Origin of the sequence: Pandoraea thiooxydans, from assembly GCF_001931675.1 — a bacterium.
In the GTDB taxonomy this organism is placed as follows: Bacteria; Pseudomonadota; Gammaproteobacteria; order Burkholderiales; family Burkholderiaceae; genus Pandoraea; species Pandoraea thiooxydans.
The window spans coordinates 1,371,731-1,822,181 of sequence record NZ_CP014839.1; the positions used below are offsets into that span (position 1 = coordinate 1,371,731).

Consider the following 450,451-nt stretch of genomic DNA (forward strand, 5'->3'; position numbering starts at 1 on the left):
TGATCGAGCGCCTGCAACAGGCGATTCTGTCGGGCCGCCTGCCGGCTGCGGCGTTGCTGCCCTCGTCGCGGCTGCTGGCCGCCGAGCTTGGCGTGTCGCGCAACACGGTGGTGATCGCCTACGACCATCTGGCCGCGCAGGGCTATGTGATCGCCGATCGGCAGGGCACGCGGGTGAGCGCGCTGTCGAGCGCGGCGCTGCGAAACGAGCTTGCGGCCGATGCCGCGTTCGCGCCGCCGGCGCTGGCGCGGCGGCTTGCCGGGTTTGCCGGCGTGAGCCTGCGCCCGGTGCGCGAGGCGCTGCTCGGGGCGGGCACGCCGGCGCTGGATCATTTTCCCCTGGCAGTTTGGCGCCGCTGTGTCGAGCGCGCATTGCAAAGCGCGCAGCCCCGTGCGCTGGGCTATGGCGACCCGGCCGGCGAGCCGGTGCTGCGCGAGGCCATCGCCGCGCATTTGCGCATCGCGCGGGGCGTGCGCTGCGATGGCGCACAAGTGGTCATCACCGGCGGCGCGCAGGAGGCGCTGAATCTGTGCGTGACGCTGCTGGCCGACCCCGGCGACGTGGGCTGGGTGGATGATCCTGGCTATCGCGGCGCGCGCGCGGCATTCCGTGCCGGCGACCTGCGGATCGTGCCGATACCCGTCGACCACGAAGGGCTGGCCGTGCCTGCCAACGCCTGGCGCACGCATGCGCCGAAGCTCGTCTATACGACGCCCGCGCATCAGTATCCGACCGGCGCCGTGCTGTCGGTCGCCCGCCGGCTCGAACTGATCGCCCAGGCCAGACGCGCCGGCGCGTGGCTGATCGAGGACGACTACGACGGCGAGTTTCGCCACACCGGCGAGCCGATCGCCAGCATGCAGGGGCTGGTGCCCGATGCGCCGGTGCTCTATGTCGGCTCGTTCAGCAAGACGATGTTTCCGGCGCTGCGCATCGGCTTCGTCGTGTTGCCGCGCGGCATTGTCGAACCCTCCCGGCTGGCCTTGCAGGAGCTGCTGCGCGGCGGCCACCGGCTCGACCAGCTGGCGCTCGCCGACTTCATCGACAGCGGCGAGTTCGCCCGGCATCTTGGGCGCATGCGCCGCCTGTACCGCGAGCGGCAGCAGGTCCTGCGCGACGCGCTGGGCCGGCATTTCGCGCAGGCGCCCATTCTGGGCGGCAACTGCGGCATGCACCTGAGCCTGCGCCTGCCCCCGCATATTGCCGACCGCAAGCTGGTCGAGCTGGCCCAGGCTCATCGGATCGGCGTGGGGGCGCTGTCGCGCTTCACGAGCGACGGCGGTGCGCAGGAAAACGGGCTGGTGATCGGCTACGGCAACACATCGGCCGACGAGATTCCGGGGGCCGTGAAGGTGCTGGCGCGGTTGGCGTCGCAGGTGGCCCGGACTGCCGCAGTGCGGCAATAGCGCGGGCACGCGATGCGCCCCGCTGTGGACCGGTGGCGGAGCGAGCGTGCGGCGCACGTTCTCACGCCGCGCGCAGATGCGGCCGAAGCGCCAGCGCAAGCGGATAGATGGCCAGCGCCGACACTGCGGTGGCGATCGTCGCGCCATGCACGCCGATGCGGTCGCCCAGAAAGCCGTAAGCCACCGGAGCCAGTGCGCCGGCCGCGATGGTGCCGGTGTAAAAGAGCGCAAACGCCCGTTCGGTGCGCTCGACCGGGGTCAGCTCGGGCACGGTGCCGTACAGCACGGACGAGGTGCCGTTGAGCATCACGCCAAGCACCGGCAACAGGATCATCGCCGGGGTCAACGGCAGGTAGATCACGGCCAGTATCAGCGCGGCCGTGCCGCCCTCGGTGGCGAACACCGTGCCGATGACGCCCAGGCGCGCGCCGAGCCAGCCGCACACGAACTTGCCGGCGGCGCCGCCGATGAAGACGAGCGCAAGCGCGGTGCCGATCATCGGTGGCGAGATGCCTTTTTCTTTCAACAGGAAGGGCAGGAAAGTCAACAACCCCATGCGCACGGCGGTGTCGAGCACACCGATCGTGAACAGCCATGAAAAGCCCGATCGCGAGCCGCCGCGGGCGGCGCGGGGCGCATCGGTGGGCGACGGTTCGCCGCGCGGTACCGACGGGAGAAAAAGTGCAATTGCCAGCGCGAACAGGATGCCCACGGTGGACAGGGCCCAAAGCGCATGGCGCCACGGCATGAAGGTAATCAGCAGCGAGATGGCGGCCGGCAGCGCCGCTTTGCCGAGATCTCCGGAGAAATTGTAGACACTGAGCGGGCCGCGTGCGTCGCGGCCGTATGCCCGCGCGACGGCGCCCGAAGCCAGCGGGTGTTGCGTGCTCGAGCCGCTGCCCGAGACGGCGAGCGCCACGCATAAGCCCACCAGCGTGCCGGACACGCCCGCGACCGCATAGCCCAACGCGGCCAGCAACGTGCCCAGCGCAAGCGTCGCCCGCGTGCCGAAGCTCCGGGCCAGGCGCCCGGCGGGCATCTGCAGCGCGGCCATGGTGCCCGCATAGACGCCGCGCACGATTGCCAGGGCGCCGTAATCGAGCCCGAAGTCCGCCTGCCAGATGGGCAGCAGCGCGTAAATCATGTCGGTGTACCCATCGTGCAGCGCGTGCGCCATGCACGAGATCCATAACACGCGGGTGCGTGATGCGGCCGTCGCCTGGGCGAGGCCGTCGGCCGTGTCGATTGTGTCGGTCGTGGAGCTGGAGAAAGAGAAAGGTCTCATGGTTCAAGCGATTCGCGCTGGCGCGGGCTTGGGCGGCAGCGCCGGCGTCGTGTTGCGTAACATCGATAGTCTAGGTTCGCCACCCATGGGCCGCAACTGACGTAATATTGAGTCAGCCGGGAGAAAAAGTCACCTTATGAGCACCGTCAAACGCACCGCCAAGGACGCCGAAAAATTGCCGCCATTGAATGCGTTGCGGCACTTCGAGGCGGTGGCCCGCCTGGGGAGCTTCGCGGCGGCGGCAAGCGATCTGCACGTCACGCATTGGGCTGTCGGCAAACAGATCCGGTTGCTGGAGGATTGGTTCGGTGTGCCGCTTTTCGAGCGGCGCTCGCGCGGCGTGGTGTTGACCGACGAAGGCGCCGCGCTGCTCAACGACGTCAACGGCGCGTTTGCGCGCCTGAGCAGCTCGGTCACCCGGCTGCGCCACGAATCGATGCCGCGCCGCATCACCGGGGTGGTGCGCGTCAATGCGCTGGCGAGCTTCGCCTTGTGCTGGCTGATCCCCCGCCTGGCGAATTTCCAGGCCCGCTATCCCGACATCGAGGTGCGGCTCTCAACGGCCTCGCGCCGGCTGCGTTATGTCGGCGATGCATTCGACGTTGGCGTGCGCTCGGGGCCGGAGGAAGCCGCGGGCCTCGTGTCGACGCCGCTGATGCCCGACTTGCGGCTGCCGGCCTGCAGTCCGGCGGTGCTGCTCAACCATCCGATCAGAACGGTTGCCGATCTGCGCAATCACACGCTGCTGCACTCGATGAGCACGCGCGGCGCCTGGTCCGACTGGCTGCGCGAGGCCGGCGCGCCGGGCCTGCGGGGCGTGCGCCATCTCGACTTCGATCATGTCTTTCTGCAACTGGGCGCGGCCACCGAAGGCCTCGGCGTGACGTTGGCGTCGCTGCCGCTGATCGAGCGCGAGATTGCCACCGGGCGCCTGGTCTGTCCGATCTCGAAGCCGGTCTGGCGCGGCCCCGATTACACGCTGGTGGTGAACACCGAGCGCGCGGACGACGACGCGGTCATGGCTTTCAAGGAATGGATCACCGCGGCGGCGCGACATCCGGGCGCGCCGGCCCGAAGCGAGTCCGCCAGCCGGGTTCGGCGGGCGCCGTCGTCCTTGAGCCCTTGATGCGGTCGGCCCAGGGGTGACGGCGGTGTGGGTTACCTGCCACGCCGCTCGTGCGAGGCAGGCGCCAACTCAATGCGCGGCAAAACTCTCGTTGAGCCAGTCGTGCATCATCCGGTAGGAGCGCGCCGCTGCCTTGGCGTTGTAGCGGCAATTGCCGGTCGTGGCGGTCTCTTCGGTTTCGGTGAAGCAATGCACGGCATGGCCGATTTCGACGAACTCCCAGTCGGCGGGGCTTTGCCGCATGTCCTGGGTGAATTGCGGCACTTGCGGCATGGTGAAGGCGTCGTCGGCGCCGTTGATGGCCAGCACGCGCGCCTTGATGTTTTTGGCGAGTGCCGGATCGTCGGTGCTCAGGTCACCGTGAAACGCCACCACTGCCTTCACGTTTGCCCCGCTGCGCGCCAGGTCGAGCACCGCGGCGCCGCCGAAGCAAAAGCCGATGGCGGCCAGCCGCGACAGATCGATCGGCGCGCTGCCGGCTTCGGCCTTGAGTTGCGCGAAGGCCCGGCCGATGCGCGCGCGCATCAGGCTGCGATCGTGATAGAGCGGCGCCACCGCCTGCTGGGCCTCGCTGGTATTGGTGGGCCGCACGCCCGCGCCATACATGTCGGTGAGCAGAATCACGTAGTCCTTGCCCGCGATCATTTTGGCTTTGGCGATGGCGGTGTCGTTGACGCCGAACCAGTTGGGCACCATCACCAGGCCGGGGCGCTTGGCCGTGCTGGCGTCGTCATAGACCAGCACGTTCTTGAAGGTGGTGCCCCCGAGGGTCCAGTCGACCGGGCGGGCGACCATTTTCGCGAAAGCCGGCGAGGCGGCGAGTGTGGCGAGCGCGGTGAGCAAAACGGGGATGAGGCGTGCGAGTCGCATGGCAGTGTTCTCCCGGCGGTTGAGACGACGATTCAGTGTGACGGTTGGCGCGCCAGCCTGCGAGTGGGGCTTTGGCTCAGCCAAATGCTGCCGATGACAAGCACGATACCGGCGATCTGCGGCGGGCTCAGCGTCTGATTCAGGATCATCCATCCCAGCAGCACGGCGGTCAATGGGCTGATGAACAGCAGCGGCGACACCACGGCGGAGTCGAGCCGCGCGATACCCCGGAACCAGAGCACGTAGGTCAACGCCGCGCCGATCAGGCCGAGCCACGCCAGTCCGGCCAGGTTGGCGAGGGTGGGCGCCGGCATCGCCGGCTCGAACAGCAGCACCGCCGGCACCAGCAGGATGCCGCCGGCGGTGAGTTGCCATGCGGTGAAAGTCAGCAGCGAGACTGGCGGCTGCCACTTGCGGGTCAATATATTGCCCACCGCCATCGAGGCCGCGCCGGCCAGCCCCGCGGCCACGCCCACGGCATCGAGCGCGGCGTGCGGGCTTAGCACCAGCAGCCCGACGCCGCCGATGCCGATCAGGGCTGAGACGATCGCCACGGTACGGATCGGACTGCCGAGCAAAGCGGCGGCCAGGAAGATCGCGAACAGCGGCTGGACCGCCGCTACCGTCGCGGCAACCCCGCCCGGCAAGCGGTACGCCGCGACGAACAGCATGCTCAGGAAGATCGAGATATTGAGCGCGCCGAGCACGAATGCGCGCAACCACCAGATGCCGCTCGGCAACTGCCGCACGATTGCCAGCAGCAGCAACCCCGCGGGCAGGGCGCGCAGCATGGCGACCGTCATCGGCGAAAAATTCGGCAGAAACTGGGTGGTGACGATATAGGTGCTGCCCCAGACGGCAGGCGCGATTGCCGTGAGCAGCAGGTCGGAGGCAGTGGTTTTCATGCGATTTGCAGGACCTCGGAGAGCGGGCGGCGGGGCTTCTGCGGCCAGTTGCCGGGCGCGGCCCGGCCAACCGGGAGCAGCAGCACCGGGATTTCGTTCGCGGCGAGCCCGAACGCGTGTGCGACGCCTTCGGCATCGAACCCGACCATCGGGCATGAGGCGAAACCGAGCGCTCCGGCACCATGGATCAGTGTCGCGGCGCCCAGGGTGGCCGAGCGCACGGCTTCGTCGCGGGCGGTCCGCGCATCGGCATATTGCGCGACAGCGCCGGCTTGCCAGCCCGCCGCCATCTTCGCCGGCATGTGGCCGGCTTCGACGAAGGGCGACAGCCGCGCGGGGATCGCGGCCGGATCGGGCAGCGCGCCGCAGACGATGAAAGTGACGGCAGCCTCGGACACCTTGACCTGGCCATGCGCCAGGCTGCGCAGCCTAGCCTTGGCCTCTGGCGTGTGCACGGCGACGAATCGCCAGTTCTGCAGGTTATAGGCGCTCGGGGCGCGCGTCGCAAGGCGCACCAGCGTCTCGATCTCCGCATGCGCCACGGTATGCGAGGCATCGAATCGGTCGGCGGAGACGCGCTGTTCGATCAACGTAATGCTGGGATGGGTCATCATTTCGTTCCTGACCGGGAAAGTGAGAAAGGCTCCAGCTAGAATACGAAATGCACTGTCAGATGTTAATGCGCAAAAAATAAGAATACTTTTTACCAAGGGTAAATAATCGATGGATCGCTATACGGCCCTGCAGGTGTTTCGTTGTGCCGCGGAGTTCAACAGCTTCGCCGAAGCCGGGCGGCGGCTCGGTCTGTCCTCGGCGGCGATCAGCAAGAATGTCGCCGAGCTCGAGGCCCATGTCGGCGTGCGGCTCATCCACCGGACGACGCGGCGCATGGCGCTGACCGAGGAAGGACGCATTTATCTGGCGCATGTCACGCGCGGGCTCGACGCGCTGGCCGAGGCCGATCAGGCGCTGTCCCCGATCAAGGCGGCGCCGCGCGGCACGCTGCGCGTGAGCGCGCCGATGACGGTGACCTTGACGTGCCTGTCGGCGGCCATCCCCCGATTTCTGTCGCGCTATCCCGATCTGAAACTCGACCTGCATCTTGACGATCGCCGCGTGGATCTCGTCCGGGACGGGTTCGACATGGCCATTCGCGGCAGCGACAATCTCGAGGATTCGAGCCTGATCGCCAGGAAGCTGGCGGTCATGCCGCACGTGCTGTGCGCGGCGCCGTCTTATTTCGAGGCGCGCGGCAAGCCCCGCACGCCGGCCGACTTGAAGGCGCTCGATCACGTCCGCTTCAGCCTGTCGGGGCATGCCGATGTCTGGGATTTCAGCAAGGACGGCAGCACCGAGCGGATTGCCGTCGGCGCGCGCTATTCGGTGTCCTCGAGCCTGGCGGTGCGCGACGCGCTGCGTGCCGGCTTCGGCGTAAGCCTGGTGCCCTGTCCCTATGTCGAAGACGACCTGCGGGAAGGGCGGCTGCAAGCCGCGCTGGAGGACTGGCGCACCGTGGAGACAACGCTCTACGCCATTTATTCGTCGCGGCTGCACGTCGCCCCGAAGGTTCGCGCTTTTCTCGAGTTTCTGGTCGAAGAGTTCGGCCGCCTGCCGATCACTACCGCGTGAGTTGAGTCGGCACAAGTTTGGCGGGTCAGCGCGACACGACACGCTCCAGCATTGCCACCGCTGCGGCGACGCCGTTTTCCGCTTGCATTAATTCACCCAGCGCTTGGGCGCGACTTCGAACCTTGGTCTGAGCGACGAAGTCCAGCGCGCGCGCGAAGGCCGCGGCTTTGGGCCGTCGTCCATTCACGGCGCACGGTGCGACGCCAGCCAGGCGCAGGCGCTCCGCCCAGAAGAACTGGTCGCCGGCGAAGGGCGTCACGATCGAGGGCACGCCGGCGCGCGCGGCGGAGTGCGAGGTGCCTGAGCCGCCATGATGGATGACTGCCGCCGTGCGCGGGAACAGCCAGTCGTGCGGAGTGTTGCCGATGACGAGGAAATTGCCCGGAAGGCGCCGCGTATCGATGCCGCTCCAGCCGGGATAGAACAGCGCGCGGCGCCCGGCCATCGCTTCGATCAGCGCGTCGAGCAGTCGTTCGTTGTCGAAGCCGGCCATGCTGCCAAAGCCGATATAGACCGGCGCTTGCCCGGCGGCGAGAAAGTTCGCCAGCGCCGGCGGCGGCGTCCACACGGGGTCGGGTGCCAGCCACTGGCCGCACAAGTGTGCGTTGGCGGGCCAGTCGGCGGGAGCGGGCAGCAGGCTGGGCGAGACGCCATAGACCATCGGGTGACTGGACCATACGGCCGTGCGTGGCGGCAGCCCGAAGGCCGCGCGGGCGGCATTGGTTCGGTCGCGGAAAGCCTTCCACAACATCGTATTCACAAAGCGGTGGCTGGCCCGGTTAAGCGGTCGCGGCACCCACCGGGGCGGCAGAAACGGCGACGGGAAAGCGGTGCTCGGCGTGATCGGAATCATGCCGGAACCGATGCCCTGGACGCCCAGGTACTCGGCGGCGCAAAGCCCGACGAACGAGGCCAGCCCCGCGACCAGGATCGCATCGCAACCTTCGCAGGCCTGAACGATGGTGCGCATCCAGGCATCGGCGTTTTCGTTGGCAATATTCGCCAGCGCGCGTGCGGTGCCGTTAAATCCACCGCCCTTGGCGACCACGCCGGCGATCGCATGGTCCGCGCCAAGCGTGCCGCGGATGTCGCCGGCCAACGCGGTAGTCGGCACACCCAGCGCCTGAGCGCTGCCGAGCGTGGCGGCATCGGCGAGCAGCCGAGCCTCGTGGCCGGCATCGATCAAGCCTCGGCACAGCGCGGCGAACGGTCGCGCGTCGCCCTCGGTGCCATACGTCGCAACAATGAACTTCATCAGCTTTTCTTCCTGGGTTTGGGCGATGCCTTGGCCGGCGCACTGGCTGGGCTCGCTGCTCCGTGCAGGAACAATTCGACGGTTGCGTTGAATTCTTCGCGCAGTCTCAGGCTCGGGTCGGCAAGCCAGCGCAGCATGGCGCCGAGGTAGAGGTGGTGGAACGCAATGGCGAGGCTTTCCGCATCCAGATCGTCACGAATGTCGCCTGAAGCTTGCCCGCGCCGGATCAGCCAACCGAAAGTGTCGACGATGTCGCTCAATTGCTCGCTGTCGTGCGAGGCAGAGGGCACTGCGCCGATACCAAGGAACCGGAAGCGCAGGTAGGGCGCGAGATAGTCCGGATGGGTCTCGCACCAGTTGGCCGAGTGGTCCAGCACAAACCGCGCGCCTTCGGCGAAGCCGGGCCGGGTCTGCAGCGCCTCGTGCAGCATCGCCAGATTCGTCGCGAGTTCCATATGCAGCCAATGCGCGAGCACCGCCTCCTTGACCGGGAAATGGTTGTACAGCGTGCCCTTGGCCACGTCCGCCGCGGCGGCGATCAACTCCATGGTCACCGCCTCGTAGCCGTGGGCCTCGAATAGATCGGCAGCGGTGCGTGCAAGGTGCGCCATGGTTTGCAGGCGCTTGCGGTCTCGACGGCCTGAGGGCGGCGGCGTGGGCATGTGAGTTATAAATTTGAACGATGTTCAATATTGTGCATCGTTCATGAATTATGTGCAACACGAAGCATGGCGGTCGATGCGGGCGAAATCTGTCCGGCGGCGCGTTCGCCATGACACGGCAGCCGGTTTCGCGCGCTGGTCTGCCCCGATCCCGACCCGCTCGCTACGTTTTCAACACCCTGCTAGTGCAGATGCCGCAGCTTGTCCGGATTGCGCACCACGTAAATGGCGCGCACCTTGCCGTCCTCGATTTCGAGGGCGGTCGTCTGCAGTTCGCCGTCGGCCTCGCGCGTGATGAAGCCCGGCAGGCCGTTGATCAGGCACGCGCGCACGAAGGTCGAGGCGTGCTCGCGGAACAGGTCGGCCAGGCGCGCGTGCACCGCCATCACCGCTTCGAAACCGAGGACCGGGTGGCCAGCGGCCGATCGCTTGCCGCCGCCGTCCGCATGGATGCTCACGTCGGCGGCCAACAGCGCGCCGAGCGCACTCATGTCGCCGCTGCGCGAAGCCGCGAAGAACGCCTCGGCGAGCTTCAGGCCGTGCTGCTTCTCGACCTGAAAGCGCGGGCGTGATTCCCGCACATGGGCGCGCGCCCGGGTCGCGAGTTGACGGCACGCGGCGGGCTCGCGCTGGATGGTCGCGGCGATTTCGTCGAACTCCAGCCCGAACACGTCATGCAGCAGGAACGCCGCGCGCTCGAGCGGCGAGAGACGTTCGAGCGCGAGCATCAGCGGCAGCGTGATGTCGTCCTGCGGGTCTTCCTCCACGACCGGCTCGGGCAGCCATGGGCCGATGTAGGTCTCGCGCTGATGCCTGGCCGACTTGAGCTGGTCGAGGCACAGCCGCATCACCATGCGGCGCAGGTAGGCCTCGGGCACGCGCACCTCGGTGCGATCGGCGTTCATCCAGCGGATGAACGCGTCCTGCACGACGTCTTCGGCGTCGGCCACCGAGCCGAGCATCCGGTACGCGACCCGGATCAGCGTGCGCCGCAGCGGGTCGAAGCTCGCCGCGGCTTGCGTGGTGGGAGGCAGGTCCGTCATTCGGCCGCAACCCTGGCGGCTTTCAGCGCCGCCGGATCGGCCCACAGGCCGAAGCCGACCGCGAGGCGGTTCCAGCCGTTGATGACGTTGACGAGCAGCGTAAGGTTCACCTGTTCCTCCTGACTGAAATGATCGTTGAGCGCGCTGCGCGCGCCGGCCAGCGCATGGCCTTCGCACAGTCGCGTCAGCGCGTCGGTCCAGCCGAGCGCCGCGCGTTCGCGCTCGGAATAGCACGGCGCTTCGCGCCAGGCCGCCAGCAGATACAGGCGCTGCTCGGTCTCGCCTTTGTCGCGCGCATCGGTCGCGTGAATGTTAATGCAGTTCGCGCATCCGTTGATCTGCGACGCGCGCACTTCGACCAGCGCAACCAGGCTGGGCTCGAGGCTGCCGGCCGCGGCCAGCGATGTGCTCATCCAGGTTTTCATCAGGGCGGGGGCGGCGGCGAACGGATCGAGCTTGGCAGTCATGTGACATCTCCTTTGGTGAGGGTTCACCTGACATGACGAGCGGGCGGCCTCGCGTGTGACATCGGCGCGAAAAATTTTTCGGGCACCGCACGGGCCGCGCATGCGTGCGCGCCGGGTTCGACGCATCGGACAAGGGTTAACGCGCATTGCGACTCATGTCGTTTCATATAAACATATATATGACTAAACGACCAAATGATATTTGCCATGCAAATCGACAACCGCTTGCCGCGCTACCAGCGCCTGCGTGACGAGTTGGCCGCACAGATCGCCGAGCGGCGCTGGCGGCCGGGCGAGGCCATTCCCACCGAGCAGGAGCTCGCGCGCAGTTACGACGTTGCGGTGGGCACGGTGCGCAAGGCCGTGGATGTGCTGGTCGCCGAGGGCATGCTCGAGCGCTTTCAGGGGCGCGGCACGTTTGTGCGGCGGGTGAGTTTCGATGGTTCGCTGTTTCGCTTTTTCCGGTTTCAGAGCCGGCTTGGCGAGCGCCGCATTCCGTCGAGCCGCATTCTGAAGCGCGAAGTGCTCGAGGCGCCGTCCGCCGTTTCGTCGGCGCTGCAGATCGCGCCGAATGCCAAGGTGATTCGCATGTCGCGGCTGCGGATCATCGATGACGCCCCGATGCTCGCCGAGGAGATCTGGCTGCCTTACGAGCCTTTTGCCGCCTTCGCCGAGCTCGACCTCGCCGACATCGGCGATCTGCTGTACCCCGTCTACGAGGCGCAGTGCGGCCAGGTGGTCGCATCGGCCAACGAGACCCTGACCGTGGAGACGGTCGATCCGATGCACGCGCGGCTGTTGCGTATCGAGCGCGGCGCGCCGGTGGTGGTGATCGAGCGGCTGGCCTTCGGCTACGACCGTCGCCCGCTCGAATGGCGGCGCTCGCGCGGGCCGGCCAGTGAATTCCTTTACCAGGTCGAGATCCGCTAGAGATCGTCGCGACCGCTGTCAATGATTGAGGAGACCCATGATGTTCAGTTGGTTCAAGCAAATATCGTCGTCCGAAAAGCGTACCTTCTGGGCGTGCTTCGGCGGCTGGGCGCTCGATGCGCTCGACGTGCAGATGTTCAGTCTGGTGATTCCGGCGATCATCGCCGAATGGGCGATCAGTAAAACCCAGGCCGGTTATGTGGGCGGGGCCACGCTGATCGCCTCGGCGGTAGGTGGCTGGATTGCCGGTGCCATGGCCGACCGCATCGGGCGGGTGCGCACCTTGCAGATCACGATCGCGTTTTTTGCAGTGTTTACTTTCGCCTCGGCGTTCGCGCAGGACTACACGCAGTTTCTGCTGCTGAAAACGCTGCAGGGCCTCGGTTTCGGCGGCGAGTGGGCCGCCGGCGCGGTGCTGATGGCCGAGTCGATCCGCCCCGAGCATCGCGGCAGGGCGATGGGCACGGTGCAAAGCGCCTGGGCGGTCGGCTGGGCCGCCGCGGTGCTTCTCTATATGCTGGCGTTTTCCGTGATGCCCGCGCATATGGCCTGGCGCGCGATGTTCGCCGCCGGTATTTTGCCCGCGCTGCTCATTCTTTACGTGCGCCGTCATGTCAAGGAGCCCGAGGCGCCGCGCCAGGCGGCGCGCAACGCCGGCAACCGCGACGACAGCGCGCCGCTGGTCGGCATCTTCTCGCCGCGCATGCTGCGCATGACGCTGGTCGGCGCGCTGCTGGGCGTGGGCGCGCACGGTGGCTACTATGCGCTGATGACCTGGCTGCCGACTTACCTGAAGACCGAGCGGCACCTCTCGGTGCTCGGCACCGGCGGGTATCTGGCGGTGATCATCTTCGCGTTCTTTTGCGGTTGCGTGGCCAGTTCTCACTTGCTCGACCGCATTGGCCGGCGCGGCACGATCCTGTCGTTCGCGATTTGCTGCGTGGCCACGGTGCTGATCTACCTGTTCCTGCCGCTCGGCAACGCCGCGATGCTGGTGCTGGGCTTTCCGCTGGGGTTTTTCGCCGCGGGGATTCCGGCCAGCATGGGCGCGCTGTTCAGCGAGTTGTATCCGCGCGGCGTGCGTGGCACGGGCGTCGGATTCTGCTATAACTTCGGACGCGTCGCGTCGGCCGCTTTCCCGGTGCTGGTCGGGCATATGGCTGCGAGCATGCCGCTGGGCTATGCGATCGGGATCGATGCGGCGATTGCCTATAGTATCGTCGCGCTGGCCGTGCTGATGCTGCCCGAGACGCGCGGGCGCTCGCTGGCCGAGAGCCTGCCCGGCGGCGAGCCGGCGCAGGCAGCCACGGCCGGCCATCAGGCCCGCTACTGAGGCGCGCGGCGCTGCAGCCGCGCCGTGAGAGACTTCAATATGCCGGTGCGGCGGGTCGTTGGCCCGCCGCACCGACGATGTTTATGCAAAACGTATCGACCATGCTGGAGATTTCCGACTCGCTCGCCTGCGCGGCTTCGCCGCGTGCCGAAGCCATCACGGCCATCGATACGCACGCGCACGTGTTCGTGCGCGATCTGCCGTTGGCGCGGCAACGCCGCTACGCGCCGGGTTACGACGCGCCGCTTGGCGCCTATCTGGCGCAACTGGATGCGCACGGCGTGTCGCATGGGGTGCTGGTGCAACCCAGTTTTCTGGGAACCGACAACGCCTATTTGCTGCAATCGCTCGCCGCGCAACCGGAACGGCTGCGCGGCATCGTGGTGATCGACCCGCTCGAGGCCGCCGCGGATGCGCAGCGGCTGCAGCGATGGGCGCGGGCCGGCGTGGTCGGCATTCGCCTGAATCTGCTCGGCATGCCCGATCCCGATTTCGCTGCCGCCGCGTGGCAAACGCTGCTGCCGAGCCTGGCGGCATTGGGCTGGCAGATCGAATTGCAGTGCGAAGCGTCGCGGCTGGCCCGGTTGGTTCGGCCGCTGCTCGAACACGGCCTGGACGTCGTGATCGACCATTTCGGCTTGCCGGATCCGGCGCAAGGCGTCACCGACCCGGGCTTTCGTTATTTGCTGACGCTGGGCGCGACGCGGCGGGTCTGGGTCAAGCTCTCGGCGGCGTACCGCAGTGCCGCGGGCGTCGCCGGCGAGGCAATCGCACGCGCGGCGACGCCGCTGCTCAGGCACGCCTTCGGGCCCGAGCGCCTGCTGTGGGGCAGCGATTGGCCGCACACCCGCTTCGAGACCACGGTGGACTATAGCCAGGCTTGCCGCGCGATACAGGCGCTGCTGCCCGATGCCGACGAGCGGCGCGCGGTGCTGGTCGATACGCCGGCCCGACTCTTCAGGTTCGGTTGAGGCGGCGGGGCGCCCTGCCGCCAGACGCTTGCGCCCGCCTGCCGATTTTCGCGGCGAATGGCGTCGGGCAGGGTAATACAGGGTCGCGCGCCAGGCATACAGGGCTATAATGGCAGGCTTTCGCCTTTCCCCCCGAAACCATGCAATTGCGCTACCTGATGGATCAACGGACATTCCAGCGCGCCTACCGGCTGTGGCTCCACTATGGCATTTTCTGGCTTGGCGCCATTGCGGTGGGTCTGATCGCCGTGCTTTACGCTGAATTGATCGACGTCGGTTATGCCGCATTCCTGCATGTCGCCAAACATTATCCGTGGCTGCCGCTGCTGGTCACGCCCGCGGTCAGCGCGGCGTGCGTGTGGATCACGCTGAAATTCTTCAAGGGCTCCGAGGGCAGCGGTATCCCGCAGGTGATCGCGATGCTGCACGGGCCGGCCGAGCTGGGCGAGCGGCTGCTCACGATCCGCATTCTGATCGGCAAGATTCTGGTGTCGTTTCTTGCGATTCTCGGTGGCCTGACGATTGGCCGCGAGGGTCCGACCATTCACGTCGGTTCGGCGTTGATGTATAACCTGCGCCGCTTCTATCCGAAGCGCTTCCGTGCGATGCGCGGCGTCGCGCTGGAGCGGCGGCTGGCGCTGGCCGGCGCCGCGGCAGGATTGTCGGCCGCGTTCAATGCGCCGCTGGCCGGGGTGGTGTTCGCCATCGAGGAATTGACCCGCAGTTTCGAGCAGCGTACCAGCGGGGTGCTGATCACCGCGATTATCTTCGCCGGTATCGTCTCGCTGGGTCTGCAGGGCAACTACACTTATTTCGGCACCATCAATATCGGCTCGCGCTTTCCCGATCTGCTGGTCGTGGCCGTGGCGATGATCGGCGTGCTCGCGGGCTGCGCCGGCGGCATCTTCTGCTGGCTGCTGCTCAATACCTCGCGCTGGATGCCGGCCTCCGTGTTCGCGCTGCGCGCCAAGCGCCCGGTTTACTTCGGCGCCCTGTTCGGTCTGGTGATCGCCGTGGTCGGCGTGGCCTCGGGCGGCCACACGTTCGGCAGCGGCTACGCCGAAGCGCGCTCGATGCTGGATCAGCGCGGTCACTTCACGGTGTTTTACCCGGCGCTCAAAATGGTGTCGATGGTCGGCTCGTATTTGCCGGGCTCGCCGGGCGGGCTGTTCGCGCCGTCGCTGGCAATCGGCGCAGGCATCGGCAATACGCTGCACCTGGTGTTTTCGCAAATGCAGTTGCCGATGCTTATCGCGCTGGGCATGGTCGGCTATCTGGCCGCCGTCACGCAGAGCCCGATCACCGCGTTCGTCATCGTCATCGAGATGATCAACGGTCACGCGCTGGTGATCGCGCTGATGGCCACCGCGCTTATCTCCAGCCGCGTCTCGAGCTTCTTTGCGCCGCCGCTGTACGAGGCGCTGTCGGAGCGCTATCACAGTAACGAGCACAAGCAACCGGCAGCATGACCGGCGCTCACCAGGGCACGACGCGGCCGAGATAATCCAGATACTGCAACCCGGGGCGGTCCTGCTGCGTCTCGATGACGCTCACCAGCGCGGGAATGCTCTCGTCGATGCTCAGGCGCGCATCGGGCCCGCCCATATCGGTGCGTACCCAGCCAGGCGCCATCAGCAACAGGGCGCGTGAGTCGCCGGCGTGGCGCGCGGCAAAGCTGCGCATGAACATATTGAGCGCGGCCTTGCTGCCGCGATAGACCTCGTAGTTGCCGTTCTGGTTGTTGGCGACGCTGCCCTGACCGGACGACATTACGCCGATCGTGCCGTCCGGCGCGACGAGATCCTCGAACGCCTCGACGACTCGCATCGGCGCCAGCGCGTTGGTCACCATCACACGAACGAACTCCCCGGTCGAGACATCGGCGATCGTCTCGCGATCATCGTTCTTGACGCCCGCATTCACAAACAGCAGGTCCAGCCGGCGCGTCGCCAGGCGTGTGCGCAAAGCCGCGATTTCGTCTTCGCGCGTGATGTCGACGGTCTCGACTTCGAGCATGCCGGCGCCATCCTGGGCGAGGCGGCGCAAGCGTTCCGTCGAGTTCGCCCGGGCGGTGGCGATAACCCGCCAGCCCCGCTTCAGGTATTCCTCGACCATGGCAAACCCGAGCCCACGGGAGGCTCCGACGAGCAGGGCGGTTTTATGCGGCGATGGATGTTGCATGGGCGACTCCTTGGGGACAAGACGGCTTCGCGCAGGCGGCCGACGCATGGTCGGCGGCAACGTGGAGCGAGCCGGCCCGGCCAATATAGCGACGCGCCGGCCATGGCGGAAGGCGCGGCGGATGCACTGCTTGCATGCGTCACACGCCATGTCCGCCGGCCGGGCGCCCCGGCCCATGGCTGCGTGCTAGGATTCGCGCATGGCTGAACTCGATTTGAACCTGCTCGTCGCGCTCGATGCGCTGCTCGCCGAAGGCAGTGTCGCGGGAGCGGCGCGCCGGCTGGGCCTGAGCGCCTCGGCCATGAGCCGCACGCTGGCCCGCCTGCGCGCGGCCACCGATGATCCGTTGCTGGTGCGCGCGGGGCGCGCCATGGTGCCCACGCCGCACGCCCAGACGCTGCGCGAGCGCGCCCGGGATGCGCTGCAGCAGGCTCGCACCGTGCTGCGGCCCGCGGCGACGGAAGTCGATTTGCCGGCGCTGGATCGCACCTTTGTGATCCGGACCAACGAGGGTTTCGTGGAAGTTTTTGGCGCATCGCTCATCGCGGCAGTCACCGCGGCCGCGCCACTGGCGCGCTTGCGCTTTGCCGCCAAAGCGGAGAAGACTGCGACGCCCTTGCGCGAAGGAGCGGCCGACCTGGAGGTCGGCGTGCTGGGCGAGATGGGGCCGGAAGTGCGCGTGCAGGCGCTGTTTCGCGATCGCTTCGTGGGTGTCGTCAGAAGCGGGCATCCGCTCGCCGCCGAGGGCGACGTGACGCTGGCGCGCTACCTGGCATTCGGCCACGTGGTCGCGTCGCGCCGGGGGCGTGCGAGCGGCCCGGTGGACGCGGCGCTCGCGGCATTGGGTTCGGCACGCACCGTGACGGCTATCGTGCCGAGTTTTTCAGCGGCGCTGGCCGTGGCTCGCGCCTCGGATCTGGTGGCGCTGGTGCCGGCCTCGATCCTGCGCGCGCAGCCGGCCGGCGCGGGCGATGGCGCGGCGATACACGCGTTCGAGCTGCCGGTGGCCACCGAGGCCATCACGGTTTCGTTGATGTGGCATCCGCGGCTGGAGGCCGACCCGGCCCACCGTTGGTTGCGGCGGTTGTTTGTTGCGGTCTGCCGGCAGCAGGAGCCGGGCTGATCAGCGCCCGGGCGAGAGCAGCGCCTCGAACCCGGGGGCGACTTTGGTCGCGTCGAACTCGATGACCTGATATTGCGCAACCTGCTCCCGATGAAAGGGATCCTCGGCGAGCACGGCGTCGAGTTCCGGCCGAGATAGCCCGTGGGCGAGAATGGCGCCTCCCACGCGCGGCACCTGGGGCCCGGAGGCCACGAAGTGTCCGGCCGCATAGTGACGCGCCAGATAATCCCTGTGTTCCTGGACGTGGCCCTCGACCACCTCGATGGGTTTCACGTAGCGAAGCAAAACAATAAACATCGATTTCTCCTTGGGCTGCCGGAACAACGCTTCCGGGACCCCGGTTCGTCTCGGCCGGCAGGGGGTTGCTGGCGCTCTCCAGCGCTTTGCCGTGCCTGCCGGCGATGCAGATCGACCGGATCGGGGCACGGCTCCCGTACAGTTCGGCATTCTATCCTTTTGCCGCGAATATGCCGCTGCCGGTCAGCAGTTGCAGCGCCACGGTGCGCTCGGCGATCTGTTGGGCGTTGGCCTGCAGGGCCAGTTGCTGGTCGAGCAGCGCCTGCGCTTGCCGCTGTGCCTGCGGCAGGGTGATTTCGCCGGAGCGCAGCGCGGCGCCGGCCGCCTGTGCGGCGCTTTGCAAGGCGGGCAGGGAGGCCCGCAGTGAGGATTGTTCCTGTTGCAGGATGGTCAGGTCGGCCAGCGCTCGCGCCACCTCCGTATGCGCCTGCTGCAGGCGCACGCGATAGGCATCGTAGAGCGCGCGGCGCGTGGCGCGCTCTACGGCGATCCTGCCGGGGCTGCCGTTGAGAATCGGCAGGCTGAAGTCGATGGCGAATCCCAGGGTATGCACGTTGGAGGTGTCGCGCGCGCGGGAGAGCGTCACGCCCACCGACGGGAACTGCGACAGCACGGCCTTGCGCAGCGTCTGCTCCTGGCTTGCATAGCCGGCGCGCAGGGCCATCAGGTCGGGCCGGATTTTTGGTAGCCGGTCGAGCGAGCCGGCTGCTGCGCGCACCGCCGCGGGGTCGAAGCGGGGTAATCCGGCGAGGCTCAGCGCCTGCCCGGGCGGCAGTCCGAGCATGGCGTCGAGCTCGCCTTGCCTGGCCGCGCGCTGGCGCGCGTCGGCGGCCAGTTGTTGCTGTACGGTGCTCAGTACGATCAGATCGGCGTCGGCCGTTGTGCGCGGCGCGATGCCGGCCGCCGCGGCGGCGCGCTCGCGCCCCAGCCGCGCGGCAATGGCGCGGCGGCGCGTCTGGAGCAACCGGTCGCGCTCGCGCAGCCCGACCAGGGCGATGTAGTCGAGCTCGGCCGCCGATGCGGTTTGCCATTCCTGCCACAGGATGCCGAGGTCGACCGCCCGCACGTGCTCGCGAGCGGCCGAGACTGCCGCGCCGCGCGTGATCAGTTGATCGAGATCGAGACTCAGGCCGAGGTTGTAGGCGGTAGTGGTGGCGTCGGATTGTCCTTGCGGAATGTCGCGCTCGGCCGAAAATTTCGGCACGGGCAGCAAGCCGGCGGCGAACGCCTGGGCGCGTGCCACGCCGGCCCGGTCGCGCGCGGCCTGCAGGCGCGGATCGTTGAGTACCGCCAGCGCGGCCACTGCCGAGATGTCGAGCGGCGCTTGCAAATCGATGCGTTGCGCGGCAAGCGCGGGCAGTGCGAGCTCGCGCGTGGTCACGCGCGGGCCGGCGGCGCTGTCGCGCCAGGCGACGTTGTTCGGCAATGGTTTCGGGGTATAGGTCGCACAGGCCGCCAGCACGCCGCACAAGGCAAGCGCCGGGCCGATGCGCAGCAGGCGCGGGACGTTCATCGGCTTCATGCCGGCTCCTTGCGTTGCGCCACGCGTGCGAGTTGCTTGCGCCGCCAGTGCAGGTACAGCGCCGGAATCAGGTTGGTGCTGCGCACCGCGCTCCAGATCAATCCGCCGAGAATCACGACGGCCAGGCCCTGCTCGGGGGCGGCGCCCTCGCCGAGTCCGAGCGCGGTCGGCAGCATTCCCAGCATGGCGGTGATGGCGGTCAGCATGATCGGGCGAAAGCGCACCTGGATGGCCTCGCGCACGGCTTGCTCCACCGGCATGCCGGCGGCCTCGTTGTGGCGCACGCGGTCGAGCAGGACGATGCTGTGCCGCAGGCCGATGCCGATCAGCGTCAGAAAGCCGATCATGCCGGTGGCGTTCAGGCCCACGCCGCTGACCACCAGCGCAACCGTGCCGCCGGTCAGCGCAAGCGGAATTTCGAGCAGCAGGATGGCCGGTATCAGCAGGCCGTCGAATTGCAGCAGCAGAATGCCGACCATGATCGCGAACGCCGTCAGCGCGGCGACCAGCAGCCCCAGCGCCGCCTGTTCGATCTGCGCGTAGAGCCCGCCGAAGGCGATCCGGTAGCCGGCCGGCAGGTGCACGTCGGCCAGCGCGTGCCGCACGGCCGCGATGGTGCTGCCGATCGGGCCGTTGGGCGTGGCCAGGATGTCGAGCGCGCGCGCGCCGGCGATGTGTTCGATCTGGTTGGGGGTGTTGCCGAGTTCGATGCGTGCGAGCTGCGACAGCGGGGTCCAGCCGCCGGGCGTGCGAATCGGCAGCGAAGCGAGTTGCTCCATGCTGCGCTGCGGCGCGTCGGCCAGCCGCAAATAGAGCGCCAGCGGCACGTTGCCCTCGGGCACGCGGCTGATGATGCTGCCGTTGATCAGCGCGTCGAGCTGCGTGTAAAGGGAGGCCGGCGTCATTTTGTGAGCCGCCAGCGCCTGGGTGTCGGGCTCGATTTGCAACTGCGTGACCGGGTAACCGTCGTTGTTGAAGACGTCGCTCAGCGCGGGTATTTGATGCAGTTTGGCGGCAATGACCTCCGAGAGCTTGCGCAGCTGCGCGACGTTGCTGCCGAACAGATGAATCACGAACGGCTGCGGCAGGCCCGACAGGCTCTCGCCGACCCGCTCGATGGTGGGCGTATCGACCGCGAGCTGCACGCCGGGCAGTTGCGATTCGCGCTGGATGCGCTCGCCGATCGCATCGAGCGCATTGACGCTGACGCCGGGCTTGAGCACCACCTGGATTTCACCCGCGTAGGCCGGCTCCGTATAGGACGTCGAGGAGGCCGAACCGATGCGCGCATAGACATGCGCGACGGCCGGGTCCTTGAGCAGGCTTTGGGTAATGGTGCCGACCGCCGCGCGCGTGTCGAGCAGCGAGCTGCCGGGCGGCAGCGTGAAAGACTCGAGCAGCGCTCCCTCGTTGGGTAACGGCAGGAAACTGATCGGCACCAGCACGAGCCCCACCAGGCTCAACGCCAGCACGCCGAAGGTAATCGCCAGGCTGGTGCGCGGCGCGCGCGCCACCCACTGAAACAGCTTCTCGTTGGCCTGCTGCAGGCGCCGCAGCAGGCGCTGCCCGCCGCTGGTGCCGGCGCTCGGCCTGGCGCGCAAAAAGCCCAGGCTCAGCGGCGTGAAAGTCAGCGAGACCAGCAGCGAGGCCAGCAGCGCCAGAATCATTGCCAGCGAGAAGGGAATGAAGAACAGGCCCACCAGACCGCCGACGAACAGCAGCGGCACGTAGATCGCGATGTTGGTCAGCGTGCCGGTGATGTCGGGAATCACGATCGACTTCAGGCCGGCCCAGATACCGTCCCAATGCGCGTCGCCCTGCTCCCAGCGGTGATAAATGCTCTCGAGCACGATGATCGCATCGTCGGCGAGCAGGCCGACGGCGACCGTCAGCGCGCCGAACGTCATCAGATTCAGGTCTTGTCCGAAGGCGTGCAGGGCGGCAATGGCCAGCGCCAGCGAGAGCGGGATACTGGTGGCCAGGGCGACGATGCCGCGCCCGGCGCCCAGCACCCAGAACAGCACCAGCACCGCGAGCGCCGCGCCGATCAGCAGGTTGCGGCCCAGATCGGTGCCTACCAGATGCACCAGATGGCCCTGGCTGTAGGTGCGCACCCAATGAACGCCGGACGGCAACTGCGGCAGCGTCTGCTCGAGTGTGCGTTGCACCGCGCCGGTGACCGCCAGCGTGGAGGCGCCTGGCTGCTTGACGATGGTCAGCGCGATGCTGGGGCGGCCGTCCAGCGCGACGGCATTGTGCGTCGGCACGCCGGCGCGCACGATGCGCGCCAGTGCGCTCAGCGATATGACCCCGTGCGGCGTCGTCACCGGCACCCGCTCGAGCTGCGCGATGTGCACCGGCAGGTGGCGCGCCTCGATCAGCACGTCGTTGTGGCCCATGGTCACGAAGCCGGCCGGCTCGAGCAGCACCTGCGCCTTGACCGCCCGCGCCAGCGCCGTCACCGGCACGCCATAGCGCCGCATCGCGTCGAGATCGGGCTGAATCCAAAGCGCCTCGTCACCCGTGCCGAACACATGCACGAATTGCACCCCCGGGATCGCCCGCAGCGCCGGCACGACGTTCGCGCGCACCGCTCGCTGCACCTGTGCGGGTGCGACGTCGGCTGGAATCTGCGCGGTGTAGTCGGCCACCTCGTTGATCGCATTGCCCATGATCTGCGCGACCGGATCGACCTGCGGCGGCAAATCGGGGCGGGCCCGATCGAGCGCGCCGTTGATGCTTTGCAGATCGAGCTGCGCGTTGCTGCCCTGGCGAAACCGCACGTCGATCTCGACCGTGCCGTTGCCCATCGTCGAGCGCACGCTGGCGAGGTTGGTCAGCGTCAGGATCTGGCTCTCCAGCGGATTGACCACCAGCCGCTCGAGCTCGGTGGCGGTGGTGCCCGGCAGGTGCGCTGTGACGCTGACTTGCGGAAAGTCGAACTGCGGCAGTACTTCGACAGGGGTATGGACGAACGCGTAGGCGGCATAGAGCAGCACCCCGCCGAGCACGAGCAACCATAGTACCGGGCGCTGCAGCACGCGCGATAGCGAGACGTTCCTGTTCATGACGGCTTAGTCCGGCGGCTGATACGAGTGGGCGATGCCGCGGTGATACTCGAGGAAGGCGTCCTGCGCGACGACCTGTTCGCCGGGCCGCAGGCCCGAGGCGATCCAGGTCTGCCATCCGCGAGTCGGGCCGGGCACGACCCGGCGCGGCTCGTCGCCGTGCGCGGTGCGCACCATCACCCACCAGTTGCCGCGATCGAGAATCAGCGACGCGGTGGGCACCGCGAGCATCGCCCGCGGCGCGCCGTCGAGCGTGACCGTGCCCCATTGGCCGCTCGCCCACGGTACGGCACCCGCGGCCCGCGCGGGGCTCAGCCCGACTTGCGTGCCGCCGTCGGCGTCGAGTGCCGCGCCGACCGTGGTGACCTTGACCGCGAGCGGCGTGCCGCCGCCGGCCGGCTCGAAACGGCCGCTCATGCCCACATGCACCGCCGCGGCGTCCACGCCGAAGTATTCGGCGCGAATCCAAAGCTTGCCGGCCGGCTGCAGGGTCAGCAGCGTCTGACCGGGCGTGAGCTCCTCGCCGTCGGCGGCCTGCACGGAGACCACTGCGCCGGCGGTGGGCGCCTTCAAGACCTGCAGATCGCGGGCTTCGTCGAGCTGGGCCTGCGCGGTTTGCCGGGCCGCTTGCGCGGCGGCAAGTTCGCTGGCCGCGGCGTCCACCGCCTGTCGGGTGCTCAGTTGCGCCGCGAGCTGGCGACGCGCGATCGCCAGCGCCTGGCGCGCCGTATCGAGCCGTGCCTGGGCACTGCGCACGGCGCTCTCGCGTTGCGTGAGCAAGGCCTGCATGCGCGTGCCGGTGAGTCTGGCGAGGACTTCGCCGACGCTTACCACGCTGCCCGGCAGCACGCGCAGCTCACGCACTACCCCGGCATTGACCACGCGAACCTTGACCATCGCGGTGGGCACGACCTGGCCGTAGGCGCTCAGGCGCGGCGAGAATGTTTTGGCTTGCACGGTCACCGCGGCCGGCGCTGGCGTGGCGGCAGCCTGCGCTGCAGCGGCGGCGTGCGTCAGGCCCGCGCCGCCCAGGCAGAGCATGGGAGCGAGCAGCCACGCGGCCGTCGCGCGCCGTTGGCGAATCGGCAGATGAGTTTTCAAAATGTCCAGGCGAGTAATGGATGCAGAATGCGTTCGCCGTAGAGCGCGCCGAGTATGCCGGCGGCCATCAGCAGGCATATGAAACGTGCCTCGATCTGCAGGAAGCGGGTCATCGCGCGAGGTGCCGCCGGGGCTTCGGCCAGCGGGGCCAGCAGCAGGGCAACGCGTCGTTGCAGCGCTTGCGGGTCGCCCGTCAGGCAGGCATGCGCGCTCAGATGCGTGCGACTGCGCCGCGCCTGTGCTTCGGCGCCCGAGGCCGAGCGCCGCAAGGTGCTCAGCAACGCGGCGGCCAGCGCCGTGCCGGAGGCGCCATGCCGCCGCGCCTCGTCGTCGCGCGCCAGCTCCAGCGCCTCGAGCCAGGAATCGAAACGCTGCCGCGCGCCTGGCCACGGCCATTGCAGATCGGTCGCAAGCTGGGCCAGCCAGATGCGCAGCGGATCGCGGTGCTCGACGTGCGCCTGTTCATGGCGCCAGGCCGCGTCGATCATGTCGTCGTCGAGCGTCTTGGCAAGAAACGGAGAGAACAGAATTTGCGGCCGCAGCAGGCCGACGGTGCAAACGCCGGTGCCCGCATCGAAAGGCTCGCGCGTGAGCGCCCAGACCGCGCGCAGCGCCGCGCGCCACACCACCACGGCAAACGGCACGCATGCGCCGATCAGCACCCAGCGATCGAGGTGGTCGTGCACCGGATCGGGTTCGCGCAGCGCCCAGCCGCACAGCCAGGCGGCGACCATCAGCGCGGGCATGACCGGCAGCCACAGGCGCAGCCAGGCGCGGCGTTCGGCGCTGCGGCCATCGGGCGCGGGCGTCGTGCGCAGCGATATCATCGCGAACGGCTGGACCGCCAGGCCGCCGAACAGGATCAGCAGAACCGTCAACAGCGATTCACGTTCCATGGCCCGGCCCTCGTTTGGCTTGGATGGCGCGCTCGAGGTCTTCGAGCAGCACCGGATCGATCTCGTCGACCGCGTCGACCAGGGCGGCCACTGCCGCATGCGGCGCCGCGCCGAGAAAGCGGGTCATCAGATGACGTGCGCGGGCGCGCTCGACTTCCTGCTGATTGACGGCCGGGCTGTAGACGAAACCGCCTGCCTCGCGACGGCGCTCGATCAGGCCCTTCTCGCGCAGCCGGTCGACGACTTTCGCGGTGGTCGTGTAGGCGCGCCCGGCGGGCTCGCCCAGGCGCTCGTGCAAGGTTCGGACGGATCCCGTGCCGAGCTGCCAGAGCAGGCTCAGCACCGCGTATTCCAGATCGTCGGCAGGGAGTCGATAACGTGTCATGCGGCGATGTTACGACGTTCGTCGTAAATTGGTCAAGCGCCTATACTTGCCCTATCGCAGCGCTCGCCATGGGGAGGCGGCATGTCGCGCATTCTGGTCGGTACCGCCTCGTGGACGGACAAGTCGCTGGTTGCCTGCGGACGTTTCTATCCGCCGGAAGCGAAAACACCCGCGGCGCGGCTGCAGTTCTATGCAAGCTGCTTTCCGGTGGTCGAAGTCGACAGCGCCTACTACGCGCTGCCCAGTGCCCACAACGCGGCGCTATGGGTCGAGCGCACGCCCGCCGATTTCGTTTTTCACATCAAGGCTTTCCGGGCGTTCACGCAGCATCGCACGCCGATCGAGGCGCTGCCGCGCGAGCTGCGCGAAGCCTTGCCGCCCACCGGCAAGACGGACATCTATTACAAGGACATGCCGGCGGCGATCGTCGATCGGCTCTGGGAATATTACCGCGCCGGCATCGCGCCGCTGCACGAGGCGGGGCGCCTGGGTGCGGTGCATTTCCAGTTCGCGCCGTGGGTGCTTTACGGCGGCGCCGCGCTGGACCACATCGAAGCGTGCATGGCGCGGCTGCCGGGGCTGCGCCTGTCGATCGAGTTCCGGCACCGCTCGTGGTTTACTCCGGAGCACCGCGACAAGGTGCTCCGGTTTCTGGCCGACCGCGGGCTGGTGCACACCGTGGTCGATGAGCCGCAGGGTTTCGTCAACAGCGTGCCGGCCATCTGGGAGGTCACGTCGCCCGAATTGGCGGTGGTTCGCATGCACGGACGCAACGCCGCGACGTGGAATCGAAAAGGGCTGAACAGCTCGGCGGCGCGCTTCAACTACGATTACAGCGACGCCGAACTGGCGGAGCTCGCCGGGAAAATCAAGCAACTCGCCGCGCGCAGCCACACGGTGGCGGCATTCTTCAATAACAACTATGAGGATCAGGGGCAGCGCAACGGAAGGACCTTGATGCGCATATTGACTCGTTCGTAGCGCTAAACTACGCGCATATCGACTGCTCCCTGGAATCCATGCCCACGCCTCGCCGCCGCTCCCGTTCGCCTGCTCCGCGTCCCGCGCCGGCCCGGGACGATCCATTGCTCGATCCCGCTTTACTGCGCCGCTTGCTGCGCGCCAAGGACAGGATGGACGCCGCCTCTCACGAGGCTTGGCCGGTGGCCCGTCTGGCGGCGCTTTGCGGTGTCTCGGAAGCATATTTCGCGCGCTCCTTCAAGCGTGCCTATGGGATGCCGCCGCATCGTTACCTGTTGACGCGGCGCATCGAGCAGGCCAACACGTTGTTGCGCGACACCGAACTCAGCATCACTGAAATCGCCTTTGCCACCGGCTGGGAGAGCCTGGGCACCTTCGGCCGCATTTTTCGCGACGTCACCGGCCGCAGCCCCGGTGCCATGCGCGTGGCGGCGAGGGCTGCCGGCGATCGGCTCGACCGCGTACCCGCCTGCGTGCTCAAGGCCGCGCAGCGTCCCGATCTCACCAGCGCAGTTTTGGAGAAGCGCCGTCGCATGGGCGCGGGTACATTGCGGCCATCAACCAAGGAGGTGTCATGATGCAAGGTATCAATGTGGTGGGCCTGTATGTCGACGATCAGGACGAAGCGCTGGCGTTCTATGTCGAAAAACTCGGATTTCGCGTTCATACGGACGTGCGCAACGGCGACTATCGGTGGCTCACGGTCCAGCATCCGGAACAACCTCTGTTTCAACTGGGCCTGTTCGCGCCCGGCCCGCCGGTTCACGATGACGCCACCGCGCTCACCTTGCGCGCGATGGTCGCCAAGGGGGCCATGCCGCCATTGGTGCTCGCGGTGTCGGACTGCCGCGCGAGCTACGCCCGCCTCAAGGCCCGCGGCGTGGAATTCACCCAGGAGCCGGTCGAGCGCTACGGCAGTGTCGACGCGGGTTTTCGCGATCCGGCCGGCAATGGCTGGAAAATGATTCAGATGCCGCCGGGCGCGGCCGAGGCGAACGCTTCCTAGGCGGTTTGATACGCGTTTCTCACCGCCACAATGCCGCGCGCTTGTTTTGCACGGCCGCGATGATCCCTCGCAGGATGTCGATCGGCGGGGGCGGGCAACCGGGGATCGTGACGTCCACCGGCAGGAGATTCGATAGCGGTCCGCAGACGGCGTAATTGCCGTGGAAGATGCCGCCAGTGCAGGCACAATCCCCCGCGGCGACCACCAGTTTGGGATGGGGCGTGGCTTCGTAGGCTCGCAACACGGCATCTCGCATGTTCAGCGTGAGCGGGCCGGTGACCAGCAGCATGTCGGCATGGCGGGGGCTGGCGACGAATTTGATGCCGAGTCCCTCGATGTTGTAGTACGGGTTGCTGAGCGCGTTGATTTCGAGCTCGCAGCCGTTGCAGGAGCCGGCATCGATTTCACGGATGCACAACGCGCGGCCGAGCACGTCGAGGATGTCCTGGTGAATGCGCTCGCCGTCGGCACGCCAGGCGTCTTCGCCGGCCGGTGCCGGTTCGGCGGGGGCACGGGTGCGGGCGATCTGTTTGAGGAGTTGCCACATTACAGGTCGTGTCCAGCGTAGTTGAGGTTGAACGATTTGTTGATCAGCGGGAAATCGGCAACGATGTTCCCGATGATCGCGTGCTCCAGCGCCGGCCAGCTTTGCCATGACGGATCGTGGCAATGGCAACTGGCGATGCGCCCGGCGGCGTCGGTCTGGAGCGCGACGAGCACGCCGCCGCGCCACCCTTCGATCCAGCCGATCCCGCAAGAGGCGGCTCCGTGGTGAGCGGCCGGCAGATGGATTTCGCCGGCCGGCAGGGCGTCGGTCAGTGCGCGGATCAATCGCAGGGATTCGTAAATTTCGTTAAAGCGCACCGCGACCCGGCCAGCCACATCGCCCCGCGTATCGCCGACGGCGCGCGCCGGCACCTGGCGATAGGGGGCATGGGGGTAATCGACACGCACATCCATGGCACGGCCGCTGGCGCGCCCGACGAGTCCGTACACGCTGAAATGTTCGGCCACGTCCGCCGCGAGCCGGCCCGTGCCGGAGAGGCGGTCCTGCAATCCCGACTGTTCGTCGTAAATGCGCTGCATTGCGCGAACCTGCTGTTCGATCTGGCCGCATTGCTCGACGATGGCCGAGACGACCGGCGGCGTGACGTCTTGCGCGAGGCCGCCCGGCACGATCCGGTCCATCAGGTAACGATGGCCGAATGCCTGGGCGTTCAAGCGCAACCAATCTTCCTTCAGGCGGGAGAAGTGCGCCAGGCCATAGGCAAAGCCGGCATCGTTGCCGAGCGCGCCGAGGTCGCCGAGGTGGTTGGCCACGCGCTCGCGCTCGAGCAGGATGGCGCGCAGATGGTGCGCGCGTGGCGGCGCGCCGGTTCCCAGCGCCTGTTCGGCGGCCATGCAGAAAGCCCAGGAGAATGCCACCGTGGAATCTCCTGCGACGCGCCCGGCAAGGCGGTGTCCGCCGAGCAGCGGCATGTCCAGGAACTGGCGTTCGATACCACGGTGCGCATAGCCCAGGCGCTGTTCCAGGCGCAGGACTTTTTCGCCGACGACGGAGAAGCGGAAGTGTCCGGGCTCGATGGTCCCGGCGTGGATCGGACCGACCGCGATTTCGTGGACACCGTCGCCAAGCACCGGCACGAATGGATAGTCGTCGGGTCGCGGCAAGCCTGGCGTTGCCGTGACCGGGGCGCGCCGCAACGGATAATCGCCGGCGGGCAAGTGACCATGATCGAGCCAAGGGCGGGTATCGGCGGCCCCCGACGCATGCAATCCGAGCAGATCGTGGAGCGCGCGTTGCATGCGCGTCGCGCAGGGAAAGAGGGCCGACAGATCGGGATAGCCGTCCTGCTCGCCAATGGGCAGTTGCAGCCATAGCAAACCGTCTTCCAGTGCGTAGGCCGCCGAGACCGCGAAGGTGTCCTCGCTTTCCTGGCCGCCCCACAGCGAGATCAGCCATGCGCCGTCCTGGCGTGCCATCCTGGCGAACTCGATCCAGGCACGGGCGTCGACGCGGGCCACGATCGTTGCAGGACTGTCGCCGACGCTGGGCAAGCGATTCCGGTTGGGTAATGAAAGTTGTTCAAGGCGCATGCGTTACCCCGAAATCATGGCGGCGGCTTGCCGGTACCATGTCGCCAGATGCGGCGGAATATATAGCCCGAGCATGAGGGCGAGGCCCAGATGGATGAATACGGGCAGCAAGGCCGGCGAGTGTTCAAGGACCTTGGCCGTCGGCTCGCCGAACACCATGCGGCGCACGCGCGAGAAGGCCGTGGTGAATGCCACGGCCAGCGTGATCAGCAGGATGGGCGCCGCCCACGGCAGTTTGCTCATGGTGGTGGTGACGATCAGGAACTCGCTGGCGAAGACGCCAAAAGGCGGCATCCCCAGGATCGCCAGCGAGCCCAGCATCATGCCCCATCCCACCGTGGGGCTCACGCGCAGCACGCCGCGAATGTCGTCGATGACCTGGGTGCCGGTTTTTTGCGTGGCGTGGCCGACGGAAAAAAAGATCGAGGATTTGACCAGGGAGTGCACCGTCATGTGCAGCAGCCCGGCAAAGGTCGCGACCGGGCCACCCAGGCCAAAGGCGAAGGTCATCATCCCCATGTGTTCGATCGACGAATACGAAAACAGCCGCTTGACATCCTTCTGGCGGAAGAGCGAGAACGTCGCCACCACGACCGAGAGCAGTCCGAAGCCGACCAGCAAATGGCCCGGCAAGCCGTTGTGGAGGGCGCCGTCGGCCAGGACCTTGCAGCGCAGCACCGCGTAGAGCGCGACGTTCAGCAGCAAGCCGGAGAGCACGGCGGAAATGGGCGTGGGACCCTCGGCGTGAGCATCGGGCAGCCAGTTGTGCATCGGCACCAGGCCGACCTTGGTGCCGTAGCCGACCAGCAGGAAGACGAACGCCAGCGACATGATGGTGGGGTCGAGATGCCCTTTGACGGCGTTCAGGCTGGTCCAGAGCAAAGCGTCGCCCGCGCCGCCGAGCTGGCGGTTGGCCGCGAGGTAGAGGAGCACCGTGCCGAACAGCGCCTGGGCAATGCCAACGCCGCAAAGAATGAAGTACTTCCACGCGGCTTCGAGGCTCGCCGCGGTGCGATAGACGCTGACCAGCAGCACGGTGGTGAGCGTGGCGGCTTCCATCGCGACCCACAGAATCCCCATGTTGTTGGTCAGCAGCGCGAGCAGCATGGCAAAGATGAAGAGCTGGTACATGCTGTGATAGAGCCGCATGCGTGCGCCGGTCATCTTGCCTCGATCGCATTCGATTCGCATGTATGGCCGCGAAAACACCGCGGTGGTCCAGCCGACGAAGGCGGTCAAGGCGACCAGGAATACGTTGAAGGGGTCGACGAAGAAGAGCTGATCGAGCAGGACCGCTGGCCCGCGCGAGACGATTTTCCCGGCCAGCAGCATGGTGGCCGCGAAGGTCAGGAAGCTGAATCCGATGTTGAGCGCGGGGGCGGCGCGATGCTGCCCCACCCACGCCAGGCAACCACCGCCCAGCAGCGGAATCGCCAGAATCAGGAGCAGCGTATGGGCGTCAGTCATCTTTGAGCTTTTCGAGGTGATGAATGTCCAGGCTGTCGAACTGCTCGCGAATCTGGAACATGAATACGCCAAGGATCACCAGGCCGACCAGCACGTCCAGCCCGATGCCCAGTTCGACGATCATCGGCATGCCGTTGGTGGCGGCGGTCGCGGCGAAGAACAGTGCGTTCTCCATCGACAAAAAGCCGATCACCTGGGGAATGGCCTTGGCGCGCGTGATCATCATCATGAAGGACAGCAGCACGCAAGCCAGTGCGATGCCCAGCGTGCCGCGCGCGACCGAGGTGGCAAGCTGGCTGACCGGGGAGGCGACATTGAAGGCGACGATGACGAGCACGATGCCGACCAGGAGTGTCGCGGGGATATTCAAGAGCGGTTCGACGTCGGCCTTTACGTTGAGCCGTTGCACCAGTTTGTAGAGAATCCAGGGCAGCAGCGCCACTTTGAGCACGAGCGTGAGCGCGGCCGACACGTAGAGGTGGGTATCGGCGGTGGCGAGCGCCAGGACAAGGTTGGCCAGGACGAGCATGACGCCTTGCAGCGTGTAGAGATGGATCAGTGCCAGAAGGCGGCGCTGGCTGAGCATCGCGAACGACAGCAACAACAGAATGGCTGCCAGGAAATTGATGATCTGCGTGGCAAAGCCGTGCATCTATGCCCCCAGCAGGAAATGGACCAGCATGCCGATGACGGCCAGCAGGAACGCCATCGACAGGAATTCGGGGACGCGGAAAAGACGCATCTTGGCGTTGGTGGATTCGACCAGTGCCAGTGCGGCGCCGCCGACGGCAAGCTTGAGAACCAACAGTGGCAGCGCCAGCAGCAGCGCCATCAGGTTGCCCGCCTCGGCGATGCCCCACGGCACGAACAGGGCAAGGCCAATGCAGGAATAAGCGAATAATTTAAGGCTGGCGGCCCATTCCATGAGCGCCAGGTGCCGGCCCGAATACTCGAGGATGAGCGCCTCGTGGATCATCGTCAGTTCGAGGTGCGTGTTCGGGTTGTCGACCGGCAGCCGCGCGTTCTCCGCCAGCGACACCATCGTAAAGGCGATGCCGGCGAAGGCCAGGCTGGGATAGATCGCCAGGTCGCGGTGGCTGAGCGTGCCGGCGATGCTGGTCAGCAGGGTCGATTGCGTGAGCAGCGAGGCCGAGAACAGCACCATCAGCAAGGCCGGCTCGGCCAGGAACCCGACCAGCATTTCCCGCCGTGCGCCGAGCGTGCCGAAGGCCGTGCCGATGTCCATCGCGGCCAGGGAAATCGTGACGCGCGCCAGCGCGAACAAGCCCACCAGCGCAATCGCGTCGGCCGCCGGCGACAGCGGCAGGTCAGTCGACAGGGTCGGCACGATCGCGCACGCCAGCGTCATGCAGGCCCACACGACGTAAGGTGCGCCGCGAAACACCGGCGTCGCGTGCTCGGCCACGACCGACTCCTTGTTGAACAGCTTGTGAAGCATCCGATAGGGTTGCCAGAGGCTCGGCGGCCGACGGTTTTGCAGCCAGGCGCGGCATATGTTGACCCATCCGGTGAGCAGTGGCGCGGCCGCCAGCGCGAGCAGGATTTCGAGTCCTTGCGAGAAAATCCCGGAGAGTGTGGGCATCATCTGACCACCATCAGCAAGGCGATGAGCACAAGAAAGCTGTGCAGCAGATAGATGGAAATGCGGCCGGTCTGGAGGACGCCGACCAGCGCCGCGATGCCCTTGACGGCAAACACCACCGGCTCGTAAATCCAGCGCCAGGTGCGATCCACGGCGGTGACGCTATACGCGGGTTCGGTGTCGAACGGGGAGGGCAGATGCCGTTCGATCTTGAAAAACGGCGTGAAAATCTCGCGAATCGGCTGGCCGAATCCTTCGGCGGTGTCCTGCATCCGGGCATTGCTGGACGGATATCCGCAACCCCATGGCGCCGCGCGCCGCGTGCGGCCACGATAGAGGCGGCGCACGAGCAGCCAGGCGAGCGCGCAGCAGGCACAGAAGAACAGGAGAAAGACCACCGGCATATAGCTGGCGCGGCTGACGCTGGTGGGCGCCAACAGCAGCCAGCCGTGGCTTGCTACTGTCGCTCCGATGCCGGCGCCCACCAGAATCTGGGTCACACGATCGAGCACGCTTACGAACTGCACGGGCAGCAAGCCCAGCAGTATGCAGAGGGCTGCCAGCCACATGAACCCGGCGCGTTCCCACCGGTTTGCGTCTCGTGCGTCGCGCAATTTGGTTTCGCGCGGTTGCCCCAGAAAGATGATGCCGAAGAACTTGACCATGGTGTAGCCGGCAAGCGCGGCGACCAGCGCGATGAGCGCAGCCACCAGTGGCACGGCCATATTCAGGAACGGGTTGGGCAACCCCGGGGTGAAGAGAAAGCTCTGCAACAGCAGCCATTCGGAGACGAACCCGCCAAGCGGCGGCAAGCCCGCGCTGGCCAGCACGCCGACCAGTACCAGCCATGCCGTCCAGGGCATGAAGCGAATCAGTCCGCCGAGGCGCCCAAGATTGCGCTCCCCGGTTGCGTGCAGCACGGAGCCGGTACCCAGGAACAGCAGGGTCTTGAACGTAGCGTGGCTGGCGATCTGATAGAGCAGCGCGGTCAACGACAGGGCTGCCAGCATATTCATGCCGTAGGCGCGAAACAGGATCGCCAGTCCCATGCTGACGAACATCAGGCCGATATTGTCAATCGACGAATAGGCGAGCAGCCGTTTCATGTCCGTCTGGATCGTGCTGAATACCACGCCGAACAGTGCGGTGAAGAGCCCGAGCGCGAGCACGAGCGCTCCCCACCACCACACCTGGATGTGCAGCAGGTCGAACACGATACGCAGCACACCATACAGGCCGGTCTTCAGCACGAATCCGCTGAGTAGCGCGGACACAGGCGAGGGCGCCGCGGGGTGGGCCTCAGGCAGCCATACGTGCAGCGGGAAAATGCCTGATTTCGTGCCGAAACCGAATAAAGCCAGCAAGAATGCCGTCGACGACCAAAATACGCTCAGATGCTGAAGGCGCATGTTGGCAAAGGTGTAGTCACCGGTATTGGACTGCAGCAAGCCGAAGCACAGCAGCAGCGCCAGCGCGCCGACGTGGGAGATCACAAAATAGAGACTGGCTGCGCGCCGAATCTCGGCAATGCGATGGTTGGTCATGACCAGAAAGACGGCGGACACCGTCATGGTTTCCCAAGCCACCATGAAGCAATAGGCGTCGTCGGCCAGCAACAGCAGGACCATACTCGCCAGGCACACGTGGTATTCGAAACATAGCAGGCCGGGCGGGGTGCCCTCGCCCTTGCGGAAGTATCCGGCGGAGAAAGCGCTGATGCCGGTGCTGGCCACCCCGAGAACGAAGAGAAAGTATGCCGATAAGCCGTCGAGCCGCAGATGGAAGGGCAACTCCGGCAACCCGAGCGGGAGAATGAGTTCCTGGGGCCCGGAAAAGACGCTGACGAGGCTCAAACCGCACAGCAGCAGACCCAGGGCCGCTCCGACCGGAAACAATCCGTGCGCCACCGCGCGGGTGCGGCGCAGGTTCAGCAGCCCGAGTGCGCCGACCGCCAGCCAGCCGACCGCCACCAGCAGTACGTCATGGATGACCTGTAAATGCTCCATCGGTGTCGTGTTCCGTGTCGCCGGAAAGTCGGCCTTTTCCCATTCCCGCAGAGGGTTTCATTAGGTTACCACTAAATGATAACAACGTTATCATATTCGGGATTTGGCGAATCGATGCCGCATCGGGCGTGCAGCCTATCGCTGAGCGGTGTGTCAATGAAGACGCAGCGTTTGCCGTGTATTACAATTCGATTAACATATCGGAACCCGCCGCTCATCATGGAAACCAAAAGTGCCCGACTGACGATTTTGATCGATCCGGTCAAGAAGGAAGCGTTCGAGAAGCTCTGCGCGGCGCTCGACCTTACGCCCTCGCAGGTGGTGCGCCAGCTGATTCGCGAGTACCTGGAGCAGCATGGCGTGAGCTACAAAACCAAGAGTCCGATTGCCACGCGTGCACGGCGCAAAGCCGTATAAGGCAACGAGGGTACCGGCGCGCGCGGGCGGTAACTGCGGTTTGCGCTGCTCGCGTCCCTGCCATTGCGTAATTGGGCTCCCATTCGCGCGGTAACCAGCATTACCCCGTATAATCGCGCATGACCTTTTCCCTCTCCAGGACGCCAAGCCCACGAGTGGCAGCGTGCGTGCAATTCATCGGTGCGACGAGCGTGCGCGCCGCGACCTGCCCGGCCAACTTCTCCCGTTATGCGTGCATGTTCGAGCGCCGACAGCTGGCGCTCGCATGAAAATACCCGCGCGACTCGTCCCCCTGCTCAGCGAAGGGCTCATCGACCAGGTCATCAGCCAGTTGATGAGCGGCAAGGAAGCCACCGTCTACGTGGTGCGCAGCGGCGACTCGCTGCGCTGCGCGAAGGTCTACAAAGACGCCAAGCATCGCAGTTTCCGGCAAGCCGCGTCGTATCGCGACGGCCGCAAGGTCAGGAACAGCCGGCAGGCGCGGGCGATGGAAAAAGGCACGCGCTACGGCCGCCAGATGCAGGAGGAAGTGTGGCAGAACGCCGAAGTCGACGCGCTGTTCAGGCTGGCCGCAGCGGGCGTACGTGTGCCTGAGCCGTATATCTGCACCGACGGCGTGCTGCTCATGGAACTGGTGGTCGACGAATCGGGCCATGTCGCGCCACGCCTGAACGACGTGGCGCTCGGCGAGGCGCGCGCGCTCCAGTTGCACATGCAATTGCTCAAGCAGGTCGTGCGCATGCTTTGCGCCGGCGTGATTCATGGCGACCTGTCCGAATACAACATCCTGCTTGCCGCCGATGGGCCGGTGATCATCGACCTGCCTCAGGCCGTCGATGCGGCGGGTAATAACGAAGCCGCGGCGATGCTCAAGCGCGACGTCGACAATCTGGCTGCCTACTTCGGGCGCTTCGCGCCGCACCTGCTCGATACGGATTACGGCACCGAGATATGGAAGCTTTTCGAAGCGGGCCGGCTCGATATCGACGTCGAATTGACCGGCCGCATCGAACTCGACACCCGCCCTGTCGACCTCGATGGCGTGCTGCAGGAAATCGAGGACATCCGCCTCGAAGAGGAGGCGCGAGTGCGGCGGCTGCAGGAGTTGAACGCGGGCTGAACAATCCTCTGGGCATTCGCGACGGCGACCGGCATGCCGGCTGCCATCGCCGCCGTCGCCATGATCTTGCGGATCGACACGCGAGGCCGCGAACGTCGCGAACGCCGCGAACATTCGGTGCCGTATTGCGCTGAAAATCCCTCGTCATACCAATTGCCCGTTCTTTCCTGGGCACAACGCCGATTAATACGTTTTTCGACTTTATCGTGTCGGAAAAATATATTGGACGTCTTGTCGCCGCTCTCGCACTATGCGTACACTTGCGCCGCACGGCGTGCTCGCGACGGCCAGTTTGCGTCCGGCAGGGGGCACGGTGCGCCGATCGGCCAGCGCGCAACACCAATTTCAATGACAACCACACCCACACTCGAGGATACAAATGCCTGAATACCGATCGAGAACTTCGACGCACGGCCGCAACATGGCCGGCGCCCGCGCCCTGTGGCGCGCCACTGGCATGAAAGACGGCGATTTCGGCAAGCCGATCATTGCCGTGGTGAATTCCTTCACCCAATTCGTGCCGGGGCACGTGCATTTGCGCGATCTGGGCGCGCTGGTGGCCAAGCAGATCGAGGCCGCCGGCGGCGTGGCCAAGGAATTCAACACGATTGCGGTCGACGACGGTATCGCGATGGGCCATGGCGGCATGCTGTACTCGCTGCCCTCGCGCGAGCTGATCGCCGACTCGGTGGAGTACATGGTCAATGCGCATTGCGCCGACGCAATGGTGTGCATCTCCAATTGCGACAAGATCACCCCGGGCATGCTGATGGCCGCCATGCGCCTGAACATTCCGGTGGTGTTCGTCTCGGGCGGACCGATGGAGGCGGGCAAGGTCAAATCGCCGGCCGACGGCCAGGTGATCGCCAAGATCGACCTGATCGATGCGATGATCAAGGCGGCCGACCCCAAGGTCAGCGACGCCGAGATCGCCGAAGTCGAGCGCAGCGCGTGCCCGACCTGCGGTTCGTGCTCCGGCATGTTCACCGCGAACTCGATGAACTGCCTGACCGAGGCGATCGGCCTGGCGTTGCCCGGCAACGGCACCATCGTCGCCACGCACGCCTGGCGACGCGGCCTGTTCGAGCAGGCCGGCCGCCTGGTCGTCGACCTGTGCCGTCGCTACTACCAGGAAGAAGACGCGTCGGTACTGCCGCGCAGCATCGCCACCAAGGCGGCGTTCGAGAACGCCATGTCGCTCGACGTGGCCATGGGGGGCTCGACCAACACCGTGCTGCACTTGCTGGCCGCCGCGCAGGAAGCCGGCGTCGACTTCACCATGTCGGACATCGACCGCATTTCGCGCAGAGTGCCGTGCCTGTGCAAGGTGGCGCCCTCGACCGACAAATATCACATCGAGGACGTGCATCGCGCCGGCGGCATTATGGGCATTCTCGGCGAGCTGGCGCGCGCCGAACTGCTCGACCTGTCGTGCGGCAGCGTGCACAGCGGCACGCTGGGCGAGGCGATTGCGAAATGGGACGTCGCCGGCGAGGCGGGCGAGGAGGCGCAAAAATTCTATCGCGCGGCGCCCGGCGGAATTCCAACCACCGTTGCGTTCAGCCAGGAAGCCGTCTTCGACGCGCTCGATACCGATCGCAATACCGGCTGCATCCGCAGCAAGCAGAGCGCTTATTCGAAGGACGGCGGCCTCGCGGTGCTGTACGGCAACCTGGCGGAAAAGGGCTGCATCGTCAAGACCGCGGGTGTCGATGAATCGCAGTGGGTGTTCTCCGGACGCGCGCGCGTTTTCGAGAGCCAGGACGATGCCGTCGAAGCCATTCTGGGTGACAAGGTCGTCGCGGGCGACGTGGTGGTGATTCGCTACGAAGGCCCCAAGGGCGGCCCCGGCATGCAGGAAATGCTTTACCCCACGTCGTATCTGAAATCGAAGGGCCTGGGCAAGACCTGCGCGCTGTTTACCGACGGCCGTTTCTCGGGCGGCTCGTCCGGCCTGGTGATCGGCCATGCGTCGCCCGAAGCGGCCGAGGGCGGCACGATCGGCCTGGTGGAAGAGGGCGACGTGATCGAGATCGACATCCCGCAACGCAAGATGCACCTGGCGGTATCCGACCAGGTGCTGGCGAGCCGGCGCGCGGCCATGGAGGCGCGCGGCGCCCAGGCCTGGCAGCCGGCCGCTCGCGAGCGCGTGGTATCGCAGGCGTTGCAGGCCTATGCCGCGCTGGCGACCTCCGCCGATCGCGGCGCCGTGCGGGATATCTCGCAACTCAAGCGCAAGTAAGGCGCGGCGGCTTTGGCGCTCAAAGCAGATCCGGCGCGACCGGGGCGTCGCGAGACGCCTCGCGAGCGCCGGACTGCTTCGATGTCTGTCGAGTCGTTGCTTTGGGCTTGCCCGGCGCGCGTGCGACGTGCGCCGCGCTCTCGGTGCGAAAGCGATCGCGATATTCGGTGGGATTGATTTGCAGCCTGCGGGCGAAGACCCGGCGCAGCGCGTCGGTGCTGTCGAATCCGCAGCGTTTGGCGATCTCCCGCAGCGACAGGTCGGTGCTCTCCAGATGGCGTCGCGCGGCATCGATGCGCGCGTTGCTCAGAAAGGTGATTGGCGTCACTCCACATTCCTTGATGAAGGTTCGTGAGAGATTGCGCGCACTCATATGGACGCGTTCGGCCAACGATGCCACCGTGTGATCGATATTCAGGTTGTCGAGAATGTACTGCTGTAGCGCGATGGTCTGCGATCCCGGGGCCGCCTGCGATTCGAGCAGGGGACTGAATTGCGATTGACCGCCCGCGCGGCGCAGGTAGACGATCAGGTATTTGGCGACGTCCAGCGCCATCGCTTTGCCGAAATCTTCCTCGATCAGCGCCAGCGAAAGGTCGATGCCGGCGGTCACGCCGGCCGTTGTGTAGATGCTGCCGTCGTTGACGTAGATGTGATCGGGCTCGATGCGCGTCTTTGGAAAGGTCGCCGAGAGTCTCGGTACGTCCATCCAGTGCGTCGTCACCACGCGGTTGTCCAGCAGGCCGGCCGCGCCCAGCGCGAACAGGCCGTTGCAGATTGCGCAGACGCGTCGCGCCCGCCGGTAATGCTCGTACAGCCACTTGCTCAGTGCAGGATCGTCGAACGCGTCGAAGATGCCCAGGCCGCCCGGCACGATGATGGTGTCGAACTCGGGGCAGACGTCGAAGATCGTGCGATCCGGCACCACGGTCAAGCCGCTGGAGGATTGCACCGCGCCGCGTGTCGTGCCCACGGTGAGCATTTCGTATTCGCACTCGCCGCGGCTCAGGATCCGGACTTCGGCGAATGCATCGCGCGGGCCCGCGATGTCGAGCAGCTGGAAGCCTGGAAACACCACCATACCGATCTTGATGCGCTTCATCGAGGTCACTCGCGGAGTGGAAACGGTTGAAGGCCGGGGCGTGCGTTGCGCGCCGCCCCGCGCCGATCAGACTGCAGTGGCGTCCCGCTCGTAGCCATTGAACTTATAGAGCAACGCGGAGACGATCCAACCGCCGACAAAGATGCCGACGATCGCGTAGCCAAGCAGGCCGAAGTTGCTGTTGATGGCATCGACGAAACGCCAGAACGGCCCTGACAGACTGAGCGTCTGACTGACAATGCCAAGCGCTTCCATGCCGCCGATCAGCAGCGCGACGACCGTTGAAATCAACGTGATCGTCACGTTGTAGTATAGCTTGCGCAGCGGCTTGACAAAGGCCCAGCCGTACGCTCCGAGCATCAGGATCCCGTCGGTCGTGTCGATGCTCAGCATGCCTGCGGCGAACAGGCAGGGAAGCAGTAGGATCGTCCATATCGAAAAGCCGGCCGACGCCTGCGATGCCGAGGTGCCGAGCAACCCCACCTCGGTGGCGGTCTCGAAGCCGAGCCCGAACAGAATCCCGAGTGGGAACATGAGCCAACTCGAGCGTACGAGACTGAATAGCGGCCGGAAAACGCGAGCGAGCAGATTGCCGTCGAATTGCAGCAGGCGTGTGTCGCCGATCGACTGGGTTGGTTTGCCGCGCATCCGGCGCAAGGCCTTGAGCAGATCGGCCAGCAGTACGATGTTGACAGCGCCGATCGCAAGCAGGAACGAGGCTGAGGCCACGGTACCGATGATTGTGCCCGCGTCTTTGAATGCGGCGAAATGATCGGCCACGGCCTGCGCAGCCAGCGCGACGAAGACCGCGCCCAGGACCACCATCAGCGCATGCCCGAGCGCAAAGAAAAAGCCGACGCAAATGGGGCGTTTGCCGTCGTTCATCAGCTTGCGCGTGACGTTATCGATCGCAGCGATATGATCCGCGTCCATCGCGTGGCGCAGGCCGAAACTGTAAGCGAGGAATACCGTGCCGAGCAGTTCCGGCGAGGTCCGCAGCACGGCGTAGGCCCACCCCCATGCGAACAGATTGATGAGTCCGAGGGCCACGTACATCGTGACGATCCTGGCGCGCATCGAAGCGGCGGGGTGTGCGGTTCCAGCAGGGGTAGTCATGACCAATTCCTTTATTGCCGATGCGATTTTCCGTCGCGCGCCGGCCTGCGGTGGCGCATGCGCTTCACCGTTCGGCCAGCACGCGTTCAAGTTCGGCCCTGCTGAGCGTGCCACTCGACTCCGTCACGCTCAGCAGGGCTTCGAGGAAGCGCTCGTAATAATCCCAGCGCGGCTGGTTCGCGCAGTCCAGCGCCTCCCACCTGGCAATCGACGCGATCAGGCATTGCCGAAAGGCTTCCCACTCGAAACAGCCTGCCTTCGAGAGCGACAATGCCAGCCCGAACACGTCGCGCTCCCAGCGGTTGGAAAAGAACAGCTTGCCGTCCAGGCGCGGCGGCGAGTCCGGCTCGCCGAGCATCGCCGCCGCGGCGTATTCCTCGAATCGGGTGAACATGGCGCCCTCCTAGGCCTGCGGCGGTGCCACGAGCGCGACGCCCATCATCGATTCCGGTGTGACCAGCGAGGCGAGTTCGGCCTCGCTCATGCCATCGGTGTTGGCCGGGCGTTCGGGGATCACGAACCAGCGAATCTGCGCGCTGCTGTCCCACACTTTCACCTCCTTGGTTTCCGGCACGTCGACCCCGAACTCGCGCAACACGGCGCGAGGTTCGCGCACGCCGCGTGCGCGAAATACCGGGTCCTTGTACCAATATGGCGGCAGTCCGAGCACAGGCCACGGGTAACACGAGCACAGCGTGCAGATGATCAGGTTGTGAACGTGCGCGTCGTTGGCGACTGCTGCCATGTGCTCCCCCTCGGCGCCGGCCATGCCGGCCGGCAAATCCAGTTCGGCGATCGCGCTCGGGGTGTTCGCAATCAGCCGCTGCTGGTAGGCCGGGTCGACCCACGCGCGGGCGACGATCCTGGCGCCGTTGAACGGCCCTGCGACGGTCTCGAAATGGCGCAGCACGGTGTCGACCGAATCGCTGCCGATCACGCCTTTCTCGATCAGCAGCGCTTCGAGTGCGCGCACTTTCGCCGCGCTGGTGGCCTCGCGGTCTTGCGGAAAACCAAAGATGTCGCTCATGTCGTTAAGCTCCTGGTCAGTGAGCGGCCTGCACGTAGGCTTCGTACAGGTCCGCGTAGATGGTCGTGTTGGGTTCGCTCTTGTCGGAGCCCCAGACGTCGGCCGCCTTGAAGGCTATCCGGTAGACCGGCATCGGCCGGCCGATGCCGTCGACACCTGTCGAGACGAAATATGAAAAATGGCCTGGATAGATGGCATCGACGGTGCCGGTCTTGCAGCGCAGGTATCCAGGAAGGCGCGTGTGATCCACGGCCGCCGGGTCGGCCACGCGGACCATGTCACCGGCGGCGAAGCGCGGTGCGCGCTCGGGCGGGTGATAACCGGAGTCGCCCTGCTGCAAATACGCGCCGATCTGCGCGGCGATGGGTGCGCTCGGGCGATCCGGTAGCGCGGCGTCGGGGTGCGCGCGATAAAACGCGCTCTTCTCCTCGAGCTCCTGCGCGGTGAGATAGCCGGCGTCGATGAAGAATTGCGAGATGCCGCCCAGCCACTTCTCGTAATAGCGATACTTGAAGTATTCGAACGGTTGCATGTCTTCCGCGCCGGTGCGCAACGAGGCCCAGGACCAGTTGCTTTTGAATGCGGTCGGCAGGTCCTTCACCGCATAGGCAGGTAACGCGTCGGCGAGATGCGCGCTCTCGGCCATCATCGCGGTGTGAATGCCGAAGATGCGTTGCTCCCAAGGCTCGACAAAGACGCGCGTCTCGAGACTGACGGGGCCGAGGTTTTCGATGCCTCCAAGATGATGCTGTAGTTTCACGATGTCGCTCCTGAAGAATGACGAGGGTCCTGCGCGGTGAAGCGCATTGGTGACTGCTGCTGGATAGGAGGGGCTGCGCGGTGCCGCCGGTCGCGGGCCGTTACCCCGAACTGCTTGTCATGGCGGGCCGCGCCGTCGACGGTGGCCGGCGGGCCGTCGCCATGGCTGCGGGAGCTTCGGGGGAGCCTGTCGTTTCGGCGACGCAGCCGAGCAGGCCCGTACGCAGGGCCTGCTCGTCGAGCGCTCGGCCAATCACGACGAAGCGGCTCGCGTGCGCTTCATCCGCCCCCCACGCTTTGCCGAAGCTGCCTTCCATCAGCATGTGCACGCTGTGAAAATGCAGCCGCCGCGCTTCGCCGCTCACGCGCAACACTCCCTTCATGCGCAGCAGCGCGGTGCCATGCGACTGCACGAGTTGAGTCGCCCAGCGGTTGAAGCGAACGCCGTCGATTTCGCCGGGGATATGAAAAGCGCAGGATGCGATGCTCGTGTCGTGTACATGCTCATGATCGGTTTGCGTGAGCAGGGCGGGCTCTACGGCGAGCAGGTTGTCGATCGAGAAGGTGCGTGGCCCGAGCAGTGTGTCGATCGCGATCGCCGAGCGCGTTGTGAAGTCGAGCGTGGCCGTTGGATTCAGCGCGCGCACGCTCGACTCGAGCATGGCGAGCTCGGATGGTGAGACGAGTTCCGTCTTGTTGATCACAACGCGGTCGGCGAATACGATCTGCTCACGGGCAATGTCGTCGCTCAGTTGACTGTGCGCATGGCGTGCGTCGACGACCGCAATCACCGATTCCAGTTCGACGCGTTCGCGCACATCGGGGTCGGCAAGGAACGTCTGCAGGACCGGCGCGGGGTCCGCGAGTCCGGAGGTTTCGACGATCAGCCGCTCGAGCCTGTCGCCGTGGCGCGCCAGCAGTTGCAGCACGCTGGCGACGAGGTCGCTGCGGACCGTACAGCACACGCAGCCGTTGTTGATTTCGATGACCGCCTGCTCGTCGGCAACGATCAACTGCCCATCGATGCCGACTTCGCCGAACTCGTTGACCACCACGCCGATAGGTGCCGGGCGCGTGTGCTCGAGTATGTGGTTGACGAGCGTCGTCTTGCCGGCGCCGAGAAAGCCGGTCACGACAGTGGTCGGGATTTTCCGGATACGCATTTTATGACTCCGTGGGAACCTGTCCGCCCTGATATATCAAGAGAATAGCGGCATTTATGCGGCAGAATCGCCGTTGTCCATTCGCATATCGACGTTGGCGCAATCTGCATGCGCGGGTGGCTGAAGATGTCCAAATAGCCGGATACGGCCAAATTGAGACCCGTGTGCGATGTTTGCCGGCGCCCGTCGCTCATGAGGTTAGTTAAGGCGTGCTTCGCGCTTGAGCGTCAGGGCGTTGCCGATGACCTCCGACACGAATCCGAAGGCCGCGCCGGTGATGAGCGCGGCCGCCGCGACCAGTGCCGGGTTGGACAGTCCTGCCGTGGTAATCGCCTTGCCGGTGGCCACGGTGGTGCCGACAGTCGAGGCAAAACCCCAGACGATCGCCGGGAGCACGTCGAGCAGTTTGATCTTCGATGCCTGCACCATCGCTGCGCTGCCGATGCCGACACATATGGCGATTGCGATGGCGGTGTTGCTGGTCGTCGCGATCGCAAGCAGCGTGAGCGAACTGATCGCGAGTCCGGTGAGATTCGATGCGACGCTCTTGACGAATCCCGCCGTGCCGCCGCCGAGCACGAAGAAAGATGCCCACGCGATAAACGTGACCCAGACCGGGACGGGGAAGACCGTGCCGGTCAACCAGGTGTCGACGACTGCCAACACGCCAATGCTGAGCGTATATGCCTCTGACTGTTTCATGACTCTCTCCTATTGAGCATCGATGCGTTGAGGGATGTGGGAACGCGATTGCATGTAGCCATTCAAGCGACTTCCGTGCCGAAGCTCCGACACTGTCCGTGGCGTTCGAACGATTGGCCGGAATCTAATGCGGTGATGTCCGCAATGGAATGAACGACGTATGACGGACGAGCGCGGCTTCGTGTGCATGCCGATTCCCGACGTCTGGCGGCTGGAAAAAATTCGCTGCACCCGTTCCAGCGTGGTGCGTGTATCCCCCGATTCGTGCGCTGCGCATCGATCTGGAGCCCCCGGCGTGAGATGCGATGGTGCATGCGCCCGGGCTTTCGACACGGAAAGCGACGGTTGGCGCGAACGCAATTGACCTGCCGGACTTCACCGCGCGAACGGCGGCGACGACCTTGCCGGAGCATCCCCGAAAGGGGGCGTCCCGGACAACTCCTACCGAGCCCGAGACGGCTCGCGTAGAATCTGGGCTTCTCATCGGTCGCGGTGAGATTTTGTTTTCTCTTAAACCAAAGGTATTCGAATGGCCATTGCCAAGAAAGCTGCAGTGAAGAAACCCGCCGCCAAAAAAGCCGCGCCGCGCAAGACGGCGGTCGCCAAGCCGGCCCCCGCCAAGACCGTGGCGGCGCCCAAGCCGATCAAAACGAGTTTCACCAAGGCCGCTCTGGTGACGCATCTGGCGCAACAGGCGGCTGTCGAACCCAAGGCCGCCAAGGCGTTGCTGGCTGCGCTCGAAGCCACCATGCTGGCCTCCATCAACAAAAAGGGCCTTGGCGAATTCACGCTGCCCGGCCTGTTGAAGGTCACCGCGCAAAAGGTGGCGGCCAAGAAAAAGCGTTTCGGCAAGGATCCGTTCACCGGTGAAGATCGCTGGTTCGATGCCAAGCCGGCAACGGTGCGCATCAAGGCGCGCGCCCTGAAGAAACTCAAGGACGCCGCGCTGTAAGCGTTTTTGTCGTAGCATGGCCCCGCGAGCCGCATTCGGCGCGCGGGGCCGGTGTTTTAGCCGATCGGGCGTGCGCGGATACGCGTCCCCGCCGTCCTGCCGGCGTCATCAATGCGAATAGACATGCCATATCTGGGAATCGGTCTTCACGTCATCATCGCGATTTACTTTGCCGTGCATGCGGTGCGCAGCCGCCAGAACATGGCATGGCTGTTCATCCTGTTTTTCTTCCCGGGGCTGGGCAGCCTGGTCTATTTCTTCGCGATCTATCTGCCGAGCCTGCGGCAGTCACGCGGCGCCCGTGTGGCGACGCGGGCCATCAGCCAGTTCGTCGACCCCAATCGCGCGGTGCGCGAGGCGCGCACTGACTTCGATCGTGCGCCGACGGTCGAGCACCGCATGCGTCTGGCCGCCGCGCTGCTGGCCGCCGGCAACGCCGATGAGGCGCTCGAGCATTATCAGGCCGCGGCCAAAGGCCCTTTCGCCACCGATCCCACGTTGCTGTTGGGCCTGGCCCAGGCGCAGTTTGCCGCGAACGACGTCGCGGCGGCCCGCGCAACCCTGTCCGACCTGTTTGCGGCCAACCCGCAAGCGCGCCGCCAACCCGAACCGGCGTTACTCTACGCCCGCACGTTGGCTGCGCTCGATGCGGCCGAGGCGCGCGATGCCTTCGAGCAGGCGCTCGCCTGTGCCAGCGATGCCGCACCCCGCTGCCTGTTTGCCGACTGGCTGGCCCGTCAGCCCGACGAGGCGGATCGTCGGCGCGCGCAAGCGCTGTACGCCGAAATCGTTCACGATGCCAAACACTGGCCGCGCCATGCCAGGGAGCACAACCTGCAGTGGCTGCAGCGCGCCCAGGCCGCGCTGGCCTCGACCCGTTCGCCCCAATGAATCCGGCTGAAAACATCGATCGATTGATCGACGAGCTCGCCGACTGGCGAGGCGATACACTCGCCGCGGTGCGCCGGTGCATTCGGCAGGCCGACCCGGCAATCGTCGAGCAGTGGAAGTGGATGGGCAGCCCCACATGGTATTGCGAGGGCATCATCGCGGTCGGCAATGCCCACAAAGAAAAGGTCAAGCTGACTTTTTCCCATGGCGCGAGCCTGCCGGACCCGGATCACCTTTTCAACGCGGGTCTGGGTGGAAAAGTATGGCGCGCGATCGATTTTTTCGAAGGCGACAAGGTGAACACTCGGGCGCTCAAGGCGCTCGTTGCAGCCGCGGTCGATTTCAATCGAAGCAAGGCCAGGATGAAAACGCGGGCTTCGTCGAGAGCGCGAGCCAAGGCCGTCGGCGACACGCAAGAGTAAAGGGCGCGCCGCCGCGGGTCGGTATAATCAGTGACCCCATTCGAGACCGGCCATCGATGTCGAGCATTGCCAAACTGTTGTCCATACTCGAGTTGTTTTCAGAGGCACGCCCATTTTTGTCGGCCGAGCAAGTGGCGGCCGAATTGGACTGCTCGATTCCGAGCGCCTATCGCTACCTGCGCGAACTGGTCGAGTCGGGGATTCTGGTGAGGTTTGCCGGCGGCGAGTACGGCCTGGGCCCGCGCATCATCAGGCTCGACTACCATTTGCGCGTGTCCGATCCGCTGCTCAGGGCGGGGCAACCCATCATGAAGGAGCTGGCCGAGCACTCGGGCTTCGACGTGGTGATGTCGCGCTGGTACGGCAATGAGCTGGTCGATACCTACCGCGAGACGCACGACACGACACTCGATTTGCGCTACGGCCGCGGGCGGCCGCGCCCGCTGTTTCTGGGTGCCGCGCCCAAGGCGATTCTCTCGACCTTTCCCAAAGCCAAGCTCGCGGCGCTGTTCGAGCAGCATGCCGAGGAAATAGCCGCCAGCGGCCTGGGCGCCTCGCTCGAGGCATTCCGTGCGAACCTGCTGAAAATCCGCCGTGCGGGCTTCTATCTGTCCAACGGCGAACTGGAAGAGGGCGTCTCGGCCATTGCCTCGCCGCTGTTCACCGACGACTCCGGAGAGGCAGTGGGGTCAATGGCGCTGGTGGTCCCCAGCCGTCGTCTCGAGATCCTCAACCTCGACCGCCTGGTGGAGGCACTCAAGGACGCGGCGGCGCGCACTTCCGCACGGGCACGGGCGCTGATCGAAGCGTAGCATCCCGCCCGCGTCACTCGATCCCCATGCGCCTGGCCATTTCCGCTTCCCACTGCGCGCGCGGGCGAAACCCCGGAAGGCCGCTTGCGTGCCGCTCGACTTCGACCATCAACGCGTCGTCGGGCAATGCGAAATCGACGGGCACTCTCATCGGCTGGTCGACGTACCAGGGGGTGTCGATAAAAATCTCCAGGCGATTGCCTTCCGGGTCCCGCGCGTAGACCGAGACCGCGTTGCCGTGCGTGACCGGGCGAATCTCTCCCATGCCTTCGTCGACGAAGCGTCGATGAAAGCGCCGCAATGTCGCCAGACTGTCCGCCTCGAGCGAAATCTGATTGATCGGATTGAAAGGTAGCGTGGCAGGCCGCCCGCTTGCCAGCACGATCTGATGATGCACGAGCGGGTCCCGGCTCAAAAACACCAGCTGCACTTCGCCTTGAGCGGTCGCGAGCCTGCCGCGATCGGTCACGGTGAACTCCAGCACGCGCGCATAAAAGTCTTCCTGCCGGGCCATGTCATTGACATAGAAGCCCATGTGACTGAGCGAAAGGCCGGGACGTTTGCTCGACGGTGTCATGTCGTCTCCTTGGATAATGATAAACCCTGAATTGAAAATCGTTGTAAATCGAATTTTTATTAGTGTATTATCAAAATACGATAAACGCACGACAAAAATTGCGAATATTCGACGTGATTAATCAGCCTTTTGTCAATGGAGCATCATGAGACTCATCAGCTTTTCCACGCCTGCCGGCCAGTCCTTCGGCGTCGTCCGGGATCAGGCCGTCTTCGATCTTTCGAAGCGGCTCGACGGCCGTTTTGCCGACCTGAAATCGTTGATCGCGGCCGATGCGCTTGCGCAGGCCCGGCAAGCGTGTGGCACGGGCGACGGGGATTTCGCGCTGGATACGGTGACGCTCGAGCCGGTGATTCCCAACCCGCAACAGATTTTCTGCGTGGGCCTGAACTACGCCGAGCACGTCAAGGAAACGAACCGCGAGACCACCGAGAACCCGGTGATCTTCATGCGTGTGCCGGCTTCGCAGGTGGGTGCCGGCAGCCCGATGCTGCGCCCGCCCGAGTCGGTCCAGTTCGACTACGAAGGCGAGATCGCCGTGATCATCGGGCGGGGCGGGCGGCGCATCGCCGAGGCCGATGCCTGGGGCCACGTCGCCGGCTACAGCTGCTACAACGACGGCTCGGTGCGGGACTGGCAACGCCACACCGGCCAATGGGGGCCCGGCAAGAACTTTTATCGCACCGGCGCTTTCGGTCCGTGGATGGTCACCAGCGACGAGATCGAACCCAACGCCGTGATGACGCTCGTCACGCGCCTGAACGGGCTGGAGGTTCAGCGCGCGACGACCGAGATGCTGATTCACGGCATCGCCCGGCAGATCGCCTATCTCTCGACCTTTACGCCGCTGTTCCCCGGCGACGTGATTGTTACCGGCACGCCAGGCGGGGTCGGGGCCAAACGCAATCCGCCGCTTTTCATGAAGGCGGGGGATGTCGTCGAGGTCGAAATCGATCGCGTGGGCATTCTTTCCAATCCGATTGCCGACGAAGTCTGAATCGAATCATTCGGGGTGCGATATGCAGTGTCTGGCCCCGTTTCAATGAGGTATATCAAGATGGCACATCCCACAGATTTCACCGGCTCATGCGAGTACGACGTGGCGGTGGTAGGCTTGGGCCCGACCGGCGCCACGCTGGCCAACCTGCTGGCCCTGAAAGGCATGAAGGTGCTCGTGCTGGAAAAGGATGCGGACATTTTCGCCTTGCCGCGCGCCGTGCATTTCGATGCCGAGTGCATGCGTGTTTTCCAGACGCTGGGCTTGTCCGAAGCATTGTTGCCCAATCTGTTCGTCGGCCCCGGCATGAAGTTCATCGACGCCGACGGGCGGCTGCTGATCGATTGGCAGCGCCCGACCCAGATCGGGCCGCTTGGCTGGTGCGCCAGCTACAAATTCCATCAACCGGACCTCGAGCGGATGCTGCGTGCGCGACTCGCGCAGCAGCCGAACGTCACGATTGGCCTGCGCCATGAGGCTTTTTCGATCGAGCCGATGGCCGCCGGCGTTGCGATTCGCTTCGAGGATACCCGCTGCGCAAAGCTTGGCCGCGCGACGGCGCGTTATGTGGTCGGATGCGACGGCGCGCGTTCGATCGTCAGGCGTTTCATGGGTACCGAGCTCGACGATCTGCGCTCGCACGAGCGCTGGGTCGTCGTCGACGTGCTGCTCGATGCGCCGCGCCCTGACCTGGGCGATTTTTCGATTCAGTATTGCGATCCGCGTCGTCCCGCCACCTACACACGGGGCCCGGGCAATCGGCGACGCTGGGAGCTGATGGTGATGCCGACCGACGACACGGCCCGACTCCAGTCGCCCGAGTGGCTATGGGCCAACCTGTCGCGCTGGATCACGCCCGAGGACGCGACGATCGAGCGCTCGGCGGTCTACACCTTCCACTCGGTGGTTGCCAAGGGCTGGCGCGCTGGCCGGCTGCTGCTCGCCGGCGACGCGGCGCATCAGACACCGCCCTTCATGGGACAGGGTATGGCCGCGGGCATTCGCGACGCCAGCAACCTGGCCTGGAAGCTCGGTGCGGTAGTGCGCGGCGAGGCCGCGTCAGATCTGCTCGACACCTACGAGTCGGAGCGCTCGCCCCACGTGCGCGAATTCATCGAGACGGCCGTCGCGCTCGGCGGCGTGATTCAGTCCCGCGCCGTTGGCAAGGATGCGTCGGATGACGATTCGATCCGGGCGATGCGCAATTTCGTCACGCCCGAACCCAGGCTGGGCGACGGCGCGCATCTTGGCCACGCGCAGCCGCAGGGCGGCCGTGTCGCCCGCCAACCGCGTCTGTCCGACGGCCGTCTGCTCGACGACGCAGTCGGCTACCGGCACGCCATCGTGCTCACGCCGCAGGCGCTGGCCGAGCGCCCCGACCTGAAGGCGTGGTCGGCCCAGCTCGACGTGGCAGTGATCGCGGACAGCGCACCGGCGGTGCGCGAGTGGCTCGCCCAGCTGGGTGCCGCGGCCGTACTCGTGAGGCCCGACCGATACGTCTACGGCATCGCCCGTGACGCCGGCACTGAACTCACCGACCTTTTGTGCCAGGCGTTTCCGCCTCAGGAGGCGGTAAGCGCGTGACCCGCAAGCCTGTATCAACCGCAATTCAATAAGGCTTCTATCCAAGAAGCCAAACAACCCTATCCGGATGGAGGAAACAATGAAGACGATCGACGACGCAACCGCGTCCGGCCATGCGCCGGCCCCCGGGATTTCCAGAACGCAGTGGCGGATGATCCTGATCGCGAGTCTCGGCGGCTCGCTCGAGTTTTACGATTTCATCGTGTATGGCTTTTTTGCGCATGCGATTGCCGAACAGTTCTTTCCCAACGCGTCGTCGCTGGTGAGCCTGCTGTTTTCGTTCTCCGTGCTGGCGATCGGCTATGTGATCCGGCCGCTCGGCGGCATCGTGCTGAGCAGTTGGGGCGACCGTTATGGGCGGCGCCCGGTCTTTCTGAGCTCCATCATCGTCGTTACCGCGGCGACGGTCTGCCTCGGCCTGCTGCCGAACTACCAGCACTGGGGCATCGCAGCCTCGCTGCTGCTGATCGCGCTGCGCATGGTGCAGGGCTTCTGTGTGGGCGGGGAAATGCCGGGGGCGATCACCTACGCGGTGGAGGCTGTGCCGCGCAGGGCGGGACTGGCCGCGGGCGTCATCATCTGCGCGGTCAACCTCGGCGTGCTGCTCGCGACATTGGTCAATCTCGGCATCCAGCTGTTCCTTTCGAGCGCGGATGCCGCGGCGTTCGGCTGGCGCATCGCCTTCCTGTTCGGCGGGCTTTGCGGGGTCGTGTCCTATGCCATGCGCCGCCATCTCGACGAGTCGCCGGAGTTCGAGCGCATGCGCGGCGCCGTGGTCAAGCAGCCGTTTCGCGAGACGCTGCGCCATCATGGCCGCCAGGTCGTGATCGGCGTCATGTCGATTGCCGTGATGGCCGGCGTCAACGGCATCCTTTACGGACACATGCCGGCTTTTCTGGTGGAGCAATTGCACTATTCGCCGCGTATCGCGGCGATCGCGCAAAACGCCTATCTGGTCGTGAGTTCTTTCGGCCTGCTGTTTGCCGGCTGGCTGGGAGACAAGGTGCCGCGCCGCTATCTGCTGCTCGCCTCGGCGGCGCTGCTGGTGGTGCTCAGCTATCCGTTCTATCTTGCCTTGAGCGCGCACAGCGTCGACCTCGTGGTGCTGTTCGTCCTGGCGGCGCTGGTGTTTTCGCTGGCCAGCGGCACATGGGCTTCGGTGCTGGCGGATTATTTCCCGGTGCAAATCCGCTACAGTGGCATTGCGCTTTCCTACAACGTCGCGGTCGTGGCCTTCAGCGGCTTTGCGCCGCTGCTCGCCACCATGCTGATTCGCGAGACGGGTTCGCTCGCTTCGCCGGCGCTTTACGTGATCATGGCCTCCGCCGTCACGCTCATCGCCGGAGCCCTCACGGCCAAGGCACCGGTGCCCACGGGCGCGCCATCGCAAGCGCATTGATCGCCGCCGTCCGGGGCCGGGCGGAAGACAGCCTTGCCGGTGCATTGTGCCGGCAAGGCACCCGCCTGGTGCCGCCCACACGCTTGTCGCTCATCCCGGGTACCAGTGTTCGACCCGTCTCAGGCTCGTCCCTGATCGGCCCGTAACGCCGAGCCGACAACGACGGCCGTCATTTCAGGCGGATTCCTGCTGGGCCCCGCCGGCCGACGTCTTCACCCCGCCACTAAGTTAAAGCTAAGTTTCGTCCGTTACGCTGCGTCACATCGTTGTGTTTGCATTTGCCGCCTTATCGACATGCCCGATTCGATGTCGATTGGTCGTGACCCCGAACACTTCGGTAGCCGATTAAATCAACAACTCTGATCCGGCATGGACGACATGTCGGGCAAGGCGGCGGAATATGACGAGATTACTACCCGGCATCGGGTTACTGATAAGCGTACTGGCGATTGGCGGCTGCGCGACCTACCACCCGCTGCCGCTGGCCACGCGGGCGGATCTTGGGGCCAGCATCACGCAGGTGCTGCACACGGTGCCGGCAGGCGCGGGGCGGCCGGGCGTGAGCATCGACGTGAGCCGGGCGCTGAGCGTGGACCAGATCGGCGTACTGGCGATCCTCAACGATCCGGCCCTGCGTGCCGAGCACGGCCAGTCCGAGCTGGCGCGCGCCGGGGTGATCCAAAGCGCGCTGCTGCCCAACCCGTCGGTGGGCCTGGGCTACGCGGCGCTGCTGGGCGGGCCCGGCACCACCGGCGCGCTCAGCGCCTCGCTGAGCCAGGACATTGCCTCGCTGGTGACTTATCACAACCGCGTGGCCTCGGCGCGCGCGCACGCGGCCCAGGTCAACGCGCAGCTGCTGTGGCAGGAGTGGCAGGTCGCGCAGAAGGCGCGCCTGCTGGCGCTGGACCTGTACTGGGGCGGGCAGGCGATCGCGGCCAGCCAGGCCCGGCTGGCCGCGCTCACGCAATTGAGCCGGCGCCTGCAGCAGGCGGTGGACCAGGGCAGCCTGAGCCTGGCCGCGCTGGGCCCCGTGCAGGCCTCGCTGGCCTCGCAGGCGCAGGCGCTGCAGGCGCTGCATTTGACGCAGATGGACAACTGGCGCGCGCTCGACGCGCTGCTGGGGCTGCGCCCGGCGGTGCGCTTCGATATCGCCCGGCCGCATCCGCCGGTGCTGCCCGCGCAGCTGGACGCGCTGGCCGCGAGCGTGGCGCAGCGCCGCCCCGACCTGATCGCGCTGCGCCTGGGCTACCGCTCGGCCGACCAGGACGTGCGCGCGGCCATCCTCGGCCAGTTCCCGGCGTTCGTGCTGGGCGGCTCGTGGAGCTCGGACACCTCGGACGTGCGCTCGGGCGGGCCCACCGTGACCTTCGACCTGCCGATCTTCAACCGCAACCAGGGCCAGATCGCCCAGGCGCGCGCGAGCCGGCGCGTGCTGCACGCGCAGTATCAAAGCCGGCTCGATGACACGCAGGCCAGCATCCTGGCGCTGCGCGCGCGCAGCCAGTATCTGGCCGCGCGCCTGGGGCCGGCGCGGGCCGCCGCGGCCACGGCCGGCGCGCAGGCCGAGGCGGCCCGCGGGGCCTATGCCCAGCACAATCTGGACCAACGCACGCTGGACGATTATGAGAGCACTGCCTTGCAGCAGCGCCTGGCGCTGTTCGATCTGCAGCGCGGCCTGGGCGAGGCGCGCATCGCACTGACCCTGGAGCTGGGGCTGGGCCTGCCGCCCGCCCGCATCGCTCCGCTCGATTCCAAGAGGTAAGCCATGAACTATCGATGGATTCTCGGCGCAGCGCTGCTCGCCGTGGGCACGGGCGCCGCCTTGGGCGCGCCGGCCAAGGACGCGGCACCGAGCGTGCTGGTCACGCTCACCGCCTTGCATCAGGGCAGCCTGGCGCGCACGGTCTCGGCCTACGGGGTGGTGCAGCCCGGGGCCGCGGGCCAGCGCACGGTGATGGCGCCGGCCTCGCAAACGGTGGGCGCGGTGTACGTGCGCGCGGGCGAGGCCGTGGCCGCGGGCGCGCCGCTGCTGCGGCTGGTGCCCAGCCCCGAGACGGCCGCGGCCTACGCGCAGGCCCGCTCGGCGCAGCGGGTGGCCCAGCAGTTGGCCACGCGCACGCAGCAGATGTTCGCGCAGCACCTGGCCACCGCGCAGCAACTGGCCGATGCGCAGAAGGCCGCTGGCGACGCGCGCGCGACGCTGGCCGCGCTCGATGCGCAGGGCGCGAACGGGCCGACGGTGCTGCGCGCGCCGTTTCGCGCGATCGTGCTGCGCCTGTCGGCCGCGCCCGGGGCGCTGGTCTCGGCGGGCACCCCGCTGCTGGCGCTGGCCAGGCCCGAGGCCCTGGTGCTCAAGGTGGGGGTCACCCCCGCGCAGGCCGCGCTGATCCAGTCTGGCGAGTCGGCCAGCATCGCCGTGCCGGGCCAGGCGCAGCCCATCGCGGGCCGCGTCGAGCAGCGCGGCGCGATGATCGATCCGGCCAGCGGGCTGGTGCCGGTGCAGATCGGCGTGCCGGCCAATCGGTTGCTGCCCGGCCAGGCGGCCGAGGCCACCATCACGGTGGGCCGGACGCAGGGCTATGTGGTGCCGCATGCGGCGCTGCTGGCCGACGATCAGGGCGCGCCGTACGTGGTGCAGGCCAAGGGCGGCGCCGCGCGCAAGGTGCCGGTGCGGGTGCTGGGCACGCACGGCGACCAGGACGTGATCGCCGGGGCGGGCCTGGACGCGGGCCAGCCGCTGGTGCTCTCGGGCAACTACCAGCTCGATGACGGCATGCACCTGCGGGTCGCAGCCCAGGGAGCGGCCAAATGACGCTCGCCGGCTGGCTTCACCGTTATCGCCTGCCGGTGCTGAGCGTGGCGTTCGTGCTCACGATCGCCGGCATCTACGCGGCCATCAGCTTGCCGGTGGGCCTGTTCCCGCTGACCAGCTTCCCGCGCATTCGCATCGAGGTCGACGCGGGCAGCATGCCGGCGCGGCAGATGCTGGTCGATGTCACGCAGCCGCTGGAGGCGGCCGCGCGGGCGGTGCCCGGGGCGGTGGACGTGTCCTCGACGACCTCGCGCGGCTCGGCCGAGATCTTCGTGGACTTCCCGTGGGGCTCGGACATGAACCGGGCGCTGCTGAGCGTGGATGCGGCCTTCGCGCAGAAGCTGCCGGACCTGCCGGCGGGCACCGGGTACGATGCGATCCAGATGAGCCCGAACGTGATCATGCCGTTCGTCTCGTACGCGCTGCTCTCGGACCAGGTCTCGCCCGCGGCGTTGCGCCAGCTCGCGCGTCACCAGATCCTGCCGATGCTCACCGGCATCGCGGGCATCCGGCGCGTGGGGGTGCTCGGCGGCCAGACCCCGGAGGTGCAGGTGTCAGTGGCGCCGCAGACCCTGCAAAGCTACGGGCTGACGATCGACGACGTGGCCCACGCGCTGTCGGCCACCAACACGGTGGCCGCGGTCGGGCGCCTGGAGGACAACGACCTGCTGTATCTGGCGGTGGCCAACAACGCCTTCACCTCGATCGAGTCGGTGCGCCGCGTGACGGTGCCCACCGCCGGCGGCGGCATCGTGCGGCTGGACCAGATCGCCCAGGTCAAGATGGGCTCGGCCCCGCAGTGGCTGCTGGTCGACGACAACGGCCACCCGGCGGTGACCTTCGACGTGTACCAGCAGGACCGGGCCGATTCGCTGGACCTGGCCCGCCAGGTGCAGCAGCGCCTGGACGCGTTCATGAAGACGCAGCCGGGCTCGATTCACCTGTATAAGTGGTACGACCAGACGCAGCTGGTGCGCTCCTCGATCGCCGCGCTCGAGGAGGCCATCGCCATCGGGCTGGTGTTTGCCGCGGGGGTGCTGTTCTGGTTCCTGCGCAATTGGCGGGTGACGGCCGTGGCGATGATCGTGGTGCCCATGTCGGTGCTGTGCAGCGTGCTGATCCTGTACCTGCTGGGCATGACCCTGAACATCATGACGCTGGGCGGGATTGCCGCGGCCATCGGCCTGCTCATCGACGACGTGATCGTGATGATCGAGCATATCGCGCGGCGCGTGGGCCACCCCGATCAGACCGACCCGCATGCGGGGGTGCTGCACGCGGCGCGCGAATTCCTCTCGCCGCTGCTGGGCTCGACCCTGGCCACCACCATCATCTTCATCCCGCTGGCGTTTCTCTCGGGCATCACCGGGGCGTTCTTCAAGTTCCTCTCGCTGACGATGGCCTCGTCGCTGATCATCTCGTTCCTGTTGACGGCCTTCACCGCGCCCTTGCTCGCGCGCGGCCTGGTCGACTTCAGCAAGTGGAAGGACCCCGGGCACGGCAAGGACACCTGGCTGCGGCGCACCCACGCGCGCCTGCTCGACAAGCTGTTTCGCGTGCCCCTGCTGATCCTGCCGGGGCTGCTGGTGCTCATCGGCTTCGGCTACCTGGCCTACCACCACGTGGGCACCGGCTTCCTGCCGCGCATGGACGAGGGCGGCTTCGTGCTGGACTATCAGACCGCGCCGGGCACCTCGCTGGGCGAGACCAACCGGGAGCTCGCCCAGGTCGAGGCGATCCTCAAGCACAACCCGTACGTCGACACCTACTCGCGGCGCACCGGCGCGGGGCTCGGGGGCGACCTGAGCGAGACCTACCAGGGCGACTTCTTCGTGCATCTGACCGATGCGGCCAAGCGGCCCGACATCTGGCACGTGATGGACGACATCTCGGCCAAGGTCACGCAGCAGGTGCCGGGCATCGACTTCGATACGCACCAGCTGATGAGCGACATGATCGGCGACATGGTGGGGCGTCGCCAGCCGGTGGTGATCCAGCTGAGCGCGAAGGATCCGGGCGTGCTGGGGGCGGTGGCCCAGCGGGTGGCCGATGCGATCGGCAAGGTGCCGGGGATCGAGCCGGCCTCGGTCGACGACGGCGTGGTGCCGGCGGGCGACGCGCTGGAGATCCGGGTCGACCCGGCCGCGGCCGCGCTCAAGGGCATGACCCCGGCGCAGGTCAAGGCGCAGGTCTATCACTACCTGCACGGCGCGCTGGTCACCCGCTATCTGGGCACGGTCGAGGACGTGGGGGTGCGGCTGTGGCTCGCCGCGCCGCACACGCCGATCTACCGGGACGCGCTGGGCGCGCTGCCGCTGCGCGCGCCCAACGGGCAGCTGTTCACGCTGGGCACGGTGGCCAGCACGCGCTTCGTGGCCGGGCAGCCGCAGCTCACGCGCGACAACCTGCAGCAGATCGTGGCGGTGACCGCGCAGATCGGCGGCGGGCACGACCTGGGCTCGACCATTGCCGCGGTCAAGCACACGCTGGCCAAGCCCGGGCTGATCCCGCCCGGGGTCAGCTACACCTTCGGGGGCGCCTACAAGCAGCAGCAGATGGCGGTGCGCGGCATGTTGAAGGTGTTCGCCGCGGCGGTGGTCGCCGAGATCATCCTGTTGCTGTTCCTGTACCGGCGCCTGCTGATCCCGCTAATCATCATGGGCACCTCGCTGGTGTCGACCGGGGCGGTGTTCGTGGGGCTGTGGGTCACCGGGGTGGAGCTCAACATCACGGCGATGATGGGCATGGTGATGATCATCGGCATTGCCACCGAGATGGCGATCTTCCTGGTCTCGGAGTATCAGCTGCTGCGCGAGAGCGAGGGCCTGGGGCCGCGCCAGGCGCTGCGCGAGGCCGCGCTCAACCGGCTGCGCCCGATCGTGATGAGCACCCTGGCGATGATCCTGGCGCTGGTGCCGCTGGGCGCGGCCATCAGCGGCTCGGGCGACCAGATGCTCCAGCCCCTGGCCATCGCCATCATCGCCGGCGCCCTGGTGCAGTTGCCGCTGGTGCTGGTGGTCATGCCCGTGCTGATCGAGTTGACGACCCGGCGCGGTGAGCCAGCGGGTGCGTAGTGAACGGGGCCGCGAGCGGGCGGGGGAAGTATTGGCGGTCGATTCGGCGCGCTTGTAGAATGAGCCGACTCCCAGCCCGGCTCGTTCCATGCGGCGTCAATTCAAAATGCCAGGAACGACGCCGGCTCTGCCGAAGCAAGGTCTCGACCGCTCATGACAAGCGCCGCAAAAACGCAAACGGATGGCGGCACCGCCTTGCCGCCCACCGACCGCACTACGGGGATTTCCTCGGCCGAGGCGCAACGCCGGCTTCAGGCGTTTGGCCCTAACGCCATCGAGGAGCGCCGCACATCGTTGTGGCGCCAACTGCTGGGCAAACTCTGGGGGCCGGTGCCATGGATGCTCGAAGCGGTGATCGTGCTGCAGGCAATGCTTGGCCGCCATCGCGAGGCGCTGGTCATCCTGTTTCTGCTCGCTTTCAATGCTACCGTGGCATTTGTTCAGGAGCGGCGCGCGCAGGATGCCCTGGCACTGCTGCGCCATCAGTTGCAGGTCAATGCGCGCGTGCTGCGCGATGCGCAATGGAGCCGCATCGCGGCGGCGCAACTGGTTCCGGGCGACGTGGTGCATGTGCGCGCGGGCGATCTGGTGCCGGCCGATCTGCTGCTGTTCGACGGCACAGTCGCGCTCGATCAGTCGGCCCTGACCGGCGAGTCGCTCGCGGTCGACGCGGGCCCGGGCAAGCCTGCCTATACCGGTTCGATCGTGCGCCAGGGGGAGGCCAGCGGCGAAGTCACCGCCACCGGTTCGCACACCTACTTTGGCCGCACTGCCGAGCTGGTGCGCACCTCCAGCGCGCCGAGCCACATGCAGCGCACGATCTTCTCGATCGTCAAGCGGCTGGTTGCATTCGATCTGGTGCTTGTCGTATTGGTCATCGCCTACGCCATGACTCATGGTTTGCCGCTGGCCGACACGGCGGTGTTCGCGTTGATGCTGCTGGTCGCCTCGGTGCCGGTCGCGTTGCCGGCCACCTACACGCTGGCGACGGCGGTGGCCAGCACGCGCCTGGCCAGGCAGGGAGTGCTGGTCACCCGGCTGCCCGCGGTGGAGGAGGCCGCGGCGATGGACACGTTGCTGTCGGACAAGACCGGCACGCTCACGCAAAATACTTTGTCGGTCGCTGGCGTCAAGGCGTTGGGCGACGCCAGCGAGGCCGAAGTGTTGCGCGCAGCGGCGCTGGCCAGTGACGACGCTTCCCAGGATCCGCTGGACCTGGCAATTCTCACCGCTTACCGCGTCGGTGCGCCGGCCGGCACAGCGCCCGCCCGTACCGATTTTCGACCGTTCGATCCGGCCACGCGATTCAGCGAGGGCGTGTACCTGGTCGACGGCGTGCCGTGGCATGCGCTCAAGGGCGCGGCCGGCGCGATATTCGAACAGTGCGGGGCCGACGACGCGCAGCGCGAGGCGGCGCAGGCGGCCGAAACCGCCCTGGCCGCCGGGGGTGCGCGCGTGCTGGCGATCGCCGCGGGGCCGGCCGGCGCGGTCCGCCTGCTCGGCCTGGTCGGTCTGGCCGATCCGCCGCGGGAGGACGCGGCGCAACTGATCAAGAAACTCGGTGCGCTCGGCGTGCGCGTGAGCATGGCAACCGGGGATGCCTTGGAGACGGCGCGCGCCATCGGCCTGCGGTTGGGACTCGGCACGCGCGTGTGCAACCCGCGCGGCGACGATTTGCTGCACCCCGAGAATTGCGACATCTACGCCCGCGTATTGCCCGAGGACAAGCACGCGATCGTGCGCGCGCTGCAGCAGGGCGGGCACGTCGCCGGGATGACGGGCGACGGCGTCAACGACGCGCCGGCGCTGCGCCAGGCCGAGCTCGGCATCGCGGTGGCCAGCGCCACCGACGTGGCCAAGGCGGCTGCCGGCGTGGTGCTGACGGACCCGGGGCTGAGCGGGGTGCTGACGGTGGTCGCCATGGGCCGCGAGGTGCATCGGCGCATGCTGACCTACATCCTCAACAAAATCGTCAAGACACTCGAAATCGTCGTATTTCTCACGCTCGGGCTGTGGCTGACCGGCGGTTTCGTGATTTCCGCGGGACTGATCGTGCTGCTTTTGTTCGCCAACGATTTCGTGACGATGACCATCGCGGTCGATCGGGTACGGCCCGCGGCGCGGCCGCAACGCTGGCGGGTCGGGCAGCTCGTGGGCGGAGCGGCTGTGCTCGCCGTGGTTTCCCTGGCCTTTTCGCTGTCGCTGTATCTTTGGTCTCGCGCGCAGTTCGGCCTCAGCGCCGCGCAGATGCAGACGATGGTGTTTCTGTTGCTGGTATTCACCACCCAGGCCAATGTTTATGTGCTGCGCAACGACGCGTACCTCTGGTCGTTTGCCCCGAGCCCGGTGATGGCCCTGGCCAGCGCGGGCGACGTCGTGCTCGTGAGCATACTGGCGGCGACCGGCACGCTGATGGCGCCGGTGCCGTGGCACCTGGTGAGCGTCATGATCGCCATCGTCGCCGCGTTCGCCCTCGTGCTCGATCAGGCCAAGCGCGTCGTATTCCGGCGCTTTGGGTTGGGTTGAGCCATGTGCCTCACCGCGCGTCGCCGGCGAGTGCCGTGAGAATCCTATAAGCCGCGCTCACGCGCTCTTCCATCGGAAAATTTTTGTTGGCCAGGATGACGATCCCCATGCGCTTTTGCGGAATGAAGGCGACGTAGGCGCCGAAGCCGTTGGTCGAGCCCGTCTTGTTGATCCACGCGTGCGCGCTTGGGGCTTGCGGTGGCGTGATCGGCGCCACTGGCGCACCGTGCAGGACCATCGCCGCTGAATTGCCGTCGAGCAGGGATTGCAACGGCACCGGATACGGATACTGCTCCCAGATCAGATCCTGCGTCATCGGCCCCGCTTTGAAGTACCCGGTGTGCGTGGCCAGGACCGCGCGTTGGAGTTTGCCTTCCAGCGGGACCATGGCCATGTTCGCTCGCACGAAGCGCAGCATGTCGGATGCCGTGCTTTTGACGCCGTACGCCTCGGCAGCCAGCACGCCGGGTGCCATGCGGATCGGAGCGCCGGCTTTGGTATAGCCCTGCGCGTAGTCCGCCATTTTTGCTTGCGGCACATTGATATAGGTATGCGTCATGCCGAGTGCGGGAAACAGGCGCCCTTGCATCAAGGTAGCGAAGTCCTGCCCGAAGGACTTGGCCGTGATCAGGCCCAGCGTGCCGATACTGATGTTGGAATAGGTGCGATAGGTGCCCGGTGCGTGGGTCGGCCGCCATGCTCCCAGATACCGCATCAACTGCGCGTTGTCGTGGATGTCGTCGGGCACTTGCAACGGCAGCCCGCCCGGCGTATGCGTTCCCAGGTCGACCAGAGGTACCTCGCCGAACGGGTGTCCACGCAACGCGGGCAGATATTGGCCGGTCTTGTCAGACAGCGACAAACGGCCGCTTGCCTGCGCATAGGACACCAGGGTGGCGGTAAGCGTCTTGCTCACCGAACCGAGTTCGAACAGGGTGTTGGCGGTGACCGGCCGGCCGGTGGCGCGCGAGGCCACACCGTAGTTGAAAACGTAGGGTTTGCCGTCGGCAACGACGCCCACCGCCATCCCGGCGATGCGGTTTTTCGTCATGATGGGCCGGACTACCGCATCCACTGTCTGCCTGATTCGGGCTGGCGGCTCGCCGGTCGCGTGGCTGGCCGGCGAGGTGGCCGTCAGCGTCATGAAAATCGTCGTCGCGAGACAGGCGGCTTTGCGTTTCATCGTAGGGGATTCCTCAAGATGGATGATCGGGTTCGCACAGATGGCCGGATGGCTGGCTGATGTCGGCGGTGAAGGTGCTTTGGCGGCAATATTTCACTTTCGAGAATCTCTGACAAATGGAAGTAAAGGGGGGATACCGAGGTATGTTTCAATCCGGGTATTTGAAACCCGGGCGCTCAGGGATCTACCGTACGCATCCAATGCCTGGCGCGCGGCGAAGCGAATACGCAACATGCCGGCCAAAATCAACGGAGACATCTAGTGGCGCCTGTCTTTCCCCCAGCGCCAGCGGGGCGGCTCACCTTTGCACCAGCAAACGACCAGCAAGGCACCGGTAGCGAGCCCGATATAACAGGCACTCGCGTAGAGGGGCTGCCGGAGAACGCGGAATATGAATACCACGACCGTGAGGTATGCAACGAGGACGACCCAGCCCTGCCACGCGCTCGGCATACCCCAACCCCAACCATAGCGCTTGGCGGGAAACCAATATTTTTTTGATCCGTCAGTCACCGCAGTTCTCCGTCATCGCATGCCGCCCAAGGAAACAGCTATTGCGCAAACGGCGAGTCTGATTGCGCTGCATGCTCATGATCTCTCGCTGGAGACGTCGGGCCGCAGGTGAAGCATCAGCGATCCGCAAATCAGGCCGAAGCCGAGACGGGGGGCGACGAAGGCAACCAGCAGTGCCGCCGTGAAACCCGCCAGCACCAAAAGGGATCGACGTCTTGCCAAACGACGCACGCGTTCGGGCATTTGCCCGGTATCCGCATTGGCCAGCACATGCCGTTCGAATACGTTGTAGGCAATGTCGATGCCAATGAACAACCCAGCGTATAGCACCACGGGGGACGATGCGAGCTTGGAACGGGCTACCCATGCGGTCGCAAAGGGTAACAGCGAAACCATGAAGAGGTGAGCGAAATTGACCCATATCAATCCCAGCGTTGGCCGCCTGACGAAGCGCATCAAGTGATGATGATTGATCCAGATAATGACAACGAAAAGATAGCTTACCGCATAGCTTATGACCATGGGCCACAACGGCAGGAGCGCCGAGAATGCGGGCTGGTCGGGCGCCTTGAGATCCAACACCATGATGGTCACGATCACCGCGAAAACCGCATCTGAAAACGCTGTCATCCGATCGGCGGTTGTTTTTTCTTCACGCATCGCGTGCTCCTTGTTGTCGGAAAGGCACCAGGAATGAATTTTTCTATCCTGCTTCGGCAGGCATCTGACCGGGGCGTGCGTACGCGATTTTCTGAAGCTTGCCGCAAACGCGGCTGTATCCCGATTTTCGCACAGACGATCTCATGCTAGCCGGGGGTGGTACCGCCATGCATGAGTTCGAGTCGATGCATGAAACGAGAGATTGACTGAATAATAGATTGCTAGCATACTAGCCGGCATGAGTGACGAAGATATCAAGCAATTCAACGTTTACCTGCCGATCGGGCTGATCCGACAGGTGAAGCACCACGCCATCGAGGCGGAACTGTCGCTTTCGGCGCTGGTTGCCGAGGCGCTGCGGGCTTACCTTGCCGCGCAAGCGGGACAGCGGCATTCATCCGACAAGGAGAAATGATATGGCAACCGAAGGCATCGAGGCCGTGTTTCTGACCACGCACAATTGGGGCAAGGCGGCCAGGTTTTTTCAAACACTTGGCTACGAACTGGCATTCGAGACCGACCACAATTCCGGCCAGCTTCGCAATCGCGTGGGGCCTGAAATTTTCATCGCGGAGGTGCCCGAAAGCGAGGCGCCGCAGATGCATCTGGTGCTCAAGGTGGCCGAAGAAGCGGCCTGCGAGGTGGGCGGAAATGTCGATCAGGTCACGCCGTTCGAAGACACGCATTGGGGAACCCGGGAGATGACCGTTCGCGATCCGGATGGCCGCATCTGGCGCCTTCAGGCCCCGGGCAGGGAATAGTCGGGTGCTGGCACGAATGGCTAGGGAACAGCGGGGGCGTTGCGTGGCGGCGTCCGGTTTGAGCGAGGTCTGAGTGATGTCCGATCAGTCGAGGATTGAGCCCGATGCGACGGCCGCACGCGTTGCATTATGGCGAGCGCTGCATATGCAGGTCGATCAGCCGCCGCACGTTTTCGCCGACGACGTCGGCCTGATGCTATTGGCGCCAGGCGCCGATTGGCGCGATCGCGGCGATATGGATCCGCAGTTCACGCGCCCGTTTCGCGCGTCGATCGTTGCGCGGGCGCGCTTTATCGAGGAGTTGGTGGCAGAGCAGGCGGGGCGGGGCGTCGACCAGTATGTGATTCTCGGCGCGGGTCTCGATAGCTTCGCGCAGCGTCGCCCGGAAATCGCGTCTGGCATGAGGGTGTTCGAAATCGATCGGCCTGGCCCGCAGGCTTGGAAGCAACAGCGCCTGATCGAACTCGGTTTCGGCACGCCCGCATGGCTGCGCTTTGTGCCGGTCGATTTCGAGGCAGGGCAGAGCTGGCGTGAGCGCCTCGTGGCTGCCGGCTTCGATACCGGCAAGCCCGCTATTGTGGTTTCCACGGGCGTGAGCATGTATCTGACCCATCAGGCGAATGCGGCCACGCTGCATCAAGTGGCGGAGTTCGCGCCGGGTTCCACGCTTGCCATGACATTTCTGCTCCCGCTTCATCTGGCCGGCCCCGAGGTGCGCCCCGGGCTGGAAATGGCCGAACGGGGCGCGCGCGCCAGCGGCACGCCGTTCCTGAGTTTCTTCACGCCGCAGCAAATCCTGGCGATGGCCCACGACGCCGGGTTCGGCCAGGCGCGGCACGTGAGTGCGGCCGAACTGGCCCGACGCTATTTTGCGGACAGGGCCGACGGCCTGCGCCCGCCCGACAATTCGGAAGAGTTGCTGGTGGCCAGCACCCAGCCCGGTGACCGAAGCCCAGCCTCAATGGGGGATTGAGCGCGGGAAATCGTCGTCTTCGCACCCGCACCCGGCTTCGCGGGCAATGATGCGATGCAATTGCCTGAAGCGCTCGTGCACCGGTGTTTGAAAGAGCGGATCGGCGCTCGGCATGGGCCTGTCACGCGCGATGGCATCCCAGTCGTCGCTGTCGAGGCGGGCCAGCGCCATCGGGAAGAGCGTCAATTCTTCCATGGCGATGTTGTGACGCAGCCGCTCGCCATAGAGACGCAGCTGGAACTCGACCCATTCGGCCGAGGCGTTCTCCTCGCGGATCAATGATTCAAGCGCCTGCAGCAACTGATGTCCCTCGCGTACCAGCGTCGCATGCTGCGCCTCGATTTCGCGTCCCAACGCGACGGGCAGCGCGCGTTTGTTGAGCAGCCTCTCGACGATGCGATCTTCCAGCGCGTGATGATTGACGTCCGGAAAGCGCGTCAGGTAGTAGGTCGCGTCGACCAGCAATGCCGTGCTTGCCGACGACACGCCATGGACGGCGAGCGCCTGATCATCGAACAGGCGGATCAGCCGCTCGAGGTTGCCATGCTCGGCGCGCAGCGTGTCAACGATGCTCGTCACGATGGGCCTCCTGCGAGGCCGCGCGCCGGTTCATCTCGTCGATGGCCAGTGCCGAATGTGCGTAGGCGGCGCCGGCTCTCATCTCGGCCGCGACCCAGATGGCCTCCATGATTTCCTGCTGCGTGGCGCCTTGCTTCAGTGCGCCGGCGGTGTGGCCGCGAATGCAGTAGGGGCACTGCGTGACGTGCGCCACGGCAACGGCGATCAGTTCCTTCGTTTTCACCGGCAGCGCGCCGTCGGCAAACACCGCGCGGTTGAAAGCCATGAAAGCGGTTAGCGCATCCGGTGCCATTTCCCGGCGTTGCGTTGCCATTTTTGGAGTCCATGGCGGGTACATCGAATCGTCCATTATCGACCTCGTGTGAAGGCGGCCCCGGTTAAGGGCCAGTGTCTGCGCAGACCGGCTGGCCGGGACGGGCTCAGCGATCGTGCGGCAAATACAGCGTGACGAGCACCGACGTGTCGTCGAGCGCCTCGAGCCAGTGCGCATGACCCGGCTCGACGAACAGCAGATCACCGGCGCGCATGGTATGCGTGGCCGCTGGCGTGGAGAACTTCAGGCGACCCTCCAGGCACTGCACGGTGATTTCGCCCGGCACCCGGTGTTCGGGGATGTGCTTGCCGGCCGGCAGCATCAAGCGGATTACTTCGAGACGCTCGGAGCGCACCAGCGTGACGGACTTGGCGTCCTTCAGCGCAGGGCCAAGCGGCCGGATGTCGATCAGTTCTCCGAATGCTGCACGCGGCGTTGCCATGGCGATTCCGGCTCCTGGATAAAATCGGTTCAAATGGTTCGGCGTGCCAGCATGGTCTTGATCTGGCCGATGGCTTGCGCCGGGTTCAGGCCTTTGGGGCAGACGTCGGTGCAATTCAGGATCGTGCGGCAGCGGAACACGCGATAGGGGTCTTCGAGGTTGTCGAGGCGCGCGCCGGTTGCCTCGTCGCGCGAGTCGACCAGGAATCGATAGGCCTGCAGAAGTCCGGCGGGGCCAACGTATTTGTCCGGGTTCCACCAATACGACGGACAGGCACTGGAGCAACAGGAGCACAGGATGCATTCGTAAAGGCCGTCGAGTTGATCGCGCTCCTGTGGCGACTGCAGGCGCTCGCGTTCGGGCGGCGGCGTATCGTTGATCAGATACGGCATGATCGAATCGTATTGCTTGAAGAAGCTCGTCATGTCGACGATAAGATCGCGCACCACCGGCAGCCCCGGCAGGGGCCGCAGTACCGTATGCTGCGGCAGGTCGAGCAGGTTCGTGGTGCAGGCCAGCCCGTTCTTGCCGTTGATGTTCATCGCGTCGGAGCCGCAAACGCCTTCGCGGCACGAGCGCCGGAAAGTCAGTGACGGATCGATTGCTTTGAGGCGGATCAGCGCGTCGAGCAGCATTCGGTCGCCCGATGCGGGCTCGAGTTCGTACCTCTGCATGCGTGGGCCTGCGTCCTGATCAGGATCGTAGCGGTAGATCTCGAACGTTCTGGATTGATTCACAATGTTGCCTCGCTGCGTCTTGCGCCGGTATTCCGGCGACCTGTCATGCCCCCTGCGGAGCGCGACTGGCGCCGCACCGTACGAAGGCAACCTTTTGATTGAATGTATCACGATGTGATATTTGTGAATAGGCTGCTACGGTGACTCAAGTTTGATCGGGATCAAGGTTCGGCGAGAGTTATTTTCCTCATCGATCGAGACCTGGCTTTTCCTCCTGGAGTGGGCGGTCTGCCGCCTTCGGCGCCGGCCCGTTAGATTTTTTGTCTCGCCGCTATTGAATAAACCAATTTCCTCATGGCGTTGATAACCATTACTATTTGGTAACGGTTCTCGGCCATCCCATCCAACCGAGCGGCTGTGTGAAAACGATCCAAGGAGAAAGCGTATGTCGACTGAAACGAAGTGTCCGTTCAACCACACCGCTGGCAGCGGCACGTCAAACAGAGACTGGTGGCCCAACCAGCTGAACCTGAAAATCCTGCACCAACACTCGTCGTTGTCCGACCCGATGGACAAGGACTTCAATTACGCCGAGGCGTTCAAGAGTCTCGATCTCGCGGCGGTGAAGAAAGATCTGCTGGCGGTGATGACGGACTCGAAAGGTTGGTGGCCGGCCGATTTCGGCCATTACGGGCCATTCTTCATTCGCATGGCCTGGCACAGCGCCGGCACGTATCGCACCGGCGACGGCCGCGGCGGCGCCGGTGCCGGGCAGCAACGCTTCGCACCCCTGAACAGCTGGCCGGACAACGTCAACCTCGATAAGGCGCGCCGCCTGATCTGGCCGGTCAAGCAAAAATATGGCCGCAACATCTCCTGGGCCGATCTGATCATTCTGGCCGGCAATGTCGCGCTGGAGTCGATGGGCTTCAAGACTTTCGGTTTTGGCGGTGGCCGCCAGGATGTGTGGGAGCCGGAGGAAGACGTCTACTGGGGCGCTGAAAACAAATGGCTCGACGACAAGCGCTATAGCGGCGATCGCGACCTCGAAAACCCGCTCGCGGCGGTGCAGATGGGGCTGATTTACGTCAACCCGGAAGGACCGAACGGCAAGCCGGACCCGCTGGCGGCGGCACGCGACATCCGCGAGACCTTTGCGCGCATGGCGATGGACGACGAAGAGACGGTGGCGCTCATCGCCGGCGGCCATACCTTCGGCAAAACCCACGGCGCCGGCGACGCCTCGCTGGTGGGGCCGGAGCCTGAAGCGGCCGGCCTCGAAGAGCAGGGGCTCGGATGGAAGAGCAGCTTCGGCACGGGCAAGGGCGCCGACGCGATCGGCAGCGGCCTGGAGGTCACGTGGACCTCGACGCCGACCAAGTGGAGCAACAACTTTTTCTGGAATCTGTTCGGTTACGAGTGGGAGCTGACCAAGAGTCCGGCCGGCGCGCATCAATGGACGCCGAAGGGCGGTGCCGGCGCCGGTACCGTGCCGGCCGCGCACGATCCGTCCAAACGTATCGCGCCCGCCATGCTGACCACCGATCTCGCATTGCGGTTCGATCCGGCTTACGAGAAGATCTCGCGGCGATTTTACGAGAATCCGGATCAGTTCGCCGATGCGTTCGCCCGGGCCTGGTTCAAGCTCACGCACCGCGACATGGGGCCGCGCGCACGTTATCTGGGCCCGGAAGTGCCGAGCGAGGAACTGCTCTGGCAGGATCCGATCCCAGCCGTCGATCATCCGCTGATCGACGAGAAGGATATCGCCGCGCTCAAGGCCAAGGTGCGCGCAACCGACCTGTCGGTGCCGCAACTGGTGTCGACCGCCTGGGCCTCGGCATCGACCTTCCGCGGTTCCGACAAGCGCGGCGGCGCTAACGGCGCGCGCATTCGCCTGGCGCCGCAAAAGGACTGGGAGGTGAATCAGCCGGAGCAACTGAAGGTTGTGCTCGATACGCTCGAGGGGATTCAGCGCGAATTCAACAGCGCCCAGTCGGGCGGCAAGCAGGTCTCGCTGGCTGACCTGATCGTGCTGGCGGGTTGCGCGGGTATCGAGCAGGCGGCGAAAAACGCCGGGCACGACGTGACGGTACCTTTCACGCCGGGCCGCATGGACGCCTCGCAAGCGCAAACCGACGCGGCGTCGTTCGACGTGCTCGAGCCGATTGCCGACGGTTTTCGCAATTACGTCAAAGGCAAGTACACGATGCCAGCCGAGGCATTGCTGGTCGACAAAGCACAGTTGCTGACGCTGAGTGCGCCGGAAATGACCGTGCTGGTGGGCGGCATGCGAGTGCTGAACACCAACTTCGGACAGACCCGCCATGGCGTTTTCACGCATCGACCCGAGGCATTGACCAATGACTTCTTCGTCAATCTGCTCGATATGGGGACCGAGTGGAAGCCGACGTCCGCAGCCGGCGATGTATTCGAAGGGCGCGACCGGGCTACCGGCAATCCCAAATGGACCGGCACGCGCGTCGATCTCGTGTTCGGCTCCAACTCGCAACTGCGCGCGCTGGCCGAAGTCTATGGCAGCGCCGACGCCGAGGAAAAGTTCATCCGTGATTTCGTCGCAGCCTGGGACAAGGTGATGAACCTCGATCGCTTCGACCTGGCGTAATCGTCGCGGCGATTGTGCGATAAGCCGCACACGCCGGAGCAAGGCGGCCGATCACAAGTCGGCCGTTTTTTTATTGCTCGCGCCGCGAAAACGGTGCCGGTTCGGGCCGTCGGCGCGCTATTTCGGCAGACGCCGCAACACGCCGCTGAGTGTCGTGCCGGGTGCTACCGTGTTGTATACGGTGCCGAATTTTTTCACATTGTCGTGCAGTAACGTAAGCCGTCGATCCGGTTCGTCCGTATCGACCAGAATTTCGTATTCGATGGATGCCATGCTTGGCGGCACGTCCCGCCGCACACCGTGCAAGCGCACCTGCACGCCGCGCAGCTCGAACTTGAGTATCGGTGTGACTCGCTCGATGCCTTTGATCATGCACGCCGCCAGCGCCGCCATCAGCAGCTCCGCCGGGTTGAAGGCATCCATTCGACCGGCCAGATCGGTGTCGAGATGGATTTCGGCCTGTTTGCAATGGGCGACGCTGCCATGGGCATCGACGCGCTGCGCGCTCACCGAGAAAGTCAGGGCCGCTTTCGTTTCGTTATTCATGATTCCCGGGTCCGTGGTTCACGCCAATCGAGGCAGGTCATCCGATAACGGGTGCCGGCTCGGTGCCCGGCACCAGGAACACCGGTTGCTCGTCGGCCGGCTTTTGCGCAAGCTCGTCGCGGGTCAGGCGCGCGTAGACCTCGATCAGGGTGCCGTCGGGATCCTGGAGCCACAGTTCATGCAGCGGCGTGCCCTTCCAGGTGGTGCGAGGGGGCTTGGCGATCGACGCGCCGAATGCCAGGGCCCGGTGATAGGCATCGATCACCGCTTGACGATCGGCCATGCCGATGCCCAGGTGGTAGAGCGTATCGTGATGCAGGGCCAGGCCGTCGGATACCATCAATACGAAATTGAGCTGCAGGTCGGGGCGAATGAAGGTCGCGTAGCGGTGCGTCCATTCTTTGGGCCAGGTGTCGAGCAGCCAGGCGTAAAAGCGCACGCTGGCGGGCAGGTCGTTGACGCGGATGCTGCCGTGAAACTCTTGCGCGGCAGGACCTTCGGGCAGGCCCAGCAGGCTGGCGAGCACCGCAATGCGGGCGCGGATCTGATCGCGCGCAAGCCGAAAGCGGGCGAGGATTTCCTCGGAGCCGAGCATATCGGCATCGGCCAGGGGGTTGGCGATAACCCAATTCAGGTGCCTGGCCTCGGCGCGCAGTCCGGGGTATGCCTGATCTGAGCCCAGGGTGACCAGAACGTCGATCGCGGCCGCGTCGAAGGCGGGCGTCGGCTGGCCGCGCGCCGAGCCGATGTCGATGCCGATTTCGGCCATTGCGGCGATGGCGTGCGGATCGACCGGAGCCAGTTCAGTCGCGGCGCCGATCACCTCCGCGCGCGCGCCGAGCAGTTGCCGCGCCAGCGCCTCGGCCATCTGGCCGAATGCCGAGTCGGCGCCTGATAAAAACAGTATGCGAACCATGACAGACACCTTGGTGAAAAACAACGGCGCTTAGCCGCTGGTCAAAAAAAGAGCCGCTGCGGGACAACACCCGCTTATGCCGTAGCGCCGAACATGAGACCGACACCGGCCGTGAGCGCCATCGCCAACGCGCCCCAGAAGGTCACCCGCCACATCCCTTTGACGATGCTGGCGCCCCCTGTGTAGGCGGCAAGCGCACCGAGCGCGGCCAGAAATGCAAGCGATGCGATACCGACTGTCCAGGCCAGCCACTGAGTGCCGGACACGAGGGCAACCAGCAATGGCAGGAGCGCGCCGACGGTGAAAGCCAGCGCCGAGGAGAACGCGGCCTGCAGCGGCCGGGCGCTGACCGTCTCGGAGATGCCCAGCTCGTCGCGGGCATGGCTGCCCAGGGCATCGGCGGCCATGAGCTGGGTGGCGACCTGCTCGGCCAGTTTTTGCTCGACGCCCCGCTGCACATAGATTGCCGCCAATTCGGCGTGCTCGCGCTCGGTATCGGTCGCCAATTCGACGCGCTCGCGGGCGAGGTCGGCCTGTTCGGTGTCGGCCTGCGAGCTGACCGAGACGTATTCGCCGGCGGCCATCGACATCGCTCCGGCGACCAGTCCGGCGACACCGGCGATCATCACGGCGCCGTGCGTGCCGTTGGCGGAGGCCACGCCGATGATCAGGCTGGCGGTGGAGACAATGCCGTCGTTGGCCCCCAGTACGGCGGCGCGCAGCCAGCCGATGTGGTGCGTGCGGTGGCGCTCTGCCAGGTAATGGTCTGTTCTCATCGTTGTGCAATTAAAGTGGTTTGGCTGTCTTCAATTCGGGGGTAACGTTTGCGCCGCTCACAAGGGAATCACATCGCCCTTGGCCGGTACGTGAACCTCTGTGTCTTTCAGTTGTGCCGCGAAGCTTTGCATGACCTGTTCGTCGCCGTGCACGAGAACCGTTCGCCTGGGGCGCAAGGCGCGGTGCCAGGCCAGCAGCTCGTCGCGATCCGCGTGCGCCGAAAAGCCGTTGATGGTGTAGAGCTTCGCGCGCACCGGCACGTTGTCGCCGAACAGGGTCACCTGTTTGGCGCCGTCGATCAGCAGGCGCGCGAGCGTGCCGCGCGCCGCGTAGCCGACGAAGATGATGCTGGAGTCTTCGCGCCAGAGATTGTGGCGCAAATGATGGCGCACCCGCCCGCCGGTGCACATGCCGGAGCCGGCCATGATCACGGCGCCGCCGACCAGCCGATTCAGAGCCATCGACTCGTCGGTCTGGCGAGTGAAGCGCAGCGCCGGCAGCTTGAACGGGTCCTTGCCGCCTTCGAACATCGCGTAGTCTTTCGGCGCATAGCATTCGGCATGGCGGCGAAAGATTTCGGTTGCCGAGATTGCCATCGGCGAATCCAGAAACACGGGCAGCGAGCGCTGCAGGCGCCCCTTCTCGATGCCTTCGCGCAGATAGTAGAGGATCTCCTGGGCGCGCTCCATGGCGAAGGTCGGAATGACGACGTTGCCGCCGCGCGCAAAGGTGTCGGTAATGGCCGTGTAGAGCTCTTCGATCGACGGCGCCAACGCTTTGTGCAGCCGGTCGCCGTAAGTGGTTTCCATGACTACCGTGTCGGCTGGCGGAGGAATTTGCGGATTGCGCAGGATCGCCCGGCCGCTGTATCCGAGATCGCCCGAGAAAATGATCGACCCACGCGGCGCCTGTGTTTGTTCGATGCGAATGCTGGCCGAGCCGAGAATGTGGCCGGCATCGTAAAAGGTGGCGCTCAGGTGCGGCGTGAGCGCCACTGCTTCACCGTACGTGGCGGTGCGGCCGAACCGATCGAGTGCGTTGAGCGCATCGAGCGTGTCGTAGAGCGGCCTGTGCTGCGCTTCGCCGCGCCGAGCCGCGTGTCGCGCGTGGCGTTCCGCGTCTTCCTCGTGCAGGCGGGCCGCATCCAGCATCACCAGCCGAGCCAGTTCGCGCGTGGCCGCCGTGGTGATTATCTCTCCGGTGAAGCCGCGCTTGACCAGCAACGGGATCCGTCCGCAGTGGTCGAGATGGGCGTGCGTGAGCAGCAGCACGTCGATCGATTTGGGATCGAAGCCGAACGCTTCGGCGTTTTCGTCGTCGAGGTCGCGGCCGCCCTGATACATGCCGCAATCGATCAGGAGGCGCTTGCCCTGCGCCTCGAGCAGGTGGCAGGAGCCGGTGACTTCGCGGTCCGCGCCGTGAAACGATATCTTCATGGTTGTCTCGTCGGTTGGTTTGCGGGTTCGTCGAGCAGTGCGCTGCCGTTTTGACGATGCCAGGCGAGGATGCCGTTCCACGCTTCCTCGGCCGACTCGGCGTACCAGAACAGCTCGCGATCTTCTTCGTCGATGCTGCCTGTGTCGACCAGGAAATCGACATTGAAAACCTTTTGCCAATAGGCCTGGCCGATCAGCACGATCGGAATGGGCGCGCTCTTGCGGGTCTGGATCAGCGTCAGCGCGCAGAACAGTTCGTCCAGCGTGCCATAGCCGCCCGGCAAAGCCACCAGCGCGGCGGCGCGCTTGACGAAGTGGAGCTTGCGCATCGCGAAGTAGTGAAACTGCAGGCACAGGCCCGGCGTGATGTAGGGGTTCGGGTACTGTTCGCGCGGCAGCCTGATGTTCAGGCCGACGCTTGGCGCGCCGGCGTCGAACGCGCCGCGGTTGACAGCCTCCATGGCGCCCGGGCCGCCGCCGGTGAGCACTGCCAGTCGCGGGTTACCCGCGTTGCCCACCAGTTGCCCCAACTGGTGTCCGACCATGTAGTAAGGGGAGAGGGCCAGGCGGTGTTCGGCCAGCCGCAATGCGCGCGCGCAGGCGGTATCGGCGGGGCGTGCGGCCATGGCACGGCGCGCCGCATCGAGCTCGCGGCTCGCCGTGTCGGGCTCGCGCAGACGCGTGCTGCCGAAGACGACGATCGTGCGCTCGATGCCGTGGGCCGCGAGCACCAGTTCGGCCTTGAGGTAGTCCAGTTGAATGCGCGCGCCGCGCACCGCGTCGGTATGCAGGAAGGCGACATCGCTGTCGGCCTCCAGGTACGACGGGTCCTGCATGATGGCACGCAGGCGTTGATCGACCTCGGCTTCTTCCTCGCGGGATTTGGGGTGCTCCCAGGGCAGCGGCGTGCGGCGCACGTTGCGTTGCGCGGGCGGCGGGATGGTGGGCTTCTTGGCACTCAACGTTCGCCTCCTGTGCGTGGCATACGGTCAATCGAGGGCGCCTTGGCAGACGTGCACGTGCTCCGGTGCGGGGCTTTGTTTGCGTGAAGACAAGCGGATAAAGCGAGCAAATGCCGCCGCTTTGTTAATGTTGCCGTGTTTGGATGCGGGCCGGTTTGATTTTTATCATCGGCGCACGCTAAGGCAGCGACTTCGGCGCCGCAGCCGGCGTGGATGGTGTTGTCGGCATGATGCGCCCGTCGCGCATCGTCACGATTTCGTCGACCAGTGTCGACAGACCGCCCAGTCGATGCGTGATGAGCAGCACGCTGCGGCCTGTCATGGCCTTGGCGAGCGCTTCGTAGAGTTCGGCGGCGGTGCCCGCGTCGAGTCCCTCGGTCGGCTCGTCGAGGATCAGGATCGGCGCATCGGCCAGCAGCGCCCGAGCGATGGCGATACGCCTGGCTTCGCCGCCCGACACGCGCGTGCCGTTCTCGCCGACCCAGGTGTCCAGACCCTGCGGCAGGCTGGCCACGTAGTTTTCGAGCTGCGCCTGGCCGATGACCCGCCGCAGCTCCTCGTCGCTGGCCTCGGGGCGCGCCAGCCGCAGGTTGTCGCGCAGACTGGCGTCGAACAGGTAAGGGGACTGATCGACGACCGCGATGCGCGCGCGCGCGTCGTCGCCGTGCCAGGCCTCGAGCGGGGCGCCGCCCAGCGTGATCGAACCCTGGTACGGGTACAGGCGCAGCATAGCGCCCACCAGACTGCTTTTGCCGCTGCCGGACGGGCCGACCAACCCCAGGCGGCGGCCGTGCGGCAGATCGAGATCGACGCCATCGAGCACCCATGGACCTTGCTCGTCGTAGCGCAGGCGCAATTGGCGAATGACCAGGTCGTTGTTCGCCACGGTTGGCGATGGGGACTGCGGCTCGATCACGGCGGGCGGGGTATCGGCTAGGGAGAAAACGCGGCGTGCGCACGCCAGTGTTGTGCTCAGCTGCGCCCAGGCTTCCGGTAGCGGCGCGATGGTCTCGAACGTCGCCATCGCGAGCAACACCAGCATGGTCAGATCGGACGGCGGCAGGGCGGCCCGCTGCAGCGCGGCCAGACCGACGGCCAGCGCGAATACCACCGCGAGTTGTGTCATCAGTGTGACGCCCGCGCCGCCAATGGCCTGGAGCCGATCGATTCGGCGTTGAGCCTGCTGAAGTTGCCCGGCCGTCGCGGCAATCCGTTCGGCATGAGCGGATTCGGCGCCGTAAAGGGCCAGTTCGGCGCGTCCACGCACGCCGTCGGCCGCCAGCATGCGCAGGCGCTCGGCGCAAGCGATGGCCTGTGCGCCCGGCACGGCGGCGCGGCTGATCGTCCAGCGCGGCAGCAGCATGCCGCCAATGGCGATAAGCGCGGCCAGCAGCAGCGCCAGCGAAGGCAGATAGTAAAACACGGTGGCCAGCACCACCATGCTGACGGCTGCGGCAACGATCATCGGCAGCAGCGCGCCGAGATAGGCGTGTTCCAGCGCGTCGACGTCGGCGCGCAGGCGCGAGAAGAGTTCGGCGCTGTGCATGCCCCCCAGGCGTGCCGGCGCGAGCGGCACCAGACGCGCGAACAGCCAGACACGCAGGCGCGCCAGCAGGCGCAAGGTCGCTTCGTGAGTTACCAGCCGCTCGCCATAACGGCCACCGGTGCGCAGGATCGCAAACAGGCGAATCAGCGCGGCCGGGGTGTAATAGTTGATCGCCGCGCCGCTCGCGCCCGCCAATGCCATGCTGGTAATGAAATGACCGGACACGGCCATCAGGCCGATACCGGAGAGCGTGCTGATCAACGCCATCGCAACGCCGGCGGCGAGCCAGCGGCGATCCGCACCGCGCAGCAACGCGAGCAATCTGCGGAAGAGGGCGGCGGTGCCGGCCGTGTCGGAAGCGTGCGGTTTCATGCGGCCAGATCCGCTCGCAGCAAATCCGCGAAGATGCCATTGGCGGCCCGCAAGGCAGCGACCGTGCCTTGTTCGGCGATTTGGCCGTGCGCCAGGACGGCCACCTGCTCGTGATCGGCGAGCGTCGCCAGACGATGCGCGACGCGCACGACGGTACGGCCCTCGCAAAGCGAGGCCAGCGCCGCGTCGACGTCGGCCGACAGGGCGCTGTCGAGGTGCTGAGTCGGCTCGTCGAGCAGCAGCAGCGGCGCGTCGCGCAGCCAGGCGCGGGCCAGCGCCAGGCGCTGGCATTCGCCGCCAGACAGGCCCAGGCCGCGCTCGCCCAGCAGCGTATCGAGCCCCTGCGGCAGCCGGCCGACGACCGGTGCAAGGGCCGCGGCATGGATGGCGCGCTGCAACTGGAGCTGGTCGGCATGCGGCGCTGCGATGAGCAGGTTTTCGCGCAGCGTGCCGTGGAACACGTGCGGGCGTTGAGGTACCCAGCCAATGTGCCGGCGCCATGCGCTCATCTCCAGGCTGGACAGGTTCTGGCCGTTGACGAGGATGCGCCCGGCCGCCGGTTCGACGAATCCCATCAGCAGTGCCAGCAGTGTGCTTTTGCCGCCGCCACTGGCGCCGACCACGGTGATGGTGGTGCCGGCCGCGACGGTCAGATCGAGACCGCGCAGCACCTGGCGGTCAGGCGCGTAGCCGAAGCTGAGGTCCTCGCATGCAAGCGCGACGCGAGATGCCTGGAAAACCACGGGTGCCGAGGCTGGCGAGGGTAAAGCGGTTTCGGGCTGATTGCCGCTTGTCGCAGCGCTGTCCGCCAGCAGGCCGACTAGGTCTTCGGCAGCGGCGGCGGCTTCCATGCGCTGGTGCCGGCGCACGCCGAGCTGGCGCAGCGGCAGGAAGAATTCCGGCGCCAGCAGCAAAATGAACAAGCCCGGCTCGAAGGCCAGATGGCCCCACATCAGGCGAAAGCCGATCAGCACGGCCAGCACGGCAATACTGACGGTGGCGAAGAATTCCAGCACCAGTGCCGACAGGAAGGCAATGCGCAACACCGCCATGGTCTCGCGCCGGTAGGCCTCGCCGGTGCGCGCCAGCAACGCCTGCTCGCGCGCGGCGGCTCGGTAAAGACGCAGCGTGGTGAGCCCCGACAGGGCGTCCATGAAGCGCGCGCCCATGCGCCGCAGCCGCATCCAGCGCTGCTCGCTGGCGTGCTCGGCGGCTTGCCCGACCAGCACCATGAACACCGGAACCAGCGGGGCGGTGATCGCCAGCACCAGCGCGGACCAGGGGTCGGCCGGCAGGACCGCCAATAGAATGATGGCCGGGACGACGACCGCGAAGGCCATCTGCGGCAGGTAACCCGCGTAGTAGGGAACCAGGGCGTCCAGGCCGTCGACCACGCGCGTGGCCAGATCGCCGCTGGATTGTTGCGCGGCCCAGCGCGGCCCCAGTTGGCGCATCCGGGCCTCCAGCGTCTGGCGCACCACGGCGCTGACCCGGGCACCGGCCTCGAAGGTCATGCGCCGCTGCCAAAGCGTGAGGGCGAAACGAAGCGCGGCAAGCAGCGGGAGCGCCGCGAGCGCGGGCCAGACTTGCGCCAGAGCCCGGCCTTGGAAGATCGCCGCGGCGAGCACATGGGCTATCAGCCATGCACCCACGCACATCAGCACGGCTTGCAACGCGCCGGCCACGATGCCGGCGGCGAGCAGGCGGCGCACTGGGCGCGCCTGCTCGCGCAGCCAGCCGGTTACCGAGGCCTTCACCCGCGACTTCTCGTCTTAGCGCGCGGGGCGGTGTTGCTGGCGGTTGGCGGCTTCGGCCTCGGCCTTGCGGTTGGCGACTTCTTCCTGGGTGTCGAGCAGGGCGCCACCGGCGGCGGCGACCAGCACGATCATGGCGGTGCCGACCAGCCAGGCGAAATACCATGCGCCGAGGTTACCGAGCAGGATGGCGATGACGATGACCATAAAGGCGATCGCCATGAAGAGGATGAATTGAAACGTCGTTTTCATGATGACTCTCAGTAGGCGTGTTCGTCAGCTTCGACGTCGGCTGCGCTGACCTTGCCGCGCATTACGTAGAAGGCCCAGCTCGTGTACCACAGGATCAGCGGCACGAAAAAGACCGCAAAACCGACCATCCAGGTCAGGGTCAGTTTGCTCGAGCTGGCATTCCATACCGTCAGGCTTTGCGCGGGCACGCTGCTCGATGGCAGCAGGAACGGGAACAGCGCCACGCCTGCCGTGCCGATCACGCCGAGCCAGGCGATCGCGCCCAGCCACCAGGCCAGGTGCGAGCGGCGCGCGCCGGCGGCCAGCCACCCCAGCAGCATGCCGGCAACGGCAAGTGCCGGAACGATCCAGAGTACCGGATAGGTCTGGAAGTTGGCGAACCACGCGCCTGCGGCCGGCACGACGGTTTGCTGCAGCGGCGTTTGCGCGACGCCCGCGCCCGGGCCGGCGCTCAGGACGAAGCCGGTCATGCCGTGCACCCACAGGCCGCCGATGGCAAACAGCGCGATGGCGACCAGCGCCGCAATACGGGCCAATTGACGGGCGCGGTCGTACATGACGCCGGTCGCACCGTTCATGACGGTCGCCGCGCCCATGAATATCGACAGCGAGGCCGACAGCAGGCCGCACAGGATCGCGAACGGGTTGAGCAGGGCCAGGAACGAGCCGGTGTAGGTCGAGGTCAGGTTCCAGCTGAAGTGGAACGGCACGCCCTGGAACAGATTGCCGAATGCGGCACCGAACACGACCATCGGCACCAGGCCGCTGACGAACAGCGACCAGTCCCAGACGTTGCGCCAGCGCGCCGACGGAAGCTTGCTGCGGTATTCGAAGCCGAGCGGGCGCACGATCATGCTCCACAGCAACAGCAGCATGACCACGTAGAAGCCGGAGAAGGCCGTGGCGTAGATCAGCGGAAATGCGGCAAACACCGCTCCGCCGCCAAGAATGAACCAGACCTGATTGCCGTCCCAGTGCGGACCGATGATATTGAGCGCAACGCGGCGTTCGGTGTCGGTGCGTCCGACGTAGCGCAGGATCGTCCCGACGCCCATGTCCATGCCGACCATCACGGCCAGCCCGATCAGCAGCACGCCGAGCAGCAGCCACCAGACGAATTGAAGTGCAGCGTAGAGTTCCATGGTTCAAGCCTCCGTGCCGGCCAAACGCCCGGCTTGCCATTGTTTGTCAGAAGAATTCGCATCAGGGTGGCTATCGGGGCCTTGGCGTATGGTGCGCACCATCAGATACATTTCGACGATGATGAAGATCGTGTAAAGGCTGACGAAACCGATCAGCGAGAAGATCATGTAGCCCACGCTGTGTGTCGAGGCCGACATCCAGGTCGGCAGCATGCCGTACACCGTCCACGGCTGCCGGCCCAGTTCGGCCACCACCCAGCCGGCCTCGTTGGCCAGGAAGGGCACCGGAATCATCACTACCGCGAGCTTGAGGAACCAGCGCTTGCGCTCGACCCGGTTACGCATCGTGTAGATCACCGCGAGGACGAAATAGGCCAGCATGAACAGGCCCAGCGCCACCATTACGCGGAACGACCAGAAAATCGGCGCGACCTGCGGTATCGAGTCGCGTGCGGCGGTGGCGATTTGCGCATCGGTAGCCTGCGTCACGTCGGGCGCGTAGCGTTGCACCAGGAAGCCATAGCCGAGATCCTTTTCGTGCGCGTTGAATTGCGCCAGCGCGCCGGCGTTATGCGGATCGGCCGCCAGTCGCTGCAACGCGGCGACCGCTGGAATGCCGTTGTGAATGCGGGCGATCGCTTCCTGCTCGAGTTGTTCGATGCTGGGCACCGTGCCGGTCAGCGAGTGGGTGACCAGCAGCGACAACACGTACGGCACCTGGATTTCGCCACGGTTGGTCTGGTCGCGCTGCGACGGGAAGGCGATCAGGTTGAAGGGCATTGGCGCCGGCTGGGTTTTCCAGAGGCCTTCCATGGCCGCCAGCTTGGTCGGCTGCGCCTGGCCGCCGATAAAGCCCAGCGCGTCGCCCAGCGTAATGACGCCGGCCGTGGCGAGCACGCCAAACAGCACCGCCATGCGGAACGAGCGGCGGGCCAGATCGACGTGGCGCTGCTTGAGCAGATACCAGGCGCTGACGCCGGCCACGAAGATGGCCGCCGTGACGTATCCGGCGATGCTGGTATGGACGAACTTGGCCTGGGCGTCCGGGCTGAAGATCAGCTCGGTGAAGCTGCTCAGTTCCATGCGCATGGTGGTCGGGTTGAAGCTCGCGCCATGCGGCATTTGCATGAAGCTGTTGGCGATCAGGATCCACAGCGCCGACAGATTCGAGCCCAACGCCACCAGGTAGGTCACCGCCAGATGCTGGCCGCGCTTGAGGCGGTCCCAGCCGAAGGCCATCAGGCCGACGAAGGTGGATTCCATGAAGAAGGCCATCAGGCCTTCGATGGCCAGCGGCGCGCCGAAAATATCGCCGACGAAACTCGAGTAGAACGACCAGTTGGTGCCGAACTCGAATTCCATGGTCAGCCCCGTGGCCACGCCCAGCGCAAAGTTGATCAGGAACAGCTTGCTCCAGAACTGTGTAATGCGCTTGTAGATCTCTTTGCCGGTGGTGACGTAGACCGTCTCCATGGCCGCCAGCATGAACGACATGCCAAGCGTGAGCGGGACGAACAGGTAGTGATAAAGCGCCGTGAGCGCGAACTGCAGTCGTGACAGATCAACTACGTTGATGTCGTGCATGGTGGTGACGTCCTAACGGAAGATAGACTGAATCCTAAATGTTCTTGGGCATTATTTGCGCTTCGTCTTTCGTAGAGTTGACGAAAATCAACCCGCCAACACATTCCGCCGCGGTGTGGCATAACGCCGCAGTTCAGGTCTTCACATCGTCAGATGCTATCCATACCCGCTGCGGGTGTAAAGAGATTCGGGGCGGTGCCGCCGTATTCGGACGACGAAGTGTCTGTTTATCGCGCTCCTTCACAAACTCCGGGGCGAGGCGTAGACGTGGCGCTTGCCCGATGAACCGCCGAGCAGTGGCATTGGGCGTGCCGCCACTACTTGCAGGGGGATCGCCACGAGGCGATTGGCGAGGCGATCAAGGAGCGGCCGAGCGTTCTGGAGATCGGATTACATTGAGCGAACCCTTGAGCTATCGACGCTGCCCGGCTCGGCGGCATCGCGTACGGCACGCGGATGTGCACCGGCGGGCGTGGCGATGCTCGCGGCGAAGTAGAATGTTCGTCGGAAAAAGCTGGCGATCGTGGGGTGGGAGCTATGCAGCGTCAATTCGAAGACCTTCTGGTAGGCAGTATCGAGCTGTTTTGTCTGGCCGCCGAGCTGGAGAGCTTCACTGCGGCGGCTACGGCAGCCAGCGTCACGCCCGCGGCCGTCAGCCGCGCAGTGGCGCGGCTGGAGAAGCGCCTGGGAGCGCGGCTTTTCGTCCGAACCACGAGGCAAATTCGGCTGACCGATCTGGGAAGACGCTACTTCGAGCAGTGCCGTCATGCGCTCAACCAATTGGTGGATGCCGAACGGGAAGCAACCGGGCAACAGACGATCCCGGCCGGGGTTCTGCGCATCAGCATGCCGACACCGTACGGACATTACCGCGTTCTTCCACTATTGGCCGAATTCAGGCAGCGCTACCCCGGCGTTACTGTCGAGACACATCTGAGCAACCGCAATATCGATTTCGTGGACGAAGGCTTCGATCTCGCGATACGGGGTCGCGCGCCGCAGGATTCCGGTCTGATTGCGCGCAAGCTCGAGGATGCGGCGCTGGTTGCCGTCGCTTGCCCGGCGTACCTGGAGCGAGCCGGAAAACTGGACTCGCCGGATGACTTGATCAACCACGAGTGCATTCAGTTCGAGTTGCCCAGCAGCGGACGCGACATACCGTGGACATTCAAGCATGGGGGCGCCACCGTGGAGATCATGACGCGCGGGGGCTATGGAACATCGGGTGACGTGCTGGCAGGCGTAACGTTGGCCCGCCACGGGGCGGGGATATTCCAAACGTACCGATTCATCGTGGAAAAGGACATTGCCGACGGCACGTTGCGTGAGGTGCTCGTGCCCTATGGCGGATGCTCACGTCCGTTCATCCTGCTTTATCCGCACGGCCGGCATTTATCGTCGCGGGTACGGTGTTTCGTGGATTTTCTGGTGCAGCGACTCCAGTCGCCGACGGCCGATAAGGAAAGGCCGTCCGCAGGCTAGCCGGCCGAGGGCGTCGTGGCCGGCCTATCGACGGCCTCGCTGCTGACGATAAGCGTCGACCGGCAGCCCGCCCCATCCCCAGTTCTCTGTGCTTACCTCCTCGATTACCACGAAGGTCGATTCCAGCGGCTTGTTCAGGACGTCGAGCAACAGGTGGCTGACGCCTTTGATGAGCCGGGCCTTTTCCTCGGCGGTGACGGACTCGTTGTCAGGTTTGGTCCCTTCGCGGGTGACCTGAATAGTGACCATGGGCATGTCGCTCTCCTTAATTGATGGCAATGCAACGGCGCCGCCGGATGGCGCCGGGGAGTGCTCAGTGACCGGCGCTCTGGCCGCCATCGACATGCAGGATTTCTCCCGTGACAAACGGCGCCGCATCGAGATATAGAATGGCGTTGACGACGTCGCTCATCTCGCCCATGTGGCCGACCGGATGGAGCGCGCCGAGCGCCTCGTGCGTTTGAGGGGCATGCATGGGCGATTTGATGACCCCCGGTGAGACGGCATTGGCGCGAATGCCGCGTTTTGCGTATTCGATCGCAAGAGACTTCGTGACAGCATTCAAGCCACCCTTGGTTAGCGATGCGAGTGCCGAAGGCACACTGCTGTTGGCGTGATCGACCAGGCTGGTGGTGATGGTGACCACATGGCCGCTGGACTGCTTCTGCATCTGCTCGATGGCGAGTTGCGTGATATGGAAGAAGCCCGCGAGGTTGACTCCGGTGATGGCCGCATAGTCTTCGGACGTGTATTCGGTAAACGGTTTGGCGAGGAAAATGCCGGCGTTGTTGATCAGCGTATCGATGCGGCCAAAGCGCGCCACCCCTTGCTCGATGACACGGCGGGCCGTGGCCGGGTCGGCGATGTCGCCGGCCACGGCCAGGACATCAGGGTCCTCCGACGGCTTGATCGAGCGCGCCGTGGCAACGACGCGGTGGCCGAGTTGGCGGAATGCTTCGACTGTCTCGGCGCCAATGCCTTGCGACGCGCCAGTCACGACGATAACTTTTTGTGACGTACTCATGTTGAACCTCGACTAAGTTGTTTAAGCTTTCTTTCGAACCGGGCCGGCGGCGCCGATAGGTGCCAAATGTAGGCGCGTTGCCGCGAAACTCGAATACCCGCCATGGACAAACAGTCTTGCGTCGCAGGAACAAATCATCGGGGTCTCAGGAAGCAGGCCGTCGCACGCGTTACTCGCCGGCGGCGCGGACGGGCAAACCCAACATGTTTTTCGTGTGGTCGGCGGTGCAATTGTTCGCCTTGATTGCGAGCGGGGTATACACTTTTCGTCAGGCAGCGGCCTGGCGAGCGCATGGCCAGGAGGAGGTCGGCCATCTCGCTCACATTTGCTCGGCATCTCGGCTAGGAGCATCAAAATGAAAATTCGCAAGAGCATCGCCCTCGTAGTGCTGGCGGCCATGGCCGTGAGCACCGCACTCCTGTCGCCCGCCAGTGCGGGCGAACCTGGCTCGAGCTTGCTGGCTCAAGGGGGCGGCTCATACAACCGCATGGGACCCGGGATGATGGGGCAGGGGATGACGAGCGGCGGCATGATGGGACAGCCCGCCGAGCCCGCTGCGGCGCCAGCGGCGACTGCTAACCCGCGGCGCGCGGCTACGCTGCAGTCCTATATTCAGGGCCATCACCTGTCCTGCATGCAATGCCACGGGATCGAAAACAACGGTTTCGGTCCATCGTTTGCCGAGGTGTCGGCCGCTTATGAGCAGCGCCACGGCGCACGGGCACTATTGGCCGAGCATATCGCCAATGGCTTTGGCCGCATGCCGGGCGGGCTGGCGAGTCAGGCCGAGGCGGAGCGCCTGGCCGCGATGATCGAGTCGCTCGACAAAGGGAAGCCCTGACGACGTGGCCGTCATCTCGCGCAGGCAGCCGAGCGCCGGCCAGGATGGTTTGGCTCGCGCGGCAGGCTCACGCCGGGGCGCGACTCTGGCCGATGGCATCGAGCTCGGCCAAGGCCTCTTCGCTCGGATGCCATTGCGCCACCTTCAGGTTCTCGCGCAGATGCGCGAGCGACGACGTGCCGGGGATCAACAAAATGTTGGGCGCGCGATGCAGGAGCCAGGCAAGCGCCAACTGCATTGGCGTGGCTCCCGCCGACTCGGCGAGTCGCGCCAACACCGACGATTGAATCGGCGTGAAGCCGCCGAGCGGGAAAAACGGCACGTAAGCGATGGCTTGTTCGGCGAGCGAGTCGACCAGTGCGTCGTCGGCGCGATGCACCAGGTTGTAATGGTTCTGCACGCAGGCGATTGCCGTGATGCGTTGTGCCTCGGCGACTTGCGCAGCCGTGACGTTGCTCAGGCCGATATGCCGCACCAGCCCTTGCCGCTGGAGTTCGGCCAGGGCCGTGATCTGCCTTTCAATGGATCCCTCGCTCGGCGCGTGAACGTCTTTCATGATGCGCATATTGACGACATCGAGGGTGTCCAGGCCGAGGTTGCGCAGGTTGTCGTGCACGCCGCGCGCGATGTCCGCCGGCTCGGCCGCCGGCAGCCACGCGCCGTCGCTGCCGCGCACGGCACCGACTTTGGTGACGATGACGAGATCGTCCGGGTAGGGGTGGAGCGCCTCGCGGATGATCTGGTTGGTGATATGCGGCCCGTAGAAATCGCTGGTATCGATATGGTTGACCCCCAGGGCCAGCGCCTCGCGCAGCACGGCGACGGCCGCGGCGCGGTCCTTGGGCGGGCCGAACACGCCCGGGCCGGCCAGTTGCATGGCGCCGTAGCCCAGGCGACGCACCGGGCGGCCGGCCAGGTAAAACGTGTGTTCGGGATCGAGTTGCGGCATGACGTGCTCCTTAGTGAGTGTAGAGCTTCAGTATGGCGGCGTTGATTTGTTAAATAAATAAGTCTAAATTCCACGGGTTGTTTAAAAATATGAACAATAACCATGGAATTGAATGATCTCGCGGCTTTCGTCTCGGTCGCCCGCGCCGGCGGTTTTCGCGATGCGGCCCGCATCGCGGGTGTTTCCGCCTCGAGCCTGAGCATTGCCGTGCGTCGTCTCGAAGCCAGGCTCGGCCTGCGGCTGCTCAATCGAACTACGCGCAGCGTCGCGCCGACCGAGGCAGGGCAGCGCCTGCTCGACAAGCTGACACCGTTGTTCGGCGAGATGGAAGCGGCGCTCGACGTGCTGAACGTGTTCCGCGACAAACCGACCGGCACGCTCAGGCTCAACGTGCCGGCGAGCGCCGCGCGCACCATACTGCCAGGCATCGTTACCGCGTTCCTGAAGGCTTATCCGGGGATTCGCGTGGAAGTCGTGGTGGAGGATGGCTTCGTCGATGTGCTGTCGGTCGGCTGTGATGCCGGCATTCGCTACGACGAGCGGCTCGAGCAGGACATGATCGCGGTGCCGATCGGCCCGCGTGTGGAGTGCTTCGCCACTGCCGCGGCGCCAGGCTACCTCGACGCGCACGGGCGGCCCGGGCATCCACGCGAACTGCTGTCGCACGCCTGTTTGCGTGTGCAATTCGCCGGCGGAGCAACACCGACCTGGAAATTCGAGCGCGCCGGCGAAGTCGTTGAAATCGACCCGCCAGGGCCTTTGCTGGTGAGGCCCGCAGCGGCGCTCGATTTGAGCATCGCCGCTGCCGTGGCAGGTGTCGGCGTGATACATCTGTTCGAGGAATTGCTGCGCCCGCATCTGGAGAGCGGTGCGCTGGAACCGATTCTCACGCCGTGGCGGCAATCCTTTTCGGGGCCGTTCCTGTATTACCCGGGGCGGCGCCATTTGCCGGCGCCGCTGCGGGCTTTTGTCGATTTTTTGAAGGCGGGTGATATGGCGGGCTACCCGTCAACGGATGTCAAACCTTGATTGCACCGTGCACCTACGTGCCACCGCCGGGACACGTGGCGAAATCGAGCGCCATGTATTTGGCGCCCTCGATCGGATTGAAGGTGTATGGCGGGATTTCCTTGAAACCAAGCGATTCGTAGATCCGCAACGCTGCCTGCATCGTCGGCAGCGTATCGAGCAGGATGCGCGTATAACCGGCTTGTTTGGCACTGCGGCAGATCGCTTCGGCCAGGCGTTGGCCGAGCCGTTGGCCACGTCCCGCGGGGCGCACGAAAAGACGCTTCATCTCGCAGGTCGTCGCATCGAGCGGGCGCATTGCCACACAGCCAACGACCTGATGGTCTTGCCAGGCTAGCAGGACGCGGCCTTGCGGTTCGGCGTATTTGCCGGGCAGGCCAGCGAGCTCCTCCTCGAAATTCTGGAAGCACAGGTCGATGTCCAAACTGTCGGCATACTCGCGAAAGATGGCTTGTACAACGGCGAGATGTTCGGGGAAAACGGCTGATCTGATGTCGGTCATATTGGAGAATCCGTACCCGGGTTTAACGCGCGATTCGGCCCAAGTGTAATGCCATTCGCGCGCGGCAGGAGAGCGGCTCAGGGCCGGCGGGCCGCGGGGGGCGGTCAGCAAACCTGTCGTCCCGGTGCTATCCTGATCGGCTGAATAATCAACAATCGTAGGAGAGCATCCCATGTCTCGTGTCGACGTCAGTATCAAGACCCGCGATGGCGTTTGTCCCGCTTCGGTTTTTACTCCTGCCGGTGTGGCCGGTCCCTGGCCGGGGGTGATTTTTTTCATGGACGGTTACGGTATTCGCCCGGCGCTGTGGGAGATGGCGCAACGCCTGGCCGATGGCGGTTATCTGGTGCTATTGCCCGATCTCTACTACCGCGACGGGCCGTATGAGCAGATGGTGCCCAAGGCGGCGGCCACCGACCCGGCGCTGAAGGCCGCGATGATGGCCAAGGTGAGGAGCCTGGACCGCGACCGAAAAGTTGCCGATGCGGCAGCGTTTATCGATTATCTGGCCTCGCGCAGCGACGTCACAGGGCCCCGGTTTGGCGCGACCGGCTATTGCATGGGCGGTAACGTGTCGCTGACGGCCGCCGGCGCCTTTCCCGAGCGTTTCGCCGCGGCGGCGTCGTTTCACGGCGGCGGGCTGGCTGCCGACAATCCGGACAGCCCTCATCATTTCGTCGGCAAGATCACCGGCCGCATTTATGTGGCCGGTGCCGTCGAGGATGGTTCGTTCCCCGACGAACAGAAACAGCGGCTGGAGCAGGCGTTGACCGAAGCCAAAGTGCCGCACGTGGTGGAAACCTATCCGGGTGCGCTGCACGGCTTCGCGGTGCCGGACCACAATGTCTACGACAAAGAGGCTGCCGAGCGGCATTGGACGGCGCTGTTCAAGCTATTCGAGCAGACGCTGGGCGCTGGTGCCTGAAAATCCAGCGCGTCCGCTCGTTGGCATGGCCGCCGCACCGGGCATTTCAGCGTGCGGCAGCGTCGACGAATTCCGATGTGTAGGTTTTGGATAAATCGACGTAGCCTGACTTGACCGACGGCTCGATGGTCGAGAGCAGGCGCAGCACATTGGCCGGGCCATCGGCGGGCATCCGGCCGTCGCTCGAGAACATCGGCAGGAAGGCTTCGAGCGCGGTCGTGTAGAGCGTCTTGCGACGGCCATAGTATGAGGACGGCAGCAACTCGACGATCTGCGCCGCGGTGTGGCGGTGCATGTAGTGCAGCGTCTTGACGAAAGCGCGCACCAGCTTGCCGGCTTCGGCGCGATGGCCCTCGACCCAGGCTGAAGGCATGTAGAGGCAGCCGGCCGGATAGTCGCCGCCGAGCGCGGCGCGGGTGCCGGCTTCAGTGCGCAGGTCGACCAATATCTTGGCCTCACCGCTCGCGAGCAACTCGGCGGCCGTCGGGTCGGTCGTCATGCCGGCGGCAATGCGGTGGCTGCGCATCGCGTCGATGAAGGTCGTGCCGGCGCTTACGGCCACCATCTTGTAGTCGTGGCGGCTGAACCCGGCGCCAGTCATCAGGTATTGCGTAAGGAAGTCGGTCGAGGAGCCCAAATCGGTTACGCCGAGCACCTTGCCCTTGAGGTCGGCCGGCGTTTTGATGTGCGTCGCGTCTCGTGCCGACACCAGCTCGACTTCACCCGGCGTCTTGGTCAGTTGCACCAGCGAAATGACTTCGGTGCCCTTGCTCTGCAGATCGATGGTGTGGTCATAGAAGCCGACCACGCCTTGCACCGCGCCGGCGATCATTTCGTCTTCGGCGTTGACGCCTGCCGGCTCCGTCACGACATCGACGTTCAACCCCGCCTGCTTGAAATAGCCCAAGCGCTCAGTGAGGATGGCCGGCAGGTAAATGAGTTTGTTGACGCCACCGACCATGATGGTGATTCTTTCAGCGGCGCGCACCGTGCCGACGAGGCCTCCCAGCGCGATGGCGACAACGGCGGCGCCGGCGATGCGTGTCAAGTTGTTCATGCGTTGTCTCATCCATGAATTTATAAGAATGTTTATTTCGCCCCAGCGCAGGCGTACCGCATGCTTTTTCTGTCGCGGCCGCACCGTCGTGCTGGTCCTGCGTCACGGCTCACCGACAGGCAATTGCACCAGGGCGCTTAGACCGGCCTGGTCGGGCCGGCCGAGCAACTCCACTTTTGCGCCGCACGCCTTGGCCGCCTCGCTCACGATTGCCAGGCCAAGGCCGAACCCACCGTTGTCAGAGGTGTTGCCGCGGCTGAATCGCTCGAACACGTGCGGCCGCACTTCCGCCGGAATGCCCGGGCCGGTATCGTCGACACGTACGCTTGCCTGTGTGCCAGCGTGGCCCACGAGCAGTGTTACGTTGCCGCCGCGCGGCGTGTAGCGCACGGCGTTGTCGACCAGATTGAAGAGCAGTGCGTGCAACAGTGTTGGATGTGTCATCACATTCACATCGGCGCTGGCTGGATCGAGCCCAAGATCGATACCCTTGTCGTCGGCCAGCACCGAGAGCTCGGCCTGCACTTGTTGTGCCAGCTCCAGCAGATTCACTGATTGACGCGGCAAGTTGGCGCCACGGCTGGCTTCGGCATGCGAGAGGCTGAGCAACTGGTTGATCAGGTCCTTCAGGCGTCGCGAGCAAACGCGCAGCGCCTGCAGCGTCTCGCTCAGTTCCGCACTGGCCTCGAGATGGCTGGCGTAATCGAGTTGCGTGCTCATAAGGGCAACCGGCGTGCGTAATTGGTGAGCGGCATCGGCGATAAAGCGCTTTTGCAGGTTCACCTGTTTCGTCAGTCGCGTTGCGTACTGATTGATCGTCTCGACAATCGGCTGCAGTTCTCGCTGCAACTCGGTTGTGCGCAGCGGCGTGAGGTCATCCATCTCGCGTGCCTGCAGATCGCGTCGCAACTGCAACAGCGGCCGTAGCTCGAGGGTGAGTCCGATCAGCATGAGCACCAGCGCCAGCACCAGCAGGGCGGACTCATGCAGCAGGGCAGGCCACCACAGGCTCAGGATGCGGTGCTTGAAGGCGTGACGGCTCTCGGCCACGCTTACCAGCACGGCGATCGAGTGACCATGGCGGTAGAGGCGACGCATGAGCGTCACCAGTCGCAGTGTCTTACCGTGATAGTCGATGCTGCGATATTGCGGAATGCCGTTGGGCGGCGGCACACCGCTGGTCAGGTCGGGCCAGCCGGCGAGTAATTCGCCGGACGCGGCCAGCACCTGGAAGTAGACGCGGTCGCGCTCCTGCGAGGCGAACATCTGCAGGGCCGCGGGCGGGGTTTCGGCATGCAGGGCGTCCTGTTGCCAGCCGACTTGTCCGGCCATCATCTCGGCCGAGGCGAGCAACTGACGGTCCTGCACCAGCAACGCCATTTGCCGCGCGTTGCGCCAAGACAGCGCCGCGGTCAGGGCCAGTGCGGCGAGCATCGGAATCAGCACCCACAGCAGCAGACGTACGCGCAGGTTATTCATGTGAGCGAGCCGCTGCCGGCGTCGCGCAGCAGGTAGCCCAGGCCGCGTAAGGTGAGAATGCGCACGCGCGAGGCCGATAGTTTGCGGCGCAGGCGATGGACGTAGGTCTCGATCGCATTTTCTCCCGCATCGGCACCCAGTTCAAAGACACTGAGCATCAACTGGGCTTTCGTGACCGTCTGGCCCTGACGCAGGATCAGTGCCTCGAGCACGCGTTGCTCGCGCGGGGTGAGCTCCAGCGGCTGGCCGGCGGCGTTAAATTCATGAGTATTCAGGTCGAACTGAAGGTCGGCACATTGCACCAGTGACTGGCCGCTTCTGCTGTTGCGGCGGATGAGTGCGCGGATGCGGGCAACCAATTCCGGCATTTCGAAGGGTTTGACCACATAATCGTCGGCGCCCAGATCGAGGCAGTCGACCTTGATGTCGAGTGCCGCGTTGGCGGTGAGCACGAGCACGGGCATGTCGTTGCGCCGTCGGCGCATGCGGCGCAGCACGCTGCGCCCGTCCATGCTGGGCAGCCGCAGGTCAAGCAGCAGCAGGTCGTATTGCGACTGGTCGAGGTGCCAGATGGCATCGGCGCCGTCATGCACGCAATCCACCGAGAAGCGTTCGGCGTGCAGGGCTTTGCTCAGCCATAGGGCCAGTTCAAGATTGTCTTCTACGAGCAGCAATTTCATAAGCTAGGAAGCACCGGATTACGCGGGGCACGGGCATGGCCCGGCCCCGCGTCCTTGCAAACCGGGGCCAACTTCCACGCACTGTAAGTTAGCCCCTCGCGTTGCCACAATCGGTTATTTCCCTGCGTTCTGCGCGCTGGCCAACAATGCGTTGGCCTGGATGACGTATTTGTTGGTGTAGGTCGCGTCCAGGTCGATCGGCTTGTGGATTTTGCCGGCAAGTTTCTCGACCGACAACACCGTCTGCGGGCCGCCCTGGGGCATCATGCCGTCGGGAAGGAACTGGCCTTTGTCTTGCGCGAGTGCTTTGATGTACTCCTGCTTGCTGGAGAGCTGATTGCTGACGAAGTCCGGCGGCAAATGATCGGCGATATCGGCGGCGCTATGAGTGTGGATCCAGTGCATCGTGGCGACCATCGCGTCAACTACCTTCTGCGTCAGGTCCGGGTGAGCCTGAACCCAATCGGCGCGGGCCAGCACGCTGGCCGTCGGCCAGAAGCCGCCGAGCCACATTTTGACACCGTCGCCGGTAGCCAAGTCCATCGCCGAATAGCCGATGCCCATTTTCTCGATCGCGTTGACGGTCGGCTGGGTGGTCATGCCGCACACGATGCGGCCGTGCTCGAGCGAGCCGATCAGCGTCTGGCCGGCGCCCACACCCACGCGGGTGAACTGCTTCGGCGTGAGATGGTAGCGAGCGGCCAGATAGAGCGTGAGGTCGTCGGTACCCGAACCCAGGTCGGTCACGCCAACGACTTTGCCCTTCCAGTCTTCCGGCGACTTGACGCCCGAGCCTTTGGCGCACATCTCGCGTTCGCCCGGAGCGCCGCTCAACTGAACAATGTCGATCACCTTTTTGCCATGCTGTTGAAAGTCGATCGTATGCACATACCACGCGCCGGCCAGATCCACCTGACCCGAGACCATCGCGTCTTCGGCCCCCACGCCGCCGGCCTGTTCGGTGCTCAGCACCATGTTGACACCATACTTCTTGAAGAATCCGAGGTTCTGCGCGAGCTGATAGGGCAGGTAGATCTGCTTGTCTATGCCGCCCACCATCATTGTCACGGTCGGCAGTTTCGCCGCGTAGCTTTGCGTGCTCGCGAGTCCGGTCAGGCACATCATGCCCAACACCAGATTCGAAATCAGCTTATTTCCCTTCATAGCGTTTATCTCCTTGGTTGTGCGAGATCCCGACATGGGTCTCTTATCAAGCCCGTCAACCCACGATGAATCGAATGGCCTGGGGTGCTCCGGTCATACGCGCTTGGTCATATGCCCGGCATATTGGGTTCGTTGGCCGAGGGGGGCTGCCAGGACAGCAACCGCTTTTCCAGCATCGACATGAGGGCCTCGGCGCTTAACGCCAGCACGCCGATAATCAGCATCGCGCCGAACACGCCGTTGGCGTCAAAGGTGTTCTGCGCGGTCGCGATGACCAGCCCAAGGCCTTGCTGAGCGCCAAGAAATTCACCGACGATGGCGCCAATGATCGAGAAGCCGAGCGCGACATGCAGGCTGGCGATGATCCACGTCATCGCCGACGGGAATACCACGTGACGAATCACCTGAAGGCGGGAAGCCCCGAGGATGCGCGTGTTGGCGACGAAATTGCGGTCGACGCCCCGCACCCCCTGGAAGGCGTTGAAGAACACCACGAAGAACACCAGCACGGCGGCCAGCAGCACCTTGGACGACATGCCCAGGCCGAGCCACATGACGAAAACCGAACCAAGCACGATGCGCGGCAACGCGTTGATGACTTTGATGAGTGGACCGATCACGTCGGCCAGATAGGGAATCTCGCCGAGCAGGACCCCTAACACCACGCCGCTGGTTACGCCGGCGGCAAACCCCAGCAGAGACTCCTCCAGCGTGATCCAGATTTGCAGCCAGATCGAACCATACGGCGTGCCGCGCTGGACCCACTCCCACAACCTGATGGCGATGCCGCTTGGCGAACCGAAGAAGAACGGATCGATGATGTTCCAGGCGCTCAGGAGCTGCCAGCCGCCAATGATCAGCCCGAGCAAGCTGGCCCGTCCGAGCAGTACGAGTCGCTTGCGGCGCTGTGTGCGGCGACGCGCAGCGGCGGCTATCGAGGCGGCATCGGAACCCGCCGGCCGGAGGTCGGCCGGAGAGTCTGCCGTGGTTACCAGGGTTTTGCCGCTCGTCATGCTGCCACTCCTTTGACTTTCGAGATGTCGGTCGTGCGCGAGTAGGCTTGCTCCACTTCTTCGCGCAGCGATTCCCAGATCTGCTGATACAAATCCAGAAAACGATGATTGAATCGGATCTCTTGCACGGCGCCGCGCGGGCGGGGCAGGTCGATATCGAAGACGGCCTTGACAGTGGCCGGGCCGGCGGTCATGACAACCACCCGGTCGGCCAGCGCGATGGCCTCCTCCAGGTCGTGCGTGACGAACAGCACCGATGGCCGCGTCTTCTCCCACAGCGCCAGTAATTCGTTGGACATGATGGCGCGCGTTTGCACGTCTAGCGCCGAGAACGGCTCGTCCATCAGCAGCATGGATGGCTCGTTGATCAGCGCCGCGGCCAGGCTCACACGCTTGCGCATGCCGCCGGAGAGCTGATACGGGTAGTAGTTCTCGAAACCCGCCAGACCCACGAGACGCAGCCATTCACGGGCCGATTCGCGCGCTTCGTTTTTGGGCACGCCGCGAAAAGTCGGGCCCAACGCGACATTGGCCAGGATCGATTTCCATGGCAGCAGCGCGTCGTTCTGAAATACGAAGCTCGCACCCCTGGTGATGCCGTCGACCTGCTGGCCGGACACGCGCACAGTGCCCGCGCTCGGGCGATAGAGCCCGGCGGCCAGGGTCAGTGTGGTGGACTTGCCGCATCCGGTGGGACCCACCACCGCGCAAAATACCCCCGGCTCGACCACCAGGTTCACATTGTGCAAGGCGGTTTTTTCCGTGCCTTCCCGGGTGACGAAGCTTTTTGTCACCCCCGAAAATTCAATACCGCCTCGCCTTGTCAACGTCTCTGCCATAGCAAACAAACCTCATTAACTGTACCGATTAAGCAAAAAGCACTTTGTTTTCAAGCGCACTCGAATGCGCGGCATTAGCCGCCACGCCGCACCGGAATGTCGCTGCCGGCGGCGCTCGCCAGTCGAGCCTATCCAAATCGCGGTTGTCGCCGCAGCGAATTTCCTGAGTCTCATCACCTCCTTGGGCTGGCCGCCAGCGCATCGCAGTTCAGTCGCGACTGCGATAGCTGGCGCCAACACTCGTTAGAAATGCCAAATGCCGCCGACTTCGATGCGCTTGGCTGTTTGCGGCGAGATGCCAGTGGACGCCTGATAGGTTTTCTGGCCCCACATGGCTTCGATGCCAACATCGACCGTCTTGGTGGGTTGCAGGATCAGGTTGACGTGCACTGTCTTGGTCGTGACCGCGTTCTGCGCGTCGGCCGGCAGGAACCCCGCCAGGCGCTGGTGGTTGAAGCCGAAGCCGATGTTCGAGCGCAGCTTGGAGGTCCACCAGTGCTGGAAGTACACCGTGCCGCCGACATCTGGCTGCACCTGAACGGCGGTCGCACCGGTCGGGTCTGCCGCCGTGCCGTTGTTGATCGCCAGCGTCGACGCGGTGTTCGCGCCAAAGTCGTCGGGAATGTAGCGGGCCATCGCGCCGTACCAGGCCTGGAAGCCCACGTTGTCACGACCGAGCCCGAAGCCGGTATGCAGGAGATTCCAGGTCGCGCCGACGATTGCTGCTGCGGCGAATTTGGTGGTGCGCACACCGTTCTGGTCGGTGAACCCCAATTCGCGCGCGACGGCCGACACTTGATAGTGTCCCCAGTTGCCGCTGCGCTCGTATTTCGCGGTGAAGTCCGGTAGAGGATTGGTCTGGGTCGCTACCTCGATATCGCCCTGGGTGTCCTGGTAGCCGGTTTGTGGGTTTTCTATCGAGAATGACAGTGCCCCGCCCGCATGCAGCGGCAGGGTATAGCGAATCTGTGGCGTGTGAGCGCCCGGCACGCCGGCTGGCCCGGCATTGTCGAAGGTCTCCTCCTGATCGGGGTCATCGATGAAGTTCGAATTCGCTTGCCCGAGCAACCAGTGCCCGATAGTGCCGTAGGCATAAACGATGCGGGCGCCCCAGTTGTTGTTTTGCAGCGCTTGATTGTTGTCACCTCCTGCGGTGTAACCGTAGAAATCCAGCGAGATGTTGGTGTTGATATCGCCGTACGGACTCGGGGTGCTGGTTTGCACAATCAGTCGCGAGACTTTGTCCTGAAAGTGGAACGTGCGTCCGGACTGCGCCCGCGCGGGGCCGCTCGGCAGCAGGTTGCCGATGGCGAACTTGGGCCCCAGATTTTGCGTAGGATCGTAGATCCCCTGGAAGTTGACGAAACCGCCGATACGCATCGAAGTATCGGTGCCTGGCAACTTGAAGGACCCTGGCATTGCGCCGCGCATCACATAACCCGGGTCCGCCATGCCCAGCGCCTCGGCTTTGGTCGGCGGCACGCTATCAGGCAAAGCCGGGGCTGGCGCGCCTTGGGCGGTTTGCACGGCGCCGGCTTGGGGGCGCTGAGCTTGCCAGTGGCTTTGCTGCGCTTGCGCTTGCTTGAGCTGGTTCAATTGCGTTGAAAGGTTGTTGATCTCCGCTTGCAGCTTGCTGAGCTCGTCCGCGTGAGCTATCGGCATTGCGACCAAGCCAGCGATCGCGGTGCACATCACCCGAGCCTTGAACGACGGACCTGCGATCGAGCTAAGCGAACGGCCAGAGAATCCCTTGCGTTTTTTCATCCAGTTGTCTCCTGCATATGATTGTTTTCGTCCCGTACCGCCCGGACAGGGCTGGGCATACGGTGTGCTCATGGTAGGGAGGGCTAGCTGTCAGCTAGCTGTCAGTCGCGGCGCCGATTCGCCGGTGTTAACCCTAGGTGCGCCCGTCTTGAGGGAAGTGAGTGTGCAGGTGACAACGCGGCGTGCAAGGGGCTTGGTCCGGGCCGAGAAGAAAGGCGCGGTCATCGCTTTGATAATGCTTTTCAGCGGCTGGTCGGCCACCTAAACTGTCGATTCGCGCAGTGCCGAGTATTGTCGTATTGGCTCGAACGCTACAGGTGGCCGAACACCGGCCGTGACGATGACTGTTGGCCTCTCTAACGGGAACACCATGAAACTGATTGGCATGCTCGATTCACCCTTTGTTCGCCGCACCGCAATTTGCATGAAATTGCTCGGGCTCGAGTTCGAGCATCAGTCGCTCTCGGTGTTCAGGACGTACGACGAATTTCGTCGTATCAACCCGGTGGTCAAGGCGCCGACATTGTTGCTCGACGATGGCCAGTGCCTGATGGATTCGACACTGATTCTCGACTACGCCGAGACGCTGGCCAATCCGCGCAAGACGCTCATGCCGCGCGACCCCGTGGCGCGCCTGCACGAGCTCAAATTGATCGGGCTGGCCCTCGCGGCCAGCGAGAAGTCCGTGCAGCTCGTCTACGAGCAAAAGCAACGGCCTGCCGAAAAGCAGTACGAACCCTGGGCCGAGCGTGTGAGCCAGCAGCTGCATGCCGCTTATGCTGTGCTTGAGAAAGACATCACGCAGCGTCCGCTGCCCACCGATCCGAGCCGGTTCAGCCAGGCCGGCGTCTCGATTGCCGTGGCGTGGCGTTTTACCCAAATGATGCTGCCCGATGTCGTGGCCGAGACGGATTATCCGGCACTGCGGCTGTTTGCGGCGTTTGCCGAACGGCAAGCGGTATTCATGGAGACTCCGCCGGAATAATGCCGAGGCCTGCGCGCCACGGTGTGCTGGTAATTGGGTTTTTACGCGACGCTTCCCGGCATTTTAGGGGCGTTGGCCGCCTTTTTTAAGAATCGTCCGACAGGCGGGCGACGCAATTGAGATTACCTTTCAATCCACTCGGGGGCGAGTATGGGCCGATCGGCGAGCCGCATCGGTCTTTTCCGGTGGCAGTCAGGTACAAGGGAGAGTTGCATGAGCAAGCGCATTCAGTGGCATGTCGTTGCGGCGAAGGACAAAGGTCAGGTGGTGACCGATGTGAAGCCGGCCGAAATGCCACCGCTGGCCAGCGAGCCGGCGTCGTTTCATGATTTGCGGGCACGTCTGCGTAACTTTGCAAGCCGGCGGCTGGCGTTGCTTCGTTATGTCTATCGCCGCGGCGCGCTGTCGATGAGCATTCTGGTCAGCGCTGATTGGGAGCGCAAGCGCCGATAGGACGTTATCGTCAGCCAAAAGAAAAAGCCGGTCGAAACCGTAATGCCGTTCAGTTAAGGTCTTTTTGTAGGTACCGAACGGTGTAGCGGAGGGGTCGCGATTTGACGACCCGATCGCATTTGCGGTCGGGTCGTTTTTCGTGTGCGCCCAGCATGGGCGCACTCCTGCGGGTGTAAGTCCCGCCACAAGCTGGTCACAGCGAATGAAGCGAAGCGCAACTGCATGAGGGCGACCGAGTGTGGGGAGGAAGCGTGGATCGTAAATCGCGAGCCGATGAACAAGAACTGCATAGAAGGCGCTGCCTAGCAGGGCGAGCGGGCATGAAACCGCGAAGCTCTCGTGACCAAGGCGAAGCAGCGTAAATGCAGCGGTTGTGCGATGAAGGAGTGCGCTCTTACCTGGGGAGTCCTCGCCTCATGCCTGAAAGGGCAACGGTGTCGAATCGGAGCGAGGCGTCAGCAGAGGCCGTAGTAGTCACGGGATAGGTCGGCGAGACTGAAGCTAGTGGCGAAGGGCCGAACGAGAAGGAGTGTTCGACGACATGCCGACGCAACAGGCCAGGCGTCAGATGCCGGCGCAAGCGGGGCGAGCGGTGGCGGCGCGCGGTGAAGCTGCGCGAGAAGCCGTGAGTGACGAAGCCTGCGGCTCGCGGCGTGAAGCGAAGAACACAGGGTCAGCGCTGCTAGATGCGGCCTTGACAAGAGAGAACCTGCGGCAGGCGTTCAAACGGGTGCGGGCCAATAAGGGTGCGCCGGGAGTTGACGGTCTGGACATTGACCGGACTGCGCGACATCTGGTGACGGCGTGGCCTGCGATACGAGAAGAACTGTTGCGGGGGACGTACCGGCCAAAACCGGTACGACGGGTGACGATCCCGAAGCCGGACGGAGGCGAGCGCGAGCTAGGCATCCCGACGGTGACGGATCGGCTGATCCAACAGGCGTTGCTGCAAGTACTGCAACCGATTCTCGATCCCACATTCAGCGAGCACAGCTACGGTTTCCGACCGGGCCGGCGCGCGCACGACGCGGTGTTAGCCGCACAATCGTACGTGCAGTCGGGCCGCCGGGTGGTCGTGGACGTGGACTTGGAAAAGTTCTTCGACCGGGTCAATCACGACATTCTTATCGACCGCCTACAGAAGCGTATCGGCGATGCTGGCGTAATCGGGCTGATCCGAGCCTACTTGAACGCGGGAATGATGAGCCATGGCGTGGTGCAGGAGCGCTATGAGGGTACGCCGCAAGGCGGACCGCTCTCGCCGCTGCTGGCAAACGTGCTGCTGGACGAGGTGGATAAGGAATTGGAACGGCGAGGCCATTGCTTCGTTCGCTACGCGGATGATGCGAACGTGTACGTTCGCTCACGCCGGGCGGGCGAACGGGTGATGGCGCTGCTGCGAAAGCTGTACGGGCGGCTGCGTTTGAGGGTCAACGAGACCAAGAGCGCGGTGGCGAGTGTGTTCGGTCGCAAATTCCTGGGCTACAGCTTCTGGGTGGCAGCGGGTGGCGCGATCAAGCGTAAAGTGGCCACCAAAGCACTTGCAACGTTCAAGCAACGCATTCGGGAGCTGACCCGCCGCGGTGGCGGGCGCAGCATGTTGGAAGTAGCGCAAAGACTGCGCTCCTACCTATTGGGTTGGAGGGCTTATTACCGGTTGGCGCAAACGCCGAGGGTCTGGCTAACGCTGGACGAATGGCTTCGTCACCGGTTACGGGCCATTCAGCTCAAACAGTGGAAACGCGGCCCGACCATCTACCGGGAATTGAGCGCGCTAGGGGCCAGCACCGAAATTGCGCGACGAGTCGCGGCGAACAGCCGTTGCTGGTGGCGAAACAGCGGACTGGCTCTGAATCGTGTGCTCACCATTGCCTATTTCGACAGCCTGGGTGTGCCCCGACTCTCTTGACCTCAACTTCTCGAACCGCCCGGTGCGGACCCGCATGCCGGGTGGTGTGGCAGGGGTGTAGCCTATTGGCTACCCCCTATGCCGATTGATGAGCCGCTTGAGGTGCTCACGCAGACGTTTAAGAACTGCGGGAAGCTTGGCAAGCGCCGGCGTGCGAGCGGCCCACATCATCTCGTGCTGGATAAGGTGGAAGGAGCGCACGAAGCTGAGTTCGGTTGGTTCGCACCTGGCCTCGAAGGCCGCGCTGGCCATTTCGCGGCGAATCAGGTTGTAGGCGATCAAAGCGCCCCAGATTTCCTGGTAGACACCTTCGACGGTTCGGCTACGTAGCGTCAGCTCGCTACCGAGCATAGATTGTTTGAGTTCGCGGTAGCTGGTTTCGACCTGCCAGCGGCGCTCGTAGCAAGCATCCAGGTCGGCCGCCTTGAAGCGGCGTCGGTCGGTCAACGAAGTCAGTAGCACCCGCTCGCGGCCGCCCGCATCGGCCACGCGAATCGCACGTGCCATCCACCATTCAGGTAGCTCAGGGCACTTCTGCCGCGCCTGTGGTGAGACGCGCATGCGCACCAAGGCATCTTCGGGCTTACCTGATACCACTTCCCAGCGCGTATTGGCTTTGGCAGGAATCAGGAAGTGGCGGTTGCGCTTGCCCGCAGTCAGGCCGCACAGGATCTCTGCAGACAGAAAGCCCTTGTCGAAGACCGTCAGCGAGTGATCCGGGATCTGCCCCAGCAATTGCTTGGCATAAAGCATCTCATTCGTGTCGTAGCGACCGAACGCGATATTCGAGACGAGGTGGGTCGGCACCGAAGTCAGCGTCACGGCTCGCACCTGCGGATAGCTCGCCACTTTGCCGCTGGCATAGCCTTGCGCACCGAAATGCTCTCGATTCTCGGCACTGTCCGGGACGCGCAGCGTCGTGCCATCCATGGCCCACAGACTCAGCCCCTTGAAGGCGTAGCGTGCAGCGTCTTGCTGGCACCAGGCTCGTGCGGTCCGTTCGAACAACCAAGCCATCGGCGCATCGCCCAGGCGTTGCCGAGCCTGGGTCACAGCGCTCTTGCTCACAAACGTCGCTTCGTTAGGTAATACCAGATCAAGGCTGTCGACTACCTCGCTGATTGACCAGTGGCGGTAGATCGCTAGCGCGATCACGAGCCAAACCACTTGCTCGGCAGGCAAGCGCCGACGGCGAATGCTTGCTGTGCCCGTAGCCTCAATCGCTTGCTCAATCCATTCCTGCGGAAGATGCGCGCCCAGCCGACTCAGGTCGGCAGGCGTGGCATCCAGCACGAAGTTCAGGTGGTCGCTCAGCATCGCGACCAAAGTTAACAGCTTGCCGCCCCGTTTACAACTCCAACCCCAAAACAAAAATGCCGTTCAGCTCTTAACTGAACGGCATTACGGTCGAAACCGGCTTTTTTCATGCTCGCGCGACAGTGCGCGTGCATTCTGGCGTCAGTCGGTGCCGCCGACGGCCGGTTCGCCATGGCCGGTGGCGTCTTCGCCGATCGCGCCCGCCTTGCGCGCTTCGTGGTGGTGATCGGCCGCCAGGAACATATACATGGCAGGCACCACGAACAGCGTGAACAGCGTACCGATCGACAAGCCGGTGAAGATCACCAGCCCCATGGCGTGACGGCCGGCCGCGCCGGCACCGGAGGCGAACACCAGCGGTGCGACACCCAGCACCATCGCGGCGGTGGTCATCAGGATCGGGCGCAGCCGCACCGCGGCCGCCTGTTCCAATGCCTCGCGCTTGCTGCGTCCAGCCCGCTGCAATTCATTGGCGAATTGCACGATCAGGATCCCGTGCTTACTGATCAGCCCCATCAGGGTCACCAGCCCGACCTGCGTATAAATATTGAGCGAGGCGAAGCCGATGTTGATGAACAGCAACGCACCGAACAGGGCCATCGGCACCGAGACCAGGATCACGATCGGATCGCGGAAGCTTTCGAACTGCGCGGCCAGCACCAGGAATACGATGATGGTTGCGAACAGCAGGGTGTAGACGAAGCCGCCCGATTCCTGCTCGAACTGGCGCGATGCCCCCGAGAAGTCGACCGAATAGCCGCTGGGCGCAACTTCCTTGGTGATCTTGGTCAGGTAGTTCAGCACTTCGGCCTGCGATGCGCCGGGTACCGAAACCCCCGAGATGGTGGCCGAGTTCAACTGCTGGAAGTGATTGATCGACTCCGGCACTACGCTGGTTTTCAGGCTGGCGACCGTCGAGGCAGGGATCACCGCACCGTTGGGCGTGTGCAGATAGTAGTTCAGGATCTGCGACGGATTGAGCCGGTCGACCTGCAGCACCTGCGGAATCACTTTGTAGGAGCGCCCGGCGATCGAGAAGTAGTTGACGTATCCGCCACCGAGCGCGGCCGACAGCGTATTGCCCACGTCCGCATCGGTCAGGCCGAGCGAGGCCACCTTGTCCCGGTTGACTTCCAGCGTGCTCTGCGGCTTGTCGATCTTGAGGTCGCTGTCGACGAAGAAGAACATGCCCGAGGCGCGCGCCTTGGCGAGTACCTGCTGCGAAACGTCGTTCAGGTTCTGGAACGGCTCGGTGGTGGTGATGACGAATTGCACCGGCAGTCCTTGCGAGCCAGGCAGCGGCGGGAACTGGAATGCCGCGACCTGGGCGCCAGCGATATGGCTCCACTTCTCCTGCAGTTCCTGCTGCAATTGCATCGCGCTCTTTTTGCGCTGATCCCACGGCTTGAGCAATACGCCGCCGATGCCCTGGTTGATGGTCGGCACGCCGGTCAACTGGAACATCTGCGCGTATTCCGGAATACTTTTGGCCGCGTCGAAGACCTGATCGGCGTAGGTATCCATTTGCTGGATCGTCGCGTTGGGCGGCCCTTGCATATGTGCGAGCACGATGCCCTGGTCTTCCTGCGGTGCCAGTTCGGACTTCGAGGTCATGAACAGATACACGGTGCCGGCCAGCAGCAGCGCGCCCATCACCACCAGTACGACCCAGGTATCGAGCAGGCTGCGCAGCATGCGCTGATAGCCATGGTGCACCCGATCGAACTGGCGATCGATGAATTGCACGAAGCGCCCGGACTCCTGTTGCGCGCTGAAGAAACGCGAGCACATCATCGGCGAGAGCGTCAGGGCGATTACGCCTGACATCGCGACGGCGCCGGCCAGCGTAAATGCGAACTCGGTAAACAGCGCGCCCGTCAGGCCGCCCTGGAAGCCGATCGGCACGTACACCGCCACCAGCACGACGGTCATCGCCAGAATCGGGCCGCCCAGTTCGCGTGCGGCCAGCAGTGCCGCCTCGAGCGGCTTCTTGCCTTCCTCCTTCATATGCCGGTCGACGTTTTCGACCACGATAATGGCGTCGTCGACCACCAGCCCGATCGCCAGCACCAATGCCAGCAGCGTGAGCAGGTTGACCGAATAGCCGAGTACCAGCATGACGAAAAAGGTGCCGATCAGCGACAGCGGCATCGCCACCACCGGGATGATCACCGCCCGCAGGCTACCCAGGAACAGGAAGATGACCACCGTGACGATCAGCAATGCCTCGATCAGCGTCTTGACCACTTCCTTGATGGAGGTGTTCACGAAGTCGGTGGCGTCATACACGATCTTGCCGGTCAGCCCGGTCGGCAATTGTGCCTGAAGCGCCGGGAATGCATCGCGCACACGCTTGGCGACGTCCAGCACGTTGGCGTCCGGCGCCGTTTTGATCCCGATGAAGACCGAGCGCTTGCCGCTGAAGGCGACACTGAAGTCGTAGTTGTCGGCGCCCAGTGTGACGTTGGCAACATCCTGCAGGCGCACCAGCGCGCCATTTTTCGACTTGACCACCAGGTGCTTGAACTCGTCGACCGAATGCAGGTCGGTGTCGGCCGTCATCTCGACGCTGACCATCTGCCCCTTGGTGGTGCCCAGGGCCGCCAGATAGTTGTTGTTGGCCAGTGCGGTGTAGACATCGGCCGCGGTCACGCCGTGGGCGGCCATGCGCTGCGGGTCCAGCCAGGCGCGCAGGGCGAATTGCCGCCCGCCAAGGATTTCCGCGGTTTGCACGCCCTGGATCGAATCCAGCTTGGGTTTGACCACGCGCAACAGGTAATCCGTCACGTTGTTGCCGGGCAGCACGTCACTGTAGAAGCCCATGTACATCGTGTCGGTGGTCTGCCCGGTCTGGACCGTGATGACCGGCTGCTGGGCCTGCGCCGGCAACTGATTGCGCACGGCGTTGACCTGCGTGGTGATCTCGGTCAGCGCGCGGTTGGCGTCGTAGTTCAGGCGCAGCGTGGCGGTGATCGTCGAAGTGCCGCTGGTGCTGCTCGACGACAGATAGTCGATACCTTGGGCCTGCGCGATCGAGGCTTCCAGCGGCTGCGTGATAAAGCCTGCCACCGTGTTGGCGTCCGCGCCGTAATAAGTGGTGGTGATGGTCACCACCGCGTTTTCGGTGCGCGGATATTCGCTGACGGTCAGGCTGGAGAGCGACCGGATCCCCAGCACGAGGATCAGCAGGCTGACCACCGCCGCCAGGACCGGCCGCTTGATGAAGATGTCCGTGAAATTCATCGCGGGTTTCTCACTGTTCCTGCGGCGTTGGGTTCGGCGAATTCGCCGGCAGCACCGAGTTATTGATGATCAGCGGCGTGCCGTTCTTGAGCTTGAGCTGACCGCTGGTGATCACTTCCTCGCCGTCGGTCACGCCTTTCTCGATGGCCACCTGATCACCGCGTGTGGCGCCCGTCGTGACGAACACCTGCTGCGCGACCGGCATGGTTTTGCCTTGTGCGTTCGGCTTGGTACCCGGCTTGGCGATGAATACCGTCGCGCCATACGGGTTGTAGGTGATGGCCGTTTGCGGCAGTGTCAGGAAGCGCTGCGGCGTACCGACGTCGACCTTGACGGTGGCGTACATGCCCGGCAGCAGCTTGCCCGCGCGATTGTCGATCTCGGCCTCGACCTGAACGTTGCGCGTGGCCGTGTCGACCAGCGGGTTGATCGAGGTGATCTTGCCGGTAAACGTTTTGCCCGCGTAAGTGTTGTTTTGCAGTACCACGGTCTGGCCGATCGCCAACTTGCTGAAGTCCTGCTGCGGCAGCGTGAAGTCCGCGTACAGCGTGTCAGTGTCTTGCAGCGTGACGATCATGTCGCCCGGGTTCAGATACTGGCCAGGGTTGACGGTCGTAATGCCAAGCCGGCCGGAGAAGGGCGCGCGAATCGTCTTTTTCTCGACGATCGCCGCTTGCTGGGCGGCCTGTGCGCGGGTGCTGCGCAGGTTTGCTTCGTCGGCGTCGAGCGTGGCCTTGGCGATGACCTTCAGTTCATATTGCTTCTTGTCCCGGTTGTAGACCGTTTGCGCCAGATCGGCTTGCGCCTGCAGCGCATGCAACTGCGCGATGTCGGAATCGGCATTGAGTTGCACCAGCACCTGGCCGGCCTTGACGTGGCTGCCCGACTTGATGTGCACTTCGCGCACCAGTCCGGCGATCTCGGTGGTCACATTGACACCGCGCACCGCGCGCAGGCCGCCGACGGCCGACAGTTGCGGCTGCCATGTCTGGTAACTCGCCTTCATGGACGAAACCGTGACCGGCGGCGCCGAGTTGGCCGCCATGAACTTCTTGATCATGGCCGCTTTGAAAAGATTGAAGCCGACCAGCGCCCCGAGCAACACCAGGACGCAGATCAGCATGATTGCCATGCGCTTCTTCATCGATTCTTCTCCATGGACGCTTTGGCCGCGTCTGCTTGCTGCGTTTGTTTCGATTGGTCATGCCACCAGCCGCCACCGACCGCCTGGAACAGGGCTGCCGTATCGGCGTAGCGCGCGGCCTGGGCCTGCACCAGATTGACGACGGTTTGTTGGTACTGGCGCTGCGAGTCGAGCAGCGACAGGTAGCTCACCGCGCCAAGCCGGTACTGCTGCTGGCTCAGATCGAGCGAGGCACGCGCGGCACGTTCCGCATCGGCCTGCGCGTTCAGTGCGTGCGCATCGTTATCCAGCGCACGCAACGTGTCGGCCACATTCTGGAATGCCTGCAGAACGGTCTGCCGGTATTGCGCGGCAGCCTGGTCGTAGGCGGCTTCGGCTGCGCGCTTTTGCGACAGCAACTGGCCGCCATGGAACAGCGGCTGTAGCAGCCCCGCGCCGAGACTCCAGATCGCGTTGCCGGCGCGGAACGCCCCGGCCGGGGTCAGCGCGTCCGTGCCATAACTGCCGGTGATATTCAATTGCGGATACATCTCGGCGGTTGCCACGCCCACCTTGGCGCTGGCCGCATGCAGCGTTGCATCGGCCGCGAGGATGTCCGGGCGCTGCCGCACCAGTGCCGAGGGCAGGCTCACCGGCAGGTCCTTGGGCAGGGAAAAGTCGGACAACCGAAACTCGGGCAAAGCTCCGTCCGAGGGCGGTCGGCCCGCCAGCACGGCGATCTGATGGCGGGTGACGTCGAGTGCCTGCCGCAGCGGAGGCAGCGCGGCGAGCGTTTGCGCCAATGTGGTGCGTTGCGCCAGCACGGCCGCCTGGTTCACGCCGCCCAGCTCGAATTGCTGGTTGAGCAGATCGAGCTGGTGACGCTGATCGGCTGCGATACGCTCGGTGGCTTCGATCTGGGCACGCAGCGAGGCTTCCTTGATGCTGGCAGTGACGAGATTGGCGGTGAGCGCCAAATAGGCGGCTTGCCATTGGTAGCGCTGGTAGTCGACCTGTGCGCCCAGGGCCTCGAGCTGGCGGCGCGCGCCGCCGAACAGGTCGAGCGAATACGATACGCTGACCGAAGCGTTGTACAAATTGAAAATCGAATTCCTGCCGGGTTGGCCGATCGTCAGTCCCGAGGTTTTCTGCCGCGAGGCGCCTAGCTTGGCGTCGAACGCGGGAAAGAGCGCGCTGCCGACTTCGGCATTGAGATTTTCCTGCGACTGCCGCAAGGCGGCCTGCGCTGCGGCCAGCGTCGGGCTGTTATCCAGGGCCTGACGAATCAGCGCGTCGAGCGGGGCGCAATGAAACAGCGTCCACCATTGCCCCGGGATATCTTGCGCTGCAACGAAGTGCTGCGCCTGACCGGCGTTGCCCGCCAGCCCCTGAGTCGCTACCGTTTGCGCCGGCAACGGGGTCGCCGTGTATTGCTTGCCCGGCGGCGCTGCCGGCGTGTGGTAATCCGGCCCGACCGCGCACGCTGCGAGCGACGCGCCCAGGGCGATGACCGTCATCGCTCTTATTGTCTTCTTCGCGCCAAGCCGGCGCCGCCGACTGTTGGCACGTTCCAGTCCATCACCCATCCGCTTGCTCCTGATCACAACCGGTTCCTTGTATGAACGCAATCGTCATGCCCTCGTCGCATGACAAGCGCCGCACATTGCATCCGACCGGCTTATGACTTTATCGCATGGAATGTGGACACTACTGTGTTTTTCAACAGCACTTGCGAGTGCGAAGCCTATCGTAAATTCGGGATGATGAATAGAGGCTTACGAAAAATCTTAAAGCGATCGCGCGCCTGTTTCACACAGCGGTTCATTAGTAGGCCGATATAGCACTTGACTAAATGCGGGATTTCGTCGCGCGCGAGCATGAAAAGCGCCGGCAAAATTGCGCTTTGGACTGCTGGCAGATCGCGCCGGCGCTTGATCTGGTGCCTTTGGGGCGCGGTTGACCGAAAGCGGCGGGCGGCGCCGACACTTGTCGCTGCGGTTTATGTAGAGGGAAACTTCAAGTACGCCACGTCTGACGGGTTACGTATTCTCGTAATACAAATTTCCGTAGCTGACGCCGGCACAGGCGAACCCCGCCGGAACCCTAAGATGCCGTTGCCGTTGCCGTTGCCGTTGCCGTTGCCGTTGCCGTTGCCGTTGCCGGCATGCGGCGGATGGTGTCCGGCTCGAGCATATAGCTACCGCGGCCAAGCCGCTTGGCCTGGTACATCATATCGTCCGCGGCCGCCAGCAGGCGATCGGCATCGAAATTGCCGTCGCACAGGGCGATCCCGATAGATACGCTGAGCGTACACTCCTGCCCCTTCAGGTGCAGTGGCTGGGCTACCGAGTCGATGCATTTTTGCGCCAATTGCCGTACTGCGTCTTCGGCCGGGGCTGCGAAGTCACCGGCCACCAGCACGAATTCATCGCCCCCGACGCGTGCCAGCGTGTCGTTCTGCCGTACCACCGACGTCAGGCGTCTGGCAATCTCCTTTAGTGCATCGTCGCCGGCGTCGTGGCCGAGCGTGTCGTTGATCGGCTTGAACCCGTCCAGGTCGAGAAACAGCAGGGCAACCAGCGTGCGGGTGGCGGCCGCACGTGCCAATGCGCGCGGCAGACGTTCGGCCAGCAGGCTGCGGTTGGGCAGGCCCGTAAGCATGTCGAGGTGCGCCAGGCGCTTGAGTTCGGCCTGACTGGTTTCGAGCTTGGCAAGCAGCCGGTTGAACGCTTGCGTCATCTGGCCGACCTCATCGTCGCGTACCACCGGTAGCGGCTTTAACGGCAATTCGCCGCGGGTCATGCGCCTGGCCTGATCGGCGGCGTGATGCAGCGGGCGAAGCATCCAGGTAACGAATAGACCGACGCTCAGTATGATCAACACGACGCCGGCGAAACCGGCCCACACGATGGTTTCCCGGATCGGTTTGACCGAAGCCAGGGCGACCGAGGTGGGTAAGCGCGCAACCACGAACCAGCCGGTGCTGGGCACCGACGCGATACCCGAGATTTCCTCGATTCCCTTGGCGTCGACCGTGATGCCGCTGCCGCGAAAACCCTGCATGGCGCGGTCGTGCAGGTGATTGACCCCAGGCGGCGGGGTCGGCTTGAAAACCATGCTGGGATCGCTCGATGCGACAAACAGTTTGTCTTGCGGGGAAATCAGCAGGAAGCCGCCCGCATGCAGTACCGATTTCTGCCGCTGCAGATCCAGAAAACCGGGCATGGTCAGCGAGGTCAGGCCGATCAGCACCGCGCGTACCCGCCCGCTCGCGTCCCGTACCGGCGCCATCATCGACAGCAGGGGCTGTTTGGTGGCGGGGCCCATAAGGGGGTGCCCGATAACCTCCTGACCTGCCAGCGCCTGGCGAAATACCGACATTTCGATCACTTGCAGGCCGATACGTCCCGCTATGTCCGGCGCATCGGCGATAATTTTTCCGTGTCGGTCCGCTATCAACAGCCCCAATGAAAACAACGGCTGGATACGTTGCCGAGCCGCAAGCCAGGCGCTCAGACGCGCCGGATCGGCCACTAGTTCGGGCGGCAGGGCCTGGGCCAGACGCCCAAGCAGATGGCGCCGTTCAGTGAGCTTGTAATCGACGTCATTGGCAACCACCTGCGCTAGCGCGGTCTGCTGTGTCGAGAAGACCCGGATGAGGTTGTCGCGCAACAATCCGATGAAGATGAAATACCTTAACACCGCTCCCAATATCACCAGCACCACCCCGAAAAACATCAAGCGAGTGACCAGGCTGTTGGCGCGGAATGGGAGTTTCTTCATGGGCGATATCTTAGCCGAATAACCATGCATGCAGCAGGGCAATCGAGGCCCGATGCCCAGCGTGTTGTCGCGGTGTGACAGTCCATTGAAATAATGCTCATAAAGGCGCCGACGGGAGAAGCGTCAGACCAGCATCATGTCGGCGTGTACTACCACGCCCCGCAGCCGGTCGGCGGGGGTCAGCGGCACGTAGCGCTCCGGCCACGCCGGGTTCAAAGCCTCGAGATAGCGGTTGCCGCCGTCGCCCTCGGCCAGACGGCGAAACAGGGCGTCGCGCTGGCCGGGGCGCTGGACGATCACAAAGTGGCCGGTCGAGGCGCTTAAGTCTGGATTGACATACAGAATGATCCCTTCCGGGAACGAGGGCCAGACGCCGGGCTCGGCAATCATCGAGGCGCCTTTGACACGCAGGCAAAATCCGTGCGGACCCAGATCCACCGGGAAGTGAGCCCGGGCGCGCTGCGGGGTGGCGACCTCTTCGCCGTTGCCGGTTTGCTCCCATGCCAGCAGCGGATAGGATCCGCCGGCCGGTGCGGCAGTCGAGAGCGGTACAGAGTTGCCGTAATTATCCAACCCTGAACTCTGAAAATCGTATTCGCGCAATGCGGACACGCTGACACCGAAGTAATCGGCCAGGGGCTGCAGCGTGGAAGTGCGGGGGTCTTTGCTTTGCCCCGAGAGAATTCGGAACAGGGTGGCCTGCGTCACTGGCCGGACATCCCGCCAGATAGTGCTGGCGGCGATCGCCTCGGCCAGCGCATGAGGATTGGTGGCGTGGCGCTTGATAAACCAAGCCAGATTGCGGGCAATCAGCGATTCACCTTGTTTCATATCGAGGTCCGGAAGCAGCTCGCGATCAGGGGGACAACACCGTGCCGGTGCCGCAGCATGCTCAGGCCGAACGTTTCCGATTTACGGCCCTGATTTCGCGGAATTTTGCAACGCTCTTGAAGTGGCCGTCGCAGAAAATCGCTGTGTGATTCTATACGAAACCGGTGTTTCAAATTATACGAATCTGTATAGAATGATTTTCATTACCCGACCCTGCGCCTTGTGCCCGGGCAGTCGGGAATTTTCAAAACCCGTGCGCCGGACGCTGGCTTGGCCGGTCGGACGCACACCGCATCCAGGGAGTCCACGATGCTGAGAAACACGCTATCACCACGATGCCTGCCTTATGCCCTCAAACGAATTGCCGATCGATTGACTCGGGCGCGCGAGCCATTCGGGCTATTTGTACTCCGTAATGATATTTTGTTGATCAAGACGGCTACCACACGTTTCGAGTCCGAGCTAAAACGTGCGAGTGTCCAGCAGCACCTGGTGGGCGTGTACGACCAACGCGCCAGACTCGAGGATGTCACGGCAGACTTGCGCGAGCACGTGCGATGAGCGACGCCACGACATCATCTTCATTCGTCTTCGGGAGCGTTCTATGCACCGCCAGCGCTTTGTGAGCGAGCCCGGCGCCCGGGCCAAGACCGATCCGCACGCCCGGGTAAAGCGCCGGCTGGAGAGCTGGGGGCGCTGGATCGAGTTGAGTCAGCAGGGCGGCCATCTACCCAGCAGCCTGACGCTCGACCCGAACCGCATACGCCACGCGCTGCCGCGCTTCGTGCCGGTGTCCGAGGTCGAATGCGCCGAAACCGACGCGGCCATCGCCAAGCTGCCCCAGCAAGTGCGCGCCGTGGCGGTGGCCGAATACGTGGCTTATGTCGGCACAGCGGTCGCAGCGCGCAAGATCGGCGTAAGCGAGCGGCATTACCGCAGGTTGCGGGAAATGCTGCATAACGGCGTGGCCTACTGTCTGAGACACCCGGGCGTGCCGGTGCCGCCGGCACAGGTGTTGCTCAAGCCGGTTGCGCCTGACTGAGCAATCCGGTCCGGCCGGGTTGACCCGCCGGACCGCCGCCGGACCGCCGCATGCGATTCGGACGAGGTATGCGGTACACTTGCTCAATCCCAAAAAATGGGAAACCAGGCGAGCCGGCGCCAGCCCTGTCCGGCGCCGCCTGCTGCCGTGGCCGGCTTGTTAGGAATGTTAATTTATGAGACATTGGCGTTTCATAAAAAGACAACAAAAAATGGGGCCGCATAATGGATTCACACGGGGGCGAGCCGAGGCGGGCATCGTCGAGTATCAGAGAAAGTCAGCAATGTCTCAAGATCCGCATTAGCGCATCTCGCGTCGTGCTCGTGCGATCCGTTATCCGATATCGCGCGAGTTCTCTCGCGGCGCAGTACATCTCAGGGGTGGCGTGCTAAGGCTCCTTACGTCGCCGGCATCGATACATTCATGACATTTCATAAGCTCTCCATCCGCAGGAAGCTGGGCCTCATCATTGCGGCATTCATCGCGATGCTGGTGGTGCTTGCCACAGTCACCGTGCTCAGCCTTTTCGCTGTCAATCAGCGCACGGCCGCGGTCGAACAGCAGTGGCTCGTCCGTGCGCAGATCCTGGGACAATTGCGCGATCACATTTCGGGTTTCCGGGGCGCCGAGGCCGACTTATCGCTGGCGTCCGACGCGGGCGCGATCCGCGCCGCGCAAGTGCAGGCCGGCCGGCATCGGCGCGCCATCGGCGAATTACAGAATCAGTACGAGAATCTGGCAGCGGCCGACACGCACCCCGACGTGGCCAAATTCGACGCCGCCCTGAACGCTTATTTCGCCGCGCACGACGCCTGGATTGGTGCGGCCACGTCCGGCGCGGCGAGCGATCCGGCACAACTGCGCCGAGTGCTGCAGTCGCGCTTCGAGCTTGCCGAAGCTGCCATCGACCGACTGGTCAGCGCGAACCTGGACGGTGCGCAGGCGGCTGCCCGGGCGGCGAGTCAACTGTCCCGGCGGGGCAACTTGCTGGTGCTGTCGACGTCGGTGCTGGTCTTGCTGCTGGGCTTGTGGCTGGTGGTGCGGGTGCGGCGAGATATTGCCCAGCCGCTGGGCGGTGTGGCGAGTTCACTCAAGGATTTGGCCGCCGGACATCGCAACGTCGACGTTCCCGAATTGAATCGTGACGATGAGATCGGCGAGATGGCCCGGGCCGTGAGCGTGTTCCGACAACATACGCAAACGCTCGAAGACGCCTATGAGGCCACGCGTGCGGCGCAGGAGGCTGCGCAGCTGCTGGCGCAGCATGACTTGCTCACCGGACTGCCGAACCGTCGCGGCCTTGCGTCGGAGTTGCAGGCCGCGGCATTTCACGCGCAGCACGATGCCGCCGTGTATATGGTGCTGGTCATCGATCTGGACCGCTTCAAGCCGGTCAACGATCTCCAGGGGCGCCCGGTGGGCGACTTCGTGCTCAGCGAGGTGGCCCGCCGACTGCGGCGGGCAGTACGCAAGCGCGACACCGTCGCGCGCCTGGGCGGCGACGAGTTTTGCGTGATTGCCAAGGCCGATCCCGGCTACAAGGACGGCGCCATATTGCTTGCGACGCGATTGCTCGACGCGATTCAGGTGCCGATTCTGGTGGGACAGCACAAGATCGAGGTGACTGCGAGTATCGGCATTGCGTCGTGCCCGGCCGATGGCCTCGATCCGGAGAGCCTGCTGCGCGCGGCCGACATTGCCATGAGCCGCGCCAAGCAGGAGGAGCGCGGCAGCTATCGGTTCTTCGAGTTGAGCATGGACAACGACATGCGCGCTCAGGCAGCGCTCGAAGCCGATCTGCGCGCTGCCGTGCAGGCCGGCGTGATCCGTCCGTACTACCAGCCGATTATAGAAATGCGCAATCAGCGGGTTTGCGGCTTCGAGATACTCGCGCGCTGGAATCATCCACAGCGCGGCGCGGTGCCGCCCGACGTATTCATCCCGCTGGCCGAGCAACTTGGGCTGATGCCCGATCTGACCACCTCGATATTGCGCGAGGCCTGCCGCGATGCTCGCCAGTGGAGCAACGATATCCACCTCTCTCTGAACATCTCGCCGGTCCAGCTCAAGGATCTGTACCTGCCCGCGCAACTGCTGCCGATTCTCAGCGAAGAAGGATTTCCGTCCTCGCGGCTCGAAATCGAGATCACCGAGAATGCGCTGGTGGGCGACATTCAGGGTGCCAAATCGATCCTGGGATTGTTCCAGGATGCCGGCATCAAGATCTCGCTCGACGACTTCGGCACCGGCTACTCCAGTCTGTACCATTTGCGCGAACTCAAGTTCGACAAGGTCAAGGTCGACAAATCATTTGTCCAGACCATGCAGCGCAGCAACGAAAGCGAGAAGATCATCGACGCCATCCTTGGCCTGGCAAAGAGCCTGGGCATGGCCACGGTGGCCGAAGGCATCGAGGATCCCAAAACCCTTGACTACCTGCGCGCCAAGTCCTGCGAATATGGTCAGGGCTACTACTTCGGCGAAGCGCTAAGCGCTGCGCAAACACGCGAGCGATTCGTGCAAGGGTGGCCGCACGTAGTCTCCGAGAATTAACCCGACCGGCGGCGGTGCCTACAGCGCCATGCGCACCAGCCCCGCCGCGGCGATTGCCAAAAGCAGCCACGACACCCGCCGGCGAAACTTGCCGTCGCTGCCATGTCGCGCGGCGTCGCGTTTGAAAAGCCGATGACCCAGGCGGATACCGGTCATCATGGCCGGCGCCATCAGCACGAAAAGCGCCAGCGTGTGCCAGTGAACGATGCCCCCGGCATAAGACAGCGCAAACGCCCAGACATCCATGATGAGCAGCAGCGCGACCATGGTCGCCCGCAGTTGCGAGGCGGCCACGCCGGTGAGCAGGAAAATCGCCGCTACTGAGAGTCCGCCGATCGCGGCGATCCCGCTCATGATGCCCGACAGGCCGCCGGTGGCCCAGCGCAGCGGGGCGCCGGCCGGGCGGCCCGTGGGTGCCCTGGACCAGCCGCTGAGCAGCACCAGGCTGAGCGCCAGCAGCGACAGCGCCACCATCAGGCGCAGCGCCGCCGCGTCGAAGCGCGACAGAATCCACACGCCGACGGGTGTGGCGATGAGATTGGCGATCGCCAGCGGACGCAGCCAATGCCAGTCGATGTGCTGACGAATCGCCGGGATCAACGTCACGCTGGCCGCAATCTCCATCAAATACATGACCGGCACGATGCGCGCCGGCGACATCACGATGGCCAGCGTGCCGACCGCTACCGCCGACGAACCGAAGCCGGTATATCCCCGTACTACGCCCGCGCCGAGCATCACCAGTGCGCTCAGCACCAGCAGCGGCAGCGTCATGCCGAACCAGGTCTCGATCAAATGCTCTCCCGTCGTGGTGTGGCAACCGCCCAGGCGGCTACCGAATGGCGCGGGCCGCACGGGCCCGTTCCAGTATTTGCCAGGGCGACCAGCCCAGATTCATGCCAGCGGCCGCGAGCAGGATCGCCGCCACGCCAGCGAGTTGAATCGGGTGCAGCCGGTGGCCGAAGGCCAGAAAATCGACCGTAATTGCCACCACCGGATAAATAAAAGAAAGCGAGCCGGTCAGGTGCGTTGGCAACTTCTGGATCGCGCCATACAGCAGGATGTAGACCAGGCCGGTGTGCACCACGCCGGCGACCGCGAGAATCGCCCAGGTGCGCAAGCCCTCGCCACCGGCGATCGAAGGCAAATGCATCAAATGCGCGAACGGCGCGAGCATTACGATGCCCACGCAAACCTGGATCAGCGCAATCAAATGCGGCGGCGTGCCGGCCAGCTTCTTGGTAATCGCCGCGGCAACCGCGTAGCAGAACGCTGCGCCGAATGCGAGCGCAATACCGCTGAAATAGTGCGCGCCGATGATTGCCGCGTCGCTGCCGCCGTCGGGTTTGGCCTGCACGATCAAGAGCACGCCGGCGAAAGCCAGGCTCAGCCAGGTCAGTTTCGTCAGCGTGAAGCGCTCGCCGAAGAACAGGGCCCCCAGGCCGACCAGCATGAATGGCTGGGTGTTGTATACGGCCGTGGCTACCGAAATCGACGCGCGCGAGTATGCGGCGAAAAGCAGCAGCCAGTTGGCGACGATGGCCATGCCGCCCAGCGCGGCAATGCCCACCAGACGGGGCGAGCGCAGGCGGGGCAACAGACCCAGGGCCGCACAAACAGCGAGCAGCGTGCCGGCGCCGAACACGCAGCGCCAGAAAACGACATCGATGACGGGTTGCCGCGAGGCGATGACGAACCAGCCGATGGTGCCTGAAATGCCCATTGCCGCCGTCATTTCGAGGGTGCCGCGAACCTTGGTGTCCATTAGACTCTCCCGCAATGCTCAGTGGGCTAAGAATCGCATATTGGACCTCGCCATTCCATAACTTAAATAAATAAAAAAGCTAAATATTTTTAATAAAATAAAGGATATTTTAATTTTTCCTGAGGAAATTAAAATGCTCAACAATCAGGATCGACGCATTCTGGAAGCGTTGCTTGGCGATGGGCGCATGTCGCTCAAGGAACTGGCCGAACAGGTCGGCCTGTCGTCGCCGAGCGTTTCCGAGCGCCTGCGCCGGCTCGAGGAGCGGGGCGTGATCCGGCGCTATACGGTCGAAGTCGATCCTCGTGCACTCGGTTACCCCCTGCAGGCGGTCGTGCGCATCCGCCCGTTGCCGGGCCAGTTGCCCACCGTACAAAAGCTGCTCGAAGAGATTCCCGAATGCGCCGAGTGCGATAAGGTAACGGGCGAGGATTGCTTCGTCGCCCGCTTGTTCGTGCGCTCGATAGAACAGCTCGACGCGATCCTCGATCGCATCGCCGACAAGGCGGAAACCAATACGGCGATCGTCAAGGCTCAGCCGATCACGCGGCGCCCGCCGCCGTTGGCCGTCGGCTAGGCCGGCACGCTATTGGCCGCGCGGTTGAATCGCGTCGGCGATGTGGGCCATGTAATTCGGCTTGCCGATCTCCACGCCGTTATGACGCAGGATGTCGTAGGCGGTGACCACATGGAAATAGAAGTGCGGCAGGGCCCAATCACGCAGATAGCGCGCGCCAGTCATTCGAGCCACCCGGTCGTTGGGCAGTTGAATCTCGATGTCGCGTGTGTCGGCGCCCTCGAATGTCGCGGCGGCAATGCCATGCAAATAATCGATCGTCGCGGCGATCGTGCCTTTGAGTTCCTCCACTGTCTGGCCGGGTTCCTGGGCCGGTGCCGGGGCCTGGCCCGTCAGCCGCGCGACCGAATTGCGGGCCAGCTCGCAGGCCACCTGCACCTGCCGCCCGAGCGCAAACATGTCGGGCGCAAGGTGCGCGCCCACCAGCACGGCCGGATCGAACCCCTTGGTCTGCGCCAGTTGTGCGCCCTTGTCGAGCAAGCCGGACAAATTGCCGAGCATCGGCGCGCAGGTGCCGATCAACAGGGAGTGTATCGAGAGCGAGGCCGGGATGGGGGCGGACATGGCAATTCCTCGTGAAAAGGGTTGGATGACGAATCGATAAGCCGGAGCGCCGCGGCGCCCGTGCGATTGTATCAATCAACTAACCCGCCCGCGTCGTCGGCAGCCGTCCCAGGAATTCCCGCGTCAAGTGGGCCACCTCGTCCACTGCTTCGTCCAGCGCGAAGTGCCCGGCCTCGAGCAGATGCACTTCCGCCTCGGGCACATCCTGCTGATAGGCCAGCGCACCCTGCACGGCGAACGACGGGTCGTGCCGGCCCCACACCACCAGCAACGGTGGACGATGTTCGCGCAGCCAAGCTTGCCAGCGCGGGTAAGCCGCGACATTGTTGCGGTAGTCATAGAACAGCTCGGTCTGGATGTCGACTTGCCCGGGACGCGACAGGAAAGCGAATTCATCGCACCAGGCATCGGGGTCGTAGCGCTGCGGGTTCGGGCTGTGGCCGACATGGCGCAGGCGCGTTGCCTCGAAAGAAATCAGATTCTTGCGCAGTGCCGACTCGTGCCTGGCGCGATCGTGCCAAAAGGCCTTGCGGGTATCCCACAGCGGCCCCAAACCAGCTTCATGGGCGACCGCGTTTTGCACGATGAGCGCGGTAACGGACGCGCTGCGCGCCTCGGCCAGGCGCAATCCGATCGGACCGCCGTAATCCTGCACGAATAGCGCATAACGTCGAACCTCGAGGGTGTCGAGCCAGCGGCCGACGAAATGCGCCAGATTGTCGAACGTGTAATCGAAGTCTTGCGGCGACGGGGCGCTGCTATGGCCAAAGCCGGGATAGTCCGGGGCGAGCACATGAAAGCGGGCGGCCAGCAGCGGGATCAACGTCTCATACATGCGCGACGAAGAGGGGAACCCGTGCAACAGCACGACAGTGGGCGCATCGGGATGACCGGCCTCCCGATAAAAGATGTCCAGACCGTCGATCGGTACGGTGCGATAGGTGATGGTGGTACGGCTCGATGGCATGATGAACCTCAGGTTGACACGGGATCAGTGAACGGCTGGCTCGGCCGGGTGCGGCGAGAACAGAAAGAAGCGATGCACCAGCGCCGCGCCAATGAAGAAAGCCGCCGACAGCGCGCACACGCCGATCCATCCGGCGCATGCGAAGACCGGGCCGGCGAACGCGGCGCCGATGGCGCTGCCCAAAAAGAACAGCCCGGTGTAAAGGCCGTTGAGACGGCCGCGCGCCTCCGGGGCGAGCAGGTTGATGGCGCGCCGGCCAAGGGTCTGGTCGGCGATGACCGAGGCGTCGATCACGCAGGCGGCGACGGCCAGCAGCAGTACCGAGACCGGCGCTGGCAGGTGCGCACTCACGGCCAGCGCGGCGACCACCGTGCCGCACAGGGCGATGCGATGCGCGGCCCGAGCGGCTGGCCCGGCACGGCCACGGTCGCCGGCGCGCCCGGCCAGCGGCGCCACCACGACGCTGGCCGCGCCTGCGAGGGTGAACAGGGCGATTTGTAACGGCCCGAGATTCAGCGGTGGGCGCGCGAGGACGATCGCCACGCTGGTCCAAAAGGCGTTGAAGCCGGCCATCAGCAGGCCTTGGCACAGCGCGTGATGGCGCAGCACCGGTTCCTCGGCGACCAGCCGGCCCAGCGAGGCCACCAGCGATCGGTAGCTGGGGCGCGCCGCCGGCCGCAGCGCGGGCACGCGCGGCAACGCCAGCACGAGAGTGAGCACCAGCAAAATGGCATCGCCGACGAAAAAGCTGCGCCAGCCCAGCGTGCCGTCGGCCAGCCCCGCCAGCGGGCGCGACAGCAGGATGCCCAGCATCAGCCCGCTCATCACATTGCCGATCACTTTGCCGCGCGCGGCCGGCCCGGCCAGTGCTGCGGCCGCCGGAATCAGCATCTGAATCGCGCTGGCCGAGACACCGATGACAAACGAAGCGGCCAGAAAACCCGAGGCCGATGGCGTCCACGCGGCGAATGTCAGTGCCACGGCCTGTGCGCCCAGGGTCGTGCCGATCAGCGGGCGCAACGGCAGGCGGTCGACCAGCGGCACCAGTGCGAACAGGCCCACCGCGTAGCCGAGCAGCGTGAGTCCTGTGACGAGCGAGGTCCACGCGCCCAAATGCAGCGACACGTCGAGTCCGTTGATGAGGGCTTGCGACGCGTAAAGCGGCAGAACCGCCGTGCCGACCAGGGTGGCAAAAATCAGCGTCACGCTTAACGAAAACGCCTGGCAGGGCGCTGCGGTGACGCCACGCGCCGCCGGCGACGCCGATGCCTTAATGCAGTGGGGATCCATGGGGCCTCTCGATCTGTGATTGACGAGGCCATCCTACTATCAATGAATTAATTGATAATTGGCATAGAATGACATTGATAATCCATTTTTTATGGAGAATTCATGCTGTCGCTGCGTGATCTCGAAGTATTTGTCGCCATTGCCGAGGCGGGCAGTCTGACCGCGGCCGCCGAGCGGCTGGGGCGGTCGCTCCAGGCGGTGAGCCGTTCGCTGCAGTCGCTCGAAGCCGAAGTCGGCGCGACCTTGATCGCACGCACCACCCGCAGCTTGCGCCTGACACCCGCCGGCGAGCGCTTTCGCGAGCGGCTGCAGGACGTGTTTGCCGAGCTCGAGGCCGCGCGCGCCGAAGTGGCCGAAGAAACAAGCCATCTGCGCGGCACACTGCGCGTGAGTGCGGCCACGCAGTTCGGGCCGGCCTACGTCGTTCCGCTGGTGAGCGAATTCCTCACGCGGCATCCCGGGCTTGGCGCCGCGCTCGACTTCGACGACGAGTATCGCGATCCTGTCAAAGGCGGCGCGGACGTCACGATCCGCATCGGCGACACGCCTGACTCGCGGCTGGTTGCGCGGCGCCTGGCGTCGGTGCGCCGCGTGGTCTTCGCATCGCCTGAATATCTCGAACGACACGGTCGGCCGCTCGCACCGGCCGATCTTGTCGCGCACGAGTGCGTGATCCGCTCCAACGCCGCGCATCCGCGCCTGTGGCGCTTCCAGTCGCCCGAGCAGGGCGAGATTGCGGTTTCCGTCAAAGGGCGCATCGAGGCCAATCATGCCGATGCGGTCAATCGCGCCGTCGCCTGCGGCATGGGCATCGGCATCGCCACGCTGTGGCAGATCCGTCCGCTGCTCGAAGCCGGCAAGGTCGAGCGGCTATTGAGCGCTTTCGAGCCCACGCCGGTGCCGCTCAATGCCCTGTGGGTGCGCGCGCCCCGGCTGCCGGCGCGCACCCGGCAATTCATCGATTTTCTTGCCGAGCGATTTGCCGACGAGTGGCTGTAGTCCAGTCAGGTTCGCGGGCGCGCCGCGTGACTCAGGAGGCGCGTGGCTGCTTGACAATTGTCAACCCGAGCCAGGGCCGGTCGCATCACACTGAAAAAGTTGCGCGAGTCATCCGCTTGGCGCCGCGCGGCCTGGCCCGCAGACCCATCATGCGATCCCCCAATGCGCCGACGGCGCCACGTCAAGGTCCCGATCAGATGCAACCGTCTTCGCGCCCGGCAGACATGACAACTTCCGAGTCCGAAGTGGCGGCGAGCGCCGAAGCGCGGCAGGGTTTGTCGAGCGAGCGGGCGGCCGCGCTGCAGGCCCAATGGGGCCGCAACGAGATCGCCGCGGTCGCGCGCGCGGGGTGGTGGGAGACCCTGCTCGAAGTCCTGCGCGAACCGATGTTTTTGCTGCTGCTGGGCGCCAGTGCGGTATATCTGGCGCTGGGTGACCGCATCGAAGCATTGACCCTGCTGGCCTTCGTGCTGCTGGTAGTCGCCCTGACGGCGTTTCAGAGTCATCGGACCCGCCAGGTGCTGGATGCGTTACGAGAACTCTGCGCACCGCGCGCGCAGGTCCTGCGCGACGGCACGCTGCAAGCCGTCTCGGCCACCGAACTGGTGCCGGGTGACGTCGTGGTGGTCGGCGAGGGCGCCCGCGTGCCGGCTGACGGCCTGCTGTTCGAGGCGCATGAGCTTAGCGTCGACGAGTCGCTGTTGAGCGGCGAGTCGGTGCCGATCGCCAAGTCGTGCGATGGCACGTTGCCGGAACCGGCGCTTGCCGCAGCCCGGCAGCTGTTCTTCGGCTCAATGGTCGTGCAGGGCCAGGGACGCATGATCGTCAGCGCCATCGGGGCCTCCACCGCGCTCGGTCGCATCGGTGCTTCGCTCGGCGGGATCACCCAGGCGCAATCCCCGCTGCAGTTGCAGGCACGCGCATTCGTCAACCGCTTTGCGATCGTCGCGCTCTGCCTGTGTGTCCTGTTGGCCGTGGCGTACCGCTGGCGTACCGGCGAGTGGGTGCCGGCCTTGCTGGCGGGTATCACGCTCGCCATGGGCATCCTGCCAGAAGAAATTCCCGTGATCATGACGGTTTTCATGGCGCTGGGCGCACGCCGGATTGCTGCCGAGGGCGTCCTCACGCGCCGCCTGAACGCGATCGAGACGCTTGGCGAGGTGTCGGTGCTGTGCGTCGACAAGACCGGCACGCTCACGCAAAACCGCATGGCGGTACGGGTCCTGTTCGCGCAAGGTCAGGAGCAAGTCGTCGACGACACGCTGCCCGAGCTTGGCGAGGCCTATCACGAGTTGCTCGAATATCTGGTGCTCGCCAGCGAGATCGAGCCGTTCGATCCGATGGAGCGCGCCTTTCAACGGGCCGGGCAACGGTACCTTGGCGGTACCGAGCATTTGCACGGAGATTGGGCGCTGGTTCAGGAATACGCCCTGAGCCCGGCCTTGCCTGCGATGTCGCACGGCTGGCACGCGCCGGACCTGAGCCATTATCCGGTCGCCTGCAAGGGCGCGCCCGAAGCCATTTGCGATTTATGCCACCTGGACGAGGCGCAAACCGCCGCGCTGCTTGAGCGTTCGGCGCAAATGGCCAGTCGCGGCTTGCGCGTGCTGGGGGTGGCCCGGGCGCTTCATCCGGGTAGCGAGTGGCCGGCCAGGCAGCACGATTTCGAATTTTCATTCGTCGGACTGGTGGGGCTGCTCGATCCAGTGCGCCCCGAGGCCGCCGAGGCGATTGCGGCGTGCCGCGCCGCAGGCATTCGGGTGGTGATGATCACCGGCGATTACCCGACCACGGCGCAAGCGATCGCGGCCGAAGTCGGTCTCGATGCGACGCGCGTAGTCAGCGGCGCCGCGCTGTCCGAAATGGACGACGCGCAGTTGGACCGGATCATCGACCGGGTTCAAATCTTCGCCCGCATTCAGCCGATGCAGAAACTGCGGCTGGTGGACGCGTTTCGGCGGCGCGGCGAGGTCGTCGCCATGACCGGCGACGGCGTCAACGATGCGCCGGCGCTCAAAGCTGCGCATATCGGCATCGCCATGGGCCAGCGGGGCGCCGAGGTGGCGCGCGAGGCGGCGTCGCTGGTGCTGCTGCGCGACGAATTCACGCCGATTGTCTCGGCCATCCGACTGGGCCGGCGCATCCATGCCAACCTGATGCGCGCCATCGGCTACACGGTGGCGGTTCATATTCCGATGATCGGTGCCACCATACTCCCGGTGCTGGCCGGGTGGCCACCGCTGCTGGCACCGGTGCATGTGGTCATGCTTCAGCTGATCATTGACCCGGTGTGCTCGATCGTCTTCGAGAACGAGCCGGAGCGGGCCGATACGATGCGCCAGGCGCCGCGTCGCCAGGGTGCGCGCCTGCTGTCCAATCGCACCCTGGTGCAGGCCGCGTTGGCCGGTACCCTGGCGACCCTGATCGTATTGGGGCTTTATGCAGGCCTGCTGAGCAACGCCGTCGAGCCCGCGCTGGCGCGCACCTGGGCGTTCGTCGCGTTGGTCGGCGGTAACGTCGCGCTGATTTTCTGGGCGCGCGGCGCGGTGCCGCGGCGGCGTGCTGCCGATGCGCGCCGCCTCAATCTCGCGTTGTGGGGGGTAACGAGCGCCGTGACGCTGGTCATGCTGCTCTTGCTGCTCAGCCCGGCGGTGGCCCGGCTCTTCAATCTGGTCGCGGCCCTGGCGCCGTGAAGGATCGCGTCTATCAGTCCTTGACAGGCACCAGCAGCAGCGGCACCGGCGTCAAATGAGCGACGCGGCTGGCCACACTGCCGAGCAGCCAGCGCGCGATACCGCGCCGGCCGTGCATGCCGAGCACCATCAGATCGGCCTGCCATTGCTGCGCGTCGCGCACGATCGCATGGGCGATATCGTCGTTGGTGGTCTCGGTGCTGATCATTGCCGTGTCGATGCCGCCGGGCGTGCCGGCCAGCAACTGCCGGGCGTTTTCGAGCGCTTGCTTGCCGTCGTCGACGAATGCCTCCTCCAGCATGTGAATCGGTACGAAGTCGGTCAGCCGCACGGCGCGATCGACCACATAAACGGTGCGCAAATCGGTCTGGCCGCTGGTGAGGCGGGCCGCCTGGCGCAATGCCTGGGTGGCGCCCTTGCTGCCGTCGATCGCGCACAGGATGCGGCGCGGCGCGGCCAGCGGCGACGCATCGTATTGGGCCGGAACAACCAGAATCGCACAGCCTGCCATATGAGCCAGAGGCTCCGAGACCGTACCCTCGACCCAACGCAACAGGCCATGATGCTGGCGCGCGCCGACCACCAGCAAGTCGGCATGCCACGCGCCGGCGGCTTTTGTCAGCGCGTGCACGACGTCGCCGCCCTGTTTGGACAGGTCGACAAGTTCGGTCTCGACAGTGCGGCCCTGCTGCGACAAAACGTCCTTGGCCTGATTGAGCGCATCGCCGGCGTCACGCAGCAGTTCGGCGCGCGCCGCGCTCAGCTCGTCGCCGACGAGCGGCGTGATCGGCAGCAGCACGCGGGGATTTTGCGCGACGCTCACCAGGCGGATGTGGGCCTCGGCTGGAAGTAAATGTTGGGTGTAGTTGACGGCATGCAACGATGCCAGCGACGCATCGACGGCGATCACCACCCGGTTGAAGGGAATTGCCGCATTGCTTGCCTGACTCGGGGCGCCCATGATCGTTCTCCGTGAGGGGGGGTCGACAACCGCATTAAAGTTAGCATACTGCGCCTGTCCGAGCCAGGTAGATTGATCCTGGTCATGGCGTGTGTGCGGCGTCGGAATGCGCCGTATCGAGCTCAATGCCATTGTTTCGCTGGTTGGATCAGCAACGCCGCCAGGCCTTGGGCCTGATCCTCGCGAAATATCGTCAGTCCCAGCGGCATGGTGTCCTGTGCCAGCTGTGGCTGCGGCAGGTAGCTGCCGAACAGGCGATCCCACCAGGAAATGTGGAAACCGTAATTCGTATCGTGCGCCTCGGGCCGCACCGAGTGGTGAATGCGGTGCATATCGGGCGTCACGAACACCCAGCGCAGCGCCGCGTCGAGCCGGGAAGACAGGCGCAGATTGGCATGCGTGATCAGCGAAAAACTGCTCAGCACGATTTCGAACGCCGCAACCGCCGCCGGGCTGGCGCCAAGCAGCAGCACCGCTACGATCTTGATGCCCATCGACAACAGGATCTCCAGCGGATGGAATCGCACGCCCGAGCTGACGTCGAGCGCGATATCCGTGTGATGCACGCGGTGCAGGCGCCACAGTATTTCGATCCGGTGCATCAGGCGGTGTTGCGTATAGATCGTCAGATCCAGCGCGACAAAAGCGATTGCCGCGGCGGCCCAGGGGGCAACGTGCAGTAGATGCAGCAGACCGAAGTCCTTTTGGCGTGCCCAAAACGCGGCGTCCACTGCGAGCCAGGGCAGCAGCAGGCGCAGGCACAGGACATTGATTGCTCCCAGGCCAAAATTAACCGGCCAGCGCCGTTGGCGCATCGGTGACGCAGCGTGTTGCGGCCAACGATATTCGGCCATGGCCAACAACGCCAATAAGGAAAGAAAAGTCAGGAGACGGACGGCGGCCTGGTTCATGATCGCATGGCTGGGTACGCGGGTAGGGCGCTGCAACGTTTGCAGGCCTTGGTGCATTAGTCGCCGGCCGGCTCTCAACATTACATGTATCGACGTTTTTATGTTGGCGCGTCAGACCCGGTACGGGGACTGCCGCCCGAGCCCGCCTGATTCGCGCCAGGCGCAATCAAACGTAATATTTTTGCGACCCGTTCGTCTTACTAAAGCGCGTTGTCGTAACGCAATCTCTTTCATTTCATCTTTTGCGGAGCATGGCCATGGCAAACCCGTTTGCCCGTTTGACCAAATCATTGATTGCACCGGCAATTACCCTGTTGGCTGCCGGCACAGCTTTTGCCGGCACCGGCCTCGCGCAGCCCGCTACGACGCTGCCCTTCGAGACGCATGCAGCGTTCTTCTCGCGCGAGACGCGTCAACCGAAGCCGCTCGATCCGCAAGTGTTCGTTCGGGCTCCGGGCGCGCCAGCGGCTGTGGGGCCGCAGGGCATCCGGCACGTGGCCGGCTACCGCAATGCCTTGCTGGCCGACAAGGCGACGCTACCGGTGTTTTCCGCGGACGGCCGCGCGCTGGGCTTCGATCTGGGGCAATGGCTCGGAGCCCGCGGCGAGGTGGTGCTAATGCCGCTGCCGTCCGGTGGGGAGAAAGTCATCGCGGTCTTCGCTGGCTTGAAGCCGGGGGGCGTCTACAGCCTGTTCGAGAATCATTTCGATCAAAAGCCGATTGGCTTCACGCCACTCGATGGCCGTGGCGCCGATAACAACTTCGTTGCGGGCAAGGACGGACGCGGCGCCATAACACTTGCCGCACCGCATGCACTGACCAGCGTCAATGCTGTGCTGTTGGTGTATCACGCCGACGGCAAATCGCATGGGGTGTCGCGCGGGGCGATCGGGGTGACGGCGCAACACCAGTTGATCGCCAAGCTGCCGTGAGGCCCATCGGCGCTCTCTTGTAATAATCCCTGGGGTCGCCCGTCAGATGAGCATGATATGCGGCGCGCTCGAGAGCGCAGCGTCGGATACTAATGGTTCGACGCATTGCGTGCGGCGAGCCGAGCCCGGGGATGGATCATGACGCGTCACAAGATCGCTGTGCTGCTGGCTTTATGCCTGGGTTTGGCGGTCTTCTTTTTGTTCGGGTTCGAGCGCTATCTGAGTATCGAATTCCTGAGCGTCAGTGTGCACGCGGTGGGCAAGTACGCCCAGGCTCATGCAATCGCCGCCATGACGGCTTACTTCGTGCTTTACGTCGTCGCCGCCGCGCTGTCGCTGCCTGGTGCGGCGGTTCTCACGTTGGGCGGCGGCGCGCTGTTTGGCCTGGCGCTCGGTACATTGCTGATTTCCTTTGCGTCGACCATCGGCGCGACGCTGGCTTTCCTGGGCTCACGCTACCTGCTGCGCGACTGGGTCGTCGGTCGCTTTGGCCGCAGGCTCGAGGCCATCGATGCCGGGCTCGCGCGAGATGGGGCGTTTTATTTGTTTATGCTGCGCCTGGTGCCGGCATTCCCGTTCTTTCTGATCAACCTGTTGCTCGGCCTGAGCAGGATGCGCACGCGCACGTTCTACTGGGTCAGCCAGCTCGGCATGTTGCCGGGCACGCTGGTCTACGTGAATGCCGGCACTCAACTGGCGCGGATTCATTCGCTCTCGGGCATTCTGTCGCCGGGTCTGCTCGGCGCCTTCGCCATGCTGGGTGTGTTTCCGCTGCTCGCAAAAGAGCTGGTCGAAATCCTGCGCGCGAGAAGGGCTTACGCACGCTGGCCCAAGCCGAGCCGCTTCGATCGCAATCTGATCGTCATCGGCGGCGGCAGCGCCGGACTCGTGACCGCCTATATTGCCGCGGCCCTCAAGGCCAAGGTCACGTTGGTCGAGCAGCACGCAATGGGCGGCGACTGCCTGAACACCGGCTGCGTGCCATCCAAGGCTCTGATTAGATCGGCCCGACTGCTCGCGCAGATCGCCCGTGCGGGGGAATTCGGCATTCGCTCGGCTCGCGCCGAATTCGATTTCGCCGACGTCATGCAGCGCGTGCAGGCGGTGATCGCGGCGGTCGCGCCGCATGACTCGGTGGAGCGATATACCGGTCTGGGCGTCGATGTCGCGCAAGGCCGCGCCCGTATCGTCTCGCCGTGGGAAGTGGAGATTACCGGCAGCGACGGCCAGGTTCGGCGCCTGAGCACGCGCAGCATTGTGATCGCCGCCGGCGCGCGCCCGGCGGTGCCGCCCATCCCCGGGCTCGACGATGTCGGCTATCTCACGTCGGACACGGTCTGGCGCTTGCGCGAGCTGCCGCGCCGGCTGGTTGTGTTGGGCGGCGGGCCGATCGGCACCGAGTTGACGCAGGCTTTTGCGCGTCTCGGTGCGCAGGTCACGCAAGTGGAGATGGCAGCCCGCATCCTGATGCGTGAAGATCCGGAGGTGTCCGACATGGTGACCCGCCGGTTTCAGGCCGAAGGTATCGCCGTGCTCGCCGGACATCGTGCCAGGCAATTCGTGGTCGAGCGCGGCGAAAAAATCTTGATTGCCGAGCACGATGGCCACGACCTCCGTATCCCTTTCGATGCCGTGCTGGTGGCTGTCGGGCGCGCGGCGAATCTGACTGGCTACGGCCTGGAGGATCTGGACATCCCGGCCACCCGCGTGGTGTCGACCAACGCCTTTTTGCAGACGCGCTATCCGAATATCTACGCCGCCGGCGATGTGGCGGGGCCCTTTCAGTTCACGCACACGGCGGCTCATCAGGCATGGTACGCAGCCGTCAACGCGCTGTTCGACCCGTTCAAGAAATTCAAGGCGGATTATTCAGTCATTCCGTGGGCCACCTTCATCGAACCGGAAATCGCCCGCGTCGGCCTCAACGAGCTGGAAGCGCGGGAGCTAGGCATTGCGCATGAAATTACGAAGTTCGACATCGGCGAGCTGGATCGCGCGATTGCCGACGGCGCAGCGCACGGCTTCGTCAAAGTGCTGACGGTGCCAGGCAAGGACCGGATTCTGGGCGTGACGATCGTCGGCGAACATGCCGCCGAGCTGATAGCCGAATATATATTGGCGATGAAGCATGGTATCGGACTCAATAAGATACTCGGCACCATCCACATCTACCCGACCATGACCGAGGCCAACAAATACGCCGCCGGCGCCTGGAAGCGGGCGCACGCGCCGCAGCGCGTGCTTGCATGGCTGGCGCGCTTTCATGCCTGGCGGCGCGGAGCGAGTGCGTGAGCCGGGACGACGCGTCGGCCGTGCATCGCTCGTTCGTCATCGTATTGCGTGCTGCCGCTAGCGCAGCGTGTCGCGCAAGCGAGTGAGATCTTCGGGACGATCGATATCCCACAGCGGCGGCAGTTCGGCCCAGTGAACGCGCGCGGCCGCGAGGCGCTCGCGGGTGATGCGCATGACATGCGCGGTGCTCCATGGGATGTCGTGGAAAGCGGCGTGCAACAGCGTGGCGAGGTGCTCGTCCGGCGTGGCGAAAACACCGACCAGGACATAGCCGCCGTCCTCGGCCGGAATGAATACCGCCGGCGTGTCATGGTCAAGTCGGTCGGCCGCTTCATGCAGGTGCGCGGTCGTCAGCACCGGGCAATCCGAACCGATCAGCAAAACGCGCCGGTAAGTGCCGAGCGAGGCGCGCAGTGCCGCAGCCATGCGCTGGCCGAGATCGTCGCCGGTTTGCCGATGAACCGGCAGGGCGAACTCGTCGGTGCATGCGCGCAGGGCCGCGTCGGCGGTGTCGCCGGCGATCCATAGCGAAGCCGAAGCGCCGGTACCGGTGACCGTGCGCAGCGTGCGAACCAGCAGGTGCTCATGCATCGCGGCCGCGCCGTGGGCACCGAGCGCGGCGACCAGGCGCGTTTTCACCAGGCCTGGGACCGGCGGCTTGGTGAACACCGCGATATGACCGTCAGCGGGAAAGACCATCGGCTTGATGCTCCCTGGGCGCGGCCGGGGCTACCGGCAGGCTGCCATACCAGCGCGCCAGCGTGGCCGGTGCCACGCCGCAAACGTAAGCCAGGCGCAGTCCCCACATGAGTGCAATGGTGCGCCACACACCGCGAGTCTCCCAGCGCCGCCCCGAGGTAATGACCGGCGTGTCGATGCACGCCGGCGGCGAGATGCGCCTGAGGCGCTTGCTCAGTGCGATGTCCTCCATCAGCGCGATCGGCGCAAAGCCGCCCGCCTGCTCGAATGCGAGGCGTGTGACGAAGATGGCCTGATCGCCGGTCGCCACGCCGGTGATCCGGGAGCGCAGGTTCATCATTGCCGCGACCACGTGCAATAGCCGATGGCGGCTCTCGATGCATACGTCGAAGCGGCCCCAGACACGGGTTCCGTCGCACAGCGCGGCGCTTACCAGTCGGTCGGCACCGGCGGGCAACAGGGTATCGGCATGCAGAAACAGCAGCACGTTGCCGTGTGCCAAGGCAGCGCCGGCGTTCATCTGCGCGGCACGGCCGCGTGGCGCCCGCTCCAGTTTGTCGGCATGAGGCGCCGCCAGCTCGCGGGTCGCATCGTCGCTGCCGCCGTCGACCACGATGATCTCGGCGCCCAGCGCGCGCAGCGGCGCAAGCCGGCGCAGCACGACGGCGATGCCGCTCGCCTCATTGAGTACCGGCACGACGATCGACAGAGCGATTGACGTCTTATTCATATTTGGCGAGCAGTGCGGCCAGCCGCGCCTTGGTCTGCGCCGGCGCGTCGGCCAGCGGTGTAACCAGCGCGGTGCGCAGCGCATCATGCGCGGCCGATGCCAGCGGCGCGTCGGCCAGCAACTCGATGGCACGATAAATGACTCGCTGGGCGTTGGCTGCATTGCGCCCCAGGTTCGCGATGGCCGACTCGACTGTCACACTCTCGTGGGTCGGATGCCAGCAATCGTAATCGGTCACCAGTGCCAGGGTCGCATAGGCAATTTCGGCTTCGCGCGCGAGCTTGGCTTCGGGCAGATTGGTCATTCCGACGACCGATGCCTGCCAGCTGCGGAATAACTGCGACTCGGCATAGGTCGAAAACGCCGGCCCGTCGATGCAAACATACGTGCCGCCCCGGTGCAGGCGAACCTCGGGTGCGGCTTGGGCGGCGGCGGTCGCGATCAGGTCGGCGAGTGCCGTGCAAACCGGCTTGGCGAAAGCGATATGCGCGACGATGCCTTGTCCGAAGAAAGTCTGCTCGCGCCGGTGCGTGCGATCGATGAACTGATCGGGCAGCACCATGTCGAGCGGGCGGATCGCCTCCTGCAGGGAGCCGACTGCCGATACCGAGATCAGGTAGCGCACCCCGAGTTGTTTGAGTGCATGAATATTGGCGCGGTAGGGCACCTCGTCGGGCAGCAGCGAGTGATGGCGGCCGTGGCGCGCCAGGAACGCCACGCGCGCGCGGCCTAGCCGGCCGGTAATGAGCGCATCCGATGGCGGCCCGAACGGGGTGTCGAGCGTGATTTCCTCGATGTCCTGAAGTTCGGCCATGCGATACAGGCCGCTGCCGCCGATGATGCCGAAATCAATCTGCTCCATATTGCGCCTTTGTGGTTGCATGAACGGGTTCGAACGCGCTCATCGGCACATTGCTTCGAGCGGCACGCCCTTGCCCTCGACCCCCCTGAAATACCAGGGCACCATGGCCAGCGCGCCGATCAGCCAGAACGAGGCCAACAGCATTAGCGCGGGCATCATGCCGAAATGGGTTGCCACCGCCGTCAGCGCCAGCGGCGCGCCGAACGCGCCCAGGCGTCCCACGGCGACCGACAGGCCGATGCCGGTCGAACGCAAATGGGTCGGGAAAATCTCGGAAAAAGTCGGGTACGCCGAGATCCAGCTGCCGGTGGCAAACAGGTTGGCCAGGGTAAAGGCGGCCAGAACCCAGCGCCAGTCGTGCGTCTGGGTCGCCGCGGCCATCAGTAAAACGCCTGCCGCGGCCAGCGCATAGGCGATCGGCACAGTCAGCTTGCGGCCCGCGCGATCGAGCAGTAGCGCGACGGTTACCCCGCCGAGCAGGGCTCCGACGTTGCCGATCAAGTAGAACCATGGCACGAAATGCGTACTGACATGCACCGCCGGCAAAATGAACAGCGCCAGAAAGGCAAACAATCCGTAGTAGCCGGCCGCTTCCGAGAAGTCGAGCAGGCTGCCCAGCGCCAGCCGCCACGGATAACGCTCGATCAATTCGCGCGTTTGCATCCAGAAGGTTGCGCGATCGGGGGTGTTGGCTGCTTGCCTGGGCCGGCCGTTGCCTCTGGCACGTGAGTCGAAACGGCCCTGTTCGACCTGCTCGACGACGGCCGAGGCCTCGTTCAGATTGCCGTGCGCCGCCAGCCAGCGCGGCGACTCCGGAATATAGCGGCGCGCCAGCCCGGCGCACAGCGCGATCAGCGCACCGAAGCCGAACGCCGCGCGCCAGCCGACATCGGGCGGCAGCCGGTTGATCAGGAACAGCGTGACGAGTGCCGCCAGAATCGCTCCCAGCGACCAGAAATTCATCACCGTGGCGTTGGTTTTGCCGCGATGGCGGGCCGGAATGAATTCGCTGATCGCCGCGTTGATCGCCGCATATTCGGCCCCCACGCCGATTGCGGTGAGCAGGCGCAGCACCATCAGCGACGGGTAGTTCCAGGCAAAGGCCGTCAGGAACGTGAACGTCCCGTACATTGCCAGGGTCACGACGAATAGCCGCTTGCGTCCGAAGCGGTCCGCCAGATAGCCGAACACGTAGGCGCCGAACATGATACCGACAAACCAGATGCTGAGCACCCAGGACGCCTGCAGATTGCTCAGATGCCATTGGTCGCGAAACACCCCGATCACGTTGTTGACGATGGTCACCTCGAAGGCGTCGAGCAGCCAGCCCACGCCCAGCGCGATCGTGATGGCGGTGTGTACCTTGTTCCAGCTGGCCCGATCGAGCCGGGCGAAAAGCAGATTCATTGGCGTGTGTCTCCGGAGGTTGGCGCTGTCTGGCGTGTCTCGAACGCTATTCGGCGGGCGCCGTGTCAGCAGGCGGCATCGGCTTGGCCTGCTCGCCGGCTTGCCGCAAAAAGAGGAGGTTTTGCCGGAAGTGCCGGCAACCCGGGCACATCATCAAATGAAATTTATAGCTGGCGCGCTCGGCCGGGGTCAGTGCTTCGTCGAGCGATTTCGAGGCGAGGCGGGTCGCTTCCTTGCAGCTCAGCATGTGGGCTCCTTGGTGTCGAACCAGCGCGTTTGCAGACACACGCGCAAGGTCATGCGGGCGCGATGCAAAATGACGCCGCAATTGGTTTTCGAGATGCCCAGCTGGGCGACAACCTCGTCGACGCCGAGCCCCAGAAACTCCCGCATCATGAAAACGCGTGCTGTATTGACGGGCAGGCGATCCAGACAAGCCTGGAATACCACCCAGAACTGCTGGCGAGACAGCGCGTCTACCGGATCGCCCCAGGCCGCGGGGCGCTCGTGTTTCGCCCAGTGGCCCCGGTCGTCGAACAACCCGTCGAAGGTGTCTTCGGGAATGTCGTCGACGTCGATCTCCAGGGGCACGAAGCGCGAGCGCGCGCGCAGGATGTCGATGATCTTGTTCTTCAGGATCGCGAACAGCCAGGTGCTGATCTGCGCGCGGCCCTCGAAGGTCGAGATGCGCGCCATGGCCGCTACCATGGCGTCCTGGACCGCATCTTCGGCAGCGGCCACATCGCGTAATTGCAGTTCGGCAAAACGCAGCATGTCCCGCCGCAGCCCGGAAAGTTCATGATAAGGATCTTCGCCTGCCAAATCGTTCATGGATCAGAGTGGTGAAGGGAGGGCGTTTGCGAATCACCCGATCGGCGGCGGAACCATCGGCCGCCGCTGCGCGCCCGACCATGATACTGTCGGTGCCCCGTGTGTCGAGATGCCGCGCCGACCGGCGACGCAGCCCACCCGCTTGCCTATTGGACGAGGATGCCCAGGGTTTATTACAGTGCGCGCAAAAATGGCGGTACTTCGCTCGACCGGCCGATGGCGGGGCGCTGGCGGCCATGGCAAAACCGTGAAAAGCTATGCAAAGCGGCCGGGGATCTTTGCCGCGCCGGTGTAAGAAAGCCGCGTCTGGCCCGTCAAACGAGAGATGGATCTTCACCTTCGCCCGGTAACCAGCCATGCACAATACATTCCCGCTGCTGCAAAAAACGGATTTCCCCGCGCTGCGCCGCCGCGCGCTCCAGACGCTGCAGGTCAACCTCGGGTATCGCTGCAACCAGTCCTGCGTGCATTGTCATGTCGCGGCAGGCCCGCACCGCACCGAAACCATGAGCCGGGAGGTGATCGACACCGTGCTGGCGGTACTGGCTAAACATCGCGTTGGCACACTTGACTTGACCGGCGGCGCGCCTGAGCTCAACCCGAACTTTCGCTGGCTGGTCGCGCAGGCCAGGGCCGTGGGCGTGCATGTGATCGACCGCTGCAATCTGACCATTCTCGAAGTCGCTGGGCACGAAACCTTGGCCGATTTCCTGGCAGGCCAGGGCGTCGAGATCGTCGCTTCGTTGCCGTGCTACTCGATGGAGAACGTCGACAAGCAACGCGGCGACGGGGTGTTCGAGTCGAGTCTTCGCGGCCTGCGCAGGCTCAACGCATTGGGCTACGGCATGCCGGGATCCGGGTTGTCCCTGAGCCTGGTCTACAACCCCCAGGGCCCCGTGTTGCCGCCGCCGCAGCAAACGCTCGAAGCCGACTATCGCCGCATTCTGGGCGAGCAGTTCGGGATTGTCTTCACGCGTTTGATCACCATCACGAACATGCCGATTCAGCGGTTCGGCAGCACCTTGGTGTCGAGAGGCGAATTCGCGTCTTATATGGCGTTGCTCAAGCAAAGTTATCAGGCTGTCAATCTCGACGGCGTGATGTGCCGGGAGCTGATCAGCGTCGATTGGCAGGGGTATTTGCACGACTGCGATTTCAATCAGATGCTGGGCATTGCGCTCGTGCAGGACGGCCGGCACCGCGTGCCGCTGTCGATCCTGCTCGACGAATCGCTCGAGGGAAACCCGATCCAGGTCGGCGAGCACTGCTACGGATGCACCGCCGGGCAAGGCAGCAGTTGCTCTGGCGCGTTGGCCGCGGCAGGTTGAAAAAGGCAGCGCGCCGCCATCGCTGCGGTTGCGCCGCGGGACAACCCGTTTCGGGGGCGGATCGGTGTATCCCACGAAATGTCGCAATGGTCTAGAATCGGATTCCATCAGGCCGAGTCGGACCGCGGGCGCAGCGGGGAGCCGCGGCTGCCTCGGTCGGCGGCCGGACAGCGCGTTCGGACCGTATCGGCTGCGCCACTTTCACGCCTTTTCGCTGGAGACCAAATTGCCTAGCCTACTGCCCAACATCGATCCCGACGGACTGCTCGAATATTCGGTGGTGTACACCGATCGTGCGGTCAATCATATGTCTGCCCTGTTTCAAGGGGTGATGAAAGACATCTCGAACACGCTGAAGCAGGTCTATCACGCCCATTCGGCGATCATCGTGCCCGGCAGCGGCACTTTCGGCATGGAAGCGGTCGCGCGGCAATTCGCGACCGGCAAGCGATGCCTGGTGATCCGCAACGGCTGGTTCAGTTATCGCTGGACCCAGATTTTCGAGATGGGCGGCATCCCTGCCGCCACCCAGGTGCTGAAGGCGCGGCCGGTCGAAGACGGCCCGCAGGCGGCGTTCGCGCCGCCGCCGATCGACGAGGTGGTAGCGGCGATCAAGGCCGGCAAGCCCGAGGTGGTGTTCGCGCCGCACGTCGAAACCTCCTCGGGCATCATCCTGCCCGACGATTACGTGCGCCAGGTCGCCGATGCCGTGCACTCGGTGGGCGGCCTGTTCGTGCTCGATTGCATTGCCTCCGGCGCAATCTGGGTCGACATGCAGGCATGCGGCGTTGACGTGCTGATCAGCGCGCCGCAAAAGGGCTGGAGCGCTTCGCCGTGTTGCGCGCTGGTGATGCTCGGCGCTCAGGCGCGCGAGCGCATCGACGGCACCGTCAGCACCAGTTTCGCCTGCGACCTGCGTAAATGGCTGCAAATCATGGAGTCGTACGAGCAGGGCGGCTTCGCCTATCACGCGACGATGCCGACCGATGCCCTGATCGGCCTGCGCGACGTGATGGCCGAAACGGCGGCCTATGGCTTCGATAAGGTGCGCGCCGAGCAACAGATGCTGGGCGATCGGGTGCGTGCGCTGCTGGCCGAGCGAGGCTTCAAGAGCGTGGCCGCGCGCCGCTTCGAGGCGCCGGGCGTGGTGGTCAGCTATACCGACGATCCGGCCATCCAGTCGGCCAGGAAATTCGTCTCAGCCGGAGTGCAGGCCGCCGCCGGCGTGCCGCTGCAGTGCGACGAGCCGGCCGATTTCAAGACCTTCCGTATCGGTCTGTTCGGTCTCGATAAACTGCACCACGTCGAGCGTAGCGTTGCGACGCTGGCCAAGGCGCTCGACGCGATCGCCTGACATTCATGGCGCCGTCAGAGCCGACTCCAACCCACGACGCGCGGGCCGCGGATGCGCTGCACGGTTTCGTGGCGCGCCATCCGCGCTTGCTGGTGCTCTCTGGCGCGGGTCTGAGCACCGCCTCGGGGATTCCCGGTTATCGCGACGAGACGGGCGCCTGGCGCGGACGGCAGCCGATTCAGCTCAAGGAATTTCTTGGCTCCACACTGGCGCGTCAGCGCTATTGGGCGCGCAGCCTGCACGGCTGGCCGGTGGTGGCGCAGGCCGCGCCGAACCCCGCGCACTATGCGTTGGCGCGCCTTGCCGAAGCGGGGCATGTGCGGCAGCTGGTCACGCAAAATGTCGACGGTCTGCATCAACGCGCCGGCAGCGGGGATGTGATCGAGTTGCACGGCAATATCGGGCAGGTGATCTGCCTGGCTTGCCGGACCAACCATGCGCGCGCCGACATCCAGGCGGTGCTGGTGGCAGAGAATCCGCACTTTGCCGAGCGTGCGGCTGCCCGGTCGGCCGAACCGGCGCCGGACGGCGACGCGGACCTCGAAGTCGAGAATTTCGAAACGTTTCGTATTCCGACATGCCGGAACTGCGGCGGCATGCTCAAGCCTGACGTGGTGTTTTTCGGCGAGAACGTGCCGCTCGAACGCGTCGATGCCGCGCGGCGCGCGCTCGAGCAGGCCGACGCGCTGCTGGTGGTCGGATCTTCGCTGATGGTGTTCTCCGGCTATCGCTTCTGTGTGCTGGCCAGCCAGTGGGGCAAGCCGATCGCTGCGGTCAATCTTGGGCACACCCGAGCCGATCCGCTGCTCTCGCTCAAAGTGCGGCAGCCTTGCAGCGAAGCCCTGACGGGACTGCTCGAGCGGCTTGGCCTGGGGCAGAAGGCAGGGGCTGTTCTCGACGCCTGAACCGCTGCCGGTCCCGCTGTTCCGATTTCGTCAATTCGGCTGCGCGTGCTCGCCTCGCGTCGTGCGTCGGATCGCCTGCGGCGGCTGGCCGAAGGCACGCAGGAACGCGCGGCGCATGCGCTCGCGATCGCCGAAGCCGGTCTCGCGGGCGATCACGTCGATCGGGTGCCGTCCCGACTCCAGCATCAGACGTGCGGCTTCGAGACGCAGATGCTCGACCGCCTTGGCCGGGGATTGCCCGGTCTCGGCACGAAACGTCCGGCTGAACTGACGGGGACTCAGGTGGGCCGCCTCGGCCAATTGCTCGACCGACAGGGCTGTGTGCAAATGCTGCTTGGCATAGGCCAGCGCAGTCTGAATGCGATCGGACCTCGGGGCCAGTTCGAGCAATGCCGAAAACTGCGACTGGCCGCCGGCGCGGCGGTGATAAACCACCAGCTTCCTGGCCACCTGCCTCGCTACCTCGACACCAAAGTCTTTCTCCACCAGCGCCAGCGCCAAGTCGATGCAGGCGGTCATGCCGGCAGAAGTCCATACCGGGCCGTCGATAATGAAAATGCGGTCTTCCTCGAGTGCCACGTTCGGATAGTCGTGCCGGAATTTCGCCGCGAAAAACCAGTGCGTGGTTGCGCGTCGGCCGTCGAGTATGCCGGCCTGGGCCAGATTGAACGCGCCGGTACAGGTTGCGCCGATGCGGCGGCTGGTGCGCGCGGCCTGTTGCACAAAGTCGAGGAGAGCCGGTGACGGTTCGATGATTTCGTTGTCGCCGACCACCAGGACGGTATCGAAGCGACTCTCGTCGAATGGCTGCGTATGCACCGCGAATCCGGCCGATGCCGGCACGGGCCCGCCGTGCTCCGAGAGCAGCGCCACTTCATAAGCAGGCTTGCCAAGCGCAAGGTTGGCGAATTCGAACACCGTCGAGACGGCAAGGTTCATGACCTGAAACCCAGGGTACAGGACGATACCGATGCGCAGCATGGTGTTCCTCATGTGATGGCTCAAAAAGTTGCATATATGACATTTGAGTCATCGCATTATGCGCCTATTCTCCACGTCATGCAGGCCGATACGGGATCGGCCGCCGCCTCGACTGCAAACATGGAGCAATGCAATGACCCAAAGCACAGAACACAATGCGGACCAGGGCACCGCCCTGATCACCGGTGCGTCGTCCGGTATCGGCGCCGTCTATGCGGACCGATTGGCCCGGCGCGGCTACGATTTGATTCTGGTGGCACGCAACCAGGATCGCCTCAACGAACTGGCCCGGCGCCTGACGACCTCGACCGGCCGCTCGGTCGAAGTCATCGCCGTCGATCTCGGCGCGCCACAGGGCGTGCGGCGCGCGGAGCAGATATTGCGTACCGACGCCAGCATCACGATGCTGGTGAACAACGCGGGTATCGGCGGCGCCGGGCCGCTGCTCCAGGCCGACGTCGATCGCATGCACGCGATGATCGATCTGAACGTGACGGCGCTGATGCGCCTGACGTATGCGGCTGCCCCGCAATTCGTCGCGCGCGGTGGTGGCACCATCGTCAATATCGCCTCGATGGTTGCAGTGGCGCCCGAGATTCTGAATGGCGTGTATGGCGGCAGCAAAGCCTTCGTGCTTGCCTTTAGCCAATCGCTGACGCATGAACTCGCCTCGCGCGGCGTGCGTGTGCAGGTTGTGCTGCCAGGCGCCACTCGCACGGAGTTCTGGGACATTGCCGGTCAACCGGTCGATCACTTGCCGCAGGAGATTGTCATGAGCGCCGAAGACCTCGTCGATGCCGCGCTCGCGGGTCTCGACCTGGGCGAGTTCGCAACCGTGCCGTCGCTGCCCGACGCAGCCCATTGGCAAGCTTTCGAATCGGCCCGCGTCGCGCTCGGACCGAACCTGTCGCGCTCGGTGCCGGCGGCGCGTTATGGGGTAGGTAGAGTGGCGTGATGCACCCGAGCATCGCTCGGCCAGATTTCGGCGGGATGCTGCGCGTTCATCGAGCCGGTTCGACAGCCGGTACAGGCCGAGCTTCGCGAATTCGGCAATGAAGGCCGGCGGCCTCGCCGGCTACGCCGGGGCCTTGCCGCGCTTGCGCGGCGCGGCCCACCGCCCCACACAGCCTTGCATGATGGCCTCGATCAGCAGATGCAACATCGTTCGCTCGCTGACAGCCGGTGCGAATAACCGGAATTCCGCATCGGGCAGAACCGGCAGGCCTTGCTCGGCGTTCAGCACGACGAGCTCGGGCGTGATCTGGCTGGCCGGCATCGGGGCCAGCGCGAAGCCGGCTTGCGCGGCCGCGCGAAGGCTGGCCATGCTGGTGCACACCATTGCGGTGCGCTGGGCCATGCCCGCCTGGGCCAGGCGCGCCAGGGCGGCCTCGCGGTAAGGACATGGCTCGGGAAACAAGGCCAGCGGCAAGGGCGCCGGCAGATTGCGACTGGCCTGAGCCGACCATCCCCACACCAGCGGTTCGCGCCACAGCAGCCGGCCTGGCTCGCGAGCCTCGCACTGCGAACCGATCACCAGGTCGAGCGTGCCTTGCTTCATCAGCGGCAGCAGCGCGCCGGGAATGCCGACCTGCACGTCGATTTCGGCCCCCGAGTGCCGATCGACGAAAGTCTGCAGTACGCGCAACAGCGGCAACTCGGCGAAATCCTCCGATACACCCAGGCGGATGCGCCCCTGGAACGGCGCACGGGTCAACTCGGCCAAGGCATCGCGATTCAACGCCAGAATCGCGCGGGCGTAACCGATCAGGCGTTCGCCGTCCGGCGTGATTTCCACCGAACGGGTCGTACGCCGCAGCAGCGGTTTGCCGATTTGCTCTTCCAGCCTGTGCAGATGGCCGCTGACGGCCGACTGGGTCAGGTTCAGATGCGCAGCGGCTTTGCTGAAACCGCCTTCGTCGACCACGGCAACAAAACTGCGCAGCAGCAGGGGGTCTAACATATATTTTGTTTCAAGATTAATTTGATAAAAATATACTGTTTATATATCGAATGAAAATATGTTGCAATGACTTGGTTGTCCTCTTCCCGATAGGTGGCACACCATGACGACGCTCTTGCACATTGAGTCTTCCCCCCGCAAGGATCGATCGGCTTCGCTTGAAGTTGCCGATGCGTTCATCACAAGATATTTGGCCAGACGGCCTGCGACAGAGATCGACACGCTCGATCTGTGGGGCTGCGGACTGCCGGAATTCGATGAACACGCAATGCAGGCCAAGTACGCCGGACTCTCCGGGGCGGCCTTGAGCGCGCCGCAGGAGGCCGCCTGGTCGACCTTGCGCGAGCTTGCCAGTCGCCTGCACAGGGCCGACGTGCTGGTGTTTTCGGTACCGCTGTGGAATTTCAGCATCCCTTATAAACTCAAGCACTTCATCGATCTGGTCTCGCAAAAGGATCTGCTTTTCGCCTTTGACCCCGAGCGCGGCTTCGACGGTTTGCTGCGCGACAAGACAGCCGTGACGGTCTACGCGCGCGGCCTGGATTACTCGGCGCAGTCAATCACGCCGGCAGAGAACTTCGATTTTCAGCGCCCCTATCTGGAAGCATGGTTGAAGTTCGTCGGCGTCTCGACAGTACACGCGGTGACCGTCGAAAAAACCCTGTTCGGCAGCGATATCGATCGCGGCGCCCGTTTGTGCGCGATTCAGGAGGCAAGGCAGTTGGCGGAGACCCTCAGCGATTGATGGGGGCCGGGCGCGGGCGGCATCGCATCGCCGGCCCGGCCAGCCGAGCCTGACGGTTGCGTGTTTGCCTGGCGGGGACGAAAATCATCGCGCGGCGTGCATGTCCGGACTTCGTCGTCGGATGCCGCCATTACCAGGAAAGCACATGACGCTCAAATCCAGCGGCGCGCCCGCCGGCCAGGCGCTCCAGGCCGACGGCGCAGCGCCGCCGGAGGTGCGCGAGACGATCGATCGGCTGTACCGGGACCAGGCCCGCAAGGTGTTTGCCACGCTGGTGCGTCTGCTGGGCAGTTTCGATTTGGCCGAAGACGCACTGCATGATGCGTTCGCCGCGGCCGCCGAGCGTTGGCCGCAGGAGGGCGTGCCCGCCAGTCCGATAGCGTGGCTGGTCTCGACCGGGCGCTTCAAGGCGATCGATCAGATTCGGCGTCAGGCGCGTTTCACACCGTGGAGCGATGTTGCTGAATTTGCCGAAAACCTGCCCGACGAAACCGATCTCGATACGCCGGCCGAGGTGCTCGAGGATGACCAGCTCCGGCTCATCGCCACCTGCTGCCACCCCAGTCTGTCGGAGCAGGCGCGCATCGCGTTGACCCTGCGCGAGGTCTGCGGACTGACCACCGAGGCCATCGCAAGCGGATTTCTGCTCGCCCCCGCGACGCTGGCACAGCGTATCGTGCGGGCCAAGGCCAAGATTCGCGCGGCGCGTATTCCCTACGAAGTGCCCGGGCCCGACGAATTGCCGGCGCGGCTGCAAAGCGTGTCGCGGGTGATATACCTGGTCTTCAACGAAGGCTATTGCGCATCGTCCGGTCAGAGCGCGGTGCGCCCCGATTTGTCGGGCGAGGCGATCCGGCTCGCGCGCATGCTGGTCGCGCTGCAACCCCACCCCGAAGTGCAGGGATTGCTGGCGCTGATGCTGCTGCATGAATCGCGCCGCGCGGCGCGCACCGACGTGCACGGCGACTTGATCCCTCTCGAAGAGCAGGACCGCACGCGATGGGACGGCGCGCTGATCGAAGAAGGGTGCGCGCTGGTGCAGGCGGCACTCACCGGGCGAGGTTTTGGTCCCTATTGCCTGCAGGCGGCCATCGTCGCGGTGCATGCCGAGGCGCGCGATGCGCGCGACACCGATTGGGCTCAGATTGTCGGCCTGTACGATGCACTGCTGCGTCTCGAGCCGACGCCGGTCGTAGCCCTCAATCGCGCCGTCGCGGTGGCCATGCGAGATGGCCCGGCCGCAGGGCTGGCGCTGATGGCGCCGCTGCTGAGCCATGACGCACTGCGCAATTACCACCTGGCCCATGCCGCGCAGGCCGACCTGTTGCGGCGCGAGGGCCGGCCGGCCGAGGCGCGCATCGCCTATGAGGCGGCGTTGGCGCTGGCGCAACAGGCGCCGGAAAAGCGTTTTCTGCTCAAGCGCCTGAGAGACCTGCAGGCATAGCGGGCGGTTGCAAAAAAATCGCTCGGAAAAATATTTTCGGAGAGTGTCGATTTCACCGTTTGCCATTCGACTAGAGAGTACAAAGGCCAACCGGCTTTTGTCACTTTATCCAAATGGAGAGAACCGGTCATGCCTCAGCCGATCGCTTACCTGTCTTTCAACGGCAATTGCGCCGACGCCATGAAATTCTACGAGCGTGCCCTGGGCGGCAAGCTTGAATTGATGATGACGTTCGGCGATTCACCGATGTGCGCCCAGATGCCCAAGGAGAGCCTGTCGCTCATCGCGCACGCGCGCCTCGCGCTCGAGGGCGGCGATAGCATGGGCGCGCTGTATGCCGGCGATTGCCCGCCCAGCATGCCCTATGAGGGCATCAAGGGTGTCTCGCTGACGCTGAACTATGACACCGTCGAACAAGCCGAGCGCGTGTTCGACGCGCTGGCCGATGGCGGCACCGTGACGATGCCGATGCAGCCGGCGTTTTGGGCCAAGACCTGGGGCATGCTGGTCGACAGGTTCGGCACGCCCTGGATCGTCAATGGCGAAAATCTGCCTATCTGAGTGTGCGAGGTGCGGCACCCGGGCGGCGCCGCAATCCTTGCTGCCGTTGCAAGCCTACACGGAGACGTCATGAAATATTTGTGCCTCGTTTATCTCGATCAGGAACACTGGGACGCCTGTCCTGACACAATGTGCGCCGCCTACGGCCAAAGCCTGGCCGACAGCGGGCGCCTGCTGGCGGCCGAGCCGCTGCACCCTGTCGACACCGCTACCACGGTGCGGGTGCGTAACGGGCAAACCGCGCTATACGATGGGCCGTTTGCCGAAACCAAAGAGCAATTGGCGGGCTTTTATCTGGTCGACGCGAAAGATCTGAACGAAGCCATCCAGATTGCCAGCGGTATTCCGCCGGCCAAATACGGTAGTGTCGAGGTGCGGCCGGTGCGCCCGCTCGCGGTCGATCAAACCGGAGACCTCGCATGAGCAAATTGCGCGTCAATGCTTTCTCCATTTCCGTCGATGGTTACGGCGCGGGCCCCTGTCAGGATGCCGAAAACCCGGTCGGTCTCGGCGGCCTCGCTCTGTTCGAGTGGGTGTTCGGCACACGCACTTTCCAACGCATGCACGGCGGTGGCGGCGCCAGCACCGGCAGCACCGGCATCGACGACGATTTCGCCGCTCGCGGTTTCGACAATGTCGGCGCCTGGATTCTCGGGCGCAATATGTTCGGCCCGATCCGCGGGCCATGGCCCGACCTGGCCTGGCGAGGTTGGTGGGGCGACAATCCGCCGTATCACGTCCCCGTGTTCGTATTGACCCATCATGCCCGGGCGCCGCTCGAAATGGAGGGCGGTACGGTGTTCCATTTCGTCACGGGCGGGATTCACGAGGCCCTGGCCCGGGCGCGCGAAGTGGCGGCCGGCAAGGACGTACGTCTGGGCGGCGGCGTCGCCACGATTCAACAATATTTGCGCGCCGGTCTGGTCGATGAGATTCATTTTGCAATTGCGCCGGTGCTGCTCGGCCGGGGTGAGCATTTTTTCGGCGATCTCGATCTGCCGGCCTTGGGGTTCGAGCGCAGCGAACACGTCGCCACCGCGCATGCGACGCATGTTGTGTTCACCAGGCGCTAGGCGGCAGGCGGGCGGCCGGCGTCAATGCTCGCGCGAGGCGTCGTCCAGATCGGCCGGCGGATGCTCGCAAACGTGGTCGGCCATGTCGTCGATCATGCGCCTGACGTGGTCGTCGGCCGCCTCATAGAAGATTTGCTTGCCGCGCCGCGCTGCCCGCAATACCCGTGCCGCGCGCAGCAGGCGCAGGTGATGGCTGACCAGCGGTTGCGACAGGCCGAGCTTGGCGGCGATGTCCGAGACGCACATCGGCGCGCTCAAGCACGCCGCGATGATTTTCAGCCGGCTCGGATCGCCCATGAGCCGAAACATTTCAGCCAACTCCACCACTTGGTCGTCGCTCAGATCGGCGGCATTCATGGCAACTCCGGTTTTCATATCAACATGTGTTTATATGTGTATATAATAACGTATTCGCCATTCAGCCAAGAGCTTTTCGATGTCACACCCTCATCACCACGACCATGCCAGGGGCGCGCCGCACGATCACGAGCATGGCGCGCATGGGCATGCCGGCCACGGCCACACCGGGCACAGTCATGCAGGACACAGCCACGCGGGACATGATCATTTGCACGGCGTGGCCGATCAGCGGCGCATCGGCTGGGCCTTCGTCATCATTGCGGCGTTCATGTGCGTCGAAGTCGCAGGGGGCTTGCTGTCCGGCTCGCTGGCGCTGCTGGCCGACGCCGGCCATATGGTGAGCGACGCTGCCGCGCTCGGATTCAGCTGGCTTGCGATTCATTACGGGCGGCGTCCGGCGACCGCGCAGCTGTCCTATGGCTACAAGCGGTTGGAGATACTTGCGGCATTCGTCAACGGTTGCGCGCTATTTGTGATTGCGGCGTGGATCGTGATCGAGGCCATCCAGCGCTTCGCCGCGCCGGTGCCGGTGGTCGGCAAGACCATGCTGATCGTCGCGCTGGTCGGGCTGGCGGCCAATATCGGCGCGTTCCTGGTGCTGCATGCCGGCAACCGCGAAAACCTGAATCTGCGCGGCGCCTGGCTGCATGTGATGGGCGACATGCTCGGCTCGGCCGCGGCGATCGTTGCCGCCGGCGTGATTCTCGCGACGGGTTGGACGCCGATCGATCCGCTGCTGTCGATCTTCGTCGCTGTGATCATCCTCAAAAGCGCCTGGGGCATCGTTAAATCTTCCGCTCATATCCTGCTCGAGGGCACGCCCGAGGGCATGAGTCTGGCCGACATCAAGGCCGATCTCGAGCGGCACGTGCCCGAGGTCGCCGACGCGCATCACATTCACGCCTGGTCGATCACCGGCGAGCGGCATTTGCTCACGCTGCACGTGCATCCGGCGCCGGGCGCGCCGTCGCGCGAAGTGGTCGCGGCGGTCCGGCGGCGCCTGACCGAGCGCTTCAACATCGAGCACGTCACGGTGCAGGTCGAAGAGGACGCATGCCTCGACGCGAGCACCGGTGAAGCCGGCCAGGCCGGCAAAAAGTGTCACTGAGTGTGACGACGATCCCACCGATTGCAATGTGCGCTGCCGGCCGCGGTGTTTGCCGATTGCCTGCGCTGGCCTTGGCGCGGCTCAGGGGTGCGTGTGCGCTGCGGGGCTGCGCACCAACGACAGCAGCACGATGGTCAACAGGCTGAAGCCGGCGCCGGCGTAAAAGGTTGCCGCGGCGCCGACGCGGTCCCACAGGCTGCCGGCGATGACGCTGGCCACCAGCGTCACCAGGCCGCTGAGCAGATTGAACAGACCGAAGGCCGTGCCACGCAGGCGGGCCGGTGCGACGCGCGCGACCATGGTCGACAGCAGTCCCTGCGTCATCCCCATATGCAGTCCCCACAGCATGACGCCCACTAACACCATGCTCCAGTGGGCGCTGTGCGCGAGCACCACATCGGAGGCGATCAGCACCGCGAGGCCGGCGATCAGCAGCCGGGCGTGGCTCATCACGTCGGCGAGCTTGCCAAACGGATAAGCGGACAGCGCGTACACGACGTTCATGGCGACCATCACCAGCGGCACGATGGCGATCGGCACACCGCTTCCCATCGCGCGCAAGACCAGGAAGGCTTCGCTAAAACGCGCCAAAGCGAAGATGCTGCCGACCGCGACCACCCACCAGTAAGCGGCGCGGAGCTCACGGACGCTGTCCCACCGGATCGGGTTGACACGCTTGTCGCCGGACTCGTGCGCCGGCTCCTTGACCGCCAGCACAAGCAGGGCGACGGCCAGCGCGCCCGGGATCACCGCCAGCCAAAAGGCCCGCCGGAAGTTGTCGGCCCACAGCAGCATGACGGCAACCGCCATGAGCGGGCCGAGAAACGCACCGACCGTGTCGAGCGACTGGCGCAAGCCGAACGCCGCGCCACGCAACTGCGGCGGCGTGAGATCGGCGACCAGCGCATCGCGCGGGGCGCCGCGAATGCCTTTGCCGACCCGGTCGGTCACACGCGCGGCCACCACGAAACCGACGCTCGGGGCAATCGCGAACAGCGGCTTGCTCAGCGCGCCCAATGCATATCCGGTGACGGCGAGCCATTTGCGGTTGCGCAGGTAATCGCTGAGCGTGCCGGAGAATACCTTGACGATCGGCGCGGTCGCTTCGGCCAGGCCTTCGATCAGCCCGATGGTGGCGGCATTGGCACCGAGGCCCGCCATCAGGAACATCGGCAGCAGGCTATGGATCATTTCCGATGAAATATCCATGAACAGGCTGACGAAGCCCAACACCCAGACACTGCGTGGAATTTGCTGTAGAACGCTTGCGCGCGACTCGGTCGACATCGGTGTGATCGGCAAAAGGATGGCGGCCGCCGCGCCGCGTTCGGCGCGTTTGCCACGGGCCTCGGCGGCCGGCGGGACGGCAGCGGATATGGAAAAACGTTGTAATGGTAACCGCTGAGCCGCCGCCCGTGATGCGCCGCGGCGAAGAATTTCCCGCCGGGCCGGCGCTGCCGTCTGCTCAGGCCCCGATCAAGTCGGCCGGCAAAGCGATCTGCCGGATGTACTCGGTGAATTCCTCACGCACTTCCGGATGGCGCAGCGCGTATTCGACAGTCGCCTTCAGGTAACCCACCTTGCTGCCGCAGTCGTAGCGGGTGCCGCGATAGCGGTAGGCCAGCACCTGCTCTTCCTGCAGCAGCGTCTGGATCGCATCGGTGAGCTGCAGTTCGCCGCCGGCACCGGGCTTGAGCCGGCGCAGATGCCGGAAGATGGTGGGCATCAGGACGTAGCGGCCGACCACGCCGAGATTGGACGGCGCGTCATCCGGAGCCGGCTTCTCGACGATGCCGGAGAGCTTGATGATGCTGTCGTCCCAGGCTTTGCCGTCGATCACGCCGTAGGCGCGGGTGCGCTCGCGGGGAATTTCCTCCACGCCCAGCACCGAGCTGTGATAGTGATCGAACGCCTCGAGCATTTGCGAGAGCGCCGGCGGCTCGCCGGCGATCAGGTCGTCGGCAAGAATCACCGCAAACGGATTGTCGCCCACCAGGGTCTCGGCGCACAGCACCGCGTGGCCCAGGCCCAGCGTCTCGGGCTGACGCACATAGACGCATGCCATCTGCGGCGGCTTGATCGAGCGCACCGTGTTGAGCAGGGTCTGCTTGTCGTTCGCCTCCAATTCCGTTTCCAGTTCATAGGCCTTGTCGAAATGGTCTTCGATAGCCCGCTTGTTGCGGCCGGTGACGAAAATCATCTCGGTGATACCGGCCGCGGCCGCTTCTTCGACCGCGTATTGGATCAGCGGCTTGTCGACCACCGGCAGCATCTCTTTCGGGCTGGCCTTGGTGGCCGGCAGAAAGCGGGTGCCGAGACCGGCGACGGGAAAAACGGCTTTGGTGACTTTAAGCATGGCTGGAGGTCCTTTTGTGGCGCGCAAGCGCGGTGCGTGTGGAACGTGTTATCGAGGCTGCGGCATTGAGCCGGACGAGGGCGTGGCCGGCGGGGCGGCCGCGGGCGGCTGAGGCGGTGCCGCGGACGCGGCCGCCAGCGGCGGTGTGGCCGCGCTCCAGCCGCCGCCGAGCGCCTTGTACAGATTGACCTGGTTGGTCAGCTCGGCAAGGCGCATGGTGATGAGATCCTGCTGCGCGCTGAACAGCGAGCGCTGCGAGTCGAGCACGATGTAATAGTCGTCGAGCCCGCCGCGAAAGCGCAGGTTCGACAGATCGTAGGTTTTGCGCGCGGCCTTGACCAGATCCTGCTGGGCCGCGACCTGACGTGTCAGTGTGCCGCGTGCGGCCAGGTCGTCGGCCACTTCGCGAAAGGCGGTCTGAATGGCTTTCTCGTAAGTGGCCACTTCGATACGCTTTTGCACTTTGACCACGTCGAGCTTGGCCTGGTTGCTGCCGGCATCGAAGATCGGCACGCTGATCTGCGGCGCGAAGGTCCAGGCCATGCCGGCGCTGAACAGACTGGCCAGACTGGTGCTGGCCAGACCCAGTGCGCCGGTCAGCGTGATGGACGGGAAGAACGCCGCGCGGGCCGCGCCGATGTTCGCGTTGGCTGCCTCCAGCCGGTGTTCGGCTTCGATGATGTCGGGACGCCGTTCCAGCAAATCGGAAGGCAGGCCCGCAGGCAACGTCTCGAATGCGGGCTGTTCGGCGAAGGTGCCGGTCTGCGGCAAGTCGGCCGGCAGCGGACCGCCGATCAGCAATTGCAATGCGTTGCGATCCTGCGCGACTTGCCGCGTATAGCGTTCGACCGCCACTTGCGCACTGTCCACCTGGGTCTGCACGCGCTGCATGTCGAGGTTGGCCAGCGCGCCGGCGCGTTTGCTGCGGCTGACCAGTGTGCTGGCGTGCTGCTGGCTCTGCAAGGTGTCCTGGGAGAGTTTGAGCAGCGCCTGATCGGCTTGCAGCGTCAGGTAGGCGTCGGCCACTTGCGCGACCAGACTGATTTGCACGCTGCGCTGCGCGGCTTCGGTGGCAAGGTAAGACTGCAGGGCAGCATGCTTGAGACTGCGCACGCGACCAAAGAAGTCGAGCTCGAATGCGTTGAAGCCGATGCCGGCGGTGTACTCGTTGACCAGCGCCGGTTGGCCCGGTGCGCGCAGCGAACCCGGCAGACGTTGGCTGATCTCTCCGCCGGACGCGTTGATTGTCGGGAATTGCACGGCGCGCTGGATGCCGTATTGGGCCCGTGCCTTCTGAATGTTGAGCACGGCAATGCGCAGATCGCGGTTGTTCGCCAGGGCCAGTGAGATCAACTGCTTGAGGTGCGGGTCGACGAAGAACTGTTGCCAGCCGATGTCGGCGGCCGCCCGCGAGGCCGTCGGCACACTGCCGGGCGCGCCGGGCGGCTCGCCCATCGGCTTGATCCGGTAGGCCGGGCCGTTTGGCCACGCCTGCGGCACCGGCGCGGCTGGCCGCTGATAGCGAGGCTCGAGCGAGCAGGCCGCGAGCGTGCCGGCCAAAAGCAGGGATAAGCAGGATTTATGCATGGGAAGAGCGTCGTGGAAAGTAATGGAAATCGTGCCGTCAGCCGTAGAAGGTGCGCCGCAACAGGCGAGACAGCGCCAGACGGGGCCGCGCGGTGTTGGCGACGTTGTGCGGCGGCGCGCCGAACAGCAGGCGAATCAGTTTGTGCCGCATCGTCATGTCGAGCTTGAACTCGATCCCGATCAGATCGCCCTGGCGGCGCGCGATACGGCATGGAATCCAACCGATCGGTGCGAGCCAAACCGCGCCATGACCATGCAGCGGGATCACGCCGGCCTGTGTGCTGCGTACGCCTACCCCGTTGCACGACAGGTCGGTCGAGATGCCGGCGAATTCGTTATTGCCCACGCGCACCCGCACCGACGCGCGATACGGAAACCGCTCCTCGCGGCGCGGCCGCGGCAGTTCGATGCACACCAGCATCGAGCCGAGGTAGAGCAGCAGCGCAACAGTGGTCCAGACCGTGTTGAACACCAGTCCGGGGGCGTCGGGGTCGCTCAGGAATGCCCGTATCAATCCGGTCGCGGACAGCACGATCAGCGCGATATAGAACAACGCCAGCTTGCCGTGCACGATCAGCCTGGAGCGATCGAGCCCCTTGTTGGTGACCTTGAACGGGCGGCCGAAGGGCTTGACGATGGCGCTCGCCAGCGTGGCCGTGACGGTCAGCGCCGAGGCGATCTGCGTGACTTCGGTGAATATCGGCAGCGCGCGCGAGCCGGTGATCCAGATGCTATAGCCCCAGAAAGCGATCAGCGCCGGCAGGCCATACGCCAGGAACTGCGTGGGCGAGCTGTAGATGGTCGGTGTGCCGAAATACCAGTACAGCAGCGGGCCGGCCAACAGCATCAGGGTGAACGGGCGGCTCAGCCACAGCATCATGCCGTGGATGTAGTGCAGCCGCTGGGTGAACGTGTAGCCCTTGCCGCGCAGCGGGCCGTCGGCGGTCAGCGCGACCTGGATGGTGCCCAGTCCCCAGCGGCTGCGCTGGCTGATGAATTCTGGCAAGCCCTCGGCCGAGAGTCCGACGCTCAGCCGCTCGTTGAGCCAGCGGGTAATGTAGCCATGGCGCAGCAGCCGGTAGGTCAGGTGAATGTCCTCGGTGACGGTGCCGGTCGGAAAGCCGCCGATCAGATTGACCAGGTCGCGCCGCACCACGAACGAGGTGCCGATGCAAAACGCCGTGCCCCAGGCGTCCTTGGCCGGTTGCACCACGTCGAAGAAGGCGCGCTGGTCGTCGACCCAGCACTCGGTCGAACGCAGGTTGTACTGGATCGGATCGGCGTTGTAGTAGAACTGCGGCGTCTGGACCAGGCCGACTTTCGGTTCGTCGAACAGGCCCACGATGCGCATCAGGATGTTCCTGTGCGGCGCGAAGTCGGCGTCGAGCACCATGATGTATGGCGCGTTGCTCTGCAATGCGGTTTGCCGCAGGCCATTGTTCAGATTGCCGGCCTTCGCGTGCGCGTTGTCGGGGCGGGTCAGGTAGTTGGCGCCGACCTGCTCGCAAAATTCCTTGAGCCAGGGCCGCCGCGTATCGTCGAGCACCCACACGACGAAGTTCGGGTAATCGATCGCCATGGCCGAGACGATGGTCTTCTCGAGAATTTCCAGCCCTTCGTTATAGGTTGCAATGAAGATGTCGACCGCCGGCAGGTCGTTGCGCCGGCGCAGCGCCGCTTCGGCCCGGTCCGCACGGGGCGTGTAATTGCTGGTGCGCACCAGAATCAGGGCCGAGAGCAGGGTGTACGCCACGGTGATGGCTTCGAAGCCGAAGAACGCATAGGCCCATACGCTGGGAAAGGTCAGCGTGAAATCGGGCAGTGTTTGCGTGGCGCGCCAGACCAGATAATTGCCCAGCAACAGCGCCGCGACGCTGCCATAGAGCACGCGGTCCGCCATGCGTCGGCGGTCGCCCAGCAGCCCCAGCAGCATCACGAAAAGCAGCGTGCCGAAATTGATGTCGAGCAGCGTCTGATTGTCGAAGTAGAGTTGATACATCGTTGGCTTCCTTCATGGCGAAGTTGCGACGGCGGGGCGAGCGTTTTGCGGCACGAATGGATTCCAGCGTGCGGCCGCGAGCACCGCCCAGGCGGTTGCGCCCAGATGCGGCAGGTGGAAATAGTAGAAATCGTTGGTTTTCGAGGTCGGGCCGATCGATAGGCCGGTGCTGATGCGCTGCTCGGGGGTCGCGAACAGCAACCCCGCCGGCGAGCGCTGCGCCAGCAGGATCGGCCACAGCGGCGCGGCCTGCCCGGGGTGGCCGGTGAGTTGCAGCACCAGTGCGGCCTGTCCGGTGCCCTCGGTCCAAAGGCCGTCGGGGTCGGCCTTGAAGCCGTAACCGCCGTCGATGCGGTGATGCCTCTTGGCCCATGCGAGCGCGCGCTCCCATTCGGGTGGCGCGTTGCCAATGGCGATCAGCGGCCACAACGTCGCATCGAGCGCGGAGGGGGCGGTGTTCAGCGTGTGCCCGTCGTTTTGGGTGCCGATCACGAAGCGCCCGGACGGGCCCTGCCACATCGCGGCGACGAAGCCGCGCGCACGGTCTGCCGCGGTGCGCCAGCGTGCCTGCCCGGTGAGGCGGGCCAGCCAGTGAAATGCCGCATACGCGTCGACATTGTGCTCGGTCGATTTCCAGGTTTGCCGCAACGGTGTGGGCTCCTCGCCGAAATAGCCGCCGTTGTAGCCGGCCGGCGCGGTGGCGTCGTACACCGTGCTGTCGACCCACCCCATCATTTTTGCTGCGGCGTCGAGGTAGCGCCGGTCGTGGCTGGCGTGATAGGCCGCCAGCAGCATCAGCGCGGCCCAGGCGACGTTGCCGGTGGCCGTGCCGGTTTGGTAACCGTCTTCGAACCAGCGGCGGCTTTTGGCGTCCCACCAGCCGGGCAGGGCCGCCGGGCCCGGTCCGAGCGGTCCGGCCCGATAGGCGTTGCGCAAGCGGCCGTCATGGTAGTAGCGGTCGTGCCCGCTGGCATCGACCAGGGCATCGGCAATGCGGCGTGCATCGCCTGTGCGCCCGCACGCGAGCAGCGCGATGCCGGCCAGCGCGTTGTCGTACACGAAGGCGGCGTGGCGCAGGGCGGGCGCCAGCGGCGGCTGGCCTGGCGCGGCCCGGTAGCTTTGCAGAAACAGCGGGCCGTGGCCGGGCACGGCAGCGACTTCATCCGCGAGCGTGCGGCAACCTTCGCTCAGCAATTGCGCCTGCGCAGCCGGGCGGGCCGCGGGCGGCGTGGTCGACGTGGTCGAAGCGGCAAACACGGGCTGGCAGGCGAGCGCGGCGGCCAGTGCCAGGAACGCGGGCAAGGCGCGCAGGGCGGCGGCTGTCACAGCAGGGTGCTCAAATGGTTCCACCAAGACTTGCCGGCGTTGACCTCGGCCCAGCGTCCCATCGCGCAAGTGCTCTGCGGCGAGCCGCCATTGCCCAGGCGCAGCGGCTTGTCGAGTTTGGCGATCAGATAGATTTCATTTTTCTCAACCGGCGGAAATGGCACCAGGTAACGCGCCTGCTCGCCGGCCGGCGCGCTGGGCAGGATCTGCGCCACCGTCGCCTTGAGCGGGCCGGCCACGCCATCGACGTGCACGGTCAGCGGCGAGCCGGGCAACAGGGCATCGCTGAAGCTGCGCGGAAATACCGCAACCACGCGCGAGTCGTCGCAATTGGTGGCGCGAATCAGGGTTGCCCCGGCTGCCACGCGCGTGCCCGGCGGCGCCAGCACCTGTTCGACCACGCCGCTGTCGAACGCCTTGATCGGCATGTTGGTCAGGCGATCGAGGCGGTCCTGTTCCTTGGCAATCAGGGCGTTGATTTGATCGCCGGCGCTCTGATACTGGGATAGCTGGGCGTCGAGCTGAGCAATCTCGGCCTTGAGGCTGTCACGCCGTTGCATCAGCGTCGCCACGGATCCGTCGGAGGCCCCATTGAAAACCTTGTGGCGGACCGCCGCGCTCTCGCTGCGCGCGTTCTGCAACTCGGCCTGGGCTTGCTGCTCGTTGCTCTGAAGCACCGCCAATTGGCTGCGCGACGAGTCGGTGTATGCCTGGCTGACCGCACCCGCCCATTGCAGCGCCTGGTTGCGGTTGACGATGGTTTCCTGATGATCGACCTGTGCTTTTGCCATTGCCACTCGCGATGCCAGCACTTGCTCGTTGGTGGAATGCGTGCGTTGCAGCGCAGCCTGGTATTTGGTTATCTCGTCATTGGTGGTTGCCAGCAGGGTTTGATCGGCGGCGAGCTTGGCCTTGGCGGCATCGTAGTGCTGCTGGTTGTCGAGCTGCTTGCCGGTCAGGTCGACCAACAGCGAGCGATCGACATTCGGATTCTGTACCGTCATCAAGGTATCGCCCGCATGGAATTGGCTACCGACCTTGACCTGCTGGGCGGTGACGATGCCATCGGCCGGTGTGGTAACCAGGCTGACCGGTGCGTCGATTACGGCGCGCTCGGAGCTGTGCGAGAACAACGTGGGCAGCATCATCGAGAGCAGCATCCAGACAATCAGCAGAGCCACGCCGTAGCCGGCCACGCGGGGTATGACGCGCCATCGGTTGACCGTGGGTACTTCCAGTGGGCTTGCCTGTCTGGCCAGCAGGATGTCCTGGGCTTGCAGGCGGCTTACCTTTTCCAATTCATTGGGCATAGTTTCCTCTTTGCCGGTTTCTGGCCGAGTGCCGCGTCAATATCGGACCCGCGCCCGGCGCGTCGGCTCGGGCGCTGCGATTCGTCGTTTACTGCGTCATCGGCACTGCGGCGCGCTGAAGGTGGCGCGGCGCCGCTCCGGCGGCGGTCGCTCGGACACGATGACGGGTGCCTGGGCCGAGGCCTGGCCGCTGTGCGCGGCGTTTGGCTCGACTGCGGCGATGAATGGCCGTGAAATCACGGAATAACGTTTGCCGGGGCATTACGAATTCCCGGTCGGCGATGTAAGACTAATCAAAAGGATTTTGTGATGCTGTAAAGATATGTAAATGTATTTAGATTTACTAAATATTATTTTAATTCCATGAATGAATTGACGGAAATTATCAGTCTTTTGGTGGATTGCAATGCATTGTTAGAACAACAAAATATCAACCGGTTGAATCAATCGATGGCAATATTTCGGGTGCTGGCACGCCGCGGGTTTTACGTTTTGTAACAAACAGCGTTTCATTCGACAGATGCTTGCGGCGATGCGGGTTGCGCAGCACTGTCGAAGCGATTGAATCGATCGGCAAAGTTGACCGGCAAACTCGACCGACCTGCGGCACGGTGCTTGTGGCGGGGATTGCGGAAATACATAAAAAAAACAAACCTATGGGGCTAAAGAATGAGTGAGGGATGCCGTCAAACAGACGTCTATGGCTTTTTTCGCCCCCGGGGTTGCTGGCTCTTCTACCGTTTATGCTCACCACCTATAACTTCTGGCTAGTGGCGCTGTCACTGGGTGTGGCGACACTCGCGTCCTATACCGCGCTCGATCTGGCGGGGAGGATTTCATTGTTGGCACCCTCGCGTGCCCGTCATCTCTGGCTGGCGGGTGGAGGGGCGGCGATGGGCGTGGGCATCTGGTCGATGCACTTTGTCGGCATGCTGGCGTTCTCGCTGCCGATTCCGCTCGGCTACGACCTGACGATCACCGGCGCATCGCTGGGCATTGCGGTCGCGGTGTCGTGGTTCGCGCTTTTCATCATCACACGTGCCAAGCTGAGCCCGCCGCGCCTGCTGGCCGGCGGCGTGCTGATGGGGCTCGGCATTGCCGGCATGCATTACGTGGGCATGGCGGCCATGCGCATGTCGCCCGGCATTCGCTATGACCCCACATTGGTGATTGCCTCGATTGTGATCGCCATCGGTGCGTCGAGCGCCGCGCTATGGCTTGCCCAGGCGCTGAGCGACGCTGGGCATGGCAATGTGTTGAAAAAACGGGCGGCCGCGGCGCTTGTGATGGGCCTTGCGATTACTGGCATGCACTATACTGGCATGGCTGCCGCGGAATTTCCGCTGGGTTCGATCTGCGGTGCCGCCAACGGCGTCAATTCCCAATGGCTGGCGACCACCGTCACGCTGTTCACCTTTGCGATCCTGATCGTCACCCTGATGCTGACGCGGTTCGACGCGCGCACCACCTTTCTGATCGGTTCGGTGTCGTTGCTCAACGGCCAGATCGTGCGCATGGCGACTTTCGATATGCTGACCGATCTGCCCAACCGCCGCACGCTGACCGAACGCTTCGAATATGCGATCCAGTCGGCCCGGCGCGATAACAGCATCGTCGCCGTGTTGTTCATGGATCTGGACGGTTTCAAGACGATCAATGATTCGCTCGGGCACGCGGTCGGAGACGAAGTGCTCAAGGCATTCGCGCGGCGTTTGCTCAAATGCGTGCATGGCAGCGACATGGTCGCGCGCCTGGGCGGAGACGAATTCGTCGTGCTGCTCGAAAACGCTGCCTCGCCGGCCGAAGTCGAGGCAACCGCGCAAAATCTGCTCGAGCGCATGCGCCGGGGTGGCTGGGCCGACGGCCAGTCGCTGCAGGTCACGCCCAGCATCGGCATCGCGCTGTTTCCGCAAGACGGCGACAGTGCGGACGTCTTGCTACAAAATGCCGACGCGGCGATGTACGAGGCCAAGCGCAGCGGGCGCGGCACTTATCGCTTTTTCGAGAGCGGCATGAACGATGCTGCAGTGCGTACGCTGCAGATTCAAAATGCGCTTTTCGACGCGCTCGAACAAGGCTACTTTTCGCTGAATTTTCAGCCCAAATTCCGCGGCGACTCGGACAAGCTGGCCGGGGCGGAGGCGCTGTTGCGGCTCACGCACCCCGAGTTCGGCTCGCCCCCGCCGCTCGAATTCATCCCGGTCGCCGAGCGGTCCGGCCAGATCGTGCCGATCGGTTATTGGGTCGTGCGCGAGACTTGCCGGCAAATCCGTGACTGGGAGCAAAGCGGCCTGTCGCCGGTGAAAGTGGCGATCAATTTGTCGCCGCGCCAGTTGGTGCAGCCCGAGTTGGTGAGTACGATCGTCGGCATCATGCGCGCCGAGCAGGTCGCATGCGAGCGCGTGATGTTCGAGATTACCGAAACGGTGGCGATGCAGGACGCGCCGCGCACCGTCGAAATGATCCGCGAGTTTCAGGATCACGGCTTCGAAATTGCGATCGACGACTTCGGTACCGGCTATTCCAGCCTGGCCTACCTGCAGCGCTTTCGCGTCAAGCAACTCAAGATCGACCGCTTCTTTACCAATGGGCTGGACGAGCAGGGCCTCGAGGGCGGCGCTATCGTGTCGGCCATTATTGCCATGGCGCATTCGCTCGATATGGACGTCGTCGCCGAAGGTGTCGAGACCGCTTCGCAACTGGCCAAGCTCAAGAACCTGATGTGCGACGAGATGCAGGGCTTCCTGCTCGGCGAGCCGTTGAGCGCGCCGGCATTCGGCGCGTTGCTGCAGGAACGCGCGGTGCTCGCGTGAGTTCGCGGTTCGAGTCCGGCATCGCATTTGACCGACACCGCCCATGCCGGCCCCCGCCCGGGACGCCGGGGTCTTCCCGAATTCAATTTACGCCGGAGAGCAGATGAGACTCGACGTTCCCACGCTCGATACCTTGGCCCTGTCAATTTTTGTTGGCAGTACGCTGGTATTGACCTGCCTCTCGCACGCGTTCGCGCAAACCAAGGCCTTGCGGTACTGGGCGGTCGGTCTGGCCCTGATGTGCGGCTCGATGGCATGCTGCATGGCGTATGCCGCCACGCGTGGCGACGTCTGGCTGATCGCCTCGGCGGCATTGAATTTGCAGTACCGCGTGCTGACATGGTCGGGTGTGCGCAGGCTGTTCGGCGCCAGCGCGCGGCTGGGTGCGGGTTTCGCGGCGTGCGGCCTGTTCTGGGTGCTGTATGGCGCGGCAGTTATGTTCGAGCGATCGCTAATCGAGCAAGCCGTGCTGGTGGCGTTCTTTTTCACACCGTTTCGTTTGCTGACAATCCGTGAAGTGAGCCGGCGGCATTGGCGAGACACGCGGCTGGGGCGGATCATGGTTGGCGTGGCCAACGGCGTGCTGGCCATCAGCGCGCTGGCCCCGCTGGCGCTGACGCTGGCAGGCAGCGGCAAGTCTGCCTTGCTGATCGGCAGCCCGGCAAGCGCCTCGGCACTCTATGCCGTGGCGTTCGCCAGCGACGTGTTGCTGGTGGCCGGATTGATCGTGTTGGCAATGCAACAGGTGATCGCCGAAGAAGCTCTCCACGCCCGCCTGGACAAGGGCATCATGCAGGCCGAGCGAACCGCCGGCGCGAGCCGGGCCGGTGATCGGCGGGGCCTGGCGGTTCCGGCGCACAAGGGCGACACCGAGCGGCATCGGCGACTGCCATGGTCGTCGCGCGTGCCTAACGTTCGGGGTTTGGCGGCGCACGGGCGCGAGCATGGGTGTGGCTCCGCGGCGCCTTGTCAAGGCGTGGCGAGCTGCGCGACGGCCCGCACGCCAACGGTGCCGCATGCGGCGCAGGGCCGACGGGACGCCGCACGCGCCATCGTCTCGAAAAATCGCTAACCCCGCGTTGACAGGCCCGGCCGGTCCGTTGGCCGATGTAGGCCGTTGCCCCCGGCCGGGACGACTCCGCGGCCGAATCAGTGTTAACCCCGAGATCGGCAGAATTGACGCTATCTGATATTTCAGACTAACATCACAGCACTTTCACTTGATGAAAAGCTGTCATGCCGAATTTGATCCGATTGGTGGGCGAGCGGGAGGATATGCGCGGGGCGCCGTCCGCGACAGCGCCGGCTGGGTCGCTGCGCGATCGCGCCTACGAGGAACTCAAGCGACGCATCATTTCGTGCGAGTTTCGTCCTGGCGAGCCGCTCAACGAGGCGCAGCTGGCGACGCTGCTCGGCCTGGGCCGCACGCCGATCCACCAGGCGCTGCACCGTCTCGAGGTCGAGGGACTGGTCTCGATCATGCCGCGTAAGGGCATCCTGGTGACGCCGCTGTCGCTCAACGAAGTGCTCGACATGATCGAGGTGCGCGCCACCAATGAAGTGCTGTGCATTACGCTGGCCGCCGAGCGTGCTCACGACAGCGATTTCGAGGCAATGCGCGAGATCATCGCGCCGTCGCCCGATCTGATCGCGCGGCGCGATATCGCCGGGCTGGCCTCGCTCGACCTGAAATTCCATAACGCCTTATCGGCCGCCTCGCGCAACCGCGTGCTGGCCGACCTGCTGCGCAGTCTGCACGAGAAGCAGGCGCGCTTTTGGTTCCTGTCGCTATCGGACCCCAAGCACCTGGAAAATGTCTACCAGGAGCATCGCCTGATCATCGACGCGCTCGAGCGGCGTGACGTGCCGGCCGTGCGCGAGGCGGTGCGCGAGCACATCGACGAGTTCCGGAAAAACATTATCCGGACGATTTAACCCGACATCTTTCGCAAGAGGCCATAACGATGCCGACACTGCACTTTCAAGTGGACGGCGGGGGCAAACTCGCCCTCGACGTTCAGCGCCTGATCATCGCCGGCTGGACCGGACGCGACGCCGGTGCCGTGCGCCACCACATTCGCGAGCTCGAGGCTATTGGCGTGAGGCCGCCGACGGTGGTGCCGTGCTTTTACCCGCTGGCCGCCTCGCTGTTGAGTACCGACGACGTGCTTGAGGTGCCGCGTGACGACTCGTCCGGCGAGATCGAGTTCGTGCTGCTGCAGGGCTCCGCCGCGCAAGGACTCTACATCGGTGTCGGCTCGGATCACACCGATCGCAAGGTCGAAGCCTACGACGTCACGGTCTCCAAGCAGATGTGCGGCAAGCCGGTCGGCACCGGACTTTGGCGTTTCGACGAAGTGGCCGATCACTGGGATGCGCTGGTCATGCGTTGCTGGCGCATGCGTGATGGCCAGCGTGAGCTTTATCAGGAAGGGGCGGTCACCAGCCTGCTCGACCCGCGCGAGCTGATTCGCCGTCTGACAGGAGAGGACGCCCTGCCTGCGGGCACGGCGATGTTCTGTGGCACGCAGGCGGTGATTGGCGAGTTGGGCCATGGCGACGCATTCGAAGTGGAACTGCACGACCCCGTGCGGCAGCGGACGCTGCGCCATGCCTACCGTGTGCACAGCCTGGCGGTGGCAGCATGAGCACGGCCGCCCCGACCATTGCAGAACTGGGCGCCGAACTGGCCGCCGGGCGCCTCACCAGCGTCGCCCTGACCGAGCAGGCGCTTGCGCGCATCGACACCCATATCGACGGCGGTGGCGTTGCGTTCATTCAGGTGGACGCGGCCGGCGCGCTGGCCGCTGCGCGCGCGGCCGATCAGGCGCGCGCGGCGGGCCTGGTGGCATCGCCTCTGGCCGGCTTGCCGGTTTCGATCAAGGACCTTTTTGACATACGCGGGCAAGTCACGCGCGCAGGCTCCAAGGCGCTCGACGGCAATGCGCCGGCTCAGGCCGACGCGACGGCGGTGGCGCGTCTGCGCGCGGCGGGCGCGGTATTGATCGGGCGCACCAATATGAGCGAATTCGCGTTCTCCGGCCTGGGGCTCAACCCTCACTACGGAACGCCGCGCAATCCGTTCGACTCCGCCCGCGTCACCGGGGGCTCGAGCTCGGGCGGGGCGTTGAGCGTGGCCGCCGGCATGGCGGTCGCGGCGCTGGGCACCGATACTGGGGGCTCGATCCGAATTCCGTCGGCGTTTTGCGGCCTGACCGGCTTCAAGCCGACCGCGCAACGCATACCGATGGACGGAGGCGTGCCGTTGTCGACCACGCTGGACTCGGCAGGCCCGCTGGCGCGCTCGGTGGCGTGTTGTGCGGCATTCGATGCCGTGCTCAGCGGCGAAGTGCTCGATACTCGACCCGCGACGCTGGCTGGGCTGCGCCTGTACGTGACGCGCGACTTCGTGGGCGAGGGGCTCGATCCGGCGGTGGCCGAGGCGTTCGACGCGGCGCTTGCCCGTCTGTCGCAGCACGGCGCACGGATCGTGACGTTCGATTTCCCGGAATTGCTGCGTTTGCCGGCGATCAACGCAGGCGGCGGTTTCAGCGCGGCCGAGTCATGGACTTGGCATCGCACGCTGCTGACCGAACGGGGCGCTTGCTACGACCCACGTGTGGCGATGCGCATTAAGCGCGGCGCCCAGCAGAGCGCGACCGATTACATCGAACTGTTGGCGGCGCGCCGCGCCATGCAGGAGGCTGCCGCGCACCGGCTGCGCGAAGCCGACGCGTGGCTCATGCCAAGCGTGGCGGTGCTTGCGCCGCGCCTCGACAGCCTGGCACGCGATGAAGATTTCTTCGCCGTCAACGGGCTGGTGCTGCGCAACTCGAGCGTGATCAATTTTCTCGATGGCTGCGCTGTGTCGCTGCCGGTGGCACAGGGCATCGGCCTGGGCGTATGCGGCCTGCAGGGGCGAGACGCGCGCGTGCTGCAAGTGGCCGGCGCGATCGAGGCCGGTCTCGCGTCGCCACGGATTTCCACCTAGTTCTCCGACGTACTGGTAGTGCAGGCGGTGGCGGCGGCCCGATGCCGCGCCACGGCCGTGCTCTTGCTCATCCCCCTCACGGAGTATTCCCTATGTCTTCCATGACCGGCAGTTCAGACCTCGCGCCGATTGCCTCGGCCGACCAACGCAATGAGGCTTACCGCAAGATCACGGTTCGCCTGATTCCGTTCCTGGTGTTTCTTTTCGTGCTGGCGTGGGTCGACCGCGTCAATGTCGGCTTTGCCAAACTACAGATGCTGCAGGACCTCAAGTTCAGCGAAGCGGTCTACGGCCTGGGTGCGGGTATCTTCTTCATCGGCTATTTTCTGTTCGAGGTGCCGAGCAACCTGCTGCTCGAAAAGATCGGTGCGCGCAAGACGCTGGCGCGCATCACGATCCTGTGGGGGCTGGCCTCGATGGCGATGATCTATGTCAAAACGCCGACGCAGTTCTACGCGCTGCGCTTTTTGCTGGGCGTGTTCGAGGCCGGCTTTTTCCCCGGCGTGGTGCTGTATCTGACCTATTGGTTTCCAGCCGAGCGGCGTGCGCGCATCAATGGGCTGTTCATGACCTCGTTCGCGATCGCCGGCGTCATCGGCGGGCCGGTGGCCGGCTATATCATGAGCCGCATGGAGTCGGTAGGCGGCCTGGCCAATTGGCAATGGCTGTTCGTTCTCGAAGGCATTCCATCGATTCTCGCGGGGATCGCCGTGCTGATGTATTTGCCCGAAAAGCCGCGCAATGCGCACTGGCTCAGTGGCGCCGAGCAGGAGCTGGTTGCCCTCGACATCGAGGCTGAGGCGCACGATCCGTCCAAGTACGCCGGGTGCCGGGAGGCTTTTGCCAACGCACGGGTCTGGATTTGCGCGGCGATCTATTTCTGCGTGGTCGCTGGCAACGCTACCATTGCATTTTGGTCGCCGTCGATCATCAAGGCGATGGGCGTGCAAGGCAACTTCCAGATCGGACTGGTGTCCGCGATTCCTTTCCTGGCGGGCACCATCGCGATGGTGCTCAACGGCGTTCACTCCGACCGCCACGGCGAGCGCCGGTTGCATTGCGCGCTGGCGGCCCTGCTGGCCGCCGCCGGCCTGACACTGACGGGGGTGTTTCTCGGGCGGCATCAGGAAGTGTTTGCGCTGATCGCCTTGACGGCCGCGTCGATCGGCATTCTGGCGGCGTTCCCGGTGTTCTGGTCGATGCCTTCCGCGTTCCTGATCGGCACGGCGGCCGCCGGCGGCATCGCCCTGATCAATGCGATCGGCAATCTGGCGGGTTTCGTCGCTCCCTACATGATTGGCTGGTTCAAGGTCCATACCGGCCAGTTGTCGTCCGGTCTGTACTTCGTGGCGGTGCTGGAGGCTTGCGCCGCCATCCTGGTGCTGGCATTCATGCCGAAGAAGATCTGAAACACCGGCGCGGCGGGCTTCGCAGGTCGCTTCGGCGGTGACTTTCTTGCTTGATAAAAATCAAGCCGTGCGGGATTGGAGACCCCTACACTGGACTGGTCGATTTGGACGGTGCCGGACTCGGGCGCAGCAGACGATGCCATATGCCACTATCGCGGAGTTGCCGTTGCCGGTGCGGCGCCACTTGCCGGTTCACGCGCAGGAGATTTATCGGGCCGCATTCAACCAGGCTTACGCGGCGCATCGCGAGGAGCCGGGCTGCGAGCAGACTGCGTGCCGGATCGCCTGGGCGGCTGTCAAGCGCTGTTACGTCAAGGCCGGCGTCGATTGGATACCGCGAGTCTAAATGCGGCGTCGTCGGATGGGAGGGCGCGCAAGGCGCCCGTGGGTTCGACCGAGGCATGGGAGCCGGGGATGCAAACCAAGACAATGCCGGCCGGCGTCGATGCGCCCGCGCATGCCGCGCCAGTCGGGGATGCTGAACCCCCGCCGCTGGATCACGGTTATCTTTTCTCGGGCAATGGCGTTGGCCACAGGATTGACGGAGCAAGCGCCATTGTCTGGCTCAGGCAGAAAGACCACCCCGACGACGAATTCCTCTGGCTGCAGTTTCACGATATCCCGAGCGTACTCGACGGCTGGCCGTTGCAGCACGTGACGCTGCCGGAAGCCTTTGGCGATACGCTGCGCGAGGGCTCGCGCTCGACACGCATCGAGTCGATGCAAAAGACCATGATTGCGGTGGTCAACGACGTCGATTACGACTTCACCCAGAAAAAACCGCCCGTGGTTGCGACTTTGTGGCTCAGCGCGGGGCCCCACTGCCTGTTGAGCGTGCGCAACCAGCCGTTGCGCTCGGTCCAGCAAGTGCGTGCGGATGTCGAGGCGGGAGAGATTTTCCACAGCCCGCTGGCCTTGCTGATCCGCCTGCTGCAGGAGCAGGCCGACGTGCTGCGCGCGATCGTGCGGGGCGGCTCCCATACCGCCGACGAGGTCGAAGCCCGTCTGTTGGGCGGCCAGTTACCCAAGCGCGCCAGCCTGGGAGGAATTCGTCGCGATCTGGTGCGGCTGCGCCGATTGCTGGCGCCCGAGCCGGCAGCGCTGTTTCGTCTGGTCAATCGCCCGCCACGCTGGGTGCGGGAGGAGGATGCGCAAGCCTTGCGGCAGACGGCCGAGGCGTTTTCGCTGACGCTGCGCGATATGGCCGGGTTGCAAGAGCGCATCCAGTTGCTCGAGGAGGAAATTGCCGATCGCGTGGCCGAGCACACCAACCGCAGCGTGCTGATCCTGACCGCGGTGACGGTCATTGCCCTGCCGATCAATCTGATCGCCGGATTGCTCGGCATGAACATCGGCGGCCTGCCGTTGCGCATTAACCCGTATGGGTTCTGGATTATCGTGGCGATTTCCGGTTGCCTGACCGGTCTGGCCGGCTGGTTCGTGTTTTGGCACCGGCGCAATTGACGGCCCCTCGGATCGGCCTTGCCGGAAGCGGGCCCGTCACTGACGCGAGGCGTGAGTGCCGCTTCAATTTCCAGGCGTTTTCCACAATAATAGAGCCCGCCGCGCTGCGGGGCGGGCCGATTTTCCGTTCGGTTCGCCGCCGCAGCGCATTTTTTTGTTGAATTGCGCAAATTTGGTAGTAATCTCGGGTTTTTTCAGCATCCAGGTCCGGGCAAACGTGATAACCATGGGCCGGCCAGCGGGGCTTCAACGATTCTAAAAAAGCGGAGAACGGGATGAAAAACAAGGTCATGCTGGGCATCGCCATGGCGATTGCCTGCACGCTGCCGGCGTTGCCGGCAGCGGCCAAGGACACGACGCTCAATGTCTACAATTGGTCGGACTATATTGCCAAGGACACGATACCGAATTTCGAGAAGGAAACCGGCATCAAGGTGCGCTACGACAATTACGACAGCGACGACACCCTGCAGGCCAAGCTGCTGACCGGCAATTCCGGCTATGACATCGTCGTGCCGACCAGCAACTACGCCGGCAAGCAGATTGCCGCGGGCATCTTCATGCCGCTGGACAAGTCGCAGCTGCCCAACCTGAAATACCTCGATCCGCAATTGATGGCGCTGGTGGCCGGTGCGGACCCGGGCAACAAATACGTGGTGCCGTGGGCCTATGGCACGACCGGGCTGGGCTACAACGTGACCAAGGTGCAGCAGATCCTCGGCAAAAACGTCCCGTTGGACAACTGGGACATTCTTTTCAAGCCGGAATACATCTCCAAGCTCAAGAGCTGCGGCGTATCGGTGCTCGATGCGCCCGACCAGATGTTTGCCGCGACGCTGCATTACATGGGGCGCGACCCGAACAGTACCAACCCGGCGGACTACCGCGCGGCGCTGGGCGTGCTCAAGAAGATCCGCCCGTACATCACCCAGTTCAATTCGTCCGGTTACATCAATGATCTGGTGGGCGGCGACGTCTGCTTCGCATTCGGCTGGTCGGGCGACGTGGTGATTGCCAAGCACCGCGCGCAGGAAGCCAAGAAGCCTTACAAAATCGAGTATTACATTCCGAAGGGCGGGGCGCCGGTATGGTTCGACGTGATGGCGATCCCGAAGGATGCGCCGCACAAGGAGGCTGCGCTCAAGTGGATCAACTACATCGAGACGCCCCAGGTCCATGCCGCGATCACCAATGCCGTCTACTACCCGAGCGCCAATCTCGAAGCGCGCAAGTATGTGAAGAAGGACGTAGCCAACGATCCGGCCGTCTATCCGCCGCCCGCCGTACTGAAGACGTTGTTTTTGCTGAAACCCTTGCCGATCAATATCCAGCACCTCGAGACTCGTCTGTGGACCGAGTTTAAAACGGGGTATTGACTCGCGTCGCGCACGGCGCGGCAATGTGTTTCACGCATGTTTCAAGACAGCCTCCGGCGCGCCGGAGGCTTTTTTCGAGTTGAAGAGGGTGGAGTCGATAATGAATGAACCGGCATCCATGCCGCACGAGTCGCGGGCCGAACGCGCTGGCCATTTCGTGCAGATGGTCGGGGTGGTGAAGAAGTTCGGCGAGACGGTGGCGGTGCGGCACGTCGATTTATCGGTCAAAAAAGGGGAGCTGTTTGCCCTGCTGGGCAGTTCGGGTTGCGGCAAGTCGACGCTGCTGCGCATGCTCGCCGGCTTCGAGAGTCTGACTGAAGGACGGATTCTGATCGATGGCGAGGACATGGCGAGCATGCCGCCCTATCGCCGGCCGGTGAACATGATGTTCCAGTCGTATGCGTTGTTTCCGCATATGACGGTGGAGAACAACGTGGCCTTCGGCCTCAGGCAGGAGGGCTGCGGCAAGGCGGAGATCCGCGAGCGCGTCGCGGCGGTGCTCGAACTGGTGCAGATGACGCGCTTCGCCAAACGCCGGCCGAATCAGCTCTCGGGCGGCCAGCAGCAGCGCGTGGCGCTGGCGCGCAGCCTGGTCAAGCGCCCCAAGCTGCTGCTGCTCGACGAACCGATGTCGGCGCTGGACAAGCAGATTCGCCAGCGCACCCAGGTCGAGCTCGTGAATATTCTCGATCAGGTCGACGTGACGTGCATCATGGTCACGCACGACCAGGAGGAGGCGATGACCATGGCCGATCGCATCGGCGTGATGAGCGACGGCCTGATCGTGCAGACCGGCTCGCCGCTCGACGTCTACGAGTACCCGAGCACCCGCTTTGCCGCGGAGTTCATCGGCTCGACCAATCTGTTCGAGGGCGCGGTCACCGAGTCGGCCGCCGATCACGTGCGGATCGAAAGCGCCGAGCTGATGGTGCCGCTGTACATCAACCACGGTATCGGCAGCCCGTCCGGCGCGCAGGTCGCCGTCTCGATCCGGCCGGAGAAAGTGGTGCTGCGCCGGTCTCGGCCCGACGCCGCGCACAACTGGGCCGAGGGCGCCGTCACGCACGTCGTCTATATGGGCAGCTATTCGCTGTACCACGTCGTGATCGACTCCGGCAAGACCATCGTCGCCAACGTCTCGAGCCTGGCGTTGGCCGATATGGGCGCGCCGGAGGTCGGCGAGCGCGTGGCGATCAGTTGGAACTCCCAGTCAGGCGTGGTGCTGACGCAATGAAAAACCAATCATTGGCCAAGCGCGGCTGGCTCTCGGGCCGCTCTCTCGTGATCGGCGGTCCTTTCCTGTGGCTGCTGCTGTTTTTCTTCGTGCCGTTCGTACTGGTCGTCAAGATCAGCTTTGCGGATCTGCGCCTCGGGATTCCGCCCTATACCGATCTGGTGACCTTCAAGGACGGCGTCGCGCATATCGCGATTTACCTCACGCATTATGCGCAACTGTTCGCCGACAGCCTGTACTTCGAGGCCTACCTGAGCTCGCTGAAGATTGCCGGCATCTCGACCCTGTTGTGCCTGCTGCTCGGCTATCCGATGGCGTACTACATCGCCCGCTCGAATCCGGCCACGCGCAATCTGTTGATGATGGGCGTGATGCTGCCTTTCTGGACTTCGTTCCTGATCCGCGTGTACGCGTGGATCGGCATTCTGAAGAACAACGGACTGCTCAATAACGCGCTGATGTCGATCGGTCTGATCCACCAGCCGATCGCGCTTTATCACACCAATACGGCTGTCTATATAGGCATGGTCTATTCGTATTTGCCGTTCCTGGTGATGCCGCTCTACGCGCACCTGGTCAAGATGGATTTCACGCTGCTCGAGGCGGCCTACGACCTGGGCGCGCGGCCCTGGAAAACTTTCGTTCATGTGACGCTGCCGCTGTCGAAGAACGGCATCATTGCCGGTTGTCTGCTGGTGTTTATCCCGGCCGTCGGCGAGTACGTCATTCCTGAATTGCTCGGCGGCGCCAATACGCTGATGATCGGCCGTGTGATGTGGGACGAGTTCTTCAGCAACTCCGACTGGCCGATGGCCTCGGCGGTGACGTGCGCAATGGTGCTGTTGTTGCTGGTGCCGATGATGCTGTTCCAGTATTTCCAGATGCAGCAAGTGGAGCAGCGCCGATGATCAAACCCAATCGCACCCTGCAGTCGCTCTCGCTGGGCATCGGCTTTTTGTTTCTCTATATCCCGATTCTCAGCCTGGTGGTGTATTCGTTCAACGCCTCGGAGCTGGTGACGGTATGGAGCGGCTTTTCGCTCAAGTGGTATGCCGCCATGTGGCACGACGCCGAGTTGATCAACGCCGCCTGGCTCTCGCTGAAAATCGGCTTGATGACGGCCTTCGCCTCGGTGTTCATCGGCACCTGGGCCGGCTTTGTGCTGGCCCGCATGGGGCGCTTTCGCGGCGTGACGCTCTTCAATGGACTGATCAGCGCGCCGCTGGTGATCCCGGAAGTGATTCAGGGCATTTCGCTGCTGCTGCTGTTCGTCGAGATGGGCAAGCTGCTCGGCTGGCCTTCGCAGCGCGGCATGTTCACGATCTGGATCGGTCACGTGATGCTGTGCGTCTCGTATGTGGCGATCATCGTGCAGTCGCGTCTGCGCGATCTCGATCCGGCGTTGGAGGAGGCCGGGCTCGATCTGGGCGCCACGCCGCTGCGGGTATTCTTCAGCATCACGCTGCCGATCATCTCGCAGGCGCTTGTCTCCGGTTGGCTGCTGTCGTTCACGCTGTCGGTCGACGATGTCGTGACCTCGGCCTTTCTATCCGGGCCAGGCTCGACGACGCTGCCGCTGGTGGTTTTCTCGCGCGTGCGCCTTGGGCTGAACCCCGAAATGAACGCACTCGCGACGCTCTTCATCACCGTGGTGACGATCGGTGTGGTCGTTGCCAACCACTTCATGCAGGCGGCCGAACGCCGGCGGGTGGCGCTGGCGGTGTAACGCCGGGAGCAGGCTTCACGGACGGCGCGTTGCCTGCGTCAGGCGCGCCATCGTTTGTGTATCCGGCGCGCCGTCGAAGTACTTCTGCAAGGCGGCGCGAAACGGCTCGTTGTCTGCCGCCGCCTGTGAGAACAGAGTCATCGAGGAGTGAAATTTCAGGTCGTCCGGCGCGCCGAAAATCTGCATGACGGAGCGCCCTTCGATGTTGTTGACCATTTGCGTGCAGGCACGCAAGCGCTCGCCGAGCAAAGGGTGCTCGAGATAGGCGCGGGCCTCGGCGAGCGATCCGATCGCGTAGCGCTGCGCCATGAAGCTTCGCCCGAGTCCCTCGATCTGCGGGAATACGAACCACATCCAGTGACTGCGCTTGCGGCCGCCGCGCAACTCCTCGCACACCTGCTGATACACCGGATTTTGCGCCTCGACAAAACGCTTTAGATCATAAGGGTCGTCCATCTCGTGCTCCTTGCGCGTGCCGGGCCGGCTCGTTCGATCAGGTGCGGCGATCCAGGCGCAGCACGTAATGGGCCTCGCCATAAAATCGGCCATCCACATGCAACGCGTCCGGCTCGATGCCGAAACACGAGAACCCGACGGCCTCGTAGAGTTGGCGTGCGCCCGTGTTGTCTGCGTTGACGCCGAGCCGCAATTGGCGCACGTCGCCCATGGCGCGGGCGTGGTCGATCACCGCGCCCAGCAGCGCCCGGCCGATACCGCGCCGGCGAAACCCCGGATCGACATACATGCCTGCCAATTGCGCACAATGCCGGACTTTGGCGGCTTGAGGTCTCAATATCGTCACCATGCCGACCAGAGTATCGGTTCGAAATGCGCCGAATACGCACTTCGAACCGTCGGCCGCCGGCGTGACCCGGGGGGTGATGTCGGCGAGCGTGCGGTCGCGTTCTTCGGCGAAGCTCGCGCTGAAGGCCGTCGGACTCTCCTGGAGCCCGCGCAAGCGCAGCGCCTGATAGGTCATTGCATCATGCGAAAAAAGAGGGCGAATGTCGGTGTGCATGTCGGGTATCGGATCGGGATGCAATTTCAACTCTCGGTGCTCGGCCCATTTTCCCTTGTCGGCAACGGGCAGGAATTCTTTTCCGCCTGTCACTGCGTACCGCAACCGCTCGTTGCGCCCGGCATCGCAGATTTATCACTTTTTGCCACTGGACGTCGGGTCAGCATCCTCTTAGAATGCCGCATAATTTTCGTGTGAGTGGGTGCGAGTTGCGGCCGGATTTCATCTTGACTTCCGAACTCCGTCGCTCTCATACTTAAAAAAGGGGCCCAATAAGAATAATATTCATCAGTATTGTTCCGGGTTGAAATAATTCCTCAAAAAGGAGAATTTCCTTGAAAAACAAATCACTTCTTACCTCACTTGCCGCCGCGTTGATCGCTGGACTGGCTTTTTCCGTTTGCGCTACGACCGCCTCGGCGGCCGGCAAGACGTCCATCGTCGTGGGCGCGGACACCACCTTCCCGCCGTTTGAAACCGAAGTCAATGGCAAGGTGACGGGTTTCGACATCGACATGATCGAAGCCATCGCCAAAGCCGAAGGCATGACCGTCGAGATCAAGACGATGCCGTTCAACGGGATCATCCCCAGCCTGCAGGCTGGTTCGGTCGACGCCGCGGTTGCCGGCATCACGATCAAGAAGAGCCGCATGCAGAGCGTCGACTTCAGCGATGCCTACTACAAGTCGGGCTTGTCGGTGCTGGTCAAGAAAGATTCGAAAATCAAGGATTTCGCTGATCTGAAGGGCCACGTGGTCGCCACCAAGAAGGCTACCTCGTCGGTCGACTACATGACCAGCCACGGCATCGATCCGAATTACATCAAGCAATTCCAGGACATCGACACGGCCTACCAGGCACTCGAAACCGGCGGTGCCGACGCCGTGGTGTTCGATAACCCGGTCAACGTGAATTTCAAGACCGCGCACCCGAACGTGAAGGTCGTGGGCCCGCTGTTGACCGGCGAATACTACGGTATCGCGGTCAGCAAGAAGGATCCGACGCTGGTCAAGAAGATCAATGACGGCCTGGCCAAGATCAAGAAGAGCGGTGAGTATCACCAACTGTTCGTGAAATACTTCGGCGGCGATGTGAGCGGCGCGGTCAATGGCGTCGAGAAGCCGGCAGCCGTGGCAGTGAGCGACTAAGCGTTCATTCATCTGCCGGGCTGGCATGACAAACGCGCGGTGCGGAGGTTGCACTGCGCGTTTTATTTACGGCAGCCCGGACGACCCATGGCAACAAACCAAGTCATTGCGAGCAATATAGGCCAAGGCTTATGAATGTAATCTGGCAAAACCTGCCCGTCATCCTCGACGGCTTGCGCCTGACGATTCAGTACTCTCTGGTGGCCATCGTCCTGATGGTGATCATTGGTCTGGTCGCGGCGCTGATGCGGCTGTCCCGCTTTGGCGTGCTGAACTGGATCTCCTCGGCGTACGTCGAGATCTTCCGTTCCACGCCGCTGCTGGTGCAGCTTTTCTTTATCGTGCTCGGCCTGCCGGCGATCCTGCCGGTCAACGAATGGTTCGGGCAACTGACTTATCCGATTCTGGCGGCGGCCTTGACGCTTAGCCTGAACGAGGGCGCCTACGTCACGGAAATCATTCGTGCCGGTATTCTGGGCGTCGACCGCGGCCAGAAAGAGGCGGCCTCGAGCATCGGCATGACCGGCTTCCAGACGATGCGCTACATCGTGCTGCCGCAGGCCTTCAAGCGCATGATTCCGCCGCTGGTCAATCAGGCCGCGCAAACGATCAAGGACACTTCCTTGCTGGCGCCGGTGGGTATCATCGAGCTCGTCTATAAAGGCGAAATCGTGATCGCGTCGACCTTCGCCTCGTTCAAGATCTGGGGCCTGATCGCTACCCTGTACTTCGTCATCATCTTCTCTGTATCGAAGTGCGCGTCTTATATGGAGAGGAGGCTTCAAGTTGATAAACGTTAAGAATCTCCATAAATCCTTCGGCCACCACGAGATCCTCAAAGGTATCGACAATCACGTGGATGCGCAGGAGGTGGTGGTCGTGATCGGCCCGTCGGGCAGCGGCAAGAGCACTTTCTTGCGTTGCCTGAATGGGCTGGAGGAAGTCACCAGCGGCGAAATCGAAATCGCCGGCATGAAACTGACCGATCCGAAGACGAACATCCACAAGCTGCGCCAGCACGTGGGCATGGTGTTCCAGCAGTTCAATCTGTTCAAGCACCTGACGATCCTGGAAAACATCACGATCGGCCCGCGCAAGGTCAAGAAGATGTCGGTCGAAGACAGCAACAAGATCGCGCGCGAATTGCTGGCCAAGGTCGGTCTGTCGGGCAAGGAAAGCAGCTACCCCGACCAGCTCTCGGGCGGGCAGCAGCAGCGCGTGGCGATTGCCCGCGCGCTGGCCATGCAGCCTGACGTGATGCTGTTCGACGAGCCGACTTCCGCGCTCGACCCCGAAATGGTCGGCGAGGTGCTGCAGGTCATGAAGAACCTGGCGGTCGAGGGCATGACGATGGTCGTGGTCACCCACGAAATGGGCTTTGCCCGCGAAGTGGGGCATCGTGTCATCTTCATGGACGGCGGTTACATCGTCGAAGAAGGCAAGCCGCAGGAGATTTTCTCGAATCCGCAGGCCGAACGCACGAAGAATTTTCTCGCGAAAATTCTGTAAGGCGATAGCCGCAACAGCCGCATGACGGCCCGGGCGCAAGCGTCCGGGCCGTCATCGTTTACGCGCCGGCTTTGCGTGAATTCGCCCGCTCAGATGACACCTTCCGGAAGCCTGGCATGGGCGTCGGCGCAGCACACCAGCAACTCCGCATCGCGCTTGCCGGTCGACAGATAGACATGGCCCACGGCGCTGTCGAAGTACAGGCTGTCGCCGGCTTTCAAATGAAAGACGCTGCCGGTTTCGAAGCGCAGTTCGAGCGACCCGCTCAGCACGTACACAAACTCTTCGCCGGCGTGGCGGATGTAATCGGCAAACTCGCTCATCGAGCGGGCACGGATATGGCCGCGCATCGGCACCATGCGTTTGCCGCTCAGGTCATTGGCAAGCATTCCGTAGCGATAGGTCGGTGTCTCGTAAATCACTTCTTCGCCGGCTGCGGTGAACGAGGGCTGCAACGCGCCGGTTGCCGCTTCGCGGGCGCGCCCGAAGAGTTGATCGAATTCCAGCGTCAGCGCGTGGGCGAGGGCGGCGAATTTGTCGTAAGTCAACGCGATATCGCCGCGCTCGGCTTTCGAGATGGTCGATACCGCAATCCCCGACAGTTCGGACAATGCCGCCAACGTCAAACCGCGCGTCTTGCGCGCTTGCCGGATGCGTGCGCCCACGGTCTTGTGATCGAGCACCAATGGTGTGCCCGGGGTCGAGGAGCTCGCCCCAGGGGTGGCCGGTTTTGCCATGAGTCTTCCCACGTTGATTAGGGTTTTATCGTATACGAGAATTTTATTTTTCTCATATATGATAACTCAGGTCGATTTCGCCATTACTGTTTGGGGAGCCGTATCGTGTCAACGCTTACCTTGGAAAAGGCCGGTCTGTCGAGGGCGAATGTGATTGCCGCGACCACGATCGGCACCGCGCTCGAGTTTTACGACTTCACGATCTACAGTTTTTTCGCAATTCAGATTGGGCAACTGTTTTTCCCGGCCGCCTCGCCAGTGAATCAGTTTCTGCTGTCGATCGCGGTGTTCGGCGTGGGGTTCGTCGTGCGCCCGCTCGGCGGTATCGTGATCGGCGCTTACGCGGATCGGGTTGGACGCAAGAAGGCCATGGTGCTCACCATCATGCTGATGGCGCTCAGTTGCGCGATGATCGCCGGCGTGCCGCCCTATGCGTCGATCGGCATGGCCGCCCCGTTGATCGTGCTGAGCGCCCGCATCATCCAGGGCTTCGCCGCGGGAGGCGAGTTCGGCCCCGGCACGACGCTGCTGGTCGAATATGCCGACGACAACAGCCGCGCCTTCTTTGCCAGCTGGAATTTCGCCGCGTCGGCGCTGGGTCTGGTGCTGGGCGCACTGGTCGCTACCCTGGTTCATACCTCGCTTGGCAAAGCACAGGTGCTGGCGTGGGGCTGGCGCTTGCCCTTCGTGCTGGGTATCCTTGCGGCGCCTGCCGGCATGCTGATCCGGCGCCGGCTGGAGGAAACGCTGGGCGCACGCCGGGACGGCCAGGCTCACCCGCATGGCGCGCTCAAGGCAGCCCTGGGGACACACCTGAAAGTGACCCTGCTGTGCACCGTCGCAGAATTGGGCGGCTCGGTTTCGGTCTACATCGCGGCTTTCTTCCTGCATAGCTACGCAGTGCGTACGCTGCACATGAGCCCGATGGCCGGAACTGTCTCCGGAGTGGTCACGGCATTGGTGCTGTTTATCTCCGCACCGCTTGCCGGCGTTCTTGCGGATCGCTTCAGCCGCAAGCGCGTACTCGTCGTCGCCCGCGTTATGATGCTGTTGGGCGTGTATCCGGCGTTTGCGCTGCTTGCCCGGCATCCGTCGCTGACCATGCTGTGTGCTGTTTCAGGTGTGCTTGCCCTGTTCGTTTCGGCGCAGATCGTGCCTGTGCTCGTGATGATTCCAGAACAGTTTCCCAGGCATGTGCGGGCGACCGGCATCGCACTCAGTTACGTCGTCAGCGCATCGTTTTTCGGTGGCTTTTCGCCGTTTATCGCCAGTTGGCTGGTGGCGCGCACCGGTAACCCGCTCTCGCCGGCCTGGTATGTGGCCGCCGCCTGCGCGGTCTCGCTGTTGCCGTTGATCTGGCTCAAGGACCGCACCGGCCAGTCAATTGCCTGACAAGGAGCATGATGAATCACAATGACCAACTCGTGGCCCTCTCGGCCGTTGAACTGCGCCGGCTGATCGGTAACAGGCAGATTTCGCCGGTCGAGCTGCTGGAGGCTTGCATCGAGCGCATCGAAGCCGTCAACCCGGCCATCAATGCGATTACCGCGACCTGTTACCCGCAGGCACGCGAGGCTGCCCGCGCCGCCGAGCGGGCGGTCCTGGCGGGCGAGCCGCTGGGCCTGCTGCACGGGCTGCCGCTGGGCGTCAAGGATCTGGAGGACACGGCCGGCCTGTTGACCACCTACGGCTCGCCATCGGCGCGCGGGCATGTGCCGCAACGCGACGTGGTGCTGGTCGAGCGCCTGCGCGCGGCCGGCGCCGTGCTGGTGGCCAAGACCAATGTGCCCGAGCTGGGTGCGGGCGCCAACACGCGCAACCCGGTGTGGGGCGCGACCGGCAATCCGTTCGATCCGGAGTTGAACGCCGGCGGATCGTCGGGCGGCTCGGCCGCCGCACTGGCCTGCGATATGCTGCCGGTGTGCACGGGGTCGGACACCGGCGGATCGTTACGCATCCCGGCTTCGAAATGCGGCGTGGTGGGCTTTCGCCCATCGCCCGGACTCGTGCCGAACTCGCGCCGGCTGCTGGGTTGGACGCCGATCTCGGTGGTCGGGCCGATGGGCCGCACGGTGGCCGATACGAGCCTGCAACTGGCCGCCACCGCCGGCATCTCGGCCGGCGATCCGCTGAGCCATGAAATCGATCCACGGCAGTTCATGCCGCCGGCGCCAGTCGACCTGGGTACCTTGCGCGTCGGCTGGACGCTGGACTTCGACAACTGCGATGTCGACGAGCGTATCGGCGCATTGTTCCGCGAACGCATGGCGGCGATCAAGCCGATGTTTCGCGCGTGCGACGAAGTACGCTTCGAACTGGGCGACGTGCATCGCTGCTTCGACGTGCTGCGCGCGGAGAGTTTCGTCGCCGGGCTGCGCGACGCGTATGCGCGCGACCCCGGCGCGCTCGGGCCGAATACACGGGCCAATTATGAGATGGGCGCGGCGATGACGCTGGCCGACAGCGCCTGGGCGCAAGCCGAGCAAACCAGGATCTTCCAGCGTTTTCAGTCGGTGTATGCCGACTATGACGTAATCATTTCACCGACCACGCCGGTCTCGCCGTTTCCGTGGCGCGAATTGTATGCGGCGCAGATCAACGGGCGCGCCCAGGAAAATTACTATCGCTGGCTGGCGCTGACCTATATCGTCACGCTGACGACGCATCCGGCCATCACCATTCCGTGCGGTGTCGATCAATCGGGCATGCCGTTCAGCCTGCAGATCGTCGGCCCGTTCCGCGGCGACCGCAAGACACTGGGCGTCGCTCATGCGATGGAGCAAGCCTTCGAAGCATCGGCGGCGCTGCGCCGGCCCCGACCCGACCTCGCCAAACTCACGCAACCGACGCCAGCGCTCAAATCGATCGTTACGGCGCCGCCGATCTTCGACGCCGGCGCGACCGATCCGGGTCTGGGCAAGGCGGCGCTCTAAACATCCTTATCGAGGAATCTCGTGACTAGCGAAATCATTCGTATCCAAACCAGCGCGCGCATGAGTCAGGTGGTCATCGCCAACGGTTTCGTGCACCTGGCGGGGCAGGTCCCCGATGCAGCCGGCTGTTCGGTGACCGAGCAGACCAATGAGGTGCTCGCGCGCATCGATGCCTTGCTGGCCTTGGCAGGCGTCGACAAAACGAAACTTGTCAGCGCAAGCATCTGGCTGTCGGATCCCAAACATTTCGCGGACTTCAACGCGGCCTGGGAAGCCTGGGTGCCGTCCGGCCATGCGCCTGTGCGCGCCTGCGTGCAAGCACTGCTGATGAAGCCGGGCTGCGACGTGGAAGTTGCCGTGACGGCGCTCGCTGCGAATGCAACGTAGCGGGGTGCCAATGAAATTCGATAGTGTCGTGCTCGGCGGCGGTATCGTCGGCGTCTCGGTGGCCGTGCACCTGCAAAAGCGCGGCCGCGCGGTCGCGCTGGTCGATCGCAAGGCGCCCGGCAATGAAACATCGTTTGGCAATGCGGGGCTGATCCAGCGTGAAGGTGTCTATCCATACGCTTTTCCGCGCGACTTCGGCACGCTGCTGCGCTACGCGCGCAACCGCTCGCCCGACGTGCGTTACCACAACGATGCGATCCTCGAGATCGCCCCGTTCCTGTGGCGATACTGGCACTATTCCCAGCCCGCGCGGCACGCGGCGATTGCCCGAGCCTATGCGACGTTGATCGAGCATTGCGTGAGCGAACATCGTGCACTGGCGCAAGAGGCGGGTGCCGACGGCCTGCTTCGCCGCAGCGGCTGGATCAAGATCTTCCGTTCGGCAGCCAAGCAGGACCAAGAGTTGCGGCAGGTCGAGAAGTGGCGACGCGAATTCGGCGTCGAGTTCGAAGCGCTCGATGCAGCGCGCCTGAATCGGATGGAGCCCGATCTCGATCGCTCGCTGCTGGGCGGGTTGCACTACACCGCGGCCGACTCGGTGAGCGATCCCAACGCTTTGGTGAGTGCCTATGCGCGGTATTTCGAGCAATTGGGCGGGCGCGTTTTGCAGGGGGACGCCACCACGCTGCAGGATGCCTGGACGGTTCAGACCGAGGCCGGGCCGATCGAGGCCGGCTCGGCTGTCGTCGCGCTTGGGCCGTGGTCGAACGACATCACCACACGCCTGGGCTACCGCCTGCCGCTGGCGGTCAAGCGCGGCTACCACATGCACTATGCCAGCATGGCCGGGGCTCGGCTCAATCACCCGGTGCTCGATGTGGAGAGCGGCTTTTTGCTGGCACCCATGGCGCGCGGCATCCGTTTGACCACGGGTGTCGAGCTGGCGCATCGTGACGCGCCCAAAACGCCGGTGCAACTGGCGGCGGTCGAGCCGGTGGCGCGCACGCTGTTTCCGCTGGACCAGCGCATCGACGCCGAGCCGTGGATGGGCCGCCGACCCTGCACCCCGGACATGATGCCGATCATCGGACCGGCGCCGCGCCACCGCAACCTGTGGTTCGCCTTCGGTCACGCGCATCATGGCCTCACGCTGGGTGCCGTCACCGGCCGGTTGCTCGCCGAGATGATCACCGGCGAGGCGCCACTGGTCGATCCCCGCCCATTCAGAGCCGATCGCTTTTAGCTTGCATGGTCCCCGAGCCGCCGGCCCTGGCGGCGGATGGTTTCGTCAATCGATGCGATCAGGACATTCAATTGTCCTTTTCGCGCCGCTCGTTTCATGATTCATGTGTGAGAAATACGTGACGACAAGAACGAGAGATTTTGGCAATGACCACCGCCCAGGCACAACTCGGGATGAGCGAACGCACCACGCTGGCCATCGGCGAGGCGCTTGCCGCGCGCAGCGTCGGGCTGCGCGCCAGGCTGCTGTTCGTCGGGCCGGCCGTGGTTGCCTCCATCGCCTACATGGACCCAGGCAATATCGCCACCAACCTGCAAGCGGGGGCCAGGTATGGCTACTCGCTGCTGTGGGTCGTGGTGGCGGCCAACCTGATTGCGATGCTGTTCCAGGCGCTCTCGGCCAAGCTTGGCATCGTCACGCAGCGCAACCTCGCGGAGCTGGTGCGCGAGCAGTTTCCGCCGTCCGTGGTGCTGCTGATGTGGGGCATCAGCGAGATTGCCTCGATGGCGACCGATCTGGCTGAGTTCCTGGGCGGTGCGATCGGGTTGTCGCTGCTGTTCCATTTGCCGCTGATGTCCGGCATGGTTGTCACCGGCATCGTCACCTACGGCATCCTGTTAGCCGAGAAGCGCGGTTTCAGGCCGCTCGAGCTGATCATCGGCGCACTGGTGGCGGCGATTGCACTGTCGTACGTGATGGAATTGCTGATCGTGCCGGTCGAGTGGACGGCCGCCATGCGCGGCGCGCTCGTACCGCAACTGCCGGACGGCGGCGCGTTGACCGTGGCGGTCGGCATCCTCGGGGCGACGGTCATGCCGCATGCGATTTTCCTGCATTCAGGCCTGATGCAGGGCCGTGCGTCGGCGCGTACCGATGGCGCACGCCGGAAGCTGCTCAAACTCTCGAATCTGGAAGTCGTGATTGCGCTTTCGGTGGCGGGGCTCATCAACATGGCAATGATCGTGATGGCCTCGGGTGCGTTCCATGCGGGCCGTCCGGAGGTTGCCGAGATCGAAACCGCGTACCGTGCGCTCACACCGATGCTCGGGGCGGGCGCTGCCGTTCTTTTTCTGGTCTCGCTGATGGCCTCCGGCGTATCGAGCTCGGTGGTCGGCACGATGGCCGGACAGATGATCATGCAGGGCTTCGTCGGTACGCGCCTGCCGCTGTGGTTGCGTCGGGCTGTAACCATGCTGCCGGCTTTCGCGGTCGTCGCGTGCGGCGTCAGCGCGACGCGGGCGCTGATCTATAGCCAGGTCGTGCTGAGCTTTGCCTTGCCGGTACCGATGATTGCCGTGGCGATTTTCACCTGCCGGCGCGACATCATGGGCAATTTCGTCAATCGCCGGCTCGTCGCCGCATCGGCACTGGCGGGTGCCGCGCTGATTCTCGCGCTCAACGCGGTGTTGGTGCTGCAAACGTTCGGGGTCGCGGTTCCCGGGATGACGCGCTAGCGCTGGCCGCCCTGGCCGGCGCGCGATTGCCCGCCGGCCAGCGCGCAGTGAGACTTGTCCACAGAAATTGTTCGTAACACTGTGGATAAATGATCTGCAAACTGGGCAATGCGTTGATTTGCCTCAGATTTTCACCGGTGTGTCTGAACCCGGCAAAGCACTTGACCATGTTCCGGACGCGCTTTGCCGGTGCGGACTTCGGCCGTTGCCATCAATGACGGTCGGGGCCGCGGCCATGGCCGGGTCCATGATCGTATCCGTGACCGCGGCCGCGATCATGATCGGGGCGACGGTGGCGCCATGGATCCCGGTCATGCGGATGGTGGCGGACCCAGTCGTCGCGATCCCAATAGCGGTGGCCATCCCAGTAGCGGTCACCATGCAGGCCGATAGTGATGCTCACATCGACCGGCATCAGGCGCGGTTGGCCGTAGACGGCAAGCGGCTGGCCTTCGTAGGCGAGCGCCGAACCAGCGGCGAGGAACGCGCTGGCGGCGAGCGCCAAAGCAATGATCGGGCGAGCGGTGCGGTAAGTTTTTTTCATGATGCAATCTCCTGATTCAGGTGAGGGAGGCACATGTCGGCCAGCAAAGCCGGGCGGGCAAGGCGCCACCGAGCGACGCCATCCTAACGCCGCAACGCGGTGCAAACGTGACAACTTGTAAGCGCGCATGTCTGCATGTAACCGGGCGTCGCGGTGCTTCGGTAAAAAAGCCTTATTTTATGGGGTTTGGAAGCAGTTGGCCGTTCCATCTGGCCGCCGCCGCTGTTACATCTATTGCGTGGACGTAATGATGCGGCATGCCGGCCCGATCGCCACGTGGCCAGCGCGCAGGGCGGGCGTGGCCGGTGTTCCCGGCCCGTGTGCCGCAGCAACGGCGGGCGCGTTGGGGTGCTATAGTTGACGGATAAGACAGCACTGCGTCAACGCGCAGGCAATATCGATGCACCGGCCGTCCCGATCGGGCGGCGTTTCAAGGAAATGTAATGGCAGCAAAACCCGCTATTTATGTCGATGGCCAGCACGGCACCACCGGATTGCAAATTCTCGACCTGCTGGCGCAGCGCGACGAATTCGAACTGATTTCGATTGCCGAGAGCGACCGGCGCTCGCTCGAGCATCGGCGCCGCGCACTGAACGGCGCGGATGTGGTGATTCTGTGCCTGCCCGACGATGCCTCGCGCGAGGCGGTGTCGCTGATCGAGAATCCCAAGGTCCGCGTGATCGACGCGAGCACCGCTTACCGTACCGCCCCCGACTGGGTGTATGGCTTTGCGGAGCTCACCGATGGGCAGCGGGCACGCATCGCCGAGGCGCAGCGGGTCAGCAATCCCGGATGCTACGCGACCGGCGCGATCGCGCTGCTCCGCCCGCTGGTGCAGCGCGGCGTCGTGCAGCCCGATCAGGCGATGCACATTGTCGGGGTGTCCGGCTACACCGGCGGCGGCAAGGCGCTGATACAGATTCACGAAGGCGAGGATCCCGAGCCGTTCGCGCTGTATGGCACCAAGCTGGCTCACAAGCACGTGCCGGAAATCCAGATGCACGCGCAGCTGCGCCGCCGGCCGATTTTCGTGCCCAGCGAAGGGCATTTCCCGACAGGCATGCTGGTGATCGTCACCCTGGCGCGCGAGGCGCTGAATGACGATGCGGCCGCCGTGCACGGCGCATTGGCCGAACATTACCGCGATGCGGCTTTCGTCAGCGTTGTGCCGGCGGACTCCCGAGAGCAACTGCTGCGCGGCGATTTCATTCGCGCCGATACCCTCAGCGGCACCAACCAGCTCGAGTTGATGTCCTTTGCGAGCCCGTCGGGTGACGAGATTCTGTTGGTGGCGCGTCTCGACAATCTCGGCAAGGGCGCCTCGGGCGCGGCGGTCCAGAACCTGAATCTGATGCTGGGCCTCGACGAGCGCACCGGACTGGCCGGCGCGCGCTGAGTGTCGGCGGCCTGATTTCCTGGCCGGGCCGAGCCGTACGAATGGATTTGCCGCGCCATCGGCGCACGTGACGGGGGCGCGTGAGCGGGAGTTCAGCATGACACGACAATCTTCGAAATCCTATCTGTTTGCGTCTCGCCGCGCGGCAAGGCTAGTGGCCTGCGCCGCAACGCTGGTGCTCGGCGCGTGTGCGCAGCCCTGGGAGTCATTCCAGGCCGGCGAGCCGGTCTCCGCCGTGATCGCCAGACTGGGGCCCCCGCGCGAAGTCTATACGCTGGCCGACGGCACCAGGCGCCTGATGTGGCCGACCCAGCCGATGGGCGAGGTCACCACCGCGGTGCATGCAAGTGCCGACGGCAAGGTGCTCAGTGTGCGACAGGTGCTGCAGCCCAGCGAATTTTATCGGGCCCAGGTCGATAAATGGACCGAACAGGACGTGCTCGAGCACTTCGGTCAGCCTGCGGAGAAAGCATACTTCCCGCTGCAAAAGCGCGAAGTCTGGAGCTACCGCTTCCTGCAGGACGGGCAGTGGTACCAGCTCTATCACTTCCTGTTCGACGATGCCGGCGTATTGCGCGGCACGCAGCAAAGCCCGGATCCGCTGCACGAACGCGCCGGCGGCGACAACATGGTCATGTAGAAAACGCTGCGTCCGAAGCGCGCGGAGTGCCGCTTGGCGCCGCGCAGATCGGCGCGGCCCGCATGGCCGACAGACCCCGGCAGGCTACGAAGACGCGGCCGACTCGATGCGTTTTACTGTGCTAGGATCAGCCACGGCGCGCGTTCATCCCCCAACGACGACCTGTATCGCTTGGTCGTTGTCCGAGCGGCGCCGGCGGCGAGCGCGGCTTTGCTTTCACTGCAGTTGGCCAGGGCCGGTTTCGCGTTGCGCGAGAGCGCCGCGAGAAAGCGCGCTTCCATGGGATTGTTCAGTCAGATCAAACCGGATAGGAGAGAATCAAATGCGAATTTCGATGTCACGGCGGGCTGTTCTCATGTTTGGCGGGCTCGCGTTGGCGGGTTCGATGACTTTGGCCAATGCGGCGCCGGTTTCATTCACGGTGCCGCTCGACGGCGCGCATGAGGTGCCGGCGGTGCCTAGCTCGGCGACCGGCAATGCCGCGCTGACCTACGATCCGGCCACACGCGTTGTGACCTGGGATGTCACCTTCAGCGGTTTGTCGAGTGCGGCCACGATGGCGCATATTCACGCGGGTGCGACGGGCAAGAACGGACCGGTCAGGGTCTGGCTGACGAAGAAAGGCGCCGCTTCGGTAACCAGCCCGATCAAGGGCGAGGCCAAGCTGTCGCCTGCCGAGGCAAAGGCTTTTCTTGCCGGCGACACCTATGTCAACGTCCATACCAAAGACCACCCGGCCGGCGAAATTCGCGGTCAGGTTATCCCGCCCAAGGGGAAATGACGTCTTGACCTAAAGGAAGTTCGCGATCAGCGCCGCGGCCGTGGCGCCGATCGCCAGCATCAGCAGGGCGCGCGCCGGCGGAGCCAGCCGCGGTGAGGCAATGCCGGCCGGCAGGCGCTTGCGGCCAGTGAACATCGGACGCAGCAGGTTGTGCCCTTTGAGGGCTGCGTACAGCGCGATCGCCAGCACGTGCAGCGCGATGCAAGCCACGAGCGCATCCCACAACAGTCCATGCAGCGCCGTGATCGCATTGGCGATCGGCGCCGGCACCCAGGCGGTCAGCGGTCCGTTGTCGGCGACGTCGTTGTTGACGTACAGCCCCGTCAACGTCTCGCCCAGCAGCAACGCGAGTAACAGCAATACCATCCAGCCGCCGGCCGGATTGTGGCCGACCTGCACGTCGGGCTCGCGCCGCGTCAAATGCCGCAGGTGTTGCCATGCGGCCGCGGGCGAGGTGACAAAGGTCCTGAATCGCGCCGTATCGCTGCCGAAGCAGCCCCACAGCAGGCGAAACAGCAGCAGCGCCAGCAACGCCTGGCCAATCCACACATGCCAGTCCATCCAGTTGAGCCGCGCCGTGATATAGGCCGCGGCCACCAGCACCACCGCCAGCCAATGAAATAGCCGGGTCGGTGCGTCCCACACGCTGACCGAACGCATGATCGGCGCCGGTTGTTCAGCGGCCATCGCGCATGCCCCGTGCGGGCGTATTGGCGGCGACAATGTCTCGCGGCGACACCCCCAGCAAGCGATTGATCCAGTGCGCCATGTGGCTTTGATGCGCGAACCCCGTGTCCAGCGCGATCTGGCTGGCACCGAGCTTGCCTTGCCGCAATAGGGCACTGGCCCGTTCAACGCGGCGCTGTATCACGTAGCGATGCACCGGCATGCCCAGGGTCTCCCGAAACAGCACCTTGAAGTGCGGCACGCTCAAGTCGACTATGGCGGCAAGTTCGGCAAGGGTGAGACGATCGGCGAGATGGCTGTCGATGTATTCGATCAGACGGGCAGCCGCGACCGGCGACAGCTTCCTGCGTCGTCGATCCTCGAGCGACGGCACCGCGCCGATCAGGCGCACGATCATCGCCGTGCACAGGCTCTGCGCATATAACGGATCGGACGCTTCGTCGGCCTCCAGTTCGGCGCGCAAGGCCCAGGCCAGATGCTGAAAGCGGGCATCGCGCATTTGCAGTCGTGGCCGAATGCTCGCCTGGGCAGGTTTCACGTTCAATTGATCGAAGGTCTGGCGCGCCAGCGGCTCGTCGATCCAGATGCTGAAGATCGTGCAACTCGCGTCGTCGGTCCATTGTCCGTCGAGCCCGGCGGGAATCACGTCGGCGTCGCCGTGTGCCTGAATGCGTGAGCCGCGCTGATTTTCACAGTGGCAATGCGCCTTGACCGGCGCCCCGACATGCACGCCGATACGATGCACCGGCATGGCCGGGATGCGGTGCAAACCCGCCGATACGCTCATCAGATCCGCTCCGAACCCGTTCCAACCCAGGCCTTTGCTGGAGCGCAGGCGCACGCGGGTACCGCTGTGGGGCAGGGCAATAGGCGAAGCGAGCTTCATTGGGGGCCTCGTGGAGTGCCAAGGGTGCTGGCATTGTACTGCGACCGTGGCGCTTGCATCGGCAGCGGGTCGCCGCGGTGGTCGTAAAAAGTCATCCGAATCCGCGCAACACGATCCTTCCGTGCGCGCCAGACCGGGGCGGCACTTCTAAGATCTCGACGGATGAGACAGAAATCGACAAGGAGTCTGGCATGTTCGTGATATTCGGGGCCGCGGGCAACGTCGGGCGCGCCAGTGCCGCGGCGTTGCGCGAGGCGGGGCGGCCGGTGCGAGCGGTGGTGCGCGATAGCGCTCAGGCCGGGCCGTTGGCCCGGCTCGGTTGCGAAATCGCCGTGGCTGATCTGTGCGAACCGGTGAGCGTCGCGCGCGCGCTCGACGGTGCGCAGGCGGTACAGATGCTATGTCCGGTGCCGCGATCGGGCAGCCTGCCGGCGCAGGCGATGCGCCATATGATCGACGTGGCCGCCAGCGCATTGCAGATGAATCCGCCACCGCGCATCGTGGCGCTGTCCGACTACGGTGCCGAGCTGCGTGGCGGAACCGGCATCACCGAGTTGTTCCATGAACTGGAATCAAGCCTTGCGCCGCTCGGCACGCGCCTGACGCTGCTGCGCTCGGCCGAGCACATGCACAACTGGGCCCGCGTCATGCCTGTGGCGCTTGCCACCGGCATCCTGCCCAGCCTGCACGAGCCGCTCGACAAACGCTTTCCCTGCGTGGCCGCGCAAGACGTCGGACGCCTGGCCGCCGAATTGCTGAGCGATACATTCAATGCGACGGCCTCCGCCGATCCGCGCGTGGTCAGCATGGAAGGGCCGGAGCGCGTAAGCGCACTCGACGTGGCTCGTGTGCTGAGCGATGTCAGCGGCCATGAGGTGGTTGCCCGCACGGTGCCCCGTGAGCATCGTGCAGCCATGCTGGGCCGGGCCGGATTGAGCGAGCAGCACGTGCGGCTGATTTGTGATCTATACGACGCCCACAATGCGGGCCGCATTGACGTCGAGGCCGGTGTTGGCCAATGGCGTCGGGGTACGACGACCCTCGCGCAAGCGTTCGCCGCGCTGGTGCCGCGTGTGGCCGCGGCCATGTCGCGCCAGTAATGCCCTGTGGGAGACGAATATGGCTATTTGCCCTTTGACGGGTATATCGCGAGAACTTCCGAGTTTGCACGTTGAAATATGCACGCTCGCAGCGCGCCGCATGCGGCACTGTGCGCGGCGCTTACTGACAGTCGCCGGCGGCCGGTGGCTTCAGGCCCTGCTCGACGGACTGCCTCGCAGCAACGACGATTTCGACGTGTACTGAGGCAAGCCGCCCGCCCTCATTGCCGCTGAGCCATCGCCAGCCAGGGCGCGAGGTCGCGCGCGAACGACGAGACGCCGGGCTCGGCCGAGGTGCGGGTTTCGATAGCGGTGAGCACAGCCACCATATCCTCGCTGTCGTGGCCCAGCGCCAGGGTTTCCTCATAGAGCGCGTGGCAAACATCGAGCAGCGGCGAGGCAATACCCGCCTCGCGCGCGGCCTCGGCGATCAGGCGATTGTTTTTCAGTACGTCGGGGATCGATGCCTGCACGGCGAAGTCACGCTCAACGAGCTTCGGGGCCTTGACGCGCGAGACGTCGCTGGCCATCTGGCCGGCGTCGAGGATGCGCACCAATTGCTGGAGGTCGAGCCCCTGGCGCGCGGCGAAATGAACCGATTCGGCCAGGCCCGTGACGGTCGATATCAGGAAGATATTGACCGCGAGTTTCATCAGGAGTGCGTTGGGCACGGCCCCGCATACCGTCACCTCCCGGCACATCGGCCGCAGCAGCGCACTCACCTCGGCCACTGTCTGCGCTTCGCCCGCCAGCATGGCTACCAGCGTCCCGGCCTCCGCCGGTTTGCGCGAACCCGAGACCGGCGCCTCGACGTAACGCGCGCCGACGCTGCGCAGGTCAGCCTCGAGCCGGCGCGAGTAGGCGGGGGAAGTCGTGCCCATGTGCACGATAGTCTTGCCCCGCACGCGCACCGCGAAGCCGGCGCTGTCCCGACCGAGCACGGCGTCGATCGCCAGGTCGTCGGCCAGCATCAAAATTATCGTGTCCGCGCCCGCGAATACGTCTGCCGCATTTGCTGCAACGCGAGCGCCCGCGCTTGCCAGGCGGGCCGTCTTGGCCTCGGAACGATTCCACACCAGCAGCGGCATGCCGGCCTGGACCAGATTCAGCGCCATGGGCTCGCCCATCGAGCCCAGCCCGATGAAACCGAGCGGGGAAGCAGTATTGCCCATCGAGATTCTCTTTGGTCTGGGTTGCAGCGCAGGCCGGCGCCCCGCGCCCGGTGTGCGCTCGGGAGCACGCCGGCCCTCCTGAATCTCAGTGTGGCAGCGCCTGGCCGGCGCGACAAAGGAAAAGATTTTGACCCAAGGTGAGGCAAATTCATCTCGCCAGCCACGCGCATCGGCGCGCATTCGTCGCCGGGCTAGCGCACGGTGGCGCCTTCACTCGCACCCGTGAATTGCTCGGCTTCGCTCACCAGCCATTGCTTGAATCCCGCCAGATCGGCGCGCTCATCGGCGCCGTCGGCGCAAACCAGCCAATAAGCGGTCTGAGTGGCCACCATGGCCGGACTGATCTCGACCAACAAGCCCGCGGCGAGCTCACGCTCCACCATCGGATGGCGGCCCAGCGCAACGCCCAGCCCGGCGGCGGCGGCTTCGAACGCCAATTGGATCGAATCGACGTGCAGCCCACCTGCGAGCGCGATGCTTTCCATGCCTGTGGCATCGCACCAGGCTTGCCAATCTTCACTGGCCGAGTCGACGTGGATCAGCGTGGCCCGGTGTAAATCGGCGCGGCCGGCAGCGTCGCCCAACGCGTCCCGATAGGCGGGGCTGCAAACCGGCACCAGCTGCTCGCCGAACAGCCGCGTCCAATCCGCGCCGGCGTCCGGCGCGCGGCTCAGCCGGATAGCGAAGTCGAAGCCGTCGGCCGGGAATCCGACTTGCCGCCGCGACGTGTCGACTCTCACATTGACTTGCGGCCAAAGGCGGCGAAAGCGCTGCAGGCGCGGCAGCAGCCAGCGCGAGGCGAGGGTGGGGGCGCAACTCACGGCGATGGTGCGCTCGGCCCGGTGCGCGGCCAAGCGTTGCGTGCCGGTGGCCAGGAGCGCAAACGCCTCGGCCACGTAAGTCAGATAGTCCGCGCCGGCGGGTGTAAGCGATAGCGCGCGCGTCTCTCGCGCAAAAAGCTCGACCCCGAGCGCCTGTTCCAGCGAGACGATGCCATGACTCACGGCGCTTGGCGTCACGTTCAACTCGGCGGCGGCGAGCTTGAAGCTCTGGAGCCGGCCGGCCGCTTCGAAAAAACGCAGCGAAGTCAATGGGGGAAGACGAAACGGCATCACGCATCCTCGACAGCAGTCCGGTGGATCGCTCGCACCGCCCGCAAAAAGAGCCGGGCGAATCCCGCGAAAACGGGCGCTGGCGCGCAGCCGGCCCGCAAGTCAAACGAGCATACCGGGCGGCGCCGAGACCGGCAAGCCAGCAGGCGCTCCTCTGCACGATTTGCCGCATGTGTAACGTAACGCGGCCGCCGGCGTAACGTGACAGGCGGGTGGGCGCGGCACGGGGCAGCGGTGCGCGGGCAGACCAGCCTCGGCGCGATGGTCCTTGCCCGGCAAGGTCGGACGCGCGCGCGGCACGGGCCTCGACCGGGCGTGCCGCCGCTTGGCACGACAGTTGCTATTTACCAGGTAATGTCGGGACCGTCCGGCGGCGAATTCAATTGATCGATCATGGAACTGCTCGAAATCCCCGTATCTGCCATCAAGATTGGCGAACCGCTGCCCTATTCGATCTATGACCCTGCCGGCCAACTGATGTTGGCCAAGGGGTTGGCAGTGATGTCCGAAGCCCAGCGCGAAAAGATTGCGCAATGGGGCCGGCAATTGGCCAGCCCGATCGAACTCACGCCACCGCTCGAGGCTCATGCGGCCACATCGGCGCACGGCGCGAACGCGGCGCGAGTTGGCGAAGTTCGTATCCGATCCGGACAACTGCTGAAAAAATGGGCCAAAACCGTTTTGCTGCAGCCGGCCGGCAGTGCGCGCAGATTCGAAGCCGAGTTGCTTGGTGCGATTGACGGACATAGCCTGATCGTATCGTGCCCGTGCGGGCTCGACGAGTACGGCGGCCATGCGCCCGGCAGCCGGTTCGACGTCAATGTATTCAACGGCGTGGCGATTCATCAGTTTCCCGCCAGCGTGCTGTGCGCGTATGAAGCGCCAGTGCCGCATCTGCATCTGTCGTTGCCCCCGGTGGCGCGGGAAATTCGCTTGCGCCGCCATTTGCGGGTCGAGACCGCGATTGCGGCGACGCTCTACGGGCGTCTGCGCGATCAGGCGCAGCTCTCGCAGGGGCGCATCGTCGACCTCAGCGTGGCGGGAGCGGGCATTGAAACCGACTATCCGGCGCTCGAGTCGTTCGAGGAGTTGCGAATCGGCTTCAAGTTTGCCCTCGACGACGGCCAGACGCTGACGTGCAACGTCCGAGCGGCGGTGCGCCAGAAGAGCCAGCTGGCGGGGACGATGGTCCGCTATGGCGTCGCTTTCACCGAACTCACACCCTCGCTCGCCAACATGCTGCGCATCGGGGTGCTGGAGATACTGCTGCGCGGCCTGTAGGCAAGCGCCTGCCGAGCGGGCCGCCGGTGCTCCGCTCTCTTGATTTTTGTCAAAGCCCTCGATCCGGCCAATCCTAAACTTCAAGGATCGCGTCGCGTGCGAGCGTCGCCGGCGCCGCGCGCGGGGCGGCTTCGCCATGCGCTCATGGCCTTCCCGAGGCTCCCATGAAATACAAGGACTACTATCAAACGCTGGGCGTCGAGCGCTCGGCCACGGCCGACGAGATCAAGCGAGCCTATCGCAAGCTGGCCCACAAATACCATCCCGACATTTCGAAGGACCCGCACGGCGAGGCCAAATTCAAGGAAATCGCCGAAGCCTACGCGGTGCTCAAAGACGCGGAAAAGCGCCAGGCTTACGATGATCTTGGCCGGCGGCCGGCCGGCGAGTCGTTCACGCCACCGCCGGATTGGCAGCAGCATTTCAATACTTCGGGGGACGGCTTCGACAATGTCGACCTGGCCGACCTTTTCGAGGCGTTCCGGCGTACCAGGCATGGCGCGCAAGCCCAGCGCGAGATACCCATCCCGGGTCAGGACTACGAGATTGCGGTGCCGGTATCGCTGGAGCAGATTTTTCGCGGCGACCGGATCGAGGTGCGCGCAGAGGTGCCGGAGTTCGACGCCAACGGCCTGGCCCATCGCGCCGAGCGGGCGTTTCACGTGAAGTTGCCCAAGGGCGCGGCGGACGGGCATCGCCTGCGTCTGGCCGGCAAAGGCGGGCCCGGATATCAGGGAGGGCGGCCGGGCGATCTATACGTCGTGCTGGCGCTGCAACCGCATCCGCTTTACCGGGTCGATGGGCGGGACGTCTATATCGACCTGCCGCTGGCTCCCTGGGAGGCAGTGCTGGGAACCGTGGTCCGGATCCCGACGCTGGCCGGTCCGGTCGAGCTCGATATCAAGCCGGGCACGACCGCCGGCACCAAGCTGCGGCTGGCCAGTCGCGGCCTGCCCGCGTCGGACGGAAGCACTGGTGCGCTCTATGCGGTCGTGCGCATCGAGGTCCCGAAAGTTGTCAGCGCGAACGAGCGAGCCCTGTATGAGCAATTGGCTGCCGCCTCCAGAGTCAACCTGCGGCAGCATCTCGAAAAGGAGGCGACACCATGAACCTGCAAAGTACCACTGCGGTGTGGCTCAATGGCGATGGCGTGTGTCAGATCGAATATTTGGCGGAGATCTCTGGACTGTCGCTCGACGAGATCGAGGATCTGATCGACAACGAGGTGATCAATCCGGTCGATCCGGCGCAATCGCCGCGCATGTTTGCGCTGGAGGGCGTGGCGACCGCGCAAATGGCGCGCCGCTTGCGCGATGACTTCCTGCTCGACCGCCACGGTCTCGCACTGGCGCTGACGCTGATGCGCCGGGTGACACAGCTCGAAAGCGAGTTGCAGGCCCTGCGCGCTCGTGCCGGCAGGGTTTGAGGGCGGACGATGCGGAGCCGCGGCCCCGTCAATGCGACAGCAGGGTCGGCACAGTCATGGTGCGCAGCAGCGTGCGGGTCACGCCTCCCATCACCAGTTCACGCAGGCGGGCATGACCATAGCAGCCCATCACGATCAGGTCGGCGGCCACGTCGGCGGCGCGCGTGAGCAGCAGCTCGCCGGCATCGGCTTTGTCCACACCCACTTCATGGCTCACCGGTATCACCTCGCATGTCGAGGAGATACCGTGACGGGATAATTGATCGACGAGCGCCTGGGCGTTTGGCGCATCGAGTCGCGGCTCCCCGGTCGTCGGGGCGATGATGGCCACGCTGACGTGATCGGCCCGTTCGAGCAGCGGCATGGCGTCGCCCACGGCACGAGCCGACTCGCGGCTGCCGTTCCAGGCGATCAGGACGCGGCCGAATCGGAGCGGTAGCGGGCCGGTATATGGCACGACCAGCACTGGACGTCCGCTGGCGAGGATCAGATTCTCGTTGAAACGCTCGAGCACCGGTGCGGCCGGGGCTTGCTGGTCATGCTGGCCGAGTACGATGAGATCGGCATGCCGCGCGTGCAGGACGGCCAGATCGTCCGGCACGCCCTGGGGAGCGCGCCATTCGGCGGGTACCCCGGCGCGCGCCGCGGCGGTTTCGAACTTTTGCCGTGCCTCTTGCTCGTGAGGCCGATCCGGGGCGGTTCGGCGATCAAGCGCCGCCTGAAGACTTTGGCGGTTGATTGCCGGGTAGGCGAAGTCGGCCGGCAACACCGGCAAATAGAGTCCGACCAGATGAGCATTGCCCGCGGAGGCCAGATTTGCCGCCAGGTCGATGCGTGCGGCGCAGCGCGGCGTGTCGTCGATGTGAACCAGAATCGTTTGATAAGCCATCATGTCGCTCCATGCGCTCGCAAACCAGGTCAAGGATCAATGCTGCGGTTCGGCCTGGCCGGTGGCCTGGCTGGCCTCGCCGGCCGGCTGCGCGGGCGCGTCGGACCTGACCAGCAGCACGGGCTGGGTGGCGGTGCGCATCAGCTGCTCGGCCACACTGCCCATCAGCACGCGTCTGGCACCGCGCCGGCCGTGCGTGCCGAGCACCATCAGATCGGCCGGCCAGCGAACGCTCTCGTCGTGAATGGCGGTGGCAATGTCCACGGCCAGTTCGCGCAAATCGAGCAGACGGGTTTGCACGTCGACGCCGTAGCCGCGCAACTGCCGTTCGGCGTTGCCCAACAGTTCGCGGCCGGCCTGAAGCATGGCGTCGCGCACCGACTCGATGTCGTAGTAGCCGCTGTACACCGACGGAAAGGTCAGGACCGGATCCTCGACGACGTTGACCACGCGCACCGTGGCGCCGGGTTCCGCGATGTGGCTGATTTCGGTGAGCGCCTTGGCCGAGGTCGGGCTGTCGTCGATGGCCAGAAGTATATGTTGATACATGATCGATCCCTGAACGCTGAGATGTTGGGCCGCAGCGCAATCCGCGGCGCGCCACCCCCACTATAGGCCGGAATGCGCGATTGTCGCTCGCTCGCCCACGCGCGGCTTGATCTGCGTCAAGGCGCCCGGACCGCTGGCTCAGGCGCTCAGCCGCGCCGGCTCGAGCACGGCGCGCAGGCCGTCCAGATCGACGATGCGGATCAGTCTTTGCCGCATCGCGATATAGCCGGCGTCCTGGAAGCGAGAAAAAATGCGGCTCACGGTTTCCATTTTCATGCCGAGGTAATTGCCGATTTCTTCGCGCGTCACACGCAGGTTGAACTCGCTCGACGAGTACCCACGGGCTGTCAGGCGCGCCGAGAAATCCAGGATAAAGGACGCGACACGCTCTTCGGCGCACATATTGCCGAGCACCATCAGCAGCTTGCGTTCGCGGGAAATCTCCGCACCGAGCAGGCGATGGACCATGTGCTGAATGGTCGGCATATCGAAGCTCAACTGCTCCAGGTGCTTGAACGGAATCACGCAGACCTGGCTGTCTTCGAGCGCCACGGCGTCGCAGTCGTGCTGGCCGCCGGTGATGCCGTCCAGACCCAGCAGCTCCCCAGAAATCTGGAATCCGGTGATCTGCTCGCGCCCTTCGGGATTGAACAACTGGGTCTTGAACGATCCGGCCCGCACTGTGTAGATATTCTCGAAAGGATCGCCCCCGTGGTATAGCGCGTGGCCGCGTCGAACTGTGCGCCGCGCCGCGATCAGCGTGCTGAGCAATTCTGTATCCTGCGCGCTCAAACCGCTGGGCAGGCAGAAGTCGCGCAGCAGGCACGAGGTGCAACGCAGTGCCGCCGTGTTGTCGGAAACTTCGCGCAGATGATGGATCTGCCGCTTGGGAAAAGCCGCTGCGACAGAAATTGCGGGGGATGACGCTAATGTTTCGAGTGACATGGTGGGCTCCGTAATGCGCGATGAGTCACAAATCTATTGTTTTTGCTGCGTCGACAACGTTTGAACAATCTCGAGCAAACGTCCAAGTTCGGCCGTCTTGTCGAGGAAAAAAGCCGCACCGCCTTTCATGCAGATGTCCTGAATGTAAGGCACCGCATAATTGGTCAGAACGATCACCAGCACGCCCGGCAAGTGCTCTTTCAAGTGCTTGAGCACTGTCAGGCCAGTGCCGTCAGTGAGCTTCAAGTCCAGGATGACGGCGTCCGGCTTGTGTCCGTCGATCCCCTCGATCGCCTCGCGCACGCTGGTCGCAAAGCCGATGACATGCACCAGCGGCAAGGCGGCTAACCGGGTCAGCAAACGCTCGCGGATCAGGGCGGAGTCTTCGACCAGATAGACCTGGTATTTGGGTGAGAGGCACGATTTCATGGCTCCAGTATGCAAAGCCGCGGCCATGAAAACCAGACGCCAATGGCTGGATTGAATATCGGTGCGGGACTACATCTGTAGGCAAAGGACTACACGGCGATGCGCGGGGCCGGACGGTGCTCGCCCGGGGCGCGGTGCAAGCGTCATCGACCGTCGCCGCCGGGCGCGAGGACACTCATCAGGGGAATGGCGATGGCGATGTGCACACCGCGCCCCGGCATGTCGTCGATGACGAGCCTGCCGTCCAGGCGATCGACCCGTTCGCGCATGCCCATCAGGCCGAACGACCGGGTGTTGGCGCGAGCGTCGGAGCGCATGCCCTGGCCGTCGTCCTCGATGCGCAGCAGGCAGGCGCCGTCGCGCGCGCTCAGGTCGATGCTGACCCGGCTGGCGCGGGCGTGGCGAGCCACGTTGGTCAACGCTTCCTGAACGATATGAAACAGCGTCGCAGCGGCCGCGTCGCTTAGCGTCAGGTCGCCCAGCGCGGCCTGAAATTCGACCGAGATGCCATAGCGCCGGCTGAAATCCTCGGTGAGCCAGTCGAGCGCCGGCACCAGACCGAGCGTCTCGATCGCGATCGGATGCAGCCCGGCGACGATACGTCTGAGCGAGGCGACGCTGACGTCGATCAGCCGGTGCATATCCTGCATGCCGGCCGCTGCCTGTGGAAGATCGGCCAGGCGCGCCTCGAGCGCGCCATGCAGTTCGGCCAGCGCCATCTTGAGCGCGGTGAGCTGCTGGCCGAGCTCATCGTGCAGCTCGCGCGCAATGCGCGCCTGCTCCTCCTCGCGCGCGGCCTGGATATGGCTTGAAAATCGGCGAATCTGCTCGAGCTCCGCGAGCCGGCGGCGCTCGGTCAGGTCTTGTGTGACCTTGGCGAACCCCCGCAATGTGCCCTGGTCGTCGCGAATCGCGGTGACGATCACGTTGGCCCAGAATTTCGAGCCGTCCTTGCGCACGCGCCAGCCCTCGCTCTCGTAGCGGCCGTGCGCGGCGGCGCCGGCAAGCTCCCGGCCGGGCTGGCCGGCGTTCACATCGTCCGGCGTATGAAATACCGAGAAATGCCGGCCGAGGATTTCCGCGGCCTCGTAACCCTTCATCTTGCGAGCCCCAGGGTTCCAACTGGCGACGTTGCCGGCCGGGTCGAGCATGAAAATCGCGTAGTCGTCGACGGCCTCGATCAGCAAACGGAAGTTTTCGTCGGCTGGCACATGAGGCGGAGGTGGTGGCGTGGTGTCCAGGGGCCCGGTCGCCTGATCGCTCATCGTCCTCTCCGGAGCGGCGAGCCCGGCTCCGGCTGGGCATGGGGATCCTAGCCTGGCCTGGGGGGATGTCGCCAATACAGCACATTCTAGTTTTATTTGGCAGTAATTGGAATCGGCTTGAACCCGGGGAGGGGAGACCCATCCGGCGTGCGTTTGTGGCAGTATGTAATGATGCCGAAGCGTGAGCTTGGCTTGCGCGGCGCGTAACGGTGCGCCTGGCTCTGATCGACTTGGAAAAAGGCAACGAGAATGAAAGCAGCCTGGTACACCGAAGCCGGCGATGCGCGCCGCGTGCTGGTGGTGGGGGAGCTCGAGACGCCGTCGCCGGGCCCCGGCGAAGTGCGCGTGAAAGTTGCCGTGTCCGGGGTGAATCCCTCGGACGTCAAGACGCGGCGCCGGCCGCTGGCGTTTCCCCGCGTGATACCGCACAGTGACGGGGCGGGCGTGATCGACGCCGTCGGTGCGGGAGTTGCGCCGTCGCGCCTGGGACAGCGTGTCTGGCTCTGGAACGGCCAGTGGCAGCGCCCGATGGGTACCGCTGCGCAGTATATCGTGGTGCCCGAGGCGCAGGCCGTATGGCTGCCCGAGCACATCGATTTGGCTGCCGGGGCCTGCCTCGGCATTCCGGTGCTGACCGCCTACCAGGCGGTACGCCTGCTTGGCGACGTTGCCGGCAAGACGATCCTCGTGACTGGCGCCGGTTCGTCGGTGGGCCACTATGTGACGCAGATCGCCACCCAGCAGGGAGCCCGCGTGATCGGCACCGCCGGCTCGGCAGCCCGGCTGGCCAATGCCACGGCGGCGGGCGCGAGCGCGGTGATCGACTATAAGCTGGAGCCGGTGGCCGCGCGCATCAAGGCGCTGACCGACGAACGCGGCGTCGATGCCGTGATCGACATGGATCTGTCGAGCACCGCCGCCTACGTGCGCGACGGTGCACTGGCGCCGCACGGCACGCTGGTTTGTTACGGCTCGAATCAGGCCGACGATGTCCCGTTGCCGTTTCGCATGTTGCTGTACCGCTCGATCGCGGTGCGCTTCTTCCTGATCTATGATCTGCTGCCGGCCGACCGCGAGGCAGTGCTGGCCGGCGTCAATGCACTGCTGGCGCACGACAGGCTCGTGCATCATATCGCCGCGCGCTTTGCACTCGACGATATTGCCGCGGCGCACGAGGCAGTCGAGGGCGGCAAGCTGGTCGGCAATATCGTCGTCGACCTTCCCTGAGCGGCGCCGCCGTCACACCGCACAGGTCTTGTTTTTCACAGTCATGAAAAAGGCCATTCCATGATCCACGAGCTGCGCATCTATCACTGCGCCCCGGGCCGTCTGCCCGCGCTGCATGACCGTTTCCAGAACGTTACCCTCAGGTTTTGGGAAAAGTACGGCATCAGGCCGGTTGCGTTCTGGACAACCGCCATCGGGCCGACCAATCAGGCGCTGACCTACCTGCTCGAGTGGGAGAGCCTGGCCGAGCGAGAGGCCAAATGGGACGCCTTTATCGCGGACCCGCAATGGCAGGCCAAGCGGGCCGAAAGCGAGGCACAGGCGATCATTGTCGAGCGTATCGAGAATCAGATTCTGGTGCCGACGGCATATTCCCCGTTGCGTTGAAGCGTTATCCCGCTCCTGGCCTGCGTTGAGCGGCGCAGGCTGTTCGTTTTGAAGGATGAGCCATGAGCGTCCGTATTATCCGACTCGGCACCCCGCGCGCGCCCGACGAGGGCCTGCGCATCGGCACCGTGCGGCGACCGCCGCGCGGCGTGCCGAAGGCCGAATTCAGCAAGCGCGATTATTACGACGTCTGGCTGCCGAACCTCTCACCCAGTCCCGAGCTGGTTGCCGAGGCCCAGGCCGCCGAAAGCGAGGCCGACTGGAATCGCTTCAAGCGAAAATTCCGTGCCGAGATGAATACCAGCGAGCACGGCAAGGTGCTCGACCTGCTGGCGGCCCTGTCGCATACCACGCATTTTTCGGTGGGCTGCTACTGCGTCGACGAAAGTCGCTGCCATCGCAGCGTTCTGCGCGAATTGCTGCAGGAGCGCGGTGCCGAGATCAAGTGAGCCCGGGCTGCGCGCCGGAGAAGAATCCGCGTGGCAGTCTGGCCGGAAAGTGAGCGGTTGTGGTGTCGTCGTGCCGGTGCGCAAGCCGCCGCGAACGGATATGCGCTCGCTCCAACGCATCGCAGTCGATGCACACGACCCTGCGGAATGCCTCGCTCATGGCCGTGGGGGTGCCCAGCCCGACGGCGCTGGCGATTTGCTCGAGGGCGAGCCCGGTGGTCATCATCTGCACCAGCGCAGCGAATACGCGCTGCCGCTCAACCACGGCTGCCAGATTGGTGCCGTCCTGCGCCAGCAGGCCATGGAGGGTGCCCTGCGGCAACTGGCAACGCCTGGCCAGCGTGTCGGCCCGCCACTGCGCATTGGGTGCGCGAAAAACCTGACGGCCCAGCGCTGCGGCCAATGACGTGCCTTCGGGGGCGGCCATGCATCCGGCGTGGTGATCGGTCTCGAAGGTGAGGATGGCTCTGGCGGCGATGCCCGCGCATGGTTTTGCCGCGAGCAGATAGTCCACAGGGGTGCCAGGCGGCAATTCGGCGTCCTGACCGGCATGAATGATCCGGCGGTTTGGCTGGCCAGTCAGCGTCAATGTGCCGGACAGCATCTGGATGCGCAGCGCATAGGGGATGTCGACGCCGCGCAGCTCCAGTTGATTCGTGGCGGTCAGCGGCACGCGCAGCGGGAAGGGCAGTGCCGCGCGCGTCCACAGCACGCCGATCGCCCGGCGAGCGCCGTTCATGGGCGTACGGCTGCCGCCGAGATGGCCCGGGCGCGATCGACGACCGGCTTGTCGACCAGCTTCCCATCGATGGCGATGGCGCCATGCGGGTCGGCAGCCACCGCCGCGAGCACGCGCTCGGCCCAGGCGCGCTCCTGATCGGAAGGCAGGAAGCCGCGTTGCACCAGCGCGACCTGCTTGGGGTGGATGCACAGCTTGGCGCCAAACCCGAAACGTCGTGCCCGCAGCACCTCCGCTTCGAGCGCAGCGGCGTCGTCGATGGCCAGCGCGACGCCGTCGACCGGCGCCGGCAGCCGTGCGTAGCGGGATTCGATCACCAACTGCGTGCGTATCGCGTCGAGCTCCCGATCGTCGCCGCCGATGCCGGCGTCGCCGCAAAAATCCACCGAGCCGAAGGCGACGCGCGTGAGGCCGGGCGTACCCGCGATCTCGCGCAGATGCACCAGGCCGGCCACGCTCTCGACCAGCGCGTGGAGTTCCTGCCCGGGGCGCAATCGGGCCCGCACGGCGCTCAACGCGGCGCGTTCCTCGCTCTTGGGCAGCATGATGCCGGCGACGGCTGGCAGGGCGGCGAGCGCCATATCGTCGGCGTGCCACGGCGTATTGACGCCGTTCACGCGCACCAGGATGCGCATATCGGGCCCGCCGCGAGCCTGCAGCCATTCGGCCAGGGCCGCGCGCGCCGTTCCCTTGGCGGCGGGCGCCACGGCGTCCTCGAGATCGAGAATGATTCGCTCGGCGCCGCTGTCCAGCGCCTTGGAGAAACGTTCCGGGCGTTCACCCGGCACAAACAGATAGCTATGGACGGACATGATCGGGCAAGTTGTTCAGACGGGGCGCCAGTCGCGCTGGAACTTCTCCGAGTAGCTGAAGCGCTCGGCGGGGTGTGTGCTGATCGCCACCTCCACGACTTCGCCGCGTCGATTGATATAGTGCCGGCAAATCCACAACGCCGCGGAGCGGGCCTTGACGTTGAGCTGCCGGGCTTGTGCGCCGGTGACGTTTACCGCGCGGATTTCCTGCTGCACTTCGGTGATCTGTTCGCCGAACTGGCGTTCGATCAGCGTGTAGATCGGCTCGTGCGTCGCGGAGCCGACGTTCTCGACGGTGCGAAATGCCGGGTGGATGTAAATCTCGCTCACGCAGATCGGGTAGCGGGACTCGCCCGAGCGCCGCAAGGCCTCGATGCGCAGCCACGTCTCGCCGGGAGTCGCGCGCAGCAGGCCGCACAGGCTTTCGTCGATCTCGATGGTTTGCCGGGAGACGATGTCGAGTTCGGTGTCGGCCGTGTATTGCTGCAGATCGCCGAGCTGCTGCATGACCTGCTGGTAGCCGCTGACCGCCTGCTGCGCCCGCACACGGGTGCCGACGCCGGCCTGGCGGTCGACCAGGCCCATCTGGACCAGCCGCTTGACGGCTTCGCGCACGGTAAAGCGACTGGCCCCGAACTGCTCGCACAGATCGTATTCGGTCGGCAGCAGATCGCCGATGCCGTATTTGCCCGCCTGAATCTCGTTGATCAGCGTCTGGGCCAGTTGCAAATAGCGAGGCTGTTGGTTGAGCAGTGTCGTCATGCGGATTTCAAAGGCGGCGATAGGAAGCGATTAAGGGCCTTATTATTGCACCACAGCTTTCTCGCGCAGCCAAGCAATGCGGGTATCGTCGTACCCGAGGTCGCGCAAAATCGCCTCGGTATGCTCGCCCATGCGCGGCGCGGCGCGCGTGGGCAACGCCTCGTCGATGCGCACCGGCGAGGCGACGCCGCGAATCGGGCCGTGTTCGGGATGCACAAAATCGAGCACCCGGTCCTGTTCGGCAACGAACGGGTTCCCCAGCGCCTGGGCCACGTCGTAGACCGGCGAGGCCGGCACCTTGCCGGCGAAGCGCGTCATCCAGGTGGCGGTGTCCTGCGTCATCAGCACGTCGTCGAGCTCGCGCCGCACCCGATTGCGATTGGCCAGCCGCGCCTTGTAATTGCATAGCTCGGGATCGTCGATCCATTCCGGTTTGCCCAGCACTTCGGCCAGCACGCCCCAGAACTTTTCCTTGTTGCACATCAGGAAGATCCAGCCGTCGCGCGTGCGATACAGCTCGCTGGGCGTGAGCGACGGGTGACTCGAGCGCGGCTCGCGCCGGGTGGTGTGTCCGCCATTGAGGTACCAGGTGGCGACGTAGGCGAGGTTATGCAGCGCGACATCGAACAGGCTCACATCGAGGTCACGCCCGCGTCCGGCGCTGCGTGCCTCGAGCACGCCGGCGAGCAGCGCCATCGCGGCGGTCGTGCCGGTCATCAGGTCGATAATCGACAGGCCGAAGCGCGCGGGCGGACCGTCCGGTTCGCCGGTCAGCGACAGATATCCCGCCTCGGCCTGCATCAGATAGTCATAGCCGGGCCACGCCTGGCGCGAACCAGTGCGGCCATAAGCGGACAGATGCACGCAAACCAGCGCCGGATTGGCGGCGGCCAGCGACGCGTAGTCGAGCCCGAGCTTGGCCGGCAGGTCGCCGCGCAGGTTGTCGAACAGCGCGTCGCTCTTGGCGACCAGTTGCTGCAGGATCTCACGCCCCTCGGCCGATTTCAGATCGAGCGTGAGGCTGCGCTTGTTGCGGTTGAACGCCTCGTAGAAGTGGCTGTCGCCCGGGCCGAAGTAGTGCGGGCCCACCGCGCGGCCGACGTCGCCGCCGTCCTTGGCATTTTCGATCTTGATGACGTCGGCGCCCAGGTCGGCCAGATGCTGCGTGGCGAATGGGCCGGCGCCGTATTGCTCGACCGCGACCACGCGCAGTCCGGAAAGTGGCAAACTCATACAGGATTCCTTGCGATCAGTTGCTTGGCGATGATGATGCGCTGCAGCTCGTTGGTCCCCTCGCCGATCACCAACAGAGGCGCATCGCGATACAGGCGCTCGATATCGAACTCCTTCGAATAGCCATAGGCGCCGTGAATGCGCATCGCTTCGATGCTGTTCTCCACGCCGGCCTCGGTCGCGAAATATTTCGCCATGCCGGCTTCCATGTCGCACCGCTCGCCGCGGTCGTAGGCCTGCGCGGCGGCATCCACCAGCAGGCGCGCCGCCTGCACGCGGGTGGCCATTTCGCCGAGCTTGAGCTGGATCGCCTGATGCTCGCAGATCGGCTTGCCGAACGTCTTGCGCATTTGCGAATACGCCACCGATGCGTCGAGGGCGGCTGCCGCGATGCCCAGACCGCGCGCCGCGACGTTGATGCGGCCGAGCTCCAGCCCGCCGAGGATTTGCTGAAGTCCGCGGCCTTCCTCGCCGCCGAGCAGGCGATCGGCCGGCACGCGGTAGTCGTCGAAGTTGAGCTCGCACGTATCGATGCCTTTGTAGCCGAGCTTCTCGAGCTTGCGGCTGACTTGAAAGCCGGGTCCTTTCTCGGCGATCAGCAGGCTCATGCCGCGATGGCGCGGCTCGGCCGCCGGGTCGGTCTTGACCAGCAGAATCAGGCAATTGCCGTGCAGGCTGTTGGTAATCCAGGTTTTCGCGCCGTTGACCACGTAATGATCGCCATCGCGCCGGGCCGCGGTGCGGATGGCCTGCAGGTCGGTGCCGCAGTCCGGCTCGGTCAGCCCGATGCCGCCGCGCAGCTCGCCGGTGGCAAAGCGCGGCAAATACGCCTGTTTTTGCGCCTCGGTGCCGAAGCGCTGCACCGCCATGGCCATGATCAGATGCGAGTTGATGATGCCGCTGACCGACATCCATACGGCAGACATGCGTTCGATGATGCGCGCATAGGTGCGCGTGTTCAGACCCAGGCCGCCATATTCCGGGGCGATCAGACAGCCGAACAGGCCCATCGTCTTCATGTGTTCGACGATTTCCTCCGGGTAGGTATCGCTGCTTTCCAGCGCGCGCACGTGAGGCGCAACCTCGGCCTTGAGGAAGCGGTCGAGCATGTCCAGAATGAGTTGCTCGTTATCGTCGGCGGCAGCGTCCGACGAAGGCGCATTGGGGGCAATCATGAAAAAGTCTCCTCGATCCAAAGGTCAAATGGGTTCGGCCAGCAGCGCGTGCAGCACGCCGGCGTCGAGCCGCTCGAGCGACAGCACCGTTTCGCGGATTTGCGCCGCGCGCGACTCGGGCAGGGCGCGCCTGGCATTGATAAAGTATTTCTCGCTGATATCGTGGTTGGTGAGCGGCCGGTCGGCGCTGCCGCGATTGATTGCCTCGCGGTGCGCAAGCTGGCGGCCGTCGGCCATTTCCAGGATGACCTCGCCGGTATAGTGACGCGGGAAAGTCGATTCCGGATCGACTTCATAATCGACCTTGCCGGCCAGCGCCAGCACGTCCGGGGCGCCCAACGCCGCCGGCTCGAGCTCGTCGAGCGTAAAGCGGCCCTTGAGCAAGCCGCAGGCGACGATGTAGGGAATGCTGAACTGAGCCTCGTAGCTGTTGGCGGGGCGACGCTTGTTGGCGACCGGCTCGCAGACGGTCTTGACCACCTGCTGCGGCATTTTCACGCGCACGCGTGCGATGCCGCCACCTCCGTTACCGCCGAGCTGGCGATGCAGCGCCACGGCGGCGTCGGCCGCGGCATGCGTGAAATGGCAGGCCGGAATCGGCTTGAGGGCGACTTCCTCGATTTGCCACTGCTGGCCGAGCCCCGCGGTCGCGAGCGACAAGTCGGCCTGCGCGCGCATCTCGCCGAGATAACTGGCATACAGACCGAAGCGTCCCTCGTATGGCGCCTGCGGCCCGATGAACCCCTGCTTGGCGAGCGCCGCGGCGGTCATGCCGGCGCCGGCGGCCCAGCCCGGATGGATACGCTTGGTCCATGCGCCGTCCTGCAAAAACTCGAGACTGCCGCTGGCCATCGACAGCGCAATGCCCTGGGCCATTGCGGTTTGCTGGGCGCTCAGTCCGTCCAGGCGAGCCGCGGCCACGGCGCAGCCAAACACACCGGCGACACCGGTCGGATGAAACCCGATCTGATGAAAACCGCCTTGCGCCACCGCGCCCACGCGAGTCGCCACTTCCATGCCCGCGATATACGCGGCCAGCATTTGCGCGCCGCTGGCGGCCACGCGCTCCGCGCCGCCGAAGGCACACGGAAAAATGCTGGCCGTGGCATGAATCACCCCGCGCGAATGCGTGTCGTCGAAATCCAGGCCATGCACCAGCACGCCGTTCATCAACATCGCGTCGCGCGGCTGCAGCAGCCGGCCGTGACCAATCACCGTCGCGGTCCCGCTGCCGAGCGACAGCATGGCCCGCAGCGAAACCTTTGCGAAATCGTAGTCATGCGAAGCATAGGCCAGGCCGATCGCATCGAGCAGCAGGTGCTTGGCGCGCTCGCGCACGGCCGCCGGTACCCGATCGAGTCGCAGACCCAGCGCGAAGTCGGCCAGTTGCGGCGCGATCGGCAACTGCGGCGTCGCTTCGGCGTTGGAGGGAGTTGCTGCTGCGTTCATGAAATATCTCCTTGGGTATTCAGGATGCCTGGCCGATCCCGGCCGGCGCGCCATCGAGTTCCGGGACGCTGATTTCCTCCAGCGATTGCTGGTTGGTCTCGACGCGCAGCGCCAGCAGGCCGACGATCAGCAAACCCAGCACACCGATCACCATCGACAGGACCCCCGTGAGGCCAAAGCGCTGGAACAGATAGACGGCCAAGTACGGGGTGCTCATCGACGCGGCGCGACCGCACACCCCGGCAAAACCGGTGCCGCGCAGGCGGTAGGCGGTAGGGAACAGTTCCGGGATATAGCCGAACAGACCAAGCGTGACGATCGTGAAGATCGATGTCACCAGGCAGAAGCCGATGATCGAGATGGCCGCCGGATCACGCATTTGCGGGTAGATATAACCGAGCACGATGCTGGCCAGCGAAAACACGATCAACCCTTTCTTGCGCCCGATCTTGTCGCCCAGCAGATAGCCGACCAACGCGCCGCCAGGCGCGCCAAACGCCATCAGCGTGGTAAAGCCCAACGATTGCACCACTGTCAACCCCTGTTTGACGAAGAACGTCGGCAGCCATGCGACGAAGCCGTAGACCGCCATGTTGACCGCCACGCAGGTCAGCGCAGCCACCAGCGTGCGGCCGATGACCGGGCGCGTGAAAAGCACGGATACGGGCACCTTGAGCGCCATGACCGGCTGTGTGGCAGCTGCGGCGGGCAGCGGGCCGTGGCGCTTTTCCACTTCAGTCTCGATGGCCGCGAGCGTGGCCTCGGCCTCGTCGAGACGGCCAACGGATTCAAGCCAGCGCGGCGACTCAGGCATGCGTTTGCGCATGATCCAGATGACGAGAGCGCCGCCGCCCGCAAGCGCGAACATCCATCGCCAACCCAGGTTGGGAATCACCAGGTAGCCGACGCTGGTGGCCAGCAGCAAGCCGGAATTGATGATCAGTCCCATGAGCGAAATCCAGCGGCCGCGGTAGGCGGGCGGCACGAACTCGCACAGAGTGCCGGCGGCGACGACCAATTCGGCTCCCAGGCCTAACCCCATCACGAAACGCAGTGCGATCACCGTCTGAATGTTCGGGGCGAAACAGGCCAGCAGCGATGCTATGCCGAATATGGCCAGGTTGGCCTGATACGAATAACGCCGGCCAAAGCGATCGCCAATGTAGCCGGCCAGCGCGGAGCCTACCAGCATGCCGAAAAATGTTGCCGAAATAAACGCCGCACCGCTTTGCAGCGTGGCGAACCCATGCTTGACCATGGCCGCGATCACGCCGCCGGCCAGATAGATGTCGAACGCGTCAAGCAAAGCGCCGCCGCTGATCAGGCCGAGAATTTTCCAGTGAAACCTGGAAATGGGAAGCCGGTCCAGGCGTGGTCCGGCGTTGACGCTATGAGCATGCATGTAATGTCTCCTGATTGAATTGAACGCCGCCTTTCTCACCGTAGCGGTCGATCGACTGCAGGTCGTGAATGACGGCCGCTATTGGTCGTCGTCCACGCCATGCCCGCGCTTGGGAATCAGTGCACTGCGGATGAATTCCATGATCTGCACGCCGTCTTGATTAAATGCGCGCGTATGCACCGTGACGATCCCCTGGGTTGGCCGCGAGCGGGATTCGCGCTTTTCCAGTACCTCGGATTCCGCATAGAGCGTGTCGCCGCAAAATACCGGTGCGCTCAGCTTGATCTCTTTCCAGCCCAGATTGGCGATCGCCTTGCCGCTCACGTCGTTGACCGTCATGCCCAGCACGATGGCCACGGTCAGGCCGCTGTTGACCAGCAGGCGCCCGAACTCGCTCTTGGCTGCGTAGGCCGCGTCGCAGTGCATCGGGTGGAAATTCATCGTCAGCAACGAGAAATGGATATTGTCGGCCTCGGTGATGGTGCGCCCCGGGCGGTGTTCGTAAATATCGCCGACGATGAAATCTTCTAGATAGCGCCCATAGCTGGCGCGAATGCGGCGCGTCTCGCCCGCGGCGGCAATTGCTTTTGCGTCCATGACTCCTCCAATAAATGTTTATTACTTTGTACGGACAAAGTATCGGCGATAAAAAAACGGAAGTCAAGTTGCCGCAATGAAAATTCGAAAGCCCGGGAATGGCTGGGTGGAAGCGGTTCACCGGGCCAGGCGAGCCTGCCGCAGGATTTCGCCCGCCTCCTTGAAGACATACAGTGCGATAGCGAAACCGACCAGCAGATCGACCCAATGCGCACCGGTCACGACGATGACGCCGCCGCAGACGAACACCGCGATATTGGCGAGCACGTCCGCGCGCGTGCAGAGATAGCTCGCGCTCAGGTGAACCCCGTCATGCCGGAATCGGGTCAGCTTCGTCAACACGTAGAGGTTGACGGCAAAGGAGACGACCGCGTAGGCCATCATCGCCGGCCCGACCGGTTGGCTGCCGGCATACCATCGCCAGAGAGCCTGCGCGGCGATGCCCGCGCCGAGCAGCAACAATACCAGGCCACTATATTGCGCGCTGTGGCGCTTGAACGCGGCGCCACGCGAGGCAGCCTGCAGCGCCAGTCCGTAGGCAATGGCATCGGTGAGCATGTCGAGCGCGTCGGCGAGAACGCCGGTCGACTGGGCCCAATAACCGAGCAGCGTGCCGATGACGAACATGGCGGCGTTCAGCGTCAGCGCCATGCGCAGCATTTTGCGTTGTGCGGCGCTTTCGATATGGGTGGGCGCGCAGTCACAGGTCATGCTGCAGCCTTGCGGATGGATGTGGCCGGGGCAAGCGTGGCATGGCATTGCACGTGGGGCATGGTGTGGGGCTCCGTCGAATCGCTGTCTCCATCCTAACGCTGTTCGCACGATCCTGTAAAAAGCTGCTTCGAGCGCGGGCTGGGTCGAGCGCCATGCTAAGCCATGCCTAAGTTTCGGCACTTAGACTGAAATCATCGTCGGTTGCGGGTGCGCCGCCACCGCCAATAATATTTGATTCGAAGTTCATCATGTCCCTGGTGGGAACGAGTGCGGCGACGTGCGCGGCAGGAAACTGTCCGACCATCGGAGCGCCGCTGCACCGCAGCGCCGGTGACCCCGCCACTTCGACCGGACCAACGCACCTGCAGGATGCACCATGGAACATCTCAACACGACACTCTTCCTATTGATCAATGCGGCATCGAATCGGCCGCCGGCATGGCTCGGGCAATTTTCGTATTTCTTCGCGCAGGACTTCATTTGGGTCGTCCCGCTCGGCCTGGTCATCGGCTGGCTGCGCGGGTCCACGCACACCAAGCAGGCGCTGGTCCTGGCGGCCTTGAGCGGTCTGGCCGGCCTGCTGGTCAATCAGTTGATCGGTATGGTGTGGGATCACCCGCGCCCGTTCGTGCTGGGGCTTGGGCACACCCTGATCGCTCATGCGCCTGATTCGTCCTTCCCGAGCGATCATCTGACGCTGATCTGGAGCGTGGCTTTCGCCTTTGTGCTGCAGCCGCGGTGGCGTCGGATCGGCACGCTCGCGCTGCTGGCCGGGTTGCCGATTGCGTGGGCGAGAATTTACGTCGGGGTGCATTTTCCCCTGGATATGGCTGGCTCGCTGGCGGTGGGGGTGCTCGCCGGGTCGTTGGCGCACGCGCTGCGCAACTCGCTGGGACTGAGCACTTACCAATGGATGGCGATGCTGTACCGCCAAGTTTGTGCTCCGTTCATTCGGCGCGGCTGGTTCGTCGCGTGACCGTTGCGAGCCCGTGTTATGACAAACTCTTTGCAATATCGTCTGATTTCGTGGCAAGCCGCATGTATCTTGCTGGTCGGCGCGATTGCGGGCTTTATTTCGTTTTTTTCGGCATTCCAGGAGGCCTACGAGTTTCAGGACGATCAACTGATTCAGGTTGCCGCGCTGATCGATTCGAAAATTCTGTCGATAGCCGAGCGCGGCGATTTGCCGGTCGTCGTCAAGGACAACGACTCGCGCTTTACGGTGCAGGTGCTGGGCCAGCCCGGCGAGCATGCCTTGCCGCTGCCGGCGAACATGGCCAATGGCTTTCAGACCGTCGATCTCGCGCGTCGCTCCTGGCGGTTCTATGTCAGATCACTTGAGGATGGCCGGCGCGTGGCGGTCGGGCAAAGCACCGAGGGGCGCGACGAAGTGGCGCGAGACAGCGGCATGCGCACAGCCATGCCGTTTCTGATCCTGCTGCCGTTACTCGTTACGCTGATCGTCGTCTCGGTGCGCAAGACCCTGGCGCCAGTCGAGCGCCTGTCGTCCGATATCGATGCGCGAGGCCAGGGCGATCTGAGTCCGCTCGATCTCGAAGACGCTCCGCAGGAGATCAAACCCTTTCTGCATTCGATCAACGGGCTGCTGACGCGCCTGACGCGGGCGCTGGCCGAGCAGCGGCGCTTCATTGCCGATGCGGCGCATGAGCTGCGCTCGCCGATCACCGCGTTGTTGCTGCAAACCGCCAATGTCGAACGTGCCGCGCTCGACCCCGAGGCGCGCCTGCGCGTGGCCAGCCTGAAAGCCGGGTTGCAGCGCACGCGCAACCTGCTCGAACAATTGCTTGCGATGGCCAGATCCCAGTCCAATCCGCAGGATCCGATCGAAAGCCTGTCGATCGCTAATGTGATGCGGCAGGCATTGCAAGAGTGTGAGGCATTGGCACAAGGCAAGGATGTCACGCTGGTGTTGCGCGACCAGGGCGGCCAGACGCAGCTGCGCGCGGCCCGCACGGATCTGCTCGCCATGCTGCGCAATCTGCTGGACAACGCGATTCGCTACTCGCCGCCGCACGGCAAGGTTGAAATCGGTTTGCAAGCCAGCGTCGGCGAGATCGAGGTAAGCATTACCGACAGCGGCCCCGGCATCGCCGAAGCAGACAAGGCACGGGTGTTCGATCCGTTCTTTCGTGTCGGCGGCAGCGATGATTTTGGCTCAGGCCTTGGGTTGGCGATCGTGCGCACGATTGTCGAGCGCCTGCACGGCCGGGTGGTGCTTGAAGACGTATTTGCCACGGCCCCGCGCGGCTTGCGGGTCCGACTCATTTTGCCGCGCGACCATGGCTAACGACAGTCTGTCTTGCCAGGGGTTATTGGCATGCGCGGCGTGGCCCGTGTCGCCGACATGAAGCGAAACTAATCGTATGGTGAAATCTCATGAGAAAAAGCCTTGCCTTGATGATGTTGATGCTCTCCAGCTTTGCGTTGGGCGAGAGCCGCTCCGCAAGCGCCACACAGACAGTCGTGTCGCACAACGAAACGATGGCGCCGCGCGCGGTTGCCGTGACGGCCATGGAGCGGCGCGCCGAACTGCGAGCGCAACGCCAGGCAGGACGGTATTACGCGCAGGCACATGGCGCGTTGCTGAAAACACTTGCCTTATACGTGCAGGGGTTGACCACCGAGGAGCAGTTGATGCAGGCCGAGGGGGCGCTTGCCGATGCCGAACGGACATGTGCGGCACAAGGCGATGGCCGCCGGAGTCTAGATCGCCGATTCGACGCTGCGCGCTATCTCTTATAGAATCAAGCCATCGAACGATCACCGATACCGGCCAGGACATACACGGCAAGGCGAGCGGCTCCGGCCCACACAGCGCATCGCAGCCTCATGCGAGTGTAAAGCCGCGGTCATGCCGATAACCATTTGATAGGGAGCCCCAGCGCGAGAATATGGCCTATTTTTCGATGATGCTGCAACTGATGGCGCAGCGTATGCGGCGCTCGGCAACGTGGATGTTTGCGCAGGAACTGCTCGATAAACCGCGTGCGGTCGGCGCGGTGTGGCCCAGCTCGCAGGCGCTGGCACGCCGCATGGCTGCCCAGGTGCCGGTCGACGGAACCGGTTGGGTAGTCGAGTTGGGCGGCGGCACCGGCGCGATTACCGAGGCGATTCTCGCGCGCGGCGTCTTGCCCGAACGGTTGCTGGTCGTCGAGCGCTCGGGCGTATTCGTGCGTCATCTGCGCCAGCGCTTTCCTGCCGTGCGCGTGCTGCAGGGCGACGCTGCGAAACTGGCGCAGCTGTTGCCGGCGGGGGCGAGAGTCGATGCCATCGTATCGAGTTTGCCGCTACGCTCGCTGCCTGCGCCGGAGGCCGGAGAAATTCTGGCGCAATGGGTTCGCGTCTGCGCCACGGGCGGTATCGTGATTCAGTTCACCTACGATCTGCCCGGTTTGCGCCGGCATCAGCCGCCCGGATTCAGACCATGCGCGAGCAGCATCGTCTGGCACAATCTGCCGCCGGCGCGCGTGCTTACCTTCGCGCGCAGCGAAGCCCGATCGAACCGATGACGCTGCGGGGCGCCTGCGCCAGCGTTCTCAGGCGTGCGCAACGCGCTGCGTGACCGGCGCCGCCGAGCAGTCGATGATGCGCCGTCAGGCGGCCGGTCAAACGGGCAACTCCGTAGCGCCGCGTGCCAACACTACCCAATCTCGTCAAACCTTGCCGGGCCGCCCCGTTTTCACTTTGGCAAGCGCCTGCACTTCGATCAGCAGGCGCTTGAGCGGCATGACCTCCAGCGCCGCGAGGCCGGCGCGCAGCAGTTCGCTTTTCTTGACATGAACGCCTTCGGCCAGACATTTCTTTTTCAACCGGGCCAGTTTGGCGTGGTCGTACTCAGGCATCGTGAAGCTGTCGCGAATGACCTTTACCTTGACCTTCTTCGGTGCCTTCTCGTCTTTTGCCGGTGCGGCGGTGAGCGCCGCGCTGGCAGTGCTCTTTAGCGTGCTCCCGGTAGGCTTGCTCGCCTGCGCCGTTTTTTTATCGGCCACGACGCCGCTCGGAACAGGACGGCCCGTAGACTTGGCGGCAGGTTTAGCGGCAGGTTTAGCAGCAGGTTTAGCGGCGGGTTTAGCAGCAGGTTTAGCGGCAGGTTTAGCGGCAGGTTTAGCGGCAGGTTTGCTGCGAGCGCTGACGGGCGTTTTGCGTGTGATTGCCATCGATCTCTCTCAATTTTTATTAAACAGTATATACAGTATATATAGTTTTAGGTGGATCGACAGAAAATCTCGGCGGCCAGGCGGCAGCGTCATTCGACGTGCGGCTTGCTCAGGCCGCGCGGCGCAATGTGAAGTTGATGCGGCGAGCGCCGAGCAATGGATGCAAGCCATCCTCGATCGGCAGCACGCCGTGATAACGCAAACGGTCCGGGCCGCCCCATACGACGACGTCGCCATGCACGAGCGGCACGCGCGCCGGGCGCCCGCTTCGCGTGAGCCCGCCGAACTGGAAAATGGCTGGCAATCCGAGCGACACGGAAACGACCGGGGCGAACAGATCCTGCTCGTTCCGGTCCTGATGCAGCGACATGCGCGAGCCGGGCTCATAACAATTGATCAGGCAGGCGTCCTGGGTGAAGTCGTCGAAGCCGGCACGCGCGGCGGCTTCCCGCGCCAGGTGAAGGAATGACGGCGGCATTGGCGGCCAGGGCTGGCCGGTGGCGGGATCATGCGCGGTATAGCGGTAACCGTGCCGGTCCGTGACCCAACCCAACGCCCCGCAGTTGGTCAGTTGCACCGACATCTCGAAGCCCCCGGGCGTCACCATATGCCGGAAGGGCGCCACACGCTGGATCGCGTCCAGCGCGGGCAGCAGCTCGGGCACATAGGGCAACGCCAGACCCGGCAGCACGAACGCGTGCGAGCCGAGCGCGAGCGGAGTGTCCGAATCGAAAAGGGTGCCTTGCGGGAGGGACATACGTTGCATGCGCGTGAATTTACATCGATGTCCACTACTTTAGCCGACAATGGCGCTGCCCGCACTCGGCGGCTTGCACTCGAATCGCGAGGTTGGGCGCGCTGTCGGGTGCGCAGTACCCCGGGGCTAAACGACGCTGCGATGCGCAGTGCTAACATGGGCGGCGCTTCATGGCGACGATCGGTTGCATCGCGAGGACAGCATGACGCTACAACAATTGGAGACATTCTTCTGGACCGTCAATCTCGGCAGTTTCTCGGCCGCGGCCGAGCGCCTGTATGCGACGCAGTCCACGGTTTCGATGCGTATTCGGGAACTGGAAAACAGCCTGGGCGTCGAGCTGTTCGATCGCACGCAGCGCAAGGCTCGACTCACCCCAAAAGGCCGCGAGCTGATGGAATACGCGACCCGCATGCTGGATCTATCCACCGAGCTCGAGCACCGTATCGCCGCGCGCGCATCGGTTGTCGGGTCGGTGCGTTTTGGCGTGGCCGAGGTGATCTCCACCACCTGGCTGCCGCAATTGATCAAACTCATCGCGCAGCGTTATCCGCACGTGCGCCTGGAGATCGAAGAGGCCCTGACCGGCGACTTGATGGACGATCTGGCCAAAGGCGAATTGGAACTGGTACTTGCGCCGGGTTATACGCGACAACAGAATGCCTCGACACTGTCGCTGGGCAAGGTGCCATTCGTCTGGATGGCAAGTCCCGATCTGGGGCTCGAGCGGCGCGTCTATCGGCCTTCGCAACTGGCCGCATGGCCTGTCATCGGCCTGAAGCCGGAGTCTTTTCATTACTCGGCGATCGAGGAGTGGTTTCGGCGCGATCACGCGCGCTGCCAGTATCTGGCGCGTTGCAAAAGCGTCGCGGTCGCAGCCTCGATGACGATCGCGGGCATGGGGGTGTCCTACCTGCCGATCCGCGGCTACGAGGCGGACATTGCCCAGGGCCGGCTGGCTGTGATCGACGTCGAAGACCCCTTTGATCCGGTGGAGTTCATCGCTGCTTTCCCGCAGGGGCACGCGTATTCGCTGGCGCGCAGCGTCGCCGAACTGGCCAGGGAGGTCAGCGACTTCGAAAAGTGACAGGGCGGTCGGCATCGCACGTCTGAGGTCAGGCACGGCCGCATTGGCGGGCCCGACCGGACTGTTCAAAAAAATTGATGGGAAAAGCCCGGAAAATATCGTTTGAATTTGTGTCTGCGTTAACCGAGTATCTCTTCAAAGGAAAACAAAAGCGGGCGCATCGCCAAGCGGGTAATGTCACGCGGCGATGACGGCACCGCTCCCCTTTCTGGAGGACGGAGATGTCGACAACGGAGACGGCGAGCCCGATGCGCGAGCAATCGGCGCAGCACGGCAATGCAAAGTTGAGCGTCATGCTCAGGGCAGTGGCCTACTTGGCCGAAGACATTTGCAGTTTCGAGTTTGTCTGCCCGCAGGGCCGACCTTTGCCCGCGTTCTCGGCGGGCGCCCATATCGATGTTCATTTGCCCGGCGGCATCATCCGCCAGTACTCGTTGTGCAACGATCCCGCCGAGCGCCACCGCTATGTCGTGGCCGTGCTGCGCGACCCGCGTGGGCGCGGCGGCTCGCTGGCGATGCACGAGCAACTGCATCCGGGCGCGATGGTCACGATTTCAGTGCCGCGCAATCACTTTCCGCTGGCAGCGAACGCCTTGAGTTATGTATTCCTCGCTGGCGGCATCGGCATTACACCCATCATGTCGATGGTTGCCCAGGCGCGCGCGGCTGGCAAGCCATTCCATTTGTATTACTGCACGCGCACGCCGCAACGCACGGCTTTCCTGCGCAAACTGCGGCCCTTGATCGAGGCCGGCGTCGCGCTCGTGCATCACGACTACGGCGACGTCGCCAATAGCCTCGACCTGAGGCACGTGCTGCGCGATTACCCTGCCGGCGCGCACCTCTATTACTGCGGACCCGTCGGCTTTCTCGATGCCGTCGAGCATGCGGCGTCGGGATGGCCGGCGCAGGCCGTCCATTGCGAGCGGTTCAGCGCGCCGGCTTCCTCGGGCGCGTCGGACGATCCCGAGGCCGACGCACCGTTCGAAATCGAACTGGCGAAGAGCGGCAAGCGGCTGACCGTCGCGGCGGGACAGACGATTGTCGATGCGCTGGTCGCCAACGGCGTGGAGGTCGACGTGTCCTGCCGCCAGGGGTATTGCGGCACCTGCATGACGCGCTATCTGGCTGGTCAGCCCCTGCACCGGGACTCCGTGCTCGACGACGAAGACCGCGAGGACTTCGTCATGATTTGCTGCAGCCGGGCGCGCGGCCGATCTCTCGTTCTGGATCTCTGAAACTCGCATAACGATCGTGCGGCCGGGCATCGTGGTTCGCGCCGATCGATCATCGACGCTCTGTAATTTTCATTTCGTATTAGTACAGCTAACTAAATTTCGTAAGAGATTTACTGGAGGTGAGACTCATGAGTGCATTTGAATACGTGTCGAATTGCTGGTACCCGCTGGGATTTTCGGCAGAATTTCCGGTGGACGAACTGCAGGGCCACAAAATTGCCAACCGGCCGATCGTCGTGTGGCGCTCGGAGCAGGGCGAGGTGGTGGCATTCGATGATCGCTGCTGCCACAAGCGATTCCCGTTGTCGGAGAGCAAACTTCTCGACAGCGGCCATCTGGAGTGTGCTTACCATGGACTGTGCTACGACACCAGCGGGCAGTGCGTGGCGATCCCGTCGCAGCCGGACAAGGCGATCCCACCGCAGGCCCGGCTCCGGACCGTGCCGGTCGTCGAGCAGGACGGCGTGGTTTGGGTGTGGCCCGGCGACGCCGCGCAGGCCGCGGGCAAGCGGCCGCCGCGCACTCCGGAAGTGGTCGATCCCGGCAAGGTCGCGGTGGGATCGCCCGGACCCTTGCGGGTGCCGGCCAATTACTTGCTGCTGATCGAAAACCTGCTGGATATCAGTCACTTCTATCCGTTGCACGACGGCAATATCGGCGACAAGGAAAACAGCCTGATTCCGGTCGAACTCGAAGAAGGGGAGTCGGAGGGGTATCAATACGTGAAGACCATTCGGCGCGTCGAGCATTATCGGCAGCCCCCATATCTGCGCGAATGGTTTCTGTACGACGAAGTCGAGCGGCTGCATACGCACTGCATGGTCAGCCCGGGCCTGACGCGGGTCGAGATGCATGTGGCGCCACCGGGACAGCTCGACACCGATGCCGTGCGGGGGTACACGTTGCTGCACCTGCATTTCCCGGTAGACGAGCGCAATCTTGTGTGGCGCTGGTCGGTGTCGTGCAAAAAGGGGCACACGCCATTGAGCGATCCGACGATTCCCACCGCCCATAAAGTGGCCGAAATGTTTCCGTCGGTCGTCGCGCAGGACCAATGGGCGCTCGAGCGGCAGCAGAAGATGTTCGAATATCCCGATGACGGCTACGCCGAGCTGTTCCTCAAGTCAGACAAGGCGCTGCGCCGTGCCCGCCAGATTTTGATGACCATGCAGCGCCAGGAGCGGCTGCCAAAGGCGGGCGACGACAAGCCTTCCGAACACACCATCGCGCTGGTGGCGCAAGGAGGTGGCGTGGCGACGGCCTGACGCATCGTTTCCGAGCGACGCCCCCAAGCCGCGGTCTGCCGCGGCTCACGTTGCACGCATCAGACCGGCCGTCGCCCTCAAGCCAGCTTTACCGATAAATATAAGACATGCGGTTCATCCCAGGAGATACATTGTGGAAACTCGAGCTATCGAAACCCCGAGCGTCGAACCCGTGAGCGAAAGCTCACGTAAAACGCTGATGCAGCGCTGCGTGTATACGTGTGTTTATCTCTTCGAACGGATCATGCCGGATCCTTTCGTGATCGTGATTCTGCTGACGGCGGTGACCGCGCTGTGCGCGTTCTTTCTGGCGCCTCACGGAACGCCCTCGGTGATTCTCACCGGTTGGTACAAGGGGATTGTCGGCATCTTCACGTTCGCATTCCAGATGGTGCTGATTCTGGTGACCGGGTACGCCCTGGCCAACGCGAATGTGGTGCAGACCGGTCTGCGCCGCGTGGCGCTGCTGGCGAGCGGACCCGGCTCGGCGGTGGCCATCGTGTTCGCCGTTGGCGCCGGAGCGACGTTTCTGAACTGGGGGTTCGGGCTGGTGGTCGGCGCGATGATGGCCAAGGAGGTTGCCAAGCGTGTGCGCGTCGACTTCGCCTGGTTGGTGGCGGCCAGTTATACGTCCTGGGTATTGTGGGCGTTCACCGGTATGTCGAGTTCGATCGCTCTGTCGATCGCTTCGCCGGGCAGTCCGCTCAACCTGATCGAAAAACAGATTCACTCGGTCGTGCCGCTGTCGCAAACCGTGTTTGCCTCCTGGATCCTGTTGCCCGGGTTACTGGCCACCGTGCTTCTGCCGGCGCTGTTCATGTTGATCCGAGCCGCGCCCGGCGACGTCATTGCAGCCGATCCGCAGGCGCTGGCTGAACAGGATGCGCACAGCGACGGTGGCGTCAAGCGCAAGTCCATCGCCGGGCGACTCGAGGGATCGCGTATTTGCGCGATGGTGTTCGTGGTGGCCGGCGTTGCCTATCTCGCCCAGGAGTGGAGCCAGCACGGCGTCAGCCTCGACATCAACACGGTGATCTTTATCTTCCTGCTGACCGGACTTGCCCTGCACGGCAGCGCGCGAGCGTATGTCGACGCGATTTCCAAGGCAGCGCGGGTCACCGGTCCGATGCTGCTGCAGTATCCGTTCTATGGCGGGATCATGGGCATCATGTCGGCCACCGGACTGGCGCAAGTGGCTTCCTCCGCCTTCATCCATTTTGCCTCGGGCCACACGTTGCCGTTCTGGAGCTATATCGGCTCGCTGTTCATCACGCTGCTGATTCCCAGCGGCGGCGGGCATTGGGCCGTGCAGGGGCCGTTCACGATTCCGGCGGCCGTGCAATTGGGCGCGTCCCTGCCGGGCACCGCCATGGGTATTGCCACGGGCGAACTGGCCGCCAGCCTGCTGCAACCGTTCTGGGCGATTCCGGTCGTGGCGATCGCGGGCGTCGGCGTGCAGCGCGTGATTGGCTTCACCTTCGTGAGTTTTCTTGCCTGCGGAAGCTTCTTTGGGCTGGTTTATCTGGTGCTGGTGCCGCTGCTCCACTGAGAGCCGGGAGGACATGCGAGATGACATCGGATCGACGCAAACATTGACTGAAAGGGAAACAAAGGATGAAAACACGCGCCGCCATAGCCTGGGAAGCGGGCAAGCCGTTGACGATCGAGGAAGTCGATCTGGAGGGCCCGCGCGCGGGCGAAGTGCTGATCGAAGTGAAAGCCACCGGCATTTGCCACACCGACTACTACACGCTGTCGGGGGCGGACCCGGAAGGGTTGTTCCCGGCCATTCTGGGCCATGAGGGCGCGGGCGTGGTGGTGGATCTGGGCGCGGGGGTGACCAGCCTCAAAAAGGGCGATCACGTGATCCCGCTGTACACGCCCGAATGCCGCCAGTGCAAATTCTGCCTCTCGCGCAAGACCAACCTGTGCCAGGCGATCCGCGCCACCCAAGGGCGCGGCCTGATGCCCGACGCCACCTCGCGCTTCTCGTTGGGGGGCAAGCCGATCCTGCACTACATGGGCACCTCCACCTTCTCCAACTACATCGTCGTGCCGGAGATCGCGGTGGCCAAAATCCGCGAAGACGCGCCGTTCGACAAAGTGTGCTACATCGGCTGCGGGGTCACCACCGGGGTGGGCGCGGTGGTCTACTCGGCCAAGGTCGAAGCCGGGGCCAACGTGGTGGTGTTCGGCCTGGGCGGGATCGGGCTGAACGTGATCCAGGGCGCGAAGATGGTGGGCGCCGACAAGATCATCGGCGTCGACATCAACCCGCGGCGGGTCGAGCTCGCGCGCAAATTCGGCATGACCGACTTCATCAACCCCACGGAAGTCGAGAACGTGGTCGATCGCATCGTGCAGCTCACCGACGGCGGGGCCGACTACAGCTTCGAGTGCATCGGCAACGTCACCACCATGCGCCAGGCGCTCGAGTGCTGCCACAAGGGCTGGGGCCAGTCGTTCATCATCGGGGTGGCGGCGGCCGGGCAGGAGATCAGCACGCGGCCGTTCCAGCTGGTGACCGGGCGCGAGTGGAAGGGCTCGGCCTTCGGCGGGGCGCGCGGGCGCACCGACGTGCCGAAGATCGTCGACTGGTACATGGAAGGCAAGCTCAACATCGACGACCTGATCACGCACACGCTCACGCTCGAGCAGATCAACGACGGCTTCGACCTGATGAAGCGCGGCGAGTCGATCCGCTCGGTCGTACTGTATTGAGCGGGGCCGGCGCGATGCTCGAACTGCTCAGCGAACACGCCTGCTTCGGCGGCGTGCAGCGCTTCTACCTGCACGCCTCGGCAACCATCGGGCTGCCGATGCGCTTCGCGGTCTACCTGCCGCCGGCGCAGGGGCGTGGCGCGGGACCCATCCCGGCGCTGGTGTATCTGGCGGGGCTGACCTGCACCGAAGAGACCTTCATGATCAAGGCCGGCGCGCAGCGGCTGGCGGCCGAACACGGCATCGCGCTGCTCGCGCCGGACACCAGCCCGCGCGGGGCGAACCTGCCGGGCGAGGCCGACAGCTGGGACTTCGGTGTCGGGGCGGGCTTCTATCTGGATGCCACCGAGGCGCCGTGGTCCCGGCACTACCGGATGGAGAGCTACGTGACGGGCGAGCTGTTGCCGCTGGCGCAGGCCGAGTTCGGGCTCGATGCGGCGCGCACCGGCATCTTCGGCCACTCGATGGGCGGGCACGGCGCGCTGGTGCTGGCGCTGCGCCACCCGGGGCTGTTTGCCTCGGTATCGGCGTTCGCGCCGATCGCCGCGCCCACGCAGTGCCCGTGGGGCATCAAGGCATTCACCGGGGGTACCTCGGGGCGAATCGGCAGCGCTGGCAAAGCCACGACGCCAGCGCGCTGATGGCGGGCATGAAGAAGCCGTATGCCGACGGCATTCTGATCGATCAGGGGCTGGCCGATCGATTCCTGGCCGAGCAACTGCACCCCGAGCAGTTCGAGGCGGCCTGCGCCCGGGCCGGCCAGCCGCTCACGCTGCGGCGCCACCCCGGCTACGACCACGGCTATTACTTCATCTCGACCTTTATGGCCGATCACATCATGCATCACGCGCGGGTTCTGTATGCGTGATGGGTCTTTTACTTAGGAGCGCATTGCAATGAAATTGTATGACTTCGAATTATCCGGCAGCTGCTACAAAATTCGGCTGCTGCTCAATATGCTCGACCTGAAATGCGAGTTGAAAAGCGTCGATTTCGTCAACAAGGAGCACAAGAGCGATGCATACCTGGCGTTGAATCCGTTTGGCGAAATCCCGATCCTCGAGGACGGCGATCTTCGTCTGCGCGACGCCCAGGCGATCCTGATCTACCTGGCGAAAAAGTATGATGCCAGCGGACAATGGTTTCCGGACGATGCCGCCTCGATGGGGCGGATTGCCCAATGGCTGTCGACCGGCGGCGGGGAAATCATGAACGCGGCGGGCGCGCGCCTGGTGAAAATCCTCGACTATCCGCTGGATCTCGACAAACTGCAGGCCGGCGCACACCGCGTGTTCAAAATCATGAATGCGCATCTGGCCGATCGCCCGTGGCTGGAACTGGGTCACCCGACGATCGCCGACATCGCATGCTTTCCCTACACCGCGATGGCGGGCGAGGGCGGCATCGATCTGACGCCTTACCCGCACGTCCTGGCGTGGATCGAACGGGTCAAGCGTTTGCCGGGATTCATTCCGATGCCGGGCGTGCCCGCCCCGTGACGCATCGCGGGGGCGCCGCGCCCGCCCGCGTGCGTCAAGGCGCCGGCGCTACTGCGCGGCGGTGCCGGCCATCGCCCCCGCACCCGCCTGAATCGGCTCATATTCCCCATGGCCGTCCGGCCACTGCGTCAGGAGTTCGAAGCCGTCCTGCGTGACGACCACCATGTGTTCCCACTGGGCCGACAGCGACCGGTCTTTGGTCACCACGGTCCAACCATCGGCGAGCTCCCTGGTATCGGGGCGGCCGGCGTTGAGCATCGGCTCGATCGTGAAAATCATGCCCGGCGCGAGCGTCAGGCCGGTGCCGGGGCGCCCGTAGTGGAGCACCTGGGGTTCGTCGTGGTAGATCCGGCCGATGCCGTGGCCGCAGTATTCGCGCACGACGCTGAAGCCGTCGCGCTCGGCGACGCTCTGGATCGCGTGGCCGACGTCGCCCAGGGTCGCGCCCGGACGCACCGCCAGGATGCCGGCGCGCATGGCTTCGTAGGTGGTCTGTACCAATTTCCTGGCCGGCGCGCTGGGCTGCCCAGCGAAATACATGCGGCTGCTGTCGCCGTACCAGCCATCCTTGATGACGGCCACGTCGATATTGATGATGTCGCCATCGGCCAGGCGTCGCCCGGACGGAATGCCATGGCATATCACGTCGTTGACCGACGCGCAGATGGTTTTCGGATAGCCGTGGTAGCCGACGTTGGCCGGCGTGGCGCGTTGCACGTTGACGATGAAATCATGGCAAAGCCGGTCCAGTTCGTCGGTCGTGACGCCTGGCGCGACGTGTGCCGCGATCATCTCCAGCACTTCGGCGGCCAGTGCGCCGGCCCGGCGGGCCATGGCGATTTCCTCGGCCGAACGGAGCTTGATACGTCGCTTGCCGCGCATCATACGGCCTCCGCCAGACGTCGTCGCGTGGTGGCCGGCGCCGGATCCGCCCCAGGCGCGTCGGCCCGCATCAGCAGTTGACAGATTTCACTGTAGCTCAAGGTCGGGTGCAGTTCGGCCAGCATGCCGACCCGTAGCCAGTGTTCGGCCTGCGCGTTGACCGAGCGGCTCAACGCGGCGCTGGCATGGCGCAGCGCGTCGTGCATCTGGTCGGAGATTTTAACGATGCCCATTGGATTCGGAATATACGATTGGTAACGTTTCGTATATTAGCAGAATTGCGCGGCGACCCGGGCTTGGGCTGGCCGGCGTGCGCGCTCAAGGGGTTTTGCGCAGATCGGCGAATCCGATCAGCGTCGCCCCGCAGGCGCGCGCCAGCGCCGTGTCGTAGCAGGAGAAAAATACCGCGCGGTCCCGGCCCAGCATTTTGAACAGGTCGACCAGCACCGCGCGTGCCGCGGCATCGAGGCCGCCGGTCGGTTCGTCGGCGATGACCACGGCCGGCGAGCCCAGCGCGGCCGCGCTCAAATAAAGCTTCTTGCGGGTGCCGAGCGACATCTGCTCGAAGCGTTTGTCGAGGTGAGGCGTGAGCCCGAAGCGATCAGTGAGTTCGAGCGTTCGCTGGTCGAGCGTGGTGTGTCTGTCGGCTGCCACCTGTTCGAGAAACGCGCGACCGGTCAGCTGCGGGTATTCGAGGCAATCGTCCGGCATATAGGCGAGTGTCGCCTTGGCCCGCTGCGGCGCGCTGCGCAGCGAATGGCCACCCAGCCAGACCTCGCCCGCATCGGCCTCGACGGTGCCGGCGAGAATGCCGAGCAAGGTGGATTTTCCGCTGCCCATCTCGTCGTCGAGCGCCACGCAACCGGCGCCCATCTCGTAGTGGAGTCCCTCGAAGATCGTGTGCGTGTCGTAGCGTTTGCAAAGGTTGTCGAATCGAAGCATGGGAGAACGGGAATGAATGGCGCGCCGCGCCGATGAGCAAAGTCTGCGGCAAGTTTAGCAGCATGCGGCGCAGCCCACGGCAGGCCCGTGCGGCCCTTGCTGTACGGCGCGCGCAGGTGTCGTCACTGCGGTGCCGCCTGCGACAGGCAGTCGGGGAAGACGCCGTGCCGGCAGGTACGGTAAGCTTCAGCCTCCTTCTCATCACACCAAGCCTTTGAGCGATGCCCGAATTTCCCTTCGATGCCATACTTTTCGACTGCGACGGCGTGCTCGTCGACTCCGAACCGATCACCAACCGCGTGCTCGCCGAAATGCTCGGCGAGCTGGGCTGGTGCGTCAGCGTCGAGGAAACCATGCGGATTTTCACCGGCAAGGCGGTCAAGGACGAGCGAGCGCTGATCGAGGCACGCACCGGCGCCGCACTCACGCCCGAATGGCTGGCGGCCTTTCGCGAGCGGCGCAATGAGGCGATCGAGCGCGAGCTGATCGAAATACCCGGCGCGCCGCTGGCCGTCAGAGCGTTGCACGACGCGCTCGCTGGCCGCATCGCCGTGGCCTCGGGGGCCGACCGGCGCAAGGTGGAGCTGCAACTGGCAAAGGTGGGGATACTCGATTGCTTCGAAGGCCGGATCTTCAGCGGGCATGAAATGCCGCGCAGCAAACCGCATCCGGATGTCTATCTGGCGGCGGCCCAAGCCCTGGCGGTCGAGCCCGGGCGCTGTGCGGTAATCGAGGACACCGTCACCGGCGCGCGCGCTGGCGTGGCGGCCGGCGCGACGGTGTTCGGCTACAGTCCGAGCGACACTGGGCACAGCAGCCCGGCCGCCTTGCGCGCGGCCGGCGTCACCCACGTGTTTCGCGAGATGGCGCAACTGCCGGCGCTGCTGACGGCGTGGTCCGGCTCGCAAGGCGGCGGGTGACGCCTTGCGTCACAGCGCTTCGTAAATTGCTGCCTGCAAGTCCTCGGTAAAGCGGCTCGACATGCCGGCCATTGCCGTGTTGGTCAGAACCGTCACGACCAGCGAGCGCCCCGGGTCGACGAACCAGTGATGCCCGTAGACGCCACCCCACCGCCAGGTGCCGTTCGAGCGACGCTCGCCTGCCAGATCGCGATCGAGCAAGACTGCGCCGCCAAAGCCGAATCCCCACGACCGCGTCGGTTCCACGTCGATGCGCAGCGGACCGATCTGGTTTTGCATCATGGCTTGGGCCGACTCCGGCCGCAATATCGGGCCGCCGCCATTGGCGATCGCCAGCAGAAAGCGCATGAAATCCGGCGCGCTGCCGGCCATGCCGGCTCCGCCGGAGGCAAACGAGCGAGCGTCGAAAACACGCGATGGCGCGAAGCGGATACCCGCCAGGCCTTCCATGAAGGCGACTTCGTGCGGGTCGGCCATACGCGGCGGTGGTGAGCCGTCGGCGTAGGGTGTGGCCAGGCGCTCGGCGTCGCGCACCGTGAATGCGGTGTCGTGCATGTGCAGCGGGTCACACACATAACGCCGCACCAGTGCCGGCAACGTTTGGCCGGCAGCGCGTGCCAGCACTTCGCCGAGCACGTCCAGGCCGACCGAATAACGCCAGACAGTACCGGGCGGAAAGCTCAGCGGCACGGTGCCCAGCCGCCGCAATTGCTCGTCGATGCCCAGTCCCGCGTCGGCAAGGCCGTCGGAGACCCTGGCAACGTTATATGGGCCTTGCGCCGTCTGAAAGAACCCATAGTCGAGCCCGGCCGTATGCGTGAGCAATTGCCGCAGCGTGATGGTCGCGGCTTTGCCGTCAGCCGTGCGCAACGCCAGGGCCGGCAGCCAGCGCTGCAATGGGTCGTCCAGGCGGATCAAACCACGCTCGGCCAGCGCCAGCGCGGTGGCCGACACGATCGGTTTGGTCAGCGACGACAACCGAAAGATCGCATCCTCGCGCATTGGCCGCCGAGCTTCCCGGTCGAGCCAGCCGGCTGCGCGACGATGCACGATATGCCCGTCGCGGGCGACCAGTACCACGGCGCCGACGATCCGTTGGCGGGCAAGCGCGTTGTCGAGTACGTTGTCGGCCTGGAGAAAGAGCGTTTCGTTCGCAATGGCGCGTTGATTCATGCTCGAACTCCCATTACGAATGGACTGGGGACGACAGGGCCGGCGCATTGTGCACATCGCTATTGCGGGCAGTTGCACCGGCATCCTCCGGACGCTCGCAATGAAGCGCGAAGCCGCTGCGCCCGGGGCTCAGTTCGGCCTTTAGCGTCAAAGCCGGAATCAGGTAATCGCCGTGATTCTGGCGACGGTACGGAATCGGTGCGGTGTGCGCCACGGCGTCCAGTCGCGCGCCGAGGTCCTGCAGCGTGGCATCGAAGCGCTGCGCATCCATCGAGCCGGTCTTGTGGATGACGAACGGCGGCAGCACGGCGAAACCCGGATAGAACAGCATGCCGTGCTGGATCGGAAACAGCAGATCGTCGATCGGCCCGTTGATGCCGCGCTCGCCGTAATGTTCGGCCCAGCCGCCGGTGCTCACCACCAGCATTGCGCGCTTGCCTTGCAAGGTACCCTCGCCGTAGCGATCGCCCCAGTGCGTGGCCGAATGCTCGCCCACGCCGTAACCGAAGCCGTAGGCATAGACGCGGTCGAACCAGCCCTTGAGAATCGCCGGCATCGAAAACCACCACATCGGAAACTGAAAGATCACCAGATCCGCCCAGCGCAGTTTTTCCTGTTCTGCGGCGACATCGTCGGTCTGCGTGCCGGCGGCATACGCCAGCCTCGATGCCCGGCTCGGATTCAACGGATCGTCGCGCTGATGTTCGGGAAAGTCTTCGGCGTCGAGCACGGCCTTCCAACGCATGGCGTGGAGGTCGCTCACCTGCACCGCGTGGCCTGCGGCCCGCAATCGTGCGACCGTGAAATCACGCAATGCCCCGTTCAATGAGCGCGGTTCGGGATGGGCGTAGACAAGCAGTACGTTCATGACATCGGTTCCTGGCGGAGAAGGATGTCACCAAGATAATGCTCACTGGCGCATAATTGAAATGAATAGGCTCAATGATAGGTATAGCAATGCGTAATATTCGCAATATCGATCTGGACTTGCTGGTGACGCTGGAGGCCTTGCTCACCGAGGGGAATGTCACGCGCGTGGCGCGCCGGCTTCACTTGAGCCAGCCGACGGTGAGCGTGCGCCTGAGCAAGCTGCGGCACCTGTTCGACGACCCGTTGCTGGTGCCGGGCCCGCGTGGCATGCAGGCCACCGCGCGCGGCCTCGAGCTGCTCGCGCCGCTGCGAGAAGCGCTGGGTGGTGTCGAGCGCATGCTCAGTGCGCAGACGCCCTTCGATCCGGCACGCACCGAGATGACCTGGCGCGTGGCGGCGTCGGATTACGGCCAGAGTGCGATCGTGATTCCGCTGCTCGCACGCCTGCGCCGCCTGGCGCCGGGTATCCGCGTTGCCGTGCACACGTTGGTACCGGGGGAAATTGCCCATCTCGCCGAGCGCGGCGAAATCGATGCGGCGTTCATGACGAGCTACACCGTGCCGCAGAGCCTGCGCGGCCGGGTGCTGTTTGCCGAACGCTATCAATTCATCGCGCGCAAGCGCCATCCGCAATTGCGGGGGCCGCTGACGCTGGCGCAATTCTGCGGGCTCGATCACGTGCTGGTGTCGCCCGACGGTGGAGGCTTCAACGGGCCGACCGATGTCCTGCTCGAGGCCCGCGGGCGCCGGCGCCGCGTGGTGCTGTCGGTGCCGCATTTTCTGATTCAGCTGGAGTCGGTGCGCCATTCCGACATGGTGGCGATGCTGCCCGCGCGTCTGCTCGATGGACGCTTGCAAGGTCTGCAGACCTGCGATCCGCCGGTGCAGCCGCCGGGCTTCGAAATCGCGATGGCCTGGCACGAGCGGGTGCACGCCGACCCGGCACATGCCTGGCTGCGCGAGCAGGTGGTTCAGGCGGTATCGTAGGCCGGACGGCGCGGGGTATGTGCTGTTGCGTGGCGTCAGCCGGCCTTGCGACCCTGCCGATCGAGTTCGGCGAATTCGGCGTCGTCGAGCGCGAGGCCGGCGCCGGCAACGTTCTCGATCAGGTGTTGCACGCTGCCGGTGCCGGGAATCGGCAGCATCACCTTGGCGCGCTTGAGCAGCCACGCCAGGGCAACCGCGCCGTTCTTCACGCCGTGCCGCTCGGCAATCTGGCTCAGCACGCTGCCTGGCTTGGCAAGGTCGCCGGCCGCCAGCGGATACCACGGAATAAAGCCGATGCCGTTCTGTTCGCAATAATCGAGCACCGCCTCGCTCGTGCGATCGACCAGGTTGTAGCGGTTCTGCACCGTCACGACAGGGAAGAATTTTTGTGCCGCTTCGATGTCGGCCACGGCAACTTCGCTCAGGCCGACGTGGCGAATCAGGCCTTCGCGCTGCATTTGCGCGATCACCTCGAATTGTTCGTCGCGCGGCACCTTCGGGTCGATGCGATGCAACTGCCACAGGTCGATGCGTTCCAGGCGCAGCCGGCGCAGGCTCATCAGCACGCACTGGCGCAGATATTCCGGGCGGCCCAGCGGCGCCCAGATATCGGGGCCATGGCGCGTGAGGCCGCCCTTGGTGGCAATCACCAACCCGCTGTAGGGATGCAGAACTTCGCGGATCAGGTCTTCGCTGACAAAGGGGCCGTAGCTGTCGGCCGTATCGATGAAATTGATGCCGAGCTCCGGCAGGCGCGCCAGCGTGGCGCGCGCGGCCGCCGGGTCGGCCGGCTCGCCCCAGATACCTTTGCCGGTGATGCGCATCGCGCCGTAGCCCAGGCGGTTGACGGGCAGGTCGCCGCCGATCTTGAATTGGCCGGAGGCGGCCGCCGAAACAGATTGCGACATAGTGTTTTCCTCATTGTGACGGGAAGATTATCGATGGAGGCGGTTGGCGGTCGACGCATCGGACCAACCGATATTGACCAAAGGATTTTACGCGCCCGCTCCGATTCCTGCAGATCGGACTGCCTTTGATTCTTCGCGCTGCGGCGTCCAGCCGCCGCCCAGCGCGCGGAAGGCGGCAACGGCCGCACGGGCCTGGTCGGCATGGGCTCGCGCCAGTGCATCGCGGGCGACGAGAACCCGGCGAGTTTCATTGAGCACTGCGATCAAACTGACATTGCCGGCACGATATTGCTCTTGCGCCGCGGCCTTGGCCTGTGTCCGCGCCGCGACCTGCTGGCGCAGGGCGGTCGTTTGCGCCTGCAATTGAACGCATGCGGCAATCGCATCTTCGACGTCTTCCGTCGCGCGCAGCATGGCTTGCCGATAGCGTGCCAGCGCCTCGGCGTTGGCTCCGCGAGCCCGGGCGACTTCGGCATCGATGCGACCGAAGTCGAACAGTCGCCAGTGCAGACCCACGAGCGCACTCGGCTGGAAGGCCGCGGCGGTGAGCAGAGTGCCGCCGCCCAGGCTCTCGAAGCCGAGCAGGCCTGCCAGCGAGACCTTCGGATAGTACTCGCTGAGCGCCGCGCCGATCCGGGCATTCGAGGCCGCCAGGCGGCGCTCGGCGGCGATGACATCAGGCCGGCGGCGCAACAATTGGCGCGGCCCATCGCCGGTGTCGATTGCCGGAATCGCGTAGTGTGCCGGAGCTTTCACCAGCTTGGGCGCGATGGTGCCGGGCGGCTCGCCCATCAGCACATCCAGGCGGTTGAATTGACGCTGCAGCGCACTTTGCAATGGCGGCAGGCTGGCCCGTGTCCGAGCCAACTGAGCCTGGGCATGGGCCAGCACGCGTCGGGTTGCCACGCCGTCGTCCACGCGCTGGCGCGCCAGCGCGAGCAGGCGGGCATCGGTTGTGACCTCGGCCTGGGCTAGGGCGATGCGGCTTTGCAAGCCGCGTGCCTGGAAGTACGCATCGGCGGCCTCCGCGGACACGCTGACGCGTACGCCGTCATGCATTGCCGAGGCGGCCTGGGCCTCTGCGCGCTGCGCCTGTGCGGTGCGTCGCAAACCTCCGGCAAGGTCGAGTTCCCAGCTGGCGCCGACGTCGAGGTTGGTCAGTGTTTGGTCACGCTCATAGCCAGGTAGCGCGCTGGCGATCTTGCCCAACGGACTGTCGAGCGACTGATGCTGACGCGCCGCACTGCCGTCGAGATCCAGCCGTGGCAGGTCTTGCGCGCCAGCTTCGCGAGCAACGGCGCGCGCCTGCGCCACCCGGGCCTCGGCTGCGGCCAGATCGAGATTCTGCCGCAGCACGCGCCGGACAATGGCCACCAGGGTCGGATCATGGAAGCCGTTCCACCAGGTGTCCAGCGGTGGGGCCTGGCGCTGGCCGTCGATGACCGTCAGTGCGGCCTGGCCGTGGTAAATGGTTGCCGAGGCAAGATGCGGCTCGGTGTAATGCGGGCCGACCGCGCATCCGGCCAGCAAAGTCACAAGACCGACGGCGAGCCGCCGGCGATGGTTGGAAAGGTGGAGTCTCATCGTGATTCGCCTCAATGACTGTCGACTGCCGGCGTCTTGGGCGGAGTCACTTTGCGCAGGAATGGCACCAGCACGGTGGCGATCGCAAAAGCCGCCATGATCGCGCTGAAGGCATCGGCATAGGCCATCGTCTCGGCTTCGCGATAGGCGATGTCGTGCAGCACCTTCAAGGCTGCCGCATGGCCGGCCTGGCCTGAACCGAGGACGGCCCCTAGATGCTGGTCCAGGTTGGCCAGCAGTGTGTTCATGGCCTGATTGGCAGGGGTCAGGGTCGAGGCGATGTCGAGAAAATGCAAATTGGTGCGATTGTTCAGGATCGCGCCGCAAATGGCGATGCCCACCGCGCCCCCAAGGTTGCGCATCATATTGAACAAGCCGCTGGCGTATTTGAGACGCGCAGGCGGCAAGCTGCCCAGTCCAAGCAACACGCTTGGAGCCACCGCGAATACTTGCGGGAAGCCGCGCAGGATTTGCGGAATCAATAATTCTCTTGCTCCCCAACTGTGGCTGATCTGACTGAAACTCCACATCGACAGGCCGAAGCACGCCATGCCGAAAAACATCAGCCAACGCAGGTCGACGCGGCGGCTCAATGCAACATAGACCGGCACGCCCGCGAGCGACGCAACGCCGAGCGAGAACAACGCAATGCCGGTTTGCCAGGCGCTCAGTCCGCGTACATAGCCGAGGAATAGCGGCGTCAGATAAATCGTTGCGAAAATGCCGATGCCGGTGATGAACGACAAGATGCAGCCAAGCAGAAAATTGCGGTTGCCCAGCGCGCGCAAGTCGACCACCGGATTTTCCACCGTCAGGCTGCGAATCACGAACAGCACGCCGCCGGCCAGCGAAATTGCCGCGCAGTGCCGGATCGACGCATCGTCGAACCAGTTCCAGCGCGCGCCTTCCTCGAGCACATATTCGAGCGTCCCCAGGAAAACTGCCAGCAGCGCGATGCCAGGGTAGTCGGCTCCCTTGAGCAGCGACGGATCCGGCGTGTCGATATCGACCAGCGTCGCTACGCCGGCGGCCACCAGCACACCGGGCACCAGATTGACGTAGAACAGCCAGTGCCAATCCAGGGTGTCGGTGATCCAGCCGCCGATAATCGGACCGAGCGTGGGCGCGACCGAGGCGATGGTGCCGATCACGGCTGCCGCGAACACGCGGCGTTGGCCCTGAAAGTAGTGGAACGACGAGGTAAATACGGTTGGAATCATCGAGGCGCCCAGCAGACCCTGCAGCGCGCGGAACACGATCATGCTCTGGATGTTCCAGGCCAGGCCGCACAGCATGCTGGCGGCGGTGAAACCGAGCGCCGAGGCGGTAAACAGCCAGCGCGTGGACAGCACGCGCGTGAGCCAGCCCGAGAGCGGGATGACAATGATCTCGGCGATCAGGTAGGCGGTCTGCACCCAGCCGATCTGGTCTTGTGCCGCCGATAGCCCACCGCCGATGTCCTGCAGTGACGACGCGACGATCTGGATGTCAAGCAGCGCGATGAACATGCCGACGCACATGATCGCGAAGGGCAGGATCGGTGTATGCACGTCGGCGCTGGCGTGGCCTGCCGGGGTAGTCATTGGCCGCTCCCGGCCATCCGTGCGCCGCGCGTATCGACAGACACCGAGGTGGACAGCCCTGGGCGCAACGCGCCGAGCACGGCGGCCTTGCCATCGAGTGCGATGCGCACGGGGACGCGCTGCACGATCTTGGTGAAGTTGCCGGTCGCGTTTTGCGGCGGGATCACGCTAAAGACGGCCCCGGTGGCTGGCGACAGGCTCTGCACGTGGCCACGGAACGTGGTGCCCGGCAGCGCGTCGGCCACCACGTCGACCGGGTCGCCAGGTTTGATGTCGTGCAACTGATCTTCCTTGAAGTTGGCGTCCACCCATAGCCCTCGCGCAGGCACGATCGATAACAGCGGCGTGCCCGCGCTCACATAGGTGCCCGGATGTGCGGAGCGGTCTGCCACGTAGCCGTCCACCGGCGCGCGCAACTCGGTATAGCCGAGGTCGAGCCGGGCAGTCGCCAGACTCGCGCCGGCTTGCGCCAGTGCGGCCTGAGCTTCGGCGATCCGCGTGCCGGTGACCGCGAGTCGCTCGCCGGCCGCGCGTACGCCGGCCTCGGCCGCGGCGACCTCCGCATGGGCAGTCCGCGCTGCCGCATGGGCTCGTTCGGCGTCTTGCCGGGTGCCTGCCTGGGTCTGCGCCAAGTGCCGGTAGCGCTGGGCGTCGAGGTTGGCGAAATGCGCTTTGGCCTGTTCGGCGGCCAACTCGGCTTGCGCCTGGCGAATCAACGCCTGTTCGAGAGATTGTTGAGCGTGCAGGCGGCCGAGGGCGGCCGTGCGCCGCAACACACCCGCTTGCGCGGCTGTCAGTGCGGCTTGGTAGTCATGTGCGTCGAGCCGCACCAACGGTGTTCCGGCACGCACGAATTGATTGTCGCGCACGAGAATCTGCGCGACATAGCCGGCCACGTGCGGGCTGATCTGCGTGACGTTGCCGCCGACGTAGGCATCGTCGGTTAGCTCGACAAAGCGGCCCACGGTCCACCAGCGAATGACGAACACCACAGCGACGACGATCAGGGTCGCGGCGAGTGCCAGCGCAATGCGGCGCTTGCGACCATAAGTGCGCCATTGCCCGCCGGCCGCGGCCGCCGGTAGCGCGTTGCTGGTTATTTGCTGAGTCACGGCATGGGCTCCATCGAGATCGAATTATATGTTGTTTATCATATAAAACATAATATGATCGTTAACATATTAAAGTCAACAGATTTTGGAGAAAGAGCTGGCGCTTTATTGGAATTTTAGTATGATGGTTATCATGTCAAGTAAGGCGCAATCATGCGATACGATGCGGAGCATAAACAAAACACTCGCCGCAAACTGCTGAAAGCGGCGGCCGATGCCATTCGCGCCGAAGGGCCTCACCGCGTTGCGGTGGCTGGCGTGATGGCCAAGGCGGGTCTCACGCACGGCGGGTTTTATGCGCACTTCGGCTCGAAAGACGAGCTGGTGGTCGCTGCTATTGGCCAAATGTTCGAGGAGAGCCGAGATCGTGTACTGCGTGAGACGCACGACCGCCGGCCGCGTGACGGGCTGAATGCTTATATCGATTTCTATCTGTCGCGTATGCACCGCGATGCCAAAGAGGGTGGCTGTCCGTTGGCGGCGCTGGCTTGCGACTTGCCGCGCATGGATGTGGCTGCGCGCGAGCAATTCGCCGTCGGCATGCGGGAGTTGAGCGCGACGCTGGCCGATCGACTCAGGCAAGCTGGCGTGACTGACAGCAAGCTGCAAGGCGACTCAATGTTGGCCGAACTCGTCGGAGCGCTTTCGTTGGCTCGTGCCGAGCCGGACCCGAAGCGCTCCGACGCCTTGCTCGCGCATAGCCGGCGCGCGCTCAAACGTCGTTTCAATCTAAGCGCCAACGCCGCGGAGCACGGCGAATAAGCCTGGCTGAGCCAGGCGCGTTCGCATGCGGCGCGAAGCGCATTGTCGAGGTATGGGCCGATTCACCGAGGAGTACGATGATGAATGACGCTGCAACCATCAATGCCCACTATGGGGCGCAGGCGCTGCCGGATCGGGTCGCGCAAGCGCTGCGGCAGGCCGGATTCGGCGACGGCCGTCTGACATGGCGCGAACTCGCGCCGCTCGATCAGTTTCACGTGCGCGGTCTGGCCGCCACGCAGGAGCTGGCCGCCGCGCTTGCGCTACCGGCTGGGGCCGCGGTGCTCGATGTGGGGTGCGGGCTGGGAGGCGCCGCGCGGTTTCTCGCCGCCAATTTTGATGTGCATGTGACTGGCATCGATTTGTGCGAACCGTTCATCGAGATTGCCGAACAACTCTCGGTGCGCGCCGGGCTCGACGAACGGGTTGCATTCGAGCGGGCCGACGCGCTGGACCTGCCGTTCGACGATGCGCAATTCGACGCGGCCTGGACCCAGCATGTGGCGATGAATATCAGCGACCGCGCCGGCCTGTATGGCGAAATTCGCCGGGTTCTCAAGCCTGGCGGCGCCCTGGCGATCTATGACGTGGTGCAGGGCGACGACCAGAGCACGCCGCTGAGCTTCCCGGTGCCCTGGGCGCGCGAGCCGCAGAACAGTTTTCTGCTTGCGCCCGCGGCCATGCGCGCGGTGCTCGAAGCCAGCGGATTCGATATCGTTTCGTGGCGCGACACGGCCGACGCGGCGCTTGCCTGGCTGGCCGCGCAGGCAGCGCCGGCCAGCCAGGCAAGCGGGCCGCCGCCGCTGGGCATCCACCTCGTGATGGGGCCGGAGTTCGGCGCCATGGCGGCCAATCTGGCGAACAATCTCAAGACAGGACGGGTCGGGCTGGTGCAGGTGATCGCCCGGGCGCGATAAGCCCGGAAGCAACGCGCCTACATCACCGCAAACAGGGTCAGGTTCATCAGCAGCTTGAAGATCAGGCCAAGCGTGACGGCCGCGCCCACGCCAGTGCACCACAGCGCGACGAACCACAGCCAGCCTCGCGCGGTTTGCCGTGCGGGGGCGGCCGGCGGTGCTTTTTCAGTGGTAGTGGTGTTGGTCGTCATGACGCACCTTGCCGCGAAATACCCAGTAGCCCATGGTTGTGTACCCGATGATGATCGGCAAAATGACCGCCGCGCCGACCAGCGTAAACATCTGGCTCGAACGCGGCGCGGCGGCCTCCCAGAGCGTCAGGCTCGATGGGATCGCGAACGGCCACAGGCTCGCCAGCAACCCCGCATACCCGAGCAGCACGATACCCAGCGCGAGCGCGAACGGCGTGACGTGGTGCCGGCCGCGCAGCGCGCGATACATCGCGGCGGCGCACACGGCCACCAGCAGCGGCGCCGGCAACAGGCGGTAGAGCCAGGCGCTGTCGAACCAGCGCTGGGCGATATGCGGGTCCTGCAGCGGCGTCCACACGCTGACGACCGCGATGAACCCGAGCAGCACGATCGTCAATGGCCAGGCGAGCCGATGCAGGCGCCGCTGCAGATCGCCCTCGGTCTTGGCCACCAGCCAGCAGCAACCCAGCAGCGCGTAGGTGGCGGCCAGCCCCAGGCCGGTGAATACCGCGAATGGCGTGAGCCATTCAAAGGCGCCACCGGCGAATCGGCCATCGGCCATCGGGATGCCTTGCAGGAAGGCGCCCAGTGCGACGCCCTGGAAAAAGGCCGCGCCCGCCGAGCCGCCGATGAACGCCAAGTCCCACATCGGCTTGGTGCGATTCGCCTTGGCGCGGATCTCGAACGACACGCCACGGAAGATCAGGCAGACGAGCATAAAGACGAGCGGCAGATACAACGCCGAGAGCACGGTCGAATAGACCACTGGAAATACCGCGAACAATCCCGCGCCGCCAAGCACCAGCCAGGTTTCGTTGCCATCCCACACCGGTGCCACGGTATTCATCATCAGATCGCGTTCGCGCGCATCGGGAAACAGCGGAAACAGGATGCCGATGCCCAGATCGAACCCGTCGAGCACCACATACATGAACAAGCCGAGCGCGATAATGCCGGCCCATATGACAGTGACATTCATTTTTGCCTCGTTATTCGAAAAGTCTCAAGCGTCGGCCAGCTGGCCGGCCTGTGGTCGCGGGCTGGGCGAATTGCCCGAGGTATGCGGCTGTGCCTGGCCCGGCAACATTGGTCCGGAGCGAATCAGCTTGAGCAGGTAATAGACGCCGGTGCCAAACACCAGAAAGTAGACGATCACAAAGATCATGAGAGAGAGCCCGACTTGCTGCGTGCTCAGCGGCGAGACGGCCTGCGAGGTCCGCATCACGCCGTACACGACCCATGGCTGGCGGCCGGCTTCCGTGGTGACCCAGCCGGCCAGCAGCGAGATGAAACCGGTCGGCCCCATGGCGAGCACGAACTTGTGGAACAAGCGCGCTTCGTACAGCTTGTGCCGACGGCGCAGCACCCAGGCCAGCACCGACATCGCGATCATCAGCATGCCGAACCCGACCATGATGCGAAAGCTCCAGAAAACGATCGTCGAGTCGGGGCGATCGGCGGCCGGGAAATCCTTCAGGCCCCGAATGGCACCGTCCCAACTATGCGTGAGCAACAGGCTGCCGAGATGCGGAATCGAGATGGCATAGCGAGTGGTTTCAGCCTTCATGTCGGGAATGCCGAACAGGTTGAGTGCGGTGCCATCGTGCTCGGTATTCCACAGGCCTTCGATCGCCGCGATCTTGGCGGGCTGATACTTGAGCGTGTTCAGGCCATGCTGGTCGCCCACCAGTGCCTGAATCGGCGTGAGAATCAGCAGCAGCCAGAGCGCCATCGAGAACATCTTGGTGACGGCCGGATCGCGGCGCCCCTTGAGCAGGTGCCAGGCGCCGGTGGCGGCGACCACCAGCCCCGCGACGATGAAGGCAGCCAGCGCCATGTGTGCGAGCCGGTATGGAAACGACGGATTGAAAATGATCTTGAACCAGTCGAGCGGCACAACGTGGCCGTCGACCACTTTGAAGCCTTGCGGTGTTTGCATCCAGCTGTTCGAGGCCAGAATCCAGAAGGTGGAAATCAATGTGCCGAGCGCCACCGTCAGCGTCGCGCCAAAGTGGGCGCGGGCGCTGACACGGTGCCAGCCGAACAGCATGATGCCCAGAAAGCCGGCCTCGAGGAAAAACGCCGTCATGACCTCGTACATCAGCAGCGGGCCGGTAATCGGTCCGGCGAAGCTGGAAAATCCCGACCAGTTGGTGCCGAACTGATAGCTCATCACCACGCCGGAGACCACGCCCATCGCGAAAGCCACGGCAAAGATCTTCGACCAGAACAGGCAAAGCGTCTTGTAATAGGCCTTGCCGGTCTTCAGCCAGCGCCATTCGAGCACAGCAATGAAACTGGCCAGGCCGATACTCAGGGCCGGAAATACGATATGAAACGAAACGGTAAAGGCGAACTGGATGCGCGCCAGGTCAAACGCGGATAGGGCGGGGGCCATGGTTGTTCGACTGCGAAAAAACGTCGCGCGGCGACCGGTGTCGACGCGCTCTGCGCGAGGCAGACGAAACAAGCGTAGGACAATGCCGATCGTTTTGCTACGGCGCAGCGTGCGTCAAAAGGACGCGGCGATTATCGGGATAATCTTTGCTCAAGATCAATAAATTGTTGATATTTATTGAATTTATATGACGATTCCGATTGCCTTTGATGCCATCGAACGACAGGGAGTGCGGCAATACGCCGCGCTGCAACATCACTCCATGCCGAACCTGTGTCAGCCTTGCGAAGCGAAAACGGGCGACATATAACTGTCGTTAAAAAATATTCTATAAAATCAATTTACATAAAAAAAGATTTTATAGAATAACTTCGATCTTGCTTAATGTGAAGCGTTGTTATATTATCGAATCAATTTTTCAAAAAATGATTTTATGTCATTAATATCTCAGTGCCGTACGTTGCGGGAGTATCGCCGGATGAGTCTGGCCGAGGTCGGGCGCTTGCTTGGTATGGCAGTGCCGAATGTGTCGGCCATTTTGCTGGGCAAGAAGGATAGCCGTGCCTCGACGCTCGAGGCGCTGGCCTCATCCCTCAATGCCGAGTGGGTGCTGGTTCCCAACGAACACTTGGCCGAAGTCCGGCAGGTGCTGGCCGGCAAGGGCGGCGGGGCGGACCGCACGGCCCGTGGCGCGGTCGACATTTTCCTGGCGGGCGAGCATGAGTGAGGCGCTTCACCCGCGCTATCTTGCGGTCTGGCTGTATGGCCGCCTGTGCGGTCATTTGTGCGAGGCTGGCGGCAACGTGCGTTTCGTGCCGTCCGAAGCGTTTCGCGCCGACCCTCAGCGGCCAACCCTGAGTCTGTCGATCTCGGTGCCGACCGAGGCGGGCCGCCGCGCCACCGCGGAGGTGTTCGACAATCCGTTCCACCCGGCGCTCTATAACACCGGCCATGCGCTGCCGCCATATTTCGCTGGATTGCTGCCGGAGGGCGAGTTGCGCAAGCGGCTCGAACTCACGCGCCACAATCCTGGCGATCGGGACGATTTCGGCGTCCTCGCTTCGGCCGGCGAAGATTTGCCGGGGGCGGTGGTGGTGCTGCCGGCCGACCTCGACACCTTGCCGGCTGCGGTGCGCGCCTATGGCGTGACCGGCGGCGCCGACAATCTCGAAATTTGTGTCGTCGAGGGAGCGACTCAGGGCGCGGCATCGGTCTCCGGGGTGCAAAACAAGCTGGCCCTGTCGACCGCCGAGCAGGGGCGTCGCTACACCCTGCCGTCGCGCGGCCGGCTCTCCGACGTGATCGCCAAGCTGCCGGCCAGGGGCGACGACTCGCAAATCATCAACGAATCGATCTGCATGCGGCTGGCGGCCGCCGCTGGCGTCGATGTCGCGGCAAGCACCGTGCTGCCGCTCTCGACGATCGAAGTCGACGGGCTTGCCGCGTCGCTGGGCGAGCACTTGCGCTACCTCGCGGTCGACCGGTTCGATCGCACGCCGGGCGCCCGTATCCACGCGGAAGATGCCTGCCAGGTGCTGGGCCGCATGCCGGCGGCCAAGTACGCCGGGCCCGACGCTTACGTGCAATTCGTTGCCGTGCTTTACCGGCTCAGCCAGAGCGGCGTCGAGCATGTCCGTCAGTTTTTTCTGCGCCAGGCGGTCAATGCGCTGATCGGCAACAGCGACGCTCACCTGAAGAATTTCTCGGTGATCTACCCCAACGGGCGCTTGCCGGCATTGTCGCCGGCCTACGATATCGTCTGCGTCGCGGCGCTGCCCGGGTTCGCAGCCTACGGCCAGAACGTCGCCATCGATCGCCTGCAGCGCGAGGAGACGCTGGCGACTTACGAGTGCATCGCCGAGCAGGCCGGCGTGCCGCGGCGCATCGCCACGGCGGCGGTCAAGGACGCCGTGGCGCAGGCGCGCGCGCATTGGCCGCGCTTGCTCGACGAGCTCGATGCCCCGCCCGTGCTGCGCTCGGTGATCGGCGAGCGTCTGGAGGGTCTGTCGCTGGCCAGAGAGGTCAGGCCGCGCGCCTAGCGTTCGGCGTGACAGAGCGCGCGGCACGCACACGGCGAGCACCTCAGCCCGACACCAGCTTAGGAGATTTCGCACTGGTATCCAAACGAGGTACACTGCCGTATCTCGGGCTTGTGCACACACTCAAACCCATCCGCGGAGACACGCCATCCACGAAGATCACCAAGCTGCACGCGGCATATGATGCAAATTGATCGAATCAAAAATTGACGACTCCCTGTCCGACGATAGTCTCAACGTCGAACTCAATATGAAGGGAGCAACGGGGCCAACCCAGTGCGAAAGTTCTCAACACGCTGGTTCAAGGGATTGCGGGTAAGGCTGCTGCTGCTGGTGGTGTTGGCGGCGGTGCCCGCCATTGCGCTGCTCACCTATAACGCCTCGCGCGAACGCGACGACCTGGGCCGCACCGAGCAGGCCGAGGCGATCCGGATGGTCCAACTGGCGGCCGACTATCACGGTTGGCTGGTCAACAGCACCAAGGAGGTGCTCTCCTCGATGGCCACGGCGCCGGTGGTCGCCAGCCATGACTGGCCGCGCTGCTCGGCATTCATGAACCAGTTCATTGCCAAAAACCCGCGCTACAGCAATATGGGGGTCGCCTCGATCTCGGGCGAGATATTGTGTAGCGCCTTGCCTGTCAAACCAGATATCAACCTCAAGGATCGCGCCTACTTTAAGCGGGCACTTTACGCCAAGGATTTCGCCATCGGCGAATACCAGATAGGGCGAATCACCGGATTGCCCAGCGTTGGCATCGGTTATCCGTTGCTCGACTCGCGAGGCCGGGTGACAGCGATTGTGTATGCGGCGCTGCGGCTCTCGTCGCTGCAGTCGACCGTCGACGCGCTGCCGCCCGGGCGCGAGGCGTTATTGCTGATGTACGACCGCAATGGCCAATTGCTCGCCAAATATGCGACGGCGACGCAGCCTGCCGTGCCCGCTACGGTCAGCGCGCAGGTTTTCCGCCAAAGTCTGGGCGATCTGAGCGGCACCGTCGATGAGAAGCTCGCCGGCGAGCAATGGATTTTCAGTTACGCCGCCGCCGGATTGCCGGATGACCCGCATGGTCTGACGATCGCGCTCGGCTATCCGGTGAGCCGCCTGGTGGGCGCGGCTCAGGCGCGCTATCGCGCCAACGTTGCCGGACTGATCGGTGTGGTGCTGGCCGCGCTGCTGGCCGGCTGGCTGGGGGCCGAAGCCTTCGTGCTCAAGCAGATCAAGGAGTTGGCCGGCGCGATCGGCAAGTTCTCCTCCGGGGACTTCAGGTCGCGTGCGCGCAACGCGGAATCCCACGACGAGCTTGGCAGGCTGGCCCAGGACTTCAACCAGATGGCCAACCAGATCGAGTCGCAGATGGAGCGGCTGCAGTCGATTTCTTCGCGTCTGAGCGCGCAGAACCGCATTTTGCAGCTGGTCAGCGCCGGCAAGCCGAATTCGACGATCTTCCTGGAGATCGTCGAATTCGCGCAGACCTACATTCCCGGCGCAGTTTGCTCAATCATGCTGCTCGACGCGCAGGGCAAGCATCTGACGCAAGGCGCGGGTCCGGCGTTGCCAGCCGATTACATCGCCGCCATCGATGGCGTGACAATCGGACCCAACGTCGGCTCGTGCGGCACGAGCGCCTACACGGGCCAACTCGTGGTCGCCGCCGATATCGACGCCGACCCGCGCTGGGCCGACTATAAAGAACTGGCGTTGCGCCACGGTCTGCGCGCCTGCTGGTCCACACCCATCTTCGCTTCCACCAATCGTGTGCTCGGCACGCTTGCGGTCTATTACCGGGAGGTGCGCCGCCCCACGCTGCACGAACTCGAGCTGGTCGAACTGGCCGGCGGGCTGGCGGCGATCGCCATCGAGCAGACCCAAGCCAAGCGCGCGCTGGTCGAGTCGGAACATGAATACCGATATCTGTTCGAGCGCAATCCGAATCCGATGTGGATTCACGACGCCGAAACGCGCAAGATTCTCGCCGTCAACGATGCGGCGATTCAAGCCTACGGCTTCACGCGCGAGGAGTTCCGGGCCCTGTCGCTGGGCGACATTCAGCAACTGCCCGTCGGTGACGAGGCCTGTGTCGAAGTCCAGTCCCAGAACAACGCGTCGTACATCGACCGCGGCATCTGGCGGCACCGGAAGAAATCCGGCGAGTGCATCGACGTGCGGGTCAAGACGTTCCGCATCCGCTTCCAGCAACGCGACGCGCAACTGTTGCTGCTGCAGGATGTGACGTCGACCCAGCGGGCGATCGCCGCGCTGGCCGAACGGGATCGGCAACTCGAACTGCTGCTGGAATCGACCGCCGAGGCCATTTACGGGATCGACACGGCTGGACGATGCACCTTTGTCAATCGCGCCTGCATCACACTGCTCGGCTTCGAGCGCGAGGACGAGCTGCTGGGCCAATCGATGCACGAGCTGGTGCATCACACACGCGTCGACGGCAGCGGCTATTCGCGCGAGGATTGCCCGATCTGCCGGACTTCGCTGCAACCGGCGCCGGCGCACAAGGATGACGAAGTATTCTGGCGCCGCGACGGCACCGCCATACCCGTCGAATACTGGTCGTATCCGATGCGCCAGGACGGCGCGTTGGTCGGCGCGGTGGTCACTTTTTTCGATATCACCGAGCGCAAGGCCCAGCGGGCCGCGTTGCAGCATCAGGCCACCCACGACGCGCTCACCGGCCTGCCCAACCGCGCATTGCTGGCCGAGGCGGCCAGGCGCGCGATCGAGGCGGACGGCCAATATGGCCGCGTGAGCGCGTTGATGCTGATGGATCTCGACCGCTTCAAGGAGGTCAACGACACCCTCGGCCATCAGGCGGGCGACCAATTGCTGGCCAAGCTGGCCGAGCGGCTCGCGAGCCTGCAACGTCCTGGCGACATCGTGGTGCGCCTGGGCGGCGACGAGTTCGCCTTTATCGTCACTGGCGCCGAGAGCGTGCAGGCGCTCCAGCAAATCGCCCACGACTTGCTCGGCTATGTGAGACAGCCGTTCGACATCCAGGGCGCGCGCCTGCAGATCGATGCGAGCATCGGCATTGCGATCGCCGGCCTGCATGGCAGCGACGCCGGCAGCCTGCTGCGCTGCGCCGACGTGGCGATGTACGCGGCCAAGCAGCAGGGACGCGGTGTGGCAGTCTACGAGCGCAGCAAGGATCCTAACTCGCAGGAGCGTTTGGCGCTGACCTCCGACGTCAGGCTGGCCTTGGCGCAGAACCAGTTCGAGCTGTTTTTCCAGCCCAAGATCGATCTCGGCACCGAACGCATCGTTGGCGCCGAGGCATTGCTGCGCTGGCGGCATCCGACGCGCGGCCTGATCTTGCCAAGCGAATTCATTCAGTTCATCGAGCTTGGCGACATGATTCATCCACTCACGCGGTGGGTGGCCCGCCAGGCGGCTTTGGCTTGCCGCCGCATGCATCAGCGCGGCTGCGAAATTTCGGTGTGCATCAATGTGTCGACTCGCAATCTGCTCGACGAAGATTTCCCGCAGGCACTGCATGCCATCCTCGGCGAGGTGGGACTGGCGCCGTGCCACCTCGAACTGGAGGTCACCGAGAGCGCGATCATGCTCGATCCGCTGCGCTCGCGCGATGTGCTGGAGAGGATCCGCGCCGGTGGCATCAAGGTCTCGATCGACGATTTTGGTACCGGCTATTCATCGTTGGGCTATTTGCAGGCGCTGGGTGTCGACGGCATCAAGATCGACCAGAGCTTCGTGCGCCGCATGTTCGATTCGGCAGGCGACATGACGATCGTCAAGTCGATCGTCAGTCTGGCGCAGAACCTGGGCTGCGAGGTGATTGCAGAGGGTATCGAAGACCACCGCACGCTCGAGATGCTGCGTCTGATCGGTTGCGACGTCGGGCAGGGCTACTATTTCGGCCGGCCGATGCCGCTGGCCGAGTTGCTCGAGCTCATGAGCGCGACCGAACGCTGGGAGCCCGCCTAGCCGCGCTGCCACGCGGTAACGCTGATTCACATACCGAACACAAATAACAATTCAATAGTCACGACCATGATCATTCCGGCCCCCCCAGACGGCGAGGCGCAGCGCATCCAGACGCTGCGTGCGCTCGACGTACTGGACAGCGAGCCCGTCGAGGAACTCGATCGCATCACATGCCTTGCCGCACGGCATTTTCAGGTGCCGATCGCCCTGGTAACGCTCGTCGACGCCGAGCGCCTGTGGTTCATCTCGCGGGTCGGCACGCAGGCGCGGCAGACTGCCCGAGACGTGTCGTTTTGCGCACACGCGATCCGGAACCGTCCGGGCGCGCCGATGGTGATCGCCGATACGCGGTTGGATGCGCGCTTTGCCGACAATCCGCTGGTGTGCGAGCCGCCCCACCTGCGTTTCTATGCCGGCGTGCCGGTATACTCCTGCAGCGGCCATGCGCTGGGCACGCTGTGCCTGATAGACCGCCGGCCGCGTCAGTTTGGTCCGGACGACATGGATAGCCTGCGCGACCTGGGCGCGATGGTCGAGCAGTATTTTCATTTGATCGAGGAACGGCGCGACGCGCAGCGCACGCGGCGCTCGCTGGCGACCACCGAGACGCTGTTCGAGCGCACCGTGAATCAAGCCGCCGTGGGGCTCGCGCTGCTGTCGGTCGAGGGGCGCTGGTGGCACGTCAACGACCGCCTGTGTGCGATGCTCGGACATGATCGGCAGACACTGCTGGCCGCCACCTTCGAACAGCTCACCCATCCCGACGACGTGGCGCACAACGTTGCGCTTTTCAGGCAGTTGCTGGCAGGTGAAATCGAAACCTACTCATTGGAAAAGCGCTTTATCGACGCCGCCGGGCAACCGATCTGGGTGCAGGTCGTCACCTCGGTGATGCGCGACGACGACGGCAAGCCGCTGTACTGCATCTCGGCCGTCAGCGATATCGACCAGCGCAAGCGTACCGAGCAGGAGCTGGCAACGCTGCGCACCGATCTCGAGCGGCGGGTGATGCAGCGCACCAGCGAGTTGAGCGCCGCGGTGCGCGAATTGAATGCGGAAATCGAGCGCCGCAAGATTTTTCAGCGCGAACTGACGCAGGAGCAGGAGCGCTTTCGCGGCACGCTGGAGAACGCCATCGATGCCTTTGTCGAGACCGACGAGCACGGCACGGTCACTACCTGGAATGCGGCCGCCGAGCAGATTTTCGGGTGGCCGAAAGCCGCCGCCATCGGCACGCCGCTGATTGAAAAAATCGTTCCGCCGGCATTGCGCCAGGGATACTGGAGCGCGCTCGAACGCTTTGCTCGCAGCGGCGAACAGACTCTTCTTGGCCAGCGCATCGAAGCGACCGGCCTGCGGCGCGACGGTGCGGCGTTTCCGGTGGAGGTCACGCTGGGCGCCACCCGCGTCGGCGGACGCCTGCGTATCAATGCGTTCCTGCGCGATATCAGCGAGCGCAAGGCAAGCGAGGCGAGCATCCGCGAGAGCCGTGCGCAACTGAAGACGGTGCTCGACAACGTGCCGGCGATGATTGCCTACGTCGGGCCCGACCTGCGCTACCGGTTCCACAATCGCGTCTACGAGCAATGGTTCGACGTGCCGCCCGGCGGGCTCGACGGCCTTCATGTGCGGGATCTGTGGGGCGCCGGATTGTTCGGCCAATTGCTGCCCGACGTCCAGCGGGTATTGCGCGGCGAGCATGTCACGGTCGAATACGAAATGTCGGCGCGCTGGGGCACGATCTGGATACACTCGTCGTTCGTACCGGACGTCGATGCCGCCGGCGGGGTGGCCGGCTTTTACGTGCTCGGGCAAAACATCTCCGAGCGCAAGCAATTGCAACGGCAACTCGAATTCGAGGCGCATCACGACGCGCTCACCGGATTGCCGAACCGCCGCGCCTTCATGGCGATGCTCAAGGAAGCCATGGCCCGCACGCGCCGGCAGCAGCATCACATGGCACTGCTGTTCATGGATCTGGACGGCTTCAAGCAGCTCAACGATGCACGCGGGCATGAATTTGGCGATCAGGTGCTGCAGTGGTTCGCCGCCACCCTGCATGCGTCGATTCGCGAGACCGACCGCGCCGCGCGACTGGCCGGCGACGAATTCATCGTGATTCTCGAACACCTGAAAAACGGTCTGTGCGACGCCAAGAGCGTGGCCTACAAGCTGCGCGAAAAAATCACCGCCGCGCATGTGATCGGCGGCGTGCCGATCCGGCTCTCGACCAGCATCGGCGTGGCGCTCTATTACGCCGATGGCGGCGAGAGCGCGAGCAGTCTATTGGCGCGCGCCGACGCGGCGATGTATCAGGCCAAGGCCGCGGGCAGGAGCCAAATCGTCCTGTCCGCGTCCGGCAATCCGTCGGCCGAGCCGGGCGGGCTGGCCTCGCAAGCCTGCGGCTAGTCTTGCCCGGGTGGCGTCGCGACGCGATTTTTGCCGTCGCGCTTGGCCTGATACAGTGCCAGGTCGGCGGCTTCGATAAGCGAAGTCATCGAGGATGACGGCGGCGGCACGACGCTCGCCACGCCGACGCTGATCGTTACAAACGGACTGGCCGGCGAGTTTCGATGCGGCAGGTGCAGCGCTTCCACCTCGCCGCGGATTTTCTCGGCCAGCAGCCAGCCGCCTTCGGGCGAGGTGGCCGGCAGGATCGCGGCGAACTCCTCGCCACCGAAGCGCGCGGCCAGATCGCCCGGGCGCAGCAGGCTCGCCTCCACCGTGGCGGCGATGCGCTTGAGCACCTCGTCGCCGGCCACGTGACCATAAGTGTCGTTGTACAGCTTGAAGTTGTCGACATCGATCATCAGCAGCGACAGTTCCGACCGCTCACGCGCGCTGCGGCGCCACTCCGCGCTCAGATACTCGTCCAGGTAACGGCGGTTCGCCAGGCCCGTCAAACCGTCGGACTGCGTCAGGCGGCGCAGCTCCAGATTGGCTTCCAGTAACTGCTGCTGAGATTCGCGCAGCGCGCGATACGCTTCGTCGCGCTGCTGCAGGTTGATGTACGAGCGGGAGTGGTAACGAATGCGCGCGATCAGCTCGATGCGATCGGGCAGTTTGACCAGGTAGTCGTTCGCGCCGCTGGCGAAAGCGGCGCTCTTGACGATCGGCTCCTCCTTGGTCGACAGCACGATGATCGGCACATCGCGTGTGGCCGCATGGCTCCGGTAGGTCTTGACCAATGACAGTCCGTCCAGGCCGGGCATCACCAGATCCTGAAGAATCACCGTGGGCCGCGTCGTGACGGCCGTCTGCAGCGCTTCCTCGGCGTGCGCGCAATAGTGGAAATCGATGCCGTCCTCGCCGGCCAGCGCTTGCCGCACGGCTTCGGCCACGATCGCCTGATCGTCGACCAGCAGCACCATGGCCGGCACGTCCGCGGCGGCCGGCAATTGGAGCCCGGTGGCGGCGATGTTGAGGGGCGTATTCGTCATAAAAATCTCTGTATTTTGAAAAAAGGGAGCGTCCGACACCCGTGATCTTCCTGGCAAACCTTACCGCTTGATGACCGCCATCAGTTCATCCGCGATGCTCTCCAGCGGCAAGATCAGACGCGCCGCCTGAAGTGCGGCGGCCGCCTTGGGCATGCCGTAGACGGCGCTGCTGGCCTCGTCCTGAGCGATCGTCGGATAGCCCTTGACGCGCATTGCCTTCAGCCCGATGGCGCCGTCGCGCCCCATGCCGGTAAGCAGCACGCCAACCGCGCTGCCGCCCCAGTACTCGACCACGCTGTGGAAGAACACGTCGACCGACGGCCGGTAGGGCGTCTCGACGGGCTCCCTGACGTAGTCAAGCGTGCCGGAGCGCGTCATCACCAGGTGATCGTTGGTTGCGGCCAATAGCGCCTCGCCCGGCCGGGGCCGGTCGCCCTCGGCCGCGGTGCGCACGCTCAGGCGCGTCTGGCCGGCCAGCCACTGGGCCATGCCGTGCGCGAACGCCTGGTCGACATGCTGCACGATCACGATAGCGGCGCCGAAGTCCGCCGGCAGCTTGCCGAGCACCGCAGCCAGCGCGGCTGGCCCCCCGGCCGAGGCGCCAATGGCCACCAGCGGTGGCAGCCCGCGTTGCGGCGCGGCGCTCGCGCGCTGACCATGGGCGGGCGGATTCGTCAGCAGGCGGCCGATCTGGTCGATTTTGGTCAGCAGCGGCTGCGCCGTGCGCTCCGAACCGCCGTCGACCAGCGTGGGCGTATCGACGGCATCGAGCGCGCCGGCGCCCATTGCCTCATACACGCGCCAGGCGTTGGCGCCGACGCTGCTGGTTACGACCAGAATCGCGCACGGCGCGCGTGCCATGATGCGCCGCGTCGCTTCAACGCCGTCGAAATGCGGCATGACCAAATCCATCAGGACCAGGTCGGGCGGCTGCGTGACGCACAGCTCGACCGCCTGGGCGCCGCCGGTGGCAACCCACAGCACGCGATGCTCTGGCCGCAGCGCAAGCACACGGCGCATGGCCTCGACCGCCAGCGGCAAGTCGTTGACGATTCCGATTTTCATGCTACGCCTCCCCGATCAGTTCGGTCACCGCATCGAGCAGCGCCTCGTCATGGAAGCTGCCTTTGGCAAGATAATAATCCGCGCCGGCGTCGAGGCCCTGACGCCGATCCTCGTCGCGATCCTTATACGAGACGATCATCACCGGCACGTTTCTGAGCGCGGTGTCGCGCTTGATGAGGCTCACCAGCTCGATGCCATCCATGCGCGGCATGTCGATGTCGGTCACCACCAGGTCGAAATGGGCACCGCGCAGCGCATTCCATCCATCCATCCCATCGACTGCGACCGTGACCGCATAGCCGCGTTTTTCCAGCAGCTTGCGTTCGAGCTCGCGCACCGTCAGCGAATCCTCGACGATCAACACGTGCTTGCGCTGTTGCGCGGCGGCGTCCTGGGTGCGCCGTACTTTGTCGAGCTGACCGCCGCGCACCAGCTTTTCGACCGAACGCAGCAAGTCCTCGACGTCGATGATCAGCACCGCATCGCCATTTTCCATCAGTGCACCGGCGGCGATGTCCTTGATTTTTCCCAGGCGCCGATCCAGCGGTTGGAGCACCAGCGTGCGTTCGCCCAGGAAGCGGTCGACCGCCACGCCATAGGTGCCATGCTCGTCGCCGACGACGACTACCGCGACGCCGGCCCGCGCCTGGCCCGGTGCCTGCGCGCCGAGCAACTGGTGCGCGGTGACCAGGCCCACCGGGCGGCCCTCGAACATAAAGTGCTGCTGACCCTCGAGCATATCGATGGCGTCGCGGTCGAGCTCGAGCGTGCGGCGCACGCGCGCCAACGGAAATGCATAGGCCTCGCCGCCTATCTGCACCAGCAGGGCGCGCATCACCGACAGCGTGAGCGGCAACTGCAGTACCACCCGCATGCCTTGCCCTGGCTCGTTGAACAGGCGCACCGCGCCGCGCAATGCCTTGGCCATTTCATGGACCGCGTCCAGACCGACGCCGCGGCCCGACAAGTCGGTGACCTGCTCGCGCAGGGTGAAGCCGGGCAGCAGCAGGAATTCCAGCAGTTCCTGGTGCGACAGGCGCGCCGCGGTGGTTTCGTCGGCCAGGCGCCGCGCGATGACGGCTGCGCGCAGACGCTCTGGATCGATCCCCGCGCCGTCGTCGCTCACGCTGATCAGCAACTTGCCGGCGCTATGGCGCGCCTCGAGCGTCAAGACGGCCTCGGCGGGCTTGCCCAGCGAGCGTCGCTCGTCGGGTGTCTCGATGCCGTGGTCGAGCGCGTTGCGCAGCAAGTGGCCCAACGGCGCGTCGAGTTGGTCCAGCACGTCGCGGTCGACCTGCGTGGACTCGCCGACGACGACAAAGCGTACCGACTTGCCCAGCGAGCGGGCCAGGTCGCGCACGATACGCGGGTAGGCGCGCGTTGCGTCGCCAAACGGCCGCATCCGGCATTGCAGCGCTTCGTCGTACAACTGCTGCGCCAGATGCGTGCTGCGGCGATCGAACCCGTCCAACTCGTCGATACGCGCGCCGAGCAGTTGCTGCATGTGGCCCAACGTCTGGCGCACCTCATCGAGCACCGCCAGCGCGGGCGTCTCCAGAGATTTCACCAGCGAGTCGTAGCAGTTGTCCACGGTGCGGGCGGCTTCGCGCTGTAGCCGCTTGATGCGTTGCATCGATTCTGCGAACGGCTTGAGCCAGCGCGCCTCGACCAGCGATTCGCCGGCCAGGCTCAGCAGCTTGTCGAGGTGGTCGGCCCGCACACGCAGCATTGGGTTCGAAACGCCTGGCGCGCGCGGCTCGGCAGGCTCGTGAGCGAGTTTTGCCGGCGCCGGCGCTTCTGCCTGCAACAGCGCGTGGGCGGTGCGCAGCAACGCGGCCTCGGCAGTCTCGTCGTGGGCCGGCGTTGCGGACGGCGCGACGGGTCTTGCCGGCGTCACCGACGTGCTGGGGTCGGCGCCGGCGGGTGACGGCGAGCCCGCGCCGGCCAGGCGCGTCGCGAACGCATCGATCTCGGCGCGCGTGATGGCCCGCGACGGCTCCATCTGGCCCACGCGCAGCAGCAGGTCGACGCCGGCCAGCAGTTCGTCGATATGCGCGGGCTCAAGCGTCAGCATGCCGCGCTGCGCGGCGGTGAAGCATTCCTCCATCAGGTGGGCGATTGCCACGCCATCCGACAGGCCGACGATGCGTGCGGCGCCCTTCAGGGAATGCGCGGCACGCATGCAAGCCTCGAGCGCGGCGGGATCGGATGGCGCGTGTTCGAGTGCCAGCAGGCCATCGGCCAGCGCTCGCGCCTGGGTCTGCGCTTCCTCGTGAAACAGCGCCAGCAATGAACCGCGGCTGAGATCGTCGTCGGTGCTCATCGCAGGCTCCTGGCGAGCGTATCGAAAACGCGTCCGGGCGCGAGCAGGCCGACGGTCGTGGCGCGCCAGGCGAGCACGCCGCTGGCGTGACTCGCCGTCGCTTGGGCCAGAGTGGCCGGCACGGGCATTGGCGCGGTGGCCGGGAAACGCATTACGCCGTCGACTTCGTCGACCGGAAACACCGCCGACTCGCCTTGGTGCGCGGCCACCAGCATGCGCGTGTAACCGGTGCGCGGCGCGCTCGCTTCGGTCCGCCCGTTGGCCGTGCGCTCAATCTGCAACAGATTGGCCAGCGAGGCGGCCACCGTCAACGTGCCGCGAATATTGACCACGCCCAGCACCGCGCCGTTGCGGCGGTGCGGCAGCGAATGAATCGGGCGCACGTCGTCGATATGGCGCAGCGCCTCGGTGGGCAGTGCGAGCCATTCGTCGGCCACGCGAAACACCAGCGCCGAGTGCGTACCACTGGCCATCTCTGGCGCACCGGAGCGCGCTGTCGTGATGTCGGCAAGCGCGCTGTCGGCCATGTCGAGCGGACGGTCGAGCAGGGCGGCGGCATTTTGTTCGAACACCGGGCAATTCAGGCAGCGCATGTGCTCGGCCAGCTTCGGGCAGGAGCCGTCGCCGCGCGTGCCGATGCGGTTCCAGCAATCATCGATGCGCAGCGGTACTGCGACGGATTCAGTGACGGGTCGAACCATGAGGCCCTCGCAGATCGGTCAAACGGGACGCCTGGGCCGGCGCTGCGGCCCGTTGGGCGCGGCGCATCAACTGGCGCGCGTTGGCGTTGTCGCCCTGCGCGTCGAGCAAGGCAGCCAAATGCGTCAGTGCTTCGTAATGCCCCGGATCGAGATACAGTGCCTTGCGGTAGTAGCCGGCGGCGTCGGCCTGCTGAGCGCGCGCGTCGGCCAGCAGGCCGAGCAGGTAAAACACTTCGGCGCTTGGCCCCTGCGTACTCGCAAACGCATTGGCCAGGCGAACGGCTTCATCGAACTGACCGGCATCGGCCGCGCGGCGCGCATCGTCCAGCGAAGCGGGGGCCGGTGCCGTGCCAGCGGTCTCCGGCTCTGCTGCATGGCGCATGCGCACGGCCAGTGGCGCCGGCCTGACGGCCGGGCGCGGCACGGTGGGCACGGCCGCCGGCAGCGGACGGGCGGGGGCTGGCCGCGCACGAAGCGGGGCGCGGCTGGGCGGGACCGGCATGGGCGGCGCCGGTTCGCCGGGCCGTGTGCGCTGGAAGGCGAAAGCCAGCGGCAGGCGCGCAGAGTGAAACGCGTGGCGCATCATCAGCCCGGTTTCAGCCGGCCCGACGAAGATGGCGCCATGCTCGGCCAACTGGGCACCCAACAGGCGGATCGCGCGGTCCTGCGCCTCGCGGTCGAAGTAAATCAGCACGTTGCGGCAAAAAATGAAGTCATAGCGGGCCTCGACCGGCGACAAGTCGAACAGGTTGGTCTGGGCAAAGCGTACCGCCTGGCGTGGCGCCTCGTGCAATTGCCAGGTGCCGTTCGCGGCGGCGCTGAAATGCCGCTCCCGAAACGCCAGCGCATTGCCGCGGAAGGAGTTGCGGCCATATGCCGCCGCCTGTGCGTGGGCTATCGCGCGCGCGCTGATGTCGAGCGCGTCGATCGTAAAGCGTTGCGCGTCGATGCCGGCATCGAGCAGCGCCATCGCGATCGAATACGGCTCCTCGCCGGTCGAGCACGGCGCGCTCAACAGCCGCAGCGGCTGGCCCGGTTCGCGCGCGAGCCGCACCGAGGCGAGCTGGGCGAGCGCCGCGAACGCCTCGCGTTCACGGAAGAACCAGGTCTCGGGGACTACCAGTGCTTCGACCAGTGCCTGACGTTCGTCGGGCGAGACCTGGAGCAATTGCCAATAGGCTTCGACGGCAGATGCCGGCACGCCTGCGGCACCACTGTCGGCACCGGACAGATGATTCGCGCGTATGCGCTCGAGCACCGCGCGTTCGAGCGTATGGGCGCCGAGCGTTGCTGCGTCGATGCCGGTTCTCTGCAGGAGCCAGACGGCAAAGCATGGGTCGGCCGCGCTGGTCGGGGACATTGCATTCATCGATCGCCGTCCGGCAATTCGAGGGGGGCGGCGGATGCTTGCTGCGTGAGCTCTTGCGGCGGAAACAGCAAGGCCTTGACCTGGTCGTCGAGCATGTGCTGCACAGCGACCCATTGCACCGGCCCGAGCGTGTCGTCGGCCACGGGCCCGAGCCAGCGGGCATGCGGCGTGTCAATGCCGCTATGAGTGAATTGCTCGGCTTCGATGCGCCGCGTTTGCGTGGCACGCTCGACGATCAGTCCGAGCACGCGAGAGGTGGCGCCGGTATGCGCCGCGCAGTCCTGAGGATCCGGCGCGCCGTCGTAGCGAACCAGCACCAGCCGGGTCGAGCGCAGCGCACGGGCGGCGCGCCCGAGTGCCAGGCACGGCACGTCGATCACCGGTACCGACATGCCATCGCGCATCACCACGCCGGCCACCCAGGCGGGCGCCCCGGGAATGGCCTTGGTCGGCGCCAACGGCAGGACTTCGACGATTTCGGTGGCGTCGAGCGCATAACGCTCACCGTCGAGGTCGAACAGGAGAAATAGCATCGGTGCGCTCCAGTGAGCCCTGATCCCGCGTTTCAGGCGCCAATCTTGAAACGCGATACGCCGGTGCGCAACTGATTGGCGACCAGCGTCAGATCGTCGATTGCCTGCGAGGACTGGCGCAGCGATTCGGCCGTTTGCTGCGCGGCTTCCGACAATTGCGACAGGGCCTGGGTGATCTGCTCGGCGCTGGTGGCCTGGGTCTGCATCCCTTCATTCACCATATGAAAGCGCGGCGCCAGCGTCTGCACCTCGTGGATGATCTGCGAGAGCTGAGCGCCGACTTCCTGCACGTCGCGCATGCCGCGCCGCACTTCCTCGGAGAACTTGTCCATGCCCATCACGCCGGCCGACACTGCCGATTGGATTTCCTTGACGGTCTGCTCGATGTCGTAGGTGGCCACCGCGGTCTGGTCGGCCAGACGGCGGATCTCGGTGGCGACCACCGCAAAACCGCGCCCGTACTCGCCGGCCTTTTCCGCTTCGATGGCGGCATTGAGCGAGAGCAGGTTGGTCTGATCGGCGACCTTGGTGATGGTCGACACGACCTGGTTGATGTTGACCGCCTTCTCGTTGAGCACCGCCAGCTTCGCGTTGACCGAACCGGCTGCCTCCATCACGCCGCGCATGGTTTCCTCCATCCGCGTGAGCCCGCTCTGGCTCGCGCCGGCCAGCGTCGCCGACTGCTCCGCCACAGTCGACACTTCGTTCATGGTGTGCAGCAAGTCGCGCGAGGTGGCGAAGATCTCGCGCGAGGTCGCACCGATTTCGGTGGTGGTGGCCGCGGTTTCGTTGGCGGTGGCCTGCTGTTCCTTGGAGGTGGCGGCGATTTCGGTGACCGAGGTCGTGACCTGCAGCGACGACTTCTGCGCCTGCGCGACCAACGCGGTCAACTCGTCGGCCATGCGGTTGAAGTCGGTCTCCAGCATGCCGAATTCATCCTTGCGGCGCAGTTTGAGGCGGCGCGTGAGATCGCCGGTGCGCATCACGTCTAGCACTTCGACCAGCCGTGCCATTGGCACGGTGATCGATCTGAGCAACGCGTAGCCGGTGATCAGCGCGGCAAATAGCACGACGCCCAGCGCCATGGCCAGCGAAATTTCGGTCCCGTTGACCGAGTCCCGGATCAATTGCGTCGAACCGTTCGCCTGGTCGTGATTTTCCGTGACTAAATCGCGCGCGGCGTGGTCGACATTGTCCCAGGCCGAGCTCACGCGCGCGAAGTCGGCCTGGGCGGCCGCCTTGGACGTCCCGGCCTGCTCGGCGGCGTGCTTGACCAGTGCCAGGTATGTGTCCACGGCGCTCCTGAATGCCTGGAAGCGGCTCCGGTCGTCGGCCCGGAACACGGTGACCTGGTAACCGGCCGAGTCGCGGTTGAATTGCTGCAGGGTTCGATCGAGCCGGTCGAGATCGTGCGCCGTGGTGGCGGCGTCGCCGTCGACGAAGACAGCTCGCTCGAGGATCGCGTAGCTCTCGCCCAGCGAGGCGCGCAGCGCCGTGGCGTAGTAGAGGCCCGGCACGGAATCGCGCTGCAGGCTGACGGCTTCGCCGTCGATCGTGCGCAGGCGAAGATAGGAAATTTCCGCCGCGAGCAGCATAAGCAGGAGGATCAACCCAAAACTGCACACAATCCGTTTGCCCAGCGAAAAACCGCCGCTGTTGAGGCTGGTCGGGGCGGAAGGGGGAAGGGACGTCGTCGCAGTAGCCATTGTTCTCAATCTCTGGGCGAGGAAAGGATTCGCCCGGCAAGTCGGCTGCCGGGCAAAGTGGAACAATGGTACAGAAACCGCGCAATTTCGGGAATGTTCTTATGTTGATTGCGCAGCCGCGGCGGCCGCGCTCGACGCCGCCGGCATCGCGCAGGGTGCTACACGGGGTCTCGCCGCCGAGGCCCGAGCCGGCGGCGTCGACGGCTCACACGCCGTGCATCAGGCACTTTTGATCTGACGCAGCGGCGCCGCCGCCTGCCCTTTGGCTTCGGGCGCGGCCGTGCGCTCCCGCTCGCTTGAAGCCAGATACCGCAGGCAGCATACACGCAAAAAAGACGCGAAATTGGTCACTTCGCCGCGCAGCGTGGTGAGTTCGTCATACAGCTTGACGACGAACTGGCTGGTGGTCAGATTCTCGCGCTCGGCGATGTCGTGGAGCACGTCCCAGAAGAGATTTTCCAGCCTGACCGTGGTGATCACGCCGTGCACGCGCAGCGAACGTGTTCGGGACTCATAAAGCATCGGATCTGCCTTCACATAGACATTGCACATGGCGTGTCTCCTAACTCGAATGTCGCACCCGCCGCGAACCCGCGCGGCCGGGCGTGGACGATGGCGCCGCGATCACGGCGTGATTTGCGTGCCGAGTACTTTCAGAAATTCGGCGATAAAGCGCGGATGGGCCGGCCATGCGGGCGCGGTGACCAGATTGCCGTCGACCGCCGCCTGATCCAGCCCGATCGCCTGATAGACGCCACCGGCGAGTTCCACCTCGGGTTGACAGGCAGGATACGCCGAACATTTGCGCCCCGCCAGCACATTGGCGGCGGCCAGGATTTGCGCGCCGTGGCACACCGCCGCGGTCGGCTTGCCCTCGCTCATGAAGTGCCTGACGATGGCGATGACCTGCGGGTTGAGCCGCAGATATTCAGGAGCACGACCTCCGGCGATGACCAGCGCGTCGTAATCCTGTGCGCGCACCGCAGCGAAATCGGCATTGAGCGTGAAGTTGTGACCGCGTTTTTCGCTGTAGGTCTGGTCGCCCTCGAAGTCGTGGATTGCTGTCTTGATGGTTTGCCCGGACGTCTTGCCCGGGCAAACCGCGTGAACCGTGTGGCCGACCATCAGCAGCATCTGGAACGGGACCATCACCTCGTAATCCTCGGCAAAATCGCCGACCAGCATCAATATCCTTTTCTGTGCCATGGCGTTTATCTCCAATGAAAGGCGGTCTGCAGCAGCGCACGTTGCGGGCAGCCATCGCATGAATCCCCCGTGCGGTGGCTGCGACCTTACCGCGCCGGCTCAGGCCGGATTGCTATTCATCTGCCCGAGTTCGCATCAGATGACGCGCTGCCGCATTTGCTCTGCGATGTGCTCGGCCTGCCGGATGGCGAGCGTGACAATCGTGAGCGTCGGGTTTTCCGCGGCACCAGTAGTGAACTGACTGCCGTCGGAGATGAACAGATTCTTCACGTCGTGCGTCTGGCCGAACTTGTTGCACACGCCGTCGGCCGCGCGCGCGCTCATCCGGCAGGTGCCCAGGTTATGGGTGGACGGGTAGGGCGGCACCTGATAGACACGCTTGGCGCCGACGGCCTCGTAGACCGCCGAGCCCTGACGCAGGCCGTGCGCGCGCATGGCCTCGTCGTTGGGGTGGTCGTCGAAGTGCACATTGGCCACCGGCATGCCGTATTGATCCTTGACCGCCGAATTCAGGGTGATGCGGTTGGTTTCGCGCGGCATGTCCTCGCCGACGATCCACATCCCGGCGGTATGCGCGTATTCGTCCATCGCTTGCGTGAAGTTCGTGCCCCAGGCGCCGGGGTTCAGGAAGGCTGCATAGAACGACAGCCCCAGCGAGATCGTTTCCATGTGATAGCCGCCCACGAAACCGCGGCTCGGATCGAAGCGTGCCTCGTCGCTGATGATGCCGGCCATCGTCGTGCCCTTGTACATGTCGACCTTGTTCTCGAACACGCCATAGACCGACGCGGTAGTGTGTCGCATGTAGTTGCGTCCGACCTGGCCCGACGAATTGGCCAGCCCGTTGGGAAACAGTGCCGATTCCGAATTGAGCAGCAGGCGCGGCGACTCGATCGAATTGCCCGCCACGCTCACCACGCGAGCCTTCTGGCGCTGCAGCTTGCCCTGGGCATCGTGATAGAGCACCGCCGACGCGTTGCCGTGCATGTCGTGTTCGATGCGCACGACCTGCGTTTGCGTGCGCAACTCCATATGGCCGGTGGCCTGCGCGTGCGGGATTTCGGTATAGAGGGTCGACCACTTGGCGCCGGTGCGGCAGCCCTGAAAGCAGAAGCCGCGCTGAAAGCAGTGGCTGCGGCCGTCGCGAACCTGGCTGTTGATCGCCATATGCCCGGTGTTACATTCCTTGTAGCCGAGCTTGGTGGCGCCGGCATGCATCACCTTGAAGTTATTGTTGCCGGGCAGGCCGGGAATGCCATGGGTGCGCGTGACGCCCATTTTGTTTTCGGCCCGCGCGTAATAAGGGTCGAGCTCCTCGCGCGTGACCGACCAGTCCAGCAGGTTGGCGCCGGGCAGTGCGCCGTAGGTGGTGCGCGCCTTGAATTCATGGGGCTGGATACGCAAGCTCGCACCCGCCCAGTGCACCGTGGTGCCGCCCACCGTCTTGCAGATCCAGGCCGGCAGGTTGGGAAAGTCACGCGCGACGCGCCACGATCCCGAGGTGGTGCGCTTGTCGAGCCAGGAAAGCTGCTGGAAGGCAGGCCACTCGTCGGCGATAAAGTCGCCGCGGTTGTGCAGCTTTCCCGCCTCCAGCACGACCACGTCGATGCCTTTCTGGGCAAGCTCATTGGCGAGCGTGCCGCCGCCGGCGCCGGACCCGATGATGACGACCACATGGTCATCGTCGAGCGAGAAATTGATTTTGTTGTAGTTCGCGTCCATCGATGTCTCCTGCAATATGTCTATTTAGCTATCCTGGGGGATCGGCCCGCTGTCTTTGGCGGGAGGATTGGGCAGCCAGGCCAGATCGTTGAACCCTTTGTGCAGATAGCCGCCATCGCCTTCTTCCCCGCCGTAGCCGAAATGGGCATAGGCCATGGTGTTGCTGTACAGGGAGACCACCGCCGTGCTTCTGACCAGTTCGAAGAACGGGTCACCCTCCATCGACGCCACGTCGACCGCCTGCAGCGACGCGGAGCGCTTGAGCCAGTTGGTGCCGGCGATGCTGTCGAGGCGCTTGACGCCTGCCAGCAGTGTCTTCCGGTTGGCGGGATCTGCCTTGGCTTTTTGATCGAGCGCCTTGACGACCAGCGCATATACGGCGTCTTCGAGTCCCTTGTGCGGGTAGAGGTGACGCGTGAAGGCGAGGATGACCGCGCCCTGATGCGCGTCGAAGGTCGACATTTCGAGCGCCCACACGCGGCTTGGCGCGACCATCGCCAGTGTCGACGAGACTGCCAGCGTGCCTGTCAGAATGCCGGCACCCTTGAGCAGACTGCGGCGCGTGAGCCGGATGGCGGCGATACTTTCAACGGGACCCCGGCAATCATCCGCCTGGATCGGAATCACAGCACGTTTCATGTTTGTCTCCTGAATTTTTGTTGGGGGGACTGCTGTTTTATGACTGTCGATGATTTGCGGCCGGTCTCACTGATAATGGCCGTGACGCTCGAGCACTTCTATCTTGTAACCGTCGGGATCCTGTACAAAGAAATATCGCGCCAGCAATTGACTGGCACCGTCGTGAAACTCGCGAACGTCAGCCGGATTGAAGCCGAGGTCCCGCATGCGCTGGTGCGCCTGAGCGACGTTGTCGACGCAAAAGGCGACGTGGCCATAGCCGTCGCCGTGTGTGTAGGGTTCCGTACGCGACTTATTCCAAGTCAACTCGATCTCGTTGTCGGCCTGTTCGTTGCGCAAATAAACCAGCGAGAAGTCGGCAAAGTCGAGCCTATGCGAGATGTGCAGATCGAATGCCGTCTCGTAAAAGCGCAACGACTTATCGAGATCGAGCACGCGGATCATGGTGTGAATCAATTTGGCCATTCGGCACCTCCTTGAACACGATTGTAGGAATCGCGATCGGTGCGAAGGTAATGCCTGGCTAAATTGATCTAAGGGATTACCCGAGGTAGCACGGGGCGCCGATTCCTTTGAACCGGGTGGCGAGCATTGACCTCACGTTGTATCCGCGTTGCCCGTTGCGGCCATTGGGAGCCAACGCGAACGACGCGTCGAGCAATGCCATGCGCGAGAGCATCCCGGTGTCGCTGCTTGAGATGGCAGGCGTGCGAGACTTGCTGCCAGCGCCCGAGCTGGCGGGGTTACCTGTCGGCCTGAAACGACACAACCCGCCCGGAATGCCGGACGGGTCGTTCGATCTGGGGACCGGGCTTGCGCTTAATTGTTCGCGTGGCCGTATTGATGTGCCACGTGCTTGCCCTCGTGGCGCCGAGCGGTGTGGTGGCGGGTGTGCGTATAACGCGTGCGGGTGCGCGAATCCGCCAGGTTGGCGTGAGTGCTGCTGCGGTCTTGCGCGCGTGCCATCCCGGTATCCCGATCCGACGCCGAGAAGCCATTCGTATTTGCGATGCCGTGGCCGCTCATATGCGAGCTCGACATGCCGCCGGCCTGCAAGCCGACGGAGCCGCCGCCCACGCCAGCGCTCATGCCGGCGCCGACTCCAGTGCCCATGCCGCCGCCCATGCCACCGCCGCGGGCCTGAGCGTTGAATGCGGCCAGCGACATCGCGGCCAGCGCAACACCGATCAGGTAATTTACTTTCCTCATGCCAACTCCTTGACTGCTTGGGTAAATGCACCACTCGCCGTGGCAATATGTTCAACCCAATTTAGCGGCGCGCCGAGTCGGCATGTGCTACGGGCCTGTGACGTCTGTAACCAGCTGTAAGGAATTGCCGATTGCTGTCCAATTCCGACGTTGGATCGTGGCGAGCGGCCCTGGATTACGCCGCCGGCCCATCGTCCTCGATATCGGATTCGTTGCGTGCCGGCATGCCGTTTTTCTTGCGCTTGTTCGCATACATGCTCGCGTCGGCCAAGGCGAATGCCTTTTTCAGCGTGCCGCCTTCGGATTTCATTGCCAGCCCGGCTGAAATACTGATGTCCACCGCTTTCAGGGCGGTTGCCAAGCGTGCTGCAAGCGCCTCGGCTTCGGACGAAGAGATATCCTGCATCAGGATGGCAAACTCGTCGGCGCCCAGCCGGGCCACGCAATCGCGCCGACGCAGCACCGCGTGGATGGTCTGAGCGGCGCGCCGCAACATCTCGTCGCCTGCGGCTCGGCCGTCGCGTTCATTGACTGCTTTGAGGTCGTCGACATCGAGCACGGCGATCATCGCGTCTTCGTCACTCGCCTTGAGCCCAGCCTCAATTTGTTGCAGGTATTGGTCCCAGCCGGTCCGGTTGAGCGTGCCGGTCAGCGGGTCGAGCAGCTCTTCGTGGCGAGTATCGAGCACCAGCCGTTCGGTGGTGATGAGCTCGGCATGCAAGTGCATGATGCCAACCATGCTCGCCAGGGTCGGAGTCAAGATGCGACTATCGGGTGTCGGCGACTGCGTGCCGCCATGCAGCCAGCCGAGTAAAGCGCCGCGGCTGTAGCCGCCACAGGGCGTGAGCATGGCCCGAAAGATTTGCGACACACCGGCCCGTGCGCCGAGCAGATCGAGTTCCGCGGCATTTGCCGGGCGAAATTCGAAGGGCTCTGCATCGGCGTCGCCGGGTGTGGCGCGGTCGAGCACGGTTTGCGCAAGTAGTGCGAGGTCGGTATTCCCGACTTCGCCCGAGACCGCCAATGCGTGCCAGTCACCGCCCTTGTGCTGGAAAACTGCCCAGGCGGTCAACGGCAGTCCGGTTTGCAGAACCTGTAACTGTGCCGTCAGGGCTTCGCGGGCCAGATAATCGGCCCGACTGCCGTGAGATTCGAACCCTTTCATCGTGATTGGTATCCCCGTTGAGTCTATTGTGCCCGTTTGGTGTCGCGGGCTGCGTTGCGCCGATTGTCCCACAAGCCGGCGCGCTCGGGCGGCCGCAATGTGATGGGTGTCCAATCGTCGCAACAGCGGCGAGGCTGGTAGCGTCTTGCTAGACGACTGGTCTAATTCTGCGTTATTATGCACTCCCATGAACGCTACCAGCGCCGCCGAAATGCGGCAACACATCCTCGACACTGCCAAGCCCATCATGTTGCGCAAGGGCTTCACCGGTGTCGGCCTGAATGAAATTCTCGCCACTGCCGGCATTCCGAAGGGTTCGTTCTATCATTACTTCGGTTCGAAGGAAGTCTTTGGCGAAGCGCTGCTCAACGCCTACTTTGCCGATTATCTCGACTACCTCGACCAACTGCTGGTGCGCGATTCCGGCACCGGCGCGCAGCGGCTGATGCGCTACTGGGCCGATTGGCAAGCGATGCAGGCGGGCGACACCCCCGATCGCAAATGTCTGGTGGTCAAGCTCGGGGCCGAAGTATGCGATCTGTCGGAGGCCATGCGCGCCGTGCTCGAACGGGGTACCGCGCAGATCGTCGAGCGTCTGGCGCGATGCATCGAGGCAGGTCAGGGCGACGGCTCTCTCGACGCCGGTATCGAGCCGCATACCACCGCGGCCACGCTCTACGAGCTTTGGCTGGGCGCCACGCTGCTGGAAAAAATCCGGCGCGACGGCCGCCCGCTCGATGTGGCGATGACCGCCACCCGGCAATTGCTGGGTCTGGACGCCACTTCCTGACGAATTTATCCGGCGCATTTGCTGGCGCGGCGCTCGCGCAAGCAAAGGTACGCCATTTTTTTCTCGTCCATCGAGACGACTGGTCTAATAGGAAGCGCGTTTTATGCAGAACTTCGACTACTTCAACCCTACCCGTATCGTCTTTGGCGAAGACACCATCGGTCGCCTGAGCGAGCTGCTGCCGAGCGGGGCGCGCGTGCTGGTGCTGTATGGCGGCGCCAGCGCCGAGAAAAACGGCACGCTGGCCGAGGTGCGCGCCGCGCTGGCCAAGCATGACTTCGCGGAATTCGGCGGGATCGAGCCGAACCCGTCGTACGAAACGCTGATGCGCGCGGTCGGCCAGGTGCACCGCGAGCAGCGCGATTTTCTGCTGGCGGTGGGCGGCGGCTCGGTGATCGACGGCACCAAGTTCGTCGCCGCCGCGGCGCTGTTCGACGGCGAGCCGTGGCAGATCATGGAAGCGCGCGGCGAGAACGTCACGCGCGCGCTGCCGCTGGGCAGCGTGCTGACCCTGCCGGCCACCGGCTCCGAGATGAACAACGGTGCGGTGATTACCCGGCGTGCCACGCATGCCAAGCTGCCGTTTCACAGCCAGCACACCTTTCCGCGATTCTCGATCCTCGACCCGCGCAAGACCTTCACGCTGCCGCCGCGCCAGGTCGCCAACGGCGTGGTCGATGCCTTCACCCACATCATCGAGCAATACCTGACTTACCCGGCCGGCGGCCTCGCGCAAGACCGCTTCGCCGAGGGCCTGCTGCAAACGCTGATCGAAATCGGCCCGCGCGCGCTGGCCGAACCGCACGACTATGAAGTCCGTGCCAACCTGATGTGGGTCGCCACGCTCGCGCTCAACGGGCTGATCGGCGCGGGCGTGCCGCATGACTGGGCCACGCACATGATCGGGCATGAACTCACCGCCCGGTATAACATCGACCATGCGCGCACGCTTGCTATCGTGTTGCCGCCGATGCTGCAGGTGCGCCGCGACAGCAAGCGCGCCAAACTGCTGCAATACGCGCAACGCGTGTGGGGCATCACGCAGGGCAGCGAAGACGAGCGCATCGATGCGGCCATCGAGCGCACCCGCGCGTTCTTCGAAAGCCTCGACGTGAAGACCCGGCTACAGGACTATGCAATCAATGCCGCCGCGCTCGACGATCTGATCGCGCAGCTCGAAGCGCATGACATGACCGCGCTCGGCGAGCGGCAGGACGTCACGCTCGAGGTGAGCCGCCGCGTGCTCGAAGCCGCGCTCTGAGCGACGTACCGAATCCCACCCGAGGACACAGGCCGCCTGCACCGGCCCGTGCCTCGCCCGCTGACCCTGAGCCCTATCCAAGGAGCCTGCCTCATGAAGATTCTTTTCGTTCTGACCTCGCACGACCAGTTGGGCAACACCGGCAAGAAAACCGGCTTCTGGCTGGAAGAATTCGCCGCGCCGTACTACGCGCTCAAGGACGCCGGGGCCGAACTCACGCTCGCCTCGCCACACGGCGGACAGCCGCCGCTCGACCCGAAAAGCAGCGACCCTTCGGCGCAAACCGAGGCCACGCGCCGCTTCGCCGCAGACCCGGTCGCGCAGGACGGCCTGGCCAACACCCGCAAGCTCGCCGAAGTGCGCGCCGCCGACTACGACGCGGTGTTCTATCCGGGCGGGCACGGACCGCTGTGGGACCTCGCCGAGGACCGGCACTCGATCGCGCTGATCGAGCAAATGATTGCCGCCGGCAGGCCGGTGGCCGCGGTCTGCCATGCCCCTGGCGTGCTGCGCCATGTCAAGGCGAAAGATGGCGAGCCGCTGGTCAACAGCCGCAAGGTCACGGGATTTTCGAACAGTGAGGAAGCAGCGGTGGAGCTCACCGACGTGGTGCCGTTCCTGGTCGAGGACATGCTCGCGGCCAACGGCGGCGAGTATTCGAAAGCGGCCGACTGGGCGCCGCACGTGGTGGTCGACGGCCTGCTGATCACCGGTCAGAATCCGGCTTCGTCGGAGCCGGCGGCCAAGGCGCTGCTCGACAAACTGCGCGGCGCCTGAGGCTCAAAAAAACGCGGCTCGCATCGTCGGCCGTTGCCGTACCACACCGCCACGGCGGCCGATGGCGATGCGCACCGGCCGCCGCCATCGCAACAAGCCATCACCTCCCGGGCTCACATCGAGCGGTTCCGAGACGTGCGCTCATGCGCCTCGTGTTGCACGTCGCGCCGAATATCGCGCCGCACCGAACGCTTTACTTCGTGATGCCGCACGATTGAGCGATGCATCTCGTGGTCAGAGGTACGGTAACGCGCGCGATCACGCGTCATCGGCGCACGCCGGATGTCATGCCGCTGCGCCATTTCATGCGGCGGCGCCACGCGCCGGTCGGCCGAGCGCTGGTTGGGACTGACCTGAATATCGCCGCCCGTGCGCACTGGGCCGGCGGTGACGCCGGCCTGCATGCCGCTGCTCATGCCAATGTTCTCGCGCGCCTGCGCATTCATCGCAAACGCCGCCATCGCGGCCAGCGCGGCCAGCGCGGCCGCCACAAAACAATTTGCTTTTTTCATACCGACTCCCGGTCACTGGCCCGCCAGACGATCGGGCGGGTCGATGAAATGCAGTCTAGCCGCGCCGATGCGCGCCGGGTGATACCGGGTAGTGACGTGTGTAACGGGGTGTAAAGCGAACCGGCATCGTTCAGCAAGCCGAAATAGTCGACGCATTGAGAATACAGGGTCCAAGGCACGAACTGTGTCGGCTGGCCGATGAGGTGGGGCAGTGAGCCCGGCGGCGTGGCGTGCCATCAAGGGGGTGAGTGACCACGCTGATCAGGCGAGCCGCACCACCACCTTGCCGAAGGTGTTGCCTGCCTCGAAATAGCGGAATGCCGACAGCGTGTCGGCGAAGTCGAAGACGCGATCGATCACTGGCGCCGTGAGGTGAGCCGAGATCGCGCGGTTCATCGCTTCGAATTGGGCGCGACTGCCGACCGCAACGCGGCGCATGGTGGCTACGCTGCCAGCGATCGCACGAACATCGATTGTCGTGGTCTGGTTGGCAAGCCAGCCGACGATCGCGATCTGGCCCTCGATCGCTACCGATTTCAGTGACTTCTCAAGCGTGCCGCCGCCGCCCACTTCGATGACATGATCGACGCCGCGGCCGCCGGTCAATTCGCGGACCGCCGCATGCCATTGCGGATCGGCCCTGTAGTTGAGGACTGCGTCGGCCCCCAGGCGACGCAGGCGTTCGGCCTTGGCGTCGCTGGAGGTCGTGGCGATCACCCGTGCGCCGTGCATTTTGGCGAACGCGAGCGCGAACAGCGACACCGATCCGGATCCGAGCGTCAGCACGGTGTCGCCAGGCGACGGTGGACGAAGCCCGGTCAGCGCGTTCCACGCGGTCACGCCGGCGCAGGGCAGCGTCGCCGCCTGCTCGAACGACAGGTGGTCCGGAATGCGCACCACCGCATCCTCGTTTGCCACGACGAATTCCGCGAGCATCCCATCGAGCGAGCCGCCAATTTGCGCGGCGACATCCAGGCTGAATCGGCCGTCGATCCAACGCGGAAACACTGAGCCGGCGACGCGGTCGCCGACCTTGTGGCGCACCACGCCGGTGCCGACGTCAATGATCTCGCCGGCCCCGTCGGCCAAAAGTACGACGTCGGGCTTGACGGGCAGCGTGTAATACCCGCGCAGGATCATCAATTCACGGGCATTGAGGGCACAGGCGTGGATGCGGATGAGCACCTCGCCGGGGCCTGGCGCGGGCCTTTGACGCTCGCGAACGCTGATTCCAGCGATGCCGGCACCCAGGCTGGCGTGATAGCTTTTCATGGATTTTTTCTCCTCGGTTCAGGCGGCCACGGATATGGTCATTTGCCGGCGCGGACCCACGTCGACGGCAGGCTGGTGCCGGTCAACCATGTGACGACGGCTGCGCCTGGCCGGGCACGAATTGGTAGTCGGTGACGATGCGCCCATCGGTGTCGAGCATCAGGAATTCAAGTCCGACGGCCAGTACCGTGTCATCGTGACCCGCCAGCATCTCCCAGTGGAAAGTGACAACGTCGCGCAGCGCGCACGCGTCCCTGACCGCCCGGAAGCGGTTGCCCGCCAGCGCGACGTTTTTCTCGTGCGACCCGATAATCCGCTGCTCGAGTTCCTCGTAGCCACGGGCCTCGCGCGTGCCCACATAATGGGTGCCGTTGGCCACCCACAGCGCCGCGATCTGCCGTCGCCGCAGCTCGGCGTTACGCTCGTTCCAAACCTCCACATACCGGTTGGCAAGTTCCTGCGGATCGATCATGGCAACTCTCCTCAAAATGGCGGCAACGGCCGCCTTGGCAGTTATGATGGCAGGGCCAAATAGAAAAATAAATTGATATGATAAGAATGGCTTGATTAGATTTTCTTAACAATACAGCGATGACCCATACCAACGAATTCACGGGCCTTGCCGAGTTTCTGGCGGTTGCCAGGCATGCGAGTTTCCGCGCGGCCGGGGCCGAGCTGGGCGTCACGCCGTCCGCGGTCAGCCAGGCCATTCGCTCGCTCGAGACGCGCATCGGATTGCCATTGTTTCTGCGCACGACGCGCAGTGTTTCCTTGACCGAGGCAGGATCCCGACTGATGAGCCGGCTGGCGCCGGCAGCCGTCGAAATCAATGAGGCTTTGGGCGCGCTCGACGCCTTGCGCGAGCGTCCGGCCGGCAATCTGCGCCTGTCCGTGCCGCGGATTGCCATGGAATTGATAATCGCGCGCATCCTGCCCGAATTCCGGCGGCTTTACCCTGATGTGACGGTCGAAATTGACGTCAACGACGCCACGGTCGATCTGTCTACCGCGCAGTTCGATGCGGGGATTCGCATCGAGGAGTTTGTCGAGCGCGATATGGTCGCGGTCCGGCTGACGCCCGACTTTCGCTGGGTCGTAGTCGGATCGCCCGCCTATTTCGCGGCGCGCGGCCGCCCACGCTCGCCGAAGGATTTGATGCAGCACGAGTGCGTCCGCTATCGTTTTCCATCGGCGCACACGATTTATCGCTGGCAATTCCTGCGGCGCGGCGGCGAATACTCGCTCGATGCGCCCGGTGGAATCGTCGTCAACGACCATCTCGGGATGGTCGAGTTCGCCAGGCTGGGGCTGGGTCTTGCCTATACCGTCGACTGCCTCGTGAAAGACGACATCGAATCCGGTGCACTCGAGGAAGTTCTTGCGCCGCACCTGCCGACCAAAGCCGGCCTGTTTCTCTATTTTCCGGTTCGAAGCCAGACGCAGCCGAAGCTGCGGGCTTTCATCGACATTGCGACGGCATACTGGGGAGGGCGCAGATAGCGAGCGACGGCCACGATGTTCGGAATGATGACGCCGAACGACTCCCGTTGCCGGAACGCTTGTCCGTGAGGGCGTCGCCGCGTGACACGCCCGAGCGACCCGGCGTATTCCGGGGTTGCGGCGATGCGCTGCGTTCGGTGCGCCCGTGGCGAGTGTGCTAACTTTGCCGACATCCGACGCGAGTTGCCCGGCCGGATGGCGAATTCGCAAATTCAGCATTTGGGCGGCACGCCGAGACGCCGAGGCGTTGTTTTCGCCGCCCGGATCGACTATATCCGATGGAGCGCACCAGATGTCTGCGTATGAGTTGACCCAACACCCTCTGCATCTCGGGCTTGGCGCGACCGCCTCCGTGGAGCCGACGTTTACCGGCTCAATGGACTGGTACTCGGCCTATGAGGCTCGTCACGCGAAGGACGGCATCGAAGGACGTCTGGTCAGCATGCACTCATTCGCCGAATCCTGGACAACGTGGGAGATGCATCCTCATGGCAGCGAGGTCGTGCTCTGTACCGGAGGACGAATGACATTGCACCAGGAGCAGCCAGACGGAACAACGTCGAGCGTCACGCTGAGGCCCGGGCAGTATGCGGTGAACCAGCCTGGGACGTGGCATACGGCGGATGTCGAGGGTGAAGCTACTGCGGTGTTCATTACTGCGGGCATGGGTACCCGGCATCGACCAAGATGACCGCGAATCGCGCCTGTGCGTTCGCGAGACGCTCATCGGATGTACGCGGTGGTGCCAATCATCCCCCACTCAAGCGCGAACTGAGCGTGGCGGCGCACGCAGTTTTCAGCCAACGCCAAGTCAGCGCCCGCGCGCAGCAGAGCCCCGGTCAGGCGTCTTGCCTCCAGACGCCAGACAGCCTCGACGGGGCACGTCATCCGCCGTGCTTGATGGTGGCCAGCTGGTCGCGGATGATGCGCTCGGCGTCTTCCGGCGGCAGGTCGATGCCACCCATCAGCGGGCGTACTTCGATGCAACAAGGCTGGCCAGGAAATGGCGCCGGAAAGCGCCGCGCCCAGGCCAGCGCTTCGTTGCGTGAGCGCACCTCGATCAGCGTGTAGCCGGCAATCAGCTCCTTTGTCTCGACGAACGGGCCGTCCGTGACGAGTACCTCACCGGCGGCATCGTATTGCACGCGAAACCCCTGACTGCTGGGCTGCAGGCCGGCGCCATCGAGCAGCACGCCGGCCTTGGCCATCTCGTCGTGGAAGGCCATCATGCGCGGCACGAGCGTAGGGTCATCAGGGAACTCGCCGGCTTCGCTCATTGCGGTGGCGCGAACCTGGATCATATAACGGGGCATGACAGTCTCCTAAAGTGGTTACCTTATATGACGAACGACGGCGTCCCGTTTCGACAGACTCGTCCTTGGTCGAGACACTCCATCGCTCCGGCGCTCCTGATACCGGTCTATCCACCGTTGGCCAATCTTGACCGGATCTCGGCAACCGAAAGGTCGCGGTGATGGGTGGCAATCTGCCATGTGTTTCCCCACGGATCTCTTACCATCGCTCGCCTGTCGCCGTAGGGCATATCGGCCGGGACTTCGAGCGAGACCGCATTCGCCGCGATCGCTCGATGAAAGGTCGAATCGGCGTCCTCGACGTAGACATACAGAAACGCCGGCATCGGTTCACGGAGGCGGTCTGCGCCGCTAACCATCACGATGGAATCGCCGATCATGATTTCGGCAGGCAGCCCGTGGTGGCATTCGCCTTGTGCCCGAAACACCATCTTGAGGAATGTGATCAGGTTTCCCGGATCCCGGACGACGATTCGGGGCGTAACGGTATGCCAACCATCCGGCTGAAATCTAGCCATGTCGCGCGACCTCGGAAGAGATTCTCAGGGGCATTGTTCTCCGTGCACCGGATATGTGCAAAGGGCGGCGTTCCGCCGCGGGGCGATTGTGTGGCGAGCGGCGGGGGCGGGCTCTGAAGCGTCGTCCGTTCCTGGTACCACAGGGCCGTTCGACTTGCGACGACGACCCAGGGGCACCCAAGACCATGGCTATTCGACTGTTTGCTCCGATCAGCCCTATGCAGCGCAGCAGATCGCACGTCCGAAAAATATCGTCGATCTGTTCGGAATGCTGCCGGAACAGTGCGCCAGATTTGCGGCCAGGCTATTCGTGGCGCCAAAGCGTAACGGTTGCGGAGGTTCGCGGCCATATCCTTACGGAGTGCCTGTTGCGCTTTTGCTTCGGGCTTAACCCAGGGAATCGGGCCGGAATTTGACTTTGGTCAAGCACGGTGAAGCGCCCAGGGTATTCAATGATGGCATCCCGATTCAGACGGAAAAATGGACGGACACGATCATGAATATTTTCATGCGACGCTTCGGGTTGGGCGCCGCGCTGTTGACGGCGTTGACTTTGGCAACGCCCGCAGCCCGCGCACAACAACAGAAGAGCATTGACGGCTTGCACGTCAACATCGGCGTGGTGGTCGCCCAGTGGGCCCAACACTTTCCGGAAGAATCGACCTCGCACCCGAACCTTGGCAAGGCGGGTAGCGACCATCATTTGGTGGTGAGCCTCACCGACAAAAAAACCGGAGCGAAGGTTGCCGACGCCGAGGTCAGCGCCGATGTTCGGGGCCCGAACCGGCAAGTGCAGGAAAAAAAGCTGGTGCCTCGCGTCACCAGCGGAGTGCCTGATTACAGCGAAACCTTCGACATGAGCAGGCCGGGGCGCTACAGAATCACCGTCTACGTCAAGACCAAGGCGCACCCCAAGCCGCTCGTCGCAAGATTGAATTGGACCAACCCCGGTTGATCCGATGCGTCCATCCCATCTCGCTTCGCAAACATTCGAGTGACCGCCTGGATCCCGACCAGCGGAGCTGGGGTTCTGCCAGGCGCAACATAGTCGAGGTCGAGCGGGCTTGCCTTTGCCGCCCGGCGTCCGTATCGGCGCGCTTCACGTGCCGGCCACCAGCGAACGCGACAAGCCTCAGGCCGATGCCGACTGGCGTAACGTCCTGGCCAGCAAATCGTGCAGGCTATCGACGGCCTTCGAGCCACGCGAATCGCGGCTTCTGTAGACCGCCACTTCCATCGGTTCGAGCGGCCCAAGGCCTTCGTCGCGGCCCAGAATCCGCAGATGCCCGGGCGTGCTGCACTGCGTGAGCGCGGCCACCGCCAACCCGCTTTCGACTGCCGCGATTTGCCCGGCAAGACTGGAGCTGTTGTAGACCACTTTGTACCGACGGCCCTGCTGCGCGAGCGAATGAATTGCGCTGCGTCGCGCCAGACTCGCGCTTTCGTAGACGGCGATCGGTATCGGATCGCGTCGCCACAGCTCGAACTGCGCCGCGCCGACCCAGACCATGGGCTCGTGAAACAGCAGGGTGCCGCGCCGTGCGTGATCGCGCGAGACCAGCGCGATGTCCAGTTCGCCGCTCGCCACGCGCGGGATGAGCGAGGTGGATTGCTCGCAGATCAGCTCGATTTCGACACCGCTGTACCGCGGTGCGAACCGCTTGAGCACCGGCGTCAGATAACTCCCCGCATAGTCGTCGGGCACGCCGAGCCTCACCCGCCCGGTGAGTTGCTCGCCGTGCAGTGCAAGCTGCGCTTGCGCATGCAAGTCGAGAATGCGACGCGCGTAGCCGAGCAGCGTCTGGCCATCTTGGGTGAGGGCGAGCGTGCGTGAGCCGCGCTCGATGAGCCGCAGTCCGAGGGCGCTCTCGAGCTTTTTGAGCTGCATGCTTACTGCCGACTGTGACCGATGTACCTCGCCCGTGGCGCCCGACAGAGAGCCCGCATCGACCACGGCGACGAAGCATCTTAGCCAATCTGTCTGCAAATCGCCCTGTTTCATCGCTTTTACCCGCTTTCGATTTTCGAATGGATAGTCGCTGAATTATGCGCTTTTCGTTGGATCAATGGCGGCGCACACTGGATGCATGAATACCAGCGAGCCCATCCAGGATGCAACCGCCGGCTTCGTGACGACCCGCTCGTCGAGCGGCATATGGCCGTTCGTCCTGGGTTGCGCGCTGCTTGGCACGATCGGCATCTTTGTGAAAAATGCCAATGCCGATCCGTTGACGGTAACGTGGTTTCGCTGTGCGTTCGGCCTGATCGGCCTGACGCTTTGGGTGATATCGCGCCGCCAGACCAGATTTCTTCGACTGACGCGAGCGAGCGCACCCTGGGTGTTGGCCGCAGGTTCCTTGATGGTGGTGAGCTGGGGCCTGTTCTTTTCCGCCATCGAGCGAATATCGGCGGGGGTCGCAATCGTGCTGTTTCAGTTCCAGCAGATGTGGGTGCTGGTGTTGGGCGCCCTGGTCCTGGGGGAGCCGATTGGCCGGCGGCGTATTGGCGCGGTCTCGGCGGCGATGGTTGGCCTTGTGCTGGCGACGGGAATCGCCGAGCACCAGGCAAGCGGTGACGTTCGGCAAGGTTATTGGCTCGGGGTTGCCTTCTGCGTGGTGGGCGCGTTCTGCATGGCCTGGGTAACGATTATCGCCTGGCGTTTGCGCGAGTTGCCGGCGGGTATTCTCGCCTGGTGGCAATGCGCGATCGGCACGCTGACATTGTGGGTCTGGCCGATGCAGCACGGCTGGCCCGCGTTGGGCACTGCGTGGCTGTGGCTTGCCGGGCTCGGCACCATCCACACAGGTTTGGCCTATACGTTGATATATGGTGGCATGGCGCGCATGAGCACCGGCCGCATCGCGTTGTTTCAATTCGTCTATCCGGCGGTCGCGATCGTCGTTGACCGGCTCTACTTCGGGCGGCATTTGAGCAGTCTGCAACTGATGGGAATCGTATTGATGTCGGTGGCAATCCTGTCTGCCGAACGGGCCCGCGCAGTATCGCGAACGCGGCCTGGCGGCACCGAGCCGAATGAAATAAACGGGGCCTGATCACGCTGCGCAAAGAGTAAGATCCAATCAATGCTGCCCGGATTGATCGGCGTAAGCGCCGCCAGTCGCGCAGTGGCCGGGTCAAGTCTCGTCGTCTGGCGCCAACTCGCGCTCGATGGAATGCATGCCCCGTTCGATGCCGTCCCGCACCGCTTCGGCCTCGGTCAGCCATTCTGGCTGAACCGCCTCCGGGCGAACTTCCGCTACTTCGCCGTCCGCACTGCGCACGCTGACCTTGGTCCGCCACACGCCAAGCCCGGTTTGCTCGGGTTGCACGTTGATTTCGTAACCCTTGTGCATCAAGGAATGCATCTGCATGATCGGCTCCAATAGCAAAGCCGCGCAATAGCACGGGCTCGCGCAAGCGCGAGTCGGCATCGCCACGTGCGGTGCGCGGAAAAGAGTAACGGGTACCTTGAAGTTTAGTGCCTAAGCCAGGCAATTGTCGCTTCCTTCGCGAGCCCGATGGCGCCCACGCGTCGTCCGAGCAGGGCGCGTGAACACTTTACGTCACGCCGTCCTCGCCACCGCCCTTGCTCGGCGAACCCCGGCGCCGTTCGATATCGATTCGCGTGCATAGCGCGCGAATTCTTGCGGTGCGCCCGGCATGGCGCACCCACTAGGAGGTGAAAGTCCTCTACCCGCCCGGCAAGGGGAAGGGTTAGCCAAAGGCAAGGGTTCTCCGGGCGACTGGAGGTCTGAAGGAAGCCGGATGGCAAAGCGCTGGCCTGACGAACAGGAAGCGGATATGAGGCGTGGCGGCTGGGTAAGGAGGCCGTAATCTCCGAAGCCCGAAACTTGCACCGACGCTGGTCACGTAGATCCGACAGGCATAAGCGTGAAAGTGTGTGCGCAATACCCGGGGAGATCTGTTCGGGTGCTGGGGCGACCCGGCTACCGGCGTCGCAAGGCGACGGGATGCGCGAACAGAAGTCAGCAGAGGGCATAGTAGGTCGAGGCGAAGGTGGCGAGCCGATGAGCACCGAGGCCGAAGGCCCGAACAGAGGATACCGAGAGTAGGACGGATGATCTCGACGCCGGTTACAGAGGCAGAAGCCCTGGCAACAGGGGCCACGGACACGAGGGGCGGCCGGAAGCCGCAGGATAGTGTTCGGGGTGCGGAGACGGGCGCGGCGACAGACGGGCGAACGAAATCGGAGGACGACTCGCTGATGGCGCGAGTCGTGGATCGCGCGAACATGCGGCTGGCGTATCGGCGAGTGCTGAGGAACAAAGGCTCGGCTGGGGTAGATGGCCTGAACACGGAGGACCTGGGCGACTGGCTCAAGATGCACTGGCCGAGTGTGAGGCAAGCGCTGCTGGACGGGACGTATATTCCACGAGCCGTGCGCCGAGTGGACATTCCCAAGCCGACGGGCGGGGTGCGCACGCTCGGGGTGCCGACCGTGGTAGATCGGCTCATCCAGCAGGCAATACATCAAGTGCTACAACCGATCTTCGAGCCGACGTTCTCGGCAAGTAGTTTCGGTTTCCGGCCGGGCAAGAGCGCGCTGGATGCTGTGCGTCAAGCGCAAGCTCATGTCCAAGGTGGTCAGCATTGGGTGGTGGACATCGACTTGGAGAAGTTCTTCGATCGGGTCAACCACGACGTGCTGATGGCCCGAGTTGCGCGGCATGTGCAAGACAGAACAGTGCTGAAGCTGATTCGTCGCTTCCTGGAAGCGGGGATGATGGCCGAAGGGCTGATCCAGGAGCGCACGGAAGGCACGCCACAAGGCGGACCGCTCTCGCCCCTGCTGTCCAACATCTTGCTGAGCGACTTGGATCGGAAACTGGAGAGCCGGGGTCTGGCGTTCTGCCGATACGCGGACGACTGCAACATCTATGTCGGCAGCAAAACGGCGGGACGCCGGGTCATGGCGAGCATCAGGGTCTATCTCGAGAGGGCCTTGAAGCTGCGCGTGAACGAGGCCAAGAGCGCGGTGGCCCCGCCAAGTACCCGCAAATTCCTGGGTTACCGGGTAGCGGTACGGCAGGGCCAGGCGCACATCCGCGTCGCACCCGAGAGCATCAAGCGATTGGTTGATCGGGTGCGTGCGCTGCTGCGTCAGGGACGCGGGTGGTCCCTGGCACACACGATCCAAGCGCTCAACCCGCTGCTGCGCGGTTGGGCTACATACTTCCGCTTGAACGACCAGCGACGGCGGATGGAAGACTTGGACGGATGGCTGCGTCGACGCTTACGCTGTCTGCTCTGGCGGCAGTGGAAGCGGCCCCGCACGCGGGAGCGCCGACTGCTTGAGCTGGGGCTGCGCCCCGACCGGGCATGGAAATCCAGCGTCAACGGGCGTGGCCCCTGGTGGAATGCCGGGTCCCACCACCTGAAGCAAGCATTACCCAACGCCTATTTCGAGGTGCGGGGACTGATCTCGATCCGCGCTACTGTGGATCGCCTTCAGCGTATCAACTGAACCGCCGTATGCGGAGCCGCACGTACGGTGGTGTGGGCGGGCTGAGGGGGTAACTCCTCACCCGACCCGATCGGCCGGTTGAACCGTCGCGGGCAATCGCTGGCAGATCGCGAACTGCGGCAGCGCGGGCAGGCCGCTCGCCTTGGGCGTGAGCGGCTCCACGTCGGCCGGCAGGGTGGAGCCGAGCCAGGCGGTGAGCGCGAGGCCCGCGCGCACGGTTGCCGCGGTTGCTTCGATGTTGCCGTTCTCGAACACGCTGCGCCAGGCAATGCCCGCGTTGGTCAGTGCCTCGAGCACGATCGGACGGAACACGCAGCGTTCGTCGACCATCGACAGCGGCAAAGGCCGCTTTTGCCACGCGTTGCTGTCGCGCCCCTTGACCCATACCAGGGACTCGATGCGAAGCACTTCGCCATCGGCTTCGCTGGCGACGCATTCCACCAGCGAGACGTCCAGGCGGCCGCCGTCGATCGCTTCCTGCAGTTCAGACGAGGTGGCGCACACCAGCGAAATATCGACTTGCGGATGTGCCTCGGTGAACGCCTTCATCGCGGGCGTGAGCTGCGTGACGAGATCGTGAGGCACACCCACGCGCAGGGCTCCGCGCAGTGGCTGGGCGGTCATCTCGGCCCAGATTTCATCGTTGAGCCGCAGCAGCCGGCGCGCATTGGCGAGAAACTGCTCGCCTCGGCGCGACAGCCCCACCTTGCGCGTCTGGCGCACGAACAGTTCGCAGCCCAGTAGGTCTTCGAGGCGCTTTATCTGCTGGCTGACGGCGCCTTGCGTCATATGCAGCAGGTTCGCCGCGACCGTCATGCTGCCGCTATCAGCCACGGCGACGAATGTACGGATCAGATCGAGATCGAGGTTTCGGTTCATCGACACATTATGCCGCGTAATGTACGACATAAAAATTATTATCTTTTGCGATGTGCCGGCACTCCGTACAATCCAGCACTGATCTTCCCGAAAGGGCATCCGTGGCCCGGCTGCCGGCAATTGTCGCGATGGCGACGGAGAAGCCCGGCACTGCGCGCCACGTCTCTCGTTCCGAGTTGGAGACAAGCATGACTTCACATCCGTTTGCCGAGTCTTTCGATCTCGAGGCGGCTTTCGCCGGCGTCTCGGACTACTGGTCGCCCAAGGTCGTCGCGCAGGTCAACGATCAATACGTAAAAATCGCGAAGGTGCGCGGGGAGCTTGTGTGGCACGACCACGAGCACGAGGACGAATTGTTCTACATCGTGCGCGGGCATCTGAGGATCGAATATGAAAACGGGCGTGCAGTCGATCTGCCGGCGGGTTCGATGCACGTGGTGCCGCGCGGCACGCTGCACCATCCCGTCGCCGAGGATGAGTGCTGGGTCGTCCTGATCGAGCCCGTGCAGACCAAACATACGGGAAATGTCGAATCGCCGCAGACCCGTACGCTCGAAGAGCAGTTGCGTTAAGCGCGCTGCGATGGCCGGTCTCGCGCGCCGATGGTGAGGGCAGGGCTCCTGCCTGCCAGCGCAGACCAATGAGCCTATAGCCGGCCAAGCATCAAATCCAGGTTCTGCGCGGCGGCCCCGGACGCGCCTTTGCCGAGATTGTCGAAAACCGCGCTCAGTAGCACATGCCCGTGCTCCTGGTTGGCAAGCACATCGAGGCGCAGGTCGTCGGTGCCGTTCAGCGCGCACGGGTCAAGGTGCGTCAGGGCACTGGACTCCTCCAGCGACTGAACTTGCACGTGGGGCGCGCCGGCGTAGTGCCGCGCCAGACAGGCATGCAGCGCCGCGGCGTCCGTGCCGGGCGCCAACTGCCGCAGCGCCAGCGGTATGGTCAATACGATGCCCTGGCGGAACGCGCCATAGGCCGGCACGAAAATGGGCCGCTGCACGAGCCCGGCGTGCTGCTGAATCTCCGGAACATGCTTGTGCGCAAGCCCCAGGCCATAGACCTGATACGGCGACGCATTGGCGGCGTCCCGCCCCTCGTAGGTTTCGACCGCGGCCCGCCCGCCGCCGGAATAGCCCGACACAGCGTGAATGCTGATCGGGTATTGACCAGGGATGAGGCCGGCTTGCAGCAGCGGGCGCAGCAAACCAATCGCGCCGGTCGGATAGCAACCGGGATTGGTCACCCGGTGTGCCACTGCAATGTGCCGCGCCTGGCCGGGCATCATTTCAGGAAAGCCATAGGTCCAATCGGGATGCGTGCGGTGCGCGGAACTGGCGTCGATGACCCTGACAGCCGGATTGACGATGAGGTCTACCGCCTCGCGTGCCGCCGCGTCGGGCAGGCACAGGATGGTGATGTCGCAGGCATTGAGGGCTTCGGCGCGCCGCCGCGGATCCTTGCGTTCGGTCACGGGCAACGTAAGCAGTTTCAGGTCGGTGCGCTCGCGCAACCGTTGGTGGATTTGCAACCCGGTGGTGCCCTGGTCGCCGTCGATGAAAACGAGTGGCAGGTTCATGCGTGGAAGACCCCGTTGACTGGCGGTAACAGAAAGGGAGAGCTCCCATTGTGCGGAAAGCTATAGAATAGAAAAAGTCGAATTTCATAATCATGAAATTCAGTTTTTCTGAATTGACACTCCGACATGCGAGAGATCAGCCTCGACCGCCTGCGTACCCTGGTCGCCATTGCCGATGGCGGCTCCTTTGCCGATGCGGCACGCAACCTGCACCTGGCGCCGCCGACCGTGAGCCTGCATATCGCCGAACTGGAGGAACGCATCGGGGCGCAACTGCTGTCACGCAAGCGCGGGCAAGTGCGGCCGACGGCCATCGGCGAAGCGCTGGTCGAGCGTGCGCGCCGCTTGCTTGCCGACGCGGCGCAGGCCATGGACGACGTGCAACGCCAGGTGATGGGCCTGGCGGGGCGCGTGCGGCTTGGCGCGTCGACCGGGGCGATCGCGCATCTGCTGCCACAGGCGCTCGACGAGTTACGCGAGCAGCATCCCGCGATCGACGTGCAGGTAGCGGTGCTAACCTCGCATGAGACGCTTGCGCGGCTTGCCGACGGCACGCTCGACGTCGGACTGGTCGCGCTGCCTCAACCCCCGGTAGCCGGTCTGGCCATCAAACCCTGGCGGCGCGACCCGGTGATGGCGTTCGTGCCGGCGCACTGGCGCTCGCCGGCACGCGCGACGCCCGAGTGGCTCGCCGCTCAGCCGCTGATTCTGAATGACGCGACCACGCGTCTGTCGCGCCTGACCACGGAATGGTTCGCCGCGGCCGGCCATCATCCGATGCCGCGAATCCAGCTCAACTACAACGATGCCATCAAGAGTCTGGTCGCGGCCGGGTACGGCGCGGCGCTGCTGCCCCATGAGTCCACCACGCCCACACCCGACCCGCGCATCGTGATGCGACCGTTGCGCCCCTCGTTATGGCGCCGCCTTGGCATCGCGCATCGTGCCGCAGGCGTCGAGCGTTCGACGCAGCACGTACTCGATGTGCTGTGGAAACAGCGGTTGGGGTAGCAATCATTGTCGGCTGTTTTGGACCGCTTCCTGGCGGGATGTCGCCAGGAGGCGGGGTAGGTGTGCGCACAGCGCTTGAAAGACGCTGCGCAGATCACCTCCTGGTCCGCCAGCGCGCTCTGGCTGGCAAGTCGGTCAGCCTGGCATCGGATGCGTCGGGAGGGGCGATACAGATGGCTCATCGACAAGGATCATATGATGCCTTGACGGCGCTGTGCGCGCCGATGGTCCGCCGAAAGCCATACGCTTGGCCTGCCTTGCGAATGGCAATACGGGCCGCCCGCACGCTGCATCAACGCGCCGCGTACGCCTTGCCATACGTCGCTTCCGACCCGCCGCCGAGCGCCTTGCAAAGCGTGACGAGATTCGTGTCGGCCGTGGCTTTGCTCCGTGCCAGCCTGCTTTGCGCCGCGAGGAGTCGCTTCTGCGCGGTGAGCACGTTGAGAAAGTCGGCCGCGCCGGCCTTGTATCGCTGCTGCGCGATGGCAAGCGCACGCTGGCTCAGGGCCACCACTTCGGCGAGGCGGTCGCGCCGGTGCTGTTCGGCCTCGTAGACGACGAGCGCATCGTCGACCTCCTGCCACGCCGTGAGCACGGTATGCTGGTAGTTGATCGCAGCTTCCTGCTGTTGTGCCTGGCGCAGGTGGAGCATGCCTGTGAGGCGCCCGCCCTCGAAGATTGGCAGTGAGATCGATGGCCCGACGACGAACTGACCGGATGCCCAACTGCCGAGATTCGAGAGCTGAAGGCTTTGGAAACCTGCGCTGCCGTTCAACGAGATGTTGGGGTAGAAGTCGGCTTTGGCAACGCCGATCAACGCCGTGGCAGCGTGCAGCTTGGCCTCGGCCATTCTGATATCGGGTCGGCGCCTCACCACCTCCGATGCAAAACCGATGGGTAATTGGCGAGGAAGTTGCGGTATCTCGCGCTGCGGTGCGAGCGTTTGACGCAGCGCGCCTGGCTCGCGCCCCAGTAACACGCCAATCGCGTTGATGATGGTCTCGCAATGCGATTTGAGCGTCGGTATCAGGCTTTTGATCGAAGCGGACTGGGAGGATGCGTTGGCGACGTCCAGCTCCGTCGTCACCCCGTCGCTCACGCGAATTCGCGTGAGCTTGACGGTCTCGCGGGCCACTCGCAGGTTCTGGCCCGCGATGCGGAGCAATGCCTGAGTCTCGCGCAATTCAATATAGTCGCGCGCGAGCTCGGCGCGGGCAGACGATAAAACCGCGTTGCGGTTTTCGTAAGCTGCTTGCGCGAGGGCCGTGGCGGCTTCGACTCCGCGCCGGTTCCGGCCCCAAATGTCGATTTCCCACGACGCGTCGAAGCCGGACTGGTACAGGTTATAGGCAGGCGACCCTTTGGAGCCCGGCATCGACGACACGCCGAGTGGCGCGCTGCCCGAGGCGGATTGTGGTTGCGTTTGCGACGGCGTGACGCCAAGCAGCGACAAAATGCCGTTTTCGCTGCCCCGCTCGCGCTCGTACGAGGCGGCGCCGGCCAATGTTGGATAGGAAACCGCGCCGGCTACGATTTGCTGGGCGCGGCTTTGCCGCAGGCGCGCCGACGCCGCGGCGACGTCGAGGTTCGCATCGGCCAGTTGCTTCTCCAGCGAGTCAAGTAGTGGATCGTCAAGCAGCGTCCACCACCGCACATTGAATTTGGACTCGACGGGCTTGCTCGCGGCATGCGCCGATGCGACGCGATTAAAGGTGGTGGGCGTGGCGGCGCGCGGACGCACGAAGTTCGGCCCCAAGGTACAACCCGTGATCGCGAGACTGGCCAATAGCGCAAGCACTGTCGCGCGCAAAGAGAATTCGCTCGTGCTCATGTCCTGTCAGCTCCGTGCATGCCATTGCCCATGACCGGCCGATCGTGATGTGGGCCGGTGACTACCTCGGTTTCAACGGAAAGCCCGACGCTCAATGCAGACGCAGCCCGTTGTCCGGGATCGATGGTGATCTTGACAGGTACGCGCTGCACGATTTTCGTGAAGTTGCCGGTGGCGTTATCGGGCGCGATCGGCGCAAAGCTCACGCCGGTGGCGGGCGCAAGGCTATTGACATGGCCGCGAATCACTACGCCTGGCAGGCTGTCGATGGTGATGCGCGCGATGGCGCCCCGCTGTACCCGAGCAATCTGGTTTTCCTGGAAGTTGGCAACCACGTAGGCTTTCGCGAGCGGGACGACCGCGAGCAACGGCGCGCCCGCCGTGACGAAGGCGCCCACCCGCGCCGAGCGGCGCCCCACCTTTCCGTCGAGCGGGGCACGGATCTCCGTATAGGACAAGTTGAGTTGGGCCTGCATGAGCGCTGCCTGGGAGCGCGCCAATGCGGCCACCGCCTTGGCGCGCCGGGCTTGCAGAACGGCGAGGTTCTGCAAGGTTGCTGTCAACGCGGCATGGTCGCGCGCCTGGCGCGCGAGTTGCTTGGCCAGCGCGCTCGAGGCGCGCTGCTGCTCCTGTGCGGTGCCCGCACCGGTTTCCGAAAGGTTCTGGTAGCGAGAGGCGTTGGCGCGCGCGAACGCGATGCTGGCCTGATCGGAGCGCAACGTCGCGCGCGCTTGCGCGACGTGCGATGGCTGCTGCGCGATCTCGGCGTCGTCGTTGGCAACCGCCGCTTTGGCCGCTGCCACGTTCGCCTGCGCAATCAGTAAGGCGGCGCGGAAGTCACGGTCATCGATGCGAACCAGCAACTGGCCGGCCTTCACCGTCTGGTTGTCGTTGACCAGCACTTGCGAAATTTGACCGGCTACGCGCGGTGCCACGAGTGTGAAATCGGCCTGTACGTAAGCATCGTTGGTCGATTCGGTATGCGGGGTGGCAAACAACGCCGCGCAGCCCCAGGCAGCAAAGCCGAGCGCGGCGACCGCCGCGGCAATGGGGATAGTCTTGGGAGACAAACGGGTGACACTTGACATGAATGGGGGGCCCTCAATGGGAATGGGGTTGCGTGGCAATCCACGGCGGATAGATGCGCACAGGTAGCACCGTCACGAGCAACAGCAGGGCGACGGCCAGACCGCCCATCACGCGATACAGATCCGCCGAAGTCAGTACCAGGGCCTGCTCGTGGACGCGTTGGGCGAGTTGGCCAAGTCCATGCGCCGCGCCGATGCCTCGGCTTGCGATGAGTGGGTTGTTGCCTAAATGGTCTACCAGCACGTTCGAATGAAACCGCTCCCGCTCGGTACCCATGCCTTCTATGAACGCGGTTGCCACGGCTGCGGAGAACGTCTTGAGAGAGTTGAACATCGCCGAGGCGAACGGCCCTTCAATTGGCGGCAAGCCTGTCGTGACGCCCATCAGGATCGACATGATCACCATCGGCTGAGCTGCGATCTGCAGGGACTGCAGCAGGTAGAAGTTGTCGCGAATCCACGCCGAGGTCATACAACTGCCAAGCAGGCAGGTCGTCGCCATCAAGCCCAGCCCACCGGCCAGGATCCAGCGACGGTCGACCGATCGCAGGTTCAGCACGGCGGCCGTGAGGGGCAGTGTGACTAACAGGGGGATCGCCACCAGCAGCGACAGGGGCGCTGCCTGTAGCGGCCGGTAGCCATGAACCTCGACGAGATAATGCCCCGGTATAGCGGCCAAGCCCACTAACAGGACCACCGCGCCGGCCAAAGTCAGCAGCCCGTGCGTGAAGTTCCGGCGGGACAGCATTTGCAGCATGAAGAAGCGATGCGGGTGAAACCATTCGTTGACGAGAAACACCGCAAGCAACAGCGTTCCGCCCAGGAGCATCACACGGATGAAGTCGGAATTCAGCCAGTCGAGACGGTCGCCTTGCAGCAGGCCGACGACCAGCATCGCGATAGCTGGAAATCCGGTCACCAAGCCAGTCCAGTTGAATGACCGGAAGCGTTCGAGCTTGAGTGGATCCGACGGAAGCCCCCAATGGATCGCGATACAACTCACCACGCCAAGCGGCACGACTTGCAGAAAGGTCATGCGCCAATTGACATACTCGATCCACAACGCCGCGAGCGGCGTGCCGAGTGCCGGCCCGACCGTTGCAGTGAGCGCGTATCCGGCCAGACCGTACAGCTTGATCTTCGGCGGGAGGTAGCGCAGCGCCACGATGATCAGCATCGGCGGCAGGCACCCGCCAGCGATGCCTTGCAGGATACGCAATGCATAAAGCACGGGTAGGTTCGGCGCGAGCGGGCATAAGACCCCGAGGCACATGGTGACGAGCACGGCGCCGATCGTGAAGCGCTTGAGCGTGAAGGTAATGCCGAACCACGGGGCAAACACCATCGTGGCAACGTTGCCCGCCTCGAACAGCGCGCTAAGCCAGGTCCCGTCGTCGTGGCCGATCGACAACGCTCCCTGGATATCGACCAGTGCCGATGCGGTGACATGCTCGTTGACTATCGCCAGCAGGGAGGCGAGCAGCATTCCCATCAGGCCGATGGCTACCGGTAGCGACAGTGTGGCGTACCCGGTCGCCGCTCCGGCCTTGGGGCGCATTGACGCGGCCGTCTCCCGGAACGGCGCGGACGGCGAGGTCGGCGAGGTCGGCATCGTTGTCGTTCGGCTCGGGCTAATGACTGAAGAATTACCGTTGCTCATAAGGCCCGCGGATTACGTGCGTTTGGGAAGGAGCGGGTGTTCTTGCATTGCCGACGCAGCACACCCGTTCGAGACGTTCGATTCACTATCGGCATGGTTGGGCCTCACGCTGCGGCCGGCACGTCCGCAAAATATTGGGGCGCTTCGCGACGGTCGAACATGCCGTACTCTCGGATGATGCGAACCTGTCGTACGCGGGCATGCTGTGGCGTTGTCGCGGCGCGTTCGAACACTTCGGCGGCGTCGCGATCGCGCCACGTTGCCAGCACGATGACGTCGCCTGGCGTGAGCAGCGCGTCGAATGCATCCCAAGCGACCAAGCCTGGCGCATCCAGGGCGAGGCCAAGCGAGTTTGCGAGCGCTGCGGCACCCGCTTGCCGCGGCTGGTCAGCCGCGACTTTTGCCTCGATCAGCGTCACGGCGGTGCCGGCACCCACCTGGGTGACGTCCAAGCGCTGCTCCTGCAAGACCTGTCCAGCGGGTAGATCGGTATCCGTGACGACTTGCCCGATGCGCAGGTGATAGTCGGAAAACACGCGATCGCGCGCTGCTTGTTGCACGTGATGGTGCTTCGTGCTGGTGCGCCAGCGCACCAGCGCCTTCTCGTCGCGCCAACTCGATAGCGAGAGGAGCCATCCGTCGCGTGTGAGGCTGGCATAACGGTTGTTGTCGATGAACCCATCGATCTGTTCCAATTCCGGGCGCAGTAACTTTGCCATGGCAAGGTAGGCATTGAACTGTTCGGGGATCGGTTTGACTTCAAGCATGGCGGTGAACATGGCGGACTCTCCGGTTGGCTGATCTTGACGACGTGATGTGGAAGACGCGTGGCACGCGCGTCGCCGGCTGGCTCCGCAGGTTGTCGAGGCCACGCGGGGCGTGAATTGATTATCCGAGACGGGGCGTGTTTCCTAAAGCGTTACCAGGTCGGGTTTTGGGCCAATGAGTGAATGAATTTTGCCAAGGCAATTGCAACGGCCCCGACAACCGTCGTAAGCTGAAAGAGTCTTTTTCCAAGGTGGTAATAACACCGATGAAATGACGAGAAATTCGCTGATATAACAGGGCGTACGGGGCGGCCTCGTGCCGCCGGATCCAAAGCGATCGGCGACGGCCGTAGGGTTTTAGGCTTTCCGGTGAGCCAGTCGGCAACACGCATGAGCCTCAAGCCGCAGATCACGCCCCGATTGCGACGAGCGACGTCGGGCGATCAAACAGGGAGTCATCATGGACAAATTGCGCGAGATGGAGATCTTTGTCGCGGTCGTCGATCAAGGCGGTTTCACCGGCGCGTCAAACAAGCTCGGCTTGTCGACTGCGGCGGTCTCGCGCGCGATCAATTCGCTGGAGGCCAGTATCGGCGTGCAGTTGTTGGCACGCACCACGCGCACGGTGCGGGCGACCGATGCGGGCATGGCCTACCTGGATGCATGCCGCAAGGTATTGGATGTGATCACTGACGCCGAGGCGAATATCGCGGCCGACCAGCTTAATCCGGTGGGTACCCTGACGATTTCGGCACCGGTACTGTTTGGCCAGCGATATGTCGCGCCGTTAGTGAATGCTTTTGTGCTGCGTTATCAGGATGTCGACGTCAACGCGGTGTACGTCGATCGCCCCACGCGGTTACTGGAAGAAGGCGTGGATATCGCCATTCGCATTGGCCATCTCGGAGACTCATCGATATTTGCGGTGCCGCTGGGTTTCGTGCGGCGTCGCGCGTACGGCGCACCTGCCTATCTGGCCGCGCGAGGGGAGCCTGTTCGTCCCAAGGATTTGCTTGGCCATGACTGCGTGTCCTGCACCGGCGTTTCGTTGCCGCTCGAGTGGGTGTTCAGTGAGCGCGGCGCGAGAGTGCCGGTGCGACTGCGGCCGCGGATGATCGTAGACCTGATTCCGGCGGCCGTGCTGGCCGCCGTCGACGGCGTCGGCATAACGCAGTTGTTGTCGTATCAGGCGGCGCCTGAGGTGCGCGACGGCAGCCTCAGGCCCGTGCTCTCGGCTTTCGAGCCCGAGCCGATTCCGGTGAGCCTGCTGCACGTGGAGCGGCGTGGCGCAAGCGGCAAGATTCGGGCCTTCGTCGAATTCGTGAGCGAGACGCTTCGCCAAAACCTTCAGGATATCGAAGCAACGGCCGCGCGAAGTTCCCTATAGGCAATCACCAGGGAATCGAGATTGAAGGCACGGTTCAGGCCGCTTGGGTTCGGCAGGACCCAGGTGTGTGCGCCCCCGAACGGGCTGGCTTGCGGCCCCCACGCGAGATGCTGCGCGCCGGTCATGGCAGCTAGTGCCATCTTGCCAAGGAAGGCCAGGCAGCAAGGCGCGTACAGTTCGATCTTTCGCTCGAGGGCGACAGCGGCGGCCGCAAGCTCCTCGCGCGAGAGCTCGCGGGCGCGCGCGGTTGGGCGCGCCAGCGCAGTTGTCAGGCCGCAACCGTATTGAAGCAGCGTGCGGTCGTCTTCCGGGCGAATCTGCCCGGGAGAAAAACCCGCCAGGTGAATGGCCCGCCAGAATCGGTTGCGGCCATTGGCGAAGTGATGGCCCGTCGAAGCTGCGCCGAGGCTCGGATTGATGCCGCAAAAGACCACCGACAAGCCCGGCGCGAGAATATCGGGCAGCGCTTGAGTCGAATCGGTGGGGTCTGCCACGGCGGGCAGGCGCACTGGCCCGCCAGTCGGCTGGCGCCGCGACGCGCTCACGCTGGTGCGCCGGCTTCGCCCCGGAACCGTTGGCGGTATTGCTGCGGCGTCACGTTGAGCCGTCGGGAGAACGTCATGCGCATGTGGGTGGCGTTATGGAAGCCGCATTGGAACGCGACGGTCTTGAGCGGAGCGTCGGAATCCTCGAGCAACTTCCTGGCGGTATCGACGCGGATCTGCTCAACGAACGTGGATGGCGTCACCTTGGCATACTTTGCAAACATCCGCGAAAATGTTCGGCGGCTCACCGAAACGGCACTCGCCAACTGCTCGATCGACAGCGTATCGGCTATGTGGTCGCGCACATATTGGTGCACTTTGCCGACGATTGGGTCGCTCTCCTGGCCGGCCGCGAGAAACGGACTGTACTGGGACTGCCCGCCTTCGCGCCGAATGTAGACGACCAGTTGTTTGGCGATGCGCACCGCCATCTCGTGTCCCCAATCTTCGGACACGAGCGACAAACAAAGATCGATGCCGGCCGTTACCCCGGCGGAGGTGAAGAGGCGCCCGTCGCGGATGAAGATGCTGTCGGGTTGCACACATGCCAGGGGAAACTCTTCGGCCAGGCGACTCGCCACCGCCCAGTGGGTCGTCACTTTTTTGCCGTCGAGCAACCCAGCGTGGCCGAGCAAAAACGTGCCGTTGCAAACCGAGCCAAAGCGCGCGGCGCCCTGCGCCTGGCGCCGCAGCCATGCCAGAAAATCGCTCGGTGGTTGTACGTCGGGCAAGTGCGGTCCGCCTGCCACCAATATCAAATCATATTGAACATCGGGTTCCGCATAGCCGAACTGCACGGACAGTTGCATGCCGTTCGAGCAGCTCACGCTGCCGGCCTGGCGACCCACCAGGCAGACTTGGTATCTCTGAGATTCAGCAAGGGAGCTGTTGGCTTCCGCGAATACGTCCAGTGGGCCTGCAACATCGAGTGCCTGTACACCGTCGAATGCAACAAGGGCGACTTTCATGCCGTAACCTTCATAAGTATGAGCGCTGCGCTCGGCAGCGCTTCATCGTGGCATATTGAATTGGCACGATCGACCGCGGCAAGCAGCGTTGAGCCAGTTTAGCCGAATCACCGCGCGGTGAAACCTCATATTCGGTAAATGGCTTTTGTCACCTGTGCAGGGAATCCGTGGGTTCCGGTTGTGCGTTGCCCGGTTCGCGCGGCGACGGCGGGGACGTGACGTGGCCCAAATATCGCAGCAATTGGCCGGAGATGACGCCAGGCGCCTGTTTCGGTGAGCGTGTCGACCAACTAGACTGGGTACAGAAGACGCGGCCGGGAAATAACCCGGGTATCACGGCAAATCGCGTCGCACCCGGGTGGGCCGTGTGTCGTCTGGGGTCGTGAGTTCGGCAGCCTCACCCGACGTCACGGCCGAACTCGATACCCGGAGCCCAGTAGCCTGTAGATAGCGAGGATGGAGTCACCATGTTTATCGAGGAACGTCGAAACTCCTTTTTGTTCGGTGGAAATGCCCCCTACGTCGAGGAGCAGTATGAGCTTTACCTGGCGGACCGGGCATCGGTGACGGACGCATGGCGCGCCTATTTCGACGCATTGCGGCAAGCGCCCGCCACCGATGGCAGCGATCGCGACGACGAACCATACGCGCCTGTGGTTTCCCGCTTTGTCGAGCTGGCCAAACGCCCGCGCGGCATCGCCGTGCGGTCCGATAACGGTCTTGATCTGGCCAGAAAACAGGTGGCGGTCCAGACGTTGATCGCGGCCTTTCGCATGGTCGGCACGCGCCGCGCCAGTCTTGACCCGCTGCAATGGACACCGCCGCGCGCGTTGGCCGAGTTGACCCCGGCGTACTATGGCTTGACGGCCGCGGACCTGTCCGTCACGTTCAGCACGGCCGACACGTTTCTTTTCGATGACGACGCAACCCTGGGCGAGATCGTCGCTGCGCTCGAACAGACCTATACGGGCACGCTGGGAGCCGAGTTCATGCACCTGAGCGATCCGGACGAGCGGCGCTGGTGGCAGATGCGCCTTGAGTCGACGCGTGGCAAGCCGTCATTTTCCGCACAGGAAAGGCGCCGGTTTCTCGACCGCCTGGTGGCCGCCGAGGGGCTCGAGAAACATTTGCACAAGCGCTATGTCGGGCAAACGCGGTTCTCGCTGGAGGGGGGCGAATCGCTCATCGTACTGCTCGACGAATTGATTCGCCATGGCGCCTCGAAGCAGGTGCGCACGGTGGTGCTGGGTATGGCGCACCGCGGCCGGCTGAACGTATTGGCAAACATCGCGGGCAAGCCGTTGCGCGCGCTGTTCGATGAATTCGAAGGCAAGGGCGCTGACCGGCTACCTGCGGGCGACGTGAAATATCACAAGGGCTACAACGGTGCCATGCAAACCGACGACGGGCCGGTCGAGGTCGTGCTCGCGTTCAATCCGTCGCACCTGGAGATCGTGAACCCGGTGGTGCAGGGCATGGCACGCGCAAAGGCCGAGACCTCGTCGGCCGGCGGCGCGGCGGGGGTGCTGCCGGTCGAAATCCACGGCGATGCGGCGATCTCCGGGCAAGGCGTGGTGATGGAGACGCTGAGCCTTTCGTATACCCGCGGACACGGCACTGGCGGCACCGTGCACGTGGTTGTCAACAACCAGGTCGGGTTCACCACGTCGGATCCGCGCGACACGCGCTCGTCGTTTTACTCGACCGATATAGCCAAGATGATCGAGGCGCCGGTGCTGCACGTCAATGGTGACGATCCCGAAGCGGTGGCCCACGCGGTGCGCTTGGCGCTCGACTATCGGACCGCGTTTCGACGCAGCGTCGTCATCGATCTTGTCTGCTTCCGCAAGCATGGCCATCAGGAGCAAGACACGCCGGGCATCACGCAGCCGTTGATGTATCGCGCGATCGCCGCTCATCCTGGCGTGAGAACGTTGTTCGCCAACAGGTTGATCGAGCAGGGCGTGATGACTTCCGAGCAGGTCGAGGAGTGCGTCAGGCAGTACCGCCTGGGGTTCGAGCGTGCTCACGAGAGCGATGCCGCTGTCGCGCCAGACGCCTCATATGCGGCGTCGGCGCGACCGGACTTCGGCAGGGACGTGCCCACCGAGCTGGCCTATCGCGCGCCGTCGCGCGAGCAGCTGCAGGGCTTGGCGCGACAAATAGCGAGTCTGCCTGAAGGCTTTGAGCCGCATCCGCTGGTCGGCAAGATGCTGGCGGCGCGTCGCGATATGGCGGACGGCAAGAAGCCGCTCGATTGGGGAATGGGTGAACAACTGGCATTCGCCTCGTTGCTCGACGCGGGCGTCGATGTCCGCTTGAGCGGGCAGGACAGCGCAAGGGGGACGTTTAATCATCGCCACGCCGTGGTTCACAATCAACGGCGGAGCAACCGTGCGGATGGCGTATTCGTCGCGCTCGATCATGTGGGTGAGAGTCAGGGCAGGTTTACCGCCACCAACTCAATACTCTCCGAGGCAGCAGTGCTGGCCTTCGAGTATGGCTACTCGACGGTCAACCGTAACGCGCTGGTGATGTGGGAGGCGCAGTTTGGCGATTTCGCCAATGGCGCACAGGTCGTCATCGACCAATTCATCGCTTCGGGTGCCGCCAAGTGGGGACAGCGCAGCGGCTTGACGCTGCTGTTGCCGCATGGGCAGGAGGGACAGGGGCCGGAGCACGCGTCGGCCAGGGTTGAGCGGTTCCTGCAGCTCAGTGCGCAAGACAACATGCGGGTGGCGCAACCGACCACGCCCGCGCAATTGTTCCATCTGTTGCGAATGCAGGCACTTGCCGTCGATCGCCGGCCGCTCATCGTTCTGACGCCAAAGTCGCTGTTGCGGCATCCGGAGGCGGTAAGCACGCTTGCCGACCTGGCTCAGGGGGCGTTTCTCGAGATCCTGACGGACTCCCTGATCGCACCCGTGGAGGCCAAGGTCGAGCGCGTCATACTGACGTCGGGCAAGGCTTACTTCGAGTTGCTCGAACATCGGCGCGCGTCGGGCGGCGCCGATACGCCGGTCATCCGCGTCGAACAGCTGTACCCGTTTCCGTCTGCGCGATTGGCTGCGGAATTGGCCCGGTATCCGAACCTGAAGCGGGTGGTCTGGTGTCAGGAAGAGTCGCGCAACCAGGGTGCATGGAGCTTCGTGGAGCCGCAATTGCGAGAGATCGTGCCTGCCAGCGTGCAGCTCCGTTACGCGGGACCCGACGCGTTCGCGTCGACTGCGCCCGGATATGCGTCCGTGCATGCGGCATGGCAGAAGGCGCTTGTCATGAGCGCCTTCACGGAGTAACCGCGCATGCGTGTCGGGATGATGCTGTATGCCGGATTCCGCTTGCTAGAGGTGAGCGGTCCGATGGCGGTGTTCGGCGAGGCAAACCGCTTGTGCGGACAGACGCTGTATGAACAGCATCTGGTGGGGCTCTCGCCCGGGCCAGTCGTGTGCTCGAACGGGGCGGCAGTGGTTACGACGGAGGCCTTGACGCAGGGGCACGGTTCGTTCGACGTTGTGCTGATACCCGGCTCGCCGTCGGTCGGCGCTGGGCAAGAGCATCCTGAACTGGTGACTTGGTTGAAGCAAATCGGACGTGACGCGCGCAGGTTGGCGTCCGTGTCCAACGGCGCGTTTTTGCTCGCGCGTGCCGGTCTCGCGGATCATCGATGGCTGACCACCCACCCGGATGATGCGCGACGTCTGGCGAGCGAGTACCCCTTGGTACACGTGATGACCGACCTGAGTTGCTTGAAGGACGGCAACCTCTACTCGGCGGGCGGCGTGCGCGCCGGCATTCGTCTAGCCTTGACCCTGGTTCAGGAAGACCTCGGCGACAACATCGTCGGGCGCATTGCCGAAACGCTGCTGATACAGTGATCTCGGGGCGGGGGGCCGCCGCCCGCCATCGACCGCATTTATTGCCATCGCGGATGGTCGATCGATGCCGGGAAGCCTCAAGGTTTTCGCGTCTCGGGCGTGTAATGCGCCTGCAGATACGCGACGATTTCCTGGGCATCGGCTTCGTTGATTGGCGCGCCCATGGTGTTCATCATCTTGTGCACCTCGGCGCCCCAAGTCGCCGCGCTCAGGGGCGGTTGCATGGTGATGTAGGTGACCGAATGGCACATCATGCAATGCGCCAGCACCATATCGCGCCCTTTGCCGGGGGCGAGTTCGGCGGTGTAGGTAGGCCACTGGCCAACGCGAAACACACTGCCGCTTTGCGCCGCGCCACGTGCCGGCTGCTGCGCCATGCCGAGTGTGCCGCCGGCATAGACTCCGGCCGATTCCAGTCCGGGGCGGGTTTGAGCGTGCGCCGAGGCGCCGGCGACCACCAACGCCAGGCCGGCTACGCCGAGGCAGCTAGATATGCGGATGTTCATTGACTGTCTCCCGCTCATGCCGACAGGACAGTGACTTCCTGACGCTCGATTCGATTCCACAGATAGCCGCCGGGGTTCCACACGGCCTGCTCGGTTTGGACGCTGCCGGTTTGATCGGTCGCGCGTACTGCCAAGGTGAACGTGCCGGCTGATTTCGGGGTCCACAGATGAGTGTAGGTGCGAAACGCATAAGCCCCGTGGTCCTGTCCGAGCGTCGCGCGTTGCCAGGTTTTGCCGTCGTCGGTGGACACTTCCACTTTGGTGACGCGTCCCCGTCCGCTGAAGGCGATGCCGCGGATTTGCGCCGGCATGTTGCGTATCAGCGGCGCGCTGCCGTCGGGCTCGATGATGAAGGAGCGCACGGGCATGTCGACCATGCCGATCGGAACGGTCTTGATTTTCCCCGTGGCCATGGCTTCTGGCGTGACGTTGCCGCCGGGCGTGTCCGGGATCCGGTAGGCGGGATTCATCCAGAAGTTATTGTCGGCTTGCGTCAGGGCTCGAATGAAGGTGAGGTGCTTGGTCCAGTACGTGGCGAATTTCCCGGGCACGACCAGCCGCACCGGAAAGCCGTTGAGCATCGGCAGCGGCTCGCCATTCATCAGAAATGCCACGATGGCCTTGCCCAGCACGGCATCGGTGGCATCCAGCGATTTCATGAATCTACCCGAGCCCTTGTCGACGGGGCCGACGCCATGATCGAGCCCTTCGAACTGAAGTTGCACGGTGCCGCGGCCGACGCCGGCGCGCTCGAGGATATCCTGCAGGCGAACCCCGGTCCACATGGCGTTGCCCATCGCGCCGTTGCCCCATTGTCCACCTGCCACGCGCGGCTGGAAGCGGCTGCGCGAATTGCCCGAGCACTGATTGACCGCGGCGATGGAGACTGGCTTGAAATCGTGCAGCAACTGCGGCAGCGATAGCTCCATCGGCTTGGTGAAGTTACCCTCGAGCTTGAGCCGCCAGGCAGCCAGGTCGATTTCGTTGGGAGTCACCGAGAGGTGGTAACGCACGAAAAAGGCGGCATTCGGGGTGAACGCTTCGGTGAAATACTGGCGCGGCGTCTCGAGCTGAATCGGACGATCGGTGAGCCGTTGCAATGGCAATTTCTGGGGGTACGTGACGTACGGCCCGACGCTGTTCCAGTATGGGTTGGGCCCGGGGCCGGTGAATGGCTGCAGCGGCGCTTCGGCCTGCGTCGAAACGACGGCAAGCGAGGGTCTTGCCGCGAGGGCAGCCCCACTGCCGAGAAGCGCGAGCATTTTTCTGCGGGTCATGAACTCAGCCATGCCGAGATCCTCCTCAGGTTGCGGTGCGTCGAACAGACCAACGGGGATGACTCGGGCCAAGCGAGAACCTTGGCTTCTTCTCGTTGGTTTGAATTCTATGCGCGGCGGCTCGGATTGTTACTAGGGAATTCCCTCTCGGACGGAAGGTTGTGCATCGTTAGCGCATAGTCAGGCCATGATGGCGATACTTGGCGTGCCCCAGCTGCGAGGGTGCCGGTCCGGGGCGATCCGACGCCATCGTCGCCCGGCCGCCCCAGGCCATTTCTCTTCGCCGCAAATTTAAGCCAGCTTTAAGCTTTTTCATCCAGACTACATGCGACCCCATTGGGAGTCTCGTCTATTCTCACGGAGGTATGAAAATGCACTTACGCACTGCTATTTTCGCCGGTGCCTTCGCCCTGGCGCCGGTTCTCGCGCTGGCTGCGCAGCCGGGCGCCGCGCAACCGGCCGCGGCGCAGCCCTTGATGGTGCGCTTCGATGGCCACCTCGTTCCCGCACAGGGCAGCACGCACATCGTGCAGACCGCGGCTGGCCCGGCGCGCGTGAGCACGTGGCACTGGCAAAGCCCGAACGGCCGCGCCAGCTTCGTGGTGCAAACCAGTACCGGCGGTGCGCCACCGGCGTGGGCGTTGCAGCAGATGCAGGCAATGCAGGCGCAGTTCGGGGTGATGCAGGCGCAGATGCGGCAGCTCGAGCAGGCGGCGCTGATTCAGCCGTTCACGCTGCCGGGGCCGCTCTCGGTAGTGTTCGCGCCGGGCTGGGTGTTCAATGGCATGCCGGATGTGGTGACGGTGGTCGCGCCGTCGCACGGCAAGCCCGCGACAACGCTGCCGCACGCGAGCACGCTGAAAAAGGTTTAGCCCCGGCTGGCCCGTTGCGGGCCGAACTGATCGTTGGCCGCCCGGCGCGTTGGCCGCCGGGTGGCCAGCGCGCTTACCTTACTCCCACATCAACTCGCGCACGTGCGCCATCGTGCCGGTAGCCAGCCCCTCCAGGCTGTAGCCGCCTTCGAGAATCGACACGATGCGCCCGTCGCAGGCCACCTCGGCAATCTGCATCAGCTCGCGGGTGATCCACGCAAAGTCGGCGTCTTCGAGATTCAGGCCGGCGAGCGGATCGAGCCGATGCGCGTCGAAGCCGGCCGAGATAATGAGCAGTTGCGGCTCGAACTCGCGCAGCGCCGGCAGCATCTCGGCCTCTATGCGCTCGCGAAATGTCTCGGAGCCGCAGCCACGCGGCAGCGGCACGTTGACGATGTTGTGACTTACGCCGGTCTCGGCCGCCGAGCCGGTGCCCGGGTAAAGCGGCGACTGGTGGCTCGATGCGTAGAACAATTCGGGCCGGTTGTAGAACGCGGCCTGCGTGCCGTTGCCATGATGCACGTCGAAGTCGACCACCGCCACGCGCGCCAGCCGGTGCGTCTCGTGCGCATAGGCCGCTGCGATCGCGGCCTGATTGAAAATGCAGAATCCCATTGCCCGGGCCGGTTCGGCGTGATGTCCGCATGGGCGCGTGGCGCAGAACACATTGCGCGCCTGGCCACCGAGCACCGCATCGACGCCTGCGCAGGCCGCGCCGACGCAGCGCATCACTGCTTCCCAGGAGCCTGGCGACATCACCGTGTCGCCCCCGTCGAGCGGCGTAAAGCCTTGGCGCGGAGCGATATCGGCCACCTCGTCGACAAACGCCGGATCGTGAATCAGCCGGACTTGCTCGAGGGTGCCCAGCGGAGCGTCGCGCCAGGCGAGGGCGGCAAACTGGGGGGAGCGCAGGGCAGCCAACACTGCCTTGAGCCGCTCGGGCGATTCCGGGTGGCCGGGGCCGGGGCGATGTTCGAGGCACGCTTCATGGGAAATGACAAGGGTAGGCATCATGTGCTGCGGCGCGCGGCGCGAGCCGCGTTGTCTCCTGGATTATCGTGGGCTGCCGGGGTGCGCGGCACATTCTGGCGCCGCGCCTTGGCGCCCGACTGCAAGCGTCAGGATACGGCGGCCCAGCTATTCAAACCAGTTAGACATTATTTGAAACACCATAGGCATTTGCTTATGGGTGAGGGGCCCGCACAGGCGCTGCCCGCCCGCAAATTCCTCAGCCCAAGCCTGTGGCTCGCGCGATGAGCAGCAGCCCGGCGCTGATTGTCGCCGCGCCAACCACGCGCGCGGCACTTGTGCCGCCCGGCAAGAGCCGTTCGGCGGTGATGCCGATGCCAACGAGCGTCATCGCGCGCACGTCCATTACGCCGACCGCCAGCAGACAGGTGGTGAGGCCCGCGCAGCAAAGGATGCAATGCCGGCCCAGGCGCAACCCGTGGCGCACGGCGGCGCGCGCGGAGGGCACCGCCGTGCCTGCGCGTGCGCGATACGCTGCCGGCCGGCAACACGCGAGGTGGCGCGCTTTCCACGCGCCGAACTGAAGCGCGCCGGCCGCCAGCACGATGAGGCCGGAGGCGGCCGGCGCCCATTGCGCGAGCGCCGGGGCGTGCATCTGCGCCGTCTTGAACAGGGCACCCAACGTGAAAACGATCACGCCAAGCGCAGCCCACAGGAAGAAGTATGCGAGGCCCGCCAAGGCGCTCAGCCAGCCAGGATGCCTGGTGCCGGCGGCGTCGAGGATCAGGCGGTAGCGCCACAGCATCGGCGCCAGCGAGGGCAACATCATCGCCACCATCATGACGCTCCACATGCCGGTGAACGAGGTGGCCGTGCCCAGCCATGTCCGGCCGGGCATGGGCGTCCACATCATCGATCCGCCGCCGGACATCGCCAGGCCGTGCATGCCCGGCGCAGCGCGCGACCACGCGAGCGTGAGCGCCGCGCTGGCGGCGAACAGCAGCGCCGAGATGCCAAGGAAGGCACGCCCGGCCGCCCGCTCGGAGGAACGCGGCGTTACCTGCTTGGCGAGGAGGCGTTGCGGCATGTCAGGTCTCCGAATTGCCGCTATGCGGCGCTCGCGGCTCAGCGTTGCCGGGCGCGCGCCTGGGCGGGTTGTGGCGCGTACTCGTCATGGCGGCGCCACCACACGCCGGTCTCGTTACGGCCCAGAGGCGCGCGGTCGAGCCACTGGTACATCCCCCACAGGCCGTCCAGGCCGCGCGCATAGGCCGAGTAGGTGTGATAGATCGCACCGCTCTCGCGCACGAAGGTGCTCATGCCGGGCCGGTCACGCACATAGGTGGCGGCATCGGTGCCGCAGGTGGCGGCCATGTCGGAGACGATCTGCGGCGGGGCGGCTTCATCCATCGCGTGGCCGCCGAGCCGATAGTTGTATTCGATCAGTCCGTCGCGCTGCTGTGCTTCGGTAAATGAAACGTTGAAGTCATAGTTGAATTCGCCGCCATGCGCCGAGGCCCATGGAAAATGCCAGCCCATGCGCTCACGGTAGGCCAGCAGCCTGGCCAACGGCGCGCGCGACACCGCCGCCAGCGTGACATCGTGCTGCGCCAGATGGCTGACGAAGCCATCGAAGCCATCGGCAATAGCCGAGCACGACGGGCAGCCGGCCTGATAGTCGGGCCCGAACATGAAGTGATAGATCAATAATTGCGAGCGGCCCTCGAACAGATCGGCCAGCGTAGCGCTGCCGTGTTCGGTGTCGAACCGATAGGTTTTGTCGACCTTGACCCAGGGCAGTGCCTGACGGCGCCGCGCCAGTTCGTCGCTGCGCCGGGTGAAGTCCTTTTCTGCCTCGAGAAGTTCGAGTCGTGCTGCCAGCCATGCTTCGCGCGTGGCGGTGGGATGAAGCGTCGTCATGCTTGCCTCCGTTGGGTTTGCCGTGTCGGTCGCATCGCGTGCGATCCGAGCCGCGGCGGGGTTGTTGTGGCCAGGGGCCCGTTTGCGCCAAATGCCTGCTTGCTTTTGGCGTGAACAGGTCCTAGATTAGCCGCGGGTATCCAACGGCGGGAGTGACAAGTGTGGCGGGATTTCGATGGACTCGATAATCACGGCGGCGGCCCGCGCGCTGGCCGCGGGTGATCCGCTCGGCGCGCTCAATCGCGTGGCCTTGCGCGACGATGCCCCGGCACTGGCGCTGCGCGGCATCGCGATGGCCCAGTTGGGTGATTGGGCGCGCGCCAAGGCGCTGCTGCGCGAAGCGGCGCGTGCGTTCGGCCAAAGGGAGCCGGTAGCCCGCGCGCGCTGCGTGGTCGCCGAAGCGGAGATTGCGCTGGTCTCGCGCGATCTGGCCTGGCCGCCCAAAACGCTCGAGGCTGCGCGTGCGACGCTCGAGGCGCACGGCGATTTCGCGAATGCGGCCCACGCCGGCTATCTCGAAGTGCGGCGCCTGGTGCTGATTGGCCGGCTCGGCGAGGCAGAGCAGCGGTTGGCCAGTCTGGTGCCCGCACCGCTGCCGGCCGCGTTGCGTGCCGCGCATGAATTGATCGTGGCCGGTCTGGCGATGCGGCGGCTGCAAACGCAAGTGGCCAGAACGGCGCTCTACGAGGCTGGCAGAGCCGCGCGCGAAGCGGGTATTCCGGCATTGATGGCCGAGGTCGATGGCGCCTGCGAAGTGATGAACGCACCGGCCGCGCGCCTGATCGCGCATGGCCAGGCCAGGCCGCTGCTGCTCGACGAGGTCGAGGCATTGCTGAGCTCGCATGCGCTGGTGATCGACGCGTGCCGTTATGCGGTGCGCAGTGCCGGCACGGTGGTGTCGCTGGCGCGGCGCCCGGTGCTGTTCGCGCTGGCCCGTGCGCTGGCCGAGGCCTGGCCGGCCGATGTGGCGCGCGATGCGCTGATCGCCCGGGCATTTCGCGGCAAGCATGCGGACGAGTCATATCGTGCTCGGCTGCGCGTCGAAATCGGACGTCTGCGCGTGGCGCTGCGGCCGCTGGCGGGAGTCGGCGCAACCGCGCGAGGTTTCGCGCTGATACCGCACGGCACCCGCGAGGCGGTGGTGCTGGCGCGCCCGGTCGATGATACGCACGCGGCCATGCTGGCGTTTTTGTCGGACGGCGAGGCCTGGTCAAGCTCGGCGCTGGCGCTGGCGTTGGGCACGAGCCAGCGCACCGTGCAGCGCGCGCTCGATGCGCTGGCGGCGGCCGGCAAGGTACAGCCGTGCGGGCAGGGGCGGGCGCGCCGCTGGATGATGCCGCCGCTGCCGGGATTCGCGACGACCTTGTTACTCCCTGCCGCGCTGCCCGGTGGCTAGAATCGAAGTGTGAGTCGAAACACGAAGCGAAAACCGGAGCGAACGATATGACAAAGATGAATCGATCGGCCGCCGAGATCATCGGCGAAATGGGACCTTTTGCGGACATCGACGCCGTGCACGGGGTGAGCTACGACGGCCGGCAAGTGTGGTTCGCCGCCGGCGACTCGCTCAAGGCGGTCGACCCGTCCAGTGGCAAGGTAGTACGCTCGATCGATATGGCGGCGCACGCAGGCACAGCGTTCGACGGCCAGTACTTGTTCCAGATCGCCGAGAACCGCATCCATAAGATCGACCCCCGCACGGGTGGGGTGCTCGGCTCGATCCCCGCGCCCGAGGGGGGCGCGGCGGGCCTGGCCTGGGCCGAAGGCACGCTGTGGGTGGGGCAGTACCGCGCGCGCAAGATTCATCAGGTCGATCCCGAAACCGGCGCGATTCTGCGCACTATCGAGTCCAACCGTTTTGTCACGGGTGTGACCTGGGTCGACGATGAACTCTGGCATGGCACCTGGGAAGGACAGCAAAGCGCATTGCAGCGGGTGGACGCGCGAACCGGCGAAGTGCTCGAATCGCTGGAGATGCCGCCCGACACCATCGTCGCCGGGCTCGAATCCGACGGCGGCGATCGCTTCTTTTGCGGCGGCGGCGATAGCCGGAAAGTGCGCGTCGTGCGCCGGCCCCGGCGTGCGGTCGAGGCGGCGCCCGAGACTACCGGTCTGTAAGCGCCGCGTTCTGGCCGGCGAGTCGGATTACAGGTTGGCAGTTGCCTGCGCGCTCGGCATCGCCGCATTGAAACGCGCCAGGAACTGGCGCGTCGCGGCCTGTTGCGGGGCGTCGATCACCTGGGCGGGCGGGCCAGCTTCGACCACGACGCCGTCGCGCATGAAGATCACGCTGTCGGCCACTTCCCGCGCGAAGGCGATTTCGTGCGTGACCAGCAACATGGTCATGCCCTCGTCGGCCAGTTGCCGGATCACGTTGAGCACTTCGCCGACCAGTTCCGGATCGAGCGCCGAGGTGGCCTCGTCGAACAGCATCACCTGCGGCTGCATCGCCAGTGCGCGGGCGATCGCCACGCGCTGCTTCTGACCGCCCGAGAGTTTGTCGGGATAAGCGTCGGCGCGCTCGGCCAGCCCCACCCGGGCGAGCAGCGCCATGGCGCTTTGGTGCGCGAGATCCTTGGGCATCTTGCGCACGGTGACCATGCCTTCCATCACGTTGCGTACCACGCTCATGTGCGGGAACAGATTGAAATGCTGGAACACCATGCCGGTGTTGGCGCGAAACGCCGCCAGCTTGCGGTCGCCCGGGATGTGCGAGGCGGTGCCGTCGAAGGCGATGACGTGGTCGCCCACGCGAATGCGCCCGCCGTCGGGCTGCGTGAGCAGATTCACGCAGCGCAGCAGCGTCGACTTGCCCGAGCCGGAGGGACCGATGATGGCCACCACGCTGCCTTTTGCCACGCGCAGTGAAATGTCGCGCAGGACCACGTTCTGGCCGAACCGCTTGCTGAGGTTGTCGATTTCGATCATGCATTCGTCCATGCTCAGCTCCTGTCCTGTTGCGCGAGCCGCGTTTCGAGCCGCTTGGAGAAAACGGTGGCCGGAAACAGCACGATGAAATAGCCGATCGCCACGATCGTGTAGCACTCCAGCGGGCGGTACAGTTCGTGTGCGGCGCTTTGCCCCTGGTAGAGCAGATCGGGGATGGCCAGTACCGAGAGCAGCGAAGTGTTCTTGAGCTGCATGATCGACTGGCTCATGAGCGGCGGGATCATGCGCTTGAAGGCTTGCGGCAGCACGATGCGGCGCATGATCTGCGGCCGGGTCATGCCGATCGCCTGGCCGGCCTCGGTCTGGCCCAGATCGATCGACACGACCCCGGCGCGGAAGATTTCGGCGTAGAAGGCGCCACCGTAGAGTGCCAGCGCGAGCACGGAGGCGGTGGCCGGCGAGATCTGGATGCCGCTGAGCACGGGCAGCGCGTAATAGAACCAAATGAGCTGCACCAGCACGGGCGTGCAGCGAAACAGTTCGACATAGGCGCGTGCCGGGCCCGAGATCAGCACGCTCTTCGACAGCCGGGCCAGACCCGCAGCGAGGCCGACGATCAGGCCGAGCACCACGCACGCCACGGTAAACATCAAGGTGTAGAGCAAACCGTCGAGCAGCAAATGCCGGTATGGCCAGAGCGCCCCGAAATCCCAGTGATACACATCGACTCCTGTTGCCCGGGCGCTGCGATGCGCGCCCTGTTAATATTTGCGGCAAAACGCCACCCGTGGATCAAGATGCGGCCGCTCGGAATTCTGATGCTCGATACCCGTTTTCCCCGACCTGTGGGAGATCTCGGCAACCCCGCGACGTTCGCATACCCGACGGTGCTCAAGCGTATCCCAAATGCGTCGCCCGCGCGAGTCATTCACGACCAGGCCGCCGGCCTGGTGAGCGCATTTTGCGAGGGTGCCCGCGAACTCGAGCACCAGGGTTGTGCGGCGCTCATTACCAGTTGCGGCTTTATGGTGCTGCATCAGCAGCGCCTTGCCGCGGCCGTGTCGATTCCGGTGGCGACGTCGTCGCTGCTGCTGATTCCGCTGCTCAAGGCGCTGTTCCCAACCGATAGGAAAATCGGTGTGCTGACCGCTTCGGCGGCGGCGCTCTCGGCGGCGCATCTGGCTGCCGCAGGCGCGCCGGCCGACACGCCAGTGGGCGGCGTACGGGACGATGGAGAATTTGCCAGGGTGATCGTCGGCAACCAGCCCGAGGGCGACTTCGCGCGCATCGGCGACGAAGTCGTGGCGGCGGCGCAAGCCCTGAAGAGTGCGCATGCCGATCTCGGTGCGCTGGTGCTCGAGTGCACCAATATGCGTCCGTATCTGGAGGCGATTCGCCGAGCCTGCGGCGTACCGGTGTTCGACTTGCTGGATCTGGCGGATCTGTTGATGCGCCGGCCGGCCGGGGGGCCGGCGGCGCTGTGTGAGGCAGTGCGGCGTTAGAGCTGCACTTCTTTCGGGAAATTGCTGGGATCGATGCCGACCAGCTTCTGCATGTTTTCCAGGATGATTTTCTTGGTGGTGCCACTCTGATGCATCTTGGCCAGCCAGGCGTCGAGGTGGCTCAGGAACGCGGTGTCGGTTTCCTTTTGTACGCCGACACATACCGGCGAGCCCTGCACCGGCGTCGGGATCACCAGATGGCCGAGGCTGGGCGACTTGGCCAGCACCGTCACGCCGAGCAGGGCCACCAGCACCTGGGCATCGACCCGACCGGTCTGCAGCGCCAGGGTGGCATCGCCCGAGGTGTCGAAACGCTGGATGTTCGCCTTGCCCAGATTCTGTGTGGCGAATGCGTCCTGATTGGAGCCGACGTCCACGGCCAGCTTGACTTTGGGGTTATCGACCTCGGCCCAGGTTTTCGGGTCGAAGCCCTTGCGCGCGACGATCGTGAAAGTATTCTGGAAGATCGGCGTGGAAAATCCGACCATTTTCTTGCGCTGCTCGGTGGGCGCCATGCCGAACATGCAGTCGATCTTGTTCGATTGCAGATCGAGCACGGCATTGCCCCAGGTGGTTTCCACCAGTTGCAATTTCACGCCCATCGACTGCGCCAGTTGCGCGGCCAGATCGGGTCCGAAGCCTTGCCATTGCCCGGTCGCCACCGATTTCTGAAAGTACGGCGGGGCGCCTGCGACCACCCCGGTTCTCAACGTCTTGGTGCGCTTGATGCGCGCCATGGCCGACTCGGGCCCCTGCGCGTGCGACGTCGCCAGGGGCAGCATGGTCCCCAACCCGGCCGCGCCCAAGCCTGCTACAAAGCGCCTGCGTGATGGCATTTCAGACTCCCGAAAGAAATTGAACAAGGTACATCCCGCGTCAGGACAGCGCCGCGTGGCCCGTCCCGGCTCGGCAGATTATAGCTGTCACATCCGTTTAATAAAGCGGGGAAAACGAGGCGGGCGGAGCTTAGGTCGACCGACCCAGCGGTGATAGACTCGCCGTTCATACTGAACCGGTACAGCTTCGCCATGACACGCTTCAACGGCATTGCCGGCCTGTTGCTGACCAGTTTGATCCTGATCGCGATTCCCGGGCCGAGCGTTCTCTACATCCTCGGGCAGGCGCTCGCGCGCGGGCGGCGAGCGGCGTTGCTGAGCGCATTGGGCAATGCTGCCGGTATCGCCCTGGTCGGGTGCGTGGTCGCGGTCGGGCTTGGCGCGCTGATTACCACGACCCCGGTCGTACAGGCGTATGTGCGTCTGATCGGTGCCGTCGTCTTGTTGGCGATCGGCCTGCAGTACTTGCGTGCCGCGCTGCGCGGCGGCGCGGCGACGCTCGCGCGAGGTGGCGGCACGCAGCATCGATCGCTGCTGGTCGGGGTGATGGTCGGCGCGACCAACCCGAAGGCGCTGGTGATGTTCGGTACCGTCGTGCCGAGCTTCCTGATACTGCCGCCGGGCGCTTCGCCCACCGTTTCATTGTTGCTGCTGTCGTTGGTGCCGATCGGCGTGGGGCTGGTGGTCGATGCCTCGTGGGCGCTGGTCGGCGATGCGGGGCGGCGCTTCCTGGCCGATTCTGCGCGCGGTATCCGTCTTTTGCAGGGCTTCGGCGGCGCGCTGATGATTGTGATGGCGGTGATGCTCGGCTGGCTGGAAAACATCGGGCATTAGCGACCGCGACGCGCGGCGGGTTGCGCGGGCGAGAAACCGTGCCGATCGCCGAGGTGCGATACCCCCTGCATCGGGCGACACAGCGCCCTTGCGGGATGGTCGCCTGCAGCGTCGGCGATGCGCCTCAGTCGGATTTGCCGGACTGGACTGGCGTGTGGGCATTCACGGCCGCCATGCCCGTCATGTCATGCATGCCGTGCATATCGCGCATGTCAGCCGCGCCGGCCATCGCATCGTGCCCGTGGTCGGACAACTGGGCGTCGAACCATTGGTGCAGGGCGCCGACCAGCCGCGGCTGCTTGCTGCTGTAATCGATTTCTCCGCCGTTGGGCACGTCACGGTAACTTACCCGCAGCTCGCCGGGCCTGGCCGCGCGCAGGGTTGCCAAGCCCGGCATGGACATGCCGTGTATCCGGGTGGGGTCGGAGAAGTTGCCCTGGGCGAATTGTTTGGCGATCGACGCCAGATGCTGGCGAATCAGCGTCGTTTGTCGTGCATCGGGGTGCTTTGTTATCACCTGCTGAATGCCGCCGTGGGCGGTCTTGGTGAAGATGTGCGTCGTTGCGGCCAACGAGAAGGGCATGACGTCGGCGCCGCGTTGCGCCACCTCCTGCTGCCGGGGCGTCTCGCCGGCCATGGCGGCGGTGCTCAGGGCGCCGGCGGCGATCGCCGCGTACAGCAATGCGTAAAACAGGCCAGGCATGGGTGTCTCCAATAATGAATTGCGCGCGAATCCCGCGGCGCAGGGTGAAGCCCTGCTGCAAAGAGATCATATGCCGAAAAGGCGGCAACCGTTCAGGCATTGCAATGATGCGCTAGATCATGCTTTTGCGGATGAGGCGCTACCCAGCGGCTCGCCAATCGATTAATATGCATTTAAAATGCATATTAATGTCGGGAGAGGCATGATGATGAAGATCAGCGAACCCTCCGCCAATCGGGTTGCTCCGGGGGCGATGGGCATACCGGTGTTGCGACTGGGATTTCGGCCGTTTTATCTGGGCGGGACTCTTTTTTCGTTGGTGGCCATCGTGATGTGGGTCATGGCGCTGCACGGCATTGCCGTGGCAGGGCATGCTCCGCAAATGCAGGGAATACTCTGGCACGCTCACGAGATGGTGTTTGGTTTCGTCGCGGCCATCGTGGTGGGTTTTCTGCTGACCGCGGTGCGGGCCTGGACCGATATGGAAACGCCGAGGGGCGCGCCGTTGGCCGCACTTTGGCTGTTGTGGGCCGCCGGGCGCGTGCTGGTGTGGACAGGGCCCGAGCCGGTGGCGGCAGTCGTCGATAGTGCATTCCTGCCGATCGTCGCACTGGTGCTGCTGCGCGTGCTGATTCACGCGCGCAACCGGCACAATATTTTTCTGCCCGTGGCGCTGGGCCTGTTCGGTTTGCTCAATGTGCTGTTCCATGCGTGGGTGTGGTCGGGCCGCGCCGATCTGGCGCTGCGCGCGGCGTATGGCGCTGTCGGTCTGGCGGTGATGTTCGTGTCGGTGATTGCCGGACGGGTGGTGCCGATGTTCACGCAGAATGCGATTCCCGGATTTGTCATGAGGCGCTGGAAGATCGTCGAGAAGCTGGCTATGCCGATCATTATCCTGGCCGTGCTGGCGGATGCCCTCGGCGCGCCGGCGCCGCTCGTTGCGGTACTGGCCGCGGGCGCCGCGGTGGTACATGGGGCGCGTATTGTCGGTTGGCGTTCGTGGCGCGTCGGTGCGCGGCCGATCCTGTGGATTCTGCACGTTGCCTACGTATGGATTGCGGTCGGCTTTGCAATGCTGGCGCTCTCGGCGCTGGGCCTGGTGGCTCACACGCTGGCGCTGCATGCGTTGGCGGCAGGGGCCATTGGCTGCGCTATCGTTGCCATGGTCACGCGCACCGCGCTGGGTCATACCGGCCACCGGCTGGTGGCGGGGCGCGCTGAAGTCGCTGCCTACTGGCTGATGATCGTCGCCGCGTTGCTGCGCGTGTTCGGGCCGTGGTTTTACGCACGGGCGGGCTTGCTGTGGATCGACGCGGCCGCGGCATGCTGGTGCGTCGTCTGGGGCCTATACCTGATCAAATATGCGCCTTATCTGACGTCGCCACGGGCGGACGGCAAGGCGGGCTGACGGCGGCCGCGGCGCGATGCGCGAGGCATCGGCCGCGCGTCGCGCTCATTCGATGCGCAGCGGCAGGCTGGCAAAGCCGGCGCCCGGATAGACTTCACTGACCGGCGGGTTGCCCGGCACCAGAGAAATGCGGCGAGTGTGCGCCAGGAGCGCATGCATCACCACGCGCAATTCCAGCCGCGCCAGCGGCGCGCCTGGGCAGGCGTGAATGCCGGCGCCATACAGCAGGTTGTGGGCGGCATGCTCGGCCGGACGGCATGCGTCAGGTGCGCCGAATACGGCTTCGTCGCGGTTTGCCGAGGCCCACATGATCGTAATGCGTTGGCCGGCCGGAATATGGCGGCCGCCGATCTCTACCGGCTTGGTCGTCACCCGACGATTGGTGATAAGCGGGGCATGAATCCGCAGTATTTCATCGATCGTGTCCGACAACAGCGCCGGCTCGGTGCGCAGGTCTTGCTGCAGCGACGGATGCTCCGCGAGGTACTGCGCGAGAATGCCGACGCATGCGGCAATCGTGCCCAATTCACCGACGGTCCAGTTGCGCACAATGCTGACGATCTCCTCGTCTTGCAGCGGCTTTTGATCGATCTGCGCGCGCAGCAAGCTGGTGGTGATGTCATCCGGCGCGGCGTCGCCCGCCGCGCGGCGTTGCGCCAGCAGCGTCCTGATGTAGCCGTCGAACTCGAGCGCGACACGTTCCATCTCCCCCTTGTCGGCCCGCAGGGTAGCCTCGCGGTTCTTGCGAATCCACTCGAGCAGCGGCGTGCGCCATGCCGGCGGCCACCCCAGAAACGCACACTGGATCTGCAGGGCGAATTCGCACGCGAATTCGCTCATGAATTCGATTTCGCCGTCGCGCGGCAACTGCGCGGCGAGCGCCTGCGCGATGGCCTCGCAAGCCGGCTCGAAAGCCCGCATGCGCTGGGCGCTGAAGTAGGGATCAAGCAACTGCCGGTAGCGTGTGTGCTGCGGCGGGTCCATGCCATTGGGAACGGAAAGGTAGGAGGACACCGCATTGCTGAATGTCTGCGGATCGTCCAGTACTTGCATGACGTCTGCATGGCGGAACAGAGACCAATGCAAGTAATCGCTGTGGGCGACCGGACAGCGGCGGCGCATCTCGTCGTACGCGGCAGTCTGATTTTTCAGGACGCCGTCAGATCTGGGATCCCAATCATTTTCTGGTTTGTCTTCCATGGTGTTTCTCGGGTTATCGATACGCATGCTGTCATGCTTTTTCACTTATAGCGGATCGACCGGCAGCCTTGCTTGACCGTTATCAAGCAGCGGGCTAAACACACTGACGCGCACGTCGGCCGGGCGGTGCGCCGCATGATGGCTTGGCCGTGTGGTGCGGCTTGTCGGCCTGCGCCAACGCGAAGAGTGGCGACAATCTATCGAAAATTTGAATAAATCTCATCGGATATAACGATTTTTATTATTCAGGGAATACCCCTAGACTTGGCGCATCACTTATCGGATCGTTTGCCATGTCTTCATCGTCTTCCACATTGTCGCTGGTGCCCGAACGGCGCCAGAATTTCTGGGCCGGCCTGGTGCTGGTCACCCTGATTGCGTTTCTCGCGCTGATGGCCGGGCGCGCTTTGCCGCTGATCGGCGGCCCGGTATTCGGCATCCTGCTGGGCATCATCGTCCGTAATGTCCTCGCGCCCGGCGCGGCTTACGAGGCCGGCATCCGCTTTGCCGCGAAGTATGTGCTGCAATGGTCGATCGTCGCGCTGGGCGCGGGTCTGAGCCTGTCGCAAGTCGCTCATACCGGGCTCGATTCGCTTGCCGTGACGAGCGTGACGGTCACTGCCGCCGCGCTGGCGGCCTGGGGCCTGGGGCGGCTGCTGGGCGTGAGCGGCCGGCTCAAACTGCTGATCGGCGTGGGCACGGCCATTTGCGGCGGTTCGGCGATCGCGGCGGTCACACCGATCGTCAAGCCCGACGACCATGAAACGGCCTTCGCGATTTCCACCATTTTTCTGTTCAATGTGGCCGCGGTGCTGTTGTTTCCGTTGCTGGGCCACTGGCTGCATTTGTCCGACGCGGGTTTTGGCATGTGGGCCGGTACGGCAATCAACGACACCTCGTCGGTGGTCGCGGCCGGCTACAGTTACAGCAAGGCGGCTGGCGATTTCGCCACCATCGTCAAGCTCACGCGCGCCACGCTGATCATTCCCATCTGCCTGGTGCTGGCGCTGGTCGTTGCTTATCGCGAAAAGAAACATGGCGCGGGCGATTTCCGTCTGGCGCGCGTCTTTCCGTGGTTCATTCTTTGGTTTCTGGTGGCCTCCGGGCTGCGCACCGCCGGTGTGATTCCGGCCGGATGGCTGCCGTGGATTCACCAAGCCGCGGAGTTTCTCATTATCGTGGCGCTCGCCGCCATCGGCCTGTCGTCGAACTTGCGCCGTATGGCCGGCACCGGCGTGCGGCCGATCCTGCTGGGCCTGGGCGTATGGGTGGCGGTGTCGCTGAGCAGCCTGGCGGTGCAGGTTGTGATGGGGCAGATGTAAGGCGCGGTGGTGGCGTGCCGCCTGGCCCGGCGGTCCGGGACGCGTCGGGGCGAGGTGCGGCAGCGGCTATCATTATGGCTGTGCCCGCCCCGGGCCTGCCAGATACCGGGACGGGGTTCAGTCACCGCCTTTGCGAGATCACGACTTGTCCATGACGCCTGAAACCGATACCGCCGTCCCGCGCCCCGCCATTCGCTGCCTGACCCCCCTGGAGGGCCGCGTGCTCGGGGTTCTCAGCGAGAAGCAGCACACCGTGCCCGATACGTATCCGCTCTCGCTCAATGCGCTGGCTGCCGGCTGCAACCAGAAGACCGCGCGCGCGCCGGTGATGAATGTGAGCGAGGCCGAAATTTTGACCGCGATCGATGGGCTGAAGCGCCTGAGCCTGGTGTTCGAGGGCAGCAGCAGCCGGGTGCCGCGCTTCGAGCACAATCTGGGCCGCGTGTTCGGCATCCCGAGCCAGGCCACCGCACTGCTGACGGTGTTGCTGCTGCGTGGCCCGCAAACCGCCGCCGAGCTGCGCCTGAATTCGGCCCGGCTGCATAACTTTGCCGATATTTCCTCGGTCGAGGCTTTTCTTGAAGAACTGGCCGCGCACGAGCCGCCTTATGCGGTGAAGCTGCCGCGCACGCCCGGCGAACGCGAGAACCGCTGGATGCATCTGCTGTGCGGCGCGCTCAGCATGCCGGATGAAGCGCCGCAGGCCTATGGCGGCGCTGAGGGCGGTGCGTCCCCGGTCGCGCCGTCCGAGTTCGAAGCGCTCAAGGCGGAGCAGTTGCGTCTGGCCGGCGAAGTCGCCCGGCTGCAGTCCCAGGTTGCCCGTCTGGCGAGCGAGCTGGGCATCTCGCTGGGCTCGCCCGACGAAGATGCGTAGGGCGTCGCGTGACCGGCGAGCCGGTCACGCCAGGCTTTCGGCCAGTTCGGCGTCGAGCGCTTGCGCACGCTGCACCGCTGGACGTGCCTGGAAGCGCTCCAGGTAGGCGAGTACCGCCGGGCCCGCTGGCATCAGTTTGAATCCGGTGACCCAGCCCAGCGCGCTGCCCCACAGCGCGTCGGCAGCCGTGAAGCGCTCGCCGAGCAGCCACGGGCCGGGCTGCAGTTGCCGCTCGACCGCATCGACCACCGCTTCATAGCTGCCGTAGGGCGAAGTCGATTCGTTGCCGGCGTCGCGGTTCATCGCCTTGTCGACGATGGCCGGCTCGAAACACGAGCCGTAGAACACCATCCAGCGCAGATAGGCCCCGCGCAGCGGATCACCGGGCGCGGGCGACAGGCCTCGCTCCGGATACAGCTCCGCCAGATACATATAAACGGCGGCCTGCTCGCTGACGAAGGTCTCGCCGTGGCGCAACGCCGGCACCTTGCCCATCGGGTTGATGGCGAGATAGGCAGGCTCGCGCTGTTGCCGGGCCTTGAGGTTGAGCACATGCAGTTCGTGCTCGGCCTGCAGTTCCTCGATGAGAATGCGCGCGCCCGCCGAACGGCTGTGGGGTGCATGGAACAGCGTGATATGGCGATCCTGATTCATTGAGAACACTCCGTCCTGATTGGCGTGAAAAGCAAACAGCCCGCAACCGATCGCGGCCGTTGGACCGCCAGGGCACGATGCGGGCAAGGGACGATGACCAGTGTACGTAAGTTCGCTCGGCACTCCGACACGAAAACACGTAGGACTTTGGCGAGGCGAGAGGCCGTTCATTGGACGGCGGACTTGATATTTTGACTATTCGGTCATAATATTCGGTCCATGACTCAACCTTTCAATTCGAAACGACGGGCGCCCGGCGCCGCGCGTGGCAGGCCGCGCGAGTTTGACGCCAGCGCAGTCTCCGAAGCCGCAGCCGGGGTATTTTGGGAGCATGGCTATCACGCGGCGTCGCTCGACACATTGTGCGAGGCGACCGGTTTATTGCGCGGCAGCCTCTATGGCGCGTTCGGCGACAAGCACGGCATGCTGCTGGCGGCGCTCGACCGCTATGCGGAGGGCGCGCTGGCCCAGCTTGCCGCGCGCCTGAACGAGCAGATCCCGCCGCGCGAGGCCTTGCGCAATGCCTTGCTGCACCACACGCGGGTGGTCTCGGCGCTGACCGGTCTGCGCGGCTGTTTCATCACCAACGCGGCGATGGAAATGCAACCCGGCGACGAGACGGTGGCCGCTCGCATCACGTCGGTCATGCGGCGCATCTCGACCTTGCTGGCCGCGGCGGTGATTCGCGGTCAGGCGGCCGGGGTATTCGATTCAACGCTCGACGAAAATGCCGTCGCCGAGTTTTTGCTGTGTATCACGCAGGGCTTGCGTGTGCTGGGCAAGGTGGGGCACGACGAGGCGCAGTTGACCGCGGTGGTCGACATGGCGTTGCGCGCACTCGAATAGCGTCATGCCTATTTTTTTATTTAATTTTTGACTAATCAGTCATGAAATGTGAACCCACAATTGCGACACCGTCCGGTCGCACCGAAGCTTCCCCGGCGCCGGGCGCGCTGGCGTTGGTGGTGTTGCTCACCGGGGCATTTCTGTCGCCGCTCGATTATTTCATTGTCAATCTTGCCCTGCCGGCGATTCAGAGCGGCCTGCACGCCAGTTCGGCGCAACTGCAACTGATGGTGTCGCTATACACTTCGGCGTTCGCGGTATTGCTGGTCACGGGCGGCAGATTGGGCGACCAGTTTGGCCGCAAGCGCATGTTCATGGCCGGCATGGCCGGTTTCGTGGCGGCCTCGCTGCTCTGCGCATGCGCGCCGAACGGCACCGTGCTGGTCGCTGGGAGAATCCTGCAGGGGGGCTCGGCGGCGGTGATGGTGCCGCAGATTTTGGCAACTATCCGAGCGGTATTTCCAAAGGCCCAGCAGACCAAGGTCATGAGCCTATATGGCTTCGTCTTCGGCTTTGCGTCGGTGGTCGGGCAGATCGGCGGCGGCGCACTGATCACGCTGCGCCCGTTTGGGTTGGGCTGGCAGTCGATTTTTCTGATCAACGTGCCGGTCGGATTGGCGGCATTGTTCGGCGCGTGGCGGCTGGTACCGGAAAACCGGCCGGAACACCGTGCGCGCCTCGATCTGGGTGGTTTGTTTTGCCTGCTGCTGTCGCTGGCGCTGGTGATCTATCCGCTCACCGCGGGGCGCGAGGCCGGTTGGCCGGCCTGGACGCTCGTCGCATTCGCCGCGAGCGTGCCGGCGTTCGCCCTGTTCCTGTGGGTCGAGGCAAAACTGCGGCGACAAGGCGCGGACCCGCTGGTCGATCTGGGCATGTTTCGCAATCCGGTATTTTCGCTGGGTCTCGTGCTGGCATTTTGCTTTTATTGCGACAGTGCGTTTTTCCTCACGTATGGCGTCTATTTGCAGGACGGTCTGCATTGGTCGCCGCTGGCCGCGGGGCTGGCGATTTTTCCGTTTGGTGTTGGCGCCATCATCGGGCCTTTGAATTCGCCGAGGATCGTGCGACATGCCGGGCACCATGTCCTGACGATCGGCTTCGCTCTGCTGGCCACCGGTTTCGCGGTCGCCATCGGCATGCTGTGGCATCGCGCAAGTCCATCGCCAGTGTTCTATCTCGGTCTGCTCGTGGCGGGCATCGGACACGGCCTGGTGTTGCCGTCGGTCGTGCGAGTGGTGATTGGCGAAATCGAACCGGCCAGGGCGGGGGTGGCGTCGGGCGTGGTGACGTCGATGTTGCAGATCGGCTCGGCGTTCGGTGCGACAGCCATCGGCGGCGTGTTTTTCTCGGCAGTCTTGCCGGGCGATGGGGCAACCGGTTATGCGCGTGCCTTTCAGGCCGGCATGAGTGTCGTGGTGGTGCTGTTCGCCGTGTGTACGCTGCTTGCGTTCGCGCTGGTACGGCAACATGCGCTGGCGAGCCGGCATGCCGAGGTGGCATGATGGACCGGCGCCGCGCGGCTGACGCGGCGCCGGCTCAGGTGTCGGCTTAGGCCTTTTTCACGTAGGCGTTGCACCAGCCCTTGGCGGCCACCAGCTTGCCGGCGTAGATCGGGCAGGGGCCGTTGGCGGCACCCGCCTTGCCCTGGTACAGCGAGCAATTGTCGCAGGCCTCGCCGGCCTGGTATTTCGGGAACTTGGCTTTGTCGACCTTCGTTGCGTTCTCTTTATAGCCAAGCGTTTGGGCGGTCGGATCGCTCTCGGAGAGCATTTCGGCAGCTTGCGATTCCTTGGAGAGCAGCGCGGCTGACGAAGCGAGCGATGCGGCGACGATCATGAACTGACGGCGGGAAGTTTGCATTGTGGGCTCCTTATTTTGTTTGACTGGACCGAGGGTCGCGCAAGACCACGGCCAGCAGTGGCACGCCGCGTTGCACAGGGCCTGCCAGGGTAATGCGCCGACGCATGCGTGAGGTGCCGGCGAGCCGGACGCCCGCGCACACGTCGCACTTCAAATTGCGCCCATGCAGTCTAGGCGTTTCGCCATTTTCCGGCAAGCGGCGAACGCACTTATGGTCGGCATAAGCGGGGACGCATCCGCGGCGTGGTTTTTTTGAGTACCCGGCGCGCACAACAGTGTGTCGGCTTGATGATTGTCAAGGCTCGAGGCACGCTCGGCGCCGACAATGACGCGACGCGGCTGCGCGATGCCGCCGCGTTCTCGTGCCCGGTGGGCTAGGTGATGTCATGGAGGCAGGCAGACCGCTGCAACGCAATGTCTGGCAGGTGCTGCGTGCCCGCCTCAAGGAGCATCCGCTCGCACGCGTCGGCCCGGGCCTGATCACCGGCGTGGCCGACGATGACCCCAGCGGCATCGCGACCTATTCGCAGGCCGGTGCGCAATTCGGTCTGAACATGCTGTGGACCATGCCGCTGGCGTTTCCGCTGATGGCCGCGGTGCAGCTGATGTGCGCCGATATCGGACGGGTCACCGGTCGCGGGCTGTCGGCCAACATCAAGGCAGCATTCCCGCCGTTCGTTCTCTATGGCGTGGTGTCTTTGCTGCTGATCGCCAATGTGCTGAATATCTCCGCCGATGTGGCCGCGATGGGTGAGGTGGCCGAGCTGGTGTCCGGCGTCGACCGCCATCTGATGACTGCATGCTTCGTGCTGGGCACGCTGCTGCTGCAAGTGTTCATCCCTTACCACCGCTACGTGGTTTTTCTCAAATGGTTGAGCGCGGCGTTGCTGGCCTATGCCGCGGTGCTGGTCACGGTTCACGTCCCCTGGGGGCAAGTCGCGCTGCGCACGGTCTGGCCGCGCCTGACACTCAACGCCGATGCCGCGGCAGTGGTCGTCGGCGTATTCGGCACCACCATCAGTCCGTATCTGTTTTTCTGGCAGGCTTCGGAGGAAGTCGAGGAGATGCTCATGCGCGGCGGCATGCCGCTGACGAGCGATGCAGTAGCGGCCGAGGCCGAGCTGGGGCGAATTCGCTGGGATACCTGGAGCGGCATGTTCTATTCGAATCTGACCGCCTATTTCATTATTCTTGCGACCGCACTGACCCTGCATGCCGCCGGTGTCACCGACATCGACTCCGCCGCGCAGGCGGCCAGCGCGCTGCGCCCATTGGCCGGGGAATTCGCCTACGGGCTGTTCGCGCTGGGCGTGCTGGGCGTGGGTTTGATCGGCGTGCCGGTACTGGCGGCCTCGGGCGCGTATGCGCTGGCCGAAACGATGGGCTGGCACGAAGGGCTCGAGCATAAATGGCGCGATGCGCGCGGCTTCTACGCAATCATCGGCGTCAGTGTATTGGCGGGGTTGGGGATTCAGTATTCGCCGATCAGCCCGATGAAGGCCTTGTTCTGGAGCGCGGTGATCAACGGCGTGGTGGCCGTGCCGCTGCTGGTGGTGATCATTCTGTTGGTTTCCAAACCCGCCGTGATGGGAGCCTTCACCGCCAGCGGACCGGTGCGCCTGCTGGGCTGGATGACGGTCGGCGTGATGGGGGCGGCCGCCGTGGGGATGTTCGTGCTTCATTGATCGTCCCGCCTGCCGGGCCGGCCCAGAGGCCGCACGAGGCCTTGCGCGGATCGGGGTTTTCCCGGAATTTTCGCAGGCGCGGTATCATGCGGCTCTCGCATCGACGATCGGCCGCCACGGGCTCTTGGCGAGGTGATCCGCCGGGCCTCGAGGCCCGGCCGGCGCACCGACGGCCGATTCGGCTGCGTTCGCCGAGCGGGCAGGCAAGTCCCGCCGTGGTACACAACACAACGACAATTCGCGGATTCCCCGATGGTTCATGCCCATTTTTCTGAAGGTGCGCTCAGCGCCAGTCTGCAGGCGCTGCATTTACAGGCGTTTCTCGGCATTGTTGCCGCGCTGCTCATCGGCGGCATGGTCAAAGGGGTTGTCAGCATCGGCGTGCCGCTGGTCGCGATGCCGATCCTCACCCTGTTTCTGCCGGTCAAGCAAGCGGTGCTGCTGCTCTCGATGCCGATCATCCTGGGCAATATCCCGCAGGCGCTGGAAGGCGGCAAGACCTGGCAAACCGCGCGCGAGATGACCGCGCCGCTGATCGGCACGGTGCTCGGCAATATCTTTGGCGTGACCGTATTGATTTCGCTGGCGCCGCGCCATGCGCTGGCGGCCGCCGGCGCCGTGCTGATCTTCGCCACCTTGCTGATGCTGGCCTCGCCCAAGCTCAAATTTTCTCCCGCGATGGAAAAGCCAGCCGGCTTCGTGCTGGGTTTTGGCGCTGCGGTGATGGAGAGCATCGCGTCGGTGCCGGGACCGTTGCTGGCGATGTATCTGATTGCCACCGGCGCGACCGGCAAGGCGTTCACCAAGCGCATCGCCATTATTCTGGTGGTGTCGATCGTCACCCTGATCGTTGTGCTCGGGCGCGGCATGCACGCGAGCTGGCTCGATCTGGTCGTCTCGGCCGCCGCCAGCATTCCGGTGATCGCAGGCATCGTGCTGGCCCGACCGTTGCGCGACAAGCTGCCGCCTTTGGCTTTCCGCGTCCTGGTATTGCTGTTCGTGCTGGGCGCCGCGGTGCAGATGGTTCGCAAGTCGGGGGTATTGTGACGGCGCGGGCAATCTCATCGTGCACGATCGGGTTTTGATAGCATTCAGCCTTTCCGACGATAATAATTCAGCGTGAAGCCCTGGTCTGTGTCTGCATTTGTCGAGCGCCTTGCCCAATGGGCGGCCGAATTCAAACCGGTGGCAGCCGCGCGCCTGCGGCGCCTGCTGCACCCGACCTGGCATGGCGTGGGGCTGGCGCTGTGCGCGGTGCTCGCCGGCGTCATGTTGTATGTGCTGTTTCTGATTCCCTTCACGCCGAGTATCGGGGACATTCGCAAGGCCAGGCTGGAATTGCCGGCGCAGGTGTACTCGGCCGACGGCAAGCTGCTGGCCGAGTTCAAGCCGGGCAACCGCGAGTGGGTGCCGCTGTCGGATGTTTCCCCGCACGTGGTCGATGCGCTGATCAGCACCGAAGACCATCGCTTCTACCAGCACGGCGCGATCGATTGGCGACGCACACTGTCGGCCGCGCTCCATACGCTTGCCGGCGATCGCCAGGGCGGCTCGACCATTACCCAGCAGCTGGCCCGCAATCTCTATCCCGACCAGATCGGCCGCGCGCCCACCCTCACGCGCAAGATCAAGGAGGCCATCACCGCCTACAAGATCGAATCGGTCTACACCAAGAAGCAGATTCTCGAGACCTATCTGAATACCGTGCCGTTCCTGTACGACGCCTATGGCATCGAGATGGCCGCGCGCACATACTTCGGCAAGTCGGCCGATGAACTCAACATTCTCGAGAGCGCCACGCTGGTCGGCATGCTCAAGGGCAACGCTTATTACAACCCGGTACTGAACCCCGAACGCGCGCTGCAGCGGCGCAATATCGTGCTGGCGCAGATGGTCAAATATGGGCGTCTGTCGCAGGCCCAGTTCGACAGGCTCAAGCGCCAGCCGCTGCGGCTCGACTTTCAGCGCCTGACCGAGTCGCCGGGGCCGGCACCGCATTTCGCCCAACAGTTGCGCAAGTGGCTGATCGGCTGGGCCGATCGCAATGGCTACAACATCTATACCGACGGCCTGGTGGTGCGAACCACCATCGATTCGCGCTTGCAGGCGCTGGCCAATCAGGCGGTGGCGCGCCAGGGCAATCTATTGCAGGGGGTGGCCAACGCCGCCTGGGGCGAGCGCTCCGGCTGGGCCGGTCACCGCGCGCTGGTGGAGAGCTTCGTGCGCGAGAGCGCCGACTACCGCGCGGCGCGCGATATCGGGCTGACCGACAAGCAGGCCATGAAGCAACTGATGTCCGATCGCGCCTTCATGCGGGGGCTGCGCGAGGACAAAACCCGGGTGCAGGCCGGCTTTTTGGCGATCGACCCGGACAACGGCGAGATCAAGGCATGGGTCGGCAGCCGCGACTACAGCCAGGATGCGTTCGACCACGTCTCGCAGGCGCGGCGCCAGCCCGGCTCGACCTTCAAGGCGTTTGTGTACGGCGCGGCGTTCGAGGATGGCGCCAAGCCGGACGATAAGCTGGTCGACAAGGTGCAGGACATTCCATTGCCCGGCGGCGGCGTATGGAAGCCAAAGGACGACGAGGCCGCGACCGATCGCCCGATGACGCTGCGCGACGCGCTGGCGAATTCGATCAATACGATTGCCGCGCAACTCATCATGAAGGTGGGGCCGGACAAGGTCGCCAGCCTCGCGCGCGCGATGGGCGTGCGCAGCAGCAAGCTCGACCCGGTGCCGTCGCTGGCGCTGGGCACCAGTCCGGTCACGCTCAAGGAGATGGTAACCGCGTACGGCACGATCGCCGACGGCGGCAGCTATATCGCGCCGATGATGGTGACCAGCATCGAGAGCCGCGATGGCAAGGTACTGGCGCAATTCCGCCCGGCCCGGCCCGAGCGCGCGTTGTCCGCCCAGGCCACGGCAGACCTGATCGACGCGATGCGCGCCGTGGTCGACCATGGTACCGGCGCGGCGATTCGCTCCCGCTACGGCATTCGCGCCGACGTCGCCGGCAAGACCGGCACCACGCAGGACAACGCCGACGGCTGGTTCATTTTGATGTCGCCGCAACTGGTGGCCGGTGCCTGGGTCGGTTTCAACGACAGCCGCATCACATTGCGCAGCAACTATTGGGGACAGGGCGCGCACAGCGCGTTGCCGATCGTCGGGGAGTTCTTCCAGGGCGCGCTGCATGCGCGCCTGATCGATACGCATGCGCACTTCGCCGAAATACAGGCGCCGAATTGGAGGCAAACCTGGCGGCAAACCTTCTCCACCAAATTCCGCGCCTGGATGCAATACCTGTTCGGCCACGCGCCCAAGCCGGCGGCGCATGCGCCGCAGCATCCGGCGCCTCATCACGTGCCGCAGCCATCGCCCATGCCGCCGATGCCGGAGCCCGCGAGCACTGTGGCGACGCCGCCATCGCTGGAGTCGCCCGGTGCCGCCTCGGGCGCATCGCCAATCACCGGACCCGCATCGTCCGCGCCGGCGATCGAGGCCCCGGCGCAATCGTCGGGCGTGGCTTATCCGCCCACGCAGCCGATCACGCCACCGATCACGCCACCGATCACGCCGCCCCAGGCCCCGTCCGAGACCTCGCCCGCCGTGCCGTCGAACACCCAGCAGCAGCAGGGCCTCGCTCCCGCCGGGCCGCCGGTCGAGCCGTCGACCCCCACACCCGCGCCGGCCCCGTCGTCACGACATGGCAATGGGCCGGCGCCGATCGTCTCGTTGCCGGTGGATCCGGTGACGTCCGGCAGCGATATCACGGTCCGCCCCCTGAGACAGGCGCCGGCGTCGCAGCCGAGTCAGTGAAGTTCACTCGCCAAAGGAGTCGACGATGCACGCTGCCATTCGTATCCGCCCGATCGCAGAGGGCGATTTCACTGGCTGGAAGCCGCTGTGGGACGGGTATAACGCGTTCTACGGCCGCGCCGGCAGCACCGCGCTGCCTGATGAAATCACGCAAACCACGTGGCGGCGATTTTTCGATGCCGGCGAACCGGTGCATGCGCTGGTGGCCGAGGGTGCCGATGGCCAGCTCGTCGGACTGGCGCATTACCTGTTTCACCGCAGCACGACGCAGCTGGGGCCAGCCTGTTATTTGCAGGATCTTTTCACCGCCGAAGCCGCGCGCGGGCAAGGCGTGGGCCGCGCGCTGATCGAGCAGGCGGCGCGCTGCGCCCGCCAGGCCGGTGCGGCCCGCCTGTATTGGCAAACTCACGAAACCAATGCGACGGCGATGAAACTGTACGACGCCGTCGCCGAGAAAAGCGGTTTCATCGTCTACCGGATAACGCTATAGGCAAGCTCGCCTAACCGGCCAGCTTCGCAGCCAATTCGGCGACGTGCCTGCCCTGGTAACGGGCGATTTCCAGTTCGTTTTGCGACGGCTGGCGGCTGCCGTCGGCGCCGGCTAAGGTGGTCGCGCCATAGGGGCCGCCGCCGGTGATTTCATCCATTTTGGTCAGGCCGGTGCACGCGTAGGGCACGCCGACGATCACCATGCCGTGGTGTAAAAGCGTGTTGTGGAACGACGTGATAGTGGTTTCGTGGCCGCCGTGCTGGGTGCCGGTCGAGGCAAACACGCTGCCGATCTTGCCGACCAAGGCGCCTTTCATCCACAGGCCGCCGGTCTGATCGAGGAAGGTTCGCATCTGTCCCGCCATGTTGCCGAAGCGGGTCGGCGTGCCGAAGATGATCGCGTCATAGTCACCCAGCTCGCCAGGGCTGGCCACGGGCGCCTTCTGATCGAGCTTGACGCCGCTGGCGGCTGCCTGCTCCGCCGGGATGGTTTCCGGCACGCGCTTGAGCGTTACGTCGGTACCGGCGACCGAGCGGGCGCCTCCGGCAACGGCATCGGCCATGGTTTCGACGTGGCCGTACATCGAGTAATAGAGCACGAGAACTTTCGCCATGATTTCTCCAGAGATGAAGGACTTGCGAAGGAGCTTGCGAGTGTGCCGGAGGCACTGCTTTTCACAATAGCACCGCCGGTTGCCGCCGGGGGAAAAAGCGCTCGCACGGCTGGCGCTGCGTCGCGGCTTCGGCGGTACAATGCGGGCGCACGAAAAACTGCGCCGGCGGCGCAGCGGGCTTGGGCCCGCGCGACAGGGGAAATGAACGATGATCAATGTGGATTCGGTGATGGTGGCCCGGCAATTGTCGGCGGGGTGCAGCGTGGTCAGCCTTGCCTGGTTTCTGGCCTACCGCCGGGCCCGGACGCGGGCGGCGCAATGGCGCTCGTTCGGTTTGTTCGCGTTCTTCGGCGTCGCCTCGACCTGGCTGTTCAGCTTTGCCGGGGCCAGTGCCGTCGTGCTGGGCGATAACGCCTCGTCGGCCTGGTGGTATCGGTGGGGATGGCTGATCAGCGACAGCCTGTATGTGGCCGTGCTCGCGTGCGCGGCGCTGTTGTTGTACCGCCGCTTGCGGCGGCGCTAGGGGCCCGGGCGCCGGCCGCCCGACCCCCGGCCCGGATGGTTCAGACGGGCTTGCGCGCGACCATGCCGATCAGCGCCGAGCGCCCGCCGTGGCGCGTGCCCTCGGAAAGATCGTCCTCGTATTCGACGAGTTCCTCGATATCCCATCCCGCAAATGCTTCACGCAGGAGCTCCTGCGTGTACAGGTGCTCGAGCGACGATGGCCCGCCGGTGCCGTATTGGAGCTGCTGCGGCGTATAGCCCTGCAGCAGGATGCGGCCGCCCGGGCGGGTCGCTGCCTGCATCGACGCAAATTGCTTGATCCGCTGGCGAGGGTCGGCAAACTGAATGAAAATCGCGATGACCCAGTCGAACGCGTCGAGAAATTCCCGCGGCGGCCATTGCTCGGACAGCATGTCGCCCTGCGTGAATGAAACCCGGCTGTGCCGTGCTTCGGCCAGCTTCCTGGCCTTGGCGATGGCCACCTCGGAGACCTCGCTGGCGGTCACGACGAGTCCTTGCCCGGCCAGCCATATCGAATTCCTGCCTTCGCCGTCGGCAACCGACAGCGCCGTCTGGCCGGGCTTGAACAGCGCCTGATGCTGCGCCAGAAAACGGTTCGGCTCGGTGCCGAACAGGTACTCGTCGCCAGCCTCGCAGTAGCGGGCGCTCCATTTTGCTTCGTCGTTCATCTCATGCGGCTCCGGGGTTCGGGGGGTGTGCGCATGATACCGCCGGCGCCCAAACTTTGCCGGTGGCCTATAGCGCCAGGCGCGGTGCGACGTAGGCGCCGTAGTTGGGACCGTTGCCGGAGGCCGACGACGGGATCTGGTAGTCGCTGACGAAATGACCCTGGATGTATTTGCCGCTGCCGCCGACGGATGCATCGATATGGAAGGCGGCGAACGCGACGATCGTGACGTAGGTTTTGGCGCTGATCTGTGTGGCCACGGGTATCACCACCGTGGTGCCGACCGGCACTGAGCTGTAGAGCGTGGTTTTCGCGCCCGGCTCGATCCAGATGCTGTCGCCGATACTCAGCGGCGACGGGTTGCCGTTGGCCATCAAGTCCCGGATGGTCGGCACGTTGTCGGCATTGACCAGGAACGAAGTCCACTGGCCGGCCGAACAGTCGCTGCCATCGTCGCTGCTGCCATACGCGTATCCATTGGTGATCTGGAACTCGTAGGGTTGTCCGGTGGAGGGATCGAGGCGCGGCTGGTTGGTCGACGAATTCCAGTACTGGTCGAAAATGCACTGATCCAGCGCGACCGGAAAAAGTCCGCCGGCACCGATGGTGCCGGGCGCCGCGACGACCGCCACCGCGGTCGCGCCGATCGGCACCGAGAGCAGATTCAGCAGTTTGCCCAGCACCATCGCCACCGGGCCGCCGTTGACGCCATTGGCGCGATCGACGGTGACCTGCACGGCGGGCACGTCGTAAGGCCCTGGCGTGATGGTCTGCGCCTGCAGGGCCGACGGGGTGCCGCTCAGATTCCAGTAGCCGGTTTGCACGGTGCCGCTGGAGAGCACCTGGCCGTCCGAGGCATTCAATCCAATCGCGCCGAGCGCGGCGGTTTGCCCGCTTGTCCAGGTAGGGCCGGCGGCGCTGCCCAGCAAGGCGCCGGCGCCGGCCAGCGCGGCGGCGTCCGCCGCGTTCTGCATTTCGTTTCTGACCACGTCGACATGCGCGACATTGATCGCGAATGCGCCGAACGACAGCAGGGCAGTCAGAAACAGCAAAAAAAACAGTACCACCGAACCTTGTTGCTGGCGTCTGGGCGAGCGGCGCGCGATGTGACGCAATGCAGTGGGGGGGCGCATGGCACGAGCCTATTCGTAATTCATGACGGTGCTGGCCGTCAGCGTGATCGGACCGGTCAGCGCACTGAACGCCGACCCCAGCACCAGACCCTGGTAGATGTAGGTGACAGTGACCTTCAACGGAGCGCCGGAGGAGGTGCCCGACGATTGATTGATCGTGACGGTCGGTGTGGTCGCGGTGCCGCCGGTGAGCAGGCGGTTCTGCAAGTAATTCTGCGCCACGGTGGTGATCTGCGCGGGCGACAGTTGCGGCACGCGCACCACCACGCCGGCGCGCGCGGCCTCGCGGCTGGCATTGATGAGAACGGCCTTGTCGCACAGCAACAGGCTGGTGTCGATGATGCCGAACAGCACCATCATCAAGAATGGAAAGACCAGCACGAATTCGAGCGCGACCACGCCGCGCTCGTTGCCGACGAGCGTTCTGCAGTCACGCGCCCGGTGCGCGCGACGGTGCGACAGCCAGTCGGCCAGGCGTCTCATTGCACCGGCTCCGCCGAGGCCAGCGGATGACTCTGGAGCATCGCGGTGGGTACCGGGCGCGTGGCCTGCGCTGCGCCGTCGGTTGGCTTCGTCTGGCGCGCGGCCAGCGCATCGCGCACGCGGTGGTAGAAGCGAAGGTTATCGTCGACCGAGGATGCCGGCAGATCGACCAGCAGGATGCGTCGCGCCGCATCGTCATTGCCCAGCAACCCATAGGCCAGCGCGAGATTCTGGCGCGCCTGGCGCGGCGTGTCGGACAGCCCTGCAATATCGAGCAGCACGTTGGCGCCCGCGCGCGGCTGGTTGTCGAGAATCAGCGATAGCCCGAGGTCGATGCGCAGCCCCTTGACGTATGGCCACGTCTGCAGCCCGACGCGGTAGACCTTCTGCGCCTGGGCGTGGCGTCCCTCGAGATCGAGCACGGTGCCCAAGCCTTCGACCGCCAGCGGGCTGTCGGCGTGATGTACCACCAGGTCGCGGTATCGGCGCTCGGCATCGGCCAGACGGCGCTGGCGCAGCGCCACGCGCGCCAGCCCGAGCTGGGGCGCAAAGGCCGCCGGCGCCTGCTTCGCGGCGCGCTGGTATAACACGCGGGCCTGCTCGAGATCGCCGGCCGCGTATTTGGCGTCGGCCAGGCCCAACCCGGCGGCCAGCGAGTTCGGATCGGCCTGAAGCGCTTTCTCATACAGCGAAGTCGATAGCGGCACGTCGTCGGCCGCCAGTGCGCTGTCGGCCAAACGCAGGTCGGTAGCGCGGTCGGCGCCGTCCTGTGCGGTTACCGGCTTGATATCCAGACGGGGGCCGGCGCAGGCGGCCAGCAAGATGGCGGCCAGCGGCATCAGCAGGAGCGTTCGGGCGCGCGTGGCGTAACGATTCATTTGAATACCTCGATCAAACGGATCACCGCGGGGCCGGCCGAAATCAAGCCGACCGTCGGGAGAATGAAAAACATCATCGGTAAGGTGATCTTGGTCGCCAGCTTGGCGGCCTTTTCCTCGAGCGCGGTCATTTGCGCCATGCGCTCGGTGCGCGATAACTGGCGCAGCGATTGCGTGATCGGCGTGCCATAGCGCTGCGACTGGATCAGGGTCGAGACCAGCCCGCGCACCGACGGCAAGCCGATGCGCTCAGCCATGTTGCGCAGCGCCACCGCGCTGTCGCCGCCGATCTGCAGCTCGTCGGCGGTCACCCCGATTTCGTCGGACAGCGGCGGGCAAATGTTTTTGAGCTCGCGCGCCACGCGCTTGAGGCCCACCACCAGACTGTTGCCGGCGTTGGTGCAGATCACCAGTAAGTCGAGCGCGTCGGGCAGCGCCGAGCTGATCGCGCGCTGGCGCCCCTTGATGCGCGAGTTCAGCACGATCTCGGGGATCATCATGCCAAGCATGAAGGCGGCAAGCAGCAACAGCACGCGGAAGATGAAGTACTTGCCGAACACCGGCAGGTGCGGCCCCAGGGCGATCCCGCCGAGCCCGAGCAGGGTGCCGGCCGACAGTTTGCAGCCGACCAGGATCGAGACCGCGCGCCGGTCGCGAAAGCCGGCGCGCGTGAGCTTTTGAGCCAATTGAGTGCGCTGCATCGCGTCGAGCATCGGCACCTGCTCGCCAAGCAGCGCGAAGCGTTGCGCGAATGCTTGCCGCACGTTCTCCGGGCGCAGCGGCGCCTCGGTCTTTTGACTGGCTCCGACACGCGTGACGGCGTGGCGAGCCCGCTGCGCGATGCGGCGGCGGCGGCTGCCGGGCCAGCGCAGTACCAGGCCGATGCCGGCGATCAGCAGGATCAGCAGCAGCAGGTTGCGCGCGAGTTCGGGCGAGATTGAGGTCATCGCGATGTATCCAGCTTGGCGATCTTGTTGATCATCGCTAGCCCGATCGCCATCAGCACACTCGCCAATTCCAGGATGTGGTGGCCCAACGGCTTTTCGAACAGCAACGAGATATAGGGGCGGTCGATCAGGTACAGCAGGCCGACGATGGCAAACGGCACCGCCGAAATGATCTTGCTGGCGATACGCCCTTCGGCGGTGAGCGCCTTGGTCTTCATGCGGATATCGCGCCGTGTGCGGATGATGTTGGCCAGGTTTTCCAGCGTTTCACCGAGATTGCCGCCGGTTTCGCGCTGCAGCAGCAGGCAGACCGCAAAGAAGGAAAAGTCGGCGATCTGCACGCGCTCCACCGCCTTGTCGAGCACGTCCTTCAGTTCGGCGCCCAGCCGCAGGCTGTCACCGATGATGCGAAAGGTCGAGCGCACCGGCTCCTCGGTTTCGTCGCCGGCCGTACTGATGGCCTGCACCGCCGGGATGCCGGCGCGCACCGCGCGGATGATCAGATCCAGGGTGTCGGGAAAGACCGCCAGAAAGCGCGCGCGAAAACGTGCGATCAGCGCGCGGTAAGCCAGGCGCACCGCCAGCACGGGCACGCCGAGATAGAGCAACGGCCGGCACCAGCCCGGCGCACCGCTCAGTGCCACCACGGTCACCGCCAGCATCAGTCCGACGAACGCGCTCAGGTAAATCAGGCGCATGCCGGCAGCGCCGCTGACGGTGTGCACGCGCTGCGCGTGACGCTGCAGCCAGGCCTTCAGCGCGCCATGATCGGCGGGGCGCTCGAACAGTTCGACCTCGGCCCCGGGCGTGGGTGCGGGCTTGTTGACGATGAGCGTCTGCCGCATGCCGCGCATGCGTTCCTGCACACGACGGCGGGGCCGGCGGCGCAGCATGTCGCGCAGCGCCGAGACGATCAGACCGACGATCACGATCGAGAAGAACCCCGCGGCCGTGACGATATCGACGGGGGTCATGGGCGCATTGCCTCCAGCAGTGCTTCCTCGAGGCCATAGTATTGTGCGCGCGTGGCGAAGGCCGGCCGCAGCGCCGACGACTCGAAGGTTCCCTTGACGCCTTCCTGGTAGGCGCTGGCATCGTAGCGAAAGGCAAACAGATCCTGGGTGATGATCACGTCGCCCTCCATGCCGGTGACTTCGGTGATGCGCGTGACGCGCCGCATGCCGTCGCGCATGCGCTCGATTTGCAGAATCAGGTGGACCGCGCTGGCGATCTGGCGGCGGATCGACAGCAGCGGCAGGTTGCCGTTGGCCATCATGACCATGCTCTCGAGCCGGGTAATGGCGTCGCGCGGCGTGTTGGCGTGGATCGTCGTCATCGACCCGTCGTGGCCGGTGTTCATCGCCTGCAGCACGTCGAACGCTTCCGGGCCGCGCGTCTCGCCCAGGATGATGCGGTCGGGCCGCATCCGCAGCGCGTTGCGCACCAGATCGCGTTGCGAGACGCCGCCCAGCCCCTCGCTGTTCTCGGGGCGTGTCTCAAGGCTGACCACATGCGGCTGCTGCAGCTGCAGCTCGGCGGCGTCTTCGATGGTCACGACGCGTTCGTGTTCGTCGATGTGATGGGACAGCGCATTGAGCAGGGTGGTCTTGCCCGAGCCGGTGCCGCCGGAGATGACGATATTCAGGCGGCAGGCGCCGGCGATTTTCAGCAACTGCGTCATGGGCGCCGACAGGTTGCCCTGCTGCGCCATGCGCGTAAGCGTGATATTGCGTTTGGAAAATTTACGAATCGAGATCGACGCACCGCGCAGCGCGATCGGCGGCAGCACGACGTTGACCCGGCTGCCGTCGGCCAGGCGGGCATCGACCATCGGGCTGCTTTCGTCCACCCGGCGGCCGACCGCCGCGGCGATGCGCTGCGCGACATTGATCACGTGCGCATTGTCGCGAAACTTCATCGGCGTGAGCTCGAGCCGGCCATGCCGTTCGGCATATACCTGGTCGGGGCCGTTGACGAGGATGTCGGTTACCGACTCGTCGGCCAGCAGCGGCTCGATCGGCCCGACCCCGAACATATCGTTGAGGATCTCGTCGACGATCAGTGTCTGCTCGCTCGGCGTCACATTCAACTGCTCGCGCAGCGCCGCGTCGGCGGCGGTCGCCTCGATGCCCGCGCGAACCTCGTCGCGCGTTTTCATCAATGCGGCCGACATATTCATCGAGGCAAACACGATCGCGCGGATCGCCTTGAACTTGTCGGAGCGAATCAACGCTTCGTGGCCGCTGGGTGCCGGCACGGGGTTGGGGATCGACGTGCCGGTGGCCGGCGTTTTCGCCGCCGGCGCCGCTGCGGGCGTGCTGGCCAGCACGGACGAAGCCGGCGGGGTGTTTTTCAGGCCGAACATTACGATGCCCTCCGCCGGCCGGTCAGCCGTTTGTACCACGGCGCCGCGGCGTCGTCCTGCAGGGAGGCTTCACTGCCCGTGAGGTTGCCGGCGATCTGCCCGATGGCGGCCAGGAATGCCTTGCCCTGGCGCTGCGAGACCGGCTCGCTGAGGTTTTCCGCGCGGGCCAGGGCTTTGGGCGCATATGGCACGTCGTGTACCGTGGCGCTGCCCAGTGCGCGCTTGAAATCGTTGTTCTGGACGCGATCCGGCACCGGTTCCTGCGGGTGATTGAGCAGCAGCGAGACGGTCGGCTCGCCGGCGCGATCCTCGATGAAGCGGCTCAGGCGCGCGCACTCGCGCGCGGCATACACGGAGCGCTCGGCGACGATATAGACGTGCTTGGAGGCGTCGAGCGCCTCCTCGACGATGCGCCCGGAGCGGCCCGGCAAGTCGAGCAGGACGTAGTGGAAATGGTGCTTGAGAAAGCTCAGTATGTCGCCGATCGCGCCCGCCCGCACCGGCAAGTCGGTGCCGTAATCGAGTTCGGCCGAGAGTACGAACAGGCGGTTACCCTGGTTGGTCATGGCGCGCTCGAGCAGCGGCGCATCCAGCGGCTGGTTGTCGCGCAGCAGATCGGCCAGCCCGTTGTTGGTGGCCATGCCGAGCAGGGCGTTGGCGGCCCCGCCGTACAGATTCAAATCGACGTAAGCGATGCGGCGATGGGTATGTTCGACCAGATAGCGGGCCATCGACACCGCAAGGGTCGTCACGCCAACGCCGCCGCGCACGCCGATGAAGCTGATTGCCTTGCCGGTGCGCATTCTGACACTGGGGTCGCTGGCCGTGAGGGCGCGCTGCAGCAGCGGCACCGTGAGCGGTTTGACCAGATAGTCCTGCACGCCGATTTCGAGCAGGCTGCGGAACAGGCCGACGTCGTTGCGATCGCCCACCACAATGACGTTGACCGACGGATCGCACGCCTCGGCCAGTCGCGCCAGATCCGACAGCGGCATCGCGGAGCCGGAGACATCGACCATCAGCAGGCGAGGGGAGCGTTGCGCGGCGTGCAGCAGTTCGACGGTGTCGTCGAGCGAACCGGTCTGCACGTGCGCGCTGGTCATCGCCTGGTCGGCGACCAGGCTGCGTACCGCATCGGCGCTGCCCTTGTCGGCCATGACCGCGATGAAGTCGACCGACAGGACATCGGGCTTGCGTTTGGGGCGAAGGAAGTCGGCGGCGTTCATACGGGGGGCTTTATCAATGTCCGGTGCCGTTCGAGGCGGCGGGCGAGGCAACGGTCGAGGTCGCATTGAGCGGCATGACGCGGCCTTCCTGGTAGCGGCGCACTGCCGCGGCGGCGGTGTTGGCGTCGACGCCGCCGTAGGGCCGCGGGGCGACCAGATCGGCCGGGCGCGCCAGCATGGCGGCAAGGTTGCTGTAGGTGGCACAGCCGAAGGCCATGCCCGGGCGGCCCACGCCGGCATCGACCAGGTGCGAGGGCTGTACCAGTTTGGCGCAATCGGGCGGCACGGCGTGCTGCCCGTCATAGCCGATCACCGACACGTCGGGCATGCCCAGCGGCGGGTGCGTCGACATGCAGCCGAGCAGCGAGAGCGGCAGCAAGGCCACGGCAAGCAGTCGAAACGACATGAGCTCAGTCTCCAGATAACGTCAATAAACAAAACCGGCGGCCCCGGCCAGGCGCGGGTTGTCGCCGGCCAGCGGGTCGATGCCGACACTGCGCTGCAGCACATATTCGATATCGCTGCTGGGGCGCGTGACGTTGTCGATCGGCTGGCTCAGGCGGCCCGGGCCGGTCGGACGCACGATGTAAGGCGTGACGATCACCACCACTTCGGATTTGTTGTTCTGGTAATCCTTAGACGAGAACAGCTTGCCGAGCACCGGCAGCTTGCCCAGGCCGGGCAATTCGGACAGTACGTCACTGGTATTGCTTTGCAGCAGTCCGCCGATGGCGAAGCTCTGGCCGCTCGAGAGCTCGACCGTGGTCTCGACCCGGCGTACCGTCAGCGCGGGAATTTTCAGCGTGCCGGTGGTGATGCTGTTGTTCGGGTCGATCTGGCTGACCTCCGGGCGCACTTTCAGGCTGATGCGGTTGTCGGCCAGCACGGTCGGCGTGAAATCGAGCGACACGCCGTACGGCTTGAACTCGACCGTGATCGCGCCGTTCTTGTCCTGCGCGACGGGCACCGGGAACTCGCCGCCGGCCAGGAAGCTGGCGGTCTGGCCCGACATCGCCGTCAGGTTCGGCTCGGCCAGCATGGTCAGCAGCCCCTCCCGGTCGAGCGCGTCGAGAATGCCGTCGATACTCGTGTGGGCGGTATGAAAGCCGCCCAGGATCGAGAATGCGCCGGAGGTCGATGCGCCGGGGAACTGGGTGACGCCGTTCGCGCCGATGGCACTGCCGTTGAAAATACCGCCGATGAAGTTGCCCGTGCTGCCCAGCGCGCTCCAGTTGATGCCGAGCTGCTGCGTGACGTTGCGATCCACTTCGGTAATGCGCACCCGCAGATGAACCTGGATCGGCTGGGCCAGCGTCAGGCGATTGATCAGCGTCTCCTTGGTGCGCAGGAACGGCGTCAGCGATTGCACCACGGCGTCGGCGTCGGCCGCGCTGGGCACCTGGCCGGAGACTTCCAGCGAGCCCGGCGCGCCGCTTACGCGCACCTGCATTTTGGGAAAGCGCGCATCGAGCATGCGCTGCAGCGATTGCGTGTCGGCGCTGACCACGATGGTCTCGTGCAGGATCGTGCGGTTATCGGCGCCCAGCGCATACAGTGTGGTGGTGCCGGCCTTCTTGCCGAGCACGAAGACGGTTTGCGGCGTCGGCACGTGAACGTCGGCGACCGCCGGGTCGGCCACGAATACCGCCTTGGCCGGCGCGGGCAGACGAAGCAACTGGCCGCCGCCGGCGGCGATCGCAAGCGATGGCGCCATCCCGCCCGGCGGGGTTGCACCGGCCGGCGCGGCGGCATGACCAAGCGGCGCCAGCGCCATGCTTGCCGCGATGACCCCCATCCCTGCGCAGCGACGAATCGAACCCAACAAGCGCGACATAGCAAATTTCCTGTCAATTCCAACGGCCGGCGGCGGTAGAGCTCCTACGCCGGCAACTGAGCGATCAATGAGGTAAAGGCACCGGCATCGGCGCCGGACCCGGCGCGCTCGCGCCGGCCGCGGCGGTGCTGGGCGCACCGCTCGCCGCCGGCGCACTGCCGGCATCCGATGTCGTGGAGCCGCGGTAGACGATGACCTGCGCCGTGCGAGCCTGCCTGATGCCGCCGTGCCCGGCAGGTGCGTCTTCACTGCGCAGCGCGCGCGAGACGTCGCCGGCCCAGACCGGCGGGGTCTGCGGCGGCGCCTGGGCGGGCAGCGGCTCGCGGTCGCGCGTGGCGAAGCTGCGCAGTGCCAGCGACAGTGTGCCGAGGTGCGATGCCACGGCCACCACTTGCGCGTTGCGCGGCGTGACTTCGAACGTCACGGTGCGGGCGCTGGAATTCGGTTCGGCAGCATGCGATACGGTGTCGGCGGCATCGGATTTCGGGCGCCGGAACGCCGAGCCGACCGCCAGCACGCGCACCCGGTTGACCACGGTTTCGGCCTCGACGGCCCGCTGGGGCGGCGCACTCTTGCCGCCGGGGCCGCTCAGTTGCTGGGTGAGCAGCACGTCGACGTAATCGCCCGGCTGGATCAGGCCGGCATTGCTGGAAACGTCGTTCACGGCAACGGAAATTGCCCGCATGCCGGGGCTCAGGGCGGCGGCCAGAAAGCCGGGCGCGTCCGGCGTAATCACGTCGCTCAGGCCGAGCGGCTTGCCGGCCGGCGTAGCACGGCGTAGCACCGCGCCCTTGAGATCTTCGCCATGCGCCTGCGCCTGGACCAGTGCGCCGGGCGGCACGTCCCGATGGGGTATCTCCTTCCAGCCCAGATCGCTGTCGCGCAGCAACAGGCCCTGGGGCAGGTCGGCGGCGGCCACGCGCACGCGATCCATCGCCGCCGGCTTGGGCGGACCGGGGTGCGAGGCGGCAATATAGAGCGCGCGCAGCACGAAGGCGCCGGCGGCCGCGACAATCAACAATCCCGCAATTTTCAGAAAGCTCGACATAGGGGCAATCGCAGGAAAAAGGTTAAGCCCGTGACACGTGGGGCAGTAGCGGCATCCACACCGCGGCCAGACCGCCTAGCGCAAGTGCCACGCCGTATGGCACGCCGCGCGCCGGGGCGAGCGGCCGCAGAAGGCTCGGCAGGCGCGCTTCAGAGACGCCGTAGCAGGCGCGAATCGCCAGCAGCGCCAGGCCGAGGACCAGGCCCGACAGGGAAACGATCAACAGGACGGGGACCGCCAGCAGCGGGCCTGCCCATAAAAAGATGGCTGCCGCGAACTTGGCATCCCCTCCGCCAAGCCAACCGAAGCGGAAAAACAGTGCGCACAGCGCCAGCACAAGCGCGCCCACCCCGAGATGCCCGAGCAGCTCGGCGCGTGCGGCGTGCGACAGCAAAACGAGGACGACATACAGCCCGGCCACCGCGAGCACCGCGCCGTTCGGCAGGCGCCGCGCGCGCAGGTCGAACAGCGCCAGCGCTATGAGCGCCACGCAAGCGACCAGACGCACCAAGTAAAGCATGGCAACCACCTGAAATCATGAGAGTCGGAAAGGGGCGCCGCCGACAGCGCGCCGCCCCGCCCGAAAAGTGCGAGCGATCGACTCGCTCGCCATACCGAGTTACATCGCCGCGGTGATTTTTTGCATCAGCGTGGTGAACAGGCCCGGCAAACCGCCGGTGCCGCTCAATATTGCGCCGGCGGCGACCACGGCCACCACCACGATGCCGGCGAGAACCGCGTACTCGAGTGCGGTGACGCCGCGCTCGTCATGGGAGAGTGATTTGATGAATTGCAGCATGGAGTCCTCCATTCGATCAGTGTGTGGCAATGAAACTCGCCTCGGTTTAGCATCGGCTGAATTAGGGGTATCTAACTCACCATAAACATCATCGGCAGCGCCGAACTTTTCTTTAGTGGTTTCGCAAATGAATTTGACGAAACGCAAAGCCGGCGACTCGATAGCCCCTGCCATGCCAAAGGGGGGTAAAAAACACCTACAAAGAACATCCATAAACACCTACAAAAAGCGCTGGAAAGCGGTTTTTACAGAGGTTCATCGAGCCATTGCAGAATAGCGCTGCCGAGGCTTGCGCGATCGGTCGATATGAAGTCAAAACAGTGATCAATTTGTGGCATGTGCGGGGCCGTGCATGGCGCCACACGCGCGGCGCCGCACGACCACGAGTTCGAGGGCTTGCGTCGAGGCCGCGGCCGAGTATGATGCCAAGGGTAAACCTCAACATCGTGCATGCCGCCGTGGCCGCGTGCACTCCGGCGCCAAGCGCCAATGCATGGGAGCAACAGATGGCAGGCAGCAAGATGAGTGGTGTCGATCGATTGCCGGGCGCGCCCGCCAGGCGTTCGCAACCTCCGTCACGATCTGCCTGCGAAAGACGCGCGAGCGCAAGACTGGTTCGGCCGCATTAGGAGCTCGGCGTGCGTGCTCTGTTCGGCCTGCTGCTGGGCTATGCGATTCTGATCGCCGGCAATAGCCTGCTGACCACCCTGGTGTCATTGCAGCTGCTGCACGCCCAGTGGTCGTCGCTGACGGTCGGGCTGGTGCAATCGTGCTACTACGTCGGCTTTATTTTTGGCGCACCGGTTGCCGGGCGCCTGGTGACGCGGATCGGGCAGCACCGCGCGTTCGTTGCGTTCGGCGCGCTCGGCGCGCTCAGCGCGCTGGGCTTCGCGCGGTTCGATGCGCCTGCGGCGTGGGCGCTGCTGCGCACGGTTTCCGGCGTCAGCATGGTGTTTATCTTCACCTCGCTCGAGAGCAGCATCAATACGGCGGTGCAGAATCGCGAACGCGGCCGGGCCTTCGGCACTTACCTGGTGGTGACTTATGTGGGGGTGAGCGCCGGGCAGTTCCTGCTGGGCACGACTCAGGCCGCTGGTGCGTTGCAATGGCTGATGGTGGCTGGCCTGCTGGTGGGATCGGTGATTCCGGCGGCGCTGTTGGGAAGCTGGATCGTGCCGCAGGCCGAATTGCCGGCGGCGCCGGCGGTGAATACATCGAGCATTCCCGCCGGGCATGTGGGGGCGGGTCCGTTGCCGGCGCCGCTGCCTTCGGCGCGCGCCCAGGCGCGCGCGCTCGACGGACTGCGCGAATTGTGGGACGCCGCGCCTCGCTGCGTACCGGCCAGTGTCATCGCGGGCGTGCTGTCGAGCGCGTTCTACGCGATGACGCCGGTTTATCTGACGCGCATCGGCTATGGCAACGCGGCGATCGCACAGGCGATGGGGATCGCGTTGATCGGTGCCTTGCTGGCCCAGTGGCCGGTGGGGCGCTGGTCGGATTTCAGCGAGCGCCGGACCATTCTGTGCGCGTTGGCATTGATGACCGCGCTTGCCAGCGCGGTGCTGGTGGTGGCGCGCTCGCATGTCGTCGTCGACACGACGCTGTTTGTTTATGTGGCGCTGATCTTCTCTCTGTATGGCGTGATCGTGTCGGACGTGAACGACCGGATCAACCCCGGCAAGCGGGTGGCCGTCAGCGCCGCCTTGCTGCTGACGTTCTCGCTCGGCGGCAGTGCCGGCCCGGCCATCGCCGCAGTCTGCATGCGCGTGCTCGGCACCGGTGGCCTGTACGTGTTTACGCTGGCGGTGACCGCCGGGCTGGCCTGGCTGATGCGCCCGCGCCGAACCCTGGCCGCGGCGGTGTAACGTTCTCTGAGCGCCTGCGCCGGCCGTCAGCCGCGATAGCCCATCGCGCGTGAAATTTCCAGCGCGCGCGCCTGCACGTGCGGCGCAAATTCCTTCATTTGTTTTGGGCTGAGCCGTTCGATCGGGCCGGAAATGCCGAGCGCGGCAATCGGCTGGTCGAGGCCGTTGAAGACTGCCGCGGCGACGCCGCCCACGCCGTCACGCCATTCGCCGCGATTGATCGAATAGCCCAGGCGCACGACCTTGCGCAATTCGTCGTGCAGGACCGGCAGTGCGGTGATGGTCTGCGGCGTGTGCCGCACGAGCCGATCGGCATAGCGCTCGAGGTAGCCTTCCGGTTGGTAGGCGAGCAAGGCCTTGCCGGTGGCCACCGCATAGGCGGGGCCGCGTCCGCCGACCATCGAGTAGGCGCGGATCGGCTGCGCGCTGTCGATTTTTTCGACGTAGACCACGTCCAGTCCGTCGAGCACCGATAGATGGACCGTTTCACCGGTCAGTTCGGCAAGCGCGCGCATCGCAGGCAGTGCGACCTTGCGCACGTCGAGCTGCGCGAGTTGACGCGCGCCGAGCTCGAACAGGCGAATGGTGCCGCGATAGCCGCCGGACTGCTCGTCCTTGACCACGTAGCCGGCATGCATCAGCGTCTGCAGCGTACGGTGCGTGTTGCTGCGCGTGAGGCCGACGCGCGTGGCCAATTCGTCGATGGTCCTGGGCTGGTGCGCGACGTCGGTGACGGCTTCGAGCACCATGAGCCCCTTGAGCAGTGTCTTGTCCATGGGGAGGCGTCCTGAGGGTGCGGCAGTCTAGCACGGCAGGCAGAGCGTATAGAGAAACCAGTTCCATCTGCCCCCCGGTAGTGCGCACCGCTGCCGCCGTCGACAAATCAGGTCGGATCGTATTGCGTGCGCACCGGCCTCGCCATACCTAGCGCCGGGCCGCGGCTTTATACACTGCGGCTCGCTCGCACTTGCCTACGGCGACTACTACAACGATCAACTCGCTGTCACGTACTTCGTAGACCAGGCGATAGCCTGCGTTGCGCAATTTGATCTTGTAACGATTCGCATGTCCGCTTAACTTCGCGCTGGGCACGCGCGGGTTGGCCAGCCGCTCGCCTAACTTGGCCTTGAAGTGTTCCCGGGTCGACGCATCGAGTTTGCGCCATTCCTTCAGTGCCTCGTCGAGAAAGCCCAGCTCAAAGCTCATCGAGCGTTACTTTGATGACTGGTTGGTCGGCGCGAGCATCGGCGATGACATTCAACTCCATGTCTTCGATTTTTTCCATCAACGCTTCATAAGCTTGCGCCGGCACGCAGTAGAAGGCCGGTTCATTGCGATTGAGAATCGCAACCGGCAGCCCGTCGCCAGCGGCTACGGTCCCCATGGGGTTGCGCTTGAGCTCAGAGACGCTGGCGGTGGTCTCGGCGAGAATACGATGTGGCATGATTTTTAATCCGTGCTTTTAATGGTGCTGATTGTAGCACCATTAAAAGCATTTTTTTGTGCTGGCCAGCCGCGCCACCGCCCTTCATGGCATTGCCGGCATTGACCTCGACTCACTTGTTTGCAAGTCCCCGCGCACCACGACCAGCGTGGCGATCAGCGCGAGCAGCGCGCCGGCGGCCAGCCAGGCGCCAGGCATAGCCTTGTTGCCGGTAGTGTGGATCAGCGCCGTGCAGATCGCCGGCGTGAAGCCGCCGAAAATCGCCTGGGCCAGACTGTAGGCCAGCGAGAAACCGGTGCCGCGCACATTGGCCGGGATGATCTCGGTGAGCGTGACCACCAGCGAGGCTTGATATGTCGCGTACAGCACGGCAAACGCCACTTCCACCAGCAGCAGGTTGCCGAACGACGGAGCACCGATCAGCCAGCGCATCATCGGATACGCGGCCACGGCGATCGCCAGCGACGCGCCAATCAGCATGGGGCGGCGGCCGACGCGGTCGGAGACGATGGCCATGACCGGAATCATGGTGAAAGTCGTCAGCGCCACGCAGATCGTGACCCAGAAGGTGTCGATCGGCTTGAGGCCGAGTTCGACGCGGCCGAAGGTGGGCGTGTAGGCGGTGATCAGATAGAACATGATGCTGGTAAGGGTGACCAGCAGCATCGACCAGAAGATGATCTTCCAGTTGGCGCCCAGCGAGCGGAACAGTTCGCCCGCGCTTTGCCGCTTTTGCGCTTTGAAGACGTGCGACTCTTGCACCGAGCGGCGAATCCAGAACAGCACCGGAATGATCCCGCAACCGAACAGAAACGGAATGCGCCAGCCCCAGGCCAGCATCTGCGCGTCGCTCAACGAAAAGCGCAGCACCACGCCCAGCACGGCTGCCAGCAACACCGAAATCTGCTGGCTGGCGGACTGCCACGAGACGAAGAAGCCACGCCGGCCCGGCGGCGCGATTTCCGACAGGTACACGGAAACGCCGCCCGATTCGGCGCCTGCCGAGAAACCCTGCAGCAGGCGCCCGAAGATCACCAGCGCGGGCGCAGCGATGCCGATAGCCGCGTAGCTGGGTGTGAGCGCGATCAGCAGCACGCCGATCGACATCAGGCTCAGGGTGACGATCAGCCCGGCGCGCCGCCCGTGGGTATCCATATACGAGCCAAGCACGATGGCGCCGAGCGGGCGCATCAGGAATCCCATGCCGAAGGTTGCCAGCGACAGCATCAGGGAGACGAACGGGTCGTGCGCGGGGAACATGGCCTTGGCGATCGCCGACGCATAGAACCCGTACACCATGAAATCGTACATCTCGAGGAAATTCCCGCTGACCACGCGGAATACGGCGCCGGCGCTGGCTTGTCTGGTCGATTGCGTCTGCATCACTGTCGATATCTCCTGGTTATAAGCATGCTTTCATTGAATCCTATTATGTAGGACGCGTGTTTTATATTTTGGTTTACAGGATACTGGCACCGTTGCACAATACGAGTCAAGCGGCAATTGCGGCAGTCATCAAATCAACAGATGAGGATCGAGATGGAAGCACCACTGCAGGGCATTAGGGTGATCGAGTTCTGTAACGTCGCCGCAGGACCGTATTGCGGCATGTTGCTGGCCGACATGGGCGCCGACGTGATCAAGGTCGAGCATCCGGGCGGTGGCGACACGCTGCGCGCGTGGCCGCCGATTTCCGATGGCTTCAGCGAGAATTTCGCCTCGCTCAACCGCAACAAACGCTCGGTCACGCTCGACCTGAAGGCGCCGGCGCAGGCTGCACAGGCGCGCGAACTGATTCGTACGGCCGATGTGGTCATCGAGAACAATCGCCCTGGCGTGATGAGCCGCCTGGGGCTGGGCTACGAACAAGCCCGGGCGCTCAACCCACGTATCGTGTATTGCTCGATTTCTGCTTACGGGCAGAGCGGGCCGCGCGCGCAGGAGGGCGGCTTCGATCTGACGGTGCAAGCCATGAGCGGCATCATGAGCGTGACGGGCGAGCCGGGCGGCGCACCGGTCAAGTGCGGTGTGCCGCTGGCGGATTTTTCGGCCGGGCTGTATGCGGCGTTCTCGGTCGTCTCGGCCCTGCGCGGTGTTGCCACGAGCGGGGAGGGCACGCATATCGACGTACCGATGCTGGGTGCGACGCTGGCCATCGCGGCGCTGCAGACCTCGGAATATTTCGGCACCGGCAACGACCCGGTGAAGCTCGGCTCGGCCCATCCGCGCAATGCGCCTTATCAGGCCTTCAAGGCGCGCGACACGTATTTCGGCATGGCAGCCGGCAACGACGCGCTGTGGCGTGCGGTGTGCGAGGTGATCGGGCGCCCCGAGCTGGCGGGCGACGCGCGCTTTACCAGCCCTACGCTGCGTGCGCGCCATCAGGTCGAATTGCGCGGGTTGCTCGAAGACATCTTCGCCGCGGCCGACGCCGTGCAGTGGCTCGAGCGTTTTCGCGCCGCCGGGGTGCCGTGCGCGCCGATCAATACGTATTCGGAAGTGCTGGCCGACGCTCAGGTCGAGCATATGGGCTGGGTGCAGCCACTGACGCTGCCAAACGGCGTCGCAACCAGGACGTTCGGCTCGCCGATCCGCTTTTCCGGCCAAACGCCGGCCATCCGCCTGCGTCCGCCGGCGCTCGGCGAGCACAACGAGGCGTTGCTCGGCGACCTGGTCGCAGCAGCTGCCGCTCCTGTCACGGAGGACCAGGCATGATCCTGACGATCGACAGGCAGACGACCCATTGGTCGATTACGCTGAACCGGCCCGACAAGCTCAATGCGCTGTCGGCGGAGATGGTCGAGGCGCTGATCGACGCGCTCGATACCGCGGCGGCGGCCCAGGTGGCGGCAGTGTCGCTGCAGGGAGAAGGACGCTGCTTCAGCGCCGGGTTCGATATGAGCGGGGTCGAGCAGCACAGCGAAGGGGATTTGCTGCTTCGCTTCGTGCGCATCGAACAATTGCTGCAGCGCGTGGCCGGCGCGCCGTTTCTTACGGTAGCGCTGGCGCACGGGCGCAATTTCGGCGCGGGGGTCGATCTGATCGCCGCATGCAATCTGCGCGTGGCGGCCCCCGGCACGACGTTCAGGATGCCGGGCCTGCAGTTCGGGCTGGTGCTGGGCTCTGCCCGTCTGGCGCGCATCGTCGGTGTGCGCGAGGCCCAGCGTCTGCTGGAGACCTCGGCGACGTTCGACGTCGAGCGCGCATTGCGCAACGGTTTTATCGAACAGGTGGCGGCGCCCGAACAGTTCGCCGAAGTGCAGGCCGAGGCCGTGGCACGCGCCACGGCATTGCCGGCGGCAAGCCGCGCGCAGTTGCTCGCCGTGCTGCGCGCATCCGAGTTCGCCCAGGCCGACGCCGAACTCGCCGCGCTGGTGCGCTCGGCCGCCGTGCCCGGGCTCAAGCAGCGCATCGATGCCTACCGCCATCCGGCCGGCGCGGGCCAGGCGGGCACCGCGTCGACCCCGGCCCAACGTTCCTAGATCGCAAGGAGCTCCCATGAGTTCAGGTTTCCCCGACAAAGACAAGCGCGTGACGCTGGAAGCGCTCGCGGCGCTCGTGCCCAATGGCGCATCGGTCGCGCTCGGCGGCAGTTTCCTGCATCGCGGCCCGTTCGCTTTCGTGCGCGAACTGATCCGCCAGGAAAAGCGCGAGCTCGAAATCATCAAGCAATCGCCTGGCTATGACATCGACATCCTGTGCCGGGCCGGCGTGGCTGCGCGCGCGCGCTGCGGCATTGTCGCGATGGAAGGCAATTTCGGCCTCGCGCCGCATTACCGCAAAGCGGTCGAGCGCGGCGCGCTCGCGCTGGAGGAGCATGCCTGCGCGAGCCTGACGGCCGGGCTGCGCGCGGCCGCGTTCGGCGTGCCGTTCCAGCCCTGCGGCGGTCTGCACGGTAGCGACCTGACGCGCATCAACGGCTGGCAATGCATCGAAGACCCCTACGGCAGCGGCGAGAAGACCTGGGTCATCCCGGCCATCACGCCCGACTTTGCGGTGCTGCACGCCAGCAGCATCGACCGGGACGGCAACGTGCGCATCGCCGGGACCTATCATTGGGACCGCATCCTCAGCCGCGCGGCCAAGAGCGTGCTGGTGGTCGCCGAGACGGTATCCGACGAAGACTTTGCCAGGCAGCCGGAGTTGACGGTCGTGCCTTATTTCATGGTGCAGGCTTATGCGGTGCTCCCGGGCGGTGCCTGGCCGGGTTCGTGCTGGCCGGCTTATGAGATCGACTACCCGGCGGTCGAGGCGTATCTGTCCAATGAACCCGGCGCGCTCGAGGCCCACCTGGCGCGCGCACCGGAAGCAAGGAGCGAGCATCATGCATGAGCAAGAATGGTCGGGCTTTTCCTATATCGTGACCAATCTGGCGCGTTTCATTCGCCCCAACGAGATCACCTTCAGCGGTGTGAATTCGACCTTGCCGATGCTGGCTTGCCTGATGGCCAAGCGGGCCTATGACTGGAACTTCGTCTACATCAACGTGGCGGGCGGGGTCGATCCGAGTCCGTCGTCGGTCCCGCTGTCGAGCTCCGATCCGGTGCTGGCCGAAGGCTCGGCGTCGATTTTTGCCAACGAGGATTTCTACGATCTGTGCACGCGCGGGCGCATGGATTTGACCTTTCTCGGCGCCGCGCAGCTCGACGGCGCGGGCTGCGCCAATAACTCGTGCATCGGCGAGTGGGCGCACCCCAAGGTGCGCCTGCCGGGCGGCGGGGGCGGCGCGGTAATGCTGCCGACCGCGCGGCGCGCATGCACGTGGCGCACCGAACACTCGCGCCGCACGCTGGTGGAGAAGCTCGATTTCATGACCTCGTGGGGCGGCATGCATGGCGTTGCCACGCCGATTGCGGTGTTCGTCAAGCGTGATGACCGGCTGGCACTGCAATCGTGGCATCCCGCCTCGAGTCTGGCGGAGGTGCGCGAGCGCACCGGCTTCGAGTTCGATGCCACCGGTGCGACGCCCACGCCGCTGCCGACCCCGCGCGAGCAGCAGGCGCTGCACTCGCTCGATCCGGACGGGCAATTCGAGCGCGACGCCGCCATTCGTCTTCGGTGAGCGCCATGCGGATTCCCACGATTCTCGAAGCCAGCGAGCCGCCCGCAACGTTGGCGCACGCAATGGCAAGCTACTGGCGTGCCGCGCAGGTTCAGTCGTTGACGGCGTTGAGCGACGGCGAGCGCAGCCTTACCTACGCGCAGCTCGAGGCGCGTACGGCACACCTGGCGACGGCGCTGCTCGCGCGCGGCGCGGCGCCGGGCGACGTGCTCGCGATTACGATGCGGCGCTCGCTCGACGCGGTGTTGTTGCTGCTGGCGAGTATTCGCGCCGGCATGTGCCCATGCGTAATCGAACCGTCGCTGCCCGGGCAGGAGGTCGGCGAACGCCTGACACTGGTCGACGCCCGATGGCTCGCGTTCGATGACGAGCATCGAGCGCTGGCCGACGCATTGACGTTGCCCGGGCTCGACGCTTTCGAGCTCCACGCGTTGGCTACGCCCGACACGCTGGCAGATGCCGCAACGGCCGAGCGGATGACCCATGCGATCGCGCCGGACACTCGCGCGCTGCTGCTGTTTACGTCGGGCAGCACTGGCCGGCCCAAGGCGGTTGAACTGACTCAGGCGGCGCTGCTGAACAATGCGCTTGGGGTGATCGCGCACAGCGAACTCGGCAGCACCGACCGCCTGCTGCACGTGATGCCGATCTATCACACCAACGGCCTCAACAACCAGTTGTTCGCGCCGCTGCTGGCCGGGGCAGGCGTGGTTTTCGCCGAACGCTTTCGTGCCGAGCAAATGCCGCAGCTGATGGCGCGTCACCGGCCGACCATCATTACCGGCGTGCCGACAATGTACTCACGGATGCTGGCGCAGCCGTTCGAGGCGCAGGCACTGGCCAGTCTGCGCATGGCGCGCTGCGGCTCGGCGCCCATCACCGAAACGCTGCACCGGCAGGTCGAGGAGAAACTCGGTTGCCCGCTGGTGGTGTCGTATGGCTTATCGGAGGCGACTTGCACCAGCGCGATGAATCCGCCGGCGGCGCGCCGCATCGGCTCGGTCGGCACGGTGCTCAACGGGCAGTGCGTGCGGTTGCGCGAAGCGGACGGCTCGCTCACCGACGTGCCGGGCCGCGAGGGTGAGATATGCATCGGCGGGCCCAGCCTGATGGCCGGCTACCTGGGTGCGCCCGATGCCACCAGCCGCGCGGTGGTCGACGGCTGGCTCGGCACCGGCGACCTCGGTCGTTTCGATGAAGATGGTTACCTGTATGTGACCGGGCGCATCAAGGACGTCATTATTCGTGGCGGCGAGAATCTCTCGCCGTTGCTGATCGAAAGCGTGATCGTCAGCCAGACGCGCGTGGCGGCCTGCTGCGTGGTCGGGCGAGCCGACCGCGATCTTGGCGAGGTGCCCGTGGCGTTCGTCGTGCGTGGTGGTGAAGTCTCGGTCGACGCCGCCCAGGTATGCGACGCGGTGCGCCGCAAGCTGTCGCGCATTTACGTCCCGCAAGAAGTGTTTTTCGTGCCGGCGTTGCCTGAGACGGCGGTGGGCAAGGTCGACCGCAAGGTGCTGGCCGCGCGGGTCGCGCGGGGCGTCGCGGCCTGACCCCGGGCGGTGCTCACACGGCGTCGCGCGACAATGCGCGGCGACCGTGGTGCTGTTGGAGCTCGAGCAGCCATACTGCCAGTTGGTCGCGATCGACCAGAACGCACTGTGTGGCGCGGGCCAGTTTGGCCGCGCCCGGGGTGAAATAGCGGTTGGTCACCACCATCGCATGCGTGCATCGATAGGGCGCCTTGCCGGCCACCGCATCACTGACCGCGGTGCGCGCGACGTTGGCATTTTGTCGCTTGCACTGTATTGCATAGCGGGCCTGGGCCCGGTGCGCGACGATGTCGACGCCCAGGTCGCCGGAGCTTTGCGTCACGCGCGTATCGAAACCCCGGTGGGCCAGCAGGCGCGCGACATAGTGCTCGAATTCATGTCCGCTCATGCGGTCGATGTCGGCCAGCCGAATGGCCCGTTGACGGCGCGCCCGGCGCCAGGCGCCGACCAGTTTGCCGGCACCCCAGCCCAACCCCAGCAAAGCCAGTGCCGCAACGGCCAAGCCCGAGGCGACGGGCAGGGCGTGTGCGGCAAGCCGTTCGAGCGTCGGCAGATGCCGGTTCACGACTGCCGCCACGGCCAGCAGCGACAGTACCGAGACGGCCGATCGCAGCGATGGTCTGGATCGTTTCATGCCTCGGGACTTGCGATGGGCCATGACGGGGATGCATAGAGAAGTCGTCGGGGGGAGAAAAATACTACAAAACGGCTTGCGGAGGGGGAGTGTTCGCGTCACCGGGGTGAGTTTCGACCGGCCGGGACGGCCTGTCGCCCTGGGACTGCGCATCCGGCGGCGCGACCACGGTGCCCTGATGAAACACGATGCGCCACGCGTCGCCGTCGCGCCGCCAAATCGTTGCGCGACGCGTAGTGCGTTCGCCTTGCCGTAACGTATAGGTCAGCAGAAAATTGTCGGGGGCGATTTCGAGGCAATGAAAACCTTCTGCTTGCCACAGGTCGGGCGTCGGATTCGCATGCCGCGCCAGCACGGTGTCGATCACATACTTCCGGCTGTAGCGTCGCCCCGACGCGCCGACCTCCCAGAATGCCGCGTCGGTCATGCGCTCGAGAGCGTCGCGTGTCGTACCGAACTCGGGGCGATGAAAGATCGGCTCGCGCCGAACGAGGGCGTCGAGCACGTCCGTCAGTGCGGGATCGGTGGCGAGGATGGGTTCCATGTTGTCGGGGGCAAATGAGCGAGGCGAACCGAAGCATGCTACGTAACCTGTCGGCGGCACGCAACCCGCTGGCGGAAAGCCGGTTCGGCAGCTCCACGCGTACCGCGCGAGCGTGGCGCAAATCCAGGCCGCGATGACTTCACTGCGGCGCATCGAGCCAGTGACTTTGATATCGGAGGCAGTGGCGCTAAGATCGTCCTCACGGCGACACCTGGCCCGGCGCCAGGGTTTGGCGAAAACATCAGGAGGTAAAGTCATGGCAGGACCGCTCAAGGAGCATTTCGATACGCTGGCACGCTACAACGAATGGGCCAATACCCGCTTGTTCGAAGCGGCAGGCGATCTTCCCGATGCCGATTATCGTGCCGACCGAGGGGCTTTTTTCAAGTCGGTGCACGGAACGTTGAACCACCTGCTGGTAACCGATCGCGTCTGGATGCGGCGCTTTACCGGCGAGGGCGATGCACCCGACCGGCTCGATGCGATTCTGTGCGAAGCGTTCGACGAGTTGCGCGGTGCGCGCGAGATCGAAGACGCGCGCATCGTTCGCTACGTGAGCGGGCTCGACGACGCGGCCCTGGCTGGCGCCATTACGTACCGCCGGGTGTCCACGCCGGAGGTGGTGACGCAGCCGCTCGCGCCGGCTCTCGCGCATTGGTTCAATCACCATGCGCACCACCGCGGCCAGGTGCACGCCTTATTGACCGGGTTCGGCCGACAGGCGCCCGAGCTCGATCTTCTTGTTTTTCAGCGGATGGTCGCCAAAGGACTGCTTTGAATGACCGGACGATGCGTGGCCAGGTTCGTCCGTCCCGACCTGGTGTCGGCATTGATATGCGTCGTCCGGATGCGTTACCCCAGGTCTGCGGGATGTTTTCGTAGACCGAACGATTTTTCTTTCCATCGCATCGGGTTTGGCATAAGGTGTGAGTGGTGGAGCAAGTCCTCGCACGCGGGCCTTGTGCTTGCCCGGCGGTATGCCAGACTGTTGGCGCGACCATTCCCGATCCTCACAACCGGTTGATGAATGAACAAGAAAAAGGCTTGGCAGGACAGGGTGCTCGGCGGCGCCCTTGCGGCTGCAATACTGAGCGCAAGCGGTACTGCATCGGCTGACACGTTCGGTATTCAATTGGCGGGCGGCATCGCTCAACATCACGTCCGCAAGCTTGATCTCGGTCTGGCCTGGGATCCGGATGTGACCTGGTGGGAAGTCGGTGGTTGGCATTTCTCGCTGATCGGCGAAGCGCATTTGGCCTGGTGGCATACCGACGAGGGTAATGTGCACGAGAATATTGCCGAGGTCGGCGTCACGCCGGTGGTGCGTTTCATCAAGTCCTCAGGCGCGATAAGACCCTTCATCGAGGGCGGCGTCGGCGTGCGGCTGCTGTCGAGTCCAACCATCTCCAGCACGTACAGCCTGTCGACCGCGTTCCAGTTTGCCGATATGGTGGGCGTTGGCGTGCAGTTCGGCCACCGACAGCAATATCTGGCCGGCTTCCGCTTCCAGCATGTGTCGAACGCGGATATCAAGAAACCGAATCCTGGCGCCAATTTCAGTCAAATTTACCTTCAATACAATTTCTGACGACGCACCCGCCGTGCCATGCGGCGATGGTGTCCGATCGGTTGGCGGGCGAGTGTCCCCAGCGTCGCGAAAATCCTCTACACTCATGAAAAATTAACCGGCGCGCGGCACAGGGGATGACGCGCCCGCCACGTTTGCCCGACAAATGGGTGTTCACGAGCCGGTCGGTACTCGCGGGTGGTTTTCCATTTTGTATCGCACATCGAGGTTTTTATGCACAACGCATTTCGCAACTTTCTCGTGATTGCCTCTATCACCCTGCTGGCGGCGTGTTCGTCGGGCAACAAAACCGAGCCTGCGCCGATCACGAGTGCGGGCAACGGCAGCGGCAATGGCACTTCGCAGTCCCAAGGGGTTGCGCCCGGCACGACAGAGACCAGCACCCTGAACAGCGCCGATAACCTGAACAATCCAAATAGTCCGCTGGCCAAGCGCAGCATCTACTTCGACTTCGACAGCTCTACTGTCAAGCCGGAGTTTCAAGGCCTGCTGGAAGCTCACGCGAAATACCTTATCGCGCATCCGCAGCAACACATCCTGATCCAGGGCAACACCGATGAGCGCGGCACCAGCGAATACAACCTGGCGCTTGGCGAGAAGCGCTCCGAAGCCGTGCTGAAGTATCTGGCGCTGCTCGGTGTGCCGAACAATCAGATGGAAGCGGTGAGCCTAGGCAAGGAGCAGCCGCGGGCGCTCGGCCACGACGAGGCCGCCTGGGCCGAGAACCGGCGCGCCGATATCGTCTACAAATAAACGCGCGGGGCGCGTCGCAGCTCAGGCGACGCGCCGGTTGCGATGCGGTATTGGCGTTACCGCGTCTGCCGGTGCCGGTGTGACGGCGGGCACGGGCCGCAGACCGCCGAACGTGGCTGTAACGACGTCGAACACCTGTTGTGCCGCAATGCTCAATGGCTGGCATACCATCCCCGCCGCGCAAATCGCAGGCGTGGTATCGGAGATGCGCTCGATCGCGTCGATGCAATCGACCTGCCAGCGTCCCATCGCCTCATTCAAATGTTCCAGGACCGTTTGTTGGTGGTTTTGCGCCCCGGTCAGAAAATTTCGCCAGAAGTTACCCGCCTGTTCGATTTGCCGGCCCATGAGCTGCATCGGCAAAGACATCGCGGCGGCGGCGTTCGTGCCGCCGGTGATGTCGGTCATCGACTCGCAAAGCGCCGCGGCGCTCGCTTGAGCATCCTGCAATGTGCGGGCCTGCATGCGGCTCGCCTGCTCAAGGAAAATATGACCCAGTCTCGCGCCCAGGTCGACATTGGCTTGATGCAGATCCTGAAGGGCGCTGGCATTGAATGGCATGAATGTCTCCTGGCGTGCGTGAGGCGCATAACGACGAAATTCCCGGTAAGGGGATTCAGCGTCAACATGCTAGATGAAACGCGCCGGCGTCCAGCGGACATCCACACAAAAATTTTGCATCAATTTGTAAAAGGCTTCGACAGGCTGCGGCCACGACGTCAGGCGTCGCGGCCGCGCGGGAGCACTGCGCGCGGGCAACTGCCGCGCCGGGTCAGGCCAGCGCCGGGCGCCGGAGGTTGGCGGAAATGCCTTTCATGAGCAGCACGGAGATCAGGCTGACGGCCGCGACGACCATCATATACAACACGACCAGGTGCGACTTGCCGCCGCCGGCGTTGATCAGCGCGGTGGCGATGAGCGGTGTCAGGCCACTGGCGAAGATCCCCGAGAATTGATAGGCAAACGACACGCCGGTGTAGCGCACATTCGCGTCGAATTGGCTGGCGAACAGCGACGATTCGGTGCCGTACACCATCGGATAGGCCAGCGAGAAAGGCAGGATCACCGCGATCATCACGATGCCGGGGTGCTGTGCTCCGAAGTGGTCCATGGTCCAGAACGACAGCGCCGTCAGGATGCCGATCATGATCGTTCCCCAGGCGAACACGCGGCGCAATCCGAAGCGGTCCGCGAGTATGCCGGCGATGATGATGAACGGCAGCATGAATGCCGACGAGATGATCACTGTGTTGAGCGCCAGCCCGCGCGTGAGCCCGAGCGAGTGGGTGACGTAGTAAATGATGAACACCCCGAAGGTGTTGAAGCAGGCGCCTTCGACATAGCGCGCGCCCAGCGTCAGCAGCACCTCGCGCTTGTAATTCCTGAACAGCTCGGTGATCGGTACCGGCACGATCTTGTTTTCGAGCCGGGCTTTTTCGAAGTCGGGGGTCTCCATGATTTTCAGCCGAACATACAGGCCGATGGCCACCAGCGCCGCGCTGACAAAAAACGCGGCCCGCCAGCCCCACGAAATGAAGGCTGAATCGGGAAACAAATTGAGCACGGCGACGACCCCGGCGCTGCTCATCAAACCCAGCGGCACGCCCAGTTGCGGCCAACTGCCATAAAGGCTGCGCTTGCCCGGCGGCGCGTGCTCGATGGTCATCAGCACGGCACCGCCCCATTCGCCGCCGATGCCGATGCCCTGCAGGATGCGCAGCAGCAACAACAGCAGCGGCGCGGCGATGCCGATCGAATCGGTGGTGGGCAGCGCGCCGATCAGAAAGGTCGAGCCGCCCATGATGAGCATGGTCAGCACGAGAATGGTCTTGCGGCCGAGACGATCGCCGTAATGCCCGAAAATGATGCCGCCGATCGGGCGCGATAGAAAGCCGACGGCAAATGTCGTGTAGGCGGCGATGGTGCCCATCACGGGCGACATGCTTGGGAAGAACAGGCGATTGAGCACGAGCGGCGTAAGCACGCCGTAGAGGAAGAAATCGTACCACTCGATGGTAGTGCCCAAAGTGCTGGCCAGAATGATCAGCGACTTGCTGGAATGCGGCGAAGCATTGCGGTCTGCGATTTCCATGATGTCTCCTGAGGGGTGCTTTGTATTTCACAACCTGAACGGCACATCGATGATCGGTACAGCCTGAAGCGTATTCTTTTTTTAATAAAAAATTGGAACGAAATTGATAAATAAAAATTACACTGAAAGTATAGTCTGGCGTTTTTGGAATGAATTATTCCATTGATAGAGATTTACCCTAAATTCGTTGAAAATGCGGGGAAACGGTACGCGCCCGGATGACGCGGCCGGCGTCCGGGCGAGGTCGGGCGAGGCCGGACCTGCCCAGGCGGATCAGTCGTGCGGGGCGGTTGTCGCCGGTAGCGCGGCGCCGTCTTCGCGGCTGGGCGTGAAGATCGAGCCGATCGCCTGTGCCGCGCGGCGCAACGCCGGTACGAGTTCAAGGCCCTGGGCGATGCTCACTCGCGAGGCCGGGGCATGAAAGGCGATGGCGGCGTAGACCTGCCCGCGCGGGTCGCACACCGGCACGGCCACCGCCACCGAGTCATCGAACAACTCCCCATCGTGAATTGCGATTTGCGTCGCCTTGACCTGCCGCAGTTCTTTCTCGAGGGTTTGCAGGTCGGTGATGGTTTTGTCCGTGTAGCGTTTGAGCGGCTCCTTGCCGAGCAGGCGGTGCACACTCTTGGACGACATCCGGCTCAGAAAGATTTTGCCGCTGGCAGTGCAATGCAACGGCACGCGCGTGCCCGGTTCAAGATGCAGACGCAGCGGCAGCGGCGTCTCGACCCGGTCGAGATACAGCACCTCGTTGCCATCGAGCATCGTCAGGTTGCAGCTTTCGCCGATTTCGTCGACCAGCGCTTGCAGTACCGAATGGCTCTGGGCGCGCAGCGTCGAGTGCTGCATCACGTCGATCGCCAGCGACGACAGGCGGGCACCGATGATATAGCGCTTGCTCAGCGGCTCGCGCTGCAGCAGGTCGGCCTCCTGCAGCATGGCCAAAATGCGGAAGACCGTGGGCTTGGGCAGGTTGCAGGCCTGCGTGGCGTCGTCCAGCGAGACCGGCACGCTGGCCCTGGCGACATATTCCAGCACGGAAAACGCGCGCAGTGCGGTGGACTCGGGCGGGGCCGCATCTTTTGTCGACATAGGGCTTCGGGCAACGGAACCAAGAGGTTCGATATTGTATTGCATGCGCGCCGCTCCCAAGACGCCGGAACCCCAAGCGGGTCAGGGCGCCGGCTTCAGACCCAGCAGGCGTCGTGCCTCGGCCGTGCTGGCCGGATGCCGCCCGTGCTGGGCGCAGACGTCGACGATCTTCGTGACCAGCTCCGCGTTGCTGGCGGCCAGACGGCTCTGGTCGAAGCGGGTGTTGTCCTCCAGGCCAGTGCGGCAGTGGCCGCCCTCGGCCAGACACCACTGATTGACCTCCCACTGATGCCGGCCGATGCCGGCCGCGACCCAGGTGGCCTCGGGCATCACGGCGCGCAATTCGGCGCGCAGGAAATCGAAGATCGAACGCCGCGCCGGCATCGCATTGGGGATGCCCATGACGAATTGCACGTGCGGCGCCGGTTTGAGCAGCCCTTTCTTGAGCAGATTGGCCGCGTTGTACAGCATCGCCAGATCGAACACTTCGATTTCCGGCTTGATGTCGTTCTCGAGCATCGTGGCGGCCAGGCCCTCGACGAAATCGGGCGGGTTTTCGTAGATGTTGGTCGGGAAGTTGACCGAACCGGTTGCCAGTGACGCCATGTCCGGTTTGAGGTGCAGCATCGCGCCGCGCGCGGCCTGATCGCGTCCGCGCCCGCCGGTGGAGAACTGGACGATCATCCCTGGGCAATATTTGCGCACGCCTTCCTGCACACGCCCATACAGTTCCGGGTCCGAGCTGGGTGACTCGTCGGGGTTGCGCACATGAATGTGAACCAGCGACGCCCCTGCCTCGAACGCTTCATGCGTCGACTCGATTTGCTCGGGCGGGGTGACCGGCACAGCGGGATTGTCCTTCTTGCGCGGCAGCGCGCCGGTAATGGCAACGGTAATGATGACAGGCTCGGTCATGCCAAATCTCCCTACGCGGATCGCGCGCTCGATTGTCGAAATGTCATTCAGTGAAATGATGTATTCCATTATTGCAATTACAAAACCTTTGTGCAATTATTTTGTTCAGAGAAACAATTTCTTTCATTGAGTGAAATTTATTGGCAGTGCTGCCGGGCAGTGCCAACGGCACCCAGCGGGCCTTCCATCAAAGCGTTGCGATCCACAGGAGTACGACTGCCGTGAGCAATTCAGACATGACGTATCAGGATCTGCTGCAAATCATCGAGCTGATCAAATCGTCGTCGCAGTTCGGCGAGTTCCACCTGAAGATGGGCGAGCTGGAGATCGATCTGCGGCGGCGCGATGGCAGTGAAGTGTTAGCCAGTGCGCCGCTGCCGGCGGCTGCGCAAGGCCGCATCGGTATAGCCCAAGGGGCGCCTGCGGCCACGGCTGCCGCGCCAAGACCCGCCGAGCCGGCGGGGTCGGGCGAGGCGCCCGCCACGCGCCAGCGTCATGGTCATGTCGGGGGCGGTGAAATCGTCGTCGAGCCGGCGGCCCCGGGCGATGGGTTAGCGGACGGAGCGGGGGAAGCGCGACAGGCGCCGTTGGCCTATCCGCCCGGCGCAGTCCTGATCAAATCGCCGATGGTCGGCACCTTCTACCGCGCGCCAGAGCCCGGCGCGCGCTCTTTCGCCGAAGTCGGGCAGCGTGTGGCGCCCGACACCACGGTGTGCATTATCGAGGTGATGAAACTGATGAACTCGATTCCGGCCGGACGAGCCGGCATCCTGACCCACGTGCTGGTCGAGGATGGCGAGCCGGTCGAGTACGGGCAAGTCTTGATGGTGGTCGACCCCGACTGAGCGTCGAGTACGGCGGACCGATCAGGTCGGGTGGCCGGTGCACGCCGGCCGCGAGCGAGGCAACTACACGGGACTATCGCGTGACGATCATGGCAAAACCTTTCAAGCGTGTACTGGTGGCCAACCGCGGCGAGATCGCGGTGCGCATTTTGCGGGCCTGCCGCGAACTCGGCTTGGAAACCGTGCAGATTTATTCCGAGGCCGATAGCGATTCGCTCGCCGTGCGGCTGGCCGATCGGGCGGTGTGCATCGGGCCGCCGCGTTCGAGCCAGAGTTACCTGAACGCGGAGTTCATCGTCTCGGCCGCGTTGATGCACGGCGCCGACGCGATTCATCCCGGCTACGGATTTCTCTCCGAAAACGCGCATTTCGCGCGGTTGTGCGAGAAGGAGGAGATCACCTTCATCGGGCCCAGTGCGGACGTCATCTCGCTCATGGGCGACAAGGCGATGGCGCGGCGCATGGCCGACGAGGCGGGCGTGCCGACCACGCCGGGCTCGGCCGGCACCGTCTCGGGCGTGGCCGAGGCGCGCGAGGTGGCGGCCAGGCTCGGTTATCCGGTGATTCTGAAGGCGGCCGCCGGCGGCGGCGGGCGAGGCATGCGGATCGTGCATGCCGAGAAGGATATCGAGGCGGAGTACCTCAACGCCGCGCGCGAGGCCAAGGCGGCCTTTAACGATGACGCGATCTATGTCGAAAAGTACCTGACGCGCATCCGCCATATCGAAATACAAATCCTGTCGGACGGCCAGCGCGTGCTGCATTTGGGCGAGCGCGACTGCTCGATTCAGCGGCGCAATCAGAAGCTGCTCGAGGAAAGTCCGTCGCCAGTGCTCGACGATGCCGTGCGCGCCCGGATCGGCGAGGCCGCGGTGCGCCTGTGCCGGCATGTCGGTTACACGAGCGCCGGCACGATCGAATGCATTCTCGACCCGACCAGCGGCGAATTCTATTTCATGGAGATGAATACCCGCGTGCAGGTCGAGCATCCGGTCAGCGAACTGGTGACCGGCATCGACATCGTCAAGGCGCAGATCGGCATTGCCCAGGGGCAGCCGCTGGCGATCGAGCAAAGCGAGATCCGGTTGCAGGGGCATGCGATCGAATGCCGCATCAATGCCGAGGATCCGGATAACGGCTTTGCGCCATGCCCCGGCGCGATCGCCCATTTTCATATGCCCGGCGGACCCGGCATCCGGGTCGATTCTCACCTGTATAGCGGCTATCGCGTGCCGCCGTACTACGATTCGCTGCTGGCCAAGGTCGTCGCCTGGGGCCACTCGCGCGAGGAGGCGCTGGCGCGCATGCGCCGCGCGCTATGGGAGATGCGCGTGGACGGCGTCAAGACGACCTTGCCATTTCACCAGAAGCTGCTGCGCGACGCGCGCTTCCAACAAGGCGACGTGCATACCAAGTTTGTCGAGGAAAACATGCTGGAGGCGCTATGACGCGAGCCGCAACGGTGCCGGCCGGCAAGCCCGGCGGGACTTTCGAGCTGGTCGACGTGACGCTGCGCGACGCGCACCAGTGCCTGTGGTCGACCCGCATGACCACGGCCATGATGACGCCGATACTGGTGGCGATCGACCGCATCGGCTATGGCTATGTGAACATTCTGGGCGGCGCGGTGTTCGACGTGTGCGTGCGCTATCTGCACGAAAACCCGTGGGAGCGCGTCGGCCTGTTGTGCGAGCGGCTGGCCACGCCCTGTGACGGCCTCACGCGCGGACAAAGCCTGTATACCTTCGAGCTGTTTCCGGACGACGTCATCGCCTTGAATTCCGAGGCGCTGGCCCGGCGCGGCATCAAGGTACTGACGGTGTACGACGCGCTCAACGACAATCGCAACATCGAATCGTCGGTCAGATCCGGCCGCGAGGCCGGCATGAAGATCAACGCGATGGTTACCTATACGCTGAGCCCGGTACACACCGATGCCTACTATGTGGAGCGAGTGAAGGAGCTGGTCGCGCTGCAGGCCGACTTCATTTCGGTCAAGGATCCCACCGGCCTGCTCACGCCGGAGCGGGGGCGCACACTGTTCCCGGCACTGGTGGCCGCGGCCGGCGGGATTCCGCTCAAGCTGCATTCGCATTGCCAGTCGGGGCTGGCGCCGGCTGTGTACGAGGTGGCGATGGCCAGCGGCTTTCGCTATGGCTACACGGCAGTCGAGCCACTGGCCAATGGCGCGTCGTTGCCGGCTGCCGAGGAGATCGACGACACGGCGCGAGCGCTGGGTTTGCGCACAGGTATCGACCGCGCTGCGCTGCGGGAGGTCTCCGGCTATTTCGACTGGCTGTGCGAGCGTGAGGGCAAGCCGCGCGGCAAGATCGCCGCCTACGATCCGGCGTTGTACGAGCACCAGGTGCCGGGCGGCATGATTTCGAATCTGAAGTCGCAGCTGGAGACGATGGGCATGGCGGCGCGCTTGCCGGAGATTCTGGAAGAGGCCGCGCAGGTTCGTCAGGATCTCGGCTATCCGATTCTGGTGAGTCCGTTCGCGCAGTACATCATTACCCAGGCGGTGCTCAATGTCGTGCAGGGCGAGCGCTACAAGACGATTCCGGACGAAGTGCGCAAGTATGCGATGGGCTATTACGGCAAGCTGGCGGCCAAGCCTGCCGATGCATTCTGGGAGCGCGCCAATATCAGGCCTGACGAGATCGTCACGGCGCGCCCGGGCGAGCACCTCGCGGCGGGCCTGCCGCGCCTGCGGCGTGCGCTCGGCAAGAACGCGAGCGACGAAGATCTGCTGCTGCACGCCTTCTATGACGAGGCGCTGCTCAAGACCCTGCGGAACCCGGTGCCGGAGTGCCGCTTCAGAACGTCGCCCCTGCACGAGTTGCTGGGGTACCTCGGCGCGCGCGCCGATATCGGCTACGCGAGAGTGCGCTTTGCCGGCACGGAGATGACCATCAAGATATGACACGCGGCGCGGTCGACGACGTCGCGGGATAAAGGAGGGGCGGTTGCAGTTGGCGCGATCGAGAGATCGCCGCAGTCCATCGAGTTCGAGCGATGGACGCCTACTTAGCGAGGAGACAATGATGCATCACTCAAGGCCTACCAATTCCGCCCGTCTTGCCTGGTTGTGGCGGATCGTCGCGACGCTGCTGCTGGCGGCGGCGCCAACGTTCGGTTTTGCCCAACAGAAATTCACCGACTGGGGCTGGCCGTTGCCGTATCAGCAGATTTCGCCGCAATCGGTGCAATGGCTCAAGAGCCAGGGGTGGTGGCCGCTGAAGATCGCCTACCAGGCGCCCTGGTCGGGCCAGAATACGATCAACATCGTGATGGATCGCATGGGCCTGCTCAAGAAGCGTGGACTCGAGACGAAGTTCCAGGCGTTCGCTTCGGGTCCGGCGATCAACGAAGTGATCGTCTCGGGCCGTTTCCAGGCCGGCAGCGGCGGCAATTTCCCGTTCACCTCGCTGATCGACAAGCGCATTCCGGTCAAGGCGATTGCCATCGAGAGCCCGAATCTGCTGCACGCGCTGGTGGTGCCGAACGATTCGCCGCTGAAGAGCTTCAAGGATCTCAAGGGCAGCAATCCGCCGGCGGCGATCGGCCTGGTGACGGGTTCGTCGGCCGAGTTCTATGTGCAGATGGCGGCCGAAGTCAACGGCGTGAAGATAGGCAAGGACATCATCCTGAAGAATATGTCGCCCGGCGACCAGATGGCGATGCCCAAGGGGCTGGCCGCTGTCGCGTCATGGGATCCGACGCCGACGATGATCGTGAGCGAGCGCAAGACCGGGCGCATTATCGACTCGATTTATCCGTACAACATGTATGAAGGGCAGTTTTATGTGCGCGAAGAGTTGATTCAGCACGTGCCCGATGTCGTGCAGGCCTTGTCCGACGCGTTCGTCGAGGCGACGCTCTGGACCCGGCTGCATCCCAAGCAGGCGGCGCAGCTGATGAGCGAAAATCCGCAATTGAGGAATTATTCGAAGGCTTTGCTGTTGCAGCAGATCGATGCCTACAACAACCTCTACAAGCCGACCTATGTATACCCGAACGGGGCGTTCTGGGGCGCTGCCAATGAAACGATTTTCAAATGGCTTTACCAGAACAAGCGCATCGAGCATGCATTGACGGCAAAGGATTTCGCCGCCGCGGTCGATCCCCAATTCATGGACAAGACCTTCGAGAAGCTCGGCTGGGCACGGCCCGCGCAGCCGCCGTTCATTCCGGCGAATTGGAGCGGCGCGCCCGACAAGATTCCCTATCCGGCATATGAAACGCCGCAGAATCTCAAGCAGGCGCAGGCGTTCCCGCAGCCTGGCGACCTGACCAAGCCTTGGGTGTTTGACGGCAAGCACTATGCGCCGTGACGGATCGCCGCGCAATCGGCGCCCACTCGCCGGGCGCGGCGGCGGATTCGCATCGGCAAGGAGGAGACATGGATATGGTGCAGCAAGCAAGCCGTAAAACCGTCCGCGCCGCCACGCCCCCGAAAGAGGCGCTGGCGGCGCGCAAGCCGCCGGGCATGGTGGCGCAGATTGCCCGGAGGCTGCGCCGCTTGATTCTGCTCGTGCTGTTGCTGGGGGTGTGGGAGTATGTCAGCCGGGTGGTGCTGAGCGATACCACGCGCACGCTGTTGCCGCCGCCATCGGCGGTCGCCAAGGCCGCGCTCGAGCTGATCAGGTCGGGCGAGCTGTGGCAGAACCTGCATGACAGCGTGCGGCGCGAGCTGATGGCATTTGCCTGGGCGACCGTCGCGATTCCGATCGGGATCGCGATGAGCTGGTGGCCGTGGGTCGAGGAGCAGCTCGATCCGGTCTTCGAGATTCTGCGGCCGGTGCCGCCGCTGGCGTGGATACCGCTGTCGATCCTGTGGTTCGGCATTGGCGACACGCAGAACGTCTTTATTATTTTCCTGGCCATTTTCTTTCCGATCCTGCTCAACACCATCACCGGCGTCAAGGGGATCGAGCCGAACCTGATTCGGGCGGCACGCTGCCTGGGTGCGCCGGAGTGGAAGATCCTGTGGCGTATTGCCCTGATGGCGGCATTGCCGCAGATCATGACAGGTATTCGCATCGGTTTGGGGGTGGGCTGGATGGCGCTGGTGGCGGCCGAACTGGTGGGGGCGATCTCTGGCCTGGGCTTCATGATCAACGACGCTCGCACGGTGCTGCGCACCGATTATGTGATCGTCGGCATGGCGACCATCGGCCTGGTCGGGTTTGTGATGGATCGCGTCATACGTGTGGCGATGCGGCGCTGGCTGCCGTGGTCGCGTTCGGTGGGCCGGTGAGCGGCGCGGCACGGAAGGAGGGAAGGCATGAGCGAAGTGAGCATTGCCAATGTGTCGAAGGTTTATCCGGGCCACGGCGCGCAGGACGGCTCGGTACTTGCACTGGACAACGTCAGCTTCAAGGTGAGGGATCACGAGTTCTGCTCGATCCTTGGCCATAGCGGTTGCGGCAAGACCACGCTGCTGAACCTGCTGGCCGGATTCGAGACGCCCACCCAGGGCACCATCGAGGTGGACGGTCAGTCGGTTTGCAAGCCAGCCTGGGAGCGCTCCATGGTGTTCCAGGACTACGCATTGTTTCCGTGGATGACGGTGGCGCAGAATATTGCCTTCGGGCTGGAGATGAAGCGTGTGCCGGCGCCGGAGCGGGGCGAGATCGTGCGGCGCCAGATCGAGCTGGTCGGCCTGGCCGGGTTCGAGCAGCGATATCCGCATCAGCTGTCGGGCGGCATGCGCCAGCGCGTGTCGATCGCGCGCGCGCTGGCGGTCGACCCGCACGTGCTGCTGATGGACGAGCCGTTCGCCGCGCTCGACGCGCAAAACCGCGCGTTGATGCAGGAAGAAATGGGGCGGCTGCTGGCATCGAGCGACGTGCAGCACCGCAAGACCATGGTGCTGGTGACGCACAGCATCGAGGAGGCGATCATTCTGTCGGACCGTATCATCGTGCTCACGCGTCGCCCCGGGCAGGTCAAGGCCGATATCGAGGTCGACCTGCCGCGGCCGCGCGACGAGACCGACATGGCCTTCATCACGCTGAAGAAAAAACTGAGGGATCTGATTCACGACGAGTTCGAGCGCGAGCACTGAGGCTCGGGAAACGAGGGGAGACGATGCAGCACGATTTGACAGACAAGGTGGCGGTGGTCACTGGCGCGGCGCGCGGCATCGGACGCGAGATTGCGACGCGCCTGGCCGAGTGCGGCTGCGTCGTGTATGTCACCGATATCGATGCCGGGATGGCGCGCAGCACGGCCGCGGCACTGGGCGAGCGTGCCCACGCGCTGCGCATGGACGTGCGCGACCGGCCCGAGGTGCGCGCCGCACTTGCGCGCATCGTCGGCGAGCGCGGCGCGATCGACGTGCTGGTCAACAACGCCGGCCTGATGACGCAAGGGCCGTTCACCCGCACCGACGACCAGGCGTGGGACGATCAGCTGGCAGTCAACCTCACCGGCGTCTTCAATTGCATCCAGGCTGTCGCGCCGAGCATGATCGAGCGTGGCGGCGGGACCATCGTCAACATCGCTTCGGTGTCGGCCGTCAAAGGCGGCGGTGCGGTCGGCAATGTCTGGTATGGCGCCACCAAGGCGGCGGTGGCCGCGCTCACCAAGGGACTGGCGCGCGAGCTCGGGCCGAGCGGCGTGCGCGTGAACGCAATCGCCCCGGGGCTGGTGGAAACCGATATGGTGCGCGAGTTTCTCACCGACGAAATGCGGCCGCGCATCCTCTCGCGCTTTCCGCTCGGGCGCCTGGCCAGCACGGGCGACGTCGCCAATCTGGCGGCCTTTTTGGCGTCGGACGCCGCGTCCTTCATCACCGGTCAGGTGATCGCCGTCGACGGCGGATTCCTGGTGACCTGACTGTCAGGCGTGCCGGCACGCCAGCTAGCGCAAAAGGCGATCCATGATTTCTCAGATTCTGGTGATATCGATGTTGATTGCCGGCGCGGGAGGGCTGATCCGCGGCATCACCGGCTTCGGCGGCTCACTGGTGATGACGCCGCTCCTGACGCTGATGTTCGAGCCCAAGCTGGTGGTCCCGACCGTGCTGCTGCTCGAGGCGTTCGCCGCCGCGCCGATGCTGCGCGACGCAGCGCGCGTTGCGCACTACCGGGTCATTGCGCCGATCTGTCTGGCTGCGTTCGCCACGCTGCCGCTGGGTGGCTACATGCTGGTGCATGCCGATCCGAACTTGCTCAGGCGCGGCATCGCGGCGATGGTGGCGCTGTTTTGCGTGCTGCTGCTTAGTGGCGCGCGCTATCGGGGTCCGAGAAAGCTCGGTGTGTCGCTCGGGCTTGGCGGGCTATGCGGTTTTCTGCTCGGCGGCACCGGCATTGGTGCGCCGCCGGTCATTCTGTATCTGCTGTCGGGCCCCGATTCGGTGGTGGTCACGCGCGCAAACTTGACCCTGTGCGTGGTGGCCATCTCGATCGCCGCGCTGCTCATGCTCTGGGTGAGAGGCGTATTTGCATTGGGCGGACCACTCTCGCCACTGGCAATGGCGCCATGCTTCTATGGCGGCATCGTACTGGGATCGCAATTGTTTCGGCATTTTAACGAAATGCGTTTTCGGCAATTTACGGTGCTTTTTTTGTTGGTGGTGTCAGTGGTTGCGTTATTCGCGAGATGATGTTGCGTAGGTGCTTGATCACGACATGACCGTTTGAAAATCAATCACTTAACTTCTGGTTTGAGGGCTTTGCGTTGAATTCGTGTCCGTGCTGACCTAGAGTAGCGCTAAGCTTTGCGATCCAGCAATTTATCCTCCGATCACGTTTCCTTGCGTCGTCAGATTATCAACTGCCTTGAAAACCTCCACGGTTTTCCGCGATGAACCAAAAAAAAGCCCGCGCTTGGCGGGCTTAAATCCATATCAGGAGGAGACATGGAGGAGACAACTGAAGTTTAGATGAAATTGCTGCAACGCACCATACGTAGTATTACCTAATTGCCGCAACCTAGCAGCACGCATGGCTGGTGTCGGCACATTCCTCGAATATCAAGCATATGACCGATCAAATGGAATCTCCCGCGGCTCGGTATCGTTGCCGCGCCAGGGGCACGCGCACGTCAGAGTCTGCCCAATCTCGACACGACGTATTACTTGCCGGGCTTGACTCTGCGACATGGCAAAAGCCGGCGCAGGCTATGCGTGCGAGTGAGTGGCAGCGATGTCGAGCTACACCGGCAGGCCGGCCGCGCGGTTTCGTTTGCCATGCCGTTGCGCGACCACCTGGGCTCGAGCGGGCTCACACTTGACGATCGAGCCGACGTACTTACCCGAGAGGTCTATTATCCGTTCGGCGGCACGGCGCTGTGGGCGGTGCGGTGCCGGGGTGCCGCAAGGCGCAAGGTCATCCGCCATGCCGGACAGGAACGCGACTCGACCGGTCTTTATGCCTACGCATTTCGGTATTACGCGCCATGGCTGGGACGCTGGCTGAGCGCCGATCCCGCCGGGCCGGTCGATGGCCTCAACCTGTTCTCGATGGTGTGCAACAATCCCATGACGTTGCGCGACCGGCAAGTGTTGCCGGACCTGGTGGCGGCCGAACGGCGCCGCACCGGGCAGGACTTACGGTTCTACAACACATTGGGCGAGTTTGCGCAGGCTTTGCACGCCCAAACGATAGACGCGGGCGCCATGCGCTACCAGGCCGTGGTTGCGATGACGGACCGCCCGGACGGCGGAGCGCATTTCGCGGCATTCGACATGCGGCGAAGAGCCTTGAGCGACGAGTCGCCACTGTCGATGGTGTATGTGGAGCCGTCTTTTCTGGTTGAGGGGCAGGTCGCTGAAGGGGCTCCCGATTTTTTTCCTGACCCATAACGCGGTGGATGAGGGCTACCGAACCTTGTTCCGAGAATATTTTCCGCGAACTTTCGGGGGGCTCGGCGGCGGCCCCGCACCCAAAACGTCTGTGGTGTTCAGCGCAGCCCAAAAGTCTCCGTTCGACTGCGCCATCTTCAGCCTGTCGTTCGCGCTGAAGATGCGCCGCGCCGAAGCGTTCTTCGATGAACTGCACGACAGTAACGATGCTCGCGCGGAAGGCCTGCAGCACTTCTTCGGTGAGCAAATTTTGCTGCCACCGTCGTTCTACCGGCATGCCCATTCGCGCGCCACGGTCGATATGGTAGCCGCGGCCTGGCAGGCGCGCGACCCGGACGGCGTCACCGCGTTGCGGGAACGTCATGAGCAAAACCGCATTACACGCGGAGCGCGGCAGTTCAGCAACTCGATCGAGCGCAAGCGAGTGGCGCTTTTGTCGCGCGCTTTGCGGCATTGACGCGCGGGGTGCGTCATGCCGGAGAATCCGCTCGGTTGTCCTGGTCGTGGCTCTATTGCGCGGTTCATACAATGAGACGCCCGCCATATCAATGTGAACAATCGTCAAGAATCGTTAAACGCGCTTGTCTGCACACAAGCTTGCCAATATATTCAAGTTGCCCGGTCGTGAGCCAACCGGGTCCGGGCGGCAGACGGGGACATGCAAATGCAATGCGCCGGCACGTTATTGGTCAGTCGAAAAATAAGAGATGCAGGCGAGCGGGCTCGCGAACGGCGTAGTGCCGGCACAACCGGCGCTATCGCCGACGAAATCTGCAACCCATGAAGGCGGCAGGAAATGAAAAAAAATGAAATTCTTGATAGCCGGGCAGGTCATCTGGTGCGGGACGCATTAGCAGTCCAACTCAATTTATTGCATCGGTTTTTGCCGATGCGTGGCTGGATCGTCGCTCGATGCGAGGAAAGCGCGATACAAATGATCGCCATGGCGGGAGACCTCACGGCGGCGTCGGCAGCGCGGCTGGCTCACAGGTTCCTGTGCGGCACGCGCGCGTACACGGAAGATGGCTTCGAATACCGCCCGTGCAGCGAAATCGAGGCGGCCGCGCTGAGTCGCGAGAGTCCCGTCGAGTGGCGCGTGACTCACCTGTTTCGGGCCGATCTGGCGCTGCCTGGCAGTGGCGCTTACGCTTGCGTGCTGGGGCTGCAATCGCACGCGCGGGCGCTGGCGCTGCGCTCTGGCGAAGTCGATTTGTGCCTGACCGCGGTGTTGCGCACCTTGCACTTGCATGAAGAATTGGTGGAGACCGAAAAGAAGATGCGCGTGACGCGTCAAGAAGCCTCGCTTGACGCATTGACCGGCGCCCTGAACCGCACGGGCTGGGACAATCATTTGCGCCAGATCGACGCACAGATTGGCGAAGGCGCCGACGCCGTGGTTGGAATCCTCGACCTGGATTTCCTGAAGTCGATCAATGACCGTTTCGGCCACGCCGCCGGGGACCAGGCACTCAAATTGACCGCGCGAACGATCCATTCGGTGCTGCGGCGACGCGACTGCGTGGCGCGCCTGGGCGGCGACGAATTCGCCATCTTGCTGCCTCATGTTACGCCGCGCGATGCCGACCGACTCAAGGCACGTCTGGCGACGGCATTGCAGCAGGCGGATATATCCGCGTCGATGGGATTCGCCATGAAGTCCGAGTCAGCTACGCTGGACGAAGCAATCAAATTGGCCGATGCGCGGATGTATCAGAGCAAGCGTAACCGACTGGCGACATACCAGCGCCAGGGCAACGCACACGCGTGTCTGGCCTCGGCATAACGGCACCGGCTGCGCCCGCACAATGGCGACCGGGCGTCGCCACCCGCCTGGCGGGCGGCTCGCCGTCGCGCCGGCAATGAGGCAGCGAACGCGATAAATTCGCGCTGCCCGATTCTGCGCCCTGGCATTCGGCCCGGGGACATCTCCTCTATTTTCAGCTTCCGAGTCGCGCTTCCCGCCGCACGGTCAGCCTGCATGCGGCCCGCCCGTAACCGGGCTTTCGTCTCGAAATCTACAGAGACGGCGGCTATCAACGTAAACCCCGACGCGAAATTTCTTGTCCCTGCGATTTTTGGCGATTATATTTTATATAGATATTATTTATTACTATGAGATAAAACATGAGCGACGATATCCTGCTGAAAAACATCGGCCCGGTCGCGGTCGTCACGTTGAACCGGCCCGCCAAGCTCAACGCGTGGACCACGCCGATGCGCAATCAGATCATCGCGGCCCTCGAGCTTTTCGACGGCGATGCGAATGTGTCGGCCATCATCATGACCGGCGCTGGTGACCGGGCATTCTCGGCGGGCCAGGATCTTGCCGAGGCGCACGACTTCGACGGCGCGCGGGCGGTGGCCTGGGTCAAGGAATGGGAGCGCTATTACGACGTGCTGCGCGGTTTGAGCAAACCGCTGGTGATGGCACTCAATGGCACGGCCGCGGGCTCGGCATTCCAGGTGGCGTTACTGGGCGACATCCGAGTCGGCCATCCGGGTGTGCGCATGGGGCAGCCGGAAATCAACTCGGGCATTGCCAGCACTACCGGACCGTGGATCATGAACGCGATGCTCGGCATGTCGCGCACCATCGAACTGACATTGACCGGGCGCTTGATGGAGGCCGACGAGTGTCACCGGATCGGCTTGATCCATCACCTGGTGCCGGCCGAGCAGGTTTTTGACAAGGCGCTCGAAGTGGCCCAAAGTCTGGCGGCCAAGCCGCCCGTGGCAATGCGTCTGGACAAGCAGCGCTTCCGTGAAATGACCGAGGCGGGCTTTCGGGACTGCATCGAGGCGGGTATGCGAATTCAGCGTGAAGCATACGACTCGGGCGAGCCGGCACGCATGATGGAAGCTTTTTTTCAGCAGCGGCGAAAGTAGCGCTGCGCCTCAGGTGCGCCGCGCACACGGGGTGCCGGCGATTTTTTGTGACTGACTGTTGTATTTGTATTCAGGAGTGCGTCATGAACCAGCCCAGTAATCCGAATCGCCGCCGTCTGCTCAAAACCGCCGGAACGCTGGCACTGGCCAGTGCGTTGCCAAGCGTGGTGCATGGCGAGTCCAGGCAGATCATCGTGTCCGATCCGGGCGGGCCGTATACCAAGGCTTATCGGGTGGCCTTCTACGATCCCTTCGAGAAAGCGACCGGAATCAAGGTGGTCAGCATGGCGCGCGAGTCCCAGCCGGTGACGCAATTCGCCGCCATGGTAAAGACCAAAAACTATATCTGGGACGTGACCACATTGACCATTTCAGACGACGTTCCTTATCTGGAGGCGCACGGTTTTCTGGAACCCATCGGCCTGAAGCACAGCAATTATCCGAATGTGATGCCCGATGCGATCACTCCGGATTGGCTCGGCGTCGACGTATATGCCACTGTGTTGGCCTACCGTACCGACAAATTCCAGACCCACGGGCCGCAGTCGTGGGCGGACTTCTGGAATGTCGGGAAATTTCCGGGGCGGCGCAGCTTGCGCCGCAATCCGATCGACACGCTGGAGCAGGCGCTGATGGCCGATGGCGTGCCGCTGGACAAGCTGTACCCGATCGATGTCGACCGGGCCTTCAAGAGCCTGGACCGCATCAAGCCGCACATCAATCTCTGGTGGACTTCCGGCGCACAGGCCATGCAGGCGATCCAGAATGGCGACGTGGACATGATCTCGACCTGGAACGGGCGGGCGCAGGCGGCCATCGACAATGGTGCGCCGGTACGCATCAATTGGCGCGAAGGTCTGTACTCGGTCGAGGGGTGGGGTATTCCGAAGGGCACGCCGCGCGCCGAGATGGCCAAGCAGTTCGTGCGCTTTTGCGCGGATGCCAAGCGGCAGGCAGCCTTTACTCCCGATTTGGCTTATGGCCCGACCAATCTGAAGGCCTTCGACATGATCCCGGCCAAGCGCGCGGCAATCCTGCCGACCGCACCGGACAATTTGCGCGATATGCGCTTGCCCAGCCCGCAGTGGTGGGCCAAAAATCGCGCGGCGGTTACCGAGCGCTTCAACACCTGGATCATTTCCTGATCTCGCGCATCCGAGCCGAGCCTTATCATGCCGCCCAAACTCCAGACGATCGGGTTGACCAAATCGTATCGGGACACCGTAGCCTTGGCGCCGACCCACTTGAGCGTCGAGGCTGGCGAGTTTCTCACCTTGCTGGGCCCCTCCGGTTCCGGCAAGACCACGCTGCTGCAGATGATCTCCGGGCTGGTGCCGCCCAGCGCCGGACAGATCTTCATCGACGGTCGTGACGCTACTGGGGTGCCTGCCGGTAAGCGCGGCATCGGCATGGTATTTCAAAGCTATGCGCTGTTTCCGCACATGAATGTCTGGGACAACGTCGCCTACGGCCTGCGCATGCGGCGTACCGGCCGCGAGGAGTTGCGCCGGGCGGTCGACGCTGCGCTGGCAATGGTGCGCATGCAGGACTATGCGCAACGTTTCCCGCGCGAGCTCTCCGGCGGGCAGCAACAGCGCATTGCGCTGGCGCGCTGCTTTGCCTATCGGCCGTCGATCATTCTGCTCGACGAGCCGCTCGGCGCGCTCGACAAGAAGCTGCGCGAACATATGCAACTCGAGATCCGCCGCCTGCATCGCGAGTTGGGGGCGACTTTCATTTACGTCACACACGATCAGGACGAGGCACTGACGATGTCCGACCGCATCTGCCTGATGAATCAGGCCCGCGTCGAGCAGATCGGCACGCCAGCGCAACTGTATGACCGCCCGGCCACGCGCTTTGCGGCGGACTTCCTGGGGCACTCCAACTTGCTCGACGGCCATGTCGAGGCGGGCGAGGGCGCGATTCCGATCTTGCGCATCGGCGAGCACGCCGTCTCGCTGCAGGAATTTTCGGAGCCGCCCGAGGCCGGCGCGGCAGTCTGCCTGCTGGTTCGGCCCGAGGCCGCGCAACTGACGGCGCCCGGGCATGGCCGGCTCGCCGGCACGGTCGACGAGGTGGTTTTCCTCGGCAGCGATACGCGGGCGATTGTCGTGCTGCCTGACGCCCGCCGGTTCAGCGTACGCTGCGACCGCCGCCAATCGCCGAGCGTGGGCCAGCAGGTGGGCGTGACCTGGGACGCGGCGCGCGCGACGCTGCTGGCTTGCTGAGGAGGCAGTGATGCGCGAGTCCGATACGCTGTCCGAACTGGCGCCATGCGGCACGATGGCCAGGCCGTCGGCCTGGCGCAGGCGCGTCGCCGCGCTGCGCGGCAATCTGCTGCCGGCGCTGCCGGCCTTGCTGTTCCTGCTGGTGTTTTTCGTCACGCCGGTCGCGCAGATCCTGCGCGGTGGCTTCGAAGGCGCTGGCGGTGCGATCGGTCTCGGCCAGTTCGCGCGCATCATGCACACGCCGGTTTATGCGAAGGTGCTGTGGACGACCTTCTGGATCTCGCTGCTGACGGCGGCCCTGTCGGTGGTGCTCGGTTATCCGGTCGCGTATCTGCTCAGTCGCCTGGGCTCGCGGGCGCGGCAGCGCTGGTTGCTGTGGATCATGCTGCCGTTCTGGACCAGTTATCTGGTCAAAACCTATGCGTGGATGCTGCTGTTGTCGAAAAGCGGCGTTTTATCCACGCTGGCGTTAGGCCTGGGCCTGGTCAGCAATACCAGCGGTGTCGTTCCGTCGCTCACCGGCGTGCTGATCGGTATGGTTCACGGTATGCTGCCGCTGGCCGTGATGACCATGCTGCCGATCATGCGGGGCATCAGCGACCAGCTCGTGCAGGCCGCGCAAACGCTCGGGGCCGACCGGGCGATGGGATTTTTCACGATATTCCTGCCGCTGTCCGCGCCAAGCGCCGCGGCCGCCGGCCTGCTGGTGTTCATCACCAGCCTGGGTTTCTTCATCGTGCCGTCGCTGCTGGGCACCCCGCATCAGACGATGATTGCGCAACTGGTGATCTCTTCGGTGCTCGAACTGTTCGATCTGCATTTTGCCGGAGCGCTGGCCACCGTACTGCTGCTGTGTGCGCTGGTGGTGTTCGTGGTCTACGACAAGCTGGTTGGCCTGTCCTCGCTCAGCGGCGAGGCGCCGCAGCACTCCAGGCGCGTGCGCGGCGGCCGCGCCATGCCGCTGTTGATCGGCGCGGGCCGTCTTGCCGGCCGGCTGCCGGGCAGTGCCCGGGGGCGCGAGGCCGACGCAGCCGGGCCGCTCAAAGCGATCTGCGCGGTGTTGGTGGCAGCGCTCGTGTTACCGGTGTTTGCGGTGATCCCGGTCGCGTTTACGCGCAGCGCTTTCGTTGCGTTCCCGCCCAAGCTGTTCAGTCTGAAATGGTTCGTGAAATTCCTTACCTCGGAGGTCTGGCAAAGTGCGCTGATCCGCTCGTTTGAAGTCGGCCTGTCGACCGCGGCGCTGGCGCTGCTTTTGGGCTTCGGCGCGACCCTGGCGCTGGCGCGCCTGGCGCCGCGTTGGACCAAACCGCTGTTCGCCTTTTTCATCGCACCGCTGATCGTGCCGCGCATCGTGATCGCCGTTGGTCTGCTGTATCTGTTAGCCGACGTGCATTTGGTGGGGACCAATCTGGGCCTGATCGTCGGTCATACCGTGCTGGCCTTGCCGTATGTGGTGGTGACGCTCGCTGCGGCGTTTCGCGCTTTCGATTGGCAGCTCGACGATGCCGCCAGGATTCTCGGGGCATCGGCTCCCGCGCGCCTTCGCACCGTGTTGCTGCCGCTGCTGTTGACCAGTCTGGGGGCGGCATTTCTGTTTGCATTCATCGTGTCGTTCGACGACCTGACGATCGCGATCTTCGTCAGCGGCGGCATCAAGACGACCTTGCCCAAGCAGATGTGGGACAGCATTCAATTGGCCGTCACGCCGACCTTGGCCGCGGCTGCAACCTCGTTGGTGGTGCTCATCGCGCTGCTCGTTTCGATTTTCTCTCTCTTCAAACGTCAGAGTCGGTAATGCATCCTTATCCTGACTATTTTCCGCAGCGCTTCGCGGCGGATCAGCTCGACGCCGCGCCGTTGATTTTCGCTGGACTCTCGGCCGACACCGAGCGCCCGATCGTCGTGTTCGACGGCCAGGCCATCGCCAGGTCGTCGTTGCGACAACAGGTCGCCGGCTGGCAGGCGTGGCTGCGCGCGCGCGGCTTGCACAGCGGCGACCGTGTCGCAGTCATGCTCGAGAACAGCGCCGAGCAGATCGCGCTGATCTACGCTTTGATACTCGGCGGGCTGATTTGGGTGCCGGTCAACACGAAACTGCGAGGCATGGGGCTGCGCTACCTGATGGAGCATGCCGAGCCGCGCCTGCTGGTGAGCGAGACGGGCTTCGATGACGTGCTCGACGAGGCGGGCGTGCAGCCCTCCGTGCGCGTGCGCCTGGCGTGCGCGGCGGCAGAATTGCCCCGGGATGCCGCGCTGGCCGCGCCTGCCGCACGGCATGACGATCCGCTGTGCATCATCTACACGTCGGGCACCACCGGGGCGCCAAAAGGCGTGATCTTTACCCATCGGATGATGCGCATCTCGGGTGAGGCCGCGCTGCTGGTGGCCGATGCACGCCCGGCCGACCGAATGTTTCTGTGGGAGCCGCTGTGTCATATCGGCGGGGCACAGATGCTGCTGCTGCCATTTCTGGAGGACGTGGAGCTGCACGTCGTGAGCCGCTTCTCGGCCAGCCAGTTCTGGTCGCAATTCACGCGCGCGCGGGCGACGCAACTGCATTATCTTGGCGGCATTCTGGACATTCTGATGCGCTTGCCGGCCGATGCGCAGCCGGCCAACCATACGCTGCGCGTGGCCTGGGGCGCGGGCGTGACGGCCGGTACCTGGCAGGCAATTCGCGAGCGCTTGAAGTGCGAGCTGCGGGAGTGCTACGGCATGACGGAATGCTCGAGTTTTGCCACGCTCAACGACACCGGCAAACCCGGTTCCATTGGACGCCCGCTGCCGTGGCTGCGGCTCGAGTTGCTCGATGACGAAGGCCGCGAAGTGCCGCCTGGGCAAAGCGGCGAGATCGTTTTGTCGAGCGATGTCGACGGCGTGTTTCTGGCCGGCTATCTGCACAATGAGGCGGCCACGCGCGCTGCGCTGCGCGACGGCAAACTGTTCACGGGCGATGCCGCGCGGCGCGATGCCGATGGCGATCTGTTCTTCGTGGGGCGGCGCACGGACAGCATGCGCGTGCGCGGCGAGAATGTGTCCGCCTGGGAGATCGAGCGCGTTTTCGCCGCGCATCCGGCGGTGCACATGTCGGCCGCGCTGGGTGTCGCATCGTCGGTTGGCGAGCAAGAGATTTTGCTGTACGTGCAGTTTCGCGAGAATGCCGCGCCGGAGTGGCCGGAGCTGGCGGAATGGGCCGCGAAAGCCCTGGCCAGTTTCCAATTGCCCCGCTATTATCGGCGGGTCGAGCACTTCGAAACGACCCCGAGCGAGCGCATCAAAAAGCACCTGCTCGCACGCGACCTCGACGACGCATGGGACAGGCTGGCTTGATCGGGACGAACTCGTGTCGGGGCCGCGTCTGTCGCGATCGGGCGAGCGGGTCCGAGGCAAGGCGAACGCCGCCAGGCGGCATTATCGAATAGAAATAATATTTGTCGGTGTGAGATAATCGTTGCTCAGTCAACTCCTCGCGTGCCGCCATGGTGACCAAAGCCAAGACACCTCCCGCCAAGTCAGTCGAACCTGGTGTCAAGGGAATTGCGCCGATTGATCCGGCACTGACCGAATCGTCACTGTACGTGCAGTCGGTCGAAAAGGCGATGAAGGTCCTGACCGCATTCGACGGGACGAAGCGGCAACTGACCCTGTCTGAAATCGCGGCACTGACGGGTTTCGACGTCAGCACCGCGCAGCGCTTCACTTACACGCTGACCGTGCTCGGTTATCTGAGCAAGGATGCCGAACGCAAGACTTACGAGCTATCGCCTCGCCTGCTCGATTTCACCTATCACTACCTGACCTCGAGCGAACTGGTCAGCCGCGCGGCGCCTTACTTGCAGCAACTTGGCTCAGAGACCGAGGAAGCCACCAATCTGACCGTGCTCGACGACACCGACATCGTGTTTGTGCTGCGTATCGTCAGCCGCAATGTCTTCAATGCCAACGTCATCGTCGGCTCGCGACTGCCGGCCTACTGCACTGCGCCCGGCCTGGCGATCCTCTCGACACTGCCGGAAGCTCAGGTCGACGATATTCTGTCCCGTACCCACCTCGTTGCGCACACGCCCTCGACCGTGACCAGTGTCAAGAAAATCAAGGAGCGGCTCGCCGTGATCCGGCGCACTGGCTATGCGCATACCGAAGACGAATACTTCATGGGAGACATCTCCACCGCGGCGCCGATCCGGGGATCCCATGGCCGGGGCATTGGCGCCGTCAATATCGCCGTGGCTCGCCCGCGCTGGAACGCCGAGCGGGATGAACGGCGCTTCGCCGACCTCGTTATTTCGACGGCCTCGGCCATTTCCCAGCACCGACGATTCGAGCAAGGATGAAGCTTGCGTTGCCCCAGTTTGAAATGTAGTATGTGATATATCAAAAGAAATGCGACATTCAAACTGGGAGACAAGGCATGAAGATCTGCATCTATGGTGCCGGCGCGATCGGCGGCTATATGGGCGCGAAGTTGGCGATGGCCGGTGCCGACGTGAGTTTCGTGGCGCGCGGCAAGCATCTGGCGGCAATGCAGGAGCGCGGTGTGCGGCTGCGAGAGGAGGGCGTCGAGCATACGGTGCCGGTGCGTTGCACCGACAACCCGGCTGAACTCGGTCCGCAGGACTACCTTCTCATTACCCTCAAAGCCCACTCGGTGCCGCCTGTGGTCGAAGCCATGCAGCCGCTGCTCGGACCCGACACCGCGGTGGTGACCGGCATCAACGGCATCCCGTACTGGTATTTTCACGAATATGGCGGCGAACTGGCCGGCACGGTGCTGCATAGCGTCGATCCGGGCGGCAAGCAGTGGCATGGGCTGGGCCCGCAGCGCGCGATTGGTTGCGTGCTTTATCCGGCAACGGAAATCGTCGAGCCAGGCGTGATCAAGCATGTGTATGGAAAGAAGTTCCCGATCGGCGAACCGAGCGGGGCGCGCACGCCGCGCGTCGAGCGGTTGCACGAAATCATGACCCGTGCCGGACTGGAGGCGCCGATTCGCGAAGACATCCGCGACGAAATCTGGCTCAAGTTGTGGGGCAATCTCTGCTTCAACCCGATCAGCGCGCTCACGCATGCCACGCTGGACGTGATTGCCGGCGACCCGGGCACGCGTGCGCTGGCCAAAACCATGATGCTCGAGGCCCAGGGTATTGCCGAGCATCTCGGTGCGCATTTCCGGGTCGGCGTGGAACGTCGCATCGACGGCGCCGGCGCGGTCGGCGCCCACAAGACGTCGATGCTGCAGGATCTGCTGCATGGCCGTCCGATGGAAATCGACCCGCTTCTGACCGTGGTTCAGGAAATGGGGCGGCTGGCCCAAATGCCGACGCCCACCATCGATATCGTTCTTGCTCTGATCAAACAGCGGGAGCGCATGGCGCTAGCCGCCTGAACCGGGTCCGATGCCCGAGCGCGGCCCGCTTTAGCAGAGGTACGCGCTCGAGTATGCAACAAGCATGGTCAGATCTTTGGACACGTTGTACACTGTATATCAATCATTAATGCGCTGACTTCATCAATCGTCGCGCAAAGGCAATCGAAGCAATTTAGAGCATTCGTTCAGTTTGTGGTATATCAGATACAAAATAATTGACGTCTGCTGCGGTGCAGCATATGATGGCGACATGAGTTAAGTTTTTGATGTTCGTTTTTTAACTTTTGGAGCTTGTCATGGAAATGCTGTCCCTGGGGTTGTTGGCTGTTCTTTTGGTTTCTACGGGTGCTGTGCTGACCGGTCTGTTGGCCGAGCGTTTGCCGTCGACGGTGAGCGCGTGTGCCGACGAAGGCCGTTTCGCTGGCCTGGGCGATGCGCAGCCGGCACATGATGAACAACGTGCGACCGTGACGACGGGTACTCGTCCGAGCGTTATTTAATGAGAGATGAATGTCCGCTGAAGCCCACTCCGAGATCCGTTCGAACGCGCTAGCGTTGTCGCTGCAGCCTATCAACGCCGGCGCCAGCCTGCGCGATCAGGCGTATGCCATGCTCAAGCAGGCGATCGCCGATGCAGATATCTACCAGTCGCGGGAGCCTGTGCGCCTGGATGAACGGGTGCTCAGCGAGGCGCTCGGCGTCAGCCGGACACCCATTCGGGAGGCGATGACGCTGCTCGAGCAAGAGGGCTTTCTGCGCACCGTGCCGCGGCGTGGCATATATATTCAGCGCAAAACCAAGCGGGAAATCGTCGAGATGATCCAGATGTGGGGCGCGCTGGAGAGCATGGCCGCACGCCTGGCTACACTGCACGCCAGTGACGAGGAGATTGCCGCGCTGCGTCATATGTTCGACGATTTTCGCGACACGACGCCTGCCGAGCACATTCAGGAGTACTCCGACGCCAATATCGCCTTTCACCAGGCGATCGTCGAACTGTCGAAATCGCAGATCATTCTCGAGACCATCAAGAATCTTTTTGTGCATGTGCGGGCGATCCGCAAGCTGACGATATCGCAAAGCGATCGTGCGTCGCGCTCGATTGTCGACCACCTCCGTATCATCGAGGCGCTGGAAAAGCGTGATACCGAGTTGGCTGAAAAACTGGTTCGCCAACATTCGCTCGACCTCGCCGACTACGTCGAGGCTCACTGCGATTTCCTCGACTGAGCACGCGCCGCGCAGCGGCACTGCCATCGTTTGAAAAACCGCGCTCGGGGCCGTCCCCCGGCGCGGTTTTTTGTTTATCTGCGCCAGCGCCGCGGAACAACATTTCCCTGACAAAAAAATCGGCTTCGAGCCACAAAAAAGTCGAAATAGGGCTTGTTAAAATCTGATATATCACATATCGTATGTCAACGGGATCGATTCTCTTGTTTCGCAAACGCGCGTGATGGTTTGAACCGGGCGGCCGATGTGCCGAGCCGACAGCGCAGCGGTTGCGGGCCAAACAACGGGCGACGGTCACGCTAAACCCGATCACAGTTCAAATACTTATTGTCGAAGGAGACAACCATGTCTGCAGTCGTCAACAACCGCACGGATTCGACCACAGCCGAAGACACGCTGAAGCAAAAAAGCCGGGAAGCCGGGGTGGTATCCGGAGGCCATCTGGTGGCCAAGGCGCTCAAGGCGGAGGGGGTGGATACGATCTTCACGCTGTGCGGGGGTCACATCATCGACATCTACGATGGCTGCGTGGATGAAGGCATCCGGATCATCGACGTTCGCCACGAGCAGGTGGCCGCGCACGCGGCCGACGGCTACGCGCGGCAAACCGGCAAGCTGGGATGTGTGGTGACCACGGCGGGGCCGGGGTGCACCAATGCGGTCACGGGGGTGGCCACCGCATTTCGCTCGGAGAGCCCGGTGCTGCACATTGGCGGGCAGGGCGCGCTCACGCAGCACAAGATGGGCTCGCTGCAGGATCTGCCGCACGTCGACATGATGGCGCCGATCACAAAATTCTCGGCCAGCATCCCGAGCACCGAGCGGGTGGCGGACATGATCTCGATGGCCGCGCGGGAGTGCTTCAACGGCGCGCCGGGCCCGGCGTACCTGGAGATTCCGCGCGACGTGCTGGACCGGGAGGTGGATCTGGCCAAGGCGGTACTGCCCAAGCCGGGGCACTACCGTGCGTCGACCAAATCGGTGGGAGATCCGCGCGACATCGAAAAGCTCGCGGACCTGCTGGTCGATGCCGAGCGCCCGGCCATCCTGTTCGGCCAGCAAGTGTGGACCGCGCGCGGGCACGAAGAAGCGATCGCGCTGCTGCGCGGGCTCGACATCCCGGGGTACTTCAACGGCGCGAGCCGGGGGCTGCTGCCGCCGGGCGATGCGCACCACTTCGACCGCACGCGCTCGCAGGCATTTGCCAACGCGGACGTGCTGGTCATCGTAGGCACGCCGTTCGACTTCCGCATGGGCTACGGCAAGCGCATCAGCCGCGAGCTCAAGCTGGTGCAAATCGACATGGACTACCGCACGGTGGGCAAAAACCGGGACATCGACCTGGGGCTGGTGGGCGATCCTGGGGCGATTCTCGGGGCGGTGCTGCAGGCTGCGGGCGGGCGCATCAAGAACGACAAGCGGCAGGCGCGGCGGCAGTGGATGAAACAACTGAGCGAAGCCGAGGCGGTGGCGCTGGACAAGGTGATGCCGCTGTTCCGGTCGGAAAACACGCCGATCCATCCGTACCGGGTGGCATATGAGCTCAATGAATTCCTGGGCGAGGACACCATCTACATCGGCGATGGCGGGGACGTGGTGACGATCTCGGCGCAGGCGGTTCGCCCGCGCAATCCGGGTCAGTGGATGGACCCGGGAGCGCTGGGCTCGCTGGGGGTGGGCACGGGCTTTGCGATCGCCGCGGGGCTGGCCAATCCGGGCAAGGAAGTGCTGTGCTACTACGGCGACGGGGCGTTCAGCATGACCGCGTTCGACATCGAGACGGCCAACCGGTTCGGGGTGCCGTACCTGGCGGTGGTGGGCAACAACTCGGCGATGAACCAGATCCGCTACGGGCAGCTGGCCAAGTACGGAGCGGAGCGAGGCAACGTGGGCAACCTGCTGTCGGACGTGCCGTTCGGGCGCTTCGCGGAAATGCTGGGCGGCTACGGCGAGGAAGTGCGCGATCCGGCGCAGATCGCCGGGGCGCTGCGGCGCGGACGCGAGGCGATTGCCAAGACGGGCCGCTCGGCGGTCATCAACATCTGGGTCGACCCGAGCGAGTACGCGCCCGGCACCAAGAATCAGACGATGTACAAGTAAGAGCACCGCCCGCATGCGCCTGACCGGGGGGCGACGCCGGTCAGGCGCATGCGGAGTCGGGGACGATGAAAAAACAGCTGCTCAGGAGACAAAGTTATGGATATGAAGGCCCTTGAAGGCGTGCGCATTCTCGACATGACGCACGTGCAGGCCGGCCCCACCGCCACGCAGTTGCTGGCGTGGTTCGGGGCCGACGTGATCAAGGTGGAAATGCCAGGGCGCGGCGATATCACACGTGCGCAATTGCGCGACGTGCCGGATGCCGACAGCCTGTACTTCACGATGCTCAACTCCAACAAGCGCAGCCTCACGCTCAATATCAAAGCGCCAAGCGGCAAGGCGCTGCTCGAGGATCTGGTGCGCCAATGCGATGTGATCGTCGAAAACTTCGGGCCTGGCGTGCTCGACCGCGCGGGTTTTACCTGGGAGCGCTTGCAGGCCCTGAATCCACGCATCAGCTACGCCTCGATCAAAGGTTTCGGTCCCGGTCCATACGTCGACTGCAAGGCCTATGAGAATGTCGCGCAATGCATGGGGGGCTCGGCCAGTACGACCGGCTTCGAGGATGGGCCGCCGGTGGTGACCGGCGCGCAAATCGGCGACTCCGGCACTGGCGTGCATTGCGTGGTGGGCATCCTCGCGGCGCTATTGCAGCGCGAGAAGACCGGGCGTGGACAGCGCATCGAAGTCGCCATGCAAGACGCCGTGCTGAACTTGTGCCGCGTCAAACTGCGTGACCAGCAGCGCGTGATGCGCGGTCCATTGCGTGAGTATCCGAACGAAAAATTCGAAGACTACGTGCCGCGTGCCGGCAACGCTTCGGGCGGTGGCCAGCCGGGTGCCGCGCTGCGCTGCTCGCCGGGCGGCGCCAACGATTACGTCTACGTCATTATTCAGCCGCAAGGCTGGGAGCCGTTGATGAAATTGTGCGGGCGGGAAGACCTGATCACCCATCCGGACTTTGCCATGCCCGAGGCGCGCCTCAAACACTTGCCGGAGTGCTTTTCGATTATCGAGGCGTGGACTCGCACCCAGACCAAGTTCCAGGTCATGGAGGCGCTCAACGCCGTGCACGTGCCGTGCGGCCCGATCCTCTCCACCCAGGACCTGATCGAAGACAAGTCGATGTACGAGCGCGGCTACCTGGTCGAGTTGGACCATCCGGTACGCGGCAAATACGTACAACTGGGTTGCCCGATCAATCTGTCGGATTCCCCGGTGGACGTGCAGCGCTCGCCGCTGTTGGGCGAACACACCGAGGAGATCCTCGCCTGGCTTGGCAAGAGCACTGCCGAAATAGACCAGTTGCGCGCCGAAGGTGCAATTTAGCGCGTCCTGCCAATTGCATTTTGGATGTCGAATAAAACCATGGGAGCGGACATGCCAATGCCAGACAGCCTTCAGGCCACGAGCCGGAAACCGGGCCGCTAGGCCAGCCAACCCGTTATATATTCGCCACTCGCGCCGCCGGGCAACCGGCGGCCGGGGGAGCTTTTATCCGACGCATGCCATGCAAAGTGAGAATTGACGATGACATCCTGGATACGCTATCGATCGGGCAGCGCCAATGTCGGCTTCGGCCGCTTGGAAAACGGCCGCATTCACGTGCACCAAGGCGATCTTTTCGACGCGCCGCAGCCGACCGGAGAAGTCCTGTCCGAGGCGGAAGTGACGAAACTCGCACCATGTCAGCCGAGCAAGATCGTGGCGCTATGGAACAACTTCCATGCGCTGGCGGCCAAGCTGGAAAAGGCCGTGCCGTCTCACCCGCTGTTTCTTATCAAGCCATCGACCTCGGTCTGTGGCACCGGCGAGGCGTTACGGCGTCCGCCCAGCTATGGCGGCAAGATCGTCTATGAGGGCGAGCTCGGCATCGTGATCGGCAAGCGCTGCAGCAACGTCGCGCCAGGCGATGCGGCCGATCACATTTTCGGCTACACCTGCGTGAACGACGTCACGGCGGCCGAGTTGCTCAACGAAGATCCGAATTTCGCGCAATGGACTCGCGCCAAGGGGTTCGATACCTTCGGCGTCATCGGTCCGGCGATCGTGCCGGGTTTCGATTGGCGCGCCGCGCATGTGCGCACCACGCTCGACGGTGTCGAGCGGCAGCATTATCCGCTGGCCGACATGGTGTTCGCACCGGAACAGATCGTCAGCCTGGTGTCGCGCGACCTCACTCTGCTGCCGGGCGACGTGATCGCCTGCGGTACGTCAATCGGCGTGGGCTCGATCAAGGATGGGGCGAGCGTGGCGGTGAATATCGAGGGCATTGGCACGTTATCCAACACGCTGGCCAAATAGCGAACGCATTTTTCGAAAGGCAAGCGGCCCTCATGGCCGAGATCGCCGTGCCAACGGCGCGGCAGCCGATGACGAGGTAGTGACGATGGCAATGACAATAGCGATACCGCGCGAAATCCACACCGGCGAGCGGCGCGTGGCAGCGACGCCCGAGACAAGCGCGCAATTGATCAAACTGGGCTATGCGGTGAGTGTGGAAGCCGGCGCGGGCGAGGCCGCGGCTTTCTCCGACGAGATGTATCGCGCGGCCGGCGCGAGTATCGTCAACGACGTGCGCGCGCTATGGGCCGGCGCCGACATCGTGCTCAAGGTCCGTGCGCCCGAGATGCATACGCTGCTCGGCTGCAACGAGGCGCATCTGCTCAGGCCCGAAGCGACGCTGATCGGCTTCATCTGGCCCGCGCAAAACGCCGTGCTGCTCGAGACGCTGGCAGCGCGTCGCGCCACGGTGCTGGCGATGGATTGCGTGCCGCGCATCTCGCGCGCGCAAAAACTCGACGCGCTCAGTTCGATGGCCAATATGGCGGGATACCGCGCAGTGGTCGAGGCCGCGCAACATTTCGGCCGCCCGTTTACCGGGCAAATCACTGCCGCGGGCAAGATTCCGCCGGCCAGAGTGCTGGTGATCGGCGCCGGCGTCGCCGGCCTGGCGGCCATCGGCGCGGCACGCGGGCTGGGCGCCATCGTACGGGCCTTCGATACGCGGCCCGCGGTTCGGCAGCAGGTCGAAAGCCTTGGCGCGGAGTTTCTCGAACTCGACTTTCAAGAAGACGGCAGTGGCGCAGGCGGTTACGCCAAGCAGATGAGCGCCGAGTTCATCGCCGCGGAAATGGCGCTGTTCGAGACGCAGGCCAAGGAGGTCGACATCATCATCACGACCGCGCTGATTCCCGGCAAGCCGGCGCCCAAGCTGATTTCCGAGCAGGTGGTGGCCAGCATGCGGCCGGGCAGCGTGATTGTCGACATGGCGGCCGAGCAGGGCGGCAATTGCGAGTTGACGCGCCCCGGCGAGGTGGTGGTGCGCCATGGTGTGACGATGGTCGGCTACACCGATCTGCCAAGCCGCCTGGCGACGCAGTCGAGCCAGCTCTATGGCACCAATCTACGGCATTTGCTGACCGATCTGACGCCAGACAAAGATGGGCAACTGGTGCTTGATCTGAACGACGAAGTGATCCGCGGCACGACCGTGCTCCACCTCGGCACGGTTACCTGGCCGCCGCCCGCGCCGCCGGCGCCCCAGGCCGTGCCGCCGCAAGCCGCTGCGCCGTCGGTGCCGCCACAGCCGGCCCCCGCCACGTTGCCGGCCGGGCGCGGCGCGCCCATGCTTTGGTTTGTCATCGGCGCGGCGCTGCTGCTGGCCTTGGGCTCGGTCGCGCCGGCCGCCTTCATGGCCCATTTCACGGTGTTCGTGCTGGCCATATTCATCGGCTATCAGGTCGTCTGGAACGTCACGCCTGCGCTGCACACGCCGCTCATGAGCGTGACCAATGCGATCAGCGGGATCATCGTCATCGGCGCGCTGCTGCAACTGGGCGCAACGCTGCCGTTGGTCAAAGTGCTGGCCGGCATCGCGGTGCTGATCGCGGCGATCAACGTCGCCGGCGGTTTCCTGGTCACGCAGCGCATGCTGAAGATGTTCCAGCGCGACTGAGCCGTTCACGCATGCCTGATCGACAATAAAATTTCACGGGAGACCCTTATGCCAAACGGCATTTTCAATATGGCCTACCTGGGCGCCGGCGTCCTGTTCATCCTCAGCCTGGGAGGCTTGAGCCAGCCGGGCACGGCGCGGCGCGGCAATCTGTGCGGCATGGTCGGCATGGGAGTGGCGGTGGTTGCCACCGTTTTGCTGATGCGCGGGGTGGGGCTGACGGTGCTGGTGCCCGCGATGCTGGTGGGCGCGCTCGCCGGCGCGGTGCTGGCGCGGCGGGTGGCAATGACCGGCATGCCGCAACTGGTGGCCGTGCTGCATAGTTTCGTCGGCCTGGCGGCGGTGCTGGTGGGGTTCGCCAACGCGGCCGAGCCGGCGAGCGGGCTGGCCGGCGCCGAGCGAATCATCCATGAAGCCGAAACCTATCTGGGGGTCTTCATCGGTGCGATAACCTTCTCGGGCTCGCTGATCGCATTCGGCAAATTGCAGGGCACGATCGGCGGCAAGCCGCTGCTGCTGCCGGCACGCCACGCGCTTAACATTGCGGGGCTGGCGCTGTGCGTGTGGCTTGGCACGCTGTTTTTCGGCGCTGCCAGCGTGCATGGCGCATTGCTGGCATTGCTCGCCATGAGCGTCGTTGCCTTGATCATCGGGGTTCATCTGGTGATGGCCATCGGCGGGGCCGATATGCCGGTGGTGGTGTCGATGCTCAACAGCTACTCCGGGTGGGCCGCCGCGGCCACCGGCTTCATGCTCGGCAATGACTTGCTGATCGTGACCGGCGCGCTGGTGGGCTCATCCGGTGCCATTCTGAGCTACATCATGTGCCGTGCGATGAATCGCAAATTCCTCTCGGTGATTCTCGGCGGCTTCGGCGCGTCCGCCGCGGCGGCGCCTGCCGGCACCGCACCGGCAGGCGAAGTGGTCGCCACCTCGGTGGAGGAAGTCGGCACGCTGCTGCGCGATGCCGGCGAGGTCATCATCGTGCCCGGTTACGGCATGGCGGTGGCCCAGGCTCAGGCGACCATCAGTGAGATTACCCGGCGCCTGCGCGCGGCCGGCGTCAACGTGCGCTTCGGTATCCACCCCGTGGCCGGACGCCTGCCTGGCCATATGAACGTGCTGCTGGCCGAGGCCAAGGTACCTTACGACATCGTGCTCGAGATGGAGGAAATCAACGACGATTTCGCCAACACCGATGTCGTGCTGGTCATCGGCGCCAACGACATCGTCAATCCCGGCGCGCTGGAAGACCCGGCCAGTCCGATTGCCGGCATGCCTGTGCTGGAGGTCTGGAAGGCTCGTCACGTGGTGGTCTCCAAGCGGAGCATGGCAGCAGGCTACGCGGGTGTGGATAACCCGCTGTTCTACAAAGAAAATACCCGAATGTGGTTCGGCGATGCGAAAGGCAGTGTGGATGCCTTGCTCAAACAGTTGGCGATGTGAGTGATGACGTGGCCGGGGCTCCCGGCCCGATGGTCCATCGACGCGCCGCGTCGTCCTTGTCCATTGCGTTGTCAAAAGGTGGGGGGGCTGCGACCCAACCATAGCGCCGCATTTCTGTGTGAGGCGACGTGGCCGGCCAAGGTGGAAACGGTGCCGGAGGGCGGTGCAACCGATTTGCGAAGCCGGTTGCACGCCACCCGCTTGTTGCGGCGCGGCGTGCTGGCTATTGCGCCGTGCAGATAGGGCAGATCCCTAACGCATGTTCAGTTCCATGAAGCAACGGCAATGCTCGTGCTTCTTGCTATAAATCAACTGACTCAAAAAGTCGGCGTCGTAGGCGTTGAGCAAATGCGGCTGGCAAGTCTCGAGGTAGAGGGCAATGCGGGTTTTCTCGCAATCCGCCTCAAGGCTGTTGAGCCAGTGCAGCGTTTCGATGTGCCAGCGAAAACGCAATCCCAATTCGCTGAAAACGGCGTTATATGCGCGCAAATCTGCGTCATCGTCGTGATGTGACGCACTCGCGGCACGTGTTGCCGAAGCGCGTGAGGCGGTGGTGGCTTGCATGATCGAGTCCCTCCTGAGTGTCATGTTATTCGATGATTAGCAGGATAGGTCGAATCAAGTATTTGCAATAGTTAAATGTTTATTATAAAACCATAAGTAATTATTTATGAATGAGCTGACCGCCGGAGCGCAGCTCAGGCATCCCACGGCAAATGTGTGTACTTGGCAATCAGGCGTGCGCCATCTTCCATCAGAAAGTTTTTGAAGGCCAGCGCGACCGGCGGCAGGCGTTTATTTTTGCGATGCACCACGAACCAGTTGAGCATCACCGGGAAACCTTCGACGTCGAGCACGACGAGATTGCCGACCTGCAGCTCCAGCGCAACGGTATGAATCGATAGAAAACTGATGCCCATGCCTGCGATCACGGCCTGCTTGATCGTTTCGGTACTGGAGATTTCCATGGCGATATTTGGGTTCGGCAGCCGTCCGGCGAACCCGTCCTGCATCGAGTTCCAGGTGTCGGAGCCTTTCTCGCGCACGATGAACGGTTCGCGAGCCAGTCGCGCGATGGGGATGTTCCGCTTGCGCGCCAATGGATGGCTGGGCGGCGCCACAACGACATACGGGTGCGGCGCAATCGACTCGTTGAGCGTATCCATGTCCAGCGGCGGACGCACCATGACAGCCAGATCGGTCAGGTTGGCGGTCAACTGGTGAAGCAATTCCTCGCGGTTGTGAACCGCCAGATTGAGCACCACACCGGCATGGCGGCGCGAGAACTCGGCCAGCAGGCGTGGAAAGAAATAGTCGCCGGCGCTGATGACCGATACGTTGAGCTTGCCGCCGGAGATCCCCTTGAAGCGGGCCATGGCTTCTTCGGCTTCGCGAAACTGTCCGATGATCGAGCGCGCGTAATGGAGCATTTCACTGCCGGCCGGGGTCAGGTAGATCTTCTTGCCGAGTTGCTCGAACAGCGCCAGACCCGCATGCTCCTCGAGTTGCTTGACCTGCGTGGAGACGGCCGGCTGCGTTAGGTGCAGTTCTTCGGCCGCGCGGGAAAAGCTCAGGTGACGGGCCACGGTTTCGAACACTTTGAGCTGGCGCAGGGTCGCATTTTTCATGGGGGAAACCCGGTATTCATAAGGTGGGGGTAATGATGACGGTAAGAAAGTTTAATTTTTACTAATTGTGCTTTGAACTTAGCATCATGGCAAGGCAAGCGCCGTCTCAGGCCGCGTTTACCGGGCGAGGCTTCCGCCGGAAGTCATTCTTAGATTCAAAAACGTTTCAGAGAGTGAGGCAGTGGCGGTAATCCGTGCTGCCGTGGGCGACAGCGCCGTGCCGGCAAGGTACGGGCGGCCCCACGCTCGCAATGCTTGCCGGCAGGCCTGCGGCAAGCTTGGCGACAACGATAAACGGAGACAAGCATGGCGAATCAACTGGAAAGCACCGAACCGGGTACGGGTTCGGGGCGCTCAAACCGCTGGTTTCAACTTACCCTCGCAGTGTTGTGCATGGCACTGGTGGCGAATCTGCAATACTCCTGGACCCTGTTCGTCGAGCCGATGAACAGCAAGCATCAGTGGGGTATTGCGGCGATCCAGGTGGCATTCTCGATCTTCGTTCTCACCGAAACCTGGCTCGTGCCGATCGAAGGTTGGCTGGTCGACCGCTTCGGGCCGCGCCCGGTGGTTGCGTTCGGCGCACTGTGCGTGGGGCTGTCGTGGGTTCTGTATGGTCAGGCCGAGAGCCTGCCGATGCTTTATTTCGGCGCCGTGCTGGCCGGTTTGGGCGCCGGTTGCGTCTATGGCACTTGCGTGGGCATCGCGCTGAAGTGGTTTCCAGATCGCCGCGGTCTGGCCGCTGGCATTACGGCAGCAGGCTTCGGCGCTGGCGCTGCGCTCACGGTGATCCCGATCGCCCGGATGATTCACAGCTCAGGCTACGAGCACACATTTCTGTTCTTCGGCATCTTCCAGGGCGTATGCATTTTGCTGCTGTCGATGCTGCTGATCCGGCCTCGTACACCGAAAAATTTCGTGGCGTCCAAGGCGAATCTGGCGAGCAAGGTGGATTACCTGCCGGGCCAGATGGTCAAGACGCCGGTGTTTTGGGTAATTTACGCATGCTTTGTCGCGGTGGCCGCCGGTGGTCTGATGGCGACTGCACAGATCGGTCCGATCGCTAAGGATTTTGGCTTGGCCAAGATGCCGGTTTCGGTGTTGGGTTTATCTCTGCCGCTGCTGACCCTGACGTTGTCGATCGATAACCTGTGCAACGGCTTTACTCGCCCTCTGTGTGGTTATCTGTCGGACAAGATCGGCCGGGAAAACACCATGTTCATCGTCTTCACTGGCGAGGGCCTGGCGATGCTGGGCTTGATGGCATTCGGTCACAACCCGGCGGCTTTCATGTTCTTCGCCGCGATGACGTTCCTGTGCTGGGGAGAAATCTTCTCGATCTTCCCGGCCGTGTGCGCCGATACCTTCGGTTCGAAGTACGCCGCATCCAATGCCGGCACGCTGTACACCGCCAAGGGCACGGCTTCGCTGCTGGTGCCGCTGGCCTCCGTGCTGGCAGCAGGCGGTCGCTGGGATCGCGTGTTCCTGTTCGCTGCGACCATCAGCATTCTGGCCGCGATCTGCGCCAAATTCGTGCTCTCGCCGATGCGTCGCCGTTGGATGAGCGGGGTGGCGGCCATGGCCGCGAATCCGGTCGGCGGCGTGCCGCCCGGTGCACGCTTCACGCAACTGCCCGAGCAAACCGGCGAGTAGTGTGCAGGTAGTCTCGTCGCGATAGCGAACCCGGCCCGATGATTGCCTAGCGCAGCATCGGGTCGTTGGCAGCTTTCGTGCCTCGGTTCCTATTCGCTCCCGTTGGCTCCTTGCTCAGGTGCGGATCGATTCGATGAATATCTCACTGCATCAACTCAGGGTATTTACCGCCGTCGCGCAGCAACGCAGCTTCACCCGCGTCGGCGATTTGTTTGGCTTGACCCAATCGGCCATCAGCCGCGCCGTGCGCGAACTCGAGCACGAAATCGACTTGAAGCTGTTTGATCGCACGACACGTCAGGTTCGGCTGACCGAGGCGGGTGAAAATCTGGCTGGCCGTATCGGCCATTTGATCGAAGAAATCGACGATGTGCTGCACAACAGCCACGGCGCGCGCGAGCAACTGCGCGGCGTAGTGCGGGTGGCCGGCGCGCCGCTGCTGTCGTCGAGCCTGATCCCGGAGTGCATGGCGAATTGCCACGCGCTGTTTCCGGAATTGTCGGTGGTTCTGTATGACAAGGCGCAGCAGGCGGTGCTGCAATGCGTGACACATGGCGCCGCCGATTTCGGCGTGATCGCCGACCCGGCCGACGGCAGCTTCGATCTGTCGACCGAGTTCGACTGCGAGACCTTGCTGGTCGAGCCCCTGTGCGTGGTGCTGCCTGCCGGACATCCACTGGCCGCTCAAGCGCTCGTGCCGTGGCAGGCGCTGCGCGGAGCGGTACTGAGTCTGCCCGACACCGACTGCGGGGCTCAGCCGGTGGTGCAGCGCGCGCTGGCAGCCAATGGTTTGCAGTACCGTGCAGACCAGGGTTTCAGCCACCCCGCGGCGATTCTCAAAATGGTGTCGCTGGGGCTGGGGTTGGGCGTGTTGCCGGCTGCCGCCGTCTCGACTATCGATATGCCTCAACTGGAAGTGCGCCCATTGTCGCCCACCGTGACCTGCCGGACTCTTCTGGTTCGCCGCAAAGGACGCTCGCTGCGTCCCGGGGCGGCGACACTGTGGAATCAGTTGACTGCCTGCGTCGGCCAGCGGGTGCTGAGCGACGCGGCGGCGTGATGAGTCGATGGTAGATCGTCGCCCGGCGCGCCGGTCTAGCGCATTCCCAGCTTGCGCACGCGAAGCAGCGCGAAGATGCTCGCCAGCGACGCAGCCATCAAGTAGAAACTCGGCGCCAGCTTGTCGCCGCTGGCGCTGATGAGCCAGGTGATGATGAACGGCGCGAAGCCGCCGAAGATGGTCACGGCGATGTTATAGGCAAGCGACATGCCGGTGGTGCGCGTCTGGGTCGGGAACAGGTCGCTGAGCAGCGCGGGCAGCGCGCCGAAGTAGGCCGACATCAGGATGCCGATGAAAATCTGCACGCAGATCATGACGCCGAAGGTCGGATGCGTGGCCAGCAGCCGATAGATCGGGTAGGCGAGCACCAGAAACAGCACCGCGGCAGCGAGCATGATGCCGGTGCGGCCGTGTTTGTCGGACCACATGCCGACCAGCGGCGAGCAGATCAGTTGCACTACGCCGGTGGCGATGATGGCGGTGAAGGCGACCGAGGCCGGCATGCCGAGCTGCTTGATCGCATAGGTGGGCATGTAGAGCACCGAGTAAGTCGAGACGGTGGCCAGCACGACCGCGCCGATGGCCAGCAGCAGACGCTCTTTTTGGCTCGCGAAAGTATCGGCCAACGGGGTTTGGGTGGGTTCGGCGGCGAGAAACTCGGGGGTTTCGTCGATCTTGGTGCGAATGTAGTAAGCCACCGGGCCGATCAGCAAGCCGAAGAAAAACGGAATACGCCACCCCCAGCTTTGCATTTGCTCGTGACTGAGCGAGTGGGTGAGGATGGCGCCGAACGCTGCGGCCAGCAGCGTGGTGATGCCCTGGCTGGCGACCTGCCAGCTGGCGAAAAAGCCGCGCCGTGCCGGCGCATGCTCTGCCAGAAAGGCGGTCGCGCTGCCGAACTCACCCCCTGCCGAGAACCCCTGAATCATGCGCGCGAGCACGATGCCGGCCGGCGCCAGCACGCCGATCGAGGCGTGCGTGGGCATGATCGCAATCAGCAGCGTGCCGCTCATCATCAGCAGGATGGACAAGGTGAGCGCGGCTTTGCGCCCGGCCCGATCGGCGTAGACGCCCAGTACGATGGCGCCCAGCGGGCGCATGAAAAACGAGACGCCGAAGGTGCCCAAGGTAAGCAGTAGCGAAACTGTGTCGTTGCCGGACGGGAAAAACAGTTTCGAGATGGTGACGGCAAAAAAGCCGTAGACAACCAGATCGAACCATTCGAGGGCGTTACCGATCGAGGCCGATACGATGACGCGCCAGGCGTGCGGCGGCGTCGTGCTTTTGGCCAGCGCGGGGGTTGCGGCGGTGCTCATGCTGTCTCCTGTGGATTGCGTGGTTTGTGCTTTGCTTTGTTATTGCCCATTAACCGGACGGTGCTGCGGCTGATGGATTGCGGCGCACGGCGCCCGACATCGTCGTGCGCCGAATTCACACCGATGATGCTGCCGTGATCCGGGTGCCAGCCATGGCGAGCGAATCACGCCTGCTCGGCTTCGGCTGCCAGGCCGCACAGCGCCTGATGGATCGCCAGGCGGCTTTGCCCCAGCAGCAACCCCTTCCAGAGGTCATGCTCGCTGTGAAAGGTGTCGCGCGAGGTTTGGCGGATCTGTTGGGCCAGTGCAGGTGACGCGTCGGGATGCGCGCGCAGCCAGACGTCGCCACGCAGAGCATCGACCATCGGCTCGAACGGCACGGTGCCGTACTCGAGCGCCATGGTGGCGATACGGGCTTCGGGGCAGGCGGCGGGCAGCAGCCCGCCGATCAGGCCGGTGATGTCGGCCGACGAGGCCGTGCCGGCGAAGGGCACGGTCACATCGCCGCCCCACCAGCGCTGCGCGCGTGCCACCGCGGTCATGTCGCGCCCACCGGTGTAAATCTTTTCGCCGTGCCCGCACGGGCCCAGGCCCGTGTGATAGTCGATCCAACCGATATCGGGGAATTCAGCGGCGTGGGTGCGCAGCACGTGCTCGAGCGTGCGCAGCGATTGGCTGCGCGCGGCGCCGCCGTAGAAGATACCGTCGGGGTGCGTGTACTGTCCGCGCGAGACCGCGTCGCGGTACCGAATCAATCCGTGTTCGGCGATGTAGTCGGCGATCGCTTGCCGGTTTTGCTCGCTGGGCGGCCAACTCGGCGGCACCAGCAGCGGGTGCAGTTCAGCGTAGCCCGGGTTCTCCGGCAGCGCCACGTCGAACGGCTGAGCATTACGGTTCAGGTCGATATTGTCTTCGTTGGTGCGGCTCAGCCATGAAAAGCCATAGGGGTTCAGGGCGTGGATCAGCAACAAAGCGACTTTTGCGTCGGCCGCGCGCGCGAGCAGCGCTTCGTCGCCGAGCAACTGAAGCTGGCAGCCCGATCCGCAGAAGCCTTCCATGCCGTGTGTGGCCGAGGTGAGGATCAGTAGTCCACGTGCGCCTGACGGGCGAATCAGCGCAATGTCGGTGGACAGTTCCTCGCCCGCCGCGCCACGCACTTCGAGCGGGAACGATTCGATGTGAGCCGCGCGAGCCCGTGCGGCGTCGAGAAAGCGTTGACGCGCCTGCGCATAGTCGCGGGAGAAGCAGCGTTCGGCCAGCAGGGAAAATGCCATGGTCATGCGGGGAGCCTCCGGCAATGAGCAAGTGTCGTTGGTCGAGGAGCGGCGTGCGGCGCGGCGCTTGCGGTTCGCGGCCGGTCCGCTGCCTTCGGTCGGCGACACAATGGTTTTAATGGTATAAAAATCGCTTAATCAGGAAAAGACAATATTTTTACGTCAACGATCAACTTTTGTTGTCGGGTGACGCAAGGGGATCCGATGAAACCGCAGCAGCTCCGAACCTTCGTGGCGGTCGCCGAGCATCGCAGCATCCGCGCCGCGGCACGCGCCCTCTGTGTTTCGCAGCCGGCCGTCACACGCATCGTGCGTGAACTGGAGCAGGATCTGGGCGTCGCGCTGGTCACGCGCAGCGTGGCCGGAGTGGCGTTGACCGATGCCGGCCTGGCTTTTCACGCAAGAGCCAGCCTGCTGCTCGAGGAGATGCGGCGAGCCCGCGAGGAGTTGCTGTTTATGAAGGAGGGCGGCCACGCACATGTGGCGGCGGCGATGACCTCGACGGTCGGCATGACTCTGCTGCCGGCGGCGCTCGAATCGTTCATGCAGCGCATGCCGCAGGCGCGGGTGACGATCAGCGAGGATTCGTCGCCGGTGGTGGCGTTGCAAAAGCTGCAGAATGGCGCGTTCGATTTCGTGATCGCCAACACGTTGCCGGAGAGTCTGTCCGCGGAATTCAGCCAGCAGCCCCTGTTCCTGATGGATTGGATCGTCGGCGCGCGGGCCGGCCATCCGATGAGCGGCGCCAGTTCGTTGCGAGAGTTGCAGGATGCGCTATGGATCGTGCCGTCGCGCACGCTGACGTTTTTCCACGACCTCTTCACGATGCAGCAGCTGGAAGCGCCGAGCCGGATTCTCGAGTGCGAGTCGTTCGCGATTGCCACGCATCTGCTGGGCCGCATGGATATGCTTGGACTGTTTTCCGCGGCGCTGTTCGACCAGGAGCTGGTCACGCGCGGCGCGTGTGCATTGCCCCTGCGGGAGATCTTTCCGCCGGCGGAGGTGAGTATCGTGACACTGCGCCGCAGCCGCTTGACGCCGGCCGCGCAGGGATTGATCGAATGCCTGCAGGCGTTACCGCTGCCAGCTGGCATGCACCGCGTGCGGACCTGACGCAACACCGCGCAGGCGCACGTCAGGGCGTCGCCGGCCGAACTATTCCGGGACGATTTTCAGCGAGAATTTCTCCTGTGCTTCGGCGATGACTTTGCCGACCCGCGCCTGACATTCGATCGGTCCGAAAAAAAGCAGAACCTCCCAATTGCCGGCGGATGGCGCCTTGCCCAGCTTGGGGCGGATATCCTCGATATGGCAACGGCAGGATGACGTGCAACGCTCGCGCAGCAGCGCATTGACGGATTCGATCAGTTCACTCGTTGATTTTGCGGCGCGCTCCATGACGTGTTTCCTGGCTCGATATCGAGGATGGGGTGCGACGTTTTTTTTAACTTTAGATGATTTCCTTGCCGGGCTTCCTTAAGGCATGGCAAAAGAGTGGGAATATTGGGCAATTTTTGTAAATACGCAACAATTCAAAGACGCTTGCCAGTCGGAATTCTTCATGGGAAAGGCGTCGAATTTTCACACTAATACAAAAAAATAAATACAAATTATGGCACTTTAAGTATCGAATCAAATGATCGGATGTTGTCTTCCCAAGCCGCTTGAGGATGACTACGATAGGTGAGGTCACAAATTGAGTGACCCGCATCTGGATTGAGGAGACAAACGTGAGACGCCAGCGCAAAGCCAAAATCGTTGCCACCCTGGGACCGGCCAGTGGCGATTTGTCGAAGATCCGGGCCTTGTTCGATGCCGGCGTGGATGTGTTCCGTCTGAATTTCAGCCACGGCACGCACGATGACCATCGTGCGCGACTCGAGGCCGTGCGCCAGGTCGAGCGCGATACCGGCCGGCCGATTTCGGTGCTGGCCGATATGCAGGGGCCCAAGCTGCGCATCGGCACGTTTGCTGCCGGGCGTGTGGCAGTCAAGACCGGCGAGCGCTTTGTGCTCGACACGGATACGGCGCCGGGTGACGCCAGTCGCGTATATCTGCCGCATCCGGAATTGTTCGACGTTGCAGCGCCCGGCCAGTCGCTGCTGATCGACGACGGCAAGGTGCAACTGTTGATTGAATCGGTGAGTCCCGAGCGGATTGTCACCAAGGTCATGAACAACGGCATGCTGTCGGACCGCAAAGGCGTCAACGTACCTGACGCGGTAGTGCCGATCGCCGCGCTGACTGCCAAGGACCGCGTCGACCTCGATTTCGCGCTGTCGCTCGGCGTCGACTGGATCGGCCTGTCATTCGTGCAGCGTGAGGCCGACGTGCTGGAGGCGCGCGCGCTGGTCGGCACGCGCGCCGGTTTGCTGACCAAGATCGAAAAACCGATGGCGATGAAGGAATTGCCGGCCATCGTGCAGGCCAGCGACGCGGTGATGGTCGCACGCGGCGATCTCGGCGTGGAATTGCCGCCCGAGCGCGTGCCGGGCGCGCAGAAGCGGATCCTGCGGGTGTGCCGCCAGTACGGTAAGCCGGTCGTGGTGGCCACCCAGATGCTCGAATCGATGATCGAGTCGCCGGTACCGACGCGTGCCGAGGCGTCCGACGTTGCCACGGCGATCTACGACGGCGCGGACGCAGTGATGCTCTCGGCCGAATCGGCCAACGGCAAGTATCCGGTCGAGGCGGTATCGATGATGAATCGCATCATCACCGAGGTGGAGCGCGACCCGTTGTACCGGAATATGCTCGACGCGCAGCACGAGAACCCCCTGTCGACCCGCCAGGATGCCATTTGCGCCGCACTGCGCGAGGTCTCGACGATCATCGGCGCGGTGGCCAGCGTGACGTACACGTCATCGGGGGCGACCGCGCTACGAGCGGCGCGTGAGCGGCCCAGCACGCCAATTGTCAGCATGACGCCCAATCTGGAGGTCGCGCGCCGGCAATCGTTGACGTGGGGCGTGCATTCGACGGTCGGCCCGGACGTGCAAAGCGTCGGCGAGATGGTCGAGGCGGCGTGCCGGGTTTGCCTGACCGAGGGGTTTGCGAAGGAGGGCGATCAGATCACCATCGTGGCCGGCATGCCGTTCGGACAGGGAGGCACGACCAACCTGCTGCGCGTGGCGGAGGTCAGCGCGGTGGCGGGCAGCACGGCCGCGAGCGCCGAGGCGCGGAGCACGAGCGCGGCGCCGTCCGAGTATGCCGCAGCCTGGTAGGAAGCGTGCCACGGGCGAACGAAGAAGGGCGTGGCGGTTGCAGTAGGGCAGTCAGGCAGGTGTGAGGCAGACAAGCGAGAAGAAACGAAGCGCGCGGCTGGGGCAACCCGGCCGCGCGTTTTTGATGGCGGGCCCGTGGCACTATCGGCAAATACCCTGATTTTGACTTTGCTTCGAGATCCTATAGTAGAAGAACTGGTAGCGCGGGATGCCTAATGAAAAAGGTGTAAAGAACGCGACATAAAGCGTCTCGGCTACGCGATGTGGGAGAAGCGCCCAAACGCGCGAGCAGATATGGGCACGCCCGTGGCGACAGACCGGTCTGTCGGCCCGGTGCCTTCTGGCCCCACCAGTGATGGCTCTCCGGGGGAAGAGTATGCGGGTACGGGTCCGCCTGCTTTCATTATTGCCTGTCTGGATTGTGCTGACGTGCGCCTTGGCGGCGTCGGCCGCCACGTATTTGCTCAGCGACCGTCTGGTCGAGCGGGCCATGATGTTCAAGTTCGCCGACCATGCCGGCAGTGTTCGGGCGCTGGTCGCCACCCGAATGCATTCGTATACCGATGTGCTGGTCTCGTTGCAGGCGTTTGTCAGGACCAATGAACCTGTCTCGCGCGAAGCGTTCCAGTCCTTCTACGACGGCTTGAATCTGCCTGCGCGATATCCCGGTTTCCAATCCGTCAGCTTCGTGCGTTATGTGCCCGCGGCCCAACTGGAGGCCTTCCTGGCGCGGCAGCGGGGCGACCCTGTCTGGCGTTCGGCGCACATTCGGTTCTCGCTGATGCCGCCGGGCGCTCGTCCGGCCTACTACGTCGTTACGGACGTCGCACCGATGAGTGCGAATCTGGCTTCGCTGGGGCGCGATATCGGGGCCGACCTGGCGCATCTGCAGGCGCTCGAGCGCGCGCGTGACAGCGGCACGCTATCCAGCAGCGGGTCGCTGAGCACCTCGGCCGAAGGCGGCATCGCGCTGAGCTTGCCGGTCTATCGCAAGGCGGAGCCGGTCGATACGGTTGCCGAGCGGCGCCTGGCCTATGTCGGCTCGATCGGCGCGGTGATCCGTTTGAAGGACCTGATGCGCGGCATCCTGAACGATATGCAGTTGCGCGAACTGCATTTCAGAATTTTCGATGCAGGGCCTTACGACGGGGCACAGCAAACGCACAGGGTCGAGCGGCTGCTGTTCGACAGCATGCGTCTGCTGCCGCCCGACGCTCGCCTTGCGACGGGCGGCCGTTGGCTCAGGCAGCGCATGCCGCTGACCTTTGGCGGACGATTGTGGATCATCGATTTTTCCGCCCGAGCCCAGGCACTGCAGGGGTCGGATCGCTACATCCCGCGCATGGTGCTCGGCGGCGGCATGTTGATCAGCGTGCTGCTGGCGGTCTTGACGTACGTGCTGAGTCATTCGCGGGAGCGTGCCGTGGCGCTGGCCAGGCAAATGACGCACAGCCTGCGCAAGAGCGAACTGGCGCTGGCCGAGGCGCAGCGCATTGCCCACTTTGGCAGCTGGAGTTACGACGCCGGCGACGGATCTTTTCAGTACTCCCACGAGATGGCCCGCCTGCTGGGCAGGAGGCCGCGGGCGGGGCTGGGCACGGGTACGCTGGGCGATCTGCTCGAAGCGATAGCCCCGGAGCACCGCACATTGTTGAGCGCGCATATCGATGGGGCTCTGCATCAGCGTCAGGGGTTCGAGCTGGCATGCCGCTATCGGGTCGCCACGGGCAGGGCGGGATGGTTGTCCCTGATCGGCCGCCCGCCCACGGGCAGTGCGCCGCTCGTGTTGCACGGCACCGCAATGGAAATCACGCAACGCAAGCAAGCCGAGCAGGGTTATCAGCTCGAGCATGCGATTGCTCTCAAACTGGGCACCGCTGGCCTCGATGACGACATCGTCACGCCGCTGCTGGAGTCCGTCTGCACCGGCATGCGCTGGGACGCGGCGGCATTCCGGCCGACTCGCACGGGTGCGGCGCAGGGGCTGCAGGGAGGGCGTTTTACGCCGATGCCGCGACTGGCGTCGTGGCTGGCCCGAAATCCGCCGGTGTCAGACGATGTCGCATGTGCGCCTGAGCCAGGCCCCAAGTGGCTCAATCGCAGGGCCGACCTCGCACAGTTGCCGCATGCCCGGTGGCTCGCGCAGGCAGAGGTCGCGACGCTGCTGTCGGTTCCGTTGCGCCTCGAATCGGTGTTGCTGGGGGTGATGGAGTTTTACTCGCTGCGGCGCCTGCGTACCGACCGGGCCGCCCTGGACATGGCCAGCTCGATGATCAGTCAGATGGAGCAGTTCATGCGGCGGCGGCGGGCCGAGCGGGACTTGCGATATGTGGCGACGCACGATGCCCTGACCGGGCTGCCGAACCGGCTGCTTTTCAACGACACGCTGCGGGCGGTGCTGGCCGAAGCTGCGAGCGACCCGCAGCCGTTTCATCTGATGTTCGTCGACGTCGACCAGTTCAAGCAGATCAACGACACGCTGGGTCACGATGCCGGCGATGCGCTGCTCAAGTCGTGCGCCGAGCGGCTGCGCGGCGAGTTGGGGCACGCCCGGATGCTGGCCCGCCTGGGCGGCGACGAATTCATCGTCGTGCTGGCCGAGCAGCCTGGCGCGCCCAGCCTTTTGGACACGCTCAGGGCAGTGCAGGCCGTGTTCGCCGCGCCGGTGACGATCGACGGCGCGGAAATGAAGGTGACGGTGAGCATTGGCGTGAGCACTTATCCGCAGCACGGCACCGATGCCTCGACCCTGCTCAAGCATGCCGACATCGCGATGTATCGCGCCAAGGAGCGCGGCAGAAATAACTTTCAGTTCTACGCGCAGCCGATGGGCGCGTCGATACAACGGGCGGCCAGTCTCGAGTCGCACTTATGGCACGCGCTCGAAAACCGGGAGCTGGCCCTGTATTACCAGCCGCGTCTGTCTTTGCGCAGCGGGGAGATCACTGGCGTGGAAGCGCTGCTGCGCTGGCGTCATCCGACGCACGGCATGCTCTCGCCCCAGCAGTTTGTTCCCATTGCGGAGAAGTCGGGACTAATCGTGCCGATCGGGGCCTGGGTGCTGCGTGAGGCGTGCCGTCAAAATGCGGCGTGGCGTAACCAGGGCCTGCCGTCGTTGCGGGTGGCGGTCAATTTGTCGGCCCGGCAATTCATCGGCAACGATCTGGCGCAGGACGTGACGCTCGCACTCGGTGAGGCGGGACTGCCTCCCACCGCATTGGAACTGGAGCTGACCGAAACCCTGATGATGCAGCAACCCGAGCAGGTCAGCCGGGTATTGTCGCAGCTCAGGGCGAAAGGAGTGACCATTTCGGTCGACGATTTTGGCACCGGGTATTCGTCGCTAGGCTATCTGAAACGCTTTCCAATCGACGCGGTCAAGATCGACGGCGCGTTTATCAAAAATATTCCAAAAAATCAGAGCGATATGCAGATTACCGCATCGGTGATCGCGCTCGCGCACGGATTGCACCTGAGTGTGATAGCCGAGGGCGTCGAGAGCGAGGCGCATATGGCGTTCCTGCGCGCCCACGATTGCGACGAAATCCAGGGGTTTTATTTCAGCAAACCGCTGCCGGCCAGCGCGGCGACACGGTTTTTAACTTACCGCGAGGATGCCGCGCCGAGTTCGTCGCTCGGGTGATTCAACCGCGTGCCGGGGCGTGTTTTCGCCGGCCGGGACCCCGGTCGGCGATCTGGCGAATCGCCTAATCGAATTATTCGGCAGCGATGACTTGCGCGGCAGCGTTGATCACGGCGGCAATGCGGCCAACGTCGCGCAACTGCTGCACGCTCATGCCGGCTTTGCGCAGGCCGTCGAAGTGGGCATGCACGCAATGCGGGCACTTGCCGACGATGGAGGCAGCCAGCGCATACATTTCGAAGCGGCGCGCGTCGACGCCGCCATGATTGGCATAGGCGTTCATGCGCAGCCCGGCAGGCTGTGTCTTCAGTTCTTCGTCACCGGCCATGTCGAGGTACGGATACCAGACGTTGTTCATGCCCATCAGCGCCGACGCGGTGAGCACGCCCTGGACCTCTTCGGGCGGCAGGATGCCGGCCCCGCGAATCGCATCGATCAGGAATTTGCTTTTGGCGGCAAACGCGGCGGCCAGCGCGACACCCAGCGCATCGTTGCCCTCGAGCGACGAGCGGGCGATCGTGCCATCCAGATTCAGGCGAATGTCCTTGGCGTAATCGGGAATCCGATCCTTAATTGCATTCAGAAATTCCATTGATTTCTCCTATCGATTTTGGCTGAAAAAGCCCGCTTGCGCGGGCTATCGGGTCGCAGGGCTGGAACCGGGCCGAACCCGGTTCGCCGAATGCGGCCTCGCAGATGCGATTACAGCGTTTGACCACCGACCGAGCGGTTGCACGGGCACAGTTCGTCCGTTTGCAGGCCGTCGAGGATACGCAGCACTTCTTGCGGGCTACGGCCCACGTTCAGGTTGTTGACCGACACGTGCTGAATCACGTTGTCCGGGTCGACGATGAAGGTCGCACGCAGGGCAACGCCTGCTTGCTTGTCGCGCACGCCGAGTTGGTCGATCAGTTCGCCGCGCACGTCGCCGAACGCATAATGGTTCAGCTTGTCCAGGTCCTTGTGCTCGCGGCGCCATGCCAGTTTGACGAATTCGTTGTCGACGCTGCCGCCCATCAGAACCGCGTCGCGCTCGGCGAATTGGCCTGCCAGCTTGCCGAATTCGACGATTTCAGTCGGGCACACGAAGGTGAAGTCCTTCGGGTAGAAATAGATGACTTTCCATTTGCCCGGGAAGGAGGCTTCGGTAATTTCCTCAAATGCCGATTGGCCGTTTTCTTCAGGGTGGTTGAAGCCAGGCTTGGCGGCGGTGACGCTGAATGCTTCGAGTTTATCGCCCACGGTTTTCATCAATAAGCTCCTTGATTACGGGGTTAAGAAAATGGATTGCCGTACTGGAAATCGGAAAGATTTCAAATCTAGCGGCTGCAAATCACAGGTTTGTGACCACGGAAATGATTCTACACTATTAGTATTTTTATTTGATACATTTTTTCTATTTTCCGCATAGATTCTGCTTATCCGGGCGATAGGCATACCGATATCAGGCGCTGGCTGGGAATGACAGGCTGACTTCGAGGCCCCCGCCCGGTTTGGCGTTGCGAACGGCGACCTGACCTTTGTAGCGGCTCGCGATGCGCTGCACGATGGCCATGCCCAACCCCGTGCCGTCGGCTTGAGTGCGTGCCGTGTTGACGCGATAGAACGGGCGCAGCACGAGCGCCAGTTGATCGTCCGGAATGCCCTGGCCGCGGTCGCGCACGACGAGCTCCATGCGCTCGCCGATCGCGCGCGTGACGATGGTTACGTCGGTGCGGCCGGTACTCGGGGTTTTGCCATATTTGCGCGCGTTCTCCAGCAGATTGTCGAGCATGCGGGCCAGGTCGGTGCGCTCGCCGGCGATGACCGCGTGCGGGGCCAGTTCGAGTGTGATGCTCATTTCGTCGCGGCCGACGAAACGCTGAGCCTGTTCCCGGGCAATCTCGGATAGATCGACCGGCTGCGTGGTGCGCACGGTCGTGCGCGCATAGTCGAGAAACCGCCCGATGATGTCGTCCATCTGCTCGATGTCGCTGATCATGTCGCGCTTGGTGTCTTCGCTGGATGGGCTCATTTCGGTTTCGAGCCGCAGACGCGCCAGTGGCGTGCGCAGATCGTGGGAAATACCGGCCAGCATCAGGGTTCGATCGGCTTCGAGTCGCTCCAGCTCTTGCACCATCAAGTTGAAACTGCGATTGGCTTCGGCTGCTTCGCCGATGCCGCGCTCCGGCAGCGGGTCGGGGCGCGCGCCGGCGCCGACGGCGCGCGCGGCGTGCGCGAGGCGGGCGAATGGGCGGTTGACCAGGGCCGTGATGAAGGCCGCGCCGATCAGTGACAGCGCCAGGGCGAAGGTGCCCCAGCTGAACAGCTGCAGGCCGGTGGCGGTGTCGATGCGATCCTGTTCGATGGCAACCCAGTAGTCGTCCTCATCGATTTTGAAGCTGATCCAGAGCGCCGGAATACCGTTGACGCTGGTGGCAACCACCGTGTCGGTGCCGAGCCGGCGTGCCACTTCGCGCGAAATCTGCGGCAGCAGCGGCACCAGGTTCGGCTCGCGCGCGACCTTGTCGCTCGGTTCACGGGGATAGACGCGAATCCCTTCGTTGTTCTCGAGATCCTGCAGCAGCGCGCGCCGCAGGTCGGGCTCGGAATAGAGCAGGGAGGTTCGCGTCAGTTTGACGATACTGACCAGCTGCTGGGCAACGCGCTGGGCGCGCGGCTCGCGTTCGATAACGCGAAAGCTCTGGTACCACGCCGCGAGGCTGACACCGATCAGCAGCGCGATCAGGAAGAAGGTGCGCCAGAATAACCCACCAAACAGCCAGCGGAACAGGCGTATCGGATGCATGCGGTAAGAGACTACCTGAGGGCGGAGGGCGGAGGCCGCCGGCCGTTCAGACTCCGCCGTCGGGGATGAAAACATAACCCAGACCCCACACGGTCTGGATGTAGCGGGGGCTGCTGGGATCGGGCTCGATCAGCTTGCGCAGTCGCGAGATCTGCACGTCCAGGCTGCGATCGAATACTTCGTACTCTCGGCCGCGCGCGAGTTCCATTAATTTCTCGCGCGACAGCGGTTGACGCGGATGACGGGCAAAAACTTTGAGCACCGAAAATTCGCCGGTGGTCAGTGCAATTTCCTGGCCTTTCTTGGTCAGGGTGCGGGTGGCCAGATTCAGCGTGAAGTCGCCGAATTCGAACGACTCGGAGTTCTCGCTCGGCGCGCCGGGCAATTCGGCAGGCGCCTGGCGGCGCAACACGGCATGGATGCGGGCGACCAGCTCACGCGGGTTGAACGGCTTGGGCAGGTAGTCGTCAGCTCCCATTTCGAGACCAACGATGCGGTCGACATCTTCGCCTTTGGCAGTTAACATGATGATCGGCGTTCGATCGTTGGCGCCCCGCAGCCGGCGGCAGATCGACAGGCCGTCTTCTCCGGGCAGCATCAGGTCGAGTACCAACAGATCGAATCGCTCGCGAACCCAGAGCTTGTTCATGGATGTGGCATTATCGGCCACGAAGACGTTCAAGCCCTGCTCGCCAAGATAACGGCGAAGCAGGTCGCGCAATCGCGGATCGTCGTCGACCACCAGAACTTTGGGAGGGTTTTTGTTTTCCATGGCCAGCATCTTAGCGCGAATTCCGGATCATGAGTGCTGTTGATATGACTTGAAAACGGGATTACAAAGGGTTACACAATATATCCTATGGTTGGCGGGGGACATCGGTCGAAGCCCCCTACACTTCACAGCGCAGGTTGTCGCAAGGACGCGTAATCGGAAGAGGGATCGCTTAAGATGAGATTGGCTGTAGTGGATTCGCTGCTTGTCCTGACGATGGCCGTGTTTTTTTTGAACGTGGGCGCCGCCTACGCCAGGCCGATCGAGCGGGTGGGCGAGCACTTCAGGTCGGGTGCCCATCCGGCTTACGCGCGAGTGCCACAAAAGCGGGTCGATCACTCCAAACAGGGGCGCGTCGTGCGCCAAGCGGATCCGAAAGGCGCAGGGCTCGTCCCTCGTGGCGCCGACCGGGTGGATCGCCAGTACGACATCGACCCCGACTATCAGCGGCGCACCGGCCACATGTCACCGGAAGACCGTCGCCTGCTGCGCGAGCACATCGAAGACGCCGTCCACGACCTGTACTCGCGTTGAAGCGATTCATCCATACATCAGCGGGTTCGCCAGGCGATCCAGAGTTTGCGCAGCGGCGTGAGATCGATGCGCTGATGAAGAATCTCGAATTGACTGCGTTCGATCTCGTCGAGTAACGCCAGATGCAGGCGTGCCAGCGCCAGCAGAGCGCGCTGGCGGCGGCGATCCACGGTCGGCAGCGCCGCATGCGCCGCTTGCAATTGTTCTCGCGCGCGCTGAGTCTGGTAACGCATCAACGATTTGAACTGACCGGAGTAGCCGCCATTCTGGATGGCCGCGGCGGTGACGTCGAATCGCTGCAGCTCATCGACGGGGAAGTAGATATAGCCGCGCCGCGCGTCGGCGCCGACATTGGCGACGGTGCGTGCCAGCGCGATGGCTTGGCCGAGCGCTTCGGCGCGCGGTGGCGTCTGCGGGTCGGAGAAGCCATAGAGATGAGCCGCCAGGATCGCGGGCCGGCCGCCGTTGAGCCGGCAGTAGCGATCGAGTGCCGGCAAGTCGAGATAGCGCATTTGCTCGATGTCCATCTCGGCGCCATCGACCAGTTGCAGCAGCGCGGCCTCGTTGATTCCGGTTTTTTCCAGATGGGGCGATAGTGCCTTGCTGGCCGGGTGGGTCGGCTGGCCGGCGCACAGCGAAGCGATTTCAGTGCGCCACCATGCGAGCTTGGCACTCGCCACGCTGGGCTCATGCACTTTATCTTTTACTTCGGCGATTTCCTGGCACAACGCATGCAATGCGTAGGCCGCCGCGCGCCGCGCCGGCGGCGCCATCAACAGCGCGTAGTAAAGATTTGAACCGGGAGGTGCCGCCTTTTGGCGGCAGTAGGCATCGGAGGCGTTCATCGTTTTTCGGGCTGGGGAGGGAGCGTCCCCGATAACGAGCGGAGTGGTGCGAGGAGGGGGACTCGAACCCCCACACCATTGCTGGCGTCAGGACCTAAACCTGGTGCGTCTACCAATTTCGCCATCCTCGCAGCCTGTTGTGATCGCCCCGCCAAACGAAGGCGGCGACACAACCAGCAATCCATGAACCCGGAGCGGCTACGCTGGCCTGGGTGAGCCATGGGCAAAACAGCCGAACATTGTACATTAACTCGCCGGGCGGTGGTGTGATCCGCTGCGTGTCGCGGGGAAAATCCTACGCGCTGGCAGGACGTGGCGGGCGGCACGTGGGGGTCTGCCCGCCTTGCTTTGGTGTCTTGTTTGACTAAACTTGAAGTGAGCGGCTTGGACGTATATCGGCCGCGTCGATTCAGCATGGTTTCTTCACCATAATTATTCAACCGGAGGCTGCCATGTTTCAGGGAACCTGGTTTGCAACGACGGTGATCGTGTTGGTAGTGGCAGTCGCGGTAGCGTGGCTGGTCAATCGAGATTGGTGCCGTTGCCATCGCAACGACACCGGCAATGAGGACGTGGGCACCGAACGGCCGAACCATGCGCGGCGCAGCGATATAAAACGCTATCCTTAAGAGCGTTGCGCCGCCCGGATCGTTTGTTTGTGAGGGTGTTCATGGGAACTCCCGGATTACTTCCTTTGGGCATCGCCGCCTTGATGATGACGGCGTTCCTGGCGATCCTCGTGGTAACGATCGAGCGCTGGTGGTCTGCCCATCGCGAGCGTCTTGCGCGTCACCCGTCGCGCTTGCATCGTCATGGCGGCTGGCATCGACGCAATCACCAACGCTGACGGCGGAAAAGGGGCGTGCCGCGCGTTGTCCGGTATCCCGCGATGAACCAAAAAAAGCCCGCGCGAGGCGGGCTTAGTGCAGAGGTCTCGGGGGTCAAATCACGTTTTGCAGAACGTATCGTCCCTGCAGGGTCAGCCGCGGGCGTTGAGCGCCCGAATCGAGCTTTTCCCACTCGACCAGCTTGCTTTCCAGCAACGATTCCAGATCGGGGCGGCTGAGCTCCACTTGATCGGGATCGTAGTTGAGCAGCATTAGGGTGGCAAATTCATGATGACTCAGCATCGTCGTCTCCCGGGTTGCGGTTCACGGTATTCCAAGAGCCCCAAGGAATAAGCCCTGGAGGGATTTAAAGAATAGTGCATGAATGTGACAATTGCGCGGCAAATCTTGATTTTTTAATGCTGCGTCGCGCCATAACCGGCAGCCGATTATTAACAAAATGTAAATTCCGGGATAAGCACCCGCGGGAATTTCCCGGTTCGCTCGTCCGGGACGGTAGAATAGGCGAATTTTCCAGCTTCAACCATTTATGCCGTCCAAGAAAACGCCTTTCTTCGAATTGCGCAGTGGCGCCGTGGAAACGCTGCATTTTGTCGTTAAATCGACCGAAATGGGCGCCTTACGTGCCGAACTTGCGCAGCGTTTCGTGGCGACTCCAGAGTTTTTTTCCAACGAGGCTGTCGCGATCGACGTGCGGCGTCTGGATGACCCCCAATCCTTGCCGTTGCCCGAGCTGGTCGATCTGCTGAGAACTTGCCGCATGAACCCGATCGGGGTGGTGGCGCATGACGCGCCGGCAGCCTGGCTCGCCGCGGGCGGCCTGCCGCTGCTCGACAGCCAGGAGCGTCGTCCGAGCAGAGGCGAGTCGGCGCAGGTCGAGTTGACTGCGCCGGTGTCGGCGGAAGGCGCGGCAGTCGAGACCGAATCGGCCCCCGAGTCCGGAGCAAGGGATGCCGCCCAGACGCTGATTATCGACAAGCCGCTGCGCTCGGGGCAGCAAATTTACGCCAAAGGCGATGTCGTTGTGCTCGACGTCGTGAATTGCGGTGCGGAGGTCATTGCCGAAGGTAATATTCATGTTTACGCCCCGCTGCGAGGGCGAGCGTTGGCCGGGGTGCATGGCAACCATGGCGCGCGGATTTTCTGCACCTGTCTGGAACCGGAGTTGATCTCGATTGCCGGGATTTACCGGACCACCGAAAATGCCCTGCCGGAGAATGTGATGGGCCGCTCGGTGCAGGTGAGGTTGCGCAACGACAAATTGATTTTCGAGCCGCTTCGGCTCAAGTGACATTTAGTTTTTTGGAAGGCGTCGACAGATGGCAAAAGTGATCGTTGTGACCTCCGGCAAGGGGGGTGTGGGCAAGACTACCACCAGCGCGAGTTTTGCGGCTGGGCTGGCACTGCATGGCCATAAGACCGTGGTGATCGATTTCGACGTTGGGCTGCGCAACCTGGATTTGATCATGGGCTGCGAGCGGCGGGTCGTGTATGACCTGATCAATGTGATCCATGGTGAAGCGAATCTGAATCAGGCGCTCATCAAGGACAAGACGTGCGATAACCTCTACATCCTGCCGGCCTCGCAAACGCGGGACAAGGATGCGCTCACGCACGAGGGCGTCGAAAAGATCATCAACGATCTGGTCGCGATGGATTTCGAATATATCGTCTGCGACTCGCCTGCGGGAATCGAGAGCGGCGCGCTGCTGGCCATGCATTTCGCCGACGAGGCGCTGATCGTGACCAATCCGGAAGTATCGTCGGTACGCGATTCCGATCGCATTCTGGGCATCCTGGCATCCAAGACCAAGCGCGCAATCGAAGGCAATGAGCCGGTCAAGGAACATTTGCTGATCACCCGCTACAACCCCAAGCGCGTCAATGATGGTCAGATGCTGTCGCTCGAGGACATCCAGGAAATTCTGCGCATCAAGCTGATTGGCGTGATTCCGGAATCGGAGTCCGTGCTCCACGCATCCAACCAGGGCGTGCCGGCGATTCACCTGAACGGCAGCGACGTTGCCGAAGCCTACAAGGACGTGGTCAATCGATTCAAGGGCGAGGACATGCCGATGCGCTTCACGGATTACCAGAAGCCGGGGTTCCTGCAACGGTTTTTCGGCGGCAAGTAAGGAGCGGATATGTCGATTTTTTCGTTTTTGCTCGGAGAGAAAAAGAAGACCGCCACGGTTGCCAAGGAACGCCTGCAGATCATTCTTGCGCATGAGCGCGATAGCCGTCTGCCGCCGGCCGACTACCTGCCCGCGCTGCAGCGCGAATTGGTCGCGGTGATCTCGAAGTACGTCAATATCGGCAGCGAAGACATCAAGGTCAACCTGGAGCGCGGCGAGAGTCTCGAGGTGCTGGAAGTAAAAATCGAGATCCCGCAGGCGTCGTCGGTCTGAGGCGTCTGTGGCATGGGCCTGTTTGGCGGCGGTGCGATCATTAGGCGGCAACCGCTTGCCGCCGTGACTCGCGGTCGCGAAGGCGCTCTCTCATCTTACGAACTTTCCCGGATTACATCTCGTGACTTCTGCCTCTGCTGAGCTCCCCGTGCACTATTTCCGCGGCCGCGATGGCGCTGTGCTCGCGTATCGCGAGATGGGCGAAGGTCGGCCGGTCGTGCTGATTCACGGCTATTTTTCCACTGCGCTGGTCAATTGGGTGCGTTACGGGCATGCCGCGAAACTAGCCGCACGCGGTTTTCGCGTCATCATGCCGGACCTGCGCGCCCATGGCGACAGCGCCAAATCTCACGACGCCTCCGCCTATCCGCCTGACGTGCTGGCCGATGACGGTTTTGCGCTGCTGGAGCATCTGGGGCTGACCGATTACGACCTTGGTGGCTACTCGCTGGGTGGACGCACGACCATGCGCATGCTCGTGCGCGGCGCCAAACCTCGTCGGGCGATTGCCGCGGGCATGGGGCTCGAGGGAATTCTCGACACCGCCGGGCGTGGCACGCATTTTCGGCACATTCTGACGCATCTCGGCACCTTTCAGCGTGGCTCGGCCGAGTGGATGGCGGAAGCTTTTCTGAAGACCGTGGGCGGAGACCCAGTGGCTCTGCTGCATATTCTCGACACTTTCGTCGATACGCCGCGAGAGGCGCTGGCGGCGATCGATACCCCCACGCTGGTGCTGACCGGCGCCGAGGACGACGACAACGGTTCCGGCGAAGCCCTGGCAGCGGTTTTGCCGCAGGGTCGGTTTCAGGAGATTCCCGGCAACCACATGGCGGCCGTCACCAAGCCGGAGCTGGGCACCGCCATCGCAGATTTTCTCGGCGCCTGAGCCCGGTCGTCAGTAGGATTTCGGCAGGCCGAGCACCTTTTCGGCGATAAAACACATGATCAATTGCGGGCTGACCGGCGCGAGTCTTGGAATCCACGACTCGCGCAGGTAGCGTTCGACGTGATACTCCTTGGCGAACCCCATGCCGCCGTGGGTTGCGATGGCGGTTTGGCACGCCTGGAATGCGGCTTCGCCGGCAAGATACTTGCCGGCGTTGGCCTCGGCGCCGCAGGGCTTGCCGGCATCGTATAGCGATGCGGCTTTGAACACCATCAGATTGGCGGCTTCCAACTGCATCCAGGCCTGCGCCAGCGGATGCTGGATGCCCTGGTTCTGGCCGATGGGCCGGCCGAACACGTGGCGCTCGCCAGCGTAGCGTACGGCGCGCGCCAACGCCGCCTGGCCCAGACCCACGGCCTCGGCCGCGATCAGGATGCGCTCCGGGTTCAGTCCGTGCAGGATGTATTTGAAACCGCTGCCTTCGTCGCCGATGCGGTCCTCGATAGGCACGGGTAACTCGTCCAGAAACAGCATATTCGAGTCGACCGCCTTGCGTCCCATTTTTTCGATTTCCCGCACCTCGACTTTGCTTCTATCGAGATCGGTGTAGAACAGGCTCAGTCCGTCGGTTGCCTTTGTGACTTGATCGAGCGGGGTGGTTCGCGCCAGGATCAGCATTTTATTGGCGACCTGCGCGGTCGAAATCCAGATCTTGCGGCCGCTGAGCAGGTAATGATCGCCACGACGTATTGCCTGGGTTTTGAGGTGCGTGGTGTCCAGCCCTGCGTCGGGCTCGGTCACTGCAAAGCAGGCCTTGTCCTGGCCGGCAATGAGCGGCGGCAAAAAGCGCTGTTTCTGTTCATGCGAGCCAAACACCTGAACTGGATTGAGGCCGAAGATGTTCATGTGCAGCGCGGAGGCGCCCGAGAGGCCGGCGCCGGAGGCGCTGACGGTGCGCATCATCAGTGCCGCCTCGGTCATGCCGAGTCCCGCGCCGCCATAGGCGGGATCCATTGCAATGCCTAGCCAGCCGGCGTCTGCGAAGGCCTGATGAAAATCGTGCGGGAATCCGCCGTCGCGATCTTTGTGCAGCCAGTAATCATCGTCGAAGCGGGCGCAAATTCGCTCGACGGCATCCTTGATAGCCAATTGCTGCTCGGAAAACTCGAAATCCATGTCGGTGTGCTCCCAGGAGGCGACATCAATCGCTACGGTCGGATGGGGACGGGAAATTCCCTTTAGTGAAAAATATTTTATGGTTGAGAATTATTATTTGCAACCTACAAGGGAATTGCTCGCGACCGCAGGACTGTGCGGGTTGTCGGCTGATCGCTTGACTTTGTGATTCTCATCCATAAAACTAACTTCATGGACGTAAAACTCGTATCGCGAACACTCGATCTCATCGAGGTCTTTGCCGAATGCCGGCGGCCTTTGCCGCTGACGGAATTGGCGCGTTTGCTCGATGCGCCGGTTTCCAGTTGCCTGGCGCTCGTGCGCACCCTGACCAATCGCGGCTACCTTTACGAAGTCAAGAAACGCGGCGGCTACTATCCGACCAAGCGACTGTTGAATGCAGCGCTCCAGATCGATCTGGGCGACCCGCTGCTCGAGGTGGTCAGGGAATATTTGGCACAGTTGCGGGATCAGACTGACGAGACTGTCGTTTTCGGCAAGCTGCAGGAAACCTCGGTGGTCTATCTGGACGTGGTGGAATCGACCCGGGCGATTCGCTATAACGCCAAGCCTGGCGAGCATCGCAGCGTGCATGCGAACTCGATCGGCAAATCGCTGTTCGGGCAGTTGAGCGCTCAACAGCGTATGGCCTTGGCGGCGAAGCTGGATTTCCGGCGCTATACCGAAAACACCCTGTGCGATCTCGAGAGCCTGGTCGCCGACGTTGAAACTTCAAAAAAACGGGGCTGGTACGCCAATATCGGGGAGAGCGCGGCCGACCTGGCCGCCATCGCCATGCCGGTCGAACTCGCCGGCCAAGCCTACGGCATATCCGTCGTTGGGCCGATCCAGCGTATCCTGAGCCATCGAGAGCGCTACCTGGAGTCGTTGCGGCAAGTGGTGGCAACCCTGCTCAGCGAAAGCAAATTGACACTCGACGCGCCGCCATGAGCGCGCAGATCGGCTTTATCACTTTCTTGCATCGAAATCAACAACATGGAGACAGGCATGACCGCATCAGCCAAACCCGGCGCCTTGGCAGGAATCAAAGTCATCGATCTCTCGCGTGTGCTCGGGGGGCCGTACAGCACGCAGATTCTGGCGGATCACGGCGCCGATGTGATCAAGATCGAACCGCCCCAAGGCGACGAGACCCGCCAGTGGGGTCCTCCGTTCATGGGAGATTCCGCGGCCTACTTCGAGGGCGTCAATCGCAACAAGCGGGGCGCGGTACTCGATTTGTCTCGAGAGGATGACCGGGCTCGGCTGTTGCTTATGCTCGAGGACGCCGACGTGCTGGTCGAGAACTTCAAGGTCGGCACGATGGAGCGCTGGGGCATCGGCTATGAGCAGACGCTGCAGGCCCGCTTTCCGCGTCTGATCTATTGCCGGGTGTCTGGCTTCGGTGCGGATGGGCCGCTTGGCGGATTGCCCGGATACGATGCGGCGATTCAAGCCATGACGGGTCTGATGAGCGTCAATGGAATGCCCGACGGCGAGCCGTTGCGGCTCGGCGTACCGGTGGTCGACATGGTTACCGGGCTGAACGCGGCGCTTGGCATCCTGCTGGCGTTGAACGAACGCAAGCTGAGCCAGCGCGGCCAATTCGTCGAGGCGGCGCTGTTCGACTGCGCCTTGTCGGTGCTGCATCCGCACACCACCAATTTCTTTGCGTCCGGCAAGACACCGGGCCGTTCCGGCAACGCGCATCCGAATATTGCGCCCTACGATACGTTCCATACCGCAACTTCGCCTATTTTCCTGGCGGTGGGTAACGATTCGCAATTCCGCAAGTTATGCGAGGTGCTCGGTGACACGGCGTTGGGCAGCGACGAGCGGTTTGCGAATAACGGCCTGCGTTCGGCCAATCGCGGCGAGCTGAGGGTTCGGCTGGAGCGGTTGCTTGCCGCCCACGATGGCGTGGCGCTGGCCGACCGGCTGATCCGGGCCGGCGTGCCGTGCGGGCCGGTGCTGGATGTGCCTGGCGCACTCGCTCAGCCGCATACGCAACATCGCCAGATGGTGGTGGAACTCGGCACGTATCGGGGCATTGCTTCGCCGATCAAGCTTGGCCGCACCCCGGCTTCCTATCGCAGTCGGCCCCCGGCATTTGGCGAGCACTCGGCGGAAGTCTTGCCGCCGCTGCCCGATCCGCATGCGCCCAATGACTGATAGGGGGCCGTGCCGCGCTCCGTCGGACGCGCGCACGGTTCCACAGTAGGCGAGCTGCGGACGAGCCAAAAGCAGGGTGGCAATCAGCGAAACCAGGTATGTTCTACCGCTTTTCTGGAGAAATCGCTGATGTCCGGGGAAATCTTTTGATAAAATACAGCGCTTTGCATAAAAAAAGATTTTTGGCTCTATTAGATATTTGAGCGAAGGGAGCGGACCCTGCGGTTCGTACTGGCTCAGAATTGATTAATTTTCGCAGGGCCTGCCGGCGGGATCCCTCCTCGCATGGCCAGTGCGGCTCCTCTGGATGGACAAAGATTCCCATGACTACTGTTGTTGAAAACCTTGGCAAACTGGAACGTCGCGTCACTATCGCTTTCCCGAAGGAAGAAGTGGCGCAGGAAGTGGACGTGCGCATTCGCCGCCTGGCGAAAAATGTGCGCATGCCGGGTTTCCGCCCTGGCAAGGTGCCGTTGAAAATGGTCAAGCAACAACACGGCGGTCAGGTCGAAGCCGAGGTGGTCAGCGATAAAATCGGCCGCATGTTCTTCGATATCAGTCAGGCACAATCGCTGCGCGTGGCCGGTCAACCGCGTTTCGAGACAAAATCCGGCGAGGGTGTGAGCGACGACACCTACGCGTTCGACGCGACCTTCGAGGTGTATCCGGAAGTCAAGATCGGTGATCTGGCCAACGCCGAAATCACCCGCACCACGACGAACATCGGTGACGAGGAAATCGACCGCACCATCGACATCCTGCGCAAGCAGCGCGTGCACTATCACGTGCGGGGCGAGAGCGGCGAGCATGGCGATGGCGGCGAAGCGACAGTGCAAAACGGTGACCGCGCCACGGTCGATTTCGTTGGCAAGCTCGACGGCGAAGCATTCGCCGGCGGCAGCGCGGAAGATTTCGCGTTCGTGCTGGGCGAAGGCCGCATGCTGCCGGAATTCGAGACGGCCGCGCTGGGCCTGAAAGTGGGCGAGAGTCGCGAGTTCGACCTCAAATTCCCTGACGATTATCACGGCAAGGACGTGGCCGGAAAGACCGCGCAGTTCACGATCACGGTCAAGAAGATCGAGTGGCCGCATCTGCCCGAGGTCGATGCCGAATTCGCGAAATCGCTGGGTGTGGCCGATGGCGACCTGGCGAAAATGCGCGCCGACATCACCGAAAATCTGCAGCGCGAAGTCAAGCGCCGCACGCACGCCTTGCTCAAGGATCAAGTAATGGATGCCCTGCTGAAGGCGTCCGAACTCGATACGCCGAAAGCGCTGGTCGAGCAGGAGCAGCAGCGCCTGGTCGAAATGGCGCGCCAGGATCTCGAATCGCGCGGCGTACCCAATGCGCGCAATGCCCCGATCCCCGCTGAAATGTTCGCGGAGCAAGCCGAGCGTCGCGTCAAACTGGGCTTGATTCTGGCCGAGTTGGTCAAGGCCAGCAACCTGCAGGCCAAGCCGGAACAGATCCGGGCGGAAGTCGAGGAATTCGCGAAAAGCTACGAAGACCCGACCGAAGTCGTCCGCTGGTACTATGGCGATCAGCAGCGCATGGCGGAGATGGAAGGCTACGTGGTGGAAAACAACGTCGTCGAGTTCGTTCTCGGCAAAGCCAAGGTCAGCGAAAAGGCCGTCAGCTTCGAAGAACTGGCCGGCGGCCCTCAGCAAGCGTAATTTCCCATGATCGCGCCGGTGTCTCAGGACCCGGCGCGATTATCTGAGCGATCGCGATCGTCCCTCTCCCAGCGTCGACTATTTCCATTATTTCAGGGCCGCATTGACATGATTACCCGCTCCGAATTGCTCGATCAACTCTCCGATGCACACGCTTCGGCCTTGCAGACACGTTCCCTCGGATTGGTGCCGATGGTCGTCGAGCAAAGCGGCCGCGGGGAGCGTGCTTACGACATCTATTCCCGGTTGCTGCGCGAGCGGGTGATTTTCATGGTTGGCGAGGTCAATGACGACACCGCCAATCTGGTCGTGGCGCAATTGCTGTTTCTGGAAAGCGAGAATCCCGACAAGGATATTTCGCTGTATATCAATTCGCCAGGCGGGTCCGTCTCGGCCGGGATGGCGATCTACGACACCATGCAGTTCGTCAAGCCCGACGTGTCGACCTTGTGCATGGGTTTTGCCGCCAGCATGGGAGCGTTTTTGCTGGCCGCCGGGGCAAAGGGCAAGCGCTTTTCGCTTCCCAATGCGCGCATCATGATTCATCAGCCGCTGGGCGGCGCCCGCGGGCAAGCCTCGGATATTGAAATCCACGCCCGGGAGATCCTTTATCTCAAGGAGCGGCTGAACCAGTTGCTGGCCCAGAATACCGGTCAGCCGGTCGAGAAGGTGGCGCGCGACACCGACCGCGATAATTTCCTCTCGGCCGACGATGCGGCGGCCTACGGCCTGATCGACAAGGTTGTCGCCAATCGGTCCTGATCGTTCTCGGGATACGGGGGCTGGCGCCCCCGTTTCGATTTTCGAGTCCTCAGCCGTCTCAGGGATTTCCCCCGCTGTCGTGCATCAACCACACGTCGGCGCGTCATGGCGCTACAATGGAAACACTTATGCCCACTTGGTGCGCATCCGATCAGGGCGTAACAGGTCGGCTAACGCTTCAGGCTGACAGATATGGTGGATAAAAAAAGTACTTCCAACGGCGAAAAGCTGCTCTATTGCTCGTTTTGCGGCAAGAGCCAGCATGAGGTCAAAAAGCTGATCGCGGGTCCGTCGGTGTTCATCTGCGACGAGTGCATCGACCTGTGCAACGAAATCATTCGCGATGAGGCGTCCGCTGCCGATGATGAGCAATCCGGCGGTAAGTCCGACTTGCCTGCGCCGCAGGAGATCCGGGAAATCCTCGATCAGTATGTGATCGGCCAGGAGCGCGCCAAGAAGATTCTCGCCGTAGCGGTGTATAACCACTACAAACGGTTGAAGCATCTGGGCGACAAGCGCGACGAAGTCGAACTGTCGAAGAGCAATATTCTGCTGATCGGGCCCACTGGCTCCGGCAAGACCTTGCTCGCGCAAACGCTGGCCCGTCTGCTCAACGTACCCTTCGTGATTGCCGACGCGACTACCCTGACCGAAGCCGGGTATGTCGGCGAAGACGTCGAAAACATCATTCAGAAACTGCTGCAGAACTGCAACTACGAGATCGAGCAGGCCCAGCGCGGGATCGTCTATATCGACGAAATCGACAAGATCAGCCGCAAATCCGACAATCCGTCGATTACGCGCGATGTCTCCGGAGAGGGCGTTCAGCAAGCCTTGCTGAAGCTGGTCGAGGGCACGATGGCGTCGGTGCCTCCGCAGGGCGGGCGCAAGCATCCGAATCAGGATTTCATCCAGGTCGATACGACCAACATTCTGTTCATTTGCGGCGGCGCCTTCGATGGTCTGGAAAAGATCATCATCGATCGCACCGAGAAAACCGGCATCGGCTTCGGGGCCACCGTGAAAAGCGGCGAAGAGCGCGATGTGAGCGAGATGTTGCTCGATGTCGAACCGGAAGACCTGATCAAATTCGGGTTGATTCCCGAACTGATCGGCCGTCTGCCGGTGGTCGCCACGCTGGGCAAACTCGACGAGGACGCGCTGGTGACGATCCTCATCGAACCCAAGAATGCGCTGGTCAAGCAATATCAGCGCCTGTTCTCGATGGAAGGGGTCGACCTCGAGATCCGTCCGGCAGCCCTGCACGCGATCGCTCGCAAGGCGATCAAGCGCAAGGCGGGCGCGCGCGGCTTGCGATCGATCCTGGAACAATCGTTGCTTGACGTGATGTACGAACTTCCGTCGCTCAAGGGCGTGAGCAAGGTCATTCTCGACGAGAATGCCGTCGCGGGCGAGGGCAAACCGCTTTTGATTTATCAGGATACGCCGAAGGTCGCCGGATCCTCCAATTGAACGGTAAACTCAGTCAAAAAACCGTTCATGGCAACGTGAACGGTTTTTTTGCTTCATACTTGACCTTAATGCAATGTGTGCCGAATCCGCCGGGCTTGCAATTCCGCCCGCTGGCCTCAAGTAGCAGGAACACAACTGTTTTGTAATTATGGGGAACGAGATGTCAGGCACTCAAATTCTTCCGTCTGAAGCGATTCAACTGCCGCTGCTGCCGTTGCGCGACGTGGTGGTGTTTCCACACATGGTGATCCCCTTGTTCGTCGGCCGTCCGAAATCGATCAAGGCGCTCGAAACCGCGATGGAAGGCGGCAAGCACATCATGCTGGTGGCTCAGAAAGCAGCTGCCAAGGATGAACCGACGGCCAAAGATTTGTATGAAATCGGGTGCGTTGCGAACATTCTTCAAATGCTCAAGCTGCCCGATGGCACCGTCAAGGTGCTGGTCGAAGGCATTCAACGGGCTCGCACGTTGCGGGTCGACGAGGAAGAGACCCAGTTCACTTCCGAGGTGATGCCGCTCGAACCGGACAATGGCAATACTTCCGAGAGCGAGGCGTTGCGCCGCGCGATCGTCGCGCAGTTCGACCAATACGTCAAACTGAACAAGAAAATCCCGCCGGAAATTCTGACCTCGCTCTCGGGTATCGACGATGCCGGCCGCTTGGCCGACACCATTGCAGCGCACCTGCCGCTCAAGCTCGAGCAAAAGCAGAAGATCCTGGAAATGTTCCCGGTGATCGAGCGCCTGGAGCATCTGCTCGCGCAACTGGAAAGCGAAATCGACATCCTGCAGGTGGAAAAGCGCATCCGCGGCCGGGTCAAACGGCAGATGGAAAAGAGCCAGCGCGAGTACTATCTGAACGAGCAGGTCAAGGCGATTCAGAAAGAACTCGGCGAGGGCGAGGAGGGAGCAGATCTCGAGGAATTGGAGAAGCGGGTCAAGACGGCCCACATGCCCAAGGATGCTCGCAAGAAGGCCGACGCCGAACTCAAGAAGCTCAAGCTGATGTCGCCGATGTCCGCCGAGGCGACGGTCGTGCGCAACTATATCGACACGCTCGTGGGCTTGCCGTGGCGCAAGAAGAGCAAGGTGAATAACGACTTGTCGAATGCCGAGAAGGTGCTCGATGAGGACCACTTCGGCCTCGAGAAGGTCAAGGAGCGGATTCTCGAGTATCTCGCGGTCCAGCAGCGCGTCGACAAGGTCAAGGCACCGATTCTCTGCCTGGTAGGTCCGCCGGGGGTCGGCAAAACCTCGCTTGGTCAGTCGATCGCGCGAGCGACCAATCGCAAGTTCGTTCGCATGGCGCTTGGCGGCGTGCGGGACGAGGCTGAGATTCGCGGTCACCGCCGCACCTACATTGGCTCGATGCCGGGCAAGATCCTGCAAAGCCTTTCCAAGGTGGGCGTGCGCAACCCGCTGTTCCTGTTCGACGAAGTCGACAAAATGGGGATGGATTTCCGCGGAGATCCCAGCTCGGCCTTGCTGGAAGTGCTGGATCCCGAGCAGAACCACACGTTCTCCGATCACTACGTCGAAGTCGATTTCGACTTGTCAGACGTGATGTTCGTCGCCACGTCGAATTCACTGAACATTCCGGCGCCGTTGCTCGACCGGATGGAAGTGATCCGGCTGGCGGGCTACACCGAAGACGAGAAGGTCAGCATTGCCCAGCGTTACCTGCTGCCGAAGCAGAAAAAGAACAACGGGCTCAAGGACGGCGAGATCGAGGTCACCGAGTCCGCGATTCGCGACATCATTCGCTACTACACGCGTGAAGCCGGCGTGCGCTCGCTCGAGCGCGAGGTCTCCAAGATCTGCCGCAAGGTCGTCAAGATGTTGCTGCTCAAGCAGACCGACAAACCGATGGTGACGGTCGAGGCGGATAATCTCGACGCGTTCCTCGGCGTACGCAAGTTCGACTTCGGGCTGGCGGCCAAGGACAACCAGATCGGGCAAGTCACCGGTTTGGCCTGGACGGAAGTGGGTGGCGATCTGTTGACCATCGAAGCGGCGTTGATGCCAGGCAAGGGAAACATCCTTCGCACGGGCTCGCTTGGTGACGTCATGAAGGAGTCGGTCGAGGCAGCCCGTTCGGTCGTGCGTTCGCGCGCGCGCCGCCTGGGGTTGACCGACGATCTCTTCGAGAAAAAGGATATCCACATCCACGTGCCTGAAGGGGCCACGCCCAAGGACGGCCCGTCGGCCGGTATCGCGATGACGACCGCACTTGTTTCTGTGCTGTCGGGCATTCCGGTGCGAGCCAATGTTGCCATGACCGGCGAGATCACGCTGCGCGGCGAAGTGCTGCCGATCGGCGGTCTGAAGGAAAAGCTCCTGGCGGCTCATCGCGGCGGTATCAAACTGGTGCTGATTCCGGAAGAGAACGTGAAGGACTTGGCCGAGATCCCGGATAACGTGAAGAACAACATGGAGATCATCCCGGTGCGTTGGATCGACAAGGTGCTCGAGCTGGCGCTCGAGCGGATGCCGACGCCGCTGCCCGAGGAAGAGCCCAAGACAGCGGAAGACGCCGCACTCGCCAAGCCGTCGGACGGCCCGGGCACGCCCGGAGTCATCAAGCATTAAGCATTGCAGAGCCAATTCAAAGCCCGGGATACCCCGGGCTTTTTTATTGTTGGGGCGCATTGCCGGCGATGTCGCGCAGCCGAAAATTCGCGGGTATCGCACTGTGCGGAGATCGTTGCCGCAATACCCTTAACACGCCCGAAACCGCTTGACATAAGGGTTTGCGGCTAGTTAAATGGCGAAGCGCAGCTTACGCTGAGCCGAATTCGACGACCGCGGACGAGAACGCGCGGTTTCGACTCAATCGCCATTTGACCTTGTGAGGGGGTTACAGTGAATAAAACCGAACTGATCGACCATATCGCGGACAAAGCAGACATTTCGAAAGCAGCCGCAGGTCGTGCGCTCGACGCTTTGGTAGGTGCAGTGAAAACGACGCTGAAAAAAGGTGGCAGTGTGACGCTCGTGGGATTCGGCACGTTTGCTGTCGGCAAGCGCGCCGCCCGCACAGGTCGCAACCCCCGCACAGGCGCGGCAATCAAAATCAAGGCGGCAAAGGTACCGAAATTTCGCCCTGGCAAAGCCCTGAAAGATGCGTTAAACTGATCGTCTTGCTTGCAGTTTGGCAGTTGCGAAGCAAAAGAACAACGTGGTTGAGAACGGGTGCTTAGCTCAGCTGGTAGAGCGGCGCCCTTACAAGGCGTAGGTCGGGGGTTCGATCCCCTCAGCACCCACCAGTTCTTGCCGTGAGGAGTGGTAGTTCAGTCGGTTAGAATACCGGCCTGTCACGCCGGGGGTCGCGGGTTCGAGTCCCGTCCACTCCGCCAGTTAAGAAAAGGCGAACCTCGGTTCGCCTTTTTGTTATACCCGCTCCATCAAAACTTATCTGACGCCAACGTATGCTTGATTCGATTCGCCGTCATCAGCGCCTGGTGCTGCTGTTTCTCATGTTGCTCATCGTGCCGTCGTTCGTCATCTTCGGCATCCACGGCTGGCAAGACTTTGCTCAAGGCGGAAACAACGCTGCGACAGTGGGGGGGCAACAAATTACCCGCCAGGAGTTCGATAACGCCGTTCAGGACCAAGTCCAGCGCATGAGCCAGATGTTTGGCGACTCGATCGACGTCAGCAAGATCAATACACCGGCCCTGCGTCGCGCAATCCTTGATAATTTGATTCAACAGCGGTTGTTGACCGAGCAGATGTTGAACAAACATCTCACGGCCTCCGACGCCCAGGTGCGCGAGGCAATTCTTGCGATACCCGTGATTCAGCAACTGCGCCGGCCGGACGGCAGCATCGACTTGAAGGCTTATGAGCAACTGCTTGCTGCGCAGCGCCTGACCCCCAACCAGCTCGATGCGCAAATCCGCTATGAGTTGGCATCCCGCCAGATCCCGGAAAACATTCAGAACAGCGCGTGGTTGCCGACGGCCGTCGCCGAGCGCTTTGCGACGCTGCGTGCCCAGCAGCGCGACGTCCAGGAGCTGATGCTGCCGGCATCGACCTATGCAGCAAAAATCAAGCCGACTCCCGACCAACTGAAGGCCTATTACGAGCAGCACAAAGAGGCGTTCAAGACGCCTGAGACGGCACAGATCAGTTACGTCGTCCTTGATCCCAAGAATGTCCAGGCCACGGTCGCCGCCCCCGGCGACGATGTCCTCAAGAAGCTTTACGAGCAGCAGATCGATCATTTCAAGGTTCCCGAGCAGCGCCGCGTCAGTCATATCCTGATTGCCGTGCCTCGCGACGCGACGCCGGCGCAGCGCGCCGCGGCGAAGGCCAAGGCCCAATCGATCCTCGACGAAGTGCGCAAGCATCCCGACCAATTCGCCAAGCTGGCCAAGCAAGACTCGCAGGACCCGGGCTCGGCCGCCAAGGGCGGTGACCTCGGTTACTTCGGTCGTGACGCCATGGTCAAACCGTTCTCGGACGCCGCGTTCAGCCTCAAGCTCAACGAAATCAGTAATCTGGTGCAGACCGACTACGGCTATCACATCCTGATGCTCACGGGGATCAAACCTGCCGAGACGCAACCTTTCGATCAGGTCAAGGACCAGTTGCTCAAGGAGTATCAGCAGAAGGAGCAGGCAAAGATCTACGCGAAACAGGCCGACCAACTGACCAATCTGGTGTTCGATCAGCCAGACAGCCTGCAGCCGGTAGCGGACAAGCTCCATCTGAAAATTCAGACTGCGGATGTTCAGCGCACCCCCAATCCCGCATTGGGCGCCGACAGCCCGCTGAACAATCCGAAATTACTGAAGGCGATCTTCAGCGATGACTCGCTCCAGAAAAAACACAATACGGAAGCGGTGGATGTCGGACAGGGCATGCTGGTTTCCGCGCACGTGACGGCCTACCACCCGGCGGCGGTCCCCCCGCTCGATAAGATCGAGGCCCAGGTCAGCAGCAAGTACGTGTCGGAACAGGCTACTGCCCAGGCCAAAAAGGATGGCGAAGCCAAACTGGCTGATTTGCGCAAGAGTGCGTCGGCTGACGGTTTCGGCCCAGTGCAGACTGTTTCGAGAGATAACCCAGGCAAGATTGCGCCTGCTGCGCTGAGCGAGATATTCAAGACGGACACCGCCAAATTGCCGGCCTATGCTGGCGTTGATCTGGGTAACCAAGGTTACGCGATTTACCGTATCGACAAGGTCTCGCAACCGGCCGCCACGCCGGCCGACGCAGCGCGCCAGGCTACCGAAGCGCAACAGTTGGGGCAGATCGTCGGGCAAGCGGAATTTGATGCCTACGTCGCCGAGTTAAGAGCGAGCACCAAAGTGAAAATCAACCCCAACGCGATTGGCACAAAGACAACGCAGGAATAGCAGCCAGACGGGGTGATTCAGACCCGCCGCAACGCAGGCGAACAAGGACGCGAGCGAAAGCTCGCGTTTTTTTGTGGGCGACGATACTCGAACGCCTCAAGCGACCCTGTCATTACTGCGCGATCTGCTTTGTCGCGCGCGGTTTTCCCAGCAGTGGGCGCAATGCCGGCCAGACGTTGCGCAGCAGATAGGGTTGTGCGACAGCCAGCGGGTGCATCTGATCCTCCTGAAACAGATCGCGGCGCCCGGCGATACCCTCCAGCAAAAATGGTGTGTAGGCGAGCCTTTGGGCTTTGGCGATCGCTCCGAACATATTGAAAAACCGTTCCGTATAGTCGGGGCCGTAATTGGGAGGGATGCGCATGCCGATCAACATCACGCGACTTCGAGCATGCCGCGCTGCGCTGACCATATCGCGCAGATTGCGCTCCGTCAGCGACAGCGGAATGCCTCGCAGGGCGTCGTTGGCACCCAGTTCTATCACGGTAATGGCCGGTCGGTAGCGGCTCAACAGCGCCGGCAGGCGCGCCATGCCGTCGCTGGTCGTATCGCCGCTGATACTTGCATTGACGACGCTATAATCGAAGCCGTCCTTTATCAACGCCTGCTGCAGCAGTGCGACCCAGCCGGTGCCCCGTGCAATCCCGTATTCGGCCGACAGGCTGTCGCCGAGCACCAGCAGCACGGGCGTGCGCGGCGCTTGTGCCGGCGCGGCGCTGGCCAATGGCGCAGCCATGCCCACGATGACTGCGAAACCGATACCTCGAATCCAATTCAACATGCTATCCGTTCCCGATACCGTGATCGAAGCCCAGGGTGTGGGCAAAATACTGCACGACGCCACCGGCGATCTTGCCATATTGCAGGATATCAGTCTGCGCGTGGCGCGCGGGCAGAGTGTCGCCATCGTCGGCGCATCGGGATCCGGCAAATCGACGCTGCTGGGTTTGCTCGCGGGATTGGACCTGCCGACCCACGGCACGGTGCGGCTGCTCGAGCAGTCGCTGGGCGAGCTCGACGAAGAAGGGCGCGCAGCGTTGCGACGCAAGCAGGTCGGCTTCGTGTTCCAGTCGTTTCAACTCATGCCGCATCTGACGGCGCTGGAAAACGTCATGTTGCCGCTTGAACTGCTGGGCGATGCGCACGATGTGCAAGCGCGCGCCACACACCTGCTCGAACGCGTCGGATTGGCCAGCCGGCTGTCGCATTACCCCAAGCAGCTCTCGGGCGGTGAGCAGCAGCGTGTGGCGCTCGCGCGCGCCTTTGTGAGCGAGCCTGCGATCCTGTTTGCCGACGAACCGACCGGCAGTCTCGATACCGCGACAGGCGAGAAGGTCATCGATCTGATGTTCGCGATGAATCGCGCCAGCGGTGCCACGCTGGTGCTGGTGACGCACGATCCGGCGATCGCGCAGCGTTGTGACCGTATTTTCACGCTTTCCGGCGGGCGTCTGGTCGTGCCCGCGCAAGCAGCCATGTAGCGCGCAGCGGCTTCGCGTGGCGGCATCGCGTCGGACCGCGACTGCGGCGGGATCGATAAGATCGTCGGGCAAGCTCGCGGGCCAGCGCCATCGCGGCGGCTACGTTGTCTGTAGCCAGCCGTTGAATTCGTCGCGCGCCGCACCCGGCAGCTCGCCCGCAGTCAGCCCTGCGGGGCCTTGCCCGCCGTCGACCAGACGCTCAGCGGCGCGGCCATGCAAATAGACGCCTACCGCGGCCGCCGATAACGGCGGCATGCCTTGCGCGAGCAGGGCGCCGATCATCCCCGTCAGCACGTCGCCTGAACCGGCGCTCGCCAATCCAGCATTGCCGGTCGGATTGACCAATGTATATTCGCCGTCGTCGATGACGGTGCCCGAGCCCTTGAGCACTGCAACCGCGCCATACCGTTGTGCCAAATCGCGCGCCGCGCCCAGCCGATCCGCCTGCACCGCGGCAGCGTCGCAGCCCAGCAGACGAGCCGCTTCCAACGGATGCGGCGTGAGGACGGCAGGCACCGCACGCCGCCGTAGCCGCTCGCCGAATTCGGCATGCGCCGACAGCAAATTCAACGCGTCCGCGTCGAGCACCAGCGAGATATCCGGATGATCCAGCGCATCGGCCAGGCAAGCGAGCGCGCCCGCGTCCCGGCCCATGCCCGGGCCCGTCGCGAGTGCCTGCATCTCGGCGCGCTCCACGGCGTGCGCATGGCGGAGCATCAATTCGGGTTGCAGACTGTCGTATGGCGGAAAATCCGGCGCCACAAAGCCAACGTGGACCCGCCCGGCCCCCAGATGCAGCGCGGCACGTGCGGCCAGGATGGGCGCGCCGAGCATGCCCTGGTTGCCGCCCAGCACGGCCAATGCACCATATGTGCCCTTGTGGCTGGCGTGCTGCCGGCGCGGCAAGTGTGCGGCGAACAGCCCAGGGGTATTGAGCCAGGCGCGTGGCGCCTCGCCGTTCGCCGTGCTCGACGCGTCGACGCTGACACCCAGCGTGTCGATCGAGATCACGCCGGCGCAATCGCGCCCGACGCCCGTGTAGAGCCCGGCAGTGGCGCCCAGGAAGGCAATCGTGGCGTCCGCGCGCACGACGTGTTCGCGACGGCCGGCCGGCTGACCTACATCAGCCAGAAGCCCGCTGGGCACATCCAGGGCCAGCCGGCGAAACGGTTGCGCATTGAACCACGCCACCAGCGCGCCGGTCGGCTCGTCCAGTGGACGCGACAGGCCAATGCCGAACAGCCCGTCGACACCCCAATGATAAGGAAAACCGCCGTCAGCGTGACCCGGCAGCGAGGCCGGCACCGGTGAGATCGGCACGCCGGCCGCCTGCGCCTCGGCGAGCGCCCAGCGCGCATCGTCGGTAGAGGGCTTCGCCAACAGCCAGACCTGAACCGGCACGCCGCGACGCGCGAGCTCTGCGGACAACACCAGGGCATCGCCGCCGTTATTGCCATGGCCGGCCAGAATCAGAATCGGCCGCGCGTCGGCCGGTGTACGCGCCAGCTCGCCGTAGAGCCAGTTGGCCGCCGCGCGACCGGCATGCGCCATGAGTGTGTGCGGCGCCAGATGCGCCTGAGCCCGTTGCTCGATGCGACGCAATCGAGCAACGTCATACAAGGGCAGGAATGGCTGTTTCAGCATAGGGCAGGGCAGCGAATCGACTGTATGCCATTATGCGCTCGCAGCCTGCTTCTCCGTAACTTATCGCCACCTCGACATTGATCCGGCGCAACGCGGTGCGCCGCATGCCCGTCACGTGCGCTGATAGCGCGCCAGGGTCAATCCGTCGAGATCGATGTCGCTCGCACGGCCGCTGATCAGGTCAGCCACGACTTTGCCGGACCCGCAGGCCATCGCCCAGCCGGTCGAGCCGTGGCCAAGGTTCAGAAACAGTCCGGGCAAATGCGTCGGACCAAGCAGCGGTGGGCCATCGGGCAGCATCGGGCGAGCCCCGACCCAGGCGCGCGCTTCGTGGTATCGGGCCGCGCCCGGGAACCAGTCGGCCGCAACCTTGTGCAGCGTGTTGATGGCGCTCTGCCGCAAAACCAGTTGTCGATCGCCCAGTTCCGCGGTGCCGGCAATACGCAGGCGATTGCCTTGCGGTGTGATGGCCACCTTGTAAGACTCGTCCATCACCGCGATGCGGGGCACGAACAGCTCACCCCTGACCGTCGCCGTCAGGGAATAACCTTTGATCGGCCACAGCGGCAGGCGAATGCCGAGCGACGCGAGCAATTCGGCGCTGGCGACCCCGGCGGCCACGACCACCGCGTCGGCGCCTTGAATCGCTGTTTGTCCGGTCGTCGCGTGTTGCGTCTGGACCTGCATGCGATGCTTGCCGACGTGCGGTTGAATCGCGGCGACGCGACTCTCGCACTCAATGGCGACTCCCATATTGCGCGCTATCTGTGCCAGTCGTTTGGCGAACAGCGGGCAATTGCCGGTCTCGTCGTTCGGCAAATGTAGACCGCCGGCCAGCGGCGCATCGGGCGACAGCGCGGGCTCCAGCGTGCGGCATTCCTGCGCGCTCAGCAGTTTATGCGCCACACCGTTTTCGGCAAGCATTGCGCGGCCCGGCTCCGAGAGTCTGATATCCCGCTCGGTGCGGAACAATTGCAGGTACCCGCGCGTTTGTTCGTAATCGAGTTCAAGCTGTTCGCGCAGATCGTGCAGGCACGTCTGGCTATAGAAAGCCAGGCGCTGCATGCGGCTGCGGTTGCGACGATAGCGCTCGAGCCTGCACTGGCCCAGCCAGCGCAAGGCCCAGCGCCAGCTACCGGCGGACAATCCCGGGCGGAACACCAACGGGCTGGTGCTGCTGAACATATAACCGAGCAGCTTGCGCGGCATGCCCGGGGCGGCCCATGGTGTCACGTAACCAGGCGCAATCACGCCCGCATTGCCGAAGCTGCTCTCCTGTGCAACGGTGCTGTTGCGCTCGAGCAGCACGACTTCATGACCGGCCTGTGCAAGATAATAAGCGCTGCAGGTGCCGATGATGCCCCCGCCGATGACGATAACCTTCATGCTCTGGTTCGTGGCCGTGTGGTTTGACTGACCGCCTGGAATTCTTATGAACGTCGCGGCTAACGCGGCCGCTAGCTTACCAGAGACCGCCTGGCTACGCTGAAGGCGCACGGAAAAGAGCGGTCAGGCAAGGTATAATTGTGCCTCGTTGTTTGCCCTCCCGCCATTTGTTATCTCTAGCGTGCCTGCCGCTTTCATGACCACCCATATTGCTTGCTTCGCCGGCGCCGCGGCGCTATCCGACTTTCGCCAACAGCGCCTGCTGCAAAACCTCCAGGCCATCGATTCCAGTATTCAGAGCGTGCATGCCCGTTACGTCCATTGGGTCGCCTGCACGACACCGCTCGATGGTGGGCAGACCGATCAAATCAGCGCGCTGCTGACTTATGGCGAACCGACGCAGGATCAAGCAGCCGGCGACAAACTGCTCGTCATTCCGCGCTTCGGCACGATTTCTCCCTGGGCCAGCAAAGCCACCGATATCGCCCACAACTGCGGACTGAGCAATGTCCGGCGCATCGAGCGTGGCATCGAATACACGCTGTCGGTCAAAAGCGGCCTGCTGGGCGGACGCCGTGCACTGGATCCGGCGGTACTGGCGGCCGTGGCCGCACTGCTGCACGATCGCATGACCGAAACCGTGGTGAGCAGCCGCGAAGACGCTTACGCGCTGTTCGAGGACTTGCCTGCCAAACCGTTGCAGACGGTTGATGTGACCGGCAACGGCCGCGCCGCACTGGAGCAGGCCAACGTCACCCTGGGGCTGGCGCTGGCCGACGATGAAATCGACTATCTTGTCGATGCGTTCCGGGGACTCGGCCGCAATCCGACGGATGTCGAGCTGATGATGTTCGCCCAGGCCAACAGCGAGCACTGCCGCCACAAGATCTTCAACGCGCAATGGACTATCGACGGCGAGCCGCAGGACAAATCGCTGTTCCAGATGATCAAGAACACCCATGCGCTCAACCCGCAGGGGACCATCGTTGCGTACTCCGACAATGCCGCGGTCATGGCTGGGGCGGTGGTCGAGCGCTGGTACCCGCAAGGCGCCGGCAGCGGCGCGCGGCGCTACCAGCGCGTCGATGCGCTCACGCACACCTTGATGAAGGTGGAAACGCACAACCATCCGACCGCCATCTCCCCGTTCCCCGGGGCATCGACCGGCGCCGGCGGCGAGATTCGCGACGAAGGCGCGACCGGTCGGGGTGCCACGCCCAAGGCGGGCCTGTGTGGATTCACGGTCTCCAACCTGAATCTGCCGGAGATGAACGCCGCCTGGGAGAACGCGCAGGACGTCACGCAACCGCTTGCCGAGCGTCGGCCGGATGCGGCGCCGGGCCGCTATGGGCAGCCGGATCGCATCGCCTCGCCGCTGCAGATCATGATCGAAGGTCCGTTGGGCGGCGCCGCATTCAACAATGAATTCGGGCGACCCAACTTGGGCGGCTACTTTCGCGCTTACGAGCAGAACGTCGGCGCGCAGGTACGCGGCTATCACAAGCCGATCATGATCGCCGGCGGCATCGGCAATATCGATGACGCGCACACCCACAAGCAAGATCTCCCGGCCGGCTCGCTGCTGATCCAGATCGGCGGTCCCGGCATGCGCATCGGCATCGGCGGCGGCGCCGCCAGCTCGATGGCCACCGGCACCAACGCGGCCGAACTCGACTTCAACTCGGTGCAGCGCGGCAATCCGGAAATCCAGCGCCGCGCCCAGGAAGTCATCAATGCCTGCTGGGCACTGGGTGAGCGCAATCCGATTCTGTCGATCCACGATGTCGGCGCAGGCGGCTTGTCCAACGCATTCCCCGAACTCGTCGATGGCGCCAGGCGCGGTGCGCGTTTCGACTTGCGCCACATTCAGCTGGAAGAGAGCGGCATGTCCCCCGCTGAAATCTGGAGCAACGAAGCCCAGGAGCGCTACGTACTGGCCATCGCACCCAACGATCTGCCCGCGTTTGAAGCCATGTGCGAACGCGAGCGCTGCCCGTTCGCCGTGGTCGGCGTAGCCACCGAGGAGCGGCAATTGCAGTTGGTCGACGCCGAAGCGCCGGCCGGCAGCGAGGCGCCCGTCGACATGCCGATGGAAGTGCTGCTCGGCAAAACCCCACGCATGCACCGCAACGTCACGCGTGTTGCGACGAATTTCGCGCCGGTCGACGTCACTGGCCTGGTGCTGGCCGATATCGCAGGCGACGTGCTGCGGCATCCCACGGTAGCCAGCAAATCGTTTCTTATCACGATCGGCGACCGTGCCGTCGGCGGGTTGACGGTGCGCGACCAGATGGTCGGGCCGTGGCAGGTGCCGGTGGCCGACTGCGCTATCACTGCGATGGACTTCGCCGGCTACCGCGGCGAAGCCATGACCATGGGCGAGCGTACGCCGTTGGCGGTGATCGACGCGCCGGCGTCGGGCCGCATGGCGGTGGGCGAAGCAATCACCAATATCGCCGCCGCGCCGATCGAGTCGCTCGCGCAGATCAAACTGTCGGCCAACTGGATGGCCGCATGCGGCGCGCCAGGCGAGGACGCGCGGCTGTTCGAGACGGTCAAGGCGGTCGGTATGGAGCTTTGTCCGGCACTGGGCCTGTCGATCCCGGTCGGCAAAGACTCGTTGTCGATGCGCACGCAATGGCGCGAAGGCGATACCGCGAAGGAAGTCGTCGCGCCGGTCTCGCTGATCATCTCGGCATTCGCGCCGGTGGCCGATGTGCGCCGGCATCTGACGCCGCAACTGCAGCGGATCGATGCCGCCGGCGAAACCGTGCTGATCGCCATCGACCTGGGCCGCGGCCGGAACCGCCTGGGCGGCAGCATCCTCGCGCAGGTCACCCGGCAGTTGGGAGACCTCACGCCGGACGTCGACGACCCGGAGGACCTGAAGCGGTTCTTCTCGGCGATTCAGAATCTCAACGCCGAGGGCAAGCTGCTCGCGTATCACGACCGATCCGATGGCGGACTGTTCGCCACCGTGTGCGAAATGGCGTTTGCCGGCCATGCCGGCGTCTCGCTCAACGTCGACATGCTGGTGCTCGACCAGGCGCATGAATTCGATTACGGCGACGCCAAGGACTGGGCCCGCCAAACCGCCGGCCGCCGCGAAGACATGACCCTGCGGGCATTGTTCAACGAAGAACTGGGTGCCGTGATCCAGGTGCGCGCAGGGGATCGCGATGCCGTCCTGCAAACGCTTCGCCAGCATGGCCTGTCGCAATGCAGCCACGTGATCGGCAAGCCCAACGCCAGCGACGTGATCGAAATCTATCGCGATGCCAAGCAGATCTTCAGCGCCTCGCGCATTGAACTGCAGCGCGCGTGGAGCGAGGTGAGCTGGCGCATCGCCCGTTTGCGCGACAATCCCGCCTGCGCGGACGCCGAATACGACGGGCTGCTCGACGGTGATGATCCCGGCATGTCGCCGAAGCTGACGTTCGATCCGGCCGAAGACGTGGCGGCGCCGTTCATCGCGAGCGGCGCGCGCCCGAAAGTTGCCGTGCTGCGCGAGCAGGGCGTGAATTCGCACGTCGAGATGGCCTACGTGCTCGACCGCGCCGGCTTCGATGCGTACGACGTGCATATGAGCGACCTGATCGGCGGGCGCGCCAGCCTGCAGGACTTCCGGGGCTTCATCGCTTGCGGCGGGTTCTCGTACGGCGACACGCTGGGCGCCGGCGAGGGCTGGGCCAAGACGATCCTGTTCAACAATTCGCTGGCCGACATGTTCGCATCGTTCTTCGATCGCGCCGACACGTTCGCGCTGGGAGTGTGCAACGGCTGCCAGATGATGAGCAATCTGGCCAACATGATTCCCGGCGCCGCCGCCTGGCCGAAATTCACGCATAACAAGGCCAAGTACGAAGCCCGCCTGGCAATGGTCGAAGTGCTCGACTCGCCGTCGCTGTTTTTCAAGGACATGCACGGCACGCAGGCGCCGATCGTGGTCGCACACGGCGAGGGGTTTGCCAACTTCGCGCATCAGGGCGATATCGAGCAGGCGATTGGCGCCATGCGCTTTGTTGACCATCGCGGCGCGCCGACCGAGACCTATCCGCTCAACCCCAACGGCTCGCCGCGAGGCTTGACGTCGTTCACCACGGCCGATGGCCGCTTTACGGTCATGATGCCGCATCCGGAGCGTGTGTTCCGCACCGTGCAGATGAGTTGGCATCCCGAATCGTGGGGCGCGGACAGTCCGTGGATGCGCATGTTCCGTAACGCTCGGCGCTGGGCCGCCTGAACGTTTGCGGCCTGAGGCAAAGCTGCCCACTGGCGAGTCGCTAAACGAGAGGCGGCGATGGGAATCTTCAGGGTCGATCTGGTCAGTGCCGAAGCCGAGATATTTTCTGGGCCGGCCCAGTATGTATCGATGCCCGGCGCGCAGGGCGACTTCGGCGTGCTGACTGGCCATGCGCCATTCCTGACGACGCTGCGGCCCGGGACCTTGCATATTCGACAGGCGTCCGGCGAGGAAATATTTTTCTACATCGCCGGCGGGTTCGCCGAAGTGCAGGCGAGTGTCGTGACCGTCATGGCCGATACCGTGATGCGCGCCGATGATCTCGACGAAAGCAAAGCCGAGCTGGCCCGCCGGGCGGCCGCCGAAGCGCTCCAGAATCAGACCTCGCGCATCGAGTATGCCAAGGCGCAGGCCGAACTGATGGAAGCCGCGGCCCAGCTCGCGGCCATCAGCCGGTTTCGCAAGCGCAAATCATCGCCTTCATAAGGCAACAAAAAACCGCCCGGACGGGCGGTTTCTTGAGGCAACCGGAGCGTTGCGGGTTTATTGAATCTTGGCTTTGTCGCGTAGATTCATTTCGAATTTCTGAAGTTTTTCCTGACGCATCTGCTGTTCCAGCTGAGTCTTGACTTCGGACAGCGGCGGAATTTGCGCGGGGCGTACGTCTTCCAGCTCGATGATGTGATAGCCGAACGACGTCTTGACCGGCTTGTCCGTATATTCGCCTTTTTTCAGCTTGGCCAGCGCTGCCGCGAACGGTTCGACATAGGCATTCGCGGGCGACCAGTCAAGATCGCCGCCATTCGGCGCGGAGCCCGGATCCTTCGAGTATTTCTTGGCCAGGTCGGCGAAATTCGCGCCGGCCTTGAGTTTGGCAATCAGTTGCTCGGCTTCGGCCTCGGTCGGCACCAGAATGTGACGGGCATGATATTCCTGGGCGCCATACTGCTTCTTGAGCTCGTCGTACCGGGCTTGCACTTCGGCGTCGGTAACCGGCGATTTTTGCAGCTCGTCGTTGATCAGCGCACGAATCAATACCGATTGGCGCGCCAGCGCGAGCTGGTTCTGCACATCGGGCTGGGTTTGCAGACCGCGCCGGATCGCCTCTTGCGTGAGAATTTCACGATTGACGAGATCTTCGCGCACTTGCGCCTGCAACTCGGGCGAGTTTTGCTGCCCCTGCTTGACCATCTCCTTGACCATGGCATCGGCGCGCGACACGGGAATCGGCGTGCCGTTGACCACGGCGACATTTTGCGCGTGCGCGGGTAGACCGACCAGCGCTGCGAGGGCCGGCGCAATGAGAGCGATGCGAATAGATTTCAAAGCCATGCGAATTCCTAACAATCTGAATGGAGGTCAATGCGAAATGGGGGGCAAACCGGCTTCATCCGGCGTCAGCGCGGTTATGGCCAGCGCATGAACGCCGTTTTGCATCAAATCAGACAGCGCATCATACACCAAGCGATGGCGCGCCACGCGGTTCTTGCCGGCGAATGCGGCGGCCACGATGGTCAGGCGGTAATGGCCGCCGGCCGACGCGCCGGCATGGCCGGCATGCAAGGCGCTGTCGTTTTCGAGTGCCAGCTTTTCGGGCGAGAGCGCGGCGCGCAGCCGTTGCTCGATGACGGATTCGGGGGGGGCTGGCATGATCAGTCGTCCTGTTTCATATATTTGCCGAGCCACAGGCTCTGGATGATGATGAACACCACCATGAGCCCCATGCTGCCGAACAGCTTGAAATTGACCCAGGTGCTGGTCGAATAATGATAGGCAATGGCGATATTGAGCGCGCCCATGGCCAGGAAAAACAACGCCCAACTGATGTTCAGCGTGCGCCACACCGGCTCGGGCAGCGCCATCTGCTTCTCCATCATGGCGCGAATCAAGTTGCGGTCGAACATCAGTTCCGAGACGAACAGCGTGCCGGCAAACAGCCAGTAAAGCACGGTCGGCTTCCATTTGATGAAAGTGTCGTCGTGCAGCACCAGCGTGGCGCCGCCGAACACGACGATGATTGCCAGACTGACCCACTGCATTGCCTCGACCTTGCGGTGGCGGAACCACACCCAGCCGATCATCACCACGGTCGCGGCGATTGCCACGGCGGTTGCCGCATAAATGCCGGCGACCTTGAAGGCGACAAAAAACAGGATGATCGGGAACAGATCGAACAAAAATTTCATTGGTGTGGCGGGCTCGCTGAGATCGAAAGTGAAGTTGCCGGCCGCAGTTTAGCGCACCGGCTTGTCGGACGCACCCGGTAATGTGGCGTTGTCGTCGTCCGGCGATACCGATGAGGCGTCCGCTTCCGGCCGGAATTTCAAAGCGGCGGAATTGATGCAATAGCGCAGTCCGGTCGGTGCGGGCCCATCCTCGAACACGTGCCCCAGGTGCGCGCCGCAATGATGGCAGCGGACCTCCACGCGCTCCATGCCGTGACTGTGATCGGCAATTTCATCGATGTCGGTTTCGTCAAGCGGCCGAGAATAGCTGGGCCAGCCGCAACCGGCATCGAACTTGCTGGCCGACTCGAAGAGCGGCTCACCACAACAGACGCAACGATAGACGCCGTTTTCCCAATGATCCCAGTAACGCCCGGTAAAGGGGCGTTCGGTAGCGGCATGGCGGGTGACCTGGTATTCGATATCGTCGAGTTCGGCGCGCCATTGCGCGTCGGTCTTTTGAATAGAGCTCATGGGTGTCTCCAGAATTCGGGGGGATTACGACGAGCAACTCACTTCGAGCTGGCTGGCCCAATCGGGCGGCAGTGCGGCGTAATGGTCCATCCCGGGTTGCTCGTCGAAGGGATGTTCGAGCAGCCGCAACAGCGTGGCCACTTCGGAAAAATCCTTTTCATTGGCTTTTCGGATCGCGGTCTCGGCCAGATGGTTCCGCAGCACGTATTTGGGATTGACAGAATTCATTTCCGCGCGGCGGGAGAGGTCGTCGCTGCCTTCACGGCGCAGACGCGCCCGGTAATCGGTTGCCCAGGCGTCGAACGCAGCGCGATCGATGAACATGTCGCGCAGCGGTGCGTCGTGCTCGGGGCTCTCGACCCGCAACTGCGCCAGGCGGCGGAAAAACAGTGTGAAATCGACCCGGCCGGCGTGCATGATTTCGAACAGCCGGTTCAGCAATGCCTCGTCGCCCGGATGGGCCTCGCGCAGGCCGAGTTTTGCGCGCAGGCGCAGGTCGATCTCGTCGGCGAAGCCAGGCTTGTAGCCTTCGAGCGCGGCCTGCGCCGCTTCGACGCCGCCCTGGCCATCGCCGATCAGCGGCAGCAAGGCCTGCGCCAGGCAAAACAGATTCCAGTAGGCGACATTGGGCTGCATGCGGTACGCATAGCGGCCCTGGCTGTCGGAGTGATTGCAGATATGGTTGGCGTTGAAAGCGTCCATGAATCCGAACGGGCCGTAATCGATCGTCAGGCCCAGGATCGACATATTGTCGGTATTCATCACCCCATGACAGAAACCGACCGCCTGCCACTGCGCCATCAACTCGGCGGTGCGCATCGAGACCTCGGCCAGTAGCGCCTGATAGGGGTTGGCGGTCTCGCGGCAGTGCGGGTAGTGGCGCTCGATGACGAAGTCCGCCAGTTGGCCCAGCAGGTCGTGCCGCTCGCACGCGGCAAAGTGCTCGAAATGGCCGAAGCGGATAAAGCTGGGCGACAAGCGGGTGACGACCGCCGCGCTCTCGATGGTCTCGCGGCGCACCGGCGCGTCCGAGCCAACCACGCATAGTGCGCGCGTGGTGGGAATGCCGAGGTGGTGCATCGCCTCGGAGCAGAGAAATTCGCGGATCGACGAGCGCAATACGGCCCGGCCGTCGCCCATGCGGGAGTATGGGGTCAGGCCGCTGCCCTTGAGCTGGATCTCCCAGTCGCCGCCGCGTGTATGCGCCTCGCCCAGCCAATGCGCGCGCCCGTCGCCGAGCTGCCCGGCCCACACGCCGAACTGGTGGCCGGAATACACGCTGGCAAGCGGATCGGCACCCGGCAGCGGACGGTTGCCGGCAAATGTGTTGGCGAATTCGGGGTGGGTCGCGACCTCGCCGGACCAACCCAGCAGACTCGCCGCCTGGGGGCTGAAGCCTACCAGATAGGGCGCCGGCAGCGGCGCGGGCGTCAGGCGAGTGAAGAAAGCTTCGCCCAGGCGTGCGAAACCGTTGGTCAGCGGCAGCGTGAGCGCCTCGGCGGCGGGTGCCGAGGCGGCGTCGGCGCTCGGGGAATACGACATATTGTGGGCCCTCGGATTTCCCGATATTTTACTTGAGCGGTGCATTCGCTGCTGGTTAGTATGTGGCAACGGCCGAGTGCCGCCGAAATGGCAAAATAATCACACCCAGGAGACTGACCCCATGGCAAGCACCATACCGGGGCAAATGATGCACGTGCCGCTGCTGATCTCGTCGATCCTGCGGCACGCCGCGCGACATCACGGCGACACCGAAATCGTGTCGCGCCGCATCGAAGGCGACATTCACCGTTATACCTACCGCGACCTCCAGCAGCGCGCCAGGCAACTGGCCAAGGCGCTGCATGCGCTTGGCGTCGAGCCGGGCGAGCGCGTCGGCACACTGGCGTGGAACGGTTATCGGCATCTGGAGATCTATTACGCAGTCTCGGGTGCGGGATCGGTCTGCCATACGATCAATCCGCGCCTGTTCCCCGAACAGATCGAATACATCGCCAACCATGCCGACGATCGGTATGTGTTTTTCGACCTGACGTTCCTGCCGCTGGTCGAACGGCTGGCGCCGCATTGCCCTCAAGTGCGCGGCTGGGTGGCAATGACCGATCGGGCGCATATGCCCGCCAGCGAAGTCAGCCTGCTGTGTTACGAAGAGCTGCTCGATGCGCAGGACAGTGACTACGCGTGGCCGGAGTTCGACGAGAACACCGCATCGAGTTTGTGCTACACCTCGGGCACCACCGGCAATCCAAAGGGCGTGCTGTACAGCCACCGCTCCACGGTGCTCCATTCCTATGGCGCGGCGCTGCCCGATTCGATGGCGCTCTCGGCACGCGACTGCGTGCTGCCGGTCGTGCCGATGTTTCACGTCAACGCCTGGGGATTGCCGTATGCCGTGCCACTGACCGGTGCGAAACTCGTGTTTCCGGGCAAGGATCTCGACGGCAAGTCGTTGTACGAACTGTTTGAGACCGAGGGCGTGACCTTTTCGGCCGGCGTGCCCACCGTGTGGCTGGGTTTGCTCGACCATGTCAAGAAAAACGGGCTGCGCTTCAATACGCTCAATCGCACCGTGATCGGCGGCTCCGCATGCGCCCCGGCGATGATCCGTAGCTTCGAGGAAGAGTACGGTGTGCAGGTTATCCATGCCTGGGGCATGAGCGAAATGTCACCGTTGGGCACGCTGTGCAAGCTGCGGGTCAAGCATGCCAATTTGCCGCGTGAGGCGCAGCGCGCGCTGCTCGAGAAGCAGGGCAGCGCAATCTACGGTGTCGACTTGAAGATCGTCGGCCCCGACGGCCAGGAACTGCCTTGGGACGGCGAATCGTTTGGCGATTTGCTGGTGCGCGGGCCGTGGGTGATCGATACGTATTTCAAAGGCGATAAATCGCCGCTCGTCAACGGCTGGTTTCCGACCGGTGATGTGGCGACGATCGATGCCGATGGCTACGTGCATATCACCGACCGCAGCAAGGACGTGATCAAGTCCGGAGGGGAGTGGATCAGTTCGATCGACGTCGAAAACGTCGTGATGGCTCATCCGGCGGTGCATGAGGCCGCTTGCATTGCGATCTCGCATCCGAAGTGGGACGAGCGGCCGCTGCTGGTGATCGTCAAAAAGCCGGGCGCGCAGGTCACGCGTGAGGAAATCCTGAAATTCTATGACGGGCGGGTGGCCAAATGGTGGATTCCGGACGACGTCGTTTTCGTCGACGAGATTCCCCACACGGCCACCGGCAAAATGCAGAAGCTGAAGTTGCGCGAGCAGTTCAAAGACTACGTCGCGCCAGCAAGTGCTTGACAGACCCGCGGGCCGCCCGTCGATTTTTTCCTGAGCACGCGGGTGCGCCGCAAGATTTCCGGCCCGCATTCGACAATCGCGGCCGGGGTTCCATGCGTGATGGCCCCGGCTCCTCGCGATCCCTGGTTAATGGTGCGGGCTGCTGCCGACAGGCTGCCCCAGGTAATGGTCGGTGGCGTGGCATCCGCGCGGAAGGTGCGGGTGATCGAAGGCTCGCTGTCGGTACCCTGGCGGCCCACCTTGAACCAGACTTCATAGTCGCCTTCGGTCCACAGGAAGGAACCGTAGATGGGAACGGTGATGTTGCCGTTCGCTCCCTGAGTGAATTCGGTGATGTCGTGGCTGTTCCAGCCGGAGCCGTCCTTGCGACGTTGCACCATATAGATGCGGTGAATGCCGGCGGCGGCATTGACGGTGATCTTGATGTTTTCGCTGTCGATGCGCGGGTTGTACCAACCGTTGTCGGCCGGCGCGACCCAGGTGGGCCTCGAGGGCGGGGGAGATGCCAGGCGGGTCACGGTGACATCCTTCAGGTGCTGCCGATGAATGCCGCCGTTATAGACCAGCGCCGCATAGACGCGCAGCGTCCATGATCCTTGCGTCAGGTTCGAGATATTGACGCGGCCGGACGTGGTGGCGTTATCTCCCTGATTGGCAAAGCGAGCGACTTCACTGCCGTCGCGGTAGACGATCATATGTGTGGCACCGCTATTGACGTTACCGCTGATGAACACGTCATCGGTGCCATAACCGGCATTGACGGTAGATTGATCGACCGTGCCGGCCAAGGGGCGAACACTCAATGGATAGAACTCGCGGTGATGTGTGTTGCCGCTGACCGCCCAGGCGCTCAGCGAATAGGTTTTGCCGGGCGAGAACTTTGCGGGGTCCAATTGACCTTTGCCATGCAGCGACACGAGGTCGGTGTCGGCCCCGCATTCGTCTCTGGAGTTGCCTCTGGCGAGCCGGGTGGTCTGGCTGGTCCAGTCGGTCGGCATTGGCTTATTGTGAACCCAGATTTCGCATTCCCGGGTGCGATTCATCCAACCGTCGTTGGTGCGCAGGTATGCCTGTAGCGTTTCGTTCATCGAGACTTCAGCGGGGCGCCGGTCCAGCCACGTCCCTGCAGCGTCCGCGGGCATGGGGTAAAGCACGGCAGAGGTAAGCAGGAAAATTAGCCAATAGGCGGGCCGACGGCGTCGTGGTCGCGCGCTGTGTTGTTAAGTTCCGGGTACGACGTCTCACCAAGGCTGCACCGAATGCTTGCAACGAGCGAACTGCCGCAGTGGCTGGGCAGTGAAGAAAGGTTCGAATGTTTTGCGAGAATATCGGCAACACCATGTTGTTAAGCCTGTTACACCTGATGCGGATGAGTGATTAACCACCTGTGCAAGGAAAAGCCGGTGGCCATGCCTTCGCGGCGGAGTTGATCCGAAATGATAGGCAAGCCGAACACCCCGCTACAGCAGAAAAGGGCGGCAATGCGTTTAGAAATTTCTCTAAAAGCGCAGACAAAATAAACCGATCGTGCTATTTTTCGTCTGTGCTCGATCGCGCAGGCATAATTCGACCAACACTTGCAGTTGATCCTTTTCAGGCAGAAGCCCCCCATGACAACCGAATACCAAGTTCGCGACGGCGTGGCCGTCATTACCCTGGCCAATCCTCCGGTCAATGGCCTGGGCCATGCCACGCGCGTTGGCATCGTCGAGGGATTGACCCGGGCAACCGAAGACGACGCCATCCGGGCCGTCGTCATTACGGGGGCGGGTAAGGCATTCTCCGGCGGCGCCGACATTCGCGAGTTCAACACCCCCAAAGCCACCCAGGAGCCGACCTTGCGTACGGTGATCCTGGCCCTCGAGGCCAGTACCAAGCCCGTGGTGGCCGCGATTCACAGCGTGGCGATGGGCGGCGGGCTGGAACTCGCGCTCGGCTGTCATTACCGGGTGGCTGCGCCCGGTGCGCAGATCGCCCTGCCGGAAGTGAAGCTCGGCTTGCTGCCGGGCGGCGGCGGCACCCAGCGGCTGCCGCGCGCAGTGGGGCTGGAAACAGCGTTGAATATGGTGGTATCGGGCAACCCGATAAAGTCTGAAAAACTGGCCGATAGCGGCTTGTTCGATCGCATGATCGAAGGTGACCTGATGGACGGTGCGCTGGCTTTCGCGCACGAGGCGGCCAGCCGGCCCGGCCCGTATCCGCGCCTGCGCGAGCGGGCGGTCGATCACCCGGATGCCGAAGCCTTCATTCAATTTGCCCGCAATACCGTGGCAGCCGCCGCGCGGCATTTTCCGGCGCCGCACAAGTGCGTCGACGCGATCGAAGCGGCGGTCATGAAGCCGTTCGACGAAGGTTTGAAATTCGAGCGCGAATGCTTTGTCGCGCTGGTGCAAACGCCCGAGTCGCGCGCCTTGCGCCACGCCTTTTTCGCCGAGCGCGCGGCCGCCAAGATCGCCGATGTGCCGGACGATACGCCGCGCCGCCCGATTGCCGCCGTGGCCGTTATCGGTGCCGGCACGATGGGGCGGGGTATCGCGATGAATTTTCTCAACGCGGGTCTGCCGGTCACACTGCTCGAAACCGCACAGGCCGCGTTGGACGCGGGCGTGGCGGCGATTCGCCAGACCTACGAGCAAAGCGCCCGCAAAGGCAAGCTCAAGCCGGAAGACGTCGATCAGCGCATGGCATTGCTGCGGCCGACGCTGGCTTATGAGGACATCGCCCAGGCCGATTTGGCGATCGAAGCAGTCTTCGAATCGCTGGAAGTCAAGGAGACGGTTTTCCGCAAGCTGGACGAGGTCATGAAGTCCGGCGCGATATTGGCATCCAACACTTCGACGCTGAACCTCGACACAATCGCCGGTTTCACGCAGCGACCGCAAGACGTGGTCGGGCTGCATTTCTTCAGTCCGGCCAATGTCATGAAGCTGCTCGAAGTGGTGCGCGGGCGTGCCACGGGCAAGGACGTGCTTGCCACGGTGATGGCGCTGGCCAAGAAAATCAGGAAAACGGCGGTGGTGTCCGGTGTGTGCGACGGCTTCATCGGCAATCGCATGCTCGAAAAATACTTCAGCCAGGCGTGGCGCATGCTCGAGGAGGGCGCGTTGCCGCAGCAGATCGATGCCGCGATCGAGAAATTCGGCTTCGCGATGGGGCCGTTCCGCATGAACGATCTGGCCGGCAACGATATCAGTTGGGCAATCCGCAAGCGCCGCTATGCCGAGCAGCCCGATCTCGACTACCCGCGCATCGCCGACCGCTTGTGCGAGGCCGGCCGCTTCGGGCAAAAGGCCGGTGCGGGCTGGTATGACTATGCGCCAGGCGATCGCACGGCGCGGGTCTCGCCGGCAGTCACCGAGATGATCGTTGGCTACTCCAAAGAACTCGGCATCGCGCGACGCGCCATCGACGACCAGGAAATCGTCGAGCGGCTGGTCTACGCGCTGGTCAACGAGGGCGCGCGCATCCTGGAAGAGGGCATTGCCGCGCGGGCCTCCGACATCGACATGGTGTACCTGAGCGGCTACGGTTTCCCGTTGTGGCGCGGCGGTCCGATGCTATATGCCGACACGGTCGGCCTGTACAACGTGCTGCGCGCGGTGCGCCGTTTTGCCAGGATGCCCCATGGCGCGGTCTGGGAACCCGCGCCGCTGCTGGTAAAGCTGGCCCAGGCCGACAAGACCTTTACCGGGTAATGCGAGACACGACCATGCATGCTGGCGACGAGGTGCTGCTGGTGGTCGACGTGCAGAACGATTTCATGCCCGGCGGGGCGCTCGCCGTGCCGCGTGGCGATGAGGTCGTGCCCGTCATCAACCGCCTTGCGGCGCGCTTTGCCCATATCGTGCTTACCCAGGATTGGCATCCGGCCGATCACAGCTCATTTGCCGCGCAGCATGCCGGCCGCCAGCCGTTCGAGTCGATCGCACTGCCTTACGGCGAGCAAGTGCTGTGGCCGGTGCACTGCGTCCAGGGCACGACCGGTGCCAAACTGCATCCCGACTTGCATGCGCCGCACGCGCAACTGGTGGTTCGCAAGGGCTATCACCGCGAGGTCGACAGCTACTCTGCCTTCATGGAAGCCGATCGCCGCACGCCGACCGGGCTGGCAGGTTATCTGCGCGACAAAGGGGTGCGGCATGTGATTTGCGCGGGCCTGGCCACCGACTTTTGTGTTGCCTGGTCCGCCCTCGACGCGCGCGCGGCCGGGTTCGAGGTGAGTGTGATCGAGGACGCGTGCCGAGCCATCGATTTGAACGATTCCCTCGAACTGGCCTGGCAGGCGCTTGCGGCAGCCGGGGTACAGCGCACGACGTCGTCGGCGCTTTGAATAATTTTATTGGAGACACACACTATGCCTGATGCCGTCATCGTATCCACCGCCCGCACCGGGTTGGCCAAATCCTGGCGCGGCGCGCTGAACATGACGCATGGCGCGACGCTCGGCGGACATGTGGTGCAGGCCGCCATCGAGCGCGCCCGACTCGAGCCCGGCGAAGTCGAGGACGTCATCATTGGCTGCGCCAACCCGGAGGGCGCGACCGGCTTCAATATCGCGCGCCAGATCGCCCTGCGCGCCGGCTGTCCGGTCAGCACCGCCGGCATGACGGTCAACCGCTTCTGTTCGTCGGGCCTGCAGACCATCGCGCTGGCGGCGCAGCGCATCATCGCCGGCGAAGGCGAGGTGTATGTGGCAGGCGGTGTCGAATCGATCTCCTGCGTGCAAAACGAGATGAACCGCCACATGGCGCAGGAACATTTTCTGCAGGAAACCAAACCCGCACTCTATTGGCCGATGCTGCAAACGGCCGAGACGGTGGCCAGCCGCTACGGTATTTCGCGCGAGCGGCAGGACGAGTACGGCGTGCAGTCGCAGCAGCGTGCCGCGGCGGCGGCCGCCGCGGGCCGCTTCGACGCCGAGATCGTGCCCTTGACCACGCGCATGGCGGTGGCCGACAAGGCCAGCGGCCGGCTGTTCACGCGCGAGGTCACGCTTGCCGCCGACGAGGGCATTCGCGCCGACACCACCTACGAGGGCGTCGCGAAAATTCGCCCCGCAGTGCCGGGCGGGGTGATCGCGGCCGGTAACGCCAGCCAGTTTTCCGACGGCGCGGCGGCCTGCGTGGTGATGAGCGAGACGCTGGCCGAGCGGCGCGGCCTGCAGCCGCTGGGACGTTTTCGCGGTTTTGCGGTGGCCGGCTGCGAGCCGGACGAAATGGGCATCGGGCCGGTGTACGCGGTGCCCAAACTGCTCGCGCGGGCCGGCCTGGGCGTGGCCGACGTCGGCCTGTGGGAGCTCAACGAGGCCTTTGCCGTGCAGGTGCTGTATTGCCGCGATACGCTCGGCATTCCGAACGATCGGCTGAATGTCAACGGCGGGGCGATCGCGGTGGGGCATCCCTACGGCGTCTCGGGCACGCGCCTGACGGGCCATGCGCTGCTCGAGGGCAAGCGGCGCGGCGCGCGTTACGTGGTCGTGACCATGTGTATCGGCGGCGGGCAAGGCGCGGCGGGGCTGTTCGAGGTGCTGTGACACGCATTGGCGCGCGCGCCGTTATACTTGGGGCCATCGCAACCCGTTAGAAATCTATTGCCATGATCAAGCACATCGTTTTCTTCAAATTCCTGGACCACGCCGAAGGGGCCGACAAGGCTGCCAATCTCGCCAAGGCCAAGCAAATGCTCGACGCCTGCGTCGATCTGGTGCCCGGCATGACGCTGATGGAAATCGCGCTGGCCCAGCCCGGCTTCGATTGCACCTACGATCTGGTGGTCAACAGCGCGTTCGAGAATGCCGCTGCCCTCGACGCCTATCAGAATCACCCGGTTCACGTTGCCGCCAAACAGTTCCTTGGCAAAGTCAAGCAGGAACGGCAGTGCATGGACTACACGGCATAAGCCACCCAAGCAGCGCAACGCCTGCGAAGGCGGGCGCCTGCCCCAATTCCATGGCTGAATTTCCTGTCCCGTCGCCGTTCATCGAACACCTCGGCATTCGCTTCGTGCGGGCCGAGCATGGCGAATCCGAACTGGCGCTCGAGCTGGCGCCTTCCCACTTGAATACCTGGCAGGTCATGCATGGCGGTTTGACGATGACGCTGCTCGACGTGGCGCTGAGCCTGGCCGGGCGCAGCGCGTCACCCGAGGCCAGCGGCCTGGTGACGGTCGAGATGAAAACCACCTTCATGCAGCCGGGCCACGGCACGGTACGCGCTTTCGGGCGTGTATTGCATCGCTCCACCACCATGGTCTATTGCGAGGGCGAGGTGCGCGACGCCGAGGATCGCCTGGTCGCCAAGGCGATGGGAACCTTCAAGTATTTACGCCGGCTGGCGGTGGGACGCGAGATCCATCGCCAGCCGGGCCAACCCAGCGATTGAGCAGAGGAGCCCGTCATGCCGAACGTCAACCGCCAGATTCTGCTGGTATCCCGTCCCCAGGACCACGCCAGTGTCGATAATTTCAGGCTGGTCGAAGCGCCGGTGCCGACGGTGGGCGACGGCCAGGTCCTGGTGCGCAATCATTATCTGTCGCTCGACCCGTATATGCGCGGGCGGATGAACGATACCAAATCGTACGCGCCGCCCCAGCCGCTCAATCAGGTCATGATCGGCGGCACCGTCGGCGAGGTGATCGAGTCGCGCAATCCGCAATGGCGGCCGGGCGACAAGGTCGCCGGCCTGTTCGGCTGGCAGGAGTATGGCCTGTCGGCCGACGGCCGCGACTTGCGCAAAGTCGACGATGCGTTGGCGCCGTTGTCCGCCTACCTTGGCGTGCTGGGCATGCCGGGGGTCACGGCCTGGTACGGCCTGAACCGTATCTGCGAGCCGAAATTCGGCCAGACCGTGGTGGTCAGCGCGGCCAGCGGCGCGGTTGGCAGCGTCGTCGGGCAACTGGCCAAGGTCAAGGGTTGCCGGGTGGTGGGGATTGCCGGCGGTCCGGAGAAATGCCGCTACGTGACCGAAACGCTGGGCTTCGATGCGTGTGTCGACTATAAGGCCGGCCGCCTGTACGAAGACCTCAAGGCGGCGACGCCGGACGGCGTCGATGCGGTTTTCGAGAATGTCGGCGGCGCTGGCCTGGATGCCGTGTTGCGTCGCATGAACGCGTTCGGGCGGATCGCCCTGTGCGGCATGATCGCCGGCTATGACGGCCAGCCGGTGCCGCTGCAGGCGCCCGCCCTGATTCTCACCAATCGCTTGCTGGTGCAAGGCTTTATCGTCAGCGAGCATCCCGATGCGTGGCCGCCGGCGCTGCGCGAACTGGGCGCGCTGGTCGCCAACGGTCACGTGAAATACCGCGAGAGCGTGGCCTACGGCCTGGAAAATGCGCCCGAGGCCTTCCTGGGCCTGCTGCAGGGCAAGAACTTCGGCAAGCAGGTGGTCAAGCTGATCTAACCGCTCGCAGGGCGGCAGGGCCGTGCGACCCGCGCCGCCCCGGTTGGGTTACATCGACTCTTCAAGCATGCGCCGGTAATCGTCGGCGCTGGCTTCGCGCGGATTGGTCTTGTGGCAGTGGTCGCGCAGCGCGCCGTGGATCACCTTGTCGAACATTTCGCGCGTGACGCCCATTTGCGCGAGCCCCGTGGGCAGCCCCAGCCGCGCGTTCATTTCACGAATCGCTTCCGATAGATCGGCATCCGCGGCCAGCCCCATTGCACGCCGCAGCCGCGCATAGCGATGCTCGGCGATGACCGAAGGCGCCTGCGCGTTGAAACGCAGGACGGCCGGCAACACCACCGCGTTGAGCGTGCCGTGATGCAGGTGCAGCGGCAGTCCGCCCAGCGGGTGCGACAGCGAATGTACGGCGCCCAAACCCTTCTGGAATGCCATCGCGCCTTCCATCGACGCGCTCATCATGTGCTTGCGCGCCTCGCGGTCGCTGCCGTCTCGCGTGGCGCGCTCGATGTGTGCCCAGCCGCGCTCCAGGCCGTCCAGCGCAATGCCGTCGGCCGGCGGATTGAAGGCCGGCGCCAGAAAGGTTTCGATGCAGTGAGCGATGGCATCCATGCCGGTGGCCGCCGTCAGCATCGGCGGCAGGCCGAGCGTCAATTCCGGATCGCAAATCGCCGCCTTGGGCATCAAATGCCACGAGTGGAAGCCAAGCTTGCGGCCGTCGTTGAGCACGATGATGGCGCCGCGCGCGACCTCGCTGCCGGTGCCGGCGGTGGTCGGAATCGCAATCAGCGGCGCGACCGCAGCGCTGATCTTCGGGCTGCCGCCTTCGATCGTGGCGTAGGTCACCAGCGGCCCCGGATGGGTGGCCAGGATCGCTACCCCTTTGGCCAGGTCGATCGAAGATCCGCCGCCCAAGGCAATCAGGCCGTCGCAGCCGTGCGCGCGATATTGTTCGGTCGCCTCGATCACCGCCGCCTCGGTCGGGTTCGGCGGCGTGCCGTCGAATACCGGCACCGGCGCGGGCAGCGCGTCCTGAGCGCGCTGCACCAGGCCGGCCGCTGCTACACCCCGGTCAGTGACCAGCAGCGGCTTGCGAATGCCATTGCGCTCGCATTCCTCGGCCAGCCAGCGCACGGCGCCGAAATCGAAACGGATTTGCGTCAAATACAGAATGGTGGACATGAGTCGCGCGTCTCCTCGCTGATGGTGGGTGTCTGCATTATCGCGTCGATTATGACATCATACGGCCGCGTTGCTCGCCCCTGAATCGGCCTTCTTTTCCGCTCGTCGCGCATGCCGTTAAATCCGAAAGTCGCAGCACTGCTGCAAATGATAGAGAACTCGAAATATCCGCCGCTGCATACCCTGACGGTTGCCGAGGCGAGGCAGGCGTATGAACGCTCGGCGCCGATTCTCGACGTGCCGCCCGCGCCGCTGCATCGCGTCGAAGACCTGAGCGTGCCGGTGCGCGACGGCAGCCGCATCGACGCGCGACTGTATCTGCCGCGCGAAGCGAGTTGGGCCGCGCCGCTGCCGGCACTGATGTACCTGCACGGCGGGGGCTTTACGGTCGGCAGCCTGGCCACGCACGACGCGCTATGCCGGCTGCTGGCGCGCGGCGCCGATTGCGCGGTGCTGTCGGTCGCCTATCGGCTCGCGCCCGAGCATCGCTTTCCGAGCGCCGTGCACGATACCTTCGACGCCTTGCACTGGTTGCACGCCGAGTCCCACGCGCTGGGGCTCGACGCGGGCCGCATCGCGATCGGCGGCGACAGCGCGGGCGGTACGCTGGCGACGGTCGGCGCGGTGCTGGCGCGCGATGCCGGGCTGCCGCTGGTGCTGCAAATGCTGTTGTATCCAGGCACCTGCGGCTATCAGGACACAGCGTCGCACCGGCGGCTCGCGCACGGCTATTTTCTGCCGGAAGAAACCATTCAGTGGTTTTTCGAGAACTACATCCGCACCCGTGACGATCGTGACGACTGGCGTTTCGCGCCATTGGACGGCGCGGTATCGGCCCCCGATTTCTCGGGGTTGGCGCCGGCCTGGATCGCCGTGGCGGAATATGACCCGCTGCTCGACGAAGGAATCGCCTATGCGGAAAAACTGCGCCTGGCCGGCAATCGCGTCGAATTGCACCGCTTTGACGGCATGATTCACGAATTCTTCAAGATGCGCCGGCTGGTGCCCGACGTCGCACAGGCGCACGAGGCTGCGATTGCCGCGCTGCGCCGCGCCTTCGATGCGGCGTGAGACGGCTACGACGGCAATTGCGTAAGACTATCGGGCCAATAAAAATCCTTGATTTACAGTCGGGTGGCGATCTCGTAGACTTGAACGGCACGTCTGTCCTACCAAAGCATGGGCGTCGCGACGGCGGGCACAGGATCGCCCGCGGCCGCAGGCGCCTTCCGTCGTTCCCGCAAAACAGGAGGTGCTCAATGTCGTCTCTCAAAGGTTCCAAGACCGAAGGCAATCTGAAGGAAGCATTCGCCGGCGAGTCACAGGCCAATCGACGCTATCTGTATTTCGCAGCCAAGGCCGATGTCGAAGGTTACAACGATGTGTCCGCGGTGTTCCGTTCGACCGCGGAAGGGGAAACCGGGCACGCGCACGGCCACCTCGAGTATCTCGAGCAGTCCGGCGACCCGGTGACCGGCCTGCCGATCGGCCCGACCCGCGACAACCTCAAATCGGCGGTGGCGGGGGAAACCCACGAATACACCGACATGTATCCCGGCATGGCCAAAACCGCCCGGGAAGAGGGTTTCGACGAGATTGCCGACTGGTTCGAAACGCTCGCCAAGGCCGAGCGCTCGCACGCCAACAAATTCCAGCGCACGCTGGACAGCCTGACCGACTGATCCGCCACTCGCATCGGTGGCGCCCTGCAACGGGCGGCGGGCTCGCGGCCCGTCGCCTGTTTGGCGCATCTGCCACAAAAACAAACAGGAGGACCCGATGGCGTCGATTCGCGAAGGCAGTCTGGAGGCGCCGACCCGGCACGCCCTCGACTGGAAGGATGAAGCGTTCTACGACGAGGCCGCGTTGCAGGCCGAAATGGAACGTATCTTCGACATCTGTCATGGCTGCCGCCGCTGCGTGAACCTGTGCGGCGCGTTCCCGACGCTGTTCGATCTGGTCGACGAAGGGCCGACCGGCGAGGTCGACGGCGTGCCGAAAGAAAAATACGCCGACGTCGTCGATCAGTGCTACCTGTGCGACATGTGCTACATGACGAAGTGTCCCTACGTGCCGCCGCACGAGTGGAACGTCGATTTCCCGCATACGATGTTGCGCGCCAAGGCGGTTGCTTTCCGCAAGACCGGCGGCAAATGGCGTGACCGGATATTGTCGTCGACCGACGGGCTGGGCAAGTTCGCCGGCATCCCGATCGTCACCCAGACGGTCAACGCGCTCAACCGTACCGCCGTGGTGCGCGAGGCAATGCAAGGCGCGCTCGGGGTGGACAAAAACGCCTGGGTGCCCGATTACGCGACGCGCAAATTCCGCAGCATCGCGCGCGACGATACCGCACCGGCCGTGCGCGACGGCGAGCGCACCCCTGGCAAGGTGGCGATTTTTTCTACCTGCTACGTCAATTACAACGAACCGGGTATCGGCGAGGATCTGCTGAAAATTCTCCGGCACAACGAGATTCCCTACGAAATCGTTGAGAAGGAGGCGTGCTGCGGTATGCCGAAATTCGAGCTGGGCGATCTGGCGTCGGTGGAAAAGCACAAGGACAAGAATATCCCTGTGCTGCAGCGTTATGCCGAGGCCGGCTATGCGATTCTGTCGGCCATTCCGTCCTGCACGCTGATGTTCAAGCAGGAGTTGCCGCTGCTGTTCGCCGGCGACGCGGCGGTGCGCCAGGTCGGCGCCTCGATGTGGGATCCGTTCGAGTACCTGATGGCGCGCCATCGCGATGGCCTGCTCAAAACCGATTTCAAGCAGCCGCTGGGCAAGGTGTCGTATCACATCCCTTGTCACGGCCGGGTCCAGAATATTGGCCGCAAGACCGAGGAGATGCTCAAGCTGCTGCCGGAAACCACCGTCAACACGGTCGAACGATGTTCGGGGCACGCCGGCACCTGGGGCGTGAAAAAGGCCTATCACGCGACGGCCATGAAAATCGGCCGCCCGGTTTTCAAGGCCATGGCCAAGGACGAGCCGGATTTCATCAGTTCCGACTGCCAGCTCGCGGGTCATCATATTGAACAGGGCATGGGGCAGGCCGAAGGCGCCCGCGTGCCGGAGTTGGCGCATCCGCTCACGCTATTGCGCCGCGCCTACGGAATATAAGGAGTTCGACCGATGTCTATCAGCCGTGAAAGTCTGTGGTCGCTGGAAGAGTATGCGCGCCGTCGCCAGGAATTCCGCGCCGAGGTGATGGCCCACAAGAAGCGGCGCACGGTGGCGGTGGGCGGCCACGTCACGCTGATTTTCGAGGACGAGCTGACGGTGCGCTATCAGATCCAGGAAATGCTGCGTATCGAGCGCACCTTCGAGGAGCGCGGCATTCTCGATGAACTCGACGCCTACAACCCGTTGATCCCGGACGGGCACAATCTCAAGGCGACCATGATGATCGAGTATGCCGATGAAGCCGTGCGCAAGGTCGAACTCGCGCGCCTGCTCGGCGTGCAGGACCGGGTCTATGTGCAGGTCGGCCAGCATCCGCGCGTGTTCGCGGTTGCCGATGAGGATCTCGACCGGCAAAACGAGACCAAAACCTCGTCGGTGCATTTCCTGCGTTTCGAGCTGACGCCAGAGATGATTGCCGAGTTGCGCGGCCAACGCGGCACGGGGGCGCCGAGCCTGGCGATCGGCATCGAGCATCCGAACTACACCTATCGCGTCGATGCGGTGGCGCCCGAGACGCTTGCCGCGCTGGTGCGGGATCTCGCCTGAAATGTTCGGGGCCAGACTCACGGGTGCCCCATGACGATACCATCCTCCCCAGACGTTGCGCCGCCGGACGAAGGCGCTCGCAATACCCGCGACGAAGCACTGCGCGAGCGTCATTGCGCCGCGGTGCAACCGGTGGTGGCGGCGGCGTTCGAGCGCCTGCGCTGGCCCGCCGCACGCCTGCGCGAAGAACGCGAGCGCCGGCTGCGCGCCCTGATCGCCCATGCCCGGCAGCGCTCGCCGTGGCATGCGGCGCGCCTGGCCAGTGTCGATGCGGCCCGGCTTACCGAAGCGGGTTTGCGCGACCTGCCGACCATGACCAAGCACGACCTGATGGCGAACTTCGACGAGATCGCCACCGATCGCCCGTCTGACGCTGCAGCTTGCCAACCGTCATCTGGCGCGGCTCGGCGATCGCGACAGCTACCTGCTCGATGCCTGGCATGCGGTCGCCACCAGCGGCGCGACCGGCCGGCGAGGGGTGTTCGTGTACGGCTGGGACGGCTGGATGGAGTGCTATGCAACGGCGCAACGCTATGCGTTTGCCTATGCGTTGGCCGCCGGCATGGCTGCGTCGCCGCAAAGTGGCTTCGCGATCGCGCAAGTGGCAGCCAATCAGGCCACGCACATGACCTACGCGCTGACCGAAACCTTCAGATCGCCGCAGTTTCGCTTCCATCAATTTCCGGTCACGTCGCCACTGCCGCATATCGTGGGCGGCCTCAACGCCGCCCAGCCGATCGTACTGCAAGGGTATCCGTCGATGCTGGGCCTGCTCGCGCAGGAGGCCGCGGCCGGGCGTCTGACGATTGCGCCGCGTCTGTCGATCGGCATCGGCGAGCCGCTCTACCCATCCACGCGGGAGCGGCTCTCGCGCGCGTTTCCCGCTGCGCCAGTGCAAAACTGGTGGGGTTGCAGCGAGACCAGCGGGCTTGCGATGTCGTGCGGCGCCGGTGCGGGGATGCATTTGAGTGACGACACGCTCATCGTCGAACTGGTCGACGAGAAGGGCGCACCGATTGCGCCCGGCCAGACGGCTGCCAAAATATTCGTGACCAATTTGTTCAACCGGCTCACGCCGCTGATCCGCTATGAGCTGTCGGATCAGCCGACGCTGCTCGACGAACCGTGTCCGTGCGGCTCGGCCCATCGTCGTGTGGCAGATTTGCAGGGCAGGCACGAAGAGAATTTTGCGTACGGCGATGACCGCGGCGAGCGGATCATCGTGCATCCGAAGGTATTCACCTCGGTGCTGTTCAGCGAGGCCGGCATTCTCGACTATCAAGTCTGGCAAACCGCGCGAGGCGCCGAGATCGATTTCCTGCCGGGTGAGGCGCCCGGCGACGCGGTGGATCTCAGCGCGGTAGGCGAGCGTGTAGTGCATGCGCTCGCCGCGCTCGGCGTGCCGTCCCCCGAGGCCGTACTGAGACCGCGTCCTGAACTGGACCGCCGACATGGCGGAAAACTCGTCCGGCATGTGCCGCTGGATCACCCCACCGCACGCCGACACATCGAATCTTCGTAGCGCTCGATCGGCAATCCCGGTTTGCCGGGAAGGTCGCAACGCCGTGGCCGGTGTCGCGCACGCCGGGCTTGCCGCCGGGCAACGCGCATAAGCGCATCGTTTCAAAACTACGCGATTTCGGTCTATTGCCAGTGGGGCGTGGCGCGCTACAGTTTCTCCAAGGTCAATGCAGTCGGTCTCTGGAGTGCAGCATGATAACCACGCCCACGAAAATCGAAAGCGAGCTCGCCACCTTGATCATCGAGGGACTCAACCTCGATATCGATCGTGAACACATCGATCCCGATGGACCGATTTTCGGCGAAGGCCTGGGCCTGGATTCGATCGATGCCCTCGAGTTGGGCATGCTGCTCTCATCGACTTACCACGTGACCATCACGCCGGGCGATAAAAAGAACGACGAGATTTTCAAATCGCTTCGATCGCTCGGACAGTATGTCGAACAGCACCGGCAGGCGTGAACGGCAATGACGCACGATGCGACAGCCGGCGGCGCACGGTACGCGGTGCGTGACGTGGTGCGCAGCGATCATGGCGCGATTCCCGGACACTTTCCCGAACAGCCGGTGGTGCCGGCGGTGGTGATCCTCGAGCGGGTTATGTCGGCCCTGGCTGCCTGGAACGCCGGGGCGCGCGTCGTGCATATCGATCACGCGAAATTCATGCACGTGCTGCGGCCCGATCAGGCGTTCACCATCACCCTGGCACGCGAAGACGACGCTCACTTGCGCTTCGAGTGCACCGACGACGACGGCACGCGCGTTGCCGCAGGCAAGTGCATCGTGCAGGGCCTGGCCTTATGAGCGATATCGCCCGGCAAACTCCAATCTATGTGACGGCCTACACGCTGACCAGCGCGCTGGGCGTGGGCAACCAGGCGGCGCTGCGGGCCTTGCAGACGGGGCGAGGCGGACTGCGCGAGGTGACGCTGCGTGCCGGCGGCCAGACCTGGCTCGGCCTGATCGATGGCGCGGCCGATGCGCCGGTGCCGGCCGCGTTGGCGCAGTACGATTGCCGGGCGCACCGTATTCTCGGCAGCGCGCTGGCGCAAGACGGATTCGCGCCAGCAGTGCGGCGCGCGGCCGAGCGCTACGGCGCGCAGCGGATCGGCTGCTTCATCGGCACCATCGCCTCGGGCCTGGCCGAACTGGAGGCTCGCTATGTGGGCTGCGATCCCGCCCATGGCGATCTTGGCCCGGACGTGCGTGTGAGGCATACCGCACATCTGGCTTCGGCCACCGAGTTTTGCTGCCGCGTACTGGGCATCGACGGACCGGCAGCGACCATATCGACCGCCTGCTCCTCGAGTGCGAAGGTGTTTGCCAGTGCGTATCGGCATCTCCAGGCCGGCCTGTGCGACGCGGCCGTGGTGGCGGGGATCGATTGCGCCAACGAGGGATTCATCTACGGTTTTCGCTCGCTCGGGCTGCTCTCCGAAGCGCCGTGCCGCCCCTGGGATAAGGCGCGCGACGGCATCAGCATCGGCGAGGCGGCCGGCTTTGCGCTGCTCGAGAGGGTGCCGCATGAGACCGGGCCTGGAGCGATCGCCCTGACGGGCTTTGGCGAGAGCAGCGACGCTTATCATATGACCGCGCCTCATCCGGAGGGCGCCGGCGCACGCGCGGCCATCGAACTGGCATTGCAGCGCGCCGGACTGGATGCCGATGAGATCGATTATGTCAATCTGCACGGCAGCGGCAGCCCATCGAACGACAGCGCGGAAGATGCAGCGATTGCGGCGGTGTTCGGCGACGGCTGCCTTTGCAGCTCGACCAAAGGCTGGACCGGTCACACGCAGGGTGCGGCCGGCATTACCGAGGCGGTCATTTCGTTTTTGTCGATACGTGCCGGCCTCGTCCCCGCGAACCTGAATGCGCGCGAGATCGACCCGGCGCTGCGCACGCCGGTGGCGCTGGAGACGCTGCAGCGGCCGCTCAAGCGCGTGCTGAGCAATTCATTCGGCTTTGGCGGCAACAACTGCGCGCTCGTCTTTGAGGCACTCGCATGACTCCCCTGTTCGTCGATGCCGTCGAGATGCTCGGCCCCGGCGTGCGCGACTGGGCACAGGGCGCGGCGCTGTTGCGCGAGCCGTGCGACGGCGCACTCGGCGATCTGCCAAGCGGCGAACCGTCGATGCTGGCACCCAACGAACGGCGTCGCACCACCACAGCGATTCGCCTGGCGTTGCGCGTGACCGAGCAACTGGCCGCGCGCGCGCCGCTCGACGTGTCCCTCATCGCCTCGGTGTTCACCTCGTCGGCCGGCGATCTGCACGTGACCGACCGTGTGTGCATGGCCCTTGGCCAGCCCGGCGCGCCGGTCTCGCCGATTCATTTCCACAACATCGTGCACAACGCCACGGCCGGTTACTGGTCGATTGGCGCGCACGCGCAGGCCGGTTCGGTCAGCCTGAGCGCAGGCGAGGCGAGCTTTGCCGCCGGCTTGCTCGAAGCGCTCTCGATCGTCGTGAGCGAGCAGGCCCCGGTGCTGCTGGTCTCCTACGAGCAGCCGGCGCCGGCCATCATCGACCGCCACTTGCCGATCTGCGCGCCGTTTGCCACCGCCATGCTGGTCAGCGGCCGGGCGCTCGGTGCGCGCGGTTGGGCACTGAACGTGGAACGCATTCCCGGTTGCCCGGCCTCGCGCATGACACATCCGGCCTGGGAGGACTTGCGGGCCGGCAACGCAGCGGCGCGTGCATTGCCATTGCTCGAATGCATGGCCACGGACCGCCGCGAGCGGATTTTCCTGGATGCGGGAGGAGCAGCGAGTGTCGCAGTCGATATCGCACCGATTGGTCGCGCATGAGATCTACCGCCGCATTCCGCACGACGGCGCGATGCGCTTGCTCGATGCCGTGACGGACTGGGACGACACGATGATCGAGTGCGCGGCCGGCTCGCATGCCGATCCCGAGCATCCGCTGCGCTGGCTCGGCCGGCTGGCCGGCGTGCATGCGATCGAATATGCGGCGCAGGCGGTTGCGTTGCATGCCAGCCTGGTCAGCGGCGACGCGCCGCTGCGGCGGGCCTATGTGGCCGCGTTTCGGCGTGTCGATTTGCTTGCAGAACGCCTCGATACGCTCGGCGCCGCGCCGCTGGCGGTTCGCGCCACGCTCAAGGCCGCGCAGGGCGGCGGCGCGCAATATGCGTTCGACGTGTGCTGTGCGGCGCAAACCCTGACGCGAGGCATGATGACGGTCGCCATCGAGCGAGGCGTGCCATGACATCGGCGACCGCCAGGCGAGCGCTCGTCACCGGCGGCAGCGGCGCATTGGGCGCGGCGATTTGCCGCCGCCTGGCGCGCCAGGGTTGCCATGTGATCGTGCATGCGCACCGCAACCCGGCGCGCGCACAGGCCGTCGCCGACGAAATCGTCGGGCACGGCGGCAGCGCCGAGACGGTCGGCTTCGACGTGATCGACAACGCGGGGGCCGCGCAGGCGCTGGCTTACCTGCTTGAAGCGGGGCCGATCCAGGTGGTCGTCAACAACGCGGGCGTGCATGACGATGCGCCGCTGGCCGGCATGACGTTCGAGCAGTGGCGGCGCGTTGTCGAGGTGTCGCTGCACGGGTTTTTCAACGTCACGCAGCCGCTGCTGCTGCCGATGATCCGCACCCGCTGGGGGCGGGTGATCAGTGTGTCGTCGGTGGTGGGCAGCATCGGCAATCGCGGGCAGGGCAATTACGCGGCGGCCAAGGCAGGACTGCATGGGGTCACCAAAGCGCTCGCGCTGGAACTTGCCACGCGCGGCGTCACGGTCAATGCGATCGCGCCCGGTTTTATCGCCGCCGGCATGGCCGAGGGGATTGCGCAAAGCGTGATCGACGCGGTGGTGCCGATGAAGCGCGCGGGCGGCGCCGACGAAGTGGCCGCCGCGGTCGGTTACCTGGCATTGGACGAGGCAGCTTACGTGACCGGGCAGATCTTGGGCATCAGCGGCGGACTCGGATGAGTCGCCGCGAAGGAGGAGGACGATGGCGCACGAATTGGAGGACCTGAGCAATCAATTGGGATACTACCGGCTGCTCGAATCATCGGAGCGGGCGCGCTGGATTTTTCGCGAACAGCCGTGGGACGAGATCGACACGAGCAAAGTGACGCCGGCTCTGATCGAAGACGTGAAAATCGCCGCGTATGCGGAATTGACGACGTTCTCCGCCACCGCGGCGTTCATGCAACTGCTGCACGACGATGTGGACTTCACGCAATGGCTGTCGGTGTGGTTCTACGAGGAGACCAAGCATCCGTTGGCGTTGATCCGCTGGCTCGGCCGCCTCGGTGTGCCGGTTGCGCAGGAGTTCATTCACCGTGGGCGCAGGATCACCCCGATGACGCATTCGCCGGTCGAGATGCTGACCTCGAACATCTGCTCGGAAATCGCCGCGAACACTGCCTATAACCAGTTCGCCAAAACGGTCGAGGAGCCGGTGCTGGTGCAGATCGTCAAGGACCTGGCGCGCGACGAAATGCGCCATTCGGTGGGTTTCGAGTTTTACTGCAAGCAGACCATCGAGCGCTCGGACGACCCCGAGCGCGAGCGTCTGGTGGCGCTGCGCACGGCGTGGTTCCTGCTGCAGCCGGCCAGCGACGGGGTGACGCAGCATCCGGTATTCATGACGCTGCTGAAAATGCATTGCCTCGATATCGCGGAAGTCGAGCGGCGCTACCGCGAGCACATCGTCATGCGGATCGCCAAAATGCTCGAGCTCGATATACCCGGTCCCGATGCGTTCTTTGAGGTCTACACAGAGCTCAAGAAACGCTATCGCGCCGAGCGGCGCCCAGCGCATGCGACGTGAGCCGGCGAGCGCGCCCGGCGCACTGGATAGCGGGCAGCTGCGGCCGCTGGAGGCCGAAACCAGCGTAACGGATCTGGCGGTCGAAGGGGCGCTTCCGCCTGAACTCGACGGACTGTATGTGCGCAACAGCTTCAATCCCCACCCGGCGCTGTCCGGTGGCGATGGCGTGCCCGCCCACCTCTTCCTGGGCGACGGCATGATCCATGGCGTGCGTCTGGCGGCGGGGCGTGCCTGCTGGTATCGAAATCGCTGGGTGCGCACGCAGAGCCTTGCCGCGGCGACCGGCCAGGCGGCGTTGCCGGGCCCGCTCGACCGGCGTTGGGTCCCGCACAACCCAGCCAATCTGAATGTCATCGCGCACGCTGGGCGCCTGCTGGCGCTGTGCGACGTCGGCATGCCGTATGCGTTGAATTCGGATCTCGAAACGCAGGGCTGCTACGATTTCGACGGCCAGCTGGCAGCCAATATGAGCGCCCACCCGAAGCGCGATCCGGCCACCGGCGAACTGCATTTCGTGAATTACCGGCCGTGGCGGCCGTGGGTCACCTACTTTTGCGCCGATCCGGCCGGGCGCATCGTGCGCCGCCAGGCGATCGACGTTGCCGGGGCGACGGCCATGCACGATTTCGCCATCACACGGCGCTTCGCGGTGTTCATCGATCAGCCGCTGGTGTTCGAGCGGCCGCCGCGCCCCGGCGGCGGTCTGCCGTTTTGCTGGGATGGCGGCTATGCGATGCGGCTGGGCTTGCTCGAGTTGCATCGGCACGATGCCCCCGTGCGCTGGTTCGAGATCGAGCCGTGCTTTATCCCGCATGTGCTCAACGCCTTCGACGATGGCCAGGCCGTGGTGCTGCGCGCGGTGGTCAGCGACCCGTATTACATGACCGGCGACGCGCCGCGTGCGCAGGCATGTCTGGGCATGCACGAGTGGCGCATCGACCTGGCCAGCGGCCGCGTCGCGCACCATTGCCTGAGCAACGCGCCGGGCGAGCTGCCGCGCCTGGACGAACGGTGTGTTGGGCGCCCGCACCGCTACGGCTATGCGGCGGAGATTCGGCTGGCGCAGGCATGGCATGCGTGCGGTGGCCTGTTCAAATACGATTTCGCACGCGACGAAGTGATCAAGCACGACGTTGGGCCTGACGCGATGGCCGCCGAACCGGTGTTCATCGCCGCGCATGCCTCGGCCGGCGAGGACGAAGGATGGGTTCTGAGCTTTGTCTACGACGCTACGACCGATCGCAGCGCGTTGATCGTGCTCGATGCCCGGCACTTCGATCATGCACCGCTGGCCCGCATCAGCTTGCCGCAGCGCGTGCCCTACGGGGCGCACGGCAGTTGGGTGCCTCGCGTTGACCTGGGCGAGTCGCCGTGCCGGTCATGTCGGTAACACGCCTGCACGTGAGAGCCTGGCGGCACTTGCCGCAGGTACTGGCCGCGACGCTCGGCTCCGCCATGCAGGCGCGCGGCGCGCCGGGCTGTCTGGCGGTTGCTGTGCTCAGCGAAAGCTTGCGTACCTATTGGACCCGCACCGCGTGGCAGGACGAAGCGGCGATGCTGGCCTACGTCAAGGCCGGCAAGCACGGCAGAATCATGGGACGCGTGATGCTTTGGTGTGACGAGAGTTCGGTAGTGCACTGGACCGAGGACGTCGATGAGCTGCCGACGTGGCAGATCGCTCATCGCCGCCTGAGCGAGCAGGGCCGGCATTTTCCGCCGCCGCGTGCCGCCGCGGGGCCGGCGCCGCTGTCGGCCCCGTTCCCGGCGCCATGCGCTCGCCGTTGGCGAGAATTACGCATCAAGTGAGTCAAACGGCGCGCGCTCGAGCAGGCGCTGCCAAAGTAACGACCAGGCGGACCAGTCGTGTCCGCCGTCGATCACCGCGGTGCGCTCGGCGGGTAGTTGCCGTTGCAGCAGCTCGCTGCCCAGCGCGAACGGGTCGCCGCGCGCGTAGCCCAGGTAGAGCCTGGGCAGGGTGCCCGGATCGAGCAGCCGCTGCTGCATCCACCGCAGCACGCGCCACTCCATGTCCCCCGGCGCTTCCTCGCTTGGATGCCAGGCATGCAGGCCGCCCGCATCGCGCACTTCGGTAACGACGCGCCGGCTGCCGAGATAGGGGGCCAGCAGAACGGTGCCATCGACCCGGCCGGGCCGCGCGCGGTTGTATATCAGCGCACCCATGCCGCCGAGCGACGTGCCCAGAAACCACAGGCGGCGAATGTCGCGCTCGCGCATGACGCGTTCGATATGCTGGTCGAGGCGATCCACCAGGGTTTCGTCGGCGTAATAAGGGAAGCCCGCTTCGGCCGCGAGGGCATCGACGGGCAAATGCCGTTCGCGCAGCCCCTGCACCACGTCATTTCGAAAAAACGATTCCGGATGGTCGCCGACGCCCGGCAACATCACCAGCAGAATGCGCTCGCCGGAGCGCTCGGGTGTGGGATCGTGAAGAGTCTTCATGGGAGCGTCGAGCAGTGCTTCATTAGATCACGGGCGGGGCGATCTGCAGGCGCGTAATTTCGTAGAATATTCAATGTGTACATATATCTTGCGTGCTAGATATGTGTGTCCTAGAATATGAGTCATGGAAAATATCGACACTTGCGTGAGCTTTCTCAGCGCCAAGGCGGCACAGGCCGTGGCGCGCGCCTCGCGAGCCCGCCTCGCCACGCACGGCGTGACGCCGTTTCAATACGCGGTTCTCCAGGTGCTGTGGGAAGAAGATGGGCAGAGCGGCGCGCAGCTCGGCAATCGATTGTTTGCCGACAGTGCGACGATTACCGGGGTGCTGGACCGGCTCGAGAAGCTGGGTTTGGTCGTGCGCCGCGCCGATGCGGCGGATCGTCGGGTCAACCTGATTTTTCTGACCGCCGACGGGCGTCGGCGGCAGGCCGAATTGCAGGCGGTGATGGACGGCTTGAACGACGAAGTGGCGCAGCATTTCGGAGAGCAGGCCCCGTTGCTTTGGGCGCTGCTGGAAAAGCTCGCGACATTTTCACCTGGTGAGAGGAACGGCAATGTTTGACACCAAGATTGCCATCGTGGTCCGGGAAGACCTTGCGGTGTGGCAAAAACTGAATGTAACGGCGTTTCTGATGAGCGGCATTGTCGGCAACTTTCCGGAAATCATGGGCGCACCGTATCGGGACGCCGCCGGCAACGTCTACAGTAGCCTGTCGGTGCAACCGATCATTGTATTGAGTACCGATGCGGCTCACATGGCAAATATTCACCGGCGTGCGCTGGGGCGCGAGCTCAAGCCGGCTCTGTATATCGACGAAATGTTTGCCACCGGCCACGACGACGCGAATCGCGCGGTGTTCGCCCAATACGGGCCGGACACGGCCAAGGTGGTAGGCATTGCATTGCGGGCCGACAAGAAGATCGTCGACAAGGTCACCAAGGGCGCGCGGATGCACCCGTGACGGCATGTGCGGCCCGGTAGGCATTGCCGGTTATCGCGCCCGCCTTCGAAGAGCCACGCGCCAGCTCACGAGATACGAAAATCAAAGTCGCGCCGCGCCGAATCGCCGCCATCGTAGACCACTTCAGTGACGCGAACTTCGCCGTCCGCCATGACTTTGAGCAAGGTCGTGCAGCGTGTGCCATAGGTCGGCTCGGCGATAAATGCCGCCGAGAGCATCCGCTCCCAGGCGGCGGCCACGCCGGTGTCGGGCAGCAGCGCCGGATCGGCCCGCGCGCTGTCACGCATCAGCGCCAGCAATTCGTCGTCGCTGGCCTCATTCTGCAGCGCCTCATGCAAGGCTTGCCTGCGATGCTCGGTTTTGGGCCATGGGGTATCGAGCAGCGCATTGGATAACGCGTGCATGCCGGGCTCGACGGGAACCGGGCCATGAGCCGCGCGGTTGCCGTACCAGGCCAGCTCGCCGGCAGCGAAGTCTGCGGCCAGCAGATTGAACCCGGCGTAGGCGGCGCCCTGGTGCTCGATTTCGCGCAAGTAGGACATCGGCTGCTGCCGCGCATCCAGAAAGCCCGTCACCAGTACGCCACGCGACGGGGCGTCGGCCGGCGGTTTTGGCGCGCGGCCGTCGCGGAAATTGGTGAGCGCGGCAAAGCGGCCCTGGCGTGTCACGCCGAGCCAGGTCCCGCCGCCGCGCAAATCGCGTCCGGCCAGCAGATCGGGTTGCGTTTGCCACCAGCCCATGGCCTCGGTGGGGCGTTCGTAGAATTCATCGCGATTGGCCAGCAGCACCAGGCGGGTGGTATGTTCGGGGCGCCAGGAGAAGACGATCAGGCACATGGCGGCGCGTCGCAAAAGCATTCGACGTGACGTCCGCCCTCGAGCAATTGCGTCAGTCCGAGTTGTGCGGCCTGCTGCTCGAGTTGTTCGACGAAGCCCGGAGATACGTCCGGGTAGAGCTCCATCCAGGTGGCGTCGCTGGTTGCGCCATCGTGCTCGCCAGTCACGGGATCGCAGCGGATCTGCAGGCGCGGCGTGGCGCTCGAGCCCGCAGCCATGCGCTGGAACAGCGCGTCGACCAGCGCGCGCGCCGCGCTCGCCTGGGCGCCGGCGACCCGGTAGTACACGTAGCAGTGCATGGCGGCCATGCTCAGGCGTCCGGTGCCAGCGGGTCCGGCAACGCGTAGGGCAGCTCGCGGAAATGCAGCACGGCGCCGGCGATGGTGCCAAGGTGGACCGGGGCATCGTTCGCGCGTGCGGCCAACTGCAGTTCGACCAGGCAGTCCGAGCCGCCGCCTGGCGCCGGCGCGGCATTGACGACCATGCCGCAAGGCTGGTCGCCGTCCTGAAAGAGCTCCATGGCGGGCGCCGCCTCGGTCTCGGTATGGGCCAGATACAGGCGTCGCTTGATGGTGCCGCGGTATTGGCTGCGCGCGACAATTTCCTGGCCTGGATAGCAGCCCTTGCGGAAATTGACGCCGTCGACGACCTCCCAGTTGATCATTTGCGGCACGAACTGCTCCTGCGTGGCCGCGCCAACCCATGGCACTCCGGTGCTTACGTCGAGCCAGCGTGCCACCGCCGTCTCGACCGGCTGCAGTTGCTGGCCAAGCGCCGCCCAGGCTGCGCTTGCTTCGGCTACGGGTACGATCCATTGGTAACGCGTCTGGCCGGCGGCATCGGGCAGGCGGATCAGCGTGCCGTGCGCATTTTGCGCGATCGCCAGCGCATCGGCCGGCAGCGTGTCGAAGTAGCGGCCGAGCGCGGCGCCGGCGCCGGCGCCGCCGAGCGCCAGCACGACGTGATCAGGGGTGGCATCGCTGAGTTTCGCCTTGGCGCGCAGCACGAACATGCTCAGACGCTTTTGCACGGCGGCCTGCACGTCGGCGGCCACCGCCAGGAAGATCGACTCGTTCCGGCGCCACGCCAGGAAGGTCGCCAGCAGGCGGCCCTTGGGCGAACAATAACCGGCGCGGCGCGCGCAAACGGCCGGCAGATTTTCGATGTCGTTGGTCAGTTGATTGTGCAAAAAGCTGGCGGCATCGGCGCCGCTGACTTCGATAAGACCGGTGTCATCGAGCGCGCAAACAAATCCACCGCGCATGGCGGCATCGAACTGCGCCGTGCGCGGCGCGAAGGAAAACGGGGGTAAAACATCCTGCCAATGAGCGTGCATGGTGTATCAATCTGCCTAGCATGGGGAAGTCAAAGTATTATATGGGGTCTGAATTTTCCTCGCCCGAGGGCTACCGGGAACGATTCCGATGCTCCGGCGCGATCCTGGCTCGCAATCCGCATGTTTTTGGCCGCCGCGCTCGTCGCCGATTGCTGTCTCTTGGGCATGGCGAGCCTTCCGGCCACCGATTCCGCTTACTGAATGTCTGTCTACAAACGTATTTTGCTGTTGCTGATCGTGGCCGCGTTGGCCACCGGAGGCGCTTTTTATTACTGGGCCATGACACCCGTGCGCCTGGCGCAGCCCACGCTCGACGTCACCATCAAACCTTACAGCCCGTTGCGTAGTGTCGTTGCCCAACTGAACGAGGGGGGCGTGCCGGTCAACGTGACGTTGTTCGACGTGCTGGCTCGCTTAAAGCGCGCCAGCACCAAGCTGAAATCGGGCAATTATGAATTCCAGACCGGCGTCACCCCGCTGGGCGTGCTGAGCAAGCTCACCCGCGGCGACGTCAATCAGTATGCGGTGACCATCATCGATGGCTGGACCTTCAAGCGCATGCGTGCCGAGATCGACTCGAACCCGGCGCTGCGGCACGACACGGCGGGGTTGTCCGATGCCGAATTGATGGACAAGATCGGCCATCCGGGGCAGGCGCCGGAGGGTATGTTTTTTCCCGACACGTATTTGTTTCCGAAGGGCACCAGTGACATCGACGTCTTCCAGCGGGCCTACCGCCTGATGGAGCGCCGCCTGGCCGATGCCTGGGCCACGCGCGCGCCCGGCCTGCCATACGATACGCCGTATCAGGCCCTGATCATGGCCTCGCTGATCGAAAAGGAAACCGGCAAGGCGGCCGAGCGGGCGCTGGTGTCGGCGGTGTTCGTCAATCGCCTGCGCAAGCATATGCTGCTGCAAACCGACCCGTCGGTCATTTATGGGCTGGGCGATCAGTACACCGGGCGTCTGCGCAAGCGCGATTTGCTGGCCGATACCCCATACAACACCTATACCCGGCCTGGCCTGCCGCCGACACCGATCTCGTTGCCAGGGGCCGCATCGCTGGCCGCCGCGCTCAATCCGGCCAAGTCCGGCGCGCTGTATTTCGTCGCCCGCGGCGACGGCACGAGCATTTTTTCCGACGACCTGCAGGACCATAACCGGGCGGTCGACAAATATGTGAGGGGTCAACAACCGTGACATCATCGAACTCGCCGGGCGCGCGCGGTAAATTCATTACTTTCGAGGGAATCGATGGTGCTGGCAAGAGTACGCATCTGAATTGGTTCGCCGAACAGCTCGCCGCGCGGCTGGCCAGCCAGGGCCGGCAGGTCGTCTGTACCCGAGAGCCGGGCGGCACGCCGTTGGGCGAACGCTTGCGCACGTTGTTGCTGGAAGAGCCGATGCACCTCGAAACCGAGGCGCTGCTGATGTTTGCGGCACGGCGCGAACATTTGGCGCGTGTCATATCGCCGGCGCTCGACCGCGGCGATTGGGTGATCTCGGATCGCTTCACCGACGCCACGTTTGCCTACCAGGGCGGCGGCCGGGGGCTTTCGATCGATAAGCTGGCCGTGCTGGAGCAGTGGGTGCAGGAGGGACTGCAGCCGGACTTGACCGTACTGTTCGATCTGGCGCCCGAGGTGGCCGCGGCCCGGCTGGCCGGCGCGCGCGCGCCCGATAAGTTCGAGCGGGAGCCGGTTGCCTTCTTTGCCCGCACACGGGCGGAATATTTGCGGCGGGCGGCACAGGCGCCGCAGCGTTTTGCCGTAATCGATGCCGATCAGCCACGCGAAAATATTCAAGTAATACTTGAAAAAATCTTAATAAACGTATGATTTCAAATATAGGAATATTGTAGATGCTGCCCTGGCAAGTGCTCGACTGGCAGAACCTCGCCGAACGGTTCGCCCAACTGCCGCATGCGCTGTTGCTGCAGGCGGCGCCGGGGACCGGAGAGATCGCCTTCGCCCGGCATCTGGCGCGGGCGCTGCTTTGCGAACAGCCGCAGGCCGATCGGCAGCCGTGCGGTGTTTGCCCGGCATGTCAGTGGCTGGCGCACGGCAATCACCCCGATTTTCGATCGGTGTGCCCGGAGGCTCTGGCCGATGCGCCACCCGGCGCGGAGCCGGAAGGCAACGGCGACAAAAAGACCAAGACGCCGAGCAAGGAAATCCGCATCGAGCAGATCCGCGAATTGCTCGATTTCGCGAATCTGGGCAGTCACCGGCAAGGGCGGCGGGTCGTATTGCTGTATCCGGCCGAAGCGCTTAACCCCCATGCCGCCAACGCGTTGCTCAAGACGCTCGAGGAGCCGCCGGCCGATGTCGTGTTCATTCTTGTCACTACGCAGATCGACCGCCTGTTGCCGACCATTTTGAGCCGCTGCCAGCGCATTGTCCTGACACGTCCGGACCCGGCCGCGGCGGGGGCTTGGCTGGCGGCAGAGGGCGGCCTGGATGCAGCCGCCAGCGCCGAGTTGCTGGCCGAGGCGGGCGGCGCGCCGCTGCAGGCGCTGATCCTGGCCCAGCAGGACGAGCGCGCCTGGCGGGACTGGCTGCTGACGCAACTGGCGGCGGGGCCGGCATGCGATGCGTTGGGCTGCGCGGAGCAATTGCACAAGGGCAACCTGCCCGGCGTGCTGGACACCTTGCAGCGCTGGTGCTTCGATCTGCTCGCCGCGCGCATGACGCAGCGTCCGCGCTTCTATCCGGCGCGCGCCAAAGAGCTTGCGGCGTGCGGCCGACACACCGATGACGTGCGCCTGCTCGGCTTCCTGCGCGAGATCGGCGCTCAGCGCGCGGTGCAGAATCATCCTCTCAATACCCGGGTACTGCTGGAGTCGCTCTTCCTGCAGTATCGCAATCTGTTCGACCTCGCCTGAAAGCGACCGCCATGTCCAACACCGTTTCACCGACCATCGTGCTCCGCGACGCCGCTTTGACCGACTTGCCGGCCATCGTGGAGATTTATAACAGTACCGTGGCTTCGCGCCAGGTGACTGCCGATCTGGACCCGGTTACGGTCGAAAGCCGGATGGCCTGGTTTCACGCGCACTCGCCGGCGCATCGGCCGTTGTGGGTCGCGCAGCGTGGCGAGGAAATGCTCGGCTGGCTGAGCCTGTCGGACTTTTATGGCCGGCCCGCCTATCGAAAAACCGCAGAGGTCAGTATTTATCTGGCACCGGCCGCGCGTGGCCAAGGGTTGGGCCGATACCTGCTCGGCCAGGCCATTGAGCGCGCTCCGGCGTTGGGGGTCGCCACACTGCTCGGTTTTATCTTCGGTCACAACGCGCCGAGCCTCGGATTATTCGAAGCGTTCGGTTTTGCCCGCTGGGGCGACCTGCCGCGGGTCGCGGAATTGGACGGCGTCGAACGGGATCTGATTATCCTGGGCAAGCGCCTGGACGCGTCCGCGTCTTGAGCGTTTTGCGTGTGCGAAAGAACTTACCCGCCGCCCGGCGGCCATAATCACATTATGTTTATCGATTCTCACTGTCACATCAATTTTCCCGAACTGGCCCAGCGCCTGCCGGAGCTGCTTGCCACCATGGAGTCGAACCAGGTGACCCGGGCGTTGTGCGTATCGGTCGATTTGCCGACATTGCCCGACGTATTGGCGATGGCGCGGCAGCAGCCGCATATTTTCGCGTCGGTCGGCGTGCATCCCGATTATGAAGACACACCCGAACCAAGCGTCGACGACTTGCTGCGGCTGGCGCACGAGCCGAAGGTCGTTGCCATCGGCGAGACCGGACTCGACTACTACCGCCTCGAAGGACGCACCGTTGAGAGCATGGAGTGGCAGCGCGAGCGGTTTCGCACTCACATTCGCGCTGCGCGCCGCGCCGGCCTGCCGCTGATCATCCATACCCGCGCGGCGGCCGACGACACGCTGCGCCTGATGCGCGAAGAGCAGGCCGATGCCTGTGGCGGCGTGATGCATTGTTTTACCGAGACCTGGGCGGTGGCCGAAGCGGCATTGGCGCTCAACTTCAATATTTCCTTCTCCGGCATCGTGACCTTCAAGAATGCGCGTGAACTACAGGATGTGGCGCGTCGCGTGCCGCTCGAGCGCATGCTGATCGAAACCGATTCGCCATACCTCGCGCCGGTGCCGTTTCGCGGCAAAATGAATCAGCCCGGCTATGTCCGCCATGTCGCCGAATTCATTGCCGAACTGCGCGGTGTGCCGGTCGAGGAGATTGCTCGCGCGACCAGCGAAAACTTCTTTCGGCTATTCGGGAAGGCAAAGTAAATTGTTATTTTTCAAATAATTATTTTATTTATTTAAACCAAATTATAAGATTTCATCCTATGTTTTCAAAATACTTCCGGGCGCTCTTCATTGTTGGTCTGCTGACCTCCTGTGCGACGACGTCGGCCGTCACCCACGACGAACTGATCAAAGCGGTGAAATTCGACGACGTGCAAACGGTGCAGAGCGCGCTGGCGCAGGGGACCGATCCAAACACCGTCGACGGTATCGGCAACCCGCTGCTGTATATCGCCTTGCAGGAAAAATCAGTCAAGGTGGCCAAACTGCTGATCGACGATCCCAAAACGGATCTGGAACAACTCAACCGCGCGCACGAAAATGCCTTGATGATTGCCTGTCTGCAGGGCCTGACGCCGCTGGTGAAATTGATGATCGCCAAGGGCGCCGAGGTCAACAAACATGGCTGGGCGCCGCTGCACTATGCCGCGGCCAACGGTCATGACGATATCGTCAAGCTGCTGCTCGATCATTCGGCATATATCGACGCCGCCTCGCCCAACGGGACGACGCCGCTGATGATGGCGGCGCGCAGCGATCACGTGAGCACGATTCAGCTGTTGCTGGACCAGGGGGCCGACCCGACCGTGAAGAATCAACTGGGCATGACCGCCGCCGATTTTGCCCATCAATTCCATTACGACGATCTGGCCAAGGCGCTGAAACAACAGGAGCAGGCGGTGCTCGAGAGGCGCAAGGCGAGTGCTGGCGGCAAATAGGCGCGGCAAGCCGGATACCTCGTCCGCATGGGCGGAGGCGTGCCAACTCGGCCCGCGCGCGCGGCGGGTCAGGGCAGGGTGGTGGCCGCGCTCAGCAGATACGGCGTGCGCGCCGCATCCGCACGCAGATCATGCAGAAACCGATCCCGCCATTGCGAGAGGTTGTTTTCGCGCAGGCTGCGCATCATGTTCTGGTAGCGCTCCTGACGGGCTTCGCGAGGCATCGCGAGCGCCTGATTGAGGGCTTCGGCCATGCCGTCGATGTCGTATGGGTTGACGATCAGCGCGCCCTGCAACTCCTGGGCCGCGCCGGCAAAGCAGGAAAGCACCAGCACGCCGGGGTCCTCGGGTGGCTGGGCCGCGACGTACTCCTTGGCGACCAGATTCATGCCGTCGCGCAAGGGCGTGACAAAACCAACCTGGGATGCCCGAAACAACGACATCAGCACATGCCGCTCGTAGCGCTTGTTGATATAGCGCAGCGGCGTCCACGCCAAATCGGAGAACCGTCCGTTGATATGGCCGGCCTCGGTTTCAAGCTGGCGGCGGATCGTCTGGTAGTTCTGCACGTCGGAGCGAGACGGCGGTGCCACCTGAATGAAGCTGACGTGCCCCTGGTGGTTGGGCGCCATTTCCAACAGCCTCTCAAACGCACGGAACCGCTCGAGCATGCCTTTTGAATAGTCGAGTCGATCGACGCTCATGATCAGCTTGCGGTTTTGCAGTCCTTGCTTGAGGTTGAGGATGTGGCGCCGATTCGCTTGCATTTCGGCCTGCGCGAGAATTTCGTCGGGATAGATGCCGATTGGGTACACGCCGGTGCGCAGCGTTTGCCCATGGGCGTGCACGAGGCCATCGGCATCGATCTGGCCGCCCGCGTTGCGCACGAGGTAATCAGTAAAGGCCGTGCGGTCGGGTTCGGTCTGGAAGCCAACCAGGTCGTATGCGCACATCGCCTTGACGAGCTCCTGATGCGGGGGGACCGTCATCAACACTTGCGCCGACGGGAACGGGATGTGCAGGAAGAAGCCGATGCGGTTTCGCAGGCCCGCCGCGCGGCAGGCTTCGCCGAACGGCAGCAGGTGATAGTCGTGCACCCAGATCAGGTCGTCCGGTTGCAGCAGCGGCTTCAGTGTTTCCGCCAGCCATGCGTTGACACGGCGATAGCCGGCGTACTCCTTGCGCTCGAAGCGGCTGAGATCGTCTCGGTAGTGAAAAGTGGGCCACAGCGTCGCGTTGGAGAAGCCTCGGTAGTATTGGTCGTAGTCGCGCCGCGTCAGGCCGACCGTGCAGAAAGTGACTTTCCCCTCCTGGCGGGAGTCGGGCGCGGCGGGCAAGGCGTCGACGATGTCGCCGCTCCAGCCGAACCAGATGCCGCCTTTTTCCTTGAGCGCGTCGTAGACTCCCACGGCCAGACCGCCGGCCAGCGGCTTGCCCTCGGTAATCGCGGCAACGCGGTTCGAAACAATGACAAGTCGACTCATGCTGTTTATCTCCTGCGAACTGCGTTTGGTCAAACACGACGAAAGCACGCCGCCATAAGGGCGCGTGCGGCGGGAGCAGCTTCAGAGCAACTGTGCGAGCCAGGCAGCCAGAGCTGCCGGCGATGGCAGGCGGGCGCGAGCGAGCGTCGGGCCGGGGCCAATTTTGATCGAGATGCCGCCCAGCGTATTGACGGCTTCAAACGCGCTTTCGTCGGTGAGGTCGTCGCCGGCAAACAGCGGACGGCGCCCCGCGAACGGCTCCTGCTGCATCAGCTGCCGCAGTGCAGCCCCTTTGCTGGCGCCCTTGGGCTTGATTTCGAACACCATTTTCCCGGCCTGCAGCACAAAGGCATCGCTGTTGCGCGCAGCCAGCGCAGTCATGGCCTGGCGCACGGCAAACTCCTGCGCCGGCGCGTTGCGAAAGTGCAGCGCCAGTGCCAGTGCCTTGCGTTCGAGCAATAGGCCGGGGTCGGCGGCGGCAACGCTGACCAGCGTCGAGGCCATCGCCGCGACGCGTTGCGGGTCAATGGCCAGTTGTTCGATCTGCCCGAGGGCATCACGCCACTCGGCGCCGTGCAAGCCGGCTGCAGCGAGTTCCAGCGGCGCCAGCAATTGATCGATCTGTGAGATCGGGCGACCGGAGATGACGGCGAGGGCACCGTCGGTACGCTGCTGTAGCTGGGACAGCGTGGTACGCAGGGACTTTGGAACACGCACGCTATCCGGGGTGGCCGCAATGGGCGCGAGCGTACCGTCCAGATCAAGAAAGAAAGCGGTACGGGCGATGTCGATGGGGGGCTCGATGCTGACATCGAGTTGCGCCTTGGAGGCGCTCGATTCTCGCATGACGAAGGGGTCTCCTCAGAAAAATGCCGGCGATGTGCTATGTTGAACGGCAAATCCGCCTGCCATTGGGTGACGATGACTCAGACAACACTTTTCGGTTTTGGGCTACCTCCTTGGTTCTACGTTATCGCTGTCGCGTTGGCGGTGACGCTGCTCGTGCTGGCGGTACATCGCGCCGGTGCGGCGGCATTGCGGCGTGTTACGCGTTCACGCGTGATCGGCCGTTTGCTGGTCAGCTTTACTTACCAGGCCAGTCGCTACGCACTCCTGCTGATTGCGTTGCAAATTGTCTGGAGCGCGGTCGATGATGCGCTGCCCGGTATACGTACTTTACGCCATCTGACCGGTCTGGGCTTGATTGCCATGCTGACATGGCTGGCAATTCGAGCCTCGCATGCGGTCAGTGCGGCGCTCATCGAGCTGCATCCAGCCAATGTCGACAACAATCTGGACGCGCGCCGGGTGCAAACGCAGACCCACGTGCTCAGCCGATGCGCCAATTTTTTGATCGTCTTGATCGGCGTGTCGGCCGCACTGATGACCTTTCCCGGCGTACGCCAGATCGGCACCAGTCTGCTGGCCTCGGCCGGGGTTGCCGGTCTGGTGGCCGGCATCGCCGCGCGGCCTGTGCTCGGCAACCTGATTGCCGGCCTTCAGATCGCACTGACCCAGCCGATTCGAATCGACGACGTGCTCATTGTTCAAGGCGAGTGGGGGCGCGTCGAGGAAATCACCGGCACCTACGTGGTCGTATGCTTATGGGACGAACGCCGGCTGATCGTGCCGCTGCAGTGGTTTATCGAAAATCCGTTCCAGAACTGGACACGCACCACCTCGCAAATCATTGGCACGGTGTACTTGTGGGTCGACTATGGCATGCCGCTCGAACCGCTGCGCGCCGAGTTGAACCGTCTGTGCCAGGGTGCGCCGGAATGGGACGGGCGCCTGAGCCTGCTGCAGGTCACAGACAGCAACGAACGTTCGATGCAGCTGCGCGCGCTGGTCACCGCTGCGGATTCGGGGCGTAACTGGGATCTACGCTGCAAGGTTCGCGAAGGACTCATGTCGTTCGTGCGGCAGCATTACCCGACATATCTGCCGCGTGTGCGGGCAACCCTGGACGACCCCGGCGAGCCACATGGCAGTGAGGGCATGCATGACGTGCATTGATCCGCCGTGCGTGCGTGGCGGCGTGGCGCGCGCGATGCAGTGCATGCGTCACTTCTCATGTATTTTCTTCAAATGCTTTTTATGCATTTGAAAATAAATGGTTATTTTATGCGTTCGGCAGGCCGTCTTCGTGACCTGACCAAGATCGACGGCGAGCGCGTGTGCTGCGTCCGGACAAGGGTGCATGCACGAAATCACCATAAGAGGCAGTGATGACTGCGTGGCAAATCATAGTGCGTGGGCAGGTTCAGGGCGTCGGTTATCGCGCGGCGTGCGTCGTTCAGGCGCAGCGGCTCGGGTTGCGTGGGTGGGTCAGAAATCGACGTGACGGCTCGGTGCAAGCACTGGTGCTCGGCAATGAAACACAGCTCCAGGCGATGCGGGAGTGGATGCAGGTGGGGCCCTGCGGCGCTCACGTGGATGCCTGCGAGATTGCCGTGCTCGATGAAAATTTGGTGGACGATGCCGATAGCGCGTCATTCCATATTCGAGTGACCGAATGAGCGGCGCCCTCGGGGCCCAACCAGCTCGCTGCCACGTAAATATCTCCATCTTTGGCTACGGTCGAAACACCTCGCCGACGGCCCGGTCGGCAGCCAAATCCGCTTGCTCGAAGTTTTTTGGGACATTTCCCATTCGCTGCGCTCGGTACCTATAGAACCCTCCTATTTTTGCCACGATAGGCTTGCGCCCGGAACCGGGGCTCCGCTCCATCACTTTTCATGAAATGTCTGCGATTGATCGCCTTATGGCGCGCTTGCGGTGCTCGCTCGCGCGGCGAGCGCGAACTGGCTCGCCTGCCCTTATCTCAGCGCTGGCTGCTGTTCGGCGGTGGTGCCCTGATTTCCACGGCGATTTGCATCGCGGCCAGTATCACCGTGCTGGCGCGCCTCGACAGCTGCGTCAATGATCAACAGGATTTGTTCGTGAGCGAACGACAAGCGCTGATCAATGAACTCCGGTATGCGGAGGCCCGGCTATTGCACAGCGTTCATGGCGCCGAACTTTGGTGGCGCCAGACCAGCCACGTGGCGCTCGATTCGTCGCAACCGTGCGGTCCTCAGGTGCAGGAACCTATGGAAGCGGATACGGGCATCGACGGCATCTTGCAGTACCAGTTGCTATGGCGCAGCCGGCCTCGGCAGCAGGCGCACGCGCCACTGTCCGCCGCGCGGTGCCGTCGCTATCAAGCTTTGGCGGAGCACGTTTCGCCCGGCCCCGTGCTCGTGCGGGAGATCAACGGCGAGCCAGCCGGCGGCTATTTTTTCGACCCTCGAGGGCATCTCGTGGCTGTTGTGCCGCCGATCGAACCCGACCAGAGTGC

The 450,451-nt window shown here is 64.2% G+C and carries 433 protein-coding genes, 3 tRNA genes and 1 pseudogene (2 of these 437 cut by a window edge); 222 read left to right on the forward strand and 215 right to left on the reverse strand.

Annotation, left to right across the window (positions count from 1 at the left end):
• A protein-coding gene (gene pdxR / locus PATSB16_RS06215; RefSeq protein ID WP_047213193.1) for a MocR-like pyridoxine biosynthesis transcription factor PdxR crosses the window boundary here: on the forward strand, positions 1–1,406 show its 3' portion. Its footprint begins 76 nt before the window's first position; the window shows 1,406 of its 1,482 coding nt (coding positions 77–1,482); its start codon lies beyond the left edge, outside the window; it ends in the stop codon at positions 1,404–1,406.
• Between the two features lie 61 nt (positions 1,407–1,467).
• On the opposite strand, the gene PATSB16_RS06220 is transcribed toward pdxR, so the two are convergent.
• Positions 1,468–2,583 carry an MFS transporter gene (locus PATSB16_RS06220; protein ID WP_237170308.1) on the reverse strand — a complete coding sequence of 372 codons (1,116 nt, stop codon included), beginning with the start codon at positions 2,581–2,583 and terminating at the stop codon, positions 1,468–1,470.
• Here PATSB16_RS06220 and PATSB16_RS21095 point away from each other — a divergent pair.
• Both PATSB16_RS21095 and PATSB16_RS06225 read left to right on the forward strand, forming a co-directional pair.
• Positions 2,582–2,791: a hypothetical protein gene (locus PATSB16_RS21095; protein WP_237170309.1), complete on the forward strand. Its 210-nt coding sequence runs from the start codon at positions 2,582–2,584 to the stop codon at positions 2,789–2,791. The genes PATSB16_RS06220 and PATSB16_RS21095 overlap by 2 nt on opposite strands.
• A 36-nt stretch (positions 2,792–2,827) precedes the next feature.
• The gene (locus PATSB16_RS06225; protein ID WP_047213196.1) at positions 2,828–3,817 is read left to right on the forward strand and encodes a LysR substrate-binding domain-containing protein; all 990 of its coding nucleotides are present in this window, start codon (positions 2,828–2,830) and stop codon (positions 3,815–3,817) included.
• A gap of 69 nt (positions 3,818–3,886) precedes the next feature.
• On the opposite strand, the gene PATSB16_RS06230 is transcribed toward PATSB16_RS06225, so the two are convergent.
• Genes PATSB16_RS06230 through PATSB16_RS06240 form a run of 3 tightly spaced genes read right to left on the reverse strand, consistent with a single transcriptional unit; the run spans position 3,887 to position 6,203 of the window.
• On the reverse strand, positions 3,887–4,687 hold the full coding sequence (locus PATSB16_RS06230; RefSeq protein ID WP_047213198.1) for a dienelactone hydrolase family protein: 801 nt from the start codon (positions 4,685–4,687) through the stop codon (positions 3,887–3,889).
• Positions 4,688–4,719: 32 nt separating this feature from the next.
• Positions 4,720–5,592: an EamA family transporter gene (locus tag PATSB16_RS06235; protein WP_047213200.1), complete on the reverse strand. Its 873-nt coding sequence runs from the start codon at positions 5,590–5,592 to the stop codon at positions 4,720–4,722.
• Positions 5,589–6,203: a nitroreductase family protein gene (locus PATSB16_RS06240; protein WP_047213201.1), complete on the reverse strand. Its 615-nt coding sequence runs from the start codon at positions 6,201–6,203 to the stop codon at positions 5,589–5,591. Before PATSB16_RS06240 ends, PATSB16_RS06235 begins: the two co-directional genes overlap by 4 nt.
• Positions 6,204–6,315: 112 nt before the next feature.
• Between PATSB16_RS06240 and PATSB16_RS06245 the strand changes: the two genes are divergently transcribed.
• Complete coding sequence (locus PATSB16_RS06245) at positions 6,316–7,221, forward strand: LysR family transcriptional regulator (RefSeq protein WP_047213203.1); 906 nt, start codon at positions 6,316–6,318, stop codon at positions 7,219–7,221.
• 25 nt (positions 7,222–7,246) lie between these two features.
• On the opposite strand, the gene PATSB16_RS06250 is transcribed toward PATSB16_RS06245, so the two are convergent.
• From PATSB16_RS06250 to PATSB16_RS06265, 4 genes are all read right to left on the reverse strand, one after another.
• Positions 7,247–8,476: a glycosyltransferase gene (locus PATSB16_RS06250; RefSeq protein WP_047213205.1), complete on the reverse strand. Its 1,230-nt coding sequence runs from the start codon at positions 8,474–8,476 to the stop codon at positions 7,247–7,249.
• Positions 8,476–9,087: a TetR/AcrR family transcriptional regulator gene (locus PATSB16_RS06255; protein WP_237170311.1), complete on the reverse strand. Its 612-nt coding sequence runs from the start codon at positions 9,085–9,087 to the stop codon at positions 8,476–8,478. Before PATSB16_RS06255 ends, PATSB16_RS06250 begins: the two co-directional genes overlap by 1 nt.
• Before the next feature lie 233 nt (positions 9,088–9,320).
• A complete protein-coding gene (locus PATSB16_RS06260) occupies positions 9,321–10,181 on the reverse strand; it encodes a sigma-70 family RNA polymerase sigma factor (protein ID WP_047213209.1) in 861 nt (286 codons plus the stop codon).
• Positions 10,178–10,648, reverse strand: a complete 471-nt coding sequence (locus PATSB16_RS06265; protein ID WP_047213210.1) for a carboxymuconolactone decarboxylase family protein — start codon at positions 10,646–10,648, stop codon at positions 10,178–10,180. The genes PATSB16_RS06260 and PATSB16_RS06265 overlap by 4 nt, the downstream gene beginning before the upstream one ends.
• A gap of 207 nt (positions 10,649–10,855) precedes the next feature.
• On the opposite strand from PATSB16_RS06265, the gene PATSB16_RS06270 reads away from it, so the two are divergent.
• The 4 genes from PATSB16_RS06270 to PATSB16_RS06285 all read left to right on the forward strand — a co-directional run bounded on the left by PATSB16_RS06270 (position 10,856) and on the right by PATSB16_RS06285 (position 15,351).
• On the forward strand, positions 10,856–11,578 hold the full coding sequence (locus PATSB16_RS06270) for a GntR family transcriptional regulator (protein ID WP_047213211.1): 723 nt from the start codon (positions 10,856–10,858) through the stop codon (positions 11,576–11,578).
• Positions 11,579–11,618: 40 nt separating this feature from the next.
• Positions 11,619–12,911, forward strand: coding sequence for an MFS transporter (locus tag PATSB16_RS06275; protein WP_047216323.1), 1,293 nt, complete (start codon positions 11,619–11,621; stop codon positions 12,909–12,911).
• Between the two features lie 77 nt (positions 12,912–12,988).
• On the forward strand, positions 12,989–13,882 hold the full coding sequence (locus PATSB16_RS06280) for an amidohydrolase family protein (protein ID WP_418303885.1): 894 nt from the start codon (positions 12,989–12,991) through the stop codon (positions 13,880–13,882).
• A 140-nt stretch (positions 13,883–14,022) separates the two neighbouring features.
• Positions 14,023–15,351 (forward strand): chloride channel protein, encoded by a 1,329-nt coding sequence (locus PATSB16_RS06285; RefSeq protein WP_047213213.1) that lies wholly within the window; start codon positions 14,023–14,025, stop codon positions 15,349–15,351.
• Positions 15,352–15,358: 7 nt separating this feature from the next.
• Here the strand turns inward: PATSB16_RS06285 and PATSB16_RS06290 are convergent, their stop codons facing one another.
• Entirely contained in the window at positions 15,359–16,063 is a 705-nt protein-coding gene (locus tag PATSB16_RS06290; RefSeq protein ID WP_047213214.1) for an SDR family NAD(P)-dependent oxidoreductase, read from the reverse strand.
• A gap of 199 nt (positions 16,064–16,262) precedes the next feature.
• Here PATSB16_RS06290 and PATSB16_RS06295 point away from each other — a divergent pair, with 199 nt between their 5' ends.
• On the forward strand, positions 16,263–17,186 hold the full coding sequence (locus tag PATSB16_RS06295) for a LysR family transcriptional regulator (RefSeq protein ID WP_047213215.1): 924 nt from the start codon (positions 16,263–16,265) through the stop codon (positions 17,184–17,186).
• Here the strand turns inward: PATSB16_RS06295 and PATSB16_RS06300 are convergent, their stop codons facing one another.
• The 6 genes from PATSB16_RS06300 to PATSB16_RS06320 all read right to left on the reverse strand — a co-directional run bounded on the left by PATSB16_RS06300 (position 17,187) and on the right by PATSB16_RS06320 (position 24,455).
• A complete protein-coding gene (locus PATSB16_RS06300) occupies positions 17,187–17,483 on the reverse strand; it encodes a YciI family protein (protein WP_047213217.1) in 297 nt (98 codons plus the stop codon).
• Positions 17,484–17,634: 151 nt separating this feature from the next.
• A complete protein-coding gene (locus tag PATSB16_RS06305; RefSeq protein WP_047213219.1) occupies positions 17,635–19,005 on the reverse strand; it encodes a TolC family protein in 1,371 nt (456 codons plus the stop codon).
• Positions 19,002–22,073: an efflux RND transporter permease subunit gene (locus PATSB16_RS06310; protein WP_047213220.1), complete on the reverse strand. Its 3,072-nt coding sequence runs from the start codon at positions 22,071–22,073 to the stop codon at positions 19,002–19,004. Before PATSB16_RS06310 ends, PATSB16_RS06305 begins: the two co-directional genes overlap by 4 nt.
• A 6-nt stretch (positions 22,074–22,079) precedes the next feature.
• On the reverse strand, positions 22,080–23,174 hold the full coding sequence (locus PATSB16_RS06315) for an efflux RND transporter periplasmic adaptor subunit (protein ID WP_047213221.1): 1,095 nt from the start codon (positions 23,172–23,174) through the stop codon (positions 22,080–22,082).
• On the reverse strand, positions 23,171–24,070 hold the full coding sequence (locus PATSB16_RS20820; RefSeq protein WP_047213223.1) for a M48 family metalloprotease: 900 nt from the start codon (positions 24,068–24,070) through the stop codon (positions 23,171–23,173). The genes PATSB16_RS06315 and PATSB16_RS20820 overlap by 4 nt, the downstream gene beginning before the upstream one ends.
• Positions 24,060–24,455: a BlaI/MecI/CopY family transcriptional regulator gene (locus tag PATSB16_RS06320; protein ID WP_047213224.1), complete on the reverse strand. Its 396-nt coding sequence runs from the start codon at positions 24,453–24,455 to the stop codon at positions 24,060–24,062. Before PATSB16_RS06320 ends, PATSB16_RS20820 begins: the two co-directional genes overlap by 11 nt.
• An 81-nt stretch (positions 24,456–24,536) precedes the next feature.
• Here PATSB16_RS06320 and PATSB16_RS06325 point away from each other — a divergent pair, with 81 nt between their 5' ends.
• From PATSB16_RS06325 to PATSB16_RS06335, 3 genes are read left to right on the forward strand one after another with little or no spacing between them, the layout of a single operon-like run.
• Positions 24,537–25,436: a DUF72 domain-containing protein gene (locus tag PATSB16_RS06325; RefSeq protein ID WP_047213226.1), complete on the forward strand. Its 900-nt coding sequence runs from the start codon at positions 24,537–24,539 to the stop codon at positions 25,434–25,436.
• Positions 25,437–25,474: 38 nt separating this feature from the next.
• Entirely contained in the window at positions 25,475–26,014 is a 540-nt protein-coding gene (locus PATSB16_RS06330) for a helix-turn-helix transcriptional regulator (protein WP_047213227.1), read from the forward strand.
• Positions 26,011–26,442 (forward strand): VOC family protein, encoded by a 432-nt coding sequence (locus PATSB16_RS06335; protein ID WP_047213228.1) that lies wholly within the window; start codon positions 26,011–26,013, stop codon positions 26,440–26,442. The genes PATSB16_RS06330 and PATSB16_RS06335 overlap by 4 nt, the downstream gene beginning before the upstream one ends.
• 19 nt (positions 26,443–26,461) lie before the next feature.
• Here PATSB16_RS06335 and PATSB16_RS06340 read toward each other — a convergent pair whose 3' ends face one another.
• From PATSB16_RS06340 to hyfB, 6 genes are read right to left on the reverse strand one after another with little or no spacing between them, the layout of a single operon-like run.
• Positions 26,462–26,989 carry an NADH-quinone oxidoreductase subunit B family protein gene (locus tag PATSB16_RS06340; RefSeq protein WP_047213229.1) on the reverse strand — a complete coding sequence of 176 codons (528 nt, stop codon included), beginning with the start codon at positions 26,987–26,989 and terminating at the stop codon, positions 26,462–26,464.
• Entirely contained in the window at positions 26,989–28,539 is a 1,551-nt protein-coding gene (locus PATSB16_RS06345; protein WP_047213230.1) for a hydrogenase large subunit, read from the reverse strand. The genes PATSB16_RS06340 and PATSB16_RS06345 overlap by 1 nt, the downstream gene beginning before the upstream one ends.
• Positions 28,540–28,542: 3 nt before the next feature.
• On the reverse strand, positions 28,543–30,006 hold the full coding sequence (locus PATSB16_RS06350) for a hydrogenase 4 subunit F (RefSeq protein WP_047213231.1): 1,464 nt from the start codon (positions 30,004–30,006) through the stop codon (positions 28,543–28,545).
• Positions 29,999–30,658, reverse strand: coding sequence for a formate hydrogenlyase (locus PATSB16_RS06355; RefSeq protein ID WP_047213232.1), 660 nt, complete (start codon positions 30,656–30,658; stop codon positions 29,999–30,001). The genes PATSB16_RS06350 and PATSB16_RS06355 overlap by 8 nt, the downstream gene beginning before the upstream one ends.
• A complete protein-coding gene (locus PATSB16_RS06360) occupies positions 30,659–31,609 on the reverse strand; it encodes a respiratory chain complex I subunit 1 family protein (protein WP_047216325.1) in 951 nt (316 codons plus the stop codon). It abuts the gene before it with no gap.
• Positions 31,609–33,615, reverse strand: a complete 2,007-nt coding sequence (gene hyfB, locus PATSB16_RS06365; protein ID WP_047213233.1) for a hydrogenase 4 subunit B — start codon at positions 33,613–33,615, stop codon at positions 31,609–31,611. Before hyfB ends, PATSB16_RS06360 begins: the two co-directional genes overlap by 1 nt.
• Positions 33,616–33,834: 219 nt before the next feature.
• Here hyfB and PATSB16_RS06370 point away from each other — a divergent pair, with 219 nt between their 5' ends.
• The 3 genes from PATSB16_RS06370 (at position 33,835) to ilvD (ending at position 37,394) form a co-directional block, all read left to right on the forward strand.
• The gene (locus PATSB16_RS06370) at positions 33,835–34,032 is read left to right on the forward strand and encodes a ribbon-helix-helix protein, CopG family (RefSeq protein ID WP_047213235.1); all 198 of its coding nucleotides are present in this window, start codon (positions 33,835–33,837) and stop codon (positions 34,030–34,032) included.
• 265 nt (positions 34,033–34,297) lie between these two features.
• A complete protein-coding gene (locus tag PATSB16_RS06375) occupies positions 34,298–35,152 on the forward strand; it encodes a PA4780 family RIO1-like protein kinase (protein ID WP_047213237.1) in 855 nt (284 codons plus the stop codon).
• Positions 35,153–35,531: 379 nt separating this feature from the next.
• Entirely contained in the window at positions 35,532–37,394 is a 1,863-nt protein-coding gene (gene ilvD / locus PATSB16_RS06380) for a dihydroxy-acid dehydratase (RefSeq protein WP_047213238.1), read from the forward strand.
• A gap of 19 nt (positions 37,395–37,413) precedes the next feature.
• On the opposite strand, the gene PATSB16_RS06385 is transcribed toward ilvD, so the two are convergent.
• The 7 genes from PATSB16_RS06385 to PATSB16_RS06415 form a co-directional block, all read right to left on the reverse strand.
• On the reverse strand, positions 37,414–38,496 hold the full coding sequence (locus PATSB16_RS06385; RefSeq protein ID WP_047213239.1) for a GlxA family transcriptional regulator: 1,083 nt from the start codon (positions 38,494–38,496) through the stop codon (positions 37,414–37,416).
• Between the two features lie 66 nt (positions 38,497–38,562).
• Positions 38,563–39,612: a HoxN/HupN/NixA family nickel/cobalt transporter gene (locus PATSB16_RS06390; RefSeq protein WP_047213240.1), complete on the reverse strand. Its 1,050-nt coding sequence runs from the start codon at positions 39,610–39,612 to the stop codon at positions 38,563–38,565.
• A 64-nt stretch (positions 39,613–39,676) separates the two neighbouring features.
• A complete protein-coding gene (locus PATSB16_RS06395) occupies positions 39,677–40,006 on the reverse strand; it encodes a nitrile hydratase accessory protein (protein WP_047213241.1) in 330 nt (109 codons plus the stop codon).
• A gap of 9 nt (positions 40,007–40,015) precedes the next feature.
• Complete coding sequence (gene nthA / locus PATSB16_RS06400) at positions 40,016–40,639, reverse strand: nitrile hydratase subunit alpha (RefSeq protein ID WP_047213243.1); 624 nt, start codon at positions 40,637–40,639, stop codon at positions 40,016–40,018.
• A 16-nt stretch (positions 40,640–40,655) separates the two neighbouring features.
• Positions 40,656–41,399: a nitrile hydratase subunit beta gene (gene nthB / locus PATSB16_RS06405; RefSeq protein ID WP_047213245.1), complete on the reverse strand. Its 744-nt coding sequence runs from the start codon at positions 41,397–41,399 to the stop codon at positions 40,656–40,658.
• Positions 41,400–41,499: 100 nt separating this feature from the next.
• On the reverse strand, positions 41,500–42,561 hold the full coding sequence (locus PATSB16_RS06410; protein ID WP_083566705.1) for a CobW family GTP-binding protein: 1,062 nt from the start codon (positions 42,559–42,561) through the stop codon (positions 41,500–41,502).
• A 198-nt stretch (positions 42,562–42,759) separates the two neighbouring features.
• Entirely contained in the window at positions 42,760–43,263 is a 504-nt protein-coding gene (locus PATSB16_RS06415; protein ID WP_047213247.1) for a DUF1097 domain-containing protein, read from the reverse strand.
• Between the two features lie 529 nt (positions 43,264–43,792).
• On the opposite strand from PATSB16_RS06415, the gene PATSB16_RS06425 reads away from it, so the two are divergent.
• The 4 genes from PATSB16_RS06425 (at position 43,793) to PATSB16_RS06440 (ending at position 46,340) form a co-directional block, all read left to right on the forward strand.
• Positions 43,793–44,215, forward strand: coding sequence for an HU family DNA-binding protein (locus tag PATSB16_RS06425; RefSeq protein WP_047213248.1), 423 nt, complete (start codon positions 43,793–43,795; stop codon positions 44,213–44,215).
• Positions 44,216–44,338: 123 nt separating this feature from the next.
• Positions 44,339–45,106: a tetratricopeptide repeat protein gene (locus tag PATSB16_RS06430; RefSeq protein WP_047213249.1), complete on the forward strand. Its 768-nt coding sequence runs from the start codon at positions 44,339–44,341 to the stop codon at positions 45,104–45,106.
• Positions 45,103–45,528: a DUF1801 domain-containing protein gene (locus tag PATSB16_RS06435; RefSeq protein ID WP_047213251.1), complete on the forward strand. Its 426-nt coding sequence runs from the start codon at positions 45,103–45,105 to the stop codon at positions 45,526–45,528. Before PATSB16_RS06430 ends, PATSB16_RS06435 begins: the two co-directional genes overlap by 4 nt.
• A gap of 56 nt (positions 45,529–45,584) precedes the next feature.
• Positions 45,585–46,340, forward strand: coding sequence for an IclR family transcriptional regulator (locus PATSB16_RS06440; protein ID WP_047213252.1), 756 nt, complete (start codon positions 45,585–45,587; stop codon positions 46,338–46,340).
• 13 nt (positions 46,341–46,353) lie between these two features.
• Here PATSB16_RS06440 and PATSB16_RS06445 read toward each other — a convergent pair whose 3' ends face one another.
• Positions 46,354–46,917, reverse strand: a complete 564-nt coding sequence (locus PATSB16_RS06445) for a VOC family protein (RefSeq protein WP_047213253.1) — start codon at positions 46,915–46,917, stop codon at positions 46,354–46,356.
• A 145-nt stretch (positions 46,918–47,062) separates the two neighbouring features.
• Here PATSB16_RS06445 and PATSB16_RS06450 point away from each other — a divergent pair, with 145 nt between their 5' ends.
• The 7 genes from PATSB16_RS06450 (at position 47,063) to PATSB16_RS06480 (ending at position 59,309) form a co-directional block, all read left to right on the forward strand.
• Positions 47,063–47,914, forward strand: a complete 852-nt coding sequence (locus PATSB16_RS06450; RefSeq protein ID WP_047213254.1) for a fumarylacetoacetate hydrolase family protein — start codon at positions 47,063–47,065, stop codon at positions 47,912–47,914.
• 60 nt (positions 47,915–47,974) lie between these two features.
• On the forward strand, positions 47,975–49,498 hold the full coding sequence (gene mhpA, locus PATSB16_RS06455) for a bifunctional 3-(3-hydroxy-phenyl)propionate/3-hydroxycinnamic acid hydroxylase MhpA (protein WP_047213255.1): 1,524 nt from the start codon (positions 47,975–47,977) through the stop codon (positions 49,496–49,498).
• Between the two features lie 79 nt (positions 49,499–49,577).
• Positions 49,578–50,897: an MFS transporter gene (locus PATSB16_RS06460; protein WP_047213257.1), complete on the forward strand. Its 1,320-nt coding sequence runs from the start codon at positions 49,578–49,580 to the stop codon at positions 50,895–50,897.
• Between the two features lie 400 nt (positions 50,898–51,297).
• Positions 51,298–52,659: a TolC family protein gene (locus tag PATSB16_RS06465; protein ID WP_047213259.1), complete on the forward strand. Its 1,362-nt coding sequence runs from the start codon at positions 51,298–51,300 to the stop codon at positions 52,657–52,659.
• Positions 52,660–52,662: 3 nt separating this feature from the next.
• Positions 52,663–53,709 (forward strand): efflux RND transporter periplasmic adaptor subunit, encoded by a 1,047-nt coding sequence (locus PATSB16_RS06470; RefSeq protein ID WP_052892595.1) that lies wholly within the window; start codon positions 52,663–52,665, stop codon positions 53,707–53,709.
• The gene (locus tag PATSB16_RS06475) at positions 53,706–56,783 is read left to right on the forward strand and encodes an efflux RND transporter permease subunit (RefSeq protein ID WP_047213260.1); all 3,078 of its coding nucleotides are present in this window, start codon (positions 53,706–53,708) and stop codon (positions 56,781–56,783) included. Before PATSB16_RS06470 ends, PATSB16_RS06475 begins: the two co-directional genes overlap by 4 nt.
• 153 nt (positions 56,784–56,936) lie before the next feature.
• A complete protein-coding gene (locus PATSB16_RS06480) occupies positions 56,937–59,309 on the forward strand; it encodes a plasma-membrane proton-efflux P-type ATPase (protein ID WP_083566706.1) in 2,373 nt (790 codons plus the stop codon).
• A 10-nt stretch (positions 59,310–59,319) separates the two neighbouring features.
• Here PATSB16_RS06480 and ampC read toward each other — a convergent pair whose 3' ends face one another.
• The 3 genes from ampC to PATSB16_RS06495 form a co-directional block, all read right to left on the reverse strand.
• Positions 59,320–60,492 carry a class C beta-lactamase gene (gene ampC, locus PATSB16_RS06485; RefSeq protein WP_047213261.1) on the reverse strand — a complete coding sequence of 391 codons (1,173 nt, stop codon included), beginning with the start codon at positions 60,490–60,492 and terminating at the stop codon, positions 59,320–59,322.
• Positions 60,493–60,750: 258 nt separating this feature from the next.
• Positions 60,751–60,945 carry a hypothetical protein gene (locus PATSB16_RS21295; RefSeq protein WP_072628707.1) on the reverse strand — a complete coding sequence of 65 codons (195 nt, stop codon included), beginning with the start codon at positions 60,943–60,945 and terminating at the stop codon, positions 60,751–60,753.
• Between the two features lie 135 nt (positions 60,946–61,080).
• The gene (locus tag PATSB16_RS06495; protein ID WP_047213262.1) at positions 61,081–61,665 is read right to left on the reverse strand and encodes a TMEM175 family protein; all 585 of its coding nucleotides are present in this window, start codon (positions 61,663–61,665) and stop codon (positions 61,081–61,083) included.
• 238 nt (positions 61,666–61,903) lie between these two features.
• Between PATSB16_RS06495 and PATSB16_RS06500 the strand changes: the two genes are divergently transcribed.
• The 3 genes from PATSB16_RS06500 (at position 61,904) to PATSB16_RS06510 (ending at position 63,399) form a co-directional block, all read left to right on the forward strand.
• Positions 61,904–62,080: a ribbon-helix-helix protein, CopG family gene (locus PATSB16_RS06500; protein WP_047213264.1), complete on the forward strand. Its 177-nt coding sequence runs from the start codon at positions 61,904–61,906 to the stop codon at positions 62,078–62,080.
• Between the two features lies 1 nt (position 62,081).
• Positions 62,082–62,426 carry a VOC family protein gene (locus PATSB16_RS06505; RefSeq protein ID WP_047213266.1) on the forward strand — a complete coding sequence of 115 codons (345 nt, stop codon included), beginning with the start codon at positions 62,082–62,084 and terminating at the stop codon, positions 62,424–62,426.
• Positions 62,427–62,502: 76 nt separating this feature from the next.
• On the forward strand, positions 62,503–63,399 hold the full coding sequence (locus PATSB16_RS06510; protein ID WP_047213267.1) for a class I SAM-dependent methyltransferase: 897 nt from the start codon (positions 62,503–62,505) through the stop codon (positions 63,397–63,399).
• Here the strand turns inward: PATSB16_RS06510 and PATSB16_RS06515 are convergent.
• The 4 genes from PATSB16_RS06515 to PATSB16_RS06530 all read right to left on the reverse strand — a co-directional run bounded on the left by PATSB16_RS06515 (position 63,385) and on the right by PATSB16_RS06530 (position 65,470).
• Complete coding sequence (locus tag PATSB16_RS06515; RefSeq protein ID WP_047213268.1) at positions 63,385–63,978, reverse strand: hemerythrin domain-containing protein; 594 nt, start codon at positions 63,976–63,978, stop codon at positions 63,385–63,387. The two genes, PATSB16_RS06510 and PATSB16_RS06515, sit on opposite strands and share 15 nt — an antisense overlap.
• Entirely contained in the window at positions 63,962–64,291 is a 330-nt protein-coding gene (locus PATSB16_RS06520) for a carboxymuconolactone decarboxylase family protein (protein ID WP_237170313.1), read from the reverse strand. Before PATSB16_RS06520 ends, PATSB16_RS06515 begins: the two co-directional genes overlap by 17 nt.
• Before the next feature lie 106 nt (positions 64,292–64,397).
• Positions 64,398–64,733, reverse strand: coding sequence for a cupin domain-containing protein (locus PATSB16_RS06525; protein ID WP_047213272.1), 336 nt, complete (start codon positions 64,731–64,733; stop codon positions 64,398–64,400).
• A gap of 29 nt (positions 64,734–64,762) precedes the next feature.
• Positions 64,763–65,470: a succinate dehydrogenase iron-sulfur subunit gene (locus tag PATSB16_RS06530; protein ID WP_072628617.1), complete on the reverse strand. Its 708-nt coding sequence runs from the start codon at positions 65,468–65,470 to the stop codon at positions 64,763–64,765.
• Positions 65,471–65,855: 385 nt separating this feature from the next.
• On the opposite strand from PATSB16_RS06530, the gene katG reads away from it, so the two are divergent.
• Positions 65,856–68,036, forward strand: coding sequence for a catalase/peroxidase HPI (katG, locus tag PATSB16_RS06535; protein ID WP_047213274.1), 2,181 nt, complete (start codon positions 65,856–65,858; stop codon positions 68,034–68,036).
• Between the two features lie 117 nt (positions 68,037–68,153).
• Here katG and PATSB16_RS06540 read toward each other — a convergent pair whose 3' ends face one another.
• From PATSB16_RS06540 to PATSB16_RS06585, 10 genes are all read right to left on the reverse strand, one after another.
• Positions 68,154–68,582, reverse strand: coding sequence for an OsmC family protein (locus PATSB16_RS06540; protein WP_047213275.1), 429 nt, complete (start codon positions 68,580–68,582; stop codon positions 68,154–68,156).
• A gap of 37 nt (positions 68,583–68,619) precedes the next feature.
• The gene (locus PATSB16_RS06545; protein ID WP_156884629.1) at positions 68,620–69,498 is read right to left on the reverse strand and encodes a VOC family protein; all 879 of its coding nucleotides are present in this window, start codon (positions 69,496–69,498) and stop codon (positions 68,620–68,622) included.
• 74 nt (positions 69,499–69,572) lie between these two features.
• On the reverse strand, positions 69,573–70,274 hold the full coding sequence (locus tag PATSB16_RS06550; RefSeq protein ID WP_047213276.1) for a VIT1/CCC1 transporter family protein: 702 nt from the start codon (positions 70,272–70,274) through the stop codon (positions 69,573–69,575).
• 57 nt (positions 70,275–70,331) lie between these two features.
• On the reverse strand, positions 70,332–71,711 hold the full coding sequence (locus PATSB16_RS06555) for an MBL fold metallo-hydrolase RNA specificity domain-containing protein (RefSeq protein WP_047213278.1): 1,380 nt from the start codon (positions 71,709–71,711) through the stop codon (positions 70,332–70,334).
• Positions 71,708–72,673 carry an LOG family protein gene (locus tag PATSB16_RS06560; RefSeq protein ID WP_047213279.1) on the reverse strand — a complete coding sequence of 322 codons (966 nt, stop codon included), beginning with the start codon at positions 72,671–72,673 and terminating at the stop codon, positions 71,708–71,710. The genes PATSB16_RS06555 and PATSB16_RS06560 overlap by 4 nt, the downstream gene beginning before the upstream one ends.
• Before the next feature lie 178 nt (positions 72,674–72,851).
• A complete protein-coding gene (gene cydC / locus PATSB16_RS06565) occupies positions 72,852–74,591 on the reverse strand; it encodes a thiol reductant ABC exporter subunit CydC (protein WP_047213281.1) in 1,740 nt (579 codons plus the stop codon).
• Positions 74,588–76,348, reverse strand: coding sequence for a thiol reductant ABC exporter subunit CydD (gene cydD / locus PATSB16_RS06570; protein WP_047213282.1), 1,761 nt, complete (start codon positions 76,346–76,348; stop codon positions 74,588–74,590). Before cydD ends, cydC begins: the two co-directional genes overlap by 4 nt.
• A gap of 15 nt (positions 76,349–76,363) precedes the next feature.
• Entirely contained in the window at positions 76,364–76,597 is a 234-nt protein-coding gene (locus PATSB16_RS06575; protein WP_047213284.1) for a hypothetical protein, read from the reverse strand.
• An 8-nt stretch (positions 76,598–76,605) separates the two neighbouring features.
• A complete protein-coding gene (gene cydB / locus PATSB16_RS06580; protein WP_047213285.1) occupies positions 76,606–77,739 on the reverse strand; it encodes a cytochrome d ubiquinol oxidase subunit II in 1,134 nt (377 codons plus the stop codon).
• Positions 77,740–77,742: 3 nt separating this feature from the next.
• Positions 77,743–79,323 (reverse strand): cytochrome ubiquinol oxidase subunit I, encoded by a 1,581-nt coding sequence (locus PATSB16_RS06585; protein WP_047213287.1) that lies wholly within the window; start codon positions 79,321–79,323, stop codon positions 77,743–77,745.
• A 537-nt stretch (positions 79,324–79,860) separates the two neighbouring features.
• On the opposite strand from PATSB16_RS06585, the gene PATSB16_RS06590 reads away from it, so the two are divergent.
• Positions 79,861–80,805 carry a LysR family transcriptional regulator gene (locus tag PATSB16_RS06590; protein ID WP_047213288.1) on the forward strand — a complete coding sequence of 315 codons (945 nt, stop codon included), beginning with the start codon at positions 79,861–79,863 and terminating at the stop codon, positions 80,803–80,805.
• A 24-nt stretch (positions 80,806–80,829) separates the two neighbouring features.
• Here the strand turns inward: PATSB16_RS06590 and PATSB16_RS06595 are convergent, their stop codons facing one another.
• Both PATSB16_RS06595 and PATSB16_RS06600 read right to left on the reverse strand, forming a co-directional pair.
• On the reverse strand, positions 80,830–81,060 hold the full coding sequence (locus PATSB16_RS06595; protein WP_047213290.1) for a tautomerase family protein: 231 nt from the start codon (positions 81,058–81,060) through the stop codon (positions 80,830–80,832).
• 58 nt (positions 81,061–81,118) lie between these two features.
• Positions 81,119–81,829 carry an SDR family NAD(P)-dependent oxidoreductase gene (locus PATSB16_RS06600; RefSeq protein WP_047213291.1) on the reverse strand — a complete coding sequence of 237 codons (711 nt, stop codon included), beginning with the start codon at positions 81,827–81,829 and terminating at the stop codon, positions 81,119–81,121.
• A 355-nt stretch (positions 81,830–82,184) separates the two neighbouring features.
• Here PATSB16_RS06600 and PATSB16_RS06605 point away from each other — a divergent pair, with 355 nt between their 5' ends.
• The gene (locus PATSB16_RS06605; protein WP_047213293.1) at positions 82,185–82,670 is read left to right on the forward strand and encodes a c-type cytochrome; all 486 of its coding nucleotides are present in this window, start codon (positions 82,185–82,187) and stop codon (positions 82,668–82,670) included.
• A 67-nt stretch (positions 82,671–82,737) separates the two neighbouring features.
• On the opposite strand, the gene PATSB16_RS06610 is transcribed toward PATSB16_RS06605, so the two are convergent.
• Positions 82,738–83,619, reverse strand: a complete 882-nt coding sequence (locus tag PATSB16_RS06610; protein ID WP_047213295.1) for an aldo/keto reductase family oxidoreductase — start codon at positions 83,617–83,619, stop codon at positions 82,738–82,740.
• A gap of 102 nt (positions 83,620–83,721) precedes the next feature.
• Between PATSB16_RS06610 and PATSB16_RS06615 the strand changes: the two genes are divergently transcribed.
• On the forward strand, positions 83,722–84,648 hold the full coding sequence (locus PATSB16_RS06615) for a LysR family transcriptional regulator (RefSeq protein WP_047213296.1): 927 nt from the start codon (positions 83,722–83,724) through the stop codon (positions 84,646–84,648).
• Between the two features lie 13 nt (positions 84,649–84,661).
• Here PATSB16_RS06615 and PATSB16_RS06620 read toward each other — a convergent pair whose 3' ends face one another.
• Positions 84,662–85,150, reverse strand: a complete 489-nt coding sequence (locus PATSB16_RS06620) for a GNAT family N-acetyltransferase (protein WP_047213297.1) — start codon at positions 85,148–85,150, stop codon at positions 84,662–84,664.
• Between the two features lie 172 nt (positions 85,151–85,322).
• Here PATSB16_RS06620 and PATSB16_RS06625 point away from each other — a divergent pair, with 172 nt between their 5' ends.
• A complete protein-coding gene (locus PATSB16_RS06625) occupies positions 85,323–86,075 on the forward strand; it encodes a dienelactone hydrolase family protein (protein WP_047213298.1) in 753 nt (250 codons plus the stop codon).
• 46 nt (positions 86,076–86,121) lie between these two features.
• Here PATSB16_RS06625 and PATSB16_RS06630 read toward each other — a convergent pair whose 3' ends face one another.
• The 7 genes from PATSB16_RS06630 to PATSB16_RS06660 form a co-directional block, all read right to left on the reverse strand.
• A complete protein-coding gene (locus PATSB16_RS06630; protein ID WP_047213299.1) occupies positions 86,122–87,132 on the reverse strand; it encodes an ABC transporter substrate-binding protein in 1,011 nt (336 codons plus the stop codon).
• 102 nt (positions 87,133–87,234) lie between these two features.
• Entirely contained in the window at positions 87,235–88,611 is a 1,377-nt protein-coding gene (locus tag PATSB16_RS06635) for a sensor histidine kinase (RefSeq protein ID WP_047213301.1), read from the reverse strand.
• On the reverse strand, positions 88,608–89,291 hold the full coding sequence (locus PATSB16_RS06640; RefSeq protein WP_047213302.1) for a response regulator: 684 nt from the start codon (positions 89,289–89,291) through the stop codon (positions 88,608–88,610). The genes PATSB16_RS06635 and PATSB16_RS06640 overlap by 4 nt, the downstream gene beginning before the upstream one ends.
• Before the next feature lie 114 nt (positions 89,292–89,405).
• Complete coding sequence (locus PATSB16_RS06645; RefSeq protein ID WP_047213304.1) at positions 89,406–90,455, reverse strand: ABC transporter substrate-binding protein; 1,050 nt, start codon at positions 90,453–90,455, stop codon at positions 89,406–89,408.
• Positions 90,456–90,562: 107 nt separating this feature from the next.
• Positions 90,563–91,468 (reverse strand): ABC transporter permease, encoded by a 906-nt coding sequence (locus PATSB16_RS06650; RefSeq protein ID WP_047213305.1) that lies wholly within the window; start codon positions 91,466–91,468, stop codon positions 90,563–90,565.
• Positions 91,465–92,307 (reverse strand): ABC transporter ATP-binding protein, encoded by an 843-nt coding sequence (locus tag PATSB16_RS06655; RefSeq protein ID WP_047213307.1) that lies wholly within the window; start codon positions 92,305–92,307, stop codon positions 91,465–91,467. The genes PATSB16_RS06650 and PATSB16_RS06655 overlap by 4 nt, the downstream gene beginning before the upstream one ends.
• A gap of 243 nt (positions 92,308–92,550) precedes the next feature.
• Positions 92,551–94,071, reverse strand: a complete 1,521-nt coding sequence (locus PATSB16_RS06660; protein WP_156884631.1) for a DcaP family trimeric outer membrane transporter — start codon at positions 94,069–94,071, stop codon at positions 92,551–92,553.
• A gap of 370 nt (positions 94,072–94,441) precedes the next feature.
• On the opposite strand from PATSB16_RS06660, the gene PATSB16_RS06665 reads away from it, so the two are divergent.
• The 3 genes from PATSB16_RS06665 to ltrA (PATSB16_RS06685) all read left to right on the forward strand — a co-directional run bounded on the left by PATSB16_RS06665 (position 94,442) and on the right by ltrA (PATSB16_RS06685) (position 97,418).
• A complete protein-coding gene (locus tag PATSB16_RS06665; RefSeq protein ID WP_047213309.1) occupies positions 94,442–95,056 on the forward strand; it encodes a glutathione S-transferase in 615 nt (204 codons plus the stop codon).
• 213 nt (positions 95,057–95,269) lie between these two features.
• Entirely contained in the window at positions 95,270–95,509 is a 240-nt protein-coding gene (locus PATSB16_RS06670; RefSeq protein WP_047213310.1) for a hypothetical protein, read from the forward strand.
• A 541-nt stretch (positions 95,510–96,050) separates the two neighbouring features.
• A complete protein-coding gene (gene ltrA / locus PATSB16_RS06685) occupies positions 96,051–97,418 on the forward strand; it encodes a group II intron reverse transcriptase/maturase (protein WP_047216333.1) in 1,368 nt (455 codons plus the stop codon).
• Between the two features lie 69 nt (positions 97,419–97,487).
• Here ltrA (PATSB16_RS06685) and PATSB16_RS06690 read toward each other — a convergent pair whose 3' ends face one another.
• From PATSB16_RS06690 to PATSB16_RS06715, 6 genes are all read right to left on the reverse strand, one after another.
• A complete protein-coding gene (locus PATSB16_RS06690) occupies positions 97,488–98,735 on the reverse strand; it encodes an IS4 family transposase (protein WP_237170353.1) in 1,248 nt (415 codons plus the stop codon).
• 141 nt (positions 98,736–98,876) lie between these two features.
• The gene (locus tag PATSB16_RS06695; RefSeq protein WP_047213311.1) at positions 98,877–101,978 is read right to left on the reverse strand and encodes an efflux RND transporter permease subunit; all 3,102 of its coding nucleotides are present in this window, start codon (positions 101,976–101,978) and stop codon (positions 98,877–98,879) included.
• 10 nt (positions 101,979–101,988) lie between these two features.
• Positions 101,989–103,122, reverse strand: a complete 1,134-nt coding sequence (locus PATSB16_RS06700; protein ID WP_047213313.1) for an efflux RND transporter periplasmic adaptor subunit — start codon at positions 103,120–103,122, stop codon at positions 101,989–101,991.
• Positions 103,119–104,618: an efflux transporter outer membrane subunit gene (locus PATSB16_RS06705; RefSeq protein WP_047213315.1), complete on the reverse strand. Its 1,500-nt coding sequence runs from the start codon at positions 104,616–104,618 to the stop codon at positions 103,119–103,121. The genes PATSB16_RS06700 and PATSB16_RS06705 overlap by 4 nt, the downstream gene beginning before the upstream one ends.
• A 586-nt stretch (positions 104,619–105,204) precedes the next feature.
• A complete protein-coding gene (locus tag PATSB16_RS06710) occupies positions 105,205–106,884 on the reverse strand; it encodes a GGDEF domain-containing protein (RefSeq protein WP_072628619.1) in 1,680 nt (559 codons plus the stop codon).
• Between the two features lie 123 nt (positions 106,885–107,007).
• Positions 107,008–107,715: a S24 family peptidase gene (locus tag PATSB16_RS06715; RefSeq protein WP_052892596.1), complete on the reverse strand. Its 708-nt coding sequence runs from the start codon at positions 107,713–107,715 to the stop codon at positions 107,008–107,010.
• Positions 107,716–108,141: 426 nt separating this feature from the next.
• Here PATSB16_RS06715 and PATSB16_RS21205 point away from each other — a divergent pair, with 426 nt between their 5' ends.
• The 3 genes from PATSB16_RS21205 (at position 108,142) to PATSB16_RS06730 (ending at position 111,310) form a co-directional block, all read left to right on the forward strand.
• Positions 108,142–108,276 (forward strand): hypothetical protein, encoded by a 135-nt coding sequence (locus PATSB16_RS21205; RefSeq protein ID WP_257786662.1) that lies wholly within the window; start codon positions 108,142–108,144, stop codon positions 108,274–108,276.
• A 43-nt stretch (positions 108,277–108,319) separates the two neighbouring features.
• Positions 108,320–108,757: a hypothetical protein gene (locus tag PATSB16_RS06725; RefSeq protein ID WP_047213317.1), complete on the forward strand. Its 438-nt coding sequence runs from the start codon at positions 108,320–108,322 to the stop codon at positions 108,755–108,757.
• A 423-nt stretch (positions 108,758–109,180) separates the two neighbouring features.
• Positions 109,181–111,310, forward strand: coding sequence for a putative bifunctional diguanylate cyclase/phosphodiesterase (locus PATSB16_RS06730; protein ID WP_052892597.1), 2,130 nt, complete (start codon positions 109,181–109,183; stop codon positions 111,308–111,310).
• 18 nt (positions 111,311–111,328) lie between these two features.
• Here PATSB16_RS06730 and PATSB16_RS06735 read toward each other — a convergent pair whose 3' ends face one another.
• Together PATSB16_RS06735 and PATSB16_RS06740 are read right to left on the reverse strand one after the other, a co-directional pair.
• Positions 111,329–112,165, reverse strand: coding sequence for a sulfite exporter TauE/SafE family protein (locus PATSB16_RS06735; RefSeq protein WP_083659385.1), 837 nt, complete (start codon positions 112,163–112,165; stop codon positions 111,329–111,331).
• A complete protein-coding gene (locus tag PATSB16_RS06740; RefSeq protein WP_047213318.1) occupies positions 112,143–113,075 on the reverse strand; it encodes a DMT family transporter in 933 nt (310 codons plus the stop codon). The genes PATSB16_RS06735 and PATSB16_RS06740 overlap by 23 nt, the downstream gene beginning before the upstream one ends.
• A 133-nt stretch (positions 113,076–113,208) precedes the next feature.
• On the opposite strand from PATSB16_RS06740, the gene PATSB16_RS06745 reads away from it, so the two are divergent.
• Entirely contained in the window at positions 113,209–113,652 is a 444-nt protein-coding gene (locus PATSB16_RS06745; RefSeq protein WP_047213319.1) for an Lrp/AsnC family transcriptional regulator, read from the forward strand.
• A 9-nt stretch (positions 113,653–113,661) separates the two neighbouring features.
• On the opposite strand, the gene PATSB16_RS06750 is transcribed toward PATSB16_RS06745, so the two are convergent.
• The 3 genes from PATSB16_RS06750 to PATSB16_RS06760 all read right to left on the reverse strand — a co-directional run bounded on the left by PATSB16_RS06750 (position 113,662) and on the right by PATSB16_RS06760 (position 116,473).
• Complete coding sequence (locus PATSB16_RS06750; RefSeq protein WP_047213320.1) at positions 113,662–114,216, reverse strand: DUF1993 domain-containing protein; 555 nt, start codon at positions 114,214–114,216, stop codon at positions 113,662–113,664.
• A gap of 79 nt (positions 114,217–114,295) precedes the next feature.
• Positions 114,296–115,183 carry an alpha/beta fold hydrolase gene (locus tag PATSB16_RS06755; protein WP_047213321.1) on the reverse strand — a complete coding sequence of 296 codons (888 nt, stop codon included), beginning with the start codon at positions 115,181–115,183 and terminating at the stop codon, positions 114,296–114,298.
• A 24-nt stretch (positions 115,184–115,207) separates the two neighbouring features.
• A complete protein-coding gene (locus PATSB16_RS06760; RefSeq protein WP_047213323.1) occupies positions 115,208–116,473 on the reverse strand; it encodes an MFS transporter in 1,266 nt (421 codons plus the stop codon).
• A 102-nt stretch (positions 116,474–116,575) separates the two neighbouring features.
• Here PATSB16_RS06760 and PATSB16_RS06765 point away from each other — a divergent pair, with 102 nt between their 5' ends.
• Positions 116,576–117,472, forward strand: coding sequence for a LysR family transcriptional regulator (locus PATSB16_RS06765; protein WP_047213325.1), 897 nt, complete (start codon positions 116,576–116,578; stop codon positions 117,470–117,472).
• 224 nt (positions 117,473–117,696) lie between these two features.
• A complete protein-coding gene (locus PATSB16_RS06770; protein ID WP_047213327.1) occupies positions 117,697–120,165 on the forward strand; it encodes a cation-translocating P-type ATPase in 2,469 nt (822 codons plus the stop codon).
• Positions 120,166–120,178: 13 nt separating this feature from the next.
• On the opposite strand, the gene PATSB16_RS06775 is transcribed toward PATSB16_RS06770, so the two are convergent.
• Together PATSB16_RS06775 and PATSB16_RS06780 are read right to left on the reverse strand one after the other, a co-directional pair.
• Positions 120,179–121,126: a universal stress protein gene (locus PATSB16_RS06775; RefSeq protein ID WP_047213329.1), complete on the reverse strand. Its 948-nt coding sequence runs from the start codon at positions 121,124–121,126 to the stop codon at positions 120,179–120,181.
• Positions 121,127–121,248: 122 nt separating this feature from the next.
• On the reverse strand, positions 121,249–121,980 hold the full coding sequence (locus PATSB16_RS06780) for a sterol desaturase family protein (protein WP_206093673.1): 732 nt from the start codon (positions 121,978–121,980) through the stop codon (positions 121,249–121,251).
• Positions 121,981–122,294: 314 nt separating this feature from the next.
• On the opposite strand from PATSB16_RS06780, the gene PATSB16_RS06785 reads away from it, so the two are divergent.
• Entirely contained in the window at positions 122,295–122,969 is a 675-nt protein-coding gene (locus PATSB16_RS06785; RefSeq protein WP_047213331.1) for a hypothetical protein, read from the forward strand.
• 138 nt (positions 122,970–123,107) lie between these two features.
• Positions 123,108–125,261: an FAD-dependent oxidoreductase gene (locus PATSB16_RS06790; protein WP_047213332.1), complete on the forward strand. Its 2,154-nt coding sequence runs from the start codon at positions 123,108–123,110 to the stop codon at positions 125,259–125,261.
• A gap of 57 nt (positions 125,262–125,318) precedes the next feature.
• Here PATSB16_RS06790 and PATSB16_RS06795 read toward each other — a convergent pair whose 3' ends face one another.
• The 6 genes from PATSB16_RS06795 to PATSB16_RS06820 are packed head-to-tail and all read right to left on the reverse strand — an operon-like array spanning position 125,319 to position 129,790.
• On the reverse strand, positions 125,319–125,960 hold the full coding sequence (locus tag PATSB16_RS06795) for a TIGR04282 family arsenosugar biosynthesis glycosyltransferase (RefSeq protein ID WP_047213334.1): 642 nt from the start codon (positions 125,958–125,960) through the stop codon (positions 125,319–125,321).
• Positions 125,944–126,690, reverse strand: a complete 747-nt coding sequence (locus PATSB16_RS06800; protein WP_047213336.1) for a TIGR04283 family arsenosugar biosynthesis glycosyltransferase — start codon at positions 126,688–126,690, stop codon at positions 125,944–125,946. Before PATSB16_RS06800 ends, PATSB16_RS06795 begins: the two co-directional genes overlap by 17 nt.
• Positions 126,683–127,573, reverse strand: a complete 891-nt coding sequence (locus tag PATSB16_RS06805; protein ID WP_237170314.1) for an S-methyl-5'-thioadenosine phosphorylase — start codon at positions 127,571–127,573, stop codon at positions 126,683–126,685. The genes PATSB16_RS06800 and PATSB16_RS06805 overlap by 8 nt, the downstream gene beginning before the upstream one ends.
• A gap of 18 nt (positions 127,574–127,591) precedes the next feature.
• Positions 127,592–128,959 carry an MFS transporter gene (locus tag PATSB16_RS06810; RefSeq protein WP_047213339.1) on the reverse strand — a complete coding sequence of 456 codons (1,368 nt, stop codon included), beginning with the start codon at positions 128,957–128,959 and terminating at the stop codon, positions 127,592–127,594.
• A 46-nt stretch (positions 128,960–129,005) separates the two neighbouring features.
• Complete coding sequence (locus tag PATSB16_RS06815) at positions 129,006–129,206, reverse strand: zf-HC2 domain-containing protein (protein ID WP_047213341.1); 201 nt, start codon at positions 129,204–129,206, stop codon at positions 129,006–129,008.
• Complete coding sequence (locus tag PATSB16_RS06820) at positions 129,200–129,790, reverse strand: sigma-70 family RNA polymerase sigma factor (RefSeq protein ID WP_047213342.1); 591 nt, start codon at positions 129,788–129,790, stop codon at positions 129,200–129,202. Before PATSB16_RS06820 ends, PATSB16_RS06815 begins: the two co-directional genes overlap by 7 nt.
• A 356-nt stretch (positions 129,791–130,146) precedes the next feature.
• On the opposite strand from PATSB16_RS06820, the gene arsS reads away from it, so the two are divergent.
• The 3 genes from arsS (at position 130,147) to PATSB16_RS06835 (ending at position 133,377) form a co-directional block, all read left to right on the forward strand.
• A complete protein-coding gene (arsS, locus tag PATSB16_RS06825) occupies positions 130,147–131,118 on the forward strand; it encodes an arsenosugar biosynthesis radical SAM (seleno)protein ArsS (protein ID WP_047213344.1) in 972 nt (323 codons plus the stop codon).
• Between the two features lie 226 nt (positions 131,119–131,344).
• The gene (locus PATSB16_RS06830; protein ID WP_047213346.1) at positions 131,345–132,472 is read left to right on the forward strand and encodes an aminotransferase class V-fold PLP-dependent enzyme; all 1,128 of its coding nucleotides are present in this window, start codon (positions 131,345–131,347) and stop codon (positions 132,470–132,472) included.
• Positions 132,473–132,477: 5 nt separating this feature from the next.
• On the forward strand, positions 132,478–133,377 hold the full coding sequence (locus tag PATSB16_RS06835; protein ID WP_047213347.1) for an NAD-dependent protein deacetylase: 900 nt from the start codon (positions 132,478–132,480) through the stop codon (positions 133,375–133,377).
• Positions 133,378–133,407: 30 nt separating this feature from the next.
• On the opposite strand, the gene PATSB16_RS06840 is transcribed toward PATSB16_RS06835, so the two are convergent.
• Positions 133,408–134,358, reverse strand: a complete 951-nt coding sequence (locus PATSB16_RS06840; protein WP_047213349.1) for a GlxA family transcriptional regulator — start codon at positions 134,356–134,358, stop codon at positions 133,408–133,410.
• 133 nt (positions 134,359–134,491) lie between these two features.
• Here PATSB16_RS06840 and PATSB16_RS06845 point away from each other — a divergent pair, with 133 nt between their 5' ends.
• Complete coding sequence (locus PATSB16_RS06845) at positions 134,492–135,313, forward strand: SDR family NAD(P)-dependent oxidoreductase (protein ID WP_047213350.1); 822 nt, start codon at positions 134,492–134,494, stop codon at positions 135,311–135,313.
• A 120-nt stretch (positions 135,314–135,433) separates the two neighbouring features.
• On the opposite strand, the gene PATSB16_RS06850 is transcribed toward PATSB16_RS06845, so the two are convergent.
• Positions 135,434–136,318 carry a LysR family transcriptional regulator gene (locus tag PATSB16_RS06850; RefSeq protein WP_047213351.1) on the reverse strand — a complete coding sequence of 295 codons (885 nt, stop codon included), beginning with the start codon at positions 136,316–136,318 and terminating at the stop codon, positions 135,434–135,436.
• Positions 136,319–136,421: 103 nt separating this feature from the next.
• Between PATSB16_RS06850 and PATSB16_RS06855 the strand changes: the two genes are divergently transcribed.
• From PATSB16_RS06855 to PATSB16_RS06875, 5 genes are all read left to right on the forward strand, one after another.
• Positions 136,422–137,063 carry an FMN-dependent NADH-azoreductase gene (locus PATSB16_RS06855; RefSeq protein ID WP_047213353.1) on the forward strand — a complete coding sequence of 214 codons (642 nt, stop codon included), beginning with the start codon at positions 136,422–136,424 and terminating at the stop codon, positions 137,061–137,063.
• A 145-nt stretch (positions 137,064–137,208) separates the two neighbouring features.
• Positions 137,209–138,507: an RNA polymerase sigma factor gene (locus tag PATSB16_RS06860; RefSeq protein WP_083566709.1), complete on the forward strand. Its 1,299-nt coding sequence runs from the start codon at positions 137,209–137,211 to the stop codon at positions 138,505–138,507.
• A gap of 129 nt (positions 138,508–138,636) precedes the next feature.
• Complete coding sequence (locus PATSB16_RS06865) at positions 138,637–139,068, forward strand: VOC family protein (RefSeq protein ID WP_047213355.1); 432 nt, start codon at positions 138,637–138,639, stop codon at positions 139,066–139,068.
• 69 nt (positions 139,069–139,137) lie between these two features.
• Positions 139,138–139,491 (forward strand): YciI family protein, encoded by a 354-nt coding sequence (locus PATSB16_RS06870; protein WP_047213357.1) that lies wholly within the window; start codon positions 139,138–139,140, stop codon positions 139,489–139,491.
• A complete protein-coding gene (locus PATSB16_RS06875; RefSeq protein WP_047213358.1) occupies positions 139,488–140,141 on the forward strand; it encodes a dihydrofolate reductase family protein in 654 nt (217 codons plus the stop codon). The genes PATSB16_RS06870 and PATSB16_RS06875 overlap by 4 nt, the downstream gene beginning before the upstream one ends.
• A gap of 21 nt (positions 140,142–140,162) precedes the next feature.
• Here PATSB16_RS06875 and PATSB16_RS06880 read toward each other — a convergent pair whose 3' ends face one another.
• The gene (locus tag PATSB16_RS06880; RefSeq protein WP_206093674.1) at positions 140,163–140,498 is read right to left on the reverse strand and encodes an ArsR/SmtB family transcription factor; all 336 of its coding nucleotides are present in this window, start codon (positions 140,496–140,498) and stop codon (positions 140,163–140,165) included.
• Between the two features lie 79 nt (positions 140,499–140,577).
• Here PATSB16_RS06880 and PATSB16_RS06885 point away from each other — a divergent pair, with 79 nt between their 5' ends.
• Positions 140,578–141,609, forward strand: coding sequence for a cation diffusion facilitator family transporter (locus PATSB16_RS06885; RefSeq protein WP_047213361.1), 1,032 nt, complete (start codon positions 140,578–140,580; stop codon positions 141,607–141,609).
• 81 nt (positions 141,610–141,690) lie between these two features.
• On the opposite strand, the gene PATSB16_RS06890 is transcribed toward PATSB16_RS06885, so the two are convergent.
• The 6 genes from PATSB16_RS06890 to PATSB16_RS06915 form a co-directional block, all read right to left on the reverse strand.
• Positions 141,691–142,896 (reverse strand): MFS transporter, encoded by a 1,206-nt coding sequence (locus PATSB16_RS06890; protein WP_047216341.1) that lies wholly within the window; start codon positions 142,894–142,896, stop codon positions 141,691–141,693.
• A 178-nt stretch (positions 142,897–143,074) separates the two neighbouring features.
• Positions 143,075–143,965 (reverse strand): UTP--glucose-1-phosphate uridylyltransferase GalU, encoded by an 891-nt coding sequence (galU, locus tag PATSB16_RS06895; protein WP_047213363.1) that lies wholly within the window; start codon positions 143,963–143,965, stop codon positions 143,075–143,077.
• 48 nt (positions 143,966–144,013) lie between these two features.
• Positions 144,014–145,552, reverse strand: a complete 1,539-nt coding sequence (locus PATSB16_RS06900; protein WP_047213364.1) for an efflux transporter outer membrane subunit — start codon at positions 145,550–145,552, stop codon at positions 144,014–144,016.
• Between the two features lie 37 nt (positions 145,553–145,589).
• On the reverse strand, positions 145,590–147,551 hold the full coding sequence (locus tag PATSB16_RS06905) for a glycosyltransferase family 2 protein (RefSeq protein WP_047213366.1): 1,962 nt from the start codon (positions 147,549–147,551) through the stop codon (positions 145,590–145,592).
• Between the two features lie 12 nt (positions 147,552–147,563).
• Positions 147,564–148,877 (reverse strand): hypothetical protein, encoded by a 1,314-nt coding sequence (locus tag PATSB16_RS06910; RefSeq protein ID WP_418303886.1) that lies wholly within the window; start codon positions 148,875–148,877, stop codon positions 147,564–147,566.
• Entirely contained in the window at positions 148,874–150,187 is a 1,314-nt protein-coding gene (locus tag PATSB16_RS06915) for an HlyD family secretion protein (protein WP_047213368.1), read from the reverse strand. Before PATSB16_RS06915 ends, PATSB16_RS06910 begins: the two co-directional genes overlap by 4 nt.
• A 743-nt stretch (positions 150,188–150,930) precedes the next feature.
• Here PATSB16_RS06915 and PATSB16_RS06925 point away from each other — a divergent pair.
• The 12 genes from PATSB16_RS06925 (at position 150,931) to PATSB16_RS06980 (ending at position 164,200) form a co-directional block, all read left to right on the forward strand.
• A complete protein-coding gene (locus PATSB16_RS06925; RefSeq protein ID WP_047213371.1) occupies positions 150,931–153,000 on the forward strand; it encodes a putative bifunctional diguanylate cyclase/phosphodiesterase in 2,070 nt (689 codons plus the stop codon).
• A 103-nt stretch (positions 153,001–153,103) separates the two neighbouring features.
• Positions 153,104–154,072: a hypothetical protein gene (locus tag PATSB16_RS06930; protein WP_052892599.1), complete on the forward strand. Its 969-nt coding sequence runs from the start codon at positions 153,104–153,106 to the stop codon at positions 154,070–154,072.
• Positions 154,073–154,236: 164 nt separating this feature from the next.
• Positions 154,237–154,935: a GntR family transcriptional regulator gene (locus PATSB16_RS06935; protein WP_083566710.1), complete on the forward strand. Its 699-nt coding sequence runs from the start codon at positions 154,237–154,239 to the stop codon at positions 154,933–154,935.
• Positions 154,936–154,964: 29 nt separating this feature from the next.
• Complete coding sequence (locus PATSB16_RS06940) at positions 154,965–155,648, forward strand: DUF2848 domain-containing protein (protein ID WP_047213372.1); 684 nt, start codon at positions 154,965–154,967, stop codon at positions 155,646–155,648.
• On the forward strand, positions 155,645–156,991 hold the full coding sequence (locus PATSB16_RS06945) for an amidase (RefSeq protein ID WP_047213374.1): 1,347 nt from the start codon (positions 155,645–155,647) through the stop codon (positions 156,989–156,991). The genes PATSB16_RS06940 and PATSB16_RS06945 overlap by 4 nt, the downstream gene beginning before the upstream one ends.
• 101 nt (positions 156,992–157,092) lie before the next feature.
• Positions 157,093–158,400, forward strand: a complete 1,308-nt coding sequence (locus PATSB16_RS06950) for an MFS transporter (protein WP_047213376.1) — start codon at positions 157,093–157,095, stop codon at positions 158,398–158,400.
• A 136-nt stretch (positions 158,401–158,536) separates the two neighbouring features.
• The gene (locus PATSB16_RS06955) at positions 158,537–158,746 is read left to right on the forward strand and encodes a ChaB family protein (RefSeq protein ID WP_047213378.1); all 210 of its coding nucleotides are present in this window, start codon (positions 158,537–158,539) and stop codon (positions 158,744–158,746) included.
• 68 nt (positions 158,747–158,814) lie between these two features.
• The gene (locus tag PATSB16_RS06960) at positions 158,815–159,864 is read left to right on the forward strand and encodes a CorA family divalent cation transporter (protein ID WP_237170315.1); all 1,050 of its coding nucleotides are present in this window, start codon (positions 158,815–158,817) and stop codon (positions 159,862–159,864) included.
• A 275-nt stretch (positions 159,865–160,139) separates the two neighbouring features.
• A complete protein-coding gene (locus PATSB16_RS06965; protein WP_047213380.1) occupies positions 160,140–161,240 on the forward strand; it encodes a polyamine ABC transporter substrate-binding protein in 1,101 nt (366 codons plus the stop codon).
• A gap of 100 nt (positions 161,241–161,340) precedes the next feature.
• Positions 161,341–162,474: an ABC transporter ATP-binding protein gene (locus PATSB16_RS06970; RefSeq protein WP_047213382.1), complete on the forward strand. Its 1,134-nt coding sequence runs from the start codon at positions 161,341–161,343 to the stop codon at positions 162,472–162,474.
• Complete coding sequence (locus PATSB16_RS06975; RefSeq protein WP_047213384.1) at positions 162,471–163,382, forward strand: ABC transporter permease subunit; 912 nt, start codon at positions 162,471–162,473, stop codon at positions 163,380–163,382. Before PATSB16_RS06970 ends, PATSB16_RS06975 begins: the two co-directional genes overlap by 4 nt.
• A complete protein-coding gene (locus PATSB16_RS06980; RefSeq protein WP_047216346.1) occupies positions 163,382–164,200 on the forward strand; it encodes an ABC transporter permease subunit in 819 nt (272 codons plus the stop codon). Before PATSB16_RS06975 ends, PATSB16_RS06980 begins: the two co-directional genes overlap by 1 nt.
• Positions 164,201–164,215: 15 nt before the next feature.
• Here the strand turns inward: PATSB16_RS06980 and PATSB16_RS06985 are convergent, their stop codons facing one another.
• Complete coding sequence (locus PATSB16_RS06985) at positions 164,216–164,656, reverse strand: DUF1810 domain-containing protein (protein WP_047213385.1); 441 nt, start codon at positions 164,654–164,656, stop codon at positions 164,216–164,218.
• Between the two features lie 37 nt (positions 164,657–164,693).
• Complete coding sequence (locus PATSB16_RS06990) at positions 164,694–165,218, reverse strand: GNAT family N-acetyltransferase (protein WP_047213387.1); 525 nt, start codon at positions 165,216–165,218, stop codon at positions 164,694–164,696.
• Positions 165,219–165,553: 335 nt separating this feature from the next.
• Between PATSB16_RS06990 and PATSB16_RS06995 the strand changes: the two genes are divergently transcribed.
• The 3 genes from PATSB16_RS06995 to PATSB16_RS07005 all read left to right on the forward strand — a co-directional run bounded on the left by PATSB16_RS06995 (position 165,554) and on the right by PATSB16_RS07005 (position 167,875).
• Positions 165,554–166,366 carry a basic amino acid ABC transporter substrate-binding protein gene (locus PATSB16_RS06995; protein WP_072628620.1) on the forward strand — a complete coding sequence of 271 codons (813 nt, stop codon included), beginning with the start codon at positions 165,554–165,556 and terminating at the stop codon, positions 166,364–166,366.
• 131 nt (positions 166,367–166,497) lie between these two features.
• A complete protein-coding gene (locus PATSB16_RS07000; protein ID WP_047213388.1) occupies positions 166,498–167,166 on the forward strand; it encodes an amino acid ABC transporter permease in 669 nt (222 codons plus the stop codon).
• Positions 167,153–167,875, forward strand: a complete 723-nt coding sequence (locus PATSB16_RS07005) for an amino acid ABC transporter ATP-binding protein (protein WP_047213390.1) — start codon at positions 167,153–167,155, stop codon at positions 167,873–167,875. The genes PATSB16_RS07000 and PATSB16_RS07005 overlap by 14 nt, the downstream gene beginning before the upstream one ends.
• An 89-nt stretch (positions 167,876–167,964) precedes the next feature.
• On the opposite strand, the gene PATSB16_RS07010 is transcribed toward PATSB16_RS07005, so the two are convergent.
• Entirely contained in the window at positions 167,965–168,612 is a 648-nt protein-coding gene (locus PATSB16_RS07010) for a helix-turn-helix domain-containing protein (RefSeq protein WP_047213392.1), read from the reverse strand.
• A 105-nt stretch (positions 168,613–168,717) separates the two neighbouring features.
• On the opposite strand from PATSB16_RS07010, the gene PATSB16_RS07015 reads away from it, so the two are divergent.
• The 5 genes from PATSB16_RS07015 (at position 168,718) to PATSB16_RS07035 (ending at position 174,629) form a co-directional block, all read left to right on the forward strand.
• Positions 168,718–170,004: an MFS transporter gene (locus tag PATSB16_RS07015; RefSeq protein WP_047213394.1), complete on the forward strand. Its 1,287-nt coding sequence runs from the start codon at positions 168,718–168,720 to the stop codon at positions 170,002–170,004.
• An 11-nt stretch (positions 170,005–170,015) separates the two neighbouring features.
• Positions 170,016–171,545 (forward strand): amidase, encoded by a 1,530-nt coding sequence (locus PATSB16_RS07020; protein ID WP_047213395.1) that lies wholly within the window; start codon positions 170,016–170,018, stop codon positions 171,543–171,545.
• Between the two features lie 21 nt (positions 171,546–171,566).
• Entirely contained in the window at positions 171,567–171,932 is a 366-nt protein-coding gene (locus tag PATSB16_RS07025) for a RidA family protein (RefSeq protein ID WP_047213396.1), read from the forward strand.
• Positions 171,933–171,942: 10 nt separating this feature from the next.
• The gene (locus tag PATSB16_RS07030) at positions 171,943–173,175 is read left to right on the forward strand and encodes an NAD(P)/FAD-dependent oxidoreductase (protein WP_047213397.1); all 1,233 of its coding nucleotides are present in this window, start codon (positions 171,943–171,945) and stop codon (positions 173,173–173,175) included.
• Between the two features lie 146 nt (positions 173,176–173,321).
• A complete protein-coding gene (locus tag PATSB16_RS07035) occupies positions 173,322–174,629 on the forward strand; it encodes an Nramp family divalent metal transporter (RefSeq protein ID WP_047213399.1) in 1,308 nt (435 codons plus the stop codon).
• A gap of 211 nt (positions 174,630–174,840) precedes the next feature.
• Here PATSB16_RS07035 and PATSB16_RS07040 read toward each other — a convergent pair whose 3' ends face one another.
• Positions 174,841–175,173 carry a hypothetical protein gene (locus PATSB16_RS07040; RefSeq protein ID WP_047213400.1) on the reverse strand — a complete coding sequence of 111 codons (333 nt, stop codon included), beginning with the start codon at positions 175,171–175,173 and terminating at the stop codon, positions 174,841–174,843.
• A 443-nt stretch (positions 175,174–175,616) separates the two neighbouring features.
• Here PATSB16_RS07040 and argC (PATSB16_RS07045) point away from each other — a divergent pair, with 443 nt between their 5' ends.
• From argC (PATSB16_RS07045) to PATSB16_RS07055, 3 genes are all read left to right on the forward strand, one after another.
• Positions 175,617–176,570, forward strand: coding sequence for an N-acetyl-gamma-glutamyl-phosphate reductase (gene argC, locus PATSB16_RS07045; RefSeq protein ID WP_047213402.1), 954 nt, complete (start codon positions 175,617–175,619; stop codon positions 176,568–176,570).
• Between the two features lie 97 nt (positions 176,571–176,667).
• Positions 176,668–177,210: a hypothetical protein gene (locus tag PATSB16_RS07050; RefSeq protein ID WP_047213404.1), complete on the forward strand. Its 543-nt coding sequence runs from the start codon at positions 176,668–176,670 to the stop codon at positions 177,208–177,210.
• Positions 177,211–177,532: 322 nt separating this feature from the next.
• Complete coding sequence (locus PATSB16_RS07055) at positions 177,533–177,991, forward strand: CHRD domain-containing protein (RefSeq protein WP_047213406.1); 459 nt, start codon at positions 177,533–177,535, stop codon at positions 177,989–177,991.
• A 9-nt stretch (positions 177,992–178,000) separates the two neighbouring features.
• Here the strand turns inward: PATSB16_RS07055 and PATSB16_RS07060 are convergent, their stop codons facing one another.
• Both PATSB16_RS07060 and PATSB16_RS07065 read right to left on the reverse strand, forming a co-directional pair.
• Positions 178,001–178,678 carry a cytochrome b/b6 domain-containing protein gene (locus PATSB16_RS07060; protein ID WP_047213407.1) on the reverse strand — a complete coding sequence of 226 codons (678 nt, stop codon included), beginning with the start codon at positions 178,676–178,678 and terminating at the stop codon, positions 178,001–178,003.
• The gene (locus PATSB16_RS07065) at positions 178,668–179,564 is read right to left on the reverse strand and encodes an AraC family transcriptional regulator (RefSeq protein ID WP_047213409.1); all 897 of its coding nucleotides are present in this window, start codon (positions 179,562–179,564) and stop codon (positions 178,668–178,670) included. The genes PATSB16_RS07060 and PATSB16_RS07065 overlap by 11 nt, the downstream gene beginning before the upstream one ends.
• A gap of 191 nt (positions 179,565–179,755) precedes the next feature.
• On the opposite strand from PATSB16_RS07065, the gene PATSB16_RS07070 reads away from it, so the two are divergent.
• Positions 179,756–180,664 (forward strand): NmrA family NAD(P)-binding protein, encoded by a 909-nt coding sequence (locus PATSB16_RS07070; RefSeq protein WP_047213410.1) that lies wholly within the window; start codon positions 179,756–179,758, stop codon positions 180,662–180,664.
• A gap of 221 nt (positions 180,665–180,885) precedes the next feature.
• On the opposite strand, the gene PATSB16_RS07075 is transcribed toward PATSB16_RS07070, so the two are convergent.
• Complete coding sequence (locus PATSB16_RS07075) at positions 180,886–181,836, reverse strand: NAD(P)-dependent oxidoreductase (RefSeq protein WP_047213411.1); 951 nt, start codon at positions 181,834–181,836, stop codon at positions 180,886–180,888.
• 191 nt (positions 181,837–182,027) lie between these two features.
• The gene (locus tag PATSB16_RS07080) at positions 182,028–182,948 is read right to left on the reverse strand and encodes a LysR substrate-binding domain-containing protein (protein ID WP_047213412.1); all 921 of its coding nucleotides are present in this window, start codon (positions 182,946–182,948) and stop codon (positions 182,028–182,030) included.
• 393 nt (positions 182,949–183,341) lie between these two features.
• Here PATSB16_RS07080 and PATSB16_RS07085 point away from each other — a divergent pair, with 393 nt between their 5' ends.
• The 3 genes from PATSB16_RS07085 to PATSB16_RS07095 all read left to right on the forward strand — a co-directional run bounded on the left by PATSB16_RS07085 (position 183,342) and on the right by PATSB16_RS07095 (position 185,655).
• Positions 183,342–184,229, forward strand: a complete 888-nt coding sequence (locus PATSB16_RS07085) for a flagellar brake protein (protein ID WP_047213413.1) — start codon at positions 183,342–183,344, stop codon at positions 184,227–184,229.
• 164 nt (positions 184,230–184,393) lie between these two features.
• Positions 184,394–185,338, forward strand: coding sequence for a DnaJ C-terminal domain-containing protein (locus PATSB16_RS07090; RefSeq protein WP_047213414.1), 945 nt, complete (start codon positions 184,394–184,396; stop codon positions 185,336–185,338).
• Positions 185,335–185,655, forward strand: coding sequence for a chaperone modulator CbpM (locus PATSB16_RS07095; protein ID WP_052892600.1), 321 nt, complete (start codon positions 185,335–185,337; stop codon positions 185,653–185,655). The genes PATSB16_RS07090 and PATSB16_RS07095 overlap by 4 nt, the downstream gene beginning before the upstream one ends.
• Before the next feature lie 28 nt (positions 185,656–185,683).
• Here the strand turns inward: PATSB16_RS07095 and PATSB16_RS07100 are convergent, their stop codons facing one another.
• The 5 genes from PATSB16_RS07100 to PATSB16_RS07120 form a co-directional block, all read right to left on the reverse strand.
• A complete protein-coding gene (locus PATSB16_RS07100) occupies positions 185,684–186,547 on the reverse strand; it encodes a universal stress protein (RefSeq protein WP_083566712.1) in 864 nt (287 codons plus the stop codon).
• A 33-nt stretch (positions 186,548–186,580) separates the two neighbouring features.
• A complete protein-coding gene (locus PATSB16_RS07105; RefSeq protein ID WP_047213416.1) occupies positions 186,581–187,093 on the reverse strand; it encodes a universal stress protein in 513 nt (170 codons plus the stop codon).
• Between the two features lie 138 nt (positions 187,094–187,231).
• Entirely contained in the window at positions 187,232–188,038 is an 807-nt protein-coding gene (locus PATSB16_RS07110) for a helix-turn-helix domain-containing protein (RefSeq protein WP_052892601.1), read from the reverse strand.
• 33 nt (positions 188,039–188,071) lie between these two features.
• Positions 188,072–188,467, reverse strand: a complete 396-nt coding sequence (locus tag PATSB16_RS07115; RefSeq protein WP_047213418.1) for a response regulator — start codon at positions 188,465–188,467, stop codon at positions 188,072–188,074.
• 143 nt (positions 188,468–188,610) lie between these two features.
• Positions 188,611–189,732, reverse strand: coding sequence for a PAS domain-containing sensor histidine kinase (locus tag PATSB16_RS07120; RefSeq protein ID WP_047213419.1), 1,122 nt, complete (start codon positions 189,730–189,732; stop codon positions 188,611–188,613).
• Positions 189,733–189,981: 249 nt separating this feature from the next.
• Between PATSB16_RS07120 and PATSB16_RS07125 the strand changes: the two genes are divergently transcribed.
• The 3 genes from PATSB16_RS07125 (at position 189,982) to PATSB16_RS07135 (ending at position 191,795) form a co-directional block, all read left to right on the forward strand.
• Positions 189,982–190,959 (forward strand): NADPH:quinone reductase, encoded by a 978-nt coding sequence (locus PATSB16_RS07125; RefSeq protein WP_047213421.1) that lies wholly within the window; start codon positions 189,982–189,984, stop codon positions 190,957–190,959.
• A 60-nt stretch (positions 190,960–191,019) separates the two neighbouring features.
• Positions 191,020–191,346, forward strand: coding sequence for an NIPSNAP family protein (locus PATSB16_RS07130; protein ID WP_047213422.1), 327 nt, complete (start codon positions 191,020–191,022; stop codon positions 191,344–191,346).
• 62 nt (positions 191,347–191,408) lie between these two features.
• A complete protein-coding gene (locus PATSB16_RS07135; protein WP_047213424.1) occupies positions 191,409–191,795 on the forward strand; it encodes a DUF488 domain-containing protein in 387 nt (128 codons plus the stop codon).
• On the opposite strand, the gene PATSB16_RS07140 is transcribed toward PATSB16_RS07135, so the two are convergent.
• The 9 genes from PATSB16_RS07140 to PATSB16_RS07180 all read right to left on the reverse strand — a co-directional run bounded on the left by PATSB16_RS07140 (position 191,788) and on the right by PATSB16_RS07180 (position 200,675).
• A complete protein-coding gene (locus tag PATSB16_RS07140; RefSeq protein ID WP_047213425.1) occupies positions 191,788–192,534 on the reverse strand; it encodes a helix-turn-helix domain-containing protein in 747 nt (248 codons plus the stop codon). The genes PATSB16_RS07135 and PATSB16_RS07140 overlap by 8 nt on opposite strands.
• On the reverse strand, positions 192,531–193,346 hold the full coding sequence (locus tag PATSB16_RS07145) for an HpcH/HpaI aldolase/citrate lyase family protein (RefSeq protein WP_047213426.1): 816 nt from the start codon (positions 193,344–193,346) through the stop codon (positions 192,531–192,533). The genes PATSB16_RS07140 and PATSB16_RS07145 overlap by 4 nt, the downstream gene beginning before the upstream one ends.
• A 15-nt stretch (positions 193,347–193,361) precedes the next feature.
• On the reverse strand, positions 193,362–194,108 hold the full coding sequence (locus tag PATSB16_RS07150; RefSeq protein WP_047213427.1) for a GntR family transcriptional regulator: 747 nt from the start codon (positions 194,106–194,108) through the stop codon (positions 193,362–193,364).
• A 42-nt stretch (positions 194,109–194,150) separates the two neighbouring features.
• The gene (locus PATSB16_RS07155) at positions 194,151–195,341 is read right to left on the reverse strand and encodes a CaiB/BaiF CoA transferase family protein (protein WP_047213429.1); all 1,191 of its coding nucleotides are present in this window, start codon (positions 195,339–195,341) and stop codon (positions 194,151–194,153) included.
• Positions 195,338–196,516: an acyl-CoA dehydrogenase family protein gene (locus tag PATSB16_RS07160; RefSeq protein WP_047213430.1), complete on the reverse strand. Its 1,179-nt coding sequence runs from the start codon at positions 196,514–196,516 to the stop codon at positions 195,338–195,340. Before PATSB16_RS07160 ends, PATSB16_RS07155 begins: the two co-directional genes overlap by 4 nt.
• A gap of 24 nt (positions 196,517–196,540) precedes the next feature.
• Positions 196,541–197,965, reverse strand: a complete 1,425-nt coding sequence (locus PATSB16_RS07165; protein WP_047213431.1) for an MmgE/PrpD family protein — start codon at positions 197,963–197,965, stop codon at positions 196,541–196,543.
• A gap of 19 nt (positions 197,966–197,984) precedes the next feature.
• Complete coding sequence (locus tag PATSB16_RS07170; RefSeq protein ID WP_047213433.1) at positions 197,985–199,367, reverse strand: MFS transporter; 1,383 nt, start codon at positions 199,365–199,367, stop codon at positions 197,985–197,987.
• Between the two features lie 78 nt (positions 199,368–199,445).
• A complete protein-coding gene (locus tag PATSB16_RS07175) occupies positions 199,446–199,964 on the reverse strand; it encodes a MaoC family dehydratase (RefSeq protein WP_047213434.1) in 519 nt (172 codons plus the stop codon).
• A gap of 117 nt (positions 199,965–200,081) precedes the next feature.
• Positions 200,082–200,675: a cation efflux transmembrane domain-containing protein gene (locus tag PATSB16_RS07180; protein ID WP_047213436.1), complete on the reverse strand. Its 594-nt coding sequence runs from the start codon at positions 200,673–200,675 to the stop codon at positions 200,082–200,084.
• Between the two features lie 379 nt (positions 200,676–201,054).
• Between PATSB16_RS07180 and PATSB16_RS07185 the strand changes: the two genes are divergently transcribed.
• The 4 genes from PATSB16_RS07185 (at position 201,055) to PATSB16_RS07200 (ending at position 204,208) form a co-directional block, all read left to right on the forward strand.
• Positions 201,055–201,654 carry an undecaprenyl-diphosphatase gene (locus PATSB16_RS07185; protein ID WP_047213438.1) on the forward strand — a complete coding sequence of 200 codons (600 nt, stop codon included), beginning with the start codon at positions 201,055–201,057 and terminating at the stop codon, positions 201,652–201,654.
• Positions 201,655–201,672: 18 nt separating this feature from the next.
• A complete protein-coding gene (locus PATSB16_RS07190; protein WP_047213439.1) occupies positions 201,673–202,986 on the forward strand; it encodes an ATP-binding protein in 1,314 nt (437 codons plus the stop codon).
• An 89-nt stretch (positions 202,987–203,075) separates the two neighbouring features.
• Positions 203,076–203,441, forward strand: a complete 366-nt coding sequence (locus PATSB16_RS07195) for a hypothetical protein (protein ID WP_047213441.1) — start codon at positions 203,076–203,078, stop codon at positions 203,439–203,441.
• A gap of 179 nt (positions 203,442–203,620) precedes the next feature.
• Positions 203,621–204,208 (forward strand): class I SAM-dependent methyltransferase, encoded by a 588-nt coding sequence (locus PATSB16_RS07200; RefSeq protein WP_206093691.1) that lies wholly within the window; start codon positions 203,621–203,623, stop codon positions 204,206–204,208.
• Between the two features lie 144 nt (positions 204,209–204,352).
• Here PATSB16_RS07200 and PATSB16_RS07205 read toward each other — a convergent pair whose 3' ends face one another.
• Both PATSB16_RS07205 and alkB read right to left on the reverse strand, forming a co-directional pair.
• Positions 204,353–204,856, reverse strand: a complete 504-nt coding sequence (locus PATSB16_RS07205) for a hypothetical protein (RefSeq protein WP_047213443.1) — start codon at positions 204,854–204,856, stop codon at positions 204,353–204,355.
• Between the two features lie 109 nt (positions 204,857–204,965).
• The gene (alkB, locus tag PATSB16_RS07215; protein WP_083566714.1) at positions 204,966–205,613 is read right to left on the reverse strand and encodes a DNA oxidative demethylase AlkB; all 648 of its coding nucleotides are present in this window, start codon (positions 205,611–205,613) and stop codon (positions 204,966–204,968) included.
• 202 nt (positions 205,614–205,815) lie between these two features.
• Between alkB and PATSB16_RS07220 the strand changes: the two genes are divergently transcribed.
• The 7 genes and pseudogenes from PATSB16_RS07220 to PATSB16_RS07250 all read left to right on the forward strand — a co-directional run bounded on the left by PATSB16_RS07220 (position 205,816) and on the right by PATSB16_RS07250 (position 213,423).
• Positions 205,816–206,700, forward strand: coding sequence for a LysR family transcriptional regulator (locus PATSB16_RS07220; protein ID WP_156884633.1), 885 nt, complete (start codon positions 205,816–205,818; stop codon positions 206,698–206,700).
• Between the two features lie 221 nt (positions 206,701–206,921).
• Positions 206,922–207,938: a PDR/VanB family oxidoreductase gene (locus PATSB16_RS07225; protein ID WP_237170316.1), complete on the forward strand. Its 1,017-nt coding sequence runs from the start codon at positions 206,922–206,924 to the stop codon at positions 207,936–207,938.
• A 128-nt stretch (positions 207,939–208,066) separates the two neighbouring features.
• Positions 208,067–209,203: a Rieske 2Fe-2S domain-containing protein gene (locus tag PATSB16_RS07230; protein WP_083566716.1), complete on the forward strand. Its 1,137-nt coding sequence runs from the start codon at positions 208,067–208,069 to the stop codon at positions 209,201–209,203.
• A 199-nt stretch (positions 209,204–209,402) separates the two neighbouring features.
• Positions 209,403–210,752 (forward strand): TIGR00366 family protein, encoded by a 1,350-nt coding sequence (locus tag PATSB16_RS07235; protein ID WP_047216353.1) that lies wholly within the window; start codon positions 209,403–209,405, stop codon positions 210,750–210,752.
• 65 nt (positions 210,753–210,817) lie between these two features.
• Complete coding sequence (locus PATSB16_RS07240; RefSeq protein WP_047213446.1) at positions 210,818–211,924, forward strand: S-(hydroxymethyl)glutathione dehydrogenase/class III alcohol dehydrogenase; 1,107 nt, start codon at positions 210,818–210,820, stop codon at positions 211,922–211,924.
• A gap of 14 nt (positions 211,925–211,938) precedes the next feature.
• Positions 211,939–212,792 (forward strand): annotated as a pseudogene (fghA, locus tag PATSB16_RS07245) (S-formylglutathione hydrolase).
• A gap of 28 nt (positions 212,793–212,820) precedes the next feature.
• Entirely contained in the window at positions 212,821–213,423 is a 603-nt protein-coding gene (locus tag PATSB16_RS07250) for a glutathione S-transferase family protein (protein WP_047213447.1), read from the forward strand.
• Between the two features lie 48 nt (positions 213,424–213,471).
• Here the strand turns inward: PATSB16_RS07250 and map are convergent, their stop codons facing one another.
• From map to PATSB16_RS07265, 3 genes are all read right to left on the reverse strand, one after another.
• A complete protein-coding gene (map, locus tag PATSB16_RS07255) occupies positions 213,472–214,308 on the reverse strand; it encodes a type I methionyl aminopeptidase (protein WP_047213449.1) in 837 nt (278 codons plus the stop codon).
• Positions 214,305–214,538, reverse strand: a complete 234-nt coding sequence (locus PATSB16_RS07260; RefSeq protein WP_047213451.1) for a ParD-like family protein — start codon at positions 214,536–214,538, stop codon at positions 214,305–214,307. The genes map and PATSB16_RS07260 overlap by 4 nt, the downstream gene beginning before the upstream one ends.
• An 85-nt stretch (positions 214,539–214,623) precedes the next feature.
• Positions 214,624–215,247 carry an ABC transporter ATP-binding protein gene (locus PATSB16_RS07265; protein ID WP_047213452.1) on the reverse strand — a complete coding sequence of 208 codons (624 nt, stop codon included), beginning with the start codon at positions 215,245–215,247 and terminating at the stop codon, positions 214,624–214,626.
• A 221-nt stretch (positions 215,248–215,468) separates the two neighbouring features.
• On the opposite strand from PATSB16_RS07265, the gene PATSB16_RS07270 reads away from it, so the two are divergent.
• A complete protein-coding gene (locus PATSB16_RS07270) occupies positions 215,469–216,167 on the forward strand; it encodes an HAD family hydrolase (protein WP_047213453.1) in 699 nt (232 codons plus the stop codon).
• 9 nt (positions 216,168–216,176) lie between these two features.
• Here the strand turns inward: PATSB16_RS07270 and PATSB16_RS07275 are convergent, their stop codons facing one another.
• Positions 216,177–217,340 (reverse strand): serine hydrolase domain-containing protein, encoded by a 1,164-nt coding sequence (locus PATSB16_RS07275; RefSeq protein WP_052892604.1) that lies wholly within the window; start codon positions 217,338–217,340, stop codon positions 216,177–216,179.
• A gap of 13 nt (positions 217,341–217,353) precedes the next feature.
• Positions 217,354–218,208, reverse strand: coding sequence for an NAD(P)H-dependent oxidoreductase (locus PATSB16_RS07280; RefSeq protein ID WP_047213456.1), 855 nt, complete (start codon positions 218,206–218,208; stop codon positions 217,354–217,356).
• An 89-nt stretch (positions 218,209–218,297) separates the two neighbouring features.
• Here PATSB16_RS07280 and PATSB16_RS07285 point away from each other — a divergent pair, with 89 nt between their 5' ends.
• Positions 218,298–219,197 (forward strand): LysR family transcriptional regulator, encoded by a 900-nt coding sequence (locus PATSB16_RS07285; protein WP_047213457.1) that lies wholly within the window; start codon positions 218,298–218,300, stop codon positions 219,195–219,197.
• Between the two features lie 35 nt (positions 219,198–219,232).
• On the opposite strand, the gene PATSB16_RS07290 is transcribed toward PATSB16_RS07285, so the two are convergent.
• The 4 genes from PATSB16_RS07290 to PATSB16_RS07305 all read right to left on the reverse strand — a co-directional run bounded on the left by PATSB16_RS07290 (position 219,233) and on the right by PATSB16_RS07305 (position 224,384).
• Positions 219,233–220,105, reverse strand: coding sequence for an aldo/keto reductase (locus PATSB16_RS07290; protein WP_047213458.1), 873 nt, complete (start codon positions 220,103–220,105; stop codon positions 219,233–219,235).
• Positions 220,106–220,192: 87 nt separating this feature from the next.
• Positions 220,193–221,689: an efflux transporter outer membrane subunit gene (locus tag PATSB16_RS07295; RefSeq protein ID WP_047213460.1), complete on the reverse strand. Its 1,497-nt coding sequence runs from the start codon at positions 221,687–221,689 to the stop codon at positions 220,193–220,195.
• A gap of 11 nt (positions 221,690–221,700) precedes the next feature.
• A complete protein-coding gene (locus PATSB16_RS07300; RefSeq protein ID WP_047213462.1) occupies positions 221,701–223,272 on the reverse strand; it encodes a DHA2 family efflux MFS transporter permease subunit in 1,572 nt (523 codons plus the stop codon).
• Positions 223,269–224,384: an HlyD family secretion protein gene (locus tag PATSB16_RS07305; RefSeq protein ID WP_083566717.1), complete on the reverse strand. Its 1,116-nt coding sequence runs from the start codon at positions 224,382–224,384 to the stop codon at positions 223,269–223,271. The genes PATSB16_RS07300 and PATSB16_RS07305 overlap by 4 nt, the downstream gene beginning before the upstream one ends.
• A 153-nt stretch (positions 224,385–224,537) precedes the next feature.
• Here PATSB16_RS07305 and PATSB16_RS07310 point away from each other — a divergent pair, with 153 nt between their 5' ends.
• Entirely contained in the window at positions 224,538–225,146 is a 609-nt protein-coding gene (locus tag PATSB16_RS07310) for a TetR/AcrR family transcriptional regulator (protein ID WP_047213464.1), read from the forward strand.
• Positions 225,147–225,223: 77 nt separating this feature from the next.
• Complete coding sequence (locus tag PATSB16_RS07315) at positions 225,224–226,063, forward strand: class I SAM-dependent methyltransferase (protein ID WP_237170318.1); 840 nt, start codon at positions 225,224–225,226, stop codon at positions 226,061–226,063.
• A gap of 17 nt (positions 226,064–226,080) precedes the next feature.
• Here PATSB16_RS07315 and PATSB16_RS20825 read toward each other — a convergent pair whose 3' ends face one another.
• Genes PATSB16_RS20825 through PATSB16_RS07325 form a run of 3 tightly spaced genes read right to left on the reverse strand, consistent with a single transcriptional unit; the run spans position 226,081 to position 228,652 of the window.
• On the reverse strand, positions 226,081–226,254 hold the full coding sequence (locus PATSB16_RS20825) for a hypothetical protein (RefSeq protein WP_156884635.1): 174 nt from the start codon (positions 226,252–226,254) through the stop codon (positions 226,081–226,083).
• On the reverse strand, positions 226,229–227,233 hold the full coding sequence (gene cydB, locus PATSB16_RS07320; protein WP_047213468.1) for a cytochrome d ubiquinol oxidase subunit II: 1,005 nt from the start codon (positions 227,231–227,233) through the stop codon (positions 226,229–226,231). The genes PATSB16_RS20825 and cydB (PATSB16_RS07320) overlap by 26 nt, the downstream gene beginning before the upstream one ends.
• A 24-nt stretch (positions 227,234–227,257) precedes the next feature.
• Entirely contained in the window at positions 227,258–228,652 is a 1,395-nt protein-coding gene (locus PATSB16_RS07325; RefSeq protein WP_047213469.1) for a cytochrome ubiquinol oxidase subunit I, read from the reverse strand.
• Between the two features lie 433 nt (positions 228,653–229,085).
• Between PATSB16_RS07325 and PATSB16_RS07330 the strand changes: the two genes are divergently transcribed.
• The 4 genes from PATSB16_RS07330 to PATSB16_RS07345 all read left to right on the forward strand — a co-directional run bounded on the left by PATSB16_RS07330 (position 229,086) and on the right by PATSB16_RS07345 (position 237,060).
• On the forward strand, positions 229,086–229,379 hold the full coding sequence (locus tag PATSB16_RS07330) for a helix-turn-helix domain-containing protein (RefSeq protein WP_206093675.1): 294 nt from the start codon (positions 229,086–229,088) through the stop codon (positions 229,377–229,379).
• Complete coding sequence (locus tag PATSB16_RS07335; protein WP_047213472.1) at positions 229,372–230,691, forward strand: type II toxin-antitoxin system HipA family toxin; 1,320 nt, start codon at positions 229,372–229,374, stop codon at positions 230,689–230,691. Before PATSB16_RS07330 ends, PATSB16_RS07335 begins: the two co-directional genes overlap by 8 nt.
• 276 nt (positions 230,692–230,967) lie before the next feature.
• Complete coding sequence (locus PATSB16_RS07340; protein WP_156884637.1) at positions 230,968–234,651, forward strand: EAL domain-containing protein; 3,684 nt, start codon at positions 230,968–230,970, stop codon at positions 234,649–234,651.
• Between the two features lie 66 nt (positions 234,652–234,717).
• On the forward strand, positions 234,718–237,060 hold the full coding sequence (locus tag PATSB16_RS07345) for a PAS domain S-box protein (protein ID WP_052892606.1): 2,343 nt from the start codon (positions 234,718–234,720) through the stop codon (positions 237,058–237,060).
• On the opposite strand, the gene PATSB16_RS07350 is transcribed toward PATSB16_RS07345, so the two are convergent.
• The 14 genes from PATSB16_RS07350 to PATSB16_RS07415 all read right to left on the reverse strand — a co-directional run bounded on the left by PATSB16_RS07350 (position 237,057) and on the right by PATSB16_RS07415 (position 251,918).
• Positions 237,057–238,091: a diguanylate cyclase gene (locus PATSB16_RS07350; protein ID WP_047216357.1), complete on the reverse strand. Its 1,035-nt coding sequence runs from the start codon at positions 238,089–238,091 to the stop codon at positions 237,057–237,059. The genes PATSB16_RS07345 and PATSB16_RS07350 overlap by 4 nt on opposite strands.
• A gap of 60 nt (positions 238,092–238,151) precedes the next feature.
• Positions 238,152–239,156: a chemotaxis response regulator protein-glutamate methylesterase gene (cheB, locus tag PATSB16_RS07355; protein WP_047213474.1), complete on the reverse strand. Its 1,005-nt coding sequence runs from the start codon at positions 239,154–239,156 to the stop codon at positions 238,152–238,154.
• 1 nt (position 239,157) lies between these two features.
• On the reverse strand, positions 239,158–241,479 hold the full coding sequence (locus tag PATSB16_RS07360; protein ID WP_047213476.1) for a hybrid sensor histidine kinase/response regulator: 2,322 nt from the start codon (positions 241,477–241,479) through the stop codon (positions 239,158–239,160).
• On the reverse strand, positions 241,476–242,180 hold the full coding sequence (locus tag PATSB16_RS07365; RefSeq protein WP_047213478.1) for a chemotaxis protein CheW: 705 nt from the start codon (positions 242,178–242,180) through the stop codon (positions 241,476–241,478). Before PATSB16_RS07365 ends, PATSB16_RS07360 begins: the two co-directional genes overlap by 4 nt.
• Positions 242,161–243,540, reverse strand: a complete 1,380-nt coding sequence (locus PATSB16_RS07370; RefSeq protein ID WP_047216358.1) for a CheR family methyltransferase — start codon at positions 243,538–243,540, stop codon at positions 242,161–242,163. Before PATSB16_RS07370 ends, PATSB16_RS07365 begins: the two co-directional genes overlap by 20 nt.
• Before the next feature lie 5 nt (positions 243,541–243,545).
• Entirely contained in the window at positions 243,546–244,082 is a 537-nt protein-coding gene (locus PATSB16_RS07375; RefSeq protein ID WP_047213479.1) for a chemotaxis protein CheW, read from the reverse strand.
• Between the two features lie 32 nt (positions 244,083–244,114).
• Positions 244,115–245,788 (reverse strand): methyl-accepting chemotaxis protein, encoded by a 1,674-nt coding sequence (locus PATSB16_RS07380; protein ID WP_047213480.1) that lies wholly within the window; start codon positions 245,786–245,788, stop codon positions 244,115–244,117.
• 219 nt (positions 245,789–246,007) lie between these two features.
• Entirely contained in the window at positions 246,008–246,340 is a 333-nt protein-coding gene (locus PATSB16_RS07385; protein WP_047213482.1) for a ribbon-helix-helix domain-containing protein, read from the reverse strand.
• Between the two features lie 72 nt (positions 246,341–246,412).
• On the reverse strand, positions 246,413–246,994 hold the full coding sequence (locus PATSB16_RS07390) for a DJ-1/PfpI family protein (protein ID WP_047213484.1): 582 nt from the start codon (positions 246,992–246,994) through the stop codon (positions 246,413–246,415).
• 135 nt (positions 246,995–247,129) lie between these two features.
• Positions 247,130–248,716, reverse strand: coding sequence for a GMC family oxidoreductase (locus tag PATSB16_RS07395; protein ID WP_047213486.1), 1,587 nt, complete (start codon positions 248,714–248,716; stop codon positions 247,130–247,132).
• Positions 248,717–248,740: 24 nt separating this feature from the next.
• A complete protein-coding gene (locus PATSB16_RS07400) occupies positions 248,741–249,355 on the reverse strand; it encodes a twin-arginine translocation signal domain-containing protein (RefSeq protein ID WP_052892607.1) in 615 nt (204 codons plus the stop codon).
• A 66-nt stretch (positions 249,356–249,421) separates the two neighbouring features.
• Positions 249,422–249,820, reverse strand: a complete 399-nt coding sequence (locus tag PATSB16_RS07405; protein ID WP_047213488.1) for a VOC family protein — start codon at positions 249,818–249,820, stop codon at positions 249,422–249,424.
• Between the two features lie 354 nt (positions 249,821–250,174).
• Positions 250,175–250,522 carry a hypothetical protein gene (locus PATSB16_RS07410; RefSeq protein ID WP_047216360.1) on the reverse strand — a complete coding sequence of 116 codons (348 nt, stop codon included), beginning with the start codon at positions 250,520–250,522 and terminating at the stop codon, positions 250,175–250,177.
• Between the two features lie 217 nt (positions 250,523–250,739).
• The gene (locus PATSB16_RS07415; protein WP_083566718.1) at positions 250,740–251,918 is read right to left on the reverse strand and encodes a GGDEF domain-containing protein; all 1,179 of its coding nucleotides are present in this window, start codon (positions 251,916–251,918) and stop codon (positions 250,740–250,742) included.
• Between PATSB16_RS07415 and PATSB16_RS07420 the strand changes: the two genes are divergently transcribed.
• The 3 genes from PATSB16_RS07420 (at position 251,917) to PATSB16_RS07430 (ending at position 254,557) form a co-directional block, all read left to right on the forward strand.
• On the forward strand, positions 251,917–252,519 hold the full coding sequence (locus PATSB16_RS07420; RefSeq protein WP_047213489.1) for a TetR/AcrR family transcriptional regulator: 603 nt from the start codon (positions 251,917–251,919) through the stop codon (positions 252,517–252,519). The two genes, PATSB16_RS07415 and PATSB16_RS07420, sit on opposite strands and share 2 nt — an antisense overlap.
• Positions 252,520–252,622: 103 nt before the next feature.
• A complete protein-coding gene (locus PATSB16_RS07425) occupies positions 252,623–253,780 on the forward strand; it encodes an iron-containing alcohol dehydrogenase (protein WP_047213490.1) in 1,158 nt (385 codons plus the stop codon).
• Positions 253,781–253,873: 93 nt separating this feature from the next.
• A complete protein-coding gene (locus PATSB16_RS07430) occupies positions 253,874–254,557 on the forward strand; it encodes a type 1 glutamine amidotransferase domain-containing protein (RefSeq protein WP_047213492.1) in 684 nt (227 codons plus the stop codon).
• A 113-nt stretch (positions 254,558–254,670) separates the two neighbouring features.
• Here the strand turns inward: PATSB16_RS07430 and PATSB16_RS07435 are convergent, their stop codons facing one another.
• The 3 genes from PATSB16_RS07435 to PATSB16_RS07445 all read right to left on the reverse strand — a co-directional run bounded on the left by PATSB16_RS07435 (position 254,671) and on the right by PATSB16_RS07445 (position 256,813).
• The gene (locus PATSB16_RS07435) at positions 254,671–255,069 is read right to left on the reverse strand and encodes a hypothetical protein (protein WP_047213493.1); all 399 of its coding nucleotides are present in this window, start codon (positions 255,067–255,069) and stop codon (positions 254,671–254,673) included.
• 261 nt (positions 255,070–255,330) lie between these two features.
• Positions 255,331–256,341, reverse strand: a complete 1,011-nt coding sequence (locus PATSB16_RS07440; protein WP_047213495.1) for a zinc-dependent alcohol dehydrogenase family protein — start codon at positions 256,339–256,341, stop codon at positions 255,331–255,333.
• 82 nt (positions 256,342–256,423) lie between these two features.
• A complete protein-coding gene (locus PATSB16_RS07445) occupies positions 256,424–256,813 on the reverse strand; it encodes a hypothetical protein (RefSeq protein WP_047213496.1) in 390 nt (129 codons plus the stop codon).
• A 119-nt stretch (positions 256,814–256,932) separates the two neighbouring features.
• Between PATSB16_RS07445 and PATSB16_RS07450 the strand changes: the two genes are divergently transcribed.
• Positions 256,933–257,841, forward strand: coding sequence for a LysR family transcriptional regulator (locus PATSB16_RS07450; protein ID WP_047213498.1), 909 nt, complete (start codon positions 256,933–256,935; stop codon positions 257,839–257,841).
• 884 nt (positions 257,842–258,725) lie between these two features.
• Here PATSB16_RS07450 and PATSB16_RS07460 read toward each other — a convergent pair.
• On the reverse strand, positions 258,726–259,154 hold the full coding sequence (locus tag PATSB16_RS07460) for a YciI family protein (RefSeq protein ID WP_047213501.1): 429 nt from the start codon (positions 259,152–259,154) through the stop codon (positions 258,726–258,728).
• Between the two features lie 107 nt (positions 259,155–259,261).
• Complete coding sequence (locus tag PATSB16_RS07465) at positions 259,262–259,672, reverse strand: VOC family protein (protein ID WP_047213502.1); 411 nt, start codon at positions 259,670–259,672, stop codon at positions 259,262–259,264.
• Positions 259,673–260,168: 496 nt separating this feature from the next.
• Here PATSB16_RS07465 and PATSB16_RS07470 point away from each other — a divergent pair, with 496 nt between their 5' ends.
• Entirely contained in the window at positions 260,169–260,627 is a 459-nt protein-coding gene (locus tag PATSB16_RS07470; protein WP_156884650.1) for a hypothetical protein, read from the forward strand.
• Between the two features lie 177 nt (positions 260,628–260,804).
• On the opposite strand, the gene PATSB16_RS07475 is transcribed toward PATSB16_RS07470, so the two are convergent.
• Positions 260,805–261,674 (reverse strand): LysR family transcriptional regulator, encoded by an 870-nt coding sequence (locus tag PATSB16_RS07475; protein ID WP_047213504.1) that lies wholly within the window; start codon positions 261,672–261,674, stop codon positions 260,805–260,807.
• 85 nt (positions 261,675–261,759) lie between these two features.
• Between PATSB16_RS07475 and PATSB16_RS07480 the strand changes: the two genes are divergently transcribed.
• Positions 261,760–262,725, forward strand: coding sequence for a DMT family transporter (locus PATSB16_RS07480; protein WP_083566719.1), 966 nt, complete (start codon positions 261,760–261,762; stop codon positions 262,723–262,725).
• 81 nt (positions 262,726–262,806) lie between these two features.
• On the opposite strand, the gene PATSB16_RS07485 is transcribed toward PATSB16_RS07480, so the two are convergent.
• Entirely contained in the window at positions 262,807–263,043 is a 237-nt protein-coding gene (locus PATSB16_RS07485) for a DUF6566 family protein (protein WP_052892610.1), read from the reverse strand.
• 707 nt (positions 263,044–263,750) lie between these two features.
• Between PATSB16_RS07485 and ltrA (PATSB16_RS07490) the strand changes: the two genes are divergently transcribed.
• Positions 263,751–265,157 carry a group II intron reverse transcriptase/maturase gene (gene ltrA, locus PATSB16_RS07490; protein WP_052892611.1) on the forward strand — a complete coding sequence of 469 codons (1,407 nt, stop codon included), beginning with the start codon at positions 263,751–263,753 and terminating at the stop codon, positions 265,155–265,157.
• Between the two features lie 57 nt (positions 265,158–265,214).
• Here ltrA (PATSB16_RS07490) and PATSB16_RS07495 read toward each other — a convergent pair whose 3' ends face one another.
• Positions 265,215–266,036, reverse strand: a complete 822-nt coding sequence (locus tag PATSB16_RS07495) for a LysR family transcriptional regulator (RefSeq protein ID WP_047216365.1) — start codon at positions 266,034–266,036, stop codon at positions 265,215–265,217.
• A gap of 188 nt (positions 266,037–266,224) precedes the next feature.
• Here PATSB16_RS07495 and PATSB16_RS07500 point away from each other — a divergent pair, with 188 nt between their 5' ends.
• On the forward strand, positions 266,225–266,608 hold the full coding sequence (locus tag PATSB16_RS07500; RefSeq protein WP_047213507.1) for a cupin domain-containing protein: 384 nt from the start codon (positions 266,225–266,227) through the stop codon (positions 266,606–266,608).
• A 74-nt stretch (positions 266,609–266,682) separates the two neighbouring features.
• Here PATSB16_RS07500 and argC (PATSB16_RS07505) read toward each other — a convergent pair whose 3' ends face one another.
• Entirely contained in the window at positions 266,683–267,612 is a 930-nt protein-coding gene (gene argC / locus PATSB16_RS07505; protein ID WP_047213508.1) for an N-acetyl-gamma-glutamyl-phosphate reductase, read from the reverse strand.
• Positions 267,613–267,738: 126 nt separating this feature from the next.
• Between argC (PATSB16_RS07505) and PATSB16_RS07510 the strand changes: the two genes are divergently transcribed.
• Entirely contained in the window at positions 267,739–268,623 is an 885-nt protein-coding gene (locus tag PATSB16_RS07510; RefSeq protein ID WP_047213509.1) for a LysR family transcriptional regulator, read from the forward strand.
• Positions 268,624–268,915: 292 nt separating this feature from the next.
• On the opposite strand, the gene PATSB16_RS07515 is transcribed toward PATSB16_RS07510, so the two are convergent.
• The 4 genes from PATSB16_RS07515 to PATSB16_RS07530 all read right to left on the reverse strand — a co-directional run bounded on the left by PATSB16_RS07515 (position 268,916) and on the right by PATSB16_RS07530 (position 273,981).
• Positions 268,916–270,454, reverse strand: coding sequence for an efflux transporter outer membrane subunit (locus PATSB16_RS07515; protein WP_047213510.1), 1,539 nt, complete (start codon positions 270,452–270,454; stop codon positions 268,916–268,918).
• Positions 270,451–271,542 (reverse strand): HlyD family secretion protein, encoded by a 1,092-nt coding sequence (locus PATSB16_RS07520; protein ID WP_047213512.1) that lies wholly within the window; start codon positions 271,540–271,542, stop codon positions 270,451–270,453. The genes PATSB16_RS07515 and PATSB16_RS07520 overlap by 4 nt, the downstream gene beginning before the upstream one ends.
• Positions 271,543–271,555: 13 nt before the next feature.
• Complete coding sequence (locus PATSB16_RS07525; RefSeq protein WP_047216366.1) at positions 271,556–273,100, reverse strand: MFS transporter; 1,545 nt, start codon at positions 273,098–273,100, stop codon at positions 271,556–271,558.
• 206 nt (positions 273,101–273,306) lie between these two features.
• Positions 273,307–273,981, reverse strand: a complete 675-nt coding sequence (locus PATSB16_RS07530; protein ID WP_047213513.1) for an antibiotic biosynthesis monooxygenase family protein — start codon at positions 273,979–273,981, stop codon at positions 273,307–273,309.
• 448 nt (positions 273,982–274,429) lie between these two features.
• Between PATSB16_RS07530 and PATSB16_RS07535 the strand changes: the two genes are divergently transcribed.
• Positions 274,430–275,356, forward strand: a complete 927-nt coding sequence (locus tag PATSB16_RS07535) for a LysR family transcriptional regulator (RefSeq protein ID WP_047213514.1) — start codon at positions 274,430–274,432, stop codon at positions 275,354–275,356.
• Here the strand turns inward: PATSB16_RS07535 and mug are convergent.
• Positions 275,317–275,850: a G/U mismatch-specific DNA glycosylase gene (gene mug / locus PATSB16_RS07540; protein ID WP_047216367.1), complete on the reverse strand. Its 534-nt coding sequence runs from the start codon at positions 275,848–275,850 to the stop codon at positions 275,317–275,319. The genes PATSB16_RS07535 and mug overlap by 40 nt on opposite strands.
• A 47-nt stretch (positions 275,851–275,897) precedes the next feature.
• Entirely contained in the window at positions 275,898–276,869 is a 972-nt protein-coding gene (locus PATSB16_RS07545; protein ID WP_047213516.1) for a GlxA family transcriptional regulator, read from the reverse strand.
• 467 nt (positions 276,870–277,336) lie between these two features.
• On the opposite strand from PATSB16_RS07545, the gene PATSB16_RS07550 reads away from it, so the two are divergent.
• Together PATSB16_RS07550 and PATSB16_RS07555 are read left to right on the forward strand one after the other, a co-directional pair.
• Positions 277,337–280,165 carry a 2-oxoglutarate dehydrogenase E1 component gene (locus PATSB16_RS07550; RefSeq protein WP_047213517.1) on the forward strand — a complete coding sequence of 943 codons (2,829 nt, stop codon included), beginning with the start codon at positions 277,337–277,339 and terminating at the stop codon, positions 280,163–280,165.
• A gap of 6 nt (positions 280,166–280,171) precedes the next feature.
• Positions 280,172–280,744: a GlxA family transcriptional regulator gene (locus tag PATSB16_RS07555; protein WP_047213519.1), complete on the forward strand. Its 573-nt coding sequence runs from the start codon at positions 280,172–280,174 to the stop codon at positions 280,742–280,744.
• Between the two features lie 77 nt (positions 280,745–280,821).
• Here PATSB16_RS07555 and PATSB16_RS07560 read toward each other — a convergent pair whose 3' ends face one another.
• Positions 280,822–281,250, reverse strand: a complete 429-nt coding sequence (locus PATSB16_RS07560) for a hypothetical protein (protein WP_047213521.1) — start codon at positions 281,248–281,250, stop codon at positions 280,822–280,824.
• Between the two features lie 14 nt (positions 281,251–281,264).
• Positions 281,265–282,539 carry a molybdopterin-dependent oxidoreductase gene (locus PATSB16_RS07565; protein WP_047213522.1) on the reverse strand — a complete coding sequence of 425 codons (1,275 nt, stop codon included), beginning with the start codon at positions 282,537–282,539 and terminating at the stop codon, positions 281,265–281,267.
• A gap of 359 nt (positions 282,540–282,898) precedes the next feature.
• Here PATSB16_RS07565 and PATSB16_RS07570 point away from each other — a divergent pair, with 359 nt between their 5' ends.
• Entirely contained in the window at positions 282,899–283,399 is a 501-nt protein-coding gene (locus PATSB16_RS07570; RefSeq protein ID WP_047216368.1) for a hypothetical protein, read from the forward strand.
• Between the two features lie 78 nt (positions 283,400–283,477).
• On the opposite strand, the gene PATSB16_RS07575 is transcribed toward PATSB16_RS07570, so the two are convergent.
• From PATSB16_RS07575 to PATSB16_RS07585, 3 genes are all read right to left on the reverse strand, one after another.
• Positions 283,478–284,413 (reverse strand): histone deacetylase family protein, encoded by a 936-nt coding sequence (locus PATSB16_RS07575; protein ID WP_047213523.1) that lies wholly within the window; start codon positions 284,411–284,413, stop codon positions 283,478–283,480.
• A gap of 214 nt (positions 284,414–284,627) precedes the next feature.
• A complete protein-coding gene (locus PATSB16_RS07580) occupies positions 284,628–285,455 on the reverse strand; it encodes a DUF2182 domain-containing protein (protein ID WP_047213525.1) in 828 nt (275 codons plus the stop codon).
• A gap of 38 nt (positions 285,456–285,493) precedes the next feature.
• The gene (locus PATSB16_RS07585; RefSeq protein WP_047213527.1) at positions 285,494–286,288 is read right to left on the reverse strand and encodes a DUF899 domain-containing protein; all 795 of its coding nucleotides are present in this window, start codon (positions 286,286–286,288) and stop codon (positions 285,494–285,496) included.
• 175 nt (positions 286,289–286,463) lie between these two features.
• On the opposite strand from PATSB16_RS07585, the gene PATSB16_RS07590 reads away from it, so the two are divergent.
• Positions 286,464–287,684 carry an ATP-binding protein gene (locus PATSB16_RS07590; RefSeq protein ID WP_047213528.1) on the forward strand — a complete coding sequence of 407 codons (1,221 nt, stop codon included), beginning with the start codon at positions 286,464–286,466 and terminating at the stop codon, positions 287,682–287,684.
• Between the two features lie 56 nt (positions 287,685–287,740).
• Entirely contained in the window at positions 287,741–288,406 is a 666-nt protein-coding gene (locus tag PATSB16_RS07595) for a Vgb family protein (RefSeq protein WP_047216369.1), read from the forward strand.
• Positions 288,407–288,433: 27 nt separating this feature from the next.
• On the opposite strand, the gene PATSB16_RS07600 is transcribed toward PATSB16_RS07595, so the two are convergent.
• Both PATSB16_RS07600 and PATSB16_RS07605 read right to left on the reverse strand, forming a co-directional pair.
• Entirely contained in the window at positions 288,434–289,216 is a 783-nt protein-coding gene (locus PATSB16_RS07600; protein WP_156884843.1) for an amino acid ABC transporter ATP-binding protein, read from the reverse strand.
• A gap of 14 nt (positions 289,217–289,230) precedes the next feature.
• Entirely contained in the window at positions 289,231–289,899 is a 669-nt protein-coding gene (locus PATSB16_RS07605) for an amino acid ABC transporter permease (RefSeq protein ID WP_047213532.1), read from the reverse strand.
• A 75-nt stretch (positions 289,900–289,974) separates the two neighbouring features.
• Between PATSB16_RS07605 and PATSB16_RS07610 the strand changes: the two genes are divergently transcribed.
• A complete protein-coding gene (locus PATSB16_RS07610; protein WP_257786663.1) occupies positions 289,975–290,679 on the forward strand; it encodes an aspartate/glutamate racemase family protein in 705 nt (234 codons plus the stop codon).
• Here the strand turns inward: PATSB16_RS07610 and PATSB16_RS07615 are convergent.
• Positions 290,676–291,515, reverse strand: coding sequence for a transporter substrate-binding domain-containing protein (locus tag PATSB16_RS07615; RefSeq protein ID WP_047213535.1), 840 nt, complete (start codon positions 291,513–291,515; stop codon positions 290,676–290,678). The two genes, PATSB16_RS07610 and PATSB16_RS07615, sit on opposite strands and share 4 nt — an antisense overlap.
• 192 nt (positions 291,516–291,707) lie before the next feature.
• Here PATSB16_RS07615 and PATSB16_RS07620 point away from each other — a divergent pair, with 192 nt between their 5' ends.
• Positions 291,708–292,349 (forward strand): LysE family translocator, encoded by a 642-nt coding sequence (locus tag PATSB16_RS07620; RefSeq protein WP_047213536.1) that lies wholly within the window; start codon positions 291,708–291,710, stop codon positions 292,347–292,349.
• Positions 292,350–292,473: 124 nt separating this feature from the next.
• Here the strand turns inward: PATSB16_RS07620 and PATSB16_RS07625 are convergent, their stop codons facing one another.
• Positions 292,474–293,052: an aspartate carbamoyltransferase gene (locus PATSB16_RS07625; RefSeq protein ID WP_083566721.1), complete on the reverse strand. Its 579-nt coding sequence runs from the start codon at positions 293,050–293,052 to the stop codon at positions 292,474–292,476.
• Positions 293,053–293,260: 208 nt separating this feature from the next.
• Here PATSB16_RS07625 and PATSB16_RS07630 point away from each other — a divergent pair, with 208 nt between their 5' ends.
• Positions 293,261–294,460, forward strand: a complete 1,200-nt coding sequence (locus tag PATSB16_RS07630; RefSeq protein ID WP_418303893.1) for an NnrS family protein — start codon at positions 293,261–293,263, stop codon at positions 294,458–294,460.
• A gap of 45 nt (positions 294,461–294,505) precedes the next feature.
• On the opposite strand, the gene PATSB16_RS07635 is transcribed toward PATSB16_RS07630, so the two are convergent.
• The gene (locus PATSB16_RS07635) at positions 294,506–295,513 is read right to left on the reverse strand and encodes a cytochrome P450 (protein ID WP_237170319.1); all 1,008 of its coding nucleotides are present in this window, start codon (positions 295,511–295,513) and stop codon (positions 294,506–294,508) included.
• A gap of 440 nt (positions 295,514–295,953) precedes the next feature.
• Between PATSB16_RS07635 and PATSB16_RS07640 the strand changes: the two genes are divergently transcribed.
• Together PATSB16_RS07640 and PATSB16_RS07645 are read left to right on the forward strand one after the other, a co-directional pair.
• Positions 295,954–296,982 (forward strand): YeiH family protein, encoded by a 1,029-nt coding sequence (locus PATSB16_RS07640; protein ID WP_047213541.1) that lies wholly within the window; start codon positions 295,954–295,956, stop codon positions 296,980–296,982.
• A 145-nt stretch (positions 296,983–297,127) separates the two neighbouring features.
• Complete coding sequence (locus PATSB16_RS07645; RefSeq protein WP_047213543.1) at positions 297,128–297,856, forward strand: YceH family protein; 729 nt, start codon at positions 297,128–297,130, stop codon at positions 297,854–297,856.
• 24 nt (positions 297,857–297,880) lie between these two features.
• Here PATSB16_RS07645 and PATSB16_RS07650 read toward each other — a convergent pair whose 3' ends face one another.
• Entirely contained in the window at positions 297,881–298,510 is a 630-nt protein-coding gene (locus PATSB16_RS07650; protein WP_047213545.1) for a glutathione S-transferase family protein, read from the reverse strand.
• 219 nt (positions 298,511–298,729) lie between these two features.
• On the opposite strand from PATSB16_RS07650, the gene PATSB16_RS07655 reads away from it, so the two are divergent.
• Both PATSB16_RS07655 and PATSB16_RS07660 read left to right on the forward strand, forming a co-directional pair.
• Positions 298,730–299,356 (forward strand): TetR/AcrR family transcriptional regulator, encoded by a 627-nt coding sequence (locus PATSB16_RS07655; RefSeq protein WP_047213546.1) that lies wholly within the window; start codon positions 298,730–298,732, stop codon positions 299,354–299,356.
• Positions 299,357–299,397: 41 nt separating this feature from the next.
• Positions 299,398–300,858 (forward strand): MFS transporter, encoded by a 1,461-nt coding sequence (locus PATSB16_RS07660; RefSeq protein ID WP_052892614.1) that lies wholly within the window; start codon positions 299,398–299,400, stop codon positions 300,856–300,858.
• Between the two features lie 46 nt (positions 300,859–300,904).
• On the opposite strand, the gene PATSB16_RS07665 is transcribed toward PATSB16_RS07660, so the two are convergent.
• The gene (locus PATSB16_RS07665) at positions 300,905–301,216 is read right to left on the reverse strand and encodes a high-potential iron-sulfur protein (RefSeq protein WP_047213548.1); all 312 of its coding nucleotides are present in this window, start codon (positions 301,214–301,216) and stop codon (positions 300,905–300,907) included.
• 386 nt (positions 301,217–301,602) lie between these two features.
• Here PATSB16_RS07665 and PATSB16_RS07670 point away from each other — a divergent pair, with 386 nt between their 5' ends.
• The 4 genes from PATSB16_RS07670 to PATSB16_RS07685 all read left to right on the forward strand — a co-directional run bounded on the left by PATSB16_RS07670 (position 301,603) and on the right by PATSB16_RS07685 (position 307,213).
• Positions 301,603–302,901: an NRAMP family divalent metal transporter gene (locus PATSB16_RS07670; protein ID WP_047213549.1), complete on the forward strand. Its 1,299-nt coding sequence runs from the start codon at positions 301,603–301,605 to the stop codon at positions 302,899–302,901.
• A gap of 252 nt (positions 302,902–303,153) precedes the next feature.
• Positions 303,154–303,948: a sulfite exporter TauE/SafE family protein gene (locus tag PATSB16_RS07675; RefSeq protein ID WP_047213551.1), complete on the forward strand. Its 795-nt coding sequence runs from the start codon at positions 303,154–303,156 to the stop codon at positions 303,946–303,948.
• An 87-nt stretch (positions 303,949–304,035) separates the two neighbouring features.
• Complete coding sequence (locus PATSB16_RS07680; RefSeq protein ID WP_072628622.1) at positions 304,036–306,723, forward strand: penicillin-binding protein 1A; 2,688 nt, start codon at positions 304,036–304,038, stop codon at positions 306,721–306,723.
• A gap of 25 nt (positions 306,724–306,748) precedes the next feature.
• A complete protein-coding gene (locus tag PATSB16_RS07685; protein ID WP_047213553.1) occupies positions 306,749–307,213 on the forward strand; it encodes a GNAT family N-acetyltransferase in 465 nt (154 codons plus the stop codon).
• A 10-nt stretch (positions 307,214–307,223) separates the two neighbouring features.
• Here PATSB16_RS07685 and wrbA read toward each other — a convergent pair whose 3' ends face one another.
• On the reverse strand, positions 307,224–307,826 hold the full coding sequence (gene wrbA, locus PATSB16_RS07690; RefSeq protein ID WP_047213555.1) for an NAD(P)H:quinone oxidoreductase: 603 nt from the start codon (positions 307,824–307,826) through the stop codon (positions 307,224–307,226).
• A 208-nt stretch (positions 307,827–308,034) separates the two neighbouring features.
• Between wrbA and PATSB16_RS07695 the strand changes: the two genes are divergently transcribed.
• Entirely contained in the window at positions 308,035–308,349 is a 315-nt protein-coding gene (locus PATSB16_RS07695) for a hypothetical protein (RefSeq protein WP_047213556.1), read from the forward strand.
• 40 nt (positions 308,350–308,389) lie between these two features.
• Here the strand turns inward: PATSB16_RS07695 and PATSB16_RS07700 are convergent, their stop codons facing one another.
• From PATSB16_RS07700 to PATSB16_RS07760, 13 genes are all read right to left on the reverse strand, one after another.
• Positions 308,390–309,019 carry a class I SAM-dependent methyltransferase gene (locus PATSB16_RS07700; protein ID WP_047213558.1) on the reverse strand — a complete coding sequence of 210 codons (630 nt, stop codon included), beginning with the start codon at positions 309,017–309,019 and terminating at the stop codon, positions 308,390–308,392.
• Positions 309,020–309,086: 67 nt separating this feature from the next.
• Positions 309,087–310,151 (reverse strand): pilus assembly protein TadG-related protein, encoded by a 1,065-nt coding sequence (locus PATSB16_RS07705; protein WP_047213560.1) that lies wholly within the window; start codon positions 310,149–310,151, stop codon positions 309,087–309,089.
• 9 nt (positions 310,152–310,160) lie between these two features.
• Positions 310,161–310,634: a TadE/TadG family type IV pilus assembly protein gene (locus tag PATSB16_RS07710; RefSeq protein ID WP_083566723.1), complete on the reverse strand. Its 474-nt coding sequence runs from the start codon at positions 310,632–310,634 to the stop codon at positions 310,161–310,163.
• A complete protein-coding gene (locus PATSB16_RS07715; protein WP_047213561.1) occupies positions 310,631–311,512 on the reverse strand; it encodes a tetratricopeptide repeat protein in 882 nt (293 codons plus the stop codon). Before PATSB16_RS07715 ends, PATSB16_RS07710 begins: the two co-directional genes overlap by 4 nt.
• Positions 311,509–312,459, reverse strand: coding sequence for a type II secretion system F family protein (locus tag PATSB16_RS07720; RefSeq protein WP_156884652.1), 951 nt, complete (start codon positions 312,457–312,459; stop codon positions 311,509–311,511). Before PATSB16_RS07720 ends, PATSB16_RS07715 begins: the two co-directional genes overlap by 4 nt.
• The gene (locus PATSB16_RS07725) at positions 312,456–313,433 is read right to left on the reverse strand and encodes a type II secretion system F family protein (RefSeq protein WP_047213563.1); all 978 of its coding nucleotides are present in this window, start codon (positions 313,431–313,433) and stop codon (positions 312,456–312,458) included. The genes PATSB16_RS07720 and PATSB16_RS07725 overlap by 4 nt, the downstream gene beginning before the upstream one ends.
• On the reverse strand, positions 313,430–314,824 hold the full coding sequence (locus tag PATSB16_RS07730; RefSeq protein WP_072628623.1) for a CpaF family protein: 1,395 nt from the start codon (positions 314,822–314,824) through the stop codon (positions 313,430–313,432). The genes PATSB16_RS07725 and PATSB16_RS07730 overlap by 4 nt, the downstream gene beginning before the upstream one ends.
• Positions 314,824–316,050 carry a CpaE/TadZ family protein gene (locus PATSB16_RS07735; RefSeq protein WP_047213566.1) on the reverse strand — a complete coding sequence of 409 codons (1,227 nt, stop codon included), beginning with the start codon at positions 316,048–316,050 and terminating at the stop codon, positions 314,824–314,826. The genes PATSB16_RS07730 and PATSB16_RS07735 overlap by 1 nt, the downstream gene beginning before the upstream one ends.
• A 13-nt stretch (positions 316,051–316,063) precedes the next feature.
• On the reverse strand, positions 316,064–316,456 hold the full coding sequence (locus PATSB16_RS07740; protein ID WP_047213568.1) for a CpaD family pilus assembly lipoprotein: 393 nt from the start codon (positions 316,454–316,456) through the stop codon (positions 316,064–316,066).
• Positions 316,457–316,477: 21 nt separating this feature from the next.
• On the reverse strand, positions 316,478–317,824 hold the full coding sequence (locus PATSB16_RS07745; RefSeq protein ID WP_047216376.1) for a type II and III secretion system protein family protein: 1,347 nt from the start codon (positions 317,822–317,824) through the stop codon (positions 316,478–316,480).
• A 124-nt stretch (positions 317,825–317,948) separates the two neighbouring features.
• Complete coding sequence (cpaB, locus tag PATSB16_RS07750; RefSeq protein ID WP_052892615.1) at positions 317,949–318,932, reverse strand: Flp pilus assembly protein CpaB; 984 nt, start codon at positions 318,930–318,932, stop codon at positions 317,949–317,951.
• A 22-nt stretch (positions 318,933–318,954) separates the two neighbouring features.
• Positions 318,955–319,452, reverse strand: a complete 498-nt coding sequence (locus PATSB16_RS07755; RefSeq protein ID WP_047213569.1) for an A24 family peptidase — start codon at positions 319,450–319,452, stop codon at positions 318,955–318,957.
• 99 nt (positions 319,453–319,551) lie between these two features.
• Positions 319,552–319,731, reverse strand: coding sequence for a Flp family type IVb pilin (locus tag PATSB16_RS07760; RefSeq protein ID WP_047216378.1), 180 nt, complete (start codon positions 319,729–319,731; stop codon positions 319,552–319,554).
• Between the two features lie 638 nt (positions 319,732–320,369).
• Between PATSB16_RS07760 and PATSB16_RS07765 the strand changes: the two genes are divergently transcribed.
• Entirely contained in the window at positions 320,370–321,596 is a 1,227-nt protein-coding gene (locus PATSB16_RS07765; RefSeq protein WP_052892616.1) for an MFS transporter, read from the forward strand.
• Between the two features lie 26 nt (positions 321,597–321,622).
• On the opposite strand, the gene PATSB16_RS07770 is transcribed toward PATSB16_RS07765, so the two are convergent.
• The 4 genes from PATSB16_RS07770 to tcuC all read right to left on the reverse strand — a co-directional run bounded on the left by PATSB16_RS07770 (position 321,623) and on the right by tcuC (position 324,423).
• Positions 321,623–322,372, reverse strand: a complete 750-nt coding sequence (locus tag PATSB16_RS07770; protein ID WP_047213571.1) for an IclR family transcriptional regulator — start codon at positions 322,370–322,372, stop codon at positions 321,623–321,625.
• A 148-nt stretch (positions 322,373–322,520) separates the two neighbouring features.
• A complete protein-coding gene (locus PATSB16_RS07775; RefSeq protein WP_047213572.1) occupies positions 322,521–322,802 on the reverse strand; it encodes a type II toxin-antitoxin system RelE family toxin in 282 nt (93 codons plus the stop codon).
• On the reverse strand, positions 322,792–323,040 hold the full coding sequence (locus PATSB16_RS07780; protein WP_047213574.1) for a type II toxin-antitoxin system Phd/YefM family antitoxin: 249 nt from the start codon (positions 323,038–323,040) through the stop codon (positions 322,792–322,794). Before PATSB16_RS07780 ends, PATSB16_RS07775 begins: the two co-directional genes overlap by 11 nt.
• Positions 323,041–323,124: 84 nt before the next feature.
• On the reverse strand, positions 323,125–324,423 hold the full coding sequence (gene tcuC, locus PATSB16_RS07785; RefSeq protein ID WP_047213576.1) for a tricarballylate/proton symporter TcuC: 1,299 nt from the start codon (positions 324,421–324,423) through the stop codon (positions 323,125–323,127).
• A 156-nt stretch (positions 324,424–324,579) separates the two neighbouring features.
• Between tcuC and PATSB16_RS07790 the strand changes: the two genes are divergently transcribed.
• The 5 genes from PATSB16_RS07790 to PATSB16_RS07810 are packed head-to-tail and all read left to right on the forward strand — an operon-like array spanning position 324,580 to position 329,652.
• Complete coding sequence (locus PATSB16_RS07790) at positions 324,580–325,755, forward strand: CaiB/BaiF CoA transferase family protein (protein WP_047213577.1); 1,176 nt, start codon at positions 324,580–324,582, stop codon at positions 325,753–325,755.
• Entirely contained in the window at positions 325,752–326,522 is a 771-nt protein-coding gene (locus tag PATSB16_RS07795; RefSeq protein WP_047213578.1) for an enoyl-CoA hydratase/isomerase family protein, read from the forward strand. Before PATSB16_RS07790 ends, PATSB16_RS07795 begins: the two co-directional genes overlap by 4 nt.
• A gap of 16 nt (positions 326,523–326,538) precedes the next feature.
• Positions 326,539–327,372: a CoA transferase subunit A gene (locus PATSB16_RS07800; RefSeq protein WP_047213580.1), complete on the forward strand. Its 834-nt coding sequence runs from the start codon at positions 326,539–326,541 to the stop codon at positions 327,370–327,372.
• Positions 327,365–328,102, forward strand: coding sequence for a CoA-transferase subunit beta (locus PATSB16_RS07805; protein WP_047213581.1), 738 nt, complete (start codon positions 327,365–327,367; stop codon positions 328,100–328,102). Before PATSB16_RS07800 ends, PATSB16_RS07805 begins: the two co-directional genes overlap by 8 nt.
• A gap of 5 nt (positions 328,103–328,107) precedes the next feature.
• Positions 328,108–329,652, forward strand: a complete 1,545-nt coding sequence (locus tag PATSB16_RS07810) for a class I adenylate-forming enzyme family protein (RefSeq protein ID WP_052892617.1) — start codon at positions 328,108–328,110, stop codon at positions 329,650–329,652.
• A 13-nt stretch (positions 329,653–329,665) separates the two neighbouring features.
• Here PATSB16_RS07810 and PATSB16_RS07815 read toward each other — a convergent pair whose 3' ends face one another.
• Together PATSB16_RS07815 and PATSB16_RS07820 are read right to left on the reverse strand one after the other, a co-directional pair.
• Positions 329,666–330,286, reverse strand: coding sequence for a restriction endonuclease (locus PATSB16_RS07815; RefSeq protein WP_052892618.1), 621 nt, complete (start codon positions 330,284–330,286; stop codon positions 329,666–329,668).
• Positions 330,287–330,350: 64 nt separating this feature from the next.
• On the reverse strand, positions 330,351–330,830 hold the full coding sequence (locus PATSB16_RS07820) for a nuclear transport factor 2 family protein (protein ID WP_072628624.1): 480 nt from the start codon (positions 330,828–330,830) through the stop codon (positions 330,351–330,353).
• A gap of 256 nt (positions 330,831–331,086) precedes the next feature.
• On the opposite strand from PATSB16_RS07820, the gene PATSB16_RS07825 reads away from it, so the two are divergent.
• The 3 genes from PATSB16_RS07825 (at position 331,087) to pal (ending at position 333,171) form a co-directional block, all read left to right on the forward strand.
• Positions 331,087–331,608 carry a DinB family protein gene (locus PATSB16_RS07825; protein ID WP_047213582.1) on the forward strand — a complete coding sequence of 174 codons (522 nt, stop codon included), beginning with the start codon at positions 331,087–331,089 and terminating at the stop codon, positions 331,606–331,608.
• Between the two features lie 249 nt (positions 331,609–331,857).
• Positions 331,858–332,418 carry an acyloxyacyl hydrolase gene (locus tag PATSB16_RS07830; RefSeq protein ID WP_047213584.1) on the forward strand — a complete coding sequence of 187 codons (561 nt, stop codon included), beginning with the start codon at positions 331,858–331,860 and terminating at the stop codon, positions 332,416–332,418.
• Between the two features lie 213 nt (positions 332,419–332,631).
• On the forward strand, positions 332,632–333,171 hold the full coding sequence (gene pal, locus PATSB16_RS07835) for a peptidoglycan-associated lipoprotein Pal (RefSeq protein ID WP_047216382.1): 540 nt from the start codon (positions 332,632–332,634) through the stop codon (positions 333,169–333,171).
• A gap of 21 nt (positions 333,172–333,192) precedes the next feature.
• Here pal and PATSB16_RS07840 read toward each other — a convergent pair whose 3' ends face one another.
• The 4 genes from PATSB16_RS07840 to PATSB16_RS07855 all read right to left on the reverse strand — a co-directional run bounded on the left by PATSB16_RS07840 (position 333,193) and on the right by PATSB16_RS07855 (position 337,270).
• Entirely contained in the window at positions 333,193–333,732 is a 540-nt protein-coding gene (locus PATSB16_RS07840) for a phasin family protein (protein ID WP_047213586.1), read from the reverse strand.
• Positions 333,733–333,943: 211 nt separating this feature from the next.
• Positions 333,944–335,263, reverse strand: coding sequence for an MFS transporter (locus PATSB16_RS07845; RefSeq protein WP_047213588.1), 1,320 nt, complete (start codon positions 335,261–335,263; stop codon positions 333,944–333,946).
• A 273-nt stretch (positions 335,264–335,536) separates the two neighbouring features.
• Positions 335,537–336,355: an IclR family transcriptional regulator gene (locus PATSB16_RS07850; RefSeq protein ID WP_047213590.1), complete on the reverse strand. Its 819-nt coding sequence runs from the start codon at positions 336,353–336,355 to the stop codon at positions 335,537–335,539.
• A gap of 81 nt (positions 336,356–336,436) precedes the next feature.
• Positions 336,437–337,270, reverse strand: coding sequence for a 3-oxoadipate:acetyl-CoA acetyltransferase (locus PATSB16_RS07855; protein ID WP_047216383.1), 834 nt, complete (start codon positions 337,268–337,270; stop codon positions 336,437–336,439).
• Positions 337,271–337,491: 221 nt separating this feature from the next.
• On the opposite strand from PATSB16_RS07855, the gene PATSB16_RS07860 reads away from it, so the two are divergent.
• The 25 genes from PATSB16_RS07860 to PATSB16_RS07980 all read left to right on the forward strand — a co-directional run bounded on the left by PATSB16_RS07860 (position 337,492) and on the right by PATSB16_RS07980 (position 366,149).
• On the forward strand, positions 337,492–338,115 hold the full coding sequence (locus tag PATSB16_RS07860) for an acetyl-CoA carboxylase biotin carboxyl carrier protein (RefSeq protein ID WP_206093677.1): 624 nt from the start codon (positions 337,492–337,494) through the stop codon (positions 338,113–338,115).
• An 89-nt stretch (positions 338,116–338,204) separates the two neighbouring features.
• Positions 338,205–339,563 carry an acetyl-CoA carboxylase biotin carboxylase subunit gene (gene accC, locus PATSB16_RS07865; RefSeq protein ID WP_047213592.1) on the forward strand — a complete coding sequence of 453 codons (1,359 nt, stop codon included), beginning with the start codon at positions 338,205–338,207 and terminating at the stop codon, positions 339,561–339,563.
• The gene (locus tag PATSB16_RS07870; protein WP_047213593.1) at positions 339,560–341,041 is read left to right on the forward strand and encodes a pyruvate carboxylase subunit B; all 1,482 of its coding nucleotides are present in this window, start codon (positions 339,560–339,562) and stop codon (positions 341,039–341,041) included. The genes accC and PATSB16_RS07870 overlap by 4 nt, the downstream gene beginning before the upstream one ends.
• A 118-nt stretch (positions 341,042–341,159) precedes the next feature.
• Positions 341,160–342,452 (forward strand): ABC transporter substrate-binding protein, encoded by a 1,293-nt coding sequence (locus PATSB16_RS07875; protein ID WP_083566725.1) that lies wholly within the window; start codon positions 341,160–341,162, stop codon positions 342,450–342,452.
• 74 nt (positions 342,453–342,526) lie between these two features.
• Positions 342,527–343,378 (forward strand): ABC transporter permease, encoded by an 852-nt coding sequence (locus tag PATSB16_RS07880; RefSeq protein ID WP_169834614.1) that lies wholly within the window; start codon positions 342,527–342,529, stop codon positions 343,376–343,378.
• A gap of 27 nt (positions 343,379–343,405) precedes the next feature.
• Positions 343,406–344,188, forward strand: a complete 783-nt coding sequence (locus PATSB16_RS07885; protein ID WP_047213596.1) for an ABC transporter ATP-binding protein — start codon at positions 343,406–343,408, stop codon at positions 344,186–344,188.
• Positions 344,189–344,211: 23 nt separating this feature from the next.
• Positions 344,212–344,961, forward strand: coding sequence for an SDR family NAD(P)-dependent oxidoreductase (locus PATSB16_RS07890; RefSeq protein WP_047213598.1), 750 nt, complete (start codon positions 344,212–344,214; stop codon positions 344,959–344,961).
• A 43-nt stretch (positions 344,962–345,004) separates the two neighbouring features.
• On the forward strand, positions 345,005–345,730 hold the full coding sequence (locus PATSB16_RS07895) for a sulfite exporter TauE/SafE family protein (RefSeq protein ID WP_052892621.1): 726 nt from the start codon (positions 345,005–345,007) through the stop codon (positions 345,728–345,730).
• Positions 345,731–346,258: 528 nt separating this feature from the next.
• Positions 346,259–346,930, forward strand: a complete 672-nt coding sequence (locus PATSB16_RS21235; protein WP_047213600.1) for an RHS repeat-associated core domain-containing protein — start codon at positions 346,259–346,261, stop codon at positions 346,928–346,930.
• The gene (locus PATSB16_RS07905; RefSeq protein ID WP_083566867.1) at positions 346,860–347,387 is read left to right on the forward strand and encodes a YopJ family acetyltransferase; all 528 of its coding nucleotides are present in this window, start codon (positions 346,860–346,862) and stop codon (positions 347,385–347,387) included. The genes PATSB16_RS21235 and PATSB16_RS07905 overlap by 71 nt, the downstream gene beginning before the upstream one ends.
• A 339-nt stretch (positions 347,388–347,726) precedes the next feature.
• Positions 347,727–348,713, forward strand: coding sequence for a GGDEF domain-containing protein (locus PATSB16_RS07910; RefSeq protein WP_083566726.1), 987 nt, complete (start codon positions 347,727–347,729; stop codon positions 348,711–348,713).
• 341 nt (positions 348,714–349,054) lie between these two features.
• Positions 349,055–349,816 carry an enoyl-CoA hydratase/isomerase family protein gene (locus PATSB16_RS07915; protein WP_047213604.1) on the forward strand — a complete coding sequence of 254 codons (762 nt, stop codon included), beginning with the start codon at positions 349,055–349,057 and terminating at the stop codon, positions 349,814–349,816.
• An 83-nt stretch (positions 349,817–349,899) separates the two neighbouring features.
• A complete protein-coding gene (locus PATSB16_RS07920; RefSeq protein ID WP_047213606.1) occupies positions 349,900–350,961 on the forward strand; it encodes an ABC transporter substrate-binding protein in 1,062 nt (353 codons plus the stop codon).
• Positions 350,962–350,988: 27 nt separating this feature from the next.
• Positions 350,989–352,047: an ABC transporter ATP-binding protein gene (locus PATSB16_RS07925; protein WP_047213608.1), complete on the forward strand. Its 1,059-nt coding sequence runs from the start codon at positions 350,989–350,991 to the stop codon at positions 352,045–352,047.
• Positions 352,048–352,102: 55 nt separating this feature from the next.
• Entirely contained in the window at positions 352,103–353,842 is a 1,740-nt protein-coding gene (locus tag PATSB16_RS07930) for an ABC transporter permease subunit (RefSeq protein WP_047216387.1), read from the forward strand.
• A complete protein-coding gene (locus PATSB16_RS07935; protein ID WP_047213609.1) occupies positions 353,842–355,377 on the forward strand; it encodes an AMP-binding protein in 1,536 nt (511 codons plus the stop codon). The genes PATSB16_RS07930 and PATSB16_RS07935 overlap by 1 nt, the downstream gene beginning before the upstream one ends.
• 149 nt (positions 355,378–355,526) lie before the next feature.
• Positions 355,527–356,381 (forward strand): IclR family transcriptional regulator, encoded by an 855-nt coding sequence (locus tag PATSB16_RS07940; RefSeq protein WP_047213610.1) that lies wholly within the window; start codon positions 355,527–355,529, stop codon positions 356,379–356,381.
• 77 nt (positions 356,382–356,458) lie between these two features.
• The gene (locus tag PATSB16_RS07945) at positions 356,459–357,433 is read left to right on the forward strand and encodes a 2-dehydropantoate 2-reductase (protein ID WP_047213613.1); all 975 of its coding nucleotides are present in this window, start codon (positions 356,459–356,461) and stop codon (positions 357,431–357,433) included.
• A gap of 278 nt (positions 357,434–357,711) precedes the next feature.
• Positions 357,712–357,915: a hypothetical protein gene (locus PATSB16_RS07950; RefSeq protein ID WP_047213614.1), complete on the forward strand. Its 204-nt coding sequence runs from the start codon at positions 357,712–357,714 to the stop codon at positions 357,913–357,915.
• Positions 357,916–357,925: 10 nt separating this feature from the next.
• Positions 357,926–358,645 (forward strand): GntR family transcriptional regulator, encoded by a 720-nt coding sequence (locus PATSB16_RS07955; protein ID WP_047213616.1) that lies wholly within the window; start codon positions 357,926–357,928, stop codon positions 358,643–358,645.
• A 345-nt stretch (positions 358,646–358,990) separates the two neighbouring features.
• A complete protein-coding gene (locus PATSB16_RS07960; protein WP_047213618.1) occupies positions 358,991–360,745 on the forward strand; it encodes a thiamine pyrophosphate-binding protein in 1,755 nt (584 codons plus the stop codon).
• A 96-nt stretch (positions 360,746–360,841) separates the two neighbouring features.
• A complete protein-coding gene (gene frc / locus PATSB16_RS07965; protein WP_047213619.1) occupies positions 360,842–362,074 on the forward strand; it encodes a formyl-CoA transferase in 1,233 nt (410 codons plus the stop codon).
• A 201-nt stretch (positions 362,075–362,275) separates the two neighbouring features.
• Complete coding sequence (locus PATSB16_RS07970) at positions 362,276–363,049, forward strand: fumarylacetoacetate hydrolase family protein (RefSeq protein ID WP_047213621.1); 774 nt, start codon at positions 362,276–362,278, stop codon at positions 363,047–363,049.
• An 85-nt stretch (positions 363,050–363,134) separates the two neighbouring features.
• Complete coding sequence (locus PATSB16_RS07975; RefSeq protein WP_047213623.1) at positions 363,135–364,703, forward strand: Re/Si-specific NAD(P)(+) transhydrogenase subunit alpha; 1,569 nt, start codon at positions 363,135–363,137, stop codon at positions 364,701–364,703.
• Positions 364,704–364,751: 48 nt separating this feature from the next.
• Positions 364,752–366,149, forward strand: a complete 1,398-nt coding sequence (locus tag PATSB16_RS07980; RefSeq protein WP_047213625.1) for an NAD(P)(+) transhydrogenase (Re/Si-specific) subunit beta — start codon at positions 364,752–364,754, stop codon at positions 366,147–366,149.
• A 252-nt stretch (positions 366,150–366,401) separates the two neighbouring features.
• On the opposite strand, the gene PATSB16_RS07985 is transcribed toward PATSB16_RS07980, so the two are convergent.
• A complete protein-coding gene (locus PATSB16_RS07985; protein WP_047213627.1) occupies positions 366,402–366,713 on the reverse strand; it encodes a hypothetical protein in 312 nt (103 codons plus the stop codon).
• A gap of 134 nt (positions 366,714–366,847) precedes the next feature.
• Positions 366,848–367,777 (reverse strand): LysR family transcriptional regulator, encoded by a 930-nt coding sequence (locus tag PATSB16_RS07990; RefSeq protein ID WP_047213629.1) that lies wholly within the window; start codon positions 367,775–367,777, stop codon positions 366,848–366,850.
• 306 nt (positions 367,778–368,083) lie between these two features.
• Here PATSB16_RS07990 and oxlT point away from each other — a divergent pair, with 306 nt between their 5' ends.
• Positions 368,084–369,430: an oxalate/formate MFS antiporter gene (oxlT, locus tag PATSB16_RS07995; RefSeq protein ID WP_047213631.1), complete on the forward strand. Its 1,347-nt coding sequence runs from the start codon at positions 368,084–368,086 to the stop codon at positions 369,428–369,430.
• Between the two features lie 133 nt (positions 369,431–369,563).
• Positions 369,564–370,490 (forward strand): LysR family transcriptional regulator, encoded by a 927-nt coding sequence (locus tag PATSB16_RS08000; protein ID WP_047213633.1) that lies wholly within the window; start codon positions 369,564–369,566, stop codon positions 370,488–370,490.
• Positions 370,491–370,525: 35 nt separating this feature from the next.
• Here PATSB16_RS08000 and PATSB16_RS08005 read toward each other — a convergent pair whose 3' ends face one another.
• Both PATSB16_RS08005 and PATSB16_RS08010 read right to left on the reverse strand, forming a co-directional pair.
• A complete protein-coding gene (locus PATSB16_RS08005) occupies positions 370,526–371,806 on the reverse strand; it encodes an MFS transporter (RefSeq protein ID WP_047213635.1) in 1,281 nt (426 codons plus the stop codon).
• A 164-nt stretch (positions 371,807–371,970) separates the two neighbouring features.
• Positions 371,971–373,086, reverse strand: coding sequence for a M14 family metallopeptidase (locus PATSB16_RS08010; protein WP_237170320.1), 1,116 nt, complete (start codon positions 373,084–373,086; stop codon positions 371,971–371,973).
• A gap of 198 nt (positions 373,087–373,284) precedes the next feature.
• On the opposite strand from PATSB16_RS08010, the gene PATSB16_RS08015 reads away from it, so the two are divergent.
• Complete coding sequence (locus PATSB16_RS08015) at positions 373,285–374,193, forward strand: LysR substrate-binding domain-containing protein (RefSeq protein WP_047213638.1); 909 nt, start codon at positions 373,285–373,287, stop codon at positions 374,191–374,193.
• Positions 374,194–374,235: 42 nt separating this feature from the next.
• On the opposite strand, the gene PATSB16_RS08020 is transcribed toward PATSB16_RS08015, so the two are convergent.
• Entirely contained in the window at positions 374,236–374,478 is a 243-nt protein-coding gene (locus PATSB16_RS08020; protein ID WP_047213640.1) for a hypothetical protein, read from the reverse strand.
• Positions 374,479–374,810: 332 nt separating this feature from the next.
• Here PATSB16_RS08020 and pyk point away from each other — a divergent pair, with 332 nt between their 5' ends.
• Positions 374,811–376,304 carry a pyruvate kinase gene (pyk, locus tag PATSB16_RS08025; RefSeq protein ID WP_047213642.1) on the forward strand — a complete coding sequence of 498 codons (1,494 nt, stop codon included), beginning with the start codon at positions 374,811–374,813 and terminating at the stop codon, positions 376,302–376,304.
• A gap of 376 nt (positions 376,305–376,680) precedes the next feature.
• Positions 376,681–379,947 (forward strand): bifunctional diguanylate cyclase/phosphodiesterase, encoded by a 3,267-nt coding sequence (locus PATSB16_RS08030; RefSeq protein ID WP_169918204.1) that lies wholly within the window; start codon positions 376,681–376,683, stop codon positions 379,945–379,947.
• 73 nt (positions 379,948–380,020) lie between these two features.
• On the opposite strand, the gene PATSB16_RS08035 is transcribed toward PATSB16_RS08030, so the two are convergent.
• From PATSB16_RS08035 to ompR, 4 genes are all read right to left on the reverse strand, one after another.
• The gene (locus PATSB16_RS08035; protein ID WP_047213645.1) at positions 380,021–380,539 is read right to left on the reverse strand and encodes a carboxymuconolactone decarboxylase family protein; all 519 of its coding nucleotides are present in this window, start codon (positions 380,537–380,539) and stop codon (positions 380,021–380,023) included.
• Between the two features lie 110 nt (positions 380,540–380,649).
• Positions 380,650–381,198, reverse strand: a complete 549-nt coding sequence (locus tag PATSB16_RS08040; RefSeq protein WP_047213647.1) for a peroxiredoxin — start codon at positions 381,196–381,198, stop codon at positions 380,650–380,652.
• Between the two features lie 193 nt (positions 381,199–381,391).
• Positions 381,392–382,735 carry an ATP-binding protein gene (locus PATSB16_RS08045; RefSeq protein WP_156884656.1) on the reverse strand — a complete coding sequence of 448 codons (1,344 nt, stop codon included), beginning with the start codon at positions 382,733–382,735 and terminating at the stop codon, positions 381,392–381,394.
• Positions 382,736–382,781: 46 nt separating this feature from the next.
• Complete coding sequence (ompR, locus tag PATSB16_RS08050) at positions 382,782–383,507, reverse strand: osmolarity response regulator transcription factor OmpR (protein WP_047216389.1); 726 nt, start codon at positions 383,505–383,507, stop codon at positions 382,782–382,784.
• Between the two features lie 177 nt (positions 383,508–383,684).
• On the opposite strand from ompR, the gene PATSB16_RS08055 reads away from it, so the two are divergent.
• A complete protein-coding gene (locus PATSB16_RS08055; protein ID WP_156884660.1) occupies positions 383,685–384,041 on the forward strand; it encodes a hypothetical protein in 357 nt (118 codons plus the stop codon).
• A 17-nt stretch (positions 384,042–384,058) separates the two neighbouring features.
• On the opposite strand, the gene PATSB16_RS08060 is transcribed toward PATSB16_RS08055, so the two are convergent.
• Both PATSB16_RS08060 and PATSB16_RS08065 read right to left on the reverse strand, forming a co-directional pair.
• On the reverse strand, positions 384,059–384,886 hold the full coding sequence (locus tag PATSB16_RS08060) for a squalene/phytoene synthase family protein (RefSeq protein WP_047213651.1): 828 nt from the start codon (positions 384,884–384,886) through the stop codon (positions 384,059–384,061).
• Between the two features lie 44 nt (positions 384,887–384,930).
• Positions 384,931–385,017, reverse strand: a tRNA-Leu gene (locus PATSB16_RS08065).
• A 321-nt stretch (positions 385,018–385,338) separates the two neighbouring features.
• Here PATSB16_RS08065 and PATSB16_RS20830 point away from each other — a divergent pair.
• Both PATSB16_RS20830 and PATSB16_RS20835 read left to right on the forward strand, forming a co-directional pair.
• Positions 385,339–385,515, forward strand: a complete 177-nt coding sequence (locus PATSB16_RS20830) for a hypothetical protein (RefSeq protein WP_156884662.1) — start codon at positions 385,339–385,341, stop codon at positions 385,513–385,515.
• A gap of 41 nt (positions 385,516–385,556) precedes the next feature.
• Entirely contained in the window at positions 385,557–385,733 is a 177-nt protein-coding gene (locus tag PATSB16_RS20835) for a hypothetical protein (protein WP_156884664.1), read from the forward strand.
• A gap of 94 nt (positions 385,734–385,827) precedes the next feature.
• Here PATSB16_RS20835 and PATSB16_RS08070 read toward each other — a convergent pair whose 3' ends face one another.
• Positions 385,828–386,016 carry a hypothetical protein gene (locus PATSB16_RS08070; protein WP_047213653.1) on the reverse strand — a complete coding sequence of 63 codons (189 nt, stop codon included), beginning with the start codon at positions 386,014–386,016 and terminating at the stop codon, positions 385,828–385,830.
• Between the two features lie 247 nt (positions 386,017–386,263).
• Here PATSB16_RS08070 and minC point away from each other — a divergent pair, with 247 nt between their 5' ends.
• From minC to PATSB16_RS08090, 4 genes are all read left to right on the forward strand, one after another.
• A complete protein-coding gene (minC, locus tag PATSB16_RS08075) occupies positions 386,264–387,025 on the forward strand; it encodes a septum site-determining protein MinC (protein WP_047213654.1) in 762 nt (253 codons plus the stop codon).
• A gap of 28 nt (positions 387,026–387,053) precedes the next feature.
• Entirely contained in the window at positions 387,054–387,869 is an 816-nt protein-coding gene (gene minD / locus PATSB16_RS08080) for a septum site-determining protein MinD (protein WP_047213655.1), read from the forward strand.
• Between the two features lie 9 nt (positions 387,870–387,878).
• Positions 387,879–388,142: a cell division topological specificity factor MinE gene (minE, locus tag PATSB16_RS08085; protein ID WP_047213657.1), complete on the forward strand. Its 264-nt coding sequence runs from the start codon at positions 387,879–387,881 to the stop codon at positions 388,140–388,142.
• A gap of 148 nt (positions 388,143–388,290) precedes the next feature.
• A complete protein-coding gene (locus PATSB16_RS08090) occupies positions 388,291–389,031 on the forward strand; it encodes an alpha/beta fold hydrolase (RefSeq protein WP_206093678.1) in 741 nt (246 codons plus the stop codon).
• A gap of 9 nt (positions 389,032–389,040) precedes the next feature.
• Here PATSB16_RS08090 and PATSB16_RS08095 read toward each other — a convergent pair whose 3' ends face one another.
• The gene (locus tag PATSB16_RS08095; RefSeq protein WP_047213659.1) at positions 389,041–390,207 is read right to left on the reverse strand and encodes an acyl-CoA dehydrogenase family protein; all 1,167 of its coding nucleotides are present in this window, start codon (positions 390,205–390,207) and stop codon (positions 389,041–389,043) included.
• 192 nt (positions 390,208–390,399) lie between these two features.
• Between PATSB16_RS08095 and PATSB16_RS08100 the strand changes: the two genes are divergently transcribed.
• The 10 genes from PATSB16_RS08100 to PATSB16_RS08145 all read left to right on the forward strand — a co-directional run bounded on the left by PATSB16_RS08100 (position 390,400) and on the right by PATSB16_RS08145 (position 401,651).
• Positions 390,400–391,158, forward strand: coding sequence for an IclR family transcriptional regulator (locus PATSB16_RS08100; RefSeq protein ID WP_047213661.1), 759 nt, complete (start codon positions 390,400–390,402; stop codon positions 391,156–391,158).
• Between the two features lie 57 nt (positions 391,159–391,215).
• Positions 391,216–392,379 carry a CaiB/BaiF CoA transferase family protein gene (locus tag PATSB16_RS08105; RefSeq protein WP_047213662.1) on the forward strand — a complete coding sequence of 388 codons (1,164 nt, stop codon included), beginning with the start codon at positions 391,216–391,218 and terminating at the stop codon, positions 392,377–392,379.
• A 323-nt stretch (positions 392,380–392,702) separates the two neighbouring features.
• On the forward strand, positions 392,703–394,052 hold the full coding sequence (gene tig / locus PATSB16_RS08110) for a trigger factor (protein ID WP_047213663.1): 1,350 nt from the start codon (positions 392,703–392,705) through the stop codon (positions 394,050–394,052).
• Between the two features lie 111 nt (positions 394,053–394,163).
• A complete protein-coding gene (gene clpP, locus PATSB16_RS08115) occupies positions 394,164–394,814 on the forward strand; it encodes an ATP-dependent Clp endopeptidase proteolytic subunit ClpP (protein WP_047216390.1) in 651 nt (216 codons plus the stop codon).
• Between the two features lie 192 nt (positions 394,815–395,006).
• The gene (gene clpX / locus PATSB16_RS08120; RefSeq protein WP_047213665.1) at positions 395,007–396,287 is read left to right on the forward strand and encodes an ATP-dependent Clp protease ATP-binding subunit ClpX; all 1,281 of its coding nucleotides are present in this window, start codon (positions 395,007–395,009) and stop codon (positions 396,285–396,287) included.
• 160 nt (positions 396,288–396,447) lie between these two features.
• Entirely contained in the window at positions 396,448–398,877 is a 2,430-nt protein-coding gene (lon, locus tag PATSB16_RS08125; protein ID WP_047213667.1) for an endopeptidase La, read from the forward strand.
• 273 nt (positions 398,878–399,150) lie between these two features.
• Entirely contained in the window at positions 399,151–399,423 is a 273-nt protein-coding gene (locus PATSB16_RS08130) for an HU family DNA-binding protein (protein ID WP_047213669.1), read from the forward strand.
• Between the two features lie 55 nt (positions 399,424–399,478).
• Positions 399,479–399,554, forward strand: a tRNA-Val gene (locus PATSB16_RS08135).
• Positions 399,555–399,567: 13 nt separating this feature from the next.
• Positions 399,568–399,644: transfer RNA gene (locus PATSB16_RS08140), tRNA-Asp, on the forward strand.
• A gap of 72 nt (positions 399,645–399,716) precedes the next feature.
• Entirely contained in the window at positions 399,717–401,651 is a 1,935-nt protein-coding gene (locus PATSB16_RS08145; RefSeq protein WP_047213671.1) for a SurA N-terminal domain-containing protein, read from the forward strand.
• Between the two features lie 112 nt (positions 401,652–401,763).
• On the opposite strand, the gene PATSB16_RS08150 is transcribed toward PATSB16_RS08145, so the two are convergent.
• On the reverse strand, positions 401,764–402,432 hold the full coding sequence (locus tag PATSB16_RS08150) for an arylesterase (RefSeq protein WP_047213673.1): 669 nt from the start codon (positions 402,430–402,432) through the stop codon (positions 401,764–401,766).
• On the opposite strand from PATSB16_RS08150, the gene PATSB16_RS08155 reads away from it, so the two are divergent.
• Complete coding sequence (locus PATSB16_RS08155; RefSeq protein WP_047213675.1) at positions 402,431–403,132, forward strand: ABC transporter ATP-binding protein; 702 nt, start codon at positions 402,431–402,433, stop codon at positions 403,130–403,132. The two genes, PATSB16_RS08150 and PATSB16_RS08155, sit on opposite strands and share 2 nt — an antisense overlap.
• Before the next feature lie 99 nt (positions 403,133–403,231).
• On the opposite strand, the gene PATSB16_RS08160 is transcribed toward PATSB16_RS08155, so the two are convergent.
• Both PATSB16_RS08160 and PATSB16_RS08165 read right to left on the reverse strand, forming a co-directional pair.
• Positions 403,232–404,776, reverse strand: coding sequence for an NAD(P)H-hydrate dehydratase (locus PATSB16_RS08160; RefSeq protein ID WP_047213676.1), 1,545 nt, complete (start codon positions 404,774–404,776; stop codon positions 403,232–403,234).
• Between the two features lie 111 nt (positions 404,777–404,887).
• Complete coding sequence (locus tag PATSB16_RS08165) at positions 404,888–406,162, reverse strand: D-amino acid dehydrogenase (RefSeq protein WP_047213677.1); 1,275 nt, start codon at positions 406,160–406,162, stop codon at positions 404,888–404,890.
• 196 nt (positions 406,163–406,358) lie between these two features.
• Between PATSB16_RS08165 and purL the strand changes: the two genes are divergently transcribed.
• On the forward strand, positions 406,359–410,405 hold the full coding sequence (purL, locus tag PATSB16_RS08170) for a phosphoribosylformylglycinamidine synthase (RefSeq protein ID WP_047213679.1): 4,047 nt from the start codon (positions 406,359–406,361) through the stop codon (positions 410,403–410,405).
• A gap of 57 nt (positions 410,406–410,462) precedes the next feature.
• A complete protein-coding gene (locus PATSB16_RS08175) occupies positions 410,463–410,891 on the forward strand; it encodes a F0F1 ATP synthase subunit epsilon (protein ID WP_047213681.1) in 429 nt (142 codons plus the stop codon).
• Positions 410,892–410,948: 57 nt separating this feature from the next.
• Here the strand turns inward: PATSB16_RS08175 and PATSB16_RS08180 are convergent, their stop codons facing one another.
• The 5 genes from PATSB16_RS08180 to PATSB16_RS08200 are packed head-to-tail and all read right to left on the reverse strand — an operon-like array spanning position 410,949 to position 414,646.
• Positions 410,949–411,737 (reverse strand): peptidylprolyl isomerase, encoded by a 789-nt coding sequence (locus PATSB16_RS08180; RefSeq protein WP_047213682.1) that lies wholly within the window; start codon positions 411,735–411,737, stop codon positions 410,949–410,951.
• A gap of 27 nt (positions 411,738–411,764) precedes the next feature.
• Positions 411,765–412,055, reverse strand: a complete 291-nt coding sequence (locus tag PATSB16_RS08185; RefSeq protein WP_047213684.1) for a BolA family protein — start codon at positions 412,053–412,055, stop codon at positions 411,765–411,767.
• A gap of 2 nt (positions 412,056–412,057) precedes the next feature.
• Positions 412,058–412,591, reverse strand: coding sequence for a septation protein A (locus PATSB16_RS08190; RefSeq protein ID WP_047213686.1), 534 nt, complete (start codon positions 412,589–412,591; stop codon positions 412,058–412,060).
• Positions 412,592–412,639: 48 nt separating this feature from the next.
• Positions 412,640–413,104, reverse strand: coding sequence for a peptide-methionine (R)-S-oxide reductase MsrB (gene msrB / locus PATSB16_RS08195; protein ID WP_047213688.1), 465 nt, complete (start codon positions 413,102–413,104; stop codon positions 412,640–412,642).
• A 24-nt stretch (positions 413,105–413,128) separates the two neighbouring features.
• Positions 413,129–414,646: a protein adenylyltransferase SelO gene (locus PATSB16_RS08200; RefSeq protein ID WP_047213689.1), complete on the reverse strand. Its 1,518-nt coding sequence runs from the start codon at positions 414,644–414,646 to the stop codon at positions 413,129–413,131.
• Between the two features lie 121 nt (positions 414,647–414,767).
• On the opposite strand from PATSB16_RS08200, the gene PATSB16_RS08205 reads away from it, so the two are divergent.
• Entirely contained in the window at positions 414,768–416,402 is a 1,635-nt protein-coding gene (locus PATSB16_RS08205) for a 3-(methylthio)propionyl-CoA ligase (protein WP_047213690.1), read from the forward strand.
• On the opposite strand, the gene PATSB16_RS08210 is transcribed toward PATSB16_RS08205, so the two are convergent.
• A complete protein-coding gene (locus PATSB16_RS08210; RefSeq protein WP_156884670.1) occupies positions 416,378–417,400 on the reverse strand; it encodes a hypothetical protein in 1,023 nt (340 codons plus the stop codon). The genes PATSB16_RS08205 and PATSB16_RS08210 overlap by 25 nt on opposite strands.
• A gap of 612 nt (positions 417,401–418,012) precedes the next feature.
• On the opposite strand from PATSB16_RS08210, the gene PATSB16_RS08215 reads away from it, so the two are divergent.
• The 6 genes from PATSB16_RS08215 (at position 418,013) to PATSB16_RS08240 (ending at position 423,799) form a co-directional block, all read left to right on the forward strand.
• A complete protein-coding gene (locus tag PATSB16_RS08215; RefSeq protein WP_047213693.1) occupies positions 418,013–420,097 on the forward strand; it encodes a 3-hydroxyacyl-CoA dehydrogenase NAD-binding domain-containing protein in 2,085 nt (694 codons plus the stop codon).
• Between the two features lie 14 nt (positions 420,098–420,111).
• Positions 420,112–420,732 carry a bifunctional nicotinamidase/pyrazinamidase gene (gene pncA / locus PATSB16_RS08220; protein ID WP_047213694.1) on the forward strand — a complete coding sequence of 207 codons (621 nt, stop codon included), beginning with the start codon at positions 420,112–420,114 and terminating at the stop codon, positions 420,730–420,732.
• Positions 420,733–420,756: 24 nt separating this feature from the next.
• Positions 420,757–421,935, forward strand: a complete 1,179-nt coding sequence (locus PATSB16_RS08225) for an acetyl-CoA C-acyltransferase (RefSeq protein ID WP_047213696.1) — start codon at positions 420,757–420,759, stop codon at positions 421,933–421,935.
• Positions 421,936–421,997: 62 nt separating this feature from the next.
• Positions 421,998–422,300, forward strand: a complete 303-nt coding sequence (locus PATSB16_RS08230; RefSeq protein ID WP_047213697.1) for a Dabb family protein — start codon at positions 421,998–422,000, stop codon at positions 422,298–422,300.
• Positions 422,301–422,350: 50 nt separating this feature from the next.
• The gene (locus tag PATSB16_RS08235; protein ID WP_047213699.1) at positions 422,351–422,782 is read left to right on the forward strand and encodes a PaaI family thioesterase; all 432 of its coding nucleotides are present in this window, start codon (positions 422,351–422,353) and stop codon (positions 422,780–422,782) included.
• Between the two features lie 15 nt (positions 422,783–422,797).
• Complete coding sequence (locus tag PATSB16_RS08240; RefSeq protein ID WP_047213700.1) at positions 422,798–423,799, forward strand: NADP-dependent oxidoreductase; 1,002 nt, start codon at positions 422,798–422,800, stop codon at positions 423,797–423,799.
• Between the two features lie 48 nt (positions 423,800–423,847).
• Here PATSB16_RS08240 and PATSB16_RS08245 read toward each other — a convergent pair whose 3' ends face one another.
• Positions 423,848–424,981, reverse strand: coding sequence for an iron-containing alcohol dehydrogenase (locus PATSB16_RS08245; RefSeq protein WP_047213702.1), 1,134 nt, complete (start codon positions 424,979–424,981; stop codon positions 423,848–423,850).
• A gap of 111 nt (positions 424,982–425,092) precedes the next feature.
• On the opposite strand from PATSB16_RS08245, the gene PATSB16_RS08250 reads away from it, so the two are divergent.
• From PATSB16_RS08250 to PATSB16_RS08315, 14 genes are all read left to right on the forward strand, one after another.
• On the forward strand, positions 425,093–426,052 hold the full coding sequence (locus tag PATSB16_RS08250) for an alpha/beta hydrolase (protein WP_047213703.1): 960 nt from the start codon (positions 425,093–425,095) through the stop codon (positions 426,050–426,052).
• 188 nt (positions 426,053–426,240) lie between these two features.
• Complete coding sequence (locus PATSB16_RS08255) at positions 426,241–426,663, forward strand: rubrerythrin family protein (RefSeq protein ID WP_047213704.1); 423 nt, start codon at positions 426,241–426,243, stop codon at positions 426,661–426,663.
• Positions 426,664–426,760: 97 nt separating this feature from the next.
• A complete protein-coding gene (locus PATSB16_RS08260) occupies positions 426,761–428,104 on the forward strand; it encodes a heterodisulfide reductase-related iron-sulfur binding cluster (RefSeq protein ID WP_047213705.1) in 1,344 nt (447 codons plus the stop codon).
• Positions 428,105–428,116: 12 nt separating this feature from the next.
• Positions 428,117–428,713 (forward strand): DUF3501 family protein, encoded by a 597-nt coding sequence (locus tag PATSB16_RS08265; protein ID WP_047213707.1) that lies wholly within the window; start codon positions 428,117–428,119, stop codon positions 428,711–428,713.
• Between the two features lie 484 nt (positions 428,714–429,197).
• The gene (locus tag PATSB16_RS08270) at positions 429,198–430,235 is read left to right on the forward strand and encodes a phenylacetate--CoA ligase family protein (protein WP_156884672.1); all 1,038 of its coding nucleotides are present in this window, start codon (positions 429,198–429,200) and stop codon (positions 430,233–430,235) included.
• Between the two features lie 191 nt (positions 430,236–430,426).
• A complete protein-coding gene (locus PATSB16_RS08275) occupies positions 430,427–430,696 on the forward strand; it encodes a phosphopantetheine-binding protein (RefSeq protein ID WP_047213710.1) in 270 nt (89 codons plus the stop codon).
• Positions 430,697–430,702: 6 nt separating this feature from the next.
• Positions 430,703–431,038, forward strand: coding sequence for an ApeI family dehydratase (locus PATSB16_RS08280; RefSeq protein WP_047213712.1), 336 nt, complete (start codon positions 430,703–430,705; stop codon positions 431,036–431,038).
• Positions 431,035–432,243 (forward strand): beta-ketoacyl-ACP synthase, encoded by a 1,209-nt coding sequence (locus PATSB16_RS08285; protein WP_047213714.1) that lies wholly within the window; start codon positions 431,035–431,037, stop codon positions 432,241–432,243. Before PATSB16_RS08280 ends, PATSB16_RS08285 begins: the two co-directional genes overlap by 4 nt.
• Positions 432,240–433,043 (forward strand): beta-ketoacyl synthase chain length factor, encoded by an 804-nt coding sequence (locus PATSB16_RS08290; protein WP_052892623.1) that lies wholly within the window; start codon positions 432,240–432,242, stop codon positions 433,041–433,043. Before PATSB16_RS08285 ends, PATSB16_RS08290 begins: the two co-directional genes overlap by 4 nt.
• Positions 433,006–433,461 carry a hotdog family protein gene (locus PATSB16_RS08295; protein WP_156884674.1) on the forward strand — a complete coding sequence of 152 codons (456 nt, stop codon included), beginning with the start codon at positions 433,006–433,008 and terminating at the stop codon, positions 433,459–433,461. The genes PATSB16_RS08290 and PATSB16_RS08295 overlap by 38 nt, the downstream gene beginning before the upstream one ends.
• Positions 433,458–434,189: a 3-oxoacyl-ACP reductase FabG gene (fabG, locus tag PATSB16_RS08300; RefSeq protein WP_047213717.1), complete on the forward strand. Its 732-nt coding sequence runs from the start codon at positions 433,458–433,460 to the stop codon at positions 434,187–434,189. The genes PATSB16_RS08295 and fabG overlap by 4 nt, the downstream gene beginning before the upstream one ends.
• 22 nt (positions 434,190–434,211) lie before the next feature.
• Positions 434,212–435,036 carry a ferritin-like domain-containing protein gene (locus PATSB16_RS20840; protein ID WP_047213719.1) on the forward strand — a complete coding sequence of 275 codons (825 nt, stop codon included), beginning with the start codon at positions 434,212–434,214 and terminating at the stop codon, positions 435,034–435,036.
• The gene (locus tag PATSB16_RS08310; RefSeq protein WP_047213720.1) at positions 435,026–436,426 is read left to right on the forward strand and encodes a carotenoid oxygenase family protein; all 1,401 of its coding nucleotides are present in this window, start codon (positions 435,026–435,028) and stop codon (positions 436,424–436,426) included. Before PATSB16_RS20840 ends, PATSB16_RS08310 begins: the two co-directional genes overlap by 11 nt.
• Positions 436,417–436,842, forward strand: coding sequence for a hypothetical protein (locus PATSB16_RS08315; protein ID WP_156884676.1), 426 nt, complete (start codon positions 436,417–436,419; stop codon positions 436,840–436,842). Before PATSB16_RS08310 ends, PATSB16_RS08315 begins: the two co-directional genes overlap by 10 nt.
• Here the strand turns inward: PATSB16_RS08315 and PATSB16_RS08320 are convergent.
• The gene (locus PATSB16_RS08320; RefSeq protein WP_047213722.1) at positions 436,828–437,496 is read right to left on the reverse strand and encodes an alpha/beta fold hydrolase; all 669 of its coding nucleotides are present in this window, start codon (positions 437,494–437,496) and stop codon (positions 436,828–436,830) included. The genes PATSB16_RS08315 and PATSB16_RS08320 overlap by 15 nt on opposite strands.
• 124 nt (positions 437,497–437,620) lie before the next feature.
• On the opposite strand from PATSB16_RS08320, the gene PATSB16_RS08325 reads away from it, so the two are divergent.
• Both PATSB16_RS08325 and PATSB16_RS08330 read left to right on the forward strand, forming a co-directional pair.
• The gene (locus tag PATSB16_RS08325; protein ID WP_047213724.1) at positions 437,621–438,061 is read left to right on the forward strand and encodes a MarR family winged helix-turn-helix transcriptional regulator; all 441 of its coding nucleotides are present in this window, start codon (positions 437,621–437,623) and stop codon (positions 438,059–438,061) included.
• Positions 438,054–438,461, forward strand: coding sequence for a DUF2000 family protein (locus PATSB16_RS08330; protein WP_047213726.1), 408 nt, complete (start codon positions 438,054–438,056; stop codon positions 438,459–438,461). The genes PATSB16_RS08325 and PATSB16_RS08330 overlap by 8 nt, the downstream gene beginning before the upstream one ends.
• A 65-nt stretch (positions 438,462–438,526) precedes the next feature.
• Here PATSB16_RS08330 and PATSB16_RS08335 read toward each other — a convergent pair whose 3' ends face one another.
• The 3 genes from PATSB16_RS08335 to ygfZ are packed head-to-tail and all read right to left on the reverse strand — an operon-like array spanning position 438,527 to position 440,633.
• Positions 438,527–439,297 (reverse strand): NRDE family protein, encoded by a 771-nt coding sequence (locus PATSB16_RS08335; RefSeq protein WP_047213727.1) that lies wholly within the window; start codon positions 439,295–439,297, stop codon positions 438,527–438,529.
• Positions 439,288–439,605 (reverse strand): DUF4936 family protein, encoded by a 318-nt coding sequence (locus PATSB16_RS08340; protein ID WP_052892626.1) that lies wholly within the window; start codon positions 439,603–439,605, stop codon positions 439,288–439,290. Before PATSB16_RS08340 ends, PATSB16_RS08335 begins: the two co-directional genes overlap by 10 nt.
• Before the next feature lie 2 nt (positions 439,606–439,607).
• Entirely contained in the window at positions 439,608–440,633 is a 1,026-nt protein-coding gene (ygfZ, locus tag PATSB16_RS08345) for a CAF17-like 4Fe-4S cluster assembly/insertion protein YgfZ (protein ID WP_047213728.1), read from the reverse strand.
• A 201-nt stretch (positions 440,634–440,834) separates the two neighbouring features.
• Between ygfZ and mltG the strand changes: the two genes are divergently transcribed.
• Genes mltG through PATSB16_RS08375 form a run of 6 tightly spaced genes read left to right on the forward strand, consistent with a single transcriptional unit; the run spans position 440,835 to position 445,627 of the window.
• Positions 440,835–441,833, forward strand: coding sequence for an endolytic transglycosylase MltG (mltG, locus tag PATSB16_RS08350; protein WP_047213729.1), 999 nt, complete (start codon positions 440,835–440,837; stop codon positions 441,831–441,833).
• Positions 441,830–442,471 (forward strand): dTMP kinase, encoded by a 642-nt coding sequence (gene tmk / locus PATSB16_RS08355; protein WP_047213731.1) that lies wholly within the window; start codon positions 441,830–441,832, stop codon positions 442,469–442,471. Before mltG ends, tmk begins: the two co-directional genes overlap by 4 nt.
• A gap of 23 nt (positions 442,472–442,494) precedes the next feature.
• Positions 442,495–443,517, forward strand: coding sequence for a DNA polymerase III subunit delta' (gene holB / locus PATSB16_RS08360; RefSeq protein ID WP_047213733.1), 1,023 nt, complete (start codon positions 442,495–442,497; stop codon positions 443,515–443,517).
• Between the two features lie 11 nt (positions 443,518–443,528).
• A complete protein-coding gene (locus tag PATSB16_RS08365; protein WP_047213734.1) occupies positions 443,529–444,056 on the forward strand; it encodes a GNAT family N-acetyltransferase in 528 nt (175 codons plus the stop codon).
• A 54-nt stretch (positions 444,057–444,110) separates the two neighbouring features.
• Positions 444,111–444,890, forward strand: coding sequence for a TatD family hydrolase (locus tag PATSB16_RS08370; RefSeq protein WP_047213736.1), 780 nt, complete (start codon positions 444,111–444,113; stop codon positions 444,888–444,890).
• A 59-nt stretch (positions 444,891–444,949) separates the two neighbouring features.
• Positions 444,950–445,627: an ankyrin repeat domain-containing protein gene (locus PATSB16_RS08375; protein WP_047213737.1), complete on the forward strand. Its 678-nt coding sequence runs from the start codon at positions 444,950–444,952 to the stop codon at positions 445,625–445,627.
• Between the two features lie 68 nt (positions 445,628–445,695).
• On the opposite strand, the gene otsA is transcribed toward PATSB16_RS08375, so the two are convergent.
• The gene (gene otsA, locus PATSB16_RS08380; protein WP_047213738.1) at positions 445,696–447,111 is read right to left on the reverse strand and encodes an alpha,alpha-trehalose-phosphate synthase (UDP-forming); all 1,416 of its coding nucleotides are present in this window, start codon (positions 447,109–447,111) and stop codon (positions 445,696–445,698) included.
• Between the two features lie 81 nt (positions 447,112–447,192).
• The gene (gene otsB, locus PATSB16_RS08385) at positions 447,193–447,957 is read right to left on the reverse strand and encodes a trehalose-phosphatase (protein ID WP_047213739.1); all 765 of its coding nucleotides are present in this window, start codon (positions 447,955–447,957) and stop codon (positions 447,193–447,195) included.
• 75 nt (positions 447,958–448,032) lie between these two features.
• Here otsB and PATSB16_RS08390 point away from each other — a divergent pair, with 75 nt between their 5' ends.
• The 3 genes from PATSB16_RS08390 to PATSB16_RS08400 form a co-directional block, all read left to right on the forward strand.
• Complete coding sequence (locus PATSB16_RS08390) at positions 448,033–449,127, forward strand: mechanosensitive ion channel family protein (protein ID WP_047216394.1); 1,095 nt, start codon at positions 448,033–448,035, stop codon at positions 449,125–449,127.
• 212 nt (positions 449,128–449,339) lie between these two features.
• Positions 449,340–449,630, forward strand: a complete 291-nt coding sequence (locus PATSB16_RS08395; protein WP_047213740.1) for an acylphosphatase — start codon at positions 449,340–449,342, stop codon at positions 449,628–449,630.
• A 219-nt stretch (positions 449,631–449,849) separates the two neighbouring features.
• Positions 449,850–450,451 carry the 5' portion of a hypothetical protein gene (locus PATSB16_RS08400; protein ID WP_062551263.1) on the forward strand. 58 nt of this gene lie beyond the right edge of the window, so 602 of the gene's 660 nt are visible here — the first part of the coding sequence; its start codon is at positions 449,850–449,852; its stop codon lies off the right edge, out of view.

Coding starts and splice junctions, on each gene's coding strand:
- PATSB16_RS20830 (WP_156884662.1), top strand. CDS start 385,339: ATGTTTCAGGGAACCTGGTTTGCAACGACGGTGATCGTGTTGGTAGTG.
- PATSB16_RS08020 (WP_047213640.1), bottom strand. CDS start 374,478: ATGGAGCGCGCCGCAAAATCAACGAGTGAACTGATCGAATCCGTCAAT.
- PATSB16_RS08335 (WP_047213727.1), bottom strand. CDS start 439,297: ATGTGCCTGATCGTCTTCTCCTGGCGCCCCGAACATACCACCCGCCTG.
- PATSB16_RS06715 (WP_052892596.1), bottom strand. CDS start 107,715: ATGAAACAAGGTGAATCGCTGATTGCCCGCAATCTGGCTTGGTTTATC.
- PATSB16_RS07495 (WP_047216365.1), bottom strand. CDS start 266,036: ATGAACCGAAACCTCGATCTCGATCTGATCCGTACATTCGTCGCCGTG.
- PATSB16_RS07060 (WP_047213407.1), bottom strand. CDS start 178,678: ATGGCCGCTGAACAACCGGCGCCGATCATGCGTTCGGTCAGCGTGTGG.
- PATSB16_RS21295 (WP_072628707.1), bottom strand. CDS start 60,945: ATGCCGAGCGCGTGGCAGGGCTGGGTCGTCCTCGTTGCATACCTCACG.
- PATSB16_RS07275 (WP_052892604.1), bottom strand. CDS start 217,340: ATGAATCAACGCGCCATTGCGAACGAAACGCTCTTTCTCCAGGCCGAC.
- PATSB16_RS06605 (WP_047213293.1), top strand. CDS start 82,185: ATGAAAATTCGCAAGAGCATCGCCCTCGTAGTGCTGGCGGCCATGGCC.
- PATSB16_RS07935 (WP_047213609.1), top strand. CDS start 353,842: ATGCATCCTTATCCTGACTATTTTCCGCAGCGCTTCGCGGCGGATCAG.
- PATSB16_RS06335 (WP_047213228.1), top strand. CDS start 26,011: ATGATGCAAGGTATCAATGTGGTGGGCCTGTATGTCGACGATCAGGAC.
- clpX (WP_047213665.1), top strand. CDS start 395,007: ATGGTGGATAAAAAAAGTACTTCCAACGGCGAAAAGCTGCTCTATTGC.
- PATSB16_RS07740 (WP_047213568.1), bottom strand. CDS start 316,456: ATGTCGTTTCGACTGCTTGCCGTGGCCTTGCTGCCGCTCTCGCTGCTC.
- tcuC (WP_047213576.1), bottom strand. CDS start 324,423: ATGCAGACGCAATCGACCAGACAAGCCAGCGCCGGCGCCGTATTCCGC.
- PATSB16_RS07010 (WP_047213392.1), bottom strand. CDS start 168,612: ATGGCAAAACCGGCCACCCCTGGGGCGAGCTCCTCGACCCCGGGCACA.
- PATSB16_RS06780 (WP_206093673.1), bottom strand. CDS start 121,980: ATGGCCGAATATCGTTGGCCGCAACACGCTGCGTCACCGATGCGCCAA.
- PATSB16_RS06300 (WP_047213217.1), bottom strand. CDS start 17,483: ATGTTTATTGTTTTGCTTCGCTACGTGAAACCCATCGAGGTGGTCGAG.
- PATSB16_RS08255 (WP_047213704.1), top strand. CDS start 426,241: ATGTCGTCTCTCAAAGGTTCCAAGACCGAAGGCAATCTGAAGGAAGCA.
- PATSB16_RS07310 (WP_047213464.1), top strand. CDS start 224,538: ATGCGATACGATGCGGAGCATAAACAAAACACTCGCCGCAAACTGCTG.
- PATSB16_RS08005 (WP_047213635.1), bottom strand. CDS start 371,806: ATGAGCACCGCCGCAACCCCCGCGCTGGCCAAAAGCACGACGCCGCCG.
- PATSB16_RS07435 (WP_047213493.1), bottom strand. CDS start 255,069: ATGAAAAAAGCAAATTGTTTTGTGGCGGCCGCGCTGGCCGCGCTGGCC.
- PATSB16_RS06750 (WP_047213320.1), bottom strand. CDS start 114,216: ATGTCCGCCCCCATCCCGGCCTCGCTCTCGATACACTCCCTGTTGATC.
- PATSB16_RS06810 (WP_047213339.1), bottom strand. CDS start 128,959: ATGAATCTGCTTTTCGCCCGGCTCGATCGGGCCAGCTGGAACAAGGTA.
- PATSB16_RS07260 (WP_047213451.1), bottom strand. CDS start 214,538: ATGGGCATCGTTAAAATCTCCGACCAGATGCACGACGCGCTGCGCCAT.
- PATSB16_RS07140 (WP_047213425.1), bottom strand. CDS start 192,534: ATGAACGGCGCTCGCCGGGCGATCGGCGTGCTGTGGACGCGCGCGGCA.
- PATSB16_RS07610 (WP_257786663.1), top strand. CDS start 289,975: ATGCGGCCGCTCGGAATTCTGATGCTCGATACCCGTTTTCCCCGACCT.
- PATSB16_RS08160 (WP_047213676.1), bottom strand. CDS start 404,776: ATGCTGAAACAGCCATTCCTGCCCTTGTATGACGTTGCTCGATTGCGT.
- PATSB16_RS07160 (WP_047213430.1), bottom strand. CDS start 196,516: ATGATTGCCCCCAATGCGCCTTCGTCGGACGCTGCCGCCGACGATAAC.
- PATSB16_RS08015 (WP_047213638.1), top strand. CDS start 373,285: ATGAAACCGCAGCAGCTCCGAACCTTCGTGGCGGTCGCCGAGCATCGC.
- PATSB16_RS06575 (WP_047213284.1), bottom strand. CDS start 76,597: ATGAAAACGACGTTTCAATTCATCCTCTTCATGGCGATCGCCTTTATG.
- PATSB16_RS07100 (WP_083566712.1), bottom strand. CDS start 186,547: ATGATGGCTTATCAAACGATTCTGGTTCACATCGACGACACGCCGCGC.
- PATSB16_RS07955 (WP_047213616.1), top strand. CDS start 357,926: ATGTCCGCTGAAGCCCACTCCGAGATCCGTTCGAACGCGCTAGCGTTG.
- holB (WP_047213733.1), top strand. CDS start 442,495: ATGCTGCCCTGGCAAGTGCTCGACTGGCAGAACCTCGCCGAACGGTTC.
- PATSB16_RS06595 (WP_047213290.1), bottom strand. CDS start 81,060: ATGCCCATGGTCACTATTCAGGTCACCCGCGAAGGGACCAAACCTGAC.
- PATSB16_RS07755 (WP_047213569.1), bottom strand. CDS start 319,452: ATGCTTTACTTGGTGCGTCTGGTCGCTTGCGTGGCGCTCATAGCGCTG.
- minC (WP_047213654.1), top strand. CDS start 386,264: ATGCCGTCCAAGAAAACGCCTTTCTTCGAATTGCGCAGTGGCGCCGTG.
- galU (WP_047213363.1), bottom strand. CDS start 143,965: ATGCTTAAAGTCACCAAAGCCGTTTTTCCCGTCGCCGGTCTCGGCACC.
- PATSB16_RS08030 (WP_169918204.1), top strand. CDS start 376,681: ATGCGGGTACGGGTCCGCCTGCTTTCATTATTGCCTGTCTGGATTGTG.
- PATSB16_RS06915 (WP_047213368.1), bottom strand. CDS start 150,187: ATGCCCAATGAATTGGAAAAGGTAAGCCGCCTGCAAGCCCAGGACATC.
- PATSB16_RS07155 (WP_047213429.1), bottom strand. CDS start 195,341: ATGAGTTTGCCACTTTCCGGACTGCGCGTGGTCGCGGTCGAGCAATAC.
- PATSB16_RS08060 (WP_047213651.1), bottom strand. CDS start 384,886: ATGAACGCCTCCGATGCCTACTGCCGCCAAAAGGCGGCACCTCCCGGT.
- PATSB16_RS07315 (WP_237170318.1), top strand. CDS start 225,224: ATGATGAATGACGCTGCAACCATCAATGCCCACTATGGGGCGCAGGCG.
- PATSB16_RS08390 (WP_047216394.1), top strand. CDS start 448,033: ATGACTCAGACAACACTTTTCGGTTTTGGGCTACCTCCTTGGTTCTAC.
- PATSB16_RS07055 (WP_047213406.1), top strand. CDS start 177,533: ATGCGAATTTCGATGTCACGGCGGGCTGTTCTCATGTTTGGCGGGCTC.
- PATSB16_RS06320 (WP_047213224.1), bottom strand. CDS start 24,455: ATGACACGTTATCGACTCCCTGCCGACGATCTGGAATACGCGGTGCTG.
- ampC (WP_047213261.1), bottom strand. CDS start 60,492: ATGAAACGCAAAGCCGCCTGTCTCGCGACGACGATTTTCATGACGCTG.
- PATSB16_RS06440 (WP_047213252.1), top strand. CDS start 45,585: ATGTCGAGCATTGCCAAACTGTTGTCCATACTCGAGTTGTTTTCAGAG.
- PATSB16_RS07150 (WP_047213427.1), bottom strand. CDS start 194,108: ATGACGACACTGCTCAACCAACAGCCTCGCTATTTGCAACTGGCCCAG.
- PATSB16_RS07580 (WP_047213525.1), bottom strand. CDS start 285,455: ATGCCGCAACGCCTCCTCGCCAAGCAGGTAACGCCGCGTTCCTCCGAG.
- PATSB16_RS06265 (WP_047213210.1), bottom strand. CDS start 10,648: ATGACTGCCAAGCTCGATCCGTTCGCCGCCGCCCCCGCCCTGATGAAA.
- PATSB16_RS07990 (WP_047213629.1), bottom strand. CDS start 367,777: ATGAAAAATGCGACCCTGCGCCAGCTCAAAGTGTTCGAAACCGTGGCC.
- PATSB16_RS06410 (WP_083566705.1), bottom strand. CDS start 42,561: ATGCGTATCCGGAAAATCCCGACCACTGTCGTGACCGGCTTTCTCGGC.
- PATSB16_RS08245 (WP_047213702.1), bottom strand. CDS start 424,981: ATGTCCACCATTCTGTATTTGACGCAAATCCGTTTCGATTTCGGCGCC.
- PATSB16_RS07770 (WP_047213571.1), bottom strand. CDS start 322,372: ATGGACAAGACACTGCTCAAGGGGCTCATGGTGCTCGAAGCCGTCACC.
- PATSB16_RS07420 (WP_047213489.1), top strand. CDS start 251,917: ATGAACGCTACCAGCGCCGCCGAAATGCGGCAACACATCCTCGACACT.
- PATSB16_RS06355 (WP_047213232.1), bottom strand. CDS start 30,658: ATGCACGGCTTTGCCACGCAGATCATCAATTTCCTGGCAGCCATTCTG.
- PATSB16_RS07225 (WP_237170316.1), top strand. CDS start 206,922: ATGTCGACAACGGAGACGGCGAGCCCGATGCGCGAGCAATCGGCGCAG.
- PATSB16_RS06900 (WP_047213364.1), bottom strand. CDS start 145,552: ATGCATAAATCCTGCTTATCCCTGCTTTTGGCCGGCACGCTCGCGGCC.
- katG (WP_047213274.1), top strand. CDS start 65,856: ATGTCGACTGAAACGAAGTGTCCGTTCAACCACACCGCTGGCAGCGGC.
- PATSB16_RS08260 (WP_047213705.1), top strand. CDS start 426,761: ATGGCGTCGATTCGCGAAGGCAGTCTGGAGGCGCCGACCCGGCACGCC.
- PATSB16_RS20835 (WP_156884664.1), top strand. CDS start 385,557: ATGGGAACTCCCGGATTACTTCCTTTGGGCATCGCCGCCTTGATGATG.
- PATSB16_RS07665 (WP_047213548.1), bottom strand. CDS start 301,216: ATGCAAACTTCCCGCCGTCAGTTCATGATCGTCGCCGCATCGCTCGCT.
- PATSB16_RS07960 (WP_047213618.1), top strand. CDS start 358,991: ATGTCTGCAGTCGTCAACAACCGCACGGATTCGACCACAGCCGAAGAC.
- PATSB16_RS08375 (WP_047213737.1), top strand. CDS start 444,950: ATGTTTTCAAAATACTTCCGGGCGCTCTTCATTGTTGGTCTGCTGACC.
- PATSB16_RS07850 (WP_047213590.1), bottom strand. CDS start 336,355: ATGTCGACAAAAGATGCGGCCCCGCCCGAGTCCACCGCACTGCGCGCG.
- PATSB16_RS06695 (WP_047213311.1), bottom strand. CDS start 101,978: ATGAATTTCACGGACATCTTCATCAAGCGGCCGGTCCTGGCGGCGGTG.
- PATSB16_RS07345 (WP_052892606.1), top strand. CDS start 234,718: ATGATCATTCCGGCCCCCCCAGACGGCGAGGCGCAGCGCATCCAGACG.
- PATSB16_RS07790 (WP_047213577.1), top strand. CDS start 324,580: ATGGAAGCACCACTGCAGGGCATTAGGGTGATCGAGTTCTGTAACGTC.
- PATSB16_RS07365 (WP_047213478.1), bottom strand. CDS start 242,180: ATGGTTCGACCCGTCACTGAATCCGTCGCAGTACCGCTGCGCATCGAT.
- PATSB16_RS06350 (WP_047213231.1), bottom strand. CDS start 30,006: ATGACTGACGCCCATACGCTGCTCCTGATTCTGGCGATTCCGCTGCTG.
- PATSB16_RS07575 (WP_047213523.1), bottom strand. CDS start 284,413: ATGATGCCTACCCTTGTCATTTCCCATGAAGCGTGCCTCGAACATCGC.
- PATSB16_RS07485 (WP_052892610.1), bottom strand. CDS start 263,043: ATGCAGATGCATTCCTTGATGCACAAGGGTTACGAAATCAACGTGCAA.
- PATSB16_RS08070 (WP_047213653.1), bottom strand. CDS start 386,016: ATGCTGAGTCATCATGAATTTGCCACCCTAATGCTGCTCAACTACGAT.
- PATSB16_RS06445 (WP_047213253.1), bottom strand. CDS start 46,917: ATGACACCGTCGAGCAAACGTCCCGGCCTTTCGCTCAGTCACATGGGC.
- PATSB16_RS06645 (WP_047213304.1), bottom strand. CDS start 90,455: ATGAAGGGAAATAAGCTGATTTCGAATCTGGTGTTGGGCATGATGTGC.
- PATSB16_RS07475 (WP_047213504.1), bottom strand. CDS start 261,674: ATGAAACAGGGCGATTTGCAGACAGATTGGCTAAGATGCTTCGTCGCC.
- minD (WP_047213655.1), top strand. CDS start 387,054: ATGGCAAAAGTGATCGTTGTGACCTCCGGCAAGGGGGGTGTGGGCAAG.
- PATSB16_RS07730 (WP_072628623.1), bottom strand. CDS start 314,824: ATGTTCGGCCTGAAAAACACCCCGCCGGCTTCGTCCGTGCTGGCCAGC.
- PATSB16_RS06925 (WP_047213371.1), top strand. CDS start 150,931: ATGCTCACCACCTATAACTTCTGGCTAGTGGCGCTGTCACTGGGTGTG.
- PATSB16_RS08310 (WP_047213720.1), top strand. CDS start 435,026: ATGCGACGTGAGCCGGCGAGCGCGCCCGGCGCACTGGATAGCGGGCAG.
- PATSB16_RS06770 (WP_047213327.1), top strand. CDS start 117,697: ATGACAACTTCCGAGTCCGAAGTGGCGGCGAGCGCCGAAGCGCGGCAG.
- PATSB16_RS07930 (WP_047216387.1), top strand. CDS start 352,103: ATGGCCAGGCCGTCGGCCTGGCGCAGGCGCGTCGCCGCGCTGCGCGGC.
- PATSB16_RS06615 (WP_047213296.1), top strand. CDS start 83,722: ATGGAATTGAATGATCTCGCGGCTTTCGTCTCGGTCGCCCGCGCCGGC.
- PATSB16_RS06730 (WP_052892597.1), top strand. CDS start 109,181: ATGACATTTCATAAGCTCTCCATCCGCAGGAAGCTGGGCCTCATCATT.
- PATSB16_RS07745 (WP_047216376.1), bottom strand. CDS start 317,824: ATGGCGCTGGCGCCGCTTGGTCATGCCGCCGCGCCGGCCGGTGCAACC.
- PATSB16_RS07640 (WP_047213541.1), top strand. CDS start 295,954: ATGTCTTCATCGTCTTCCACATTGTCGCTGGTGCCCGAACGGCGCCAG.
- PATSB16_RS08100 (WP_047213661.1), top strand. CDS start 390,400: ATGGACGTAAAACTCGTATCGCGAACACTCGATCTCATCGAGGTCTTT.
- PATSB16_RS07630 (WP_418303893.1), top strand. CDS start 293,261: ATGAAGATCAGCGAACCCTCCGCCAATCGGGTTGCTCCGGGGGCGATG.
- PATSB16_RS07530 (WP_047213513.1), bottom strand. CDS start 273,981: ATGTTCACCGCCATGCTTGAAGTCAAACCGATCCCCGAACAGTTCAAT.
- PATSB16_RS06430 (WP_047213249.1), top strand. CDS start 44,339: ATGCCATATCTGGGAATCGGTCTTCACGTCATCATCGCGATTTACTTT.
- PATSB16_RS08205 (WP_047213690.1), top strand. CDS start 414,768: ATGGCAAGCACCATACCGGGGCAAATGATGCACGTGCCGCTGCTGATC.
- PATSB16_RS07120 (WP_047213419.1), bottom strand. CDS start 189,732: ATGAGCGATCAGGCGACCGGGCCCCTGGACACCACGCCACCACCTCCG.
- PATSB16_RS07975 (WP_047213623.1), top strand. CDS start 363,135: ATGGCAATGACAATAGCGATACCGCGCGAAATCCACACCGGCGAGCGG.
- PATSB16_RS06360 (WP_047216325.1), bottom strand. CDS start 31,609: ATGCCCACACTCTCCGGGATTTTCTCGCAAGGACTCGAAATCCTGCTC.
- PATSB16_RS06345 (WP_047213230.1), bottom strand. CDS start 28,539: ATGCGCCTTGAACAACTTTCATTACCCAACCGGAATCGCTTGCCCAGC.
- PATSB16_RS06870 (WP_047213357.1), top strand. CDS start 139,138: ATGAAATATTTGTGCCTCGTTTATCTCGATCAGGAACACTGGGACGCC.
- PATSB16_RS06285 (WP_047213213.1), top strand. CDS start 14,023: ATGCAATTGCGCTACCTGATGGATCAACGGACATTCCAGCGCGCCTAC.
- PATSB16_RS07230 (WP_083566716.1), top strand. CDS start 208,067: ATGAGTGCATTTGAATACGTGTCGAATTGCTGGTACCCGCTGGGATTT.
- PATSB16_RS06670 (WP_047213310.1), top strand. CDS start 95,270: ATGAGCAAGCGCATTCAGTGGCATGTCGTTGCGGCGAAGGACAAAGGT.
- wrbA (WP_047213555.1), bottom strand. CDS start 307,826: ATGGCGAAAGTTCTCGTGCTCTATTACTCGATGTACGGCCACGTCGAA.
- PATSB16_RS06860 (WP_083566709.1), top strand. CDS start 137,209: ATGACGCTCAAATCCAGCGGCGCGCCCGCCGGCCAGGCGCTCCAGGCC.
- PATSB16_RS06845 (WP_047213350.1), top strand. CDS start 134,492: ATGACCCAAAGCACAGAACACAATGCGGACCAGGGCACCGCCCTGATC.
- PATSB16_RS08235 (WP_047213699.1), top strand. CDS start 422,351: ATGGCTGAATTTCCTGTCCCGTCGCCGTTCATCGAACACCTCGGCATT.
- PATSB16_RS07550 (WP_047213517.1), top strand. CDS start 277,337: ATGTTTATCGAGGAACGTCGAAACTCCTTTTTGTTCGGTGGAAATGCC.
- PATSB16_RS07480 (WP_083566719.1), top strand. CDS start 261,760: ATGAATACCAGCGAGCCCATCCAGGATGCAACCGCCGGCTTCGTGACG.
- PATSB16_RS07190 (WP_047213439.1), top strand. CDS start 201,673: ATGACAAACTCTTTGCAATATCGTCTGATTTCGTGGCAAGCCGCATGT.
- ltrA (WP_047216333.1), top strand. CDS start 96,051: ATGCCGACGCAACAGGCCAGGCGTCAGATGCCGGCGCAAGCGGGGCGA.
- PATSB16_RS07535 (WP_047213514.1), top strand. CDS start 274,430: ATGGACAAATTGCGCGAGATGGAGATCTTTGTCGCGGTCGTCGATCAA.
- PATSB16_RS07180 (WP_047213436.1), bottom strand. CDS start 200,675: ATGACCTGTGACTGCGCGCCCACCCATATCGAAAGCGCCGCACAACGC.
- PATSB16_RS06950 (WP_047213376.1), top strand. CDS start 157,093: ATGACCGGCAGTTCAGACCTCGCGCCGATTGCCTCGGCCGACCAACGC.
- mhpA (WP_047213255.1), top strand. CDS start 47,975: ATGGCACATCCCACAGATTTCACCGGCTCATGCGAGTACGACGTGGCG.
- argC (WP_047213508.1), bottom strand. CDS start 267,612: ATGAACCTGCCACTCGTTTTCATCGACGGCGACCAGGGCACCACCGGG.
- PATSB16_RS08190 (WP_047213686.1), bottom strand. CDS start 412,591: ATGAAATTTTTGTTCGATCTGTTCCCGATCATCCTGTTTTTTGTCGCC.
- PATSB16_RS08395 (WP_047213740.1), top strand. CDS start 449,340: ATGACTGCGTGGCAAATCATAGTGCGTGGGCAGGTTCAGGGCGTCGGT.
- PATSB16_RS07385 (WP_047213482.1), bottom strand. CDS start 246,340: ATGTGCAATGTCTATGTGAAGGCAGATCCGATGCTTTATGAGTCCCGA.
- PATSB16_RS06945 (WP_047213374.1), top strand. CDS start 155,645: ATGAGCACGGCCGCCCCGACCATTGCAGAACTGGGCGCCGAACTGGCC.
- PATSB16_RS07095 (WP_052892600.1), top strand. CDS start 185,335: ATGAACCTGCAAAGTACCACTGCGGTGTGGCTCAATGGCGATGGCGTG.
- PATSB16_RS07105 (WP_047213416.1), bottom strand. CDS start 187,093: ATGTATCAACATATACTTCTGGCCATCGACGACAGCCCGACCTCGGCC.
- PATSB16_RS06520 (WP_237170313.1), bottom strand. CDS start 64,291: ATGGCAACGCAACGCCGGGAAATGGCACCGGATGCGCTAACCGCTTTC.
- PATSB16_RS08340 (WP_052892626.1), bottom strand. CDS start 439,605: ATGGCCGCCATGCACTGCTACGTGTACTACCGGGTCGCCGGCGCCCAG.
- PATSB16_RS08145 (WP_047213671.1), top strand. CDS start 399,717: ATGCTTGATTCGATTCGCCGTCATCAGCGCCTGGTGCTGCTGTTTCTC.
- PATSB16_RS06525 (WP_047213272.1), bottom strand. CDS start 64,733: ATGGCAACGCCGCGTGCAGCATTCGGAGAACTGATCGACATCCGGCCG.
- PATSB16_RS07725 (WP_047213563.1), bottom strand. CDS start 313,433: ATGACCCCCGTCGATATCGTCACGGCCGCGGGGTTCTTCTCGATCGTG.
- PATSB16_RS07375 (WP_047213479.1), bottom strand. CDS start 244,082: ATGCTATTTCTCCTGTTCGACCTCGACGGTGAGCGTTATGCGCTCGAC.
- PATSB16_RS07030 (WP_047213397.1), top strand. CDS start 171,943: ATGAAATTCGATAGTGTCGTGCTCGGCGGCGGTATCGTCGGCGTCTCG.
- PATSB16_RS06545 (WP_156884629.1), bottom strand. CDS start 69,498: ATGGTTCGCATACTGTTTTTATCAGGCGCCGACTCGGCATTCGGCCAG.
- PATSB16_RS06390 (WP_047213240.1), bottom strand. CDS start 39,612: ATGACTACCCCTGCTGGAACCGCACACCCCGCCGCTTCGATGCGCGCC.
- PATSB16_RS07400 (WP_052892607.1), bottom strand. CDS start 249,355: ATGAAACGTGCTGTGATTCCGATCCAGGCGGATGATTGCCGGGGTCCC.
- PATSB16_RS07710 (WP_083566723.1), bottom strand. CDS start 310,634: ATGAGACGCCTGGCCGACTGGCTGTCGCACCGTCGCGCGCACCGGGCG.
- PATSB16_RS06640 (WP_047213302.1), bottom strand. CDS start 89,291: ATGAAATTGCTGCTCGTAGAAGACAATCTTGAACTGGCCCTATGGCTG.
- PATSB16_RS07700 (WP_047213558.1), bottom strand. CDS start 309,019: ATGAACGACGAAGCAAAATGGAGCGCCCGCTACTGCGAGGCTGGCGAC.
- PATSB16_RS08290 (WP_052892623.1), top strand. CDS start 432,240: ATGACTCCCCTGTTCGTCGATGCCGTCGAGATGCTCGGCCCCGGCGTG.
- PATSB16_RS07035 (WP_047213399.1), top strand. CDS start 173,322: ATGACCACCGCCCAGGCACAACTCGGGATGAGCGAACGCACCACGCTG.
- arsS (WP_047213344.1), top strand. CDS start 130,147: ATGCACAATACATTCCCGCTGCTGCAAAAAACGGATTTCCCCGCGCTG.
- PATSB16_RS07875 (WP_083566725.1), top strand. CDS start 341,160: ATGATGCATCACTCAAGGCCTACCAATTCCGCCCGTCTTGCCTGGTTG.
- PATSB16_RS06250 (WP_047213205.1), bottom strand. CDS start 8,476: ATGAAGTTCATTGTTGCGACGTATGGCACCGAGGGCGACGCGCGACCG.
- PATSB16_RS06935 (WP_083566710.1), top strand. CDS start 154,237: ATGCCGAATTTGATCCGATTGGTGGGCGAGCGGGAGGATATGCGCGGG.
- PATSB16_RS08040 (WP_047213647.1), bottom strand. CDS start 381,198: ATGAAAACCGTGGGCGATAAACTCGAAGCATTCAGCGTCACCGCCGCC.
- PATSB16_RS07240 (WP_047213446.1), top strand. CDS start 210,818: ATGAAAACACGCGCCGCCATAGCCTGGGAAGCGGGCAAGCCGTTGACG.
- PATSB16_RS07195 (WP_047213441.1), top strand. CDS start 203,076: ATGAGAAAAAGCCTTGCCTTGATGATGTTGATGCTCTCCAGCTTTGCG.
- PATSB16_RS07515 (WP_047213510.1), bottom strand. CDS start 270,454: ATGAGCACGAGCGAATTCTCTTTGCGCGCGACAGTGCTTGCGCTATTG.
- PATSB16_RS07980 (WP_047213625.1), top strand. CDS start 364,752: ATGCCAAACGGCATTTTCAATATGGCCTACCTGGGCGCCGGCGTCCTG.
- PATSB16_RS06655 (WP_047213307.1), bottom strand. CDS start 92,307: ATGGCAGAGACGTTGACAAGGCGAGGCGGTATTGAATTTTCGGGGGTG.
- PATSB16_RS06635 (WP_047213301.1), bottom strand. CDS start 88,611: ATGAATAACCTGCGCGTACGTCTGCTGCTGTGGGTGCTGATTCCGATG.
- cpaB (WP_052892615.1), bottom strand. CDS start 318,932: ATGTCGAGCTTTCTGAAAATTGCGGGATTGTTGATTGTCGCGGCCGCC.
- PATSB16_RS07330 (WP_206093675.1), top strand. CDS start 229,086: ATGTCATTAATATCTCAGTGCCGTACGTTGCGGGAGTATCGCCGGATG.
- PATSB16_RS06840 (WP_047213349.1), bottom strand. CDS start 134,358: ATGCTGCGCATCGGTATCGTCCTGTACCCTGGGTTTCAGGTCATGAAC.
- PATSB16_RS07775 (WP_047213572.1), bottom strand. CDS start 322,802: ATGAGCTTTGAGCTGGGCTTTCTCGACGAGGCACTGAAGGAATGGCGC.
- PATSB16_RS07020 (WP_047213395.1), top strand. CDS start 170,016: ATGAATCACAATGACCAACTCGTGGCCCTCTCGGCCGTTGAACTGCGC.
- PATSB16_RS06665 (WP_047213309.1), top strand. CDS start 94,442: ATGAAACTGATTGGCATGCTCGATTCACCCTTTGTTCGCCGCACCGCA.
- PATSB16_RS06340 (WP_047213229.1), bottom strand. CDS start 26,989: ATGTGGCAACTCCTCAAACAGATCGCCCGCACCCGTGCCCCCGCCGAA.
- PATSB16_RS06600 (WP_047213291.1), bottom strand. CDS start 81,829: ATGAGTACGTCACAAAAAGTTATCGTCGTGACTGGCGCGTCGCAAGGC.
- PATSB16_RS06960 (WP_237170315.1), top strand. CDS start 158,815: ATGCAAACCAAGACAATGCCGGCCGGCGTCGATGCGCCCGCGCATGCC.
- PATSB16_RS07825 (WP_047213582.1), top strand. CDS start 331,087: ATGGCAGGACCGCTCAAGGAGCATTTCGATACGCTGGCACGCTACAAC.
- PATSB16_RS07465 (WP_047213502.1), bottom strand. CDS start 259,672: ATGGCTAGATTTCAGCCGGATGGTTGGCATACCGTTACGCCCCGAATC.
- PATSB16_RS06905 (WP_047213366.1), bottom strand. CDS start 147,551: ATGTATCAACTCTACTTCGACAATCAGACGCTGCTCGACATCAATTTC.
- frc (WP_047213619.1), top strand. CDS start 360,842: ATGGATATGAAGGCCCTTGAAGGCGTGCGCATTCTCGACATGACGCAC.
- PATSB16_RS07200 (WP_206093691.1), top strand. CDS start 203,621: ATGGCGCAGCGTATGCGGCGCTCGGCAACGTGGATGTTTGCGCAGGAA.
- PATSB16_RS07950 (WP_047213614.1), top strand. CDS start 357,712: ATGGAAATGCTGTCCCTGGGGTTGTTGGCTGTTCTTTTGGTTTCTACG.
- mltG (WP_047213729.1), top strand. CDS start 440,835: ATGTCTGTCTACAAACGTATTTTGCTGTTGCTGATCGTGGCCGCGTTG.
- PATSB16_RS21095 (WP_237170309.1), top strand. CDS start 2,582: ATGCACGAGATCCATAACACGCGGGTGCGTGATGCGGCCGTCGCCTGG.
- PATSB16_RS06955 (WP_047213378.1), top strand. CDS start 158,537: ATGCCATATGCCACTATCGCGGAGTTGCCGTTGCCGGTGCGGCGCCAC.
- PATSB16_RS07880 (WP_169834614.1), top strand. CDS start 342,527: ATGGTGCAGCAAGCAAGCCGTAAAACCGTCCGCGCCGCCACGCCCCCG.
- PATSB16_RS06590 (WP_047213288.1), top strand. CDS start 79,861: ATGCAGCGTCAATTCGAAGACCTTCTGGTAGGCAGTATCGAGCTGTTT.
- PATSB16_RS07800 (WP_047213580.1), top strand. CDS start 326,539: ATGAGTTCAGGTTTCCCCGACAAAGACAAGCGCGTGACGCTGGAAGCG.
- msrB (WP_047213688.1), bottom strand. CDS start 413,104: ATGAGCTCTATTCAAAAGACCGACGCGCAATGGCGCGCCGAACTCGAC.
- PATSB16_RS08365 (WP_047213734.1), top strand. CDS start 443,529: ATGTCCAACACCGTTTCACCGACCATCGTGCTCCGCGACGCCGCTTTG.
- PATSB16_RS07040 (WP_047213400.1), bottom strand. CDS start 175,173: ATGAAAAAAACTTACCGCACCGCTCGCCCGATCATTGCTTTGGCGCTC.
- PATSB16_RS07590 (WP_047213528.1), top strand. CDS start 286,464: ATGGACTCGATAATCACGGCGGCGGCCCGCGCGCTGGCCGCGGGTGAT.
- PATSB16_RS07890 (WP_047213598.1), top strand. CDS start 344,212: ATGCAGCACGATTTGACAGACAAGGTGGCGGTGGTCACTGGCGCGGCG.
- PATSB16_RS08055 (WP_156884660.1), top strand. CDS start 383,685: ATGAGATTGGCTGTAGTGGATTCGCTGCTTGTCCTGACGATGGCCGTG.
- PATSB16_RS07185 (WP_047213438.1), top strand. CDS start 201,055: ATGGAACATCTCAACACGACACTCTTCCTATTGATCAATGCGGCATCG.
- PATSB16_RS06510 (WP_047213267.1), top strand. CDS start 62,503: ATGTCCGATCAGTCGAGGATTGAGCCCGATGCGACGGCCGCACGCGTT.
- PATSB16_RS07940 (WP_047213610.1), top strand. CDS start 355,527: ATGGTGACCAAAGCCAAGACACCTCCCGCCAAGTCAGTCGAACCTGGT.
- PATSB16_RS07070 (WP_047213410.1), top strand. CDS start 179,756: ATGTTCGTGATATTCGGGGCCGCGGGCAACGTCGGGCGCGCCAGTGCC.
- PATSB16_RS07425 (WP_047213490.1), top strand. CDS start 252,623: ATGCAGAACTTCGACTACTTCAACCCTACCCGTATCGTCTTTGGCGAA.
- PATSB16_RS06745 (WP_047213319.1), top strand. CDS start 113,209: ATGCTCAACAATCAGGATCGACGCATTCTGGAAGCGTTGCTTGGCGAT.
- PATSB16_RS08150 (WP_047213673.1), bottom strand. CDS start 402,432: ATGTTGAATTGGATTCGAGGTATCGGTTTCGCAGTCATCGTGGGCATG.
- PATSB16_RS07920 (WP_047213606.1), top strand. CDS start 349,900: ATGAACCAGCCCAGTAATCCGAATCGCCGCCGTCTGCTCAAAACCGCC.
- alkB (WP_083566714.1), bottom strand. CDS start 205,613: ATGTCCCTCCCGCAAGGCACCCTTTTCGATTCGGACACTCCGCTCGCG.
- PATSB16_RS08165 (WP_047213677.1), bottom strand. CDS start 406,162: ATGAAGGTTATCGTCATCGGCGGGGGCATCATCGGCACCTGCAGCGCT.
- PATSB16_RS06890 (WP_047216341.1), bottom strand. CDS start 142,896: ATGTCGACCGAGTCGCGCGCAAGCGTTCTACAGCAAATTCCACGCAGT.
- PATSB16_RS06295 (WP_047213215.1), top strand. CDS start 16,263: ATGGCTGAACTCGATTTGAACCTGCTCGTCGCGCTCGATGCGCTGCTC.
- minE (WP_047213657.1), top strand. CDS start 387,879: ATGTCGATTTTTTCGTTTTTGCTCGGAGAGAAAAAGAAGACCGCCACG.
- PATSB16_RS08155 (WP_047213675.1), top strand. CDS start 402,431: ATGCTATCCGTTCCCGATACCGTGATCGAAGCCCAGGGTGTGGGCAAA.
- PATSB16_RS07370 (WP_047216358.1), bottom strand. CDS start 243,540: ATGTCCCCGACCAGCGCGGCCGACCCATGCTTTGCCGTCTGGCTCCTG.
- PATSB16_RS06630 (WP_047213299.1), bottom strand. CDS start 87,132: ATGAACAACTTGACACGCATCGCCGGCGCCGCCGTTGTCGCCATCGCG.
- PATSB16_RS08215 (WP_047213693.1), top strand. CDS start 418,013: ATGACAACCGAATACCAAGTTCGCGACGGCGTGGCCGTCATTACCCTG.
- PATSB16_RS07560 (WP_047213521.1), bottom strand. CDS start 281,250: ATGAACATCCGCATATCTAGCTGCCTCGGCGTAGCCGGCCTGGCGTTG.
- PATSB16_RS06425 (WP_047213248.1), top strand. CDS start 43,793: ATGGCCATTGCCAAGAAAGCTGCAGTGAAGAAACCCGCCGCCAAAAAA.
- PATSB16_RS07780 (WP_047213574.1), bottom strand. CDS start 323,040: ATGCCACATCGTATTCTCGCCGAGACCACCGCCAGCGTCTCTGAGCTC.
- pal (WP_047216382.1), top strand. CDS start 332,632: ATGCACAACGCATTTCGCAACTTTCTCGTGATTGCCTCTATCACCCTG.
- PATSB16_RS07650 (WP_047213545.1), bottom strand. CDS start 298,510: ATGAATCAGGATCGCCATATCACGCTGTTCCATGCACCCCACAGCCGT.
- PATSB16_RS06275 (WP_047216323.1), top strand. CDS start 11,619: ATGTTCAGTTGGTTCAAGCAAATATCGTCGTCCGAAAAGCGTACCTTC.
- PATSB16_RS07115 (WP_047213418.1), bottom strand. CDS start 188,467: ATGAAATCGTGCCTCTCACCCAAATACCAGGTCTATCTGGTCGAAGAC.
- PATSB16_RS07565 (WP_047213522.1), bottom strand. CDS start 282,539: ATGGCTGAGTTCATGACCCGCAGAAAAATGCTCGCGCTTCTCGGCAGT.
- PATSB16_RS06505 (WP_047213266.1), top strand. CDS start 62,082: ATGGCAACCGAAGGCATCGAGGCCGTGTTTCTGACCACGCACAATTGG.
- PATSB16_RS07970 (WP_047213621.1), top strand. CDS start 362,276: ATGACATCCTGGATACGCTATCGATCGGGCAGCGCCAATGTCGGCTTC.
- PATSB16_RS08185 (WP_047213684.1), bottom strand. CDS start 412,055: ATGCCAGCCCCCCCCGAATCCGTCATCGAGCAACGGCTGCGCGCCGCG.
- cydB (WP_047213468.1), bottom strand. CDS start 227,233: ATGAATGTCACTGTCATATGGGCCGGCATTATCGCGCTCGGCTTGTTC.
- PATSB16_RS08180 (WP_047213682.1), bottom strand. CDS start 411,737: ATGGCTTTGAAATCTATTCGCATCGCTCTCATTGCGCCGGCCCTCGCA.
- PATSB16_RS07695 (WP_047213556.1), top strand. CDS start 308,035: ATGATCAATGTGGATTCGGTGATGGTGGCCCGGCAATTGTCGGCGGGG.
- PATSB16_RS07685 (WP_047213553.1), top strand. CDS start 306,749: ATGCACGCTGCCATTCGTATCCGCCCGATCGCAGAGGGCGATTTCACT.
- cheB (WP_047213474.1), bottom strand. CDS start 239,156: ATGAAAATCGGAATCGTCAACGACTTGCCGCTGGCGGTCGAGGCCATG.
- oxlT (WP_047213631.1), top strand. CDS start 368,084: ATGGCGAATCAACTGGAAAGCACCGAACCGGGTACGGGTTCGGGGCGC.
- PATSB16_RS07445 (WP_047213496.1), bottom strand. CDS start 256,813: ATGATCGATCCGCAGGAACTTGCCAACCGGTATGTGGAGGTTTGGAAC.
- PATSB16_RS07840 (WP_047213586.1), bottom strand. CDS start 333,732: ATGCCATTCAATGCCAGCGCCCTTCAGGATCTGCATCAAGCCAATGTC.
- PATSB16_RS07615 (WP_047213535.1), bottom strand. CDS start 291,515: ATGCCATCACGCAGGCGCTTTGTAGCAGGCTTGGGCGCGGCCGGGTTG.
- PATSB16_RS07570 (WP_047216368.1), top strand. CDS start 282,899: ATGCACTTACGCACTGCTATTTTCGCCGGTGCCTTCGCCCTGGCGCCG.
- PATSB16_RS07895 (WP_052892621.1), top strand. CDS start 345,005: ATGATTTCTCAGATTCTGGTGATATCGATGTTGATTGCCGGCGCGGGA.
- PATSB16_RS06620 (WP_047213297.1), bottom strand. CDS start 85,150: ATGACCGACATCAGATCAGCCGTTTTCCCCGAACATCTCGCCGTTGTA.
- PATSB16_RS07350 (WP_047216357.1), bottom strand. CDS start 238,091: ATGACGAATACGCCCCTCAACATCGCCGCCACCGGGCTCCAATTGCCG.
- ltrA (WP_052892611.1), top strand. CDS start 263,751: ATGATCTCGACGCCGGTTACAGAGGCAGAAGCCCTGGCAACAGGGGCC.
- PATSB16_RS07250 (WP_047213447.1), top strand. CDS start 212,821: ATGAAATTGTATGACTTCGAATTATCCGGCAGCTGCTACAAAATTCGG.
- PATSB16_RS06235 (WP_047213200.1), bottom strand. CDS start 5,592: ATGAAAACCACTGCCTCCGACCTGCTGCTCACGGCAATCGCGCCTGCC.
- PATSB16_RS07735 (WP_047213566.1), bottom strand. CDS start 316,050: ATGAACGCCGCCGACTTCCTTCGCCCCAAACGCAAGCCCGATGTCCTG.
- PATSB16_RS06255 (WP_237170311.1), bottom strand. CDS start 9,087: ATGGCGCACCTTGCACGCACCGCTGCCGATCTATTCGAGGCCCACGGC.
- fabG (WP_047213717.1), top strand. CDS start 433,458: ATGACATCGGCGACCGCCAGGCGAGCGCTCGTCACCGGCGGCAGCGGC.
- PATSB16_RS08035 (WP_047213645.1), bottom strand. CDS start 380,539: ATGGAATTTCTGAATGCAATTAAGGATCGGATTCCCGATTACGCCAAG.
- PATSB16_RS06280 (WP_418303885.1), top strand. CDS start 12,989: ATGTTTATGCAAAACGTATCGACCATGCTGGAGATTTCCGACTCGCTC.
- PATSB16_RS07075 (WP_047213411.1), bottom strand. CDS start 181,836: ATGGGCAATACTGCTTCCCCGCTCGGTTTCATCGGGCTGGGCTCGATG.
- PATSB16_RS07675 (WP_047213551.1), top strand. CDS start 303,154: ATGGTTCATGCCCATTTTTCTGAAGGTGCGCTCAGCGCCAGTCTGCAG.
- PATSB16_RS07325 (WP_047213469.1), bottom strand. CDS start 228,652: ATGGCCCCCGCCCTATCCGCGTTTGACCTGGCGCGCATCCAGTTCGCC.
- PATSB16_RS07440 (WP_047213495.1), bottom strand. CDS start 256,341: ATGAAAAGCTATCACGCCAGCCTGGGTGCCGGCATCGCTGGAATCAGC.
- PATSB16_RS07715 (WP_047213561.1), bottom strand. CDS start 311,512: ATGAATCGTTACGCCACGCGCGCCCGAACGCTCCTGCTGATGCCGCTG.
- PATSB16_RS08330 (WP_047213726.1), top strand. CDS start 438,054: ATGTTTGACACCAAGATTGCCATCGTGGTCCGGGAAGACCTTGCGGTG.
- PATSB16_RS06495 (WP_047213262.1), bottom strand. CDS start 61,665: ATGCGTGAAGAAAAAACAACCGCCGATCGGATGACAGCGTTTTCAGAT.
- PATSB16_RS07125 (WP_047213421.1), top strand. CDS start 189,982: ATGAAAGCAGCCTGGTACACCGAAGCCGGCGATGCGCGCCGCGTGCTG.
- PATSB16_RS08320 (WP_047213722.1), bottom strand. CDS start 437,496: ATGAAGACTCTTCACGATCCCACACCCGAGCGCTCCGGCGAGCGCATT.
- PATSB16_RS06480 (WP_083566706.1), top strand. CDS start 56,937: ATGACAAGCGCCGCAAAAACGCAAACGGATGGCGGCACCGCCTTGCCG.
- PATSB16_RS07165 (WP_047213431.1), bottom strand. CDS start 197,965: ATGAACGCAGCAGCAACTCCCTCCAACGCCGAAGCGACGCCGCAGTTG.
- PATSB16_RS07670 (WP_047213549.1), top strand. CDS start 301,603: ATGGAGGCAGGCAGACCGCTGCAACGCAATGTCTGGCAGGTGCTGCGT.
- PATSB16_RS06725 (WP_047213317.1), top strand. CDS start 108,320: ATGCACCGCCAGCGCTTTGTGAGCGAGCCCGGCGCCCGGGCCAAGACC.
- PATSB16_RS06610 (WP_047213295.1), bottom strand. CDS start 83,619: ATGCCGCAACTCGATCCCGAACACACGTTTTACCTGGCCGGCCGCCCG.
- PATSB16_RS07380 (WP_047213480.1), bottom strand. CDS start 245,788: ATGGCTACTGCGACGACGTCCCTTCCCCCTTCCGCCCCGACCAGCCTC.
- PATSB16_RS07925 (WP_047213608.1), top strand. CDS start 350,989: ATGCCGCCCAAACTCCAGACGATCGGGTTGACCAAATCGTATCGGGAC.
- PATSB16_RS08200 (WP_047213689.1), bottom strand. CDS start 414,646: ATGTCGTATTCCCCGAGCGCCGACGCCGCCTCGGCACCCGCCGCCGAG.
- PATSB16_RS20820 (WP_047213223.1), bottom strand. CDS start 24,070: ATGGAACGTGAATCGCTGTTGACGGTTCTGCTGATCCTGTTCGGCGGC.
- PATSB16_RS07760 (WP_047216378.1), bottom strand. CDS start 319,731: ATGCTGCAATTCATCAAATCACTCTCCCATGACGAGCGCGGCGTCACC.
- PATSB16_RS06290 (WP_047213214.1), bottom strand. CDS start 16,063: ATGCAACATCCATCGCCGCATAAAACCGCCCTGCTCGTCGGAGCCTCC.
- PATSB16_RS07290 (WP_047213458.1), bottom strand. CDS start 220,105: ATGTCGCAATCTGTTTCGGCGGCCGCCTCCGGCCAATTCAAGATCGGC.
- PATSB16_RS07460 (WP_047213501.1), bottom strand. CDS start 259,154: ATGCCCCGTTATATGATCCAGGTTCGCGCCACCGCAATGAGCGAAGCC.
- PATSB16_RS06375 (WP_047213237.1), top strand. CDS start 34,298: ATGAAAATACCCGCGCGACTCGTCCCCCTGCTCAGCGAAGGGCTCATC.
- PATSB16_RS07620 (WP_047213536.1), top strand. CDS start 291,708: ATGACACGCTTCAACGGCATTGCCGGCCTGTTGCTGACCAGTTTGATC.
- PATSB16_RS08105 (WP_047213662.1), top strand. CDS start 391,216: ATGACCGCATCAGCCAAACCCGGCGCCTTGGCAGGAATCAAAGTCATC.
- PATSB16_RS08280 (WP_047213712.1), top strand. CDS start 430,703: ATGACGCACGATGCGACAGCCGGCGGCGCACGGTACGCGGTGCGTGAC.
- PATSB16_RS07845 (WP_047213588.1), bottom strand. CDS start 335,263: ATGGAAATCGCAGACCGCAATGCTTCGCCGCATTCCAGCAAGTCGCTG.
- PATSB16_RS07335 (WP_047213472.1), top strand. CDS start 229,372: ATGAGTGAGGCGCTTCACCCGCGCTATCTTGCGGTCTGGCTGTATGGC.
- PATSB16_RS07600 (WP_156884843.1), bottom strand. CDS start 289,216: ATGATCGAAATCGACAACCTCAGCAAGCGGTTCGGCCAGAACGTGGTC.
- PATSB16_RS06805 (WP_237170314.1), bottom strand. CDS start 127,573: ATGCAACCACAAAGGCGCAATATGGAGCAGATTGATTTCGGCATCATC.
- PATSB16_RS06450 (WP_047213254.1), top strand. CDS start 47,063: ATGAGACTCATCAGCTTTTCCACGCCTGCCGGCCAGTCCTTCGGCGTC.
- PATSB16_RS07050 (WP_047213404.1), top strand. CDS start 176,668: ATGACACGACAATCTTCGAAATCCTATCTGTTTGCGTCTCGCCGCGCG.
- PATSB16_RS06820 (WP_047213342.1), bottom strand. CDS start 129,790: ATGAACGATTTGGCAGGCGAAGATCCTTATCATGAACTTTCCGGGCTG.
- accC (WP_047213592.1), top strand. CDS start 338,205: ATGGCAAAACCTTTCAAGCGTGTACTGGTGGCCAACCGCGGCGAGATC.
- PATSB16_RS08240 (WP_047213700.1), top strand. CDS start 422,798: ATGCCGAACGTCAACCGCCAGATTCTGCTGGTATCCCGTCCCCAGGAC.
- pncA (WP_047213694.1), top strand. CDS start 420,112: ATGCATGCTGGCGACGAGGTGCTGCTGGTGGTCGACGTGCAGAACGAT.
- PATSB16_RS06705 (WP_047213315.1), bottom strand. CDS start 104,618: ATGACGGTCATCGCCCTGGGCGCGTCGCTCGCAGCGTGCGCGGTCGGG.
- PATSB16_RS07910 (WP_083566726.1), top strand. CDS start 347,727: ATGAAAAAAAATGAAATTCTTGATAGCCGGGCAGGTCATCTGGTGCGG.
- PATSB16_RS06835 (WP_047213347.1), top strand. CDS start 132,478: ATGGCGCCGTCAGAGCCGACTCCAACCCACGACGCGCGGGCCGCGGAT.
- PATSB16_RS06500 (WP_047213264.1), top strand. CDS start 61,904: ATGAGTGACGAAGATATCAAGCAATTCAACGTTTACCTGCCGATCGGG.
- PATSB16_RS07390 (WP_047213484.1), bottom strand. CDS start 246,994: ATGGCACAGAAAAGGATATTGATGCTGGTCGGCGATTTTGCCGAGGAT.
- PATSB16_RS06395 (WP_047213241.1), bottom strand. CDS start 40,006: ATGTTCACCCGATTCGAGGAATACGCCGCGGCGGCGATGCTCGGCGAG.
- PATSB16_RS06815 (WP_047213341.1), bottom strand. CDS start 129,206: ATGCTGAGCTGCAAGGAAGCGACCCGCCTCGCCTCGAAATCGCTCGAC.
- hyfB (WP_047213233.1), bottom strand. CDS start 33,615: ATGGAGCATTTACAGGTCATCCATGACGTACTGCTGGTGGCGGTCGGC.
- cydC (WP_047213281.1), bottom strand. CDS start 74,591: ATGAAACCGCACGCTTCCGACACGGCCGGCACCGCCGCCCTCTTCCGC.
- PATSB16_RS06325 (WP_047213226.1), top strand. CDS start 24,537: ATGTCGCGCATTCTGGTCGGTACCGCCTCGTGGACGGACAAGTCGCTG.
- PATSB16_RS07280 (WP_047213456.1), bottom strand. CDS start 218,208: ATGAACGTACTGCTTGTCTACGCCCATCCCGAACCGCGCTCATTGAAC.
- PATSB16_RS07720 (WP_156884652.1), bottom strand. CDS start 312,459: ATGACCTCAATCTCGCCCGAACTCGCGCGCAACCTGCTGCTGCTGATC.
- PATSB16_RS06625 (WP_047213298.1), top strand. CDS start 85,323: ATGTCTCGTGTCGACGTCAGTATCAAGACCCGCGATGGCGTTTGTCCC.
- PATSB16_RS07815 (WP_052892618.1), bottom strand. CDS start 330,286: ATGAAACGATCCAGACCATCGCTGCGATCGGCCGTCTCGGTACTGTCG.
- PATSB16_RS06765 (WP_047213325.1), top strand. CDS start 116,576: ATGCTGTCGCTGCGTGATCTCGAAGTATTTGTCGCCATTGCCGAGGCG.
- PATSB16_RS06990 (WP_047213387.1), bottom strand. CDS start 165,218: ATGCACACCGACATTCGCCCTCTTTTTTCGCATGATGCAATGACCTAT.
- PATSB16_RS07270 (WP_047213453.1), top strand. CDS start 215,469: ATGCCCGAATTTCCCTTCGATGCCATACTTTTCGACTGCGACGGCGTG.
- PATSB16_RS07135 (WP_047213424.1), top strand. CDS start 191,409: ATGAGCGTCCGTATTATCCGACTCGGCACCCCGCGCGCGCCCGACGAG.
- PATSB16_RS07520 (WP_047213512.1), bottom strand. CDS start 271,542: ATGTCAAGTGTCACCCGTTTGTCTCCCAAGACTATCCCCATTGCCGCG.
- PATSB16_RS07470 (WP_156884650.1), top strand. CDS start 260,169: ATGAATATTTTCATGCGACGCTTCGGGTTGGGCGCCGCGCTGTTGACG.
- PATSB16_RS06930 (WP_052892599.1), top strand. CDS start 153,104: ATGAGACTCGACGTTCCCACGCTCGATACCTTGGCCCTGTCAATTTTT.
- PATSB16_RS07395 (WP_047213486.1), bottom strand. CDS start 248,716: ATGGACGCGAACTACAACAAAATCAATTTCTCGCTCGACGATGACCAT.
- PATSB16_RS06790 (WP_047213332.1), top strand. CDS start 123,108: ATGACGCGTCACAAGATCGCTGTGCTGCTGGCTTTATGCCTGGGTTTG.
- PATSB16_RS07705 (WP_047213560.1), bottom strand. CDS start 310,151: ATGCGCCCCCCCACTGCATTGCGTCACATCGCGCGCCGCTCGCCCAGA.
- PATSB16_RS06460 (WP_047213257.1), top strand. CDS start 49,578: ATGAAGACGATCGACGACGCAACCGCGTCCGGCCATGCGCCGGCCCCC.
- PATSB16_RS06305 (WP_047213219.1), bottom strand. CDS start 19,005: ATGAAGCCGATGAACGTCCCGCGCCTGCTGCGCATCGGCCCGGCGCTT.
- PATSB16_RS07300 (WP_047213462.1), bottom strand. CDS start 223,272: ATGACTACCCCGGCAGGCCACGCCAGCGCCGACGTGCATACACCGATC.
- PATSB16_RS06690 (WP_237170353.1), bottom strand. CDS start 98,735: ATGCTGAGCGACCACCTGAACTTCGTGCTGGATGCCACGCCTGCCGAC.
- ilvD (WP_047213238.1), top strand. CDS start 35,532: ATGCCTGAATACCGATCGAGAACTTCGACGCACGGCCGCAACATGGCC.
- PATSB16_RS06270 (WP_047213211.1), top strand. CDS start 10,856: ATGCAAATCGACAACCGCTTGCCGCGCTACCAGCGCCTGCGTGACGAG.
- PATSB16_RS06245 (WP_047213203.1), top strand. CDS start 6,316: ATGGATCGCTATACGGCCCTGCAGGTGTTTCGTTGTGCCGCGGAGTTC.
- otsB (WP_047213739.1), bottom strand. CDS start 447,957: ATGCGAGAATCGAGCGCCTCCAAGGCGCAACTCGATGTCAGCATCGAG.
- PATSB16_RS07405 (WP_047213488.1), bottom strand. CDS start 249,820: ATGGCCAAATTGATTCACACCATGATCCGCGTGCTCGATCTCGATAAG.
- PATSB16_RS08210 (WP_156884670.1), bottom strand. CDS start 417,400: ATGCCGACCGACTGGACCAGCCAGACCACCCGGCTCGCCAGAGGCAAC.
- PATSB16_RS07830 (WP_047213584.1), top strand. CDS start 331,858: ATGAACAAGAAAAAGGCTTGGCAGGACAGGGTGCTCGGCGGCGCCCTT.
- PATSB16_RS06310 (WP_047213220.1), bottom strand. CDS start 22,073: ATGAACAGGAACGTCTCGCTATCGCGCGTGCTGCAGCGCCCGGTACTA.
- PATSB16_RS06775 (WP_047213329.1), bottom strand. CDS start 121,126: ATGGGCGCCCCGAGTCAGGCAAGCAATGCGGCAATTCCCTTCAACCGG.
- PATSB16_RS07585 (WP_047213527.1), bottom strand. CDS start 286,288: ATGACGACGCTTCATCCCACCGCCACGCGCGAAGCATGGCTGGCAGCA.
- PATSB16_RS20825 (WP_156884635.1), bottom strand. CDS start 226,254: ATGACGACCAACACCACTACCACTGAAAAAGCACCGCCGGCCGCCCCC.
- PATSB16_RS06800 (WP_047213336.1), bottom strand. CDS start 126,690: ATGAATAAGACGTCAATCGCTCTGTCGATCGTCGTGCCGGTACTCAAT.
- PATSB16_RS08225 (WP_047213696.1), top strand. CDS start 420,757: ATGCCTGATGCCGTCATCGTATCCACCGCCCGCACCGGGTTGGCCAAA.
- PATSB16_RS07905 (WP_083566867.1), top strand. CDS start 346,860: ATGTGGAGCCGTCTTTTCTGGTTGAGGGGCAGGTCGCTGAAGGGGCTC.
- PATSB16_RS07175 (WP_047213434.1), bottom strand. CDS start 199,964: ATGGACGCAAAAGCAATTGCCGCCGCGGGCGAGACGCGCCGCATTCGC.
- PATSB16_RS06880 (WP_206093674.1), bottom strand. CDS start 140,498: ATGAATGCCGCCGATCTGAGCGACGACCAAGTGGTGGAGTTGGCTGAA.
- ygfZ (WP_047213728.1), bottom strand. CDS start 440,633: ATGCACGCTCATTGGCAGGATGTTTTACCCCCGTTTTCCTTCGCGCCG.
- PATSB16_RS06230 (WP_047213198.1), bottom strand. CDS start 4,687: ATGCGACTCGCACGCCTCATCCCCGTTTTGCTCACCGCGCTCGCCACA.
- PATSB16_RS07450 (WP_047213498.1), top strand. CDS start 256,933: ATGACCCATACCAACGAATTCACGGGCCTTGCCGAGTTTCTGGCGGTT.
- PATSB16_RS06965 (WP_047213380.1), top strand. CDS start 160,140: ATGAAAAACAAGGTCATGCTGGGCATCGCCATGGCGATTGCCTGCACG.
- cydB (WP_047213285.1), bottom strand. CDS start 77,739: ATGGAACTCTACGCTGCACTTCAATTCGTCTGGTGGCTGCTGCTCGGC.
- PATSB16_RS07555 (WP_047213519.1), top strand. CDS start 280,172: ATGCGTGTCGGGATGATGCTGTATGCCGGATTCCGCTTGCTAGAGGTG.
- PATSB16_RS06470 (WP_052892595.1), top strand. CDS start 52,663: ATGAACTATCGATGGATTCTCGGCGCAGCGCTGCTCGCCGTGGGCACG.
- PATSB16_RS07065 (WP_047213409.1), bottom strand. CDS start 179,564: ATGAAGCTCGCTTCGCCTATTGCCCTGCCCCACAGCGGTACCCGCGTG.
- PATSB16_RS07635 (WP_237170319.1), bottom strand. CDS start 295,513: ATGCAAGTACTGGACGATCCGCAGACATTCAGCAATGCGGTGTCCTCC.
- PATSB16_RS07220 (WP_156884633.1), top strand. CDS start 205,816: ATGACGCTACAACAATTGGAGACATTCTTCTGGACCGTCAATCTCGGC.
- PATSB16_RS08370 (WP_047213736.1), top strand. CDS start 444,111: ATGTTTATCGATTCTCACTGTCACATCAATTTTCCCGAACTGGCCCAG.
- PATSB16_RS07205 (WP_047213443.1), bottom strand. CDS start 204,856: ATGGCAATCACACGCAAAACGCCCGTCAGCGCTCGCAGCAAACCTGCC.
- PATSB16_RS08095 (WP_047213659.1), bottom strand. CDS start 390,207: ATGGATTTCGAGTTTTCCGAGCAGCAATTGGCTATCAAGGATGCCGTC.
- PATSB16_RS07525 (WP_047216366.1), bottom strand. CDS start 273,100: ATGCGCCCCAAGGCCGGAGCGGCGACCGGGTACGCCACACTGTCGCTA.
- PATSB16_RS06795 (WP_047213334.1), bottom strand. CDS start 125,960: ATGGTCTTTCCCGCTGACGGTCATATCGCGGTGTTCACCAAGCCGCCG.
- PATSB16_RS07085 (WP_047213413.1), top strand. CDS start 183,342: ATGGAACTGCTCGAAATCCCCGTATCTGCCATCAAGATTGGCGAACCG.
- PATSB16_RS07795 (WP_047213578.1), top strand. CDS start 325,752: ATGATCCTGACGATCGACAGGCAGACGACCCATTGGTCGATTACGCTG.
- PATSB16_RS06985 (WP_047213385.1), bottom strand. CDS start 164,656: ATGGACGACCCTTATGATCTAAAGCGTTTTGTCGAGGCGCAAAATCCG.
- PATSB16_RS07870 (WP_047213593.1), top strand. CDS start 339,560: ATGACGCGAGCCGCAACGGTGCCGGCCGGCAAGCCCGGCGGGACTTTC.
- PATSB16_RS07110 (WP_052892601.1), bottom strand. CDS start 188,038: ATGTCACTCGAAACATTAGCGTCATCCCCCGCAATTTCTGTCGCAGCG.
- PATSB16_RS07945 (WP_047213613.1), top strand. CDS start 356,459: ATGAAGATCTGCATCTATGGTGCCGGCGCGATCGGCGGCTATATGGGC.
- PATSB16_RS06660 (WP_156884631.1), bottom strand. CDS start 94,071: ATGAAAAAACGCAAGGGATTCTCTGGCCGTTCGCTTAGCTCGATCGCA.
- PATSB16_RS08315 (WP_156884676.1), top strand. CDS start 436,417: ATGTCGGTAACACGCCTGCACGTGAGAGCCTGGCGGCACTTGCCGCAG.
- map (WP_047213449.1), bottom strand. CDS start 214,308: ATGATGCGCGGCAAGCGACGTATCAAGCTCCGTTCGGCCGAGGAAATC.
- PATSB16_RS07855 (WP_047216383.1), bottom strand. CDS start 337,270: ATGACCGAGCCTGTCATCATTACCGTTGCCATTACCGGCGCGCTGCCG.
- PATSB16_RS06225 (WP_047213196.1), top strand. CDS start 2,828: ATGAGCACCGTCAAACGCACCGCCAAGGACGCCGAAAAATTGCCGCCA.
- PATSB16_RS06220 (WP_237170308.1), bottom strand. CDS start 2,583: ATGGCGCACGCGCTGCACGATGGGTACACCGACATGATTTACGCGCTG.
- PATSB16_RS07360 (WP_047213476.1), bottom strand. CDS start 241,479: ATGAGCACCGACGACGATCTCAGCCGCGGTTCATTGCTGGCGCTGTTT.
- PATSB16_RS07235 (WP_047216353.1), top strand. CDS start 209,403: ATGCAGCGCTGCGTGTATACGTGTGTTTATCTCTTCGAACGGATCATG.
- PATSB16_RS06785 (WP_047213331.1), top strand. CDS start 122,295: ATGGCAAACCCGTTTGCCCGTTTGACCAAATCATTGATTGCACCGGCA.
- PATSB16_RS08045 (WP_156884656.1), bottom strand. CDS start 382,735: ATGCATCCGATACGCCTGTTCCGCTGGCTGTTTGGTGGGTTATTCTGG.
- PATSB16_RS06240 (WP_047213201.1), bottom strand. CDS start 6,203: ATGACCCATCCCAGCATTACGTTGATCGAACAGCGCGTCTCCGCCGAC.
- PATSB16_RS07295 (WP_047213460.1), bottom strand. CDS start 221,689: ATGAGACTCCACCTTTCCAACCATCGCCGGCGGCTCGCCGTCGGTCTT.
- PATSB16_RS06855 (WP_047213353.1), top strand. CDS start 136,422: ATGACGACGCTCTTGCACATTGAGTCTTCCCCCCGCAAGGATCGATCG.
- PATSB16_RS06435 (WP_047213251.1), top strand. CDS start 45,103: ATGAATCCGGCTGAAAACATCGATCGATTGATCGACGAGCTCGCCGAC.
- PATSB16_RS06875 (WP_047213358.1), top strand. CDS start 139,488: ATGAGCAAATTGCGCGTCAATGCTTTCTCCATTTCCGTCGATGGTTAC.
- PATSB16_RS06700 (WP_047213313.1), bottom strand. CDS start 103,122: ATGAAGAAGCGCATGGCAATCATGCTGATCTGCGTCCTGGTGTTGCTC.
- PATSB16_RS07595 (WP_047216369.1), top strand. CDS start 287,741: ATGAATCGATCGGCCGCCGAGATCATCGGCGAAATGGGACCTTTTGCG.
- lon (WP_047213667.1), top strand. CDS start 396,448: ATGTCAGGCACTCAAATTCTTCCGTCTGAAGCGATTCAACTGCCGCTG.
- PATSB16_RS06585 (WP_047213287.1), bottom strand. CDS start 79,323: ATGCACGACATCAACGTAGTTGATCTGTCACGACTGCAGTTCGCGCTC.
- PATSB16_RS07130 (WP_047213422.1), top strand. CDS start 191,020: ATGATCCACGAGCTGCGCATCTATCACTGCGCCCCGGGCCGTCTGCCC.
- PATSB16_RS07285 (WP_047213457.1), top strand. CDS start 218,298: ATGCGTAATATTCGCAATATCGATCTGGACTTGCTGGTGACGCTGGAG.
- PATSB16_RS06940 (WP_047213372.1), top strand. CDS start 154,965: ATGCCGACACTGCACTTTCAAGTGGACGGCGGGGGCAAACTCGCCCTC.
- PATSB16_RS08275 (WP_047213710.1), top strand. CDS start 430,427: ATGATAACCACGCCCACGAAAATCGAAAGCGAGCTCGCCACCTTGATC.
- PATSB16_RS07170 (WP_047213433.1), bottom strand. CDS start 199,367: ATGCATGCTCATAGCGTCAACGCCGGACCACGCCTGGACCGGCTTCCC.
- PATSB16_RS08265 (WP_047213707.1), top strand. CDS start 428,117: ATGTCTATCAGCCGTGAAAGTCTGTGGTCGCTGGAAGAGTATGCGCGC.
- PATSB16_RS06755 (WP_047213321.1), bottom strand. CDS start 115,183: ATGCCATCGAGCCGTACCACCATCACCTATCGCACCGTACCGATCGAC.
- PATSB16_RS07915 (WP_047213604.1), top strand. CDS start 349,055: ATGAGCGACGATATCCTGCTGAAAAACATCGGCCCGGTCGCGGTCGTC.
- PATSB16_RS07410 (WP_047216360.1), bottom strand. CDS start 250,522: ATGTCGCTGGCCGCATTCAACGCTCAGGCCCGCGGCGGTGGCATGGGC.
- PATSB16_RS08230 (WP_047213697.1), top strand. CDS start 421,998: ATGATCAAGCACATCGTTTTCTTCAAATTCCTGGACCACGCCGAAGGG.
- PATSB16_RS06850 (WP_047213351.1), bottom strand. CDS start 136,318: ATGTTAGACCCCCTGCTGCTGCGCAGTTTTGTTGCCGTGGTCGACGAA.
- PATSB16_RS07430 (WP_047213492.1), top strand. CDS start 253,874: ATGAAGATTCTTTTCGTTCTGACCTCGCACGACCAGTTGGGCAACACC.
- PATSB16_RS06385 (WP_047213239.1), bottom strand. CDS start 38,496: ATGAAGCGCATCAAGATCGGTATGGTGGTGTTTCCAGGCTTCCAGCTG.
- PATSB16_RS07145 (WP_047213426.1), bottom strand. CDS start 193,346: ATGTCCGTCCATAGCTATCTGTTTGTGCCGGGTGAACGCCCGGAACGT.
- PATSB16_RS07510 (WP_047213509.1), top strand. CDS start 267,739: ATGCGAGAGATCAGCCTCGACCGCCTGCGTACCCTGGTCGCCATTGCC.
- PATSB16_RS06970 (WP_047213382.1), top strand. CDS start 161,341: ATGAATGAACCGGCATCCATGCCGCACGAGTCGCGGGCCGAACGCGCT.
- PATSB16_RS06740 (WP_047213318.1), bottom strand. CDS start 113,075: ATGGACACCAAGGTTCGCGGCACCCTCGAAATGACGGCGGCAATGGGC.
- PATSB16_RS07265 (WP_047213452.1), bottom strand. CDS start 215,247: ATGCTTCGATTCGACAACCTTTGCAAACGCTACGACACGCACACGATC.
- PATSB16_RS07500 (WP_047213507.1), top strand. CDS start 266,225: ATGACTTCACATCCGTTTGCCGAGTCTTTCGATCTCGAGGCGGCTTTC.
- PATSB16_RS06555 (WP_047213278.1), bottom strand. CDS start 71,711: ATGAAGATATCGTTTCACGGCGCGGACCGCGAAGTCACCGGCTCCTGC.
- tig (WP_047213663.1), top strand. CDS start 392,703: ATGACTACTGTTGTTGAAAACCTTGGCAAACTGGAACGTCGCGTCACT.
- PATSB16_RS08175 (WP_047213681.1), top strand. CDS start 410,463: ATGGGAATCTTCAGGGTCGATCTGGTCAGTGCCGAAGCCGAGATATTT.
- PATSB16_RS07985 (WP_047213627.1), bottom strand. CDS start 366,713: ATGCAAGCCACCACCGCCTCACGCGCTTCGGCAACACGTGCCGCGAGT.
- purL (WP_047213679.1), top strand. CDS start 406,359: ATGACCACCCATATTGCTTGCTTCGCCGGCGCCGCGGCGCTATCCGAC.
- PATSB16_RS07415 (WP_083566718.1), bottom strand. CDS start 251,918: ATGGGAGTGCATAATAACGCAGAATTAGACCAGTCGTCTAGCAAGACG.
- PATSB16_RS06550 (WP_047213276.1), bottom strand. CDS start 70,274: ATGAGAACAGACCATTACCTGGCAGAGCGCCACCGCACGCACCACATC.
- PATSB16_RS07885 (WP_047213596.1), top strand. CDS start 343,406: ATGAGCGAAGTGAGCATTGCCAATGTGTCGAAGGTTTATCCGGGCCAC.
- PATSB16_RS06865 (WP_047213355.1), top strand. CDS start 138,637: ATGCCTCAGCCGATCGCTTACCTGTCTTTCAACGGCAATTGCGCCGAC.
- PATSB16_RS06330 (WP_047213227.1), top strand. CDS start 25,475: ATGCCCACGCCTCGCCGCCGCTCCCGTTCGCCTGCTCCGCGTCCCGCG.
- PATSB16_RS07090 (WP_047213414.1), top strand. CDS start 184,394: ATGAAATACAAGGACTACTATCAAACGCTGGGCGTCGAGCGCTCGGCC.
- PATSB16_RS07545 (WP_047213516.1), bottom strand. CDS start 276,869: ATGAAAGTCGCCCTTGTTGCATTCGACGGTGTACAGGCACTCGATGTT.
- argC (WP_047213402.1), top strand. CDS start 175,617: ATGGCAGCAAAACCCGCTATTTATGTCGATGGCCAGCACGGCACCACC.
- otsA (WP_047213738.1), bottom strand. CDS start 447,111: ATGAGTCGACTTGTCATTGTTTCGAACCGCGTTGCCGCGATTACCGAG.
- PATSB16_RS07660 (WP_052892614.1), top strand. CDS start 299,398: ATGAAATGTGAACCCACAATTGCGACACCGTCCGGTCGCACCGAAGCT.
- PATSB16_RS08000 (WP_047213633.1), top strand. CDS start 369,564: ATGAATATCTCACTGCATCAACTCAGGGTATTTACCGCCGTCGCGCAG.
- PATSB16_RS07625 (WP_083566721.1), bottom strand. CDS start 293,052: ATGCCTGGCCTGTTTTACGCATTGCTGTACGCGGCGATCGCCGCCGGC.
- ompR (WP_047216389.1), bottom strand. CDS start 383,507: ATGGAAAACAAAAACCCTCCCAAAGTTCTGGTGGTCGACGACGATCCG.
- PATSB16_RS06975 (WP_047213384.1), top strand. CDS start 162,471: ATGAAAAACCAATCATTGGCCAAGCGCGGCTGGCTCTCGGGCCGCTCT.
- PATSB16_RS07810 (WP_052892617.1), top strand. CDS start 328,108: ATGCGGATTCCCACGATTCTCGAAGCCAGCGAGCCGCCCGCAACGTTG.
- PATSB16_RS07820 (WP_072628624.1), bottom strand. CDS start 330,830: ATGGAACCCATCCTCGCCACCGATCCCGCACTGACGGACGTGCTCGAC.
- PATSB16_RS06415 (WP_047213247.1), bottom strand. CDS start 43,263: ATGAAACAGTCAGAGGCATATACGCTCAGCATTGGCGTGTTGGCAGTC.
- PATSB16_RS20840 (WP_047213719.1), top strand. CDS start 434,212: ATGGCGCACGAATTGGAGGACCTGAGCAATCAATTGGGATACTACCGG.
- PATSB16_RS07000 (WP_047213388.1), top strand. CDS start 166,498: ATGAATGTAATCTGGCAAAACCTGCCCGTCATCCTCGACGGCTTGCGC.
- PATSB16_RS06475 (WP_047213260.1), top strand. CDS start 53,706: ATGACGCTCGCCGGCTGGCTTCACCGTTATCGCCTGCCGGTGCTGAGC.
- PATSB16_RS08250 (WP_047213703.1), top strand. CDS start 425,093: ATGCCGTTAAATCCGAAAGTCGCAGCACTGCTGCAAATGATAGAGAAC.
- nthA (WP_047213243.1), bottom strand. CDS start 40,639: ATGAGCGACATCTTTGGTTTTCCGCAAGACCGCGAGGCCACCAGCGCG.
- PATSB16_RS08010 (WP_237170320.1), bottom strand. CDS start 373,086: ATGACCATGGCATTTTCCCTGCTGGCCGAACGCTGCTTCTCCCGCGAC.
- PATSB16_RS06760 (WP_047213323.1), bottom strand. CDS start 116,473: ATGGATCCCCACTGCATTAAGGCATCGGCGTCGCCGGCGGCGCGTGGC.
- PATSB16_RS06710 (WP_072628619.1), bottom strand. CDS start 106,884: ATGAAGAAACTCCCATTCCGCGCCAACAGCCTGGTCACTCGCTTGATG.
- PATSB16_RS06885 (WP_047213361.1), top strand. CDS start 140,578: ATGTCACACCCTCATCACCACGACCATGCCAGGGGCGCGCCGCACGAT.
- PATSB16_RS06260 (WP_047213209.1), bottom strand. CDS start 10,181: ATGACGGACCTGCCTCCCACCACGCAAGCCGCGGCGAGCTTCGACCCG.
- PATSB16_RS08285 (WP_047213714.1), top strand. CDS start 431,035: ATGAGCGATATCGCCCGGCAAACTCCAATCTATGTGACGGCCTACACG.
- PATSB16_RS06370 (WP_047213235.1), top strand. CDS start 33,835: ATGGAAACCAAAAGTGCCCGACTGACGATTTTGATCGATCCGGTCAAG.
- PATSB16_RS07080 (WP_047213412.1), bottom strand. CDS start 182,948: ATGCCGTTTCGTCTTCCCCCATTGACTTCGCTGCGTTTTTTCGAAGCG.
- PATSB16_RS08325 (WP_047213724.1), top strand. CDS start 437,621: ATGGAAAATATCGACACTTGCGTGAGCTTTCTCAGCGCCAAGGCGGCA.
- PATSB16_RS06650 (WP_047213305.1), bottom strand. CDS start 91,468: ATGACGAGCGGCAAAACCCTGGTAACCACGGCAGACTCTCCGGCCGAC.
- PATSB16_RS07655 (WP_047213546.1), top strand. CDS start 298,730: ATGACTCAACCTTTCAATTCGAAACGACGGGCGCCCGGCGCCGCGCGT.
- PATSB16_RS06540 (WP_047213275.1), bottom strand. CDS start 68,582: ATGAATAACGAAACGAAAGCGGCCCTGACTTTCTCGGTGAGCGCGCAG.
- PATSB16_RS07805 (WP_047213581.1), top strand. CDS start 327,365: ATGCATGAGCAAGAATGGTCGGGCTTTTCCTATATCGTGACCAATCTG.
- PATSB16_RS06465 (WP_047213259.1), top strand. CDS start 51,298: ATGACGAGATTACTACCCGGCATCGGGTTACTGATAAGCGTACTGGCG.